Annotated in this window: 415 protein-coding genes, 9 tRNA genes, 2 other RNA genes, 25 pseudogenes and 2 riboswitches (2 of these 453 only partly in view); of the genes and pseudogenes, 282 read left to right on the forward strand and 169 right to left on the reverse strand. The window is 74.5% G+C overall.

Annotated elements, in window-relative coordinates; translation table 11 throughout:
• The 4 genes from gltX to OVA14_RS08340 all read left to right on the forward strand — a co-directional run.
• Positions 1–371: the final stretch of a glutamate--tRNA ligase gene (gene gltX / locus OVA14_RS08325; protein ID WP_267503456.1), read on the forward strand. Its footprint begins 1,120 nt before the window's first position; 371 of the gene's 1,491 nt are visible here — the last part of the coding sequence; its start codon lies beyond the left edge, outside the window; the stop codon is at positions 369–371.
• A 15-nt stretch (positions 372–386) separates the two neighbouring features.
• On the forward strand, positions 387–1,298 hold the full coding sequence (locus OVA14_RS08330; RefSeq protein ID WP_267503457.1) for an NAD(P)/FAD-dependent oxidoreductase: 912 nt from the start codon (positions 387–389) through the stop codon (positions 1,296–1,298).
• Positions 1,299–1,402: 104 nt separating this feature from the next.
• Positions 1,403–2,131 carry a hypothetical protein gene (locus OVA14_RS08335; RefSeq protein ID WP_267503458.1) on the forward strand — a complete coding sequence of 243 codons (729 nt, stop codon included), beginning with the start codon at positions 1,403–1,405 and terminating at the stop codon, positions 2,129–2,131.
• A 102-nt stretch (positions 2,132–2,233) separates the two neighbouring features.
• Positions 2,234–2,305, forward strand: a tRNA-Gln gene (locus OVA14_RS08340).
• A gap of 1,480 nt (positions 2,306–3,785) precedes the next feature.
• Here the strand turns inward: OVA14_RS08340 and OVA14_RS08345 are convergent.
• Entirely contained in the window at positions 3,786–4,676 is an 891-nt protein-coding gene (locus OVA14_RS08345) for a MurR/RpiR family transcriptional regulator (protein ID WP_267503459.1), read from the reverse strand.
• 171 nt (positions 4,677–4,847) lie between these two features.
• Here OVA14_RS08345 and OVA14_RS08350 point away from each other — a divergent pair, with 171 nt between their 5' ends.
• From OVA14_RS08350 to OVA14_RS08415, 15 genes and pseudogenes are all read left to right on the forward strand, one after another.
• Entirely contained in the window at positions 4,848–6,404 is a 1,557-nt protein-coding gene (locus OVA14_RS08350) for an ABC transporter substrate-binding protein (RefSeq protein WP_267503460.1), read from the forward strand.
• 46 nt (positions 6,405–6,450) lie between these two features.
• The gene (locus OVA14_RS08355; protein ID WP_267503461.1) at positions 6,451–7,422 is read left to right on the forward strand and encodes an ABC transporter permease; all 972 of its coding nucleotides are present in this window, start codon (positions 6,451–6,453) and stop codon (positions 7,420–7,422) included.
• The gene (locus OVA14_RS08360) at positions 7,419–8,303 is read left to right on the forward strand and encodes an ABC transporter permease (protein ID WP_267503462.1); all 885 of its coding nucleotides are present in this window, start codon (positions 7,419–7,421) and stop codon (positions 8,301–8,303) included. Before OVA14_RS08355 ends, OVA14_RS08360 begins: the two co-directional genes overlap by 4 nt.
• Entirely contained in the window at positions 8,300–9,217 is a 918-nt protein-coding gene (gene murQ / locus OVA14_RS08365) for an N-acetylmuramic acid 6-phosphate etherase (RefSeq protein ID WP_267503463.1), read from the forward strand. The genes OVA14_RS08360 and murQ overlap by 4 nt, the downstream gene beginning before the upstream one ends.
• Entirely contained in the window at positions 9,217–10,386 is a 1,170-nt protein-coding gene (locus OVA14_RS08370) for an anhydro-N-acetylmuramic acid kinase (protein WP_267503464.1), read from the forward strand. Before murQ ends, OVA14_RS08370 begins: the two co-directional genes overlap by 1 nt.
• Positions 10,387–10,388: 2 nt before the next feature.
• Positions 10,389–11,468, forward strand: coding sequence for a mandelate racemase/muconate lactonizing enzyme family protein (locus OVA14_RS08375; protein WP_267503465.1), 1,080 nt, complete (start codon positions 10,389–10,391; stop codon positions 11,466–11,468).
• Positions 11,468–12,616, forward strand: coding sequence for a serine hydrolase domain-containing protein (locus OVA14_RS08380; RefSeq protein ID WP_267505535.1), 1,149 nt, complete (start codon positions 11,468–11,470; stop codon positions 12,614–12,616). Before OVA14_RS08375 ends, OVA14_RS08380 begins: the two co-directional genes overlap by 1 nt.
• 77 nt (positions 12,617–12,693) lie before the next feature.
• Positions 12,694–13,922: pseudogene (locus OVA14_RS08385) on the forward strand (ATP-binding cassette domain-containing protein); the annotation flags it as partial.
• A 72-nt stretch (positions 13,923–13,994) separates the two neighbouring features.
• Entirely contained in the window at positions 13,995–14,237 is a 243-nt protein-coding gene (locus OVA14_RS13845; protein ID WP_420710668.1) for a hypothetical protein, read from the forward strand.
• A 72-nt stretch (positions 14,238–14,309) separates the two neighbouring features.
• The gene (locus OVA14_RS08390; RefSeq protein WP_267505536.1) at positions 14,310–15,059 is read left to right on the forward strand and encodes a glucosamine-6-phosphate deaminase; all 750 of its coding nucleotides are present in this window, start codon (positions 14,310–14,312) and stop codon (positions 15,057–15,059) included.
• Positions 15,060–15,062: 3 nt separating this feature from the next.
• On the forward strand, positions 15,063–16,142 hold the full coding sequence (locus OVA14_RS08395; RefSeq protein ID WP_267503466.1) for an amidohydrolase family protein: 1,080 nt from the start codon (positions 15,063–15,065) through the stop codon (positions 16,140–16,142).
• A 54-nt stretch (positions 16,143–16,196) separates the two neighbouring features.
• The gene (locus OVA14_RS08400; protein ID WP_267503467.1) at positions 16,197–19,067 is read left to right on the forward strand and encodes an FAD-binding and (Fe-S)-binding domain-containing protein; all 2,871 of its coding nucleotides are present in this window, start codon (positions 16,197–16,199) and stop codon (positions 19,065–19,067) included.
• Positions 19,054–20,247 carry a hypothetical protein gene (locus OVA14_RS08405; protein ID WP_267503468.1) on the forward strand — a complete coding sequence of 398 codons (1,194 nt, stop codon included), beginning with the start codon at positions 19,054–19,056 and terminating at the stop codon, positions 20,245–20,247. The genes OVA14_RS08400 and OVA14_RS08405 overlap by 14 nt, the downstream gene beginning before the upstream one ends.
• A 20-nt stretch (positions 20,248–20,267) precedes the next feature.
• Positions 20,268–20,666 (forward strand): DUF1304 domain-containing protein, encoded by a 399-nt coding sequence (locus OVA14_RS08410; protein ID WP_267503469.1) that lies wholly within the window; start codon positions 20,268–20,270, stop codon positions 20,664–20,666.
• Positions 20,663–21,055 (forward strand): hypothetical protein, encoded by a 393-nt coding sequence (locus OVA14_RS08415; RefSeq protein WP_267503470.1) that lies wholly within the window; start codon positions 20,663–20,665, stop codon positions 21,053–21,055. Before OVA14_RS08410 ends, OVA14_RS08415 begins: the two co-directional genes overlap by 4 nt.
• 13 nt (positions 21,056–21,068) lie before the next feature.
• On the opposite strand, the pseudogene OVA14_RS08420 reads toward OVA14_RS08415, so the two are convergent.
• From OVA14_RS08420 to OVA14_RS08450, 7 genes and pseudogenes are all read right to left on the reverse strand, one after another.
• Positions 21,069–23,073 (reverse strand): annotated as a pseudogene (locus OVA14_RS08420) (FAD-dependent monooxygenase).
• A 45-nt stretch (positions 23,074–23,118) separates the two neighbouring features.
• Positions 23,119–23,943, reverse strand: a complete 825-nt coding sequence (locus OVA14_RS08425; protein ID WP_324287995.1) for an HpcH/HpaI aldolase family protein — start codon at positions 23,941–23,943, stop codon at positions 23,119–23,121.
• Positions 23,940–24,776 (reverse strand): 2-keto-4-pentenoate hydratase, encoded by an 837-nt coding sequence (locus tag OVA14_RS08430; RefSeq protein ID WP_267503471.1) that lies wholly within the window; start codon positions 24,774–24,776, stop codon positions 23,940–23,942. Before OVA14_RS08430 ends, OVA14_RS08425 begins: the two co-directional genes overlap by 4 nt.
• A complete protein-coding gene (gene hpaD / locus OVA14_RS08435) occupies positions 24,773–25,894 on the reverse strand; it encodes a 3,4-dihydroxyphenylacetate 2,3-dioxygenase (protein WP_267503472.1) in 1,122 nt (373 codons plus the stop codon). Before hpaD ends, OVA14_RS08430 begins: the two co-directional genes overlap by 4 nt.
• A gap of 75 nt (positions 25,895–25,969) precedes the next feature.
• On the reverse strand, positions 25,970–27,460 hold the full coding sequence (hpaE, locus tag OVA14_RS08440; RefSeq protein ID WP_267503473.1) for a 5-carboxymethyl-2-hydroxymuconate semialdehyde dehydrogenase: 1,491 nt from the start codon (positions 27,458–27,460) through the stop codon (positions 25,970–25,972).
• The gene (locus OVA14_RS08445) at positions 27,457–28,146 is read right to left on the reverse strand and encodes a GntR family transcriptional regulator (RefSeq protein WP_267503474.1); all 690 of its coding nucleotides are present in this window, start codon (positions 28,144–28,146) and stop codon (positions 27,457–27,459) included. Before OVA14_RS08445 ends, hpaE begins: the two co-directional genes overlap by 4 nt.
• The gene (locus OVA14_RS08450) at positions 28,143–29,678 is read right to left on the reverse strand and encodes a fumarylacetoacetate hydrolase family protein (RefSeq protein WP_267503475.1); all 1,536 of its coding nucleotides are present in this window, start codon (positions 29,676–29,678) and stop codon (positions 28,143–28,145) included. The genes OVA14_RS08445 and OVA14_RS08450 overlap by 4 nt, the downstream gene beginning before the upstream one ends.
• A 166-nt stretch (positions 29,679–29,844) precedes the next feature.
• Between OVA14_RS08450 and OVA14_RS08455 the strand changes: the two are divergent.
• Together OVA14_RS08455 and OVA14_RS08460 are read left to right on the forward strand one after the other, a co-directional pair.
• A pseudogene (locus OVA14_RS08455) lies at positions 29,845–31,238 on the forward strand (MFS transporter).
• A gap of 147 nt (positions 31,239–31,385) precedes the next feature.
• Positions 31,386–32,790 (forward strand): annotated as a pseudogene (locus OVA14_RS08460) (aldehyde dehydrogenase family protein).
• Between the two features lie 174 nt (positions 32,791–32,964).
• On the opposite strand, the gene OVA14_RS08465 reads toward OVA14_RS08460, so the two are convergent.
• Together OVA14_RS08465 and OVA14_RS08470 are read right to left on the reverse strand one after the other, a co-directional pair.
• Entirely contained in the window at positions 32,965–35,043 is a 2,079-nt protein-coding gene (locus OVA14_RS08465) for a primary-amine oxidase (protein WP_267503476.1), read from the reverse strand.
• A 61-nt stretch (positions 35,044–35,104) separates the two neighbouring features.
• Positions 35,105–36,106 (reverse strand): helix-turn-helix domain-containing protein, encoded by a 1,002-nt coding sequence (locus tag OVA14_RS08470; RefSeq protein WP_267503477.1) that lies wholly within the window; start codon positions 36,104–36,106, stop codon positions 35,105–35,107.
• Between the two features lie 160 nt (positions 36,107–36,266).
• Here OVA14_RS08470 and OVA14_RS08475 point away from each other — a divergent pair, with 160 nt between their 5' ends.
• Complete coding sequence (locus tag OVA14_RS08475) at positions 36,267–37,793, forward strand: APC family permease (RefSeq protein ID WP_267503478.1); 1,527 nt, start codon at positions 36,267–36,269, stop codon at positions 37,791–37,793.
• 221 nt (positions 37,794–38,014) lie between these two features.
• On the opposite strand, the gene OVA14_RS08480 is transcribed toward OVA14_RS08475, so the two are convergent.
• Positions 38,015–39,205 (reverse strand): RimK family alpha-L-glutamate ligase, encoded by a 1,191-nt coding sequence (locus tag OVA14_RS08480; protein ID WP_267503479.1) that lies wholly within the window; start codon positions 39,203–39,205, stop codon positions 38,015–38,017.
• A 33-nt stretch (positions 39,206–39,238) separates the two neighbouring features.
• Between OVA14_RS08480 and OVA14_RS08485 the strand changes: the two genes are divergently transcribed.
• Together OVA14_RS08485 and OVA14_RS08490 are read left to right on the forward strand one after the other, a co-directional pair.
• Positions 39,239–39,727, forward strand: a complete 489-nt coding sequence (locus tag OVA14_RS08485) for an ATP-dependent zinc protease (RefSeq protein WP_267503480.1) — start codon at positions 39,239–39,241, stop codon at positions 39,725–39,727.
• Entirely contained in the window at positions 39,720–40,679 is a 960-nt protein-coding gene (locus OVA14_RS08490; protein WP_267503481.1) for a succinylglutamate desuccinylase/aspartoacylase family protein, read from the forward strand. Before OVA14_RS08485 ends, OVA14_RS08490 begins: the two co-directional genes overlap by 8 nt.
• Before the next feature lie 69 nt (positions 40,680–40,748).
• Here the strand turns inward: OVA14_RS08490 and OVA14_RS08495 are convergent, their stop codons facing one another.
• The gene (locus OVA14_RS08495; RefSeq protein ID WP_267503482.1) at positions 40,749–41,303 is read right to left on the reverse strand and encodes a helix-turn-helix domain-containing protein; all 555 of its coding nucleotides are present in this window, start codon (positions 41,301–41,303) and stop codon (positions 40,749–40,751) included.
• Positions 41,304–41,379: 76 nt separating this feature from the next.
• On the opposite strand from OVA14_RS08495, the gene OVA14_RS08500 reads away from it, so the two are divergent.
• On the forward strand, positions 41,380–43,020 hold the full coding sequence (locus OVA14_RS08500) for an FAD-dependent oxidoreductase (protein ID WP_267503483.1): 1,641 nt from the start codon (positions 41,380–41,382) through the stop codon (positions 43,018–43,020).
• A gap of 46 nt (positions 43,021–43,066) precedes the next feature.
• Here the strand turns inward: OVA14_RS08500 and OVA14_RS08505 are convergent, their stop codons facing one another.
• Together OVA14_RS08505 and OVA14_RS08510 are read right to left on the reverse strand one after the other, a co-directional pair.
• Positions 43,067–43,822, reverse strand: a complete 756-nt coding sequence (locus tag OVA14_RS08505) for a sulfite exporter TauE/SafE family protein (protein ID WP_267503484.1) — start codon at positions 43,820–43,822, stop codon at positions 43,067–43,069.
• Between the two features lie 22 nt (positions 43,823–43,844).
• Entirely contained in the window at positions 43,845–44,477 is a 633-nt protein-coding gene (locus OVA14_RS08510; RefSeq protein ID WP_267503485.1) for an MBL fold metallo-hydrolase, read from the reverse strand.
• Between the two features lie 117 nt (positions 44,478–44,594).
• Here OVA14_RS08510 and OVA14_RS08515 point away from each other — a divergent pair, with 117 nt between their 5' ends.
• The 3 genes from OVA14_RS08515 (at position 44,595) to OVA14_RS08525 (ending at position 46,280) form a co-directional block, all read left to right on the forward strand.
• Positions 44,595–45,485 (forward strand): diacylglycerol/lipid kinase family protein, encoded by an 891-nt coding sequence (locus tag OVA14_RS08515; RefSeq protein ID WP_267503486.1) that lies wholly within the window; start codon positions 44,595–44,597, stop codon positions 45,483–45,485.
• Between the two features lie 114 nt (positions 45,486–45,599).
• Positions 45,600–45,672, forward strand: a tRNA-Glu gene (locus OVA14_RS08520).
• 134 nt (positions 45,673–45,806) lie between these two features.
• Positions 45,807–46,280 (forward strand): zf-TFIIB domain-containing protein, encoded by a 474-nt coding sequence (locus OVA14_RS08525; protein WP_267503487.1) that lies wholly within the window; start codon positions 45,807–45,809, stop codon positions 46,278–46,280.
• Between the two features lie 73 nt (positions 46,281–46,353).
• On the opposite strand, the gene OVA14_RS08530 is transcribed toward OVA14_RS08525, so the two are convergent.
• Together OVA14_RS08530 and OVA14_RS08535 are read right to left on the reverse strand one after the other, a co-directional pair.
• Positions 46,354–47,355 (reverse strand): CorA family divalent cation transporter, encoded by a 1,002-nt coding sequence (locus OVA14_RS08530; RefSeq protein WP_267503488.1) that lies wholly within the window; start codon positions 47,353–47,355, stop codon positions 46,354–46,356.
• The gene (locus OVA14_RS08535; RefSeq protein WP_267503489.1) at positions 47,352–48,068 is read right to left on the reverse strand and encodes a TIGR00645 family protein; all 717 of its coding nucleotides are present in this window, start codon (positions 48,066–48,068) and stop codon (positions 47,352–47,354) included. Before OVA14_RS08535 ends, OVA14_RS08530 begins: the two co-directional genes overlap by 4 nt.
• A 133-nt stretch (positions 48,069–48,201) precedes the next feature.
• Between OVA14_RS08535 and leuC the strand changes: the two genes are divergently transcribed.
• The 7 genes and pseudogenes from leuC (at position 48,202) to OVA14_RS08570 (ending at position 55,163) form a co-directional block, all read left to right on the forward strand.
• Positions 48,202–49,647, forward strand: a complete 1,446-nt coding sequence (gene leuC, locus OVA14_RS08540; RefSeq protein WP_267503490.1) for a 3-isopropylmalate dehydratase large subunit — start codon at positions 48,202–48,204, stop codon at positions 49,645–49,647.
• Positions 49,648–49,649: 2 nt separating this feature from the next.
• Positions 49,650–50,258 carry a 3-isopropylmalate dehydratase small subunit gene (leuD, locus tag OVA14_RS08545; protein WP_267503491.1) on the forward strand — a complete coding sequence of 203 codons (609 nt, stop codon included), beginning with the start codon at positions 49,650–49,652 and terminating at the stop codon, positions 50,256–50,258.
• A 41-nt stretch (positions 50,259–50,299) separates the two neighbouring features.
• Entirely contained in the window at positions 50,300–51,616 is a 1,317-nt protein-coding gene (gene murA, locus OVA14_RS08550) for a UDP-N-acetylglucosamine 1-carboxyvinyltransferase (protein WP_267505538.1), read from the forward strand.
• Positions 51,616–52,368: a lysophospholipid acyltransferase family protein gene (locus OVA14_RS08555; protein ID WP_267503492.1), complete on the forward strand. Its 753-nt coding sequence runs from the start codon at positions 51,616–51,618 to the stop codon at positions 52,366–52,368. The genes murA and OVA14_RS08555 overlap by 1 nt, the downstream gene beginning before the upstream one ends.
• Positions 52,361–53,465 (forward strand): annotated as a pseudogene (locus tag OVA14_RS08560) (NAD(P)H-dependent glycerol-3-phosphate dehydrogenase); the annotation flags it as partial. The gene OVA14_RS08555 and the pseudogene OVA14_RS08560, both read left to right, overlap by 8 nt.
• Complete coding sequence (locus tag OVA14_RS08565; protein ID WP_420710572.1) at positions 53,362–54,456, forward strand: D-alanine--D-alanine ligase family protein; 1,095 nt, start codon at positions 53,362–53,364, stop codon at positions 54,454–54,456. The pseudogene OVA14_RS08560 and the gene OVA14_RS08565, both read left to right, overlap by 104 nt.
• Positions 54,457–54,581: 125 nt before the next feature.
• On the forward strand, positions 54,582–55,163 hold the full coding sequence (locus OVA14_RS08570; protein ID WP_267503495.1) for a DinB family protein: 582 nt from the start codon (positions 54,582–54,584) through the stop codon (positions 55,161–55,163).
• A gap of 54 nt (positions 55,164–55,217) precedes the next feature.
• Here the strand turns inward: OVA14_RS08570 and OVA14_RS08575 are convergent, their stop codons facing one another.
• Together OVA14_RS08575 and OVA14_RS08580 are read right to left on the reverse strand one after the other, a co-directional pair.
• The gene (locus OVA14_RS08575; protein ID WP_267503496.1) at positions 55,218–55,394 is read right to left on the reverse strand and encodes a hypothetical protein; all 177 of its coding nucleotides are present in this window, start codon (positions 55,392–55,394) and stop codon (positions 55,218–55,220) included.
• A gap of 147 nt (positions 55,395–55,541) precedes the next feature.
• Positions 55,542–56,606 carry a Glu/Leu/Phe/Val dehydrogenase dimerization domain-containing protein gene (locus tag OVA14_RS08580; RefSeq protein WP_267503497.1) on the reverse strand — a complete coding sequence of 355 codons (1,065 nt, stop codon included), beginning with the start codon at positions 56,604–56,606 and terminating at the stop codon, positions 55,542–55,544.
• A 241-nt stretch (positions 56,607–56,847) separates the two neighbouring features.
• Here OVA14_RS08580 and OVA14_RS08585 point away from each other — a divergent pair, with 241 nt between their 5' ends.
• Positions 56,848–57,243 (forward strand): PPOX class F420-dependent oxidoreductase, encoded by a 396-nt coding sequence (locus OVA14_RS08585; protein WP_267503498.1) that lies wholly within the window; start codon positions 56,848–56,850, stop codon positions 57,241–57,243.
• A gap of 98 nt (positions 57,244–57,341) precedes the next feature.
• On the opposite strand, the gene OVA14_RS08590 is transcribed toward OVA14_RS08585, so the two are convergent.
• A complete protein-coding gene (locus OVA14_RS08590; protein ID WP_267503499.1) occupies positions 57,342–57,671 on the reverse strand; it encodes an acylphosphatase in 330 nt (109 codons plus the stop codon).
• 80 nt (positions 57,672–57,751) lie between these two features.
• Here OVA14_RS08590 and OVA14_RS08595 point away from each other — a divergent pair, with 80 nt between their 5' ends.
• Together OVA14_RS08595 and ychF are read left to right on the forward strand one after the other, a co-directional pair.
• Positions 57,752–58,129, forward strand: a complete 378-nt coding sequence (locus OVA14_RS08595; RefSeq protein WP_267503500.1) for a VOC family protein — start codon at positions 57,752–57,754, stop codon at positions 58,127–58,129.
• A gap of 324 nt (positions 58,130–58,453) precedes the next feature.
• Positions 58,454–59,527 carry a redox-regulated ATPase YchF gene (ychF, locus tag OVA14_RS08600; RefSeq protein ID WP_267503501.1) on the forward strand — a complete coding sequence of 358 codons (1,074 nt, stop codon included), beginning with the start codon at positions 58,454–58,456 and terminating at the stop codon, positions 59,525–59,527.
• Positions 59,528–59,549: 22 nt separating this feature from the next.
• Here the strand turns inward: ychF and OVA14_RS08605 are convergent, their stop codons facing one another.
• From OVA14_RS08605 to OVA14_RS08630, 6 genes are all read right to left on the reverse strand, one after another.
• A complete protein-coding gene (locus tag OVA14_RS08605; protein ID WP_267503502.1) occupies positions 59,550–60,278 on the reverse strand; it encodes a tyrosine-type recombinase/integrase in 729 nt (242 codons plus the stop codon).
• Between the two features lie 54 nt (positions 60,279–60,332).
• Positions 60,333–60,761: a hypothetical protein gene (locus tag OVA14_RS08610; RefSeq protein WP_267503503.1), complete on the reverse strand. Its 429-nt coding sequence runs from the start codon at positions 60,759–60,761 to the stop codon at positions 60,333–60,335.
• Between the two features lie 261 nt (positions 60,762–61,022).
• Positions 61,023–61,514 carry a hypothetical protein gene (locus OVA14_RS08615; RefSeq protein ID WP_267503504.1) on the reverse strand — a complete coding sequence of 164 codons (492 nt, stop codon included), beginning with the start codon at positions 61,512–61,514 and terminating at the stop codon, positions 61,023–61,025.
• Positions 61,515–61,896: 382 nt separating this feature from the next.
• On the reverse strand, positions 61,897–62,622 hold the full coding sequence (locus OVA14_RS08620) for an NYN domain-containing protein (RefSeq protein WP_267503505.1): 726 nt from the start codon (positions 62,620–62,622) through the stop codon (positions 61,897–61,899).
• 277 nt (positions 62,623–62,899) lie between these two features.
• Entirely contained in the window at positions 62,900–63,199 is a 300-nt protein-coding gene (locus OVA14_RS08625; protein ID WP_267503506.1) for a hypothetical protein, read from the reverse strand.
• 241 nt (positions 63,200–63,440) lie between these two features.
• Positions 63,441–63,989 carry a hypothetical protein gene (locus tag OVA14_RS08630; protein WP_267503507.1) on the reverse strand — a complete coding sequence of 183 codons (549 nt, stop codon included), beginning with the start codon at positions 63,987–63,989 and terminating at the stop codon, positions 63,441–63,443.
• A 401-nt stretch (positions 63,990–64,390) separates the two neighbouring features.
• Here OVA14_RS08630 and OVA14_RS13850 point away from each other — a divergent pair, with 401 nt between their 5' ends.
• Positions 64,391–65,476 carry a serine hydrolase domain-containing protein gene (locus tag OVA14_RS13850; protein ID WP_420710651.1) on the forward strand — a complete coding sequence of 362 codons (1,086 nt, stop codon included), beginning with the start codon at positions 64,391–64,393 and terminating at the stop codon, positions 65,474–65,476.
• Here the strand turns inward: OVA14_RS13850 and OVA14_RS08645 are convergent.
• Positions 65,388–65,690, reverse strand: a complete 303-nt coding sequence (locus OVA14_RS08645; protein WP_267503510.1) for a hypothetical protein — start codon at positions 65,688–65,690, stop codon at positions 65,388–65,390. The two genes, OVA14_RS13850 and OVA14_RS08645, sit on opposite strands and share 89 nt — an antisense overlap.
• Positions 65,691–66,112: 422 nt before the next feature.
• Between OVA14_RS08645 and OVA14_RS08650 the strand changes: the two genes are divergently transcribed.
• A complete protein-coding gene (locus OVA14_RS08650; RefSeq protein WP_267503511.1) occupies positions 66,113–66,583 on the forward strand; it encodes a sigma factor in 471 nt (156 codons plus the stop codon).
• Between the two features lie 87 nt (positions 66,584–66,670).
• Here the strand turns inward: OVA14_RS08650 and OVA14_RS08655 are convergent, their stop codons facing one another.
• Both OVA14_RS08655 and OVA14_RS08660 read right to left on the reverse strand, forming a co-directional pair.
• Positions 66,671–67,060, reverse strand: a complete 390-nt coding sequence (locus OVA14_RS08655) for a nuclear transport factor 2 family protein (RefSeq protein ID WP_267503512.1) — start codon at positions 67,058–67,060, stop codon at positions 66,671–66,673.
• A 357-nt stretch (positions 67,061–67,417) separates the two neighbouring features.
• Positions 67,418–67,789, reverse strand: coding sequence for a TraR/DksA family transcriptional regulator (locus OVA14_RS08660; RefSeq protein WP_267503513.1), 372 nt, complete (start codon positions 67,787–67,789; stop codon positions 67,418–67,420).
• Positions 67,790–67,942: 153 nt separating this feature from the next.
• Between OVA14_RS08660 and OVA14_RS08665 the strand changes: the two are divergent.
• The 3 genes and pseudogenes from OVA14_RS08665 to OVA14_RS08675 form a co-directional block, all read left to right on the forward strand.
• Positions 67,943–68,512 (forward strand): annotated as a pseudogene (locus OVA14_RS08665) (FAD-dependent oxidoreductase); the annotation flags it as partial.
• 124 nt (positions 68,513–68,636) lie between these two features.
• Entirely contained in the window at positions 68,637–69,197 is a 561-nt protein-coding gene (locus tag OVA14_RS08670; RefSeq protein WP_267505602.1) for a hypothetical protein, read from the forward strand.
• Positions 69,194–69,673, forward strand: a complete 480-nt coding sequence (locus OVA14_RS08675; protein ID WP_267505539.1) for a GNAT family N-acetyltransferase — start codon at positions 69,194–69,196, stop codon at positions 69,671–69,673. The genes OVA14_RS08670 and OVA14_RS08675 overlap by 4 nt, the downstream gene beginning before the upstream one ends.
• Positions 69,674–69,691: 18 nt before the next feature.
• Here OVA14_RS08675 and arfB read toward each other — a convergent pair whose 3' ends face one another.
• Positions 69,692–70,132, reverse strand: coding sequence for an alternative ribosome rescue aminoacyl-tRNA hydrolase ArfB (gene arfB, locus OVA14_RS08680; protein ID WP_267503514.1), 441 nt, complete (start codon positions 70,130–70,132; stop codon positions 69,692–69,694).
• A gap of 100 nt (positions 70,133–70,232) precedes the next feature.
• Here arfB and OVA14_RS08685 point away from each other — a divergent pair, with 100 nt between their 5' ends.
• A complete protein-coding gene (locus OVA14_RS08685; protein WP_267503515.1) occupies positions 70,233–70,643 on the forward strand; it encodes a DUF1801 domain-containing protein in 411 nt (136 codons plus the stop codon).
• 69 nt (positions 70,644–70,712) lie between these two features.
• Positions 70,713–72,374 carry an ABC-F family ATP-binding cassette domain-containing protein gene (locus OVA14_RS08690; protein ID WP_267503516.1) on the forward strand — a complete coding sequence of 554 codons (1,662 nt, stop codon included), beginning with the start codon at positions 70,713–70,715 and terminating at the stop codon, positions 72,372–72,374.
• An 81-nt stretch (positions 72,375–72,455) separates the two neighbouring features.
• On the opposite strand, the gene OVA14_RS08695 is transcribed toward OVA14_RS08690, so the two are convergent.
• Positions 72,456–73,313 carry an alpha/beta fold hydrolase gene (locus tag OVA14_RS08695; protein ID WP_267503517.1) on the reverse strand — a complete coding sequence of 286 codons (858 nt, stop codon included), beginning with the start codon at positions 73,311–73,313 and terminating at the stop codon, positions 72,456–72,458.
• Positions 73,314–73,402: 89 nt separating this feature from the next.
• On the opposite strand from OVA14_RS08695, the gene OVA14_RS08700 reads away from it, so the two are divergent.
• Complete coding sequence (locus OVA14_RS08700) at positions 73,403–75,157, forward strand: GNAT family N-acetyltransferase (RefSeq protein WP_267503518.1); 1,755 nt, start codon at positions 73,403–73,405, stop codon at positions 75,155–75,157.
• Between the two features lie 43 nt (positions 75,158–75,200).
• Positions 75,201–75,617, forward strand: a complete 417-nt coding sequence (locus OVA14_RS08705) for a PPOX class F420-dependent oxidoreductase (RefSeq protein ID WP_267503519.1) — start codon at positions 75,201–75,203, stop codon at positions 75,615–75,617.
• Between the two features lie 19 nt (positions 75,618–75,636).
• On the opposite strand, the gene OVA14_RS08710 is transcribed toward OVA14_RS08705, so the two are convergent.
• From OVA14_RS08710 to OVA14_RS08730, 5 genes are all read right to left on the reverse strand, one after another.
• Entirely contained in the window at positions 75,637–75,966 is a 330-nt protein-coding gene (locus OVA14_RS08710; RefSeq protein ID WP_267503520.1) for a YciI family protein, read from the reverse strand.
• A gap of 62 nt (positions 75,967–76,028) precedes the next feature.
• A complete protein-coding gene (locus OVA14_RS08715) occupies positions 76,029–76,478 on the reverse strand; it encodes an Lrp/AsnC family transcriptional regulator (RefSeq protein ID WP_324287996.1) in 450 nt (149 codons plus the stop codon).
• Positions 76,475–77,815, reverse strand: coding sequence for an aspartate aminotransferase family protein (locus OVA14_RS08720; RefSeq protein WP_420710574.1), 1,341 nt, complete (start codon positions 77,813–77,815; stop codon positions 76,475–76,477). The genes OVA14_RS08715 and OVA14_RS08720 overlap by 4 nt, the downstream gene beginning before the upstream one ends.
• 148 nt (positions 77,816–77,963) lie before the next feature.
• Positions 77,964–78,386 carry a universal stress protein gene (locus OVA14_RS08725; protein WP_267503521.1) on the reverse strand — a complete coding sequence of 141 codons (423 nt, stop codon included), beginning with the start codon at positions 78,384–78,386 and terminating at the stop codon, positions 77,964–77,966.
• The gene (locus OVA14_RS08730; protein WP_267503522.1) at positions 78,383–79,900 is read right to left on the reverse strand and encodes an APC family permease; all 1,518 of its coding nucleotides are present in this window, start codon (positions 79,898–79,900) and stop codon (positions 78,383–78,385) included. The genes OVA14_RS08725 and OVA14_RS08730 overlap by 4 nt, the downstream gene beginning before the upstream one ends.
• A gap of 168 nt (positions 79,901–80,068) precedes the next feature.
• Here OVA14_RS08730 and OVA14_RS08735 point away from each other — a divergent pair, with 168 nt between their 5' ends.
• From OVA14_RS08735 to OVA14_RS08770, 7 genes and pseudogenes are all read left to right on the forward strand, one after another.
• Entirely contained in the window at positions 80,069–81,304 is a 1,236-nt protein-coding gene (locus OVA14_RS08735; RefSeq protein WP_267503523.1) for a saccharopine dehydrogenase family protein, read from the forward strand.
• Between the two features lie 106 nt (positions 81,305–81,410).
• Positions 81,411–81,551, forward strand: a pseudogene (locus tag OVA14_RS08740) (hypothetical protein); the annotation flags it as partial.
• Positions 81,552–81,781: 230 nt separating this feature from the next.
• Positions 81,782–82,318 (forward strand): hypothetical protein, encoded by a 537-nt coding sequence (locus OVA14_RS08745; RefSeq protein WP_267503524.1) that lies wholly within the window; start codon positions 81,782–81,784, stop codon positions 82,316–82,318.
• Between the two features lie 84 nt (positions 82,319–82,402).
• Positions 82,403–82,681, forward strand: a complete 279-nt coding sequence (locus tag OVA14_RS08750; RefSeq protein ID WP_267503525.1) for a DUF3072 domain-containing protein — start codon at positions 82,403–82,405, stop codon at positions 82,679–82,681.
• Positions 82,678–82,881: a DUF2945 domain-containing protein gene (locus tag OVA14_RS08755; RefSeq protein ID WP_267503526.1), complete on the forward strand. Its 204-nt coding sequence runs from the start codon at positions 82,678–82,680 to the stop codon at positions 82,879–82,881. The genes OVA14_RS08750 and OVA14_RS08755 overlap by 4 nt, the downstream gene beginning before the upstream one ends.
• Positions 82,882–83,309: 428 nt before the next feature.
• Positions 83,310–84,017, forward strand: coding sequence for a ZIP family metal transporter (locus OVA14_RS08765; protein ID WP_267503527.1), 708 nt, complete (start codon positions 83,310–83,312; stop codon positions 84,015–84,017).
• Positions 84,018–84,085: 68 nt separating this feature from the next.
• Entirely contained in the window at positions 84,086–84,565 is a 480-nt protein-coding gene (locus tag OVA14_RS08770; RefSeq protein ID WP_267503528.1) for an SRPBCC family protein, read from the forward strand.
• On the opposite strand, the gene OVA14_RS08775 is transcribed toward OVA14_RS08770, so the two are convergent.
• Entirely contained in the window at positions 84,562–84,846 is a 285-nt protein-coding gene (locus OVA14_RS08775) for a hypothetical protein (protein WP_267503529.1), read from the reverse strand. The genes OVA14_RS08770 and OVA14_RS08775 overlap by 4 nt on opposite strands.
• Positions 84,847–85,135: 289 nt before the next feature.
• Between OVA14_RS08775 and OVA14_RS08780 the strand changes: the two genes are divergently transcribed.
• Positions 85,136–87,265, forward strand: a complete 2,130-nt coding sequence (locus tag OVA14_RS08780; RefSeq protein ID WP_420710575.1) for a DEAD/DEAH box helicase — start codon at positions 85,136–85,138, stop codon at positions 87,263–87,265.
• Between the two features lie 2 nt (positions 87,266–87,267).
• On the forward strand, positions 87,268–88,041 hold the full coding sequence (locus tag OVA14_RS08785; protein WP_267503530.1) for a class I SAM-dependent methyltransferase: 774 nt from the start codon (positions 87,268–87,270) through the stop codon (positions 88,039–88,041).
• Here the strand turns inward: OVA14_RS08785 and OVA14_RS08790 are convergent.
• Entirely contained in the window at positions 88,038–88,703 is a 666-nt protein-coding gene (locus tag OVA14_RS08790) for a DsbA family oxidoreductase (protein ID WP_267503531.1), read from the reverse strand. The two genes, OVA14_RS08785 and OVA14_RS08790, sit on opposite strands and share 4 nt — an antisense overlap.
• Positions 88,704–88,807: 104 nt before the next feature.
• On the opposite strand from OVA14_RS08790, the gene OVA14_RS08795 reads away from it, so the two are divergent.
• On the forward strand, positions 88,808–89,497 hold the full coding sequence (locus OVA14_RS08795; RefSeq protein WP_267503532.1) for a potassium channel family protein: 690 nt from the start codon (positions 88,808–88,810) through the stop codon (positions 89,495–89,497).
• Here the strand turns inward: OVA14_RS08795 and OVA14_RS08800 are convergent.
• Positions 89,494–89,943: a hypothetical protein gene (locus OVA14_RS08800; RefSeq protein WP_267503533.1), complete on the reverse strand. Its 450-nt coding sequence runs from the start codon at positions 89,941–89,943 to the stop codon at positions 89,494–89,496. The genes OVA14_RS08795 and OVA14_RS08800 overlap by 4 nt on opposite strands.
• Entirely contained in the window at positions 89,940–90,560 is a 621-nt protein-coding gene (locus OVA14_RS08805; RefSeq protein ID WP_267503534.1) for a CDP-alcohol phosphatidyltransferase family protein, read from the reverse strand. Before OVA14_RS08805 ends, OVA14_RS08800 begins: the two co-directional genes overlap by 4 nt.
• A gap of 116 nt (positions 90,561–90,676) precedes the next feature.
• Here OVA14_RS08805 and OVA14_RS08810 point away from each other — a divergent pair, with 116 nt between their 5' ends.
• The 3 genes from OVA14_RS08810 (at position 90,677) to OVA14_RS08820 (ending at position 93,438) form a co-directional block, all read left to right on the forward strand.
• Entirely contained in the window at positions 90,677–91,084 is a 408-nt protein-coding gene (locus OVA14_RS08810) for a VOC family protein (protein ID WP_267503535.1), read from the forward strand.
• 99 nt (positions 91,085–91,183) lie between these two features.
• Positions 91,184–92,668 carry a DHA2 family efflux MFS transporter permease subunit gene (locus OVA14_RS08815; RefSeq protein WP_267503536.1) on the forward strand — a complete coding sequence of 495 codons (1,485 nt, stop codon included), beginning with the start codon at positions 91,184–91,186 and terminating at the stop codon, positions 92,666–92,668.
• A gap of 509 nt (positions 92,669–93,177) precedes the next feature.
• Positions 93,178–93,438 (forward strand): hypothetical protein, encoded by a 261-nt coding sequence (locus OVA14_RS08820; RefSeq protein WP_267503537.1) that lies wholly within the window; start codon positions 93,178–93,180, stop codon positions 93,436–93,438.
• Between the two features lie 206 nt (positions 93,439–93,644).
• On the opposite strand, the gene OVA14_RS08825 is transcribed toward OVA14_RS08820, so the two are convergent.
• From OVA14_RS08825 to OVA14_RS08850, 6 genes and pseudogenes are all read right to left on the reverse strand, one after another.
• Positions 93,645–94,004 carry an LOG family protein gene (locus tag OVA14_RS08825; RefSeq protein ID WP_267505603.1) on the reverse strand — a complete coding sequence of 120 codons (360 nt, stop codon included), beginning with the start codon at positions 94,002–94,004 and terminating at the stop codon, positions 93,645–93,647.
• 194 nt (positions 94,005–94,198) lie between these two features.
• A pseudogene (locus tag OVA14_RS13510) lies at positions 94,199–94,771 on the reverse strand (Rossmann fold nucleotide-binding protein); the annotation flags it as partial.
• Between the two features lie 68 nt (positions 94,772–94,839).
• Positions 94,840–95,376: an SbcC/MukB-like Walker B domain-containing protein gene (locus tag OVA14_RS08835; RefSeq protein ID WP_267503538.1), complete on the reverse strand. Its 537-nt coding sequence runs from the start codon at positions 95,374–95,376 to the stop codon at positions 94,840–94,842.
• A gap of 43 nt (positions 95,377–95,419) precedes the next feature.
• On the reverse strand, positions 95,420–96,199 hold the full coding sequence (locus OVA14_RS08840) for a hypothetical protein (protein WP_267503539.1): 780 nt from the start codon (positions 96,197–96,199) through the stop codon (positions 95,420–95,422).
• A gap of 464 nt (positions 96,200–96,663) precedes the next feature.
• Positions 96,664–97,788, reverse strand: a complete 1,125-nt coding sequence (locus tag OVA14_RS08845) for an SMC family ATPase (protein ID WP_267503540.1) — start codon at positions 97,786–97,788, stop codon at positions 96,664–96,666.
• Positions 97,789–97,837: 49 nt separating this feature from the next.
• Complete coding sequence (locus OVA14_RS08850; RefSeq protein WP_267503541.1) at positions 97,838–98,992, reverse strand: exonuclease SbcCD subunit D; 1,155 nt, start codon at positions 98,990–98,992, stop codon at positions 97,838–97,840.
• A 98-nt stretch (positions 98,993–99,090) separates the two neighbouring features.
• On the opposite strand from OVA14_RS08850, the gene OVA14_RS08855 reads away from it, so the two are divergent.
• The 10 genes from OVA14_RS08855 (at position 99,091) to OVA14_RS08900 (ending at position 111,472) form a co-directional block, all read left to right on the forward strand.
• Complete coding sequence (locus OVA14_RS08855) at positions 99,091–101,934, forward strand: Na+/H+ antiporter subunit A (RefSeq protein ID WP_267503542.1); 2,844 nt, start codon at positions 99,091–99,093, stop codon at positions 101,932–101,934.
• On the forward strand, positions 101,931–102,455 hold the full coding sequence (locus OVA14_RS08860) for a Na(+)/H(+) antiporter subunit C (RefSeq protein WP_267503543.1): 525 nt from the start codon (positions 101,931–101,933) through the stop codon (positions 102,453–102,455). Before OVA14_RS08855 ends, OVA14_RS08860 begins: the two co-directional genes overlap by 4 nt.
• Positions 102,455–103,963 carry a Na+/H+ antiporter subunit D gene (locus OVA14_RS08865; RefSeq protein WP_267503544.1) on the forward strand — a complete coding sequence of 503 codons (1,509 nt, stop codon included), beginning with the start codon at positions 102,455–102,457 and terminating at the stop codon, positions 103,961–103,963. Before OVA14_RS08860 ends, OVA14_RS08865 begins: the two co-directional genes overlap by 1 nt.
• Entirely contained in the window at positions 103,960–104,550 is a 591-nt protein-coding gene (locus OVA14_RS08870) for a Na+/H+ antiporter subunit E (protein ID WP_267503545.1), read from the forward strand. The genes OVA14_RS08865 and OVA14_RS08870 overlap by 4 nt, the downstream gene beginning before the upstream one ends.
• The gene (locus OVA14_RS08875) at positions 104,550–104,849 is read left to right on the forward strand and encodes a monovalent cation/H+ antiporter complex subunit F (protein ID WP_267503546.1); all 300 of its coding nucleotides are present in this window, start codon (positions 104,550–104,552) and stop codon (positions 104,847–104,849) included. The genes OVA14_RS08870 and OVA14_RS08875 overlap by 1 nt, the downstream gene beginning before the upstream one ends.
• A complete protein-coding gene (mnhG, locus tag OVA14_RS08880; RefSeq protein WP_267503547.1) occupies positions 104,846–105,190 on the forward strand; it encodes a monovalent cation/H(+) antiporter subunit G in 345 nt (114 codons plus the stop codon). The genes OVA14_RS08875 and mnhG overlap by 4 nt, the downstream gene beginning before the upstream one ends.
• A 29-nt stretch (positions 105,191–105,219) precedes the next feature.
• A riboswitch (glycine riboswitch) is annotated at positions 105,220–105,306 on the forward strand.
• A 60-nt stretch (positions 105,307–105,366) separates the two neighbouring features.
• A complete protein-coding gene (gene gcvT, locus OVA14_RS08885) occupies positions 105,367–106,500 on the forward strand; it encodes a glycine cleavage system aminomethyltransferase GcvT (RefSeq protein ID WP_267503548.1) in 1,134 nt (377 codons plus the stop codon).
• Positions 106,497–106,856, forward strand: a complete 360-nt coding sequence (gene gcvH, locus OVA14_RS08890; RefSeq protein WP_267503549.1) for a glycine cleavage system protein GcvH — start codon at positions 106,497–106,499, stop codon at positions 106,854–106,856. Before gcvT ends, gcvH begins: the two co-directional genes overlap by 4 nt.
• Positions 106,856–109,687, forward strand: coding sequence for an aminomethyl-transferring glycine dehydrogenase (gene gcvP / locus OVA14_RS08895; protein ID WP_267503550.1), 2,832 nt, complete (start codon positions 106,856–106,858; stop codon positions 109,685–109,687). Before gcvH ends, gcvP begins: the two co-directional genes overlap by 1 nt.
• Before the next feature lie 951 nt (positions 109,688–110,638).
• Positions 110,639–111,472: a hypothetical protein gene (locus tag OVA14_RS08900; RefSeq protein ID WP_267503551.1), complete on the forward strand. Its 834-nt coding sequence runs from the start codon at positions 110,639–110,641 to the stop codon at positions 111,470–111,472.
• A 34-nt stretch (positions 111,473–111,506) separates the two neighbouring features.
• Here OVA14_RS08900 and OVA14_RS08905 read toward each other — a convergent pair whose 3' ends face one another.
• The gene (locus tag OVA14_RS08905; protein WP_420710576.1) at positions 111,507–112,313 is read right to left on the reverse strand and encodes a CPBP family intramembrane glutamic endopeptidase; all 807 of its coding nucleotides are present in this window, start codon (positions 112,311–112,313) and stop codon (positions 111,507–111,509) included.
• A 219-nt stretch (positions 112,314–112,532) separates the two neighbouring features.
• Here OVA14_RS08905 and OVA14_RS08910 point away from each other — a divergent pair, with 219 nt between their 5' ends.
• From OVA14_RS08910 to OVA14_RS08920, 3 genes are all read left to right on the forward strand, one after another.
• Complete coding sequence (locus OVA14_RS08910) at positions 112,533–114,368, forward strand: ABC transporter family substrate-binding protein (protein WP_267503552.1); 1,836 nt, start codon at positions 112,533–112,535, stop codon at positions 114,366–114,368.
• A 164-nt stretch (positions 114,369–114,532) separates the two neighbouring features.
• A complete protein-coding gene (locus tag OVA14_RS08915) occupies positions 114,533–116,104 on the forward strand; it encodes an ABC transporter permease (RefSeq protein ID WP_267503553.1) in 1,572 nt (523 codons plus the stop codon).
• Positions 116,104–117,252, forward strand: coding sequence for an ABC transporter permease (locus tag OVA14_RS08920; protein WP_267503554.1), 1,149 nt, complete (start codon positions 116,104–116,106; stop codon positions 117,250–117,252). Before OVA14_RS08915 ends, OVA14_RS08920 begins: the two co-directional genes overlap by 1 nt.
• 8 nt (positions 117,253–117,260) lie before the next feature.
• On the opposite strand, the gene OVA14_RS08925 is transcribed toward OVA14_RS08920, so the two are convergent.
• On the reverse strand, positions 117,261–117,863 hold the full coding sequence (locus tag OVA14_RS08925) for a PH domain-containing protein (protein ID WP_267503555.1): 603 nt from the start codon (positions 117,861–117,863) through the stop codon (positions 117,261–117,263).
• 56 nt (positions 117,864–117,919) lie between these two features.
• On the opposite strand from OVA14_RS08925, the pseudogene OVA14_RS08930 reads away from it, so the two are divergent.
• Together OVA14_RS08930 and typA are read left to right on the forward strand one after the other, a co-directional pair.
• Positions 117,920–119,608: pseudogene (locus tag OVA14_RS08930) on the forward strand (ABC transporter ATP-binding protein); the annotation flags it as partial.
• A gap of 117 nt (positions 119,609–119,725) precedes the next feature.
• Positions 119,726–121,627, forward strand: a complete 1,902-nt coding sequence (gene typA / locus OVA14_RS08935) for a translational GTPase TypA (RefSeq protein WP_267505544.1) — start codon at positions 119,726–119,728, stop codon at positions 121,625–121,627.
• Positions 121,628–121,806: 179 nt separating this feature from the next.
• Here the strand turns inward: typA and OVA14_RS08940 are convergent, their stop codons facing one another.
• The gene (locus OVA14_RS08940) at positions 121,807–122,115 is read right to left on the reverse strand and encodes a DUF559 domain-containing protein (protein ID WP_324288061.1); all 309 of its coding nucleotides are present in this window, start codon (positions 122,113–122,115) and stop codon (positions 121,807–121,809) included.
• Between the two features lie 882 nt (positions 122,116–122,997).
• Between OVA14_RS08940 and OVA14_RS08945 the strand changes: the two genes are divergently transcribed.
• From OVA14_RS08945 to OVA14_RS08965, 5 genes are all read left to right on the forward strand, one after another.
• Entirely contained in the window at positions 122,998–124,095 is a 1,098-nt protein-coding gene (locus OVA14_RS08945; protein WP_267503556.1) for a PIG-L family deacetylase, read from the forward strand.
• Between the two features lie 3 nt (positions 124,096–124,098).
• Complete coding sequence (gene fdxA, locus OVA14_RS08950) at positions 124,099–124,419, forward strand: ferredoxin (RefSeq protein ID WP_267503557.1); 321 nt, start codon at positions 124,099–124,101, stop codon at positions 124,417–124,419.
• Complete coding sequence (gene dapC / locus OVA14_RS08955) at positions 124,416–125,513, forward strand: succinyldiaminopimelate transaminase (protein WP_324287997.1); 1,098 nt, start codon at positions 124,416–124,418, stop codon at positions 125,511–125,513. The genes fdxA and dapC overlap by 4 nt, the downstream gene beginning before the upstream one ends.
• A gap of 133 nt (positions 125,514–125,646) precedes the next feature.
• A complete protein-coding gene (locus OVA14_RS08960; protein ID WP_267503558.1) occupies positions 125,647–126,939 on the forward strand; it encodes a citrate synthase in 1,293 nt (430 codons plus the stop codon).
• Between the two features lie 58 nt (positions 126,940–126,997).
• Complete coding sequence (locus OVA14_RS08965; RefSeq protein ID WP_267503559.1) at positions 126,998–128,455, forward strand: NCS2 family permease; 1,458 nt, start codon at positions 126,998–127,000, stop codon at positions 128,453–128,455.
• 36 nt (positions 128,456–128,491) lie between these two features.
• On the opposite strand, the gene OVA14_RS08970 is transcribed toward OVA14_RS08965, so the two are convergent.
• From OVA14_RS08970 to OVA14_RS08980, 3 genes are all read right to left on the reverse strand, one after another.
• Complete coding sequence (locus tag OVA14_RS08970) at positions 128,492–129,550, reverse strand: hypothetical protein (protein ID WP_267503560.1); 1,059 nt, start codon at positions 129,548–129,550, stop codon at positions 128,492–128,494.
• A 501-nt stretch (positions 129,551–130,051) separates the two neighbouring features.
• On the reverse strand, positions 130,052–130,849 hold the full coding sequence (locus tag OVA14_RS08975; RefSeq protein ID WP_420710577.1) for an ABC transporter ATP-binding protein: 798 nt from the start codon (positions 130,847–130,849) through the stop codon (positions 130,052–130,054).
• Between the two features lie 63 nt (positions 130,850–130,912).
• The gene (locus tag OVA14_RS08980) at positions 130,913–131,830 is read right to left on the reverse strand and encodes a DapH/DapD/GlmU-related protein (protein WP_267503562.1); all 918 of its coding nucleotides are present in this window, start codon (positions 131,828–131,830) and stop codon (positions 130,913–130,915) included.
• A 23-nt stretch (positions 131,831–131,853) separates the two neighbouring features.
• Here OVA14_RS08980 and dapE point away from each other — a divergent pair, with 23 nt between their 5' ends.
• The 3 genes from dapE to OVA14_RS08995 all read left to right on the forward strand — a co-directional run bounded on the left by dapE (position 131,854) and on the right by OVA14_RS08995 (position 134,368).
• Positions 131,854–132,936, forward strand: a complete 1,083-nt coding sequence (dapE, locus tag OVA14_RS08985; RefSeq protein WP_267503563.1) for a succinyl-diaminopimelate desuccinylase — start codon at positions 131,854–131,856, stop codon at positions 132,934–132,936.
• Positions 132,918–134,102, forward strand: a complete 1,185-nt coding sequence (locus tag OVA14_RS08990) for a hypothetical protein (protein WP_267503564.1) — start codon at positions 132,918–132,920, stop codon at positions 134,100–134,102. The genes dapE and OVA14_RS08990 overlap by 19 nt, the downstream gene beginning before the upstream one ends.
• Positions 134,103–134,194: 92 nt before the next feature.
• On the forward strand, positions 134,195–134,368 hold the full coding sequence (locus tag OVA14_RS08995; protein ID WP_267503565.1) for a DUF3117 domain-containing protein: 174 nt from the start codon (positions 134,195–134,197) through the stop codon (positions 134,366–134,368).
• A gap of 91 nt (positions 134,369–134,459) precedes the next feature.
• Here the strand turns inward: OVA14_RS08995 and OVA14_RS09000 are convergent, their stop codons facing one another.
• Positions 134,460–135,098 (reverse strand): O-methyltransferase, encoded by a 639-nt coding sequence (locus tag OVA14_RS09000; protein ID WP_267503566.1) that lies wholly within the window; start codon positions 135,096–135,098, stop codon positions 134,460–134,462.
• 78 nt (positions 135,099–135,176) lie between these two features.
• On the opposite strand from OVA14_RS09000, the gene OVA14_RS09005 reads away from it, so the two are divergent.
• Together OVA14_RS09005 and OVA14_RS09010 are read left to right on the forward strand one after the other, a co-directional pair.
• Positions 135,177–135,554: a twin-arginine translocase TatA/TatE family subunit gene (locus OVA14_RS09005; protein WP_267503567.1), complete on the forward strand. Its 378-nt coding sequence runs from the start codon at positions 135,177–135,179 to the stop codon at positions 135,552–135,554.
• A gap of 11 nt (positions 135,555–135,565) precedes the next feature.
• Positions 135,566–136,261, forward strand: a complete 696-nt coding sequence (locus OVA14_RS09010; protein WP_267503568.1) for an HAD family hydrolase — start codon at positions 135,566–135,568, stop codon at positions 136,259–136,261.
• Positions 136,262–136,355: 94 nt separating this feature from the next.
• On the opposite strand, the gene OVA14_RS09015 is transcribed toward OVA14_RS09010, so the two are convergent.
• From OVA14_RS09015 to OVA14_RS09025, 3 genes are read right to left on the reverse strand one after another with little or no spacing between them, the layout of a single operon-like run.
• Positions 136,356–137,441 carry an Mrp/NBP35 family ATP-binding protein gene (locus OVA14_RS09015; protein ID WP_267503569.1) on the reverse strand — a complete coding sequence of 362 codons (1,086 nt, stop codon included), beginning with the start codon at positions 137,439–137,441 and terminating at the stop codon, positions 136,356–136,358.
• Positions 137,438–137,929 (reverse strand): DUF1003 domain-containing protein, encoded by a 492-nt coding sequence (locus tag OVA14_RS09020; RefSeq protein ID WP_420710578.1) that lies wholly within the window; start codon positions 137,927–137,929, stop codon positions 137,438–137,440. Before OVA14_RS09020 ends, OVA14_RS09015 begins: the two co-directional genes overlap by 4 nt.
• Positions 137,922–139,151, reverse strand: a complete 1,230-nt coding sequence (locus OVA14_RS09025) for a magnesium transporter MgtE N-terminal domain-containing protein (RefSeq protein WP_267503570.1) — start codon at positions 139,149–139,151, stop codon at positions 137,922–137,924. Before OVA14_RS09025 ends, OVA14_RS09020 begins: the two co-directional genes overlap by 8 nt.
• Positions 139,152–139,235: 84 nt before the next feature.
• Between OVA14_RS09025 and OVA14_RS09030 the strand changes: the two genes are divergently transcribed.
• Positions 139,236–139,817 carry a general stress protein gene (locus tag OVA14_RS09030; RefSeq protein WP_324288062.1) on the forward strand — a complete coding sequence of 194 codons (582 nt, stop codon included), beginning with the start codon at positions 139,236–139,238 and terminating at the stop codon, positions 139,815–139,817.
• Here the strand turns inward: OVA14_RS09030 and OVA14_RS09035 are convergent.
• Positions 139,800–140,681, reverse strand: a complete 882-nt coding sequence (locus OVA14_RS09035) for a LysR family transcriptional regulator ArgP (protein ID WP_267503572.1) — start codon at positions 140,679–140,681, stop codon at positions 139,800–139,802. The genes OVA14_RS09030 and OVA14_RS09035 overlap by 18 nt on opposite strands.
• 85 nt (positions 140,682–140,766) lie before the next feature.
• On the opposite strand from OVA14_RS09035, the gene OVA14_RS09040 reads away from it, so the two are divergent.
• Positions 140,767–141,423 carry a LysE/ArgO family amino acid transporter gene (locus OVA14_RS09040; protein WP_267503573.1) on the forward strand — a complete coding sequence of 219 codons (657 nt, stop codon included), beginning with the start codon at positions 140,767–140,769 and terminating at the stop codon, positions 141,421–141,423.
• A gap of 105 nt (positions 141,424–141,528) precedes the next feature.
• Here OVA14_RS09040 and OVA14_RS09045 read toward each other — a convergent pair whose 3' ends face one another.
• The gene (locus tag OVA14_RS09045; RefSeq protein WP_267503574.1) at positions 141,529–143,019 is read right to left on the reverse strand and encodes an aminopeptidase P family protein; all 1,491 of its coding nucleotides are present in this window, start codon (positions 143,017–143,019) and stop codon (positions 141,529–141,531) included.
• Positions 143,020–143,052: 33 nt separating this feature from the next.
• Between OVA14_RS09045 and OVA14_RS09050 the strand changes: the two genes are divergently transcribed.
• Together OVA14_RS09050 and OVA14_RS09055 are read left to right on the forward strand one after the other, a co-directional pair.
• On the forward strand, positions 143,053–143,970 hold the full coding sequence (locus OVA14_RS09050) for an alpha/beta fold hydrolase (protein ID WP_267503575.1): 918 nt from the start codon (positions 143,053–143,055) through the stop codon (positions 143,968–143,970).
• A complete protein-coding gene (locus OVA14_RS09055; RefSeq protein WP_267503576.1) occupies positions 143,967–144,752 on the forward strand; it encodes an esterase/lipase family protein in 786 nt (261 codons plus the stop codon). Before OVA14_RS09050 ends, OVA14_RS09055 begins: the two co-directional genes overlap by 4 nt.
• Here OVA14_RS09055 and OVA14_RS09060 read toward each other — a convergent pair.
• Positions 144,662–145,717, reverse strand: coding sequence for an endonuclease/exonuclease/phosphatase family protein (locus tag OVA14_RS09060; RefSeq protein WP_267503577.1), 1,056 nt, complete (start codon positions 145,715–145,717; stop codon positions 144,662–144,664). The genes OVA14_RS09055 and OVA14_RS09060 overlap by 91 nt on opposite strands.
• A gap of 137 nt (positions 145,718–145,854) precedes the next feature.
• Here OVA14_RS09060 and OVA14_RS09065 point away from each other — a divergent pair, with 137 nt between their 5' ends.
• Positions 145,855–146,742 carry a PHP domain-containing protein gene (locus OVA14_RS09065; protein WP_267503578.1) on the forward strand — a complete coding sequence of 296 codons (888 nt, stop codon included), beginning with the start codon at positions 145,855–145,857 and terminating at the stop codon, positions 146,740–146,742.
• 227 nt (positions 146,743–146,969) lie between these two features.
• Entirely contained in the window at positions 146,970–147,383 is a 414-nt protein-coding gene (locus OVA14_RS09070) for a hypothetical protein (RefSeq protein ID WP_267503579.1), read from the forward strand.
• A gap of 259 nt (positions 147,384–147,642) precedes the next feature.
• Here OVA14_RS09070 and OVA14_RS09075 read toward each other — a convergent pair whose 3' ends face one another.
• On the reverse strand, positions 147,643–149,109 hold the full coding sequence (locus OVA14_RS09075; protein ID WP_267505548.1) for a DEAD/DEAH box helicase: 1,467 nt from the start codon (positions 149,107–149,109) through the stop codon (positions 147,643–147,645).
• Positions 149,110–149,224: 115 nt separating this feature from the next.
• On the opposite strand from OVA14_RS09075, the gene OVA14_RS09080 reads away from it, so the two are divergent.
• Positions 149,225–149,950: a ferritin-like fold-containing protein gene (locus OVA14_RS09080; protein ID WP_267503580.1), complete on the forward strand. Its 726-nt coding sequence runs from the start codon at positions 149,225–149,227 to the stop codon at positions 149,948–149,950.
• A gap of 44 nt (positions 149,951–149,994) precedes the next feature.
• Here the strand turns inward: OVA14_RS09080 and OVA14_RS09085 are convergent, their stop codons facing one another.
• On the reverse strand, positions 149,995–150,288 hold the full coding sequence (locus tag OVA14_RS09085; RefSeq protein WP_267503581.1) for a hypothetical protein: 294 nt from the start codon (positions 150,286–150,288) through the stop codon (positions 149,995–149,997).
• Positions 150,288–150,506 (reverse strand): DUF3107 domain-containing protein, encoded by a 219-nt coding sequence (locus OVA14_RS09090; protein ID WP_267503582.1) that lies wholly within the window; start codon positions 150,504–150,506, stop codon positions 150,288–150,290. Before OVA14_RS09090 ends, OVA14_RS09085 begins: the two co-directional genes overlap by 1 nt.
• 2,511 nt (positions 150,507–153,017) lie before the next feature.
• On the opposite strand from OVA14_RS09090, the gene OVA14_RS09095 reads away from it, so the two are divergent.
• The 3 genes and pseudogenes from OVA14_RS09095 (at position 153,018) to OVA14_RS09100 (ending at position 156,905) form a co-directional block, all read left to right on the forward strand.
• Positions 153,018–153,734: a RecB family exonuclease gene (locus OVA14_RS09095; protein ID WP_267503583.1), complete on the forward strand. Its 717-nt coding sequence runs from the start codon at positions 153,018–153,020 to the stop codon at positions 153,732–153,734.
• 140 nt (positions 153,735–153,874) lie between these two features.
• Positions 153,875–155,203: pseudogene (locus tag OVA14_RS13855) on the forward strand (ATP-dependent helicase); the annotation flags it as partial.
• Between the two features lie 346 nt (positions 155,204–155,549).
• Positions 155,550–156,905, forward strand: a complete 1,356-nt coding sequence (locus OVA14_RS09100; protein ID WP_267503584.1) for a PD-(D/E)XK nuclease family protein — start codon at positions 155,550–155,552, stop codon at positions 156,903–156,905.
• Between the two features lie 27 nt (positions 156,906–156,932).
• Here the strand turns inward: OVA14_RS09100 and OVA14_RS09105 are convergent, their stop codons facing one another.
• Entirely contained in the window at positions 156,933–157,571 is a 639-nt protein-coding gene (locus tag OVA14_RS09105) for a phosphotransferase (protein WP_267503585.1), read from the reverse strand.
• A gap of 509 nt (positions 157,572–158,080) precedes the next feature.
• Between OVA14_RS09105 and nudC the strand changes: the two genes are divergently transcribed.
• Together nudC and OVA14_RS09115 are read left to right on the forward strand one after the other, a co-directional pair.
• Positions 158,081–158,995 (forward strand): NAD(+) diphosphatase, encoded by a 915-nt coding sequence (gene nudC, locus OVA14_RS09110; RefSeq protein ID WP_267503586.1) that lies wholly within the window; start codon positions 158,081–158,083, stop codon positions 158,993–158,995.
• A gap of 22 nt (positions 158,996–159,017) precedes the next feature.
• Positions 159,018–160,703 carry an ATP-dependent helicase gene (locus tag OVA14_RS09115; protein ID WP_267503587.1) on the forward strand — a complete coding sequence of 562 codons (1,686 nt, stop codon included), beginning with the start codon at positions 159,018–159,020 and terminating at the stop codon, positions 160,701–160,703.
• On the opposite strand, the gene OVA14_RS09120 is transcribed toward OVA14_RS09115, so the two are convergent.
• Together OVA14_RS09120 and OVA14_RS09125 are read right to left on the reverse strand one after the other, a co-directional pair.
• Positions 160,636–161,013, reverse strand: a complete 378-nt coding sequence (locus OVA14_RS09120) for a hypothetical protein (RefSeq protein WP_267503588.1) — start codon at positions 161,011–161,013, stop codon at positions 160,636–160,638. The genes OVA14_RS09115 and OVA14_RS09120 overlap by 68 nt on opposite strands.
• A gap of 380 nt (positions 161,014–161,393) precedes the next feature.
• Positions 161,394–162,845, reverse strand: a complete 1,452-nt coding sequence (locus OVA14_RS09125; RefSeq protein WP_267503589.1) for a zinc-dependent metalloprotease — start codon at positions 162,843–162,845, stop codon at positions 161,394–161,396.
• A gap of 20 nt (positions 162,846–162,865) precedes the next feature.
• On the opposite strand from OVA14_RS09125, the gene OVA14_RS09130 reads away from it, so the two are divergent.
• From OVA14_RS09130 to OVA14_RS09145, 4 genes are all read left to right on the forward strand, one after another.
• Positions 162,866–163,987: a PDZ domain-containing protein gene (locus OVA14_RS09130; RefSeq protein WP_267503590.1), complete on the forward strand. Its 1,122-nt coding sequence runs from the start codon at positions 162,866–162,868 to the stop codon at positions 163,985–163,987.
• Between the two features lie 64 nt (positions 163,988–164,051).
• Complete coding sequence (locus OVA14_RS09135) at positions 164,052–167,066, forward strand: UPF0182 family protein (RefSeq protein WP_420710579.1); 3,015 nt, start codon at positions 164,052–164,054, stop codon at positions 167,064–167,066.
• 47 nt (positions 167,067–167,113) lie between these two features.
• Positions 167,114–167,187, forward strand: a tRNA-Met gene (locus OVA14_RS09140).
• A 160-nt stretch (positions 167,188–167,347) separates the two neighbouring features.
• Positions 167,348–167,806: an SRPBCC family protein gene (locus OVA14_RS09145; RefSeq protein ID WP_267503592.1), complete on the forward strand. Its 459-nt coding sequence runs from the start codon at positions 167,348–167,350 to the stop codon at positions 167,804–167,806.
• Between the two features lie 79 nt (positions 167,807–167,885).
• On the opposite strand, the gene OVA14_RS09150 is transcribed toward OVA14_RS09145, so the two are convergent.
• Together OVA14_RS09150 and OVA14_RS09155 are read right to left on the reverse strand one after the other, a co-directional pair.
• Positions 167,886–168,602, reverse strand: a complete 717-nt coding sequence (locus tag OVA14_RS09150; RefSeq protein WP_267503593.1) for an AIM24 family protein — start codon at positions 168,600–168,602, stop codon at positions 167,886–167,888.
• Entirely contained in the window at positions 168,599–168,904 is a 306-nt protein-coding gene (locus tag OVA14_RS09155) for a thiamine-binding protein (protein WP_267503594.1), read from the reverse strand. The genes OVA14_RS09150 and OVA14_RS09155 overlap by 4 nt, the downstream gene beginning before the upstream one ends.
• 124 nt (positions 168,905–169,028) lie before the next feature.
• Between OVA14_RS09155 and OVA14_RS09160 the strand changes: the two genes are divergently transcribed.
• From OVA14_RS09160 to OVA14_RS09170, 3 genes and pseudogenes are all read left to right on the forward strand, one after another.
• Positions 169,029–170,438, forward strand: coding sequence for a sugar porter family MFS transporter (locus OVA14_RS09160; RefSeq protein ID WP_267503595.1), 1,410 nt, complete (start codon positions 169,029–169,031; stop codon positions 170,436–170,438).
• Between the two features lie 155 nt (positions 170,439–170,593).
• Positions 170,594–170,800, forward strand: a pseudogene (locus OVA14_RS09165) (hydrolase); the annotation flags it as partial.
• Positions 170,801–170,916: 116 nt separating this feature from the next.
• A complete protein-coding gene (locus tag OVA14_RS09170; RefSeq protein ID WP_420710652.1) occupies positions 170,917–171,303 on the forward strand; it encodes a nitrilase-related carbon-nitrogen hydrolase in 387 nt (128 codons plus the stop codon).
• Positions 171,304–171,345: 42 nt separating this feature from the next.
• Here the strand turns inward: OVA14_RS09170 and OVA14_RS09175 are convergent, their stop codons facing one another.
• A complete protein-coding gene (locus OVA14_RS09175; protein ID WP_267503596.1) occupies positions 171,346–172,203 on the reverse strand; it encodes an aminoglycoside phosphotransferase family protein in 858 nt (285 codons plus the stop codon).
• 5 nt (positions 172,204–172,208) lie between these two features.
• Positions 172,209–173,414 (reverse strand): aminotransferase class I/II-fold pyridoxal phosphate-dependent enzyme, encoded by a 1,206-nt coding sequence (locus OVA14_RS09180; RefSeq protein ID WP_267503597.1) that lies wholly within the window; start codon positions 173,412–173,414, stop codon positions 172,209–172,211.
• Between the two features lie 109 nt (positions 173,415–173,523).
• On the opposite strand from OVA14_RS09180, the gene OVA14_RS09185 reads away from it, so the two are divergent.
• Complete coding sequence (locus OVA14_RS09185; RefSeq protein WP_267503598.1) at positions 173,524–175,050, forward strand: S1C family serine protease; 1,527 nt, start codon at positions 173,524–173,526, stop codon at positions 175,048–175,050.
• Here OVA14_RS09185 and OVA14_RS09190 read toward each other — a convergent pair.
• On the reverse strand, positions 175,047–175,928 hold the full coding sequence (locus OVA14_RS09190) for a hypothetical protein (protein ID WP_267503599.1): 882 nt from the start codon (positions 175,926–175,928) through the stop codon (positions 175,047–175,049). The genes OVA14_RS09185 and OVA14_RS09190 overlap by 4 nt on opposite strands.
• Positions 175,929–176,054: 126 nt before the next feature.
• Between OVA14_RS09190 and OVA14_RS09195 the strand changes: the two genes are divergently transcribed.
• Positions 176,055–176,333, forward strand: coding sequence for a DUF3039 domain-containing protein (locus OVA14_RS09195; RefSeq protein ID WP_267503600.1), 279 nt, complete (start codon positions 176,055–176,057; stop codon positions 176,331–176,333).
• A gap of 97 nt (positions 176,334–176,430) precedes the next feature.
• Here the strand turns inward: OVA14_RS09195 and OVA14_RS09200 are convergent, their stop codons facing one another.
• Entirely contained in the window at positions 176,431–177,714 is a 1,284-nt protein-coding gene (locus OVA14_RS09200; RefSeq protein WP_420710653.1) for a nicotinate phosphoribosyltransferase, read from the reverse strand.
• 75 nt (positions 177,715–177,789) lie between these two features.
• Between OVA14_RS09200 and OVA14_RS09205 the strand changes: the two genes are divergently transcribed.
• From OVA14_RS09205 to OVA14_RS09215, 3 genes are read left to right on the forward strand one after another with little or no spacing between them, the layout of a single operon-like run.
• Positions 177,790–178,353, forward strand: coding sequence for a GNAT family N-acetyltransferase (locus tag OVA14_RS09205; protein WP_267503602.1), 564 nt, complete (start codon positions 177,790–177,792; stop codon positions 178,351–178,353).
• 51 nt (positions 178,354–178,404) lie between these two features.
• Positions 178,405–178,992 (forward strand): sugar O-acetyltransferase, encoded by a 588-nt coding sequence (locus tag OVA14_RS09210; RefSeq protein ID WP_267503603.1) that lies wholly within the window; start codon positions 178,405–178,407, stop codon positions 178,990–178,992.
• Positions 178,989–179,564 carry a TetR/AcrR family transcriptional regulator gene (locus OVA14_RS09215; protein ID WP_267503604.1) on the forward strand — a complete coding sequence of 192 codons (576 nt, stop codon included), beginning with the start codon at positions 178,989–178,991 and terminating at the stop codon, positions 179,562–179,564. Before OVA14_RS09210 ends, OVA14_RS09215 begins: the two co-directional genes overlap by 4 nt.
• Here the strand turns inward: OVA14_RS09215 and OVA14_RS09220 are convergent.
• The 4 genes from OVA14_RS09220 to OVA14_RS09235 are packed head-to-tail and all read right to left on the reverse strand — an operon-like array spanning position 179,561 to position 182,653.
• The gene (locus OVA14_RS09220) at positions 179,561–180,493 is read right to left on the reverse strand and encodes an ABC transporter substrate-binding protein (protein ID WP_267503605.1); all 933 of its coding nucleotides are present in this window, start codon (positions 180,491–180,493) and stop codon (positions 179,561–179,563) included. The genes OVA14_RS09215 and OVA14_RS09220 overlap by 4 nt on opposite strands.
• On the reverse strand, positions 180,490–181,200 hold the full coding sequence (locus OVA14_RS09225; RefSeq protein ID WP_267503606.1) for an ABC transporter permease: 711 nt from the start codon (positions 181,198–181,200) through the stop codon (positions 180,490–180,492). Before OVA14_RS09225 ends, OVA14_RS09220 begins: the two co-directional genes overlap by 4 nt.
• Positions 181,197–181,838: an ABC transporter permease gene (locus OVA14_RS09230; protein ID WP_267503607.1), complete on the reverse strand. Its 642-nt coding sequence runs from the start codon at positions 181,836–181,838 to the stop codon at positions 181,197–181,199. Before OVA14_RS09230 ends, OVA14_RS09225 begins: the two co-directional genes overlap by 4 nt.
• A gap of 2 nt (positions 181,839–181,840) precedes the next feature.
• Positions 181,841–182,653, reverse strand: coding sequence for an ABC transporter ATP-binding protein (locus tag OVA14_RS09235; protein ID WP_267503608.1), 813 nt, complete (start codon positions 182,651–182,653; stop codon positions 181,841–181,843).
• A 128-nt stretch (positions 182,654–182,781) separates the two neighbouring features.
• Here OVA14_RS09235 and murI point away from each other — a divergent pair, with 128 nt between their 5' ends.
• The 5 genes and pseudogenes from murI to OVA14_RS09255 all read left to right on the forward strand — a co-directional run bounded on the left by murI (position 182,782) and on the right by OVA14_RS09255 (position 185,629).
• Positions 182,782–183,615: a glutamate racemase gene (gene murI, locus OVA14_RS09240; protein WP_324287998.1), complete on the forward strand. Its 834-nt coding sequence runs from the start codon at positions 182,782–182,784 to the stop codon at positions 183,613–183,615.
• A 10-nt stretch (positions 183,616–183,625) separates the two neighbouring features.
• The gene (gene rph / locus OVA14_RS09245) at positions 183,626–184,360 is read left to right on the forward strand and encodes a ribonuclease PH (RefSeq protein WP_267503609.1); all 735 of its coding nucleotides are present in this window, start codon (positions 183,626–183,628) and stop codon (positions 184,358–184,360) included.
• Positions 184,357–184,635: pseudogene (locus OVA14_RS13860) on the forward strand (non-canonical purine NTP pyrophosphatase); the annotation flags it as partial. The gene rph and the pseudogene OVA14_RS13860, both read left to right, overlap by 4 nt.
• A gap of 218 nt (positions 184,636–184,853) precedes the next feature.
• Positions 184,854–184,976, forward strand: a complete 123-nt coding sequence (locus OVA14_RS13865; protein ID WP_420710580.1) for a non-canonical purine NTP pyrophosphatase — start codon at positions 184,854–184,856, stop codon at positions 184,974–184,976.
• Positions 184,973–185,629, forward strand: a complete 657-nt coding sequence (locus tag OVA14_RS09255; protein ID WP_267503610.1) for a metal-dependent transcriptional regulator — start codon at positions 184,973–184,975, stop codon at positions 185,627–185,629. The genes OVA14_RS13865 and OVA14_RS09255 overlap by 4 nt, the downstream gene beginning before the upstream one ends.
• Positions 185,630–185,672: 43 nt before the next feature.
• Here the strand turns inward: OVA14_RS09255 and OVA14_RS09260 are convergent, their stop codons facing one another.
• Entirely contained in the window at positions 185,673–186,395 is a 723-nt protein-coding gene (locus tag OVA14_RS09260; protein WP_267503611.1) for a DedA family protein, read from the reverse strand.
• A 43-nt stretch (positions 186,396–186,438) separates the two neighbouring features.
• Positions 186,439–186,522 (reverse strand) — tRNA-Leu (locus tag OVA14_RS09265).
• Positions 186,523–186,627: 105 nt separating this feature from the next.
• Between OVA14_RS09265 and OVA14_RS09270 the strand changes: the two genes are divergently transcribed.
• From OVA14_RS09270 to OVA14_RS13870, 12 genes and pseudogenes are all read left to right on the forward strand, one after another.
• Positions 186,628–187,383: an SDR family NAD(P)-dependent oxidoreductase gene (locus OVA14_RS09270; protein WP_267503612.1), complete on the forward strand. Its 756-nt coding sequence runs from the start codon at positions 186,628–186,630 to the stop codon at positions 187,381–187,383.
• A gap of 47 nt (positions 187,384–187,430) precedes the next feature.
• Positions 187,431–188,330, forward strand: coding sequence for a 3-hydroxyacyl-CoA dehydrogenase family protein (locus OVA14_RS09275; protein WP_267503613.1), 900 nt, complete (start codon positions 187,431–187,433; stop codon positions 188,328–188,330).
• Between the two features lie 37 nt (positions 188,331–188,367).
• Positions 188,368–189,072 carry a flavodoxin family protein gene (locus OVA14_RS09280; protein ID WP_267503614.1) on the forward strand — a complete coding sequence of 235 codons (705 nt, stop codon included), beginning with the start codon at positions 188,368–188,370 and terminating at the stop codon, positions 189,070–189,072.
• A 98-nt stretch (positions 189,073–189,170) separates the two neighbouring features.
• Entirely contained in the window at positions 189,171–189,989 is an 819-nt protein-coding gene (locus OVA14_RS09285) for an alpha/beta fold hydrolase (RefSeq protein ID WP_267503615.1), read from the forward strand.
• Between the two features lie 532 nt (positions 189,990–190,521).
• A complete protein-coding gene (locus OVA14_RS09290; protein WP_267503616.1) occupies positions 190,522–191,466 on the forward strand; it encodes a hypothetical protein in 945 nt (314 codons plus the stop codon).
• A 73-nt stretch (positions 191,467–191,539) separates the two neighbouring features.
• Positions 191,540–192,772, forward strand: coding sequence for a CpaF family protein (locus OVA14_RS09295; RefSeq protein ID WP_267503617.1), 1,233 nt, complete (start codon positions 191,540–191,542; stop codon positions 192,770–192,772).
• Positions 192,773–192,806: 34 nt separating this feature from the next.
• A complete protein-coding gene (locus OVA14_RS09300) occupies positions 192,807–193,670 on the forward strand; it encodes a type II secretion system F family protein (protein ID WP_324287999.1) in 864 nt (287 codons plus the stop codon).
• Between the two features lie 564 nt (positions 193,671–194,234).
• Complete coding sequence (locus tag OVA14_RS09305; protein WP_267503618.1) at positions 194,235–194,603, forward strand: type II secretion system F family protein; 369 nt, start codon at positions 194,235–194,237, stop codon at positions 194,601–194,603.
• An 11-nt stretch (positions 194,604–194,614) separates the two neighbouring features.
• Positions 194,615–194,803 (forward strand): hypothetical protein, encoded by a 189-nt coding sequence (locus OVA14_RS09310; protein ID WP_267503619.1) that lies wholly within the window; start codon positions 194,615–194,617, stop codon positions 194,801–194,803.
• Positions 194,803–195,183: a TadE/TadG family type IV pilus assembly protein gene (locus tag OVA14_RS09315; RefSeq protein WP_267503620.1), complete on the forward strand. Its 381-nt coding sequence runs from the start codon at positions 194,803–194,805 to the stop codon at positions 195,181–195,183. Before OVA14_RS09310 ends, OVA14_RS09315 begins: the two co-directional genes overlap by 1 nt.
• Complete coding sequence (locus OVA14_RS09320; RefSeq protein ID WP_267503621.1) at positions 195,158–195,655, forward strand: hypothetical protein; 498 nt, start codon at positions 195,158–195,160, stop codon at positions 195,653–195,655. Before OVA14_RS09315 ends, OVA14_RS09320 begins: the two co-directional genes overlap by 26 nt.
• Positions 195,652–195,780, forward strand: a pseudogene (locus OVA14_RS13870) (hypothetical protein); the annotation flags it as partial. The gene OVA14_RS09320 and the pseudogene OVA14_RS13870, both read left to right, overlap by 4 nt.
• A 23-nt stretch (positions 195,781–195,803) precedes the next feature.
• Here the strand turns inward: OVA14_RS13870 and OVA14_RS09325 are convergent.
• Positions 195,804–199,022, reverse strand: coding sequence for a PKD domain-containing protein (locus OVA14_RS09325; RefSeq protein ID WP_267503622.1), 3,219 nt, complete (start codon positions 199,020–199,022; stop codon positions 195,804–195,806).
• 181 nt (positions 199,023–199,203) lie between these two features.
• Between OVA14_RS09325 and OVA14_RS09330 the strand changes: the two genes are divergently transcribed.
• Positions 199,204–199,446, forward strand: a complete 243-nt coding sequence (locus OVA14_RS09330) for a hypothetical protein (RefSeq protein ID WP_267503623.1) — start codon at positions 199,204–199,206, stop codon at positions 199,444–199,446.
• A 15-nt stretch (positions 199,447–199,461) separates the two neighbouring features.
• Here the strand turns inward: OVA14_RS09330 and OVA14_RS09335 are convergent, their stop codons facing one another.
• Entirely contained in the window at positions 199,462–200,694 is a 1,233-nt protein-coding gene (locus OVA14_RS09335) for an MFS transporter (protein WP_267503624.1), read from the reverse strand.
• A 126-nt stretch (positions 200,695–200,820) separates the two neighbouring features.
• Here OVA14_RS09335 and prfB point away from each other — a divergent pair, with 126 nt between their 5' ends.
• Positions 200,821–201,936: a peptide chain release factor 2 gene (gene prfB, locus OVA14_RS09340; protein ID WP_267503625.1), complete on the forward strand. Its 1,116-nt coding sequence runs from the start codon at positions 200,821–200,823 to the stop codon at positions 201,934–201,936.
• 19 nt (positions 201,937–201,955) lie between these two features.
• Complete coding sequence (locus OVA14_RS09345; RefSeq protein WP_267503626.1) at positions 201,956–203,338, forward strand: 4-hydroxyphenylacetate 3-hydroxylase N-terminal domain-containing protein; 1,383 nt, start codon at positions 201,956–201,958, stop codon at positions 203,336–203,338.
• Positions 203,339–203,408: 70 nt separating this feature from the next.
• Here the strand turns inward: OVA14_RS09345 and OVA14_RS09350 are convergent, their stop codons facing one another.
• Positions 203,409–204,179 carry a hypothetical protein gene (locus OVA14_RS09350; RefSeq protein ID WP_267503627.1) on the reverse strand — a complete coding sequence of 257 codons (771 nt, stop codon included), beginning with the start codon at positions 204,177–204,179 and terminating at the stop codon, positions 203,409–203,411.
• A gap of 480 nt (positions 204,180–204,659) precedes the next feature.
• Between OVA14_RS09350 and ftsE the strand changes: the two genes are divergently transcribed.
• The 6 genes from ftsE (at position 204,660) to OVA14_RS09380 (ending at position 210,005) form a co-directional block, all read left to right on the forward strand.
• Positions 204,660–205,388: a cell division ATP-binding protein FtsE gene (gene ftsE / locus OVA14_RS09355; protein ID WP_267503628.1), complete on the forward strand. Its 729-nt coding sequence runs from the start codon at positions 204,660–204,662 to the stop codon at positions 205,386–205,388.
• Entirely contained in the window at positions 205,385–206,299 is a 915-nt protein-coding gene (ftsX, locus tag OVA14_RS09360) for a permease-like cell division protein FtsX (protein WP_267503629.1), read from the forward strand. The genes ftsE and ftsX overlap by 4 nt, the downstream gene beginning before the upstream one ends.
• A 94-nt stretch (positions 206,300–206,393) precedes the next feature.
• Complete coding sequence (gene smpB / locus OVA14_RS09365; RefSeq protein WP_267503630.1) at positions 206,394–206,870, forward strand: SsrA-binding protein SmpB; 477 nt, start codon at positions 206,394–206,396, stop codon at positions 206,868–206,870.
• Between the two features lie 102 nt (positions 206,871–206,972).
• A complete protein-coding gene (locus tag OVA14_RS09370) occupies positions 206,973–208,001 on the forward strand; it encodes an ATP-dependent 6-phosphofructokinase (protein ID WP_267503631.1) in 1,029 nt (342 codons plus the stop codon).
• A 179-nt stretch (positions 208,002–208,180) separates the two neighbouring features.
• Positions 208,181–208,551: a transfer-messenger RNA gene (ssrA, locus tag OVA14_RS09375) on the forward strand.
• An 83-nt stretch (positions 208,552–208,634) separates the two neighbouring features.
• Complete coding sequence (locus tag OVA14_RS09380) at positions 208,635–210,005, forward strand: NAD-dependent succinate-semialdehyde dehydrogenase (protein ID WP_267503632.1); 1,371 nt, start codon at positions 208,635–208,637, stop codon at positions 210,003–210,005.
• Positions 210,006–210,061: 56 nt separating this feature from the next.
• Here the strand turns inward: OVA14_RS09380 and OVA14_RS09385 are convergent, their stop codons facing one another.
• Both OVA14_RS09385 and OVA14_RS09390 read right to left on the reverse strand, forming a co-directional pair.
• A complete protein-coding gene (locus tag OVA14_RS09385; RefSeq protein ID WP_267503633.1) occupies positions 210,062–210,862 on the reverse strand; it encodes an SDR family NAD(P)-dependent oxidoreductase in 801 nt (266 codons plus the stop codon).
• Positions 210,863–211,175: 313 nt separating this feature from the next.
• On the reverse strand, positions 211,176–211,466 hold the full coding sequence (locus OVA14_RS09390; RefSeq protein WP_267503634.1) for a rhodanese-like domain-containing protein: 291 nt from the start codon (positions 211,464–211,466) through the stop codon (positions 211,176–211,178).
• Between the two features lie 45 nt (positions 211,467–211,511).
• Between OVA14_RS09390 and OVA14_RS09395 the strand changes: the two genes are divergently transcribed.
• A complete protein-coding gene (locus OVA14_RS09395) occupies positions 211,512–211,982 on the forward strand; it encodes a VOC family protein (RefSeq protein WP_267503635.1) in 471 nt (156 codons plus the stop codon).
• A gap of 21 nt (positions 211,983–212,003) precedes the next feature.
• Here OVA14_RS09395 and OVA14_RS09400 read toward each other — a convergent pair whose 3' ends face one another.
• From OVA14_RS09400 to aroA, 3 genes are read right to left on the reverse strand one after another with little or no spacing between them, the layout of a single operon-like run.
• Complete coding sequence (locus tag OVA14_RS09400) at positions 212,004–212,786, reverse strand: inositol monophosphatase family protein (RefSeq protein WP_267503636.1); 783 nt, start codon at positions 212,784–212,786, stop codon at positions 212,004–212,006.
• Positions 212,787–212,829: 43 nt separating this feature from the next.
• The gene (gene rsgA, locus OVA14_RS09405; RefSeq protein ID WP_267503637.1) at positions 212,830–213,870 is read right to left on the reverse strand and encodes a ribosome small subunit-dependent GTPase A; all 1,041 of its coding nucleotides are present in this window, start codon (positions 213,868–213,870) and stop codon (positions 212,830–212,832) included.
• Positions 213,871–213,873: 3 nt separating this feature from the next.
• Positions 213,874–215,184 (reverse strand): 3-phosphoshikimate 1-carboxyvinyltransferase, encoded by a 1,311-nt coding sequence (aroA, locus tag OVA14_RS09410; RefSeq protein WP_267503638.1) that lies wholly within the window; start codon positions 215,182–215,184, stop codon positions 213,874–213,876.
• Positions 215,185–215,276: 92 nt separating this feature from the next.
• Between aroA and OVA14_RS09415 the strand changes: the two genes are divergently transcribed.
• Entirely contained in the window at positions 215,277–215,864 is a 588-nt protein-coding gene (locus tag OVA14_RS09415) for a sigma-70 family RNA polymerase sigma factor (protein ID WP_267503639.1), read from the forward strand.
• Positions 215,861–216,121 (forward strand): zf-HC2 domain-containing protein, encoded by a 261-nt coding sequence (locus OVA14_RS09420; RefSeq protein WP_267503640.1) that lies wholly within the window; start codon positions 215,861–215,863, stop codon positions 216,119–216,121. Before OVA14_RS09415 ends, OVA14_RS09420 begins: the two co-directional genes overlap by 4 nt.
• Positions 216,122–216,196: 75 nt before the next feature.
• Here OVA14_RS09420 and aceB read toward each other — a convergent pair whose 3' ends face one another.
• Both aceB and aceA read right to left on the reverse strand, forming a co-directional pair.
• The gene (gene aceB, locus OVA14_RS09425; RefSeq protein WP_267503641.1) at positions 216,197–217,894 is read right to left on the reverse strand and encodes a malate synthase A; all 1,698 of its coding nucleotides are present in this window, start codon (positions 217,892–217,894) and stop codon (positions 216,197–216,199) included.
• 25 nt (positions 217,895–217,919) lie between these two features.
• Positions 217,920–219,230 carry an isocitrate lyase gene (gene aceA / locus OVA14_RS09430; protein ID WP_420710583.1) on the reverse strand — a complete coding sequence of 437 codons (1,311 nt, stop codon included), beginning with the start codon at positions 219,228–219,230 and terminating at the stop codon, positions 217,920–217,922.
• Positions 219,231–219,383: 153 nt separating this feature from the next.
• Here aceA and OVA14_RS09435 point away from each other — a divergent pair, with 153 nt between their 5' ends.
• On the forward strand, positions 219,384–220,877 hold the full coding sequence (locus tag OVA14_RS09435) for a helix-turn-helix transcriptional regulator (protein ID WP_267503642.1): 1,494 nt from the start codon (positions 219,384–219,386) through the stop codon (positions 220,875–220,877).
• A gap of 55 nt (positions 220,878–220,932) precedes the next feature.
• On the opposite strand, the gene OVA14_RS09440 is transcribed toward OVA14_RS09435, so the two are convergent.
• The 3 genes from OVA14_RS09440 to OVA14_RS09450 form a co-directional block, all read right to left on the reverse strand.
• A complete protein-coding gene (locus tag OVA14_RS09440; RefSeq protein WP_267503643.1) occupies positions 220,933–221,370 on the reverse strand; it encodes an adenylyltransferase/cytidyltransferase family protein in 438 nt (145 codons plus the stop codon).
• Between the two features lie 64 nt (positions 221,371–221,434).
• Positions 221,435–222,412, reverse strand: a complete 978-nt coding sequence (locus OVA14_RS09445; protein WP_267503644.1) for a glycosyltransferase family 2 protein — start codon at positions 222,410–222,412, stop codon at positions 221,435–221,437.
• Positions 222,409–223,440, reverse strand: coding sequence for a glycosyl transferase (locus OVA14_RS09450; RefSeq protein WP_267503645.1), 1,032 nt, complete (start codon positions 223,438–223,440; stop codon positions 222,409–222,411). Before OVA14_RS09450 ends, OVA14_RS09445 begins: the two co-directional genes overlap by 4 nt.
• A 114-nt stretch (positions 223,441–223,554) precedes the next feature.
• Here OVA14_RS09450 and OVA14_RS09455 point away from each other — a divergent pair, with 114 nt between their 5' ends.
• The 3 genes and pseudogenes from OVA14_RS09455 (at position 223,555) to OVA14_RS09465 (ending at position 225,837) form a co-directional block, all read left to right on the forward strand.
• Positions 223,555–224,295, forward strand: coding sequence for a CDP-alcohol phosphatidyltransferase family protein (locus tag OVA14_RS09455; RefSeq protein WP_267503646.1), 741 nt, complete (start codon positions 223,555–223,557; stop codon positions 224,293–224,295).
• A 905-nt stretch (positions 224,296–225,200) separates the two neighbouring features.
• Positions 225,201–225,365: pseudogene (locus tag OVA14_RS09460) on the forward strand (low molecular weight phosphotyrosine protein phosphatase); the annotation flags it as partial.
• A 79-nt stretch (positions 225,366–225,444) separates the two neighbouring features.
• A complete protein-coding gene (locus OVA14_RS09465; RefSeq protein WP_267505604.1) occupies positions 225,445–225,837 on the forward strand; it encodes a hypothetical protein in 393 nt (130 codons plus the stop codon).
• On the opposite strand, the gene OVA14_RS09470 is transcribed toward OVA14_RS09465, so the two are convergent.
• Positions 225,806–226,894, reverse strand: coding sequence for a glycosyltransferase (locus OVA14_RS09470; protein ID WP_267503647.1), 1,089 nt, complete (start codon positions 226,892–226,894; stop codon positions 225,806–225,808). The two genes, OVA14_RS09465 and OVA14_RS09470, sit on opposite strands and share 32 nt — an antisense overlap.
• A gap of 391 nt (positions 226,895–227,285) precedes the next feature.
• Here OVA14_RS09470 and OVA14_RS09475 point away from each other — a divergent pair, with 391 nt between their 5' ends.
• The 3 genes from OVA14_RS09475 to OVA14_RS09485 are packed head-to-tail and all read left to right on the forward strand — an operon-like array spanning position 227,286 to position 232,596.
• Positions 227,286–227,735 carry a hypothetical protein gene (locus OVA14_RS09475; protein WP_267503648.1) on the forward strand — a complete coding sequence of 150 codons (450 nt, stop codon included), beginning with the start codon at positions 227,286–227,288 and terminating at the stop codon, positions 227,733–227,735.
• Between the two features lie 17 nt (positions 227,736–227,752).
• Positions 227,753–231,265 (forward strand): PKD domain-containing protein, encoded by a 3,513-nt coding sequence (locus tag OVA14_RS09480; protein WP_267503649.1) that lies wholly within the window; start codon positions 227,753–227,755, stop codon positions 231,263–231,265.
• A 59-nt stretch (positions 231,266–231,324) separates the two neighbouring features.
• On the forward strand, positions 231,325–232,596 hold the full coding sequence (locus OVA14_RS09485; RefSeq protein ID WP_267503650.1) for a hypothetical protein: 1,272 nt from the start codon (positions 231,325–231,327) through the stop codon (positions 232,594–232,596).
• Here the strand turns inward: OVA14_RS09485 and OVA14_RS09490 are convergent.
• From OVA14_RS09490 to OVA14_RS13885, 4 genes and pseudogenes are all read right to left on the reverse strand, one after another.
• On the reverse strand, positions 232,547–234,031 hold the full coding sequence (locus OVA14_RS09490; RefSeq protein ID WP_267503651.1) for a lipopolysaccharide biosynthesis protein: 1,485 nt from the start codon (positions 234,029–234,031) through the stop codon (positions 232,547–232,549). The two genes, OVA14_RS09485 and OVA14_RS09490, sit on opposite strands and share 50 nt — an antisense overlap.
• Positions 234,028–235,152: a Coenzyme F420 hydrogenase/dehydrogenase, beta subunit C-terminal domain gene (locus OVA14_RS13875; protein WP_420710654.1), complete on the reverse strand. Its 1,125-nt coding sequence runs from the start codon at positions 235,150–235,152 to the stop codon at positions 234,028–234,030. The genes OVA14_RS09490 and OVA14_RS13875 overlap by 4 nt, the downstream gene beginning before the upstream one ends.
• An 89-nt stretch (positions 235,153–235,241) precedes the next feature.
• Positions 235,242–235,568: a polysaccharide pyruvyl transferase family protein gene (locus OVA14_RS13880; RefSeq protein WP_420710655.1), complete on the reverse strand. Its 327-nt coding sequence runs from the start codon at positions 235,566–235,568 to the stop codon at positions 235,242–235,244.
• Positions 235,569–235,665: 97 nt separating this feature from the next.
• Positions 235,666–236,316, reverse strand: a pseudogene (locus OVA14_RS13885) (polysaccharide pyruvyl transferase family protein); the annotation flags it as partial.
• 146 nt (positions 236,317–236,462) lie between these two features.
• Between OVA14_RS13885 and OVA14_RS13890 the strand changes: the two are divergent.
• A pseudogene (locus OVA14_RS13890) lies at positions 236,463–237,680 on the forward strand (polysaccharide biosynthesis tyrosine autokinase); the annotation flags it as partial.
• A 177-nt stretch (positions 237,681–237,857) separates the two neighbouring features.
• Here OVA14_RS13890 and OVA14_RS13895 read toward each other — a convergent pair.
• The 5 genes from OVA14_RS13895 to OVA14_RS09530 all read right to left on the reverse strand — a co-directional run bounded on the left by OVA14_RS13895 (position 237,858) and on the right by OVA14_RS09530 (position 246,877).
• Complete coding sequence (locus OVA14_RS13895) at positions 237,858–238,664, reverse strand: DUF6492 family protein (RefSeq protein ID WP_420710656.1); 807 nt, start codon at positions 238,662–238,664, stop codon at positions 237,858–237,860.
• Positions 238,665–238,919: 255 nt separating this feature from the next.
• Positions 238,920–240,089, reverse strand: a complete 1,170-nt coding sequence (locus OVA14_RS09515) for a DUF1972 domain-containing protein (RefSeq protein ID WP_267503653.1) — start codon at positions 240,087–240,089, stop codon at positions 238,920–238,922.
• Position 240,090: 1 nt separating this feature from the next.
• On the reverse strand, positions 240,091–241,320 hold the full coding sequence (locus tag OVA14_RS09520; RefSeq protein WP_267503654.1) for a sugar transferase: 1,230 nt from the start codon (positions 241,318–241,320) through the stop codon (positions 240,091–240,093).
• A 500-nt stretch (positions 241,321–241,820) separates the two neighbouring features.
• The gene (locus OVA14_RS09525; protein ID WP_267503655.1) at positions 241,821–245,672 is read right to left on the reverse strand and encodes a multifunctional oxoglutarate decarboxylase/oxoglutarate dehydrogenase thiamine pyrophosphate-binding subunit/dihydrolipoyllysine-residue succinyltransferase subunit; all 3,852 of its coding nucleotides are present in this window, start codon (positions 245,670–245,672) and stop codon (positions 241,821–241,823) included.
• A gap of 101 nt (positions 245,673–245,773) precedes the next feature.
• Entirely contained in the window at positions 245,774–246,877 is a 1,104-nt protein-coding gene (locus tag OVA14_RS09530) for an HNH endonuclease (RefSeq protein WP_267503656.1), read from the reverse strand.
• Between the two features lie 379 nt (positions 246,878–247,256).
• Between OVA14_RS09530 and OVA14_RS09535 the strand changes: the two genes are divergently transcribed.
• From OVA14_RS09535 to OVA14_RS09550, 4 genes are all read left to right on the forward strand, one after another.
• Positions 247,257–247,967 carry a DNA polymerase gene (locus OVA14_RS09535; RefSeq protein WP_267503657.1) on the forward strand — a complete coding sequence of 237 codons (711 nt, stop codon included), beginning with the start codon at positions 247,257–247,259 and terminating at the stop codon, positions 247,965–247,967.
• 53 nt (positions 247,968–248,020) lie between these two features.
• The gene (locus tag OVA14_RS09540) at positions 248,021–249,463 is read left to right on the forward strand and encodes a GuaB1 family IMP dehydrogenase-related protein (RefSeq protein ID WP_267503658.1); all 1,443 of its coding nucleotides are present in this window, start codon (positions 248,021–248,023) and stop codon (positions 249,461–249,463) included.
• 108 nt (positions 249,464–249,571) lie between these two features.
• A complete protein-coding gene (locus OVA14_RS09545) occupies positions 249,572–250,900 on the forward strand; it encodes a hemolysin family protein (RefSeq protein ID WP_267503659.1) in 1,329 nt (442 codons plus the stop codon).
• The gene (locus tag OVA14_RS09550; protein WP_267503660.1) at positions 250,897–251,937 is read left to right on the forward strand and encodes a hemolysin family protein; all 1,041 of its coding nucleotides are present in this window, start codon (positions 250,897–250,899) and stop codon (positions 251,935–251,937) included. The genes OVA14_RS09545 and OVA14_RS09550 overlap by 4 nt, the downstream gene beginning before the upstream one ends.
• Before the next feature lie 1,175 nt (positions 251,938–253,112).
• On the opposite strand, the gene metX is transcribed toward OVA14_RS09550, so the two are convergent.
• Both metX and OVA14_RS09565 read right to left on the reverse strand, forming a co-directional pair.
• A complete protein-coding gene (gene metX, locus OVA14_RS09560; protein ID WP_267503661.1) occupies positions 253,113–254,309 on the reverse strand; it encodes a homoserine O-acetyltransferase MetX in 1,197 nt (398 codons plus the stop codon).
• Positions 254,310–254,391: 82 nt separating this feature from the next.
• On the reverse strand, positions 254,392–255,792 hold the full coding sequence (locus OVA14_RS09565; protein ID WP_420710584.1) for a bifunctional o-acetylhomoserine/o-acetylserine sulfhydrylase: 1,401 nt from the start codon (positions 255,790–255,792) through the stop codon (positions 254,392–254,394).
• A 69-nt stretch (positions 255,793–255,861) separates the two neighbouring features.
• Here OVA14_RS09565 and OVA14_RS09570 point away from each other — a divergent pair, with 69 nt between their 5' ends.
• Positions 255,862–256,635, forward strand: coding sequence for an SDR family oxidoreductase (locus tag OVA14_RS09570; RefSeq protein ID WP_267503662.1), 774 nt, complete (start codon positions 255,862–255,864; stop codon positions 256,633–256,635).
• A gap of 27 nt (positions 256,636–256,662) precedes the next feature.
• On the opposite strand, the gene OVA14_RS09575 is transcribed toward OVA14_RS09570, so the two are convergent.
• Complete coding sequence (locus OVA14_RS09575) at positions 256,663–257,007, reverse strand: YciI family protein (RefSeq protein WP_267503663.1); 345 nt, start codon at positions 257,005–257,007, stop codon at positions 256,663–256,665.
• A gap of 33 nt (positions 257,008–257,040) precedes the next feature.
• Positions 257,041–258,513: an MFS transporter gene (locus OVA14_RS09580; RefSeq protein WP_267503664.1), complete on the reverse strand. Its 1,473-nt coding sequence runs from the start codon at positions 258,511–258,513 to the stop codon at positions 257,041–257,043.
• 47 nt (positions 258,514–258,560) lie between these two features.
• Here OVA14_RS09580 and OVA14_RS09585 point away from each other — a divergent pair, with 47 nt between their 5' ends.
• From OVA14_RS09585 to OVA14_RS09645, 13 genes and pseudogenes are all read left to right on the forward strand, one after another.
• Positions 258,561–259,205: a maleylpyruvate isomerase family mycothiol-dependent enzyme gene (locus OVA14_RS09585; protein ID WP_267503665.1), complete on the forward strand. Its 645-nt coding sequence runs from the start codon at positions 258,561–258,563 to the stop codon at positions 259,203–259,205.
• A 118-nt stretch (positions 259,206–259,323) separates the two neighbouring features.
• Positions 259,324–260,484 (forward strand): glycosyltransferase family protein, encoded by a 1,161-nt coding sequence (locus OVA14_RS09590; protein ID WP_267503666.1) that lies wholly within the window; start codon positions 259,324–259,326, stop codon positions 260,482–260,484.
• A gap of 328 nt (positions 260,485–260,812) precedes the next feature.
• Positions 260,813–261,034 (forward strand): annotated as a pseudogene (locus OVA14_RS09595) (colanic acid biosynthesis glycosyltransferase WcaL); the annotation flags it as partial.
• 314 nt (positions 261,035–261,348) lie between these two features.
• Positions 261,349–261,696 (forward strand): glycosyltransferase, encoded by a 348-nt coding sequence (locus tag OVA14_RS09600; protein WP_267505555.1) that lies wholly within the window; start codon positions 261,349–261,351, stop codon positions 261,694–261,696.
• Positions 261,696–262,802: a glycosyltransferase family 4 protein gene (locus tag OVA14_RS09605; protein ID WP_267503667.1), complete on the forward strand. Its 1,107-nt coding sequence runs from the start codon at positions 261,696–261,698 to the stop codon at positions 262,800–262,802. Before OVA14_RS09600 ends, OVA14_RS09605 begins: the two co-directional genes overlap by 1 nt.
• Positions 262,799–264,619, forward strand: a complete 1,821-nt coding sequence (locus tag OVA14_RS09610; RefSeq protein WP_267503668.1) for an ABC transporter ATP-binding protein — start codon at positions 262,799–262,801, stop codon at positions 264,617–264,619. Before OVA14_RS09605 ends, OVA14_RS09610 begins: the two co-directional genes overlap by 4 nt.
• Before the next feature lie 133 nt (positions 264,620–264,752).
• On the forward strand, positions 264,753–265,709 hold the full coding sequence (locus OVA14_RS13900; protein WP_267503669.1) for a phosphotransferase family protein: 957 nt from the start codon (positions 264,753–264,755) through the stop codon (positions 265,707–265,709).
• Between the two features lie 603 nt (positions 265,710–266,312).
• Positions 266,313–266,807, forward strand: a complete 495-nt coding sequence (locus OVA14_RS09620) for a hypothetical protein (RefSeq protein WP_267503670.1) — start codon at positions 266,313–266,315, stop codon at positions 266,805–266,807.
• A gap of 9 nt (positions 266,808–266,816) precedes the next feature.
• Complete coding sequence (locus tag OVA14_RS09625) at positions 266,817–267,377, forward strand: YceD family protein (protein WP_267503671.1); 561 nt, start codon at positions 266,817–266,819, stop codon at positions 267,375–267,377.
• A gap of 3 nt (positions 267,378–267,380) precedes the next feature.
• Positions 267,381–267,584, forward strand: a complete 204-nt coding sequence (gene rpmF, locus OVA14_RS09630) for a 50S ribosomal protein L32 (RefSeq protein WP_123698226.1) — start codon at positions 267,381–267,383, stop codon at positions 267,582–267,584.
• 22 nt (positions 267,585–267,606) lie between these two features.
• A complete protein-coding gene (gene rnc, locus OVA14_RS09635) occupies positions 267,607–268,290 on the forward strand; it encodes a ribonuclease III (RefSeq protein ID WP_267503672.1) in 684 nt (227 codons plus the stop codon).
• Between the two features lie 4 nt (positions 268,291–268,294).
• Positions 268,295–269,170: a bifunctional DNA-formamidopyrimidine glycosylase/DNA-(apurinic or apyrimidinic site) lyase gene (mutM, locus tag OVA14_RS09640; protein WP_267503673.1), complete on the forward strand. Its 876-nt coding sequence runs from the start codon at positions 268,295–268,297 to the stop codon at positions 269,168–269,170.
• Positions 269,171–269,202: 32 nt separating this feature from the next.
• On the forward strand, positions 269,203–269,835 hold the full coding sequence (locus OVA14_RS09645; RefSeq protein WP_267503674.1) for a DUF2461 domain-containing protein: 633 nt from the start codon (positions 269,203–269,205) through the stop codon (positions 269,833–269,835).
• A 12-nt stretch (positions 269,836–269,847) separates the two neighbouring features.
• Here the strand turns inward: OVA14_RS09645 and OVA14_RS09650 are convergent, their stop codons facing one another.
• From OVA14_RS09650 to OVA14_RS09670, 5 genes are all read right to left on the reverse strand, one after another.
• The gene (locus OVA14_RS09650) at positions 269,848–270,372 is read right to left on the reverse strand and encodes an aldehyde dehydrogenase family protein (protein ID WP_267505556.1); all 525 of its coding nucleotides are present in this window, start codon (positions 270,370–270,372) and stop codon (positions 269,848–269,850) included.
• Entirely contained in the window at positions 270,312–271,271 is a 960-nt protein-coding gene (locus tag OVA14_RS09655) for an aldehyde dehydrogenase family protein (RefSeq protein WP_267503675.1), read from the reverse strand. Before OVA14_RS09655 ends, OVA14_RS09650 begins: the two co-directional genes overlap by 61 nt.
• A gap of 33 nt (positions 271,272–271,304) precedes the next feature.
• Positions 271,305–272,000, reverse strand: a complete 696-nt coding sequence (locus tag OVA14_RS09660) for a hypothetical protein (RefSeq protein WP_267503676.1) — start codon at positions 271,998–272,000, stop codon at positions 271,305–271,307.
• A gap of 477 nt (positions 272,001–272,477) precedes the next feature.
• Positions 272,478–273,569: a GNAT family N-acetyltransferase gene (locus OVA14_RS09665; RefSeq protein ID WP_267503677.1), complete on the reverse strand. Its 1,092-nt coding sequence runs from the start codon at positions 273,567–273,569 to the stop codon at positions 272,478–272,480.
• Positions 273,566–274,651, reverse strand: coding sequence for a hypothetical protein (locus tag OVA14_RS09670; protein ID WP_267503678.1), 1,086 nt, complete (start codon positions 274,649–274,651; stop codon positions 273,566–273,568). Before OVA14_RS09670 ends, OVA14_RS09665 begins: the two co-directional genes overlap by 4 nt.
• 128 nt (positions 274,652–274,779) lie before the next feature.
• Between OVA14_RS09670 and smc the strand changes: the two are divergent.
• A pseudogene (gene smc, locus OVA14_RS13905) lies at positions 274,780–278,287 on the forward strand (chromosome segregation protein SMC).
• A gap of 56 nt (positions 278,288–278,343) precedes the next feature.
• Here the strand turns inward: smc and OVA14_RS09680 are convergent.
• The 5 genes and pseudogenes from OVA14_RS09680 to OVA14_RS13910 form a co-directional block, all read right to left on the reverse strand.
• Positions 278,344–279,006, reverse strand: coding sequence for a hypothetical protein (locus tag OVA14_RS09680; RefSeq protein WP_267503679.1), 663 nt, complete (start codon positions 279,004–279,006; stop codon positions 278,344–278,346).
• A complete protein-coding gene (locus OVA14_RS09685; RefSeq protein WP_267503680.1) occupies positions 278,994–279,656 on the reverse strand; it encodes a hypothetical protein in 663 nt (220 codons plus the stop codon). Before OVA14_RS09685 ends, OVA14_RS09680 begins: the two co-directional genes overlap by 13 nt.
• Positions 279,657–279,738: 82 nt before the next feature.
• Positions 279,739–279,873 (reverse strand): hypothetical protein, encoded by a 135-nt coding sequence (locus tag OVA14_RS09690; RefSeq protein ID WP_267503681.1) that lies wholly within the window; start codon positions 279,871–279,873, stop codon positions 279,739–279,741.
• Entirely contained in the window at positions 279,870–280,457 is a 588-nt protein-coding gene (locus OVA14_RS09695; protein ID WP_267503682.1) for a hypothetical protein, read from the reverse strand. Before OVA14_RS09695 ends, OVA14_RS09690 begins: the two co-directional genes overlap by 4 nt.
• A gap of 130 nt (positions 280,458–280,587) precedes the next feature.
• A pseudogene (locus tag OVA14_RS13910) lies at positions 280,588–281,055 on the reverse strand (FAD-binding oxidoreductase); the annotation flags it as partial.
• Between the two features lie 719 nt (positions 281,056–281,774).
• Between OVA14_RS13910 and OVA14_RS09700 the strand changes: the two are divergent.
• On the forward strand, positions 281,775–282,305 hold the full coding sequence (locus OVA14_RS09700) for a class I SAM-dependent methyltransferase (protein ID WP_267503683.1): 531 nt from the start codon (positions 281,775–281,777) through the stop codon (positions 282,303–282,305).
• A gap of 36 nt (positions 282,306–282,341) precedes the next feature.
• On the opposite strand, the gene OVA14_RS09705 is transcribed toward OVA14_RS09700, so the two are convergent.
• Positions 282,342–283,175: a DNA-3-methyladenine glycosylase family protein gene (locus OVA14_RS09705; RefSeq protein ID WP_267503684.1), complete on the reverse strand. Its 834-nt coding sequence runs from the start codon at positions 283,173–283,175 to the stop codon at positions 282,342–282,344.
• A 10-nt stretch (positions 283,176–283,185) separates the two neighbouring features.
• Positions 283,186–284,472, reverse strand: coding sequence for a TerC family protein (locus OVA14_RS09710; protein ID WP_420710585.1), 1,287 nt, complete (start codon positions 284,470–284,472; stop codon positions 283,186–283,188).
• A gap of 172 nt (positions 284,473–284,644) precedes the next feature.
• Here OVA14_RS09710 and ftsY point away from each other — a divergent pair, with 172 nt between their 5' ends.
• A complete protein-coding gene (ftsY, locus tag OVA14_RS09715) occupies positions 284,645–285,514 on the forward strand; it encodes a signal recognition particle-docking protein FtsY (RefSeq protein ID WP_267503685.1) in 870 nt (289 codons plus the stop codon).
• Between the two features lie 300 nt (positions 285,515–285,814).
• Here ftsY and OVA14_RS09720 read toward each other — a convergent pair whose 3' ends face one another.
• On the reverse strand, positions 285,815–286,981 hold the full coding sequence (locus OVA14_RS09720; RefSeq protein ID WP_267503686.1) for an AMP-binding protein: 1,167 nt from the start codon (positions 286,979–286,981) through the stop codon (positions 285,815–285,817).
• 102 nt (positions 286,982–287,083) lie between these two features.
• Between OVA14_RS09720 and ffh the strand changes: the two genes are divergently transcribed.
• Positions 287,084–288,625, forward strand: coding sequence for a signal recognition particle protein (gene ffh / locus OVA14_RS09725; RefSeq protein ID WP_267503687.1), 1,542 nt, complete (start codon positions 287,084–287,086; stop codon positions 288,623–288,625).
• A 69-nt stretch (positions 288,626–288,694) separates the two neighbouring features.
• Positions 288,695–289,360, forward strand: a complete 666-nt coding sequence (locus OVA14_RS09730; RefSeq protein WP_267503688.1) for an SDR family oxidoreductase — start codon at positions 288,695–288,697, stop codon at positions 289,358–289,360.
• Between the two features lie 20 nt (positions 289,361–289,380).
• Here OVA14_RS09730 and OVA14_RS09735 read toward each other — a convergent pair whose 3' ends face one another.
• Positions 289,381–289,911 carry a GNAT family N-acetyltransferase gene (locus OVA14_RS09735; protein ID WP_267503689.1) on the reverse strand — a complete coding sequence of 177 codons (531 nt, stop codon included), beginning with the start codon at positions 289,909–289,911 and terminating at the stop codon, positions 289,381–289,383.
• A 627-nt stretch (positions 289,912–290,538) separates the two neighbouring features.
• Between OVA14_RS09735 and OVA14_RS09740 the strand changes: the two genes are divergently transcribed.
• Positions 290,539–291,348 (forward strand): LLM class F420-dependent oxidoreductase, encoded by an 810-nt coding sequence (locus OVA14_RS09740; protein ID WP_267503690.1) that lies wholly within the window; start codon positions 290,539–290,541, stop codon positions 291,346–291,348.
• Positions 291,349–291,374: 26 nt separating this feature from the next.
• Here the strand turns inward: OVA14_RS09740 and OVA14_RS09745 are convergent, their stop codons facing one another.
• Positions 291,375–292,469: a carboxylate-amine ligase gene (locus tag OVA14_RS09745; protein ID WP_267503691.1), complete on the reverse strand. Its 1,095-nt coding sequence runs from the start codon at positions 292,467–292,469 to the stop codon at positions 291,375–291,377.
• 212 nt (positions 292,470–292,681) lie between these two features.
• Between OVA14_RS09745 and rpsP the strand changes: the two genes are divergently transcribed.
• The 13 genes from rpsP (at position 292,682) to dprA (ending at position 301,121) form a co-directional block, all read left to right on the forward strand.
• A complete protein-coding gene (rpsP, locus tag OVA14_RS09750) occupies positions 292,682–293,116 on the forward strand; it encodes a 30S ribosomal protein S16 (RefSeq protein WP_267503692.1) in 435 nt (144 codons plus the stop codon).
• Between the two features lie 2 nt (positions 293,117–293,118).
• A complete protein-coding gene (locus OVA14_RS09755) occupies positions 293,119–293,355 on the forward strand; it encodes an RNA-binding protein (protein WP_267503693.1) in 237 nt (78 codons plus the stop codon).
• Positions 293,356–293,362: 7 nt separating this feature from the next.
• Positions 293,363–294,037: a ribosome maturation factor RimM gene (gene rimM, locus OVA14_RS09760; RefSeq protein WP_267503694.1), complete on the forward strand. Its 675-nt coding sequence runs from the start codon at positions 293,363–293,365 to the stop codon at positions 294,035–294,037.
• A 1-nt stretch (position 294,038) separates the two neighbouring features.
• Positions 294,039–294,749 (forward strand): tRNA (guanosine(37)-N1)-methyltransferase TrmD, encoded by a 711-nt coding sequence (gene trmD / locus OVA14_RS09765; RefSeq protein ID WP_267503695.1) that lies wholly within the window; start codon positions 294,039–294,041, stop codon positions 294,747–294,749.
• A 135-nt stretch (positions 294,750–294,884) separates the two neighbouring features.
• Positions 294,885–295,490: a hypothetical protein gene (locus OVA14_RS09770; RefSeq protein ID WP_267503696.1), complete on the forward strand. Its 606-nt coding sequence runs from the start codon at positions 294,885–294,887 to the stop codon at positions 295,488–295,490.
• A 190-nt stretch (positions 295,491–295,680) separates the two neighbouring features.
• Positions 295,681–296,031, forward strand: a complete 351-nt coding sequence (gene rplS, locus OVA14_RS09775) for a 50S ribosomal protein L19 (RefSeq protein WP_267503697.1) — start codon at positions 295,681–295,683, stop codon at positions 296,029–296,031.
• A gap of 130 nt (positions 296,032–296,161) precedes the next feature.
• Positions 296,162–296,923 carry a signal peptidase I gene (lepB, locus tag OVA14_RS09780; RefSeq protein WP_267503698.1) on the forward strand — a complete coding sequence of 254 codons (762 nt, stop codon included), beginning with the start codon at positions 296,162–296,164 and terminating at the stop codon, positions 296,921–296,923.
• Complete coding sequence (locus OVA14_RS09785; RefSeq protein ID WP_267503699.1) at positions 296,923–297,603, forward strand: ribonuclease HII; 681 nt, start codon at positions 296,923–296,925, stop codon at positions 297,601–297,603. Before lepB ends, OVA14_RS09785 begins: the two co-directional genes overlap by 1 nt.
• 9 nt (positions 297,604–297,612) lie before the next feature.
• Positions 297,613–297,936: a DUF2469 domain-containing protein gene (locus tag OVA14_RS09790; protein WP_267503700.1), complete on the forward strand. Its 324-nt coding sequence runs from the start codon at positions 297,613–297,615 to the stop codon at positions 297,934–297,936.
• 96 nt (positions 297,937–298,032) lie between these two features.
• Complete coding sequence (locus OVA14_RS09795; protein WP_267503701.1) at positions 298,033–298,410, forward strand: YraN family protein; 378 nt, start codon at positions 298,033–298,035, stop codon at positions 298,408–298,410.
• Positions 298,407–299,921, forward strand: a complete 1,515-nt coding sequence (locus OVA14_RS09800) for a YifB family Mg chelatase-like AAA ATPase (protein ID WP_267503702.1) — start codon at positions 298,407–298,409, stop codon at positions 299,919–299,921. Before OVA14_RS09795 ends, OVA14_RS09800 begins: the two co-directional genes overlap by 4 nt.
• On the forward strand, positions 299,918–300,313 hold the full coding sequence (locus tag OVA14_RS09805) for a hypothetical protein (RefSeq protein ID WP_267503703.1): 396 nt from the start codon (positions 299,918–299,920) through the stop codon (positions 300,311–300,313). Before OVA14_RS09800 ends, OVA14_RS09805 begins: the two co-directional genes overlap by 4 nt.
• Positions 300,228–301,121 (forward strand): DNA-processing protein DprA, encoded by an 894-nt coding sequence (gene dprA, locus OVA14_RS09810; RefSeq protein ID WP_267503704.1) that lies wholly within the window; start codon positions 300,228–300,230, stop codon positions 301,119–301,121. The genes OVA14_RS09805 and dprA overlap by 86 nt, the downstream gene beginning before the upstream one ends.
• On the opposite strand, the gene OVA14_RS09815 is transcribed toward dprA, so the two are convergent.
• Positions 301,118–301,762, reverse strand: a complete 645-nt coding sequence (locus OVA14_RS09815; RefSeq protein ID WP_267505557.1) for an acyltransferase — start codon at positions 301,760–301,762, stop codon at positions 301,118–301,120. The genes dprA and OVA14_RS09815 overlap by 4 nt on opposite strands.
• Before the next feature lie 100 nt (positions 301,763–301,862).
• On the opposite strand from OVA14_RS09815, the gene OVA14_RS09820 reads away from it, so the two are divergent.
• Positions 301,863–302,753 (forward strand): metallophosphoesterase, encoded by an 891-nt coding sequence (locus OVA14_RS09820; RefSeq protein WP_267503705.1) that lies wholly within the window; start codon positions 301,863–301,865, stop codon positions 302,751–302,753.
• Positions 302,754–302,762: 9 nt separating this feature from the next.
• Positions 302,763–303,679, forward strand: a pseudogene (locus OVA14_RS13915) (tyrosine-type recombinase/integrase).
• On the opposite strand, the gene OVA14_RS09830 reads toward OVA14_RS13915, so the two are convergent.
• The gene (locus OVA14_RS09830; RefSeq protein ID WP_267503706.1) at positions 303,642–304,178 is read right to left on the reverse strand and encodes a M23 family metallopeptidase; all 537 of its coding nucleotides are present in this window, start codon (positions 304,176–304,178) and stop codon (positions 303,642–303,644) included. The pseudogene OVA14_RS13915 and the gene OVA14_RS09830 overlap by 38 nt on opposite strands.
• Positions 304,179–304,439: 261 nt before the next feature.
• Here OVA14_RS09830 and rpsB point away from each other — a divergent pair, with 261 nt between their 5' ends.
• From rpsB to OVA14_RS09870, 8 genes are all read left to right on the forward strand, one after another.
• The gene (gene rpsB, locus OVA14_RS09835) at positions 304,440–305,330 is read left to right on the forward strand and encodes a 30S ribosomal protein S2 (RefSeq protein ID WP_267503707.1); all 891 of its coding nucleotides are present in this window, start codon (positions 304,440–304,442) and stop codon (positions 305,328–305,330) included.
• 14 nt (positions 305,331–305,344) lie between these two features.
• On the forward strand, positions 305,345–306,172 hold the full coding sequence (gene tsf / locus OVA14_RS09840) for a translation elongation factor Ts (protein WP_267503708.1): 828 nt from the start codon (positions 305,345–305,347) through the stop codon (positions 306,170–306,172).
• Between the two features lie 223 nt (positions 306,173–306,395).
• Positions 306,396–307,109, forward strand: a complete 714-nt coding sequence (gene pyrH / locus OVA14_RS09845) for a UMP kinase (protein WP_267503709.1) — start codon at positions 306,396–306,398, stop codon at positions 307,107–307,109.
• 47 nt (positions 307,110–307,156) lie between these two features.
• Positions 307,157–307,711: a ribosome recycling factor gene (gene frr / locus OVA14_RS09850; RefSeq protein WP_267503710.1), complete on the forward strand. Its 555-nt coding sequence runs from the start codon at positions 307,157–307,159 to the stop codon at positions 307,709–307,711.
• 37 nt (positions 307,712–307,748) lie between these two features.
• Entirely contained in the window at positions 307,749–308,681 is a 933-nt protein-coding gene (locus OVA14_RS09855; protein ID WP_267503711.1) for a phosphatidate cytidylyltransferase, read from the forward strand.
• A 29-nt stretch (positions 308,682–308,710) separates the two neighbouring features.
• Positions 308,711–309,259, forward strand: a complete 549-nt coding sequence (locus OVA14_RS09860) for a DivIVA domain-containing protein (protein ID WP_267503712.1) — start codon at positions 308,711–308,713, stop codon at positions 309,257–309,259.
• Positions 309,260–309,338: 79 nt separating this feature from the next.
• Positions 309,339–309,977 carry a transglycosylase SLT domain-containing protein gene (locus OVA14_RS09865; RefSeq protein ID WP_267503713.1) on the forward strand — a complete coding sequence of 213 codons (639 nt, stop codon included), beginning with the start codon at positions 309,339–309,341 and terminating at the stop codon, positions 309,975–309,977.
• Positions 309,977–310,261 (forward strand): hypothetical protein, encoded by a 285-nt coding sequence (locus OVA14_RS09870; protein ID WP_267503714.1) that lies wholly within the window; start codon positions 309,977–309,979, stop codon positions 310,259–310,261. The genes OVA14_RS09865 and OVA14_RS09870 overlap by 1 nt, the downstream gene beginning before the upstream one ends.
• A gap of 18 nt (positions 310,262–310,279) precedes the next feature.
• Here OVA14_RS09870 and OVA14_RS09875 read toward each other — a convergent pair whose 3' ends face one another.
• Positions 310,280–311,347 carry an AI-2E family transporter gene (locus tag OVA14_RS09875; protein ID WP_267503715.1) on the reverse strand — a complete coding sequence of 356 codons (1,068 nt, stop codon included), beginning with the start codon at positions 311,345–311,347 and terminating at the stop codon, positions 310,280–310,282.
• 659 nt (positions 311,348–312,006) lie between these two features.
• Here OVA14_RS09875 and OVA14_RS09880 point away from each other — a divergent pair.
• Complete coding sequence (locus OVA14_RS09880) at positions 312,007–313,488, forward strand: hypothetical protein (RefSeq protein WP_267503716.1); 1,482 nt, start codon at positions 312,007–312,009, stop codon at positions 313,486–313,488.
• Positions 313,485–314,426 (forward strand): tetratricopeptide repeat protein, encoded by a 942-nt coding sequence (locus OVA14_RS09885; RefSeq protein ID WP_267503717.1) that lies wholly within the window; start codon positions 313,485–313,487, stop codon positions 314,424–314,426. The genes OVA14_RS09880 and OVA14_RS09885 overlap by 4 nt, the downstream gene beginning before the upstream one ends.
• Before the next feature lie 60 nt (positions 314,427–314,486).
• Here OVA14_RS09885 and glgB read toward each other — a convergent pair whose 3' ends face one another.
• The 3 genes and pseudogenes from glgB to OVA14_RS09900 form a co-directional block, all read right to left on the reverse strand.
• Positions 314,487–316,628: a 1,4-alpha-glucan branching protein GlgB gene (gene glgB, locus OVA14_RS09890; RefSeq protein ID WP_420710586.1), complete on the reverse strand. Its 2,142-nt coding sequence runs from the start codon at positions 316,626–316,628 to the stop codon at positions 314,487–314,489.
• Positions 316,625–318,217, reverse strand: coding sequence for an alpha-1,4-glucan--maltose-1-phosphate maltosyltransferase (locus tag OVA14_RS09895; protein WP_267503718.1), 1,593 nt, complete (start codon positions 318,215–318,217; stop codon positions 316,625–316,627). Before OVA14_RS09895 ends, glgB begins: the two co-directional genes overlap by 4 nt.
• Before the next feature lie 196 nt (positions 318,218–318,413).
• Positions 318,414–318,779 (reverse strand): annotated as a pseudogene (locus OVA14_RS09900) (maltotransferase domain-containing protein); the annotation flags it as partial.
• A 71-nt stretch (positions 318,780–318,850) separates the two neighbouring features.
• On the opposite strand from OVA14_RS09900, the gene glgP reads away from it, so the two are divergent.
• Positions 318,851–321,388 carry an alpha-glucan family phosphorylase gene (gene glgP / locus OVA14_RS09905; RefSeq protein WP_267503719.1) on the forward strand — a complete coding sequence of 846 codons (2,538 nt, stop codon included), beginning with the start codon at positions 318,851–318,853 and terminating at the stop codon, positions 321,386–321,388.
• A 28-nt stretch (positions 321,389–321,416) separates the two neighbouring features.
• Here glgP and glgX read toward each other — a convergent pair whose 3' ends face one another.
• Positions 321,417–323,540, reverse strand: a complete 2,124-nt coding sequence (gene glgX, locus OVA14_RS09910; RefSeq protein WP_267503720.1) for a glycogen debranching protein GlgX — start codon at positions 323,538–323,540, stop codon at positions 321,417–321,419.
• Between the two features lie 20 nt (positions 323,541–323,560).
• Here glgX and OVA14_RS09915 point away from each other — a divergent pair, with 20 nt between their 5' ends.
• Both OVA14_RS09915 and mnmA read left to right on the forward strand, forming a co-directional pair.
• Positions 323,561–324,697, forward strand: a complete 1,137-nt coding sequence (locus OVA14_RS09915; protein ID WP_267503721.1) for a cysteine desulfurase family protein — start codon at positions 323,561–323,563, stop codon at positions 324,695–324,697.
• Positions 324,698–324,777: 80 nt separating this feature from the next.
• Entirely contained in the window at positions 324,778–325,887 is a 1,110-nt protein-coding gene (gene mnmA, locus OVA14_RS09920) for a tRNA 2-thiouridine(34) synthase MnmA (protein ID WP_267503722.1), read from the forward strand.
• Between the two features lie 40 nt (positions 325,888–325,927).
• Here mnmA and OVA14_RS09925 read toward each other — a convergent pair whose 3' ends face one another.
• Positions 325,928–326,428, reverse strand: coding sequence for a hypothetical protein (locus OVA14_RS09925; RefSeq protein WP_267503723.1), 501 nt, complete (start codon positions 326,426–326,428; stop codon positions 325,928–325,930).
• Between the two features lie 23 nt (positions 326,429–326,451).
• A complete protein-coding gene (locus OVA14_RS09930) occupies positions 326,452–326,862 on the reverse strand; it encodes a DUF4383 domain-containing protein (protein ID WP_267503724.1) in 411 nt (136 codons plus the stop codon).
• Positions 326,863–327,015: 153 nt separating this feature from the next.
• Between OVA14_RS09930 and ligA the strand changes: the two genes are divergently transcribed.
• The gene (gene ligA, locus OVA14_RS09935) at positions 327,016–329,382 is read left to right on the forward strand and encodes an NAD-dependent DNA ligase LigA (protein WP_267503725.1); all 2,367 of its coding nucleotides are present in this window, start codon (positions 327,016–327,018) and stop codon (positions 329,380–329,382) included.
• The gene (locus tag OVA14_RS09940) at positions 329,379–330,518 is read left to right on the forward strand and encodes an AAA family ATPase (protein ID WP_267503726.1); all 1,140 of its coding nucleotides are present in this window, start codon (positions 329,379–329,381) and stop codon (positions 330,516–330,518) included. The genes ligA and OVA14_RS09940 overlap by 4 nt, the downstream gene beginning before the upstream one ends.
• Before the next feature lie 32 nt (positions 330,519–330,550).
• Here the strand turns inward: OVA14_RS09940 and OVA14_RS09945 are convergent, their stop codons facing one another.
• Positions 330,551–331,639 carry an Rv2578c family radical SAM protein gene (locus OVA14_RS09945; RefSeq protein ID WP_267503727.1) on the reverse strand — a complete coding sequence of 363 codons (1,089 nt, stop codon included), beginning with the start codon at positions 331,637–331,639 and terminating at the stop codon, positions 330,551–330,553.
• 487 nt (positions 331,640–332,126) lie between these two features.
• On the opposite strand from OVA14_RS09945, the gene OVA14_RS09950 reads away from it, so the two are divergent.
• Positions 332,127–332,696 (forward strand): YdcF family protein, encoded by a 570-nt coding sequence (locus OVA14_RS09950; protein ID WP_267503728.1) that lies wholly within the window; start codon positions 332,127–332,129, stop codon positions 332,694–332,696.
• Positions 332,697–332,724: 28 nt separating this feature from the next.
• Here the strand turns inward: OVA14_RS09950 and OVA14_RS09955 are convergent, their stop codons facing one another.
• Positions 332,725–333,603 (reverse strand): DUF1295 domain-containing protein, encoded by an 879-nt coding sequence (locus OVA14_RS09955; RefSeq protein ID WP_267503729.1) that lies wholly within the window; start codon positions 333,601–333,603, stop codon positions 332,725–332,727.
• Positions 333,604–333,708: 105 nt separating this feature from the next.
• Between OVA14_RS09955 and gatC the strand changes: the two genes are divergently transcribed.
• The 4 genes from gatC (at position 333,709) to OVA14_RS09975 (ending at position 337,446) form a co-directional block, all read left to right on the forward strand.
• Positions 333,709–334,008 carry an Asp-tRNA(Asn)/Glu-tRNA(Gln) amidotransferase subunit GatC gene (gatC, locus tag OVA14_RS09960; RefSeq protein WP_267503730.1) on the forward strand — a complete coding sequence of 100 codons (300 nt, stop codon included), beginning with the start codon at positions 333,709–333,711 and terminating at the stop codon, positions 334,006–334,008.
• Complete coding sequence (gene gatA, locus OVA14_RS09965) at positions 334,005–335,522, forward strand: Asp-tRNA(Asn)/Glu-tRNA(Gln) amidotransferase subunit GatA (protein WP_267503731.1); 1,518 nt, start codon at positions 334,005–334,007, stop codon at positions 335,520–335,522. The genes gatC and gatA overlap by 4 nt, the downstream gene beginning before the upstream one ends.
• Positions 335,519–337,030, forward strand: a complete 1,512-nt coding sequence (gene gatB / locus OVA14_RS09970) for an Asp-tRNA(Asn)/Glu-tRNA(Gln) amidotransferase subunit GatB (protein WP_267503732.1) — start codon at positions 335,519–335,521, stop codon at positions 337,028–337,030. The genes gatA and gatB overlap by 4 nt, the downstream gene beginning before the upstream one ends.
• Before the next feature lie 143 nt (positions 337,031–337,173).
• Complete coding sequence (locus tag OVA14_RS09975) at positions 337,174–337,446, forward strand: GlsB/YeaQ/YmgE family stress response membrane protein (RefSeq protein WP_267503733.1); 273 nt, start codon at positions 337,174–337,176, stop codon at positions 337,444–337,446.
• A 114-nt stretch (positions 337,447–337,560) separates the two neighbouring features.
• Here the strand turns inward: OVA14_RS09975 and OVA14_RS09980 are convergent, their stop codons facing one another.
• Positions 337,561–338,469, reverse strand: a complete 909-nt coding sequence (locus OVA14_RS09980) for an LLM class F420-dependent oxidoreductase (RefSeq protein WP_267503734.1) — start codon at positions 338,467–338,469, stop codon at positions 337,561–337,563.
• A 90-nt stretch (positions 338,470–338,559) separates the two neighbouring features.
• Here OVA14_RS09980 and OVA14_RS09985 point away from each other — a divergent pair, with 90 nt between their 5' ends.
• Positions 338,560–339,408, forward strand: a complete 849-nt coding sequence (locus tag OVA14_RS09985; RefSeq protein WP_267505559.1) for a DUF3097 family protein — start codon at positions 338,560–338,562, stop codon at positions 339,406–339,408.
• 116 nt (positions 339,409–339,524) lie between these two features.
• On the opposite strand, the gene OVA14_RS09990 is transcribed toward OVA14_RS09985, so the two are convergent.
• The gene (locus OVA14_RS09990; RefSeq protein WP_267503735.1) at positions 339,525–340,295 is read right to left on the reverse strand and encodes an SGNH/GDSL hydrolase family protein; all 771 of its coding nucleotides are present in this window, start codon (positions 340,293–340,295) and stop codon (positions 339,525–339,527) included.
• Between the two features lie 87 nt (positions 340,296–340,382).
• Positions 340,383–340,483: riboswitch (TPP riboswitch) on the forward strand.
• Between the two features lie 26 nt (positions 340,484–340,509).
• On the opposite strand from OVA14_RS09990, the gene OVA14_RS09995 reads away from it, so the two are divergent.
• From OVA14_RS09995 to OVA14_RS10015, 6 genes and pseudogenes are all read left to right on the forward strand, one after another.
• Positions 340,510–341,130: an ECF transporter S component gene (locus OVA14_RS09995; protein WP_267503736.1), complete on the forward strand. Its 621-nt coding sequence runs from the start codon at positions 340,510–340,512 to the stop codon at positions 341,128–341,130.
• Positions 341,127–341,573 (forward strand): annotated as a pseudogene (locus tag OVA14_RS13920) (ABC transporter ATP-binding protein); the annotation flags it as partial. The gene OVA14_RS09995 and the pseudogene OVA14_RS13920, both read left to right, overlap by 4 nt.
• 328 nt (positions 341,574–341,901) lie before the next feature.
• On the forward strand, positions 341,902–342,609 hold the full coding sequence (locus OVA14_RS13925; RefSeq protein ID WP_420710657.1) for an ABC transporter ATP-binding protein: 708 nt from the start codon (positions 341,902–341,904) through the stop codon (positions 342,607–342,609).
• Positions 342,606–343,382 carry an energy-coupling factor transporter transmembrane component T family protein gene (locus OVA14_RS10005; RefSeq protein WP_267503737.1) on the forward strand — a complete coding sequence of 259 codons (777 nt, stop codon included), beginning with the start codon at positions 342,606–342,608 and terminating at the stop codon, positions 343,380–343,382. The genes OVA14_RS13925 and OVA14_RS10005 overlap by 4 nt, the downstream gene beginning before the upstream one ends.
• A gap of 26 nt (positions 343,383–343,408) precedes the next feature.
• Positions 343,409–343,885 (forward strand): ATP-binding protein, encoded by a 477-nt coding sequence (locus tag OVA14_RS10010; protein ID WP_267503738.1) that lies wholly within the window; start codon positions 343,409–343,411, stop codon positions 343,883–343,885.
• 117 nt (positions 343,886–344,002) lie between these two features.
• Positions 344,003–345,067 carry an NAD(P)-dependent alcohol dehydrogenase gene (locus OVA14_RS10015; protein ID WP_267503739.1) on the forward strand — a complete coding sequence of 355 codons (1,065 nt, stop codon included), beginning with the start codon at positions 344,003–344,005 and terminating at the stop codon, positions 345,065–345,067.
• Positions 345,068–345,120: 53 nt separating this feature from the next.
• On the opposite strand, the gene OVA14_RS10020 is transcribed toward OVA14_RS10015, so the two are convergent.
• Positions 345,121–345,456: a metallopeptidase family protein gene (locus OVA14_RS10020; RefSeq protein WP_267505560.1), complete on the reverse strand. Its 336-nt coding sequence runs from the start codon at positions 345,454–345,456 to the stop codon at positions 345,121–345,123.
• Between the two features lie 94 nt (positions 345,457–345,550).
• On the opposite strand from OVA14_RS10020, the gene OVA14_RS10025 reads away from it, so the two are divergent.
• Both OVA14_RS10025 and OVA14_RS10030 read left to right on the forward strand, forming a co-directional pair.
• Positions 345,551–346,405 (forward strand): siderophore-interacting protein, encoded by an 855-nt coding sequence (locus tag OVA14_RS10025; RefSeq protein WP_267503740.1) that lies wholly within the window; start codon positions 345,551–345,553, stop codon positions 346,403–346,405.
• 98 nt (positions 346,406–346,503) lie between these two features.
• On the forward strand, positions 346,504–346,752 hold the full coding sequence (locus OVA14_RS10030) for a DUF3253 domain-containing protein (RefSeq protein ID WP_267503741.1): 249 nt from the start codon (positions 346,504–346,506) through the stop codon (positions 346,750–346,752).
• A 269-nt stretch (positions 346,753–347,021) separates the two neighbouring features.
• Here OVA14_RS10030 and OVA14_RS10035 read toward each other — a convergent pair.
• The 3 genes from OVA14_RS10035 to OVA14_RS10045 form a co-directional block, all read right to left on the reverse strand.
• A tRNA-His gene (locus tag OVA14_RS10035) sits at positions 347,022–347,097 on the reverse strand.
• A 78-nt stretch (positions 347,098–347,175) separates the two neighbouring features.
• Entirely contained in the window at positions 347,176–347,760 is a 585-nt protein-coding gene (gene orn, locus OVA14_RS10040; RefSeq protein WP_420710658.1) for an oligoribonuclease, read from the reverse strand.
• A gap of 93 nt (positions 347,761–347,853) precedes the next feature.
• On the reverse strand, positions 347,854–348,507 hold the full coding sequence (locus tag OVA14_RS10045) for an HAD family hydrolase (RefSeq protein ID WP_267503743.1): 654 nt from the start codon (positions 348,505–348,507) through the stop codon (positions 347,854–347,856).
• Positions 348,508–348,619: 112 nt separating this feature from the next.
• Between OVA14_RS10045 and OVA14_RS10050 the strand changes: the two genes are divergently transcribed.
• The 5 genes from OVA14_RS10050 to OVA14_RS10070 all read left to right on the forward strand — a co-directional run bounded on the left by OVA14_RS10050 (position 348,620) and on the right by OVA14_RS10070 (position 352,467).
• Positions 348,620–349,897 (forward strand): Nramp family divalent metal transporter, encoded by a 1,278-nt coding sequence (locus OVA14_RS10050; protein ID WP_267503744.1) that lies wholly within the window; start codon positions 348,620–348,622, stop codon positions 349,895–349,897.
• Between the two features lie 47 nt (positions 349,898–349,944).
• Positions 349,945–350,020 (forward strand) — tRNA-Arg (locus OVA14_RS10055).
• Between the two features lie 248 nt (positions 350,021–350,268).
• A complete protein-coding gene (locus OVA14_RS10060; RefSeq protein WP_267505561.1) occupies positions 350,269–350,931 on the forward strand; it encodes a DedA family protein in 663 nt (220 codons plus the stop codon).
• Positions 350,932–351,034: 103 nt separating this feature from the next.
• Positions 351,035–351,595, forward strand: a complete 561-nt coding sequence (locus tag OVA14_RS10065) for a YceI family protein (RefSeq protein ID WP_267503745.1) — start codon at positions 351,035–351,037, stop codon at positions 351,593–351,595.
• A gap of 86 nt (positions 351,596–351,681) precedes the next feature.
• Positions 351,682–352,467: a phosphotransferase gene (locus OVA14_RS10070; RefSeq protein ID WP_267503746.1), complete on the forward strand. Its 786-nt coding sequence runs from the start codon at positions 351,682–351,684 to the stop codon at positions 352,465–352,467.
• On the opposite strand, the gene OVA14_RS10075 is transcribed toward OVA14_RS10070, so the two are convergent.
• Entirely contained in the window at positions 352,454–352,705 is a 252-nt protein-coding gene (locus tag OVA14_RS10075; protein WP_267503747.1) for a hypothetical protein, read from the reverse strand. The two genes, OVA14_RS10070 and OVA14_RS10075, sit on opposite strands and share 14 nt — an antisense overlap.
• Before the next feature lie 94 nt (positions 352,706–352,799).
• Here OVA14_RS10075 and msrA point away from each other — a divergent pair, with 94 nt between their 5' ends.
• The gene (gene msrA, locus OVA14_RS10080) at positions 352,800–353,324 is read left to right on the forward strand and encodes a peptide-methionine (S)-S-oxide reductase MsrA (RefSeq protein ID WP_267503748.1); all 525 of its coding nucleotides are present in this window, start codon (positions 352,800–352,802) and stop codon (positions 353,322–353,324) included.
• 37 nt (positions 353,325–353,361) lie between these two features.
• On the opposite strand, the gene OVA14_RS10085 is transcribed toward msrA, so the two are convergent.
• Complete coding sequence (locus OVA14_RS10085) at positions 353,362–353,559, reverse strand: hypothetical protein (protein ID WP_267503749.1); 198 nt, start codon at positions 353,557–353,559, stop codon at positions 353,362–353,364.
• A gap of 288 nt (positions 353,560–353,847) precedes the next feature.
• Between OVA14_RS10085 and OVA14_RS10090 the strand changes: the two genes are divergently transcribed.
• The 5 genes from OVA14_RS10090 to OVA14_RS10110 all read left to right on the forward strand — a co-directional run bounded on the left by OVA14_RS10090 (position 353,848) and on the right by OVA14_RS10110 (position 358,657).
• Positions 353,848–354,354 carry a single-stranded DNA-binding protein gene (locus OVA14_RS10090; RefSeq protein ID WP_267503750.1) on the forward strand — a complete coding sequence of 169 codons (507 nt, stop codon included), beginning with the start codon at positions 353,848–353,850 and terminating at the stop codon, positions 354,352–354,354.
• A 42-nt stretch (positions 354,355–354,396) separates the two neighbouring features.
• On the forward strand, positions 354,397–354,897 hold the full coding sequence (locus OVA14_RS10095) for a DUF6993 domain-containing protein (RefSeq protein WP_267503751.1): 501 nt from the start codon (positions 354,397–354,399) through the stop codon (positions 354,895–354,897).
• Positions 354,898–354,906: 9 nt separating this feature from the next.
• Positions 354,907–356,589 carry an energy-dependent translational throttle protein EttA gene (gene ettA / locus OVA14_RS10100; protein WP_267503752.1) on the forward strand — a complete coding sequence of 561 codons (1,683 nt, stop codon included), beginning with the start codon at positions 354,907–354,909 and terminating at the stop codon, positions 356,587–356,589.
• Complete coding sequence (locus OVA14_RS10105; protein ID WP_267503753.1) at positions 356,589–357,041, forward strand: acyl-CoA thioesterase; 453 nt, start codon at positions 356,589–356,591, stop codon at positions 357,039–357,041. Before ettA ends, OVA14_RS10105 begins: the two co-directional genes overlap by 1 nt.
• 101 nt (positions 357,042–357,142) lie before the next feature.
• Positions 357,143–358,657 carry a CoA-acylating methylmalonate-semialdehyde dehydrogenase gene (locus tag OVA14_RS10110; protein ID WP_267503754.1) on the forward strand — a complete coding sequence of 505 codons (1,515 nt, stop codon included), beginning with the start codon at positions 357,143–357,145 and terminating at the stop codon, positions 358,655–358,657.
• 32 nt (positions 358,658–358,689) lie between these two features.
• On the opposite strand, the gene OVA14_RS10115 is transcribed toward OVA14_RS10110, so the two are convergent.
• Positions 358,690–359,394 carry a FadR/GntR family transcriptional regulator gene (locus tag OVA14_RS10115; RefSeq protein ID WP_267503755.1) on the reverse strand — a complete coding sequence of 235 codons (705 nt, stop codon included), beginning with the start codon at positions 359,392–359,394 and terminating at the stop codon, positions 358,690–358,692.
• Between the two features lie 98 nt (positions 359,395–359,492).
• On the opposite strand from OVA14_RS10115, the gene OVA14_RS10120 reads away from it, so the two are divergent.
• The 3 genes from OVA14_RS10120 (at position 359,493) to OVA14_RS10130 (ending at position 363,373) form a co-directional block, all read left to right on the forward strand.
• Positions 359,493–360,749, forward strand: coding sequence for an Nramp family divalent metal transporter (locus OVA14_RS10120; protein ID WP_267503756.1), 1,257 nt, complete (start codon positions 359,493–359,495; stop codon positions 360,747–360,749).
• A gap of 82 nt (positions 360,750–360,831) precedes the next feature.
• Entirely contained in the window at positions 360,832–362,634 is a 1,803-nt protein-coding gene (locus OVA14_RS10125; protein ID WP_267503757.1) for a gamma-glutamyltransferase family protein, read from the forward strand.
• Between the two features lie 28 nt (positions 362,635–362,662).
• Positions 362,663–363,373, forward strand: coding sequence for a DUF1275 family protein (locus tag OVA14_RS10130; protein ID WP_267503758.1), 711 nt, complete (start codon positions 362,663–362,665; stop codon positions 363,371–363,373).
• Here the strand turns inward: OVA14_RS10130 and OVA14_RS10135 are convergent.
• Together OVA14_RS10135 and OVA14_RS10140 are read right to left on the reverse strand one after the other, a co-directional pair.
• Positions 363,370–363,939, reverse strand: coding sequence for a GNAT family N-acetyltransferase (locus tag OVA14_RS10135; RefSeq protein ID WP_267503759.1), 570 nt, complete (start codon positions 363,937–363,939; stop codon positions 363,370–363,372). The two genes, OVA14_RS10130 and OVA14_RS10135, sit on opposite strands and share 4 nt — an antisense overlap.
• Positions 363,939–364,811 (reverse strand): acyl-CoA thioesterase, encoded by an 873-nt coding sequence (locus OVA14_RS10140; protein WP_267503760.1) that lies wholly within the window; start codon positions 364,809–364,811, stop codon positions 363,939–363,941. Before OVA14_RS10140 ends, OVA14_RS10135 begins: the two co-directional genes overlap by 1 nt.
• A 44-nt stretch (positions 364,812–364,855) precedes the next feature.
• Here OVA14_RS10140 and OVA14_RS10145 point away from each other — a divergent pair, with 44 nt between their 5' ends.
• Positions 364,856–365,470, forward strand: coding sequence for a hypothetical protein (locus tag OVA14_RS10145; RefSeq protein ID WP_267503761.1), 615 nt, complete (start codon positions 364,856–364,858; stop codon positions 365,468–365,470).
• On the opposite strand, the gene OVA14_RS10150 is transcribed toward OVA14_RS10145, so the two are convergent.
• The 4 genes from OVA14_RS10150 to OVA14_RS10165 all read right to left on the reverse strand — a co-directional run bounded on the left by OVA14_RS10150 (position 365,409) and on the right by OVA14_RS10165 (position 368,690).
• Positions 365,409–366,431, reverse strand: a complete 1,023-nt coding sequence (locus OVA14_RS10150; RefSeq protein ID WP_267503762.1) for a bile acid:sodium symporter — start codon at positions 366,429–366,431, stop codon at positions 365,409–365,411. The two genes, OVA14_RS10145 and OVA14_RS10150, sit on opposite strands and share 62 nt — an antisense overlap.
• The gene (locus OVA14_RS10155; RefSeq protein ID WP_267503763.1) at positions 366,428–366,841 is read right to left on the reverse strand and encodes an NUDIX hydrolase; all 414 of its coding nucleotides are present in this window, start codon (positions 366,839–366,841) and stop codon (positions 366,428–366,430) included. The genes OVA14_RS10150 and OVA14_RS10155 overlap by 4 nt, the downstream gene beginning before the upstream one ends.
• A 38-nt stretch (positions 366,842–366,879) precedes the next feature.
• Positions 366,880–367,917 carry an App1 family protein gene (locus OVA14_RS10160; protein ID WP_267503764.1) on the reverse strand — a complete coding sequence of 346 codons (1,038 nt, stop codon included), beginning with the start codon at positions 367,915–367,917 and terminating at the stop codon, positions 366,880–366,882.
• Positions 367,918–368,000: 83 nt separating this feature from the next.
• On the reverse strand, positions 368,001–368,690 hold the full coding sequence (locus OVA14_RS10165; RefSeq protein WP_267503765.1) for an SOS response-associated peptidase: 690 nt from the start codon (positions 368,688–368,690) through the stop codon (positions 368,001–368,003).
• Between the two features lie 23 nt (positions 368,691–368,713).
• On the opposite strand from OVA14_RS10165, the gene OVA14_RS10170 reads away from it, so the two are divergent.
• The 7 genes and pseudogenes from OVA14_RS10170 (at position 368,714) to OVA14_RS10200 (ending at position 375,803) form a co-directional block, all read left to right on the forward strand.
• Positions 368,714–369,427, forward strand: coding sequence for a TetR/AcrR family transcriptional regulator (locus OVA14_RS10170; RefSeq protein WP_267503766.1), 714 nt, complete (start codon positions 368,714–368,716; stop codon positions 369,425–369,427).
• Between the two features lie 133 nt (positions 369,428–369,560).
• On the forward strand, positions 369,561–370,988 hold the full coding sequence (locus OVA14_RS10175; protein ID WP_267503767.1) for a cytochrome ubiquinol oxidase subunit I: 1,428 nt from the start codon (positions 369,561–369,563) through the stop codon (positions 370,986–370,988).
• Between the two features lie 10 nt (positions 370,989–370,998).
• Positions 370,999–372,030 carry a cytochrome d ubiquinol oxidase subunit II gene (cydB, locus tag OVA14_RS10180; RefSeq protein WP_267503768.1) on the forward strand — a complete coding sequence of 344 codons (1,032 nt, stop codon included), beginning with the start codon at positions 370,999–371,001 and terminating at the stop codon, positions 372,028–372,030.
• A gap of 149 nt (positions 372,031–372,179) precedes the next feature.
• Positions 372,180–372,869 (forward strand): annotated as a pseudogene (locus OVA14_RS10185) (ABC transporter transmembrane domain-containing protein); the annotation flags it as partial.
• Positions 372,870–373,161: 292 nt separating this feature from the next.
• A complete protein-coding gene (locus OVA14_RS10190) occupies positions 373,162–373,689 on the forward strand; it encodes an ATP-binding cassette domain-containing protein (RefSeq protein WP_267505562.1) in 528 nt (175 codons plus the stop codon).
• A complete protein-coding gene (gene cydC, locus OVA14_RS10195; RefSeq protein ID WP_267505563.1) occupies positions 373,686–375,416 on the forward strand; it encodes a thiol reductant ABC exporter subunit CydC in 1,731 nt (576 codons plus the stop codon). Before OVA14_RS10190 ends, cydC begins: the two co-directional genes overlap by 4 nt.
• Positions 375,417–375,515: 99 nt before the next feature.
• Positions 375,516–375,803: a hypothetical protein gene (locus tag OVA14_RS10200; RefSeq protein WP_267503769.1), complete on the forward strand. Its 288-nt coding sequence runs from the start codon at positions 375,516–375,518 to the stop codon at positions 375,801–375,803.
• A 13-nt stretch (positions 375,804–375,816) separates the two neighbouring features.
• Here the strand turns inward: OVA14_RS10200 and OVA14_RS10205 are convergent, their stop codons facing one another.
• Positions 375,817–376,542 carry a DedA family protein gene (locus OVA14_RS10205; RefSeq protein ID WP_267505564.1) on the reverse strand — a complete coding sequence of 242 codons (726 nt, stop codon included), beginning with the start codon at positions 376,540–376,542 and terminating at the stop codon, positions 375,817–375,819.
• Positions 376,542–377,414 (reverse strand): aminotransferase class IV, encoded by an 873-nt coding sequence (locus OVA14_RS10210; protein ID WP_267503770.1) that lies wholly within the window; start codon positions 377,412–377,414, stop codon positions 376,542–376,544. The genes OVA14_RS10205 and OVA14_RS10210 overlap by 1 nt, the downstream gene beginning before the upstream one ends.
• 506 nt (positions 377,415–377,920) lie before the next feature.
• Here OVA14_RS10210 and OVA14_RS10215 point away from each other — a divergent pair.
• A complete protein-coding gene (locus tag OVA14_RS10215) occupies positions 377,921–378,742 on the forward strand; it encodes an anthranilate synthase component I family protein (RefSeq protein ID WP_267503771.1) in 822 nt (273 codons plus the stop codon).
• A gap of 121 nt (positions 378,743–378,863) precedes the next feature.
• Here OVA14_RS10215 and OVA14_RS10220 read toward each other — a convergent pair whose 3' ends face one another.
• The gene (locus tag OVA14_RS10220; RefSeq protein WP_267503772.1) at positions 378,864–379,334 is read right to left on the reverse strand and encodes an SRPBCC domain-containing protein; all 471 of its coding nucleotides are present in this window, start codon (positions 379,332–379,334) and stop codon (positions 378,864–378,866) included.
• Between the two features lie 126 nt (positions 379,335–379,460).
• Here OVA14_RS10220 and leuS point away from each other — a divergent pair, with 126 nt between their 5' ends.
• The 4 genes from leuS (at position 379,461) to holA (ending at position 386,070) form a co-directional block, all read left to right on the forward strand.
• A complete protein-coding gene (leuS, locus tag OVA14_RS10225; protein WP_267503773.1) occupies positions 379,461–382,004 on the forward strand; it encodes a leucine--tRNA ligase in 2,544 nt (847 codons plus the stop codon).
• A gap of 67 nt (positions 382,005–382,071) precedes the next feature.
• Entirely contained in the window at positions 382,072–382,674 is a 603-nt protein-coding gene (locus tag OVA14_RS10230) for a ComEA family DNA-binding protein (protein WP_267503774.1), read from the forward strand.
• 3 nt (positions 382,675–382,677) lie between these two features.
• Positions 382,678–384,906, forward strand: a complete 2,229-nt coding sequence (locus OVA14_RS10235) for a ComEC/Rec2 family competence protein (RefSeq protein ID WP_267503775.1) — start codon at positions 382,678–382,680, stop codon at positions 384,904–384,906.
• Positions 384,907–384,915: 9 nt separating this feature from the next.
• Positions 384,916–386,070: a DNA polymerase III subunit delta gene (gene holA, locus OVA14_RS10240; protein WP_267503776.1), complete on the forward strand. Its 1,155-nt coding sequence runs from the start codon at positions 384,916–384,918 to the stop codon at positions 386,068–386,070.
• Positions 386,071–386,345: 275 nt separating this feature from the next.
• On the opposite strand, the gene rpsT is transcribed toward holA, so the two are convergent.
• Positions 386,346–386,606, reverse strand: coding sequence for a 30S ribosomal protein S20 (gene rpsT, locus OVA14_RS10245; RefSeq protein WP_267503777.1), 261 nt, complete (start codon positions 386,604–386,606; stop codon positions 386,346–386,348).
• 239 nt (positions 386,607–386,845) lie between these two features.
• On the opposite strand from rpsT, the gene lepA reads away from it, so the two are divergent.
• Genes lepA through hemW form a run of 3 tightly spaced genes read left to right on the forward strand, consistent with a single transcriptional unit; the run spans position 386,846 to position 390,551 of the window.
• Complete coding sequence (lepA, locus tag OVA14_RS10250; protein ID WP_267505565.1) at positions 386,846–388,696, forward strand: translation elongation factor 4; 1,851 nt, start codon at positions 386,846–386,848, stop codon at positions 388,694–388,696.
• Positions 388,693–389,331, forward strand: a complete 639-nt coding sequence (locus tag OVA14_RS10255) for a DUF1990 family protein (RefSeq protein WP_267503778.1) — start codon at positions 388,693–388,695, stop codon at positions 389,329–389,331. Before lepA ends, OVA14_RS10255 begins: the two co-directional genes overlap by 4 nt.
• Before the next feature lie 2 nt (positions 389,332–389,333).
• Entirely contained in the window at positions 389,334–390,551 is a 1,218-nt protein-coding gene (hemW, locus tag OVA14_RS10260) for a radical SAM family heme chaperone HemW (RefSeq protein WP_267503779.1), read from the forward strand.
• Positions 390,552–390,602: 51 nt separating this feature from the next.
• On the opposite strand, the gene OVA14_RS10265 is transcribed toward hemW, so the two are convergent.
• Both OVA14_RS10265 and OVA14_RS10270 read right to left on the reverse strand, forming a co-directional pair.
• Complete coding sequence (locus OVA14_RS10265; protein WP_267503780.1) at positions 390,603–391,205, reverse strand: hypothetical protein; 603 nt, start codon at positions 391,203–391,205, stop codon at positions 390,603–390,605.
• Positions 391,206–391,279: 74 nt separating this feature from the next.
• A complete protein-coding gene (locus OVA14_RS10270; protein WP_267503781.1) occupies positions 391,280–392,092 on the reverse strand; it encodes a DUF4870 domain-containing protein in 813 nt (270 codons plus the stop codon).
• Positions 392,093–392,274: 182 nt separating this feature from the next.
• On the opposite strand from OVA14_RS10270, the gene hrcA reads away from it, so the two are divergent.
• The 16 genes from hrcA (at position 392,275) to OVA14_RS10350 (ending at position 407,818) form a co-directional block, all read left to right on the forward strand.
• The gene (hrcA, locus tag OVA14_RS10275) at positions 392,275–393,291 is read left to right on the forward strand and encodes a heat-inducible transcriptional repressor HrcA (protein ID WP_267503782.1); all 1,017 of its coding nucleotides are present in this window, start codon (positions 392,275–392,277) and stop codon (positions 393,289–393,291) included.
• A complete protein-coding gene (locus OVA14_RS10280) occupies positions 393,292–394,383 on the forward strand; it encodes a DnaJ C-terminal domain-containing protein (protein ID WP_267503783.1) in 1,092 nt (363 codons plus the stop codon). It abuts the gene before it with no gap.
• Positions 394,383–395,108, forward strand: a complete 726-nt coding sequence (locus OVA14_RS10285) for a 16S rRNA (uracil(1498)-N(3))-methyltransferase (protein ID WP_267503784.1) — start codon at positions 394,383–394,385, stop codon at positions 395,106–395,108. The genes OVA14_RS10280 and OVA14_RS10285 overlap by 1 nt, the downstream gene beginning before the upstream one ends.
• A 53-nt stretch (positions 395,109–395,161) precedes the next feature.
• Positions 395,162–395,506, forward strand: a complete 345-nt coding sequence (locus OVA14_RS10290) for a histidine triad nucleotide-binding protein (RefSeq protein WP_267503785.1) — start codon at positions 395,162–395,164, stop codon at positions 395,504–395,506.
• A gap of 34 nt (positions 395,507–395,540) precedes the next feature.
• Complete coding sequence (locus OVA14_RS10295) at positions 395,541–396,521, forward strand: PhoH family protein (protein WP_267505566.1); 981 nt, start codon at positions 395,541–395,543, stop codon at positions 396,519–396,521.
• Complete coding sequence (ybeY, locus tag OVA14_RS10300) at positions 396,521–396,997, forward strand: rRNA maturation RNase YbeY (RefSeq protein ID WP_267503786.1); 477 nt, start codon at positions 396,521–396,523, stop codon at positions 396,995–396,997. The genes OVA14_RS10295 and ybeY overlap by 1 nt, the downstream gene beginning before the upstream one ends.
• Complete coding sequence (locus tag OVA14_RS10305) at positions 396,997–398,274, forward strand: hemolysin family protein (protein ID WP_267503787.1); 1,278 nt, start codon at positions 396,997–396,999, stop codon at positions 398,272–398,274. Before ybeY ends, OVA14_RS10305 begins: the two co-directional genes overlap by 1 nt.
• On the forward strand, positions 398,271–399,167 hold the full coding sequence (era, locus tag OVA14_RS10310) for a GTPase Era (RefSeq protein ID WP_267503788.1): 897 nt from the start codon (positions 398,271–398,273) through the stop codon (positions 399,165–399,167). The genes OVA14_RS10305 and era overlap by 4 nt, the downstream gene beginning before the upstream one ends.
• A gap of 87 nt (positions 399,168–399,254) precedes the next feature.
• Positions 399,255–400,520, forward strand: a complete 1,266-nt coding sequence (locus OVA14_RS10315; RefSeq protein WP_267503789.1) for a sensor histidine kinase — start codon at positions 399,255–399,257, stop codon at positions 400,518–400,520.
• A gap of 25 nt (positions 400,521–400,545) precedes the next feature.
• The gene (locus OVA14_RS10320; protein WP_267505567.1) at positions 400,546–401,208 is read left to right on the forward strand and encodes a response regulator; all 663 of its coding nucleotides are present in this window, start codon (positions 400,546–400,548) and stop codon (positions 401,206–401,208) included.
• A gap of 58 nt (positions 401,209–401,266) precedes the next feature.
• On the forward strand, positions 401,267–401,989 hold the full coding sequence (locus OVA14_RS10325; protein ID WP_267503790.1) for an ABC transporter ATP-binding protein: 723 nt from the start codon (positions 401,267–401,269) through the stop codon (positions 401,987–401,989).
• The gene (locus OVA14_RS10330; RefSeq protein ID WP_267503791.1) at positions 401,986–403,536 is read left to right on the forward strand and encodes an FtsX-like permease family protein; all 1,551 of its coding nucleotides are present in this window, start codon (positions 401,986–401,988) and stop codon (positions 403,534–403,536) included. The genes OVA14_RS10325 and OVA14_RS10330 overlap by 4 nt, the downstream gene beginning before the upstream one ends.
• Before the next feature lie 63 nt (positions 403,537–403,599).
• Positions 403,600–405,366, forward strand: coding sequence for a 2-isopropylmalate synthase (gene leuA / locus OVA14_RS10335; RefSeq protein WP_267503792.1), 1,767 nt, complete (start codon positions 403,600–403,602; stop codon positions 405,364–405,366).
• A 60-nt stretch (positions 405,367–405,426) separates the two neighbouring features.
• Positions 405,427–406,158, forward strand: coding sequence for a DNA repair protein RecO (recO, locus tag OVA14_RS10340; RefSeq protein WP_267503793.1), 732 nt, complete (start codon positions 405,427–405,429; stop codon positions 406,156–406,158).
• On the forward strand, positions 406,158–406,964 hold the full coding sequence (locus OVA14_RS10345; RefSeq protein ID WP_267503794.1) for an isoprenyl transferase: 807 nt from the start codon (positions 406,158–406,160) through the stop codon (positions 406,962–406,964). Before recO ends, OVA14_RS10345 begins: the two co-directional genes overlap by 1 nt.
• On the forward strand, positions 406,961–407,818 hold the full coding sequence (locus tag OVA14_RS10350; protein WP_267503795.1) for an endo alpha-1,4 polygalactosaminidase: 858 nt from the start codon (positions 406,961–406,963) through the stop codon (positions 407,816–407,818). The genes OVA14_RS10345 and OVA14_RS10350 overlap by 4 nt, the downstream gene beginning before the upstream one ends.
• Before the next feature lie 24 nt (positions 407,819–407,842).
• Here the strand turns inward: OVA14_RS10350 and OVA14_RS10355 are convergent, their stop codons facing one another.
• Positions 407,843–408,448 carry a hypothetical protein gene (locus OVA14_RS10355; protein WP_267503796.1) on the reverse strand — a complete coding sequence of 202 codons (606 nt, stop codon included), beginning with the start codon at positions 408,446–408,448 and terminating at the stop codon, positions 407,843–407,845.
• 228 nt (positions 408,449–408,676) lie between these two features.
• Here OVA14_RS10355 and OVA14_RS10360 point away from each other — a divergent pair, with 228 nt between their 5' ends.
• The 4 genes from OVA14_RS10360 to dnaG are packed head-to-tail and all read left to right on the forward strand — an operon-like array spanning position 408,677 to position 414,293.
• Positions 408,677–410,056 (forward strand): glycine--tRNA ligase, encoded by a 1,380-nt coding sequence (locus tag OVA14_RS10360; protein ID WP_267503797.1) that lies wholly within the window; start codon positions 408,677–408,679, stop codon positions 410,054–410,056.
• A complete protein-coding gene (gene dusB, locus OVA14_RS10365) occupies positions 410,053–411,204 on the forward strand; it encodes a tRNA dihydrouridine synthase DusB (protein ID WP_267503798.1) in 1,152 nt (383 codons plus the stop codon). The genes OVA14_RS10360 and dusB overlap by 4 nt, the downstream gene beginning before the upstream one ends.
• Entirely contained in the window at positions 411,197–412,432 is a 1,236-nt protein-coding gene (locus tag OVA14_RS10370) for a deoxyguanosinetriphosphate triphosphohydrolase (RefSeq protein WP_267503799.1), read from the forward strand. The genes dusB and OVA14_RS10370 overlap by 8 nt, the downstream gene beginning before the upstream one ends.
• Before the next feature lie 10 nt (positions 412,433–412,442).
• Positions 412,443–414,293, forward strand: a complete 1,851-nt coding sequence (gene dnaG, locus OVA14_RS10375; RefSeq protein WP_267503800.1) for a DNA primase — start codon at positions 412,443–412,445, stop codon at positions 414,291–414,293.
• 7 nt (positions 414,294–414,300) lie between these two features.
• On the opposite strand, the gene OVA14_RS10380 is transcribed toward dnaG, so the two are convergent.
• Positions 414,301–415,017, reverse strand: a complete 717-nt coding sequence (locus OVA14_RS10380) for a hypothetical protein (protein WP_267503801.1) — start codon at positions 415,015–415,017, stop codon at positions 414,301–414,303.
• 131 nt (positions 415,018–415,148) lie between these two features.
• Here OVA14_RS10380 and OVA14_RS10385 point away from each other — a divergent pair.
• Positions 415,149–415,221, forward strand: a tRNA-Asn gene (locus OVA14_RS10385).
• 182 nt (positions 415,222–415,403) lie between these two features.
• Here the strand turns inward: OVA14_RS10385 and def are convergent.
• Positions 415,404–415,967 (reverse strand): peptide deformylase, encoded by a 564-nt coding sequence (def, locus tag OVA14_RS10390; RefSeq protein WP_267503802.1) that lies wholly within the window; start codon positions 415,965–415,967, stop codon positions 415,404–415,406.
• A 41-nt stretch (positions 415,968–416,008) separates the two neighbouring features.
• Here def and OVA14_RS10395 point away from each other — a divergent pair, with 41 nt between their 5' ends.
• The 3 genes from OVA14_RS10395 (at position 416,009) to OVA14_RS10405 (ending at position 418,256) form a co-directional block, all read left to right on the forward strand.
• On the forward strand, positions 416,009–416,950 hold the full coding sequence (locus OVA14_RS10395; RefSeq protein WP_267503803.1) for a DMT family transporter: 942 nt from the start codon (positions 416,009–416,011) through the stop codon (positions 416,948–416,950).
• Positions 416,947–418,146, forward strand: coding sequence for a glycosyltransferase (locus OVA14_RS10400; RefSeq protein ID WP_267503804.1), 1,200 nt, complete (start codon positions 416,947–416,949; stop codon positions 418,144–418,146). The genes OVA14_RS10395 and OVA14_RS10400 overlap by 4 nt, the downstream gene beginning before the upstream one ends.
• Positions 418,147–418,182: 36 nt before the next feature.
• Positions 418,183–418,256: transfer RNA gene (locus tag OVA14_RS10405), tRNA-Met, on the forward strand.
• Here OVA14_RS10405 and OVA14_RS10410 read toward each other — a convergent pair.
• The gene (locus tag OVA14_RS10410; protein ID WP_267503805.1) at positions 418,238–419,038 is read right to left on the reverse strand and encodes a hypothetical protein; all 801 of its coding nucleotides are present in this window, start codon (positions 419,036–419,038) and stop codon (positions 418,238–418,240) included. The genes OVA14_RS10405 and OVA14_RS10410 overlap by 19 nt on opposite strands.
• 66 nt (positions 419,039–419,104) lie before the next feature.
• Here OVA14_RS10410 and OVA14_RS10415 point away from each other — a divergent pair, with 66 nt between their 5' ends.
• Together OVA14_RS10415 and OVA14_RS10420 are read left to right on the forward strand one after the other, a co-directional pair.
• Entirely contained in the window at positions 419,105–419,956 is an 852-nt protein-coding gene (locus tag OVA14_RS10415; RefSeq protein WP_267503806.1) for a phosphatase PAP2 family protein, read from the forward strand.
• A 21-nt stretch (positions 419,957–419,977) separates the two neighbouring features.
• Positions 419,978–421,048, forward strand: a complete 1,071-nt coding sequence (locus tag OVA14_RS10420; protein ID WP_267503807.1) for an alanine racemase — start codon at positions 419,978–419,980, stop codon at positions 421,046–421,048.
• On the opposite strand, the gene OVA14_RS10425 is transcribed toward OVA14_RS10420, so the two are convergent.
• Positions 421,045–421,845, reverse strand: coding sequence for an LLM class flavin-dependent oxidoreductase (locus OVA14_RS10425; RefSeq protein ID WP_267503808.1), 801 nt, complete (start codon positions 421,843–421,845; stop codon positions 421,045–421,047). The genes OVA14_RS10420 and OVA14_RS10425 overlap by 4 nt on opposite strands.
• Positions 421,846–421,907: 62 nt before the next feature.
• Here OVA14_RS10425 and OVA14_RS10430 point away from each other — a divergent pair, with 62 nt between their 5' ends.
• Both OVA14_RS10430 and OVA14_RS10435 read left to right on the forward strand, forming a co-directional pair.
• A complete protein-coding gene (locus OVA14_RS10430; protein WP_267503809.1) occupies positions 421,908–422,747 on the forward strand; it encodes a DUF1684 domain-containing protein in 840 nt (279 codons plus the stop codon).
• A gap of 123 nt (positions 422,748–422,870) precedes the next feature.
• Positions 422,871–423,398: a DUF3145 family protein gene (locus OVA14_RS10435; RefSeq protein WP_267503810.1), complete on the forward strand. Its 528-nt coding sequence runs from the start codon at positions 422,871–422,873 to the stop codon at positions 423,396–423,398.
• A gap of 78 nt (positions 423,399–423,476) precedes the next feature.
• Here the strand turns inward: OVA14_RS10435 and OVA14_RS10440 are convergent, their stop codons facing one another.
• The 6 genes from OVA14_RS10440 to aceE form a co-directional block, all read right to left on the reverse strand.
• On the reverse strand, positions 423,477–424,712 hold the full coding sequence (locus OVA14_RS10440; protein WP_267503811.1) for a beta-ketoacyl-[acyl-carrier-protein] synthase family protein: 1,236 nt from the start codon (positions 424,710–424,712) through the stop codon (positions 423,477–423,479).
• A gap of 61 nt (positions 424,713–424,773) precedes the next feature.
• Positions 424,774–425,022, reverse strand: a complete 249-nt coding sequence (locus OVA14_RS10445; RefSeq protein WP_188717331.1) for an acyl carrier protein — start codon at positions 425,020–425,022, stop codon at positions 424,774–424,776.
• A 44-nt stretch (positions 425,023–425,066) separates the two neighbouring features.
• A complete protein-coding gene (locus tag OVA14_RS10450) occupies positions 425,067–426,062 on the reverse strand; it encodes a beta-ketoacyl-ACP synthase III (RefSeq protein WP_267503812.1) in 996 nt (331 codons plus the stop codon).
• Positions 426,059–426,979: an ACP S-malonyltransferase gene (locus OVA14_RS10455; RefSeq protein ID WP_267503813.1), complete on the reverse strand. Its 921-nt coding sequence runs from the start codon at positions 426,977–426,979 to the stop codon at positions 426,059–426,061. The genes OVA14_RS10450 and OVA14_RS10455 overlap by 4 nt, the downstream gene beginning before the upstream one ends.
• A 4-nt stretch (positions 426,980–426,983) precedes the next feature.
• The gene (locus tag OVA14_RS10460; RefSeq protein WP_267503814.1) at positions 426,984–428,180 is read right to left on the reverse strand and encodes a PucR family transcriptional regulator; all 1,197 of its coding nucleotides are present in this window, start codon (positions 428,178–428,180) and stop codon (positions 426,984–426,986) included.
• Between the two features lie 86 nt (positions 428,181–428,266).
• Positions 428,267–430,981 carry a pyruvate dehydrogenase (acetyl-transferring), homodimeric type gene (gene aceE, locus OVA14_RS10465; RefSeq protein ID WP_267503815.1) on the reverse strand — a complete coding sequence of 905 codons (2,715 nt, stop codon included), beginning with the start codon at positions 430,979–430,981 and terminating at the stop codon, positions 428,267–428,269.
• Positions 430,982–431,131: 150 nt separating this feature from the next.
• Here aceE and OVA14_RS10470 point away from each other — a divergent pair, with 150 nt between their 5' ends.
• From OVA14_RS10470 to OVA14_RS13930, 5 genes and pseudogenes are all read left to right on the forward strand, one after another.
• Positions 431,132–431,614 (forward strand): peroxiredoxin, encoded by a 483-nt coding sequence (locus OVA14_RS10470; protein WP_267503816.1) that lies wholly within the window; start codon positions 431,132–431,134, stop codon positions 431,612–431,614.
• A 27-nt stretch (positions 431,615–431,641) separates the two neighbouring features.
• Positions 431,642–431,715: transfer RNA gene (locus OVA14_RS10475), tRNA-Val, on the forward strand.
• Between the two features lie 38 nt (positions 431,716–431,753).
• Positions 431,754–432,518, forward strand: a complete 765-nt coding sequence (locus OVA14_RS10480; RefSeq protein ID WP_267503817.1) for an SDR family NAD(P)-dependent oxidoreductase — start codon at positions 431,754–431,756, stop codon at positions 432,516–432,518.
• A 56-nt stretch (positions 432,519–432,574) separates the two neighbouring features.
• Positions 432,575–433,436: pseudogene (locus OVA14_RS10485) on the forward strand (Nif3-like dinuclear metal center hexameric protein).
• A pseudogene (locus OVA14_RS13930) lies at positions 433,427–433,909 on the forward strand (zinc ribbon domain-containing protein); the annotation flags it as partial. The pseudogenes OVA14_RS10485 and OVA14_RS13930, both read left to right, overlap by 10 nt.
• A gap of 255 nt (positions 433,910–434,164) precedes the next feature.
• Here OVA14_RS13930 and OVA14_RS10490 read toward each other — a convergent pair.
• Positions 434,165–435,544 (reverse strand): MFS transporter, encoded by a 1,380-nt coding sequence (locus OVA14_RS10490; RefSeq protein WP_267503818.1) that lies wholly within the window; start codon positions 435,542–435,544, stop codon positions 434,165–434,167.
• A 71-nt stretch (positions 435,545–435,615) separates the two neighbouring features.
• Here OVA14_RS10490 and rnpB point away from each other — a divergent pair.
• An RNA gene (rnpB, locus tag OVA14_RS10495) (RNase P RNA component class A) lies at positions 435,616–435,986 on the forward strand.
• Positions 435,987–436,063: 77 nt separating this feature from the next.
• Here the strand turns inward: rnpB and OVA14_RS10500 are convergent.
• The 7 genes from OVA14_RS10500 to OVA14_RS10530 all read right to left on the reverse strand — a co-directional run bounded on the left by OVA14_RS10500 (position 436,064) and on the right by OVA14_RS10530 (position 443,575).
• A complete protein-coding gene (locus tag OVA14_RS10500; RefSeq protein ID WP_267503819.1) occupies positions 436,064–438,046 on the reverse strand; it encodes a PTS fructose transporter subunit IIABC in 1,983 nt (660 codons plus the stop codon).
• Complete coding sequence (locus OVA14_RS10505) at positions 438,046–439,068, reverse strand: 1-phosphofructokinase family hexose kinase (protein WP_267503820.1); 1,023 nt, start codon at positions 439,066–439,068, stop codon at positions 438,046–438,048. Before OVA14_RS10505 ends, OVA14_RS10500 begins: the two co-directional genes overlap by 1 nt.
• Positions 439,065–439,862 (reverse strand): DeoR/GlpR family DNA-binding transcription regulator, encoded by a 798-nt coding sequence (locus OVA14_RS10510; RefSeq protein WP_267503821.1) that lies wholly within the window; start codon positions 439,860–439,862, stop codon positions 439,065–439,067. The genes OVA14_RS10505 and OVA14_RS10510 overlap by 4 nt, the downstream gene beginning before the upstream one ends.
• Positions 439,863–440,020: 158 nt before the next feature.
• Positions 440,021–440,776 carry a polyphosphate--glucose phosphotransferase gene (gene ppgK, locus OVA14_RS10515; protein WP_267503822.1) on the reverse strand — a complete coding sequence of 252 codons (756 nt, stop codon included), beginning with the start codon at positions 440,774–440,776 and terminating at the stop codon, positions 440,021–440,023.
• Positions 440,777–440,819: 43 nt separating this feature from the next.
• Positions 440,820–441,686 carry a type I methionyl aminopeptidase gene (map, locus tag OVA14_RS10520; protein ID WP_267503823.1) on the reverse strand — a complete coding sequence of 289 codons (867 nt, stop codon included), beginning with the start codon at positions 441,684–441,686 and terminating at the stop codon, positions 440,820–440,822.
• A 106-nt stretch (positions 441,687–441,792) separates the two neighbouring features.
• Complete coding sequence (locus OVA14_RS10525) at positions 441,793–442,896, reverse strand: tyrosine-type recombinase/integrase (RefSeq protein WP_267503824.1); 1,104 nt, start codon at positions 442,894–442,896, stop codon at positions 441,793–441,795.
• A 4-nt stretch (positions 442,897–442,900) separates the two neighbouring features.
• Positions 442,901–443,575, reverse strand: coding sequence for a helix-turn-helix domain-containing protein (locus OVA14_RS10530; RefSeq protein ID WP_267503825.1), 675 nt, complete (start codon positions 443,573–443,575; stop codon positions 442,901–442,903).
• A 95-nt stretch (positions 443,576–443,670) separates the two neighbouring features.
• Between OVA14_RS10530 and OVA14_RS10535 the strand changes: the two genes are divergently transcribed.
• The 4 genes in view from OVA14_RS10535 to OVA14_RS10550 are tightly spaced (each overlapping or abutting the next) and all read left to right on the forward strand, a layout consistent with a single transcriptional unit that may run on beyond the window.
• On the forward strand, positions 443,671–443,856 hold the full coding sequence (locus OVA14_RS10535) for a helix-turn-helix domain-containing protein (protein WP_267503826.1): 186 nt from the start codon (positions 443,671–443,673) through the stop codon (positions 443,854–443,856).
• Entirely contained in the window at positions 443,853–444,236 is a 384-nt protein-coding gene (locus tag OVA14_RS10540; RefSeq protein ID WP_267503827.1) for a hypothetical protein, read from the forward strand. Before OVA14_RS10535 ends, OVA14_RS10540 begins: the two co-directional genes overlap by 4 nt.
• Positions 444,233–444,616 carry a hypothetical protein gene (locus tag OVA14_RS10545; protein WP_267503828.1) on the forward strand — a complete coding sequence of 128 codons (384 nt, stop codon included), beginning with the start codon at positions 444,233–444,235 and terminating at the stop codon, positions 444,614–444,616. The genes OVA14_RS10540 and OVA14_RS10545 overlap by 4 nt, the downstream gene beginning before the upstream one ends.
• Positions 444,594–444,775 carry the start of a hypothetical protein gene (locus OVA14_RS10550; protein WP_267503829.1) on the forward strand. Its footprint extends 361 nt past the window's final position, so the window shows 182 of its 543 coding nt (coding positions 1–182); the start codon lies at positions 444,594–444,596; the stop codon falls past the right edge of the window. Before OVA14_RS10545 ends, OVA14_RS10550 begins: the two co-directional genes overlap by 23 nt.

Here is a 444,775-nt window from a genome sequence, read left to right on the forward strand (position 1 = left end):
CGCCGCTCGTGCAGGAGCGCATGCAGCTCATCGGCCAGGCCGAGGACATGCTGGGCTTCCTCTTCCTCGACGACGAGGACATCCGCCACGACGCCGACGCGGTGGCGGGCCTCGGCGACGACGCCCACGCGGTGCTCGAGGCATCGCGCCGCGCCCTCGCGGAGCTCGAGGCGTTCGACGCGGCCTCGATCGAGGCGGCGCTGCGCGAGGTGCTCGTCGAGGGGCTCGGCATCAAGCCGCGCTTCGCCTTCACGCCGCTGCGCGTCGCCGTCACCGGCCGTCGCGTCTCGCCGCCGCTGTTCGAGTCGATCGAGCTGCTCGGCCGCGCCTCCACCCTCGCCCGCATCGACCGGCTCGCCGCCGTCGCCTGAGGGATGGGGGCGGAGGTGGACGTCGACGTCGTCGTCATCGGCGCCGGGCCCGCGGGCCTCGCCGCATCGCTGAACCTCGCGCGCGCGCAGCGCACCGTGGCGCTCCTCGACTCCAACCGCCCGCGCCACGCGGCGACGCTGCAGTCGCACGGCTTCATCACGCGCGACGGCTCCTCGCCGCTCGAGCTGCGCAAGCTCGGCCGCGAGGAGGTGCTGCGCTACCCGACCGTGCAGCACGACCGCACGCTCGTGCGCCAGGTCGCGCACGTCGACGGCGGATTCCTCGTGCAGACCGAGCAGCCAGGCTCGCGGGCCGAGGGCGAGCTGCGCGCCGCCGCGGTGCTCATCGCCACGGGCCTCAGCGAGACGCTGCCGGCCTCGCAGCACGTGCGCCCCTGGTACGGCACCTCGCTGCACTCGTGCATGGACTGCGACGGCTACGACAAGCGCGGCCAGGCGCTCGCGCTCATCGGCGAGACGCTCGACCTCGTCGACCGCGCGATGGTCATCCGCCGCCACACCGACGACCTGGCCGTCTTCACGAACGGCGCCGAGGTGATCGACGAGGCGGGCGAGGCGCGGCTCGCGGAGCACGGCGTCGCGCTCGTGCGCAGCCCGATCGCCGCGATCGAGGGCGACCGCGAGGGGATGCGCGCTATCGTGCTCGAGGACGGGCGGCGCAGCGAGCGCACCGGTGGCTTCGTGCGTCCGTGGTGGCACCCGCAGCTCGGCTTCGTCGAGGGCCTCGGCGTCGACACCGACGAGGACGGCCTCGTCGTGGTCGACCGCGCGCAGCGCAGCTCGGTCGAGGGCGTCTACGCCGCGGGCGACATCACGCCGGGCTTCCGCCAGCTCGCGGTCGCCGCGGGCGAGGGCACCGTGGCCGCCTCGGTCATCAACCGCGACCTCATCGCGCGCGGCCGCTGACCCTCCGCTCGTCTGCAGCCCCGCCTCCGGGGCCGGGGCGCAGGAGATCGGCAGGTCGCGCGTCGGCGGGGCGGGGTAGCCTGGGGCGACCGAGGGAGGCCGCCATGTCGATCGTCGAGGACCGAGAGGCCGCGCCGCGCGAGCTCACCGCGCCCGAGCGGAAGGCACGCCGCAGGCGCGTGCTGCAGTGGGTGCTGCCCGTCGCGGGCGTCGCGCTCATCGCCGGCACGTTCGTCGTGACGCAGGTGCTGCTCGCGGGCGGCCTCGGCACGCCGCGGCCCGCCGACCCCGACGAGGTCTCGGCCACGAACACGACGCAGTTCGGCGAGGCCGGCACGGCCTACGCCGTGCAGTACCAGGTGGTGACGCTCAACCTCTCCGAGCTGCCGCTCACGGCCGATGCGCTCGGCATGCCGGCCAACGCCGAGGCCGTCATCGCCCCGGGCTACGGCTTCCTCGACACCACCGCCTTCCGCGGGCAGGGCGGCGGCCTCGACGGCCAGGGCTACTTCCGCGAGATGATGTCGTCGGTCACCGCCACGACGAGCGGCGGCGTCGTGCAGCGGATCGACGCCGAGCGCTCCCCGGTGGGCTGGGCGGAGTTCCCCTCGGCCATGCGCGCGGTCGAGACGGGCGTCGAGGCCTTCGGCTGGCAGATCGACGACGCCGACCTCGAGGCGTTCACGGATCGCGCGGCCGAGGCCGTGCGCCAGGGGCAGCCCGCCTCCCTCGAGATCCCCGCGGGGGATGCGATGGCCATGCCCGTGAGCGGCCGCGTCGACTGCACGGGCGACGGCCTCTGCGTCGTCAGCTACTCCTTCGAGACGCGCTGACGGCTCTGCGGGCGAGACCCGCCGGGCGGCGGCTCGATTCGCGCGAGCGCCGTGCGTCGGCTATGCTCGACTCTTGGTTCGCCCGCCTCGGCGAGTGACCATTGGGGTATGGTGTAATTGGCAACACGGAGGTTTCTGGTACCTTTGTTCTTGGTTCGAGTCCAGGTACCCCAGCTCTGCAGCCCCCGCGATCGCGGGGGCTCTTCGCTTCTCCGGGCGCGTGTGCACGGCATCCAGTGCTCCGTTTGGCCATAGTCTCGAGGGTCTCGCCCCAGAGTCAGGCGCGTGGGCCGGCGGCTCCCGGGTTGGAGCGCCCGGCGCGGAGGCCCACGTCCAACGGCGATCGCCCATGGGAGTCGCGCGGGCGCGACGATTCCGACGACGACTTGGAGGTTGCCGCCGCTGAAGCTACGGATGCCCGGGCCTCGAACGGCGATGTGCGTCGGGGCCATCGTGGCACTGGTGCCGATCGGCGTCGCCCCGGTGTAAGGGTTACATGGAGGGCTCGCGATCCTCGCCGTCCCCATTGCGCGTTTGATCGCCACCTTGCTGCGCGCCGATCGCACCTCGCAAGTCGCGCGCGGGCTCGGCGTCCAGCGGCTGCGTGTGGTGCACTCTGCCGCGATCTGGTCGACGGTCGAGCGCTCGTGAGGAAGAGAATCGCCGGGTGAGCGGAGCTGGTTGGTTCGCGCGCCGCTCGCAGGTTCGCGTGTTGCAAGTAGCTCGTCGGCTGTTGCCGTGCGGACGGTCGTTGTCTGTTGAACGTGTCGCGCAGGGCCCGTCGGCCGCGCATGTCGCGGCCGAGCTGAGAGACTCGCGGCAGAGCGCGCAGCGTTGGGTTCGGCGGTCCCGTGCACGCAGCGTCGACGGCCGATCGACCGCTCGAGGTGGTAGGCGAGCTGAACGAGCTCGGAGCGGGAGGTCGCAGTGCTGGAAGCCCGCTCCCTGCCACCGAAGAATCGACCGGGCTCTCGACAGCCACTCGCGTCCCTGCCTGCGAATCTTTGCCCGCCACAAGACGTCAGCGCTGGCGTCCTGCGGTCCGTCACAGGCGCAGCGTCCCCGCGGTCTGCGCCAGCGCGCACAGCTACGAGCGCGATCGTCCGGGGTTCGCGCACGTCGACGTGACGGAGCTCGGCTGGGGCGCGGGCCCCGACGGCTGGTGCGCCGATAGCGGTTCAGAACAGGCCCGTGGGCGCGAGATCGGCCGCGACTCCGTCCATGCTTCGGCGGACGCCCACCCTCGCCTCGCCTGCACCGAGGCTCTGCCTGATCGGGACGGCGCGACCGCCGTTGCTTCCCTGTCCCGCGCCGCCGAGGACTTGCCCCGCAGGGCATCGACTGCGTCGAGGCCGTGATCACCGATCACGCCTTCGTGTAGTGGTGCTACCTGAGAGTGCATCGAGGCCGTCGTTGCGATCGGCGCGAGGAACTGCTCATCGGCTCTCTCTGCCCCTCGCCGAACGGCAACGTCGAGCGCTGCGGCGGCTCTTCCGCCATCGAACGTGCTTCGCGGCAGCCGTGCTTCAGCGCTCAGGAAGGCTCGGCGCCCGTTCCGTCTGACTGGACCAACTGCAAGCTCTCACACCAGCCGAGGCGCAGGCTCGCAGCGCCACTGTCACCAAGGTGGCGGCCCAGTGCACGCAGGGGCCGGTCAGCGGGATGCGCGCTGATCGACGGCTTCGCGCGTCTTGCGCAGCGCCGCGACGGAGTCGTCGTAGCGCGCTTGCGCGACACCTGTGAAGAGACAGTCGACCACCATGAGCTGTGCGATGCGGCTGCCGAGCGCGCCGGATCGGAACGGCGTCTCGCGCGCGGCGGTGCGCAGCACGACGTCAGCGGCGCTTGCGAGCGGCGAGTGCTCGTGGTTGGTGATCGCGATCGTCACGGCGCCCGACGCGCGAGCGATGCGGAGGAACTCGACCGTGTCGGTCGTCGCGCCCGAGTGCGAGATCGCGATCGCGACCGCGCTCCGGCCGAGCACGGCCGCGGCCGTCCACGCGGCGTGCGATTCAGGCCACTCGAGCGCGACGCGGCCGATGCGCGCGAGCTTGCGTTGGAGGTCCACGGCGACGATCGCGCTCGCGCCCACGCCGTAGAGGTCGACGCGGGCGGCGCCGTCGATCGCCGCGACGGCGCGCTCCAGCGCGCCGACGTCGACGACGTGCGCGGTGTCGGCGATCGACAGCGACTCGTTTCGGGCGATCTTCGCGACGATCTCCTCCATCCCGTCGTCGGGGGAGATGTCGGTCGGGAGGGCGCCGCCGTCGTCGGCGGCGAGTCGCTCGCGAAGGTTCTGCTCGGTGAGGTCGTGCCGCAGGTCCTTGAAGCGCTCGTAGCCGAGCCCGCGCGTGAAGCGCACGACCGTCGTCGTCGAGGTCGACGCAAGCTCGGCGATCTCGGCGATCGAGCGGGTCGCGAAGCCCTCGGGGTCGTGCAGGAGTGCCTCGCCGATGCGCCGCTCCGCGGGTCGCAGGGTGGGCAGGATGCCGCGCACCTCGACGAGCAGCGTGCCCGGCTGCGGGCGGGTGGGTGCGACGCGCATCGCGCTCCTCTCGACGTGGTCACTGTAGCCGGAAGCAAGTTTCCGCAGGCATGTTGCGGAATGAAGTTACATACGCGCAACACTTCGTGTACTTTCTATCCGTAGGCTCATCCGCAACGTCGCGGCACCTCGGTGCCCCGGCTCGGAACCCACCACGACCCGGAGGCATCCATGACCACCATCCCGCGATCCCGGCGCCTGGTCGCCGGATCCCTCGGGCTCGCGACGACGACCGCGCTCGTCCTCGCCGGCTGCTCGACGAGCGCGCAATCGCCTTCGACGAGCGGCGACGACGCCGCATCGACGGCGCCGCTCGTCGTCGGCGTCACGACCGACGTCGATACGCTGCTGCCCTGGACCGCGACGCAGTTCCAGGCCATCAACGTGCTCCAGAACGTCTACGGCACCCTCACCGAGCTCGACGCCGAGCTCAACGTCGTGCCGGGCCTCGCCGAATCGTGGGAGGTCTCGGAGGATGGGCTCTCGGTCGTCTTCGCGCTGCGCGACGGCGTCGTGTTCTCGGATGGCTCGACGCTCGACGCCGAGGACGTCGTCGCCTCCTACGAGGCGATCCAGGACCCGGAGACCGCGGCCGTCTCCGCGACGAACCTCGCGTCGGTCACGGCGATCGAGGCGACCGACGAGCGCACCGTCACGATGACGCTCTCGACGCCGGACGCGGCGCTGCCGTCGAAGCTCGCGCCCGTGACGACCGCGATCCTGCCCTCCGACGCCGACCTCGCCGCGCTCGAGGCCGCCCCGGTCGGCACCGGCGCCTTCGTCTTCGACGAGCGCCGCGCGAACGAGGCCGTGCTGCTGACCGCGAACGAGGACTACTGGGGCGGTGCGCCTGCAATCGGCGGCGTCGAGTTCCGCGTCATCCCGGACCAGGCCGCGATCGTCTCGGCGCTCCAGTCGGGCAACGTGCAGATGGCCGTCTTCGACGACGCGCTCGTCGCCGACACGATCGGCGGCACCGTCGAGATCGCCGAGACGCCGCAGCTGAGCTACCACGCGCTGCAGCTCAACGCGCGCGACGAGGCGCTCGCCGACGTCAACGTGCGCCTCGCGATCGCGTGCGCGATCGACCGCCAGGAGGTGCTCGACACCGCCGCGCTCGGGGAGGGCGAGGTGACGGGCCCGATCACGTCGCCCGCCTTCCGCTCCGACCCCGATGCGCGCCCGTGCCCGCAGGCCGACCCCGAGGCCGCGGCAGGCTACCTCGAGGCCGCCGGCGTCGGCGAGGGGCTGACGCTCCGCGCCATCGTCATGCAGGGTGGGTACTCGACCGCCGTCGCCGAGGCCGAGAACATCCAGGCGCAGCTCGCCGAGGTCGGCATCACGCTCGAGCTCGACGTGCTCGAGTCGGGTGCGTACGTCGACCGCTGGGTCGCGGGCGACTTCCAGCTCGCGGTCGCGCTCAACGGCGGGCAGCCCGACCCCGACGCCGCGTACGGCCGCTACTTCACGAGCACGGGCAACCTCAACGCCGTCGCGGGCTACAGCTCCGACACGCTCGACGCGCTCTTCGAGCAGGGTCGCGCGTCGAGCGACCAGGCCGAGCGCGAGGCGATCTACGCCGACGTGTCGGCCGAGCTCGAGGAGCAGGCGGTGTGGGTGTGGCTCTTCACGAGCTTCAACTACACCGCGACCGCCGAGGGCGTGTCGGGCTTCGTGCCGATGCCCAACGGCTCGCTGCAGCACCTGCGCGACGTCACCATCGATTGACCGACTCCGGCCGGGGCGCGAGCCCCGGCCGGACCGACGGAGCACCATGATCCAACGCATCCGCACGTCCCCGGGCCTGCGCCGGCTCGGCAGCGCCGTGCTCACCCTGCTCGGCGTCGCCATCGCCGTCTTCTGCATGCTGCGCGCGCTGCCCGGCGACCAGATCACCGCGGCCTTCGGCACCGAGGCCGCGGCGCTCAGCCCCGAGCAGCGCGAGGCGCTCGAGGCGTACTACGGCCTCGATCAGCCGCTCATCCTGCAGTTCTTCACCTGGATCGGCGCCGTCCTCACGGGCAACCTCGGCTACTCCGCGCGCTCGCAGCAGAGCGTGCTCGAGATGACCGCCGCCGCGCTGCCCGTCACGATCGAGCTCGCGCTGCTCGCGATCGTCGTCGCGCTCCTCATCGGCGTGCCCGTCGGCATGCTCGCCGCCTCGAAGCCCAACGCACTGCGCGACTGGTTCGGCCAGGGCCTCGGGCTCGCGGGCCTCGGCGTGCCCGCCTTCCTGCTCGCGACGACGCTCCTCGCCGTCGCCGCCTCCGGCTTCGGGTTCAACCCCAACGGCCGCGGCTTCGCGAGCCTCGTCGACGACCCGCTGCTCAACCTCCAGCAGATGGCGATGCCGGCGCTCGTGCTCGGCTTCGGCATCGCCGCGCCCATCATGCGCACGACCCGCACCGCCGTGCTCGAGGTGCGCGGCCTCGACTTCATCCGCACCGCGCGCGCCAAGGGCGTGCCGCCCCGCCGCCTGCAGTGGCGGCACGTGCTGCGCAACGCGCTCGTGCCGATCGTCACGATGACGGGCATGCAGTTCGGCTACCTCCTCGGCGGCGCCGTCGTCGTCGAGCAGATCTTCTCGCTGCCCGGCGTCGGCCGGCAGGTGCTGCTCGGCATCAACCAGTACGAGTACGCGGTCGTGCAGAGCACCGTGCTCGTCATCGCGGCGATGTTCGTCATCGTCAACCTGCTGACGGACCTGCTCTACCGTCGCATCGACCCGAGGGTGCGTGCCGCATGACCGCAGAGACCATCACCGCGGCGCCGAGGCCGCGCCGCGTCGCGAGCGGCACCGCCGGCCGGCTGCTGCGCAGCCCGAGCGGCGCCGTCGGCGGCGCGCTCGTGCTCGCCCTCGCCGTGCTGAGCGTGCTCTCGGCGACCGGCGCGCTGCCGTTCGACCCCGCGGCGCAGGACACCGCCGCCCGGCTGCAGGCGCCGAGCGCCGCGCACTGGCTCGGCACCGACCAGTTCGGCCGCGACATCCTCTCCCGCGTCGCCTCCGGCGTCGCCAACTCGTCGCTCGTCGCGCTCGTCGCGGTCGCGGTCGCGACGGTCGTCGGCACGCTCGCGGGCGTCGTCGCGGGCTTCTTGCGCGGCACGACCGACCTCGCGATCGGCGGCGTCACGAACGTCCTCTTCGCGTTCCCGCCGCTGCTCCTCGCGCTCACGCTCGCCTCGGTGCTCGAGCGCACGTGGTTCACCGTCGCGATCGCGATCGCGGTCGTCTACACGCCCATCTTCGTGCGCGTGACGCGCGGCCCCGTGCTCACCCTGCGCGAGGTCGACTACGTCGCGGCAGCGCGTGCCACCGGGATGCACGCCGCGAGCATCATGCTGCGGCACGTGCTGCCCAACATCACCGGCATCCTCATCGTGCAGATCACGCTGTCGCTCTCGTGGGCGGTGCTCACCGAGGCCTCGCTCAGCTTCCTCGGCCTCGGCACGCCGCCGCCCGCCGCGTCGCTCGGCTCGATGATCTTCGACGCGCGCACGCTCGTCACCGTCGCGCCGTGGACCCTGCTCGCGCCCGGCGCCGTGCTCATCATGCTCGTCGTCGGCCTCAACCTCCTCGGCGACGGTCTCCGCGACGCTCTCGACCCGACCGGAAGGCGCTCGCGATGAACGCTCGGCCCACCCTCGAACTCGACTCGCTCACGACCGAGGCGATGGATCCGCGCTTCGCCGACCTCGACACGCTCGAGATCGGCGAGCTCGCCGCCCTCATGAACGAGGCCGACGCCGAGGTCCCCCGCGCGGTCCGCGCGGCGCTCCCGCAGATCGTGCCCGCGCTCGAGGCCGCGAGCGAGCGGATGCTCGCGGGCGGCCGGCTCGTCTACGTCGGCGCAGGCACGCCCGGGCGCATCGGCGTGCTCGACGCCTCCGAGTGCCCGCCGACGTTCTCGTCGCCGCCCGAGCAGGTCTTCGCGATCATCGCCGGCGGCCCCGCCGCGATCGTCGACGCCGTCGAGGGTGCCGAGGACGACGCGTCGGCGGGCGCCGCGGCGATGGACGCCGCGACGATCGGCCCGCTCGACACGGTCGTCGGCATCGCCTCGAGCGGCCGCACGCCGTTCGTCGTCGGCGCGGTCCGCCGCGCGGGCGAGCTCGGCGCGCTCGCGGTCGGCCTCTCGTGCAACGCGGGCACCGAGCTCAGCGGCGTCGCGGCGCACGGCATCGAGGTCGTCGTCGGCCCCGAGGTCATCACGGGGTCCACCCGGCTCAAGGCCGGCACGGCGCAGAAGCTCGTGCTCAACATGTTCAGCACCATCGTCATGGTGCGGCTCGGGAAGACCTACGGGAGCCTCATGGTCGACGTGCACGCCTCGAACGACAAGCTGCGCGAGCGGGCCGTGCGCATCGTGCGCGCGATCGCGCACGTCGACCGGGCCGCGGCCGTCGACGCGCTGCAGGCGGCCGGGCAGAGCGTCAAGGTCGCCGTCGTGATGCTTGCGCGGGGCCTCGGCGCCGACGACGCGCGCGCGGTGCTCGCCGCTGCAGGCGGCCGCTTGCGCGCCGTGCTCGAGGCGGGCAGCTGATGCGCATCCTCGGCCTCATCTCCGGCACGTCGCACGACGGCATCGACGCGGCCGTCGTCGACCTCGACGCCGACGGCGACGTGCTCGAGGCGCGCGTCGTGCACGCCGACTCGACCCCCTACGACCCGGCCCTGCGCACGCGGCTGCTCGACGCGCTGCCGCCGCAGCCGTGCGACCTCGCCGAGGTCGCGCGCCTCGACACCCTCATCGGACAGGCCTTCGCCGAGGCCGCGGCCGCCGCGATCGCCGCGGCGGGCCCCATCGACCTCGTCGTCTCGCACGGGCAGACCGTCTTCCACTGGGCGGAGGGGCCGACGGTGCTCGGCACCCTGCAGATCGGTCAGCCCGCGTGGATCGCGGAGCGCACGGGCGCGCCCGTGCTCGCCGACATCCGCGTGCGCGACGTCGCCGCGGGCGGGCAGGGCGCCCCGCTCGCCTCGACGCTCGACGCGCTGCTGCTCGCGGGCAGGCCGGGCCGCGCCGCAGCGCTCAACCTCGGCGGCATCGCGAACGCGACCCTCGTCGGCGGCACGCAGCCCGTGCTCGCATGGGACATCGGCCCGGCGAACGCGCTCATGGACGCGGTCGTCGTCGCGCAGCGCGCGGACCCGCGCGGCTTCGACGCCGACGGCAGGCTCGCGGCCGCGGGCACCGTCGACGAGCGGCTGCTCGCACTGCTGCTCGCCGACCCCTACTACGCGCTGCCTGCGCCGAAGAGCACGGGCAAGGAGCTGTTCCACCTCGACTACCTCGACCGCACGATCGCGGCGAGCGGCAGCGCGCCGTCGACGGAGGACCTGCTCGCGACGCTCGCTGCCCTCACCGTGCGCACGGTCGCCGACGCGCTCGACGCGGCGGGCGCCGACGAGGTCTTCGTCTCGGGCGGCGGCGCGCGCAACCCCGTGCTCATGCACGGGCTCGCCGACGCGCTGCCCGGAGTCCCCGTCCACACGACGGCCGTGCTCGGCATCGGCGCCGACGAGAAGGAAGCCGTGCTCATGGCGCTCCTCGGCTGGCTCGCGTGGCACGGGGTGCCCGCGAGCGTGCCGAGCGCGACGGGGGCGAGCGGCGCGCGCGTGCTCGGCGCGATCACGCCCGGCGCCGAGCCGCTGCGCCTGCCCGAGCCGCGCCGTGCGCCCGCGTCGCTGCGCATGACCGGGAGGCCGTGACCGTGAGCCGCGTCGTCGAGCTGCGCACCCAGCGCGCGAGCGTGCCGCTCACGCGCGCGTTCGCGACGGCGCAGCGCTCGACCGACCGGCTCGACGCGCTGCTCGTGCGCGCGCTCGACAGCGACGGTCGCGCCGGCTGGGGCGAGGTCGCGACGAGCTGGCGCGTCACGGGCGAGGGAGCCGCGGGCGCGACCGCGGTCGTCGAGGGTCCGCTGCGCGACGCCGTCGTCGGCATGCCGCTCGACGAGCCGGGCGCGTGGGGGAGCGCGATCGCGCGCGCGGTCGCACGCAACCCCGCGGCCCGCGCCGCGGTCGACGCCGCGCTGTGGGACCTGCACGCGCAGCAGCGGGGCGTCCCGCTCCACCGCGCGCTCGCGACCGGCTCCGCCGACCGAGTGCGCACCGACATGACGCTCGCCGTCGACGACGCCGCGCGCGTCGTCGAGACCGCGCGCATCCACGTCGATGCCGGCTTCCGCACCCTCAAGGTCAAGCTCGGCACCGACCCCGAGCACGACGACCGCGTCGTGCGGGCGCTGCGTCGCGGCCCTGCGGCCGACGTCGCCCTGCGCGTCGACGCGAACCAGGGCTGGGACGCGGATGCCGCCATCCGGCTCGTGCGCGGCTGGGAGGACGACGGGCTCGGCATCGAGCTCGTCGAGCAGCCGACGCCCGCCGCCGACCTCGAGGCGCTCGCGCGCGTGCGAGCTGCGGTCGCGACGCCGATCCTCGCCGACGAGTCGGTGTGGGACGCGCGCGAGCTGCGCGAGCTCGTGCGCATGGGCGCGGCCGACCTCGTCAACGTCAAGCTCGCGAAGGCCGGCGGCGTCACCGCGGCGCTCGAGCTGCTCGAGCTCGCGGCCACGAGCGGCGTCGGGGTGCTGCTCGGCTGCATGCTCGAGTCGACCGTCGGCGTGACCGCCGCGGCGCACGTCGCCGCGGGGCTCCCCGGGCTCGTGCACGACCTCGACGCCGCTCACTGGCTGCGCGACTCCCCGGTGCGCGGCGGCGCGCTCGCGCGGGCCGACGAGCTCGAGCTCGCGGCCGCGCCGGGCCTCGGCATCGACGGATGGGCGGCGTGATGGCCGCCGGAACGGGCCTGGGCTCGGCCGCCGCGGCGGGCGTCGCGACCGTCGTCGCGCCGCAGCCCCGCCACGCCCCGCCGGGCGCGGTGCTCTCGATCGCGATCGACGGCGACGCGCGCGCCGCGGCCGCCGGCACCGCGGATCTCGCGACCGGCGAACCCGCGACCGTCGCGCACGCGCAGGACCTCGCCTCGATCGGCAAGGTGCTCACGACCCTCGCGGTGCACGTGCTCGCGAGCCGCGGCGCGCTCGCGCTCACCGATCCGCTCTCGCGCTTCCTCGGTGAGCGCGCGGGCGCGCACGCCGACGCGACGGTCGACGAGCTCCTCCGCCACCGCGCGGGCGTGCGCGAGTGGTGGCCGCTCTACCTCGACCCCGCCGCTCGCGCCGACCCGCTCGCGGCCGCCTTGCGCATGGCGCCGCGCGGCGCCGCGGGCGTGCGCCGCTACTCCGACCTCGGGATGATGGCGGTGGGCGAGGCCGTGGCGCGCGTGGCGGGCATGCCCTTCGCCGACGCGGTGCGGCGGCTCGTGCTCGAGCCGCTCGACGCCCGCACGATCTCGCCGAGCGCTCCCGTCGCGGACGCACCGGCGCTGACCGGGCCCGACGGCGACGCGATCGAGCGCGAGATGGTGCGCTCGGGCGACCCCTATCCCGTCGAGCTCGACGACCGGGGCTTCGCGTGGCGGACCGGGCCCGTGCGCGCGAGCATCGCCGACGGCAACGCCCACCACGCGTTCGGCGCGCCTGCCGGCCACGCGGGCTGGTTCGGCGACGCGCGCGGCCTCGACCGCGTCGCCGCCGCGATCGCGCGGCCCGAGCTTCTCGGCATCGCGCCCGCGATCGCCGCGGGGCTGCGCGAGGCGCGCGATCCCGAGCAGGGCCAGGGCGTGCGCCACTACCGCGTGCGCTGGCGCGGCGCCGAGCGCCTGCTGCTCGGCCATCCCGGCTTCACCGGCGCGTTCGTCGGGGCGGCAGCCGCGACGCGCACCGAGCCCGAGCTGCGCGTCGCGCTGCTCGCCAACCGGCTCCACGGCGACCCCGCGCCGTCGCGGACGGCGCTCGCCGACGTCGAGACCCTGTGGCGCGGCGCGCTCGCCGAGGCCGACCGCATCCTGCACCCCACCCCTGGAGGACGACCGTGACGACCCCATTGCTCTCGGTGGACGACCTGCGGGTCGAGTTCCGCACCCCGCACGGACCGTTCGACGCCGTGCGCGGCGTGAGCTTCCACATCCACCCGGGCGAGACCGTCGCGGTCGTCGGCGAATCGGGCTCCGGCAAGTCGACCGTCGCGTCGTCGATCAACCGGCTGCTCGCCGAGAACGGCCGCATCGCGAGCGGCAGCGTGCGCTTCGAGGGCGCCGAGCTCTCGACCGCGTCGGAGCGGACGATGCGCGGACTGCGCGGCGCCGGCATCGGCCTCGTGCCGCAGGACCCGATGTCGAACCTCGACCCCGTGCACACGATCGGCGCGCAGATCGCCGAGGCGCTGCAGGTGCACGGCCGAGCGGGCGCCGACCGCGGGCGGGCGCGCACGCTCGAGCTGCTCGAGATGGTGGGCATCCCCGATCCCGAGCAGCGGTTCGACCAGTTCCCGCACGAGTTCTCGGGCGGCATGCGCCAGCGCGCGCTCATCGCGATGGGGCTCGCGTGCGAGCCGCGGCTGCTCATCGCCGACGAGCCGACGAGCGCGCTCGACGTCACGGTGCAGCGCCGCGTGCTCGACACGCTCGCCGCGCTCACCGCGCGCTCCGGCACGGCCGTGCTCCTCATCACCCACGACCTCGCGCTCGCCGCCGAGCGCGCCGACCGCGTGCTCGTGATGCTGCGCGGCGAGCTCGTCGAGGAGGGGCCGGCGAAGGAGATCCTCGAGCGGCCGCAGCACGAGTACACGCGCAGGCTCGTCGCCGCGGCGCCGAGCCTCGCGACCACGACCCTCGTCGCCGCACCCGCTGCGGACGAGCCGCGTCCCGAGCCGATCGCGGTGCTCGAGGGCGTCGGGCGCCGCTACCGACTGCGGGGCGCAGCGCGCGGTGCGGAGCTCTGGGCGGCGCGCGACGTGTCGTTCAGCATCCCGCGCGGCCGCACGGTCGCGGTCGTCGGCGAATCGGGGTCGGGCAAGTCGACGACCGCCAAGATGCTGCTCGGGCTCGACGACCCCACCGAGGGCTCGATCGCGATCGACGGCCACGACCTCGCCGGCCTGTCGCGACGCGAGCTGCTCGCGATGCGCCGACGCGTGCAGCCGGTGTTCCAGAACCCGTTCGCCTCGCTCGACCCGCGCTACACCGTCGCGCAGTCGATCGCGGAGCCGCTGCGCGTGCACGGCGTGGGCGACCGGCGCACGCGCCGCGCGCGCGTCGAGGAGCTGCTCGAGCAGGTCGCCCTGCCCGGCGAGGCTCGCCGACCGCTTGCCGCACGAGGCTCTCGGGCGGGCAGCGCCAGCGCGTCGCGATCGCCCGCGCGCTCGCGCTCGAGCCCGAGCTCGTCGTGCTCGACGAGGCCGTCTCGGCCCTCGACGTGCTCGTGCAGGCGCAGATCCTCGAGCTGCTCGTCGGGCTGCAGCGCGACCTCGCCCTCAGCTACCTCTTCATCAGCCACGACCTCGCGGTCGTCAACATGATCGCGCACGAGGTGCACGTCATGCGGCGTGGCCGCGTCGTCGAGTCGGGTACGCCGCAGCAGCTCTTCACGGCACCGGCCGAGGACTACACGCGCGATCTCATCGCCGCGATCCCCGGCGCATCCCTCGTGGCGGGCTGACCCATGAGCGCTCGCGAGGAGACCGTGCACGCGCTCGAGGACCGCGATGCGACGCCGTCGCGCGCCGAGGGGATGGTCGTGCGCATCGTCGACGACGCCGCGGCCGCGGGGGAGGCCGCCGCGGATCGCATCGCCGCGTCGGGCGCGGGTCGCCCGGGGTTCGTGCTCGGCGTCGCGACCGGGTCGACGCCCGGGCCGGTGTGGGCGGCGCTCGCGGCACGAGGCATCGACCTCGCCTCGGCGCGCGCGTTCGCGCTCGACGAGTACCGCGGGCTCCCCGTCGGCCACGCGCAGTCGTACCGCGCGGTCGTCGAGCGCGAGGTCGTCGCGACGCTCCGGCTCGACCCCGCGCGCGTACGGGTGCCGGGCGACGACGGCGACGACGACGGCGCGCCCGAGCGCTTCGAGCACGACCTCGCGCGGGTCGGCGGCGTCGACGTGCAGGTGCTCGGCATCGGCACCAACGGCCACATCGCGTTCAACGAGCCGGGCTCGCCGCTCGACTCCCGCACGCGCATCGCGCCGCTCGCGGCGTCGACCCGGCAGGCCAACGCACGCTTCTTCGCATCGCTCGACGAGGTGCCGACGCACTGCATCACGCAGGGCATCGGCACGATCCTCGAGGCCCGCCGCCTCGTGCTGCTCGCGTTCGGCGAGGCGAAGGCGGACGCGGTCGCGGCGGCGCTCGAGGGACCCGTGACGCCCGACGTGCCGGCATCCGCGCTGCAGCTGCACGGCGACGTCCTCGTGCTGCTCGACCGGGCCGCGGCATCCGCGCTCACGGGCGGCGCGGCGGGCGCGGCACCGCGGGAGGAGCGGTGAGCCGTGAGCCTGCGGGCCGTCGTCGACGGCGCGCCCGCGATCCTGCGCATCGGCGCCGACGCGCGGGTCCAGGGCGTCGAGGCCGCGCCGGCGCTCGGGCTCGACCGCGCGCCGCGCGTGGCGCGCGGCTTCGTCGACCTGCACGCGCACGGCGCCGCGGGCCACAGCCTACGACGACGCCGAGCCCGCGGGCATCGCTGCCGCGCTCGCGCTGCACCGCGCGCACGGCACGACCGGCGCGATGCTGAGCCTCGTGAGCGCGCCCGTCCCCGCGCTCGCTCGCCGCCTCGCGCAGCCTGCGCAGCGAGCCTCCCCACCCACCCGGGCGCGCTCGGCGTGCACCTCGAGGGCCCGTTCCTCGCGCCCGGCCGCCGCGGCGCGCACGACCCCCACGCCCTCACGGCGCCGACGCCCGCGGCCGTCGACGCGCTGCTCGAGGCCGGCGAGGGGGCGCTGCGCATCGTCACGATCGCGCCCGAGCCGCCGGGCGCGCTCGCCGCGATCGACCGCTTCGTCGCCGCGGGCGTCGTCGTCGCCGTCGGCCACACCGAGGCGGACGCCGCGGGTGCCGCCGCGGCGTTCGACCGCGGCGCGAGCCTCCTCACGCACGCCTTCAACGCGATGCCCGGGCTCGGGCACCGCGACCCCGGCCCCATCGGCGCGGCGCTCGAGCGCGATCACGTCGTGCTCGAGCTCATCGCCGACGGCATCCACGTCGCGCCGGTCGTGCTCGCGGCGCTCGTCTCGGCCGCCCCCGGCCGCGTCGCCCTCGTGACCGACGCGATGGCGGCGACCGGCCTCGGCGACGGGCGGCACCGGCTCGGCGCGCTCGACGTCGACGTCGTCGACGGGCGGCCGACGCTCGCGGGGTCGACGACCCTCGCGGGCTCCACGCTCACGCTCGACCGCGCGATCGCGGTCGCCGTCGGCGCGGGCGTCGACATCGACGCGGCGATCGCCGCCGCGACGGCGGTGCCCGCGGCGGTGCTCGGGCACGGCAGGCCCCCGATCGCAGCCGGCGCGGCCCTCGCCGACCTCGTGGCGATCAGCCCCGACGGCCGCCGTCTCGACCTGCGCACCTGATCCGCGCGCGCCGCCCGATCGCACCGCCAGTTCGCCAGACCCGACGGAGGAACCATGCCCGCATCGCTCGACACCGCCGTGCCCCAGCTCGTGCGCGAAGCGATCGGCGACGCGGCACGCATCCGCACGCGCCCGATCGACGTTGCGGCCTACGCCGCCGACGCGTCGCACTACCTCCTCACCCCGAGCGCGGTCGTCGTCGCGGAGTCGGCCGGCGAGGTCGCGCGCATCCTCGCCGGGGCATCGAGCTCGCGCCAGGCGGTGACGCTGCGCTCGGGCGGCACGAGCCTGTCGGGGCAGGCGTCGGGGGAGGGCATCCTCGTCGACGTGCGCCAGCGCTTCCGCGCGATCGAGGTGCTCGACGACGGCGCCCGAGTGCGCGTGCAGCCGGGCGCGACCGTCGCCCAGGTCAACGCGCGCCTCGCGCGGCACGGGCGCCGGCTCGGGCCGGACCCGGCGAGCGAGACGGCGTGCACGATCGGCGGCGTCATCGCGAACAACTCGAGCGGCATGGCCTGCGGCATCGAGGAGAACACCTACCGCACGCTCGAGTCGATGGTCATCGTGCTGCCCTCGGGCACCGTCGTCGACACCGCGGATGCGCGCGCGAGCGACGAGCTCGCGCGGGCCGAGCCCGCGCTCGTCGAGGGGCTCGAGCGGCTGCGCCGTCGCGTGCTCGCCGACCCGGCGTCGGTCGCGACCATCCGCCGGCAGTTCGCGCTCAAGAACACGATGGGCTACGGCATCAACGCGTTCCTCGACGCCGAGTCGCCCGCCGACCTACTGCAGCGGCTCGTGATCGGCTCGGAGGGGACGCTCGCGTTCGTCGCGGAGGCGACCTTCCGCACCGTGCGCGCGCTGCCGCTCGCGAGCACCGCGCTCGCCGTCTTCCCCTCGCTCGACGCGGCGACGCGCGCGCTGCCCGCGCTCGTCGACTCCGGCGCGGCGACGCTCGAGCTCATGGACGCGACGTCACTCGCCGTCGGCCAGCGGCTGCCGGGGGCGCCGGGCGCGATCCTCGGCTTCGCCCCGGGGGAGCACGCGGCACTTCTCGTCGAGTACCGCGCCGAGCACGCCGAGGCGCTCGACGCTGCGAGCGCCGGCGGCGCGGCCGTGCTCGCGGCGTCGCCGCTGCAGGCGCCCGCGGGCTTCGACACCGACGCCGCGACGCGAGCGAGCGCGTGGGCGCTGCGCAAGGGCCTCTACGCCTCGGTCGCGGGCGCCCGCCCTCGCGGCACGACGGCGCTGCTCGAGGACATCGTCGTGCCGACCGCTGCGCTCGCCGACGCGTGCGCCGGCCTGCAGGAGCTCTTCGAGCGCTTCGCGTACCGCGACTCCGTCATCTTCGGCCATGCGAAGGACGGCAACATCCACTTCATGCTCACCGACCGCTTCGAGGGCGACGCCGCGCTCGCGCGGTACGTCGACTTCACCGATGCGATGGTCGACCTCGTGCTCGACGCGGGCGGCAACCTCAAGGCCGAGCATGGCACGGGCCGGGCCATGGCCCCGTACGTGCGCCGCCAGTACGGCGACGAGCTCACCGACGTCATGGTCGCGCTCAAGCGCTTGTGCGATCCCGCGGGCATCATGAACCCGGGCGTGCTCATCGACGACGACCCCGACGCGCACCTCCGCGGCATCAAGCTGCCGCCGCCCGTCGAGGAGGAGGTCGACCGCTGCGTCGAGTGCGGCTACTGCGAGCCGGTGTGCCCGAGCCGCGACCTCACGCTCACGCCGCGGCAGCGCATCGTCGTGCGGCGCGCGGCGGCCACCGCCCGCTCGCGCGGCGACGATGCGCTCGCCGCGTCGCTCGACGACGACTACGAGTACGCGGGCGTGCAGACGTGCGCGGTCGACGGGATGTGCGCGACCGCGTGCCCCGTGCAGATCGACACGGGCAGCCTCACGAAGCGCTTGCGCCGCGAATCGCCCTCGCCGCTCGCAGCCGCCGGCTGGCACGCCGCCGCGCGCGCGTGGGGACCGGTGACCCGCACGGGCGCCGCTGCGCTCTCGGTCGCCGCGCACGTGCCCGCGCCGCTCGTGCGCACGGCGACGGACGCGGCGCGCGCGGTGCTCGGCCACGAGACCGTGCCGCGCTACTCGGCGGACCTCCCCGCGGGCGGCGCCTCGCGGCGCGCGCTCGGCAGGCGCGTCGGCGCCGCAGACGGCCCCGTGGTCGGCGTGTACGTGCCGGCGTGCGTGTCGAGCATGTTCGGTGCGGAGGGCGGGGGCGACGGTGCGACGCGTGCGCTCGTGCGGCTCCTCGAGCGCGCGGGCGTGGCGATGCTCGTCCCGGATGGCGTCGAGTCGACGTGCTGCGGCACGCCGTGGTCGTCGAAGGGCTTCACGGCCGGCGCCGACCTCAACCGCGAGCGCACCGTCGATCGCATCGTCGCCGAGGTCGGCGCCTCGGGGCTCGCGGTCGTGAGCGACGCGAGCAGCTGCTCGGAGGGGTTCGCGGGGATGCTCGCCGCCCACGGCGTCGCCGTGGAGGACGCCGTCCCGTTCGCAGCGCGCGAGCTGCTGCCGCGCCTGCGCCTCGCGCGCACGATCGGCACGCTCGTGCTGCATCCCACGTGCTCGTCGAAGCAGCTCGGCATCGACGACGACCTGCGCGCGCTCGCGGCGGCGGTCGCCGCCGACGTGCGGGTGCCCGACGCGTGGGGCTGCTGCGCGTTCGCCGGGGATCGCGGCATGCTGCACCCGGAGCTCACGGCATCGGCGACCGCCGCGGAGGCCGCCGAGGTGCGCGGGATCGGGGCCGACGCGCACGCATCGTGCAACCGTACGTGCGAGCTCGGCATGACGCGCGCGACCGGGCGGCCCTACCGCCACGTGCTCGAGCTGCTCGCCGAGGCACCGGACGCCGACGCGCCCGACGCCGCGGCCGCGCACGTCGAGGCGCGGGATGCCGAGGCCTGATCGCGGGTCGCCGCTCGCCGCGCTCGCGCTGCTCTTCGCCACGCTCGGCGCGTCGGCCTCCGCGGTCCCGGCGACCCTGCCCGCGCGACTCGCGGCCGCCCCGCAGCTCGACCTCGCCGCGGCCGTACCCGCGCTCTTCACCGGTGTCCTCGCGGGCGTGCTCCTCAGCATGGCGCTCGCGCGCGTGCGCGCGGCGCGCCTCGCGGCCGCGGGCGCCGTGCTGCAGGCGCTCGCGGGCTGCGGCCTCGCGCTCGCCGTGGAGCCCGTCGCGGTCGTGCTGCTCGCGGCCGTGCTCGGCGCGGGGTTCGGGCTCGTCGAGGCCGCCGCGACCGCGCTCGTGCGCGGCCTCGGCGCCGCGGGGACGCCGCGGCGACTCGTCGCGCTCACGGGCACGGTGGCGATCGTCGCGGCCGCCCTGCCGCTGCTGCTCGCCGCGCTCCCGGTCGAGGCGGCGGTGCCCGTCGCGAGCGCGGCCGTCGTGCTGCTCGCCGTCCCCGCGGCGATCGCCGCGTCGCGCGTGCGCACGGCGACGCCGGTCGCCGCCACGGGCGGCGCGGCCGCGCCTCGCGCGCTGCTCGCGGGCGGCGCGCTCCTCGCGATCGCGGCGCTCGCGCTCGCGCTCGCGGTCGGTGCGGAGTCGCTGCTCGCCGGGCACTCGGCGATCGTGCCCTTCGCGCTGCTCGAGGCACCGCCTGCCGCCGCCGCGCTCGGCACGTCGGTCTTCTGGGTGCTGCTCGCGACGGGGCGGTTCACGATGGCCGCGGCGCTGCGGCGCGGCGCGAGCCCGCGCGCCGGCCTCGTCGTCGCGACGCTGCTCGCCTCTACCGGCTTCGCGGCCGCGGCGAGCGCGCTCGAGGCGGTGCCCGTCGTCGCGGCGACGGCGCTCGCGGTCGCCGCGATCGGCCTCGGCCCGATCTACTCGCTCGTGCTCGGCATCACGCTCGCCGCGGTGCCCGACGGCCGCGCCGCCCGCGCGACCGCGGCGCTGATCGCGGCGGGTGCGCTCGGCGGCTCCGCGCTGCCGAGCGCGCTACTGCTCGCCGGGCTCGGCGTCGGCGCACCGCTCACGTACGCGGTCGTCGCCGCGACAACGCTCGGCAGCGTGCTCGCGGCGCTCGTCGGCCGCGGCGCCGGGACGCAACCGGGGCGCGATCCGGCCGAGCGCAGCCGTCATCACTGAGCCGCGCGTAGGGTGCGGGCATGGACATCGCCGTCATCGCAGGCGTCGCCGCGCTCCTCGCGGCAGCCGTGCACGCGTACATCTTCGTGCTCGAGACGCTCCGCTGGGAGGCGCCGGGCACGCGCCGCGTCTTCGGCACGAGCGCCGAGCAGGCGGCCCAGACGAAGCAGCTCGCCGCCAACCAGGGCGTCTACAACCTGCTGCTGGGCCTCGCCGCGCTCGCGGGCGTGATCGTGGCCGTCGCCGGTGCCCGCGAGGCAGGCCTCGCCGTGGAGCTCGCGGCGACCGGCATCATGCTGGGCGCCGCGCTCTACCTCGTGGGCACCGACCGCTCGAAGGCCCGCGCCGCCGTCGTGCAGGGACTGTTCCCGCTCGTCGCCGTGGTCACGGGACTCGTCGCGCTGGGGCAGGCGGCGTGAGCGCCGCGCGCAGCCTGGCCCGCGTCGCGCTCGGCGGTGCGCTCGTGCTCGCCGGCGTCGCGCACCTGACGTTCGCGCGGCGCGAGTTCCGCGCGCAGGTGCCCGACGAGGCGATCGAGTGGACGCCGCTCACCGAGGACCAGGTGGTCGTCGGCTCCGGCGTCGTCGAGGTGGCGCTGGGCTCGGCGCTGCTGCTCGCCCCGCGACCGTGGCGGCGGCACGTGGGGAGCGTCGCCGCCGCGTTCTTCGTCGCCGTCCTCCCCGGCAACGTCTCGCAGTGGATCCGCCGCCGCGACGCCTTCGGCCTCGACACCGACGGGCGGCGCTTCGGCAGGCTCTTCTTCCAGCCGGTGCTCGTCGCGGCGGCGCTCTGGTCGACCCGCCGCTGACGCCCCGCGCGGCTCAGGCCTCGGCGCTCACCTTCCCGCGCTCGCGCAGCAGCTCGCCCACCTGCGGCTCGATCGCCACGGCGGGGTCGTGCCGGTGCTCGGCCGGCAGCAGCAGGCCGTCGAAGAACGCCGCCAGGCCCGCGGTGTCGGTCAGCGGCAAGATGGTCGCCACGAACATGTCGGGCCGCACGACCACGACCGCGCCCTCGCGCGAGACGCCCCGGCGCTCGAAGATGTCGTCGGCCGGGTCGGCCGCGTGGACGAGCTCCTCGTCGATCACCTGGAACGGCCCGAAGCGCGGCCGGAAGACCGCGGGCACGTCGCCCGGCTCCACGAGGTCGTGGTCCTGCTGCCAGATCACCTTGACGTCGAAGACGGCGCCCGCGTCCTCGCCCTCGCGCCGCGTCGTCACGTAGGGCGACGTCGGATCGGTGCGGAGCCACTCCGCCCACGCCTCGATCGCGCCGCCCTCGCGCGGGGCCTCGGGCCCCGCGAAGGCGTAGAGGCGCCAGCGGCCGTCGGCGCGCATGTGGTGGCCGAGCTCCATCGGCACGGCGTCGCAGACGCGCACCACGGGCGCCGACCAGAACCGCCTCCCGATGGGGAAGCCCGTGGCGAGCGCCTGGTGCGCGGCGTCGGCGGTCGTGAGCGAGGGGTGGTACGTGGTGCCGAAGCCGGAGGCCTGCACCTCGCTCTTGAGGTAGTGCGCGGTGACCTCCGCGGGATCGACGCCGCCGAGCTCCGGGTGCTCGGGGTCGAGCACGCGCGCGCCCATGAGCGTCGACCACTCGCGGTCGAAGTCGATGAGCCTGCTGCGCGACCTCCTGGCGCTCGGTCGAGTACGTGTCGAGGAGCGCCGCGGGGCTGCGGCCCGTGAGCACCGAGCCGAGCTTCCAGCCCAGGTTGAAGGTGTCCTGCATCGACACGTTCATGCCCTGCCCGGCCTTCGCGGAGTGCGTGTGGCACGCGTCGCCCGCGATGAAGACGCGCGGCTCGACGGTGCCGCGCTCCTCGGGCCGCACGTCGTCGAAGGTGTCGGTGAGGCGCTGGCCCACCTCGTAGACGCTCCACCAGGCGACGTCGCGCACCTCGAGCCGGTAGGGCGCGACGATGGCCTGCGCGATGCCGATGATGCGCGACAGGGGCGTCTCGCGCACCGTCGCGCTCTGCTCGGGGGCGATGTCGCCGAGGTCGACGTAGATGCGGCAGAGCGCGTTGCCCTCGCGGGGGATGAGCAGGATGCTGCCGGCCTCCGACTGGATCGCGCACTTCGTGCGGATGTCGGGGAAGTCGGTGTCGACGAGCACGTCCATGACGCCCCACGCGTGGTTGCGGGAGTCGCCGCGCAGCTGCCCGCCGATCGCGCGGCGCACGTTCGAGCGTGCGCCGTCGCAGCCGACGGCGTAGCGGGCGCGCACGACGCGCTCGGCGCCCGCGTCGGGGCCGGCGGTGCGGCGCAGCGTCGCGCGCACGGGGTGGCTCGCGCCGTCCTCGACCTCGAGGTCGACGAGCTCCCAGCCGTGGTCGGGGCGCATGCGGCTCGGCGAGCGCTCCATGAACTCCGTGAAGTAGTCCTGCACGCGCGCCTGGTTGCAGATGACGTGCGGGAACTCGCTCAGCTGCGAGCCCGGGACGCCCGCGGAGTCGAGCGTGCGGTCGGCGCGGCGGATGCGGCTGCGATCCGCCGGGTCCGGGCGCCAGAACTGCATCTCGGTGATGCGGTACGCCTCGGCGAGCAGCCGCTCGGCGAAGCCGAAGGCCTGGAAGGTCTCGATCGAGCGGGCCTGCAGGCCGTCGGCCTGGCCGCGCTCGAGGCGCCCCTCGCGGCGCTCGATGATGCGCGTGTGGACCTCCGGGTACATCGACAGCTGCGCACCGAGCAGCGCGCCGGCGGGGCCCGTGCCCACGATGAGCACGTCCATCTCGTCCGGCAGCTCCGCCGGGCGGTCGAGGCCGATGCCCGCCGCGGGCAGGACGCGCGGGTCGGTGGTGACGTAGCCGTGGTGGTGGAACTGCATGGCCTCTCCTTCGAGGTCGCGCGCCGCTGCTCGCGGCGCCGCGGGTCAGTAGCTGTCGGTGGGGCCCTGCTGGGGCCGCAGGCGCGCGACGGCGGCCTCGGCGCCGCGGGCGAGGATCGTGACGTCGGCGCCGACGACGACGAAGGCCGCGCCGCGCGCGATGACGCGGTCGGCGTCGGCGGGCGCGAAGGCGTTGACGCCCACGGGCACGCCTGCGCCGCGCACGGCGTCGATCGTCGCGTCGACGGCGGCGACGACGTCGGGGTGGCCCGGGTCGCCCGGATGCCCGAGCGAGCCCGCGAGGTCGGCGGGGCCGACGAAGACGGCGTCGACGCCGTCGACGGCGGCGATGGCGGCTGCGTTCGCGACGCCCTCCGCGGTCTCGATCTGCACGACGACCGAGACGTGCGCGTCCGCCTCGCCCACGTAGCCGGCGATGCGGCCCCAGCGGGAGGAGCGGGCGAGCGCGGAGCCGATGCCGCGGCCGCCCTCCCGCTCGCCGGCCGCGCCGGGGTAGCGCGCGGCGCGCACGGCGGCCTCCGCCTCCGCGGGGCTCGACACCATCGGCACGATGAGGCTGCGCGCGCCGAGGTCGAGCACCTGCTTGATGACGACGGGATCGTTCCACGGCACGCGCACGAGGCTCGTGATCGGGTACGCCTCCGCGGCCTGCAGCACGGCGAGGATCTCGCGCAGGCCCAGCGGCCCGTGCTCGCCGTCGACGAGCAGCAGGTCGGCGCCGGAGCCGGCGAGGATCTCGGCGGTGATCGGGTCGCCCGTCGCGTTCCAGAGGCCGACGAGCGGACGGTCGGCGCCGGCGAGGGCGTCGCGCGCGGTGCCGCCCCGGTGGTCCATGGCTGCGCCGCTCATCGGAACGACGCCTCCACGACGCCCAGGTCCTGGAACTCCACCCGCACGCGGTCGCCCGGGTGCACCCACACGGGCCGGGTGAACGAGCCGGCGAGCACGAGGTCGCCCGCCTCGAGTCGATCGCCGTGCTGCGCGAGCTTGCCCGCGAGCCAGGCGACCCCGTGCGCGGGGTGGCCGAGCACGCCGCCCGAGACGCCCGTCTCGATGACCTCGTCGTTCACCACGCACAGCGCGCCGATCCACGAGAGGTCGCGGTCGCGCGGGCCGATCTCGGCGTCGCCCACGACGACGGCGCCGAGGGCCGCGTTGTCGCTGATGGTGTCGACGATCGTGCGGCCGGCGAGCTCGATGTGGGAGTCGAGGATCTCGATGGCGGGCACGACGGCCTCGGTGGCCTCGAGCACGTCGTCGACCGTGAGCGCCGGCGCACCGGGCTGCGGGCCCTCGAGCGGCGCGCGCAGCACGAACGCCAGCTCGACCTCCACACGCACGTTCGACCAGCGGCCGTGCTCGAGCACCTCGCCCGAGCGGAGCACCTGGTCGTCGAGGATCACGCCGTAGTCGGGCTCGGTGATGCCCGTCGCCTCCTGCATCGCCCGCGAGGTGAGCCCGATCTTCCGGCCCACGACGCGGCGGCCGTCGGCGAGGCGGTGCTCGCGCCAGATCCGCTGGATCGCGTAGGAGTCCTCGATCGTCGCGTCCGGGTAGCGGGTCGAGATGCGCTCGATCGTCGTACGGGCGCGGGTCGCCTCGGCGAGCTCCGCGGCGATCGCGCCCACCGCCTCGTCCGAGAGCCCGCGGCCGGGCCGCAGATGGCGCGGCGCCTCGGTCACAGCTGGTTCCCGAGCTTGAAGCCCTTCGCGGCCTCGCCGCGGTAGGTGCCGTCCTCGTCGCCGGCGCGCGTGTACGAGAAGCCGTCGGCGCCGATCGTCACCGCCATCTCGGAGGAATCGGTGCGGGCCACGGTCTCGACGACGTTCCCGTCGAGGTCGAGCACGGGGGAGGCCTCCGTGTACCAGGAGGGCACGACGGGGTTGCCCCACCAGTCGCGGCGCTGGTTGTCGTGCACGTCCCACGTGATGACGGGGTTGTCGGGATCGCCCGTCCAGTAGTCCTGCGTGTAGATCTCGACGCGGTGGCCGTCCGGGTCGGTGATGTAGAGGTAGAAGGCGTTCGAGACGCCGTGGCGCCCCGGCCCGCGCTCGATGTGGTCGCTCATGCGGAGCGCCCCGAGCTTGTCGCAGATCTGGATGATGTTGTGCTTCTCGTGCGTCGAGAACGCCACGTGGTGCATCCGCGGCCCGTCGCCGCCGGTGAGCGCCGTGTCGTGCACGGTGCCCTTGCGGTGCATCCAGGCGGCGTAGGTGACGCCCTGGTCGTCCTTGATGTCCTCCGTCACCCGGAAGCCGAGGCTCTCGAGGTAGGCGCGGCCGCGCGGCACGTCGGGCGTGACCTGGTTGAAGTGGTCGAGGCGCACGAGCTCGCCCGCCGAGTACAGGTCGTAGCGCATGTGGAGGCGCTCGACGTGCTCCACCTCGTGGAAGAACTCGTAGGGGAAGCCCAGCGGATCCTCCACGCGCACGCTGTCGCCGAGGCCCCTGACGAAGCCGTCCCGGCGGCGCTCGGTGCGGCAGCCGAGCTCCTGGAACCACGCCTCGGCGCGGTCGACGTCCTCCGGGGTGCGCACGCGGTACGAGAAGGCTGCGACCGCGGCGACCGGGCCCTTGCGCAGGATCAGGTTGTGGTGGATGAACTCCTCGAACGAGCGCAGGTAGATGACCTCGTCGTCCTCCTCGGTGACGTGGAGGCCCAGCACGTCGACGTAGAACGCGCGGCTGGCCGCGAGGTCGGTGACGACGAGCTCCATCGAGGCGCAGCGAACGATGTCGGGCGCGGGGAGCGTCGGGGTGGGGATCGGGTTCGTGTTGGCCGGGTCGGGCGTGGTGGTCATGTCGCGGCTCCTCATCGAGTGCGTGCGGGGTCGAGTGCGTGCGGGGTCGAGCGCGTGCGGTCGGGTGGGGCGGCGTCAGCGCGCGCCGAAGCGGGCGGTGTGGACGTCGCCGAGGGTGATGTGCACGGCCTGCTGGTCGCTGTAGAAGTCGAGCGAGCGGTAGCCGCCCTCGTGGCCGAGGCCCGAGGCCTTCACGCCGCCGAAGGGGCTGCGGAGGTCGCGCACGTTGTGGCTGTTGAGCCACACCATGCCCGCCTCGACGGCCTGCGCGAAGGTGTGGGCGCGCACGAGGTCCGTGGTCCAGAGGTAGGCGGCGAGGCCGTACCTGACGCCGTTCGCGAGCTCGAGCGCCTCCTCGTCGGAGTCGAAGGGCGTGATCGCGACGACGGGGCCGAAGATCTCCTCCTGGAAGATCCGCGCGTCCGGGGCGACGTCGGCGAAGACCGTGGGCGCGACGAAGTTGCCCTCGGGGAAGCCCTCCGGGCGGCCGCCGCCAGCGAGCAGTCGGCCCTCCGACTTGCCGATCTCGACGTACGCCATGACCTTCTCGAAGTGCTCGGGGTGCACGAGCGCGCCGACCTCGGTCGCGGGGTCGGCCGGGTCGCCGACGACGATGCGCCGCGCCCGCGCCGCGTAGCGCTCGAGGAACTCCTCGTAGATCGGGCGCTCCACGAGGATGCGGCTGCCCGCGGTGCAGCGCTCGCCGTTCAGCGAGAAGACGCCGAAGAGGGTGGAGTCGATGGCCGCGTCGAGGTCGGCGTCGGCGAAGACGACGGCGGGGCTCTTGCCGCCGAGCTCCATCGACATCGCCTTGAGGTGCGGGGCGCAGTTGGCGAAGATCAGCTGGCCCGTGCGGCTCTCGCCCGTGAACGAGATGAGGGGCACGCCCGGGTGCTTGACGAGCGCGTCGCCGGCCTCCTCGCCGATGCCGTTGACGAGGTTGAAGACGCCCTGCGGCAGCTCGGCCTCCTCGAAGATGCCGGCCCAGAGCGACGCCGAGAGCGGCGTGAACTCGGCGGGCTTCAGCACGACGGTGCAGCCGGAGGCGAGCGCGGGCGCCAGCTTCCACGACTCGAGCATGAAGGGGGTGTTCCAGGGCGTGATGAGGCCCGCGACGCCCTTGGGCTTGCGGTTCACGTAGTTCATCTGGCTGCCCGGCACCTTGTAGGTGTCGTCGCGCTGGGCGACGATCAGGTCGGCGAAGAAGCGGAAGTTCTCGGCCGCGCGCTGCGCCTGGCCCTTCGCCTGCGTGATCGGGAGCCCCGAGTCGAACGACTCGAAGGCGGCGAGCTCGGCGTCGCGCGACTCGACGATGTCGGCGATGCGGTGCAGGATGCGTGCGCGCTGGCGCGGCTTCATGCTGGGCCACGGGCCGTCCTGGAAGGCGCGGGTGGCGGCGGCGACGGCCGCGTCGACGTCGGCGGCCTTGCCGCGCGCCGCGGTCGTGTAGACCTCGTTGCCCACGGGCTCGAGCACGTCGAAGCGATCGCCGTCGATCGAGTCGACGAAGCGGCCGTCGATGTAGTGCTGGATGTGGTCGGGCAGGCCTGCGGGACGGGTCGTCATCGGGTCTCCTGTCGGGGTGCGGCGGCATCGTGGGGCGCGCGGCGGAGGTAGGCGTTGGGGGTCGCGAGGCGGTGGGCGCGCACGGCGAGCTCGATCTCGAGCGGCGCGGCGCCGGCCTCGACGAGGTCGAGGATGCGGTCGTGCTCGTCGACCGACTCCGCGGCGCGGGCGGGCACGAACGAGAAGGTCGAGGCGCGCAGGCGCGAGAGCCTGCGCCAGCCGCGGTCGACGAGGTCGCGCAGGTGCGCGTTGGGGCACGGGTCGGTGAGCGTGCGGTGCAGCAGCTCGTTCGTGCGCGTGAACGCGACGGGGTCGAGGTCGTCGAGCATGCCGCGCAGCTGCGCGTTGAGCTCGCGGGCGCGGGCGACGGCGGCGGCCGTCACGAAGGGCACGGCGACGTGGGCGGCGGCGCCCTCCACGTACGAGAGCGTCTCCATCGTGTCCCAGTACTCGTGCTCGTCGATCTCGGCGACGCGGGCGCCGACGTTGCGCTCGAAGGTGACGAGGCCCTCCGCCTCGAGCCGGCGGATCGCCTCGCGCACGGGCACGACGCTCATGCCGAGCTCGCTGCCGATCGCGTCGAGCACGAGGCGCTGGCCGGGCGGGTAGGTGCCGTCGACGATGCGGTCGTGCACGACGCGGAAGGCGAGCTGCGACTTGCTCAGCTGCGTCGCCTCGGCGGTCATGCGCCGGCCTCGGAGGCGGCCTCGGCCTCGAAGCGCGCCCGCCACGCGGCGTCCATCGGGAACAGCCCGTCGACGGGGTGGCCCTCCTCGACCATGCGCGCGATGAAGGACTCCTCGGCCTCCTGCCGCTCGGCCTCGTCGGCGAGCTCCTGGGCGATGCCGGGCGGGATGACGAGCAGGCCGTCGCCGTCGCCGACCACGATGTCGCCCGGCTGCACCGTGGTGCCGCCGCACGCGACGGTCTCGTCGACGCTCCACGGCACGTGGAGGCGGCCGAGCACCGCGGGGTGGCCGCCGGCGTGCCACGTGGGGATGCCGATCTCGGTCACGACGTCGAGGTCGCGCACGCCGCCGTCGGTGATGAGGCCCGCGGCGCCGAGGTGGCGGGCGCGGAGCGCGAGGATGTCGCCGAGCGTGCCCGAGCGCGTCTCGCCGCGCGCCTCGATGACGACGACGTCGCCCTCGCGCAGCGAGTCGAAGAGGCGCTTCTGCGCGTTGTAGCCGCCGCCGTGGCTGCGGAAGAGGTCCTCGCGGTTCGGCACGTAGCGCAGGGTGCGGGCCGTGCCGACGAGGCGCGCGCCGGGCCGCGTGGGGCGGAGGCCGTCGATCGAGACGTTGTCCATCCCGCGCTTGCGCAGCAGCGACGACAGGGTCGCGAGCGCGACGGTCGAGAGCTGCTCGCGCAGCCGCGGCGTGAGCACGGGCTCGGCGGCGGGCTGGAACTCGGCGATCGGGCGCCCGGAGGCGTCTGCCCACTGCTCGGGGGTCGCCTTCGGCTGGGCGCTGCGCGGCGGCAGCACGTGCTCGCCGACGCGCACGGTCGTGGCGAGGCGGCCGGTGCTGACGCGCTCGCCGTCGAGCGTCGTGGCCGCGACCTCGACCTCGACCGTCTGGCCGGGCAGGAACGTGGAGGCGCCCGCGGGCGTGCCGGTGAGGATGACGTCGCCGGGGGAGAGGGTGAGGGTCTGCGAGAGGTCGGCGACGATCTCGGCCAGCGAGAACAGCAGGGTGCCGGTCTCGTCGGCCTGCACGAGCTCGCCGTCGAGCCACGTGCGCAGCTCGATCGCGGCGGGGTCGAGGCGTGCGGCGTCGAGGAGCGTCGGCCCGATCGGCGTGGCGCCGTCGCCGCCCTTCGAGCGCACGTTGGCGCCCTTGTCGGCCCAGCGGAGGTCGAAGACGCCGAGGTCGTTCGCGGCGGTCACGGCGGCGACGTGCGACCAGGCCTCGGCGGGGGAGACGCGGTGCGCCTCGCGGCCGATGACGAGCGCGAGCTCGCCCTCGAAGCCGAAGATCTGCGTGCCCGCGGGGACGACCCAGTCGCCGCCCGTCGAGAGGGAGGAGGCGGGCTTCAGGAAGTAGCCGGGGGCCTCGGGGGTGCGGCCCTTCTGGGCGGCGCGGGCGGCGTAGGAGATGTGCATCGCGGCCACGGTGCCGGGCTTCGCGCCCAGCAGCTGCCAGGCGGCGCGGGCGGCGGCGGGGCCGCCGTCGGGGAAGGCGGCGCCGGTGGCGTCCCGGTGCGTCGATGCATCCATGCGGGCATCGTATACGATCTGTCGACCAGCCTGTCAAGCGGCGGTCGCGGCCTCGGGCCGGACGAGCCGGGCGCATCCGCCGGGTTGACGGCGCTCGCAAGGATCGTATACGTTCCAGCACATCCGGTCCCGAGCCGGACCCCCAGCATCTGACGAAGGAGTCAGCGTGTCCGCAACGACGCATCCGCACAGCAGCCCCCACTCCACGCCGGCCGAGCGACGGAAGGTCGTGGCCGCCACGATCATCGGCACCACCATCGAGTGGTACGACTTCTTCATCTACGCGCTCGCGGCGTCGACGGTCTTCCAGATCCTCTTCTTCGCCCCCGCGGGCGACGTCAGCCTGCTGCTCTCGCTGCTGACGATCGGCCTGTCGTTCCTCTTCCGCCCGCTCGGCGCCTTCCTCGCCGGCCACTTCGGCGACAAGATCGGCCGCCGCCCGATGCTCGTCATCACGCTGCTCGGCATGGGCCTCGCCACGACCCTCATCGGTCTCCTGCCCACCTACGAGAACGCCGGCTGGTTCGCCGTCGTCGCGCTCGTGACGCTCCGCATCGTGCAGGGCCTCTCGGCCGGCGGCGAGTGGGGCGGCGCAGCGCTCATGGCCGTCGAGCACGCGCCCGCCGCGCGCCGCGGCCTCTTCGGCTCGGCCCCGCAGGCCTGGGCGTGCCGCTCGGCCTCATCCTCGCCTCGGCGATGCTCGCGCTCATGCGCGCCGTCGCCCCCGGCGACGCCTTCCTCGAGTGGGGCTGGCGCATCCCCTTCCTCGTCTCGGTCGTGCTCATCGTCGTCGGCTTCGTCGTGCGCCGCACCGTGCAGGAGTCGCCGGTCTTCGAGGAGATCGCGGAGGCCAAGGCCGAGCAGACCGCCCCGGTCAAGAACGTCTTCAAGGTCTACGGCGGCCTCGTCGTGCTCGCCGCCCTCACCTTCGCCGCGAACAACGGCATCGGCTACATGACGACGGGCGGCTTCATCCAGGGCATGGCCTCGCGCCCCACCGACCAGGGCGGGCTCGGCTACGACCCCGTGCAGGTGCAGCTCGCGGTGCTCGGCGCCTCGGTCGTGTGGTTCGCGTCGACGCTGTTCGCGGGCTGGCTGAGCGACCGCATCGGCCGCAAGCGCACCTTCCTCATCTCGTGGGTGATCCTCGGCATCTCGGTCTTCCCGCTGTTCCCGCTCGTGCAGTCGGGCGTCGGCGGCGTGTTCCTCGGCTGCGCCCTGCTCGCGCTCGGCCTCGGCTTCTCCTACGGCCCGCAGTCGGCCTGGTACGCCGAGACCTTCCCGGCCTCGGTGCGGTTCTCGGGCGTCTCGATCGCCTACGCGATCGGCGCCATCGTGGGCGGCGCGTTCGCCCCGACGATCGCGCAGGCGCTGCTGCAGTCCTTCGGCACGACCTGGGCCGTCGTCGCCTACCTCTTCGGCCTCGTGCTCATCTCGCTCGTCGCGACGCTGCTGCTGCGCGAGCGCAAGGAGATCCCGCTCGACATCGAGTTCGAGCGCTCCGGCAAGTGGGCCGACTACGTGCCCGGACGCACCGAGGAGCCCGTCGGCACCCGCTGACCTCGCTCCACGACGAGGGGCCCGGTGCGCTGCGCCGGGCCCCTCGTCGTGCGCGCGTCGGCAAGCGGCGTGCGCCCCTCGCGTGGCCCGGCCGCCGCCGTCGGCGGAGGATGAGCGCGTCCCCCTTCGATGGAGAGCGAGGAACCCATGGAGACCTACGAGTCCCTGCTCGGCGCGGTCGGCGCCGACGACGGCATCCCGGTGATCGATCCGGCGACGGGCGAGGTCTTCGCCCACGCGCCCGCCTCGACCCCGGAGGACCTGGAGCGCGCGATCGCCGCGGCCCGCGGCGCGCAGCCCGCATGGGCGGCGCTGTCCGACGGCGAGCGCCGCGCCGCGCTCACGGCTGCGGCGGACGAGGTGGAGGCCAGCGCCGAGGCGCTCGCGCAGGCTCATCGCGCGCGAGCAGGGCAAGCCGCTCAGCGGCCCCGGCGCCCGCTTCGAGGCAGGCGCGGTCGTCGCCTGGCTGCGCGCCACGATCGCCACGGAGCTCGCGCCGGAGGTCGTCGTCGACGACGGCCAGGCGAAGGCCACCGTCTACTACCGGCCCATCGGCCTCGTCGGCGCCATCGGCCCCTGGAACTGGCCCGCGATGATCGCCACCTGGCAGTTCGCGCCGGCCCTCCGCATGGGCAACGCCGTGGTCATGAAGCCCAGCGAGCACACGCCGCTCAGCGTGCTCGCCACGGCGCTGCTCGTGAACCGCCACCTGCCCGAGGGGCTCCTCACGGTGCTCGCGGGCGATCGCGACCTCGGCTCGGCGCTCACCGCGCACCCCGCCTTCGGCAAGATCATGTTCACCGGCTCCGCCCGCACCGGCCAGGCGATCATGCGCGCCTCCGCCGACAACCTCACGCGCCTCACGCTCGAGCTCGGCGGCAACGACCCCGGCATCGTGCTGCCCGACGTCGACGCGAAGGCGATCGCCGAGGGCCTCTTCTGGGGCGCCTTCATCAACACGGGCCAGACCTGCGCGGCGCTGAAGCGCCTCTACGTGCACGAGGACGTCTACGACGACGTCGTGCGCGAGCTCGTCGCCGTCGCGGGAGCGATGCCGATGGGCTCCGGCACCGACGAGGCCAACGTGCTCGGTCCGCTCACGACCGAGCAGCAGTTCGGCATCGTCGACCGCCTCGTCGAGGAGGCCAGGGCCGCGGGCGGGCGCGTGCTGCTCGGCGGCGACCCCGACCGCGACGCGAAGGGCTGGTTCTACCCGGCGACGCTCGTGGACGGGCTCGCGGACGACGCGGGCCTCGTGGCCGAGGAGCAGTTCGGGCCGGCGCTGCCGATCCTGCGCTTCTCCGACGTCGACGACGCGATCGAGCGGGCCAACCGCGGCGACGCAGGGCTCGGCGCGAGCGTGTGGTCGTCGGATCCGGCCAGGGCCCGCGAGGTCGCCGCGCGCATCCAGGCGGGGTCCGTGTGGATCAACTCGCACGGCACGATCCACCCGATGGCGCCGTTCGGCGGCGTGAAGGGCTCGGGCTTCGGCCTCGAGTTCGGAGTGGAGGGCCTGAAGGCCGTGGCGGTGCCGCAGGTGATCCACGGCTGATCGCTGACGACGAGGGGCCCCGCGCGCTGCGCGGGGCCCCTCGTCGTCGCTCCGTCGGTCGAGGAGCGCGCGGCGCAGCCGCGCGCGTCACGAGACCCGGATCGGGGACGGGGTCTCGTGACGGCAGCGCCCTGCGGGCGCGGCCTCCTCGACCAGCAGGTGAGGGGAGCGGCGTCAGCGGATCGCGACGTGGTCCTCCCCGTCGGCGCCGTGGTGGCCGTCGTGGCCGTCGGCGGCCTCGCCGTGCGCGTGGCCGCCGCAGCCGCAGCTGCCGCCCTCGCAGCCGCAGCCGCCGCCATCGCCCGAGCGGCCGGCCTCCGGCACGTCGAGCGCGGGGTTGCGGTCGAGGAAGCCCACGGGCTTCAGCCAGAAGCCCGAGTAGTCGACGGGCATGATCGGCCAGTCCTCGGGGCGCGGGATGTGCGTGAGCCCGAACGCGTGCCAGACGACGAGGTCGCCGCCGTCGACCTCGCCGCCCGCGGCGACGTAGGCGGGCACGCCGTCGCCGCCCGCGTGCTGGTTGGGATAGCGCCCGGCGGGGAAGGTCTCGTCGTCGCGCTGCGCCGTCACCCACAGGTGCTGCGTCGCGAAGGTGCCGCGCGCGTGCACGCTCGACGCGGGATCGGCCATGAGCGTCGCCCGCGCCTCGGGGATCAGCTGGTACTCCGTCGGCTTCCCGAGCCCGTTCCTGCGCGTCGCCGAGCCGATGTGCCAGGTGCGGCCGAGCGCGCCGTCGCCGAGCCGGGATCCGGCCTCCGTCACCCGGTCGCGCCGGTGGCCGAAGGCGTTGCCCCACGGGTTCTCGGGCCCCATCGGGATGCGCACGAGGTCGACCTGGTCGACGTAGTTGTCGGTGCCGTCGACGTCCATGTCGAGGCGCGCGCAGAAGATGTGCTGGTGCACGGGCGCGAAGAGCCCGGAGGCGATCTCGGTGGCATGCCGCTGCTCGGTGCCGGGGTGGTCGGCACCGCAGAAGACGATGCCGGTGGCCTTCGCCTCGAACTGGATCGAGCCGTCGAGGTAGAGGTACCAGAAGAAGCCGTAGTCGTAGTTGCCGACCGTCGCGAAGTACGAGATCACGAGCCGCCGCGAGCGCCGCCCGTGCGTGGTCTCGCCGTCGAGCTCGCGGTGCTTCCAGAGGATGCCGTAGTCCTCCTCGTGCATGCAGATCGCGCGCGGGATCGTGAACGCCTCGCCCGTGTCGCCGGCCAGGTGCGCGTCGAAGTAGTGGATGGCGCCGAGGCAGTCGCAGCCGAGCGCGAGCGAGTTGGCGTTCTTGCCCAGGTGGTACTCGCCGGCGTCGAAGTAGCTGATCCAGCGGCGGGTCTCGCTCGTGTCCCCGTAGGGCACGACCATCTCGGGCACGCTCGCGCGGTGGATGACGCTGCGCAGCTCCTCGCCGTCCTGCCAGCCCAGCTGGTGCAGCACGAGCCCCTCGCGCATCGAGAAGCCCACGCGGAACCGCCACTGCTCCCACGTCACGTGGCTGCCGTCGACGCTGAAGCTCGGCCCCTCGGGCATCGTGATCTCGATGGGCTTGAGGCTCGTGCGGCGCGCGCCGACGGAGGCATCGTCGTAGTTGCCGTCGATGTCGGGCAGCGGCACCTGCCGCTCGTCGACGAGCTTCTCGACCTTCCGCCCCGTCACGTCGACGAGCAGCACGAGGCCCTCCACGGGGAACGACCACGGGTTGTCGCCCTCGTGCGGCGGCAGGAAGGTGAGCGAGCGCATCATGCGGCGGCCCACCTCGTCCGCCTCGCCGAACTGCCCCGGCGCGAGCGGCACGACGAGCGCCCGGTCCATGTGGTCGAGGCCGCGGGCGGCCATCGCGGCGCGCCAGCCCGCGTCGGCCTTCACGATCTCGTCGACGAGCTCGTACTCCTCGAAGAGGTACTGCGGCTGCCCATAGGGAGCCTCGCCCGTGGGCAGCGCGTCGATCGCCTCCACGCGGTCCTCGGCGGCGTCGGCGCCGAGCGCCACCACCGCCTCCCGCACGAGCCCGGAGCCGGTGTCGAGCAGCGTCGAGAGCACCCGCCGGCCGAGCGGTGCGCCCGGCGTCCAGGAAGCGAGCGCCGCCTTGGGCGCGTCGAGCAGCAGCTGCATCGGGAAGCGGGTGTCGTCGCGCAGCGCGCCCGCCGCCTCGAGCGCCGCCCGCACCCGGGCGATCTCGCCCGGGGTCAGCGCGTCGAGCGGATGGGCGGCCTCGATCAGGTGCGAGTCGCGGGCGCCGTGGGTGTGCGTGGCATCGGGCATGGGGTCTCCTCGTCGAGCGTGACCCTCACGCTAGGTGCGCCCGCGGGAGGTGTCTTGCGACTCAGCGCAGGCCGCTTGCCGTCGCCAGCGCGCGCGGCTCCGCATGCTCCGGCTCGAGCATCGTCGCCTGCCGGTACTCGCTCGGGCTCTGCTCGAAGGTCGCGCGGAACAGCCGCGAGAAGTGCGCGGGGTTCACGAGGCCCCAGCGGGCGGCGATCGCGGCGATCGTCTGCTCGTGGAGCGTGGCGTCCGCGAGGTCGCGGCGGATGTGCTCGAGGCGGCGCTCGCGGATCCACCCGGCGACGGTGATGCCGCGCTCGGCGAAGACCGCGTGCAGGTGCCGGGTGGAGATGAAGTGGGCCTTGGCGATCTGCGCGGGCGAGAGGTCGGGGTCGCCGAGCATCCGGTCGATCGTGCCGAGCATCTCGTGCAGCAGCTGCCGCTTCGGGTCCTGCTGGACGCCCTGCTGCAGCTCGGCCGAGACGAGCGTCATGAGCAGGTCGAGCGCCGTGCGCGCGAGCCGCTGGCCGTTGGACCCCGGCAGCTCCTCGAGGCTGCCGGCGAGCCCGGCGAGGAAGGGGTTCACGACGCGGCCGAGCGGCGACTCGAGCGGGAACGCGGTGGCGGTGACGGCGGCGAGCTCCTCGCGCGGCAGGTCGAGGTAGCCGTGCGGGAAGGTGATGACCAGCAGGCTCGAGGAGCCGTCGAAGCGCAGCGTGTAGGGCCGCGAGGTGTCGTAGATGGCGATGTCGCCCGGGTGCAGCAGCGCCACCCTGCCGTCCTGCTCGATCACCTCGTCGCCCGAGAGCTGCAGGCTCACCTTCACGAGGTCGCTCGAGCCCCGCTGCACGAGCTTGGGCGTGCGGGCGACGATGCTGGCGGTGTGCTCGATGCGGAACACCGAGACCGCGCCCACGTCGGTGCGGGCGATCCGCCCCTCGAAGGGCTCGTCGGAGAGCGGATGGATGTCGAGCGGCACGAAGTTCACCGCCACCTGGCGCCGCCACTCCGCGATGCCGATCGGCTCGCCGTCGAGCGGAGGGAAGTCGAAGGTCGATCGCACGCTGCCCCCTTGTGCCGGTCAGCATAGCCGCGCGCGGCGCGCGCGCGAGGCGCGCGCCCGGTCGATCGTGCGCGCTCCGTCAAGTGCCCGACGGCCCCGGGCAACCGCCGCGGCGTCAGGATCGCCGCGACCCCGCACCGTGCCGGCGAAGGAGCTGACCATGGCGACCGCATCCGCGACCCCCACCCCCGCGACCCCGACCTCCGCGAGCGCCGCGCCCGGGGAGGGCGCCGTGCGGCTCGGCGCGGGCGGCGCCGGCCTCGGCGTGCCCGCCATCGTGCTCATGATCATCGCCGCCTCCGCGCCCCTCACGGTCGTCGCGGGCGGCGTGACGACGAACTACGCCGTCTCGGGGCTGACGGGCGTGCCGCTCGGCATGCTGCTGCTCGCCGGCGGCCTCCTCGTCTATGCCGTCGGCTACGTGGCCATGAGCCGCCACATCCGCAACGCCGGCGCCTTCTACGCCTACATCGCGCGGGGCCTGGGCCCGGAGGCCGGGGTCGCGGGCGCCTGGACGGCGCTCGTCGCCTACAACGCGATGCAGATCGGCATCTACGGCATGCTCGGGTTCACCGCCTCGAGCTTCGTCGCGGCGAAGCTGGGCGTCGAGGTGCCCTGGTGGGTGTTCGTGCTCGTGACGATCGCGCTCATCGCCGTGCTCGGCGTCCACCGCGTCGACGTCTCGGTGAAGGTCGTGGGCGTCCTCGTGGCGCTGGAGTTCGCGGCGGTGCTCGTCTACGACCTCGTCTCGCTCGCGGCCGCTCCCGAGGGCGTCTCGGCGGCGGGCTTCGCGCCGGCCGACCTCTTCGCGCCCGGCATCGGCGTGGTGCTCGTCATGGGCATCGCGGCGTTCATGGGCTTCGAGTCGGGCGCGATCTACACGGAGGAGGCGCGCGACCCGGTGCGCACGGTGCCGCGCGCGACCTTCGCCGCCGTCATCGTCATCGGCGCCTTCTACGCCTTCAGCGCGTGGGCGATGCTCATCGGCTCCGGTCCGAGCGCCGCGGTCGCGGCGGCGCAGGCGAACGGCCCCGACCTGCTGTTCGTGCAGCTGGGGGAGCGGGTCGGCCCCATCGTCGCCGACCTCGCGCAGGTGCTCTTCCTCTCGAGCCTCCTCGCCGCGCTCATCTCGTTCCACCACGCCGTCGCCCGCTACGCCTTCGCGCTCGGGCGCGAGCACATGCTGCTGCCCGCGTTCGGCCGCGTGAACCGCCGCGGCGCGCCCGCGCTCGGCTCGATCGCGCAGACGGCGCTCGCCGCGGTCGTCGTCGTGGCCTTCGCGATCGCGGGCGCCGGGAGCGAGCTCGGCCCGCTCTACCCGGTGCTGACGCTCTTCACGTGGCTCACGAACCTCGGCGCGCTCGGCCTCATCGTGCTCATGGCGGTCGTCTCGATCGCCGTGATCGGCTTCTTCGCGCGGGACCGGCGGGGTGCCGGGGCGTGGACCCGGATCGTCGCGCCGACGATCGCCGCGGCCTTCTTCGCGACCGTGACCGTGCTGACGCTCGCCAACTGGAACCTGCTGCTGGGCGAGGCGGAGACCGGCTTCCTCACGTTCGCGCTCCCGGGGCTCCTCGTCGTCGCGGCGGTCGTCGGCGCCCTCGTCGCCGTGCAGGCGAAGCATCGCCGCCCGCACGCCTTCGAGTCGATCGGCACCGGCGCCGTCCCGACCGCCCGCGTCGACTGACGGCCGCAGGTCGACGAGCGCGCGGCGGAGCCGCTCGCGTCACGAGACCCAGCTCGCCGGCGGGGCCTCGTGACGGCAGCGCCCTGCAGACGCGGCCTCCTCGACCGGCGAAGAGCGGGCGCGGCCTCGCTCGATCCCGCATCGCAGGCTCAGGGCCGAGCAGGCGGGACTCTCGCGTCCGCTCGGCGCTGAGCCTGCGAAGCAGGAGGGGAGGGCGCGCCTCAGTCCTCCTGCAGCGGCTGCTTCGGCAGCTTCTTCACCCGCGCGCGGCGCTTCGGCCGGTCGGGGATCATCGAGCGCATCTCCTCGAGGCGGCCGAAGCACAGCAGTCGGTCCTCGGCGTGCAGCACCTCGCGGCCCTTCGGGTTCGGGATCACCGTCGTGCCGCGGTGCAGCGTGAGCACGGTGATGTCGCGGTCCCACAGGCCCGACTCGCGCACGGTGCTGCCGACGAGGTCGGCGTCCCCGTGCACGACGAGCTCGGCGACGCCGAAGCCCGTCGAGACGCTGAGGCGCTCCCGCACGTCGATCTCGGGGAACGCGACCTGGGCCGCGATGTGGTCGATGATCGCGCCGGCGACGTCGAGGTTCGTGGCGGTCTCGATGCCCTCGAGGCCGGGGGAGGAGTTGACCTCCATGACGAGCGGCCCGTCGTTGCCCTCGAGCATGTCGACGCCCGCGACCTTGAGGCCCATGATCTGCGCCGAGCGCACGGCGACGCGCTCGTACTCGGGGTCGAGCGTGACGGCCTCGACGCTGCCGCCGCGGTGCACGTTCGAGCGGAACTCGTCGCCCTGGGCGCTCCGGCGCATCGCGGCGACGACGCGGTCGCCCACGACGAGCGCGCGGATGTCGCGGCCCTTCGACTCCTGCACGAAGCGCTGGATGAGCACCTGCTGGCGCGTCGACTGCAGCGTCTCGATGATCGCCTCCGCGACCTTGATCGTGGGGGCGAGGATGACGCCGATGCCCTGGGTGCCCTCGAGCAGCTTCAGCACGACGGGCGCGCCGCCGACGCGCTCGATGGCGGGGATCACGTCGGCGCGGTCGCGCACGAAGGTCGTGGCCGGCATGCCGATGTCGTGGCGGGCGAGGATCTGCGTGGCGCGCAGCTTGTCGCGCGAGTTCGCGATGCCGTTGGCCGTGTTGGGCGTGTAGACGTCCATCTGCTCGAACTGCCGCACGACGGCGGTGCCGAAGTAGGTGATGGAGTTGCCGATGCGCGGTAGCACCGCGTCGTAGTCGCGCAGCTGGCGGCCGCGGAACTGCAGGTCGGGGGCGTCGCCCGAGAGGTCGATCGCGAAGCGCAGCGTGTTGAGCACCTTCACGTCGTGGCCGCGCGCGACGGCGGCGGCGCGGAGGCGACGGGTGCTGTAGGCGCGCGGCGCGCGGGAGAGGATGGCGAGCCTCATGGGGCGCACCTGCCTTCCTGGTTGGATGGGCCTATGGGCACCGACCATCCAAGCACCCCTGCAGCGGCGGGCTGGCGCGAGTGGGTCGCCCTGCCCGGCACCGGCATCGACCACGTCAAGGCCAAGCTCGACACCGGCGCGCGCACGAGCGCGCTGCACGCCTTCGGCCTCGAGGAGCTCGAGCGCGACGGCGAGGCCTGGGTGCGCTTCTCGGTGCATCCGTGGCAGCGCTCCGACGCCGACGCGGTCGTCGTCGAGCGGCCCGTGCACGACCGGCGCGTCGTGCGCTCCTCCACCGGCCACGAGCAGGAGCGCATCGTCGTGCTGCTCGAGATCGCCCTGCTCGGCCGCACGATCGAGACCGAGGTGACGCTCACGCGCCGCGACGAGATGGGCTTCCGGATGCTCATCGGCCGCGAGGCGCTGCGCCGCGGCTTCCTCGTCGACTCCTCGGCCTCGTACCGAGGCGGGCGGCCGCCCCGCGCCGTGCGCCTGCGGAACCGGGGGCGCGGCGGTGCGTGAGTCGTTCGCGATCGGCTCGGTGCGGGTGCGCGCCGGGCGCTCGCAGCACGTCGAGCTCGAGGTCGCCCGGCTCGTCACCGGTGGCGACATCACGCTGCCCGTGCGGGTGGTCCACGGCCGCGAGGACGGCCCGACGGTGTGGATCGACGCGGCCGTCCACGGCGACGAGGTCGTCGGCGTCGAGGTGATCCGGCAGGTGCTCGCGGCCGTCTCGCCGAAGACCCTGCGCGGCACGCTCGTGGCGGTGCCCGTCGTCAACGTGCTCGGCTTCATGACGGGCGACCGCTACCTGCCCGACCGGCGCGACCTCAACCGCTCCTTCCCGGGCTCGGCGCGCGGCTCGCTCGCGAGCCGCATCGCCCACCTGCTCATGACCGAGGTGGTCGCGAAGTGCGACGTCGGCATCGACCTGCACACGGGCTCCGACCGCCGCGACAACCTGCCGCAGATCCGCGCCGACCTCGACGACCCCGAGACCCGCAGGCTCGCGGAGGCCTTCGGTGCGCCCGTGATGCTGCACGCGCGGCTGCGCGACGGCTCGCTGCGCCAGGCGGCGCGCGAGGCCGGCGCGATCGCGTTGCTCTACGAGGCGGGGGAGGCGCTGCGCTTCGAGCCGGAGCCGATCGCCGTCGGCGTCGCCGGCGTCATGCGCGTGCTCGCCGCGCTCGACATGCTCGACGCCGAGGACGCCGACGAGGCCGAGCCGCCCGTCGCGTGCCGCCAGAGCGGCTGGGTGCGCGCCCGCGGCTCCGGCATCCTGCACCTCGAGGTCGAGCTCGGCGACCAGGTGGAGTCCGGTGCGCGGATCGGCCGCGTCGCCGATGCCTTCGGAACGGGCGGGCGCATCGTGCGCGCCGACCGCGACGGCATCGTCGTGGGCCTCACGCGCGCCCCGATCGTGCACGCGGGCGACGCCGTCGCCCACATCGCGTCGCTCGAGCAGGAGTCCTGAGCGCGAGCTGCTGCGCGGCGTCGGCCGCGCGCTGAGCGATGCCCGCGGCGACCGGCGGCCGGCGACCGCTCAGCGATGCACGTGGGCGCGCTGGCCGTCGCGGTCGAAGAGCATGACGAGCTCGGCGGGCCCGTCGACCGCCCGCATGGCGTGCGGCGTCATCGTCGAGAACTCCGCGGCCTCTCCCGCGGCCACGTCGATCTCGCGCTCGCCCAGCTGCAGCCGCACCCGGCCCTCGAGCACGAGGAACCAGTCGTAGCCGGGATGCACGCGCGGCGCGGGCATCGCCTCCGGCTCGAGCCGCACCTTCATGGCGGCGGTGCGCCCGTCGACGCGGCTGAGCTGCCAGGTGGTGCGCGCGCCGTCGCGGTGCTGGACGGGGCGGATGACGACGTCGTCGTCGCCCTCGGTCTCGAAGAGCGCGTCGAGGCTCAGCTGCAGCGCCTCCGCGAGCGGCACGAGCACGTCGAGGCTGAGCGCGCGCCGCCCGGTCTCGACGCGGCTGATGGTGGAGGCGCTGAGGTTCGTGCGGGCCGCGAGCTCGTCGAGCGAGTAGCCGAGCGTCGTCCGCACGCTCCGGAGGCGCGTGCGCGCCATCCGCTCGATCGCGCTGCTGTCGGCCACGCGTCCATCCTGCCGTCGCCTTGCGGATCCTGCAAGAGCTCTTCCTGGATCCGCCAGGCGCTCGTAGGCTCGGGCCATGACCTCGACGCACGGCGACCCCGGCCCCGACCACGCGACCGACCACGCCCACGAGCGTGCGCACGGCGGCCCGCCGCCGGTCGAGCGGCGCGTCGACGTCGCCGTCGTCGGCGGCTCGGCCGCGGGCCTCGCGGCGGCGCTGCAGCTCGTGCGCCAGCGCCGCTCGGTCGTCGTCGTCGACGACGGCACGCCGCGGAACGCCCCCGCCGCGCACATGCACGGCTACCTCGGGCGCGAGGGCGCCGCGCCGGCGGATCTGCGGGCGATCGGGCGCGAGGAGGTGCGCGGCTACGGCGCGGAGGTGCTCGACGGCCGCGTCGTCGCGGTGCGGCGGGAGGGCCCGCTGCTGCGCGTCGAGCTCACGGGCGGCGGCGCGCTGCTCGCCCGCAGGGTCGTCGTCGCGACGGGCCTCGTCGACGAGCCTGCCCGCGATCGAGGGCCTCGCCGAGCGCTGGGGCCGCGAGGTCATCCACTGCCCGTTCTGCCACGGCCACGAGGTGCGCGACCGCCGCGTCGTGCAGGTCGTCGCGGCGCCCCCGGACTCCACGCCGCGCAGCTGCTGCGCCACCTCACGCCGCACCTGGTCGTCGTGCTGCACGACGGCGTCGCCGCCGATCCGGCGGCGGTCGAGGCGCTCGTCGCCTCGGGCGTGCCGGTGCTCGCGGGCACCGTCCGTCGCGTCGCCGACGCGGGCGGCGACCTCTCGGTCGAGCTCGCCGACGGCACCGCGCTGTCGGCCGACGCGGTGCTCACAGGCTCGCGCTTCCGCCCGCGCGTCGAGGCGCTCGCCCCGCTCGGGCTCGAGGCCTCGGCGCACGCGAGCGGCATGGGCGAGGTGCTCGCGGCCGATGCGACCGGTCGCACGGCGGCCGATGGCGTCTTCGCCGCCGGCAACGTCGTCGACCCCGGCCAGCAGGTGCTGCACGCCGCCGCGAGCGGCAGCATGGTGGGCGCGCACGTCGCCTTCAGCCTCGCGGCCGACGACATCGCCGCCGCCGCCCGCCCCGACGCCGTCGAGGCGGAGTGGGATGCGCGCTACGCGGGCGAGGACCGCGTGTGGAGCGGCAACCCCAACGGCACGCTCGTCGCCGAGGTCGAGGGCCTCGCGCCCGGCCGCGCGCTCGACGTGGGCGCAGGCGAGGGCGCAGACGCGCTGTGGCTCGCCGAGCGCGGCTGGCGCGTGACCGCGACCGACGTCTCCGGCAGGGCGCTCGAGCGCGCCGGCGCCGAGGCGGCGAGGCGGGGCCTCGAGGTCGAGCTGCTGCGGGTCGACGCGACCGCGCCGGACGCCTACGAGCGAGAGGCCTTCGATCTCGTGTCGCTGCAGTACGGCTCGTTCCGCCGCTCGCCCGACGGCCGCGGCCTCGCGAACCTCCTCGGCGCCGTGGCCCCCGGCGGCACGTTGCTCGTCGTCGCCCACGACCTCGCGGTCGTGCAGGAGCCGCTCGACCCGGCCGAGGGCACCCGCGCCTTCGACCCGCTCGCGTTCGTCGGCGTCGACGAGATCGCCGCGGCGATCGAGGCCGACGCGGGGTGGCGTGTGGAGGTCCGCGAGACGCGGCCGAGGCCGTCCGGCGCGCGCAGCGCGCACCACGTGCACGACGTCGTGCTGCGCGCCGTGCGGGTCGCCGAGCGCTGAGGCTCGGGTGCGGGCGCCGCCGCGGAGGCGGTCCCGGCCGCCCCGCTCAGCCCGCGAGGCCGACGACGCCGGCGACGATGACGGCCGCGCCGCCGAGGATCGAGAGGACGACGATCGCGATCCGCACGGCGCGCGGGGGGATCCGCCGCGCGATCGGCTCGGCGATGAGCGTGCCGGCGGCGGTCGCGACGACGCCTGCGAGCCAGCCCCACCACGGCCACTCCGGCCAGCCGTCGGGCACGAGCAGCTGGCGCTCGAGGAGCGTCGCGATGCTCACGATCGGCCAGAACGCCTGCATGGTGGCGGCGAACGAGCGCGGCTCCCAGCGGGAGACGATCTGGTACACGCCGACGGCGGGCGCGCCGACGCCGACGGCGGCGTTGAGGAGGCCGATGAGGCCGCCGGAGGCCACGCGGGTGACGGGCCTGTCGAGCCGGTGCTCGGTGCGCACGAAGAGGGTCGCGAGCACGACGCCGAGGATCGCGACCGCCCCGACGGCGATGCGCAGCAGGTCGGCGCTGACGACGCGCGCGAGCAGCAGGCCCGCGATGCTGAGCGCGGCGGCCGGGATGCCGATCCACGCGAGCCTGCGCCAGTCGATGTCGCGCCAGACGCGCGGCAGGATCAGGCCGCACGCGACGATCGCCATGACGTTCACGAGCACGACGGCCGCGATCGGACCCACGAGCAGCGCGGCGGTCGGGCCCATGACGAGGCCGAAGCCCATGCCCGCGACGCGCTGCGAGAGCGTCGCGACGAGCAGCGCGACGCACAGGACGGCGAGCGGGAGCGCGTCGATCACGCGCGCGCCTCGGCGCGCCGGCTCAGAGCTCGATCGATTCGCCCGCGGTCAGCGGATGGTGCGTGCCGCCGCCCTGCTGCACGGCCCACTCGATGCGCGCGTTGGCGATCGCGAGGCCCATCGCGCTGATCGGGGCCTCGTGGGTCGGGATCGTCGCGCGCGGCGCGACCCGCAGCACGAAGTCCATCGCCTCGCCGATCTTCAGCCACGGGCCGCCGGCCGGGGCGGCGAGCAGCGCGGGGGTGACGTCGGGCACCGCGTAGGAGTCGCCGGGGTAGTACACGGCCTCGTTCACGAGCACGCCCAGGTTGTCGACCACGGGGATCGACTCGTGGATCACGGCGTGCTCGCCGCCGAAGAAGCGCAGGCGGAACGGCCCGGCGGTCACGCGCTCGCCGGCCGCGACCGCGCGCACGTCGAAGCCCTCGGCGGCGGCGGCGACGCCCTCCGGGCCGAAGATCGGCACGCCCGGGTTCGTCTCGCGCAGCGCGCGCAGGTGCTCGGCATCCCAGTGGTCGGGGTGCTCGTGCGTGATGACGACCGCGACGACGCCCGTGGGCGCGAGCGGCCCCGTCTGGTTGCCGGGATCGATGACGAGCCGCTGCCCCTCGTCCTCGAGGACGAGGCAGGCGTGGGCGTGCTTGGTGACGCGCATGGCGCCACCCTACGCCCGCCCCTCCTCCCGCACATGTGCAGGGAACGGTCGTTCTGGCGCGCGCAGCACGACGATCTCCTGCACATGTGCGGGTCGGGGCGCGCATAGGGTGTGCTCGTGCTCGTCGTGGTGGCCTCCAACCCGGCCGCCCGGTTCGGGCGGTCCGGCGGCGTGGGGGCGGTCGTGGAGGCCCGGATCCGCGCCCTCGGCCACGAGGTCGTCCACATCGCCGCCTCGGGCTACGCCGCGCAGCTCGAGCAGACGCGCTTCGCGATGATCCGCGCCGACGTGCTCGTCGTCGTGGGCGGCGACGGCATGGTGCACCTGGGCGTCAACGTCGTGGGCGGCACGTCGAAGCCGATGCTCGTGGTGCCCGCGGGCTCCGGCAACGACTTCGCCGCCGCGCTCGGCGTCCGCGACGCGCAGGACGCGCTCGACCGCATGCCGGCGACGCTCGCGGCCGCACCGGAGCGCGTCGACCTCGTGCGCATCGAGCATCCCGACGGCGTGGCGCTCGCGGCGGGCATCGTCTCCGTCGGCTTCGACAGCGACGTCACGGTGCGCTCCCTCCGGATGCGGCGCGTGCCGAGCAGCGTGCGCTACGAGGCGGCGATCCTCGCCACGCTCGTGCGCCTGCGGCACCGCACCTTCCGCGTCCGCATCGACGGGGGAGCGGAGCGCACCTGGCGCACGGCCATCGCCGCGGTCGCGAACAACCGCACGCTCGGCGGCGGCATCCCGCTCGCGGCGAGCGCGTCGATGCGCGACGGGCTGCTGACGGCCGTGCTCGCCGACGAGCTGCGGCTGCCCGCGTTCCTGCGGCTGCTCGGCAAGGCGATGCGCGGCACGCATCAGGAGGATCCGCGCGTCACGACCGTCGACTGCGAGGTCGTCGAGCTCGACTGCGACGAGCCCGTCTCGGTGTGCGCGGACGGCGAGGTCGTGGGCCGCCTGCCCATCCGCTGCAGCACGATGCCAGGCGCCCTGCAGGTGCTGCGGCCCGTGTGAGGGGCGCCGGACGCGCGCCTCGGCGGCCGCTCGAGGAGCGGCTGCGCGCTCGATTTGGCGCTCGCTCGGATCGTGTGGCACACTATCCAGGTTGCTTCCGCAGGGAAGCGGCAAGGCCCCATCGTATAGCGGCCTAGTACGCTGGCCTCTCACGCCGGTAACGCGGGTTCGAATCCCGCTGGGGTCACCTGATCGAAGCCCCCGCCCTTCCGGGCGGGGGCTTCGTCGCGTCCGGGCGTCGCTCCGCCGTCGGCACGCGCATAGGAGCCGCAGAGGCTCCCTCGGTTGGATGGTGGGCGGACCCCACGAGAGGAGCCCACCATGCAGTGCCCCACCGACGGCACCACCCTCACGATGAGCGAGCGCAGCGGCATCGAGATCGACTACTGCCCGCAGTGCCGAGGCATCTGGCTCGACCGCGGCGAGTTCGACAAGCTGCTCGAGCGCGCGGCCGAGCAGCCGGCGCCGCAGGGATGGCAGCAGGGCGCGCCGCAGGCGCCCGCCTACGGCCAGCAGCAGCCCTACGGCGAGCAGCAGCCCTACGGGCAGGGGCAGCAGCAGCCCTACGGGCAGCAGCCGGCGTACGGGCAGGGCCAGCAGCAGTGGGACCAGCGCCCCGCGCAGGCGGGCGCGTCCGGCGGCCTCGGCGCCGTCGCCGACAAGCTGCTGAACGAGGTGCAGAAGCGCGCCCAGGGCGACCGCCGCCAGGATCCGCGCTACGACCAGCGGTACGACCCGCGCTACGACCAGCGCCGCCGCTCGAAGGGCAGCTGGCTCGGCGACATCCTCGGCTGAGCCGCCGCGCAGGACGCGTCGCGAGGGCCCCGCACCGGAGCATCCGGGCGGGGCCCGCGTCGTCGGGCCGCGACTACAGCCAGTGCTTGCGCTTGAACGCGAGGTAGAGGCCGCCGGAGAGCACGAGCATCGCGAGGAGCGCCAGGGGGTAGCCGAGCGGCCACCGCAGCTCGGGCATGCGGTCGAAGTTCATGCCGTAGATGCCCGCGACGAGCGTGGGCGCGAAGAGGATCGCGGCCCAGCTCGACACGCGCTTCACCTGCTCGCCCTGGACGAAGGAGCGCTCGGCGAGCGCCTCCATGTGCTCGTTCTGGCGCTGCGCGATCCGCGCGGCCTGCAGCTGCAGCACGCCCTGCAGCAGCGCGTGCTGCGCCTCGAGGCGGTTGGCGGCCCGCTCCAGGTGGTCCGCCACGTCGCGCAGGTGCCTGCGGAGCTCCGTGCCGTCGGACGGGGCCTCCGCGGCGAGCCGCGCGACGACGTCGCCGAGGGGCTCGGCGATCCTCGTGAGCCGCGCGACACGGCGCAGGGACCGGTAGGCCTCGTCGACGTCGGGCGGGGCGCTGCCGAGCGACCGGTCCTCGAGCCCGTCGGCCTCGTCCTGCAGCGCCTGCGCGCGCTCGAGCACCGCGTCGCCCACGGCGTCGAGCACCGCGTGGACGATCGCGCCGGGCGAGATCGGCAGCGTCGCCCGCGCGCCGTCGCCCGCGGCGCGGGCGCGCACGGCGTCGATCCACCCGGGGTCGCCCCACGTGGCGGTCACGACCCAGTCGGGGCCCGCGACGACGTGCACCTCGTGCGGCGCCCCGTCGTCGTCGGGCCGATGCAGCACGAGGTAGCGCACCTGCCCGTAGGGCTCGAGCTTCGTGCGCTGGCCGCGCTTCGCGATGTCCTCGACGAGCAGCGGGTGGAGGTCGAGCGCCGCCGCGAGCGCGGCGAGCTCGTCGTCGGCGGGATCGACGAGGTCGACCCATGCCACCCCGCCCCGGGCGGCGGCCTCGTCCCGCAGGCGCTCCGCCGGCACGCCTCGGACCGCCGTGCCGTCCGGGCCGAGCACCTCCGCGGCGCGGACGCTCACGCGCGATCCGTCGCCGGCATCCGCCGCCCCGCCACGGGCTCGTCGTCCTCGTCGCCGTCGAAGTCGTGCGCGTGGCGGTCGTGCCCCGCCTGCTTCGCGACGACGTCGGCCGACACCTGCATGCGGTCGATGAGCGCGAGGCCGATCGCCGAGAGGATGAAGAGGCCGTGGATGATGCACTGCCACATGACGCCCTCGGCCGTCACGACGTGGCCGTCGCCCGTGATGTCCGGCGCGATCCCCGGCTCCTCGCGCCCCATCTCCGCGACCTCGATGAACGACTGCAGCAGGTGGATGGAGGAGATGCCGATGATCGCCATCGCGAGCTTCACCTTCAGCACGTTCGCGTTGACGTGGCTCAGCCACTCCGGCTCGTCGGGGTGGCGGCGCAGGTCGATCTTCGAGACGAAGGTCTCGTAGCCGCCGACGACGACCATGATGAGCAGGTTCGCGATCATGACGACGTCGATGAGGCCGAGCACGCCGAGCATGATGATCGCCTGCTCGACCTGCCCCTCCTCGGCGATGGCGCCGACGACGTCGTGGGCGATGAGGTGCCACAGGTCGATGAGGAAGACGACCGCGTAGACGAGCTGCGCGATGACGAGCCCGCCGTAGATCGGGGCCTGCAGCCAGCGGCTGGAGAAGATGAGCGAGCCCAGCAGGCGCACGCCCGGTCGCTCGTTGTACTGGGTGCCGCCGGCAGCTGCCATCGGGGTCTCCTCGCTCGATGCTGGGTGCATCGTACGGCGCGCTCGGCGGCGTCGTGCGGGAATGCCGCGATGGGCCCGCGCGTAGTATGGCGAGACGGCCGCGGAGCGGCGCGTCGAGCGTGGGAGAGGGCTGATGGGACGGACGCTGGCAGAGAAGGTGTGGGACGACCACGTCGTCGTCAAGGGCGAGGACGGCGCCCCCGACCTCATCTACATCGACCTCCACCTCGTGCACGAGGTGACGAGCCCGCAGGCCTTCGACGGCCTCCGCCAGGCCGGCCGCCCGCTGCGCCGCGTCGACCTCACGGTGGCGACCGAGGACCACAACACCCCGACGCTCGACATCGACAAGCCCATCCAGGATCCGACGAGCCGGAAGCAGATCGAGACGCTGCGCGCCAACGCCGAGGAGTTCGGCGTGCGCATCCACTCGCTCGGCGACGCCGAGCAGGGCATCGTGCACCTCGTGGGCCCGCAGCTGGGCCTCACGCTCCCGGGCGTCACCGTCGTGTGCGGCGACTCCCACACCTCCACGCACGGCGCGTTCGGCGCGATGGCCTTCGGCATCGGCACGAGCGAGGTCGAGCACGTCATGGCCACGCAGACGCTGCCGCTGAAGCCCTTCAAGACGATGGCGATCACGGTCGAGGGCGAGCTGCGCCCGGGCGTCACGGCGAAGGACATCATCCTCGCCGTCATCGCCAGGATCGGCACGGGCGGCGGCGCCGGCTACGTCTTCGAGTACCGCGGCAGCGCCATCCGCGCCCTCTCGATCGAGGGCCGCATGACGATCTGCAACATGTCGATCGAGGCGGGCGCCCGCGCCGGCATGGTCGCGCCCGACGAGACGACCTTCGCCTACGTCAAGGACAAGCCGCACGCCCCGAAGGGGGCCGACTGGGACGCCGCGGTCGAGTACTGGCGGACGCTCCCGACCGACGACGACGCCGTCTTCGACGCCGAGGTCGTCATCGACGCCTCCGAGCTCGAGCCCTTCGTCACCTGGGGCACGAACCCCGGCCAGGGTGCCTCGCTCTCGGCGGCCGTGCCCGACCCTGCGTCGTTCGCCGACCCCACCGACCGCGCCGCCGCCGAGCGCGCGCTCGAGTACATGGACCTCGCGCCCGGCACGCCGCTGAAGTCGATCCCGGTCGACACGGTGTTCATCGGCTCGTGCACGAACTCGCGCATGGAGGACCTCACGGCCGCCGCCGACATCCTCCGCGGCCGCACGAAGGCGGAGGGCGTGCGCGTGCTCGTCGTGCCCGGCTCCGCGCGCGTGCGGCTCGAGGCGGAGGCCGCGGGCCTCGACAAGGTGTTCACCGACTTCGGCGCCGAGTGGCGCTTCGCGGGCTGCTCGATGTGCCTCGGCATGAACCCCGACCAGCTCGCGCCGGGGGAGCGCTGCGCCTCCACGTCGAACCGCAACTTCGAGGGCCGCCAGGGCAAGGGCGGCCGCACCCACCTGGTCTCGCCGCTCGTCGCGGCCGCGACCGCGATCCGCGGCACGCTCTCGAGCCCGTGGGACCTCGCGCACGACACCGAGCTCGCCGCCTTCGCGGCCGGAGAGGACGCCTGACCATGGAGAAGATCAGCACCCTGACCGGGCCGCTCATCCCGCTCGAGCGCTCGAACGTCGACACCGACCAGATCATCCCCGCGGTGTTCCTGAAGCGCGTCACGAAGACGGGCTACGACGACGCGCTCTTCCACTCGTGGCGGCAGGACCCCTCGTTCGTGCTGAACCAGGAGCCCTACCGGCAGGGCGGCATCCTCGTCGTCGGCCACGACTTCGGCACCGGCTCGAGCCGCGAGCACGCCGTGTGGGCGCTGCGCGACTTCGGCATCACCGCCGTGCTCGGCCCGCGCTTCGGCGAGATCTTCCGCGGCAACGCCGGCAAGCAGGGCCTGCTCGTCGGGCAGATCTCCGAGGACGCGATGGAGGCCCTCTGGGCCGTCGCGCGCGCCGAGCCGGGCGCCGGGATCACGGTCGACCTGGAGGCCCGCACGGCCACCGCGGGCGGCGTCGCCCACGGCTTCCAGATCGACGACTACACTCGCTGGCGCCTGCTGGAGGGGCTCGACGACATCGCGCTGACCCTCCGCGACGAGGACGCGATCGCCGCGTTCGAGGCGCAGCGACCGAGCTGGCTGCCGCAGACGCAGCCGGTGCAGCGAGGAGCGAAGTGAACCTGACCGAGTTCTCCCGGAACGCCGGGGCGGCCGTCGGCATGGACGTCGACACGATCGTCGTGCGCGGCGGGAAGCCCCTGCAGGGCCGCATCCAGATGAAGGGCGCGAAGAACCTCGTCACGAAGGCGATGGTCGCGGCGCTGCTCGCCGACTCCCCGAGCGAGCTGCGCAGCGTGCCGCAGATCAGCGACGTGCGCGTCGTGCAGGGCCTGCTCGAGCTCCACGGCGTCACGGTGGAGCGCGACGGCGACACGCTGCGCTTCGACCCCTCGAACGTGCGCACGGCCCACGAGACCTCGATCAACGCGCACGCGGGCTCGAGCCGCATCCCGATCCTCTTCTGCGGCCCGCTGCTGCACCAGCTGGGCGAGGCCTTCATCCCCGACCTCGGCGGCTGCCACATCGGCGACCGGCCGATCGACTACCACCTCGAGGTGCTGCGCAACTTCGGCGCGGTCGTCGAGAAGCTGCCCTCGGGCATCCGCATGTCGGCCCCCGACGGCCTGCACGGCGCGAAGATCCACCTGCCGTACCCCTCGGTCGGGGCCACCGAGCAGGTGCTGCTCGGCGCCGTGCGCGCCAAGGGCCGCACCGAGCTCACGGGCGCCGCCGTCGAGCCCGAGATCATGGACCTCATCGCGATCCTGCAGAAGATGGGCGCCGAGATCCAGGTCGACACCGACCGCACCATCCGCATCGAGGGCGTCGACAGGCTCGTGGGCTACAAGCACACGGCGCTCTTCGACCGCAACGAGGCCGCCTCCTGGGCGTGCGCCGCGCTCGCCACCGGCGGCGACGTGTTCCTCGAGGGCGCACGCCAGCCCGAGATGACGACCTTCCTCAACGTGTACCGGAAGGCCGGCGGCGCGTTCGAGATCGAGGACGACGGCATCCGCTTCTGGCACCCCGGCGGCGACCTCAAGCCCGTCAACGTCGAGACCGACGTGCACCCCGGCTTCATGACCGACTGGCAGCAGCCGCTCGTCGTGGCGCTCGCGAAGGCCAACGGCGTCTCGATCGTGCACGAGACGGTCTACGAGCAGCGCTTCGGCTTCACGGAGGCGCTCGTCGAGATGGGCGCGAAGATCCAGATCCACACCGACTGCCTCGGCAGCCACGCGTGCCGCTTCGGCGCGCGCAACTACCAGCACTCCGCCGTCATCGTCGGCCCCGTCGACCTGCACGGCGCCGACGTCGTGGTGCCCGACCTCCGCGGCGGCTTCAGCCACCTCGTGGCGGCGCTGACGGCCGAGGGCGAGAGCCGCATCTCGAACGTGGGGATCATCGCGCGCGGGTACGAGCGATTCATCGAGAAGCTCGAGACCCTCGGCGCGGACTTCGACGTGGAGAGCTGATGGCGCTGCCCGGCAAGCCGCCGAAGCCGGAGCGGTCCGGCATCTACCCTGCCCTCGCGGCGGTGGTGGTGCCCTCGATCTCGGGCATGGCGAAGCTGCGGATCACGGGGCACGAGCACATCCCGGCGACGGGCGCGTTCGTGCTCTCGCCCAACCACTACAGCGAGATCGACCCGCTCGTCATGGCGGTGGCGATCTGGCGCTCGGGCCGCGTGCCGCGCTTCATGGCGAAGGCGAGCCTGTGGAAGGTGCCGGTGCTCGGACGCATCCTCACGGCTGCGGGCCAGATCCCGGTGGAGCGCGCGGGCCGCTCGTCGCACGGCGAGCCGATGGCCGCCGCGCGCCAGGTGGTGGCCGACCGGCTGGGCGTCATCATCTACCCCGAGGGCTCGCTCACGCGCGACCCCCAGCTGTGGCCCATGCGCGGCAAGACGGGCGCCGTGCGCATGGCGCTCGAGGCCGGCGTGCCGCTCATCCCCGCCGCCCACTGGGGCACGCAGCACCTCATGCCGCGCTACGGCAAGGGCATCCGCCCCTTCCCGCGCAAGACGATCGATGTGCGCTTCGGCGCGCCCGTCGACCTCTCCGCGTACGCGGGCAAGCGGGATGCGGCGTCGATGACCGCCGCGACCGACGTCGTCATGGCCCGGATCGCGGGCCTCCTCGGCGAGCTGCGCGGCGAGGCGCCGCCCGCCGAGCGCTGGGACCCGGCGCGGCGCGGGCAGAGCGAGACGGGGCGCTTCGATGGCTGACGTCGCCGTCCTCGGCGCCGGCAGCTGGGGCACGACGTTCGCGAAGGTGCTCGCCGACGGCGGCGCCGAGACGATCCTCTGGGCGCGCCGCGCGGAGGCCGCGCGCGAGATCGACCAGTCGCGCCGCAACACCCGCTACCTGCCGGGCATCGACCTGCCCGCCTCGCTGCACGCGACCTCCGACATCCGCCGCGCGCTCGACGGCGCGGCACAGGTCTACCTGGCGGTGCCCAGCCAGCAGCTGCGGCAGCTGCTGCGCGAGCACGGCGCGGCCATCGCCCCGGACGCGCCCGTCGTCTCGCTCATGAAGGGCGTCGAGGCCGGCACGCGGCTGCGGATGAGCGAGGTGGTCGCCGAGGAGCTGCGCATCGACGCCGGCCGCATCGCCGTGGTCTCTGGCCCCAACCTGGCGCTCGAGATCGCGCAGGAGCAGCCGACCGCCGCCGTCGTGTCGTCGACGAGCCCCGAGACGGCGCGCGAGGTCGCCCGCCGTGCCCGCAACGACTACTTCCACTCGTTCATCAACAACGACGTCGTCGGCACCGAGTTCGGCGGCGTGCTGAAGAACCTCGTGGCCGTGGCGATCGGCATCGTCGACGGCGTCGGCTACGGCGAGAACACGAAGGCGTCGATCATGACGCGCGGGCTCTCCGAGGTCACCGACTTCGCGGTCGCCTTCGGCGCCGAGCGCGAGACGATGCGCGGCCTCGCTGGCCTCGGCGACCTCATCGCCACCTGCGGCTCGACGCTCTCGCGCAACTTCACCGCCGGGCGCCTGCTCGGCATGGGCTACTCCCGCACCGACGTCGTCGCCCGCATGGAGCAGACGGCCGAGGGGCTCGCCTCCGTCGAGCCCGTCGCGCAGCTCGCCGAGCAGCGCGGCGTGCGCATGCCGATCCTCGAGCAGGTGCGCCTCGTGCTCGACGGCGCCATGGACCCGCGCGACATCGCCCCCCACCTGACGACCGACGACGAGCCGATCGAGGAATGACCGTGAGCGAGACCCGGAAGACCCGCGTTGCCCTGCTGTTCGGCGGCCGCTCCAGCGAGCACCTGATCTCGTGCGCGACCGCGGGCAGCGTGCTCGCGCACATCGACCGCGACCGCTACGACGTCGTGCCCATCGGCATCGCGCGCGACGGCCGCTTCGTGCTGCAGGCCGACGACCCGGCGCCGCTCGCGCTCGACCGCTCGCCCGAGGTGACGGGCGGCGACGCCGTGCTCCTGCCGACGACGAGCGATTCGCGCACCCTCACCGCCGTCGACGCGGCGGGCGCGCTGCGCGAGCTCGGCGAGGTCGACGTCGTCTTCCCCATCCTGCACGGGCGCTTCGGCGAGGACGGCACGGTGCAGGGCATGCTCGACCTCGTCGACATCCCGTACGTCGGCAACGGCGTCCTCGCGAGCGCGGTCGCGATGGACAAGCACTTCGCCAAGGCCGTGCTCGAGCACGTGGGCATCAAGGTCGCGCCGTGGATGACGGTCTCCCGCGGCGAGTGGGCGCGCGACGCCGACGCCGTGCGCGCGCGCCTGGGCGACTTCCCGTTCCCCGTGTTCGTGAAGCCCGCGCGCGCGGGCTCCTCGGTGGGCGTCAGCCGCGTCGACTCGGTGCTCGACTTCGACCGGGCCATGGCGCTCGCGCTCGCGGAGGACTCGCGGGCGCTCGTCGAGGCGGGCGTCTCGGGCCGCGAGGTGGAGGTCGGCGTCCTCGGCGGGCGCGACGGCGACCGTCCGCGCGCCTCGCTGCCGGGCGAGATCGTGCTCGACGAGGGCACGTTCTACGACTTCGACGCGAAGTACCGCGGCCTCCCGACGGCCCGCACGGAGTGCCCGGCCGACCTCGACGAGGCGACGATCGCGGCCCTCCAGGAGACCGCGATCCGCGCCTTCGAGGCGATCGAGGGCTCGGGGCTCGCGCGCATCGACTTCTTCGTCTCGCCGGAGCACGGCATCGTGCTCAACGAGATCAACACGATGCCGGGCTTCACCGCCATCTCGATGTTCCCGGTCGTGTGGCAGGCCTCCGGGATCGAGTACGGCGACCTCATCACCGAGCTCATCGAGCTGGGGCTCGCCGAGGAGCGGTAGCCGCCGGCGCCCCGTCGGTCGAGGAGCGCGCGGCGCGGCCGCCGGTTCCCCGTCGGTCGAGGAGCGCGCGGCGCAGCCGCACGCGTCTCGAGACCCCGTCAGCCCCCTGTGCCACCCTCGTGCCCATGGACGACGCCGACCCCAAGCCCATCCTGGCCCGCTACCTGCGTCGCCAGCACGAGGCGCTGCGCTGGAAGCTCGAGGGCCTGCCGGAGCGCGAGCTGCGCTGGCCGCGCACGCCCACGGGCACGAACCTGCTCGGGCTCGTGAAGCACGTGGCGAGCGTCGAGGCCGACTACCTGGGCCGGTGCCTCGGGCGGCCCTTCCCCGAGCCCATGCCCTGGACGGAGTCCGAGCCGGACGCCGACCTCTTCGCGACGGCCGACGAATCGGTCGCGTGGGTGCTCGACCTCCACGACCGGGTGCGGGACCACGCGGAGGCGTCCATCCAGGCGCTGCCGCTCGACGCGCCCGCGCACGTGCCCTGGTGGGGCGACGCGGCCGACACGACCCTCGGCCGCCTGCTCGTGCACCTCACCGCAGAGGTCGCGCGCCACGCGGGCCACGCCGACATCCTCCGCGAGGGCATCGATGCCCGGATCGGGATGCAGGAGGGCAACGAGAACCTGCCGCCGCGGGACGGCGCGAGCTGGGCCGAGCACGTGGCGATGCTCGAGCGCATCGCCGAGGGCGAGCCCAGCCGGTGATTGGCCGCGGCGCGCCGCTGCCCGTGTCGGGCCCCGGCGCGCTGCGGCGCCGCCTCAGTCGCCGCGCGGCTGCTCGGGCGCGTCGGCGTCCTGCGACTCCGGCACGTTCTCGGAGGCGCCTGCCTCCTCGTCGTGGCCGCCCGTGAGGGCGTCGGCCTCGCGCTCGTCGCCGTAGCCTCCGGTCGACGGCGCCTCGTGCTGGCCGTCCTGCTGCCCGTGGTGGTCGCTCATGGTCGTGCCTCCTCCGCGGCATCGGCACCGCGTGTCCCCCAACCGTAGGGCGGCAGGCTGGACGCACGGTCGGGAGCGTGCCGCGACGAGCGCCGACCCGCCGCGGCGATGCGCGGGCGGGCCGGGGCCGCGGTGGGGGAGCGGCGCTCAGGCACCCACGAGGGCGCTGCGGCGAGCGGCCTCGATGCGGGCCATCGCGAGCTCCTCGGCGGCAGCGAGCGGCGTGATGCCGCGGTCGCCGGCGGTCGAGAGCACGTGGCGGACCGTGTCGCCGATGCCGGTGAGGCGCTCGGCGATCGCAGGCCACTCGAGGCCGTCGGCGATGCCCTGGAGGTGGATCACGCCGCCCGCGTTCACGACGAAGTCGGGGGCGTAGACGATGCCGCGCTCGGCGAGGCGCTCGGCGCCCGAGCGGTCGGCGAGCGGGTTGTTGGCGGGGCCGACCACCGCGCGCACCGGCAGCGACTCGATGGCCTCGTCGGTGAGGATGCCGCCGAGGCCGGCGGGCACGAGCACGTCGGCGGCGGTCGTGAGCGCGGCCTCCGGGCTGATCCAGCGGGCGCCGAGCTCGTCGGCGAGCGCGCGCTTGCCGGGGTCGATGTCGGTGACCGCGAGGCGCGCGCCGTGGCCGGCGAGCATGCGGGCGAGGCGGCCGCCGACCTGGCCGAGGCCCGAGATCACGAAGGTGCGGCCGTCGATCGAGGCGTCGCCGAAGGCGGCCTCGAGCGTGGGAGCGACGGAGGAGAACACGCCGAGAGCGGTGGCGCCCGCAGGCTCGCCCGCGCCGCCCGACTCGGCGGGCAGGCCCACGACGTGGGCGGTGCGCTCGCGCACGACGAGCATGTCGTGCTCGGTGGTGCCGACGTCCTCTGCGGTGCGGTAGCGGCCGTCCATCGCCTCGACGAGGTCGCCGAGGTCGAGCAGGGCCGCGCGGCGGCGCTCGCCGTCGAGCACGACGCCCTGGGGGAGCGCGATCACCGACTTGCCGCCGCCCGCGTCGAGCCCGGCAGCGGCGTTCTTCATCGTCATGGCGGCGCTGAGGCGCAGCGCATCGGCCTGGCCGTCGGCCCAGCTCGGGTAGCCCCACATGCGGCAGCCGCCGAGGGCGGGGCCGAGCGCGCTGGAGTGGAGGGCGACCGTGATGACGAGGCCGCTGCGGGCTCCCGTCGCGGTCAGCACGCGCTCGTGGGTGAAGTCGGGGACGGCGCTCATGGTTGTTCTCCTCGTCGAGAGCCCGGGCGCAGCGGATCGCGCGACGCCGGTGTCGTGTGCGCCGCGGGTCGCGCGGCACGCCACGATGATGCTCGCGCAGGGCACCTCGCACAAGCCTCGGCGCGTCGTCTGCGCGACCTGCGCAGCGGCGGCGCCTCGAGCTCGTCCCCGTTGCGCATCTCGACCGCCCGCTCGGGTCGCGGTGGCAAGCTGGAGCCGCACACCGAGCAGAGGAGCCGCCGTGCCCGACCCCGTCGAGATCCCCGCCAGCCACGCCGACCTGCTCACCGGAGCCCACATCGCCTCGGTCGCCACGATCCAGCCCGACGGCTCGCCGCAGGTGAGCGCCACCTGGGTCGACCTGCAGCACGGGCTCGTGCTCGTGCCGGTCAAGCGGACGCTGCGGAAGACCCGCAACCTGCGCCGCGATCCGCGCGTCTCGGTGCTCGTCGTCGACCGCGACGACCCCGGGCGCTTCATCGAGGTCCGCGGCACCGCCCAGCTGGTCGACGACCCGAGTTCCATGCTCACCGCACGGCTGTGGCCGCGCTACGAGGGCGAGCCGTGGCCGGCGGACGACCAGGGCTCGCAGCGGCTCCAGTGCCGGATCAGCCCCACGCGGGTGCGCACCTCCTAGGGCTCCGGGCTCGCGCTGCGCCGAGGCGCGGTCCCGGACCCGACGCGCAGGGCCGGGCCGAAGGCGGGCTGGGCCGATGGCGGGGCCGGGCCCAGATCTCACACGATGCGGAAGCCGCGCTCGCCGCGCGGCTCGACGGCGCGCGACTCGAGGCCATCGACGCGGGCGCTCGACGGCCCGTGCCGCAGCCAGGCGAGCATCGCGTCGACCCCTGCCGCCGCGCCCTCGACCTCCGCCTCCACGGCGCCGTCGATGCGGTTGCGCACCGAGCCCGCGAGCCCCAGCCGCGCCGCCTCGCGCTCCGTCGCCCAGCGGAAGCCCACGCCCTGCACGCTGCCGCGCACGACGACACGCAGCCGCACGACGCCGCCCGTGCCCTCCGGGCCGCCCGCGGGACCGCCGCCGTGCGCGCCGCCCTCAGCCACCATGCGGCCAGGGTACGCGCGGGGCTTGCGCGCAGGTGCCTGCGGGGCGGATCATGCGGGCAGGAGCGACGCGGAGGTGCGCCATGGTGCAGTACAGCGGATCGTCGGGCGTCTACGCGGTGCCCGACATCGAGGCGGCGGCGGGCTTCTACCGCGACGTGCTCGGGGTGCAGGTCGACGAGCAGGAGGGCATGCTGCAGCTGACGCTGCCGGGCGGCTGGAGCCTGCTCGTCTACCCGAAGCCCGATCACCGGCCCGCGGTGTTCACGGTGCTCAACCTCTTCGTCGAGGATCTGCCCGCGGCGATCGACGAGCTCGTGGCGAAGGGTGCCGAGTTCGTGCGCTACCCCGGCTTCGAGCAGGACGAGCGCGGCATCGCGAGCGGCATGGGGCCCGACATCGCGTGGACCACCGACCCGGCCGGCAACATCATCGCGATCATCGAGGGCCCCGACGAGTGATGCGCGCCGCGCCCTCCGCTGCGCACGTGCTGCGGCGAGCGGCGCCCTCCACCCCCTGAGCGGCGCCGTGCTGCGGCGAGCGGCGCCATCCGGTTGTGAGTGGCGCCGTTCGGCGGTGAGTGGCGCCGATCGGCTGACTGTGGCGCCAGAATCCAGCCATCTGGCGCCACTCGCGGCCGAACGTCGCCACTCGACGCTGCACGCGAGGCGGTGGCGCAGCGGCGGGTGTCGCGGCGGCAGGAGGCGCGGCGCAGCAGGCAGCGGCCGCGGATGCGCGGGGCGCGGGGCCGCGCGCCGCCGCGCCCGCCGCTAGGCTCGACCCTCGTGGCACTCACCATCGGCATCGTCGGACTCCCCAACGTGGGCAAGTCCACGCTCTTCAACGCGCTCACCAAGAACACCGTGCTCGCGGCGAACTACCCGTTCGCCACGATCGAGCCGAACATCGGCGTCGTGGAGCTGCCGGATGCGCGCCTGACGCGCCTCGCCGAGATCCACGGCTCGGCCAAGATCCTCCCGGCCACGGTCTCGTTCGTCGACATCGCCGGCATCGTGCGCGGCGCGAGCGAGGGCGAGGGCCTCGGCAACCAGTTCCTCGCGAACATCCGCGAGGCCGACGCGATCGCGCAGGTCGTGCGCGGCTTCGCCGACCCGGACGTCGTGCACGTCGACGGCGCGGTGAACCCGGCCGACGACATGGAGACGATCAACACCGAGCTGATCCTCGCCGACATGCAGACCCTCGAGAAGGCCATCCCGCGCCTGGAGAAGGAGGTGCGCGGCAAGAAGGCCGACGCGGCCACGCTCGCCGCGGCGGAGGAGGCGAAGGGCATCCTCGACTCGGGCCGCACGCTGCAGCAGGCCGGCTTCGACACGGCGCCCATCAAGGAGCTCGGCCTCCTCACGGCGAAGCCCGTGCTCTACGTATTCAACGTCGACGAGAGCGTGCTCACCGACGAGGCCCGCCGCGCGGAGCTCGCCGAGCTCGTCGCGCCCGCGAAGGCCGTCTTCCTCGACGCGAAGGTCGAGTCGGAGCTCATCGACCTCGAGCCCGACGAGGCGCTCGAGCTGCTGCAGTCGCTCGGCCAGGAGGAGTCCGGGCTCGACCAGCTCGCGCGCGTCGGCTTCGACACGCTCGGCCTGCAGACGTACCTCACCGCGGGCCCCAAGGAGTCGCGCGCCTGGACGATCCGCCGCGGCTGGACGGCCCCGCAGGCCGCGGGCGTCATCCACACCGACTTCGAGCGCGGCTTCATCAAGGCGGAGGTGGTCTCGTTCGACGACCTGGACGCCGCCGGCACGATGGCCGAGGCGAAGTCGAAGGGCCGCGTGCGCATCGAGGGCAAGGACTACGTCATGGCCGACGGCGACGTGGTCGAGTTCCGCTTCAACGTGTAGTCAGGGGCTGACCGGCCCGGAATCATGCGGAAGTTGTGGCCTCTCGGGCTTCAGAGTCCGCAGAGAGTCCGCAAGAAGTTGCCATGAGGTCCGCGGCGGCCGCTCGGGTGCGGTCTTCGGCCGTGGGCCACAGGTGCCCGTAGGTGTTTAGGGTCGTCGTCGCTTTGGCGTGGCCGAGCGCGCGTTGCACGGTCACGACGTCGCAGCCAGCGGCGATTAGGCCCGACGCGTAGAAGTGACGCAGGTCGTGCAGCCGGAACGACTCGAGGCCCGCTGCGGCGAGGGTCTTGTGCCACCAGTAGCCGACCGTGTTCTGGTGGGGCGGATCGCCGAACGGCCCGACGAACAGCCACTGCTCGTCGCCCCGCACGCCGATCTCCTCCGCGTGACGGGCGATCATGGCCACGAGCTCGTCGGCGATGAACACGTCGCGCTCGCTGCCGTGCTTCGGGGGAGTGACCTTGATCTTGCCCGCGCCGGCCCGTTGTACCTGCCGCCCGACGTGCATCTGGCGCTTGAGAAACTGCACGTCGCCGAGCTGCATACCGGACGCCTCTCCGAGCCGTAAACCGGCGAACGCGCACAGGGCGATGTAGAGGCGGAACCAGTCCGGTGCGGCGCTCATAGCGGCGCTGACGGCGTCGGGGGAGGGAATCTGCATCGCGTGCTGGGCGCGACGGATGCGGGGCAGCTTTACGCCCTCGGAAGGATCACGCGCGATGAGACGATCGCGCGCCGCGGCGCGCAGCACCGGTCGGGCCGGTCACCACGACGGCCCGACCGGAGTCGCGCTCATCTCGCAGCGCTACCGCGACAGCATTCGAGCCGCGCGGCCCAGCACTCGCCCAAAGCGCACATGCCCTCCATCTGATAGAGCAGACGGCATCGTCGCCTCAGCAGCCTCCTGTTTGAGCCGGTCCGCAAGCTCCCTCAAGTCGTCGAGCTTGGCGATCATCGCGAAGTAGATCAAGACGACGCCGAGCCCGAGCAGCACGAAGTAAGCCGTGCCTCCGCCGCCCTCGAGGGTGCCGTCGGAGGCAATCAGGCCGACCGACCACAACAGCAGAGCGAACATCGTCGAAAGCGCCACCAGATACACGACCCACACCGCACGCGCCCAACGATGCGGCCGACCCACATCGCTCCTCGCCTGCGCTCGACCGAAGGCCAGCACAACGAAGAAGATCGGCACGGTCGTCGCGACAAACGGCGCGAGGTCGTCACTCAAGTCCACGCTCGGACACTACGGCCCAGCGCCAACACCTAGGACACCCACCCAGGGGTGCCCTATCACCCTCACCAGCAGGCCCTCCGGGGTTAGCAGGCTTCTCTCTCCGGCTTTTTTCACCAGAGCGGCACGTGCGAGGAGAAGGAACGCGGGTGTCGCCCACGGAGGTGTTGACGGCCTGTTGCCGTGGAAAAAACACTACGGACAGATGTTGCCTAGCGCCGGAGGGCCGGAGAGGAGGCGCATAGGGAGGGGTGCCCCTGCTCTTCAGGTTTGCTGGTCTGAGCGCTGGCCGGGCGATGCAGCTTTGGCTTCGCCTGTCGCGCTACCCGGAATCGCCGTGAGGCTCCTCCTCCATTCGCTGCCGCGCTGATGCATCTTCCCGAGAACCGCGATGACGCCATCGCGTGCGCGGATTAGTAGGGGCATCAGGACAAGTAGAACGGCCGCGATGATGAGGTCCGGGTAGACGCCTTCCCATCGCAGGCCCTGGATGGTCTTGATGAGTGCGAGCACTAGTAGACCGATGGCGGATCCTCCGGAGGCGAGTGCCGCCACCCTGATCACTTCCGGCCAGATGCTTCGGATCCGCGGCTCTGGGATGGCCTCTCGGATGGCGGCATCCAACAGTTTGTGGGTGTCCGGGTGGGCGTCGATCGCTCCTGCAGCCGACGCGAGTTTTTCTAGTTCGCGAATGTGACTCGGTACGCTCTGCGCGCCGATGACGGCGGCAAGAATCACCGAGGTCGCGGCGATCACGCCGACGATTATCGTGGAGTCCACAGGAGAGCCGGTGTCGAAGATGCCCACTGCCTACCGGCCGCTTACGCGACCACTGCGCCGCGGCTTCCGCCGGACCCGCCCTTAGTGACGACTGTTGCGTAGCCGCTCACGAGCGACTCAATACCCTCGGCGCTGATAGCGCTCCCCGACACCGTGACGATGCGGCTGAGGATGGCTTCTGCGGCGTTGTCACGCAGCTCAGGATCGATTGGCATGGTGTCTCCGATAGTAGTTTCACTCAACCTATGCGGCGAGAGCCAGTCAGTTCACGCCCCGGCGGAGTTCTATGTCGGCGCCTGTCTCAGCAGTCGTCAGCGCCTCTTCGCCCGCCGCCGCGCATGTCATCTCGGAGTCGAGATCAAGTGTGTCGATGGCCGTTCATGTCTCTCGGCGTAGGCATCGAACCGTCAGGCTTGGCGCGAAGGATTGGCGAGGGCGTGCCCGGCTCGGGCAGGAAGGTCTCAGGCTTCCACTTCGCCGGCTGCTCGAATGTCGACCCGTTCGCATCGCTAACGGTCTCGGGTAGCTGGCTGTTGCGGAGTTTGTCTCGCCCGATGATTCGGGAAGCGGGCATCAGCTGCTTGAGCTCTTCAGAGTGGCGTCCCGGAGGGAAAAACGCCGCGTAGAAGCCGGATGGATTGAGACGCATCGCTTCGCGCACCGCAGGCGCGGCGTCGCTGTCCCCCGATAGGAGGAAGTAGTCATCGGCCTCGGGCGCGATCGCATCGCGAGCGATCGCGAGCGCAAGGTTGACGTCGGTCTCTTTCTCCTCATACGACGTCCACTCCGCTCCGCAGGCCTTGCATGCAACTGACTTCGATTGGTAGCGACCCAGCCTGACCGCGATGCGTTCGGGGTGCAATGCCTCGAGCGCCGCGATGTACGTATCCTGCCGCGATAGCGCTTCTGAGTCATCCAGGACGCGAGCGGAGAAGTAGTTGACTCGGACCACCTCAGAGTCGGGTCGATAGTTCTCCATGAGTCGAACCAGGTCGAGCCAGAGGTATCGATGAGCGAAGGAGTCGCGGACTCCGTTGTAGAGGTTGAAGCCATCCACGTAGGCGATGAGTTTTTTCCGCGACATGAAGCGATCGTAGTCTTGGGCGTACCACGTATCGGTGGTACGTTTGTGGCACACCCCACATCGGTTGAGGCATCCCAGCTGGTGTTTGACGGCCCCCTCTTCGGAGCGGGGCCGTCGTTGTGTCTTCGAGGCGCGTCAGGCTGCTCAGGCGTTGAGCGGCGGCTTCTGCGGCATGAGCGGCCGAGAAGGCGGCAGGTCCCCGCCGGATAGTGATCGCCGGCTTGCGTGCTCGTAGAGCGCGAGGACGCCGGCGTAACGCCACGTCTCTAGCGATGCGTCATCCCTTGCCCGGACGATTGCCGTCGTAGTCCGCGTGCCACTCCAGGAACGGGGGCACCTTGATCGTGATGCAGCCGCCCTTCAGCGGTCCCATGTCGTTCGGGGACACGAGGAGGCGAACCTCGACCTCATCGAGCTCTTGGTCGCCAACCGCGTCACGAGCAGCCGCGAGGATCGCGTCATTGACAGACTCGACACTCGGGGTAGATGCCGCGGTCGGGTGCTCGGAGCGCCGCTTTGCGATCTCGGGGTCCGTCATGTGAGCTTCGATGTACTGACGGGTCAGCTTCAGCGCCATTGCGGTCTCCGATCTCGGTCTTGACGCCAGTGTGACCCCAGCGCCGCGCTTCTGCAACAGCGTCTGTTTAAGTGTGCGCGCCAACCACAGCCCTCCACGATCGTCTCGGCTCGCAGTTCGAGCCGAGCAAGAGCAGCCGTACGATCGCGGGTGATGTCCTTGAGTGGCCTGGGGAAAGCCCGAACGGCTGGACTGGTCGCTACGGGGTCTTGCAGGCTCTCGGGTCGCGGGACGCGCCCAGTCAGCCGGCGAGCCCCAGAACGGTCGCGATTGCGGAGGGCAGCGATACGACGACCGCCAGGCCAGCGATACCCAGGCCCAGCCAGGTGAGCTTCGTCGCCACCTGCTGGCTTGCGGCGCTCTGCTTCATGGCTTCTCGCTGCGTGTCGAGTAGTGCCGACTGCGCCATGACCTGCCGACTCAGAAGTTCCGTCATTGCATCGAGCCGTTCGACCTGCGCTTCGACGGATTCCGCGATGTCGTGCTGAACGGGGTCGATGGATACGTTCATGAGCCGAGAATCGAGGAGCTCGGGGAAGCGCTTCTCCAACGGTTGCGGCTCCCACATGTGGGCCGGCCCGACGATGTCGCGCATGGCGCCCAACCAGCCGTTGTCCACTTTCGCCGCGGCCGCGACAGCGGCACTCACCTGCGATGCGGTGTCCTCGGTGAAGCCGGCCAGTTCTGCGAGGCGCATAGTCGGGATCTCACGGAGCGGTCTGTGCGGTTCGTCGCGCTGGGCGTCCTCTGAGGCATCGTCCGGGGGCCGGCGCGGGTCTTTGTCGCTCATGGCAGCAACGTACTTCTCACCGCCCACCTATGCCGGGCGTGCGATCGCTCGGCATCGAGGCTCTTGCTGTCGGAGCAGAGTAGTCGCCTTCACTGCAGAGCACATCCTGTTGCAGCACTGTTCCGCAGTACGGGCGCGCATCCACCGGGAAGTCGAGCATGGCGCGAGGCTAGCCCTCAGTCCGCAGAAAGTCCGCAAGAGCTTCCGTCGAGGGCAGTACGCCACAATGACCACATGACCCTGATTCCGCTGAACGACAGGGGAGTCAGTGACTCCCAACTGCTGACTGACCGGTCGCAGTCGTTCCGCTTCCACGTGTGATCGTGGGCCACCGCGGGTCGTTCGCCAGCCTCGAAGACCTCCTGGCGGCAGCGCCCGCGAGCCCCGGCCTCAGCGCGGCGGTGCTCGGCGAGGACGGCGACGTGGCGGCGGCGGGCGTCGGCCTGCTCGCGGCCGACGGGCAGCGCCCGGTCGGCACGGCCTCGATGTTCCACGCGGCGTCGATGAGCAAGCTCGTCACGGCCGTCGTGGTGCTCCGCCTCGTGGCGCGGGGGCTCCTCGACCTCGATGCGGACATCGCGGGGCGCACAGGCGGCTGGACGCTGCCGCGGGCGCAGTCGGACGCCGCCGTCTCGCTCCGGACGCTGCTGAGCCACCACGGCGGCATCGAGGACGACGACGACGCCTTCGGGCCGCTGCGCGACGGGCAGGCGACGCCGTCGCTCGAGGAGGTGCTGCGCGGCGAGCACCCTCTGGTGCCGCGCCCGGTCCGCGGGGTCCGCGCGCCGGGGGAGGCCTTCGTCTACTCCGACGCCGGGTACTGCGTCGTCGAGCAGGTGCTGGCATCGAGCACGCGCACGCCCTTCGCCGAGCTCGCCCGCGAGCTCGTGCTCGAGCCGCTCGGCATGGCCCGCAGCGGGTTCGGCGTCCCGCCGCGCGATGACGCCGACGTCGCCGACGGCCACGATGCGCGCGGCGCGGTCATTGCGGAGCGGCGGCCCGACTATCCCTACCAAGCCGCCGCGGGCCTCTGGTCGACCCCCTCCGACCTCGCGCTGCTGCTGCGGGAGCTCGGACTGGCGCTCCGTGGCGTGGGAGCGCTCGGCATCCCGCCGTCGCTCGCCGCGGCGCAGCCTGCGCCCGCAGCCGGGCGCCCCGTGGGCGGGCCTCGGCGTGCTGCTCGGCGGCGCGCCCGAGCGGCCGCGCGCGGTCTCGCTGGGATGGGGCGAGGGGTTCCAGTGCATGCTCCGCGCCGTGCCGCACGAGGGCCGCGCGGTCGTCGTGATGACGAACGCCGACCCGGGCGTGCCCCAGGAGGCCTCGATCACGGGTCGCGTCGTCGCGCTGCTCGAGGCGGAGGCGCGGTCGCCCGAGGCCTGAGGCCGCGCCAGCGCGCCGTCAGGCCCCGCGCGCCGCGCGCTCGTCGCGCAGCCGCTCGAGGTTCTGCAGCGGGCTCCAGGCGCCGATCCGCGGGTGGTCGATCGTGACGCCCACGACCCCGGCCGCGCTCAGGGACACGGCCCAGTCGAGCGCGCCCGGCAGCGGCATGCCGAACATCGGCACCGGCTCGCCCTCCGCCACCAGCCCTGCACCGTGCGCGGCGTCCCTCGCCCGCTCGGCGGTGCTGAACGCGCAGAGCATCGCACCCTGCGGCGCGGCCAGCGCGTAGGGCTGCGGGCTCTCCGGCGTGCCGCGGTTCACGAAGAACCAGTGGTCGAGCGCGGTGACGGCGCGCCACAGCGCGACCTGCGGCTCGATCCGCTCGGGCGCCGCGCGGCACGCCGCATCGAGCCGGTCGAGCCTGCGCGAGCACCGCCGGGGTCGGCGGGGGCGGCGGCGAGGCCGCGCCGTCGGGTGCGGCCTCGGGGCGATCGGGTCGCTCGTGCATCTCGGCTCCTCTGGTCGACGTCGCCTCCACCGTGCCAGGTGGTGGCCCGCGCTCCCTGAGCGGCGCCGCCGAGCGCGCCGCGGAGCAGGATTCCCAGTCATCGCACATGTTCGGGGGCGAGCGAGATGGTTCGATGATCGAACAGTTCGATCGCGGGGAGCGATCGGACGTTCGCAGGGAGCAGGGCGGTCACGACATGGCGATCGAAGCGGATTCGGTGCCTCCAAGCTCTCCCGTGCCTGCGGGCGCCGCGGATCGGCTGCTCGCGCTCACGGCGCGCGGCGACCGCGCGGCGTTCGAGGCGCTCTACGTCGCGACCGCGCCGCGCCTGCTGGGGCTCGCTCGTGCGGTGCTGGCCGACGCCGCGGAGGCTGAAGGCGTCGTGCAGGCCGCCTTCGTGCAGGCCTGGCGCGAGGCGCCGCGCCGCTCCGCCGCGGCCGGCGGCGCGCTCGCGTGGCTCCTCGGCATCGTGCACGCGCGCGCGGTGGAGCGCCTGCGCGAGGCTCGCGCGGAGGCCGCGACGACGCACGACGGCGGCGCCGATCCGGCCGACGACCACGAGCTGCTCTCGCTCGCCTACCTCCAGGGGCTCACGCGCGGTCAGATCGCGACGCGGCTGGGCCTCAGCCTCGAGGACGCCACGGCGCGGCTCGCGGCAGGCATGCGTCGACTGCACGGCGGCACGGGCGCCGCGCCCTCCGTCTGACGCGTCGCGTCGAACGAGCCCGCGAGGCGTCGGCCGATTGAGGCTCGCGCGCTGAGCGATGAGCCATGAGCGCTGAGCCCGCTCTGCTCAGCGCGCCGCGTCCGCGATCGACTGCTGCCGCGGCCCCTCGAGCACCATCTCCCACTCCTCGCGGATGAGGTCGTGCTCGAGCCGGATGATGTCGAGCACGCGCGCACCGGCGGCGTCCTCGAGCTCGAGGATGTGGCGGCCGTTGAAGGTCTCCTGCGCGCGCAGCACGGTGCCCGGCTTCCGGCACCCCATGCCGCCCAGGCGCACGCGCCACAGGTAGCTCTCGCGGCCCCGCATCGAGAAGCCGGGCGAGCCCATGAGGTGCCAGACGACATCCGGGTGCACGACCTCCGCGAGCGCGGCCCAGTCGTGGTCGCGCATCGCCGAGAGTGCGCGCTCGATGGGCTCGGGCAGGTCGGGCCGGAGGTCGCGCGCTGTGGATGCCATGGTGCGTCGGACGCTATCCCGGCGGCCGTCGCGGCAGGTGTGCGCGGGCTCCGCGCCCGCTGACCGCGGCGCGGGGGCGCGCGGTCCGCGGGCCCGAGGGACGCGGCGGGGAGCGGAGCCGGAGTCCGCATCCAGCCCGCTCGCAGGCTCCTCCGGCACGATGTACCCCGGTACTCCTGGCGCGGGCAACGCGTTGGAGACGGCCATCGTGAACGCTCCCAGACGCTGTCGACGGGAGCGTTCGCGCGTCACGGGCGACGGCGCCCCTCCGGGTGCCGTCGTCGCCGTGGCGATCGGCGCGGCTCAGGCGGCGCTCGCGGCGCAGGCGATGCAGACGGCTCAGGTTGCGCAGCCGGCTCAGGCCGCGCAGGCGATGCAGCTCGTCGCCCCGGGGCGAGCCTCGAGCCGCGCGGGGTCGATCGGTCGCCCGCACGTGGCGCAGGTGCCGCCCTCGCCGCGCGCGAGCCGCGCCGCGGCCTCGTCGAGCGCGTCGAGCGCCGCGGCCTCCTCGCGCCGCAGGCCCTCGAGGCGCGACCACTCCGACGAGAGCGACACGCCGTCGGGGTCGTGCTCGTCGTCGTCGTGCAGGGCGCCCCGCGCGGCGCGCAGCTCGGCGAGCTGGCCCTCGACCTCGCGCAGCTGCGACTCGACCTCGCGGCGGCGTGCCGCGATCCTCGCTGCGCGCGCGTCGTCGCTCGCAGCCTCGGCCAGCTCCCCATCCTCCGCCATCGCGCCACCGTAGCCCGGCCCGCCCACGGCGCGCCCCGCGGCCGTCCAGGTGCGGCCGCGAGACTGGCGGCGACCGGGCGCGCCGCCGTGCGCCCGGGATGCCCGGGATGCACGGGAAGCGCAGGATGCGCAGGATGCGCGGGAGGGAGCACGGTGGACGCCGACGCGATCGTCATCGGAGCGGGGCTCGCGGGCCTCCGCGCCGCGCGCGAGCTGGAGGCCGGAGGCAGGCACGTGCTCGTGCTCGAGGCCGCCGACGCCGTGGGCGGCCGCATCCGCACCGAGCGCATCGACGGCTTCCTCGTCGACCGCGGGTTCCAGGTGCTGAACCCCGCCTACCCCGCCGTCGCGCGCGACGTCGACGTCGCGGCGCTCGGGCTGCAGCGCTTCGGCGTGGGCGCGATCGTGCGCTCGGGGAGCCGCGTCGCGCGCATCGCGCATCCGCTGCGACACCCCTCGCTGCTGCCGGCGACGCTCGCGAGCGGGCTGCTGGAGCCGCGCGAGCTGCTCGCCCTCGCCCGCTGGCTCGGCCCGACGCTCCTCGACGCGGGCGCGGCTTCGCGCGCCGCGCACGACGAGCCGCTCCGCGCCTCCCTCGACGCCGCGGGCGCCAGGGGGCCGCTGCGCAAGCAGGTGCTCGACACCTTCCTCGCGGGCGTGCTCGCCGACAGCTCGGGCGGCACCTCGGCGAACTACGCGCGGCTGCTGCTGCGCGCCTTCGCGCTCGGCGCGCCGGGTCTGCCGCGCGACGGCATGCAGGCGCTGCCGGAGCAGGCTCGCGCGCGGGCTGCGCAGCCCCGTGCGGCTCGGGACGGCCGCGAGGGCGCTGCGCGAGGAGGCCGGCGGCGTGGTGGTCGACACCGACGCCGGGGCGCTGCGCGCGCGGACGGCGGTGGTCGCGGTCTCGCCCGAGGCCCTGCCCTCGCTCACGCCGCTGCCGGCGCCGCCCGCGCACGGCCTCACCACCTGGTGGTTCCGCGCCACCGGCCGGCCGCGCACGGGTCCGTTCCTCGTGCTCGACGCCTCGCGCCGCCGCGGCGGCCCCGCGGGCCCGGTGTGGAACACGGCCGCGATCTCGGAGGCGGCGCCCTCGTACGCGCCCCGGGACGAGGTGCTCGTGCAGGCGACCACGCTGCTCGGCCGCACCGACGGGCTCGCCGGCGAGGCAGAGGTGCGCCGCGACCTCGCGCGCCTCTACGGCACGAGCACGCGCGGCTGGGAGGTGCTCGCCCACCACGTCATCCCGCGGGCGACGCCGGCGCAGGCGCCCGGGCCCGTCCGGCGCGCGGCGATCCGGGTGGGGGAGCGGGTGCTCGTCGCCGGCGATCACGCCGAGACCGCCTCGATCCAGGGCGCGCTCGTCTCGGGGGCGAGGATCGGCGCGCTCGCCGCCGCGGGGCTGGCGTGACCGCGCCGACCCTCCGCGCGCTGCGCCGCAGCGATGCGGCCGCGATGGTCGGGGTGCTCGCCGACCCCGCGCTCTACGAGGCGACGGGCGGCGAGCCCCCGACGCTCGCCGCGCTGACGGCGCAGTACGACATGCAGGAGCGCGGCATCTCGCCCGCGGGCGACGAGCGCTGGATCAACGAGCTCGTGCTGGTGTCGGGCGAGCCCGTGGGCTACGTGCAGGCGACCGTGCCGATCGCGGGCGGTGCGGCGGAGATCGCCTGGGTGATCGGCGTCCCCTGGCAGCGCCGAGGCCTCGCGACGCGCGCCGGGGCCCTGCTGCTCGAGCGGCTCCGCGCCGAGGGCGTCGAGCGCGTGCGCGCGCACATCCTGCCCGGGCACGTGCCGTCGGAGCGGGTCGCGGCGCGCCTCGGCCTCGTGCTCACCGGAGAGGTCGTCGACGGCGAGCAGCGCTGGGAGACGCAGCTCGGCGCCTGAGCCGGGCCGCGGTCCCGCTCAGTCGGTGCTCGGCCGCTGCCGCCCGCGCTTCGTCTCGGATCGGCGGCCCTTCGCCTCGAGCCGCCGACGCTGCGAGCCGCGCGTGGGCCTCGTCGCGCGGCGCGCGACCTCCGGCATGACGGCCTCCCGCAGGAGCGCCGCGAGGCGCTCGCGCGCCGCGATGCGGTTGTCGCGCTGCGACCGATGCTCGGACGCGCTGATCGTCAGCACGGTGCCGGCGAGGCGCGGCGCGAGCCGCGCGAGCACGCGGGCGCGCTGCGCGTCGGTGAGGGCGGTCGTGGTCGCGAGGTCGATGCGCAGCTGCACGCGCGAATCCGTCGTGTTGACCCCCTGGCCGCCCGGCCCCGACGAGCGCGAGAACTGCTCGAGCAGCTCGGCGGCGGGCACGACGAGCCCGCGCGGGGCGCCCGGCCCCGGCAGCACGCGCAGCTCGTCCATGGCTCGATCCTCGCATCGCCGCCCTGCCGCCGTCGGCCCCGGTCGCATACGCTCGCGTCGAGACGCCCGAGACTCGATCCCCGAACCCCAGGAGGATGCGATGGCCGAGCCCGCGATGCGACCCACCGGCGAGCCGGTCGAGGCCGCGCTCGATCGTGCCAGCGGCCCGCGCCGCGCCGAGGCCGACGACCTGCTCGAGCTGTTCGCGGAGGTCAGCGGCGAGGAGCCCATCGTGTGGGCGCGCCGCATCATCGGCTTCGGCGAGTACGAGTACCGCTACGAGACCGGGCACGGCGGCCGCTCGCCGCTGCTGGCCTTCGCGACCGGTCCCAAGCAGCACACCCTGTACCTGGAGGAGGAGGTGCTGCAGCCGGACGCGCTCGACCGCCTCGGCCCGCACCGCCTCAGCAAGGTCTGCCTCCACCTCACGCGCCTCTCGGGCGTCGACCGGGAGGTGCTGCGGCAGCTGCTGCAGGACTCGCTCGCGGTCACGCGCGCCAAGGCGGTCTGAGCTCGGGGCAGGGCCCGGCGGAGGCGGCTGCGGCAGGAGCGGGCCCTGCCACCTGGGAGGATCGATCCCATGACCGCAACGCTCGTCGCGCAGGGCCTCGCCGGCGGGCACGGCCACCGCACGCTCTTCGACTCGCTCGACCTCACCGTCGCGCCCGGCGACGTCGTGGGCGTCGTCGGCGCGAACGGCGCGGGCAAGTCGACGCTGCTGCGCATCCTGGGCGGCGACCTCGAGCCGCAGGCGGGCACGGTGCAGCTCGCGCCGGCCGACGCCTTCGTCGGCTGGCTGCCGCAGGAGCACGAGCGCGTCGATGGTGAGACCGTCGCCGCCTACATCGCCCGCCGCACCGGCTGCGCGCAGGCGACGGCCGACATGGACGCGGCCGCGGAGGCCCTCGGCGACCCGTCGAGGGCGGCGCCCGGCACCGATCCGGCCGATGTCTACGCCGCCGCCCTCGAGCGCTGGCTGGCCTCCGGCGCCGCCGACCTCGACGAGCGCATGCCGATCACGCTCGCCGAGCTCGGCCTCGACCTCGGCGATGCCCCGGGCGAGGCGCGCATGACCTCGCTCTCCGGCGGCCAGGCCGCCCGCGTCGGCCTCGCGGCGCTGCTGCTCAGCCGCTTCGACGTCGCGCTGCTCGACGAGCCCACGAACGACCTCGACCTCGACGGGCTCGAGCGCCTCGAGGCCTTCGTGCAGGGACTCCGCGGCGGCGTCGTGCTCGTCAGCCACGATCGCGAGTTCCTCGCCCGGTGCGTCACGCGCGTGCTCGAGCTCGACCTCGCGCAGGGCTCGAACCGCGTCTACGGCGGCGGCTACGAGTCGTACCTGGAGGAGCGGGCGACCCTGCGCCGCCACGCGCGCGAGGCCTACGACGAGTTCGCCGACAAGAAGGCCGACCTCGTCGCGCGCGCCCGCACGCAGCGCGAGTGGTCGAGCCAGGGCGTGCGGAACGCGATGAAGAAGGCGCCCGACAACGACAAGAACCGCCGCCGCGCGATGACGGAGTCGAGCGAGAAGCAGGCGCAGAAGGTGCGCCAGATGGAGAGCCGCATCGCGCGCCTCGAGGAGGTCGAGGAGCCGCGCAAGGAGTGGCAGCTGCAGCTCACGATCGGCGAAGCGCCGCGCTCCAGCACCGTCGTCTCGACGCTGGACGCCGCGGTCGTGCGGCAGGGCGGGTTCACCCTCGGCCCGGTCTCGCTGCAGGTCAACACGGGCGAGCGCATCGGCATCACGGGCCCCAACGGCGCGGGCAAGTCGACGCTGCTGCGCACGCTGCTCGGCCGCCGCGAGCCGGATGCGGGCCGCGCGAGCATGGGCGCGAGCGTGCAGCTGGGCGAGATCGACCAGGCCCGCTCGCTGCTCGTGGGCGACCGCGCCCTCGCCGACGCGTTCGAGGCCCTCGTGCCCGAGATGGCCTCCGGCGACGTGCGCACGCTGCTCGCCAAGTTCGGCCTCCGTGCCGACCACGTCACCCGACCCGTCGACGAGCTCTCGCCCGGCGAGCGCACCCGCGCCGCCCTCGCGCTGCTGCAGGCGCGCGGCGTCAACCTGCTCGTGCTCGACGAGCCCACGAACCACCTCGACCTCCCCGCGATCGAGCAGCTCGAGCAGGCGCTCGAGGCCTACCGCGGCACGCTGCTGCTCGTGACGCACGACCGCCGGATGCTCGAGACGGTGCGCGTCGACCGCCGCTGGCACGTGGAGGCCGGCCAGGTGCGCGAGCTGTAGCCGCGAGCGGTACGGCTCCGCCCGAGAGGTACGCGTCTACTGGTACCTGTCGGGCGCACCCGTACCTCTCGCGAACGCCGCTCAGCGGCGCGGCACATCGGCCATGAGGAGGCCGGGCCACGCCTGCACGTCGGCAGGCGTGCGCGCCACCTGCAGCGTCGAGCCGCCGATGAGGCCGTGGAGGGCCTCCGCCGTCGAGACCGGATGCGCCGGGTCGTCGATCCAGGCGAGGATGCGCGTCGGCACCTCGATCGCCGCGACGGCCTCCCGCGAGGGGAGGTCGCTGAGCGCGGCACCGCGGAGGAGCGAGGGCAGGATCCCCGGCGCGACGTCCGGCAGCGTCTCGGGCAGCCCCGCGGTTGCCGGCGGCACGGGCGCGACGGTGGCAGCGGTGTCGTCCGTGCCAGCGCCAGCCGGAGCAGCACCCACCACCGGGATCGACGCCGTCTCCACCATCTCCACCGCCCCGGGCCCCATCGCGCCCGCCTCGAGCAGCTCGGCCTCGCGCCGGTACTCCGCGCCGCGCGCGCGCCGCGTCTCCCACGCCGTCGGCGGCACGAGCAGCGTCAGCCCGCTGAAGCGCTCGGGCTCGCGCACCGCCGCGTGCAGCAGCGTGCCCGTGCCCATCGAGGGCCCGACGCCGTGCACCTGCTCGCCGGGGAAGCGGTCGTCGAGGATGCGGAGCAGGTCATCGGCGAGCACCTCCCAGCGGTAGTCCTCCGGCACGGCGCGGCCGCTCGAGCGCCCGTGGCCGCGCGCGTCGTAGCGCAGCAGGCGCGTGCCGCTGAGGCCCCGCCCGAGGTCGAGGTCGAGGAGCCGGTCGCGCGCCCGGCTCGACGTGAGGCCGTGCAGCTGCACGACGGGGTGGCCGCCCTCGTCGCTCAGCTCCCACGCGAGCGCGGCGCCCGGCACCTCGAACCTGCTGGCTGCCTCCGGCACGGGCGCTGCTCCTCACGATCGGGCGCGTCGCCGGAGCCTGCCCGAGCGGGCCCAGCGGCCGCGCTGCGCTGGTCGCCTACGCTACCGCCATGCGGCTCACGAACGTGGCGCACCTGCGGCTGCCCTTCGGCAGGCTCCACGGCTACGACCTCGCGGTCGGCGAGCCGCTGCGCCCGCTGCCCGTCTCGTTCGACCAGCGCCGCCACGTGGGGGCCGGCGCGCGGCCCGGCTCCTGGATGGCCCTCTCGTTCCGGCTGCCCGAGCCGGTCGACCGCGAGCGCCTCGCCGCGGCCTGGCTCGCGGTCGTGCGCCGCCACGGCACGCTCCGCACCGTCTTCACGCCGGGCGAGCACGGCCCGCTGCTCCACGAGCACGAGGTGGGCCCGGGAGGCTGGGTCGAGCACGCGATCGCGCCCGGCCAGGCCGTCCACGAGGCGCTGCGCGACGTGCTCGACGCGGCGTGCTCGCCCTACGAGCGGCCCTCGCACCGGCTGTGCGTGCTCGAGACCGCAGCGGGGCCGACGGTCGTCGTGGGTGCCGACCACGCGCACGTCGACATGTGGTCGATGCTCGTCATCGTGCGCGACCTGCTCGCCGAGCTGGGCGGCGGCGCGGCGCTGCTGCCGGAGGCGCCGGCCTTCGCCGAGCACACGCGCGCCCTCGAGGCCCGCCCGCCCGCGCCGGACGACGTGCGCGAGCGATGGGCGGCGGTGCTCGAGGCGAGCGGCGGCGTCATGCCGCGCTTCCCCCTGCCGCTCGGTGCCCCGGGCCCCCAGCCCGAGCGCGTGGAGGTGCGCGACGTCTTCGGCGCCGACGACTCGGTCGACGTGGCTGCGCAGGCGCGCGAGCACGGCGTCTCGACGCTCGCGCTCGCGGTCTCCGCGATGACCGCGGTGACGCAGGAGCTCGCGGGCACGCCGCTGCGCGCCGTCTTCCCCGTGCACAGCCGCTTCGAGCCCGCGTGGCACGACTCGGTGGGCTGGTTCATCACGAACGCCGTGCTCGAGGCCGCCGATCCGGATCCGCGCGCGGCCGCCGCCGCGATCCGCGAGGCGCTGCGGCTCGGCTCGTCGCCGCTCGCCGACGTGCTCGCGCCCTGGGGCGGCATGCCGGAGGCGCCCGGCATGCTCGCGATCTCGTGGCTCGACCTCCGGCGCCTGCCGGTGCGGGTCGACACGGCCGCGCTCGAGGCGCAGTACGTGGGCGCGACCATCCGCACCGACGGGGTCATGGTGTGGTTCATCCTCGACGAGACGGGGCTGCACCTGCGCTGCCGCTACCCCGACACCCCGGAGGCGCGCGAGCACGTGGGCGCCTGGCTCGACCTGCTCGTGGCCCGGCTGCAGCAGGACGCGCGCTCGTCGGTGCGCCGCGCGATCCGGCTGGGGGAGCGGGCGTTCCGCGTCGAGCGCGCGACCCGCGCCGACATCCCCGAGATCGTGGCGCTGCTGCAGGACGACGAGCTGGGGCGCGATCGCGAGACCGCCGAGGCCGCGCGCTACGAGGCCGCGTACGACGGCATCGCGCGCGATCGCGCCCACTACCTCGCGGTCGTGCGCGACGAGGCCGACGACCGCATCGTGGCGACGATGCAGCTGACGGTCATCCCCGGCCTCTCGCGCGGCGGCTCCACCCGGCTGCAGATCGAGGGGCTGCGCGTGCTCGCCGCCGAGCGCTCGCAGGGGCTCGGCACGGCCATGCTCGCCTGGGCGCACGAGCACGGCCGCGCGCGCGGCGCGCTGCTCGCGCAGGTGACCACCGACGAGGCCCGGGATCGCGCGCGGGCCTTCTACACGCGGCTCGGCTACGAGACGACCCACGTGGGCCTCAAGCGCACGCTGTGAGGGGACAGGGGCCGCGCATGGGCGCAGCGCCTAGCCTTGGCGCATGATCGATCCCGCGCAGCACCAGGCGTTCGCCGAGGCCGGCGTCGCCGACTTCGTCTCGCTCGGCACGTTCCGGCGCTCCGGCGCGATCGTGCGGACCCCCGTGTGGATCGCGCCGTGGGGCGATCGCCTCGTCGTGACGACCGAGCGCAGCACGGGCAAGGTCAAGCGCCTCCGCAACGACCCGCGCGTCGTGCTCGCGCCGTGCGGCCGCACCGGGCGGATCCGCGAGGGCGCGCGCGAGGCGTCGGGGGTCGCGACGATCCTCACCGACCCTGCGGAGGTGCGCTCGGCGACCGCGGCGCTGCGGCGCGACTACGGCGTGCAGCTCCGGCTCGTGCTGGGGCTCGAGCGGCTCGTGCGCCGCATCCAGCGACGCCCGGGCGACCGCGTCATCCTCGCGATCGCGCCCGCGTAGGCGACCGCCGGCCCGCCGCTCACGACGCGGGGTCGAACATGAACGCGCGCAGCTCCTGCGGCGTGCGGCAGCCCTGCGCGATCCGCGCGGCCCAGCGCTCCGCCTCCTCGCGCGTGGCGGCCCGGATGACGCAGAAGCCGCCGTCGAGCTGCGTGCGGCCGGGCGACCGCGCACCCTCGCCGTCGATGACGACCGGCTCGATCGACTCGTCGATCCCGCCGCCGAACACGTAGGCGCCGGCGGCCTTGGCCTCCTCGATCGCCTCGTGCGAGGTGCGCACGACCTCCGGGTGCTCCTCGTCGGTCAGCTGCATCCACGCGCTCGGGAACGAGATCAGGTAGTGGTCCATGCGCTCATCCTGTCCCGCGCCGCCCACGCTGTCACCACCCCCGCCGGTCCGGTCTCGCAGGCTCAGCGCGTGCCCCACGCGTAGGTCTGCTGCTGCAGCTTCAGGTACATGAGGGTGTCGGTGCCCTGCACGCCCTCGATGGCGCGGATGCGCCCGGAGACGAGCTCGAGCAGGTGCGCGTCCGACTCGCACACGACCTCCGCGAGCACGTCGTAGGAGCCGGCCGTGATGACGACGTAGTCGACCTCCTCCATCGCCGCGAGGGCCTCGGCGACGGGCTCGAGCGCGCCGGAGACGCGGATGCCGATCATCGCCTGCCGGTCGAAGCCGAGCTGCGTCGGATCGGTGACGGCCACGATCTGCACGACGCCCGACTCCGTGAGCCGCTTCACGCGGTTGCGCACCGCCGTCTCGCTGAGCCCGACGATCTCGGCGATCGTCGCGTACGGCGCCCGGCCGTCTCGCTGGAGCTCGGCGATGATCGCCTTGTCGTTCGCGTCGATGCCGCTCACAGCCGCGACCACGCCTCCGTGAGCACGCTCCGCAGGATCTGCTCCATCTCGTCGAAGTGCGACTGGTCGCAGATGAGCGGCGGCGAGAGCTGCACGACGGGGTCGCCGCGGTCGTCGGCGCGGCAGTAGAGGCCGGCGTCGAAGAGCGCGGTCGAGAGGAAGCCGCGCAGCAGCCGCTCGCTCTCGGCGTCGTCGAAGGTCTCCTTCGTCGCCTTGTCCTTCACGAGCTCGATGCCGTAGAAGTAGCCGTCGCCGCGCACGTCGCCCACGATCGGCAGGTCGTGGAGGCGCTCGAGGGTCGCGCGGAACGCGGCCTCGTTGGCGCGCACGTGCTCGAGCACGCCCTCCTCCTCGAACAGCTGCAGGTTCCGCAGGCCGACGGCGGTCGCGACCGGGTGCCCGCCGAAGGTGTAGCCGTGGGCGAAGGACGCGCCCGCCTCGCGGAAGGGCGCGAAGAGCCGCTCGCTCGCGATCATCGCACCGAGGGGCGCATAGCCGGAGGTGAGGCCCTTCGCGCACGTGATCATGTCGGGCTGGTAGCCGTAGCGCTCGGCGCCGAACATCGTGCCGAGGCGGCCGAAGGCGCAGATCACCTCGTCGGACACCAGCAGCACGTCGTGGCGGTCGCAGATCTCGCGCACCCGCTGGAAGTAGCCGGGCGGCGGCGGGAAGCAGCCGCCCGCGTTCTGCACCGGCTCGAGGAAGACGGCGGCGACGGTCTCGGGCCCCTCCTGCTCGATCGCCACCTCGATCTGGTCGGCGGCCCAGCGGCCGAACGCCTCCGGGTCGTCGCCGTGCACGGGCGCGCGGTAGAGGTTGGTGTTCGGCACACGGAAGGTGGAGGGCACGAGCGGCTCGAACTGCTGCTTGAGCCCCGGCAGGCCCGTGATCGAGAGCGCGCCGTGCGTGGTCCCGTGGTAGGCGATCGCGCGGCTGATGACCTTGTGCTTCATGGGCTTGCCCGTGAGGCGGAAGTAGTTCTTCGCGAGCTTCCACGCGGTCTCGACGGCCTCGCCGCCGCCGCTCGTGAAGAACACGTGGTCGAGGTCGCCCGGCGCGAGCCCGGCGACGACGTCCGCGAGCTCGATCGCGGTCGGGTGGCGGTACGACCACAGCGGGAAGAAGGCGAGCTGCGAGGCCTGCTGGGCCGCGGCCTCGGCGAGCTCGGTGCGCCCGTGCCCGAGCTGGTTGACGAAGAGGCCCGCGAGCCCGTCGAGGTAGCGCCTGCCCTGGTCGTCCCAGATGTAGGCGCCCTCGCCGCGCACGATGACCGGCGCCTGGTCGGCGCCCGCCATGCGGGTGAAGTGCATCCACAGGTGGTCGGCGGACGTGCTCATGGTGGGCTCCTCGTGGGGGTCGACGTGACGGGCGATGACGGGCGGGCGCGGAGGCCCGTGCGGGGGAGGGCCGGGGAGGCGCGGGGTCGTCACGCGCCTCCCCGGGGTCGGGCGCCGGCGGGGCCGGCGCGGGATCCGGGGGTGCCGGCTAGGCCGGCGCGGGGGCCGGCACGCACAGCACCGGCCACCTGCTCAGGTGCAGCAGGCGGTGCGGCGTGGAGCCGAGGATGGCCCCGCGCATGGGGCTCTCGCCCCACGTGCCGACGACGATCACCGAGGCGTCGTGCGCCTCGGCCTGCTCGAGCAGCGCGTCGACGGGCCGGGCCGAGACGAGCTCGGTCACGGTCTCGACGCCGGCCGCCTCGGCCTCGGCGAGCGCGTGCTGGATCGCGGTGCCGCCCACCTGCCGCAGCACGGCCTCGTGGGTGCGCGCCTCCTCGCCCATGCTCCCGGGCGGGGCGGTGCCGTAGACCACGACGAGGCGCTCGCCGGCGGCCTTCGCGAGCCAGAGGGCCGAGGCGAGCGCGGCGCGCGCGCCGGGCGACTCGTCGAAGCCGAGCACGACGCTCATCGTCCGGCCTCCTCGGTCGCTGCGGGCGCGGGCACGGTCTCGAGGGCGGCGGTGGAGGGCCGCTCGTCCCAGAACCGGCGGTCCCGGAAGTACCAGATCACCATGAGCACGACGCCCGTGAGGAAGATGCCGATGCCGATCACGAGGGGCGGGCCGAGTCCGAACCAGGCGGTCTCGGTGTACGAGTTCTCGGGGTTGCCGTAGTCGATGATCGCGGCGACCAGCAGCCAGATGAGCATGAGCGAGCCGAGGACGGGGCCGACGCCGATGAGCAGGAAGTTGCGCACGCTCTGCGTGAGCCGCTTGCGGAAGTAGATCGCGCACGCGATGCCCGTGAGCGCGTAGTAGAAGGCGATGAGCAGGCCGAGGGCCGTGAGGGTGTCCCACAGCGCCGTCTCGCTGATGAGGCCGACGACGAGGTAGTAGGCGGCGGCGATGCCCGCGACCCACCAGGTCGACACGTCGGGGGTGCGGAAGCGCGGGTGGATGCGCCCGAACATCTTCGGGAGCGCGCCGCGCCGCGCCATCGAGAGGCCCGTGCGGGAGGCGGGGATGATCGTCGTCTGCGTCGACGCGATGGCCGAGGTCGCGACCGAGAGCATGACGACCCACGCCCAGGGGCCCATGGTCTCGCTCGCGAGCACCTGGAAGATCGCGTCCTCCTCGTCGGCCGTCTCGGCGAGGAAGGCGTCGCCGGCGAGGGCGACGACCGCGATCGTCACCGACAGGTACGTGACGACGAGCACGACGGTCGACCAGATGGCGGCCCTGCCGGGCGCCTGCGAGGAGTTCGTGGTCTCCTCCGTGAGGTTGACCGCCGACTCCCAGCCCCAGTAGGCGAACACGCCCAGCAGCAGGCCGGCCGTCACGCCGGTCCAGCCGCCGCCGAAGGGGTTGAGCCACTCCCACGAGGGGGTGAGGGAGTCGAACGAGGAGGTGCTCGTGAAGACCTGGTAGAGCGCGGTGCCCGCGAAGACGAGCAGCGAGACGACCTGGAAGACGATGAGGACGTTCTGCAGGCGGGCCGAGATCTCGGTGCCCCAGACGCAGATGGCCGTCATGAGCACGATGAGCAGCACCGTGAGCACGCGGATCCAGAAGGGGTCGTAGGCGAGGTCCTCGAGCCCGACGGTGAGGAGCGAGTAGCGCACGCCCACCTCGGCGAGCGAGCCGACGATGAGCACGCCGGTCATCGCGATCGCCCAGCCGCCGATCCAGCCGAACCAGGGCCCCATCGCGCGCGTGACCCAGGAGAACGTCGTGCCGCAGTCCTGGTCGACGGTGTTGAGGTAGTAGAACGCGGAGGCGATGAGCAGCATCGGCACGAAGCTCGCGAGCATGATCCCGGGCGCGTGGACGCCCGTGAAGAGCACGAGGCCGCCGATGATCGCGGCGAGGGTGTACGCGGGGGATGTGGAGGCGAGGCCGATCACGAGGGCGTCGAAGAACCCGATCGCGTTCGACCGCAGCTGCGGGCCCGTGCTGGGCGGGGCGGTGGTGCTCGGCTCTGACACTGCGACTCCTTCGTGCAGGTGGCGGATCCGGTCGCCTCCCAGGCCTCGGGGTGCTGCATCCGCGCTTCTTGGAGGCTGACACTACTGAATCCGTCGTCGTTCGGCTAGAGTCTGCCGACAACGGCGCCGCAGGCCACCGACGGCCAGGCGCGGAGGAGGACGACGAGGATGCGGATCCTGCTGGTCGGTGCCGGAGGGGTCGGCGGCGCGTTCGCCGCGATCGCCGCGCGCCGCGACTTCTACGAGGCCATCGTGATCGCCGACTACGACCTCGCGCGCGCCGAGCGCGCCGCGGCGGTCGACGAGCGCTTCCGCGCGGCGCAGGTGGATGCCTCCGACCCCGCCTCGGTCGCGGCGCTGTGCCGCGAGCACGGCATCACCCACGTCATGAACGCCGTCGACCCGCGCTTCGTCATGCCGATCTTCGACGGCGCGCTCGAGGCCGGCGCCGGCTACCTCGACATGGCGATGAGCCTCTCGACCCGCCACCCCGAGGAGCCCTACGCGAAGGTCGGGGTGAAGCTCGGCGACGCGCAGTTCGCGAAGGCCGCCGAGTGGGAGGCGAAGGGGCAGCTCGCGCTCGTCGGCATCGGCGTGGAGCCCGGCCTCTCGGACGTCCTCGCCCGCTACGCCTCCGACGAGCTCTTCGAGACGATCACCGAGCTCGGCACGCGCGACGGCGCGAACCTCGCCGTGCACGACGACGAGGGCAACGAGATCTTCGCCCCCTCGTTCTCGATCTGGACGACGATCGAGGAGTGCCTGAACCCGCCGGTCATCTGGGAGAAGGGCCGCCAGGACGTCGACGGCGGCTGGTTCACGACCGAGCCGTTCAGCGAGCCCGAGGTCTTCGACTTCCCCGCGGGCATCGGGCCGGTCGAGTGCGTCAACGTCGAGCACGAGGAGGTGCTGCTCATGCCGCGCTGGCTCGACGCCGAGCGCGTGACCTTCAAGTACGGCCTCGGCGCCGACTTCATCGGCGTGCTCAAGACCCTGCACACGCTCGGCCTCGACCGCACCGAGAAGGTGCGCGTGGGCGGCGTCGAGGTGTCGCCGCGCGACGTCGTCGCCGCGTGCCTCCCGGACCCGGCGACCATCGGCCCGGTGATGACGGGCAAGACCTGCGCGGGCGTCTGGGTGCGCGGCACGGGCAAGGACGGGCAGCCCCGGTCGACGTACCTCTACCACGTGGTCGACAACGCGTGGTCGATGGAGGAGTACGGTCATCAGTGCGTGGTGTGGCAGACGGCGATCAACCCGGTGATCGCGCTCGAGCTGCTCGCGACGCAGGTGTGGTCGGGCACGGGCGTGCTCGGCCCCGAGGCGCTCCCTGCGAAGCCGTTCCTCGACAAGCTCGTCGAGTACGGCAGCCCATGGGGCACCATGGAGGTCGCGGAGGGCTGAGGCCCGCCGCCGAAGGCTCGCACGCGGCGACCGCGGATGGGGATCCGAGCGGTCGCCGCGTGCGCACGCCGCGCAGCGCCCGGATGCGTTCGGTAGCGTGCCGCGGATGGACGCAGCATCGCTCAGCGACGACCTCCGGCACGGGCGCATCCCGGGGCAGCAGGGCCGCACGTGGCTCGTCACCGGCGCGACGAACGGCATCGGCCGCGAGCTCGCGCGCACCGCGGCCGCGGCCGGGGCGCGACTCCTCGTGCCCGCGCGCGACGCGGCGCGCGGGGCCGCCCTCGTCGCCGAGCCTCGAGTCGCTCGGGGGCTCCGCGCGCACCCTGCCGCTCGACCTGGCGGACCTCGCCGCCGTCGCGGCCTGCGCGGCCGCGGTCGACGAGCCGCTCGACGTCGTGGTGCACAACGCCGGCGCCGTCGCGCCGCGCCGGCGCGAGACGCGCGACGGCTTCGAGCCTGCTGCTCGGCACCAACGTGCTCGGCCCCCACGCGCTCATGTGCGGCGTCGCCGACCGCCTCCGCGGCGACGCGCGCGTCGTGGTCGTCGGCTCCGGGGCGCACCGCGCGGGGCGGATCGACGCCGCGGATCCGCACTTCCGCCACCGCCGGTGGTCGACCGCGGCCGCCTACGCGCAGTCGAAGCTGGCCGGGATGCTCTGGGCTCGGGCCCTGCAGCCGCGGCTCGCGGCGCGCGGGAGCGCCTCGGTGCAGCTCGCGCACCCGGGCTGGGCGATCACGAACATCCAGAACGTCTCGGGGCACGCCGCGCTCGACCGCCTCGTAACGCTCGCGACGCGCCCGTTCGCGCAGAGCGCCGCGCAGGGGGCGCTGCCGCCGCTCGCGGCAGCGGTCACCGAGCTGCCGCCGCTCACCTACCTCGGCCCCGACGGTCCGCGGCGCTGGCGAGGGCTGCCGGCTCCGGAGCGGCCGAGCGACCTCGCCCTCGACGACGGCGCCGCCGAGGCGGTCTGGGCGCTCTGCGTGCGCGAGACCGGCCGCGACCTGCCCTAGCGGTCACGATGCGCCCGGCCCGCTCGCAGGTGCGGTTCGGGGGACAGGCGTAGCGTCCTGGCACCGACACCACGAGGAGGCGCCATGACCGACGCGACGATGCAGGACCAGCCCGACCAGCCCGACCAGCAGCCGACCGATGGGGAGCGCGAGACGATCGGCGCGACGGGCGATGCGCAGGACCCGGCGCTCGAGAAGGACCCCGCCGACTGGGTGAGCGGCGACGACCCCATGACCGAGGCGCAGCGCTCGTACCTCGACACGCTCGCGCGCCAGGCGGGCGAGGAGCTGCCCGCCGACCTCACGAAGGCCGAGGCCTCGCAGCACATCGATCGGCTGCGCCAGCAGGGGAGCGGAGCGTGAGCATCAGCAGGGGCGACGAGGTCAGCTGGGGCACGAGCCAGGGCACGACGCACGGCACGGCGAAGGAGAAGCGGGTGCAGGACTTCCAGTTCGACGGCCAGCAGTTCCGCGCCTCCGACGACGACCCGTACTGGATCGTGGAGTCGGCCAAGACGGGCGCGACGGCGGCGCACAAGGAGTCGTCGCTCACGAAGCGGTAGCGGGCGCCGCCCGCGGCGCTCGTGCGCGGCGGGCTCAGCCCGGCGGCGCGAGGTCGTCGAGCCGGGCGAGCCGATCCTCGGCGCGCGCTGCGCGCTCGGCCTCCGCGAGCTCCCACCAAGCGGCGCCGCGCTCGCCGAGGCCCTCCTTGGCCAGCCTGCACGCGGTCGCGCGCAGCGGCCCGCTCGGCGTCGGATCGCGCCCGGCCGACCGCTGAGCGCGCGCGACCGAGGTGCGCGCGGAGCCGCGCGGCCGCCTCCGGATCGAGCGAGGGATCCTCGGCGCGCCAGCGGCGGCCGTCGACGACGATCCATCGGCCGTCGTCGGTGCGCTCCACGCCCCGACCCGCCTCGCCCATGCTGCGATCGTCGCACGCGGACCCGAGGGCTAGCCTGACGCGAGGGCCCCCGAGCCCGGCGAGGAGGCGCGCATGCTCGAGGCGCTGCTGTGGGGCGCCGTTGCCGCGGCCTCGCTGCTCGTCGGCGCGGCGCTCGCGGTGCTGCGCCGCTGGTCCGACCGCACGATCGGCCTCGTGCTCGCCTTCGGCGCGGGCGCCCTCATCGCGGGCGTCGCCTTCGAGCTCGCCGAGGCCGGGCTCCGGGAGGGCGGCCCCATCGGCACGGGCATCGGGCTCGCGCTCGGCGCCCTCGCCTACTTCGCCGCCGACCGCGCGGTGGAGCGGTGGTCGGGCCGCCGCGGCGGGGGCGCGGCCGGCGTGCCGCTCGCGATGGGCGCGCTGCTCGACGGGGTGCCCGAGCAGGCGGTGCTCGGCATCGGGCTCGCCGAGGGCGGCGGCGTGAGCCTCGCGCTCCTCGTGGCGATCTTCGTCTCCAACCTGCCGGAGGCGATCGGCTCCTCCGCCGACATGCTCCGCGACGGCCGCCGCCGCCGCTCGGTGCTGCTGCTCTGGACCGTCGTCGCGGTCGTCTGCGCCCTCGCGGCCGTCGCGGGCCGCGCGGCCGCCGAGGCCTCGCCGCCCGAGTTCGTCGGCGCCGTCGACGGCTTCGCCGCCGGAGCGCTCCTCGTCATGCTCGTCGACGCGATGATCCCTGAGGCGCGCGAGAAGGCCGAGGACGGCGCGGGCCTCGCGACCGTCGTGGGCTTCGCGGTGGCCGCGGCGCTCTCGCTGCTGGCCTGAGGCGCACCGCGCGCCGCGGTCGGTGCACGGCCTGGTGCCGCCGCTCGCCCGCGTGGTTCGATGCCTCCATGACCGATGTCGACGTCCCCCGCGTCGTGCAGGCGAGCCGCGTGGTCGCGGCTCCCGCCGAGCGCCTCTTCGAGCAGATCGCCGATCCGGCGCTGCAGCCGGCCTGGGACGGCAACGACAACCTCGCCGAGGCCGCGCCCGGCCAGCGCGTGCGCGCCGAGGGCGACGTCTTCACCATGACCCTCACGAACGGCCAGGTGCGCGAGAACCACGTGGTCGAGCTCGAGGAGGGGCGCAGGATCGCGTGGCGCCCGGCGGTGCCGGGGGAGGCGCCGCCCGGGCACCTGTGGCGGTGGGAGCTTGAGCCCGAGGGCGCAGGCACCCGGGTGACGCACACCTACGACTGGAGCGACCTCCACGACGCCTCGCGCCACGCGCGGGCGCGCGCGACCGGGCCCGCCCAGCTGCTCGCCTCCATCGACCGCCTCGCGCGCGTCGTCGAGGGCGAGGCGCCCGGGGCGGGTGTCCAGGGCTCCTAGCCCCTGCCGTCCTGGCTGCGGCGGTGCCGCAGCTGGTCGTCGAGGCCCTCGTGCTCCTCGGGCAGGGCGTCCGGCTCGTCCGAGGGCGTGCCGTCGCCGTGCACGGGCTCGCCCGTGCGCGGGTCGACGCCCGCGCCGGCGCTGCCGTCGGTGAACTCGCCGTGGCGCGCGTCGAAGGAGCCGGCGCCGCCCGTGCCCGCGGGCACGGTCTCGTCGGCGCGGGTGCCGCGCAGCGGAGCGCCCTCGCGCGGGGCGGGGCGCAGCTCGTCGTCGGTGCTCATGGAGCTGACGCTAGGCCCGCTGGCTGGGAGCGGACGCCGCAGAGCGCATGCGCGAGCCATGCGCGCCGCGCCCGGGCGGGCGCATCCCCGTCGCCGCGGGCCCATCCGGGGCGCGAGGCGCTACGATGGTCGCGGCGTCAGCGCGCCGCCCACCGCCGTTGCCGGTCTCCCGGCACCGCCCGTGCGCCCCAGCTGCCGTCACCGGCTCGAGCCGCACCGCATCCGTCGGGTGCCGCCGAGCGCGACCCTCGGGCCCCGCACCGCCGGGCCCGCCTCGAACGGAGGACACGTGGCAGACACCGCCACCATCGACGCGCCGCAGGCCGACGCGCCCGCCGACGCCGCGAGCGCTCGCGACCGCGACGCCCTCATCCCGCAGCTCGCCCGCGCCGTGCGCCAGGTCGAGGCGGGCGTCAAGCGCGGCGCCGTCTCGCGCTCCACGCGCACGAAGCTGCAGGTCGTCGCGATGCTCGCGCGCGAGGAGCGCGCCCGCGTCCGCGCCGACGCGGCCCTGAGCCCCGCGGCCCGGGCGGAGGACCTCAAGCGCCTCGACGGCATCGCCGTGATCCTCGCCAAGGCCGCGAGCCGCGAGCCCACGCTGCTGCCGCTGCTCGGCGAGGGCGCGCCCATCACCGACGCGGTCAAGGAGCGCAAGCGCGAGATGCTCGCCGCCGCCGGCATCGAGGTGGCGCCCGAGCCCGAGCCCGTCGCCGAGGCGGAGCCCGCGGAGCCGCAGTCCCCGCAGGTCGTGCCGCCGTCGGTGAAGCGCGTGCTGCTCGCCAACCCCTTCCTCGAGCCTGACCTCACGCACGTGCGCCGCCGCCCCGAGCGCGACCGCCTGGCCGGCTTCGACCTGCTCTCGCCCCTCTACCTCTCGTTCGAGGTGGGTGCCGACGGCAGGCCCGCGTGCATGCCGCTGCCGGAGCCCAAGCGCCGCATCGCGCCGGGCGGCAAGGAGCTCATGCCGCACCAGGCCGAGCTCGTGCAGGCCGCGCGCGAGGGCCACCGCACGTTCCTCCTCGCCGACGAGCCGGGCCTCGGCAAGACCGCGCAGGCGCTGCTGGCCGCGCAGGCCGCCGACGCGTTCCCGCTGCTCGTCGTCGCGCCGAGCGTCGTGAAGATCAACTGGGCGCGCGAGGTCGAGCGCTGGATCCCCGGCCGCCGCGCCGCGGTGCTGCAGGGCGACGGCGACTCGCTCGACGCCTTCGCCGACGTCGTCATCGTCAACTACGAGGTGCTCGACCGCCACATCGGCTGGCTCGGCACGTTCGGCTTCCGCGGCATGGTCGTCGACGAGGCGCACTTCATCAAGAACGTGCGCTCGAAGCGCTCGCGCCACGTCCTGCAGATCGCGGCCTCCCTGCGCGACCGGATCGGCAACCCGCTGCTCATGGCGCTCACGGGCACGCCGCTCATCAACGACATCGAGGACTTCGGGGCCATCTGGCGCTTCCTCGGCTGGATCGACGAGAGGGAGCCGAACGCCCTCCTCACCGACCGGCTCGAGGAGATCGGCCTGACGCCGATGGACCGCTCGTTCTACCCGGCGGCGCGCCGCGCCGTCATCGACATGGGCATCGTGCGCCGCCGCAAGCTCGACGTCGCCGCCGACATCCCCGCCCGCCGCATCGCCGACATCCCCGTCGAGCTCGACGACGCCGCCGTGCGCTCGATCCGCGCCGCCGAGCGCGAGCTCGTCGAGCGCATGCTGCGCCGCTACGACACCGCGATGGAGCAGCGGCCCGCGGAGCAGCGCTACGACGGGCTCGTCGACGACGAGCTCGTGCGCCGCATCGCGCGCAGCGAGGTCGAGACGAACGAGACGGGCACGGGCGAGAACGTCTTCGCCCTGGCGCGCCGCATCGGCCAGGCGAAGGCCGAGCTCGCCGCCGACTACGCGGGCCAGCTCGCGCACTCGGTCGGCAAGGTCGTCTTCTTCGCGAAGCACATCGACGTCCTCGACGCCGCCGAGCGCACGCTCGCGAAGGCGGGCGTGCGCACCGTCTCGATCCGCGGCGACCAGACGCCCGCGCAGCGCCAGGCCGCGATCGACGCGTTCACGAACGACGGGGGCGTGCAGGTCATCGTCTGCTCGCTGCTCGCGGCGGGCGTGGGCGTCAACCTGCAGACGGCGGCCGACATGGTGCTCGCCGAGCTCTCGTGGACGGACGCCGAGCAGACGCAGGCGATCGACCGCATCCACCGCATCGGCCAGTCGATGCCCGTCACGGTGTGGCGCATCCTCGCCGCGCAGACGATCGACACGCGCATCGCCGAGCTGCTCGACGAGAAGGCGGGCCTCGTGGGCCGCGCCCTCGACGGGGCCGCCTCCGACGAGCCGACGAGCACCGACCTGCGCCTGGAGGCCGTCGTGGGCCTGCTGCGCGACGCGGTGGCCGCGAGGATCGCGGGGCGCTGAGCGTGGCCGATCGCGGCGAGCCGGATCCGATCTTCTCGCACCCCCGGCTCGCCGCCGTCCACGACCCGCTCGACCCCGACCGCTCCGACCTCGACGCCTACGCGGCGATCCTCGTCGACGAGCTGGGCGCCCGCTCGCTGCTCGACGTCGGCTGCGGCACGGGCACCTTCGCGATCCGGATGGCCGGGGAGGGCCTCGCCGTCACGGGCGTCGACCCCGCGGTCGCGTCGATCGACGTCGCCCGCGGCAAGTCGGGCGCGGAGGGCGTGACCTGGGTGGCGGGGCCCGTCGAGGCCGTGGAGGCGCGCGGCTTCGACGCCGCGACCATGACCGCGAACGTCGCGCAGGTGTTCGTCGACGAGGCCGAGTGGCGCTCCGCGCTCGTCGCGATCCGCGATCGGCTGCGGCCGGGCGGCACGCTCGTGCTCGAGTCGCGCCGGCCGGAGCGGCGCGCCTGGGAGGAGTGGACGCGCGAGCGCACGCAGCAGGTGGTCGACGTGCCGCACGAGGGCCCCGTCGAGGGCTGGGTGCAGGTGACCGAGGTCGACGAGCGCGCGTCCGGCGGCCCGATCGTGCGCTTCGACTCGCCGACGGTCTTCCACCGCGACGGCGTCCGCATCGACTCCGCCTCCACGCTGCGCTTCCGCAGCCGCGAGGCGATCGAGTCGTCGCTCGCGGCCGCGGGGCTCGAGGTGGTCGACGTGCGCGACGCGCCCGACAGGCCGGGCCGCGAGTGGGTGCTGCTGGTTCGCAGGCCGGGCGGGCCCTCGGCCTAGCGCGCGCCCTCGTCGACGGCGTCCTCGATCGATGCCTCGCGGGCGCGGTCGAGCGCCTGCACGAAGACCTCGACCGGCTGCGCGCCCGAGAGGCCCATGCGCATGTCGAGCACGAAGAACGGCACGCCCGTGATGCCCAGCCGCTGCGCGGTCGCGATGTCCTCGCGCACGGCGGGGAGGTGCCGCTCGTCGGCGAGCGACTCGCGGATCTCGGCCTCCTCGAGGCCCGCGGCGGCGCCGAGGGCGACGAGCGCGTCGACGGAGCCGATGTCGACGCCCCGCTCGAAGTGCGCCGAGAGCAGCGCCTCCTTCACGGCGTCGGCGGCGCCGTGCGCCTTCGCGAGGTGCAGCAGCTGGTGCGCGCGCAGCGAGTTCGCGACGACGAGCGCCTCGAAGTCGTAGGCGAGGCCCTCGCCCGCGGCCTGCTCGGCCACGTGCGCGAACATCTGCCGCACCTGGTCGAGCGGCAGGCCCTTGCGGGACGCGAGGTAGTCGGCCTCGGTGCCGTCGTAGTGCTCGGGGAGCGTGGGGTCGAGCTGGAACGAGTGCCAGGTCACCTGCACCTCGTCGCGGTGCTCCCACGAGGCGAGCGCGCGCTCGAAGCGCCGCTTGCCGATGAAGCACCAGGGGCAGGCCACGTCGGACCAGATGTCGATCTGCATGCCGGGTGCAACCTCGGCCGCCCGCCGCCGCATTCCCGGCCGGCGGCGCGCGCATCCTCGGCCGCGGGGGCGCGCGGACGCCCCGGGAGGTGTTGGATGACGCCATGGAGTCGCCTCCCGACCGGCTCGCGCGCTGGGACCGCGCGTCGCGCATCCCCCTCGTCGCGCTCGGCGCGCTCTTCGTGGTCAGCTATGCGGCCTTCGTGCTCGGCACCGAGCTCCCCGCGGCGCTGCGCGCGCTCGCGCAGGCCGTGGTCGCGCTCACCTGGCTCGCCTTCGCGGTCGACTACGCGGCGCGGCTCGCGCTGGCCGGGCGAGGATCGCGGTGGCGCTACGTGCTCGGCCACCCGCTCGAGCTGCTCGCGGTGCTGCTGCCGGTGTTCCGCGCGCTCCGCGTCGTCGACCTCGTGCGACGCCTGCCGGCGCTGCGCACGGGCTCGGGGAGCGCGATCCGCGCCGGCATCGTCGTGGGCGCCGCGGTCTGGGCCACGGTGTTCGTGCTCTTCATCGCGCTCTCCACGCTCCTCGTCGAGCGCGACGCGCCGGGCGCCACCATCACCGACCTGGGCGACGCCCTCTGGTGGGCGTGCGTGACGCTCGCGACCGTCGGCTACGGCGACGTCTACCCGGTCACGGGGCTCGGGCGCCTGCTGGCGGTCGTGCTCATGCTCGGCGGGATCGTCATCATCGGCGTGACCTCCGGCACCGTCGTCTCCGCGATCGCCGAGCGGGTCCGTGCCGGCGGGAGCGGGGGTGCCGCCGGGGCCGGCGGGGAGCGGGCGCCGGCGCCCTAGGCGGGCAGCTCGTCGATGAGCGCGTCGGCCTCGGGGTCGTCCCAGTCGTCGAGGTCGAAGTCGTCGTCGTCGTCCTCGTCGTCGTCGGAGCCGTCGTCCTCGTCGGAGTCGTCGTCGCCCTCGTCGTCGGCGTCGAGCCAGGCGTCCGCGGCGGCCTCGAGGTCGTCGTCCTCGTCGTCCTCGTCGAGGTGGTCGTCCTCGGCGTCCTCGGCGAGCTCCTCGCGGAGCCACCCGTGCAGGTCGCCCTCGGCCTCCGCCTCGGCCATCGCCTCGACGCCCTCCTCGTCGAGCGCGAGCACCGCGACCACGCGGTCGCCGTCCTTCGCGACGATCGCGTCGGCCTCGCCGCCCTCGCCCGGCACGCGCTCGACGCTCTCGTGCCAGCCGGCCAGGATGTCCTCCGCCTGCGCGGCGAGCCGCTCGCGGTCCTCGTGCCAGTCGCTCATCGCGTCCCCTCCGCTCCAGCCGCGGCGCCGTCCGCGTCCGCGGCCGCGCCGCCCTCCACCCTGCCACCTGCGCGGGCGCGACGCGCCCCGGCGATGTAGTCGGCACCGGCGAGCACGTGGAGCGCCGTGCCCACGAGCAGGAGCGCGAGGCCGCCGCCGAGCGCGCCCGGCCACACGGTCTCGGCGAGCACGAGCACGACGACCGCGGCGAGCAGCAGCGCCGTGCGCCACTTGCCCAGCCAGGAGACGCGGATGCGGCCGCGCCGCGCCGCAGGACCCGCGAGCAGCAGCACCGCGACGTCGGTCGCGGCGATGATCCCGAGCACCCACCAGTCGACGACGCCCGCGACCGCGAGCGAGAGCGTGACCCCGACGATCCCGACGCGGTCGGCGATCGGATCGAGGATCTCGCCGAGGCGCGAGGCCTGGCCGAGGGCGCGCGCGAGCACGCCGTCGATCCAGTCGGTGGAGGCCCACAGCGCCAGCAGGATCGCGGGCCACCACGATCCCTGCGCGCCCTGCAGCACGAGCAGGCACACGGGCACGAGCAGCGCGAGGCGCGCGACCGTGATCGCGTTCGGCACCGTCCACACCCGCGTCTCGAAGCCCGCGTCCATGCGGCCATCCTCCCGCAGCCCCGCGCGTCGCGGAGGGCTCCTCGGGAGACCCTTGGCAATGTCGGCGGCCGGGGCTAGCGTGATCCCGTCCACGCACCGCACGGCAGGAGCGACCGATGCCCGTCCAGATGACCTTCCCCAACTACGCGGTCGCCGACGTCGCCCGCGCCACCGCGTTCTACGAGGCGCTCGGCTTCGCGCGGAACCCGATGTTCAGCGACGAGACCACGAGCTGCGTCGTCGTCAACGACGCCGTCGCGATCATGCTGCTCGAGCACGCACGCTTCGACGCATTCCTCGTCGGCGACCAGCGCCGCACCACCGACGGCTCGCTCGAGAACCTGCTCGCGGTGCTGCTCGGCAGCCGCGAGGAGGTCGACGCGATGGCCGAGGCCGCGCTCGCCGCGGGCGGCACCCTGTCGAAGCCCGTGGAGGCGAACGCGTGGGGCATGTACGGCGGCCAGCTCACCGACCCCGACGGCCACATCCTCGACTTCTTCTTCATGGAGGCGCCCCAGGGCTGAGCTGAGGCGCCTCCGCCCGCGGCGCGGCGGCGCGCCCGGGAATGCACCCGGGCGCGCCGCCGTTGTCCCGTCGTCACCTCTTCCATCGCACGGAGCACCATGCAGACGCAGCACGACGCCCAGCAGGGCACCCACGCCGACCGGCTCCCGCCCGGCGGCGGCACGATCATCGCGACCCTCCTGGTGTCGGCGTTCGTCGTCATCCTCAACGAGACCGCCATGAACGTCGCGATCTCGACGCTCGTGCGCGACCCCGCGCTCGCGATCGACGAGCGCGCGGCGCAGTGGCTCACCACCGCCTTCATGCTCACGATGGCCGTCGTCATCCCGACCACCGGATGGCTCATGGCACGCTTCTCGGTGCGCACCCTCTTCATCGCCGCGATGAGCGCGTTCGTCGTCGGCACGCTCGTCGCGGGCCTCGCGCCCTCGTTCGCGATCCTGCTCGTCGGCCGCGTGGTGCAGGCGTCCGGCACCGCGATCGTGTTCCCCCTGCTCATGACGACCGTCATGCGCCTCGTGCCGCCCTCGCGCCGAGGGGCCTTCATGGGCACGATCTCGCTCGTGATGTCGGTCGCTCCGGCGCTCGGCCCTACGGTGTCCGGCGCCATCCTGCAGTTCGCGACCTGGCACTGGGTGTTCCTCGGCGTCGCGCCGCTCGCGCTCGCGATGCTCCTCGTGGGCGCGCGCGCCCTGCGCCCCACGCCCGTCGAGGGCGCACCGCGGCTCGACGCGCTCTCGATCCCGCTGGCCGCGCTCGGCTTCGGCGGCCTCGTCTACGGCCTCTCGCTCCTCGGGGCCGAGGGCCTGCCCGCCTGGCAGCTGCCGCTCGCGCTCGGGGTGGGCGCCGTGGCGCTCGCGGCGTTCGTGCTGCGCCAGGCGCGGCTGCAGCGCACCGACGACGCGCTGCTCGACCTCCGCACCTTCCGGCACCCGCAGTTCACGGTCGCGATCGTGATCATGGTGCTCGCCATGGCCTCGATGTTCGGCTCGCTCATCGCGCTGCCGCTCATCCTCCAGCAGGCGATGGGGCTCGAACCGCTGCAGGTCGGCCTCATCACGCTGCCGGGCGCGCTGCTGACGGGCCTGCTCGGCCCCTTCGTCGGCCGCCTCTACGACCGCGTCGGGCCCCGTCCGATCGTCATCCCCGGTGCCATCGTCGTGCTCGCGGCGCTCGTGCTCTTCGCGCAGCTGCAGGTGCAGAGCCCCTGGTGGGTCGTGCTCCTCACCCAGATGGTGCTGAGCCTCGGCTTCGCCTTCACCTTCCCGCCGCTGTTCACCGTCTCGCTCGCGGCGCTGCCAGGTCGCCTCTACGGCCACGGCTCGGCCATGGTGAGCACGGTGCAGCAGGTGGCGGGCGCCGCAGGCACCGCGGCCTTCGTGACCGTCATGGCCACGCAGCAGGGCGTGCTCGTGCAGCAGGGCCTCGAGGCCGGGCCCGCGCTCCTCGAGGGCGCGCGGCTCGCCTTCCTCGGCGCCGCCGCGCTGTGGCTCGTGGGCGTCGCCGCGACCTTCTGGCTGCGGAAGCCCGCCGACACGGTCGAGGACGAGCCGGAGGTCGCGGCCCGCGCGAGCGCGCACTGATCGGGAGCGCCGACCCGCGCGATAGGTTGCCCGGGTGGGTGAGCTCCTCCAGTTCCTGGGCCAGTACTGGTGGCTCGGCTTCTTCGTCGTGCCCGCCGTGGGCGGCTGGGTCGGCGCGGCCGCGAAGTACAACGAGCGCAAGCGGCGCGACCGGATCGAGCTCGAGCGCATCCGCCGCGCGCCCGTGCAGGGGGTCGGCGACGCGGCCTCCGCTGCCTCGCCGCCCGCCGTCGCCGCGGCGGCCGTCGACGCGGGATCGGCGGCGGACGCGCGCGCGGAGCGCGACCGCCAGATCGAGCGCATCCTCGCCGACCACGCCGAGGTCGACCGCCGGTGGCTCGACTTCGAGCTCGACGTGGCGAAGCTCATCGACTACCCGCTCGTGACCGACATGCGCGAGCCCCTGACGCAGGCGTTCCACCGGGCGCGACGCGTGGCCGAGGGCCTGCGGCCGGAGCCTGCCGGCGGCGCTGCGGCCCGACGGCGCGCTCGAGCGCTACCGCGACGCGGTGCGCGACTACGAGGTCGCCTTCGACGCCGCCGTGCGCGAGGCGAAGCGGCGCGCGCAGACCGGGTTCTCGGCGGCCGAGCGCGAGCGCCTGCAGCGCGCCCAGCGCCTCATGGCGCTCGCCGAGAGCGAGGGCTCGACCCCGGCCGAGCGGCAGTCCGCCTATCAGCGGGCGCGGCGCGAGCTCGACGGCCTCATCGCGCTGCCCGAGGCGACGACCGACGAGCTCGAGCGCCGGATCGCGGGCGAGCTCGAGGCCTGAGCGTCACCCGCGACGCCGAGCGGTCTCCCGCGACGCCGAGCGGTCACGAACGGCTGCTCGAGGGCGACCGCGAGCGCCGCTCGCGACCGCTCGGCGGGGGTCGTGTGCGGGGGTGACCGCTCGGCGGGGGTCGTGTGCGGGGGTGACCGCTCGGCGGGGGTCGTGTGCGGGGGTGACCGCTCGCGGGGTCGGCGCGCGCGGGTCGATCAGGGGTGGAAGGCCGCGATGCGCTCCACGGCCGCGGTGGGGGAGTCGACGAGCGCGATGCCCGCGGCGCCGGGACGGTCGCGCATGACCGCCCGCAGCAGCGGCCAGGCGGGCAGTTCCTCGCTCCAGAAGCGCTCGCCCAGGAGCACGAGCGGCGCCCACGCGCCCTCGGCGGCGTAGGAGTTCTCGCACGCGTCCTGGAAGATCTCCTGCACCGTGCCGCCGGCGCCCGGCATGACCACGACGCCGCCGTTCGCGACGCGCAGCAGGATGTCCTCGCGGACAGAGTTCTGGAAGTACTTCGCGATCGCCGTCGCGAACGCGTTGGGCGGCTCGTGGCCGTAGTGCCACGTGGGCACGCCGAGGGAGACGCCGTCGCCGACGCGCGCCGCGACCGAGCGGGCGGAGGCGATCCACGCCGGGATCGCGCCGCGGAAGGCTCGGCACCGCGGCGAGGCTCGTGGATCGCGGCGTCGAGGTCGGCCAGGTCGAGCCCGACCGCCCGCGCACCGAGGTTCGCGGCCTCCATCGCGCCCGGCCCGCCGCCGGTCGCGACGACGCGCCCCGCGCGGGCGAGCGCGTGGCCGAGGTGCGCGGCCGCGCGGTAGGCCTCGGAGTCGCGGGTGAGGCCGTGCCCGCCCATGACGCCGACGATCGTGCGGCCCTGCACCCACTCGGCGAGCGCATCGTCGATCGAGTGGTCGTGGAGGGCGGCGGCGAGCGTGTGCGCGATGTCGTGGTGGCGGGTGCGCGACCACGCGTAGACGCGCGCGTCGAAGCTGTGGTCGTAGCCCTGCTCGAGCCCCTCGACGAGGTCGTCGGGCGCGTAGAGGGCGGAGCGGTAGGCGTTGAAGGGCACGTCGGGCACGTCGTCGAACACGAGCGCGCCCTGCGCGACGAGCCGCTGCTTCGCGCCGGGCGGCAGGTCGGTGCCCAGCAGCAGCGCGCCCTGCCCGTCGAGGCGCTCGAGCTCGGGCCCGCGCTCGCGCAGGTCGACGTCCTGGATGCGCCAGCCCGACATCCTGCCGCCCGATCGGATCGCGGGCGCCGCGAGCCGGTCGAAGGCCTCGAGCGACCCGATGTCGATGCGGCGGCCGTGCTGCGGGCGATCGTCGAGGTCGGGCATGCGCGGAGCCTAGCGACGCGCGCCGGGCGTCGGCCGGGCCACCCGATCGCGTCCCGGCCGGTCGCCGCTCAGCGCCCCGCGACCTCCACGCGGCTGCCGCCGCCCGGCACCGGCACGACGCGGATGCGCCAGGGGATGCGCTCCTGCATCTGCTGCACGTGGCTGATGACGCCGACGCTGCGCCCGCCGGCCCGGAGCGCGTCGAGCGCCGTGAGCGCCGCCTCGAGGGTCTCGCCGTCGAGCGCGCCGAATCCCTCGTCGACGAAGAGCGTCTCGATCGCGATCCCGCCCGCGGCCGCCTGCACGACGTCCGCGAGCCCGAGGGCGAGCGCGAGGGAGGCGAGGAACGACTCGCCGCCCGAGAGCGAGTCGGTGGGGCGCGGGAGGCCCGTGTGGGCGTCGAGCACCTGCAGCCCCAGGCCGGAGGCGGCCTTCCGGTAGGCGATCGCGTCGTCGTGCACGAGCGAGAAGCGCCCGCCCGTCATCGTGCCGAGGCGCGCGTTCGCGGCCTCGACGATCGCCTCGAGCCGCGCGGCGAGCACGAAGGTCTCGACGTCCATGCGGAGCGTGTTGGGCTCCTTGCCGTCGAGGCTCGCGGCGAGCACGCGCAGCGCCTCGGCCGCGCGGCCGGCCTCGGCGAGCTCGGCCTCAACGGCCCTCGCCCGGGCTGCGGCGGCCTCCGCGGCCGCCCGGCCGCGAGCGGCGACGGCCGCCTCGCCGGCCGCGGCCTCGTCGGCCGCGCGAGCCTCCGCGACGGCGGCGCCGAGCGCCTCGACGTCGGGCTCGTCGGCGAGCGCCTGCAGGCTCGGGCTGGGCGAGCAGCGCCGCGACGCGCTCGAACGCAGCGGCATGGGCCTCGAGCCCTGCGCGCAGCGCGTCGCGCTCGGCGCGGGGGAGCGCGGCGGCGCGGAGGGCCGCCTCGTCCGGGAAGCCGGAGGCCTCGGTCGCGGCCGCGAGGGCGGCTGCCGCCTCGTCGTGCTCGGCGCGGGCGCGCTCGAGCGCGGCGAGGGCGTCGAGCCACGCCGCGAGTGCGTCGCGCTCGGCGCGCACGGCGGCCGCGCGCTCGGCGACGGAGGCCGCGTCCGCGCGCTCGCGCGCGACCTCCGCCTGCGCGGCGTCGGCCTCGGTGCGGGCGCGCACGGACTCGGCGACCGCGGCGTCACGGGCCTCGGCGGCCGCGGCGACGCGCGCGGCGGCGCCCTCGAGCCGCGCGTCGAGCGCGGCGACCTCGGCCGCCGCCGCCCGCTCGGCGTCGGTGGCGGCGCGCGCCGCGGCGACCCGGGCCTCGGCGGCCTCGACGAGCGCCGCGACCGCTGCGGCGTCGCCGTCGCCCGCGCGGCCCTCGGCGGCGGCGAGCTCGCGCTCGCGCTCGCCGAGCGCGCCGGAGGCGGCGCGGTGGGCCTCGCGGGCCGCGTCGGCCGCGGCCATCGCCGCGTCGACCTGCTCGGCGGTGATGGCCTCGGCCGAGGAGGCGGGGCTCGGGTGCTCCCTGGAGCCGCAGACCGCGCAGGGCTCGCCGGCGACGAGCGCGGCCGCGAGGCTCGCCCGCGGCGCCCGCGACGCGACGCGCCTGGAGGTCGCGGAGCGCCGCGGCGTCGCGCGCCTCGTCCTCGAGGGCGGTCGCGACCGCAGCGGCCGCATCGCGCACCTCGCCGGCCAGTCGGTCGGCGAGGGCCCGGGCATCGCGGCGCCCGCGGGCCTCGGCGACGGCGGCCTCAGCGGGTGCGAGGTCGGCGGCCTCGGCGGCGCGCCGGGCGCGCAGGGCGAGGGCGGCGTCGCGCTCGGCGGGCAGCGCCTCGCGCCGGGCCTCCTCCTCGCGCAGGTGCTCGGCGGCTCGCGCGGCGGCATCGGCCGCGGCGGTCGCGGCGCGCTCGAGCCGGGGGAGCGCGGCCTCACGCTCCACGAGGCCGGCCAGCCGTGCGGCGAGGTCGACGGCGACCGCGTGCCGCTCGGCAGCGTCGTCGCCCGGCGCGCCCGCGGCCGCGCCCGCGACGTCCCGAGCGGCCCCGGCGCGCGCGAGCGCCGCAGCGGCGGCGTCCGCGCGGGCGATCGCCGCCGAGGCCTCGGCGGCCTCGTCCGCCGCGCGGAGCGCCTCGCGGCGCTCGGCGACCTGCGGCTCGGCCTCCGCGAGCGCTGCCCGCTCGGCCTCCGCCGCCGCGCGGCGCGCACGGCGGTCGCGCAGCGCACGCCCGGCGTCGAGCGCCGCATCGGCCTCCGCGCGCCGGGCCGCGGCCTCGGCTGCGCGGGTGGTCGCGGCTGCGGACGCCGCGGCGATCGCCTCCAGTGCCGCGTCGAGCCACGCGCCCGCGTCGGGCACCGCCTCCGTGGCCCCCGGGCCCGGCTCCTGGAGCGCGGCCAGGCTCCTCGGCCACCCGCGCGAGGTGGGTCGCCCGCTCGCGGCTGCCCTCCTCGATCGCGGCGCCCGCCTGCTGGGCGTCCTCGACGAGCATCGCCCGCAGCCGGTCGAAGCGGTGGGTGCCGAACAGCCGCCGCAGCAGCGCCTTGCGGTCCTGGCTCGTGGCGTGCAGGAAGCGCGCGAAGCGGCCCTGCGCCAGCAGGATCACCTGCAGGAACTCGTCCTTCGAGAGGCCCACGAGGCGATGCACCTCGGCGCCGACCTCGCGGGTCGAGGTCGCGACGGTCGCCCAGCCGTCGCCCTCGCGCTCCAGCAGCGTCGCCGTCGCCTTCTGCGTCGTCGTGCCGGAGCCGCGCGACTTCGGCCGCTCGTAGTCGGGCGAGCGCCGCACCCGCAGCACGCGGTCGCCGATCGCGACGTCGAGCTCGACCGAGGTGGGGTCCTCGGGCCCCGCGAGGTCGGAGCGCACGCGCTGCTCGCGCTCGTACCGCGGCACCGAGCCGTAGAGGGCGAAGACGATCGCGTCGAGGATCGACGACTTGCCCGCGCCCGTGGGCCCCGCGATCAGGTAGACGCCGTCGCCCTCGAACGCGGCGAAGTCGATCTCGAACCGCTCGCGGTAGGGCCCGAAGCCCTCGGCGGCGAGCCGCAGCAGCCTCACAGCGCCGTCCTCCTCTGCAGCGCCGTCCTCGTCTGCACGGCCATCCTCCTCATCGGTCGCGCTCCTCGGCGTCGACGCGCGCGAGCGCATCCGCCACGAGCGCGAGCTCCGCCTCGCTCGCGCCGACGCCCGCGCGCACGTGCCCGAGGAAGGCGCCCACGAGCTCGGCGTCGGTCGGCTGCGCCACGAGGCTGCCGTACGTCTCGCCCGAGCGCTCGTGCTCCGGCGCGCGCCACACGACCTCGGCGCAGTGCGGCCAGCGCGACTGCAGGCGCCGCATCGCGTCGATGGGCCGCAGGCGGTCGGTGAGCGTCGCGCGCACCCAGTCGCCCTCGGTGCCGTCGAGCCGGGCGTCGCCGAGCAGGGCCTCGAGCTCGCCCTCGACCTCGGTGAGCCGCCGCGGCACCGGCAGCTCGAGCCACGTCACGGCCTCGAGCCCCTCGGCGCCGAGGTCGACGAGCCACGCGCCGCGCTCGGGCGTGCGCTCCTTGAACGACCAGTGCAGCGGCGCCCCGGAGTAGCGCACGTGCTCGGCGAGCACCTGCCGGGAGTGCAGGTGGCCGAGCGCCGCGTAGTCGATGCCGTCGAAGGCGGCCGTCGGCACGACGTCGAGCCCGCCGGCGGTGATGTCGCGGGGTGCGTCGTCGGCGATCGCGACGCCCGCGGCGAAGCAGTGCGCGAGCACGACCGAGCGGCCGGGCGCCTCGGCGAGCAGCGCCCGCACGGCGTCCATCGCCCAGCGCATCGCGTCGGCCTGCGTCGCGATGCCCGCCTCCGGCAGCGCGGCGCGCAGCGCGAGCGGCTCGAGGTAGGGGATCGCGAGCACCTGCACCGGGCCGTGCTCGTCGTCGAGCGTCGTGCGCCACGACGCCGGATCGAGCGCGTCGGTCGAGAGGTGCAGGCCGCCCGCGGCCGCGAACGCCGCGTTCGCGCCGAGGCGCGCGGGGGAGTCGTGGTTGCCGCTCGAGAGCACGATGCGAGCCCCCGCGTCGCGGATCGCGGCGAGCGCCGCGGAGAGCGCGGCGACGTGGCGGCCCGCGGGCATCGCCGAGTCGTAGACGTCGCCCGCGACGAGCACGGCGTCGATGCGCTCGCGGCGAACGGCGGCGGCCACCTCCGCGAGCGTCGCGACGAGCGCGTCGAGCGTGTCCGCCCCGTGGAACGTGCGGCCGACGTGCCAGTCGGAGGTGTGCAGGAGGCGCATGCGACCACGCTAGGGGTCACCGCCGACGTCCAGGCTGCATCCACCCGACCGATAGGATGGGGGGAGCCCCGCCCGCCCGCTCGAGAGGGACTGCCGACGTGCTGCTCACCGTGACGACCCTCGCCGCCCTGGCGGTCGTCGCGAGCGCGCTCAGCGGCCGGATGGGCCGCTTCGTCTTCCTGCTGCCGGCCGCCGCGAGCCTCGCCGCCGCGGGCTGGTTCGGCGCCCAGGCGCCGCTCGTCGCCGCGGGCGGCGTGCTGCAGGAGCGCGTGGAGTGGATGCCGGCGCTCGGCATCGCGATCGACCTGCGGCTCGGCGCCCTGCAGTGGCTGCTCGCGATGGTCGTGCTGGGCGTCGGCGGCCTCATCTTCGTCTACTGCGCGTGGTACTTCTCGACGAAGTCGCTCGCCGCGCGCACGGTCGGCCTGCTCACGGCCTTCGCGGCCTCGATGCTGCTGCTCGTGCTCTCGGACGACCTGATCGTGCTCGCGGTCGGCTGGGAGCTCACGACCGTCTTCTCCTACCTCCTCGTCGGCCTCAACCACCGCTCGGCGAGCAACCGCCGGGCCGCGCAGACCGCGCTCGTCGTGACGACGCTCGGCGGGCTCTCGATGCTCACGGGCATCATGCTGCTCGAGGCCCAGACCGGCACGTTCTCGCTCGCCGCGACCCTCGCCGACCCGCCGCGCGGCGCGGCCGCGGCATGGGCCGTGGCGCTCGTGCTCGTGGGGGCGCTCTCGAAGTCGGCGATCGTGCCGTTCCAGTACTGGCTGCCGGGCGCCATGGCCGCGCCGACGCCCGTCTCGGCCTTCCTGCACGCCGCCGCGATGGTGAAAGCCGGCGTGTTCCTCGTCGCCGCCCTCACGCCCGCGTTCGTCGACCTGCCCTGGTGGCGCTGGACGCTCGTGTCGCTCGGCATCGTCACGATGCTGCTCGGCGCGGTGCGCGCCATGCGGCAGCTCGACATCAAGGTGCTGCTCGCGCACGGCACGGTCAGCCAGCTCGGCCTGCTCATCACGACGATCGGCATCGGCACGCCCTCGGCGATGCAGGCGGGGCTCACGCTCCTCGCCGCGCACGCGGTCTTCAAGGCAGCCCTGTTCATGGTGATCGGCATCGTCGACCGCTCGACGGGCACGCGCGACCTGCGCGAGCTCGGCGGGCTCGCCCGCCGCATGCCCGTGGTCGCGGGCGTCGCGATCGTCTCGGCCGCGTCGATGGCCGGCATCCCGCCGCTCCTCGGCTTCCTCGGCAAGGAGGCCGCGCTCGACGCGGCGCTCCACGACATGGCCGAGCTCGGCGGCCTCGGCTGGGTCGCCTTCCTCGGCATCGCCGCGGGCTCGGCGCTCACGGTCGCGTACTCGCTCCGCCTCGTCGTCGGCACGTTCTTCGGGCGGGGCGAGCCCAAGGTCAAGCGCCGCTCCCGGATGCTCGCGGCGCCGCCGCTCGTCCTCGCGGCCCTCACGATCGGCCTCGCCTTCGCGGGCAAGCCCATCACCGCGGTGCTCGCTCCCCACGTCGGCGCGGTGCCGACGGGGGAGGAGGCGCCCTACCTCGCGCTCTGGCACGGCATCACCCCCGCCCTCATCGCCTCGGTGCTCGCGTGGCTCGTCGGCTACGCCGTGCACCGCGCGTTCGGCGCGCGCCGCTCGGCCGTGCCGGGCGAGGACCCCCTCGAGACCGCCTACCACGCGGGCATGCGCGGGCTCGACCGTCTCGCGGTCGAGGTGACGGGCCGCATCCAGACCGGTTCGCTCCCGCTGCACGTCGCGACGATCCTCGTGGTCCTCGTGGCGCTGCCCGGCTCCGCGCTGCTGCTCTCGGGGTCGCTCACCGACGACCTGCGCCTCTACGACTCGGCCGGCCAGGTGGTGGCGGCAGCGGTCGTCGTCGTCGCCGCGTTCTTCGCCGCGACCTCCCGCGGCCGCCTCCGCGCCTTCATGCTCCTGGGGGTCGTCGGCTACGGCGTCGCCCTGCTCTTCCTCCTGCACGGCGCCCCCGACCTCGCGCTCACGCAGGCCCTCACCGAGACGGTGTTCCTCATCGTGCTGGTGCTCGTGCTGCGGCGCCTGCCGAAGTACTTCACGAACCGCCCGCTGCGGGCGGCGCGGTGGCTGCGCGCGATGCTCGGCATCGCGGTGGGCGCCTTCGCGGCGATCGCGGCGCTCGTGGCGCTGCAGGCGCGCACCGCGACGCCCATCTCCGAGCTCTTCTACGACTACGCGTACGAGTTCGGCTTCGGCGAGAACATCGTCAACGTCACGCTCGTCGACACGCGCGCCTGGGACACGCTCGGCGAGCTCTCGGTCGTGCTCGCCGCCGCGACGGGCGTCGCGAGCCTCATCTTCGTGCGGCGGCCCGCGCGCGGCACGGCGGTGCTGCGCCAGTCGCCCGACGGCCCGGGCCGGCGCACGTGGCTGCGGGGCGCGTTCGCCGACGAGGCGCTCGCCTCTCCCGTGCTCGAGATGATGACGCGCCTGCTCTTCCCCGTGATGATGGCGGTCTCGATCTACCTGCTCGCGGTCGGGCACTACCTGCCCGGCGGCGGCTTCGCCGGCGGCCTCGTCGCGGGCATCGCCCTCGCGGTCCGCTACCTCGCGGGCGGCAGGGACGAGCTCGTCGAGGCCGTGCCCTTCGACGCGGGCAAGCTGCTGGGCGTCGGCATGGCGCTCGCGGTGCTCAGCACCGTCTGGCCCATCCTCATCGGCGGCAGGATCGGGGAGTCGTTCAAGGTGGCCGTCGAGCTGCCGGTGCTCGGCGAGCTCTCGTTCGTCACGACGCTCGTGTTCGACGTGGGCGTGTGGCTCATCGTCGTGGGCGCGATGCTCGACTTCGTCCGCTCGCTCGGCGCGGGCGTCGACCTCCACGGGGAGCAGAACGTGGCGCCCAGGCCCCGCTACGGATCCGACAGCGCCCTGCCCGGAGCGGAGGTGCGCCCGTGACCCCCTCCCTCGTGCTCGCGATCGCGGGCGGCGCGCTCATCGCCGCCGGCGTCTACCTGCTGCTCGAGCGCAGCCTCATGCGCATCCTGCTCGGGGTCATGCTCGCGGGCAACGGCGTGAACCTGCTGTTCCTCGTCGCCGCGGGCCCCGCGGGGCTCGCGCCGATCGTCGGCGAGCCGCGCGACGAGATCGCCGACCCCCTGCCGCAGGCGATGGTGCTCACGGCCATCGTCATCGCGCTCGCGACGAGCGCCTTCCTGCTCGCGATGTCCTACCGCTCGTTCCAGCTCGAGGGCCACGACGAGGTCGCCGACGACGTCGAGGACTCGATCGTGCGCCGCCGCGCCCAGGCCGACCTCTCGAGCGAGGCGCACGTCGAGCCGAGCCTCGGCGGCGACGACGACACGGAGTCGGGCGGCCGCCTCGTCCTCGACGAGCCCGACGAGGACGACGCGACCGACCGGGGCGACGCCGCGGCCGAGGGCGCCGACGGCGGGCCCGAGCGGCGGGGGGAGCGCTGATGGACCTCGCGAACCTCGTCCCCGTGCCCGTGCTCCTGCCGCTCCTCGCGGCGGGCGTGACGCTCGGGCTCGCGCGCCGCCCCGGCGCGCAGCGGATCGTCTCGGCATCGACGCTCGCGATCAACGCGGCCCTCGCGCTCGTGCTCTGCCTCGCCGCGGACCGGTTCGGCCCGATCGTGCTCTGGGTGGGCAACTGGCCCGACGGCACGGGCATCGTGCTCGTCGCCGACCGGCTCTCGGCGCTCATGGTGCTGGTCTCGAGCATCGTCACCGCGCTCGTCGTCATCTTCCCCTCGCGGCGCGACATCGCCGACTCGGCGGAGGGCGCGCCGGTCTCGGTCTTCCACCCGACGTTCCTCGTGCTCACCGCGGGCGTCGCGAACGCGTTCCTCGCGGGCGACCTCTTCAACCTCTTCGTCGGCTTCGAGATCCTGCTCTTCGCCTCCTACGTGCTCATCATGCTGGGCGCGACGAAGGAGCGCGTGCGCGCGGGATCGACGTACGTCGTCGTGAGCGTCGTCTCGTCGACGCTGTTCCTGCTCGCGATCTCGATCGTCTACGGCGCCACCGGCACCGTGAGCTTCGCGCAGCTGCCGGAGCGGCTCGCCGAGCTCGACCCGGGACTGCAGCTCACGATCCAGCTGCTGCTGCTCGTGGTCTTCGGCATCAAGGCGGCGGTGTTCCCGCTGCAGGCGTGGCTGCCGGACTCCTACCCGACGGCGCCCGCGAGCGTCACCGCGGTCTTCGCGGGCCTCCTCACGAAGGTCGGCGTCTTCGCGATCATCCGCCTGCAGACGGTGCTCTTCCCCGAGAGCCCGCTCACCGAGCTGCTGCTCGTCGCCGCGATCCTCACGATGCTGCTCGGCATCCTCGGCGCGCTCGCGCAGGGCGAGATCAAGCGACTGCTCTCGTTCACGCTCGTGAGCCACATCGGCTACATGCTGCTCGGCGTCGCCCTCGGCACCGAGGCGGGCCTCTCGGGCGCGATCTTCTACATCGTCCACCACATCCTCGTCCAGACGGCGCTGTTCATCGTCGTGGGCCTCATCGAGCGCGTCGGCGGCTCGACGAGCCTCGCGCGCCTCGGCGGGCTCGCGGCCGTGCCGCTGCTCGCGGTGCTCTACCTCGTGCCCGCGCTCAACCTCGGCGGCATCCCGCCGTTCTCCGGCTTCATCGGCAAGGTCGCCCTCATCGACGGCGCGCTCGCGACCGGCACCCCGCTCGCGGTCCTCGCGGTCGTCGCGGGCGTCGCCACGAGCCTCCTGACCCTCATCGCGGTCATCCGCGTGTGGCAGCGCGCCTTCTGGCAGGACCGGGCCGAGTCGGAGGACCGCAGGCTCTCGCTGCGCGTGCTGCCGCGCATCTGGATCGTCGCCGCCTCGGCGCTCGTGGGCATCACGGTCTCGCTCACCGCGCTCGCGGGCCCGCTCACCGACTACGCGGCCCGCGCCGCGCACGACATCCGCGACGGCGCATACCACGTCGCGGTCGAGGAGGCGCAGCCGTGAACCGCCCCGCCCTCCGCTACCGCGTCTCGCTCACCGCCACCATCGGCCTCGCGGTCGTGTGGATGCTGCTCTGGGGCGAGCTGACGCCGGGCGCCGCCCTCTTCGGCGTGCTCGTCGCGCTCCTCATCCAGGTCGCCTTCCCGCTGCCCGACGTGCCGGAGCTCGACTCCTTCCATCCGATCGGCTTCGCGCGGCTCGTGCTCGTGACGCTCGGGGGCCTCCTGGTGTCGAGCTTCCAGGTGGCTGGGCAGGTGCTCGCCTTCTGGCGGCCGACGCGCAACGCGATCATCCGCGTGCCGCTGCGCACCGACTCGCCGTTCATCACCGTGATCACGGCCGAGCTCGTCTCGCTCGTCCCCGGCTCGGTCGCGGTCGACGCGGAGGACGGCGCGCTGCTCGTCCACGTCTTCGACGCCTCGAGCGACGCGGCGATCGAGCGCGCGCGGGCGAGCGTGCGGGGCACGGAGGCGACGGTCATCCGCGCCTTCGGCACCGCCGAGGACCGGGCGCTCCTGCGCGGCGCGCCGGCCGCGGCATCCGCCGACGCCGCAGGCGGCGCGGCCGCGACCGAGGGGGAGGGCCGCTGATGGAGATCGTGCTCGTGATCGCGGGCCTCATGCTGAGCGCCGCCGCGGTGCTGACGCTCGTGCGCATCGTGCGCGGCCCGAACCCCAGCGATCGCGTGGTCGCGACCGACGTCCTCATCGCGACGGTCGCGGGCGCGCTCGCGGTCGAGGCTGCGATCAACCACCACGCCTACACGATCCCCGTGATCCTCGTGCTCTCGCTGCTCGCCTTCGCGGGCACCGTCTCGGTCGCGCGCTTCATCGCGGGCCGCCAGGGCGTCCTCGACGAGCGGCCGAGCACGAAGGAGGAGTCGCCGTGAGCCTCGAGGGCGTGCTCGACGTCGTGGGCGCGACGCTCATCCTGCTGGGCGCGGGCTTCGCGCTCACCGCGGCGATCGGCCTCGTGCGCCTGCCGGACGTCCTGAACCGCATGCACGCGGCCTCGAAGCCGCAGACGCTCGGCTTCCTGCTGCTGTGCGCGGGGCTCGCGCTCGTGCTCCGCGACGGCGCCGCGACGGCGATGCTCGTGCTCGCCGCGGGCCTGCAGCTCGTCACCGCGCCGGTGGCCACGCAGATGATGGCGAAGGCCGCGCACCGCGCCGGGCAGTACCGCGCGGATCTCGTGGTGGATGAGCGCGACGAGGGCGACGAGAGCCGCTAGGATCGCTCGCAGAAGCACAGCCGGCCGCTGCAGCCCGTGCGGGAGAGCCCCTCTTGGGGCACCGAAGGAGCAAGCCTCCCCGCCAAACTCTCAGGTCCTCGAACCGCACGGGAAGGCCGCTCTGGAGCACGCCGCGAGGCTGCGACAGTGGGGGAGTCCAGACCGACGGAGGACTCATGACCGCAGACGCACCATCGACGGGCGCAGACGCCCTGCAGCGCACGCCGCTGCACGCGGTGCACGAGGCGGCGGGCGCGCAGCTCGTCGACTTCGCAGGATGGGCGATGCCCGTCCGCTACGGCTCCGACCTCGCCGAGCACCAGGCCGTGCGCGAGCGGGCGGGCCTGTTCGACCTCAGCCACATGGCGGAGCTGCGCGTCACCGGCGCCGAGGCGGGCGCCGCGCTCGACCACGCGCTCGCCGGACGCATGTCGGGCCTCGAGCTCGGCCAGGCGAAGTACACGCTGCTCCTCGCGGAGGACGGCGGCATCGTCGACGACCTCATCGTCTACCGCCTGGGCGAGACCGCCTTCCTCGTCGTCGCGAACGCCGGCAACCGGCACGCGGCCGCCGGCGCGATCGCCGAGCGCATCGCCGGCTTCGACGCGGCGCTCGTCGACGAGACCGAGGAGACGGCGCTCATCGCCGTCCAGGGACCGGCCGCGGCCGCGATCGTCGGCGCGATCGGCCTCGAGTCCGAGCCCCTCGAGGGCCTCCGCTACTACCGCGCGCTCGAGGCGGTCTTCGAGGGCGAGGACGTCCTCGTCGCCCGCACGGGCTACACGGGCGAGGACGGCTTCGAGCTCTACGTCGCCGCGCACGCCGCCGAGGACCTCTGGCGTGCCATCGCGATCGCCGGCGAGGAGCACGGCCTGACCCTCTGCGGCCTCGCCGCGCGCGACACCCTGCGCCTCGAGGCGGGCATGCCGCTCTACGGCCACGAGCTCTCGCTCGAGACCCTGCCCGCGCAGGTGGGCCTCGGCCGCGTCGTGGCGCTCCGGACGAAGGGCGGCTTCGTCGGCCGCGCGGCCGTCGAGGCGGGTCCGGCAGAGGGCGCGCCCGTGCTCGTCGGGCTCACCGCCGAGGGCCGCCGCGCCCCGCGCGCCGGCTACCCGGTGCTCGACGGCGACCGCGTCGTCGGCGCCGTCACGAGCGGGGCGCTCTCGCCCACGCTCGGCGTCCCCATCGCGATGGCGCTCGTCGAGCCCGGCTCGGCCGCCTCCGACTCCCTGTCCGTCGATGTGCGCGGCACGCAGCTGCCCGCCGCAGTCACCGAGCTGCCCTTCTACACCCGAGAGGCCCGCGCATGAGCGAGACCAAGTACACCCAGGACCACGAGTGGGTGCGCCCCGAGGGCGACGTCCACATCATCGGCATCACCGACTACGCGCAGGCGCAGCTCGGCGACGTCGTCTACGTCGACCTGCCCGGCGTCGGCCGCTCGTTCGCCTCCGGCGAGGCGATCGGCGAGATCGAGTCGACGAAGTCGGTGGGCGAGCTCCTCGCGCCGGCCGCAGGCGAGGTCGTCGAGGTGAACGACGAGGTCGCGGGCGACCCCACGCTCGTCAACTCCGCCCCCGAGGGCGAGGGCTGGCTCGTCAAGGTGCGCTTCACCGAGGAGCCCGAGCTCCTCGACGAGGGCGACTACCGCGGGCTCACGGCCTGATGCTGCCCTTCGCGGACCGCCACATCGGCATCGATGCGGCGGCGGAGGCCGTCATGCTCGAGGCCGTCGGCTTCGACTCGCTCGACGCGATGATGGACGCCGCGGTGCCCCAGGGGATCCGCACGGCGGGCGCCGCGATCGGCGAGGCCGCCTCGGAGACGGGGGCGCTCGCCGAGCTGCGCGCGCTCGCCGCGCGCAACACCGTGCGGCGCAGCGCGATCGGCCTCGGCTACCACGGCACGATCACGCCGCCCCCGATCAAGCGCCTCATCCTCGAGAACCCGTCCTGGTACACGGCGTACACGCCGTACCAGCCGGAGATCAGCCAGGGGCGCCTCGAGGCGCTCATCAACTACCAGACCATGGTCGCCGACCTCGCGGGCCTCGACATCGCGAACGCGTCGATGCTCGACGAGGGGACCGCGGTCGTCGAGGCGATGCTGCTCGCGCGCCGCGCCTCGAAGGCCGCCTCGTCCACCTTCGTCGTCGACGCCGACCTGCTGCCGCAGTCGAAGGCGCTGCTGCGCCACCGCGCGGAGGCCACAGGGATCGATCTCGTCGAGCTGCCGCTCGCCGAGACCGCGCCCGAGGCGCTGCCGGAGGCCTTCGGCCTCGTCGCGCAGCTGCCCGGCGCCTCGGGCCGGGTCTGGGACGCCTCGGCGCACTTCGCCGCGGCGACCGAGGCCGGCGGCGTGCCCGTCGCGGCCGCCGACCTGCTGGCGCTCGCCCTCGTCGAGTCGCCCGGCAGCCAGGGCGCGCGCATCGTCGTCGGGTCCTCGCAGCGCTTCGGCGTGCCCATGGGCTTCGGCGGCCCGCACGCGGGCTTCATGGCCGTGGCCGAGTCGCTCACCCGCCAGCTGCCGGGCCGCCTCGTCGGCGTCTCGGTCGACGCCGACGGCTACCCCGCCTACCGCCTCACGCTGCAGACGCGCGAGCAGCACATCCGCCGCGAGAAGGCGACGAGCAACATCTGCACCGCGCAGGTGCTGCTGGCCGTCATGGCCTCGATGTACGGCGTCTACCACGGCGCGGAGGGCATCCGGGCGATCGCCGAGGGCGTCCACGGCGTCGCGACGCGCTTCGCCGCGGCCGCGCGCGCCGCGGGCGCCGAGGTGGTCCACGATGCCTTCTTCGACACCGTGCGCGTGCACGTGCCCGGCCGCGCGGCCGCGCTCCAGGCGGCCGCGGGCGAGGCGGGCATGCTCGTGCACCGCGTCGGCGACGACCTGCTGCACGTCGCCTTCGACGAGACCTGGGTCGAGCCCGGCGCGGACGCGCTGCTCGCCGCGCTCGGCTGGGCGGACGCGGGCGAGGGCGAGCGCGCCATCCCCTCGGCGCTCGCGCGCGAGAGCGCCTTCATGGAGCACGAGGTGTTCCGCACCCACCGCTCCGAGACGCAGCTCATGCGCTACGCGAAGCGCCTCGCCGACCGCGACTACGCGCTCGACCGCGGCATGATCCCGCTCGGCTCCTGCACGATGAAGCTCAACGCCGCGGCCGAGATGGAGGCCGTCACCTGGCCCGAGCTCTCGGCGCTGCACCCCTACGGCCCCATGGAGGACGCCGCCGGCTCGCTCGAGCTCGTCGACCAGCTGGGCTCGTGGCTCGCCGCGATCACGGGCTACGACACCGTCTCGCTGCAGCCGAACTCGGGCGCGCAGGGCGAGCTCGCGGGCCTCATGGCCATCCGCGGCTGGCACCGCTCGCGCGGCGACGACCACCGTGAGGTCGTGCTCATCCCCGCCTCGGCGCACGGCACGAACGCGGCCTCGGCCGTGCTCGCGGGCATGCGCGTCGTCGTCGTCGCGACGAGCGCGACGGGCGACGTCGACCTCGCCGACCTCGAGGCGAAGATCGCGGCGAACGCCGGCTCGCTCGCGGCGCTCATGATCACCTACCCGTCGACGCACGGCGTGTACGAGGCGGACGTCCGCCGCGTGTGCGAGCTCGTGCACGAGGCGGGCGGCCAGGTCTACATCGACGGCGCCAACCTCAACGCCCTGCTCGGCCACGCCACCTTCGGCGAGATCGGCGGCGACGTCAGCCACCTCAACCTCCACAAGACCTTCTGCATCCCGCACGGCGGCGGCGGCCCGGGCGTGGGCCCGGTGGCGGCGAAGGCGCACCTCGCGCCGTTCCTGCCGCGCGACCCGCGCGAGGAGGCCCAGGAGGTCGACGGCGTGCTCGTCGGCGCCAACCCGGTCTCGGCGGCGCCCTGGGGCTCCGCCTCGATCCTGCCGATCTCGTGGGCCTACGTGCGCATGATGGGCATGGACGGCCTCACCCGGGCGACGGCCTCGGCCGTGCTCGCGGCCAACTACGTCGCGGCGCGCCTGCGCGAGCACTTCCCGGTGCTCTACACGGGCGACCACGGGCTCGTGGCGCACGAGTGCATCCTCGACCTCCGCCCCCTGAAGGAGGCGACGGGCGTCACGAACGACGACGTCGCGAAGCGCCTCGTCGACTACGGCTTCCACGCGCCGACGATGTCGTTCCCCGTCGCGGGCACGCTCATGGTCGAGCCGACGGAGTCCGAGGACCTCGCGGAGCTCGACCGCTTCGTCGAGGCGATGATCGCGATCAAGGCCGAGGCCGACGCGATCGGCCGCGGCGAGGTCCCGCTCGAGCAGAGCGCGCTGCGCCGCGCCCCCCACACCGCGGGCTCGATCGTGCACGGCGAGTGGGACCGCACCTACACGCGCGAGCAGGCCGTCTTCCCGGTGCCGGGCGTCGAGCGGGCCAAGTACTGGCCGCCGGTGTCGCGCATCGACCAGGCGCGCGGCGACCGCAACCTCGTCTGCAGCTGCCCGCCGCCCGAGGCCTTCGCCTGATGCGCCTGCGGGCACGCCGCGCCGCCGCCGCCCTGGCCGCGGTGGTCGCGGCGAGCCTGCTGGCCGCGTGCTCGGCCGATGCGCCCTCGCGCGTGCGGCCCGGCACGGAGGCCGCGGTCGCCTGGGCGGGCGAGCTCACGAGCACGAACGCCGCCTCGACGCCGGGGCGCACCGCGGCGAACCTCGACGTCGCCGCGATGACCCGCGGGTCCTTCGGCGTCGTCGACCAGACGGGCGAGCTGCGGCTCGACCCCTCCTTCGGCGTCGCGACGGTGCTGCAGGACGATCCCTTCACGGTGCGCTTCGACCTCGCCGACGGCATCCGCTGGTCCGACGGCGTGCCGGTCGACGCGGCCGACCTCATGCTCGCCTGGGCGGCGGGCTCGAACGCGCTCTCGACCCAGGGCCTCGACCTCCCCGCGCTCCGCGCCGAGGACGGCGCGCTCGACCTCCCGGGCGACGCGGTGTGGTTCGACGCGGCCGACCCCGGCGGCCTCCGCCACGCGATCGAGCCGCCGGAGCGCGACGACTTCGCCCGCTCGATCGACGTGCCGCTCACGCAGCCCGTGCCCGACTGGCAGACGCTCCTCGACGTCGCCGTGCCGGCGCACGTGCTCGGCCAGCGCGTGCTGGGCATCGCCGACCCGATGGAGGCGAAGCAGCGCGTGCTCGACGCCATCGATCGCGCCGACCCGCTCGCGCTCGCGCCGCTCGCCGAGGCGTGGAGCACGGGCTTCGCCGTGAGCGCGGCCGACCTCCCCGCCGACGCGCTGCTCTCGAGCGCGGGCTACCGCGTCGACGGCATCCGCGACGGCAGGGTCGAGCTCGTCGCGAACGCCTCCTACGTCGGCGAGCAGGGCGCCGAGATCGAGCGGATCGCGCTCGACGCGGTCCCCGACGACGCGGCGGCGCTCGCCGGCCTCGTCGGCGGCGAGCCTGCAGGCGGCGACGGTGCGCCCCTCCGACGGCGACGCCGACGCGGTGCGCGACCTCGACCGCGACGGCGCGACGCTCTCGACCGCCGGCTCCGGGGTGCGCTGGGAGCTCGCGCTGCGCACCGACCGCGCCCCCTTCCCATCCGCCGACGCGCGGCGCGCGTTCCTCCGAGCCGTCGACCGGCAGGCGCTCGTGCAGGCGGCCCTCGGCGACCGCGCCGACGAGGCGCAGCTCGTCGACTCGATCCTCTTCCGCGGCGGCACGCGCCTCGCCGAGTACGCGCTCGAGGACGCCGGCTTCGCCGAGGCCTTCCCGCGCACCGACGAGGAGGAGGCGGCGGCCCTCCGCGACGCGGCCGCGGTGCCCGCGGGCACGAGGGTCTGCGTCGCCTACGACCGCGGCGACGCGTTCGCCGCCGCCGCCCTCCCGGCGCTCGCGGCGCAGGCCGCCGCCGCCGGCTGGTCGGTGGCCGACTGCGGGGCCGACGACCTCGCCGCCGCGCTCGCGGGCGACGGCTGGCACGCGGTGCTGCGCGCCGCAGCGGTCCCGGGCGACGTCGAGGCGATCGCCTCGCGCTGGCGCGACGGGGGCGTCACCGCGCTGCGCAGCGGCGAGCGCGAGGGCCTCCTCGACGAGGCGCTCGCGACCGCCGACCAGGAGGCGCTCGAGACCACGCTGCTGGAGGTCGAGGCGACGCTCGTCGACGACGCCGCGCTGCTGCCGATCGCGGAGCAGCCGCAGCTCACCGTGAGCGCGCCGGGCCTGCAGAACGTCGCGCCCCGGCCGGGGCCGGCGCCGCTGACGTGGAACGCCTGGGAGTGGGGGCTCGAGCCGCAGGCGACGCCGTAGCCGCGGGGCTCCGCTGTGGCGGCGACGGCGGGCGTCAGGCGCCGAAGAGCCCCGGGAAGGTCGCGTAGGCCCACGGGTAGCCGACGAACACGGCGACGTCGATGAGGGTGTGCGCGACGATGAGCGGCACGAGGCGTCCCGTGCGCTGGTAGAGCCAGCCGAAGAGCAGCCCCATCGCGAAGTTCCCGACGAGCGCGGGCACGCCCTGGTACAGGTGGTAGACGCCGCGGAGCGCCGCGGTCGAGAGCAGGATCGCCCACGGTCCCCAGCCGAGCCGCCGCAGCCGCTCGAAGAGGTAGCCGACCACGATGACCTCCTCGGTGAGGCCGGCGCGGAGGGCCGAGAGCAGCAGCACGGGCACCGTGAACCAGTGCGCGTCGAGCGGCGAGGGCACGACCGCGACGGTGAGCCCCATCGCGCGGCCGGCGAAGTACAGGGCGAGGCCGGGCACGCCGATCACGAGCACCAGCGCCGTGCCCCAGCCCGCGTCGCGCAGCGGCCGCGCGCCGTCGATGCCGAGCGCCCCGAGGTGCGGTCGGCGCGCGCGCCACAGCAGCCAGCACACGAGCGCCACGGGCACGAGGTCGAGCGCGATGCCCGTGAGCTGGTACGCGAGGTCGAGCCACGAGCGGTCGGAGCGGGTGGGGTTGAGCGCCACCGTCTGCTCGCCGATGGGCGTCTCGCGCGTGGAGTAGTCGACGAACGACAGCACCGACCACAGGGCGCTCGCGCCGAGCGAGAGCAGCAGCACGATCCCGAGCTCCCACCAGAGCCGGCGCGCGGCGACGGGGGCCGGACGCGCGGGAACCACGGGGGAGCGGAGCGCCTCGCGATCGGTCACGGGCGCATCCTACGGCTGCGGGCCATGCGCGGGCGATGGGGCTCGGAACGGCGATCCATTGCGCGGCCGGGCACCTCGGCGCACCCGATCACGGTTCGGCACCGACTTGGTAACGATCTGGTTGCCTGGCCCGTGTCAGCCGCGACCCGCCACTACCGTGGCACTCATCCGGAGCACTGCGGCCGATGGGCCGTGCGCTCACCTTGCACAGGAGGAACATTGAGGATCAAGCGATTCGCTGCGGGCGGCGTGCTGCTCGCGACGAGCGCTCTCGTCCTGTCCGCTTGCGCGCCGACCACGGCGCCTGGTGCGGACATCGTCGAGGGCTCGTCGATCACGGCGGCGTGGAACCAGCCGTTCTACTCGGCCAACGGCAACACGTCGTTCGGCAACGCCACCGCGAACAACAACATCAACTACATGACCTACTCGGGGTTCTCGTTCTACGACAACACCCCCGAGCTCCAGCAGGACACCACCTTCGGCACGTACGAGCTCGTGTCCGAGGACCCGCTGCAGGTCCAGTACACGATCACCGACGGCAACCAGTGGAGCGACGAGGTCCCGGTCGACGCCGCGGACATGCTCCTCAACTGGGCGGCGCTGTCGGGCGCGTTCAACACGGCCGACTTCGACCCGGCCGAGTTCCAGGACCCGGAGACCGGTGAGTTCACCACCGACTTCCCCGAGGGCACGGTCTTCTTCGACTCGGGCGCCACGCCCACGTCGGGCCTCGGCCTCGTCCAGGACACGCCGGAGATCAACGAGGACGGCCGCGGCCTCCTCATGACGTACACCGACTTCTACGTCGACTGGGAGCTCGCCATGACCGGCGCCGGCCTCCCGGCGCACGTCATCGCCATGAACGCCCTCGGCATCGAGGACCCGATGGAGGCCAAGCAGGCCGTCATCGACGCCATCCAGAACGAGGACCTCGAGGTCATCGGCCAGCTGGCGGCGTACTGGAACACGGGCTTCAACTTCACCGAGATGCCGACCGACACGTCGGTCCTCACGGCCAACGGCCCGTACATGATCACGGACTTCGTGGCCGACCAGTACATCACGCTGAGCGCCAACGAGAACTACGTCGGCGACCACCAGCCGCAGGTCGAGACCATCACGGTCCGCTTCATCACGGACGCCATGGCGGCCGTGACGGCGCTCCAGAACGGCGACGTCGACATCATCCAGCCGCAGGCGACCGCCGACGTGCGCGCCGCGCTCGACGGCACCGACGGCATCACCGTCCAGTACGGCGAGGGCGCGACCTACGAGCACATCGACCTGCAGTTCGACCAGTCGAAGAACCCGGGCGTCTTCGAGACGCTCGAGGCTCGCCAGTCGTTCCTCATGACGGTGCCCCGCCAGGAGATCGTCGACCGCCTCATCGTCCCGCTGAACCCGGAGGCCACGGTCCGCAACTCGGCCGTCTTCGTCCCCGGCGCCGAGGGCTACGACGAGTCGGTGGAGACCTCGGGCATCAACGAGATGTACGGCGAGGTCGACATCGAGCAGGCCACCGCGCTGCGCGAGCAGGCGGGCATCGAGGAGGGCGCTGAGGTCTGCCTCCTCTTCGCCTCGACGAACCCCCGCCGCGTGCAGGAGTTCGAGCTCATCCGCGAGTCGGCCGCGCAGGCCGGCTGGTCGGTGACGGACTGCTCGTCGCCCGAGTGGGGCGGCCTCCTCGGCGCTCCCGGCGTGTACGACGCCTCGCTGTTCGGCTGGCAGTCGACGTCGCTCGGCGTCGCCTCGGTCGGCCCGAACTTCGAGACCGGCGGCATCAACAACCTGTCCTACTACTCCAACGAGGAGATGGACGCGGTCGTCGCCGAGCTCAACACGACGGTCGACACCGACCGCCAGATGGAGCTCCTCATGGAGATCGACCGCATCCTCGTCGAGGACGCGTTCGGCCTGACCATCTTCCAGTTCCCCGAGGTCACGGCCTTCAGCGACCGCATCACGAACATCGAGTCGTCGCCGCTGGCCCCCACGATCTTCTGGAACGTGTGGGACTGGGAGCCGACGGAGACGAACGTCACCGAGGGCTGATCCCCACCACCGCCCGGAGCCTGACGCCCTGCTAGGGTGATCTGGTTTCAGGCAGAGGGGCGCCGAGCCGCCTGGCTCGGCGCCCCTCGCATGAACAGGCACAGGCCGCTCGATCAGCGGCTCGCGTGCTTCCCCCCACCGACCGGACCCAAGGAGGCGAACCGGTGGCGACATTCATCGTCAGGCGCCTGATCGCAGCGGTGCTGATCCTGCTCGCAGCGACCTTCCTCATGTACAACATGGTTGCCCTCTCGGGCGACCCGCTCGAGGACCTGCGCGGCGTGCAGACCCCGCAGACCCAGCAGCTCATCGAGGCGCGCATCCGCCTCCTGAACCTCGACGTGCCCCCTCCGCTGCGCTACTTCATCTGGCTCAGCGGCATCGGCGGCTGCTTCATCGGCCAGTGCGACTTCGGCATGACGGTGCAGCAGCAGCCCGTGCTGAACGTGCTGCTCAACTCGATGGACCAGACGCTCCGCCTCGTGACCGTCGCGACCGTCATCGCGATCATCCTCGGCATCACGATCGGCATCACGACCGCGCTGCGCCAGTACTCGGCGTACGACTACAGCATCACGCTCGTGTCGTTCCTCTTCTTCTCGCTGCCGATCTTCTGGTTCGCGGTGCTGCTCAAGCAGTTCCTCGCCATCGGCGCGAACGACTGGCTCCAGACAGGCGGTCAGATCCACTGGTGGGTCATCGCCCTCGTCGCGCTCGTCTCCGGCCTCTTCTGGATGTCGGTGCTCGGCGGCGACGTGCGCAGGAAGGCCATCACGTTCGTCCTCGGCACCGTCGCCGCGGGCCTGCTGCTGTGGTACATGAGCGCGACCGGCTGGTTCCTCAACCCGCGCTTCATCCTGTTCGGGCTCGACTTCACGATCGTCGCGATCGGCGTCTTCTTCGTCGCGATCGCGCTCATCGTCGTCGCGATCCTCGCGGGCTTCAAGCGCAAGCGCTCCCTCTGGATCGCGCTCGGCGTCGCGGGCCTCGGCCTCGCGCTGTACTACCCGGTGAACTACTACCTGTTCAACCCGTCGGTCGTCGGCATGACGTTCTGGCTCATGGCGGCGCTCGCGATCGTCACGGTGCTCGTCGGCGTCGGCATCGGCCACCTCTTCGGCGGCGACAACAAGGCCACGAACCGCAAGGTCGGCGGCTGGGTCGCGTTCCTCGTCGGGGCCATCATGGTCGTCGACCGGCACATGCAGCTGTGGCAGGCCTACTCGCAGTCGGGCTTCATCCGCGGCCGGCCGATCGCCACGATCGGCGCGGGCAACCCCGGGTTCGCCGACTCGTCGTTCTTCGTGCAGGGCGTCGACTCGTTCACGCACCTGCTGCTGCCCTCGATCGCGCTCTGCGTCATCTCCTTCGCCGGCTACACGCGCTACACCCGCGCGAGCCTGCTCGAGGTCATGAACCAGGACTACATCCGCACGGCGCGCGCGAAGGGCCTGACGGAGCGCACGGTCGTCGTCCGCCACGCCTTCCGCAACGCGCTCATCCCGATCACGACGATCGTCGCGTTCGACATCGCGGGCATCATCGGCGGCGCCGTCATCACCGAGCGCGTGTTCGCGTGGACCGGCATGGGCTCGATGTTCCAGAACGGCCTCGACCGGGTCGACCCGAACCCCGTGATGGCGTTCTTCCTCGTCACCGGCGCGCTCGCGCTCCTGTTCAACCTGCTGGCCGACATCGCCTATGCGGCCCTCGACCCCCGGATCCGGGTGAGCTGATGACCACGAACATCCCGCAGACCAACGAGCCGCACGTCACCGACGCCGAGGCCAACCTCGAGCTCAAGGAGATCGAGGGCCTCAGCCAGGGCCAGATCGTCCGGAAGCGGTTCTTCCGCCACCTGGGCGCGGTCGTGTCGATGGTCGTGCTCGCGCTCATCGTCATCCTCGCCTTCACGTCGGTCGGCATCTCCGCCGGCCCCGTGCGGATCCCCGGCTGGTGGCCGTACACCTGGTTCGAGAACCCCGCGCCCGTCAACGGCGGCACGCCCTCGCTCCAGCACCCCTTCGGGCAGGACACCATCGGCAAGGACCTGTTCGCGGTCGTCATGCGCGGCACGCAGCAGTCGCTGATGATCATGGTGCTCGTGGGCCTCATCGGCGGCACGATCGGCATCGTCATCGGCTCGCTCGCCGGGTTCTTCCGCGGCATCACCGACGCGATCCTGATGCGCTTCACCGACATCATCATCACGATCCCGTTCATCGTGATCGGTGCGGTCATCGGCTCGACCTTCGGCAAGCTCGGCGCGTTCATCCTGGCGCTCGTGCTCGGCCTCTTCTCGTGGACGGGCCTCGCCCGTCTCGTGCGCGGCGAGTTCCTCTCGCTCCGCGAGCGCGAGTTCGTCGACGCCGCGCGCGTCGCCGGGGCCTCGAACGGCCGGATCATCTTCAAGCACATCCTGCCGAACGCCATGGGCGTCATCATCGTCAACACGACGCTGCTCATGGCCGGCGCGATCCTCGCCGAGACGGCGCTGTCGTACCTCGGCTACGGCGTGCAGGCGCCCGACACCTCGCTCGGCCTCATCATCAGCCAGAACCAGGAGGCGTTCCAGACGCGTCCGTGGCTCTTCTGGTGGCCCGGCCTGTTCATCATCACGATCGCCCTGTGCATCAACTTCATCGGCGACGGCCTGCGCGACGCGTTCGACCCGCGCCAGAAGCGGATGCCCTCGGAGCGCGCGATGGCGAAGGCCGCCGCGGGCAACGCGGTCGCTGCGGACGCCGCGGTGCTCCGCGGCCACGAGGCCGACGACCCCGCGCGCGCCGACGTCGACCCCGGCCAGGCGCCCGGCCCCGACGCTCGCGGTCCCCGCACCGCGGGCGACGCGGCGGGCGACGGCCCCCAGGCCGACCGGAGCTGACGTTGCTGCTAGCGGATCAGCAGTCCCGCGGCGGCGAGCGCCGCGGGCACGGCGACGAGCGCGATCGACGGCCAGTGCCAGGTGCGCGTCGCCGTCGCCGCGTCGTCGAGGCGGCCCTCGTCGCGCAGCTCCTCCCAGTGGGAGCGCGTGACGTGGGCGGCCGCGCCCGACACGCTGTGGATCGAGTCGCCGGGGCGGATGCCGCCGCCGACCAGGCTCGACTCGCGCGCGAGGCGGATGTCGTCGCGGGTGATGCGCGCGACGCCGTAGCGGCTCGGCGCCGGAGCGGCGAAGGCCGTGACGGTGCCGCGGTCGGTGCGCAGCTCGAGCGCCCACTTCGTGTCGATGCGGCGGATCGCGCCCCACGGCACCTGCCAGGTGGCGAGCGGGTTCACGACCCGCACGCCGACCTGGTCGATGACGACGCGCGGGCGCCACATGAGCACCCAGGTGGCGGTCGCGCCCAGCAGCGGCCACCCCAGCAGCCACAGCGATGCGGCGGGGTCGGGGGAGAGCAGCAGGCTCACCACCGCTCCTGCCATGAGCAGACCGATCACCACCGTGATCACTCGGCCGAAGGACGATCGGAACTCCGCACGCTGGTAGGCCACCCCACAAGTCTCGCAGACACGATCTGCACCCCGGACACCGCAGGAGAGGAGCTCCCGTGACCGACACGGCAGCCGCACCCGTCGCAGAGCGCGACGTCATCCTGGAGGCCAGCGGCCTCGACGTCGACTTCTGGGTCGACGGCACCTTCTACCCCGCCGTCAAGGGCGCCGAGTTCGCGGTCCGCGCGGGCGAGGTGCTCGCGATCGTCGGCGAGTCGGGCTCCGGCAAGTCGACGACCGCCATGGCGCTCGTGGGCCTGCTGCCGCCGAACGCGCGCACGCGCGGCTCGGTGCGGCTCAAGGGCCAGGAGATCCTGGGCATCCCCGCCCGCGACCTCCGCTCGATCCGCGGCAAGGAGATCGCGGTCATCTTCCAGGAGCCGATGACGGCGCTCAACCCGGTCTACACGATCGGCTTCCAGATCATGGAGGCGCTGCGCAGCCACTTCGACCTGACGCCCGCGCAGGCGAAGGAGCGCGCGATCGAGCTGATCGCGAAGGTCGAGATCCCCGACCCGCCGACCGCCTTCAACAAGTACCCGCACCAGCTCTCGGGCGGCCAGCGCCAGCGCGCGATGATCGCGCAGTCGCTCGCGTGCGACCCCTCGCTGCTCATCGCCGACGAGCCCACCACGGCCCTCGACGTGACGGTGCAGGCCGAGGTGCTCGACCTCATGCGCAAGCTCAAGGACGACCTCGGCTCCGCGGTCATCCTCATCACGCACGACATGGGCGTCGTGGCCGACCTCTCCGACCGCATCATCGTGATGCGCAACGGCGAGATGGTCGACCGCGGCACCGCGCTCGACGTGTTCCAGCGCCCGAGCCACGGGTACACGAAGGAGCTCCTCGCGGCGGTCCCGTACCTCGGCGTGCACGAGGACCGCACGGGCCGCGCCTTCGAGGCCTCGAAGGTGTCGGACGCGGTCGAGCCGGTGCTCCGCTTCGAGGACGTCGTGATCGAGTACCCGAAGCGCGGTCGCGTGCCCGCGTTCCGCGCGGCCGAGGACATCAACCTCTCGGTGTACCCGGGCGAGATCGTCGGCCTCGTCGGCGAGTCGGGCTCCGGCAAGACGACGCTCGGCCGGGCGGCGATCGGCCTCCTGCCGATCACGCAGGGCCGCCTCGTCGCGGCGGGCACCGACATCTCGGCCGCGTCGATGCGCGACCTGAAGCCGCTGCGCGAGAAGACGGGCATCGTCTTCCAGGACCCCTCGTCGTCGCTCAACCCGCGCATGCCGATCGGCGAGTCGATCGGCGAGCCGATCCTGCTCTCGCGCCGCGACGCGAAGGACCCGATCTCGGCGAAGGAGCTCGACAAGCGCGTGCAGGAGCTGCTCTCGTCGGTGGAGCTGCCGGTCTCGTACCGCAACCGCTACCCGCACGAGCTCTCCGGCGGCCAGAAGCAGCGCGTCGGCATCGCCCGCGCGCTCGCGCTCGCGCCCGAGCTGCTCATCGCCGACGAGCCCACCTCGGCGCTCGACGTGTCGGTGCAGGCGCGCTTCCTCGAGCTGCTCACGAACATCCAGCGCGAGCTGCAGTTCGCGTGCCTGTTCATCAGCCACGACCTCGCGGTCGTCGACTCGCTCGCGCACCGCATCGCGGTGATGCGGAAGGGCCGCATCGTCGAGGAGGGCACGCGCGACGAGATCCTGCGCAAGCCGCGCGAGGAGTACACGCGCCGCCTCATCTCGGCCGTGCCGCTGCCCGACCCCGTCGCGCAGGCGGAGCGCCGCGAGGCGCGTCGCGCCAGCCCGACGCATCCATCGCGCCGGGCCCGCGCCCGGCCGCCGCGGCCGCCCGGTAGACTGGGCGGCCGCGGCGCATTCTGCCGCCACTCCCTCTCCTCGGAAGGCTCCGCCATGCCGATCGCTCAGCGATCCGACCTCCGCAACGTGGCGATCGTCGCCCACGTCGACCACGGCAAGACGACGCTCGTCGACGCCATGCTCCGCCAGACCGGCTCGTTCAGCGACCACCAGGCCGTCGACGACCGCGTGATGGACTCGAACGAGCTCGAGCGCGAGAAGGGCATCACGATCCTCGCCAAGAACACGGCGATCCGGTACGCGGGGGCGCACACCGACGTGCCCGTGACGATCAACGTCATCGACACCCCGGGTCACGCCGACTTCGGCGGCGAGGTCGAGCGCGGCCTGTCGATGGTCGACGGCGTCGTGCTGCTCGTCGACGCCTCGGAGGGCCCGCTGCCGCAGACGCGCTTCGTGCTCCGCAAGGCGCTCGAGGCGAAGCTGCCGGTCATCCTCCTCGTGAACAAGACCGACCGCGGCGACGCGCGCATCGACGCCGTCGTGGGGGAGAGCCAGGATCTGCTGCTCGGCCTCGCGTCCGACCTCGCCGACGACGTGCCCGACCTCGACCTCGACGCCGTGCTCGACGTGCCGGTCGTCTACGCCTCGGGCAAGGCCGGCCGCGCCTCGGCGACGAAGCCGGCCGACGGCTCGCTGCCCGACAGCGAGGACCTCGAGCCGCTCTTCGCCGCGATCCTCGAGCACATCCCCGCGCCGTCGTACGACGACGAGGCGCCGCTCCAGGCGCACGTCACGAACCTCGACGCCTCGCCGTTCCTCGGCCGCCTCGCGCTGCTGCGCGTCAAGGCGGGCACGCTCAAGAAGGGCCAGACCGTCGCGTGGGTGCGCCACGACGGCGAGGTCCAGAACGTGCGCATCACCGAGCTGCTCGAGACGAAGGCGCTCGACCGCGTGCCCGCCGAGAGCGCGGGCCCCGGCGACATCGTCGCGGTCGCCGGCATCGCCGAGATCACGATCGGCGAGACGCTCGCCGACCCGGACGACGTGCGGCCGCTGCCGGCGATCACCGTTGACGAGCCCGCGATCTCGATGACGATCGGCACGAACACCTCGCCGCTCGCCGGCAAGGTCAAGGGCTCCAAGCTCACCGCCCGCATGGTGAAGGACCGCCTCGACCGCGAGCTCATCGGCAACGTCTCGCTGCGCGTCGTCGACGTGGGCCGTCCCGACGCGTGGGAGGTGCAGGGCCGCGGCGAGCTCGCGCTCGCCATCCTCGTCGAGCAGATGCGCCGCGAGGGCTTCGAGCTCACCGTCGGCAAGCCGCAGGTCGTCACGCGCCGCATCGACGGCACGCTGCACGAGCCCTTCGAGCACCTGACGATCGACGTGCCCGAGGAGCACCTCGGCGCCGTGACGCAGCTGCTCGCGGGCCGCAAGGGCATCATGGACGGCATGACGAACCACGGCACCGGCTGGGTGCGCATGGAGTTCGTCGTCCCCTCGCGCGGCCTCATCGGCTTCCGCACCGAGTTCATGACGATCACGCGCGGCACGGGCATCGCCAACGCGATCTCGCACGGCTGGCAGCCGTGGGCGGGCGCGATCGTCACCCGCAACAACGGCGCGCTCGTCGCCGACCGCCAGGGCGTCTCGACGCCCAACGCGATCATGGCGCTCCAGGAGCGCGGCGTGTTCTTCATCAAGCCCGGCGACGACGTCTACGAGGGCATGGTCGTGGGCGAGAACTCCCGCGCCGACGACATGGACGTCAACATCACCAAGGAGAAGAAGCTCAACAACATCCGGTCGTCGACCGGCGAGGAGCTCGAGCGCCTGACGCCCCCGAAGCTGCTCTCGCTCGAGGAGTGCCTCGAGTGGGCGCGCGACGACGAGTGCGTCGAGGTCACGCCCTCCGCGGTGCGCATCCGCAAGGTCAACCTCGACCAGACGACCCGCGCCCGCGAGGCGAGCCGCCTGAAGAAGCAGGGCTGACCCGCCTCCGAGCGGTCGCTCCCGCCTTCGCGGGTCCCCGAGCGGTCGCTCCCGCCCACGAGACCCGTTGAGCGGTCGTTCCGGCCCGTGTGGGCCCTTGAGCGGTCACGAACGGCTGCGCGCACGTATGCGCGACAGCCGTTCGTGACCGCTCAGCGCTCCATGGGGCGGTGGCCAGCTCAGCGTCCGGCGCGGGCGAGCACGCGCTCGGCCGTGCGCGTCGCATGGGCATCGACGATCTGCGCCAGCACGGCGGATCGGCGCAGCCGGAGATCGGCCTTCGTGATGCGGATCACGAGCCAGCCCTCCGCGGCCAGCCTGCGCAGCCGGCGGACGTCGCGGTCGTCCTGCGCGTCGTCGAGCCGATGGTGCTCGCCGTCGTACTCGATCGCGAGCCGCAGCGACGGGTCGGCGAGGTCCAGGCGAGCCCAGGCCGTGCCGTCGGGCTCGCGCAGGCTCGTGCTGCAGCACGGGCAGCGGGAGGCCAGCGCGCAGCATGTCGAGCCTGACCTCGGTCTCCTTCGGCGACTCCGCTCCGGGCCGCACCAGCAGCAGGGCCCGCTCGACCGTGCGGATCCCGCGGGCGCCGCGGCAGCGGCGCACGGTCTCCTCGAGGTCCCCGAGCGTGAGCGCTCCTGGCCGGCGCGGGTTCACCAGCCAGTCGCCCACCGCCACGAGCTCGTCGATCGAGAGCACGGTGCCGAGGTGCACGAACGCATCCTCGGGCGCCTCGAACCCAGTCCCGCGACCTCCACGACCCGCGAGACGAGCCGATGGCCGACGACGCCCGGCCTGCGCATCCGTGCCTCATCCGACGGGGCGGCGAGGTGCACCGGGCCGCGCTCGAGGCGGCGGGGCAACGGGATGCCGTGGAGCAGCGCGGCGGTCGAGTGCGAGAAGAACTGGTCCGGTCGCGCGAGGGCGGAGAGACCGGCGATCAGGTCGTCGCGATCACCCTCGGGGCCGGCCATGCCCGGTCCCGTGACCCGGACCCCTCGAGCAGGCCGGCGGAACGCCGCGCCCCGCATCGTCGATCTCGACAGGCCCGCTGCCATGCCCTGCTCGGTGGTGAACGCTCGTCGTGTCATGCGCGCATCACGCGGGCCCTGCGCGCGCCGGGTGCTCTCCGGTCTCGCGGCTGTGGAGGAGGAGCGCGCGAGCCGCTCGATCGAACGGTCACGCGTGGTCGTCGGACGGGGAGTCTCGTCGCCACATGCGACCGTTCGGCGACCTGCGGCGGCGGGAGTGACCGCTCGGCGAGAGCGCGGTGCGCGAGCGACCGGTCGGAGCACGGGGGCTGGGGAGGGGCCGGGGCGGCCGCTCGGCGGGGGTGCAGGGTGCGGTGCGCCGGAGGTGGGAGGATGGCGGGGATGGACCATCGGCTCGAGCGCGTGCTCTTCGTGCACGCCCACCCCGACGACGAGACGCTCTCGACCGGCGCGGCGATCGCCACCGTGGCCGCGGACGGCGGCGACGCGGTCGTCGTCACCTGCACGCTCGGCGAGCGCGGCGAGATCCGGCCCGAGCGGCAGGGCGAGGTCGACGCGATCGGCGTCGGCGAGGTGCGCCGCGCCGAGCTCGAGCAGGCGCTCCGCGCGCTCGGCGCGCGCGGCCGCCGCATCCACGGCTTCCAGGACTCCGGCATGCGCTGGCTCCCCGACGGCACCGCGGGCGCCGCGGCGGATGCGCCGGAGGACGCGATGGCGGCCGCAGACCCCGACGAGCTCGCCGACGCCCTCGGCGTGGTCGTCGAGGAGGTCGACCCCACGGCGATCGTCACCTACGACGCCGACGGCGGCTACGGGCATCCCGACCACGTCGCCGTCCACCGCGCCGCCGTGCTGACGGCGCGCCGCTACGACCTGCCGCTCTACGTCCGCACGCCGCGCCCCGCCGACGTCGCGTTCCCGCTCGCACCCGTGCGAACGCAGGTGCTCGCCGCGCTCGACGCCCACCGCTCGCAGCTCGAGGTGCGCGGCGACGAGGTGCTGCACGTCGGCGGCCAGCGCCAGGCCGTCGACGAGCTCGAGCACTACCGGCTCATCGAGCCCCTGCCCGCGCGCCGCACGCGCTGGACGCTGCGCGTCGGCGCGGTGCTCGCCGGCGCGATCGTCGGCGTCGTGGGCACCTTCTCGCACCAGTCGCTGCCCTGGGGCCTCCTGCTCTCGCTCGTCGCCGCGACCGCGCTCATCGGCGGCATCCGGGCCGCGAGCGGCTCCCGGCCCCTCACGCTCGGCGCCGTCCTCGGCCTCGTCGGCGTCATCGCGATCGTCGCGATCGACCCGCTCGGCCGCGGCACCTTCGGCGGCGAGCGCACGATCGTGCCCGCGAACCTCGCGGGCTGGCTGTGGACGCTCGTCCCGGCGCTCGTCTCGCTGCTCGCTCTGGCGTGGCCAGACGCCGAGTCGATGCGCCGGATTAGGATGGCACGAGCCGGCCGGGCGGACGACCCGCAGGGAAGGGGATAGGCCATGACCTACGTGATCGCGCTCCCGTGCGTCGACGTCAAGGACCGCGCGTGCGTCGACGAGTGCCCCGTCGACTGCATCTACGAGGGCGAGCGGATGCTCTACATCCACCCGGACGAGTGCGTCGACTGCGGCGCCTGCGAGCCGGTGTGCCCCGTCGAGGCGATCTTCTACGAGGACGACACGCCGGAGGAGTGGGCCGACTACTACGAGGCCAACGTGCACTTCTTCGACGAGATCGGCTCGCCCGGCGGTGCGGCCAAGGTCGGCGTCATCAAGCACGACCACCCGATCGTCGCAGCGCTGCCGCCGCAGGCGCAGTGATCCCCTCCGGCGCCCGGCGCCTCGGGCTGCCCGACTTCCCCTGGGACACGCTCGCAGCCGCGAAGGCCCGCGCCGCGGCGCACCCCGAGGGCCTGGTCGACCTCAGCGTCGGCTCGCCCGTCGACCCGACGCCCGCGCTCCTGCAGGAGGCGCTCCGCGAGGCCACCGACGCCCACGGCTACCCCACGAACCACGGCACGCCGGAGGTGCGGCGGGCGATCGCCGACTGGTTCGCGCGCGTGCGCGGCGTGCCGGGGCTCGCCGACGAGCACGTGCTCGTCACCGTCGGCTCGAAGGAACTCGTCGCGGGCCTGCCGCTGCAGCTGGGGCTCGGTCCCGGCGACGTGGTCGTGCACCCCCGCGTGGCCTACCCGACCTACGACATCGGCGCGCGCATGGCCGGCGCGACCCCCGTGCGCGCCGACGACCCCGACGACTGGCCCGAGGCGACGCGGCTCGTCTGGGTGAACTCGCCGTCGAACCCGACGGGGGAGGTGCTGGGCGTCGCGGCGCTCCGCCGCGTCGTGGCCGCCGCGCGCGAGCGGGGCATCGTCGTCGCGAGCGACGAGTGCTACGCGCTGCTGCCGTGGGAGGTCGACGACGCGCCCTCGATCCTCGACCCGCGCGTCACCGACGGCGACCGCAGCGGCCTCGTCGCCGTCTACTCGCTCTCGAAGCAGTCGAACCTCGCCGGCTACCGGGCCGCGTTCGTGGCGGGCTGCAGCACGGTCGTGCAGGGCGTGCTCGAGGTGCGCAAGCACCTCGGGCTCATGGCGCCGAGCCCCGTGCAGCACGCGCTCGCGGTGGCGCTCGGCGACGACGCCCACGTGGCCGAGCAGCGCGAGCGCTACCGCGCGCGCCGCGCCGCGCTCCTCCCTGCCCTGCGCGCTCGCGGGCTCGACGTCGCCGCCGACGCGGGGCTCTACCTCTGGGCGACCGACGGCAGGGAGGCGATGGCGCAGGTCGACGAGCTCGCGGGCCTCGGCATCCTCGTCGCCCCCGGCGGCTTCTACGGCGACGACCGGCGCATCCGGGTGGCGCTCACGGCCTCGGACGCGGACGTCGCGCGCGCCGCGGCCCGCCTCGCGGGCTGAGCGCCGCGACAGGGCGCGGGTCCAGCCCTGATCGGCGCCGTCCGCGCCGCACGCGGCTGCCGGGCGCGCGCCCGATCCCGGCCTCGGACGCCCCCGTGTCGGACCACCTGGCGACGCTCGGTAGGCTGGGCCTGTGACGACCGAGGACACCCAGGCCCCTGCACGCTCCGTGACCCTCGAGCACCCCGGCGGCCGGACCGAGCTGCCGGTGCTGGAGGCCGCCGACGGGCGCTCCGCCATCGACGTCGCGAAGCTCACGCGCGAGACGGGGCTGACGACGCTCGACTACGGCTTCGTCAACACCTCGAGCACCCGCAGCGCCATCACGTACATCGACGGCGACGAGGGCATCCTGCGCTACCGCGGCTACCCCATCGAGGAGCTCGCCGAGCAGAAGACGTTCCTCGACGTCGCCCACCTCCTCATCCACGGCGAGCTGCCCTCCGAGGACGAGCTCGCGGGCTTCGACCAGAGCATCCGGCGCCACACGCTCCTCCACGAGGACCTGCGCCGCTTCTTCGACGCGCTGCCGCGCGACGCGCACCCGATGAGCGCGCTCTCGAGCGCCGTGAGCGCCCTCTCGACCTACTACGAGCACGACCACGACCCGCGCGACCCCGAGAAGGTCGACAAGCAGACCATCCGCCTGCTCGCGAAGATGCCGGTCATCGCCGCATACGCGCACAAGAAGTCGATCGGGCAGGCCTTCCTCTACCCCGACAACTCGCTGTCGTTCGTCGAGAACTACCTGAAGCTCAACTTCGGCATCCAGGCCGAGGAGTACGTGCAGAACCCCGTCATGGTGCGGGCCCTCGAGCGCCTCCTCATCCTGCACGCCGACCACGAGCAGAACGCCTCGACCTCGACCGTGCGCCTGGTCGGCTCCACCGACGCCAACCTCTTCGCCTCGGTCTCGGCCGGCATCCACGCGCTCTCGGGCCCCCTGCACGGCGGCGCCAACGAGGCCGTGCTCACGATGCTGCGCGGCATCCGCGACTCCGGCGAGGGCGTCGACCGCTTCGTCGAGCGCGTGAAGAACAAGGAGCAGGGCGTCAAGCTCATGGGCTTCGGGCACCGCGTCTACAAGAACTACGACCCGCGTGCGAAGCTCGTGAAGCACTCGGCCGACGAGGTGCTCGAGGCGCTCGGCGTCCGCGACCCGCTGCTCGACATCGCGAAGGAGCTCGAGCAGGTCGCGCTCGAGGACGACTACTTCAAGGAGCGCAAGCTCTACCCGAACGTCGACTTCTACACGGGCGTCATCTACAAGGCGATGGGCTTCCCGGAGCGCATGTTCACGGTGCTCTTCGCCATCGGGCGCCTGCCGGGCTGGATCGCGCACTGGCGCGAGATGATGCTCGACCCGCAGACGAAGATCGGCCGGCCGCAGCAGCTCTACGTCGGCCCGACCGAGCGCCACATCTAGCACGACCCCTCCGCCGCCTGCGCGGCGCATCGGATCGACCGTCACCCGAGGGAATCCCATGACCAGCACCACGCAGGCGTCGGGCGCGCGCGCCGCCGTCGACCGCTTCTTCAAGATCAGCGAGCGCGGCTCGAGCATCCCGCAGGAGCTCCGCGGCGGCCTCGTGACGTTCTTCGCGATGGCCTACATCATCGTGCTGAACCCGCTCATCATCGGCGGCTTCTCGGCGGATCAGGCGGCCGTCGACGTCGAGGGCGGCTGGCTGCCGAACGCGCAGGTCGCCGCGGTCACGGCGCTCGTCGGCGGCGTCATGACGCTCGCGATGGGCCTCATCGCCAACGTGCCCTTCGGCCTCGCAGCGGGTCTCGGCATCAACTCGTTCCTCGCCTTCGGTCTCGTGGGCGAGCTCACGTGGCCCGAGGCGATGGGCCTCGTCGTGCTCAACGGCATCATCATCGTCGTGCTCGGCCTCACGGGCCTCCGGCGCATGATCTTCGACGCCGTGCCGGCGCCGCTCAAGGCTGCGATCACGGTCGGCATCGGCCTCTTCATCGCCTTCATCGGCTTCGTCGACTCCGGCTTCGTGCGCTCGACCGGCGCGGCCTCGCCGCCCGTGCAGCTCGGCGAGGGCGGCTCGATCACCTCGCTCCCGACGCTCGTGTTCCTCATCGGGCTCGCGCTCATGGGCATCCTGCTGGCGCGCCGCGTGCAGGGCGCGCTGCTCATCGGCATCGTCGCGACGACGGTGATCGCGATCGTGCTCGAGGCGATCTTCCGCGTGGGCCCCTCGCTCGGCCAGGACCCGAACGCCTGGAACCTCAACCCGCCGGCGCTGCCGACCTCGCTCTTCGCGCTGCCCGACCTCTCGCTGCTCGGCCAGGTCTCGCTCACGGGGTCGTTCGAGCGCATCGGCGTGCTCGCCACGACGATGTTCGTGTTCACGCTCGTCTTCATGAACTTCTTCGACGCGATCGGCTCGATGACGGGCCTCGCGCGGCAGGCGGGCCTCGCGAACGCCGACGGCCAGTTCCCGGGGCTGAAGCGCGCGCTCGTCGTCGAGGGCGTCGGCGCGGTCGCGGGCGGCGGCGCGAGCGCCTCGTCGAACACCGTCTTCATCGACTCGGCCGCGGGCATCGGCGACGGCGCGCGCACGGGCCTGGCCTCGGTCGTCACGGGCGCGCTGTTCCTCGCGGCGATGTTCCTGACGCCGCTCACCTCGGTCGTGCCGCTCGAGGTCGCCGCCGCGACGCTCGTCGTGGTCGGGGCGCTCATGATGGGTCAGATCACCGAGATCGACTTCACCGACCTCCGCGTCGCCCTGCCCGCCTTCCTCACGATCGTGGTGATGCCGCTCACCTACAACATCGCCAACGGCATCGGCGTGGGCTTCATCGCCTGGGTCGTCGTCAACAGCGTGTCGGGGCGCGCGAAGCAGATCTCGCCGCTGCTGTGGATCGTCGCGGCGCTCTTCGTGCTGTTCTTCGCGCGCGGACCCATCGAGGCGATGCTCGGCTAGCGCGAGCGCCGGCGCCGCGGCGACGCCCGCCGAGGCTCAGCCCTCGCGCGAGACCGCCGCGAGCAGCTCCGGCCACCGCCGGTCGATCGCGCGGCCCGCGATCGCGACGCCGCCCCACACGACGAGGGCTCCGATCACGAGGCCCGCGGCGAGGCTCGCCCAGCCGAGCCAGGGCAGCCACACGGCGGCGATCGCGAGCCCCACGGCGGGCAGCGAGAGCAGGCCGCCGACGACACCCATCGCGAGCAGGCCCACGAAGGCCTCGCCGCCGCCTGAGGAGCCTCGCCCGAAGGGGCTCGCGCCCGGCGCGGGCGCCTGCCCGGGGAGCCAGGGCGAGATCGCGGTGCCGACGCCGGCGACGACGAGCGCCGAGCCGAGGGTCGCGCCGAGCGTGGCGGGCAGCAGGTCGGCGCGTCCCGCGACGAGCGCGCACGCGACGCACGCGACGACGAGCAGCGGCAGCAGGAGCACGCCCATGCTCAGGAGGCGCCCTGCGCGGTCGGCGGCGCCGCGGATGCCCGCGTGCACGTGGAGCGCGAGCGCGTCCTTGTCGTAGGCGGTGTCGAGCTGCACCGAGGTCGAGACGACGAGGGAGGCCAGGAGCGGCGCGAACGCGACGGCGGGCCCGAGCGGGGCACCGCTCGCGAGGCCCGCGCCCAGCAGGATGAGGGGCACGAGCGCGACGCCGAGCACGTTGACGATGTGGCGGGGGTCGCGGAGGCGGTAGCGGATGCCGCGCGCGGCGACGGCGCCCGTCGGGGTCGGCGGCATCAGGCGGTCGAGCAGCCGTCCGGATCGCACGGCCCCGCCGCCGCTCGACACGACGGGCTGCACGAGCCGGGCGGAGAACGCGCGGGCCCAGACCCACCACAGCGCCGCGAGCGTCGCGAGCGCGACGAGCAGCCGCGCCGCGGCCACGAGCGGCTCGCCGTGCGCGATCGCGAGCGGCACGCCCCAGGCGGCGCCGAGCGGCGTCCACGCGACCGCGTCGGCGACCGCGGTGAGGAGCCCCTCGGCGCTGCCGAGGGCCGCGAGCCCCGCGATCGCGCCCTGCAGCAGCACGCCGGATGCGATGAGCAGGAGCGTGCCGAGCACGAGCACGAGGTCGCGCGCACGGCGGTTGGCCAGCCTGCCGGCCGAGCCCCGCGGCCACCGCGCGGCCCGCGAGCACCGAGGTGGCGAGCAGCAGCGGCGCGGTGAGCGCTGCGGCCACGAGCGCGGCGACGTCGACGCTCCAGCCGACGAGGCCCACGACGAGCGCGATCGTCGTGGCGATGCCGCCGATGCCGACGGCGCCCGCGAGCAGCACCGCGGGCAGCAGGCGGCGCGGGCGCACGGGCAGCAGCGCGAAGAGCTCGGGGGCGAGCGCATCGTCGCCCGCGACGAGCAGCGCGCCGACGGCCCAGCCGACGACGATCGCGGCGCCGACGAGCACGAGCAGGTCGGGCGCGACGGTCGGCGCCGTCAGCCGCACCGCGAGCACCGAGGTGGTCAGGATGCCCAGGAGCAGCAGCGCCGCGATGGCCGTGAGCACGAGCGTCACGATCGCCCAGGGGCTCCTCGTGAGCGTGCGGCCCAGCTGCCGCAGGCGCAGGCCTACGACGAGCGCAGCCACGACAGCGTCCCCTCGCCGAGCTCGTGCGTGCCGACGAGCGAGAGGAAGCGCGACTGCAGGCTGGAGCCGGCGCGCACCTCGTCGAGCGTGCCGTCGGCGAGCAGTCGGCCCTGCGCGATGACCGCGACGCGGTCGCACAGCGACTCCACGAGCTCCATGACGTGGCTCGAGAGCACGACCGTGCCGCCGCCGCGGACGAAGCCAGCGAGGATCTCGCGGATCGTCTGGCCGGAGACCGGGTCGACCGCCTCGAAGGGCTCGTCGAGGACGAGCAGACGCGGCGCGTGGATGAGCGCGCACGCGAGGCCCACCTTCTTGCGCATGCCCGCCGAGTAGTCGACGACGAGCGTCGAGCCGGCCTCCGCGAGCCCGAGCGCGTCGAGCAGCTCGGCGGCGCGCGCCTGCACCACGGCCTCCGGCATGCCCCGCAGCAGCCCGGTGTAGCGCAGCAGCTCGGCGCCCGTGAGGCGGTCGAACATGCGCACGCCGTCCGGCAGCACGCCCATGCGCGCCTTCGCGGCCTGCGGATCGGCCCACACGTCGGCGCCCAGGACGAGCGCCGAGCCCGCGTCGGGGCGCAGCAGCCCCGTCGCCATCGACAGCGAGGTCGTCTTCCCCGCGCCGTTCGGGCCGAGCAGGCCCAGCATGCTGCCCGCGGGCACGTCGAGGGTCAGCCCGTCCACGGCGACGCGCTGGCCGAAGCGCTTCGTCAGGCCGCGGAGGGCGAGCACGGAGTCCGTCATGGCTCCATCCTCCCGGCGCGCGCCTCCGAGGCGCATCCGTCGAGCGGTGGATCCCCGCAGGGGAGGGGGTGGCAGAGGCTCAGCCTCGGCGCAGGTTCGTCAGTGGAGGATCGCGTTCAGCTCGACGCCGCGGCCGTCGCGCGCGATGGCCTCCACGGCGCCCGTCAGCGAGTTGCGGCGCAGGAGCAGGCCCGAGCGGCCCGAGAGCTCGACGGCCTTCACGGCTGCGCCGTCGGGCAGCTGCACCTTCGTGCCGGCGGTCACGTAGAGCCCTGCCTCGACGACGCAGTCGTCGCCGAGCGAGATGCCGAGGCCCGCGTTCGCGCCCAGCAGCACGCGCTCGCCGAGGGCGACGCGCTGCGTGCCGCCGCCCGAGAGCGTGCCCATGATCGAGGCGCCGCCGCCGATGTCGGTGCCGTCGCCCACGACGACGCCCTGCGAGATCCGGCCCTCGACCATCGAGGCGCCGAGCGTGCCGGCGTTGAAGTTCACGAATCCCTCGTGCATGACGACCGTGCCGGGGGCGAGGTGCGCGCCGAGGCGCACGCGCGAGGCGTCGCCGATCCGCACGCCCTCCGGCAGCACGAAGTCGGTCATGCGGGGGAAGCGGTCGACGAGCTGCACCTGGATGCCCGCGCGCTGCAGCTGCACGCGGTGCGCCGCGGCGAAGCCCGGGTCGACGGCGCCCGCGGTCGTCCACGCGACGACCGGCAGCAGGCCGAAGACGCCGTCGAGGTTCAGGCCGTTGGGCCGCACGAGGCGGTGGCTGAGCAGGTGGAGGCGCAGGTAGGCGTCCTCGGTGCTCGCGGGCGCCGCGTCGAGGTCGATCGCCACGTGGCGGTGCTCGAGCACGACGCCGCGCTCGGGCACGGGGCCGGCGAGCGCGTCGAGGTCGCCGCCGCCGATCGCCGCGACGTCTGCGGAGGCCTCCCCGAGCTCGGGGGAGGGGAACCAGGCGTCGAGGACCCGCCCCTCGAAGACGGTGACGAGCGCATGTCCGTGTGCGGGGCGAGCCATGCCCCAAGTCTAGGCTGGGGGCCATGGCCACCCCCTCGCTCGACCTCTCCGCGAGCAGCCCCGACCTCACGCGGCAGCTGTGCGACCTCGACTCCGTCTCGGGCAACGAGGGCCCGCTCGCCGATGCGATCGAGGCCGCGGTCTCGGCCCTGCCGCACCTCGAGGTGACGCGCTTCGGCGACACCGTGGTCGCGCGCACCTCGCTCGGCCGCGAGCGGCGCGTCGTGATCGCCGGCCACATCGACACCGTGCCCATCAACGGCAACGTGCCCACCCGCATGATCGACGTCGCGGGGGAGGAGCACATCTGGGGTCGCGGCACCGTCGACATGAAGGCGGGCGTCGCGGTGCAGCTGAAGCTCGCCGCCGAGCTCGCCGAGCCCGCGCTCGACGTGACGTGGATCTGGTACGACCACGAGGAGGTCGGCGAGGAGGAGAACGCGCTGCGCCGCCTCGCCGCCGAGCGGCCCGACCTCATGGCGGGCGACTTCGCCATCCTCGGCGAGCCCTCGAACGGCAACATCGAGGGCGGCTGCAACGGCACGCTGCGCTTCGAGGTCCGCACGCGGGGCGTGCGCGCCCACTCCGCGCGCGCCTGGGTCGGCCACAACGCCATCCACGACGCCGCGCAGGTGCTCGAGATCCTCCAGTCCTACCGGCCCCGCACGATCGCGGTCGAGGGCCTCGACTACCGCGAGGGCCTCAACGCCGTGCTGATCTCCGGCGGCGTCGCCACGAACGTGATCCCCGACGAGTGCGTCGTGCACGTCAACTACCGCTTCGCGCCCTCCAGCACCGTCGACGAGGCGATCGCCCACGTGACCGAGCTCTTCGCCGGCTTCGACGTCACGGTCGTCGACGCCGCGCCGGGCGCGAAGCCGGGGCTCGACGCCCCGCTCGCGCAGGAGTTCATCCAGGCCGTGGGCCTCACGCCGAAGCCGAAGTACGGCTGGACCGACGTCTCGCGCTTCTGGGGCCTCGGGATCCCGGCCGTGAACTTCGGCCCCGGCGACCCCTCGAAGGCGCACGCCGACGACGAGTCGGTGCCGGTCGCGCAGATCGTCGCGGCCGAGGAGAGCCTGCGCGCGTGGCTCTCCACGAGCTGACCGCCCGCCGCGCCCCCGCGGCCGAGCGCTGGTGGCTGTGGCCGCTCGCGCTCTGGGCCGTCTCGCGCCTCGTCTCGACGGCCCTGCTCGTCGCCTTCTCCTGGAACCAGGGCGAGAGCTCCTGGACCCCCGAGCGGCCCGACATCCTCGACTACTCGACGATGTGGGACGCCCACTGGTACTTCATCGTCAGCCAGGTCGGGTACCCGGCCGAGCTGCCGATCGCCGACGACGGCCACGCGGGCGAGAACGCGTGGGCGTTCATGCCGGTGTACCCGCTGCTCGCCCGCGTGCTCATGGTGCTCGGGCTGCCGTGGGAGGGCGCCGCGGTGCTGCTGTCGGTGCTCGCCTCCCTCGCCTTCGCGCTCGTCGCCTACCGCCTGTTCCAGGACATCGCGCCGGGCCGCGAGCGGTTCGCGCTCGCGCTCGTGCTGCTCTCGCCCACGGCGCCCGTGCTGCAGCTCGGCTACGCCGAGTCGCTCTTCCTCCTGCTCCTCGCGGGCGCGCTGCTCGCCTGGCGGCACCGGCGGTGGGAGTGGCTCGTGGTGCTGCTGCCGATCCTCTCGCTCACGCGCCCGGGCGGCCTCGCGTTCGCCTTCGCGCTCGCCCTGTGGTGGCTCGTGCGCTGGCGCCGGGAAGGGCCGGGCTTCGCGGTCGCCGAGCGCTGGCGCATCATCGGCATCGGCGCCTGGAGCGCGCTGTGGGGCTTCGCGTGGCTGCTCGTCTGCACGCTCGTCACCGGGAGCCTCTCCTCCTACTTCGAGACCGAGCTCTCGTGGCGGTCGGCGTACATCGGGCGGCAGGAGCTCATCCCCTTCACGCCCTGGCCCATCGGCCTCGAGTGGTGGTTCGGACCCTGGTGGCCGCTCTGGATGCTCGGGATCGTCGCCGCGGCGGTCGCCCTGCTCGCGGGCCCGTGGGCGCGCGGCGTCGCGCTCGAGGCGCGGCTGTGGACGATCGCGTACCTCGTGTACCTCGCCGCGGTGTGGTTCCCGCAGTCGTCCACCTGGCGGCTCCTCATGCCGATCTTCCCCGCCGCGGCGATCGTGGCAGCTGCGCGCCCGGCGTGGGCGCGCGCCCTCGTGCTCGCCGTCGCGATCGCGCTGCAGCCCGTGTGGATCTGGTTCTGCTGGCATGTGAACCCGCCCGACTGGACGGTGCCCTAGACCCTGCCGCCGCTGCGTCGCTGTGGGCGGATCGCGGTTCCTATCAGCGGGACATGAGATACTGCAGGCACGAGAATCGAAGGGGGAGCCGCATGGCCGCCATGAAACCACGCACCGGAGATGGCCCGCTCGAGGCCGTCAAGGAGGGTCGCGTCATCGTCGTCCGTGTCCCGCTCGAGGGCGGCGGACGCCTCGTCGTGTCCGTCAACGACGAGGAGGCCGCTGCGCTCCACGCCGCGCTCGCCGGAGTCGTCGTCACCGCGTGACGATCGCCCGGGGCACCCCGGACGCACCGAGGGGGTCGATCCAGCCGGATCGACCCCCTCGGTCGTGCGCGCGGGCGCCGGGGAGGCTGCGTCAGGCGGGCTCCGGCCGGCGGACGATCTGCAGCAGGCCGTCGCCGACGGGCGAGAGCGCGGCCTGCACGGCGTCGCTCGTGGCGAGCTCGCGCAGGAGCGCGCGGAGGTCGGCGACCGAGTCGTCCCGCTGCGCGGGGTCGGCGACGCGGCCGCCCAGGAGCGCGTGGGCGACGAGCACCGAGCCGCCGACGCGCACGAGCGAGAGCGCGTGCTCGACGTACTCGAGGACGCCCGCCGGGTCGGCGTCGATGAGCACGACGTCGTAGCTCGCCTCGTTCATGCGGGGCAGCACGTCGCGCGCGCGCCCCGTGATGAGGCGGGCGCGGGTCACCGGTATGCCCGCCCTCGCGAACGCGGCGCGCGCGTGCTGCTGGTGGTCGAGCTCGGTGTCGATCGACGTGAGCGTCGCCTGCGGGGCGCCGCGCAGCAGCCACAGGCCGCTGACGCCCGCGCCGGTGCCCACCTCGAGGATGGCGGTGGCCTGCGTGGCCGCGGCGATCGCCGCGAGCTGCGCGCCGACGGCTGGCGCGACGGGCGCGATGCCCAGCTCGTGGGAGGCGTCGCGCGCGCCGGTCAGGACGTCGTCCTCTGCGGCGAGCTCGTCGAGGTACTTGGCGATGAGCGATGATGTCTGCACGGTTCCTCCGGGTCGAGCGTACCCACGACCGTCGGCCGCCCCGCCCGCGGCTCGCCGCGCGGCCGGTACCCTGGAGGGGTGTCCTTCGCCGGCATCACCCTCGACAAGCTCCTGCTCATCGCCGTGCTCGCCGCGCTGCTGCTGGGCCCGGAGCGGCTGCCCGCGCTCGCCGAGCGCCTGGGCCAGCTCGTGCGCTCGCTGCGCGACCTCGCGGGCGGCGCGAAGGACCGCATGCGCGAGGAGATGGGCCCGGAGTTCGACGAGGTCGACTGGAAGCGCCTCGACCCGCGCCAGTACGACCCCCGGCGCATCGTGATGGATGCGCTGCGCGAGCCCGCGGCCGACGCCCCGACGCCCGACTTCGCGACCGTCGCCGCGGGCTCCGCGGTCGCGACGGTCAGCGGCCTCCCGAGGCGCGACACCGGCCCGATGCGCTTCGACGACGAGGCGACCTGACCTCCGCTCGGGTGCTCGGGCGGCCGGCGGCGGTCGGCTTCGACCTCGACGGCACGCTCTTCGATCACCGGGCCTCCGCAGCCGAGGCGGCGAGCGCGTTCCTGCGCTCGCTGGGCGCGAGGCCGGATGGGCGCGCCCTCGACGTCTGGTTCCGGGCGGAGGCCGTGCGCTTCGAGCAGTGGCGGCGCGGCGAGCTCGACTTCGCCGGTCAGCGGCGCGCGCGGCTCCGCGACGTGATGGGCGAGCTCGGGCTCGGGGCGCCGCGCTCGGATGCCGTGGCCGACGCGGCGTTCGCGCGCTACCTCGCCGCCTACCGCGCCGCATGGCGCGCCTTCGACGACGCGCGGGCCGCGCTCGACGGCTTGCGCGCCGAGGGCGTGCGCGTCGGGATCCTCACGAACGGCGTCGAGGCGCAGCAGCGCGACAAGCTGGCGGTGATCGGCCTCCTCGATCGCGTCGACGCGCTGTGCGCCTCCGAGACGATCGGGGTCGCGAAGCCGGACGTGCGAGCGTTCGAGCGCCTGGCCGCCGAGCTCGGCGTGGCACCCGCCTCGATGGCCTTCGTCGGCGACGACCCGGAGAAGGACCTCGCGGGCGCGACGGCCGCGGGGATGCGCGCGGCCCTCGTCGCCCCCGCGCGGGGGAGCACGAGTGCCGGCCTCGCCGATGCGCTCGCCGCCGTCGGGCTCCCGATCGACGCGCCCTGACTGCTCGGCGGGGACCCCTTCGTGCATCGGGGACCCGCAGGAGCAGGTCCCCGATGCGTGACGGGGTCCCCGTTCCCGGCGGCCAGGCCGCGCGCTAGGCGAGGCTGATCGGGAGGCTGCGGCCCGCGATCGAGCGGGAGCCGCGCAGCGTCTCCGCGAGGGCCGCGATCGCGACGGCCGCGGGGTCCGTGGGAGAGGACGCCACGACCGGCTCGCCCGCGTCGCCGCCCTCGCGCAGCGCGACCGAGAGCGGGATGCGCGCGAGCAGCGGCACGCCCAGGCGCCGCGCGGCCTCCGCGCCGCCGCCCGAGCCGAAGAGCTCGAGCACCGAGCCGTCGGGCTGCGCGAGGCCCGCCATGTTCTCGACGACGCCCAGCACCCGCTGGCCTGTCTGGCCCGCGACCTCCGCAGCGCGCTCGGCGACGTCGGCGGCGGCGCGCTGCGGCGTGGTCACGACGAGCACCTCGGCGTGGGGGAGCAGCTGGCCGAGCGAGATCGCGACGTCGCCCGTGCCCGGCGGCATGTCGATGAGCAGCACGTCGAGGTCGCCCCACCAGACGTCGGCGAGGAACTGCTGCAGCGTGCGGTGCAGCATCGGCCCTCGCCACGAGACCGAGCGGTTGCCCTCGACGAACATGCCGATCGAGACGAGCCGCACGCCGTGCGCCTCGGGCGGCATCATCATGTCGCCGACGCGCGTCGGCCGCGCGTCGGTGCCGAGCAGCGCCGGGATCGAGTAGCCGTGCACGTCGGCGTCGATGACGCCCACCGCGAGGCCGCGCGCCGCGAGCGCGACGGCGAGGCCCGCCGTGACGGTCGACTTGCCGACGCCGCCCTTGCCGCTCGCGACGGCGACGATGCGCGTCAGGGTGCCCGGCCCGAACTGCTGCGGGCGCGAGCCCCGCAGCCGCTCGACGAGCGCCTGCCGGGTGGCCGGGTCCATGACGCCGACCTCGACCTCCACGGCGTCGACGCCCTGCACGGCGCCCGCGGCCTGCTCGACGTCGGCCCGGATGCGGTCGGCTGCGGGGCACGCGGCGACGGTCAGCTCGAGCCGGATGCGCGCGACGCCCCTCTCGAGCGTCGCCTCCGGGATCATGTCGAGCTCGACGAGCGGGCGCCGGATCTCCGGGTCGACGACCGTGCCGAGCGCGGCGGCGAGGGCCGGGTCGATGCTCACGCGTCGTCGCGCGCGCGGCGCTCGTCGAGGTCCTCGACGAACGACTTCAGCTCGGCGCGGATGAACTCGCGCGTCGCCATGTCGCGCATCGCCATGCGCAGCGCGACGACCTCGCGCGCGAGGTACTCGGTGTCGTTGAGGTTGCGCTCGGCGCGCAGGCGGTCCTGCTCGATCTGCACGCGGTCGCGGTCGTCCTGGCGGTTCTGCGCCAGCAGCAGCAGCGGCGCGGCGTACGAGGCCTGGAGGCTCAGCACGAGCGTGAGGAGCGGGAAGCCCTGGTCCTGCGGGTCGAACTGCGCCTCGGGCGGGGCGATCGAGTTGTACGTGAGCCAGAACCCGCAGAAGACCGTCATCCCGATGAGGAACGCGGGCGTGCCCATGCCGCGGGCGAAGGCCTCGGTGAAGCGGCCGAAGCGATCCTTCGACTCGGGCAGGCGCAGGCGGCGGCGCGACTTCGGGCGCGCGAAGCCGTCCTCGCGCTCAGCCACGCTTCGCCTCCTCGCGCGAGCGCCAATCGGCCGGCAGCACGTGGTCGAGCACGTCGTCGATCGTGACGATGCCCACGAGGCGGCCCGCGGGGTCGACGACGGGCACCGAGACCAGGTTGTAGGAGGCCATCTGGCGCGTGACCTCGGCGGCGGTGTCGCTGACGAGCACGGGCTCGATCTGCTCGTCGAGCAGGGTGCCGAGGCGCTCGTTGGGCGGGTAGCGCAGCAGCCGCTGGAAGTGCACCATGCCGAGGAAGCGGCCCGTGGGCGCCTCGTAGGGCGGCAGCGTGACGCACACCGCCGCGGCGAGCGCGGGCGCGAACTCGTGCCGGCGCACCATCGCGAGGGCCTCGGCGACGGTCGCGTCGGAGGCGAGGATGATGGGCTCGGTCGTCATGAGGCCGCCCGCGGTGTCGGCGCCGAACGCGAGCAGCATGCGCACGTCCTCCGCCTCGTCGGGGTCCATGAGGGCCAGCAGCGTCTCGCCGCGCTCGGTCGGCAGCTGCGCGATGAGGTCGGCGGCGTCGTCCGGCTCCATCTGATCGAGCACGTCGGCCGCGCGGTCGTCCTCGAGCGAGTCGAGGATCTCGATCTGCCGCTCCTCGCTCATCTCCTCGAGGATGTCGGCGAGGCGCTCGTCGGGGAGGTCCTCGGCGACCTCCATCATGCGCTGCTGCGGCAGGTCGAGGAGGGCCGAGGCGGCGTCGGCCGCCGCGAGCTCGTCGAGCGAGGCGAGCAGGTGCTCGGTGCCCTGCTCGGAGCCCGGCTCGTGCTGCACGTCGCCCCAGTGCGCGAGCGTCGTGGGGCCCTTGCCGAACGGGCCGGTCTTGGGCTTGCGGAGGAAGAGCTCGTCGACCTCCCACTCGCCCGGGCCGCGCTCCGAGATCGAGAGGTCCTCGAGGTTCGCGCTCGTGCCGTCGCGGAGCGTGACGGTGCTGCCGAGCACCTCGGCGAGCAGCAGGCGCTCGCCGCCGCGCTGGCGGAACCGGCGCTCGCTCACGGCGGAGGCGATGAGCTGCCCGCCGCCGATCGCGGCCACGCGGCCGATCGAGAGGAAGACGCGGCCGGCGCCGCGCGCCTCGACCACGAGCCCGACCACGCGCGGCGACGCGTCCGCGCGCGGCACCGTGACGACGTCGCGCACCTTGCCCACGCGCTCGCCCGCAGGGTCGAACACCCCGACGCCCGCGAGGCGCGCGACGAAGACCGTGGCTGCGCTCATGCTTCCAACCTACCGCCGACCCCCACGCCGAGAGCGAACCCGCGCCCCGCGCCCGCGCCCGCGTGGGACGATGGGCGCGTGAGCATGTTCCAGCAGGCAGGGCGCGGCGACCAGACGATGCCGCGGGGCGTCGTCGTGGCCTCCTACGACTCGTACGAGCAGGCGCAGGCGGCCGTCGCCAAGGTCTCGAAGTCCGACGCGGACATCGCGGGCCTCGCGATCGTGGGCAACGACCTCAAGCTCGTCGAGCGCGTCGTCGGCCGCCTCACGTGGGGCAAGGTCGCGCTCGCGGGCGCGATGCGCGGCCTCGGCTTCGGCGCGTTCATCGGCCTCGTCTACATGCTGCTCGTGCCCGAGGCGATCGCCTCGATCCTGCTCTTCCCGCTCCTCGGCCTCGCCTTCGGCATCCTGCTGGGCGTCGTCACGCACTCGATGACGCGCCGCAAGCGCGACTTCGCGTCGGTGCAGCAGGTGCTCGCGAGCCGCTACGACGTCGTCGCGCCGAACGAGATCGCGGGCCGCGCGATGCACGTCATCGGTCAGCGCGGCCAGAGCTCCGCCGACGCCGCCGCGGTGCCGATGGCCGAGCAGCTGCCCGGGCCCGGCGCGCACGGCGGCGAGCCGACGCCGAGCGCTCCCGGGCCCGCCTCAGACGACCGCCGCTGACGTGCGCGCGGCGCGCTCGACCGCGCCGGTGACGAGGTCGAGCAGCGGCGACGCGAGGTTCCACCGCTGCCACCACAGCGGCACCTCGACGGCCTCGTCGGCCAGCAGCACGAGCGAGCCGTCGGCCAGCCCGGCCTCGTACTGGCCGGGCAGCAGCATGCCCCAGCCGAGGCCGATGCGGATCGCCTCGGCGTACTCGGCGGAGGCGGAGATGATGTGCCTCGGCGCGTCCGCGCGGGCGCCGTGGCGCCGCGCGAGCTGCGTCTGCAGCGAGTCGTGGGCGTCGAAGTCGACGATGGGGGCGCGCTCGAGCGCAGCACGGCCGAGGCCCTCGGCGAACCAGCGGGCGGCGAAGCCGCGCGCGGCGATCGGCACGTAGCGCATCCGCCCGAGCGGCGATGCGACGCACCCGGAGACGGGTTCGCGCTGCGCCGTGACCGCGCCCATGACCGTGCCGGCCTCCAGGAGCTGCGCCGTGCGCTCCTGGTCCTCGCGGTGCACGTCGAAGACCACGTCGCGCTGCGCGGCGACGTCGGCGAGCGCGGGCAGGAACCAGGTGATGAGCGAGTCGGCGTTCACGGCGAGGGGGATGCGCGGCACCGCGTCCTCGTCGCCGAGCGCCGTGCGGGCGTCGTGCTCGAGGAGCGCGAGCTGCCGCGCGAGGCGCACGAGGGCCTCGCCGGCCGCCGTGAGCCGCACGGGCTTCGTGCGCTGCAGCACCACGCGGCCGACGCGCTGCTCGATCGCGCGGAGCCGCTGGCTCACGGCGCTCGGGGTGATGCCGAGCCGCGTCGCCGCCGTGTCGAGCGTGCCGGCGTCGACGATCGCGGCGAGGGTGCGCAGGTGGTCGAGGGGGAGCTCCACGCGCTCATCGTAGATGAAGCGATGCTTACGATCCTGCAGATTCCTTCGCTGGACTGCATCGAGCCTCGCGCCTAGCGTCGGAGCCATGGACCCGTCGATCGTCGCGCTGCTCTCCGGCCTCGGGCTCTGCCTGGGGCTCATCGTGTCGATCGGCGCGCAGAACGCGGTGGTGCTGCGGCAGGGCCTGCGCCGCGAGCACGTCGGGCTCGTCGTGCTCGTGTGCGTCGTGAGCGATGCCGCGCTGCAGGCGATCGGCGTCGCCGGCGTCGCCACGCTCGTCACCTCGCAGCCGTGGCTCGAGACGCTCGCGCGCTGGGCGGGCGCGCTCTTCATCCTCGGCTACGCGTTCCTCAGCGCCCGGCGCGCGTGGCGCGGCGGCGGCTCGCTCGAGGCCGCGGCGGACGACGCGACCGTCGCCACCGGCCCCGGGGGCGCGGTGGCGGTGCGCGCCCGCCGCTCGCGCCTCGTGACGCTCGGCACGATCCTCGCCGTCACGTGGCTCAACCCGCACGCGATCGTCGAGACCACGGTCGTGCTCGGCTCCGTCGCCGCCACGCACGGCCCCGAGCGCTGGTGGTTCCTCGCGGGCGGGATCGCGGGCAGCACGATCTGGTTCATCGCCTTCGGCTACGGCGCGCGCCTCCTCGGCCCGCTGCTGCGCACGGAGCGCGCCTGGCGCATCCTCGACGGCTCGATCGCCGCGATGATGCTCGTGATCGCGATCACGCTCGTCGCGGGCTGACACCGAACCTGATCGCGACAGGTACCGCTGCGCCCGAGCGGTGCACGTCGACACGCACCTCTCGGGCGCAGCCGTACCTCTCGCGCGGCGGGACGGCTCGCCGTCTCAGCGGGCGCGCACCTCGGCGATCCACGCCTCGACCTCGTCGGCGGTGCGGGGGATGCCGCCCGAGAGGTTGCGGGCGCCGTCTGCCGTGACGACGATGTCGTCCTCGATGCGCACGCCGATGCCGCGCAGCTCCTCGGGCACCGTGAGGTCGTCGGCCTGGAAGTAGAGGCCGGGCTCGATGGTGAAGACCATCCCCTCGCGCACGACGCCGTCGTGGTAGAACTCGCGGCGCGCCTGGGCGCAGTCGTGCACGTCGAGGCCCAGGTGGTGGCTCGTGCCGTGCACCATCCAGCGGCGGTGCAGCTGCTGGTCGGGCTCGAGGCTCTGCTCCGCCGAGATCGGCAGGATGCCCCACTCGGCGGTCCTGCGCGCGATGACCTCCATCGCGGCCGCGTGCACCTCCTTGAAGACGATGCCGGGGCGCACGATCGCGAACGCGGCGTCGGCGGCCTCGCGGACGGCCTCGTAGACCTTCCGCTGCACCTCGGTGAAGGTGCCCGAGATGGGGAGGGTGCGCGTGATGTCGGCGGTGTAGAGGCTGTCGACCTCGACGCCCGCGTCGAGCAGGATGAGGTCGCCCTCGCGCACCTGCCCGTCGTTGCGGGTCCAGTGCAGGTAGCACGCGTGGTGGCCGGAGGCCGCGATGGTGTCGTAGCCGACCGCGTTGCCGTCGAGGCGGGCGCGGCGGTGGAACGCGCCCTCGACCACGCGCTCGCCCCGCTCGTGCGCGGTCGCGGCGGGGAGGTCGGCGATGACGTCGTCGAAGCCGCGCGCGGTCGCGTCGACCGCGGCCTGCACCTCGGCGACCTCCCACGCGTCCTTCACGAGCCGCAGCTCCGAGAGGTCGCGCGCGAGCACGTCGCCGTCGGGGTTCGCGGCGGGCAGCAGCGCCTCGACGCCGAGGTCGGCGCCCGTGACGACGAGCGCCTCGCCGCCGTCCGCGAGCACGTCGTCGAGCGCGTCGAGGTCGCGGGCCGCGAGGCCCAGGTCGGCGGCGACGTGGTCGAGCGAGGGGCGCGGGCCCACCCAGAACTCGCCGATCGCCGCGTTCGCGTAGAACTCCGTCGTGCCGCGCCCGGCCGGCCCGCGGAAGTAGAGCACCGCCTCGTGCCCCTCGCCGCCGTCGGCCGCGGGCTCGAGCACGAGCACGCTGTCGGGCTCGGCGTCCGAGCCCCACCCGGTGAGGTAGGTGAAGTCGGGGTGCGGACGGAACGGGTAGTCGGTGTCGTTCGAGCGCACCTTCAGCCCGCCCGCGGGCACGACGAGCCGCACGCCGGGGTGCAGCGCCGAGATCGCGGCGCGGTGCGCGGCGGCGGCCGCGGCCGCCGGCCGGGCCGCGGGGAGCGGCTCGTCGCGCTCCGCCCAGCCCGACTGGATGTGCTCCGTGAACGCCGACGAGGTCGGCGTCGTCGAGCGGTTCGTGGTCGAGGGCTCGGCGCCCTCGGCCGTCGCTGCTGCGGTCTCCTGCGTCATCGCTCCGTCGCTCATGGAGCCATCATCCCACCGTCGTACGCTGGCGGGATGCAGACGCCGAGCCCCGCGGGCATCGCCGAGTGGCGGGAGGCCGCGGACGGCGAGGAGGAGGCGGTCGCGGCCCGCCACGTCGAGGGCGAGCACGTGGTGGTCGTGCGCCGCTGGCGCCGCGAGGGCGCGCCCGTCGTGGTGCTCGTGCACGGGATCGGCATGGGGCAGCAGTACTTCGGCCTCCTGCGCGACGCGCTCGCCCAGGAGCTCGACGTCGTCGCGCTCGACCTGCCCGGGTTCGGCTCCTCGCCCGAGCCCCAGGTGGTGCTGCCCATGCCGCAGCTCGCCGACCTCGTCGCGGCGGCGCTGCGCGCGCACGCGCCGACGCCCGTCGTCGCGCTCGGCCACTCGATGGGCACGCAGGTGGTGGCAGAGCTCGCCGTGCGCCATCCGGACCTCGTCGCGCGCGCCGTGCTCATCGCGCCCACGGTCAACCCGCGCGAGCGCAACGGCTGGGTGCAGGCGCTGCGGCTCGTGCAGGACCTCGCGAACGACCCGCCGATCGTCGCGCTGGTCGGCGCGCACATGTACGCGCAGGCCGGGCCGCGCTGGTTCCTGCGGAAGCTCGCGTCGATGCTCGACCACGACATCCGGCCGCTGCTGCCGCGCATCGCGCAGCCGAGCCTCGTCGTGGTGGGGGAGGAGGATCGCGTCTCGCCGCCCGCGTGGGCCGCACAGGTGCGCGCGATGCTCCCGCGCGGCGAGCTGCGGATCGCGCGCGGCAAGGGCCACGAGGCGATGGTGACGGGCGCGGAGCCCGTCGCGCGCATGGTGCAGGAGTTCGCGCTCGCGATCGGCGAGCGGGAGGCGGCGGATCCTGCCGACGCGGCTCCCGCCGCGGCCGATGCTGCCGCGGCTGAGGCTCCTGCGGGCGCCGCGGCCGGGGCGCCGACCGCTGCGAAGGCGGCCCCGTGACCATCGAGCCCGGCGAGGTGCTCGTGTGGGGCCGCGACTACGCGTTCGCCGCCCGCATGCACCTGCGCTCGACGCTCGACGCGCGATCGCCCGCGGTCGTGGGGCTGCCGGGCGCGCGCGTGCAGATCGTGCTCGTGCAGGGCGTCGTGGAGCGCTGGCACTTCATGGAGCCGCTCGCGCGGCGCCTCGTGCGCGCGGGCCACGGCGTGCGCCTCGTACCGGAGCTCGGCCGCAACCTCGCGCCGATCGTCGAGGCGGCGGAGGTCGTCGACCGCGTCGTCGACGGCGTCGCCGCCGCGCATCCCGAGGCGAGGATCGTGCTCGTGGGGCACTCGAAGGGCGGCCTCATCGGCAAGCGTGTGCTCGTGCAGCGGGCGCTCCGGCCGGACGCCGCGCAGCCGGCGGGGCTCGTGGCGCTCGCGACCCCGTTCGCGGGCTCGACGCGCGCCCGCCTGCTCCGCGGCAGCTACATCCGCGAGTTCGACCCCTCGAGCGAGATCCTCGCGGCGCTCGCGGCGGAGCGTGCGGCCGACGCCCGCGTCCGGCTCGTGCTGCCGCGCATCGACCCCCACATCCCCGGCAACGCGCTGCCGGAGGGGATGACGGGCGTGCGTCTGCGCTCGAGCGGCCACTTCCGGCCGCTCGCGACGCGGGAGGCGGCCGACGCCGTGCTCGCCGCGATCGCCGAGGCTCACCGCCGAGCCGGCGCCTGCGCCCTAGCCCGCGTGGCGCCCGCGTCCGGCTCGCCGGCGCGTCGCAGCTGCACGACCACCGGGCGGTGATCGGTGCCGACGTCGTCGAGGCCCGTGAGCACGCGCGCCGCGACCGGCTCCCAGTCGGGGGTCGCGAGCACGTGGTCGATCTGCGCGCCGAGCCACGGCGGCGCCCACGTGGGCCACGTGCCCACGGCACCGGCGCCCACCTGGCTCGCGGTGTCGCGGCAGGCGCCGAGGTCGCCGCCGTCGGCGCCGAGCGAGGCCCAGTGGTCGAGCGTGGAGTTGAAGTCGCCGCCCATGATGACCGACTCGCCCGCGCCGCACAGGCTCGCGACGAACTCCAGGTCGGCGCGCCAGTTGCGCATCTGCTGCGGCACGGGCGCCACCGGGTGCGCCGAGACGAGCACGGGGCCCTCGCCGTCGTCGGGCCGCGCGACGACGGTCGGCAGGGTGCGGGTGCCGCCGACCTCGAGGTCGGTCGTGTAGGTGCCGAGCTCCGCCGAGATCAGCAGCGTGGTGTTGAGGGCCCCGTAGGAGGGGGAGTAGTCGGTGGTGTGCACCCAGAAGGGCGTGCCTGCCGCCCGCAGCCGCTCGGCGACGCCGACGCCGAGCGGCAGCGTGGTCTCCGGCAGCATCACGACGTCGGCGCCCGTCTCGTCGATGACGCGCGCGATCTCCTCGGCGCCCGGCTCGTCCCCGAGCGTGTTCCACGAGAGCACCACGAGGTCCTCGGAGGCGTCGATCCGCTGGCTGTCGTCGAGCCCGCGGGCGGCGTGGATGCCGAACGAGACGAGCGAGAAGGCGACGAGCATCGACACGACGCCGAGCACGAAGGGCCGGATGCGTCGCCAGCCGACCAGCGTGAGCAGCAGCACGGCGAGCACGAGGGCGATCCCCACGACGCCCACCCGCATCGAGACCACCTGCGCCACGATCGGCGCCTGCTCGAGCCCGAAGGCCTGCGGCCAGGCGGCCACGACGAGGCAGCCGCCGATGACGAGGGCGAGCAGCCAGCCGAGGATCGCGAGCACGGTGCCGAGGGTAGGCGAGCGGGCCATGACGGCCCTGAGCGCGAGGGCGGTGCGGCCCTCCGGCGCGCGTGGCGTCGCCGCGGCCTCCGGAGCGGCGATCGGGGCAGGTGCGGATGCGGCGCGCGTAGGCTGGCGGGATGGACGAGGCGATGCGCCGGCTGCTGGGGCTCGGCCCCATCGACCTCCACGCGCACTCGCGCGAGTCGGACGGCACCGAGTCGCCCGGTGACGTCGTCCGCTCGGCCGCCGCGGCGGGGCTCGGCGTCGTCGCGCTCACCGACCACGACACGGTCTCCGGCTGGGCGGAGGCGACGGAGGCGGCCCTCGAGGTCGGCGTCGGCCTCATCCCCGGCGTCGAGTTCTCGTCGCAGATCGGCGAGGCGAGCGTGCACGTGCTCGGCTACCTGCTCGATCCGGAGTCGGCCGCGTTCCGGGGCGAGCGCGAGCGGATCCGGCTCGAGCGCGTCGAGCGGGCCGAGCGCATGGTGCGCGCGATCGGCCGCGACTACCCGCTCACGTGGGGCCACGTCGAGGAGCACGCGGCGCCCGGCGCCACGATCGGCCGTCCGCACATCGCCGACGCGCTCGTGACGCTCGGCATCGTGCCCGACCGCTCCTCGGCCTTCGACGGCATCCTGCACTGGCGCGGCGGCTACTACCAGCCGCACCGGGCACCTGCGCCGGAGGACGCGATCCGCATCATCGCCGAGGCCGGCGGCGTCTCGGTGCTCGCGCATCCGGGATCGCGCGGCAGCGCCGTCATGCGGCTGGGGCGGCTGCCGGACCTCGCGGCCGCGGGCCTCGACGGCGTGGAGGTCGAGCACCGCGACAACGCGCCGGCCTCGCGCCGGCAGCTGCTCGCCGACGCCGAGCGGCTGGGCCTGCTCGTCACGGGCTCGAGCGACTACCACGGCGCCGGCAAGCCCAACCGGCTGGGGGAGCACACCACCTCTCCCGAGGTGCTGGCCGAGATCCTGCGCCGCGCCACGGGCCACCCGCCCGTGGTCCCCGGCCCCGCGGCCTGATCGCCATGCATCCGTCGGCGCGATCGCTCACGGAGCGCACTGCGCCGTTGGTGCTCGCGGGAGCCCACGATCGCGATGTGGCGCCGGCCGTCGGTGGCCGATGGGGCCTGACGGTGCGCGCGAGGCTGCCGGAGGCGGTAGCCGCGGTCGTCGATGGGCTCGCGCGATCGATCGCACCGATGCTCGGACCCGGGCACTGGCACACCGGGTCGCGGGGGAGCGGCCACGTGACGCTGCGCACGCTCGACGGCTGGCGGGCCCGGGATACGCCCGAGGTCGTCGCGCTCGGCCGCTCGCTGCTCGACGAGGCGTCCGCGCTGTCGACGGAGCTGCCTGCCGTGCGCGTGCTGGGGCCGGCGGTGAGCGCGGGCGGCGTGCTCGTGCTGCTCGAGCCGGCAGATCCCGGCTGGGAGGCGCTGTCGGCGGCGCTCGGCATCGACGCGGTGGGCGGCGCTGCGCGGCCGACGCTGCATGCGACGGCCGTGCACTTCGCCGCGCCGATCGCGCATCCCGCTGTGCTGCTAGAGCACATCGGGGCCCTGGATCTCCCGCCCGTCGAGGGGCAGCTGCCGGCACTCGAGCTGGTGCGCTACGACCACGAGTCAGCCCTGCCCGGCATGCGTGCCAGGCGGATCGCCTGACGGCGCCGCTGCCCACGGGCCCGGCCACGCCGCCTGAGGGGTGCCCTCCCGCATCGAGTGGCCAGTTCCGCCCTCGAATGGCCAGGAACGGTCGACAGCGGGTGAGGAATCCAGCCGTTCGTGGTCACTCGCCGGCGTTCGTGGCCGCTGTCGCCGGAAGTGGCCACTCGATCGTGCCGGCAGCGACGAGGGGCGGATACCCGGGAGACCACGGACGGCCGCCCCGCGCGATGCGGGACGGCCGTCGAGGTGGTGCTGCCTAGGCCTGGGGCGCGGCTGCCGCGCCGGCGCCCGAGCCGCCGCCGGAGCGGCGACGACGGCGGCGACGGCGCGCGGGGGCCGCGTTGCCGTCGTGGTGCTCCGCGCCTCCGCCGTCGTGCGTGCCGGTGCCGGGCTCGCGGGCCTCGCCCGCGTCACCCTCGCGGGGGGCGCGCTCCGACGAGCCCGAGCCGGACTCCGAGCGGCCTCGACCGCCTCGGCGCCGCTGGCCGTCGCGGCCCTCGCCCCGGCCGCCGCGCGACCGCTCGCCGTCGCGCGGGGCCACGCCCTCGCGCTTGGCCTCCTTGTTGGGCGGCGTCGCCGTGAGGCGGCCCTTCACGCCCTGCGGGATGTTGAGGTCGGCGTAGAGGTGCGGGCTCGACGAGTAGGTCTCCACCGGCTCCGGGCGCCCGAACTCGAGCGCGCGGTCGATGAGCGACCACTTGTGGAGGTCCTCCCAGTCGACGAAGGTCACGGCGATGCCGGTGCGGCCGGCGCGGCCCGTGCGGCCCACGCGGTGCAGGTAGGCCTTCTCGTCCTCGGGGATCGTGTGGTTGATGACGTGCGTCACGTCATCGACGTCGATGCCTCGGGCGGCGACGTCGGTGGCGATGAGGACGTCCTTCTTGCCGGCCTTGAACGAGGCCATCGCGCGCTCGCGCGCCTCCTGGCTCATGTCGCCGTGCACGGCCGCCGCCTGGAAGCCGCGGTCGACGAGCTCCTCGCACAGGCGCGAGGCGGCGCGCTTCGTGCGGGTGAAGATCACGGTCTTGCCGCGGCCCTCGGCCTGCAGGATGCGCGAGACCACCTCGTCCTTGTCGAGCGCGTGCGCCCGGTAGACGACGTGCTGGATGTTCGCCTGCGCGACGGTCTCGTCGACGTCGGTCGCGCGGATGTGCAGCGGCCGCGACATGAAGCGGCGCGCGAGCGCGACGACCTGGCCCGGCATCGTGGCCGAGAACAGCATCGTGTGGCGCGTCGCGGGCGTCTTCGAGAAGAGCCGCTCGACGTCGGGCAGGAAGCCGAGGTCGAGCATCTTGTCGGCCTCGTCGAGCACCATCTCGGTCACCTGCGAGAGGTCGAGGATGCGCTGCTGCGAGAGGTCGAGGAGGCGGCCGGGCGTGCCGACGACGATCTGGGCGCCGGCCTTGATCTGGTCGATCTGGCCCTCGTAGGCCTTGCCGCCGTAGATGGGGACGACCGTCGTCGGACGGTTGGAGGTGATGAGCTCCATGTCCTCGGTCACCTGCACGGCGAGCTCGCGCGTGGGGACGACGATGAGGGCCTTGACGCCGGGTGCCGGGTCGGGGCCGAGGCGCTGCGCGAGCGGCAGGCCGAACGCGAAGGTCTTGCCGGTGCCGGTCTTCGCCTGGCCGATGATGTCCTGGCCGGACAGGCCGAGCGGGATCGTCTGCTGCTGGATGGGGAAAGGCTCGACGATGCCGCGGTCGGCGAGGGCCTGGACCATGTCGTCGTCGATGGAGAGGTCTTGGAAGGTCAAAGGGTCCACCTGATTCGTTTGCTCCGGCCATGGTACCGGCGGGATGCGGAGCGCGGCTCCGGCCAGCCCTAGACTGCCGTGCGTGGTGAAGTGGTTCGACCGGACGCCGCGCGACGTGACGCGCCAGCTGCTGCGGCAGCACCGAGTGCCCGTCGTGGGCGATCGCGTGCTCCTCACCGACCTGCGCCCGCAGACGCTGCCCTTCGTGGGCCAGGCGCTCGCGCTCGAGCTCGAGCTCGTCGCGCAGGCGGGCCGCGCGCTCGACGCCGCGCCCGACCTCGAGGCGCGCGTCGCGCTCGCCGAGGTCGTGCGCATCCACTCGAGCCGCGCGGGCGAGCTCGCGCGCATCCTCGAGCGCGACGGCTCGAGCGCGGCGGAGGCCGTCGCGCCCTTCGTGGACGCCGCCCGCTCGCTCGCGCGCACGAGCGACGGCGCCGACTGGTACGAGCAGCTGCTCGCGGTCCACGTGACGAGCGGCCTGCTCGCCGACTTCTTCGTCGCCGCGTCCGGCGGGCTCCCCGAGGAGGATCGCGACGCGATGCTCCGCGCGCTCCGCGGCGAGAGCGCCCACCAGCAGCTCGTGGCGCTCCTGCGCCGCGCGATCGACCAGACGCCGCGCCTCTCGGACCGCCTGGCGGTGTGGGGCAGGCGGCTCGTGGGCGATGCGCTGCTGCAGATGTACCTGGCCGTCAACGGGCCGGACGACTCGGGTCGCGCCGTGCCGAGCCAGCCGCGCCTCGAGCCCGCGTTCAACGACATCGTCGCCTCGCACACGCGGCGCATGGACGAGCTGGGCCTCACGGCCTGAGGCCCTCGCGGGCGGGTCGCGCCCCGGCGCTCGGGCCTCGGAGCTCAGGCCGTGGCGGTGAGGCGCGCGAGCTCGGCGGCGTCGGAGCGACGGCGCCGCTCGGGGAGGACGCGCGGGATCGCGACGGCGACGAGGGTCGCCGCGAGCAGGCTGCCGATCCACAGCCAGCCGCTGTCGATGCCGAGGCCGGCGAGCGACAGGATCGTCCAGACGATGCCGGCGGCCGCGGCGGCGGCGGTGGGGTTGAGGAAGAGGCCCACCCACTCGCGGCCAGGCAGCAGGTAGCGCGCGACCAGGCCGATCGCGGCGCCCAGCACCATCGCGACGAGGATGACCATCAGGCCACGAAGCCGATCTTGCGCGTCGTCTCGCTGCCGATCTCGACGTAGGCGATCTGCGGGCTCGGCACGAGGTAGCGGCGGCCCTTGGCGTCGTCGAGCGCGAGGTGGCCGGCGCCGAGCGCGGCGAGCACCGCGGCCTCGACCTCCTCGGCGGTCTGCGCCGAGTCGAACGCGATCTCGCGGGCCGAGTCCTTGATGCCGATGCGGATGTCCATGCTCCCGAGCATAGGCGCTGGCGGGTGGCGTGGAGGCCCGCGCGCAGAGCGCTTCGCCCAGGGCGGAACGGTGCGGTCGCGCGGCCCCGGCCGCGCCGGCGGCGCGGTGTCGGCGGCCGCCGTTAGCGTGGCCCCGTGCCCGCTCCCGACACCGCCGCCGCGCCCGCAGCCGACCGCCTCGCGAGGCCCGTCGAGCTCGATGCGACGCAGCGCGCCGTCGTCGCGCTGCCCGAGGGGGCGAGCGCGGTCGTGCTCGGCGTCGCGGGCTCCGGCAAGACCACGACGCTCGTCGAGGCTCGTCGCCGCGCGGCTGGCCGCGGGCCTCGAGCCCGCGCGCCTGCTGGTCGTCGCGGGCTCCCGCCAGGCGGCGACGGCGCTGCGCGATCGGCTCGCCGCCCGCACCGGGATCGTGACGCCCGGGCCGCTCGCGCGCTCGCTGCCCTCGTTCGCGCACGCGGTGCTCACCCAGGAGGCGATGGCGGCGGGGCGCGGCGCGCCGCAGCTGCTCTCGGGCGCCGAGCAGGACCGCATCATCGCCGCCATGCTCGCCGGCCACGCCGACGACGCGGCCGCCGGCACCCCGTCGGGGCCCGCCTGGCCGGAGCACCTGCACGCCGAGGTGCGCGAGGCTCGCGGGCTTCCGCGCCGAGCTGCGCGAGCCTGCTCGCCGCGGTGCAGGAGCGGGGCCTCGGGAGCGACGACCTCCGGCGCCTCGCGGCCGAGCGCGCGCTGCCCGAGTGGGCCGCCGCCGCCGACTTCCTCGACGAGCTCGACCGCCTGCAGCGCCTCGAGCGCCGGGGCGCGGAGGCCGTCACCGCGGCATCGCTGCTGCGTCGGGCCGCGCGTGCGATCGACGCGGCCGATCCTGCCTCGCTGCCCGCGCTCGTCGTGGTCGACGACGCGCAGGAGCTCACCGAGGGCGCGGTCGTCGTGCTCGAGGCGCTGCGCCGCAAGGGCGCGTCCGTCATCGCGCTCGGCGATCCCGACACGACCACCGGCGGCTTCCGCGGCGCCGACGCCTCGCTGCTCGGCGACCTGCCGCGCAGGCTCGGCTTCGAGCGCGCGCCGCTCGTGCTCGGCACCGACCACCGGCACGGCGCGAGCATCCGCGGCTTCGTCGCCTCGCTCTCCGAGCGCATCGGCACCGCGCGCGCCGGCGCGCAGCGCGTCGCGGCGGCGGGCGGCGGCGACGGCGCGGTCGAGCCTGCGCGTCTCGGAGTCGGTCGACGACCAGGCGCGCCAGATCGCGCGGGCGATCCACGACCGCCGCGCCGCGGGGGTGCCGCACGGGCAGATCGCCGTGGTCGCACGCACCGGGCGGATCGCCGCGGAGCTCTCGGCCCTGCTCTCCGCCCTCGACGTGCCGGTCGAGTCGGGCGGGCCGACGCGGCTGCGCGAGGTCTCGGTCGTCGACGCGCTCGTGAGCGTCCTGGCCGTCGCCTCCGGGCGGCTGCCGCTCACGCCCGAGCTCGCGGAGCGGCTGCTGCGCGGCGACCTGCTGGGGCTCGACGCGCTCGCCGTGCGCCGCCTGAAGCGCGCCCTGCGCCACCGGATCATCGCCGCGGGCGAGGAGGTGCACGTGCCGGGCGCCGAGCTCGTGCGCGACGCGCTCGAGCGGCCGGAGCTGCTCGAGGGCCTCGAGCGGGCGCGCCTCGCCGTGCCCGCTGCGAAGCGGCTCGCCCGCATGCTCGCCGAGGCCCGCGCGCTCGTGACGGCCGACGATCCGGCCTCGGTCGACCAGGTGCTGTGGGCGGTGTGGGCGATCTCGGGCGTCGCCGAGCCGTGGCGCGCGCAGGCGCTCGAGGGCGACGGCGTCGAGCGCACGCTCGCCAACCGCCGCCTCGACGCCGTCGTCGCGCTCTTCGACCAGGTGGCGCGCCTCATCGAGCGCCGCCCCGACGTCGACACCGGGGGCTTCGTCGACAGCTGGCTGGCCTCGAGCATCGACGACGACTCGCTCGCCGCGCGCGCAGAGGGCGACCGCGTCGCGATCGGCACGCCCGGCCAGCTCGTCGGGCGCGAGGTCGACACCGTCGTCGTCGCCGGGCTCCAGGAGGGCGTCTGGCCCAACCTGCGCGCCCGCGGCTCCCTCCTCGGCGCCAACCGCCTCGATGCGCAGAGCACCGACGACGACCGCACCGCCGTGCTGCACGACGAGCTGCGCACCTTCGCGAAGGCCGTCTCGACGGCCCGCGCACACGTGCTCCTGACCGCGGTGCAGAGCGAGGACGAGCAGCCCTCGCCCTTCGTCGGAGGGCTGGTGCCCACGCCCGCCGACCCCGGCAGCTGGCACTCGCTCCGCTCGCTCGTCGCGGCGCTCCGCGCGCGCGTCGTGCAGCGGGGCGATGAGGGGCGGCGTCGGCGCTGCATCGGCTCGCCGACGCCGGCGTGCCGGGCGCGCACCCCGGGCAGTGGGCGGGGCTCGCGCCCATCACGACCGAGGAGCGGCTCGACGCCGCGGAGGCCGTGCGGATCAGCCCCTCGGCGCTCCAGGGGCTCCACGACTGCGAGGTGGACTGGGCCATCGGCAGGCTCGCGGGCTCCACCTCCAACCGCGCCGCGGGATTCGGCTCGATCGTGCACGACGCGGTCGAGCACCAGGACGCCGCCGACGCCGCGGCGCTCGAGGCCGCGATCGCCGACCGCTTCGGCGAGCTCGCGCACGAGTCGAGCTGGGAGGCCGAGCGGCAGCGCGTCGACATCGCCCCGATGACCGAGGCGATCGCCGACTACTTCCAGCAGCTGCGCGGCAAGGGCTGGCGGGTGGAGGCCGCCGACCAGGAGGCGCGCTTCAGCGTCGAGCTCGAGGGCGGCGCGGTCCTGAGCGGTGCGATCGACTGGCTCGAGCACGGCACCGACGGGGCCGACGCGGGCGCGATCCGCGTCGTCGACCTCAAGACCGGCGGCCGCACGCCGACGTCGCACGCCGAGCTCGGCAACCTGCAGCTGCGCGCCTACCAGCTGGCCATCGCGCTCGGCGGCATCGCGGGCGTCGACGGGGCCGCGCGCACCGAGGCGCGCCTGTTCCTGCCGCGGCTGCAGCGCGCGAGAAAGTTCGAGGACGCCCCGCCGTTCGACGAGGTGCGCGAGGCGTTCCTCGCCCACCTCGCCCAGGCCGCCCGGACCATGGGCGGCTCGCGCTTCCGCGCGGTCCCCGCCGAGCACTGCAGCGATCCGCACGCCTTCGGCCAGTGCACGATCCACGTCCTCCCGGAGGTGACCGAGTGACCGACGTCGCAACCCCGCTCGCCGATCGGGCGCGCTACGACGCGCTCGAGCTCACCGCGCTGCTCGCGGCCGCCGAGCAGCGCGAGCCGCAGCCGCCGACGCCCGAGCAGGTGCGCGTCATCGAGGCGCCGGCCGCGCCGGTGCTCGTCGTCGCGGGCGCCGGCTCCGGCAAGACCCACACGATGGCGCAGCGCGTGCTGTGGCTCGTCGCGAACGGCTTCGCCATGCCCGACGAGGTGCTCGGCCTCACCTTCACGCGCAAGGCCGCGCGCGAGCTCGCGGAGCGGCTCGCGCGCGAGCTGGGGGTGCTGGCGAGGGCGGCGCTCATCGACCCCGCGGCGCTCGAGGGGCGCGCGCCCGTCGTGCAGACCTACAACTCGTTCGCGAGCGCGCTGTTCAAGGAGTGGGCGCTGCTCATCGGCCGAGACCCCGAGTCCGAGGTGCTCACCGACCCGGCCGCGTTCCTGCTCGCGCTCCGCATCGCGCGCGCCTCCGACGACCTGCGCCTCGCGCACCTCGGCTCCGCCACGCAGATCGCGGAGCGCGTCGTGCAGCTCGCCGGCGAGCTCGGCGACCACCACGTGACCTCCGCGGCGCTCCGCCGCCACCGCTTCGCGGAGCGCTTCGCCTCCCTCCCGTCGCTGCCGCAGCGCGAGGGCGAGAGGCCGCTGAGCGCCACCGCCGCGAAGCCGCTGCACGAGGACGCCCAGCGCGTCGGCGCGCTCGACCCGTTGCTCGACCTCGTCGACGCCTTCGACGAGGCGAAGCGCCGGCTCGGCGTCGTGCAGTTCAGCGATCAGGTGCGGTTCGCGCTCGACGCGATCGCCGCCCACCGCGGCGCGGTCGACGAGCTGCGGCAGCGGCACCGCTTCGTGCTGCTCGACGAGTTCCAGGACACCTCGGTGCTGCAGCTGCAGCTGCTCGGCACGCTCTTCGAGGGCACGCCCGTCATGGCGGTCGGCGACCCCAACCAGGCGATCTACGGCTTCCGCGGCGCGAGCGCCGGCACGCTCGCGCTCTTCCCGCAGGCCTTCGGCCCCACCGAGCGGATGACGCTCTCGACGAGCTGGCGCAACGACGTCGGGGTCCTCGACGTCGCCGACGTCGTCGCGCGGCAGCTGCCCGCCCAGGAGGGCGTGCCCGTCGAGCGCCTCCGCGCCCGCGACGGCGCGGGCGCCGGCGACGTCGTGGTGGCGCACCGCGAGACGGTCGAGGACGAGGCGGACGAGCTGGCTGCGTGGCTGCGCGCGCACGGCGCGGGCACGGGCGCGGGCGACACGACGGCAGCGGTGCTGGTCCGCACCCATGCCCAGGGCGTGGAGCTCACCGAGGCGCTGCGGGCCAGGGGCGTGCACGTCTCCCGCACGGGCGGCGGCGGTCTCCTGCAGGAGCCCGCGGTCGTCGACCTCGTCGCCGCGCTCCGCGTGCTCGGGCGTCCCGAGGAGGGCTCGAGCCTCGTGCGCCTGCTCGCGGGCAGCCGCTGGCGCATCGGCGTCGCCGACCTCATGGCGCTGCAGCGCGCGGCCCGGCGCATGGCGCAGGCGGGCCTGACCGACGAGCAGCGCTCGAAGGACCGCAGCGCCGTCGTCGCGGAGGCGTCCTCGTCGATCGTCGACGCCCTCGACGCGCTGCTCGAGGCCGACGGGCTCGAGGGCGCCACCGAGCAGGGCGTCGAGCGCATGCGCGATGCCGCGCGGCTGCTGCGCGAGCTCCGCCGGCGAGCGGGCATGCCGCTCGCCGAGCCTGGTCCGGAGCGTCGAGCAGGCGCTGCGGCTCGACATCGAGGTCGGCGCGCACCCGGGCCGCGAGCACGCGGTGCTCGACGCCTTCGCGCGCGAGGCCCATGCCTTCGCGGCCGCCGACCCGCACGGCACGCTCGATGCCTTCCTCGGCTACCTGGAGGCGCTCGAGTCCGGGCGCGGCCCGGACGCCCCGCCGCCCCCGCCGCAGCGCGGCATGGTGCAGGTGCTCACGATGCATGCCTCGAAGGGCCTCGAGTGGGACGTCGTCGCGCTGCCGCGGCTCGCGCAGGCGAGCAGCGAGTCGCGCAGCCGCGGCTGGCTCGACTGGGCGCGCCTGCCCTACGCCCTCCGCGGCGACTCGGCGCTCCTGCGCCGCTTCGAGCACGAGCAGCCCACGCAGCACGACTACGTCGAGGCTCGCGCCGCCTTCATCGACGCGCTCGCCGAGCACGACGAGAGCGAGCGGGACAGGCTCGCGTACGTCGCCGTCACGCGCGCTCGCAGCGCGCTCTGGCTCTCGGGAGCCCAGTGGTACGGCCAGGCGAGGACCGCCGCGAAGCCGAGCCGGCTGCTGCGGCTCGCGGCGGACGCCCTCGGCGTCGAGCTGCTGCCCGACCTCCCGCGCGGGGCGGCGAACCCCCGCGAGGGCACCGCGGCCGCGACCTCCTGGCCGGTCGACCCGCTCGGGGTCCGGCGCGAGGGCGTCGAGGCGGCCGCCCGGCGCGTCGCCGAGGCGGACCCGGGCGCCCGCACCGAGTGGGACGACGCGATCCGGCTCCTCCTCGCCGACCGCGCCGGCACAGAGCTCGCGCTGCCCACCCGCATCGCGGCCTCCGGCTTCAAGGACTGGGCCGCCGACCCGGTGGCCGTCGCCCGCAGCATCGCGCGGCCGATGCCGCAGCGGCCGTTCGCCGCCACCCGCCTCGGCACGCTCTTCCACGGCTGGGTCGAGCGGCGCGGCAGCGCCATCGGCCTCGGCGACGCGCTCGACGACGAGGCCCTCGACGAGGAGCTCGTCGGCATCGACGCCGAGCGGCTCGCGCGGCTGAAGGCGACCTTCCTCGCCTCGCCGTACGGCGACAGGGAGCCCGCCGAGACCGAGCTCGAGGTGCACCTGCCGCTCGCCGGCACGACCGTCGTCTGCAAGCTCGACGCGGTCTACCGCGACGGCGGCCGCGCGACGGTCGTCGACTGGAAGACCGGCGCCCTGCCGCGCGACGAGGCCGACCTCGAGGCCCGCCAGCTGCAGCTGGCGCTCTACCGCGCGGCCTACGCGGCCTACGCGGGGCTCGACCCCGAGCAGGTCGACGCCGAGCTGTACTTCGTCGAGCACGACGAGGTCGTGCGCCCCAGGCGCATCGAGTCGCTCGCCGAGCTCGAGCGGCGCTGGATCGCGGCGCAGCAGGCGGTCGCCGCCGCGCGCGGCTGAGGCGGGGGCGGCGCGGAGGGCCGGCGCTCAGCGGCCGCCGGCGGCCTCGTCGCGCGTGTCTTCGTCGTCGACGAAGCCCTCGTCGAGCGGCGCGACCGGTGCCGTGCGCCCGTCGCGGTCGACCTCGTCGGTCGGGTGCGCGCCGAGGTAGGCCTGCACGCCCGTGAGGTCCATGGTCTCGAGCCGCTGCGCCTCGATCGCGGCCGAGGGGTCGCGGTCGACCCGGCGCACGAGGCCCTCGAGCATCCCGACGGCGTCGTCGATCACGGCACGGTCGTCGCGAGCCACGCCGTGGAGCAGCCAGCGCGCGATGTCGAGCTCGGCGTGGAGCATCGCCCGCTGGCGCACCTGGCGATCGCCGATGCCGCGCGCCGCGGCGTGCGCCTCGAAGGCCTCGTCGACGCTGCCGAACTCGCCGGAGCCGAGCAGGAACGCGAGGTCGCGCGCGGGGTCGCCCACGGAGAGGGCGTGCCAGCCGTCGACACCGACGACGCGGTTGCCCTCGGTGCGGAACGCGGGCGCCTGCAGGTCGCCGTGCACGACGGTCGGCTTGAACTGCCACAGGCGGTCGTCGCCGAGCGCGCCCTCCCACCGCTGGAGCAGCGAGGCGGGCACGGAGCCGGTCGCCGCGGCGCGGTCGAAGGCGTCGAGCAGGCTCGCGCGCACGGGCGCGGCGCCGAGGTGCGGCAGGCCCGCGTCGGAGACGACGGAGGTCGGCAGGCTCGTGGATCGCGGCGATCGCCTCGCCGACGCTGCGGGCGAGGCCCGGGCGTGCGGGGGAGAGGTCGGCCAGGCGCATCGGCGCGCCGCCGAGCCGGGTGAGCACGAAGACGCGGGAGCGGCCCGCAGGCGCGCTCCCGAGCACCGAGGGCACGTCGAAGGGGAGCCGCGAGCGCGTCGCGGCCGTGAGCGCGGCGAGCGCCGCCTCGTGCTCCTCGGCGGCGCGGAGCGCCGAGACGGAGCGGGGGAGCACGAGCTGCGCGGTCTCGCCCCCGGCGAGCTGCGCCGCCACCACCGAGCGGTGCTCGTCCGAGCCGTCCTCCGTCGCGCCGACGACCTGCAGGCCCTCGACGGCGGTCGTGGCGAGCGCGGCTAGAGTGAAGGGGTTCGTGCTCATGGATGCCAGGCTAGGCGTCGGCCGCCGTCCGGCGGTCGCGCCACGCGACGGAGGTGACGTGCAGGTTCCCCCGCTCGCCCGATCGGCGCTCGACCGCGACCACGCGGGACGGCTCGGCCACGCGGCCGTCGATCGCGCGCTCGACGACCCCGCGACCCGGGTGGTCGCGATCGCCGGCGACCGCGCACCCGTCCGGGACGGCGCGCTCGTGCGCCTCGCGCCCGCCGACCTCCCGCGCGCCGCGCGCCGCGTTCAGCCTCCCGTGCCGATGAGCTGGCTCGGCCGCACCGCGCCCGCACCGGACGGCACCCCCGGGGGCGTCGTGCTGAGCGTGCTCGTGGCCGAGCCCTTCGACGTCGAGGGCGCCGAGTGGCGCTCGCTGCGCGAGGTGGGGGCCGAGCTCGACGACGAGGACGCGGGCGTGCTCACACAGGCCGTGGCGCTCGGCGTCTGGCAGCGCGAGAGCGCCCACAGCCCCGTGACCGGCGAGCCGGCCGGCTTCGAGGAGTCCGGCTGGGTGCGGCGCGACGCCGGCGGCACCGCGCACTTCCCGCGCACCGACCCAGCCGTCATCGTCGCGATCCACGACCCGGAGGACGAGCGCATCCTGCTCGGCCACAATGCCGCCTGGCCCGAGGGGCGCTACTCGCTCATCGCCGGCTTCGTCGACCCCGGGGAGTCGCTCGAGGCGGCCGTCGTGCGCGAGGTGCACGAGGAGACCGGCCTGACGGTGGTCGAGCCCCGGTACCTCGGCTCGCAGCCGTGGCCCTTCCCGCGCAGCCTCATGCTCGGCTTCGAGTGCGTCGCGCCCGATCCCGAGCCGATCCGGCCCGACGGGGTCGAGATCCTCGACGTGCGCTGGTGCACGCGCGAGGAGCTGCGCTCCGGGGCGATCCAGCTGCCGGGACCGACCTCGATCGCCTCCTGGATCCTGCGGGCGTGGCTCGAGCGCGAGCCGCGGCCCCGCCCGTGAGCGCGGCGGTCGGGGCCCGGTGATGGACGCCGACGCCATCCTCGCCGGGCTCGACGAGCAGCAGCGCCAGGCGGCCACGACGCTCGGCGGGCCCGTCGCGATCCTCGCGGGCGCCGGCACCGGCAAGACGCGCGCCATCACGCACCGCATCGCCTACGCCGTCGCCACCGGCGAGCACGCCGAGCACGCCTCGCTCGCGCTCACCTTCACCTCGCGCGCCGCGGGGGAGATGCGCACGCGGCTCGCGCGCCTCGGGGCGGGCCGCGTGCAGGCGCGCACCTTCCACGCCGCGGCGCTCGCGCAGCTCTCGCACTTCTGGCCGCGCATCACCGGCTCCCGGATGCCCCAGCTGCTCGCGCAGAAGGCCTCGACGATCGCCGACGCCGCCGCCCAGCTGCGGCTGCGGCTGCCCACGGCGCAGCTGCGCGACGCCGCGGGCGAGGTGGAGTGGCGCAAGTCGCAGGCGATGACGATGGAGGACTACGGCGTGCAGGCGCGCGTCCGCCCGCTGCCCACCGGCATCGACCCCGAGACGATGCTCGACCTCCACATGGCCTACGAGCGCGTGAAGGACGAGCGGCGCCAGCTCGACTTCGAGGACGTGCTGCTCGCGACCGCCGGCATGCTCGAGCGCGAGCCCGTCGCGGCCGACGAGGTGCGCGCGCGCTACCGCCACTTCACGGTCGACGAGTACCAGGACGTCTCGCCCATGCAGCAGCGGCTCCTCGCCGCGTGGCTCGGCGACCGCCGCGACGTGTGCGTCGTCGGCGATCCGAGCCAGACCATCTACTCCTTCGCGGGCGCGGACGCTGCGAGCCTCGGCCGCTTCGTGCACGAGCACCCCGACGCGGAGGTCGTGCGCCTCGAGCGCTCCTACCGCTCGACGGGCGCGATCGTCGGGACCGCCAACCGGCTCATGCGCGGCCGCGACGCGTTGACGCTGCGCGCCGAATCGGGCGCCGAGGGCCGCGAGCCGTCGATCGCCGCGCACGGCAACGACTCCTCCGAGGCGGCTGCGATCGCCGCCGCCTGCCGGGCGCAGGTCGACCGCGGCGCGAGCCCGGGCGACATCGCGATCCTCACGCGCTTCCACGCGCAGTCGGGCCTGCTCGAGCAGGCGCTCGCGGCCGTCGGCCTCTCGTCCACGGTGCGCGGCTCGCGGCGCTTCTTCGAGATGCCCGTCGTGCAGCGTGCGGTGCTCATGCTGCGCAGCGCGCCCGACGACGGCCGCCCCGTCTTCCAGGCGGTCACTGACATCGTCATGGGGCTCGGCTATCGCGCCGAGCCGCCCGCCTCCCACGGCGAGGAGCGCGCGCAGTGGGATGCGCTCCACGCGCTCGTCACGCTCGCGGAGGAGTCGCCGCATCGCGAGATCGCGTCGTTCGCAGCCGAGCTGCAGCGTCGCGCGCAGACCGAGCACGAGCCCACGGTCGCGGCGGTGACGATCGCGACGATCCACGCGGCGAAGGGCCTCGAGTGGCAGCACGTGCACGTGTGCGGGCTCGCGGAGGGGCTCCTGCCGATCTCGCACGCCACCACGCTCGCCGAGATCGACGAGGAGCGGCGCCTGCTGTACGTGGCGATCACGCGCGCGCAGCGCACGCTCTCGCTCACGTGGGCCCGCAGCTCCGGCCACGCGGTCAGGCAGCCCTCGCGGTTCCTGGCCGAGCTCGGCACGCGCACGCCGGCGGCGACGGCAGCGCGCTGACGGCCCCGCCCGACTGTGCGATGCGGGCGCCCCATCCGGGCCGGAGCTCGCCCGCCGAGGCGAGCCGCAGGGCGGAGAGCACCGAGGCGACCGCCTGCCAGCGCGCCGCGGGGCTCGGCACCGGCACGAGGTGCGCGGGCATGACGCCGCCCTCGTGCGCGCCGACGCACGCCTCGCACCCGTCGCCCGGCTGGTAGGGCCCCACCTGCACCCACGCGTCGCCGACGAGCACCGGGAGGTGCGGCGTGCGCTGCGCGACGAGCCGCTCGACCTCGAGCCGCGGCAGGCGCCACGGCGCGACGGGGATCACGAGCCTGCGTGCCCGAGGGGTGCCCCTCGTCGCGGGCGGCGCGCTGGATCGTGCGGGCGAGCGCGAGCCTGCCGCGCACGCGGATCGCCACCGGGGGAGGTCCCTCGGCGAGCGCGGGCGCCACGGCCTCGAGGAGCGTCGCCGCGGCCTCCGCGCCCAGCAGCTGCTCGAGCTCCGGCCGCAGCACGCCGCGCGTGAGCGCCGCGAGGCCGCGGAGCGTCGGCTCGTCGGCCGCGAGCTCGATCGCGGGATGCTGCGCGCCGATCGTGACGCGATCGGGGGCGGAGCGGAAGAGGGCGAGGCGCGGGTCGAGTCGGAGCATGCGGGCATCATGGGCCCGGCCGCCGACAGGCGTCGGCGGCTCTCCACAGGCGAGGCGCCTACTGCTGCGGCCGAGCCTCGTCGTCGCCGCCCTCGTCGCCGCCGTGCTCGTCGCCGTCGTGGTCGTCTCCGGCCGACTCGCCGGCCGTCTCGGGCGCCCCGGCCTCCGGAGCAGCGGCGCCCTCGGGCCCGGGCGCGCTCTCGCGCGCGGCGTCGTCGAGCAGCGCCTGGAGCGCGAGGTCCATCTCGTCGAGCTCCTCGCCGCCCTGCAGGCGCGCGATGACCGCCGAGGGGTCATCGATGTCTGCGGCGCCGGGCATGAGGTCGGGCTGATCCCAGAGCGAGTCGCGCGCCTCGGGCCCCACGGCCACGGCGACCGCGCGCCAGAACGCCGCGGCCTCGCGCAGGCGCCGCGGGCGGATCTCGAGGCCCACGAGCGTGCTGAAGGCCTTCTCCGCCGGGCCGCCCGTCGCGCGTCGGCGCCGCACGGTCTCGGCGATCGCGTCCCGCCGCGGCAGCCGCGCCGTGGCGGCCTCCGTCGTGGCGTCGACCCAGCCCTCGATGAGCGCGATCGTCGTCTCGAGCCGCGCGAGCGCCTCCCGCTGCTCCTCGGTCTTCGGGGGGATGAGCGCACCGGAGCTCAGCGCCTCGCGCAGCTCCTCCGGGTTCGAGGGGTCGAAGCCCTCGGCGAGCTCCTCGAGCCGCGCGACGTCGATGCGGATGCCCTCGGCGTACTCGCGCACGGAGGAGAGCACGTGGAGCCGCAGCCAGCGCGCGTGGTGGAACAGGCGCGCGTGCGCGAGCTCGCGCGCGGCCGCCCAGATGCGCACCTGGTCCTCGGGGATCTCGAGCCCCTCGGCGAGCGTGCGCAGGTTGACGGGGAGGAGCGTGGCCTCGTCGTCGAGGAGGGGGAAGCCGAAGTCGCCGCCCGCGACCGTCTCGCCGGCGAGCTGGCCGACGACGTTGCCGAGCTGCATCGCGAACATCGTGCCGCCGACGTTCCGCAGGATCCGCTCGGCGCCCGCGAGCATCTCCTGGGCCTCCTCGGGCGCGTGCTCCTGCATGGCGCGGGTCAGCGCGCCCGCGATGCTCGTCGCGACGGGCTCCGCCATCTCCTGCCAGACGGGGAGGGTCGCGTCGACCCACTGCTGCCGAGACCGCAGCGCGACCTCCGAGGGGCCGCCCCAGGGCACGATCTCGTCGAGCCACATGGCCGCGAGCTCTGCCGACTGGCGCACGGCGTCGCGCTCGGCGCTCGTGACCGAGCCGGGGTCGCGCTGCACGACCGCGTGGGCCTGCCGCGCCGCGGCCGACCAGTCGACGCCGTCCTCGGTGCGCGCGAGCGCGGCCTGCAGCTGCGCCATGAGCGCCTGCAGCTGGGCGGGGTCGGCGGGCATGCCCGCGGCGCCTGCGAGCCGCGCGGCATCGATGGGCCCCTCGCCCGAGAGGAACCGCTGCAGCATCTCCCGCAGCTCGTCCTCGGGGCGCCGGTCGTCGGGATCCTCAGGCATGCGACTACGCTAGCCGCAGCATGTCCGAGACCGCCGGGATCCCGCCCCAGACGCCCTCCGCCGTCCGCGAACACGCACGGCGGCCGCGCTTCCCCGACGTGCGTCCCCGAGCCGTGCGCCGCGCGGGCTGGATCGCCGTGCTCGTCGCGTCCGCGGCGGCCGTCGGCCTCGCCTTCGTGCCCTCGCCCTACGTCGTCGAGCAGCCGGGCCCCACGTGGGACACGCTCGGTGAGACCGACGCCGGGCCCCTCATCACGATCGAGGAGGCGCAGACCTACCCGACCGAGGGCGAGTTGCGCCTGCTCACGGTGTCGCTGCGCGGCAACCCCGAGCGCCCCCTCACCTGGATCGACGTCGCGGAGGCCTACCTCGACCCCTCCGACGCCATCATCCCGATGGAGGCGGCGTTCGCGCCGACGCAGACCGTCGAGGAGTCGAACGAGGCCGGCCGCATCGAGATGCAGAACTCGCAGGCCGCGGCGATCGCTGCAGCGCTGCTCCACGAGGGCTACGAGGTCGACAGCGACGTGCGCGTCGCGGGCGTCATCCCCGGCTCGCCCGCGGAGGGCGTCCTGCAGGAGGGCGACCGCATCCTGTCGGTGAACGGCGACGTCGCCTACGACGTGTACTCCATCCGCGCCTCGATCGCGGCGCAGGACGGCGACACGAGCTTCGAGGTCGAGCGCGACGGGGAGCGCCTCGACGTCAGCGTGACCCCGGCCGTCGAGGACGGCCAGCGCCTCGTGGGGATCTACCCGGCGAACGAGTTCTCGTTCCCGTTCCCGGTGCAGATCGAGCTCCCCAACGTCGGCGGCCCGAGCGCGGGCATGATGTTCGCCCTCGGCATCGTCGACGAGCTGACGCCCGGCGCGCTCACGGCCGGCACGCGCTGGGCCGGCACCGGCACGATCTCCGCCCTCGGCGACGTGGGCGGCATCGGCGGGATCGTGCAGAAGATGCACGGCGCGCTCGACGCGGGCGCCACGCACTTCCTCGCCCCGGCGGCGAACTGCGGCGAGGTCGTCGGCCACGTCCCGCAGGGGCTCACGGTCTTCGCCGTCGAGACGCTCGACGACGCGATCGCCGCGGTCGAGGCCGTCGCCGAGGGCGCCGACACCTCGCAGCTGCCGACCTGCGGCTGAGGCTCGGCGCGCCCGGCCCTCCGGAGGCCCGCTCGTCAGCGGCTCATAGGCGGCGGCCGATACGATGGATGCTCCGCCCGCCGAGCCACTGGAGCCAGACGACGTGTCCGCGAACGCCGAACGACCGACCTCGACGACGACGGGCCGCCAGCGGCCCTCGCCCCTGCTCATCACCGTCGCGATCGTGGGCGCCCTGATCGGCGCGTTCGTGCTGTTCTCGGGCTTCTACGCCGACATCCTCTGGTTCGACCAGCTGGGCTTCGTGCAGATCCTGCAGACGCGCTGGCTCTCGATGGCCGCGATGTTCGCGATCGGCTTCCTCGGCATGGCCGTGCCGCTCGCGCTCGCGATCCAGATCGCGTTCCGCTCCCGGCCCGTCTACGCGCAGCTGAGCTCGCAGCTCGACCGCTACCAGGAGCTCGTCGAGCCCCTGCGCAAGGTCGGCATGTGGGCCGTGCCCGTCGCCCTCGGCGTCTTCGCCGGCATCGCATCCGCCTCCCAGTGGGAGCTCGCGCAGCTGTGGCTCAACCGGCGGCCCTTCGGCGAGGTCGACCCGCAGTTCGGCCTCGACACGGGGTTCTACGTCTTCGAGCTGCCCTTCTACCAGCAGGTCGTGGGCTTCGCGCTCGCCGTGCTGTTCATCTGCGGCATCGCGACGCTCGCGACCGCCTACCTCTACGGCGCCATCCGGCTCACGGGGCGCGAGTTCCGCATCTCGCGGTCCGCGCGCATCCAGCTCGCGGTGGTCATCGCGCTCTACATGCTCGTGCTCGGCGCCTCGATCTGGCTGAGCCAGTACGCCGCGCTCTCGCAGGCCTCGCAGGGCTTCCTGAACACGGGCGCCGGCTACACGGAGGTCAACGCGATCCTCCCGGGCCTCCAGATCCTCGCGGGCATCGCGGGGCTCGTCGCGCTCTTCTTCGTCGTCACGGCCATCATCGGCCGCTGGCGCATCTCGATCGTCGGCACCGCGCTCCTCATCGCCGCGTCGCTCGTCGTGGGCGTCGCCTACCCGGCGATCGTGCAGCGCTTCCAGGTCGACCCCAGCCCGCTCTCGCTCGAGGCCTCGTACATCGAGCGCAACATCGAGGCCACCAGGGCCGCGTGGGGCGTCGACGGCATGGTCGAGGAGCAGACCGACGCGACGACCGATGCGGAGCCGGGCGCGCTGCGCGCCGACGCGGAGACCGCGGCGAACATCCGCATCATCGACCCCGCGCTCGTCACCGACGCCTTCGCGAACCTCGAGGAGTACCGGCCCTACTACGGCTTCCCCGAGCAGCTCGACGTCGGCCGCTACGAAGTCGACGGCCAGACGCAGGACACCGTCATCGCCGTCCGCGAGCTCGACCAGTCCGGGCTCGACGAGGACAGCTGGTACAACCGCCACATCGTCTACACGCACGGCTACGGCGTCGTCGCGGCCAACGGCAACCAGCGCGGTCCCGAGGGGCAGCCGGTGTTCCTGCAGGCGGGCATCCCCACCTCGGGCGAGCTCGGCGAGTACGAGCCGCGCATCTACTTCGGCGAGACGAGCCCCGAGTACTCGATCGTCGGCGGCCCCGAGGGCGCGCCGCAGCTCGAGCTCGACTACCCGCGCTCCACGGAGGAGGGCAGCGGCAACGCCAACACGACCTTCGCGGGCGACGGCGGCCCGAAGCTCGACAGCTTCATCAAGCGCCTCGTCTACGCGCTGCAGTTCCAGTCGGAGCAGATCGTGCTCTCGGACGCCATCAACGAGGAGTCGCAGATCCTGTACGACCGCGACCCCCGCGAGCGCGTGCAGGCCGTCGCGCCGTACCTGACGCTCGACTCCGACCCGTACCCCGCGGTCGTCGACGGGCGCGTGGTCTGGATCGTCGACGGCATGACCACCTCGTCGACGGTGCCGTACGCGTCGCACCAGTCCGTCGCGCGGACGATCGCCGACTCCACGAACCCCTCGCCGCCCGCGACGGTGAACGACTGGGTCAACTACATGCGGAACTCGGTCAAGGCCGTCGTCGACGCCTACGACGGCTCCGTGTCGCTGTACGCGTGGGATGTCGAGGACCCGATCCTGCAGGCCTGGATGCAGGTCTACCCGGGCACGATCCAGCCGATGAGCGACATGTCGGGCGACCTCATGAGCCAGGTGCGCTACCCGACCGACCTGTTCAAGCTGCAGCGGGCGATCCTGGGCGACTACCACGTGACGAACCCCGCGACCTTCTTCTCGGGCGACGACCAGTGGTCGACCCCGTCGGAGCCCACGTGGGACGGCGCGGGCGCCGCGCCCGCGCAGCCGCCGTACTACCTGACGATGTCGGTGGACGGCCAGGAGCCGGCCTTCACGCTCTACTCGACCTTCATCCCGCGCGACGGCCGCAACGTGCTCTACGGCTACCTCTCGGTGAACGCCGACGCCGGCTCGACGGACGGCGAGGTGAGCGAGGACTACGGACGGCTGACGCTGCAGATGCTGCCGAAGGACCGCTCGATCCCGGGCCCGGGCCAGGTGCAGAACACCTTCGACACCGACGACAGCGTCTCGAGGGAGCTCAACCTGCTGCGCCAGGGCGCCTCGGAGGTCATCAACGGCAACCTGCTCACGCTGCCCGTGGGCGGCGGCCTGCTCTACGTGCAGCCCGTGTACCTGCGCTCGACGGGCGGCACCTCGTTCCCGGTGCTGCGGAAGATCCTCGTGTCGTTCGGCAACGACATCGCGTTCGAGGACACCCTCGACGAAGCGCTCGACGCGCTCTTCGGCGGCGACTCGGGCGCCCAGGCCGGCGACTCCGGCACCGATCCCGGCGGTGAGGACGGCGGCCAGGACGGCGGCGAGGGCACGGGCACCGAGGGCGAGCAGCCACCGGCCGACCTGCAGGCGCAGCTCGACGCCGCGCTCGCGGACGCCCAGGCCGCCATCGCCGCGCGCCAGGCGGCGTACGCGGAGAACGACCTGGTGGCCGCCGCGGAGGCCGACAACCGGCTCACCGAGGCCCTGACGCGGGCGATCCAGGTCTCCGACCAGATCGACCAGGCGTCGGGGGAGGCGCCGGCCGAGACGCCCGCGCCCACGGAGACGCCCGCGCCCTAGGCGGATTTGCCCCACCCCGCGGCACCTGGTAACGTTTCATCTCGTGCCGCGGGGTGGAGCAGTTCGGTAGCTCGCCGGGCTCATAACCCGGAGGTCGCAGGTTCAAATCCTGTCCCCGCAACGAGAGACGCAGCATCTGCGGCACAGAAGAGGGTCCCGAGAGGGACCCTCTTCTGCTGCATCCGGGGCCTGCGCGGCCGCGCCGTCGCCCGCCCTGATGCTGAGCAGAGGCTGACGCCCGAGGCGTTCCGCGCGGTCGCGAGCGGGCCTATGCTCGCGCCATGGCACGCTTCGAGATCGCCCGATCCGCCGACATCGCCGCACCGCGCGAACGCGTGCACGCGCTCATCGACGACTTCCACGCGTGGACGAAGTGGTCGCCGTGGGAGGACGTCGATCCCGCGCTGCGCCGCACCTACGCGGGTGCCGAGCGCGGCGTCGGTGCCCGCTACGGCTGGTCCGGGAACCGGCGCGCCGGCGCAGGGTCCATGGCGATCGCGGCGTCCAGCCCGGAGCAGGTGCTCGTGGACCTCTCGTTCACGAAGCCCGTGAAGGCCCGCAACGACCTCGCGTTCGACCTCGCCGAGAGCGATCGCGGCACGCGCGTCACCTGGACGATGCGCGGCGAGAACCGCGGCGTCGCCGCGATCTTCTGGCGCATCTTCCCGATGGAGCGCGAGCTCGGGAAGCAGTTCGAGCAGGGGCTCGCGCAGCTGAAGGCGGCCGCCGAGACCCCTTGACGGGCCGCACCCACGAGAGCCGGGGCCGCCGGGGAGTCATCCCCAGCGGCCCCGGCTCTCGTGCAGGCTGCGTGCGCGGCTACTCGAAGAGGCCGCCGAGGCCGCCGCCACCGCCGCCGTTGGAGCCCGAGACCTCGGGCCGGCCCTCGCTGGGCTGCACCACGACGAAGCCCGGGCCGTGGAAGGCCAGCTGGAAGGCCTCGCCCGTGCCGCCGCGCAGCATCGACCGCAGGTTCATCGAGTTCTGGATGCTGGGGGTCAGGTTCGCCGACCAGCAGACCGCCGCGTTCGGGTCGACGAAGGTCGGCTGCCGCGAGCAGTCGAGCAGGAGCGGCTGCCCGTCGCAGGAGAGCGCGACCGTGCCGCGCCCGCCGATCTCGAGGTTGAAGAGGCCGCCGGCCATCATGCCGCCGCCCGAGCGCATCATCCGGATGTCCCACTGCAGCGACTGGTCGAAGGCGAGCAGGCTCGAGCCGTTGACCGTGAGCCCCTCGTCCTCGAGCTGCACGGTGAAGATCTGCTGGGCGTCGCGCGCGAGGAAGACCTCGCCCTGGCCGCGCATGCGCATGAGCGGCGCGCCCTCGCCCGTCACCATCTTCTTCAGGAACTTCGCGGCCGAGCCCGAGCCCTCGTGCTGGAACTCGATCTGGCCTTGGAAGGCGACCATGGCGCCCTTCGCGGCGATGACGTCGCCGCCGTTCGAGACGTTGACGCGCAGCATCTTCGACGACTGCTTCGTCCAGCGCTCCGCCGACTGGATCTCCTGGTTCGCCTCGGCGAACAGCTCGCTCCTCATGCACGGCCCTCCAGAGCCTCTTCGAGTCGCTCGACCTTGCCGTCGAGCTCGCCCCGCCACCCCGGTCGGATGTCGGCCTTGAGGACGAGGGAGGCTCGCGGGCTCACGGCGAGGACCGCGTCGGTGGCACGGCGCACGACGTCGAACACCGCATCCCACTCGCCCTCGATCGTCGTGAACATCGCGTCGGTCCGGTGCGGCAGGCCGCTCTCGCGGACCACCCGCACGGCGGCGGCCACGGCGTCGTGGACGGATCCGTCCGGGCCTGCGGTGGCCGGGGCCACGGAGAATGCGACGAGCATCCTGCTCCCTTCGTCGTGGCGATCATGCCATCGCCTGCCTGACCGTGCCATCGGGGCGGGTGGCGTAGTGTCGCGGTCGGCCCCGGCGGTGCGCGGGGCGCGAGGACGAGCGAGACGAGGCGCGATGACGACGAACCTGCAGCGGCTGAACGCGAGGGTGGTGGGCATCTCGATCGCAGCGGCGCTCGGCGGCTTCCTCTTCGGCTTCGACACGGCCGTCATCAACGGCGCGGTCGACGCGCTCGCGGGCGAGTTCGCGCTCTCCTCCGGCCTCACGGGCTTCGCCGTCTCCTCCGCGCTCATCGGCTGCGCCATCGGCGCGTGGTTCGCGGGGGCGGCGGCCAACCGCTTCGGCCGCATCCCGGTCATGCTCGCCGCCGCCGTGCTCTTCCTCGTCTCGGCCCTCGGCTCGGGCCTCGCGTTCGGCGTGGTCGACCTCATCGTGTGGCGCGTCGTCGGCGGCTTCGGCGTCGGCGCCGCGAGCGTCATCGCGCCCGCCTACATCGCCGAGGTGTCGCCCGCGAGGGTGCGTGGCCGCCTCGGCTCGCTGCAGCAGCTCGCCATCGTCTCGGGCATCTTCGCCGCCCTCCTCTCGAACGCCTGGCTCGCGCAGCTCGCCGGCGGCTCCGCCGAGGTGCTGTGGCTCGAGCTGCCCGCGTGGCGCTGGATGTTCATGGCCGAGGCGCTGCCGGCCGTCGTCTACGGCGTCATGGCGCTGCGCCTGCCGGAGTCGCCGCGCTTCCTCGTCGGCAGGGGCGACGTGGACCGCGCCTCGCAGGTGCTGCACGACTTCTCGGGCGAGCTCGACGTCAACCTCAAGATCGAGCAGATCCGCGCCTCGCTGGAGCGCGAGGACCGCGAGTCGATGCGCGACCTGCGCGGCAGCGCCTGGGGCCTGCGGCCCATCGTGTGGGTCGGCATCCTGCTGTCGGTCTTCCAGCAGTTCGTCGGCATCAACGTCATCTTCTATTACTCGACGACGCTGTGGCGCTCGGTGGGCTTCGACGAGTCGACCGCGCTCCTCACGAGCGTCATCACCTCGATCACGAACATCGTCGTCACGATCGTGGCGATCGTGCTCGTCGACCGCGTGGGCCGGCGCCGGATGCTGCTGATCGGCTCGGTGGGCATGACGATCGCGCTCGGGGCGATGGCCGTCGCGTTCTCGTTCGGCCAGCTCTCGACCGCGGCCGACGGCACGCAGTCGGTCGAGCTCGGGCAGCCGTGGTCGATGGTCGCGCTCGTCGGCGCGAACCTCTTCGTCGTCTTCTTCGGCGCGACGTGGGGCCCGCTCGTGTGGGTGCTGCTGGGGGAGATGTTCCCCAACCGCATCCGCGCCTCCGCGCTCGCGGTCGCAGCGGCGGCGCAGTGGGTCGCGAACTTCGCGATCTCGACGACCTTCCCGGCGATGGCCGACATCGGCCTCACCTTCGCGTACGGCTTCTACGCCTTCTTCGCCGCGCTGTCGTTCTTCTTCGTGCTCTGGAAGGTGCCGGAGACGAAGGGGCGCGAGCTGGAGGAGATGGAGGGCTGAGCGGGCCCCTGCGTAGGCTGGCGGCATGAGCGAGCGCGCCGTCGAGACCCCGTCCGTGCGGACCGCCGCCGTTCCGGCCGTCGTGCTGGCGGCCGCCGTGCAGTGGGCGCCGGGCGAGGACGCGGGGGCCAACCGCGCGACGGCAGGCTGCGCTCATCGATGCGGCTGCCGCGCGTGGCGCGCGGCTCGTCGTGCTGCCCGAGTACTCGCAGCACTGCTCGGCCGACCTCGCGGTCACGGCGCCCGCCGCGGCGGAGCCGCTCGACGGGCCGTTCGTCGCGATGCTGCAGGAGCGTGCCGGCGTCCACCGGGCGCTCGTCATCGCCGGCATGCTCGAGCGCGTCGGGGCGGGCGTCGCGAACACCGTCGTCGCCGTCGACGCGACCGGGGTGCGGGCCGCGTACCGGAAGGTGCACCTGTACGACGCGTTCGGCACCAGGGAGTCCGACTGGCTCACGCCGGGGGACCCCGCGCAGCGCTGCCCGTCGTCGAGGCGCTCGGCCTCCGCATCGGGATCGAGACCTGCTACGACCTGCGGTTCCCGGAGGCCACGCGGCGGCTCGTCGACGCGGGCGCCGACGTGGTCGCGATCCCCGCGGAGTGGGTGCGCGGCCCGCAGAAGGAGCGGCATTGGACGACGCTCGTGACGGCGCGCGCCATCGAGTCGACCGTCCACGTCGTCGCCGCCGACCAGGCGCCGCCCCTCGGCGTCGGCTGCTCCGCGATCGTCGACCCCATGGGCGTCGCGCTCGCGTCGCTCGGCGACGGCGAGGGGATCGCGGTCGCGCCGATCGATCGGGCCGTCACCGAGGCGACGCGGCGGCGCAACCCCTCGCTCGCGAACCGCCGGTACCGCGTGGCCTGAGCGGAGCGCGGCGCGCCGTCGCCGCGCGGGCTGCAGCGGCGCTCAGCGCGCGTCGACGCCGAGCGCCGCGAGCGTGCGGATCGCCGCCCCCTCGCGAGCCGGCTCGTCGAGGGTGATGAGCGCCTTCCAGAGCGCCCAGCCCGCGCCCCGGCGCCACTCCGCGTCGTCGCCGAGCGCCGCTCGGAGCGACGCGCGCCCCGCGCCGTCGCACCACTGCCAGGCGAGCGCGAGGTCGCAGGCGGGATCGCCGACGCCCGCCTGCCCGAAGTCGATGACGGCCGCGAGCGCCCCGTCGCGCAGCAGCACGTTGCCGGGCGCGACGTCGCCGTGGAACCACGAGGGCCGGGCGGGCCCCGGGGCGTCCCTCGCGTCGGCCCACAGGTCGCGGGCACCCGCGACGTCGACGCGGTGCGCGCTCGCGGCGAGCGCACGGGAGACCTGCGCGTCCCACTGCGTGAGCGGTGCGCCGCGCCCCGCGCCGTGCGGCCCGGGGCCCGGGCCCTCGGGCGCCACGGCGCGGAGGTCCCGGAGGAACCGCGCCAGGTCGGCCGTGAGCGCGGCGCTCGGCGGAGCGTCGAGCGTCGGCGTGCTGCCGTCGATCCAGCGCCGCACCGACCACGGGAAGGGGTAGCCGGCTCCCGGCTCCCCGAGCGCGAGCACCTCGGGCAGCTCCCACGGCAGCGCCGCCGCGAGGGTGGGCAGCCAGCGCGCCTCCTTCCCGACCTGCGGCACGTAGCCGACGGCGCTCGGCAGGCGCACGACCATGCCCTCGCCGAGCCGGAACGAGCGGTTGTCCCAGCCGTCGACGTCGACGGGGCGCACCTGCAGGTGCGACCACTGCGGCAGCTGCTCGCGGATCAGGCGCTCGACGAGCGGCGCGTCGATCATGAGCGGCGCCATGCGCCTCAGGCGCTCGGCGCGAGCGCCGAGCCGAGGCCCGCGAGCCGCGTGGCCGCCTCGCCGAGCATGTCGTCGGACTTGCAGAAGGCGAAGCGGAGGGTCGACCGCAGGTCGCGCCGCGACGGTCGCGCGAGCGCCGACAGGGGCACGCCCACGACGCCCACGAGCTCGGGCAGGCGTCGCGCGAGCGCGGTCGCGTCCTCGACGCCGAGCGGTGCGGCGTCGGCGATGAGGAAGTAGCCCGCCTGCGCGGGGTGCACCGCGAAGCCGGCGCGCCGGAGCCCGCGCGCGAGGATGTCGCGCTTCCGCGCGAACGACTGCTGGATGGTGTCGAAGTGCTCGTCCGGCAGCCGCAGCCCCGTGGCGACGGCGGGCTGGAAGGGCGCGCCGTTGACGAAGGTGAGGTACTGCTTGACCGCGCCGATCTGGGCGATGCGGGCCGGGCTGGCCATGATCCAGCCGATCTTCCATCCCGTGACCGAGAAGGTCTTGCCGGCGGACGAGATCGAGACGAGGCGGTCGCGCGCCGCCTCGATCGTGGCGATCGGCACGTGCCGCTCGTCGTACACGAGGTGCTCGTAGACCTCGTCGGTGACGATGATGGCGTCGCGCCGCTCGGCGACCCGCACGATGTGCCGCATCGACTCCTCGGTGAAGACCGTGCCCGTCGGGTTGTGCGGCGAGTTCACGACGATCATGCGGGTGCGCGGGCTCGTGGCGCGCAGCAGTCGGTCGGGGTCGGGCTGGAAGTCGGGCGCCGCGAGCGGCACCGGCACGAGCACGGCGCCGGCGAGGGCCGCGACCGCCGCGTACGCGTCGTAGTACGGCTCGAAGACGATGACCTCGTCGCCCGGTACGAGGTAGGCGAGCATCGTGGCCGCGAGCGCCTCGGTCGCCCCTGCCGTCACGAGCACCTCGCTGCGGCCGAGCCCGATGCCGTAGAAGCGGCGCTGGTGCTCGACGATCGCGTCGATGAGCTCCTGGCTGCCGCGGCCCGGGCCGTACTGGTTGCAGCCGTGGTCGATGGCGTGCTTCGCGGCGTCGAGCACCGCGCGCGGGCCGTCCTCGTCGGGGAAGCCCTGCCCCAGGTTCAGGGCGCCCGTCGCGGTGGCGAGCGCCGTCATCTCGGCGAAGATCGTGGGGGCCAGGCGGCCGTCGGCGCCGAGCAGCCCCGCTCCCGCCGCGGCGCGCTGCCAGGGTGCGTGCTCCATGCCTCGACGCTACTCGCTCACCCCCTCCCAGCGCCCCATCCGACCTTCCGTGCAGGCGGCATCGGAGGCGCATAGGGAGTGCATGGTGCGCGGTGGCACCGTCGTGGGCATGACGAACCCGTACGACCACGTGCCGAACCCCATGGCTCCGCAGCAGCCGCCCGCGCAGCCCGCGGGCGCCTGGCAGTGGCAGCCGCCGCGCCGTCCGGAGGGTGCCGAGGAGCAGTTCTCGGGTGCTCCGGGCCGTCGCTGGGACGAGGGAGCCGCGTCGTCGCCCGCGGGCGGCGCACCGGGCGCCAGCGCCGCCGCCCCCGGCGCTCCCGCCTCCAGCACTCCTGCGCACAGCGCTCCTGCGTACAGCACTCCGGCCTACAGCGCCCCGGCCTACGGAGCGCCCGCGCACGCGCCCACCGAGCCGCTCGGCGGCTTCGGCGGCGGCCCCGGCTCGCCGTGGCAGCCGCAGGGCGAGCCGCAGCCGCCGCGCCGCCGTCGGGGCGGCCTCGTCGCGGGCGCGCTCGCAGCAGCGGTGCTGCTGGGCGGCGCTGCCGGCTTCGGCGGCGGTGCGCTCTTCGCGGCCCAGCAGCCGCAGGCGAACCCGGGCCAGGCGGGGCAGACCGTCGAGGGCGAGACGGTGGCCGATCCCCAGACGATCGCCGACGTCGCGGCGAACGCCGGGCCCTCGGTCGTGACGGTGCAGGCCTCGTCGCAGCAGGGCTCGGGCGAGGGCTCGGGCGTCGTGATCGCCGCCGGCGGCTACATCGTCACGAACAACCACGTCGTCACGCTCGACGGCGCGACGGCGGACGCGAGCATCACCGTGCAGACGAGCGACGGCCAGCTGCTGCAGGCGGAGGTCGTGGGCACCGATCCGACCGTCGACCTCGCGGTGCTCAAGGTCGACGCCGAGCTGCCCGTCGTCACGTTCGCCTCGAGCGACGAGGTGCGCGTGGGCGACACCGCGATCGCGATCGGCGCGCCGCTCGGGCTCTCGAACTCGGTGACCGACGGCATCGTCTCCGCCACCGACCGCGGCCTCCAGATCGCCTCGAGCGAGGCGCCCTCGGGCGACGAGCAGCAGTCGCAGCAGTCGCCGTTCGGCTTCTGGCAGGACAACGGCGCGCAGGCCGCGCAGGAGGACATCTCGATCCCCGTCGTGCAGACCGACGCCTCCATCAACCCGGGGAACTCGGGCGGCGCGCTGCTGAACGCCTCGGGCCAGCTCATCGGCATCAACGTCGCGATCGCGAGCATGGGCTCCTCGGGCGACTCGAGCGCCGGCTCGATCGGCATCGGCTTCGCGATCGAGGCGAGCCTCGTGCAGCGCGTCGTGCAGGAGATCATCGACACCGGCGCCGCGAGCCACGGCCTGCTCGGCGCCTCCGTGAGCGACGTCACGGACGCCTCCGTCGGCACCGTCGGCGCGCAGGTCGCGGAGCTGAGCCAGGGCGGCGCGGCGGAGGCCGCAGGGCTGCAGGTCGGCGACGTCATCACCGCGGTCGACGGCGCCACCGTGACGAACGCGGTCGACGCGACCGCGCAGGTGCGCTCGCACGCGGGCGGCACCGAGGTGACGATCACCTACGTGCGCGGCGGCCAGGAGGCCGAGGCGCAGGCGACCCTGGGCACGCTGGACTAGCCGCGCGGCCCCTCCGACGGCGCGTCGTCCCCTCCGCGGGGCGGCGCGCCGTCGTCGTGCTCGTCGTGCTCGCCGAGGCGCTCGCGGAATCGGCGGAAGCCGCCCGCGAGGCCCTCGCGCTCGATGGCGCGCGCCTCGGTGATCCGCTGGCCGAGGCTCGGCCGCACCTCCTTGATGCGGGGCGCGAGCTCGGCGCCGAAGGCGAGGGGCGCCGGACCGAAGGCCTCGCGCGCGGCCTTCACGACCTGACGGCCCAGGATGCTGTTGCCGACGCCGCCGATCGCGGCGCCGATGCCGAACGGCAGGGCGCGGCCGAGCATCGAGGTGCCGGTGTTGCGGGCCATGCGGCGCAGGAACGCGCGCCGCAGGAAGTCGACGACCTGCCCCATCGCGCCCGTGGGCAGCCGGCTCGTGATGAGCTCGCCCCAGAAGGCCTGGCCGGCCGCGCCGCGCCCGATCGACTGCTGCGCGACGCGGCGCACGAGCGCCTTGCCGCCGGAGCCGAGCATGAGGCCCATGACGAGCGCCTTCGCGCGCTCGGGATCCTGCACGTGGATGCCGTGCACCTCGGTGACGGCCTGCGCGAAGAAGGCGCTCGCCTCGAGGAACCCGACGGTCTCGACCGCGGTGAGGCCGAGGGCCGCCGCGGTGCCGATGCCCGGCACGACCGCGGTGGCGCCGACGGCGGCGCCGCCCGCGGAGACCGCGGCGACGTACTGCTTCTCGAGCCGCGCGATGACCTGCTCAGGGCTCAGCTCCGGATGCTTGCGGCGCAGCTCGCGCAGGTGGTTGACGACGAGCGGCCGCTGGGCGTCGATGACGCGGTCGAGCGTCTTCATGACCCAGCCGAGGTCGTCGTCCTGCTGGATGTCTCCCATGGGTCCCTCCTCGTGGCGCGCCGCGCGCCGCCGCAGCGTCGATCATCGCCGATGGCGCCCCTGAGGGCGCTGAACGGCCGGTCGGAGCACGCCCCGCCGCGGGGCGCCGCGTGGGATCATGGGGGCATGACCGACACGACCGGACCCGGCACCATCGGCGGCGGCGGCAGCACCGACGTGCTCGACCGCGAGCTCGAGCAGCTGCTCAACGGCGAGCTGCTCGACGAGGGCGACCACGACCGCTTCTCGCACTACGTGAAGAAGGAGAAGATCCTCCAGTCGGCGATCACGGGCAAGGCCGTGCGCGCGCTGTGCGGCAAGAAGTGGACGCCGGGGCGCGATCCGGAGAAGTTCCCGGTGTGCCCGACGTGCAAGGAGATCTACGAGAAGCTCCGCGACGAGTAGCCGCTGCGCTGCGCGGCGGGCCTCGCGGCGCAGCGCACGTCTCGGCGCAGCGCACGTCTCGGCGCAGCGCACGCCTCGGCGCAGCGGACGTCTCTCCTCAGCGGAAGGCGGTGGGCAGGGCCGGCTCGCCGCGCGCGAGGCGGTGGGCGTCGGCGGGGAGCTCGGCGACCGACGCCGCGTGGCGGTCGCGCGCGGCCGCGACGCCGCCGGCGCCCAGCCATCGCTCGTCGATCTCGCCCGCGGCCACGAGCGGCACCTGCAGCGCGCGCCCGGCCCGCGCGGCGTCCGCGAGCGTGCCGGGGTCGTCCGTGAGCAGCACGGTCTCCTCGACCGCGACGCCGCCGCGGAGGGTGCGCACGGCGGTCTTCTCGCCGCCCGTCGATGCCTTGCCCTCCGAGTGCTTCGCGACGCCCTTCCACGCGCCGTCGGCGCCCTGGCGCGCGACGAGCTTGTAGACCATGCCCGCTGCGGGCGCGCCGGAGCCCGTCACGAGGCTCGTGCCGACGCCGTAGGCGTCGACGGGGCTCGCCTGCAGGCCCGCGATCGCGTACTCGTCGAGGTCGCTCGTGACGGTGATGCGCGTGCCCGTCGCGCCGAGCGAGTCGAGCAGCCGCCGGGCGTCCGCCGCGACCTCGTTGAGGTCGCCCGAGTCGAGGCGGATGCCGCCGAGGCCCGTGCCCGCGACCTCGATCGCGGTGCGGATGCCCTGCTCGATGTCGTAGGTGTCGACGAGCAGCGTCGTGCCGACGCCCAGCGCGTCGATCTGCGCCTGGAAGGCCTCGGCCTCCGAGTCGTGCAGGAGCGTGAAGGAGTGCGCGGCCGTGCCCATCGTGGGGATGCCCCAGCGGCTGCCGGCGGCGAGGTTCGAGGTGGCCGAGAAGCCCGCGACGTACGCCGCGCGCGCGGCGGCGACCGCGGCCTCCTCGTTGGCCCGGCGCGACCCCATCTCGGCGAGCGGCCGGCCCTTCGCGGCGCGCACCATGCGGGTGGCGGCGTTGGCGACGGCGGAGTCGTAGTTGAGCACCGAGAGCGCGACCGTCTCGAGCACCACGGCCTCGGCGAAGGTGCCCTCGACCACGAGCACGGGGGAGCCGGGGAAGTACAGCTCGCCCTCGGCGTAGCCGCGGATGTCGCCCGAGAAGCGGTACTCGGCCAGCCAGTCGACGAGCTCGGCCGAGGCCCACGGGCGGATGCTCGCGAGCTCGGCGTCGCCGAAGCGGAACTCGGCGAGGCGCTGCAGGAAGCGGCCGGTGCCGGCGACGACGCCGTAGCGGCGCGCGCCCGGCAGGCGGCGCGCGAACACCTCGAAGGCCGAGGGCCGGAAGGCCGTGCCGGAGCGCATCGCGGCATCGATCATCGTGAGCTCGTAGCGGTCGGTCATGAGCGCGGTGTCGGTCACGGGCGCAAGCCTACGGCGCGCCGGATCCGAGCCCTCCGCGGGCGCTAGCGTGGATCGGTGCCCGTCGACCAGCCGCAGCCCGCCCCTCCCGTCCCGCCCGTCCTGCCCGCCGACGTCGAGCTGCGCTCGCCGCGGCCCGAGGACGCCGAGGCGTGGAGCCGCTTCCTCGTGGCGGCGCAGCGGGACACCTACGGCGCGCTGCTGCCCGCTGCCTTCGGCGACGACGATCTGGCCGCATCGCGGATCGCCGCGCTCGAGTCCGCGTTCGCCGAGCCCGGTGACGCGGCACGCCGGATCGCGTGGCGGGGGAGCGCGGTGCTCGGCGTCGCGAGCGCGTCCGCCGCGCCCGCCGACTGGGAGGTGGCGCTCGGCCTCGTGCCCGCCCCCGCGTCGCGGGAGCTCGACCGCCTCTACGTGCACGCCGACGCGCACGGCACGGGCCTCGGCCACGTGCTCTTCGACGCGGTCGTCGACGAGCGCCCCCACTACCTGTGGCTCATCGACGGCAACGAGCGCGCGAGCCGCTTCTACGAGCGGCGCGGCTTCCGCCACCTCGACGAGCGCGTCTCGACCGGGCCGTCGTGGGGGCACATCCCCATGCACCGGATGCTGCGCGGCTGATCGCCCGAGGCGATGCGTACGCTCGTACGCATCGGGTGTACGATCGTCCGCATGGATGAGCGTGACTGGTTCCCCGGCGACGACCGCACCAATCGCGAGCGCATGCTCGCGGGCGACCTCTACATCGCCGACGATCCCGAGAGCGGCGCCCGCCACGACCGCGCCGTGCGGCTCGCGCGCGCCTACGGCGAGGCCTTCGTCGACGACGCGGCAGCGGCGCGGCCGCTGCTCGAGGCGCTGCTCGGCGAGCTGGGGGAGGGCGCGGTCATCACGCCGCCGCTCTTCGTCGACTACGGGGAGCAGATCCGCCTCGGCGCCCGCAGCTTCGCCAACTACGGCCTCACCGCGCTCGACGTCGCCCCCATCACGATCGGCGAGGACGTGCAGATCGGCCCCAACGTGCAGCTGCTCACACCGACCCACCCCATCGACCCCGAGGCGCGCCGCGCCAAGCTCGAGGCGGCCGAGCCGATCACGATCGGCGACAACGTCTGGCTCGGCGGCGGCGTCATCGTGTGCCCCGGCGTCACGATCGGCGAGAACTCGGTGATCGGCGCGGGTGCCGTCGTCACGCGCGACATCCCCGCGAACGTCGTGGCCGTGGGCAACCCGGCCCGGGTCATCCGCGAGATCGCATGACCCGCCGCACCGATCCGGATCGCCGCGACCGCATCGTCGAGGCCTGCCTCGACGTGCTCGTGGAGCATGGCGTCGCCGGTGCATCGCACCGGCGCGTGGCCGCCGCGGCCGACGTGCCGCTCGGGTCGATGACCTACCACTTCGCGGGCTTCGGCGCCCTGCTGGCGGAGGCCTTCGGGCGCTTCGCGGCCGAGGCCGCCGCCCGCTTCGAGGCGGCGCTCGCCGACGCGGAGGGGCCGGAGGCTGCCGTCGACGCCGCGGCCTCCCTCGTGCACGGCACCGTGCTCGGCACGCGCCGGGAGCTCGTGCTGACGCAGGAGCTCTACACGCTCGCCGCCCGCGACGAGCGGTTCCGCGCCATCACGGCCGCGTGGATGCTGCGCAGCCGCGCCGCGCTCGAGCGGCACCTCGATCCCGAGGCGGCGCGCGGCGTCGACGCGCTCATGGAGGGGCTCACCCTCCACCGCGCCCTGGACGCGCACGGGGTCGCGCACGGGGCCGAGCACGACGACGCCGGAGCAGCCCCCGATCCGAGGATGCTGCTCCGGCGCGTCGCGGGGCTCGTCGACTAGCTCGTGAAGCCCTGCTCCTGCAGCCACTCGGCGGCGATGTCGGCAGCGGGCGCCTGCTCGTCGACCGAGCGGCCGTTGAGGGCGAGGAGCTCCTCCGAGGTCAGCGCGGCCGAGACCGCGTTCACGATCTCCTGCGCCTGCTCGTCGACCTTGTCGCTCGCGACGGGCACGACGTTCGAGGCGAGGAAGAGGCCCTTGGTGTCCTCGAGCACGACGAGGTCGTTCTTCGCGATCGACGGGTCGCCCGTGTAGACGATCGCGAGCTGGACGTCGCCGTCCTGCAGCGCGCGGATCGTGAGCGGGCCGCCGCCGTCCTCGATGGGCGTGAAGCCCACCTCGATGCCGTAGGTGTCCGCGAGTCCCTGCGGGCCGTTCGGGCGGCTCTCGGCCTCGGAGTTCGCACCCATCGTGAGCGGCACGTCGACGTTCGCGAGGTCCTCGATCGTCGTGAGGTCGTACTGCTCGGCGAACTCGCGCGTCACGACGTACGAGTCCTGGTCGGTCGCCGGCGCCTGGTCGAGGACGGTGATGCCCTCGGGCGCCGCCTCCTGGAGCGCGGCGAAGACGTCGTCGCTGAGGCGCTCCTGCGGGTCCTCGGCCCAGACCTGCAGCAGCGGGCCGGTGTACTCGGGGAAGAGGTCGATGGCGCCCGACTCGATCTCGGGCAGGTAGACCTCGCGCTGGCCGATGCGCAGGTCGCGCTCGATCGTGTAGCCCTCGGCCTCGAGCGCCTGCGCGTAGAGCTCGGCGATGATCTCGTTCGAGTAGTAGTCCTGCGAGCCGACGACGAGCGTGGTGCCGTCGCCGCCCGAGGTGGGGGCCGCGGAGTCCTCGGCGAGCGGGTCGGCGTTGGTGCAGCCGGTGAGCGCGAGGCCCGTGGCCGCGACGGCTGCCAGGGCGATGCCCGCCCTGCGGGTGATGCTGGTCATGCGGTGTTCCTCTCTGGGGCCCGCGCGGGTGCGCGGACGGGGACGGTGGTCGGTTCGGCGCGGCGGGCCGCGGTGGATTGGAGGGCCTGGAAGGCGAGCTCGACGAGCAGCGACAGGAGGGCGACGAGGATGGCGCCCGCGAGCATCACCTCGTAGTCGCCCGCCTTGACGCCCTGGAAGATCGGGCGCCCGAGGCCCGTGTTCGAGACGTAGGCGGCGAGCGTCGCGGTCGAGATCACCTGCAGGGCCGCGGAGCGCAGCCCGCCGATGAGCACGGGCGCCCCGAGCGGCAGCTCGACGCCGCGCACGATCTGCCACTCGGTCATGCCGATGGCGCGCGCGCCGCCGATCACCTGCCGGTCGACGGCCTCCACGCCCGCGTAGGCGCCGGCGAGCACGGGCGGCAGCGCGAGCACGAGCAGCGCGAGGTAGGGCGCCTCGAGGCCGATGCCGAGCGCGAGGCCGAAGATCGTGAGGAGGCCGAGCGTCGGCACCGCGCGGGCGCCGCTCGTGAGCGCGACGACGAGGCCGCGTCCGCGGCCGGTGTGCCCGATGAGCACGCCGGCGGGGATGCCGATCGCGGCGGCCGCGAGCAGCACGGCGCCCGAGAACCCGAGGTGCTCGAGGATGCGGAGCCCGAGCGAGTTCGGCCCCTGCCAGTTGGCACCGTCGAGCAGGTAGGCGATGGCGTCGACGAAGAGGTTCATGCGGGCACCGCCTTCCGCCAGGGCATGGCGAGCCTGCCCGCGAGCACGATGATCGCGTCGATCGCGAAGGCGACGACGACGGTGAGGATGAGCCCGGTGGCGATCGAGGCGTCGATGCCGCGCTGGAAGCCGTCGGTGAAGAGCGTGCCGAGGCTCGAGATGCCGATGACGGCGCCGACCGTGACGAGGCTCACGGTCGAGACCGCCATGACCCGGAGCGAGGCGAGCAGCACGGGCCCCGCGAGCGGCAGCTCGACGCGCCAGAACCTGGCCCAGGGCGAGTGCCCCAGCGCGTCGGCGGCGAGCATCGTGTCGCGCGCGACCGAGCCGAAGGCGTCGGCGGCGCCGCGCACGAGCAGGGCGCAGCCGTAGAGCGTCAGGCCGATGATCGCGACCCACGGCGAGCGGGCCGAGAGGCCGAAGATCGCGGGGATGATGATGAACAGCGCGAGCGAGGGGATCGCGTAGAGCAGGCCCGTGCCCGTGAGGAGCGGCGTGCGGATGCGGCGGTAGTGCGCCGCGAGCCACCCGAGCGGCACCGAGATCGCGAGCGCGAGCACGATGGGCGCGATCGACAGCCACACGTGGTCGAGGAGCAGGCCCCACACGATGTGGAGGTTCTGGCTGAGCCACTGCATGGTCAGCCCGCCAGCACGCCCGTGGGGCGGTCGTCGCCGTCGACGACGATCCGGCGCCCGTCGACCTCGCGCACCGAGAGGGTGCGGCGGGCGCTGCCCGCGCCGACGAAGCGCGAGACGAACTCGTCGGCCGGGTTCGCGAGGATCTCGGCGGGCGTGCCGCGCTGCGCGACCTCCGCGCCCTTCCGCAGCACGAGCACCTCGTCGCCGAGCGCGAAGGCCTCGTCGATGTCGTGCGTCACGAACAGGATCGTCTTGCCGAGCTCCTGCTGCAGCGTGCGCATCTCGGCCTGCAGCTGGTCGCGCACGATGGGGTCGACGGCGCCGAACGGCTCGTCCATGAGCAGGATGTTGGGGTCGGCCGCGAGCGCGCGGGCGACGCCGACGCGCTGCTGCTGGCCGCCGGAGAGCTGCCCCGGGTAGCGGCCGCCGAGCGCGGGGTCGAGGCCCACGCGCTCGAGGAGCCCGAGGGCCGCCTGCCGCGCCTCGCGGCGGTTCGCGCCCTCGAGCATCGGCACCGTCGCGACGTTGTCGGCGACGGTGCGGTGGGGGAGCAGGCCGCCCGCCTGCAGCACGTAGCCGATCGAGCGGCGCAGCTGCACCTTGTCCATCGAGCGCACGTCGACGCCGTCGATCGAGACGGTGCCGCTCGTGGGCTCGACCATGCGGTTCACCATCCGCAGCAGCGTCGTCTTGCCGCAGCCGGACGAGCCGACGAGCACCACGACGCCGTGGGACGGCACCGTGAGCGTGACGTCGTCCACCGCGACGGTGCCGTCGGGGTACTCCTTGCGCACCTGGTCGAACTGGATCACGCGGTGCTCCTCACCGTCGCAGGGGTCGCTCGGACGCGGCCCCCCGTGGGGTGCCGACCCTACTCCGCGCCGCCGACAACGGGGCGCAGGAACGTCCAGGAAGCATCCCGGCGGCTAGGCTCGACCCCGTGCAGCGCCCCATCGGAGTCTTCGACAGCGGCGTCGGCGGGCTGACCGTGGCGCGCGCGATCATCGACCAGCTGCCGAACGAGTCGATCACCTACATCGGCGACACCGCGCACGGCCCCTACGGCCCGCGCGAGCAGGACGAGGTGCGCGGCCTCGCGCTCGACGTGCTCGACACGCTCGTGCAGCAGGGCGTGAAGATGCTCGTCATCGCCTGCAACACGGCCTCCGCCGCGACGATCGACGTCGCGCGCGAGCGCTACGAGGAGGGCCTCGGCATCCCCGTGGTCGAGGTCATCGACCCCGCCGTGCGCGCCGCGGTGGCGCAGAGCCGCACGGGCCGCATCGGCGTCATCGGCACCGCCGGCACCATCGGCTCCGGCGCCTACCAGCGGGCGTTCGCGACCGCCGGGGTGCCGCACGTGACCGCCGCCGCCTGCCCGCGCTTCGTCGAGTTCGTGGAGGCGGGCGTCACGACGGGCGACGACGTGCTCGGCGCCGCCCGCGAGTACCTCGCGCCCGTGCTCGCCGAGCGCCCGGACACGATCGTGCTCGGCTGCACGCACTACCCGCTGCTCGCCGGCGCGATCGGCTACGTGGCCGGCCCCGACGTGCGGCTCGTCTCGTCGGCCGAGGAGACCGCGGCCGACGTCTACCGCATCCTCTCCGACCGCGGCATGCTCGCGCCGGAGGGCAGCGCGCCCGTCTACGAGTTCGAGGCCACGACCGAGGCGCAGGAGCCGTTCCTGCGGCTCGCGCGGCGGTTCCTGGGGCCCGAGGTGACGCACGTGGAGTTCACGCAGACGGGGGTCATCGTGCTCCCGGACCGGATCTGAAGGAGGGCGCATGGCGCGCAAGGACGGCAGGACCCCCGACGAGCTGCGGCAGGTCACGATCGAGCGCGGCTGGAGCGAGCAGGCCGAGGGCAGCGCCCTCGTCTCCTTCGGCCGCACGAAGGTGCTCTGCACCGCCTCCGTGCTGCCGAGCGTGCCGCGCTGGATGGCGGGCAAGGGCAAGGGCTGGGTGACCGCGGAGTACGCGATGCTGCCCCGCTCCACGAACGAGCGCATGGACCGCGAGAGCGTCAAGGGCCGCGTCGGCGGCCGCACGCACGAGATCTCGCGCCTCATCGGCCGCAGCCTCCGCGCCGTCGTCGACCTGAAGGCGCTCGGCGAGGTCTCGATCGCGGTCGACTGCGACGTGCTGCAGGCCGACGGCGGCACCCGCACGGCCGCCATCACGGGCGCCTACGTGGCGCTCGCGGAGGCCATCGCGTGGGCGCAGGCCAACGGGCGCATCCCGAGGTCGGCGACGCCGCTCATCGACTCCGTCGCCGCAGTGTCGGTCGGCGTCATCGACGGCGAGCCCATGCTCGACCTCGCCTACGTCGAGGACGTGCGCGCCGGCACCGACATGAACGTCGTCGCCACGGGCCGCGGCCTCTTCGTCGAGGTGCAGGGCACGGCGGAGGGCGCGCCCTTCGACCGCCGCGAGCTCGACGCGCTGCTCGACCTCGCGCTCGGCGGCATCGCCACCCTCACCGGCATCCAGGGCGAGGCGCTCGAGGGCGTCGGCGCATGACGAGCGTGGGCGCCACGGGCGTCGACGTGACCGGCGGCGGCCTCCAGGTCGTCGTCGCCACGCACAACCCGCACAAGGTCGAGGAGCTGCAGCGCATCCTCGCGCCGCTCCTCCCGGGCGTCGAGCTGCTCGCCGACGACGGGCCGGAGGCGGTGGAGGACGGCGAGACCTTCGAGGCCAACGCCCTCATCAAGGCCCGCGCCGCCCACGAGCGCACGGGCCTGCCCGCGCTCGCCGACGACTCCGGCATCGCGGTCGCGGCGCTCGGCGGCGCCCCCGGCATCCACTCGGCGCGCTACGCGGGCACGCGCGTCGACGCCGACAACGTGGCCAAGCCTGCTCGACGACCTCGCGGACCACGACGACCGCTCGGCGAGCTTCGTGTGCGCCGCGGCCTGGGTCGACGCCGACGGCGAGGTGGTCGAGCCTGCGCGAGTGGGCGGGCGCGGTCGCCGAGGCGCCGCGCGGCGAGGGCGGCTTCGGCTACGACCCCGTGTTCCTGCCGGCAGACGCCGACGGCCGCGCCGCAGCGGAGCTCAGCCCCGAGGAGAAGGACGCCCGCAGCCACCGCCGGCTCGCGTTCACGGCGCTCGCGGAGCGGATCGCCGGGCGATGATTCCCTCCACCGCGGCCGAGGACTACGTCAAGGCCATCTACGGGCACACCGAGTGGCAGCCCGAGCCGATCACGCCCTCGCAGCTCGCGACGGCGCTCGGCCTGGCCAACTCGACCGTGACCGAGATGGTGAAGAAGCTCGCGGCCGCGGGCCTCGTGCGGCACCGCCCCTACGGCGCGATCGAGCTGACGCCCGAGGGCCGCGCGCTCGCGCTGCGGCAGACGCGCAGGCACCGCGTGGTCGAGACCTGGCTCGTCGAGCGCCACGGCTACGACTGGGACGAGGTGCACGACGAGGCCGAGGTGCTCGAGCACGCCATGAGCGACCGGCTGCTCGACTCGATCGCCGCCTCCCTCGGGGACCCCTCGCGCGATCCCCACGGCGATCCGATCCCTGCCGCCGACGGCTCGGTCGTGCGACCCGAGGCCGTGCTGCTGGCCGAGGCGCCGCCCGGGCACCGGGGCGCGGTCGTGCGCATCTCGGACGCCGATCCCGCGATGCTGCGCTTCCTCGCGGAGTCGGGCATCGCGCTCGACGCGGGCGTCGAGGTCGTGGGCCACAAGCCCTACTCGGGCTCGATCGAGGTGCGCGTCGAGGGCAGCGACGTGGCGCTCGGGCCCGACGTGGCGCGCAGCGTCTGGCTCGCGGCCTGACGGCTCGCGCAGCTCCCCGCCGACTCCGCGGGGGAAGCGCTGGTCAGCGCAGCAGGCCCTGCTCGTCGGAGCCGGAGAGGTCGAGCGTCTGCACCTCGCCCGTCGCGGTGCCGTCGCGGAGCTCCCGCTCCACCTCGCGCCGCGACTGGATGGCGTGCCACACGATCGCGATGATCGCGATGGCGACGACGCCCAGCAGCACGAGGTCGATGTACGCCGTCACGAAGTCGGCGACGCCCGGGATGTGCGCGACGCCCCAGCCGAGCAGCGGCAGGCCGGCGCCCCACAGGAGGCCGCCGATGATGTCGAGGCGGAAGAACTTCTGCCACGGCATCCGGCCCACGCCCGCCGCGACCGGCATGAACGTGCGGACGATGCCGATGAACCGGGCGATGATGACGGCGGCGGCGCCGTAGCGCACGAAGAAGCGGTTCGTGCGCTCGATCGTGCGATGCGAGAACAGGCCGTGCGACTTCCGCTGGAAGATCGGCGGCCCCGCCTTGTGGCCGATGTAGTAGCCCAGCTGGTCGCCCGCGACCGCCGCGATCCAGATGCAGAGGCACACGAGCCAGATGGGCTGCGGGATGACGCCCGTGTACGAGAGCACGCCCGCGATGACGAGCAGCGTGTCGCCGGGCAGCAGGAAGCCCACGAGCAGGCCGGTCTCGACGAACACGATCGCGCACACGAGCAGCAGCGCGAGCGCGCCGGCGCCGGAGATGAGCCCCTCGATGTCGATGAGGAACTGCGCTGGCAGGGGATGCACGGGTGCGCTCCTTCGCGGACGGGTCGACGGCGTCGACCGACAGTGCGGGAGAGGGGACTCGAACCCCCACGCCACAGTGGGCACAGGAACCTAAATCCTGCGTGTCTGCCAGTTCCACCACTCCCGCGCAGGTGTGCTCAGCGTACTCGGCGGGGGACGCCCGCGGCACCACGCGGCGCGCCGCCGGTGAGCGAGGGCGGCGCCCGCGCCGAGGCTCTGCCAGGGTGGTGCCATGGCCATGACCGCGCTCGTCACCGGCGCCTCCGCGGGGCTCGGCGCCGAGCTCGCGCGGCAGCTCGCCGCCGACGGCTTCCGCCTCGTGCTCGTCGCCCGCGACCGGGCCCGGCTCGAGGCGCTCGCGGCCTCGCTCGCCGTGCCGTGCGAGGTGCTCCCGGCCGACCTGACGGTGCCCGACGACCTCCAGCGCGTCGCCGCGAGGCTCGCCGACCCGGCGCGGCCCGTCGACGTGCTCGTCTCGAACGCGGGCTTCGGCATCGCGGCCGAGCTCGCCGACTCCGACCCCGCAGACGAGCGGCGCCTCCTCGAGCTGCTCGCGTGGGCGCCGCTGCGGCTCTCGCAGGCGGCCCTGCCCGGGATGCTCGTGCGCGGCCGCGGCGGCATCCTCACGGTCGCGAGCCTCGCGGGGCTGCTGCCGACGGGCTCCTACGCGGCGGCGAAGGCGCACGCGATCGCGCTCTCGCGCTCGATCGCCGCGCAGCACCGCGCCGACGGCATCCGCGCGACGGCGCTCCTGCCGGGCTTCGTGCGCACGGAGTTCCACGAGCGGATGGGCCTGCGGCGCACCGGCGTGCCCGCGATCGCCTGGGCCGACGCGGCCGACGTCGCGCGCGAGGGCCTCGCGGGGCTCCGCCGAGGCCGTGCCGTGGTGGTGAGCGACTGGCGCTACCGGCTCGTGCGGCCCGTGCTGCCGCTCGTGCCCGACCGCATGCTCGGGCGCTGGACGATGCGACGCCTCGACCCCCGATGAGCGGCGCCGCAGCGGCGGGCGACCGCGCACGACCGGAGGAGCCCGGCATGGACCACGAGCAGCAGCCCGAGACGATCGCGGTGCTCGGCGCCGGCGTGATGGGCGCGGGCATCGTGCGCACGTTCGTGCGCGGCGGCCACGCGGTGCGCGTGCACGACCCGCGCGGCGATGCTGCGGAGGCCGCCGCCGCATCCGCGGGCCCGCGCGCGAGCGCGCACGCGTCGCTCGCGGAGGCGGTCGCGGGGGCGACGCTCGTCGTCGAGGCCGCGCCCGAGCGGCTCGAGCTCAAGCGAGCGCTGCTCGCCGAGGTGGAGGCCGCGAACGAGCACGCCCTCATCGCCTCGAACACCTCGTCGATCGCGCCCGCGGCGCTCGCCGCGGGGCTCGCCGATCCATCACGGCTCGTGATCGCCCACTTCTTCAACCCGGCCGACACCGTGCCGCTCGTCGAGGTGGTGCCGGGCCCGGCCACGCCGCCCGCGGCGGTCGAGCGGATGCGGCGGCTGCTCGAGGGCTGCGGCAAGACGGCCGTGCCGCTCGCCGAGCAGGTGGAGGGCTTCATCGCCAACCGCCTCCAGGCGGCGCTCTACCGCGAAGCGATGCACCTCGTGGCGCGCGGCATCGCGACCCCCGCGCAGGTCGACCTCGCGGTCACCGCGGGCCTCGGGCCGCGGTGGGCGCTCGCGGGGCCGTTCGAGGTGATGGACCTCGGCGGGCTCGACGTGTGGACCGCCGTCGCCGACGGCATCTTCCCGAGCCTCGACGACGCCTCCGAGGCCCCCGCGATGCTGCGCGACCGCGCCGCGGCGGGGGCACTGGGCGCGAAGAGCGGCGGCGGCTTCGCGCCGCGCGACCTCGAGGAGCCCGCGCGGTTCGCGCGGCGCCTCGCGGCGCTGCTCGCGGCGCGCGAGCGGCTGGACGCGGACGAGCAGCGTCCAGCATCCTGAGCGTCGGCGCCCAGGAACGGGGGCCAGGGTGGGGGACATGACGGACACCATCCGCGCCATCTACCTCAACGGCTCCCTCACCCCATCGCCGGGCGAGAGCCACACCGACCTCCTCATCGAGGCGAGCGCCGCCATCCTCCGCCAGCAGGGCGTGGAGGTCGAGGTCGTGCGCGTCGTCGACCACGACCTGGCGCCGGGCGTGCAGCCCGACATGACCGAGCACGGCGCGGCCTCCGACGCGTGGCCGCAGCTGTGGGAGCGCGTCCGCGAGGCGGACATCCTCGTCCTCGCGACGCCCATCTGGCTCGGGCAGGCCTCGAGCGTCTTCCGTCGCGTGGTCGAGCGGCTCTACGCGCAGTCGGGCGAGCTGAACGACCAGGGCCAGTCGTCGTACTACGGCAAGGTCGCGGGGCTCCTCGTGGGCGGCAACGAGGACGGCATGAAGCACGTCGCCGCCGAGGCGCTCTACGCGCTGCAGCACCTGGGGTACTCGATCCCGCCGCAGGCCGACGCCGGCTGGGTGGGGGAGGCCGGCCCCGGGCCGTCGTACGGCGACGAGCTCGACGACGGGTCGTTCGCGGGCGCCGACAACGACTTCACGCAGCGCAACATCACGATCATGACCTGGAACCTGCTGCACCTCGCGCGGATGCTGCGGGGCGGCATCCCGAACGAGGGCAACGACCGCACCGCCTGGGAGCGCGGCGAGCGCTTCGGCTTCCAGAACCCCGAGTACCGCTGAGCGGCTCGGCCGCCGGCGCGGAGCGCTCGGCGACCACCGACCACCGTCCGCCGACCGGCGGACGCACCCCTGGCACGCATCGAACGAAGGAGACATCCATGACCGACGTCACGCTCCACATCGACGACTCCGGCATCCCTGAGGGCGGCGACGGCCGCACGGTGGTGCTGATCCACGGCTGGCCGCTGTCGGCGGAGTCGTGGGACGCCCAGACCGAGGCGCTCGTGGCCGCGGGCCACCGCGTCGTCGCCTACGACCGCCGCGGCTTCGGCCGCTCGTCGAAGCCCGAGGAGGGCTACGACTACGACACCTTCGCGGCCGACCTCGACTCGGTGCTCACGCAGCTCGACCTCACCGACGTGACGCTCGTGGGCTTCTCGATGGGCGGCGGCGAGGTGGCGCGCTACGTCGCCGGGCACGGGCAGGACCGGGTGCGCTCGGTCGTCTTCGCCGCGGCGGTGCCGCCGTTCCTCATGCAGGGCGACGACAACCCCGAGGGGCCGCTGACGAAGGAGGCGTTCCAGGAGATGCGCGGCGGCCTCGAGGCCGACCGCGACGCCTTCTTCGACGAGTTCACCACGGGCTTCTTCTCGACCGCCGAGGGCATCCAGGTGAGCGAGGAGCAGCGGCAGGAGGCGCTCGCGCTCGCGAAGCAGTCGTCGCAGACCGCCGCGCTCGGCGCGATGGACGCGTGGGCGACCACCGACTTCCGCGACGACCTGGACGCCATCACGGTGCCGACGCTCGTCATCCACGGCGACGGCGACCAGACGGTGCCGCTCGAGGGCTCCGGGGCGCGGACGGCCGCGGCGATCGAGGGCAGCGAGCTGCACGTGATCGAGGGCGGCCCGCACGGCTGCAACGTGTCGCACGCCGAGGAGTTCAACCGGGTGCTGCTCGACTTCCTGCAGCGCTAGGCCGCGCCTCCCGCGCTGCCCGCAGCGCTGAGCCGCGCCTCCCGCGCTGCCCGGCGGCCGCCCCCTCCGCGGGGCGGCCGCCGTCGCGCGCGGCCGCTCCGGCCCTCGCGGCCCCTCCCGGCTCTGCCCGGCGCTGCGCGACTCCCGCCCTCCTGCTCCCAGTCCTGCCCGCCGACTCTGGCCCTCCCGCCCGGCCCGGCTCTGGTGGTCCAGCCCGACCCGGCTCTGGCCCTCCTCGCCCGCCCCAGAACCTGGCCGGCGACTCCTGCCCGGCGACTCCTGCCCGTGATTGGCGGCTTCTGGCGCTGAGTGGCGCCGATCGGCGGGGTGTGGCGCCGAAATCCAGCCACTTGGCGCCACTCGCCGCCGAATGCCGCCGCTGACCGCCGAATGCCGCCGCTGTCCGCCGAATGCCGCCACTGGACGCGGGATGCCGCCACTGGACGCGGCCTGCGGCGCGGCGCGGCGGACCGGGAGTGCCGCGCGCCCGTCGCGGCTGGCGCGCGTGGGCGGGCGGGTGCAGGATGCCCGCATGCGCGTCATCGACTGGCTCATGGAGGGCGACCCGGCGATCCGCTGGCAGGTCATGCAGGACCTGCTCGAGGCGGATCGGGCGGAGGTCGCGGCCGAGCGCGCGAGGGTCGCGCTCGAGGGCTGGGGCGCGCAGCTGCTCGCGGCGCGCGATCCTGGGGGCCTGTGGGCGGGCGGCACGTTCTTCCCGGCGACGGAGCCGACGTCGCCGAAGCAGCCCTGGACGGCGACGCACCCGGTGCTCGTCGAGCTGCGCCTGCTCGGCCTCGACCCCGAGAGCCACGAGGCGCGGGCCGCCATCGCCGACGCGCGGCGCCTCGCCCGCTGGGAGCACGACGGCCAGCCCTTCCTCGAGGGCGAGGTCGAGCCGTGCATCAACGCGGCGCTCGTGAGCAACGCCGTCCACTTCGGCGAGCGCGTCGACGGTGTCGTCGAGCGGCTGCTCGGCGAGCAGATGGCCGACGGCGGCTGGAACTGCGAGCAGGAGCAGGGCAGCACGCGCGGCTCCTTCGACACGACGATCGCGGTCGTGGAGGCGCTGCTCGCGCAGGAGCGCCGCCTCGAGCGCGAGGGCGGCGACGACCGCCGGCTGCGCCTCGCGCGCGAGCGCGGCGAGGCGTACCTGCTCGAGCGCGGCCTGCTGCGCCGCAGGAGCACGGGCGAGGTGATCGACGAGGACTACCTGCGCCTCGCCGCGCCGCCGCGATGGCACTACGACGTGCTGCGCGCGCTCGAGCACCTGCGCGACGCGGGCTACGAGCCGGACGATCGGATGCGCGAGGCGCTGGACGTCGTCCGCGGCAAGCGTCGCGACGACGGCACCTGGCCGCTCGACGTCCGCTGGGGCGGCGATGCCTGGGTCGAGTACGGCACGGTGGGGGAGCCGAACCGCTGGATCACGATGCGAGCGCTGCGCGTGCTGCGCTGGGCCGGCGACCAGGCCTGATCGAGGAGGTCCGGGACGCGGCCCTGTGGAGAGCTCCTGCGAGGCGTGACGCGCCTGGGCTTCACTGGCTCGCATGCGCCAGGCCGTCGCCGAGATCACCGCCACCGTGCGGGCGAGGGTGCGTCGCGACGGCGTCGACCTCGCCGGCTCGGGCGACCTCGCCGAGCGCTACGTGCGCGACGCGGTGCGCGCCTACGCCGAGCGATCGCTGGGCGGCAGCGTGCCGATGCTGGCCGACGAGCGCGCGGCCGAGCGCGACGTGCTCGCCGCCGTCCGCGGCTACGGTCCGCTGCAGCCCTACCTCGACGACCCCGAGATCGAGGAGCTCTGGATCAACCAGGGCTCGCGCGTCTTCGCCGCCCGCTCCGGCGTCTCCGAGCAGCTGCCGCTGCGGCTCACGGAGGGCGAGGTGCGAGACCTCGTGGAGCGCATGCTCTCGACCACAGGCCGCCGCGTCGACCTCAGCACGCCCTTCGTCGACGCCTCGCTGCCCGACGGCTCGCGGCTGCACGTCGCGTCGGGCGACGTCGCGCGCGGCGCCATGAGCATCAACATCCGCAAGTTCTCGCGCCGGCTCGCCTCGCTGTCGGCGCTCGTCGAGCGCGGCGCGCTCCACCAGCAGGCGGCGTCGTTCCTGCGGCAGTCCGTGATCGCGGGCTGCAACATCCTCGTCTCCGGTCCGACGCACGCCGGCAAGACGACCCTGCTGAACGCGCTGCTCGGCGCGGTGCGGCCGGGAGAGCGGGTGGTCACCGTCGAGGAGACCTTCGAGCTCGACCCGCCCGTCGACGACATCGTCGGGCTGCAGTGCCGCCAGCCCTCCCTCGAGGGCACGGGCGAGATCACCCTCCGCCGCCTCGTGAAGGAGTCGCTCCGGATGCGGCCCGACCGCCTGGTCGTCGGCGAGGTGCGCGAGGCGGAGGCCCTCGACCTCTTGATCGCGCTGAACTCCGGCGTGAGCGGCATGTGCTCGATCCACGCGAACTCCGCCCGCGACGCGCTCTCGAAGCTCTCGACCCTGCCGCTGCTCGCGGGGCGGAACATCGACGCCGGCTTCGTGCTGCCGACGGTCGCGCAGTGCATCGACCTCGTCGTGCACCTCGCGATCGACGCGCGCGGGAACCGGCAGGTGGTCGAGATCCTCGCGCCCACAGGGCACGTGCAGGGCACCGTCATCGAGGGCTCCAGCATCTTCGCGCTGCGCGGCGGGCTGCTCGAGGCCACGGGCTCGCACCCGACGCGGCTCGAGAAGTTCGCCGCGGTCGGCGCCGACCCCACCGCGCTGCTCGCCCGGGGTGCGGCATGAGCCGGGGCGGGCGCCCGGCGGAGGGCGGTGCGGCATGGACGGACTGAGCTGGCTGCTGGGCGCCGCGCTCGGCCTCGGCCTCGTGCTCGCCGCGAGCCCGTGGCTGTGGCCGCAGACCTCCCGACGGCAGGATCCGCGCCGCAGCCGGATCGTCGACCACCTCACGCAGGCGGGCCTCGACGGCGTCCCGCCCCTCGCCGTCGCCGCCGCATCGCTGCTGCTCGGCGTGCTCGCTGCGGGCGTGGCGCTCGCGCTCGCGCCGGTCGTGGCCGTCGCCGCCGCGGCGTTCGCGGTGGGCGCGGCCGCTCCGCCGCTCGCGGTGCGGTGGCGAGCCCGCCGCCGCCGCCGCGCGCAGGCGGCCGTGTGGCCCGACGTGGTCGATCACCTCGTCTCGGCCGTCCGCTCGGGCCTCGCGCTGCCGGACGCCGTGGCGCAGCTGCAGGACGCCGGCCCGGCGATCACGCGCCCCGCGTTCGCCGCCTACGCGGCCGACCACCGCGCCACGGGCTCCTTCTCGTACGCGATCGACCGGTTGAAGGACCGGCTCGCCGACCCGGTCGCCGACCGCATCCTCGAGACGCTGCGGATGGCGCGCGAGGTCGGCGGCAGCGAGGTCACGACGGTGCTGCGCGACCTCGCCGCGTACCTCCGCGTTGACCTCGCGACGCGCAACGAGCTCGAGGCGCGCCAGACCTGGGTGGTGAACGCCGCGCGGCTCGGCGTCGCGGCGCCCTGGATCGTGCTCCTCATCCTCTCGACCCGGCCCGAGGCCGCGCAGGCGTACAACGCGCCCGGCGGCGTCGCGCTCATCGTCGGCGGCGCCGTCGTCACCGTCATCGCCTACCGCGTCATGCTGCGGATCGGCGCGCTCCCGACCGAGGCGAGGTGGTTCGCGTGAGCGCGGAGCTCGGCTGGTCGCTCATCCTCGGCTCGAGCCTCGGGATGGGGCTGTGGCTGCTCGTGAGCCTCGTGCCGATCCTGCGGCGGCCGCTGCTGCTGCACCGGGTCGCGCCCTACGTGCTCGACGTCTCCTCCGGTGCCCGCGACCTCGTGGCGCGCCGTCGCGTCGACCCCGCCCGGGTGCTGGGCGTCGTCGCATCGCCGGTCGGCGACCGGCTCGCGCCCGTCGTCCATGCGGTGCTCGGGGCGCCCGACACGATCCGCCGCCGCCTGCGCCAAGCAGCTTCCACGGAGTCGCTCGAGGACGTGCGCGGCAAGCAGCTGCGATGGGGCGTGCTCGGCGGCGTCGTCGGCACGGCGCTCGGGGTCGTCGGCGCCGTGCAGGGGGCGAGCCCGGCCCTCCCCGCCGGCCTCGGGCTCCTCGGTGCCGCGTGCGGGGCGCTCGCCGTCGACGTGCTGCTGCAGCGAGCCGCGAAGCGGCGGCTCGCGCGCATCTCGGGCGAGCTGCCGTCGATCCTCGAGTTCCTCTCGCTGAGCCTCGCGGCGGGCGAGGGCCTCCAGGATGCGCTGCGGCGGGTCGGCGCGGCCGGCTCGAGCGCGCTCGGGCGCGAGGCTCGGCGGCGTCGTCGCCGACGCGGCCGCCGGCACGAGCCTCTCGAGCGCGCTCGAGACGCTCGCGACCGAGCTCGGCCACCCTGGCGTGACCCGCAGCGTCGATCAGATGCGGGGCGCACTCGAGCGGGGCACCCCGCTCGCCCAGACGCTGCAGGCGCAGGCGCTCGACGCCCGCGACGCCGCGAAGCGCGACCTGCTGGAGGCAGCGGGCCGCAAGGAGATCTCGATGCTCGTGCCGCTCGTCTTCGGCCTGCTGCCGACGACGGTGGCGTTCGCGCTGTGGCCCGGGGTGCACGTGCTCCAGGTCGGATTCTGAAGGAGGAAGCGATGTCCACGATCAGCAGGAGGTTCCAGCGGCTCGTCGGCCGCGTCGCCCAGGAGGAGCGCGGGGACGTGCCCGGCTGGGTGCTCGTCACGCTCATGACCGCGGGGCTCGTCATCGTGCTCTGGACGGTGGCGGGACCCGCGCTCACCGGAGTCTTCGAGCAGGCGATCGCGCGCGTCACGAGCTTCTGATGCGGCTGGCCGACGAGCGCGGCTCGGCGGTCGCCGAGTTCGCCATGGTCGCGGCGCTGCTCGTGGCGCTCGTGCTCGCGGTGATCCAGCTCTCCCTCGCGATGCACGTGCGCGCCACGCTCGCCGACGCGGCCGCCGAAGGAGCCCGGCACGCCTCGCTCGTGGGCGCCGACGCCGGCGCCGGCGTGGCCCGCACGCAGGCGCTCATCACGACGGCGGTCGGCGCCGACTACGCGCAGGACGTGACGGCCGGCACCGCGGTCGTCGCGGGCGTCGACACGATCCGCATCACGGTCGCCGCGCCGCTGCCGGTCCTCGGCCTCATCGGTCCGACGGGTCTGGAGGTGAGCGGCCATGCGCCCGTCGAAGCGCTCGGCTGAGGCCCTCGCACCGCGCATCGCGCAGCTGCGTGCGTGCCTCGCCGACGACCGCGGCAGCGCCTCGCTCGAGTTCCTGACGGTCGGCGTGCTGCTGCTGGTGCCGCTCGTCTACCTCGTGCTCGTGCTCGGCCAGATCCAGCTCGCGGTGCTGGGGGTCGAGGGCGCAAGCCGGCACGCGGCGCGCGTCGTGGCCGCGGCCGACAGCCACGAGGCGGGACTCGCCGCGGCCGATCGAGCGATCCGCGTCGCGCTCTCGGACGCCGGCGTCGACCCCGCAGCCGCAGGGGTCGTCGTCACCTGCGAGCCGCGGCCCGACGCCTGCACGACGCCGCGCGGCACCGTGACCGTGCGGGTGGAGGCTGCCGCCCCGCTTCCGCTGGCACCGCCGGTGCTGGGGCTCGAGACCGGCATCGCCGTGCCGGTCGAGGCGCAGGCGATGCAGCCCGTCTCCGCGTTCGGGGCGCAGCCATGAGGGCCGCGCTCGGCCGCGCATGGCTTCGGCTCCGCCGCGAGGAGGAGGGATCGACGCTGCTGCTCACGATCGGCTTCGCGGCGCTCGCGCTCGCGCTGATCCTCGCCGTCACCGCTGCCACGAGCCTGCTCGTCGAGCGGCGCCGCCTCTACACGGTCGCCGACGGCGCGGCCCTCGCCGCGGCGGAGGCCTTCGCGCTCGAGCAGGTGCGCTTCGACGGCGAGGCTCGCGAGCCCCGAGGCTCGCCGACGGGGCGGTCGACCGCGCGGCGGTCGCGTGGGCGGCGGCGGCCGAGGGCGAGCTCGACGCCGTGCAGGTCGAGGGTGCGAGCGCGGATGCACGGAGCGCCACCGTCGCCGTCTCGTCCGCCTGGCGGCCGCCGGTCGTGAGCCTGTTCCTGCCGGAGGGCATCCGGCTCGACGTCACGGCGACCGCCCGCTCGGTGTTCGTCGACTGAGCGGGTGGGTGGACGATCGCGCGTCAGGGCGTCCGGGTCACCCGCAGGTCGTCGAACGACAGCACCGTGCGGGGCACGGTCGAGGTGCTCGAGATCGCGCCCCGGAGCGCCACCTGCCCAGCGGACTGCAGGCCGGCCGTGGCGTCCGTCGCCTGGATCTGCCACTGCGTTGGCGGGCTGCCGGTCGCGCGCCACGCGCTCGCCGCGAGCGCCGTGGGCGAGGTGCCGCGCACGCTCAGCCGCACCACGATCGCCTCGCCCGGTGCGTAGGTGCCGGGCAGCACGACGCCGCCGGCCGCGCCGATCGCCGTCTCGCCGCGCAGCAGGAAGAGCCGCATCGCGCCGCCCGCGTCGAGCCGCAGCCGCGCGGCGTAGGCTCGCGGTGCCGACGACGCGCCCGAGCACCGTGGCGCTCGCGGCGCCGCCCGCCGCGGGGACGTCGGCGCGGACCGCCACCTGCACCACCGCGTCTGCGGTGCTGAGCGCCCCGAGCGTCGCCGTGCGCGTCTGCGCGGGGATGAGCGTCAGCTGGCCACGGCCGCCCGCGACCGAGAACGGCGCCGTCGTCCCGCCGCCCGCCGTCCACGCGCCGCCGCCGTCGGCCGAGCCCCAGCCTCCGGTCGCCGATCGCTCGAAGGCGTCGCTCGCGAGCACATCGGGCGGCGGAGGCGGCGGCGCCACCACCACGGTGCGCTCGGTCGTCGCCGTCGCGCCGTCGTCATCGGTGACGGTGAGGCCCACCACGTAGGTGCCGGGCGCCGCGTAGGTGCGCCGGGCGGTGGCACCGGTGGCGGTCGCGCCGTCGCCGAAGCGCCACGACCACGCCACGACCCGACCGTCGGCGTCGGAGGCTCCCGTGCCGTCGGCGTCGAGCACCGACCCCGCGAGCGACGTGATGAACGACGCGGTCGGCGGCTGGTTCGGGGGCGGCGGAGGCGGCGGGGGCGGCGGTGCCCCGGCGCCGGTCACGCGCAGGTCGTCGAAGGTCAGCCGCGTCGTCGCCACGGTGGAGGACGCGCTCACCGAGCCCTTGATCGCCACCGTGCCCGCCGTCTGCAGCCCTGCGGCGCTGCTCGTGGCGGTGAGCTGCCACGACGACGGCGGGGAGCCGCCCGCGGGCCACACCGAGGCGGCGAGCTGCGTGGGGGAGGTGCCGGTCACCGAGAGGCGGGCGGCGAGCGGCTGCCCCGGCGACCACGTGCCGGTGGCGGTCGCGAGGCCGGTGCTGCCCTGCAGCAGGTGGAGGCGCAGCACGCCGCCGGGCTCGAAGCGCACGTTGAGCCCGTAGGAGCTCGCGCCCACCGTGCGGCCCTGGATCGTGGCGTGGGCGGCGCCGCCCACCGAGGCGACGTCGGAGCGCAGCGTCGCGTCGACCACGACGGCGTCGGCCGAGACCGCGCCGAGCGTCGCGACGCGGGTCTGCGAGGGGATGAGCGCCAGCTGCCCGCGGCCGCCCGTCACCGAGAGCGGCCCGCCCGTGCCGCTGCTCGTCGTCCAGGCGCCGCCGACGTCGGCCGTGCCCCAGCCTCCCGAGGCCGTGCGCTCGAAGGCGTCGGCCGCGAGCACCTGCTGCGCGGGCGGCGCGGTGCGCAGCGTCCAGGTGGGGGAGGTGGTGCGGCTCGTGCCGTCGTCGACGACCGCGCGCCACTCGTAGGCGGTGTCGGGCTCGAGGCCCTCCCAGGGCGCCGAGGCGGTGCCGCCCGCGGCGACCGTGCGGGTCGCGATGGGCGCGAAGGGCGCCGGCTGCGGCTCTGCGAGGGGGAACGGCAGCGTGAACGCCGAGCTCGCATCGGTCTCGTACCGGCCGAGCACGGGGGAGTACGTCTCGGCGCGCATCGTGCCGGCCGCCGGGTCGAAGCGGTAGGTGCGCAGCCAGCCGTCGCCGCCGTTCGCGCGCGCCTGGTAGTTCGAGAGGATCTGGTGCACGGGCTGGCCGCACGCGTTCGCGTCGGTGCGGTTGGCCTCGCCGAGGTCGCCGTCGTGCGCGTGGCCCGCGACCACGAGCCGGATCTCGCAGTTGGTGCGCACGAAGTCCTGCCACAGCGCCGTCTGCGAGGTGCCGCCGGGCCGCTCGGCCGCCACGTTCCTGAGGCCGTCGACGCGCAGGAAGCTGTGCGTGGCGAGGATGACGATGCGGCCCGGATGCGCGTCGATCACGCGCTCGGCCCAGTCGAGCGCGACGCGCGGCGCCTCCCACTCGAGGTTGAGCACCAGGAGGTCGCGGCCGCCCGCGGTGAGGAGCGCGTAGCTGTCGCCGTTGCCGCGGTCCACCGGGTCCGGCCCGAACTGGCTCTGGCCCAGGTGGCCGCCGTAGCGCGTGCTCGCGTCGTTCCAGGCGGCGCCCGCGAACCGGGCGACGCCGAAGCGCGCCTCGTACTCGGCGAGGTCGCCCGTCGCCTCGTCGAAGTCGTGGTTGCCGGGGAGCACCGTGTAGGGCACGGCGGCGTCGTCGAGGATGCGGAAGGCGGTCGAGACGTTCGTCCACTGCCGCGGCACGTCCCAGTCGCTCACGAGGTCGCCCAGCTGCATGACGAAGGCCGTGGCGAGGGCCGCGCGGCTGTCGCGCACCCACCGCAGCTGCGCCTCCAGGTTCGCCTCGTTCGCGTAGCTGTAGTTCTGGGTGTCGGGCACGACGACGATCGAGAACGGGGCGGCGTCCGTGGGTCCCGGCACCTTCGCCCCGACGCGGCGACCCTCGAGGACGACGTCGAGCGAGCCGCCGTCGGGGTCGTCCGCGACGACCGAGAGCGTGGGCACGGCACCGCTGGTGGCGCCGTCGGCAGGGCCGACGAGCGTCGCGGCGGGCGCCGCGGCGGCGGCGGCGGGCGCCGTGAGCACCGCGGCGGCGAGCGCGAGCGCGATCGCGGCGGCCGCGGCCGGGAGCCTGAGGGATCGGGACGCTGCAGACACGGGCACCTCCGTCGCCGGCCCGTGACGCCTGGTCTCCGGGAGCGCGTCGTCGCGCTCCTGAGCGCGATGATGGCACTCGCCGTGCGCGCCGACAAGAGACGTCTCGCGGCCTGCCGGCCGCCGCTCGGTCGCCCGCCGCTCGGTCGCCCGCCGCTCAGTGCGCGGGAGTACCCTCCCGGGCATGGCCGAGCAGACCCCGGACGAGCCCCAGATCGACGACGACGCCGTCGCCGCGAGCCTGACGACCGACCAGCCCGAGCAGGCGGCCGACGGCCTGCGGCAGCTCATGGAGCACCCCGGATTCCGCGCCCTCGTGGAGCAGATCCAGCAGGGCGAGCTCGACGACGACGAGCTGCGCGCCGAGGCGACGTCGTTCGCCCACGACCTGCTCGCGCGCCAGGAGCTGCACCGCGACGAGCAGTAGCGGCCCTGCCGCGGGCTAGCCCCGCCCGATGCCGCGCGGCAGGAACCGCACGAGCATGACGGTGCCCGCGACGCACAGCAGCGTCAGCGAGCCCGCCGCGACCGCGATCGAGGCCACCGACACGAGCGCCGAGATCAGCAGCGGCGCCGCCGCGCCGCCGAGGTCGACCGTGAGGCGCCAGGCCCCGAGGAAGGGCGCGGGGTTCTGCCGATCGGCGAGGTCGGCGCCGAGCGTCATGATGATGCCCGAGCCGAAGCCGTTGCCGAGCGAGAGCACCATCGCGGCCGCCACGAACCAGCCGACCGCGGCCGAGAGGTCGTGCGAGGCCGCGAGCATCGCGAAGGCGACGCCCATGAGGGTGAGGGCCGGCACCACCGACCAGAGCCGGCCGAAGCGATCCATGATCCAGCCGGAGAGGAAGAAGAGCGCGAAGTCGAGCCCGCCCGCGATGCCGATGACGATGCCGGTCGTCACCGCGTCGAGCCCGATGGAGACGGCCCACAGCGGCAGCAGCACCTGCCGCGCCGAACGCGCGAGCGAGAGCATGGCCGCGCCCACGCCGACGGTGCCGAGGATGCGGGCGCTGCCCCGGATGACGGCGAAGACGTGCTGCCGCTCCTCCACGACCTCGATCGCGCCCGTCGTCGCGGGCGTGCGCTCGAAGGCGGAGGCCGGGTCGGGCAGCACGAGCAGCACGACGATCGCGATCACGGTGCCGACGGCGCAGACGACCCACACCGAGTGCACGGGGAGGCCGAGGCCCAGCACCGCGGAGCCCAGCAGCGGGCCCACGAACATGCCCAGCCGGAAGATGCCGCCGAGGGTCGAGAGCGCCCGCGCCCGGTAGCGCAGCGGCACGAAGGTCGTCATGAAGGCGTGCCGGGCCAGGCCGAAGACCGCGTGGCCGAGGCCCAGGACGAACACGGCGACGCCCAGCACCCACACGTCGCGCGCGACGAACGCGAGCGCGAGCGCCGCGAGCACGAGCGCGCCCGCCGCGATCATCGTGGGGCGCTCGCCGAAGCGCGCGACGATCGAGCCTCCGGGCACGTCGCCCGCGAGCTGGCCCACCGTGAGCATCGCCGCGACGACGGCCGCCACGGCGAGCGAGGCCCCGAGGTCGCCCGCGATGAGGGGGATGTAGGGGATGACGGCGCCCTCGCCGATCGCGAACGCGGCGGTCGGCACGAAGGCGGCGCCCGCGACCCGCCGCCACGGGAAGCGCTCCGACTGGTCGACGCCGCTCACGATCCGCTCACGCTGCGAGCCTACGACCTGTCTGATCTCGGGCCCCGAGCGGGGCCTGGACCGATCCGGTCCCCGCGCGCGGACGCACGGCATCCGCCGCCTCCGGGCTCGGTAGGCTGGAGCATCATGGCCGATCTCGACATCGCCGGCGACATCGCCGACCTCCGCTCCACCTTCGCCTCCATCACCGCGGTGGCCGACGTGCCGCAGCTCGAGGCCGACATCGCGACGCTCTCGGAGCAGGCGGGCGCGCCCGACCTCTGGGACGACGTGGAGGCGGCGCAGAAGGTCACGAGCGCCCTCAGCCACAAGCAGGCCGCCCTCAAGCGCATCACCGAGACGACGGCGCGCATCGACGACCTCGAGGTGCTCGTCGAGATGGCGAACGAGGAGGGCGACGCCTCGGTGCAGGACGAGGCCCGCAAGGAGCTCGCCGCCATCAAGAAGGTCGTCGCCGACATGGAGATCCAGACGCTCCTCGACGGCGAGTTCGACTCCATGCCCGCGGTCGTCACCATCCGCGCCGGTGCCGGCGGCGTCGACGCGAGCGACTTCGCCGAGATGCTCCTGCGCATGTACCTGCGCTACGCCGAGCAGCACGGCTACTCGGTATCGGTGCACGAGACCTCCTACGCGGAGGAGGCGGGCATCAAGTCGGCGTCCTTCGAGGTCGACACCCCGTACGCCTTCGGCAACCTCTCGGTCGAGGCCGGCACGCACCGCCTCGTCCGCATGAGCCCCTTCGGCGCGGCCGGCAAGCGCCAGACCTCGTTCGCGGCGGTCGAGGTCGTGCCGCTGTTCGAGGAGGCCGTCGAGGTCGAGGTGCCCGAGAACGACATCCGCGTCGACGTCTTCCGCTCCTCCGGCCCCGGAGGCCAGTCGGTCAACACGACCGACTCGGCCGTGCGCATCACGCACATCCCCACCGGCATCGTCGTCTCGATGCAGAACGAGAAGAGCCAGATCCAGAACCGCGCGGCCGCGATGCGCGTGCTGCAGAGCCGCCTGATGCTCCGCCAGCGCGAGGAGGAGGCGGCGCGCAAGAAGGAGCTCGCCGGCAACATCTCGGCCAGCTGGGGCGACCAGATGCGCTCGTACGTGCTCGCGCCGTACCAGATGGTCAAGGACCTCCGCACGCTGCACGAGGTGAACAACCCGAGCGCGGTCTTCGACGGCGACCTCGACGGCTTCATCGCCGCGGGCATCCGCTGGCGCAAGCAGCAGCAGCTCGAGCAGGACTAGCGGAGCGGCGGCGCGGGCCATGCAGACGGGCGCCGACTACCTCGCGAGCCTCGACGACGGCCGCGTCGTCGTGCTCGACGGGGAGCGCGTCGAGCGCGTGGCCCAGCATCCGGCGCTCGCGGGCACCGCGGCGACGATCGCCTCGCTCTACGACGCGCTCCACGGGTCGGACGCCGCTGCGCTGCTCGCCGAGGGGCCCGGCGGCGCACCCACCCACGCCTTCTGGGCGATCCCGCGCTCGCGCGGGGACCTCCGCGCCCAGCGCGAGGCGATCCGCGCCTGGCAGCGCACGACGCACGGCTGGCTCGGCCGCACGCCGGAGACGATGGCCGCGACCATCACCTCGATGGCCGCGCACGCCCCCTTCTACGGCCGCTTCGAGGCGAACGTGCGGGCGATGCACGCGCGCGACGCCGCCGCGGTCACGCACTACGCGCAGGCGCTCGTGAACCCGCCCGTGGACCGTGACCTGCCGCCCGACGAGGTGGCCGACGTCTTCCTCCACGTCGTGCGCGAGACCGACGAGGGGCTCGTGCTGCGCGGCGCGAAGGCCGTCGTCACGGGCGCCGCGACGGCGCAGCGCCTGCTCGTCTCGCACTTCGGCGGCGAGGTGCAGACCGACGACTTCGCGATCGCCGCCTCGGTGCCGGTCGGCGCCCAGGGCCTGCGCCTCTACGCGCGCGGCATCCCCTCGGCGCCGGACGCGCCGCTCGCCTCGCGGTTCGCGGAGCACGACTGGCTCGTGGTCTTCGACGACGTGCTCGTGCCGTGGGAGGACGTCCTCATCCGCGACGCGGCGACGATGCTCGCGCACAACCGCGGCGCGGTCGGCTGGAACGCGCGCCTCGCGCTGCAGTCCGCCACGCGGCTCGAGGCCAAGCTCGAGCACCTCGCGGCGCTCGCCGCGCGTGCGGTCGAGATCCTCGGCACGCAGGAGCTCCGCGGCGTCCAGGCGGCGCTCGGCGAGCTCGTCGCCGTCCGCCACGCGGTGGCGGGGATGCGCGACGCGATGATCGAGCAGGCCGGCCCCGTCGGCGACGAGGGGGCGTGGGGCCCGGGCGTCGAGCCCGCGATGGCCTTCTCCGCCGCCGCGCCCGATGCCTACGGGCGCGTGCGCGCGCTGCTGCAGACGACGCTCGCCTCGGGCCTCGCGCACCTGCCGGTGCCGGCCGCCGCGCTCGCCGAGCATCCCGAGGTCGCGCCGCTGCTGCGCGGCAGCGGGGGAGCGGACGCGTCCGAGCGGCTCGATGTGCTCGGCACGCTGCACGACGCGCTCGTCAGCGGCTTCGGCGCGCGGCACGAGCTCTACGAGCGCAGCCACTGGGGCCAGCCCGAGCGCACCCACGTCGGCATCCTCGGCCTCGCGCGGGCGCACGGGCGCCTCGACGACTGGCGCGGCTGAGCGCTGCGACGGCACCACGAGGGGCCGCCCGCTCAGCGGACGGCCCCTCGTGGTCGCGGAGTGCGCTGCGCTAGCGCGTCACGACCTTCTGGTAGGGCGTGAGGCGCGACCAGTTGCCCGAGACCTGGATGTCGCCCGCCGGGGGCTTCAGGATCCAGCAGGTGTAGCGCGAGGTGTCGAAGCGGTTGTTCAGCACGTCGATGTTCTGGAACGGGCCGTAGCCCTTCTGCGCGATGTTCACCGAGCAGGCGCCGCCATCGATCCAGTTGAGGTAGATGCGCACGTTCGAGGTCGTGCCGCGATCCTGCGTGATCATGATGGCCGCGTTGTAGGCGCCCGAGAACCGGTTGCGCTCGATGATGTAGTTCGAGCCGCTCTGGATCTGGATGTTGTCGTCGTGGCTCGGGCCGCCGTTCCAGCCCGGGTCGTTCTCGAAGTGCAGGTTCTGGTGCAGCAGCGAGTCGCGGATCGTCACGTTGCCGGGAGCCCAGAAGTGACCGCTGTCGACGACGTTGCGGACCTCGATGCGGTTCGCGGTGATGTTGAAGCCGCGGAGGCCGTCGATCTTGGGGTGGCGGTGGGTCGGGTCGAGCTCGCTGTCCTGGATCGTCAGGCTCGCGCCGGGCGTGATCACCTGCACGAGGGATGCCTGGCCGCCGATCGCGCCGCCGCGGATGAGGGAGTTGCGGATGATCACGCCCGAGGCGCGCACGTCGACGTAGCCGCGGATGTCGAGGCCGTCGATGACGGTGCCGGGGCGGGTGATGACGAGGTTGCCCGTGTGGACGCGCAGCTGCGTGCCTGCGGGCACTCCCGTGGAGTCGGGCGTGGGCATCGCCATCTGGGGGCGGATGAACGGGCGCTCGGGCGCAGGTGCGGCTGCGGCCGAGGCGGGCGACGCGGCGCCCAGCGGCAGGAGCCCGCCGAGGAGTGCCGCGGCTGCGGCGGCGACGGCGAGCCGAGCGCGCAGGCGCCCCCCGATGCGACTCGTCGTCGGGTCAGTGGTGTCACGGTCGTTGAGAATGATGGAGCCTCTCGTGGAGCAGGATCGCGCGAGGGACGCACTGCGGCGCCGAAGGGGCTGCAGGCGATGGATGGTCGAGCAGGGCGGTCGTGACCTCGCCCGCTGCGCCTGCGGCTGCCTCGCGCCTGGAGCGCTCGACGCACTGAGGGTACCAGAGGCCAATCCTCAGGAAACCGAGGAGAAATCAAGAGGTGCGCCTGCGCGGCGACGCGTCGCGGCCCCTCGCCGCGCGGGAGCCGCGCCGCGCCGGGCGCGTGCGCGCGCCGAGCGCGCCGAGGCCCATACCCTCGACGCGTCATGATCCGGTTCGACGAGGTCTCGAAGACCTACTCCCGCAAGGCGCGCCCCGCCCTCGAGGGCATCTCGCTCGAGATCCTCAAGGGCGAGTTCGTGTTCCTGGTCGGCGCCTCCGGCTCCGGCAAGAGCACGCTCATCCGCATGGTGCTCCGCGAGGAGCGCCCCACGAGCGGCGAGGTGCACGTGCTCGGCCAGCGCCTCCAGGCCCTGCCCACCCGCCGCGTGCCCTTCTTCCGCCGCAACCTCGGCGTCGTCTTCCAGGACTTCCGCCTCCTGCACAACAAGACCGTCTACGAGAACGTCGCCTTCACGCTGCAGGTGATCGGCAAGAGCCGCGGCTTCATCTCGGAGGCCGTGCCCGACGTGCTGAAGATCGTCGGCCTCGCGGGCAAGGCCAGCCGCCTGCCGCACGAGCTCTCCGGCGGCGAGCAGCAGCGGGTCGCGATCGCGCGCGCCGTCGTGAACCGGCCGCCGATCCTGCTGGCCGACGAGCCCACCGGCAACCTCGACCCCTCGACGAGCGCCGGCATCATGGCGCTCCTCGCGCGCATCAACGAGGGCGGCACGACCGTCGTCATGGCGACGCACGAGGCGGCGATCGTCGACTCGATGCAGAAGCGCGTCGTCGAGCTCGACGCGGGCCGCATCATGCGCGACGAGGCCACGGGCTCGTATCGCCGCACGCTCGCCGCCTACGACGACGAGCTCGGCGAGGAGGTGCCGGCATGAGGATCCAGCTGATCGCCGACGAGGTCTGGAACGGCCTGCGCCGCAACCTCTCGGTCGTGGTCTCGGTCGTGCTCGTCACCTTCATCTCGCTCTCGTTCGTGGGCGCCGCGATCCTGCTGCAGATGCAGATCACGCAGATGAAGGGCTTCTGGTACGACCGCGCCCAGGTTGGCATCTACTTCTGCGGCCCCGTCGACGCCACCGACACCTGCACGCAGACCGCTGCCACCGAGGAGCAGGTGCAGGCCGTGCGCGAGGTGCTCGAGACCGGCGCGATCGCCCAGTACGTCGGCGACGTCGAGTTCGAGGATCGCGAGGCCGCCTACGCGAACTTCATGGACCAGTTCGGAGGCACGGCGAGCGCGGAGTTCGCGAGCCCCGAGACGATGAACGAGGCGCTGCGCGTGCGCCCGACGACGCCCGACGACGCCGCGCTCATCAGGGAGGCGACGAGCTCGCTGCCGGGCGTGCTCGAGGTGCGCGACCAGCAGGCGCTCCTCGAACCGATCTTCCAGGTGCTCAACACCGCCTCGCTCGCGGCGATCGGCGTCGCCGTGCTCATGCTCGTCGCGGCGGTGCTGCTGATCTCCACGACCATCCGGCTCTCCGCATTCTCGAGGAAGCGCGAGCTCGGCATCATGCGCCTCGTGGGAGCCTCGAACCGCTTCATCCAGACGCCGTTCATCATCGAGGGCGTCGTGGCGGCGCTCCTCGGCGCGGTGCTCGCGGCCGGCTCCGTCGTCGCGATCGTGCACTTCTTCCTGCAGGGCTACGTCGCGCCGATGCTGCAGACGATCGCGATCGTCGGGGTCGGCGACGCGCTCGTGGTCGCGCCCGTCCTCGTGGGGATCGGCGTGCTCTTCGCGGGCGTCGCCGCGGCAGTCGCGATCCGCAGGTACCTGCGGATCTGAGCGCGGATCCGGCCATGTCCTGGCAGGCTCGTCCCGACGGCCGCTAGGCTGGAGGGCTGCCCGCACCGTGCGGGCGCGACCACAGGAGGGCACCATGCCGCGCGAGACGGGCCAGAAGGTCGTGGCGCAGAACCGCAAGGCGCGCCACGACTACACGATCGAGGATCGGTTCGAGGCGGGCCTCGTGCTCACGGGCACCGAGGTCAAGTCGCTGCGCGCCGGCCGCGCCTCGCTCGTCGACGGCTACGCGTACGTCGACCGCGGGGAGGCCTGGCTCGACGCCGTGCACATCCCCGAGTACGGCCAGGGCACGTGGACCAACCACCCGCCGCGCCGCAAGCGCAAGCTGCTGCTGCACCGCCACGAGATCGACAAGCTGCAGGCGAAGGTCGCGCAGGGCGGCTACACCCTCGTCCCGCTCTCGCTGTACTTCCTCGACGGCCGCGCGAAGGTCGAGCTCGCCGTGGCGAAGGGCAAGAAGGACTACGACAAGCGCCACGCGCTGCGCGAGCGGCAGGACAAGCGCGAGGCGGAGCGCGCCATGCGCACCCGCAACCGCATGAACGAGTAGCGCGCCGCCCCGCCGCCGGCTCGTTCGACAAGGCACGCGCGGTTCGCTTGGATGGTGAGCGCCGGCGGGATCCACCCAGGCGAAGCCGGCGGAAGGTTCCCCATGCGAGTCGGCATCCTCACATCCGGCGGCGACTGCCCCGGCCTCAACGCGGTCATCAGGGCCGCCGTCCTCACCGGCATGAAGCACCACGGCCTCGAGTTCGTGGGCATCCGCGACGGCTATCGCGGCCTCGTCGACGGCGACGTGCGCGTGCTCAACCGATCGGCGGTGCGCGGCATCTCGCGCATCGGCGGCACGATCCTCGGCACGAGCCGCACGAACCCCTACGAGGGCGACGCGGGCGGCGGCGCGAACGTCGCGAAGACGCTCGACCGCCTCGGCATCGACGCGGTCATGGCGATCGGCGGCGAGGGCACCCTCGCGGCCGCCAAGCGGCTGGCCGACGAGGGCATCCCGATCGTCGGCGTGCCGAAGACGATCGACAACGACCTCGCGGCCACCGACTACACCTTCGGCTTCGACACCGCGGTGCAGATCGCCACGGAGGCCGGCGACCGCCTGCGCACCACGGGCGACTCGCACATGCGCTGCATGGTGCTCGAGGTCATGGGCCGCCACGTCGGCTGGATCGCGCTGCACACGGGCATCGCCACGGGCGCCCACGTGACGCTCATCCCCGAGCAGCCGCGCTCGATCGAGTGGATCGCCGACTACGTGCAGCAGGTCTACGACCGCCGCCGCGCGCCGCTCGTCGTGGTCTCGGAGGGCTTCAAGCTCGAGGGCATGGAGGAGGAGTACTCGCGCAAGGGCCTCGACGCCTTCAATCGCCCGCGCCTCGGCGGCATCGGCGAGGTCATCGCGCCGATGATCGAGGAGCGCACCGGCATCGAGTCGCGCGCGACGGTGCTCGGCCACATCCAGCGCGGCGGCGCGCCCTCGGGGGCCGACCGCGTGCTCGCCACCCGCTTCGGGCTGGCCGCGACCGAGGCCGTCGTCGACGGCGACTGGGGCACCATGGTCTCGCTCAAGGGCACCGAGATCGTCCGCGTCGGCCTCGCCGACGCGCTCGGCGACCTCAAGCGCGTGCCGGAGCACCGCTACCGCGAGGCCGAGGCGCTCTTCGGCTGATCGGCGACCGCGGCGTCGTCGCAGCGCCCGCACGCCCAGGAGGGCCGCTGCGACGACGACCGCGACGCGCCTCCTTGCGCCCGCCTCGGACGGGCTCGTAGGATGGAGGGCTGGCATCGCCGGCTCGCGCCGGTCCGCCGGCCCCACAACTCCACAGCGTGCGACTCGCACCACTCCATGGGGATGATCGGTTTCGACAGCGCCTCAGTCGGAGCGGGAAGCGGGTAGAGGATCCAGGGTCATCTCTGCAACGCCCCCTGGGAACCAATAGGTGCCAACGCTAAGCGCACCGACTTCGCCCTCGCTGCCTAAGCGAGCCTGAAGTCCGTCAGACCGGGTCTGCCCTCGCCCCGGACCCTGGCGTCATCAAGAGGGCTTGCTGCGATGCTGCGTCTCAGGGCATCGCGGGACTTTCGCTGAGGCTGGGCTCGTCGACCTAGATGCTCAGGGCAAAGGTCGGAGCCGAGCAGAACGCCCTTCCTGAGCTGCACCCGGAGAAGCCGCACGGTCCGAGCGTTGGACGGGGGTTCGATTCCCCCCATCTCCACCACCGGTCGCGAGTCGCACGCTGTGAGAGGCCACGCCTCCGCCCCACTACGCTGGGCGTCGAACGACGCTGCGAGGAGGCATTGCGTGAGCGACTACAAGGTCACCGACCCGTACACGGGCGAGGTCGTCAAGGAGTACCCGACGGCCACCGACGAGGAGATCCGCGCCGCGCTCGAGCGCGCGCACGCGGCCTTCGCCGTCTGGAGCCGGACGCCGATCGCCGAGCGCGCCGCGGTGCTCTCGAAGGCGGCGCAGCTGTTCGCGGAGCGCTCGCGCGAGCTCGCCGAGATCATCCGCACCGAGATGGGCAAGCCGCTCGGCCAGGGCATCTTCGAGGCCGAGTTCTCGGGCGAGATCATCCAGTACTACGCGGACCACGGCGAGGCGTTCCTCGCCGACGAGATCCTCGAGAACCGCGGCGGCGTCGACGCGCGGGTCCGGAAGTCGGCCCAGGGCGCGATCCTCGGCATCATGCCCTGGAACTTCCCCTACTACCAGGTCGCGCGCTTCGCGTTCCCGAACCTCATGCTCGGCAACACGGTCATCCTCAAGCACGCGCCGCAGTGCCCGTGGTCGGCGACGACGATCGCCGAGATCCTCGAGGAGGCCGGCCTGCCGGCGGGCGCGTACGAGAACGTCTTCGCGACGAACGAGCAGATCTCCGAGATCGTGATCCCGGATGCGCGCGTGCGCGGCATCTCGCTCACGGGCTCCGAGCGCGCGGGCGCCGCGGTCGCCGAGGTCGCCGGCCGCAACCTCAAGAAGGTCGTGCTCGAGCTCGGCGGCTCCGACCCGTTCATCGTGCTCTCGGCCGACGACCTCGACGCGGTCGTCGACAACGCGCTCGAGACCCGCATGGAGAACTCGGGCCAGTCGTGCAACGCCTCGAAGCGCTTCATCGTCGTCGACGAGCTCTACGACGCCTTCACCGCGAAGCTCGCCGAGAAGGTGGCGGCGCTGCCGATCGGCGGACCCGAGGACGAGGACGCCACCGTCGGCCCGCTCTCGTCCCAGGCCGCGGCCGACCGCATCCGCGAGCAGGTGTCCTCCGCGATCGCCGAGGGCGCGCAGGTGCTCGCGGGCGACGTGGCCTCGAGCGGCGACGCGCGCGTGCAGCCCGCGCTGCTCGGCGGCGTGACCGACGACATGGAGGCGTACCGCGAGGAGCTCTTCGGCCCGGTCGGCACCGTCTACCGCGCGAAGGACGTCGACGACGCCGTGCGCATCGCCAACGACACCCCGTTCGGCCTCGGCTCGCGCCTGTGGTGCAGCGACCCCGAGCTCGCGCGCGAGGTCGCCGACCGCATCGACGCGGGCATGGTCGCCATCAACGGCGCGGGCGCCGAGGACTACGACATGCCCTTCGGCGGCACCAAGCGCTCGGGCTTCGGCCGCGAGCTCGGGCCGCACGGCATGGAGGAGTTCATGAACCGCAAGCTCGTCGTCATGCCCTGACGTCGCGCGCAGCAGGAGGCCCGGACCGGACGGTCCGGGCCTCCGTGCGTGCGGCGTCAGTCGAGCAGCCCCTGCATCCGCTTCGCGATGATGCCGCCGACCTTGGCCGGCACCAGCCGGGCGAGGCGGTCGAGGGCGCGGGCGTCCTTGCCGATGACGACGCGCGGGGCGCCGGACGCGATCGCGTCGACGATCTGCGCAGCGGCGGCCTGCGGCGTCGTCATGGTCGCGGCGGCGGCCGAGGTGTCGGCCGAGGCGCGCATCGTGACGCCCGAGTTGCCGGTGATGTTCGTGCCGACGCCGCCCGGGAAGACGACGGTGACGGCGACGCCCGTGCCCTCGAGCTCGGCGTGCATGCCCTCGGTGAGCAGCTTCACGGCGGCCTTCGATGCGCCGTAGGCCGACTGGCCGGGCACGGGCGCGAGCGCGCCCATGCTCGAGACGTTGAGGAGCGCGGACTCCGAGCGCGCGCGCAGGTGCGGCAGGAACGCCATCGTCGTGTGCACGACGCCCCAGAAGTTCACCTGCATCACGCGCTCGATCTGCTCGTAGGGCAGGTCGCCGATTCGCTGGAAGGGCTGGATGATGCCGGCCACGTTGAGCAGGCCGTCGACCTGCCCGTGCGCGGCGACGACGGCCTCCGGCAGCGCCTCGACGGCGGCGCGGTCGGCGACGGAGGCGACGTGAGTGCTCAGGCGGTCGCCGATGCCCGCGAGGCGGGCGGTCTCGGCGAGCCCCTCGGCGGAGAGGTCGACGGCGGCGACGCGCGCGCCGCGCGCGAGCAGGGCGAGCACGACCTCCCGGCCGATGCCGTTGCCGCCGCCGGTGACGACGAAGGTGCGCTGCGCGATCTGCATGGGGGCCTCCCGGGTGCGGGGCGCCGCCGACGACGCCGTCGCGCCGATGCTACGCCGGGCGTCGGCATCCGGGTGTCGGCATCCGTGCCCGCGCCGCTGATCGCCGAGCGGTCGCATGCGGCTGCGCGAGGGGCACCGGGGCCACCACGAGCGACCCCTCGACGGGCGCGTGTGGCGGGAGCGACCGGTCGGCGAGCGGGCGTGGCGGGGGCGACCGCTCGGCGAGGGGGCGTGGCGGGGGCGACCGCTCGGCGGCCGCGCGTGGCGGGAGCGACCGCTCGGGGAGCAGCGGGGGGCGCGGCGGGGAGCGCTGCTAGGCGACGACGCCGACCATGGGGCGGCCGTCGGCCGCCCACGCGGCCGTGCCGCCCGCGACGTTCACGACGTCGAGGCCCTGCTGCTCGAGGTAGGCCACGACCTGCGCCGAGCGCCCGCCCGAGCGGCAGATGATCGCGGCGCCGTCGGGCACCTCGCCGAGCCGCGCCACGACCTCGCCCATCGGGATGTGGACGGCGCCCACGGCGTGGCCCGCATCCCACTCGTGCTGCTCGCGCACGTCGACGAGCGGGCGGTCGGCGACCTCGGCCGGGGTGATCTCACGCATGGATCGAGGCTAGCGCGGGCCGCGCCCGGCGAGCATCATGGCGGCATGGCTCACGTGCGCACCTGCCTCTGGTTCGACGGACGCATCGAGGAGGCCGCCGAGCGCTACGTGGCGCTCGTGCCCGGCTCCCGCATCCTCGCCGTCACCCGCTACCCGGAGGGCAACCCCTTCCCGAGCGGCTCGCCGGGCGAGGCCCTCACGGTCGACCTCGAGCTCGCGGGCGTGCCCTACCAGCTGCTCGACGGCGGGCCGCTGTTCCCGCAGACCGAGGCCGCCTCGATCGTCGTCACGGTCGACGGCCAGGAGGAGGTCGACCGGCTGTGGGAGGGGCTCGTCGCCGACGGGGGCGCGGAGTCGCAGTGCGGCTGGTGCAAGGACCGCTACGGCGTCTCGTGGCAGGTGGTGCCGCAGCAGCTCGTCGACCTCATGCAGGGGCCGCACGCGCAGGCCGTGACGCAGGCGATGCTCTCGATGCGGAAGCTCGACGTCGCCGCGCTCGAGGCGGCTGCGCACTAGCAGCCCGCGGCCGTCCGCCCGTCAGCGCGCGAGGCGGCGCAGCAGCTCGGCGTGGAGCACGCCGTTCGTGGCGAGCGCCGAGCCGTGCCAGGGGCCGGGCTCGCCGTCGACCGAGGTGAAGGCGCCGCCGGCCTCCTCGACCACGGGCACGAGCGCCGCCATGTCGTACGGCTTCAGGTCGAACTCGCCCACGGCGTCGACCTTGCCCTCGGCGAGCAGCATGTAGCTCCAGGCGTCGCCGTAGGAGCGGGCGCGCCAGACGTCGCGCTGCAGCGCGACGAGGTCGCCGATGCGGCCCGCGCCGTCCCAGCCCTGGATCGAGTTGTACGAGATCGCGGCGTCGGCGAGGTCGGCGACCTCCGAGACGCGGATGCGCTGCGGCGCCGCGCCCTCGCCCCGCTTCCACGCGCCAGAGCCCTGCGCCGCCCACCAGCGCCCGCCGAGCGCCGGGGAGGAGACGACGCCCACCACCGGGTGCCCGTCGACCGCGAGCGCGATGAGCGTGGCCCACACGGGCGCGCCGCGCAGGAAGTGCGCGGTGCCGTCGATGGGGTCGATGATCCACTGGCGCGGAGCCTGGCCCGAGCTGCCGAACTCCTCGCCGAAGACCGCGTCGTCCGGCCGCTCGTCGGCGAGCATGTCGCGGATGCGGCGCTCGACGGCCCTGTCCGCGTCGGTGACGTGCGTGGCGTCCGGCTTCGTCGTCACCTCGAGGTCCCGCGCGCCGAAGCGCTCCATCGAGATCGCATCGGCGGCGTCCGCCATGCGGAGCGCGAGGTCGAGGTCGGCGTCGTAGCGGCTCATGCCCCCAGCCTAGGCGCGAGGCGGCGCGGCGCCGCGGGCCGCGTCACTCCTCGAAGCGCTGCCTGCGGGCGGCGACGAGCGTCGCGAGCATGCGCTGCATCGAGGCGACGCGGCGCGGCTCGAGCCGGCCCTCGGCCGCGGCGATCGCGAGCTCGCAGTACTCCTCGTCGGGCTGGTGCGTGCAGCCGCGCGGGCAGTCCTCGGCGACGGCCGCGAGGTCGGGGAAGCCCTGCAGCACGTTGGCGGTGGCGACGTGGCCGAGGCCGAAGGATCGCACGCCCGGGGTGTCGATGATCCAGCCGTCGCCGAGCTTGAACGAGACGGTGGAGGAGGACGTGTGGCGGCCGCGGCCCGTCACGGCGTTGACGTGGCTCACGGCGCGGTTCGCGCTCGGCACGAGCGCGTTCACGAGCGTCGACTTGCCGACGCCGGAGTGGCCGACCGCGACGGTCGTGTGGCCGTCGAGCCGGCTGCGGAGCGCCTCGACGGGCGGCGCGTCGATCGACGAACGCCACACCTCGATGTCGAGACCCTCGAAGTTCGCGAGGAACGGCTCGGGGTCGGCGACGTCGGTCTTCGTCACGACGAGCACCGGCGTGATGCCGGCGTCGAGCGCGGCGACGAGGTAGCGGTCGACGAGGCCGGGGCGCGGCTCCGGATCGGCGGCCGCGACGACCATGAGCAGCACGTCGGCGTTCGCGACGATGACGCGCTCGACGACATCGACGTCGTCGGCGGAGCGGCGCAGCACCGTCGTGCGCGGCTGGATGCGCACGATGCGCGCGAGCGTGCCCTCGTCGCCCGTCGTGTCGCCCACGACGTCGACGCGGTCGCCCGCGACGATCGCCTGGCGGCGGAGCTCCCGAGCGCGCGCGGCGGTGACGACCGACTCGTCGGGCTCGCCGACGCGCACGGCGAGCGTGTAACGGCCGCGGTCCACGGCGGTCACGATGCCGGTGACGGCATCCTCGTGCGCGGGCCGGTGCTTCGACCGCGCGCGGTTCGCCTTGGGGTTCGGGCGCTCGCGCACGCTCGACTCGTCGTACGCGTCGTACGGGTCCTCGTAGTCGCCGAGCCAGCTCATCGGCTAGGCCCGCCCGCCCTCGAGCATGGCGGCCCAGAGCTCGGGGAACTCGGGGATGGTCTTCGCGGTCGCGCCGATGTCGTCGACCTCGACGCCGGGCACGCGGAGGCCCACGACGGCGCCCGCGGTCGCGATCCGGTGGTCGTCGTAGGCGCTCCAGGCGCCGCCCGCGAGCCTGCCGGGCTCGACGCGGATGCCGTCGGGCAGCGCGGTCGCGGTGCCGCCGACCGCCACGATGTCGTCGACGAGCGCCTGGATGCGGTCGGTCTCGTGCCCGCGGATGTGGCCGACGCCCGTGATCTCGACCGGCGCGGAGGCGAGGGCGCCCAGCGCGGCGATCGTGGGCGCGAGCTCGCCCGCCGCGTGCATGTCGAGCTCGGCGCCGGGGATGGCCCCGCCGACGGCCTCGAGCGTGAGCGCACCGTCGTGGAACGAGGTGCTGGCGCCGAACGCGCCCAGCAGCTCCGGCAGCATCCTGCCCACCTGGGTCGTCTCGGCAGGCCAGCCGTCGAGCACGATGCGCCCGCCCACGGCGACGACGGCGGCGAGGAAGGGCGCGGCGTTCGAGAGGTCGGGCTCGATCTGCTCGTCGAGCGCGGCGATGGGCCCGGGCTCGACGCGCCAGGTGCGCTCGTCGACCGTGCGGGCGTCGACGCCCCGCAGCCGCAGCGCCTCGAGCGTCATCTCGATGTGGGGGAGGGAGGGCAGGCGCGCGCCCTCGTGGCGCAGCGTCAGCCCCTCGTCGAAGCGCGCCGCCGCGAGCAGCAGCGCGGAGACGAACTGGCTCGAGGCGCTCGCGTCGATCGTGACCTCGCCGCCGCGCACCGATCCCTGCCCGTGCACCGTGAAGGGCAGCCGCGGCGCCTCGGCGTCGACGCGCACGCCGAGCGCGCGGAGCGACGCGATCGTCTGGTCCATGGGGCGCTCGCGCGCGTAGGGGTCGCCGTCGAAGGCGACGGGGCCCTCGGCGAGGGCCGCGACGATCGGCAGGAAGCGCATGGCTGTGCCGGCGAGGCCGCAGTCGATCGCGCCGCCGCCCACGAGCGCGCCCGGCTCGATCCGGAGGTCCGGGCCGAAGAGGCCGTCGCCCGTGACCTCGGCGATCGAGGCGCCGAGCGCACGGAGGCCCTCGACCATGATCGTCGCGTCGCGGCTGCGGAGCGGCCGGTGCAGCGTGCTCGGGCCCTCGGCGAGCGCTGCGAGCAGCAGGGCGCGGTTCGTGAGGCTCTTCGATCCCGGCAGCTGCACGCGCGCGTCGATGCGTGCGGTCGCGGTGGGGGCGGTCCACGGTCGGGAATGCTGGGCCTCGGTCATCGGTTCCAATCTAGAGGCCCGCGCCACCGCCGGGCCGGACGGATGCGCAGGAAGGGGGCCGAGTGCCGCTCGCGACACTAGACTCGCCCGCGATGACGACCGAGCAGACCGCTGCCGCCAAGCGCGACGACTTCGTCGAGCAGGCGATGCAGTACGCCGACCAGCTGTACGGCGCCGCGATGCGCATGACGCGCAACCCGGCCGACGCCGCCGACCTCGTGCAGGAGACGCTGCTCAAGGCCTACGCCGCGTACGACTCGTTCAAGCCCGGCACCAACCTGCGGGCCTGGCTGTACCGCATCCAGACGAACACCTACATCAACACCTACCGAAAGCAGCAGCGTCGGCCCTTCGAGGCGCCGCTCGACGACATGGAGGAGTGGCAGATCGGCGACGCCGAGTCGATGTCGGCCTCCTCGTCGCGCAGCGCCGAGGCCGAGGCGATCGACCGGATGCCGTCGGGCATCGTCACGCAGGCGCTGCAGTCGATCTCGGAGGACTTCCGCATGGCGGTCTACTGGGTCGACGTCGAGGGCCTCAGCTACGCCGAGACGGCCGAGGTCATGCACACCCCCGTCGGCACCGTCATGAGCCGCCTGCACCGCGGCCGACGGCTGCTGCGCGGCCTGCTCGCAGACTACGCGCGCGAGCAGGGGATCACCGTGGAGGAGAAGCCGTGATCGAGCAGAAGGAGTCGAAGGGCGACTGCCGCGAGGCGCGCGCCGCCCTCGAGGAGTACCTGCACAACGAGCTGTGCTCGGAGGACGCCGCCGACGTGCGCGCGCACCTGGCCGAGTGCCCCGACTGCAGCGCCGAGCACCACGTGGGCGTCACGCTCACCCACGCGCTCCAGGGCGCGTGCAAGGATCGCGCGCCGGAGGAGCTGCGGGCGAAGCTGCTCGCGAGCCTCCGCGCCGCGAAGGCCGAGCACGAGTAGCCGCACGCGCGGCCGCACGACGACGAGCGGGGATCCGGCGCGGCCGGGTCCCCGCTCGCGTGCGCAGGGCGGCGCTCAGGCGGCCTCGAGCTCCTCGTCCTCGAAGCCCTGCTCGCCCTCCTCGGCCGCCGCCTGCACCGGGATCGAGCCGGTGATCGGCCGGGGGGTGCCCTCGCCGAGGTACCGCTCGGTGCCGGCGAGGGTGAGGAAGGCCGGGTAGGCCTCCTCGAGCGCGGTCTCGCGGAACAGCGCGATCGCCTCGTCGAAGCGGTCGCCCTCGAAGCGCTCGAGCTCGGCCGCGAGCGCGTCGACGAGCGCCTGGCAGCGCTCGCGCGTGATCGTCCTGCCGTCGTCGGTCACCGACTCGTTGTGGATCCACTGCCACACCTGCGAGCGCGAGATCTCGGCCGTCGCGGCGTCCTCCATGAGGGAGTGGATCGCGACGGCGCCGTGGCCGCGGAGCCACGCCTCGCAGTAGCGGATGCCGATCTCGACGTTCGAGCGCAGGCCCTGCTCGGTGATCGATCCCTCGATGCTCGCGAGGTCGATGAGCGCGGCGCCGTCGACCGGCACCTCCTCGCGGGTGCGCGCCAGCTGGTTCGGCGCCTCGCCGAGCACCGCCGCGAAGGCCGCGCGGCAGGTCTCCACGAGCCCCGGGTGCGCGACCCAGGAGCCGTCGAAGCCGTCGCCGGCCTCGCGCGCCTTGTCGGCCGCGACGGCCGCGAGCGCCCGCTCGGTGGCCTCCGGGTCCTTCGCGCTCGGCACGAACGCGGCCATGCCGCCGATCGCGTGGGCGCCGCGGCGGTGGCACGCGCGCACGAGCTGCTCGGTGTACGCCCGCATGAACGGCGCCGTCATCGTGATCCGCGCGCGGTCCGGGAGCACGAACTCCGGCCCGCGCAGGCGGAAGGCCTTGATGATCGAGAACAGGTAGTCCCAGCGGCCGGCGTTGAGGCCCGCCGCGTGGTCGCGGAGCTCCCAGAGGATCTCCTCCATCTCGAACGCCGCCGTGATCGTCTCGATGAGCACGGTCGCGCGGATCGTGCCCTGCGGCAGCACGAGCAGGCGCTGCGCGACGACGAAGACCTCGTTCCAGAGCCGCGCCTCCTCGTGGCTCTCGAGCTTCGGCAGGTAGAAGTAGGGCCCGCGGCCGCGCGCGACGAGCTCGTCGGCGTTGTGGAACAGGTGCAGGCCGAAGTCCACGAGCGCGCCCGACATGGGCGTGCCGTCGACGAGGATGCGGTGCTCGTCGAGGTGCCAGCCGCGCGGCCGCACGACGATCGTGGGCGTCTCGGCGGCCGTCACCCGGTACTCCTTGCCCTCCGGGCTCGTGAACGCGATGCGGTCGCGGATCGCGTCCTGCAGGTTCACCTGGCTCGCGATGACGTTGCGCCACAGCGGGCTCGAGGCGTCCTCGCAGTCGGCGAGCCAGACCTTCGCGCCCGAGTTGAGCGCGTTGATGGTCATCTTGCGCTCGATGGGGCCGGTGATCTCGACCCTGCGGTCCTCGAGGCCCGGCGCCGGGGGAGCGACGCGCCAGGAGGCGTCCTCGCGGATGCGGCGGGTCTCCTCGCGGAAGCCGGGGTCGGCGCCCTCGGCGAAGGCCGCGCGCCGCTGCCGGCGCACCCGCAGCAGGTGCTGGCGGGTGGGCTCGAAGCGGTCGTGCAGCTGCAGGAGGAACGCGAGCGCGTGCTCGGTGAGGACGCGCTCCTGGCCCTCCGCCTGCGCGGTGATGCGGATGCGGCTGCTGCCGCCGGTGGTCGTGGTGTCCATGGTGGTCTCCTCCCGGGGTCGCGGATCAGTGGAACTGCTCGGTCTCGGTGCTGCCCGCGAGCGCGAGCGTGCCCGAGGCGGGGTTGAGGGCGGTGGCGACGAGGTCGAACCAGCCGGTACCGACCTCGCGCTGGTGCTTCGTGGCCGTGTAGCCCTCCGCCTCGGCGGCGAACTCGCGCTCCTGGAGGGCGACGTAGGCCGTCATGTCGTGCTCGGCGTAGCCCTTGGCGAGCTCGAACATCGAGTGGTTGAGGGCGTGGAAGCCCGCGAGGGTGATGAACTGGAAGCGGAAGCCCATGGCGCCCAGCTCCCGCTGGAAGCGCGCGATGTCGGCGTCGTCGAGGTGCTTGCGCCAGTTGAACGAGGGCGAGCAGTTGTAGGCGAGCAGCTGGTCGGGGAACTCGGCCTTGATGCCCTCGGCGAAGCGGCGCGCGACCTCGAGGTCGGGCTTGCCCGTCTCCATCCACAGGAGGTCGGCGTACGGCGCGTAGGCGCGGCCGCGCGCGATGCACGGCTCGATGCCGTTCCGCACCTCGTAGAAGCCCTCGCTCGTGCGGCCGCCGGTGAGGAAGGGGCGGTCGCGCTCGTCGACGTCGCTCGTGAGCAGCGTCGCCGCCTCGGCGTCGGTGCGGGCGATGATGACGCTCGGCACCTGCTCGACGTCGGCCGCGAGGCGCGCGGCGTTCAGCGTGCGGACGTGCTGCTGCGTGGGGATGAGCACCTTGCCGCCCAGGTGGCCGCACTTCTTCTCGCTCGCCAGCTGGTCCTCCCAGTGCACGCCGGCCGCGCCCGAGGCGATCATGCCGCGCATGAGCTCGAAGGCGTTGAGCGGGCCGCCGAAGCCGGCCTCGGCGTCGGCGACGATCGGCGCGAGCCAGTCGCGGCTCGTCGCTCCCGTCTCGCCGCGCTCGACCTGGTCGGCACGCTGCAGCGCGTTGTTGATGCGGCGCACGACCGCGGGCACGGAGTTGGCGGGGTAGAGCGACTGGTCGGGGTAGGTCTGGCCCGCGAGGTTCGCGTCGGCCGCCACCTGCCACCCCGAGAGGTAGATGGCCTCGAGGCCCGCGCGCACCTGCTGCACGGCCTGGTTGCCGGTGAGGGCGCCGAGCGCGCGCACGGGCGACTCGTCGGTCGTGAGGCGGTGGAAGAGGCGCTCGGCGCCGCGGCGGGCGAGCGTGCGCTCCTCGACGACCGAGCCCTGGAGACGGACGACGTCGGCGGCCGAGTAGTCGCGCTCGACGCCGCTCCAGCGGGGGTCGGCGGCCCACTCGAGCTCGAGGCGCGCGGCCTGCTCGGCCATGGTGCTCGGCGTCTGCGCCGGGGTCTGCTCCTGCATGATGTCCTCCTCGTCATCGCCCCCATCGGGGGTGGTGGAAGCCACTCTGCGGGCACTTCTGCGGCCGTGCGCCCCCTGCGCGATGTGAAGAAGTGCACTTCTCTCGCATCCGGGAGGAGTCCGCGCGCGCCGCAGCGGCCGTACGATCGCCGCATGGACGACGCCGCCCTCTCGCCGCCCGGCGCATGGCACCGCAGCGCACCCGCGCACGAGCGGCCGCCCGCCGAGGTCGACGCCCGGCACCTCGGCAAGGCCCTCCGCCACCACCGCAGGCGCGCGGGCCTCACCCTCGACGCCGTGCGCGACGCCACCGGCATCGCGCCGAGCCAGCTCTCGGCGATCGAGACCGGCAAGCGGGAAGCGCGCTTCTCGGCCCTGCAGCAGCTCGCGGCCCTCTACGGCGTCGGCCTCGACGCGCTCACGGGCACCGCGCCGCCCTCGGCGCGCGCCGCCCGCGAGCTGGAGCTCGAGCGCGTCATGGCCTCGAGCGCCTGGCAGCAGGCGCAGCTGCCCACGTTCCGCATCGGCCCGCGCACGCCCGACGACGTGCTCGAGACGGTGCTCGCGCTCGTCGAGCGGCTGGATCGGGCGCAGGAGGAGCGCGTCGCGACGCCCGAGGAGGCGCGGCGCGCGAACACGCAGCTGCGGGCCGAGATGCGCGCGCGCGACAACCACTTCCCCGAGATCGAGGCGGAGGCGCGGCGCGTGCTCGAGCGCGTCGGCTACCAGGCGGGCCCGCTCTCGCAGCACCTCGTCGCCGCGGTCACCGAGCGCCTCGGCTTCACGGTGCACGACGCCGCCGACCTGCCGCACTCCACCCGCTCCGTCACCGACCTCAAGCACCGCCGCATCTACCTCTCGCGCTCGCAGCGCACGGGCCACGACCCGCGCTCGGTGCTGCTGCAGGCGCTCGGGCACCACGTGCTCGGCCACGCGGTGCCGCGCGACTACGGGGAGTTCCTGCGGCAGCGGATCGAGACGAACTACTTCGCGGCCGCCCTCCTCATGCCCGAGCGCACCGCCGTCGCGTTCCTCGCCGAGGCGAAGCAGGCGCGGCAGCTCGCGGTCGAGGACCTCCGCGACGCCTTCGCCGTCTCGTACGAGGCGGCCGCCCATCGCCTCACGAACCTCGCGACCGTGCACCTGGGCATCCCGCTGCACTTCCAGAAGGTGCACGAGTCGGGGATCATCTACAAGGCCTACGAGAACGACGGCGTCACCTTCCCCGCCGACCACACGGGAGCCATCGAAGGCCAGCCCGTGTGCCGCTCCTGGACGAGCCGCGAGGTCTTCGACGCGGCCGACCGCGTGAACGCCTTCGAGCAGTACACCGAGACGCCCGCGGGCACGTTCTGGTGCACCGCGATGACCGAGCGCAGCCCGCAGGGCGAGTTCTCGCTCTCGATCGGCGTGCCCTTCAGCCAGGCGCGCTGGTTCCGCGGCCGCGCCACGAAGCACCGCTCGCGGTCCGCGTGCCCGGATCCCACCTGCTGCCGGCAGCCGCCGGCCGAGCTGCTCGCCGACTGGGCGGGGCAGGCGTGGCCGAGCGCGAGGGCGCACTCGCACCTGCTCGCGGCGCTGCCGCCGGGCGCGTTCCCGGGCGTCGACGAGACCGAGGTGTACGCGTTCCTCGCCTCGCGGGCCTGAGGCGGGCGATCCCGAGGTCGCGGAGGCCCGAGGCCGGCGAGCGGCGGAGGCCCGCTCAGGAGCCGGTGGCGGCGGCGTCGAGCTGGGCGAGGGCGCGGCGCAGCGCGGTGCTCGAGGTGTGCGCGGTGTAGGGGAAGTACACGACCTCGACGCCGTGGGCGCCGAGCGACTGCTCGAGGCGCAGCCCCTTCTCGGTGCCGCGCCAGTCGTCGCCCTTGAAGCAGTGCGTGAAGCCGAGCTCGCGCCACGCGTCGACCTTGTCGGGCGTCGACTCCACGTGCACGCGATCGACGTACCGCACCGCGCGCACGATCTCGACGCGCTCGACCTCGGGCACGACGGGGCTGATGCCCTTGACGAGCTGCAGCATCTCGTCGCTCACGACGCCGGCGATGAGCACGTCGCAACGCTCGCGGGCGTGGCGGAGGATGTTCAGGTGCCCGACGTGGAAGAGGTCGAAGGCCCCCGCCGCGTAGCCGATCCGCTGTGCCATGCACGCCCCCCCGTGGGGTCGGGCGCCGCGCGCTGGGCTCGACGCCTCCTGTTCCGTAACGCTGTTACGCACAGTAGCACGCGGTGATCAGGATGCGGGAGCGGCAGGCGCTGCAGGGGCGGGGCGGCCGTACTCGGGCTCGAAGCGGCCGAGCGCGCCCAGCACCCTGCCCTGCGCGAACCACAGCCTGCGCTGGAAGGTGGCGCTCGCGGCCACGTCGCCGCGCAGGCGCGCGAGCCGCTCCGCCGCGGCGAACACGGGCACGCGCGCGAGCCCGCCCACGAGGTGTCCCGCGCGCTTCGCCGCGCGCGCCGAGGGCAGGCTCGTCGCGGCTCATGATGCGCACGCGCACCTGCCCCTGGCAGACGGCCCTGCGATGCACGAAGGCGCGCGTCGTGCGGGCGGCGACGATGTCGTCGCGCGCGACCGACTCGGCGGAGGCGACGATCGTGCCGCCGGCCGCGAGGAGGCGGTGCCCGAAGTCGAGGTCGGAGCCGCCGGAGAGCCCGAGCGCGACGTCGAAGGCGACGCCGAGCTCGCGCGCCCGCCGCGGGTCGATGAGCACGTTGCCGGTCGAGAGCGCCTGCAGCGGCGTGCCGGTGGGGAAGCGCGTGCGGCGCATGAAGCCGCCGGCCGCGACCCACGGGTCGGTGCCCTCGGGCCACACGTAGCGCACGAAGCCCATGACCGCGTCGGGCCGGTGCGCCTGCCAGGTCTCGACGAGCCCCGCGAGCCAGCCGGGCTCGGGCACGAGGTCGTCGTCGATCATGACGACGAGCTCGTCGCCCTCCGCGGCCTCGAGCGCCGCCTGCCTCGCCGCCGCGATGCCGGGAGCGGGCACGTGGAGGTGCCCGACGCCGAGCGCCGCCGCCGTCTCGCGCGCCGACGCCTCCGGGTCGTTGTCGACCAGCAGGATGCGCCACTGCGCCGGCGCCTCGGCCGCGTCGGCCGCGATCGCCGCGACGAGCTCGGGCAGCAGGGCGGTGCGCCGGTAGGTGGGCACCGCGATCACGACGCGGGGCGCCGGGGCGCCGGCGCTCATCGCGCGGCCCTCCGGTGCGCGACCGCCGCGCGGAAGGCCTCGCGGTGGGCGACGCCCGCGTCGCGCCAGTCGCGCGCCGAGAGGTCGGGCGGCGACGCGGGCGGGCTCGCCGCGGCCTCCGCGAAGCGCAGCAGGTCGTCGGCCGCGAGGTCGCCCTCGAAGGTGCGGATCCAGCCCGGGCCCACCTCGTCGGCGAGCGCCTCGACCACGGGGCCTGCGGGCACGAGCACCGGCCGGCGCAGCGAGAGCGCCGCGAGGACCGAGCCCGAGTTGTGCATGGCTCGGTACGGTAGCACCACGCCGGACGATCGTGTAACGGTGTCCGCGAAGTCGGCCTCGGTGAGGTAGCGCAGGTCGAGCTCGACCCGCGGGTCCGCCGCCGCTCGGCCCCGCACCTCGCGCTCGATGGCGGGCGACGTGGGCGAGCCCGCGACGCGGAGGCGCAGCGCGCCGCCCTCGGCGCCCGTCGCGGCGAACGCGTCGAGCAGCCCCTCCACGCCCTTGTACGGGCGGATGAGCCCCACGTAGGCGAGCAGGCCCGGCTCGGCCGCCGCCTGCGGCATCGGCGCGAACCAGTCGACGTAGTGCCCGTGCGGGATGAGGGTCGCGCCCGAGCCCTCCGGCACGGGCGTGTGGCTGTTGAGGAGGATGCGGTGGTCGGCCCGCCGCTCGACCCACGCGAGGAAGCGCCGATCCCAGCCGCGCGCGCCCTCCGGCAGCCCGAGGTTGTGCGCCGTCCGCACGAGCGCGACGGGCGTGATCGAGAGCCGGATGCGCAGCGCGAGCGCGAAGGCGCGGCGCGCGAGGGCGCGGGAGGGCGTCGAGCCGCCCAGCAGCGTCTCCGGCCAGTGCAGGTGCAGGGCGTCGTAGCGGCCCAGCAGCGCGCGGCGGCGGTCGAGCCGCAGGTGCTCGACGCCGGGCGTCGCCGCGAGCGCGGCGTCGAGCATGTGCAGGTAGGGGTTGGTGGTGGGGCGCACCGCGGCGAACGACTGCATCACCCGGATCGGGCGGGGCGCAGAGCTCGTCATGCGGCTCAGCATGCCACCTTGCGCGCCGCGGGCGAGGCCCTACACTCATCCCAATCCCGCGCGTCCGGGCTCCGGGCGGCAGCGGTCGGGGTGCAGCTGACAGGGGTGCCTGCCGTGTCCGAGTCCTTCGTCGACGCCCATCGGCGGCTCGCGGCCGCCCAGAAGGGGCACGCGCGCGGCGCGCCCGCGTACTCCGTCTACGTCAACCGCCGGATCGGCCGCGTGCTCGCCGCGGCGGCGCACCGCCGCGGGTGGACGCCCAACGGCGCGACGGCGGTGAGCGCCGCCCACACCTTCCTCGGCATCGCGCTGCTCGTGCTGCTGCCCGCCGCGTGGTGGACGGGCCTCGTCGTCGCCGCGCTGCTCGTGCTCGGCTACGCCTGGGACTCGGCCGACGGCCAGATCGCGCGGCTCCGCGGCGGCGGGAGCCTCGCGGGGGAGTGGCTCGACCACTTCGTCGACGCGCTGAAGATCGCCTGCCTGCACCTCGCCGTGCTGCTCGCGCTGTGGCTGCACACGCCCGTGCGCGACACCGCGTGGATGCTCGTGCCCCTCGTCGCCTCGATCGTCGGCGTCGTCACCTTCTTCGGCATGCTCCTCAACGACCTGCTGAAGGGCAAGGCGGGCGTCGCCTCGACGCACGCGCGCGGCGGCGGCACGCTCGGCAGGTCGCTGCTGCTGCTGCCCACCGACTTCGGCCTCCAGTGCCTGCTCTTCGCGCTGTGGGGCTGGACGACCGGGTTCCTGTGGGCCTACGCGGCGCTCGCGGCCCTGAACGGCGCCTTCCTCGTGCTCGCCGCCGTGCGCTGGTACCGAGAGATCCGCGGCATCGACCGCGCCTCGGCGGCCGCATGAGCGGCGCGGCGCCCACGCGCTTCGCGGTCGTCGTCGTGAGCTTCGGCTCGAGCGCGCTGCTCGCCCGAAACGCCGCGCGGCTCGAGCTGCCGGAGGGCGGCACGGTCGTCGTCGTCGACTGCTTCTCGAGCGGCGCCGAGCGCGAGCGCGTGCGCGCGCTCGGCGAGCGGCACGGCTGGCGCACGCTGCTGCTCGACGAGAACGCGGGCTTCGGCGGCGGCACGAACGCGGGCGCCGCCGCGGCGCTCGAGGACGGTGCCGAGGTGCTCGTGGCGCTCAACCCGGACGCGACGACCGACGCGGCCTCGCTCGAACGCCTCGTCGCGGCGGTGGCCGCCGACCCGATGCTGCTCGCCTCGCCCACGATCCTCTCGGGCGAGGGGCGGCCGTGGTTCGCGGGCGCCGACCTCTACCTCGACGACGGCCGGGTGCGCGCGGCCTCCGCCAGGGCGCGCGAGCCCGACGCCCGGCGGCGGGCCTGGGCGACGGGCGCGTGCTTCGCCGTCTCGGCCCCGCTCTGGCGGCGCCTCGGCGGCTTCGACGAGGACTACTTCCTCTACTGGGAGGACATCGACCTCTCGCACCGGGCGCTCGACGCGGGCGCGAGGATGGCGCTCGTCGACGCCGTGGTCGTGCACGAGCCCGGCGGGACGCAGGAGGCCTCGGCGCCCGGCCGCGCGAAGTCGGAGGCGTACTACTACTTCAACATCCGCAACCGCATGCTCTACGCGGTCAAGCACCTCGACGGCGTCGACGTGCGGCGGTGGCGGCGCAGCGACGCGCGCGTCGCGCGCGGCGTCGTGCTGCGCGGCGGTCGTGCGCAGGCTGCTGCGCTCGCTCGCGCCGTGGCGCGCCTACCTGCGCGGGCTCCGCGACGGCCGCCGCATCGCGCGCGGGAGCCTGCGATGACGGGCGAGGCCAGCATCCTCGTCGTCTGCGCCGCGAACGTCTGCCGCTCGCCGCTCGCCGAGCTCGTGCTGCGCGAGGAGCTCGCCGCCCGCGGGTTCGGCGGCGTCGTCGTCTCGAGCGCGGGCGTGCGCGCGATCGAGGGCGCCGGCGCGTGCGAGGACGTCGTGGCGCTCCGCGACGGCGCGGACTGGCGCGCCCGCTGCGCGCGGCACCGCTCGCGGCAGGCTCGATGCCGAGGCGGTGGACGGCGCGGCCCTCGTGCTCGCCGCGACCCGCGAGATCCGCTCAGCGGTGGTCGCCGCGGTGCCCGCGGCGCGCCGGCGCGCGTTCACGCTCCGCGAGGCGCTCTGGCTCGGTGCGGGGTTCGAGTCCGTCGACGTCGACGGCGAGCGGCTCGACGAGGGCGAGCGGGCCGTGCGCGCGCTCGCGGCGCACCTCGACGAGCGGCGGGGCCTGCGCACGCCGCCCGCGCCGCCGGCGCGCCGATGGTTCCGGCCGACGCCGGACCCGTTCGACATCGAGGACGGGCACGGCAGGCGCGGCGGAGCGCACCGCCAGGCCCTCCGCGAGGTCGATCAGGCGGCGCGCGAGCTCGGGCGGCTCATCGCGGGAGCGCCGGCCGCGGCGCGCTGACGAGCTCGGCCGCCGCGGCGCGCAGGCTCCGCGCGGCGGCCTCCCACGTGCAGCGCTCGGCGATGGCGCGCGAGGCCGCGCTCGGCGGGCGCCGGTCCCAGGTGGCGTCGATCGCCTCGGCGATGCGCGCGACGTCGAGCGGCGGCACGAGCGCCGCGATGCCGCCGACCATCTCCCGGTGCACCGGGATGTCGCTCGCGACGAGCGGCGGCCCCATCGAGGCCGCCTCGACCGAGGGCATGTCGAAGCCCTCGTCGAGGCTGAGGGCGAGCACGAGCGCCGCGTTCGCGTAGAGCCAGGCGAGCTCGGCGTCCGGCACGTGCCCGAGCAGCACGATGCTGCCGTCCTCGAGCAGCGGGCGCGCGGCCTCCGGGATCTCGGCCCCGATGCCGGAGTGCGCGGTGCCGCCGACGACGTAGAGGGGCGAGGCGGGACCGATGCGCGCGGCGCGAGCCGCGGCGAGCATCGCGGTGCCGAGGTTCTTGCGCACGTTGAGCCGGCCGACGACGACGGCGTAGCGCTGCCCCTCGGGCACGGCCGCGGGTCGCGTGCCGGGCGCCGCGAGCGCGGCGGGCACGCCGAGGCCCGTGACGACCGCGGGCGGGAGGTGCGGCGCGAGGCGCGCGATGCGGGCGGCCTCGGTCGACGTCGAGGCCGCGATCGCCGAGGCTCGGCGGGCCCAGGGGAGCATCGGCGCGAAGTAGCGCCGCTCGGCGGCCGAGAACCACTCGGGGTGGTCCTCGAACATCACGTCGTGGATGAAGACGAGGGAAGCGCCGGAGGCGGGGGCGTAGTTGTGGCACAGGGCGAGGTCGGCGCCGAGGCGGGCCGCAAGGCGCGGCAGCTCCCAGCGGTTGGCCGCGGCGTGGGGCCACAGCCGCGTGCGGACCGCCTCGACGCCGGCGGGCAGGTCGTCGGCGGCGGCGTCGAGCCGCAGCGCGAGCACGAGGCGGTCCTCGGGGAAGGCCTCTGCCCAAGCGGCGATGAGCTCGCGCTGCACCGTCCGGTTCGCGCCCGGGCCGCGGTCCCACCAGAACGCGTCGCACAGGATCCGCACGGGTCCCCCTCCTCCGGCCCGGCCGTCGGGCGCTCGCCTGAGGGCATGCTAAGCGAAACAACGCAGTTTCAGTAACGGTGTTATGCCATGCTCCTGCCAAGCATCGCCCAGGGTGCGACCGGCCGGGAGGCCGCTCGGACCGGGCGATCCGAGATCGGGGGACCCATGGCAGCGCAGGCTCGCAGCGGAGGGCGCGCAGCCACGCGCGCCGGCATCGTCGGCATCCTCGGAGCCGTCGTCGTGTCGCTCGCGACCGCGTGCGGCGCGGCGAGCCCCGCGACCACCGCGAGCCCGAGCGGCACCGCCGCGGCGCCCGCCCCCAGCCAGAGCACGGCCGTCTCCGGCCCCACGGCCCCGGCGCCCTCGCCGAGCGCCGGCAGGCTCGACCCCCGTGCCGCAGCCCGGGCCCACGCAGGCCGCAGCTGCCCCGACGACGGCGCCGGAGCTCCCCACCGTGGAGGGGCCGCTCGACGAGGCGATCCCGCTCGACACCGGCTTCGAGATCGAGATCGTCTCGATCCGGGCCGTGCAGGTCGCGGCCACGACGCCGGGCGAGGTCGCGGGCTCGGCCCTCCGCGTCGAGGTGCTCGCGCGCAACGGCTCCCAGCAGCCGCAGTCGGTGGACTCCGCGGTCGTCACCCTCGTCGCCGCCGACGGCGAGCCCGGCATCGACACGACCGCGGGCTCGCCCTCGCCGCTGCGCGGCACCGTCGCGCCCGGCGACGCCGTCACGGGCTCTTACGTCTTCATGCTCGACCCAGCCGACGGCCGCGAGGTCACCGTCTCGGTCAACTACGCCGCCGGCCAGCCGGTCGCGGTCTTCACCGGCACCACCGCTTGACACAGATGGAGAGCACCATGCCAGCACGTCGCCGGCCCGCGAGGGCCGCCATCCTCGCAGCGGCGAGCACCCTCGCCGCCGCTGCGATGGTGCTCGCGGGGCTCACGCCCGCGAGCGCCGCTCCTCCCGGGCCCGTCACGCTGCAGCAGCGCGACGGCAGCGTCGTCACCGCCGACCCGCTGCCCACCGTGCAGATCGACTCCGGCTACGTCTGGGCGCAGGCGATGATCGGCAACACCGTCTACGCCGTGGGCGGCTTCTCGAACGCGAGGGCCCCGCTCGCGGCGCCCGGCACGAACCTCACCCCGCGCTCGAACGCGCTCGCCTATGACATCACGACGGGCGCGCTCCTCAGCTGGGCGCCCCAGGTCAACGGCCCGGTCCGCTCGGTCGCGGTCTCGCCCGACGGCCGCCGCGTCTACATCGGCGGCAGCTTCACCCAGGTCAACGGCGCCTCGCGCTTCAACTTCGCGGCGCTCGACGCAGCGACGGGCCAGCTCGTCCCGGGCTTCGCCCCCTCGGTGGGCGGCAGCGGCGTCTTCGGCATCGTCGCCACCGCCGACACCGTCTACCTCACCGGGCGCTTCACCCAGGCGAACGGCCTCGCGCGGCAGAACAACGCGGCGTTCGCGACCGCGAACGGCGCCGTGCGGCCCTGGGCGCCGACGACCGACCGGCAGGGCGACGCCATCGTGCTCGAGCCCGGCACGGGCCGCGTCATCCTCGGCGGCCGCTTCTACCTGACGAACGGCGTCGTGCAGCGCGGCCTCGCGAACATCGATCCCGTGACGGGCGCCCTCGACCAGACCTGGCTCGCGCCGCAGACCGTCATCAACGGGTGGTCCAGCGGCACGACCGCAGGCAAGGCGGGCATCTTCGCGCTCTCGACCGACGCGACCGGCGTCTACGGCACCGGCTGGGTCTACGCGAACGTCGAGGCGGGCAACCTCGAGGGCGTCTTCGCCGCCGAGGCCGGCAGCGGCGCCATCCGCTGGATCGCCGACTGCCACGGCGACCACTACGGCGTCTGGTCCACCGGGCAGACGGTCTACGCCACGAGCCACACGCACCAGTGCGACACGGTGGGGCTCGCGCCCGAGCTCACCCCGCGCACCTTCCGCTACGCCGAGGCCTTCTCGGCCTCCGCGCAGGGCACGCTGACGCGCTCGCCCTCGGTGAGCTCGATCTACAAGGACTGGAGCGGCTACCCGGCGCCCGCGCCCTATGCGTGGTACCCCGACTTCACGGTCGGCACCGCGACGGAGATGGGCGAGGCGGGGCTCTCGATCACCGGCTCCGGCAGCTTCATCGCGATCGCCGGCGAGTTCCCGAGCGTCAACAACCAGCGCTACCAGGGCATCGTGCGGTTCTCGACCTCGCCGCCCAGCGGCAAGCGGCAGGGCCCGCGCATCGCGACCGCGGCCTGGACGCCGACCGCCAGCTCGGCCCTGCCGGGCCGGGTGCGCGTCTCGATCCCCGGCAACTGGGACCGCGACGACCGAGACCTCACCTACCAGCTGCTGCGCGCCGGCACCGCGGGCGTCGTCGCCTCGCGCACCGTCGGCAGCTCCTGGTGGAGCCAGCCCACGATCAGCTTCGACGACACCGGAGCAGCGCCGGGCGGCACCTACACCTACACGGTGCGGGCCGTCGACGGCGACGGGAACGCGGTGACGAGCTCGCCCGTGACGGTCACGGCCGCGAGCGGCGAGGCCTCGGCCTACGCGAACGGCGTGCTCGACGACGGCGCGACGCTCTACTACCCGCTCGGCACGAGCACCGCCGATGTCGCGGGCGCCAACCCGCCCGTCTTCGGCAGCGGCGCGACGGTGCGCACGCCCGGCGCGGTGCGCGGGCCCACGGGCGAGAGCGCGACGGCCTTCAACGGCACGAGCACCGGCAGGGTCTCGTCCACGACGAGCGCCTTCGCGCCCGCCTCGCTCTCGCTCGAGCTCTGGTTCAGCACCACGACGAACCGGGGCGGCAAGCTCATCGGCTTCGGCAGCGCGCAGACGGGCACCTCGAACAGCTACGACCGCCACATCTACATGCGGAACGACGGCAGGCTCGTCTTCGGGGCCTACCCGGGCCAGGTGCGCACCATCGCCTCCTCCGCGGCCTACAACGACGGCCAGTGGCACCACGCGGTCGCGACGCTCGGCGCGGGCGGCATCGCCCTCTACGTCGACGGCGCGCTCGTCGCGCAGGACGCCTCGACCACCTCGGGGGAGGGCTTCCGCGGGTTCTGGCGGATCGGCGGCGACAACCTCGGCAGCTGGCCCAACCAGCCGACCTCGAACTGGTTCTCGGGCGACATCGACGAGGTGGCGGTCTACGACCGGGTGCTGAGCGCCGAGCGGATCGCCGCCCACCACCAGATCGGCAACGGGCAGCTGCCGCCGACGGCCGCGTTCACGTCGTCGACCTCGGACCTCACGGCGTCGTTCGACGCCACGGGCTCCGCGGCCGACTCCGGCGCGACGCTCACGGGCTACAGCTGGGACTTCGGCGACGGCACGACGGGCACGGGGGCGACCCCGACGCACGCCTACGCCGCGGGCGGCACCTACGCGGTGACGCTCACGGTCACCGACAGCCGCGGCGCCACCGACACCGAGGAGCGCGACGTCGCCGTCGTGGCGCCGAACGTCGCGCCGACCGCGGCGTTCACGCCGACCATCGCGGAGCTCGCGCTCCAGGTGGACGGCAGCGCCTCCGCCGACGCGGACGGCGAGGTGGTCTCCTACGCGTGGAGCTGGGGCGACGGCACGGCGCCGGGCTCGGGCGCCACGGCCTCGCACACCTACGCGGCCGCCGGCACCTACACCGTCACCCTCACCGTCACCGACGACCGCGGCGGCACCGACACCGAGACGGCCTCGGTCGTCGCCACCGCGCCGCCCGTGCCGGCGTTCGCGGCCGCCGACGACTTCTCGCGCACCACGACGGGAGGCTGGGGCACGGCCGACGTCGGCGGGGCCTGGACGGTCGAGGGCGGCAACGGCTCGGCGACCTCGGTGGCCTCCGGCACCGGCCGCGTGACGCTGCCGGCGGGCTCCACGCGCAACGTCATGCTGCGCTCGGTCGCCCTGCGCGACGTGCGGGTCGCCGTCGACCTGTCGCTCGACGCGGCGCCCTCGGCGGGCAGCGCCTACGGCGGCATCATCCTCCGCTCGCAGGGCACGAACGACTACCGCGTGCGCACCTGGCTGCGCGACAACGGCACCGTCTGGCTCGTGCTGCAGCGCGGCTCCACCGTGCTCCGCAGCGTGCAGGTGCCCGGCATCACCCGGTCGGCCGGCGATGCCTTCACGCTCGAGGCGGAGATCACCGGCGGCGCCACGACGACGCTCTCCGCGACCCTCTGGCGGGCGGGCACGCCGAGGCCCGCCGGCTGGCAGGCGACGGCGACCGACGCCGCCTCGACCGGCACGAGCGGCGCGGTCGGCCTGCACGCGAACCGCGCGAGCACCGCCACGGCGCCCGGCACGCTGTCGTACGACGCGCTGCGGGTGACGGACCTCGGGTGACGGCGGGCGGACGCGCCGGATAGGTTGGCGCTCGTGAGCCGGCAGGGCCAGGGGCAGCGATGAGCGAGTCGTCGCTGCTGCTGGCCCTGCTGGGCGCCGTCGTCGGGGCGGTCGCGCTCCTCGTGTTCCGTGCGAGCCCGCGGGCGACGATGGTCGTCTGGACGCTCGTGCTGTTCTTCGTGCCGATCTGGGTGGGCGTCTCGCTCGGCATCGTCTGGTCGGCCATCACGCTCATGACCCTCGCCGCCATCGCCGCGAGCGTCACCGACGTGCGGCTCGGTGCGATCGACGTGCTCGTCGGGGTCTTCGCGCTGCTCGTGCTCGTGCAGCTCGCGCTGCAGCTGTCGACGCTCTCGGCGTCGGTCATCGCGGTGCTCGAGTGGCTCGTGCCCTACATCTGGGGGCGGCTCGTGCTCGCGCGCGTGCCCGGCCTCGACATCGCGCGCATCCTCGCCGCGGCCGCGACCGTCGCCGCGATCCTCGCGCTCATCGAGTTCGCCACGGGCCGCAACGCCTTCGTCGCCCTGCCCGGCCCCGGCAACGCCGCCGAGTGGGCGCGGCTGCAGCCCCGTGCCGGGTTCTTGCGGGCCGAGGGCGCCTTCGGGCACTCCATCGCGCTGGGGGCCGCGCTCGCGATGTCGACGCCCTTCGTGCTCGTGGCCCGGTGGCGGCCGTGGGCCACGGCGCTCTCGCTCGTCGTGATCGTCGGCGCCGTCGTCGTCACCTTCAGCCGGATCGGCCTCGTCGCGCTCGCGCTCACGCTCGCGCTCTCCGCGGCGCTCCTGCCGGGCGTGCGGCGCTCGGTGCGCTGGCTCGTCGTGCTCGGCGGCGCCGCCGCCGTGGGCGTCGTGGTGCCCTTCCTGGGCGCGGTGTTCGCGGATGCCGGCGACGAGGCGAGCGGCAGCGCCGACTCGCGCAGCGGCCAGCTCGCGCTGCTGTCGCAGATCCGTCCCTTCGGCAGCGCCGGCGACTGGTCGGGCCGCATGGTCGACGGCGTCTACTTCGGCGAGTACGCCGACTCGATCGACAGCACCCTGCTCCTCGTGGGGCTGCGCTTCGGCTGGGTGCCGCTCGCGGTGCTCACGCTCGTGCTGCTCGCGGTCGCGCTCGGGGCGCTCCGCTCGCCGAACCCCGCGGCGCTCGCGGTCGCGGGCCAGCTCCCGGGCCTCGTCGCGGTCGCGCTCATCACGCAGTTCGGCCCGCTCCTGTGGTTCCTCGTCGGCCTCGCCGTCGCGTGGCGGCTGCGCGAGCGCGAGGACGCCGAGCTCGCGCGGCCGCCGGTCAGCCTGCCGGCGGCGCGTCCGCGGACGGCGACCGCCGCGCGACCATGAGCCGCACGAAGGCGAGCAGCGACTGCGCGTCGCGCCGGTAGGCGGGGAGGATCGGGGCGGCCACGGCGAGGCCGAGCCCCACGGCGGCACCGACGCCGAGCGAGACCCAGCGACCCGCGTCGAGCACGGCGACGCCCGCGAACCAGGCGCCTGCGCCGACGAGGACGGCGAGGGCCAGCACCCTCGCGGCGCCCGCGTAGAGGCTGCGCACGGGCAGCGGCGTCACGCGCGAGAGCCACAGCAGCGAGATCGGCCACGCGATCGCGGGATGCAGCGCGAAGCCCGCGGCGACCCCGACGAGCCCGAACCAGGCACCGCCGACGATGCACGCGACCTTGATCGCCGAGGTCACGAGCGTGTAGCGCAGCAGCGAGGCGCCGAGCCCGCGCGCGACGTAGACCCAGTAGCCCACGTAGGAGAGCGTCGTCAGGATGCCGGCGACCGCGAAGAGCCGCAGGATCGGCGCCGCGTCCATCCAGGCGTCGCCGAGCATGATCGCGACCACGGGCTCCGCGAGGCCCGCGGCGAGCGCGAGCGGGATGCCCAGCCCGTACCCGAGGGCGAGCTGCGCGGCGCTCACGTAGGCGTCGAACCGCGCGGGCTCCCGCTGCAGCCGCGAGAGCACGGGGAGCGCCACCGACTGCAGGGGCGCGCGCACCTGCCCGAGCGGGGTCATGATCACCTGGTGCGCGCGGTTGTAGAGGCCCAGCGCGCTCGTGCCGAACTGCCCCGCGACGACGAGCGTGTCGACCTGGCGCGAGGCGTACTGCACGAGGTTCGCCGCCACGAGGTTCCAGCCGAAGGTGATGAGCTGCCGCACGGGGTGCGCGCGGTCGTAGCGCCGCGGCAGCCAGCGGCCGGCGATCACCGCGCCGAGCAGCGCGATCGTGCCGTGCGCGAGCTGCTGCACGACGAGCGCCCAGAACCCGGCGCCGAGCGCTGCCGCAGCGACCGCGAGCGCGAGCGCGAGGGTCGCGGCGGTGACGTCGACCACGGCGAGCGCCCGCAGCCGCACGGCCCGCATGAGGTCGGCCCGGTGCTGGGTCGCGAGCCCGTTGAGCAGGAAGAGCAGCGCGAGCCATTGCACCATGCCCACGATCTCGGCCTCGCCCGTGATCGCGCCGACCGCCCACGACGAGGCGAGCATCGCGAGCGCGAGCGCCGCGCCGATGAGCGCGTTGATCCAGAAGAGGTTGTCGCGCTGCCCGCGCGAGAGCTCCGGCGCCTGCACCGAGGCCGAGGTGAGGCCGAAGTCGCGCAGGATCTCGCCGAGCCCCACGAGCACGAGCACGATCGCGAGCAGGCCGTAGTCGTGCGGGGAGAGGAGGCGCGCGAGCACCACGACCGACAGCAGCTGCAGCAGGATGCGCGCGAGCTGGGCGAGCATCGTGAAGAGCGTGCCGCGCGCAGCGGTGCGGGCGAGCGACGAGGTCATGGCAGTCCTCCCGAGCGCCTGGCCCGGCCGAAGGTGCCGCGCACGGTGCGCAGCGCGAGCCGCGGCGTGCGCAGCGAGCGCATGAGCAGGCGGCCGTAGCCCGGGTAGCGCGGCGCCGCGCGGCCGCCGAGCAGCGCGCCGAGCGTGCGGGCGCCCAGGAGCGCGCGACGCGCGGTCTGGAGCGGCTGGGCGGCCGCGAGGCGCTCGGCCTGCAGGGGGCCGAGGACGAGCACGCCCGCGGCCTCCGCCTCGAGGATCGCGCGCAGGCCGCGCTGGGTGCGAGCGACGAGCGCGCTCGTGCCCTCGCCCTCCGCGAAGGCGGGGAAGCCGCGGTCGTCGGACTCCCACGCGTCGGCCGCGACGACGTCCGCGGCCTCGCCGATGCCGTCGGCGCACACCTTGCACCGCCAGCGCGTCGTCGGGCCGAGCGTGCGCCCCCACGACTCGTCGTAGTCCACCGAGACGACCGCGTCGCCGGCCGAGGCGGTGAAGCGGCCCGGCCAGCCGCGTCCGCGGTAGCGCAGCGCGTCCACACGCGCGTGCGCGGGCACGCCGTGCTCGGCGAGCAGCGCGTCGGTGGCGCGCTGGCTGGGCGTTCCGGCGCAGAAGAACGACAGCAGCAGCGGCACCTCGCCCCCCGTGAGCGCGGGCGCGGCGCGCCGGAGCGCCGCGGCCTCGCAGGGCTTCGCGCACACCGCGCTGCCGGGCAGCAGGGCGTCGGGGTTGTCGAGGGCGGCGACGGGCGCGTAGCGCGATCCCGCGGCTCGGAGGGCGTCCTCGCGCGAGCGGATCGTGACGGGCACGGTGCGCCGCGGCTCGTCGGCGTCGACCGCGGCGCCGACGACGCGCGCCGCGCGCCCCGTCTCGAGCAGCCACGCGTGCAGGGCGGTGAGCGCGCCGCCGCTGCTGCCCGCGTGGCGCAGCTCCGGATCCGCGGCCCACGCCGTCCACATGCCCAGGTGCGCGCCGAGCAGCGGGTGCATCGCGGCGCCCTCCGGAGGCGCCGGCGCGTGCACGACGACGCCGGGGCACGCGTCGCGGAAGACGGCGACGGCGCGCTCGTCGGCGCGCGACGGCGTCGTCGCGCGCGGGCGGAGCTGCCCGTCGTCGTCGAGCGCCATCCGGATCGCGGGGTCGAGCAGGGCGCACAGGCCGCAGCCGGTGCACGCGTCGCGCGCGAGCACCGCCTCGACCTCCCGCTCGAGCCCGCTCACAGCGACGCCACCCGGTCGAGCACCGGCTCGAGCATCGCGGCGCCGCGATGCCGGGCCTCCGCCGCCTCCTCCGCGAGCGACGCGCGACGCGCCGCCGCGAGCACCGCGCCCGCGACGTCGTCGGTGCCGCGCAGCGGCACGACGTGCTGCCAGCCGAGCGAGGCCATGAGCGGCGCGAACTTGCGCGAGTAGGCCATCGCGACGCCGGGCGTGCCGGTGGAGAGCGCGTTGAGGCACGCGTGCATGCGCGCGCTGATGACGAGCTGCGCGCCCGCGATGGCGGCGCGGGCGTCGTCGAGCCCCGTCGGCACGCGGAGGCCCACCCGCCCGCCGTAGCGGTCGGCGAGGCTCGCGCGCGGCCGGCACGTCGTCGTCGGGCCCGTCGGCGTCGACGACGTGGGGGAGGAGCGTCACCGCACGGCCGTCGGCGAGCAGCCCGTCGACGATCGCGTGCACCGAGCGGCGGTAGGCCGCGCCGTCTACGTGGTCGTCGCCGCCCCAGAGGAGCCCGGAGACGTTGAGGAGCACGTCGTGGGGCTCGGCCTCGCGCGGCTGCTCGATGCCGAACACGAGGTCGCTCGCGACCGCGTCGGGCTCGCGCCCGAGGCGGGCGGCCGCGGCGGCGCTGCGCGGATCGCGCGCGAAGACGAGGGCGCTCCGCCGCAGCCCGCGGCGCGCGAGCAGGCGGCCCTGCAGCGTGCCGAACGGCCCGATGGTCTGCGGCGCGAGCACGACGGGCGTGCCCGCCTGCACCGCGAACTCGTGCACGAGCGACATCGTGCGGTGCCGGGGCGTGCCGTAGATGTCGGCGAAGCTGTCGCCCGAGCGGGTGTCCCAGACGAGGTCGAAGCCCGCGAGCCAGCGCTGCATGCCCGCCCTGCCCGTCAGCCGCTCGCGCAGCAGCGCGCGGTCGCTGCCCCACGGGATCTGTTCGGGCCGGCGGCGGTAGTTCATGAAGGTCCAGGTGGCGTCGGGCCACGCGCGGCGCAGCAGGTCGACGGAGCCCTGGCCGAGCGCGCGCACGCCCAGGTTGGGCGAGGAGTCGTCGGCCCACGCGATCAGGATGCGCATGCCAGAGCCTCCCACCCGGGGGCGCGGGAGCGCAGCGGCGCTAGGGGGAAGCCGCGCGGATCTGTGGCAGAAGATGCGCGATCCGCAGGTACAGTCGCTCGCATGGGAGCACCCAGGAGCATCTCGGGCCGCGGTCGGGCGGCGCGATGAGCGGCGCGCGGAGCGCCGATGCGGGCACGGCGTGGAGCCTGTCGACCGCCTGGGACGCGCTCCGCAAGCTCTGGGCGCTCGTGCTCGCGTGCGCGCTCGTCGGCGGCGTGGCGGGCTACCTGCTCTCGTCGACCGTCGCACCGCAGTTCCAGTCGCGCGCCTCGCTGTACTTCGCGCTCGACCAGGGCACCTCGGGCGCCGACCTCAACCAGGGCGGCGCCTACACCCAGAACCAGATGCTCTCGTTCGCGCGCCTCGCGACCTCGTCGCGCGTGCTCGAGCCCGTCATCGCCGAGCTCGAGCTGCCGCTGACGCCGCGCGAGCTCGCCCGCTCGATCGCGATCGGCATCCCGCAGGGCACCGTGATCCTCGACGTCACCGCGACGGCGGGGGACCCCGAGCGCGCCGCCGACATCGCGAACGCCGTCGCCCGCGAGCTCTCGGCCCAGGTCGAGGAGGTCGCCGCGCAGAGCGCGGAGGGCGCGGCCTCCATCACGGCGACCGTCATCGACGACGCGGTGGCGCCCACCGTGCAGACCGTGCCGGACAAGCCGCGCGACGCCGCCCTCGCGGCGGCGGTCGGCCTCATGCTGGGCGTGCTGCTGGCCTTCGTCCTCACGATCGCCGACACGAAGGTGCGGAACGCCGCGGCCGTCGCCCGCGTCACCGAGCTGCCGGTGCTCGGCACCGTCGTGCGCGCCGCGCGCGACGTCGGCGCCGCGCTCGTCGTGGCGCGCGAACCCCACAGCCCCGTCACCGAGGACATGCGGCGCATCCAGTCGGCGCTCGCCTTCGCGGCGATCGACGGCAGCGCCCGCCGCATCCTCGTCACCTCGTCCTCGCCCGCGGAGGGCAAGTCGACCTTCTCGACGAACCTCGCGCTCACGCTCGCCGATGCGGGCGAGCGCGTGCTCGTCATCGACGCGGATCTGCGCCGACCTCGCGTCGGCGAGCTCTTCGGCATCGACGGCGCGGTCGGCCTCACCACCGCCCTCATGGGGGAGGTCACGCTCGACGAGGCGGTCGTGCCGTGGCGCGAGGGGGGACCGGACGTCCTCACCTCCGGCGCCCTGCCGCCCAACCCCGCGACGGTCGTCACCTCGCACGCCTTCCGCTCGATGCTCGAGCGCGTCTCGCAGCAGTACGACTCGGTCATCGTCGACTCGCCGCCCGTGCTCACGGTCGCCGACGCGAACCTGCTCGCCCCGCTCGTCGACGGCGTGGTCGTCGTCGTCGACGCCTCGGCGACGAGCCGGCAGCAGGCTGGCCAGCACGCTGCGCTCGCTCGAGTCGGCGGGCGGCTCGGTCCTCGGCATCGTGCTGAACCGCGTGCGCGGCTCCGGTGCGCGCCACACGTACTACGTCGAGGCCGCGCCCAGTCGCACGGGCCGTCACGGGCGCGGCTCCGCCGCGCGCCGCGCCGCTGCCGCGACCGAGTCCTGAGTGCGCGCCGCGGGTCGCCGCGCGGGGAGCCGCCGCGCGAGCCGGGCGCGCAGCACCGCGGGCGCGTAGCCGAGCCGGAACCCCAGCAGCAGCCGACGCGCCTCGCCGCGCGTGAGCAGCCCGCGCGCCACCCAGAGCGCCGCGGCCTCCGCGCGCACGCCCGCGCCGCGCGCGAGCGCCCTGCGGTGCACGGCGAACCACGCGGCCCCCTTGGCCTCGGCCTCGGCGATCGCCGCCCCGGCGCCGCCGCGCGCGTCGTGCGGCCAGACGATCGGCGCTGCGATCTCGCGGCCGTCGACGGGCACGCCGCCGCCGCGGAGGATCGCCCAGCCGGAGTAGAGGAAGAACTCGAGCGCGCGAGCCCGCTCGAAGGCCGCTGCGAAGGGCTCGCCGGATCGCGCCTCGACGTCGTCGAGCATGCGCCGCACGAGCGCGGCCTCGAGCACGAAGGGCGTGACGGTGCGCGGGAAGTCCTGCACGAGCGCCTCGATCGTCGCGGCGTCGGCGCCCAGGGCCCCGAGCGTGCGCTCGAGCCCGGCGCGCAGGGGATGCTCGGCATAGGAGTGCGTCGCGCCGCGCGCCCGGCCGTCGTCGACGAGGTCTGCGGCCCGGCAGGGGGCGATGAGGTGGTTCTTCGCGTCGAGCACGACGTAGTGCGGCGTCCGCACGAGGCGCGCCACGAGCAGCTTCGCCGCCTGCTGGCTGCGCCAGCCCTCGGCGGCGCCGTCGACGCCGAGCGCGCCCGTGCGCAGCACCCGGCAGCGGGGCCCCAGGCTCCGGGCCGAGGGCCGCGCGCAGCGCCCGCTCCGCGCGGCCCCCCATCCCGCCCGCGCAGTTGTCGAGCACCACCAGCTCGGCGATCGCGTCGGGGTCGAGGTGCCGCGCGAGGGATCGCGCCTGGAGGCGCAGCAGCGGCAGCTCGGGCTCGAAGACGACGGTGACGAAGGTCAGCGCCGTCGAGGTCTCCATGGTCGGGGCTCCGCTCGCGCCGCGTCGCAGCGTCCGGCCCGTCACAGCAGCGGCCCGGCGCCCGCGGCGCCGGCCCGTGCGACGCGCCTCGCGCCCCGCACGGGGGCGTGCACGCCCGAGGTGGCGAGCTCGCGCGCGAGCCGCTCGTAGCCCTCGGCCACCTCGTCCCAGCGGAAGGCCTCGGCGGCGCGGGCGCGCGCCCGCACGCCGCGGGAGGCCACCGCGAGGTCGTCGGTCTCGGCCCGCCGCAGGATCCGCGCGAGGTCGGCCTCGGTGCGGAACGTCCACTCGGTGGAGTCGAGCACCTCGGTGTTGAAGGCGACGTCGAAGGCGACGACGGCCGCCCCGGCGCCCATCGCGCGCAGCAGCGAGGGGTTCGTGCCGCCGACGGAGTGGCCGTGCACGTACGTGCGGGAGGCCGCGTAGAGGGCGTCGAGCAGCGCGGCGTCCCAGACGCCGCCGAGCAGCCGCACCCGGCGGTCGCCGGAGGCCTCCGTGCGGATCGCGTCGGTGTACGCCGCGCTGTAGGGCGCGGAGCCCACCACCGCGAGCGGCATCGTCGCGGCGCTGGCGCAGTAGCCGCGCACGATCTCGAGCACGTGGTTCTCGGGCTCGAAGCGGGCGACGACGAGGTGGAAGCGACCGGGCTCGAGGCCCACCTCGCGCACGCGCTCGAGGTCGGGGTCCTGGAGGATGGGCGCGCCGTAGCGCAGCAGCACGGTGGGCGCCTGGAACTCCTCGCGATAGTAGGCGGCGATGCCCGGGGCGTCGGCGATGAGCGCGTCGGCGCTGCGCACGGCGGTGCGCTCGGCCCAGCGGTAGTAGCCGCGGCCGGCCCTGCCCCACTTCGCCCGCCGCCACTCGAGCCCGTCGACGTGCACGGCGACGGGGATCCCGCTCGCGCGCAGCAGCGGCACGAAGGGCGCGTTGGCCGCGTTGAAGACGAAGGCGGCGTCGAAGGGCGGCGCGGTGGCCGCGTGCATCGCGGCGAGGGCGGTCCGCGACAGCGTCTCGAGCTGCTTCAGCGGCACGGAGGGCACGTGCACGACGCGCATGCCCAGGTGCTCGCGGATGTGGCGGTGGGTGCGATCGCCGTAGACGACCACCTCGTGCCCGCGCTCGACGAGGCGGCGCCCGATCTCCTCCACCGCGGTCTCGAAGCCGCCGTAGCTCGCGGGGACGCCGCGGGTGCCGAGCATCGCGATGCGCATCTCAGTACGCCCCTCGCGGGCGGAGCACGAGCTTCGCGGTGTGCCAGATGATCATCATGTCGTCCATGACCGACCAGTTCTCGACGTAGCGCAGGTCGAGCCGCACGCTCTCCTCCCACGAGAGGTCGGAGCGGCCGCTGATCTGCCACAGGCCCGTGATGCCGGGCTTCAGGTAGAGGCGTCGCGCGACGGTGCCGTCGTAGCTCGTGGCCTCGGAGGGCAGCGGCGGCCTGGGGCCGACGACGCTCATCTCGCCGCGCAGCGCGTTCCAGAACTGCGGCAGCTCGTCGAGCGAGGTGCGGCGGAGGAAGCCGCCCACGCGCGTGACGCGCGGGTCGTCGCGCAGCTTGAAGAGCGGCCCGGCGCCCTCGTTGCGGTCGAGCAGGGAGGCGAGCTGGGCCTCTGCGTCGACGTGCATCGTGCGGAACTTGAGCATGTCGAACAGCTGCCCGTCGCGGCCGACGCGCTGCTGGCGGAAGAGCACGGGGCCGGGGGAGTCGATGCGGATGGCGATGGCGATCGGGATCGCGAGCAGCGCGATCGGCACGAGCGCGAGGCCGGCCACGGCGATGTCGAGCGCGCGCTTCAGCGCATGCCGCCCGCCCTCGAAGTCGGGGATGCGCACCTGGATGAGCGGCATGCCCTCGAGCGGGCGATAGGAGATGCGCGGCCCCGCGACGTCGACGAGCCGGCTGTAGAGGACGAGCTCGGCGCACGTGCCCTCGAGCTGGCGGCTGAGCCGCTGCAGGTACGCGGCGTCGTCGTCGGGGTTCGAGGCGAGCACGACGGTGTCGGCGCCGACGCGCTGCGCGAGCTCGGCGATGTCGTCCATCGCGCCGAGCGCGGGCACGATCCGATCGCCCACGCGCAGCGGCTCGTCGCCGCCGCCGCCGCGCAGCGCGGCGCCGAGCACGTGGAAGCCGAGGCCGTGGGCCCGGTCGAGCCGCTCGAGCACGTAGGCGACCTCGTCGCGCGCGCCGACGACCACGGTGCGCGAGGCCCACTCGCCGGCCTTGCGGCGCTCGAGCAGCCAGCGGCGCCACTGCCAGCGCCCGACGAGCAGGGCGATCAGGCCCACGGGCATCGCCACGAGCAGCTGCAGCCGGAGGTCGTGCCACTCGAAGAGCAGGTAGGGGAGCGAGAGGGCGGCGAAGGCGAGCCCCGCGGCGTGCGCGACGCGGCGGTACTCGACCGCGCCGGAGCCGAGCGCGCGGGGCTCGCGCGAGCGCACGGCGGCGAGCATGAGCAGGAGCGCGAGCGCGGCGACCGCGGGGGCGACGGCTCGGGCAGCAGCGGCCCGCCGAGGGTGCCCGCGCTGCGCTGGAGCGCCTCGCCCGCGCCGACGAGCGCCGTGACCGCGACGACGATGGCCGTGTCGGTGCCGAGCAGGCGGATGCGGGTGCGCCGCTCCCACTCGAGCCGGCGCACCACGGCGGGGGCCGAGCGCGGCGAGCGCGTGCCCGCGAGGGGCAGCACCGCCGTCACCGGGGCCGCGTGCTGCCGCCGGCCTGCGAACCTCGGCAGCGCCACGGGCCTCTGCGCTCGATCCATGCGACCCACCCCCTGTCGTCGGGACGGGCCCGGCGATCTGCGTAACAGTGTTTGGTAACACTATGCGCAAAGTCCCTCAGGATGGCGCGGGGCGCATCCTGAAGAAATCCGCACGCATGCGGAGGGAGAGACGACGCAGCGCCCGCGTCCTCTGCGGACGCGGGCGCTGCGATGCCGGGATCAGCTGAGCGCTGCCTCGACGAGCGCGGCGAGCTCCTGCGCGGAGCGCTTCGCCGAGCCCGTCGCGGGGCTCGCGGAGCTCGCCCGCGAGACCACCTTGAGGGTCCGCCCGTGCAGGTGGCGGGGGAGCATGAGGTGCACGAAGGGCCAAGCGCCCTGGTTGAGCGGCTCCTCCTGCGCCCAGACGAGCTCGGCCTCCGGGTAGCGGTCGACGATCGCGTTGATCTCGTCGACCGGCAGCGGGTAGAGCTGCTCGACGCGCACGAGCGCGACGTCGTCGATCCCGCGCTTCGTGATCTCGGCCTTCAGGTCGTAGTGGACCTTGCCCGAGTGCAGCAGCACGCGGCGGACCTTCGACGGGTCGGCGATGCGGGCGTCGTCGATGACCGTCTGGAAGCGCCCGGTCGTGAAGTCCTCCACCTGGCTCGTCGCGTCCCGCAGGCGCAGCATCGCCTTCGGCGTGAAGACCACGAGCGGGCGGCGGGGCCGCGCGTACGCCTGGCGGCGCAGCAGGTGGAAGTGGTTCGCCGGGGTCGTCGGCCGCGCGATCGTCATGTTGCGCTCCGCCGCGAGCGAGAGGAAGCGCTCGATGCGGGCCGACGAGTGGTCGGGCCCCGCGCCCTCGTAGCCGTGCGGCAGCAGCAGCACGAGCGAGGAGTGCTGGTTCCACTTCTGCTCGGCCGAGGAGATGAACTCGTCGATGACGATCTGCGCGCCGTTCGCGAAGTCGCCGAACTGCGCCTCCCACAGCACGAGCGCGTCGGGGCGCTCCACCGAGTAGCCGTACTCGAAGGCCATCGCCGCGTACTCGCTGAGCAGCGAGTCGTACATCGAGATGCGGCCCTGGTCCTCGCCGAGGTTCGCGAGCGGCAGCCACTCCTGGCCGTTGTGCTTGTCGTGCATGACGGCGTGGCGCTGCACGAAGGTGCCGCGGCGCGTGTCCTGGCCCGTCATGCGCACCGAGGTGCCCTCGAGGAGCAGCGTGCCGAGCGCGAGCAGCTCGCCGAAGGCCCAGTCGATGCCGCCGGAGCGGCTCGCCTCGACGCGCTTCGCGAGCACCTGCTTGACCTTCGGGTGCACGCTGAAGCCCTCGGGCGGGTTGCCGTGCGCGTCGCCGATGGCCTCGACGACCTCCTTGGCGACGCCGGTGACCTCGGGCTCGCCCTCGGCCTCCGCCGGCTCGGGCGTCACGGTCGGCATCGAGCCGGTCGCGGCGGCGTGCGTCTCCATGAAGGCCTGCTCGAGCTTGCCCTGGAAGTCGGCCTGCGCGGCCTCGTACTCGTCCTTCGTGATGTCGCCGCGGCCCACGAGGTTCTCGGCGTACAGCGTGCGCACGGAGCGTTTGGCCTCGATGAGCGAGTACATGAGCGGCTGCGTCATGGTGGGGTCGTCGCCCTCGTTGTGGCCGCGGCGGCGGTAGCACACGAGGTCGATGACGATGTCGCGCTTGAACTCCTGGCGGTACTGGAACGCCAGCTCCGCGACGCGCACGACGGCCTCGGGGTCGTCGCCGTTGACGTGCAGGATCGGCGCGTGCACGGCCTTCGCGATGTCGGTCGAGTAGGTCGACGAGCGCGACTCCGAGGGCGGCGTCGTGAAGCCGAGCTGGTTGTTGACGACGAGGTGCACGGTGCCGCCCGTGCGGTAGCCGCGCAGCTGCGAGAGCTGGAGCGTCTCGAACACGACGCCCTGGCCGGCCATCGCGGCGTCGCCGTGCACGAGCACGGGCAGCACCGAGTGCTCGCCGTCGCCGATGCGGTCCTGCTTCGCGCGCACGATGCCCTCGAGCACGCCGTTGACCGCCTCGAGGTGCGAGGGGTTCGCGGCGAGGTAGACGGGCACGGTCGAGCCGTCGGCGGCGGTGAAGGTGCCCTCGTTGCCGAGGTGGTACTTCACGTCGCCGGAGCCCGTGAACACCGCGGCGCCCTCGAACTCCTGGAACACCTGGCCGTAGGTCTTGCCGGCGATCGAGGTGAGCACGTTGAGGCGGCCGCGGTGCGGCATGCCGATCGCGACCTCGTCGAGGCCCTCCGTCGCGGCGCCCTGGAGCAGCGCGTCGAGGAAGGCGATCATCGACTCCGCGCCCTCGAGCGAGAAGCGCTTCTGGCCGACGTACTTCGTCTGCAGGAAGGTCTCGAAGGCCTCCGCCTCGTTGAGCTTGCGCAGGATGCGCATCTGCTCGTCGTGCGTGGGCTTGACGTAGGGGACCTCGAGGTGGCTCTGGAACCACTGGCGCTGCGCCGGGTCCGAGATGTGCATGTACTCGATGCCGATCGTGCGGCAGTAGGTGTCGCGGAGCACGCCGAGCACGTCGCGCAGCAGCGCCTGGCGCTTGCCGCCGAAGCCGCCCGTGACGAACTCGCGGTCGAGGTCCCAGAACGAGAGGCCGTGCTGCTCGATCTCGAGGTCGGGGTGCGTGCGCTGCACGTACTCGAGCGGGTCGATGTCGGCCATGAGGTGGCCGCGCACGCGGAACGCGTTGATGAGCTGCGCGACGCGCGTCTGCTTCGAGAGCTCGTCGGCCGAGCGCACCGAGACGTCGGTCGACCACTTGATGGGCTCGTAGGGGATGCGGAGGTCGGCGAAGATGCCGCGGTAGAAGTCCTGCTCGCCCACGAGGAGGCCGTGCACGATCTTCAGGAACTCGCCCGAGCCCGCGCCCTGGATGACGCGGTGGTCGTAGGTCGAGGTGAGCGTGACGGTCTTGCCCACGCCGGCGTCGGCGAGCCGCTCCGGGCTCGCGCCCATGAACTCGGCCGGGTAGTCGAGCGCGCCCGCGCCGATGATGCAGCCCTGGCCCTGCATGAGGCGCGGCACCGAGTGCACGGTGCCGATGCCGCCGGGGTTCGTGAGCGAGAGCGTCGTGCCGGCGAAGTCGCCCGCCTCGAGCTTGTTGGCGCGCGCCTTCTTCACGAGCGCCTCGTACGCGGCGACGAACTCCGCGAAGTCCATCGTCTCGGCCTTCTTGATGCTGGGCACGAGGAGGGCGCGGGTGCCGTCGGGCTTCGGCAGGTCGATCGCGATGCCGAGGTTGACGTGCGGCGGGGCGACGAGCGAGGGCTTGCCGTCGACCTCGTCGTAGTAGACGTTCTGGCTCGGGAAGGCCTTGAGGGCCTGCACGAGCGCGTAGCCGATCAGGTGCGTGAACGACACCTTGCCGCCGCGCGTGCGGCGCAGGTGGTTGTTGATGACGATGCGCTGGTCGATCATCAGCTTCGCCGGCACGGTGCGCACGCTCGTCGCGGTCGGCACGAGCAGCGACCTGTCCATGTTGGCCGCGAGCGTCTTGGGGAGGCCGCGGAGCGGCGTGACCTTGGGCTCCTCGCTCGGCGCCTCGTCCTCCGCCTTCTTCGCGCCGGGGGCGGGGGCGTCGGCGGGCACGGGCTTCGGGCGGGCGGCCTGGCGGGTGGTGCGGGCGACGATCGCGCCGTCGGCCTTCGCGGCCGGGGCGGGCGTGTCGGCCTGGTTCTCGGTCTTCTCCTGCGGCGCGTCCTGCGCGCGCTGGGCCTGGCCGGCGTCGACGGGCTGGTCGGGGCGCGAGCCCGGGCGCACGGGGCGCTTCGGCGGGGCCGGCTGCGAGGCGGTCGCCTTTGGCGCTGCGGCCTCCGCAGCGGGGGCGGCGGCCTGGGCGGCCTGCTCGGCGCGCTGCTGGTCGGCCGAGGGGGCTGCCGGCTTCGGCGTCTCGCTCATGCTCGTGGCGGCACCGCCGGCGTCACGCTGCGCCGCGTACCGCTCGAGGATCGGCCACCAGGACTGGGCCACCGAGTCCTTGTCCTTGAGGAAGAGCTGGTACTGCTCCTCCACGAGCCATTCGTTCGCTCCGAACTCGCTGTCGTCCGCAGGGCTGGACACGGTATCGATCGCCTCTTCCGATTGCTTCCGGGCACGCCGCAGTGCATCCTGCGGCACGGTGCCCTCCAGCATAGTCCGCGCGCGATGTGCGCTGCGCCGGTTCAGCGGGCGAGTCCGAGCGCCGCGAGGTCGACGCCCGCGGCCTCGACGGCGAGCAGCATCACCTCGCGGCGCCAGACGACGCGCGGCTCGAAGCGCAGCGGCATGCCGGCCTCGTGCGGGGTGCGATCGCCCTTCCTGCCGTTGCAGGCGACGCACGCCGTGATCGTGTTGAGCCAGGTCGAGCCGCCGCCGCGGGAGGCGGGCTGGATGTGGTCGATCGTGGCGCCCGGGCCCTCGCAGTACGCGCAGCGGCGGCGGTCGCGGTCGAGCACGCCTCGGCGGCTCCACGGCATCCGGTCGTAGATGCGGGTGTGGGGGATCTGCACGTAGTCGTTGAAGACGACGACGCGCGGCACGGGCATCTCGAACGACTCCGAGCGGATGGTGCCGTCGCCCGCGAGCATGATCTGCGCGCGCTCCTTGACGACGAAGGCCACGGCGCGCTGCAGCGAAGCGACGCCGATCGGCTCGAGCGTCGCGTTGAGCACCACCACCTGCGCAGTCATCGCGTCTCCTGACCAGATCATGCCGCATCCAGGTGTCCGGCACGTGTGCGGAGCGTGACGCGCGCTGCCGTGTCGCCCGGCGGTGTCGGCGCCCGGCAGTACCGTCGCCGCATGGACCTCGCGGTGGCACCGCTCGATCGGGGCGCCCGCATCGCGGTCGCGCGCCTCGTCGGCGACGCCGCGCACGAGGTGCGGGTGCACGCCGCGGCGCGCGTGGGCGACGACGAGCGGCTCGCCGCGCCCGGCGTCCGCATCGTCTGGCAGGACGCCCGCGCGGTCGTGCCGGCGCTCCTCGACACCGGGATCCGCCTCGAGCGCGTGCGCGACCTGCGACTCGTGCACCGCATCCTCGTCGAGGCCCGCGGGCTGCCGCGCGAGGAGCGCTGGGCGCGCACGCTGCGCGGCGGCGACGACGGGCTCTTCTCGCTCGCGCCCGAGCCCGAGGACGTCGCGGCGATCGCGGCCGAGCTCGCGGCGCAGGAGGCGGCGATCGGCGACGACCGGGGCCTCGCGATGCTCGCGGCGGCCGAGTCGATGGGCGCGGTCGTCGCGGTGGAGCTGAGCAGGGAGGGGCTGCCCTTCGATCGCGCCCGCCACGACGCGCTGCTCGTCGAGGCGCTCGGCGAGCGGCCGATCGGCGGCGGCCGGCCGCGGCGCATGGAGGCGCTCGCGGGCGAGGTGCGCGAGGCCCTCGCCGACCCGGGCCTCAACCCCGACTCCCCGCAGGACGTGCTGCGGGCGCTCCGCCGGGCGGGCGTCGACGTGGCCTCCACGGCGCGCTGGGAGCTGCGCGAGCACGAGCACCCGGTGATCGATCCGCTCATCGCCTACAAGCGCATGTCGCGCCTCCACACCGCGAACGGCTGGTCGTGGGCGCAGCGCTGGGCGCGCGAGGACGCCCGCGGCCGCACGCGGCTCGCGATCGAGTACGTGCCGGGCGGCGTCGTCACCGGGCGCTGGGCCACGGAGGGCTCCGGTGCCATGCAGATCGCCCGCGGCATCCGCGCGGCCGTCGCCGCCGAGCCCGGCATGCGGCTCGTCGTCGCCGACGCGGCGCAGGCTGGAGCCGCGGGCGCTCGCGGCGCTCTCGCGCGACGAGGCGCTCGCCGACGCGGCTCGCGGCCGCGACCTCTACCAGGCGCTCGTCGACCGCGGCGTCGTCGACACCCGCGACCACGCGAAGGTCGGCATGCTCGGCGCGCTCTACGGCGGCACGGCGGGGGAGTCGGGCCGGGTGCTGCCGCGGCTCGCGCGCGCCTACCCGGTGGCGATGGGCGCCGTCGAGGCCGCGGCGCGCGCGGGGGAGCGGCGCGAGCGCGTGCGCACGTGGCTCGGCCGCGCCTCGCCCCTGCCGCCGCGCTGGCGCGACGACGAGCGGGGCGTGCGGCAGGCGCGCGCCTGGGGCCGCTTCACCCGCAACTTCGTCGTGCAGGGCACGGCGGCGGAGTGGGCGCTCGCGTGGATGGCGGGCGTGCGCCGCGCGATCCGCGACGTCGAGGGCGCCGCGCTGGTCTGCTTCCTGCACGACGAGGTCATCGTGCAGGCGCCCGCCGAGCGCGCCGAGGAGGTCGCGGAGGCCGTGCGCGAGGCCGCGGCGCTCGCGGGCCGCACGCTCTTCGGCGGCTTCCCGATCGAGTTCCCCGTGCAGGCGCGCGTCGCCCGCGACTGGAGCGAGGGCAAGGGCTGAGCGGGCCACCCGCGCCGGGCGTCCCGCGCCTGGCCAGCGCCTACGCTGGAGGCATGCGGTTCATCGGCGACGTGCCCGAGCACGACCTCACCTACTCCGACGTCTTCCTCGTCCCGAGCCGCTCCGGCGTCGGCTCGCGCATGGGCGTCGACCTCTCGCCCGACGACGGCACGAGCGCCACGCTCCCCATCGTCGCCGCGAACATGAACTCGGTCACCGGCCCCCGTATGGCGGCCGCGCTCGCCCGCCGCGGCGCGCTCGCCGTGCTCACGCAGGACCACGCGCTCGACGACACGATCGCCTCGATCGACTGGGTGAAGGCGCAGCCCATCGGGCTCGCCTCGGCGCACGTCGCCCGCCCCGACGAGACCGTGCAGGCCGTGCTCGAGCGCGTGCCCGCGATCGCCGGCCACGCGGTCGTCGTGGAGGGCGCCGACGGCGGCTTCCTCGGCGCGATCCCCGCCGAGCGCCTCGGGCACGCGCTCGCCGACGCGACGGTCGGAGACCTGCTGCACTCGCGCCTCCCCGAGCTCGCGCCCGCCGACGTCGTCGACGGCCGCGCCATGTTCGCCGCGCTCGAGCGCGAGGGCGTCGAGGTGGCGCCCGTCGTCGAGGACGGCCGCTGCATCGGCGTCGCCTCGCGCCTCGGCGCGCTCCGCGACGACATCTACCGACCGGCGCTCGACGCGCAGGGGCGGCTCTCGGTCGCCGTCGCCGTCGGCATCAACGGCGACCCGGGTGCGAAGGCCGCCGCGCTCGTCGAGGCGGGCGCCGACGTCATCGTCGTCGACACCGCCCACGGCCACCAGGAGGGCATGCTGCGCGCGCTCGAGGCCGTGCGGTCGCGCGTGGGCGACGCCGTGCCCGTCGCGGCCGGCAACATCGTCTCCTCCGACGGCGCGCGCGACCTCGTCGCCGCCGGCGCCTCCATCCTCAAGGTCGGCGTCGGCCCCGGCGCAATGTGCACGACGCGCATGATGACGGCCGTCGGGCGCCCGCAGTTCTCGGCCGTCATGGACACCGCCGCGACCGCGATCGAGCTCGGCGCGCGCGTCTGGGCCGACGGCGGCGTGCGCTACCCGCGCGACGTCGCGCTCGCCCTCGCGGCCGGCGCCTCGAGCGTCATGATCGGCTCCTGGTTCGCCGGCACGATCGAGGCGCCGGGCCGCCTGCAGCGCGACGGGCAGGGGAGGCTCTTCAAGGAGTCGTGGGGCATGGCCTCCACGAAGGCCGTGCTCGGCAGGAACGCCGGCCTCGACGCCTACGAGCTCGCGCGCAAGACGCTCTTCGCCGAGGGCATCTCCTCGTCGACGATCCTGCTCGACCCGCAGCGGCCGAGCGTCGAGGACCTCGTCGACATGATCACCTCCGGCGTGCGCTCCTCGTTCACCTACGCGGGCGCCGACACCGTGCCGGCCTTCCGCGAGCGCGCCCGCGTGGGCGTGCAGTCGGCCGCGGGCTACGAGGAGGGGAAGGCGCTGCCGGTCTCCTGGTAGCGGTCCGCGGCGGCCGTGCCCGGCAGGGGCGCACCGCCGCGCGCCTCGGTAGGATGTCGCCGTGCACGACGAGCCCTGCCATAGTCCCGAGCCGGTCCCCGCGCGCTGATGGACACGATCCTCATCCTGATCGGCGTCGTCCTCACCATCGGGACCGGCCTCTTCGTCGCCAGCGAGTTCTCGCTCGTCAACCTCGACCGCTCCGAGCTCGAGGCACGCCGCGGTCGCGGCGAGCGCCGCCTCGACGGCACCATCGCGGCGCTCAAGCAGACCGCCACCCACCTCTCGAGCGCGCAGCTCGGCATCACCCTCACGACGCTCCTCACGGGCTACACGATGGAGCCCGCGATCTCGCGGCTGCTCACGCCAGTGCTCGTCGGCTGGGGCCTCGCCGAGGGCTTCGCGGCGCCGCTCTCGAGCGTCATCGCCATGACGGGCGCCACGATCCTGTCGATGATCGTCGGCGAGCTCGTGCCCAAGAACCTCGCCCTCGCGAAGCCGCTCGGCACCGCGATCGGCGTGACCCCCTTCCAGCGCGCCTTCACCGCGGTCTTCAAGCCCGCCGTGCTCGGCCTCAACGGCTCGGCCAACGGCATCCTGCGCTCCATGGGCCTCGAGCCCAAGGAGGAGCTCTCGGGCGCGCGCACCGCGGAGGAGCTCTCGACCCTCGTGCGCCGCAGCGCCACCGAGGGCGCGCTCGACGCGGACGCCGCGACGCTCCTCGCCCGCACCCTGCGGTTCTCGGAGCTGAGCGCGGGCGACGTCATGACCCCGCGCCCGCGCGTGCAGGCCGTCGACCGCGGCGCGAGCGTCGCCGACCTCGTCGCGCTCTCGCGCGCCACGGGCCTCTCGCGCTTCCCCGTCATCGACGGCGACCTCGACGACGTGCTCGGCATCGCCCACATCAAGCAGGCGATCTCGGTGCCGCGCGAGCGCCGGGCGGAGGTGCCCGTCGGCGCGATCGCCGAGGAGCCCCACCGCGTGCCGGAGTCCGTGCACCTCGACGCGCTGCTCTCGGACCTCAAGGAGCGCGGCTACCAGCTGGCGATCGTCGTCGACGAGTACGGCGGCACCGCGGGCATCGCGACGCTCGAGGACCTCGTCGAGGAGGTCGTGGGCGAGGTGGCCGACGAGCACGACCGCCTCCACGTCGAGGTCGTGCGCGGCCCGGGCTGGGTCACCTTCCCCGGCGCCTTCCGCCCCGACGAGCTGCTCGAGCGCGCGCGCATCGAGGTGCCCGAGGACGGCCCCTACGAGACGATCGGCGGCTACATCATGGCCGAGCTCGGCACGGTGCCCGCGGTGGGCGACGAGGTCGCGATCGCCGCAGGCACGCTGCGGGTCGAGCGCGTCGACGGCCGTCGCGTCGAGCGCGTGCGCTTCGTGGAGCGCCAGACGGATGCGTCGGCGCGCGAGGACGAGGGGGCGCGGCGATGAACGACTGGCTCGGCATCCTGTGGCTCGTCATCCTGCTCGCGGCCAACGCCTTCTTCGTCGGCGCCGAGTTCGCCGTGATCTCGGCCCGCCGCTCGCAGATCGAGCCGCTCGCCGATCGCGGCAACCGGGCGGCGAGGCTCGCGCTCTACGCCATGGAGCACGTCTCGCTCATGCTGGCCATGTGCCAGCTCGGCATCACGATCTGCTCGCTCCTCATCCTCAACGTCTCCGAGCCCGCGATCCACCACCTGCTCGAGGGCCCGCTCTCGTGGACGGGCCTCAGCGAGGAGGTCGTCTCGGTGACGGCCTTCGTCATCGCGCTGCTGCTCGTCACCTACCTGCACGTCGTGCTCGGCGAGATGGTGCCGAAGAACGCGGCGTTCTCGGTGCCGGACCGCGCCGTGCTGCTGCTCGCGCCCCCGCTCGTGCTCATCTCGCGCATCTTCCGACCGATCATCTGGCTCATGAACGCGATCGCGAACGGCATCCTGCGGCTGTTCCGCGTGGAGCCCGTGGACGAGGCGGCGAGCGCGTTCACGATCGACGAGGTCGAGACGATCGTCGAGACCTCGAAGCGCGAGGGCGTGCTCTTCGACCCGACGGGCGCGATCTCGCGCGCGTTCGAGTTCACCGAGCGGCGCGTGCGCGACGTCGCGCTGCCGCTCGACGAGATCGTCTCGCTGCCCCAGGGCGCGACGACCGCCGACGTCGAGCGCGCCGTGCGCGAGCGCGGCTTCTCGCGCTACGTCATCACCGACGCCGCGGGCGGCCCCGTCGGCTACGTCCACATCAAGGACGTGCTGGGCGCCGACGACGACGAGGTCGACGAGCCCGTGCCGTCGAAGCGCATCCGCCAGCTGGCCTCGATCTACCAGGAGGCCGAGGTCGAGGACGCGCTCGCGCTCATGCGCTCCACGGGCGCGCACGTCGCGCGGTCGTTCGACGCGCAGGGCGAGACGACGGGCCTGCTGTTCCTGGAGGACATCATCGAGGAGCTCGTGGGCGAGGTGCGCGACGCCACCCGGAGGCTGTTCTGAGCCGCGACCGCGCGTGGATGTGGACGGCCTTCGGCGGCGTCCACGCCCTGCTGGCGCTGCTGAACGCCCCGCAGGTCTCGGACGCCTACGGCGACGTGCTCTCCGTCTACACGTGGTGGGTGGCGCAGGCCGAGGCAGGCTCGGTGCTGGGCATCGACGCGCCGTGGGTGTACCCGCTGCTCGCGTGGGCGCCGATCGCGGTCGCGAACGTGCTCGGCCCTGGGGCGCTGCCGGTCGTGTGGATGCTGCTCGTGACGGCGCTCGACGCGGTCGCGTTCGCGCTGCTCCTCACGATCCCGCGCGGGCACGTGCTCGCCTGGACCTGGCTCGGGCTGCTCGTGGCGCTCGGGCCCGTCGCGCTCGCGCGCATCGACACCGTCGCGGTGGCGCTCTCGATCATCGCGGTCGCGCTGCTGCGCCGGGGCCGCCACGGCACCGCCGCGGCGCTGCTGACCGCGGCCGCGTGGATGAAGGTGTGGCCGGGCGCGCTCTGGCTCGCGCTCCTCATCGCGCGCCGCCGCCGCCTCACGACGATCGGGGCCGGCGCGGCCGTCTCCGCGGCGGTGCTGGGGATCGCGGCGCTGCTCGGCTCGGGCCACGTGCTCTCGTTCCTCACCGAGCAGGGCGACCGGGGCCTCCAGATCGAGGCCGTGGCGGCGACGCCGTGGCTGTGGCAGGCGGCGCTCGGCGGCGACGCCGTCGTGCGCTTCGACCAGCAGATCTACACCTTCCAGGTCTCCGGGGCCGGGGTGCAGGAGGTCGCGGCGCTCGCGACGCCGGTGCTCGTGGCGGTCGTCGCCCTCGTGTGCGCGCTCGGCGTCGTCGCGGTGCGGCGCTCGCACGCGCAGGAGGCGACCGTGTGGCTCGCCGTCGCGATCGTCGCCGCGATGATCGTCACGAACAAGGTGGGCTCGCCGCAGTTCGTGACGTGGCTGACCGTGCCGGCGCTGCTGCTCGCCGAGGCCGGGGCGCGGCGCCACTGGCGCGCGGTCGCGGCGATCGGCGCGGTCGCGGTGGCGACGCAGCTGCAGTTCCCGTGGACGTACGACGCGCTCGTGCTCGCCGACCCGGGCGCCGTGCTGCTGCTGACGATCCGCAACGCCCTGCACGTCGCGATCCTCGGCGGCGCCGTCTGGATGCTCGTGCGGGCCGCGCGGCGCGGCCCCTTCGCCGTCTCAGGCGAGGAGCGGCGCGAGCAGGTCGCCCACGCGCTCGCGCTCGATGAGGAAGCCGTCGTGGCCGAAGCCGCTCTCGAGCACGACGGGCTCCGCGCCCGACACGCTCGTCGCGATGCCGGCGGCGAGCCGCTGCTGGTCGGCGACGGGGAAGAGCCGGTCGCTCGAGATCCCGACGACGAGCGTCGGTGAGGTGACGCGCGCGAGCGCGGCCTCGACGCCGCCGCGCCCGCGGCCCACGTCGTGCGTCGACATCGCGTCGACGAGGCGCACGTAGGAGCCCGCGTCGAAGCGGCGCACGAAGCGGTTGCCGTGCACGTCGAGGTACGACTCCACCTGGAACCTGCCGCCCGCGAGCGGGTCGACGCTCGACTGCCACGCGCGCTCGAACCGCTCGTTCAGCTCGTGCTGGGAGCGGTAGCCGAGCATCGCCATCCGGCGCGCGAGCGCGAGGCCGCGCGCGGGTCCCGCGTGGCCGGGGAGGTCGTAGAAGTCGCCGCCGAGCCACCCCGGATCGGTCGTCACCGCCTCGATCTGCAGGGCGTTGCCGGCGATCTGGTCGGCGGAGGTCGCGGCGTTCGACGCGAAGAGCGCCGTCGCGCCGACGCGGTCGGGGTGCGCGATCGCCCACTCGAGCGCGTGCATGCCGCCCATCGAGCCGCCGACGACGGCGCGCCAGCGGCCGATGCCGAGGTGGTCGGCGAGGCGCCGTTGCGCCTCCACCTGGTCGCGGATCGTGACGCGCGGGAACCGCGAGCCCCACTCGCGGCCGTCCGGCGCGGGCGTCGCGGGGCCCGTGGAGCCCTGGCAGCCGCCCAGCATGTTGGGCGCCACGACGAAGAGCCGGTCGGTGTCGATCGCGAGGCCGGGTCCCACGACCTCCTCCCACCAGCCGGAGGTCGCGTGGCCGGGCCCGGCCGCGCCGCGCACGTGGCTGTCGCCCGTGAGGGCGTGCAGCACGAGCACGGCGTTGTCGCGCGCGGGGGAGAGGGCGCCCCAGGTCTCGTAGGCGAGGACGGCGCCGCGGATCGTGCCGCCCGCCTCCGCGTCGATGTCGCCGATGCGGGCGAACGAGCGCGAGCCGGGGTCGTCGCCGGGCCGCCACGCGCCCGTGACGGGCACGGGCGTGCGGTCGACGAGGCGGGCGGCGGGCACCGCGGAGAGGTGCTGCGCGTTCTCGCTCAGCTGCCAGTCCATGGGTGCCCGCCGCCCGTCGTGAGGTGAGGTGTCGTGAGGTGTGGTGCGGTGTGGTGCGCTGTCCGGCGCGTGCCGGCGCGGCTCAGGCCGCGGCCTCGAGCGCCTTCGCCTTCGCCGAGGCGGCCTCGAGGCCGGCCGTGAGGTCGGCGATGAGGTCGTCGGCGTGCTCGATGCCCACCGAGAGCCGCACGAGGCCGGGCGTGACGCCCGCCGTGAGCTGCTGCTCGGGCGTCAGCTGCGCGTGCGTCGTCGAGGCCGGGTGGATGACGAGCGAGCGCACGTCGCCGATGTTCGCGAGGTGGCTGAAGAGCCGCAGCTCCTCGACGAGCGCCTTGCCGGCCTCCACGCCGCCCACGAGCTCGAACGACAGCACCGCGCCCGCGCCGCGGGGCGCGATCTCCTGCTGGCGCGCGTGCCAGGGGCTCGACGGCAGGCCCGCGTAGTGCACGGCGGCGACCTGCGGGTGCTGCTCGAGGAACTGCGCGACCCTCGTGGCGTTCTCGACGTGGCGGTCGAGGCGCAGCGAGAGCGTCTCGATGCCCTGCAGCAGCTGCCAGGCCGTGTCGGGGGAGGCGGCGGCGCCCACGTCGCGCAGCAGCGTCACGCGCGCCTTGATGATGTAGGCGATCGCGTCGCCGAGCGCCTCCGTGTAGGTGACGCCGTGGTACGACTCGTCGGGCGTCGTGAGGCCCGGGAACCTGTCGGACTGCGACCACGCGAAGCGGCCGCCGTCGACGATCGCGCCCGCGACGACCGAGCCGTGGCCGCCGAGGAACTTCGTGGCCGAGTGGACGACGATGTCGGCGCCGTGCTCGAGCGGGCGGATGAGGTAGGGCGTGGCGATCGTGTTGTCGACGATGAGCGGCACGCCGGCGTCGTGGGCGACGGCGGCGACGCCCGCGATGTCGAGCAGGTCGATGCGAGGGTTGCCGACGGTCTCGCCGAAGAGCAGCTTCGTGTTCGGGCGGATGGCGCGACGCCACTCGTCGAGGTCGTCCTGGTCCTCGACGAAGGTCACCTCGATGCCGAGGCGGCGGAGCGTGAAGTTGAAGAGGTTGTAGGTGCCGCCGTAGATCGACGACGACGAGACGATGTGGTCGCCGGCGCCCGCGATGTTCAGCACCGCGAACGACTCGGCGGCCTGGCCGGAGGCGAGCAGCAGCGCCGCGGTGCCGCCCTCGAGCGCGGCGAGACGCTGCTCGACCACGTCGTTCGTGGGATTCATGATCCGGGAGTAGATGTTGCCGAACTCGGCGAGGCCGAAGAGCCGCGCCGCGTGGTCGGTGCTGTCGAAGACGTACGACGTCGTGCGGTAGACGGGCGTGACGCGCGCCTTGGTGGTGGGGTCCGGCTGCGCGCCGGCGTGGACCTGCAGGGTCTCGAACTTCCAGTCGCTCATGGGGGTCTCCTCCGTCGAAAGCGTGCGCCCACGGTAGGGAGGCGGAGGCGGTGCGCGGAAGCGGCCCCCGTCGCAGTTCGTCACAGTCGGGCCCGACCGCGCGTCGGCGCAGTCCGGCCCGCGCTGTCTGACCTCCTGTGCTTCGATGGCCCCATGAGCGAGAAGCGGATCATCGTCACCGGCGCGTCGAGCGGCATCGGGGAGGCGGTCGCGCGTCACGCGGCCGCCCGCGGCTGGCAGGTGCTCGCGGTGGCGCGGCGGCAGGAGCGCCTCGACGCGCTCGCCGCCGACATCGGCTGCCAGGTGCTCGCGGCCGACCTCACCGACGAGGGCGACGTCGCGCGCCTCGCCGAGGCGGCGGCGGCGTTCCAGCCCACCTCGCTCGTGAACGTCGCCGGCGGCGCGAAGGGCGCGGCAGAGATCGCCGAGACGACGCTCGAGGACTGGCGGTGGATGTTCGAGTCGAACGTCATCGCCGTCAAGCGCGTCCTCGACGCCGTGCTGCCGCTGCTGCGCGACGCCACGCGCGACGGCGGCTACGCCGAGATCATGACGGTCACGTCGATCGCCGCGACCGTGCCCTACACGGGCGGCTCCGGCTACAACGCCGCGAAGGCCGCCGAGAAGCAGCTCGTCGACGTGCTGCGCCTCGAGCTGCAGGGCGAGCCGATCCGGGTCATGGAGGTCGCGCCGGGCATGGTCTGGACCGAGGAGTTCTCGCTCGTGCGCTTCGGCGGCGACCAGGCGAAGGCCGACGCCGTCTACCAGGACGTGCAGGACCCGCTCACGGCCGACGACGTCGCGCGCGTGATGACCGACATCCTCGCGCTCCCCGGCCACGTCTCGGTCGACGAGACGATCATCAAGCCCGTCGCGCAGACGCACCCGTGGCGGGTGCACAAGGGCCCGCTCGTCGCGAAGGGCTGACCGGGCCCCGCCGCGCGCTCCGGGCGGTCAGCCGATGACCCCGCCGGAGTGCACGAGCCGCACCTCGACGCCGTCCGCGCCGCGGATCGCGGGGTTCGTGCCCGCGATCGCGAGCGCCTCGTCGCCGTCGGCGGCCTCGATGACGTAGACGCCCGCCACCACCTGCGGCGCGTCGACGAAGGGGCCCTCGGTCACGCCGTCCGCGCGGATCGACCGGGCGAGGGCGCGCGGCGTGAACGCGTAGGCGACGCGCATCGCGCCCGAGGCCGCCATCTCGTCGCCGTGCGCGTTCGGCTCGGCGAGGTCCTCCTCGGTGGCGTCGAGGTCGTGGGCGGAGTCGCCCGCGTAGATGAGCACGGCGTACTGCGGCATGGTGCCTCCCGGTCGGCGGTGGTCGTCCCGGGCTCAGGATGCCGCGGCCGAGGCGTCGTCCGCCAGGGCCTCCTCGACCGGCTCCGGGTCGGCGAACGCGAGCCGCGGCACCGCCACGAGGCCGACGGCCGCCACCAGCGCGGTGACGCCGCACACGATCCACACCGTGAGGTAGCCGCCGAGCGACGCGGCCGTGCCGACCGCGCCCACCGCGAGCACGATCGCGAAGACCGACGAGGCGAACGAGCCGCCGATCGTCTTCGTCGTGTTCGTCATCGCGGTCGCGACGCCCGTCTGGCCGCGCGGCGCGGCGGCGGCCGCTGCGGCGGGCATCGCGCCCACGAGCGCGCCCGAGCCGACGCCCGCGATCGCCATGCACGCGAACACCTGCCACACCTCCCGGTGGAACGGCACGAGCAGCAGGTAGCCGACGCCGACGAGCGTGGCCGCGGCGATGAGCAGCGTGCGCGGCCGCAGGCGCCGCGACAGCACGGCGAGGGCGGTCGCGCCGACGATGAGCGAGAGCAGGTAGACGCCGATGAGGATCGAGCGGCCCGAGGCGTCGAGCCCCAGGCCGTAGCCGAGCGCGGGGTCGGTGCCGGCGTAGGTCGCGAGCGGCGTCTGCGCGCCGAGCAGGCTCACGCCCACGAGGCCCGCGGTGAGCTGCACGGGCCACATCTCCGGCCGCCGCATGACGCGCAGGTCGATCGCGGGATCGCGGCGGCCCAGCACCCAGCGGCCGAAGGGCAGGAGCAGCAGCACGCCGACGAGGATCACGAGCCACGCCCACCACGCGCCCGCGCCGTTCAGCTTCAGGAACGTGAGGCCCGAGGTGATCGTGAGGAGCGAGAGCGCGAGCAGCACGAAGCCGCCCGCGTCGAGGCTGCGGCCGGGCAGCGGCTCGGACTCGGGCACGCCCCACAGCACGGCGAAGAAGCACAGCGTCACCACGACGGCCGGCACGGCGAGCGTCGGCACCATCTGCTCGCCGAACGCCCCGAAGGCGACGGCGGCGCCGAGCGCGCCCACGATCGCGCCCGCCTCGAGCGCGATGACGAGGAGGCCCGCCGCGCGCCGCGTCGTCGACGGCGCGGAGGCCGTGCGGCGCCCGCGGTCGAAGATGAGCGCCACCTCGAGCGGCAGCCACACCGCGTACGCGCCCTGCAGCGAGAACGCCAGGAGGTACCCCCAGAAGTCGCCCGCGAAGGCCATCCACCAGCTCGCGCCCGCCGTGATCGCGGTGGCGACGAGCAGCATCCGCTTGTGGCCGTGCATGTCGCCGAGCTTCGCGAGCACCGGCACGATGAGCGCCGACAGCAGCAGCTGGCCCGCCTCGAACCAGTTGACGTCGGCGTCCGCGATCGAGAGGTGGCGGGCGATGTCGGTCGTGAGCGTCACGTACCAGCCCTGCAGGAGGCCGCTCGTGAGCTCGACGACGACGAGCCAGCCGATGAGGGCCAGGGGCACGGCACGGGTGGCGCGCACCGCCGCCGATCGCTGCGTCATGGCTGCATCCTGGCACCGGTCGGCGCGGGCGGGCCTAGCGTGGGGGCATGCCGCGCCGAACCGACCTGCACCCGTCCGAGCTCTGGGACGCCGTCCACGTGGAGCGCCGCGCGCTCATCGCCGACCTGCAGCGGATCGAGGACACCGACTGGGACGCGCCGAGCGGCTGCGCGGGATGGAGCGTGCACGACGTCGCCGCGCACCTCGTCGACGTGTGGACGACGACGCGGCTCGGCTTCGCCCGGCGCCTCGTGGCCGCGGGCCTCGACTTCGACCGCGACAACCGGCGGGGCGTCGAGCGGGAGCGGCGCGCGACGCCCGCCGCGACGCTCGCGGCGATGCGCGCGGCCGCGGGCCGCACGGACACGCCGCCCGCGCCGCTCGCGAGCCGGCTCGTGGAGGAGATCGCGCACGGCGACGACATCCGCCGCCCGCTCGGCATCGCGCACCCCTACCCGCTCGGCGCGGTGCTGCCCGCGCTCGACCACCAGCTCGCGACGCCCGCGCGGCTCGGCGGCGCGAAGGAGCGCATGGGCGGGCTGCGGCTCGTCGCGACCGACGCGCGCCTACGCCGCGGCGACGGTTCCGAGGTGCGCGGCACCGCGCTCGCGCTCCTGCTCGTCGCGACGGGCCGCGACGTCGCGCTCGACGAGCTGTCAGGGCCCGGCGCGTCCCTCCTGCGCGGCGCCTGAGCCGCCGGGCACCGGCGCCGCAGGGCGGCGTGAGAGCGTTCTCATGGTCGTGTCATGAGGATCGCCGCGGGGCCGAGCACGCTGTGCGGACGACAGCAGCTCGGCACGAGGAGACCCCATGGCAATCCGCATCGTCCTGTCCTCCCACGACTCCGCGGGGCTCGGGCACCTCAGGCGCAACCTCGCGCTCGCGCACGCCCTCGCCCGCGGCCTCGACGAGCCCGTCTCGGGGCTCCTCATCGCGGGCCGCCCGGAGGCGGCGGAGTTCGAGGCGCCGGAGGGCTGGGACTGGCTCATCCTGCCGGGCATCGAGCGCACCGCGACCGGCTACGGCGCCCGCGCGATCGACGCGGGCCTCGAGGAGCTGACGAGGCTCCGCGGCCGCATCGTGCTCTCGGCCGTGCGCGCATTCGCGCCCGACCTCGTCATCGTCGACCGGCACCCCTTCGGCGTGGAGCGGGAGCTCGCGCCCGCGCTCCACGCGCTGCGCGTCGAGCGGCCCGGCTGCCGCGTCGTGCTGGGCCTGCGCGACGTGCTCGACGCGCCCGAGGTCGTGCAGCGCGAGTGGCACGCCGTGGGCGGCGTAGGGGCGCTGCGCAGCGTGCTCTCGGCGATCTGGGTCTACGGCGACCCGCGCATCCACGACCTCGTCGGCTCGGGCGAGCTGCCCGAGGAGCTGCGGCACCTCGTCGCCCACACCGGCTACCTCGCGACCGGCAGGCACGCGGGCCACGCGATCGAGATGCAGGCGCCCTACGTGCTCACGACCGTGGGCGGCGGCGTCGACGGCGTCGAGCTCGCCGCCGCCGCGGCCGCCGCCCCCATGCCGCAGGGCGTCGCGCACCTCGTCGTCACGGGGCCGCAGATGCCGGCGGAGGACCGCCGCCGCGTCCGCGAGGCGGCCCGACCCGGCGTGCGGGTGCTCCGGCGCGTGCCCGACGCGCTGCCGCTCATGCGTCGGGCGGAGGCCGTGGTGAGCATGGGCGGGTACAACACCGTGTGCGAGCTCATGACGACCTCCACACCCGCCCTCGTCGTGCCGCGCGCGCACCGCCGCGCCGAGCAGCGCCTCCGCGCCGAGGCGCTCGCGGCCGCGGGCGCCGTCGACGCGCTGCGCGAGCCGCCCACACCGGAGGCCATCGGCCGCTGGGTCGCGGGGGCCGCCGGCCGTCGCGTGGCGCGCGAGGGCATCGACCTCGACGGCCTCGGCGTCGTGCCGCGGCTCGCGGCCGCCCTGCTCGCCGCCCGCCCGCAGGAGGTGCTCCGTGTCGCCGTCTGAGCCGAGCGGGACGGTCTGCTACGTCGTGAAGGTCTACCCGCGGTTCTCCGAGACCTTCATCGTCACCGAGGTGCTCGCCCGAGAGGCGCAGGGCGAGCGCATCGCGATCGCGGCGCTGCGCCCCACGGACGACGCGCGGTTCCACCCGGAGCTCGCGCGCGTGCAGGCGCCCGTGCACCACCTGCCCAGGCCGCAGCGCCCCTCGGCCCTGTGGGAGCTGCTGCGCGGGGCCGACGAGGCGCTCGCGGCGGCGATCGCGCGGGAGCTGCCCGCGCTCCTCGCCGCCGACGTCGACGACGCCGCGCAGGCCGTGGCGCTCGCGGCGCTCGTGCGGCGCGAGGGCTACGCGCACCTCCACGCGCACTTCGCGAGCTCCGCGACCGCGGTCGCCCGCCTCGCCGCCCGCCTCGCGGGCGTGCCGTACTCGTGCACCGCGCACGCGAAGGACATCTTCCACGAGAGCGTCCGCCTCGACGACCTGCGGGAGCGGATGGGGGAGGCCGCCTACGTCGCGACGGTCAGCGAGTACAACGTGCGGCACCTGCGCGCGCTCCTGCCCGAGCACGCGGGGCGCATCCACCTCGTGCGCAACGGCATCGAGCTCGCGCGCTTCCCGTACCGTCCGCCCGCGCCGCGGGTCGGCCCGCTGCGGGTGCTCGCCGTCGGGCGCCTGGTGGAGAAGAAGGGCTTCGACGTGCTGCTGCGCGCGCTCGCGGCGGCCCGCGCGCTCGGCGTCGACGCGACGCTCGACCTCGCGGGCGACGGCGAGGCTCGCGGGCGAGCTCGCGCGCCTCGTCGCGGCGCTCGGCCTCGAGGGGGCCGCGCGCCTGCTCGGCCCCGTGCCGCAGGACCGCGTCGCCGAGCCTGCTCGAGCGCGCCGACCTCTTCGCCGCGCCCTGCGTCGTCGGGGCCGACGGCAACGCCGACGGCCTGCCCACGGTGCTCCTCGAGGCGATGGCCACGGGCGTGCCCTGCGTCGCGACGGCCGTGACGGGCATCCCGGAGGTCGTCGTCGACGGCCGCACGGGCATCCTGCTCGAGCCCGGCGACGTCGACGCGCTCGCCGACGCCATCGCGCGCGTGGCCGGCGGCGCGGTCGACGTCGCGGCGCTCGCCGCCGAGGCGCGGGCGCTCGTCGAGCGCCTCCACGACGCGCCGCGGGCGGCCGCCGCGCACCGGGCGCTCATGCCCGTGCTCGAGGGGAGCCGCTGATGCGCGTCGCCTACGTCTGCGCCGATCCCGGCATCCCCGTGCTCGGCACCAAGGGCGCCTCGGTGCACGTGCGGGCCGTCGTGCGCGAGCTCGTGCGCCGCGGCCACGAGGTGACCGTGCACTGCACCCGCAGGGGCGACGGCGAGGCCTCGCTGCTGGGCGGCGCCGCGCTCGTCGTGCACCCCGTGGCGGCCGGTCCCGTCGCCGATCGCGAGCGGGCGATCGCCGCGGCTGCGGCCGCGATCGCCCGGGCCGTCGCGGCGGAGGCGCCCGACCTTGTCTACGAGCGCTACGCGCTCTTCTCGGACGCGGCCGCGCGCATCGGCGCGCCCTCGGTGCTCGAGGTCGACGCGCCGCTCGTCGAGGAGCAGGCGACCCATCGCGAGCTCGCCGACGCGGCCGGGGCGCTCGCGACGACCCGCAGGGCGCTCGCGGCCGCCGACGTCGTCGCATGCGTCTCCCGGCCGCTCGTCGCCTGGGCCGAGGCGCTCGGCGCCGCGCGCTGCGTGCTCGCGCCCAACGGCGTCGACCTCGCCGCGCATCCGCCCAGGGCCCGCCGGGGCGGCGCGACCCTCGAGGCCGTCTTCGTCGGCACGATCCGGCCCTGGCACGGGCTCGAGACGGCGATCGAGGCGATGGCCGGGCTCGAGGGCGTGCGCCTCACGGTCGTCGGCGACGGGCCGGCGCTCCCGGCGCTGCGCGAGCGCGCGCGGGCCCTCGGCGCGAGCGTGCGCTGGCTCGGCGCGCTGCCGCACGAGGCCGTGCCCGCGGTGCTCGCGGGCATGGATGCGGGCCTCGCGCCCTACCCCTCGGCCGCGGCCCGCTACTTCTCGCCGCTCAAGGTCGTCGAGTACCTCGCGGCGGGCCTCGCGGTGGTCGGCTCGGCCCTGCCCCAGGTGACCGACGTCGTCGACGACCGCACGGGCCTCCTCGTGCCGCCCGACGACCCGGCCGCGCTCGCCGGCGCCCTCGTGGCGCTCCGCGACGACCGGGACGCGCTCGAGCGGCGCTGCGCCGCCGCCCGCGCCGACGCCGAGGCCCGGCACGCGTGGAGCGCGGTCGTCGACCGCATCCTCGCCGCGATGCCCGCGGGGGTGCGCGCATGAGCCGCCCCCGCATCCTCCGCCGCCGGGGCGCGACGGGGCCCTCGCCGCTGCGCCGCACGCTCGCGATCGCGCGGCCGCACCTGGCCGAGCACCGGTGGCTGCTGCTCGGCGGGCTCGGCGCCATGCTCCTCGTCGTCGCCCTGCGGGTCGCCGAGCCGTGGCCCGTGAAGCTCGTCATCGACGCCGTGAGCGCGAGCCTCGGCGCCGACGGGGGCGCGATCGCCGGGCATCCTCCCGCGACCCTCGAGCTGCTGCTCTCGTGCGGGCTGCTCGTGCTGGGCCTCGTGCTGCTGCGCGCGCTCATGCAGTTCGTCTCCACGGTCGCGTTCGCGCTCGCCGGCTCGCGCGTGGCCACGAGCATCCGCTCGCGCCTCTTCGCGCACCTGCAGCGGCTGAGCGCGCGCTACCACGCGCGCGCCCCGCAGGGCGACACGGTGCAGCGCCTCGTGGGCGACATCGGCCGCCTCCAGGAGGTCGCGGTCACGGCGGGCCTGCCGCTCGTCGGCGACCTGCTGACGCTCGTGGCGCTCGCGGTCGTGATGGCGGTGCTCGATCCGGTGCTCGCGCTCGTGGTGCTCGCCGCCTCGCTCGGCTTCCTGCTGCTCTCGCGCGGCGGCACCGGCCGGATCACCGCGGCCGCGCGCCGCACGCGCAGGGGCGAGGGCCGCATCGCCGACCTCGCGGCCGAGACGCTCGGCGCCATCCGAGTCGTGCACGCCTACGGCCTTGAGGGCGCGCGCGGCGAGACCTTCGAGCGCGGCAACCGACGGGTGCTCGGGCAGGGTGTCGAGGCCAAGCGGCTCGCGGCCGCGCTCGAGCGCGGCACCGACGTCATCGTCGGCCTCGCCTTCGCCGTGGTGCTCGTCGTGGGCGGGCTCCGCGTCGTCGACGGCGCGATCACCCCCGGCGACCTCGTGCTCTTCACCACCTACCTGAAGCTCTCGCTCCGGCCCATCCGCGACCTCGCGAAGCACACGGGCCGCATCGCGCGGGCCCTCGCCTCCGGCGAGCGCGTCGCCGACCTGCTCGACGAGCCGGCCGAGATCGTCGACCGGCCGGGCGCGCTCCGCCTCGGCAGGGCGCGCGGCGCCGTCTCGCTCGACGGCGTGCGGGTGCGCGACGGCCACGGCAGGCCGCTCCTCGACGGCCTCTCGCTCGCGGTCGAGCCGGGCTCGCGCGTGTGCATCGTGGGCCCCTCGGGCGCGGGGAAGTCGACGCTCGTCGGGCTCCTCACGCGGGCGACCGACCCCGAGTCGGGGGTCGTGCGGCTCGACGGCCTCGACGTGCGCGACGCGACGCTCGAGTCGCTGCGCGCCAACGTGGCGGTCGTGCTGCAGGAGGCCGTGCTCTTCCGCGGCACGGTGCGCGAGAACATCCGGCTCGGCCGCCGCGGCGCCACCGACGAGGAGGTCGAGGAGGCCGCGCGCCGCGCGCTCGCGCACGACTTCATCGCTGCGCTGCCGGAGGGGTACGACACCGAGCTGGGCACGCGGGGCGAGACGCTCTCGGGCGGCCAGCGGCAGCGCATCGCGATCGCGAGGGCGCTGCTGCGCGACGCGCCGGTCGTCGTGCTCGACGAGCCGACCACGGGCCTCGACCCGCGCGCGGCCGCGGCGGTGTCCGCCTCGATCCGCTCGCTCACCGAGCGCCGCACGACGATCGCGATCTCGCACGACCCCGTGGCGCTGCGCGGCGCCGACCGCGTGCTGTGGCTCGAGGACGGCCGCATCGTCGAGGACGGCAGGCCCGAGGAGCTGCTGGCCGATCCGGGCTCGCGGGTGCGCGGGTTCCTGGTGGGCGCGGGGGCGGGGGCATGAGCGGCGCGCCCTCGGCGGCCGCCGCTGCCGCCTCGATCGCGGCCAGGGAGCCGCGCCTCCCGGAGCTCGCGGCGCTGCTCGACCCGCGCGCCCGTGAGGCGATGCTCGGTCCGCACGAGGTGCTGCAGGTGCGGTGGAAGCCGGGCGCGGTGCTCGTGCTCGCGGTGCGCGACGCGCGGGGCGAGGCGGGCTGGGTCGCCACCTACGCCGACGCGGCGAAGGCTCGAGAAGACGGCGCAGCGCGCGGCCGCCGCGGGCGTCGCGGTCGATCGGCCCGCCCCGCGCACGATGCGCGGCCCCGTGCGCGCGGACCGCGCGCTCGCGCGGCCGCTCCGGCGGCTCGCCGCGCGCGGCCGCCTCGACCTCGACGCCGCGGCCGTGCTGCGCTTCAACCCGCTGCGCCGGCTCGTCGTGGCGGAGGGCGAGCGGGTGGTGCGCGTGGGGGCGGGTCCCCGCGACCACGAGCCTGCGCGCGGCCGCGGCGGCGCGCGACGCGGGCGCGCCGGTCCTGCCGCACGAGCGGCTCGGCCCCACCTCCGTCGTCACGCCCCGGTGGGGGCGCGGCGACCTCTCGCACCTGGGCGGCGTCGAGGCCGCGCGCGCCGCGGGTGCGGCCCTCGCGGCGCTGCACGGGGGCCGTCCCGCCGCCCCGGCCCTCGAGGCGGGCGCCGTCGCCGCCCGCGCCGCCGAGGGCGTCGCGGCGCTGCTGCCCGAGCTCGCGGCGCGCGCCCGCGCCCTCGCGGGCGCGCTGCTGCCGCGCCTCGTCGGCGGCGCCCCGGTGCTCTCGCACGGCGACTGGTCGCCCGATCAGGTGCTCGTGGACGGCGGCGCCGTGCGGATCGTCGACCTCGATCGGGTCTGCACCGCGCCGCCCGAGCGGGACCTCGGCTCGTGGCTCGCGAGCGGCGGTCCGACGGCGATGCTCGAGGGCTTCGCGGACGCGGGCGGCGGCTGGGACGAGCGCGCCCTCGGGGCGTGGCGGGCGCTCGCCGGGCTCGAGCGCGCCGCCGAGCCCTTCCGTCGCGGCGTCGCGGACTGGCCCGCGTCGGTCGCGGCGCGGCTCGCGAGCGCCGAGGAGGCGCTCGCATGAGCGCGGGCACGACGGCGCCGACGGGGCTCGACGCGCGCGCGGTGCCGGAGGCGGTGGAGGCCGAGGGCCTGTCCTGGAGCGTGGAGCGGGCGTGGCCGGCGGCGGACCCGGGGGAGCCGATCGCGATCGAGGCGCGCTCGCGTCTCGGCGTGCGCGCCGGCACGTGGTCGGCGGGCGCGGGCGCCGCGCTCGTGCGCGAGGACGACCGGCTCCCGGCGCTCGCGCAGGCCTGCGCGGGCAGGGCACGGTGCTCGGCCACCGGCTCGGCCGCCGCGCGGTGCTCCGCCTCGACGGCGGCAGGCTTCGCGAAGGCGGTGCGGCGCGGTCGCGCTCCTGCGCTCGAGGCGGCGCACCGGCTGGGCGCGGCGCTGCCGGTGCCCACGCCCGCCGTCGAGCACGTCGAGCCCGCGCTCCTCGTGCTCGCGGGGCTGCCCGGCCGCACGCTCGAGTCGCTCGGCGACGACCCGTCCGTCGACGAGCGCACCTGGCGCCGCGCGTGGGCGGCGTGGGCGGCCTGCTGGCCCGGCGTCGCGACGGCGTTCGGCGCCGCGGAGGACGTCGAGCACCAGGCTGGGGCGGCACGGCGTCGACGAGGAGGCCGCGGTGCTGCGCGACTGGGCGCGCAGGGCGGGCACGGCCGAGGGGCCGGCGGTGGCCGGGCGCATGGCGGCGCTCGCCGATGGCGCCGCGCGCGGCCTCGAGCCGGAGCGCGACCGCGCGTGCCTGCTCGCGCACCGCGACCTCCACGGGGCGCAGCTGCTGTGGGACGTGCGCGCGGGCCTCGCGCTGCTCGACCTCGACACGCTCGCGCTCGCCGATCCGGCGCTCGACCTCGGCAACCTCCTCGCGCACGTCGACCTCGCGGTCTCGCAGCGCCGGTGGGCGCCGCACCGCGCCGCCGCCCCGGTCGCGGCGGTCGCCCGCGTCGCCGACGCGCTCGGCATCGCGCCCGCGCGCGTCGAGCGGTGGCGGCTCGCCGCGGCGGTCCGCGTCGCGCTCGTGCATCGCGTGCGGCCCCGCGGCCGGGCGTGGGCGGGCCGCGAGCTCGTGCGCCTCGAGCGCCGCCTCGCGGACGACGGGCTCCTGGGTCGCCGGTAGGCTCGAGGCATGCCTGCACACCCCTTCTCGATCTCCGTGCGCGACATCGTGCGGAAGCCGGGCCAGATGCGCGAGCACTCGCTCGACGCGCCCTTCGGCGACGAGGTCGGCGAGGGCCTCGCGAAGGTCGCCGTCGATGCGCCGATCGAGCTCGACGTGCGCCTCGAGAGCGTCCACGAGGGCATCCTCGCGACCGGCACCGCGGCGGTCGCCGCGCAAGCCACCTGCTCGCGCTGCCTCGTCGAGTTCGCGCTCGACGTCGATGTCGACTTCCTCGAGCTGTTCGCGTATGATGGTCAGTCGGAATCCGACTACCTCGTGGTCGACGACATCGTCGACCTGCTGCCGGTGGTCAGGGACGCGGTGGTGCTGGCGCTGCCGTTCCAGCCGGTCGACCGACCGGACTGCGCGGGGCTCGACCCCGTGACGGGGGAGCGGCTCGAGCCTGGCACCGCATACGTGCCGCCGGAGACCACCGATCCTCGGTGGGCAGCGCTCCAGGGGTTCTCAGCAGACGTGACCGACGACCAGTCGTCGGGTGAGGGCGCGCAGGCGCCGAAGAAGGAGTGAGCAATGGCTGTTCCCAAGAGGAAGATGTCGCGGTCGAACACGCGCGCCCGCCGGTCGCAGTGGAAGGCCGTCGTGCCCAAGCTCGTGAAGACGATCGAGGGCGGCAAGACCGTCTACAGCCTCCCGCACCGCGCGAAGGTCGTCGAGGACTCGGCCGGCACGCCCCTGTACATGGAGTACAAGGGCCGCAAGGTCGCCGACGTCTGATCCTGCCGGGATCACTCGTCGCATGACGGACGAGCGCGCACTGCTCGAGCAGCTCGGGGTCGAGATCGGCCCCGAGCTGCTGTCGTTGGCGCTCACCCACCGCTCCTGGGCCTACGAGCACGGCGGCGCGCCCCACAACGAGCGGCTCGAGTTCCTGGGCGACTCGATCCTCGGCCAGGCCATCACGATCGAGCTCTACCGCCGCTTCCCCGAGGCGTCCGAAGGGCAGCTGGCGAAGCGCCGCGCGGGCGTCGTCTCGACGATGGCGCTCGCCGAGGTCGCGCGCGGCATCGGGCTCGGCCGCCACATCCTGCTCGGCAAGGGCGAGTCGGCGTCGGGCGGCGCCGACAAGGCGTCGATCCTGGCCGACACGATGGAGGCGGTTTTCGGCGCCGCCTTCCTCTCGGTCGGCCACGCGGGCTCCGCCGCCCTCGTGCTGCGGCTCGTCGGGCCGCTGCTCGACGACCCCGGCCGCACGGGCGCGGCGCTCGACCCGAAGACGGCGCTGCAGGAGGCCGCGGCCGCCCGAGGGCTCGGCGCCCCCGTCTACGAGATCGAGGCGAGCGGCCCCGACCACGCCCGCACCTTCGTCGCCACCGTGCGCATCGACGACGAGGCCGTCGCCACCGGCACGGGCACGAGCAAGAAGGTGGCCGAGATGGCCGCCGCGCTCGACGCGCACCAGCAGCTCACCGCCGAGGCCTGAGCCCGTGCCGGAGCTGCCGGAGGTCGAGGTCGTGCGCGCGGGCCTCGCGCCCGCGGTCGACGGCGCGCGCGTGGATGCGGTCGAGGTGCTTGACGCCCGCTCGGTCGCCCGCCACGACGGCGGCGCCGCCGCGTTCGAGGGCGCGCTCGTCGGCCGCAGGCTCGCGCTGCCCGAGCGGCGCGGCAAGTTCCTCTGGATCCCGCTCGCGGCCGAGGGCGCGGCGCCCCGCCAGGCGCTGCTCGCGCACCTGGGCATGTCGGGCCAGATGCTGCTGCGCGAGCCCGGCGCGCCCGCCGACCGCCACACGCGCATCCGGCTCGTGCTCTCGCATCCCGCCCACGGCCCGCTCGAGGTGCGCTTCGCCGACCAGCGCCTCTTCGGCGGCCTCGCGGTGCGGCCGCTCGTCGACGGCGTGCCCGACCATGCCTCGCACATCGCCCTCGATCCCGTCGACGCGCGCTTCGACGCCGCGGCGGTCGCGCGCCGGCTGCGCCTGCGCCGGCAGGGCGTGAAGGCGGCGCTCCTCGACCAGACGCTCGTCTCCGGCATCGGCAACATCTACGCCGACGAGGCGCTGTGGCGCTCGCGCCTGCACTACGCGACGCCCGGCGAGCGCCTCACGCAGGCGCGGGCGCTCGCGCTGCTCGCCGACGTGCGCGACGTGCTCGACCTCGCGCTCGCCGAGGGCGGCACCTCCTTCGACGCGCAGTACGTGAACGTCAACGGCCAGGCCGGCTACTTCGCGCACTCGCTGAACGCCTACGGCCGCGGCGGCCAGCCGTGCCCGCGCTGCGGCGCGACGATGGTGCGCGAGCCCTGGGCCAACCGCTCCTCGCACCGCTGCCCGCGCTGCCAGCGGCGCCCGCGCGGCCTCGCCTGAGGCGCGCCGGACAGCGGGCGTAGGCTCGGGGGATGCCCTTCGACGGATTCCCGGCCGACGCGTTCGCCTTCTACCGCGAGCTGGAGGCGCACAACGAGAAGCCCTGGTGGGAGGCCAACAGGCCCCGCTACGAGGGGGCCGTCAAGGCTCCCTTCGAGGCGCTCGCCGAGGAGCTGGAGCCCGTCGCCAACCGCGTGAAGCTCTACCGGCCCTACCGCGACGTGCGCTTCAGCCACGACAAGACGCCCTACAAGACGCGACAGGGGATGCTCGCGCAGCGGGCGGAGGGGGTCGGCTGGTACGTGAACCTCGACGCCGAGGGCGTGTGGCTCGGCGGCGGCTTCTTCGGCGATGCGGCGCTCACGAAGGCCTACCGCGCGGCCGTCGAGGCGGCCGCGCCCGGAACGGCCCTCGAGGGCATCGTCGCCGAGCTCGAGGAGCGCGGCTACGAGATCGGCGGCGAGCAGCTGAAGACCGCGCCGCGCGGCGTCGACCGCGACCACCCGCGCATCGCGCTGCTGCGCCGCAAGTGGCTCACCGCGCGGCGGCACGTCGCGCCCGCGGACGCCGCGGGCCCCGAGCTGCTCGACGCGCTCTTCGACACGGTCGAGGACGTGCGGCCGCTCGTCGCCTGGGGCGCCGAGCACGTCGCCCCCGCCCGCTGACGCGGCGGCCCGTCAGCCGAGGATGCGGCGCAGGAGCGCGCGGCGCTCCGGCGGCACGGGCGGGTAGATGACGCGCAGCGTGTCGAGCGCCGTCGGCTTCGACAGCACGGCCTTCCGGTGGCTGAACGCCTCGAACGAGTGCCGCCCGTGGTACGCGCCCATGCCGCTCTCGCCCACGCCGCCGAAGGGCAGCGCCTCCGAGCCGACGTGCGCGACGGCCACGTTGATGCCGAGGCCGCCCGAGCTCGTCTCGCGCTCCACGCGCCGGATCGCCTCGCGCTCGCGCGCGAAGACGTACAGCGCGAGCGGCTTGTCGAGGCCGCGCATCCGCCGCACGAAGGCGTCGACGCCGTCGATCGGCAGCACGGGCAGCAGCGGCCCGAAGATCTCCTCCTGCATGAGCGGCGAGGCCTCGTCGACGTCGACGAGGATCGTCGGCGCCGCGTAGCGGGCCTGCACGTCGACCTCGCCGCCGGTCACGGCGGTGCCGCCCGAGAGCAGCCCCTGCAGGCGCTCGGCGTGGCGCTCCGAGACGATGCGGCCGAAGTCGGGGAGTCGCGCGGCTCGCGCAGCTGCTCTGCGGTCGCGCGGCGCAGCTCCTCGACGAGCTCGTCCGCGACCTCGCGGTCGACGAGCACGTGGTCGGGCGCGACGCACGTCTGCCCCGCGTTCAGCCACTTGCCCCAGGCGATGCGCCGGGCCGCGGCCGCGATGTCGGCCGAGCGGTGCACGTAGACGGGGCTCTTGCCGCCGAGCTCGAGCACCGTGGGGGTCAGGTGCTTCGCGGCGGCCGCGGCGACGATGCGGCCGACGGTGCCGTTGCCGGTGTAGAAGATGAGGTCCCAGCGCTCGGCGAGCAGCGCCGTCGTGACGTCGGCACCGCCCTCGACGACGCGCACCGCGCGTGGGTCGAGGTAGGCGGGCACGAGCTGCGCGAGGAGGCGCGAGGTCGCGGGCGCGACCTCGGAGGGCTTCAGCACCGCGGCGTCGCCCGCGGCGAGCGCGCCGATGAGGGGCGCGAGCGAGAGCTGCAGCGGGTAGTTCCAGGGCGCGATGACGAGCGCGGCGCCGAGCGGCTCCGGCACGGTGCGCGCCGCGGCCGGCTGCAGCGCGAGCGGCGCGGGCACGGGCGTCGGCGCCATCCAGCGGCGCAGCGAGCGCCGCGCGCGGCGCGCCTCGGCGACGGTGTAGCCGATCTCGGTCATGTGCGCCTCGAGGTCGCCCTTGCCGAGGTCGTCGGCGAGCGCGCGCTCCCAGAGCGACACGTTCTGCAGCAGCATCCGCGCGACGCCCTCGAGCTGCTCGGCGCGCCACGCGCGCGAGCGCGTCGTGCCGTCGAGCACGGCCTCCCGCATCTCGGCGGCGATGCCGGCGAGGGACTCCGGGGAGGAGGCAGTCGGGGATGCGGCGGCCGGGGCGGGGGTGCGATCGCTCATGGCGCCATGCTCGCACCCGCGCCCGTGCGCGGCCTATGCCGCGCCGCCGCCGTCGCTCGCCTCGCCGTCCCCGCCCTCCGCAGCCGCGAGCCGCCGCTGCCAGCCACCCTCGGCGCCGACGGGCACGAAGCCCAGCGCCTCGTTGACGGCGAGCATCGGGCGGTTCTCCTCGGCGTTCCAGGTGAGGATGCGCGTGCGGCCGGGGTGCAGGCGACCGAGCTGCAGCAGGTTCTCGGCCTTCACGAGCATCCCGAGGCGGTGCCCGCGGTGCTCGGCGTGCACGAGCGTGTCCTCCTGGTAGGCGGGGCGGCCGTCGGCGGGCAGCACGAGCGTCGTGAACGCCACCGCCTCGCCGGTGGCGACGTGCGTCGCGACCGCCTGCAGGATGCGGTTGCCGGATGCCTCCAGCTCGGTCTCGGTGCGCGCGAGCCGCGCGGCGTCCCAGGTCTCGTCGTCGACGTCGAGGCCGGCGGCCGGCGCGTCGGTGACCATGCGCGCGTGGAGGCCCGCGAGGGCCTCCGCGAGCTCCTCGGGCGTGCGCCCCGACCAGATGCGGATCGCGTAGGCGTCGCCCGCCGCGGCCGCCGCGTCGGCGCGGAAGCCCTCGAGCGAGGCGCGCGCCGCATCGACGTCGAGCGCCGAGATGCGGTCGACCTGCTCGAGCGCGTAGCCGAGCGAGGCCGCCAGCCTGGCCGCCGCGTCGGCGGCGACGGCCCCGTGGCCGCTCACCGCCGCGATCGCCGCCTCGCCCTCCGCGGGCGCGCGGTGGTCGATCCAGGCCTGCAGCGTCGTGGCGCCGAGGCTCGCGGGCGACGTCCTCGATGCGCGTCGCGACCGCGCGCCCGATGCCGCGGGATCGCGCGTCCGGCACGACCCAGGCCGAGACGTAGCCCACGCTCGAGCCCTCCTCGCGGGCGACCGAGGCGATCCCGCGCGCCACGTCGCGGCCCTCGTGCACCACGAGGAAGCGCCGCGTCTCCTCGTCCTCGTCGTTCGCGAGGCTCGCGAGGATCTCGTCGACGGTCGTGTCGTGCGAGTCGTCGCCCCAGAACGCCTGCGTGACCGCGTTGGCCGTCGCGACGTAGCGGTGGATGCGCGTGAGCGCCGGCTCGTCGTAGGGCCCCTCGGGCGCGACGAGCTCGAGCCACTCGAGGGCAGCGGCGTCGATCCGGCCGGCGGCGGCCCGCTCGGCGTCGTCCTCGCCGGTCATGCCGCGTCCTTCCGCTGCCAGGCGCCCTCGCCGCAGATCGCGACGAAGCCGAGCGCCTCGTTCACCGCGAGCATCGGGCGGTTCTCCTCGGCGTTCCAGGTGCGCACGATCGCGGCGGGCTCGTGCGCGTCGAGCGCGAGCAGGTTGGCGACCTTCACGAGCATCCCCAGCCGGTGGCCGCGGTGGTCGCCGTGCACGAGCGTGTCGTGCTGGTACCAGGGCGCGCCGCCGCCCGAGCCCGTGAGCGTCGTGTAGGCCACGACCTCGTCGGTCGCCGCGTCGACGGCGATCGCGCGCAGCAGCGTGCGCCCGCCGTCCACCTGGCTCGCCTCGTAGCGGCGCAGGCGCTCGGCGTCCCAGGCCTCGGCCTCGTGCTCGAGCCCCGCCGAGGGCGCGTCGACGGACATGCGCGAGTGGAGGGCCGCGAGGGAGGCGAGCCGGTGCTCGGGCGTGCGGCCCGTCCACGTCTCCGCGCGGTAGCGCGGCAGCGCGAGCGCCTCGGCCTCCGCGCCGTGCGCCTCGAGGCCGGCGCGCACGTCCGCGAGGCGCAGCTCGCTCATGCGCTCCACCTGCTCGAGCGCGAAGCCGTAGCGTTGCAGCATCCGCACCTGCGGGGAGTCGGCGGGCACGGCCCCGTGGCCCGTGGGCGGCGCGATCGTGGGGCCGGGGGCCGGGTGGTGGTCGGCCCACGCCTGGAACGTCGTCGCGCCGCTCGCGCGCATCCGCGCGATGAGGTCGTCGGCGAGCGCGGCGCCCACGCCGCGGCCGCGCGCGCCGGGCACGACCATGACGTCGACCTCGGCGAGCGTCGTCGCCTCGAGCAGCCCGCGGCACGCGTAGCCCCGCCCGACGGGCTCGCCGTCGAGCAGCGCGATCGTGCGCAGCTCCTGCGACTCGCCCTCCTGCCGGCGCCACTGCGCCCAGGCCTCCTGGTACGTGACGGCGTGGCTCGCGTCGCCGCCCCAGCCGTCGACGACGACGGCGTTCCGCACGTCGACGAGCGTGCGCAGCAGCCGCGCCCCCTCGTCGTCGCCGTCCCAGGTCTCGGGCACGGGCACGTCGACGATCTCGATGCCTGCCGCGCTCATCGCACGTCCTTCCGCTGCCACACGCCCTCGTGCGCGACGGCGACGAAGCCCGTCGCCTCGTTCACGGCGAGCATGTGGCGGTTCTCCTCGGCGTTCCAGGTGCCGACCCGGGGGTGGGCGGGGTGGTGGTCGCGCAGCTCGACGAGGTTCGCGAGCTTCAGCAGCATGCCGAGCGCGCGACCGCGGTGCTCGGCGACGACGAGCGTGTCGTGCTGCCGCGCGATCCCGGCGCCGTCGGCGGGCGCCGCGCCGACGAACAGCGAGGTGAAGCCCGCGAGCGCGCCGCTCGGCCGGTGCCGCACGACGACGGTGCGCATCGTGCGGCCGCCGTCGGTCTTCGAGCGCTCGAAGTCGGCGAGCCGCTCGTCGCTCCAGGTCTCCGGCTCGAGCGCGAGCCCGCCGACGGGCGCGTCGGTCGACATGCGCTCGTGCAGGCGGCGCATCTCCGCCCGGTGCGCGGCGGGCGTCGGGCCCGCCCACGCGATCGTCTCGTAGTCGTCGCCCGAGCGCTCGCGGGCGTCGGTCAGCCGGGCGTCGAGGTCGAGGTCGAGGATGTCGGCGACGCTCACGCGGTACACCTGCTCGAGCACGAAGCCGCGCGCCACGAGCGGGGCGGCCTCGGCGTCGTCGGGATCGGCGCCGCCGAAGCCGGTCGCGGCCGTGACGGCGCCCGTCGAGGCCGCGGGGGAGCCGCCCATCACCGTGGGGCGGCCCAGCTCGCGCGCGAGGCGCATCGCGTCGTCCGTGAGGGCCTCCGCCACCGCGAGCCGGCGCTCGCCCACGAGGTCGTCGTCGAGGGCCAGACCGAAGTCGAGCACGTCGGTCGACTCCTGCAGCGGCAGCCAGATGCTCGAGATGCCGAGCACGCGGTCGCCGTCGGCGACGACGCGCACGAGGTGGTCGTCGGCCTCGTTCGGCAGCCAGGAGGCGAGCCGCTCCTCGTGCGTGAGCGCGGCGGTGCCGGCGTAGCGGGGCAGGTTCACCCGCTCCATGTGGTCGGAGACCGCGCGGAAGCGCTCGCCGACCTCGCCGGCCTCGTCGGCGGTCGCGGGCAGCGTCAGGGGCGTGACGTCGATGCGCATGGGGGATCATCCGCCGCTCGCGCGAGGCACCGTGCCTGCGGGCAGCCTTGCAGGATGCCATGCGCGCGCCCTGCGCACAACCTGTCGGCGCGCCGGTAGGTTGGGCCGCAGCACGACCCGGGAGCCGCATGCACCTCAAGACCCTCACCGTCAAGGGCTTCAAGTCGTTCGCGCGCTCCACCACGTTCCAGTTCGAGCCGGGCGTCACGTGCGTCGTGGGGCCGAACGGCTCGGGCAAGTCGAACGTCGTCGACGCCCTCGCGTGGGTCATGGGCGAGCAGGGCGCCAAGACGCTCCGCGGCGGCAAGATGGAGGACGTCATCTTCGCCGGCACGGCGACGACCGGCCCGCTCGGCCGCGCGCACGTCGAGCTCGTGATCGACAACGCCGACGGCGCGCTCCCCATCGAGTACGCCGAGGTGCAGATCTCGCGCACCCTCTTCCGCAGCGGCGGCTCGGAGTACGCGATCAACGGCGAGTCGTGCCGCCTCCTCGACGTGCAGGAGCTGCTGAGCGACTCCGGCCTCGGCCGCGAGATGCACGTGATCGTCGGCCAGGGCCAGCTGGATGCCGTGCTGCAGGCGACGCCCGCCGACCGCCGCGGCTACATCGAGGAGGCCGCGGGCATCCTCAAGCACCGCCGCCGCAAGGAGAAGACCCTCCGCAAGCTCGACGCGATGCAGGCCAACCTCACGCGCCTGCAGGACCTCACGGGCGAGATCCGCCGCCAGCTGAAGCCCCTCGGCCAGCAGGCCGAGATCGCCAAGGAGGCCGCCACGATCCAGGCGACGGTGCGCGAGTCGCGCGCGCGCCTCATCGCCGCCGAGGTCGTGGGGCTGCGGCAGCAGCTCGAGTCCGCCGCCCGCTCGGAGTCCGAGCGCAAGTCGGAGCGCATCGTGCTGCAGGAGCAGCTCGAGCAGGCGCGGCTGCGCGCCGCCCGCCTCGAGGAGTCGATGGCGGGCGACGACGTCGACGTCGCGCGGCAGGTCGCGCACGGGCTCGAGCGCGAGCTCTCGCGGCTGCAGTCGCTGCACGCGCTCGCGGGGCAGCGCCTGGCACTCCTCGAGGAGGCGCCCGAGGCGATCGACGCCGCGCCGCTCGTGACGCCCGAGATGGTGCAGGCCGCGCGCGACGAGGCCTCGGCGCTCGGCGACCGCGTCGCCGCCGCCGAGGGGCAGGCTCGGCCGCGCGGCCGCCGCGACCGCGCTCGCCCGCGCGAACCTCGACTCGCTCGACGAGGAGATCGCCGCGCAGGCCGCGCTCGTCTCGAAGCACGACCTCGAGCTCGCCGCGCTCCGCTCCCGCGTCGACGTCGCGCGCTCGACCCTCGCCGCCCGCGAGGCGGAGGTGCAGCGCCGCGAGGCGCAGGTGGCCACCGCGGCGCAGCGGCTCGCCGAGGCGCAGGCCGCGGCCGGCGAGGCTCGGCGACGACGAGGACGCGGGCGACAACGCCTCGCTCGCGGGCGCCTACCGCGAGGCCGACGCGGCGCAGGCCCGGCGCTCGACCGCGCTCGACGAGCGCCGCGAGGCCCTCCACGCGGTCGAGCGCGAGCGCGACGCCCTCGCCGCCCGCACCTCCGCGCTCACGATGGCGCTCGCGGACGCGAACGCCTCCGCGGGCCTCGTCGAAGCCGGGCTGCCGGGCCTCACGGGGCTCGTGGCCGAGCGCGTGAAGGTGCAGAAGGGCTTCGAGGCCGCGATCGCCGCCGCGCTCGGCACGCTCGGCGAGGCCGTGCTCGCCGACTCGCGCGAGGCCGCGGCCGCCGCCGTCGAGCACGCGCACGCCGAGGGCCTCGGCCGCATCGAAGCGGTCGTCGCGAGCGCCGGCCGCATGCACCCGCGCGTCGCGGACGTCGCGAACGAGGGCGTCGCAGGTGCCGTGCACGCGCCCACCGTCGTCGAGGCGCCCGAGGGCGTGCTCGGCATCCTCGCCTGGACCTTCGTCGTCGACGACCTCGACGCCGCGCAGGCCGCCGGCCCGAAGCTGGCGGACCTCGAGCTGGGCGGCCCGATCACGCTCGTCACGCGCCGCGGCGACTTCGTGAGCGAGCACCTGCTGCGCGGCGGCAGCGACGACAGCCGGTCGCGCCTCGAGCTGCTCGCCGAGCGCGACGCCGCCACCGAGCGGCTCGACGAGCTCTCCACCGCCATCGAGCGCGAGGCCGGCGCCCTGGATGACGCCCGGCAGGCCCACCAGCGCGCCAAGCGCGATGCGGCGGAGGCGCTCGAGGCGCTCCGCGCGCACGACGCCGCCTCGGCCTCGCGCGGCGAGCAGCGCTCGCGGGCGCGCGCCCGGCTCGAGTCGGCCACGGGCGAGCACGAGCGCGCCGAGGCGGCGCTCGCGGAGGCCCGCGGCGGCATCCAGGAGGCGCATGACGGCGTCGAGGCGGCCGAGCGGACGCTCGAGCGCTTCGAGGCGAAGCCGCGGCCCATCCTCGACGCCTCCGAGCGCGACGCGCTGCTCGTGGAGCTCGAGGAGGCGCGCGGGGCCGAGACCGACCTGCGCATCGAGCTCGAGACCGCGCGCGAGCGCGTGCGCGCCGAGCTCGCGCGCGCCGAGCAAGCCTGGGCCGCGACGTCGAGGCGCAGCGCGCCCGCGCCGAGGAGGCCGCGCGGCGCGCGGTGCTGCGCGAGCGCCAGCGCGTGCAGGCGCAGCGCGTGCTCGACGCGATCCCGCCCGTGCTCGGCGTCGCCGAGCGCAGCGTGCAGGAGGCGCGCGGCGTGCTCGCGGAGCGCGAGGCCGCCCGACGCGACCGCAACGAGGAGCTCGGGCGCCTGCGGCGCGACGAGGGGGGCCTCCGCGAGCGCCTCCAGGAGCTCACCGAGCACGTGCACGTGGCCGAGATGGAGGCCTACGAGCAGCGCCTGCACCTGTCGAACCTGCTCGAGCGCGCCGGCAGCGAGCTCGGGCTCGAGGAGGCCGTGCTCGTCGCCGAGCACGCGCCCGAGGACGGCTGGGACCGCAGGGCGGAGCAGGCCGTGCTGCAGGACGCGGAGCGCAAGCTCGGTCGCCTCGGCCGCGTCAATCCGCTCGCGCTCGAGGAGTTCGAGGCGCTCGAGCAGCGGCACCGGTTCCTCACCGAGCAGCTCGCCGACCTCGCGACCACGCGCAAGGACCTCGAGCAGATCATCGCCGACCTCGACGTCACGATGGAGACGATCTTCGCCGCCGCCTTCGAGGACACGCGCGCGGCCTTCGCCGAGGTGTTCCCGGTGCTGTTCCCCGGCGGCTCGGGCTCGCTCGCGCTCACCGATCCCGACGACATGCTCGCGACGGGCGTCGAGGTGGCCGTGCGCCCGGCCGGCAAGAAGATCGACCGCATCTCGCTGCTCTCGGGCGGCGAGCGCTCGCTCGCGGCCGTCGCCTTCATGGTCTCGATCTTCAAGGCGCGGCCGAGCCCGTTCTACATCATGGACGAGGTGGAGGCGGCGCTCGACGACGCGAACCTCGGGCGCCTCCTGGCGGTGTTCGAGCAGCTGCGCGAGAGCTCGCAGCTCATCGTCATCACGCACCAGAAGCGCACGATGGAGATCGCCGACGCCCTCTACGGCGTCTCGATGCGGCAGGACGGCGTCTCCGCCGTCGTCGGCCAGCGCACGGCGCGCGACCGCGATCGCGAGCCGGTCGACGCCTAGGCCCCGACCTCTGCGATGCGCGTGCTCGCGCGCCGCCCAGCGCTCAGGCGTCGTGCTCAGGGCGTCGCGCGCAGCGCCGAGACCACGAAGGTGCGGCCCGGCCCGTAGATGGCGTCGAGCGCGGCCTGGATCGAGCCGTCGTCGAGGACGACGTCGACGACGAGGACGCCGTCGAGCCCCGTCGCGCCGAGGACGTCGGCGCGGGGCACGGCGGCGAGGTCGGCCTGCATCGCCGCGAGCTGGGCCTCGTCGAGGTCGCCCGACGGGTACTCGATCGCGGGCATCGTGATGCTCGCGAGCGAGACCGGCTCGCCGGCCACCGTCGCGACGCCCGAGCCCGCGTCGTAGGTCACGGGCACGCCCACGCCCTGCGCCCAGCGCACGCCGCCCGTCTCCTGGTGCTCGATCGTCGACCAGTCCCAGCCCTCGAGCATCGGGCCGTCGCACTGCGGCGGCGCCGACTCCGCGACCGCGCCGAGGCACAGCACCGTGCCGCCGTCGCGCTCGAGCAGCGTCGCGGGCGCGAGCGCCGGGTCGTCGGTGCTGGGCTCGGGGAGCCCGGCGAGCAGCGCCTGGGCCTCGGGCCCCGTGACGAGGGGCGCGTCGGGCGCCGCGCTGCCCGAGCCGGGCGAGCCGCCCGTGGCCGCGCAGCCCACCAGCACCCCGAGCGCCGCCGCTGCCGCGGCCGCCCTGCCGAGCCGCGCGCTCATCGCAGCCACGACTCCACCCACACGGCGCCGGGGCCGTACAGGTCGTCGAGGAACGCCTGCATCGAGCCGTCGTCGTAGACCACCTCGAGCGTCGCGACGTCGGCGGTCGCCGCCGATCCGCGGATGTCGGCCCGGTCGAGCGACATGAGGTCGGCCTGGATCGCCGTGGCGGTCGCCTCGTCGATCGTGCCGATGGGCTCCTCGTACGCGGGCATCGAGAGCGTCGCGAGGTCGAGCATCTCGACCACGGCGAGCGCGCCCGAGGCGGCGTCGTAGGTGGCGAGGAATGCGACGCTCGCCTCGGTCCAGCGCACGCCCGAGGCCTCCTCGTGCGCCGCCGCCGACCAGTCCCAGCCCTCGATCTCGGGACCGCCGCACTGCGGCGGGTAGGAGGTGAGCACCATGGTGCAGAGCATCGGAGGCCCGTCCGCGGCCTGCAGCGCGGTGCCGATGGCGAGCACCTCGCCGTCGGCCGACGGGACGGGCAGGTCGGCGAGGCGGGCGCGCGCCTGCGGCCCGGGCTCGAGCCCCGCGGCGGGCGCCGACGGCGCCGATGCCTGGGGCGGCTGCGGGGCGCCCGGCCCGGCGGGCGCGGCGGCCGCGCAGCCGGTGAGGAGCAGGAGCGCGGCGGCGGTGCCGGCGAGGGTGAGGGGTCTCATGCGACCACGCTAGGAGCGGCCGCTCGGAAGCACAGCCCAACGTTCCGCGCGACTCGTGCGTCCGGCTCGACCATCGCGCGGATCAGCGCGGCAGGCGGCCCTCGTGCAGCACGCCGTCCGGGTCCGCGGCGTCGCGGATGACGCGGAGCCGCGCGAAGTCCTCGGGCGAGCCGCAGCGGTCGAGGGTCTCGGAGGGCCCGAGGAAGGTCTGGATCATCCGCGGCGACGCCGCGGGCGCCAGCAGGGCCTCGAACCCCCGAGGCTCGCCGCGGCGGCCTCGCGCGACGCCCCGGGGAGCAGCGGCGCGAGCCCCATCGCCAGCCACCGGGCGCCCGCGAGGGAGCCGAACGCGGGCCTCGGCGGCGCGTCGAGCGCGCCGCCGAGGAGCCTCAGGCTCACGCCCACGATGCCCGCCTGCTCGGGCAGGTCGCGCCAGGCGAGCAGCGCGTCGATCGTCGCGTCATCGAGCCTCGCGAGCGCGACGGAGGCGCCGAGGCTCGGCGAGGGCTCCGTGGGCTCCGTCGCGGCGAGGGCGTGCGCGAGCTGCGTCGTCGGCCCCACCTCGTCGCGCTCGGGCTCGGCGGCGGCGCGGACGCCGTCGAGCCACGCGAGCGCCGCCTCGTCGGCGGCGAGCGCCTCGATCGAGAGCAGCGTCCGACCGCGCACGGCCTCCGGCAGCTGCGGGGCGTCGGGCATGCGCATCGAGGTGACGAGCACGCCGTGCGCGCCCCCGGCGTCGTGCGCCTCGGCCGCGTCGCGCACCGCGCGCAGGGCGGCCGCGGCCCGGTCGCCCGGGACCACGAGGCTCGGCCCGCACGAGCGTCGGCGCCGCGACGAGCCGAGCTCGAGGCTCGGTGACGACGCCGGGCGAGGCGCCGCCGCGCAGCGCCCACATGCCCTCCGAGTCCGTGGCGTCGTCGATGCGCTCGACCGCGCCGTCCGGGCGCACGAGCGTCGCCGCCCGCAGCGCGTGCGCGCCGAGGCCCGCGGCACGCGCGAACCAGCCGTGGCCGCCGCCCAGCACGAAGCCGGCGGCGCTCACGACGCGGCTCGTGCCGGCAGGCGCCGCGAGGCCCGTGCCCTCGAGCGCCTCGAGCACGGCGCCCCAGCGCACGCCCGCGCCGAGCCGGGCCCTGCGGGCCTCGACGGCGATCTCGAGATGGTTGAGCGCTGCGGTGCGCACGACGATCGCGCCCTCGAGCGCGCCGGTGGCGCCGTGGCCGCTCGGCTGCACGGCCACCGCGAGGCCGGTCTCGCGCGCCGCGGCGAGCACCGCCTGCGCGTCGTCGACGCCGGCGACGTGCGCGATCGCGGCGGGCCTCTGCTCGACCGCCAGGTTCCAGGGCAGGCGCTCGGCGTCGTACGCCTCGTCGCCGGGGAGGGTGAGGGAGCCCCGCATCGAGGATGCGAGGGCGCGGAGCGCGGCCGCGCGAGCGTCGGCAGCATCGGTCGTCACGGGCGCGACGGTACACCCGGCGGCCGACGCGCCACGGCCTCCGACCGTGCGAGGATCGACGGCGTGACCGATCGCGCCGCCCTCTTCCAGGCGCTCCGGCGCAGGCCCGACGTCGAGGATCCGACGCTGCAGGCGCACGACGCGAGCGATGCGCTCATCCTCGACGAGGCGCTGCGCGCAGGGCCGCTCCCCGAGGAGGTCGTCGTCATCGGCGACCGCCACGGCGCGCTCGCGCTCGGCGCCCTGCACGATGGGGCGCGACGCGTGCGCGCGCACCAGGACTCGATCGTGGGGGAGCGGGCGCTCGACGCGAACGCCGCCGAGCTCGGCATGACCGGCTTCCAGCACCACCCCCTCGACCCCTCGCTCGTCGAGGGCGCGCGGCTCGTGCTGCTGCAGCTGCCGCGCTCGCTCGACGCCCTGCAGGAGATCGCCGAGCTCATCGCGGCCCACGCCGACGAGGGCGTGCAGGTCGTCGCGGGCGGGCGCGTCAAGCACATGAGCCTCGGCATGACGGCGCTGCTCGAGGGGTCGTTCCGCTCGGTGCGCGCCTCGCTCGGCTGGCGGAAGTCGCGCGTGCTGCACGCGAGCGGCCCGCGGCGCCCGGCAGCGGGCGTGCCCGTGGCGAGCTGGCCCCGCCGGCGCGCCCACGAGCGCCCGGCGTGGGCAGGCTCGAGGTCGTCGCGCACGGGGCGGCCTTCGCCGGCACCGGCGTCGACATCGGGGCGCTCGCGCTGCTCGAGCGGCTGCCTGCCATGTCGGATGCGCCGGAGGCGATCGACCTCGCGTGCGGCACGGGCGTGCTCGGCACCGCGCTCGCCCTCGCGCGTCCGGGCATCCGGGTGCTGGCGACCGACGCCTCTGCCGCCGCGGCCGCCTCGGCCGCCGCGACCGCGGCCGCGAACGGCGTCGCCGACCGCGTGCGGGTGCGCCGGGCCGACGGCCTCGAGGGCGTGCCAGACGCCTCCGCGCCGCTCATCCTGCTGAACCCACCGTTCCACATCGGCGCCGCCGTGCACACGGGCGCGGCGGAGCGGCTCATCGCCGACGCAGGGCGCGCGCTCGCGCCCGGCGGCGAGCTGTGGTGCGTGTGGAACGCGCACCTCGGCTACCGGCCGCTGCTCGCCCGCATCGGCGAGACCCGCCAGGTCGCCAGGAACGCCAAGTTCGTCGTCACCGCGACGCGCCGCTGACGGCGGGCGTCCTCGTCGGCCGCCTGCTCGCGCTCCTCAGGCCGCGGGCGGCGGCGCCGCGGCGGCCGCCCAGCAGCGCAGCATGAGCGCCGAGCGGTGCCCCGCGCAGTCGGCGGCGAGCGCCGGGAGGTCGTCGATGCCGAGGTGGCGCGCGCCCTTCCGCACGGCCACGTCGCCGAGCAGCAGCACGTCGGGGTCGCCGAGGCGCAGCGAGAGGTAGCCGACGGTCCACGGGCCGATGCCCTTGAGTGCCTGCAGCTCGGCGCGCATCCGCGCGAGGTCGGCGCCGGGCGCCACCTCGATGGCGCCGGAGGCCACGACCTCGGCCGCGCGGCGCACGGCCGCGGTCTTCGCCGCAGGCCCTCGCAGCAGGTCGGCACCGGAGGCCACCTGCGCCATCGTGGGGAAGAGGCGGTCGATGCCGTCCTCGACGAGCGCCTCCGGGAGCGGGTCGCCCGCCGCCGAGAGCAGCCCCAGCTGCAGCGTCGCGGCCGCGACGGTGATCTGCTGCCCGACGATCGCGCGCACGAGCATCTCGTGCGCATCGGCGCAGCCGGGCTGCGCGAGCGCCGGCTCCGCGGCGACCGCGCGGGCGAGCGCAGGCGCGCCGTGCCGCTCGGCCGCCCACGTCAGCCGCGCGTCCGCCTCGGCGCGCGCCGCGGTGCCGCCGAGGTCGAACAGCCGCGCGAGGTCGGGGTCCTCGGTGGACGCCTCGTCGACGACCACGGCGGCGGAGGCCACGCGCGGGCCCGCCGCGCCGCGCAGCGAGCGCCGGTACGCGGCGAGGCCGCCCTGCGATGGCAGGACGGCCTCGATGCGGGGCACCGCGCGCGGCGCGAGCCAGGCGAGCACGCCGGTCGCGCCGGGCACGGTGCGGGGCCTACGACTGGTGGTCGTCGCGGTTCGCGAGGTCCTCGCGGCCCTGCGCGTTCGCCTCGCGGATGCGGCGGCGGAGCTCCTCGAGCGCCGCCTCGTCCATGTCCTCGCGCGCGGCCTCGCGCAGCACGTCCTCCGAGAAGTCGGAGGCGGGCGCCTCCTTGCCCTCGGCGTCGACGACGGTGACGGTGCCCGTGCGGGTGGCCTCGACCGTGAGCGGGCGGCGGAACGTGTTGCCCGTCGCGTCGACGATGTGGAAGTGGCCGTCGGCGCCGAGCTCCGCCTCCGACGGGCCGAGGTGCAGCGAGCCGTCGCCGCCCTTCCGCGCGTCCATCCGGATCTTGATGAGCGAGGCGACGACCGCGATGACCATCGAGGCGAGGATGACGATGAGCGAGTGCCAGACCTCGATGTGGGGGACCCACTCGATGGGCTGGCCGCCGTTGATGAACGGCAGCTCGTTCTTCTCCATCGCGTGGAAGACCAGCTTCACGCCGATGAAGCCGAGGATCGCCGCGATGCCGTAGTGCAGGTACACCAGGCGGTCGAGGAGGCCGCCGAGCAGGAAGTAGAGCTGGCGGAGGCCCATGAGCGCGAAGATGTTGCACGCGAAGACGAGGAACGGGTCGGTCGTCACCGAGAAGATCGCCGGGATCGAGTCGATCGCGAACAGCAGGTCGGTCGTGCCGAGCGCGAGGATCACGAGCAGGAAGGGCGTGATGTACTTCACGCCGTCCTCGGTGATCGTCGCCTTGCCGCCGTTCCAGCGGTCGGTGACGTTGACGCGCTTCTTCAGCAGGCGCACCGCGAAGTTGTCCTTCTCGCCGGCGTCGTCGTCGTGGCCGAACGCCTGCTTGTAGGCGACGTAGACGAGGTAGGCGCCGAAGATGTAGAAGATCCACGAGAGCTGCTCGACGAGCTGCACGCCCACGAGGATGAAGATGCCGCGCAGCACGATCGCGATCAGGATGCCGATCATGAGCACCCGCTGCTGCATCTCCTTCGGCACCGCGAAGCGGCTCAGGATGATGATGAAGACGAACAGGTTGTCGATCGAGAGCGAGTACTCGAGCAGCCAGCCCGTCACGAACTCGCCCGCGTGCTGGGCGTCGCCCATGAGCAGCAGGATGCCCGCGAAGACGAGCGCGAGGCTCACGTAGAAGACGACCCAGCCGGTCGCCTCCTTCATGGAGGGCACGTGCGGCCTCTTCACGACGATCAGCAGGTCGAAGATGAGGATGGCGACGAGGACCGCGAGGGACGCGATCTCGAAGATCTGGTACGGAGTCAAGCGCTGGGCCTTCCCGGTGGTGCGCGAACGGAGCTCGCGAACGTCTCTCCCACGCGGATCGCGCCGCCGCGACCGGGAGCGCGGAGCCTCCGTGATGACGATCGCGGCGTGATCGGGATACTCCCCTTCGCCAGGGGACGATCCTACCCCGTGGCCCGCCTAGCATGGGTGCATGGCAGCGAAGTGGTCCCTCACCGGCGCCCTCCGGGGCATGTTCCAGCGGGAGACGATCACCGAGGAGACCTGGGACGACCTCGAGACGGCCCTCATCACCGCCGACTTCGGGCCGGACATCACCGAGCAGCTCGTCGATGCGCTGCGCGCCGATGTCGAGCGCCTCGCGCTCGACGACCCGCAGGACCTGCGCCGCATGCTGCGCGAGCGGCTCGAGGAGCGGTTCGCCGCCTACGACCCCACGCTCTCGCTCCAGGAGCGGCCCGCCGTCATCCTCGTGGTGGGCGTCAACGGCGTCGGCAAGACGACGACGATCGGCAAGCTCGCGCGCTTCCTCGTGCGCAACGGCCAGTCGGTCGTCGTCGGCGCGGCCGACACCTTCCGCGCCGCCGCCGTCGAGCAGCTGGGCACCTGGGCGCAGCGCGCCGGCAGCGCGATCGTGCGGCCCGAGCGCGAGGGCCAGGACCCGGCCTCCGTGGCGTACCAGACCGTCGAGGCGGCGAAGCAGCACGAGCACGCGATGTGCATCATCGACACCGCGGGACGCCTGCACACCAAGGGCGGGCTCATGGACGAGCTCGGCAAGATCAAGCGCGTCATCGAGAAGCAGTCGCCCATCGCCGAGGTGCTGCTCGTGCTCGACGCGACGACCGGCCAGAACGGCGTCAACCAGGCGATGGCCTTCATCGAGCACGCGGGCATCACGGGCCTCGTGGTGACGAAGCTCGACGGCAGCGCCAAGGGCGGCTTCATCCTCGCGGTGCAGGAGCGCACCGGCATCCCCATCAAGCTCATCGGCCAGGGCGAGGGCATCGACGACCTGACGGGGTTCACGCCGCACGTGTTCGTCGAGCAGCTCGTCGGCTAGGGGGCTCGCTGCCATCCGGCGCTGCGCGGAGGTCCACCGGACCTCCGCGTCGAGCAGCTCGTCGGCTAGAGGGCTCGCTGCCATCCGGCGCTGCGCGGAGGTCCACCGGACCTCCGCGTCGAGCAGCTCGTCGGCGAGGAGCGCCGCCGCCCGCCACCCATCGGCGGCGATCTGCATCGAGTGGCGGCGATCTGCTGGGATCGGCGACGATCTGCAGCGGATCGTCGCCCCTCGGCGCCGGATGCCGCCGATCAGCACCGGGGAGCGGAGGAGCGGGCTCGGCGAGCGAGCGCGGGTCCGCTACTCGGAGGCGTCGGGCCGCGCGAGCGCGCCCGTGAGGGTCAGTCGGCCCTCGGCGACCCGCCCGCGGTCCTCGGTGATGACCGTCGCGTGCGCGCCGCGCACCCACAGCAGCCCCGTCGCGTCGCCGCGCCCGCGGTGGCCGACGATGCCGAAGTCGCAGCCCGGCAGGCGATGCCCCACGGTGCCGGGGTGCGCCGCGAGCACCTCGGGCGTCGCGACGGCCACCGTGCCGGTCTGCACCGTGCCGTAGGCCGAGAGCACGATCGGCCCCCAGGTCTCCTGCGCGCGCCGCACGAGCTCGGCGTCGATGTCCTGGCCGGAGACGAGGATGCGGCGCAGCCGCGGCGCCTCCTCGCCCGAGCGCTCGAGCTCGTCGAGCATCGCCGCGAGCTGGCTGGGGGAGGCCGAGACCACCGACACGAAGCGGTCGCGGATGATGGCGAGCCGGTCGCGCGCCGAGGTGTGGGCCGCCGAGACGAGCGTCGCGCCCGTGAGCAGGGCCATGCCGAGCAGCTGCAGGCCCGTGCCGCGGTGGAGCGGCGCGCACGCGAGCACGACGTCGGTGCCGGCGACGCCGAGGCGGTCGTGGAGGCCCGCGAGCTGCCGCAGGCCCTGGAGCCCCATCGCGCCCTGCACGTGGGTCGCGACGGTGCCGGAGGCCGTGACGGAGGGGAGCACGATGCGGGCGCGCCGGCGCGTGCTGCCGAGGCCCGAGCCGTCGGTGCCCGCCCACGCGAGGACGCGCGCGGCCGGCAGCACGGGCCCGCGGTGCCAGGCGGGGCGCTCGCCGTCGTGCACGAGCAGCGCGTCCTTCGGCACGGCCCGCACGAGCTCGTCGCCGAGGGCACGGGGGCTCAGCGGCATGACGTCGAGCCCGAGCCGCGAGCCCGCGAGGAGCGCGATGGGCATCGCGGGGCCGTCGCACGCGATCACGAGCGGCCGCGGCCTGCGGCCCAGCCCGTCGAGGTAGAGCACCGCGGCGACGCCCTCGGCCGCGCGCCAGAGCTGGCAGTAGGTGGCGCTCCAGCCGTCGACGACGAGGCCCGGGCGCTCCCCGTGCACGCGCGCCGCGTGCCGGGCGAGCGCCGTGATCGTGAACCCGTGCTCGCGCACGCTCGTGAAGATCGACCGCAGGTGGGTCGGCCCCATGCCGCGCAGTGCCATCGGTCGAGCTCCCCTCGGTCGGCGATCGTCACCAGCATGCCAGGCGCCGCGCACCCGGGCGGGCCCGCGACGCGCCGCCCCGGCGGTAGGATCGTGCTCACCATGGCTGCCTTCGGATCGCTCTCCTCCCGCCTCACCGAGACCCTCGCCAAGCTGCGCACCAAGGGCAAGCTGAGCGCCTCGGACGTCGACGGCACGGTCCGCGAGATCCGTCGCGCGCTGCTCGACGCCGACGTCGCGCTCGAGGTCGTCAAGTCGTTCACGGCGGCCATCCGCGAGCGGGCGCTCGGCGCCGAGGTGTCGGAGGCGCTGAACCCGGCCCAGCAGGTCGTGCAGATCGTCAACGAGGAGCTCGTCGGCATCCTCGGCGGCGAGACCCGTCGCCTCGAGCTCGCGAAGCAGCCGCCGACCGTCATCATGCTCGCGGGCCTCCAGGGCGCGGGCAAGACGACCCTCGCGGGCAAGCTCGCGAAGCACCTCGCGGGCCAGGGCCACACGCCGCTGCTCGTCGCGAGCGACCTCCAGCGTCCCAACGCCGTCACGCAGCTGCAGGTCGTCGGCGGCCAGGCGGGCGTGCCCGTCTTCGCGCCCGAGCCCGGCAACGGCGTCGGCGACCCGGTCCGCGTCGCGCGCGACGGCGTCGCGGAGGCGAAGCGCAGGCAGCACGACATCGTCATCGTCGACACGGCGGGACGCCTGGGCGTCGACGCCGACATGATGCGGCAGGCGGCCGACATCAGGAAGGCCGTCCAGCCCGACGAGGTGCTCTTCGTCATCGACGCGATGATCGGCCAGGACGCCGTCGCGACGGCGCGGGCCTTCCAGGAGGGCGTCGACTTCACGGGCGTCGTGCTCACGAAGCTCGACGGCGACGCGCGCGGCGGTGCCGCGCTCTCGATCCGCGGCGTCACGGGCAAGCCCATCCTCTTCGCCTCCACGGGCGAGGGCCTCGACGACTTCGAGGCCTTCCACCCCGACCGCATGGCGAGCCGCATCCTCGACCTCGGCGACATCCTCACCCTCATCGAGCAGGCGCAGAAGGCCTTCGACGAGGAGGAGGCCATGCGCCTCGCCGAGGCGATGGCGACCGACCAGTTCACGCTCGAGGACTTCCTCAAGCAGATGCAGCAGCTGCGGAAGGCCGGCAACTTCAAGCAGATGCTCGGCATGCTGCCGGGCGCGAAGGGCATGCGCGAGGCGATCGACTCGTTCGACGAGCGCGAGCTCGTGCGCACCGAGGCGATCATCCAGTCGATGACCCCGCAGGAGCGCCGCCAGTCGAAGATCCTCAACGGCTCGCGCCGCCTCCGCATCGCGCGCGGCGCGGGCGTCACCGTCACGGACGTCAACCAGCTCATGGCTCGGTTCGAGCAGGCGGCGAAGATGATGAAGACGGTCGCGAAGGGCGGCGTGCCGCAGATGCCCGGCATGGGCCCGATGCCCGGCATGCGCCCCAAGAAGCAGCAGAAGCCGCAGGCCAAGCAGCAGCGCCGCTCCGGCAACCCGGCGAAGCGCTCGGCCGAGCCCGCGCCCGCGCCGCAGCAGGGGAGCGTCTTCGGGCAGCCGCAGCAGCCCGGCGGCGCCTTCGGCGACCTCTCCGGCGACGACCAGGCGGCCCTGCAGCGCATGCTCGGCAACCGCTGACGCTCGCGCGGCGTCCGCGGTCAGCGGACGTCCGGGCTGGGCAGGGCGGGCAGGCGTAGCGTGTGCGGCATGGCACGCATCCTCGTCATCGGCGCCCACGGCAAGATCGCGCTCCTCGCGCAGCCCCTCCTCGCGGAGGCCGAGCACACCGTGCACGGCGTCATCCGCAACCCCGCGCACGCCGACGACGTGCGCGCCGCCGGCGCCGAGCCGGTCGTCGCCGACGTCGAGCACCTCGACCAGCCCGGCGTCGACGCGCTCGTCGCCGGCTACGACGTCGTCGTGTGGTCGGCGGGCGCCGGCGGCGGCTCGGACGAGCGCACGCGCGCCGTCGACCAGGACGCCGCGCTCCGCGTCCTCGAGGCCGTGCAGCGCAGCGGCGCGCGGCTCGTGATGGTCAGCTACTTCGGCGCGCGCCGCGACCACGGCGTGCCCGAGGACCACGACTTCTTCGCCTATGCGGAGGCGAAGGCGATCGTCGACGAGGCGATCCGCGCCTCGGGGGCCGACTGGGTGATCCTCGCGCCCTCCACGCTCACGCTCGAGCCGGAGGGCGGCATCGAGGTCGACGAGCCCGAGGGCTCGCTGGAGTCGGGCGAGATCCCGCGCGCGACGGTCGCGCGCCTGATCGCCGAGGTCGTCGCGCACCCCGCGGTGCGCGGCCTCACGATCCGCGCGAACGCGGGGGAGCGGCCCGTGGTCGAGGCGCTCGGCAGCCTGCCCAACATGGGCTGAGCCGCCGCCCCGCGCGGGGCCTAGAGCTCGATCGACGCCATGTGCGAGCCGGAGACCTTCGCGTAGCCGAGGCTCGCGTAGAGGCCGTCGGCACCCGTGGGGCTCGCGGTGTCGACGTCGAGCACCGCGGCCTCCATGCCGTCCTCGGCGAACGAGCGCATGCCGGCCGACAGCAGCGCGAGCGCGATGCGGCGGCCCCGCCACGCGCGGCGCACGCCGAGCAGGTCGGTGTAGCCGAAGGAGTAGCCGCGCAGCGCGAAGTCGCCCTCGTAGCGGCTCGCCATCTGGTAGCCGACGACGAGCGGCGCGCCCGCGTCGAGCGAGGCGCGCGTCTCGGCGTCGAGGTCGGCGAGCGCCTCGGCAGCGGGGTCGTCGTCGACGACGAGCCACGACCACGTCGGTGCGAACTCGCTGCGGCCGCGCGACCACTGCTCGGCCGCGATGGGCTCGCTGCCCCAGTGGTCGCGGAAGGCGTCGTTGTGGGCGAGGCGCGCGGCCTCGTCGAGCTCGGCGCTCCAGCGCACGAGCCGCAGCGAGCCCTGCAGCGCCACCTCGGGGATGGGGTGGCCGTCGCCGAGCGGCCGCTTGAGGTCGGCGAACCAGCGGCGGATCTCGAAGCCGCCCGCCTCGTGGAGCGCGAGCTTCGAGGCGGGCGCGTCGTCCTCGGCGTAGGTGACGACGCGCGCGGGCAGCTCCTTGCCCGAGGCGGCGAGCAGCTGGCGGCCGCGCGCGACGAGCCACGCCTGCAGGCTGCGTGCCGATGCCCTCGCCGCGGCGGTCGGGGTGCACGGTGCCGAACACGAAGGCGCGCACGGCGCGCAGGTCGCCGGGGCGGGTGTCGGCGAAGCCCGAGGCGACGAGCCGGCCGTCGGCGCCGAAGCCGAGCACCGAGTCGGTCTCGAGGTGCTTCCACGGCGCCGAGAGGTCGTCGCGCACCTCCTCGAGGCTCTCGCGGTACGGCTCGCGGTCGGCCTCCCCGACGGCGCGGAGCAGCTCGGTGATCGCGGGCGCGTCGTCGACGGTCGCCGGCCGCCAGCGGAGCCCGCCCGCGTCGAGCGCGGGGGCTCCTCGGGGGCGGCGGCGCGGACGGCGATGGGAGCGAGGTCAGGGGTCACGCAGCAAGGCTACGAGGCCCCGGCTCGGAGGTCGACGGGCGGCGCGGCGCGTAGGGTCGAGCCATGACCCAGCGACAGACCAGGATCGGCGTGCAGCTCGCGCCGCAGCACACGACGATGCAGGCGACGATCGACGCCGCCCGGCGCCTCGAGGACATGGGCGTCGACGCCGTCTTCAACTGGGACCACTTCTTCCCCCTCTCGGGCGAGCCCGACGGCCTCCACTACGAGGCCACGACGCAGCTCGCGGCATGGGCGCAGGCCACGGAGCGCATCGAGCTCGGCCCGCTCGTGTTCTGCAACTCGTACCGCAACCCCGAGCTGCTCGCCGACGTCGCGCGCACGATCGACCACATCGCGGGCGGCCGCTTCGTCTTCGGCATCGGCTCCGGCTGGTTCGAGCGCGACTACGTCGAGTACGGCTACGACTTCGGCACCGTCGGGTCCCGGCTGAACGACCTCGGCCGCTCGCTGCCGCGCATCCGCGAGCGCTGGGCGAAGCTCAACCCCGCACCGGTGCGCGAGATGCCGATCCTCATCGGCGGCAAGGGCGAGCAGAAGACCCTGCCGCTCGTGGCCGAGCACGCGAGCATCTGGCACTCCTTCGTCGGGCCCGACGAGCTGCCCCACAAGCTCGACGTGCTGCGCGGCCACCTGGAGCGCTTCGGCCGCACGCTCGACGACGTCGAGATCTCGAACGGCGCGAGCGTCCGCGACGGCGTCGGCTCCGTCGGCATGGAGCGGCTCGACGCGCTCCACGCCCTCGGCACGCGGCTCCTCACGATCCCGCTCTCGGGCGACGACACCCCCGAAGGCTACGCGCTCGATCGCGTGCAGTCCTTCCTCGACTGGCGCGATCGCAAGAACGCCTGAGCGGGCCGGTCGGACCGGCCGGGCGGTCAGGCGCGGAAGGCCTCGACGAGGCCCCGCACCACGGCCTGCGCGCCGCCCTGCTCGAAGTCGGCGCGCTGCTGGGCCGCCGAGCCGCCGCGCTCGAGCACGCGCCCGGCGGCGTCGAGCGAGCGGCTCGCACCGAGGTCGGCCGCGACGGGGGCGAGGCGCTCGATCGTCTCGGCCAGCGCGTCGCGCACCGGCTGCAGCGCGCACTCCTCGTCGGCGATGATCGTCGCGTCCATGCCGTAGCGCGCGGTGCGCCACTTGTTCTCGCGCACGAGCCACGAGGGCAGGTGCAGCTGCGGCGCGCCGTCGTCGAGCGCGCGGGAGGCCTCCTCGATGAGGCAGTGCGTGAGCGCGGTCACGCCCGCGAGGTCGTCGATCGAGGGCGCGCCGTCGGCGACGCGCACCTCGAGCGTGCCCAGCTGCGGCGAGGGGCGGAGGTCCCAGCGCAGCTCGCCGAGGTCGCGCACGACGCCGGCGGCGAGCATCTCGTCGGTCGCGCGGCGGTACTCGTGCCAGTCGAGGAACGCGGGCGGCAGCCCGCCCGTCGGCAGCTGCTGGAAGAGCATGGTGCGGTGCGAGGCGAAGCCCGTGTCCTCGCCGCCCCAGAAGGGGCTGGAGGCCGAGAGCGCGAGCACGAGCGGCAGGCGGTCGAGCATCGTGCGCAGGAGCGGCACGACCTTCTGCGGGTCCTCCACGCCCACGTGGTTGTGCACCCCGAAGATCACGAGCCTGCGGCCCCAGTCGCGCGAGCGCTCGACGACGCGGCGGTAGCGCGGGTCGTCTGCCTGCTCCTGCTCGCGCCAGTCGCACGTCGGGTGGGTGCCGGCGCCGATGAGCGCGAGCCCCAGCCGGTCCGCGGCGTCGGCGGCGAGGTCGCGCATCGAGCGCAGCTCGTCGACGGCGTCATCGGTCGAGCGGTGCACGCCCGTGATGAGCTCGATCATCCCGGCGAGGAACTCCTTGTCGAAGCGCTCGTCGCCGATCTCGGCCAGCAGCGCCTTCGCGCGCGGCACCATCGCGCCGTCGTCGGGGTCGACGACGGCGAGCTCCCACTCGACGCCGAGGGTCGAGCGGGCGGAGGATGCGAACTCCATGGTCACGAGCGTAGGGCCGGCCGCGTGCGCGATCGCCCCGAGGCCGCGCCGACGCGCGGGCGCGCGGGCGGCGGCGCGATGTGCCAGAATGAGGGGTCGAGGCTCGCGCCCCGACCCTCTCTTCGGCGCGCCGAGCCAGCAGAGCTTTGCGAGCGGCGCGTCCCCACACGCGAACGCGCGCGGTGCAACCCAACCAGAACAGCAGGAGAACTGTGGCAGTCAAGATCCGTCTGAAGCGCTTCGGCAAGATGCGCGCCCCGTACTACCGCGTGGTCGTGGCCGACTCGCGCACGAAGCGCGATGGCCGCGTCATCGAGGAGATCGGCAAGTACCACCCCACCGTGCACCCCTCGGTCATCGAGATCGACAGCGAGCGCGCGCAGTACTGGCTCGGCGTCGGCGCGCAGCCGACCGAGCAGGTCGCAGCGCTCCTGAAGCTCACGGGCGACTGGGGCACGTTCACGGGCGAGGGCCCGACCGAGAGCCGCGTGCAGCAGCCCGAGGGCAAGCAGGCGTTCGTCGTCGACGAGGCCAAGAAGCCGGTCCTCAAGCCCAAGGCCGAGAAGCAGGCCGAGAAGCCCGCCGAGGCCGAGACCGCGGAGGCGCCCGCCGAGGACGCCGCCGAGGCCGAGACGACCGAGTCCTGAGCATGCTGCGCGACGCGCTCGAGCACCTGGTCAAGGGCATCGTCGATCGCCCCGACGAGGTGCGCGTGCGTGCGCGCGACTCGCAGCGCGGCGAGGTCCTCGAGGTGCACGTGCACCCCGAGGACCTCGGCCGCGTCATCGGGCGCGGCGGCCGCACGGCCGGCGCGCTCCGCACCGTGATCGGTGCGCTGCCCGGTGGGCGCCGCGTCCGCGTCGACGTGGTGGACACCGATCGCTAGGCCCGCCGTGCCGGCCCGCACCCAGCTGCGCGTCGGACGGCTCTCCAGGGCCCACGGGCTCAAGGGCGCGATCAAGGTCGAGCTCTACACCGACGACCCCGGTCGTCGCTTCGTGCCCGGTGCGCGCTTCGCGCTCCAGGTGCCCACGTCCTCGAAGTGGCACGGTCGGTCGATCGAGCTCGTCGAGCTGCGCGTCTACAACGGCAGCCCCGTCGCCTTCTTCGCCGGCGTCGACGACCGCACGGAGGCCGAGAGCCTCGTGAAGGCGGTCCTCTGGGTCGAGCAGGACCCGCTCGAACTGCCCGAGGAGCCCGACGCCTGGTACGTGCATCAGCTCGCGGGCCTCGAGGTCTGGCGAGACGGCGCCCGCATCGGTCGCGTGGTGCGCGTCGACGCGATGCCCGCCCAGGACATGCTGATCGTCGAGCACGACGGCGGCGAGGTCATGGTGCCGTTCGTGCGCGCCATCGTGCCGGAGGTCGACCTCCAGGCCGGCCGTGTCGTCGTCACCCCGCCGCCCGGGCTCTTCGAGGAGCTCGAGCCGGAGGCGCAGGGCTCCGCCGAGGACGGGGACGCCCCCGCGGCGGACGCCTCGAGCGCCGCCGATGCCGCGCCCGTCGACGATGAGCCGGTCGACGGCGCGCCCGTCGACGACGCGCCCGCCGACGACGCGCGGGCCTGACGTGCGCGTCGACATCATCACGATCTTCCCGGAGTTCTTCGGGGTGCTCGACGTCTCGCTGCTCGGCAGGGCGCGGCGCGAGAGCCTGCTCGACCTCCGGGTCCACGACCTGCGCGACTGCACGCACGACCGCCACCGCACCGTCGACGACACGCCCTACGGCGGCGGCGCCGGCATGGTGATGCGGCCCGAGCCCTGGGGCGAGGCGTTCGACGCGCTCCTGCCCGAGGGCGAGCAGCACGACGCGGTCGTCGTCTTCCCGAGCCCCGCGGGCGTGCGCTTCACCCAGCCGCTCGCGCGCGAGCTCGCCCAGGTGCCGCGACTCGTCTTCGCGTGCGGCCGCTACGAGGGCATCGACGCGCGCGTCGCGCAGCACATCGCCGGCCGTGCGCGCGTGCTCGAGGTGAGCCTCGGCGACTACGTGCTGAACGGCGGCGAGGTGGCCTCGATGGCCATGATCGAGGCGATCGGCAGGCTCGTCCCCGGCGTCGTCGGCAACCCCGAGAGCCTCGTCGAGGAGAGCCACGAGGCAGGGCTCCTCGAGCACCCCTCGTACACGAAGCCGCAGGTGTGGCGCGGGCTCGAGGTGCCCGAGGTGCTGCGCAGTGGCAACCACGGCGCGATCGCGGCCTGGCGCCGCGAGCAGGCGATCGAGCGCACGCGCCGCGTGCGCCCCGACCTGCTGCCGCCGGAGGCCGCCGAGGCCCGCTGAGCCCGACCGCGCCCGCGTCGGGCGCGTCCCGCCGGCGGCGACCGCATCCCGTGCCGAGCGCGCCGGGCACCGGCCGGGCCCCGCTCTGGGCGAACACCGTGCCGCCGCAGGGCTCGCGCGGCTAGCCTCGACTGCATGGCAGCTCCGCACCCGATCCTCCGCGCGGCCTTCTGGGCGTTCGCCGGCGCGATCGTCGCGCTGCCCGCCTGGCTCATGTTCGGTCGCGCGCTCGCGGGCGCGCCCGTGGGGGAGGCGCTGCTGCTGCAGGCGTTCCTGCTGCCGGGCCTCGCGATCCTCATCGCCGTCGTCGTCGGGCTCACCGTGGCGCGCAAGCGCGTGCGGCAGCAGCGCGCCCTCGCGTGGCGCGACGTGCGCCTCATCGGCCCTTGGCTGCTCGTGATCGCGCTCATGGGCGTCACGGTGGTCGACAGCTCCGGCGGCGCGACGGGCTCCGCCCTCACGGCCTGGCTCGGCGCGGGCTGGCTGCCGGCCTCCGAGTCGTTCACGGCGATCGGGGTGCTCGTGACGCTGCTGGGCGCGCCGGTGCTCGCGTGGCTGCAGGTCATGGAGCTCGGGCGCGAGACCCGGGCGCGCGTCGAGCGCTTCGTCGACGACCTGAACGCACCGCTGCTCGACCAGCGGGCGCGCGACGAGACCGCGAGCTTCGAGCGGCTCGACGGCCCGCAGGCAGGCAGCACCATCCGCATCGAGGGGCAGCCGGAGGGCGACGCGGGGCGCTGAGGCGCCGCCGACGCCCCGCCGCGCCTCGCGCGTGGCGCACGGCCCGCGGATGTGGCAGGATGGTGCGCTGGTGCCGCACGCCGTCCCCGCCTCCGCGCGGGCCTCTGCCACAGGGGAGCAGACGCGGGCACCGCATCCACGAACCTACTGACGCGGTCGACCTGTGGCGGCCGCAGAGAGCGACATCGCCATGCACATCCTCGACAAGGTCGACGCAGCCAGCCTCCGCACCGACGTCCCCGACTTCCGCCCCGGCGACACCGTCAAGGTGCACGTCAACATCATCGAGGGCTCGCGCTCGCGCGTCCAGGTGTTCCAGGGCGTCGTCATCGCGCGCTCGGGCCACGGCGTGCGCGAGACCTTCACCGTCCGCAAGGTCTCGTTCCAGGTCGGCGTCGAGCGCACCTTCCCGGTGCACTCGCCGGTCATCGACCACATCGAGCTCGTGAGCCGCGGCGACGTCCGCCGCGCGAAGCTGTACTACCTGCGCAACCTGCGCGGCAAGGCGGCCAAGATCAAGGAGAAGCGCGACTTCGCGTGATCCATCGGGAGGGGGCCGGCGCTGCGCCGGCCCCCTCCGTCGTGTCCGGATCGTGATGCGCATCGCGCTCCGGCGGGCGTCCGCTCCAACGACGCCCACCTAGACTTGCTGCGGTGGAAGGCGGACGCTGATGGAGAAGGTCGAGACCGGCGGGGCCGCGCGCCCGGGCGGACGGGGCGTCCTGCTCTTCGCACGCGACATCGTCGTCATCTTCCTGGTGGCGCTGCTCATCTCGTTCCTCGTGAAGACCTTCCTGATCCGGCCCTTCTGGATCCCGTCGGAGTCGATGAACGACACGCTGCAGGTCGACGACCGCATCATCGTCAGCCTGCTCACCCCCGACCTCATCCCGATCGAGCACGGCGACATCGTCGTCTTCGAGGATCCGGGCGGCTGGCTGCCCGAGCCGCAGCCGCAGGAGGAGACGGGCCTGCTCGGCGCCGTCGACTGGTTCCTCACCTTCGTCGGGCTCGCGCCCGAGGACGACCACGGCTACCTCATCAAGCGCGTCATCGGGCTGCCGGGCGACCGCGTGCAGTGCTGCAACGACTACGGGCAGCTCATGATCGACGGGCAGCCGATCGACGAGCCGTACCTGCGCCTCGACGCGCCGGGGGAGCCCGCGAGCTCGCTCTCCTTCGACGTGACGGTGCCCGAGGGGCACCTGTGGGTCATGGGCGACAACCGCGACCACTCGGGCGACTCGCGCGCGCACATGGATGCGCCGGGCGGCGGCTTCGTGCCGATCCAGACCGTCGTCGGCCGCGCCGTGCTCGTCTCGTGGCCGCTCGAGCGCTGGGCCTGGCTCGACAGCTACGACGAGAGCTTCGTCGGCCTCGAGCCGCAGGGCGCCGGCGCCTGGCAGGTGCTGCCGAGCGGCGTGCCCAGCTGATGCCGGTGCTGCCCACGCTCGAGCTCGAGCGGACGCTCTGGGCGGGCTCCGAGGTGGTCATCGGCATGGACGAGGTGGGCCGCGGCGCGCTCGCCGGCCCCGTGAGCGTCGGCGCGCTCGCGCTCCGGGCGGACTGCGGCGAGATCCCGCAGCACCTCCGCGACTCGAAGGCGATGACGCCGCTGCGCCGCGCGGCGACGGCGCCGCTCGTGCGCGCGTGGGGCGTCGCGGCCGTCGGCCACGCGTCGCCCGAGGAGATCGACCGGCTCGGCATCCAGGTCGCGCTCGGCATCGCCGGGCGCCGCGCCCTCGTCCTGCTGCACGAGGCGGGCGTGGCCGTGCCGGCGGCGACGATCCTGCTCGACGGCTCGCACGACTGGCTGGCGCCGGCGCTCCGCGCGCCCGTGCGCACGACGCTGCGCGTGAAGGCCGACCGCGACTGCGCCTCGGTCTCGGGCGCGGCGTGCGTCGCGAAGGTCGAGCGCGACGCGCGCATGGTCGAGGCCGATGCCCTGCATCCCGGGTTCGCGTGGGCCTCGAACAAGGGCTACGGGTCGGCCGCGCACCTCGCCGGGATCGCGGCGCTCGGCCCCACGCCGCTCCACCGCCGCACCTGGTTGCGCGGGACCGCGGGCCGCGGCGGCGCCGCGCTGGACGCCGAGGCCGTCGCAGCGCCGTAGGATGGCCGGGTGGAACCGGAGGACATCGAGGACTACGACCGTGAGGTCGAGCTGGCGCTCTTCAAGGAGTACCGCGACGTCGTCGGGATGTTCAAGCACGTCGTCGAGACGGAGCGCCGCTTCTACCTGGCGAACGAGGTCACGCTGACGCGCCACGAGGCGGGCACCGACTTCTACTTCGAGCTCGAGCTCACCGACGTGTGGGTGTGGGACATCTACCGCTCCGACCGCTTCATCAAGTCGGCGCGCATCCTCACGTTCAAGGACGTCAACGTCGAGGAGCTCGCGAGCCGCGACCTCGAGCTGCCGAAGGACCTCGCGATCGAGGAGTAGCCGCCTCGCGGCAGCGCGCGGTCCTCGGGCCGCGCTCTCCACAGCGGCGCCGCCCGACGGCGCGCGCACGGCGCCGCGTGCGCTTCCCTGCACGGCATGCAGACAGAGCGCGCGCCGCACATGCGGCCCAAGGACCGGCTGGGGCTCGACGGCGAGGCCGCCGCGAGCGTGCACCTCGAGCGGCAGGGGATGCGCATCCTCGATCGCCGCTGGCGGTGCGCGCGCGGCGAGCTCGACATCGTCGCGGAGGACCGCGGCACGATCGTCTTCGTCGAGGTGAAGACGCGCCGCGGGCTCGCCTACGGCCACCCCTTCGAGGCGATCACCGAGCAGAAGGTGCGGCGCCTGCGGCTGCTCGCGGGGCTGTGGCTCGACGAACGAGGCGTGCGCGCACCGATCCGGCTCGACGCCGTCGGCATCGTCGCTCCGCGCGAGGGCGCCTGGCGGCTCGAGCACCTGCGGGGCATCGCGTGAGCGGCTTCGGGCGGGCGGCGTGCGTCGCGCTGCAGGGGCTCGCGGGCGTGCCGGTGCAGATCGAGGTGCACGCGGCCTCCGGACTGCCGCGCGTGCACGTCGTGGGGCTCCCGGACCGCGCGGTGCAGCAGGCGCAGCACCGCACCTGGAGCGCGATCGCACGCGCGGGCCTCGAGGCCCCGACGGGCAAGGTCGTCATCAACCTCACGCCGGCCTCGCTCCCGAAGGCGGGCACGCACTTCGACCTCGCCATGGCGGTCGCGGTGCTGCGGGCGACGGGCGCGGTGCCGCCGGACGACGGCGAGACGGCGCTGCTCGGCGAGCTCGGGCTCGACGGCCGGCTGCGGCCCGTCGCGGGCACCCTGCCGCTCGCGCGCGCCGCGGCCGCGGGCGGCGCGACCCGCCTGGTGGTGCCGAGCGCCTCCGTCGACGAGGCCTCGCTCGTCGAGGGGCTGCGGGTCATGGGGGCGGCGAGCCTCGCGCACGCGGCCGCGCTCCTCGGCGCGGAGCTCGACCCGGAGCCGGTGGAGCCGGTGGAGGCCGCACCGCCCGTCGAGCGCGCGCACGCCGACCTCGACCTCGCCGACGTCGTCGGCAATCGCGCGGCGCTCGACGCGCTCGAGGCAGCCGCGGCGGGCGCGCACCACCTGCTCATGATCGGCCCTCCCGGCGCGGGCAAGACGATGCTCGCGATGCGGCTGCCCGGCATCCTGCCGCCGCTGCCGGCGGTCGCGGCACTCGAGGTCGCCTCGCTCCGCTCGCTCTCGGGCGAGCCCGTGCCGTCGACGCTCGAGACGCTGCCGCCCTTCGAGCACCCGCACCACTCGGCGACCGCGGTGTCGCTCATCGGAGGCGGCTCCGGCGTCATCCGTCCGGGTGCCGCGGCGCGCGCGACGAACGGCGTGCTCTTCCTCGACGAGGCGCCGGAGTTCCCGCGTGCCGTGCTCGACATGCTGCGGCAGCCGCTCGAGTCCGGCACGATCACGATCCACCGCGCGGCGGGCGTCGCGAGCTTCCCCGCGCGCTTCCAGCTGCTGCTCGCGGCCAACCCGTGCCCGTGCGGCCGCTTCGGCTCGGGCGACTGCGGCTGCCCGCCGCAGCAGCGGCGCCGCTACATGGCCCGGCTCTCCGGGCCGCTCCTCGACCGCGTCGACCTGCAGGTGCGCGTCGATCGCGTCGCGCCGGGGCTCGCGGAGGGGCCGCGTCGCACGACCGCGCAGGTCGCGGCGCGCGTCGCGGCCGCGCGCGACCGCGCGGGCCACCGCCTGGCCGGCACCGGGTGGACGGCCATGGGCCACGTGCCGGGGCCGTGGCTGCGGCGCCACGCCCCGCTCGAGCGCACCGTGGTCGAGCCGCTCGAGGAGGCCGTGCAGCGCGGCGCGCTCACGATGCGCGGCATGGACCGCGCGGTCCGCGTCGCCTTCACGCTCGCCGACCTCGACGACGCCCCCGCACCCTCGCGCGCGCACATCGGACGCGCGCTCGCCTTCCGCACCGGGATCCCCGCATGAGCGCGTTCCGCGTGCCCGCCGACCGCCTCCGCGCAGCCGTCGCGCCGGTGCTGCCCGAGGGCGCCCCCGACGACGACGGCGCGCTCGCCGCGCGCTTCGCCGCGGGCGCCTGGACCGTGCTGCCCGAGCCGGGCGACGGCGCGGCCGGCGGCGTCCGCGCCGCGCTCGGCGACGAGCCCGCCCTCGCGCTGCTCGTCGAGGGCGCGGCGCCCGCCGCCTGGCTCGCGGCCGTCGACGACCCGGAGGCTCGGCGCGCTGCTGCCTGCTGCGCTGCAGCGATGGGCGCCCCGGCTCGGCGCGGAGCGGATGCTCTCCGCCTTCGCGCAGGCGGCCGCCTTCGGACAGCGGCTCGTCGTGCCGGGCGACGCCGCCTGGCCGTCGCAACTCGATGACCTCGGCCCGCACGCGCCCGCCGCGCTCTGGGTGCGAGGCGATCCCGGCGTGCTCGCGACCGCCGACCGCTCGGCGGCGCTCGTGGGCTCGCGCGCCTCCTCCGGCTACGGCGAGCTCGTCACGGCGCAGCTCGCGGGCGGCCTCGTCGACCGCGGCCTCGCGATCGTCTCGGGCGGTGCGTACGGCATCGACGGCACCGCGCACCGCGCGGCGCTCGCCTCTGCGGGCACGACCATCGCCGTGCTCGCGGGCGGCCTCGACCGCTTCTACCCTGCGGGGAACGACGAGCTGCTGCAGCGGGTGGCGCAGACGGCGTGCGTCGTCGCGGAGGCGCCCTGCGGCACGCCCCCGACGCGCTGGCGGTTCCTGGCCCGCAACCGGCTCATCGCCGCGCTCGCGACCGCGACGGTCGTGGTCGAGGCGGGGGCGCGCTCGGGCTCGATCAACACCGCGGGCCACGCGGCGACGCTCGGCCGGCCGCTCGGCGCGGTGCCCGGGCCCGTCACGAGCGGCGGCAGCGCCGGGTGCCACCGGCTGCTGCGCGACTACGGTGCGGCGCCCGTGGAGCGGGCCGAGGACGTGCTCGAGCTCGTGGACGGCCCGCAGCCCGAGCAGCCCGCGCTCTCGGGGATGACCGCCGACGAGGAGCGCGTGCTCGACGCGCTCTCGAGCCGTGCGGCGCGGGGCGTCGACGAGCTCGCCGTCCGCACGGGCCTCGCGCCCGGCGACGTGTCGGCCTCGCTCGCGCTCCTCGAGCTCGGCGCGCAGCTGGCGGCGCGGGGGAGCGGCTGGGTGCGCGCGACCTAGGACGCGTCGGCCGCTGCCGCCGCCCGGTCGTCGTCGTCGACGATCGGGCGGATGACCTGCGCGGGCACCCCGCCGGCGATGACGTTCGGCGGCAGGTCCTTCGTGACCACCGCGCCGGCCGCCACGATCGTGCCTGCCCCGATCGTCACGCCGCCGAGCACGATCGCGCCCGCACCGATCCACGCGCCGTCCCCGATGACGATCGGCGGCCAGACGTTGCGGCCCGCACGACGCTCGCGCCCACCCACCTCGTGGCCGTCGGTGATGAGCTTCACGAAGGGACCGAGGTTGACGCGCTCGCCGATCGTGGTGTTCTGGCGGATGTAGCACGAGCGGTTCATGAACGTGCCTCGGCCGATCGTGACCGGGCCAACGACCTCGGTCTCGCCGTACATCGTCACCTCGTCGCCGACCCGGACCTCCTTGTCCGAGTCGAGCTCGGAGAGGAACTTCACCGTCGGATCGATTCGGCAACGCTCGCCGATCGCGACGTGATGGTGGAAGCCGCGGGCGTGCCCTGGCAGCACGCGCTTGTTGAGCTCCTTGAGGCGACGGTTGACCTCCTCGAGCTGCTCGGCAAGCGCTTCGTTGGCGCGGCGGAGCGCTGCGATCTCGCGCGACGTCGCGAACGGGAGCCTCATCACGCGAGCAACCTACCAGCGTCCGGAGGGCGCGCGGCACGAACGGCGCGCGCCGCGCGGCACTGCGCGCGCGCCCACGGGCGACGGCTAGCCTGAGCCCGTGCACGGCCAGCATCCGGCCCCCGAGGCCGTCATCGTCCACCTGAGCGACACCCATCTGCTCGCAGGCGGCGCGCCGCTCGCGGGCCTCGTCGACACCGAGGGCCACCTGCGCGACGTCGCCGCCCGGCTCGGCGTCGCGGCCCGCGACGCCGATGTGATCGTCGTCTCCGGCGACGTCGCCGACCGCGGGGAGCCGGAGGCCTACGCCCTCGCGCGCGAGATCCTCGAGCCCGTCGCCGCCGCGCTCGGCGTGCCCATCGCCTGGGCGGCCGGGAACCACGACGAGCGCGCCCCGATGCGCGCGGCGCTGGGGCTGCCGGGCGAGGGCGCGGCGCCCATCGATCACGTGCTCGACCTCGGTCGCCTCCGCATCGTGGTGCTCGACTCGAGCCTCCCCGGCTGGCACCACGGCGGCTTCGACCCCGGCCAGGACGCATGGCTCGACGCCGCGCTCGCCGATCCGCCCGAGCTCGGCACGCTGCTCGTCGTGCACCACCCGCCGCTGCCGTACCGGAGCAGGCTCATGCGGCTGCTCGAGTTCCGCGACGAGGCTCGCCTCGCCGAGCTCGTCCGGGACCGCGGCGTGCGCGCGATCCTCTCGGGGCACCTCCACATCGACGGCTCGGGCACGCTCGCGGGCGTCCCCGTCGTGCTCGCGGGCGCCACGAGCTACGCCGACGACCTCGGCGGCCCGCCGCCCGCGATGCACGGCATCGACGCCGCGCAGACCTTCACCCTGCTCGAGGTCTACGCCGACCGCGTCGCGCACTCGGTCGTGCCCGCCCTCCCGCACCCCTCGCGGGAGTCGATCCCCGCCGAGCTCGCCGAGCGTCTGGCCGCCATGGACCCTGCGGAGCGCGCGGAGCGCTTCAGCCGGAAGCCGGACTAGGCGGTGGACGTGCAGCTCCAGGAGGCCGTCGAGGGCTACCTCGTGCACCTGGCGCGCGAGCGCGGCAGCTCGCCGCACACGGTGCGCGCCTACCGCGGCGACCTCGAGGGCCTCGCGGCGCACTGCGCCGCGGCGGGCATCGCCTCGACAGCGCAGCTCGACCTCGACGCCGTGCGCGACTGGCTCTTCGAGGCCTCGGAGGCGGGGCTCGCCAAGGCCACGATCGCCCGCCGCGGCGCCGCTGTCAGGGGGCTCGCCCACTGGATCGCCGCGCACGGCCCGGAGGAGGACCGCGGCGACGACCTCGGCGGGCGGCTCCGGTCGCCGAAGCTCGACAGGCACCTGCCGCGCGTCGTCGCGCGACCCGCGATGGACGCGATGCTCGCGGGCCTCGCCGCCGAGGCCGCCGAGGGCGATGCCGCCGCGCTCCGCGACCTCGCGGTGGTCGAGCTGCTGTACGCGAGCGCGCTGCGGGTGAGCGAGCTCGTCGGGCTCGACGTCGACGACGTCGACCTCGAGCGGCTCACGGTGCGCGTCACCGGGAAGGGCGCGAAGGAGCGAGTCGTGCCCTTCGGCCGGCCGGCGCTCGACGCGGTCGTCGACTGGCTGCGCATCGGCCGCCCCCAGGCTCGCGCGCGAGGCCAGCGGCGCGGCGCTCCTGCTCGGGTCGCGGGGCGGCAGGCTCGGCCAGCGGCGCGTGCACGAGGCTCGTCACGCGCCTGCTCGAGGGCGCGCCCGGCGGAGGCCCGCACGGGCCGCACGCGCTGCGGCACACGGCCGCGACCCACCTGCTCGACGGCGGCGCCGACCTCCGCGCGGTGCAGGAGCTGCTCGGGCACGCGAGCCTCGGCACGACGCAGATCTACACGCACGTCTCGCTCGACCGGCTCACGGAGGCGTACCGGACGGCGCACCCCAGGGCGTAGCGCGCAGCGCATCGCCCCTCGCGCCGGGCGGCGACGCCCGGGCGTCGTCGTCGGCGCGCTTCCGCTCGGGGCCGAGCGGCAGCAGCACGGGCCGCTCGCGGCCCAGCAGCGGCAGCGGATCGACGTAGGCGCCCCCGAGCCGCGCGCCGAGGTGCAGCGCCGAGCCGTCGCCGTGGCCCGCGAGCAGCGTGCCGATGCGGTCGCCCCGCGCGACCGCCTCGCCCTCGGCCACCGCGGGCTCCACGGGCTCGAAGGAGGACACGAGGCCGTCGGCGTGGTCGATCGACACGACGGGCCTGCCCGCCACCATCCCCGCGAAGCGCACGACCCCGTCGGCGGGCGCGAGCACGGCGTCGCCCGGCGAGGCGGCGAGGTCGATGCCGCGATGGCCGGGGCCGTAGGCGTGGGCGGGCGGGTCGAAGGGCCGCTCGACGGCGCCCGGCGGCACGGGCCAGAGCCAGGCGCCGGCGGCGAGCAGCAGGAGGGCGAAGGATCGCATGCGCCGAGGGTGCCGCGTCGGCGCCGCCTGCCGCGCCGCGACGGGGAGCGCGGTGGAGAGCGGGGTCGTCCGAGCGGGCCCCGCCGGTGTAGCATGGTCGGGCATCGCGCGTGCGCGGTGACTTCGCGCGTCCATCACGGCGGCACTCCCACTCGGTCCTCGCACCAGGCTCCTGCCTGGCGTGCGGCGGGAGCGCGTCAGGGCGCCAGGGGCACGGCCGTCCGGCCGCGCCGGCAACCGGAACAGAAGAAGGAGGCGGCCATGGCCGTCGTCACCACTCGCCAGCTGCTCGACAGCGGCGTCCACTTCGGGCACCAGACCCGTCGCTGGAACCCCAAGATGAAGCGCTTCATCTTCACGGAGCGCTCGGGCATCTACATCATCGACCTCCAGCAGTCGCTCGCCTACATCGACAAGGCGTACGACTTCGTCAAGGAGACCGTCTCGCACGGCGGCACGATCCTCTTCGTGGGCACGAAGAAGCAGGCCCAGGAGTCGATCGCCGAGCAGGCGACGCGCGTGGGCCAGCCCTACGTCAACCAGCGCTGGCTGGGCGGCCTCCTCACGAACTTCAACACGGTCTCCAAGCGCCTCGGCCGCATGAAGGAGCTCGAGGAGATCGACTTCGACGACACCACGCAGGGCTACACGAAGAAGGAGCTCCTGCTCAAGCGGCGCGAGCTGCTCAAGCTGCAGAAGTCGCTGGGCGGCATCCGCAACCTGCAGCGCACGCCCTCGGCGATCTGGATCGTCGACACCAACAAGGAGCACCTCGCGGTCGACGAGGCGAAGAAGCTGGGCATCCCGGTCATCGCCATCCTCGACACGAACTGCGACCCCGACGACGTGCAGTTCCCGATCCCGGGCAACGACGACGCCATCCGCTCGGTCGCGCTGCTCACGAAGATCGTGGCCGACGCGGCCGCCGAGGGCCTCATGCAGCGCCACGGCGGTGCCGAGGCCGAGGCCGAGCCCATGGCCGAGTGGGAGCGCGAGCTCCTCGAGAACCCGGCGCCCGCCGAGGAGGCCGCTGAGGCCCCCGCCGCCGAGGCTCCCGCCGCTGAGGCCGAGGCCGCCGAGGCCCCCGCCGCCGAGGCCGAGGCGCCCGCCGCCGAGACCACCGAGGACGCCGCGGCGTCCGACGCCAAGTAAGGGGAGCGCACCACATGGCATCCATCAGCATCGCCGACCTCAAGATGCTGCGCGAGCAGCTCGGCACGGGCATGAGCGACACGAAGGCTGCGCTCGAGGAGGCCGGCGGCGACGTCGAGAAGGCCACCGAGATCCTGCGCCTCAAGGGCGCCAAGGGCAACGCGAAGCGTGCCGACCGCTCCACGAGCGAGGGCCTCGTCGCCGCCGCGGAGGGCGAGGGCGCCACGACGCTCATCGCGCTCGGCTGCGAGACGGACTTCGTCGCGAAGAACGAGAAGTTCATCGCGCTCGCGGAGAAGGTCGTCGCGGCGGTCGCCGCCGCCGGCGCCACCGACGTGGCCTCGGCGCTCGCCGCCCCGGCGGAGTCGGGCACCGTGCAGTCGGTCATCGAGGAGCAGGCCGCCACCATCGGCGAGAAGGTCGAGCTCACCAAGGTGGCCCGCATCGCGGGCGCCGAGCGCGCCGTGTACCTGCACCGCACGTCGAAGGACCTGCCCCCGCAGGTCGGCGTCGTCGTGGCCTACGAGGGCTCGGACGCCGACACGGCCCGCGCCGTCGCGCAGCACATCGCGATGTTCGACCCGACCTACGTCACGCGCGACGAGGTCCCGGCCGACGCCATCGAGAAGGAGCGCGCGCTCGTCACCGAGATCGCGCTCGGCGAGGGCAAGCCCGAGGGCGCCCTTCCGAAGATCATCGAGGGCCGCCTCACGGGCTTCTTCAAGCAGATCGTCCTGCTCGACCAGGACTACGCTCGCGACAACAAGCAGTCGGTCGCCAAGGTGCTCGAGGCCGCAGGCCTCACGGTCACCGGCTTCGCCCGCTTCAAGGTCGGCGCGTAGGCACGATCCGCAGCACCAGAGGCCCGGGGGAGACCCCGGGCCTCTGCCGCATCCGGGGCCCGGGCCGGGGCGAGTGCAGGCCCGGGCCTCCGTCGTGCGCGGGCACGGCGCGAGGGCGGTCTCGGCGCCGGCGCCCCGCCGAGCACGGGCCGGCGGCCGCGCCCGACAGGGTAGGCTCGTGGACGGCCCGCGCCCGGGTCGCCATCCCCGATCTGGAGGACCCATGCCGACCACCCCGCGCCGCAGAGTCCTCCTGAAGCTCTCGGGCGAGTCGTTCGGCGCGGGCAGCCTGGGCGTCGACCCCGACGTCGTGCAGTCGATCGCCCGCCAGATCGCCGAGGCGAGCGAGACCGTCGAGATCGCGATCGTCGTGGGCGGCGGCAACTTCTTCCGCGGCGCGGAGCTCAGCAAGCGCGGCATTGACCGCGGCCGCGCCGACTACATGGGCATGCTCGGCACCGTCATGAACGCGCTCGCGCTGCAGGACTTCCTCGAGCAGGCGGGCGCCGAGACGCGCGTGCAGTCGGCCATCCAGATGACGCAGGTCGCCGAGCCCTACATCCCGCGCCGCGCCGAGCGCCACCTCGAGAAGGGCCGCGTCGTGATCTTCGGCGCCGGCGCCGGGCTGCCCTACTTCTCCACCGACACGGTCGCGGCGCAGCGTGCGCTCGAGATCGACGCGGTGCAGGTGCTCGTCGCCAAGAACGGCGTCGACGGCGTCTACTCGGCCGACCCCAAGCAGGATCCCGAGGCGACGCGCTTCGACGAGATCACCTACCAGGACGCGCTCGTGCGCGGCCTCAAGGTGGTCGACTCCACGGCCTTCAGCCTCTGCATGGACAACCGGATGCCGATGCGGGTGTTCGGCATGGAGGGCGAGCGCCAGCTCACGCGCGCGATCCTGGGCGAGCCCGTCGGCACGCTCGTGCGCGCCTGAGCATCCAGCCCGCCCTCGCATACACTCGACACGACGGAAGGAACCCCGTGATCAGCGACGTTCTGGCTTCGGCCAAGGAGAAGATGGCCCAGTCGATCGAGGTCGCCAAGGACGACTTCGCGACGGTGAGCGCCGGCCGGGCGAACCCCGCGCTGTTCCAGCGGCTCAACGTCGACTACTACGGCTCGCCGACGCCGCTCGTGCAGCTCGCCGGCTTCCAGCAGCCCGACGCGCGCACGCTCGTCATCACGCCCTTCGACAAGAGCGCGCTCAAGGAGATCGAGCGCGCGATCGTCAACGCGCCCCACCTGGGCGTCAGCCCCTCGAACGACGGCTCGATCGTCCGCGTGGTCATGCCGGAGCTCACCGAGGAGCGCCGCAGGGACTACGTGAAGATCGTCAAGGACAAGGCCGAGCAGGCCCGCGTCGCGCTCCGCAACGTCCGCCGCCAGGCGATGACCGACCTCGACAAGCTCACGGGCGAGGTGGGCGACGACGAGATCGCCCGCGCCGAGAAGGAGCTCGAGGCCGAGACGAAGAAGGCCGTCGAGGCCATCGACGACGCCCTGAAGAAGAAGGAAGCCGAGCTCCTCGAGGTCTGACCGACCTGGGGCCAGCACGGTGATCCGGAGGCAGCGCGTGCCCAAGGAGCAGCATCGCAGCGCCGCCGAGATCGAGGCGCAGATCCAGGCGCAGATCCACGCCGCGCGCGACCAGATCGAGGCGACGCGGGCGCGCGTGAACAAGCGCACGGGCCGCGACCTCGCGGCCGCGGTGCTCATCGCGCTCGCGCTCGGCGGCGGCCTGCTCGCGAGCCTCCTGTGGGTCAAGGCGCTGTTCCTGGTCTTCGCCACAGCCCTCGTGGGCTTCGCGCTGTACGAGCTCGCGAGCGCGCTGCGCTTCGCCGGGCGCGACGTGCCTCGCATCCCGCTCGTGCTGCTGGGCTGCGCGATCCTGCCGATCACGTACTTCCTGGGCCCGGCGGGCCTGTGGTGGTCGACGCTCGGCGCGATCGCGGTGGTCGCCGTCGTGCGGCTCGTCGAGCTCGCGGATCCCGCGACGCGCCGGGGCGGGCGCGCGGTGCTGCAGGACGTCGCGGGCGGCGCGCTCTGCATCGCCTACGTCGCGGTGCTGGGCGCCTTCGCGGTGCTGCTGACGGCGCAGGACGGCGGCGAGTGGTGGACGCTCGCGATGATCATCATGACCACGGTCATCGACACCGGAGCGCTCGCGGTCGGCGTGTGGCTCGGGCGCACCAAGCTCGCGCCCCGCATCAGCCCCGGGAAGACCTGGGAGGGCCTCGCGGGCGGCGCCCTCGCGGCGACCGCCGCCGGCATCCCGCTCTCGATCCTCATGCTGGGCCAGGAGTGGTGGTTCGGCATCGTGCTCGCCGGGCTGCTCGTCGTGACCGCGACGGTGGGCGACCTCGCCGAGTCGATCATCAAGCGCGACCTCGGCATCAAGGACATCGGCTCGTTCCTGCCGGGCCACGGCGGCTTCCTCGATCGCCTCGACTCGATCCTGCCGAGCGCGGTCGTCATGATGGCCCTCTTCCAGATCGTGCACGCCTGAGCCCGCGCGCCGCTGGCATGATGGTGACGATGAGCACGTTCCCGAGAGCCCGCCGATCGCAGCCCGGCTACGACATCGAGCAGGTCGAGGACTTCCTCGAGGACGCGCGTCGCGCGTACGCGACCGACGTCCGCGCGGCCACGGCCATCGACTCCTCGGCGATCCGCCGCATGAGCTTCTCCATGCAGAAGGGCGGCTACTCGCCCGCCCACGTCGACGCCGCGCTCGAGCGCCTCGAGGAGGCCTTCGCGCGGCGCGAGCACGAGCGGGGCGTGCTCGAGCACGGCGAGGCCGCCTGGTTCGCGAAGGTGCGCGAGCGCGCCGAGGAGACCCTCGCGCTGCTGCGCCGGCCCGACCAGGAGCGCTTCCGCAGGGTCAGCCGCATCTCGCGCGGCTACCGCGTCGCCGAGGTCGACCGCTTCGCGGCCCGCATCGCCGACTATCTCTCCGACGGGCCCGACATGTCGCCGCGCGAGGTGCGCACGGTGCAGTTCGACCCGCAGTTCGGCGGCTACGACGAGGACGAGGTCGACCAGCTGCTCGACACCGTCGTCAGCCTCATGCTCGCGGTGCGCTGACCGCGCGGGACGCGAGGGGCGGGCGCCCGAGCCCGCCGGCCCTGGGCGTCGTTACCGAACCGTGATACCGTCGACGATCGTGTTCACCCGTCCCGGAGGCTCCCGCGCGCGCTCGACGCGCACCCGTGGCGTGCTCTCGGGCCTCGCGCTGCTCGCCGTCGCGGGCATCGCGCTCGTCTCGGTCGCCGCGACGCCCTCCGCGCAGGTGATGGCCGAGCCCGCCTCGCTGCAGAGCGAGCAGCGTCCCGGCCAGGCCCTCGGCGAGGTCACGGGCGAGCAGGCGGCGTTCGTGCGCGACACCATCGTCGTCCACACCCCGACCCCGACGCCCACGCCGGAGCCCGTCGCTGCCGCCCCGGCGTCCGGCGGCTCCTCGGCGGCCTCGATCAGCATCCCCGCGGTCGCGGCGCCGGATCCCGGCAGCGCCCAGGCGATCGCGCGCGATCTCGTGCGCGCCCGCGGATGGGGCGACGACCAGTACTCCTGCCTGTACAGCCTGTGGCAGAAGGAGTCGAACTGGAACGTCTACGCGCAGAACGCCTCGAGCGGCGCGTACGGCATCCCGCAGGCGCTGCCCGGCTCGAAGATGGGCTCCGTCGGCGGCGACTGGCGCACGAACCCCGTGACGCAGATCCAGTGGGGCCTCGGCTACATCGCCGGCCGCTACGGCACGCCCTGCGGAGCCTGGGGCCATTCGCAGTCCGTCGGCTGGTACTGATGCCCTCGCGGCGCCCCCGCCGGCGCGGCGGGGAGCACGTGCCGCTCGACGTCGACCGCCTGCTGCAGGGCGTCGCGCGCGTGGAGCACCGCGCGGGCGCCGAGTGGCACGTGCAGCCGATCGGTGCCCGATCGGCCGTCAAGGACTACGCGTGCCCCGGCTGCGGCGGCACGATCCCGCCGCAGATGCCCCACCTCGTCGTGTGGCGGGCCGACTCGATCTTCGGCGATCGCGCGATCGAGGACCGGCGGCACTGGCACCCGGGGTGCTGGCGCGCGAGCTGAGGCCCGCGGCGCCCCGCCCTACTTCGCGTCCTGCCTCGGTATGACGACCTCCTTGAGGATCAGCTGCACCGCCGCGGCGACCGGGATCGCGACGAGCGCGCCGAGGATGCCGAGCAGCGTGCCGCCGATGAGCGCCGAGAGCACGACGACGACGCCCGGCACCTTCACCGCGCGGTTCATGATCTGCGGGCTGATCACGTAGGCCTCGAGCTGCATGTAGATCAGGTACCAGATCGCCACGGGCAGCGCGGTCTCGGGGCCGTCGAGCAGCAGCACGAGCAGCGAGATCACGACCGACGCCGAGATGGTGCCGACGAGCGGGATGGTCGAGGCGATGAGCGCGAGGAAGGCGTAGACGCCCGCCAGCTGCGAGCCGACGATCGAGAGCACCGCGAACGACAGGATGCCGTTCAGGAGGCCGAGCCCGGCCTGGCCGAGCACGAAGCGGCCGACGGAGCGCATGATCTGCTCGGCGATCTCGATGAACTTCGGGCGCGAGGTCGCCGGGACCAGGCGGTACATGCCCGACTTGAGCGAGGGCATCGAGCCCGTGAAGTAGAGCATGAGCACGACCACGATGAGGCCGCCGCCGATGGCGAAGGCGACCTGGCCGAGGCCCGTCACGAGGCCCGAGGTGATGTTCGCGACCCACGGGGGCAGCGTCGACCAGGTCTCGGGGTCGGTGATCGCGCCCGTGACCTGCTCGATGATGAGATCGATGTCGATGGCGGGGAACGTCGTCTCGACCCAGTCGCGCACGTTGTCGAGCGCGCCGCCCTCGATCTCGCGCACGATCGACTGCACCAGCGTCGAGAACTGGGCGACGATCGTCGGCACGATGAGCCAGATGGCGCCCACGAGCGCGCCGACGATGAGCACGAAGACCGTGAGCACGGCCGCCCAGCGCGGGAAGCGGCGCCGGATGAGGAACTGGATGAGCGGCTCGATGCCGAGCGCGAGGAAGATGCCCGCGAAGGCCCAGACGAGCACGGTGCTCACCTGCTGCACCGCGACGCCGATGACGATCGCGAGCAGCACGCCCAGGCCGCCGACGAGCCCGAGCAGGAAGCCGTTCTTGATCTTCACGCTCGGCATCCTAGGCGCGCGCCCCGGGCGGCCCGCCCAGGCGCGCGGCAGCGGAGGAGCGCTCTGGCACAGGTGCGGGCTTGGCAGCGCACGGGTGCCGTCGGTACCCTGGAGGCTTGCCCGCTCCGTGCCGTCGCCCGCGACGGCCCGCCGGACCCGCCGGCGAGCGTGAAAGGACCTCTGACCCGTGCGATACGTACTCGCGGCCGTGAGCCTCGTGCTCTCGCTCGTGCTGCTCGGCCTCGGGGTCGCCCAGCGCACGATCTGGGCCCCGCCGGACACGATCGTCGCGCAGCTCGAGGAGACGGCCGACGTGCCCGTGCTCGTGCTCGGCGGCGACGTCATGAACGCCCACGACGGCCGCCAGGCGGTCGTCGTGCGCGGCGAGGGCCAGGTCACCGCGGTCGTCGGCCGCGACCACGACGTCGAGGGCTGGGTCGGCGAGTCCGCCCACGGCACCGTCGCGATCGACGCCTCCGACCGGCTCGAGCTGCAGCGCTCGGGGGGCGAGGACGCCGAGCTCCCCGCGCTCGCCGGCAACGACATGTGGATCGAGGAGCACGTGGGCGACGGCGAGGTGCGCTTCGCGGTCGACCTGCCCGTCGGCTACTCGATCGCGATCGCGGGCGAGCCGGGCGCCGCGGCTCCCGCCGACGTGCGTGTCGAGTGGCCCTTCGACGCGAAGACGCCGCTCTTCGGGCCGCTCATCACGGCAGGGCTCGTGCTCCTCGCCCTCGCGCTGCTGCTCTTCCTGCTCGCGCTCCGCAGCCACCGACGCCGTCGCGGCCCGCAGCGCCGCTCGCACCGCGAGCCTGAGCCGCGCGGAGCGCCGCGCGCTGCAGCGCGAGGCCCGTGAGGGGCTGCCGCGACCGCAGCGCGCCATCGAGGCGGGTGCCGCGGAGCCCGTCGAGCAGCAGCGCCCGGACGACGCGGACGCCGCGACGCCTGAGGGCGCAGACGCCGGGACCGCGACGCCCGGGGCACCCGAGGCCGAGGACCCGGCGCAGGGCGCCGAGGCCGACGGCCGCGCCCCCGACGCCGAGCGCCGGGAGCGCCCGGGCACGGCCGAGCGCCGGGCGGCACGACCGAGCCTCCGCCGCCGCCTCGGGCTCGTCGCGCTGCCGGCCGCCGCCGTCGTCGCGCTCACGGGCTGCGGGCCGCAGTACTGGCCGAGCGCCGAGCCGTCGACGACCGAGGCGGAGCCCACGCCCACGAGCCTCGAGGACACGCTGCCCCCGGTCGCCGTCACCGAGAACCAGTTCTCGCGCATCCTCGAGGACACGCGCGAGGTCGCAGCTTCGGCCGATGAGGCCCTCGACGGTGACGCCGCCTCCACGCGGATCGGGGGGCCGATGCTCGACGCGCGTCGCACCAACTACGAGGTGCGGGCGGCCGACGGCGAGCTCCCCGCCGCGACGGGCATCCCCGACGGCGAGATCGAGCTGCTGCTGCCGCAGCAGACGGAGACCTGGCCGCGCACGGTGCTCGCCGTGGTCGGCTGGCAGGACGAGACGCAGACGCAGGCCGCCCTCATGTTCGAGCAGGCGAGCGCCCGCACGAACTACCGCCTCGTGTACCAGACGAGCCTCGTCTCCGGCGTGCAGCTCCCGCCGGTGGCGAGCCCGACGATCGGCGCGGCGAGCCTCCCGCAGGACACGCCGCTGCTGCAGCAGCGGCCGAGCCAGGTGACGATGGCCTACGCCGACTTCCTGCTGCGGGGCCAGGACTCCGAGTACGCCGCATGGTTCGCCGAGGAGGATCCGCTCGACGCGGTGATCGGCAGGACGTTCAAGGACGAGCAGATCGCGAAGCCGGAGTTCGAGCTGTCGAACCTCGAGTGGTCCGCCGCTGAGGACGAGCAGCCGCCGCTGCTGCTCGTGACGAACGACGGCGGCGTGCTCCTCGCGACCTCCTACGTGGAGACGCAGCGCACCACGCCGAAGGAGGAGGGCGTCACGATCTCGGCCGGGGCGGGTGCCGGCGTCCTGTCCGGCGTCGAGGACTCAGAATCGGGCATCGAGACGCAGTACCAGGTGCAGCTCCTGCTGTCGATCCCGCCCGCCGACGCTCCCGAGGGCGCTCGCGTGCAGGTGGTCGGCTACAGCCAGGCGCTGCTCGCAGCGAGGGAGATGGGACGATGACCGCAGAGCAGCAGCTGCCTTCGATGGGGGGCGCGGTCGATCTGTCCGCGCTCGCGGCGCGCCACGCGCAGCCCGCGCAGCCGCAGCAGCAGTCCGCCGAGGGCGGCGCCCAGGGCGCGCCCGGCGTGATCGTCGACATCGCCGACGCCGAGTTCGGCGCGGTCGTCGAGCTCTCGAACCAGGTGCCCGTCATCGTCGACATCTGGGCCGAGTGGTGCGGGCCGTGCACGCAGCTCTCGCCCATGCTCGAGCGCCTCGTGGCCGGCTACGAGGGCCGCCTCGTGCTCGCGAAGATCGACGCCGACGCCAACCCGCAGCTCGTGCAGGCGTTCCAGGCGCAGTCGATCCCGACGGTCGCCGCCGTCATCGGCGGCCGCCCCGTGCCGCTGTTCACGGAGGCGATCCCGGAGGAGCAGGTGCGCGACGTGCTCGAGCAGGTGCTCGCCTTCGCCGAGCAGCAGGGCGTGACGGGCCGCGTGCCGGTGGAGGGCGCAGCGGCGCCCGCCGAGCCCGAGCCGGACCCCGTGCCGCCGCTGCACCAGGAGGCGTACGACGCGCTCGAGGCCGGCGACCTGCCGACGGCGATCGCCGCCTTCGAGAAGGCGATCGCGCAGAACCCGCGCGACGCGGAGGCGATCGCGGGCCTCGCGCAGGTGCGCCTGCTCGAGCGCCTGCAGGGCAAGGGCGCCGACGAGGTGCGGGCCGCCGCGGGCGGCGCGCCCGACGACGTCGCGGCGCAGATGCTCGTCGCCGACCTCGACCTCTCCGGCGGCCATGTCGAGGACGCCTTCCTGCGCCTGCTCGACCTCATGGCGACGCTCGCGGGCGACGCGAAGCAGGACGTGCGGCTGCGCCTGCTCGACCACTTCGAGATCGTGGGCCTCGACGACCCGCGGGTCGCGGCCGCGCGCCGGCGCCTCACGACGCTGCTCTACTGACCGACGCGCGCGAGCATGCGGCGAGGGCCCCGCATCGCGCGGGGCCCTCGCCGCATGCTGTCAGCGCTTCGGCCGCAGGAGCAGGCCGGCGAGCGGCGGCACGGTGATGGTCGCGGACGCGGGACGCCCGTTCCACGCCTCGTCGCTCGCGCGCACCGAGCCGAGGTTGCCCATCCCTGAGCCGCCGAACTCCGTCGCGTCGGAGTTCACGAGCTCCTCCCACTCGCCCGCGAAGGGCAGGCCCAGGCGGTAGCCCTCGATGGGGCGGCCCGAGAAGTTCACGACCGCCGCGATCGGGTCCTCGCCCTCGCCCCAGCGGAGGAACGCGATGAGGTTGTCGGAGGAGTTGCCGCCGTCGATCCACTCGAAGCCGCCGGGCTCGTTGTCGCGCTGCCACAGCGCCTCGTGGTCGCGGTAGACCCGGTTGAGCTGCGCCACGAGGCCCATGAGGCCGCGGTGCATCGGCTGGTCGAGGATCCACCAGTCGAGGCCTCGCGCCTCGCTCCACTCGCTCGGCTGCCCGAACTCCTGGCCCATGAAGAGCAGCTGCTTGCCGGGATGCGCCCACATGAACGTCAGGTAGGCGCGCACGGAGGCGAGCTTCTGCCACTGGTCGCCCGGCATCTTGCCGAGCAGCGAGCCCTTGCCGTGCACGACCTCGTCGTGGCTGATCGGCAGCACGAACTGCTCCGAGAAGGCGTAGAGGAACGAGAACGTGATGTCGTGGTGGTGGTGCGAGCGGTACATCGGGTCGACCGCCATGTACTGGAGCGTGTCGTGCATCCAGCCCATGTTCCACTTCATGCCGAAGCCGAGGCCGTCGGCGTCCGTGGGGCGGGTGACGCCCGGCCAGGAGGTCGACTCCTCGGCGATCATGACGACGCCCGGGTGCCGGCGGTAGACGGTCGCGTTGGTCTCCTGCAGCAGCGCGATGGCCTCGAGGTGCTCGCGGCCGCCGTGGACGTTCGGCAGCCACTCGCCGTCCTTGCGGGAGTAGTCGAGGTAGAGCATCGACGCGACGGCGTCGACGCGCAGGCCGTCGACGTGGAACTCCTCCATCCAGTAGACGGCGTTCGCCACGAGGAAGTTCTTCACCTCCGGGCGGCCGAAGTCGAACACGTGCGTGCCCCAGTCGGGCTGGTCGCCGCGGCGCGGGTCCGGGTGCTCGTAGAGCGCGCGGCCGTCGAAGCGGGCGAGGGCCCACTCGTCCTTCGGGAAGTGGCCGGGCACCCAGTCGACGAGCACGCCGTAGCCGGCGCGGTGGAGGCGGTCGATGAGGTAGCGGAGGTCGTCCGGGTGGCCGAAGCGGCTCGTGGGGGCGTAGTAGCCCGTCACCTGGTAGCCCCACGAACCGCCGAAGGGGTGCTCGGCGAGCGGCAGGAACTCGACGTGGGTGAAGCCCGTGGCCTCGAGGTGCTCGATGAGCGCGTCGGCCATCTCGCGGTACGAGAGGCCGGGGCGCCACGAGCCGAAGTGCAGCTCGTAGATCGACATCGGGGCGTCGTGCGGGTCGCGCGCGGCGCGCGAGCGCATCCAGTCGTCGTCGCTCCACGCGAACCGGCTGCGGCCGATCTTCGACGCCGTCGCGGGCGGCACCTCCGTGTAGCGGGCCATCGGGTCGGCCCGGCTGACCCAGCCCTCGTCGGTGAGGATCTCGTACTTGTACGCGTGGTGCTCGAGGTCGCCGGGCACGAAGAGCTCCCACACCCCGCTCGAGCCCATCGTGCGCATCGGGTGGGCGCGGCCCACCCAGTCGTTGAAGTCGCCGACGATGCGCACCGCGTGCGCGTTGGGCGCCCAGACGGCGAAGGCGACGCCCGCGACGCCCTCGTGCTCGCGCAGCCGCGAGCCGAGCACCTTCCAGACCTCCTCGTGGCGGCCCTCCCGCCACAGGTGCAGGTCGAGCTCGCCGAGGGTCGGCGTGAAGCGGTAGGGGTCGTCGGCCTCGACCACGGTGCCGTCGTCGTACTCGGTGCGCAGGCGGTAGGGGCCCACGGGCCCATCGAGGCGCGCCTCCCACAGCCCGTGCCCGACGTGCGCCATCGCGGCCTCGGTCGCGCCGAGGACCGTGACGGCCCGCGCGAGGTGGCGCGTCGCGCGCACGACGTGGCCGTCGCCGTCCTGGTGGGCGCCCAGCGTGTCGTGCGGCTGCGGGTCGGCGCCGCCGGTCAGCCGCTGGATCGCGTGCTCGTCGAGGATCATGCGCGCGCCTTCCGGACGTGGATGATGTGGGCCGGCTCGACGAACGCGTCGAGGCGGACGAAGTCGTGGTCGCTCCAGGTCCAGGTCTGGCCCGTGATGAGGTCGTGCGCCTCGAACTGCTCGCCCGGCTGCAGGCCCAGCTTCGTCAGGTCGAGGTGCACGGTGGTCTCGCGCACCGAGTGCGGGTCGACGTTCGCGACGACGAGGATGACGTCATCCTCGCCGCTCTCGGTGAAGCGCCCCTCGACGCGCTTCGAGTAGACGAGCACGCTGTCGTCGTCCGACCAGTGCACGTCGAGCGCCCACAGCTGCCGGATCGCGGGGTGCGCCGCGCGGATCTCGTTGAGCTTCGCGATGTACGGGGCGATCGTCGTGCCGTTGCGGGCGGCCTTCGCCCAGTCGCGCGCCTTGTACTCGTACTTCTCGTTGTCGATGGCCTCCTCGGCACCGGGCCGCGCGACGTCCTCGATGAGCTCGTAGCCCGCGTACATGCCCCACGTCGGCACCGCGGTGGCCGCGATCGCGGCGCGCACCTTGAAGGCGGGCACCCCGCCGAACTGCAGGTACTCGGTGAGGATGTCGGGCGTGTTCACCCAGAACGCGGGCTTGAACCACGCCGCCTGCGGCCCGGTGACCTCGCGCAGGTACTCCTCGAGCTCGGCCTTCGTGTTGCGCCACGCGAAGTACGTGTAGGACTGCTGGAAGCCGACCTTGCCGAGCGCCTGCATCATCGCCGGGCGCGTGAACGCCTCGGCGAGGAAGACGATGTCCCCGTGGCGGGCGTTCGTCTCGCGGATGACGAGCTCCCAGAACCACAGCGGCTTCGTGTGCGGGTTGTCGACGCGGAAGATGCGCACGCCGCAGCCGATCCACTGGTCGAGGATCCGCCGCACCTCGGCGACGATGCCCTCGGGGTCGTTGTCGAAGTTGACGGGGTAGATGTCCTGGTACTTCTTCGGCGGGTTCTCGGCGAAGGCGATCGTGCCGTCGGGGAGCGTCGTGAACCACTCGGGGTGCTCGCGCACCCAGGGGTGGTCGGGCGCGGCCTGCAGCGCGAGGTCCATCGCCACCTCGAGGCCGAGGTCGGCCGCGGCGCCGACGAACGCGCGGAAGTCGTCGACCGTGCCGAGGTCGGGGTGGATCGTGTCGTGCCCGCCGTCCTTGGAGCCGATCGCCCACGGGCTGCCGGGGTCGCCGGGCTGCGGCGTGAGGGTGTTGTTCGGGCCCTTGCGGTTGACCTCGCCGATGGGGTGCACGGGCGGCAGGTAGACGACGTCGAACCCCATCTCCTTGACCGCGGGCAGGCGCTGCGCCGCCGTGCGGAAGGTGCCGGAGGTCCACGTGCCGTCGGGGTTCCGCACCGCCCCCTCGGAGCGCGGGAAGAGCTCGTACCAGGCGCCGACGGCCGCGCGCGTGCGCTCGACGCGCAGCCGCAGCGTCTCGGAGGCCGTGACGAGCGAGCGCGGCCTGCGGCGCTCCATGGCGTCGAGCACGTCGGGCGCGTTCACCGCGGCCCAGCGCTCGAGCACGGGATGCGTGCGGTCGGCGAGGCGGTCGGCCGCGGCGCGCAGCACCTCGGCGTCGCGCACGGCGGCCCCGTCGGCCAGGGGCGCGGCCGCGGGCCGTGCCGCGGTGGCGGCGCTCGCTGCGGGCTTGGGCGCGCCCTGGCGCTGCCCGCTCGCGCGCAGGCCGAGCCGCGGAGCGGCCGCCGGCGCTGCCGCTGCGGCTGCGGTAGGCTGCGGGCGCCGCGGGCGCCGCCTCGTCGGCGGCGCGGCGCAGCAGCTGCGCGCCGATCGTCGCCATGAGCTCGGCGTCGATGTCCGCGGCGATCTTGATCTCGGCGTTGTGGTGCCAGGTCGCCCACTCGTCGGCCCACGCCTCGACGTGCCACGACCACACGCCCTGCTCGTCGACGCGCGCGAGCGCGCGGTGCCGGTCGAGGCCGTCGCCGAGCGGCAGCATCGGGTGGCGCTGCTCGTGGCCGGCGGGGGAGCGCAGCACGAGGGTCACGCCGATGCGGTCGTGGCCCTCGCGGAACGCCGCGGCCTCGAAGGGCACGACGTCGCCGACCACCGCCTTCGCCGGGAACCGGTCGCCCGGCTGCTGCGGGGACAGGTCGAGCACGGGGATCCGGCCGGACAGGACATCCATCTGCTTCGCCACGATCCGACCCTAGCGAGCGCGCCTGCATGCGGACACCAGCCGCCACTAGGCTCTGGCGCGTGAGAGCGATCCGCAAGTTCACCGTCCGCACGTCCCTCCCCGCCCGCCTCGCGAGGCTCGACGCGCTCGCGTCGAACCTGCGGTGGTCGTGGCACGAGCCCACGCGCGAGCTCTTCCGCGAGATCTCGCTCGAGGGCTGGCGCGCCACGGGGCACGACCCCGTGCAGCTGCTCGGCTGGGTCGGCTCCGAGCGCCTCGAGGCGCTCGCCGCCGACGAGGCCTTCGTCGCGCGCGTCGACGCCCTCGCCGACGACCTCGACGACTACCTGTCGCAGGCGCGGTGGTACCAGTCGCTCGAGGGCGCGCCGGAGTCGATCGCGTACTTCTCGCCGGAGTTCGGCATCACGAGCGCCCTGCCGCAGTACTCGGGCGGCCTCGGCATCCTCGCGGGCGACCACCTCAAGGCCGCGAGCGACCTCGGCGTGCCGATCGTCGGCGTCGGGCTCTTCTACCAGGCGGGCTACTTCCGCCAGGCGATCAGCCGCGAGGGATGGCAGCAGGAGTCCTACCCCGTGCTCGACCCCGACGGGCTGCCGCTCACGATCCTCCGCGAGGCCGACGGCCGCCACGCGACCGTCGCGCTCGCGCTGCCGGGCGGGCGCACCCTGCACGCGCGCATCTGGCAGGCGACGGTCGGGCGCGTGCCGCTGCTGCTGCTCGACACGAACATCCACGAGAACGCCGACGAGCTGCGGCTCGTCGCCGACCGCCTCTACGGCGGCGCGGGCGAGCAGCGGCTCGAGCAGGAGCTGCTGCTCGGCATCGGCGGCGTCCGCGCGCTCGCGGTCTGGGCGCGCCTCACGGGCGCCGCAGCGCCGACCGTCTTCCACTCGAACGAGGGCCACGCCGGCTTCCTGGGCCTCGAGCGCATCTCGCAGCTCGTGCAGCAGGGGCTCGCGTTCGACGAGGCGCTGCGGGTCGTGCGCGCGGGCACGGTCTTCACGACCCACACGCCGGTGCCCGCGGGCATCGACCGCTTCGACGCGGGCCTCGTGCGTCGCCACCTCACCGAGGAGCTGCTGCCTGGCGTCGACGTCGAGCGCGCCCTCGCGCTCGGGGCCGAGGAGGATCCGGGCATCTTCAACATGGCGCAGCTGGGGTTCTCGATCGCGCAGCGCGCGAACGGCGTCTCGAAGCTCCACGGCGCGGTCAGCCGCTCGATGTTCCAGGACCGGTGGCCCGGCTTCGACGCCGAGGAGGTGCCGATCACGTCGGTGACGAACGGCGTGCACGCCCCCACCTGGACCTCGCCCATCCTCAAGCACCTCGCCGAGCGCGAGCTCGGCACGCAGGACACGACGCGCTGCGACTGGGCCTCGGAGACGGTCTCGGACGAGACCATCTGGGCCGCGCGCCGCGAGATGAAGCAGCACCTCGTCGACGAGGCGCGCGAGCGCACGCGCCGCAAGCACGAGCGCAACGAGGGCGCCGCGCCCGCGTGGATCGACGAGCTGCTCGACCCGGAGGCGCTCACGATCGGCTTCGCGCGCCGCGTGCCCACCTACAAGCGCCTCACGCTCATGCTCCACGACCGCGAGCGGCTGCGGGCGATCCTCACGAACCCGGAGCGCCCGGTGCAGCTCGTCGTCGCCGGCAAGTCGCACCCCGCCGACGAGGCGGGCAAGGCGCTCATCCAGGAGCTCGTGCGCTTCTCGCAGGAGCCCGCGGTGCGCGGCAGGATCGTCTTCCTCGAGAACTACGACATCAGCATGGCGAAGACGCTCTACCCCGGCTGCGACGTCTGGCTCAACAACCCGCTGCGCCCGCTCGAGGCTTGCGGCACGAGCGGCATGAAGGCGGCGCTCAACGGCTCGCTCAACCTGTCGATCCTCGACGGCTGGTGGGAGGAGTACTTCGACGGCCAGAACGGCTGGGCGATCCCCTCGGCGCACGAGCAGATGGACGCCGCCGAGCGCGACGCGTTCGAGGCGAACGCGCTCTACGACCTCATCGAGCGCCAGGTGGCGCCGCGCTTCTACGAGCGCGACCACCGCGGCCTGCCGACGGCGTGGATCGCCTCGATCCGCCACACGCTCGGCACGCTGAGCCCCGCGCTCTCGGCCGAGCGCATGCTCGCCGAGTACGTCACGCGGCTCTACGCGCCCGCGGCCGCCGCCGTCGCGGTCGCCTCGGCCGACGGCGCCGCGGCCGCGAAGGGCTTCGCGGCGTGGGCGAGCCGCGTGCGCGACGGCTTCGGCGCCGTCGAGGTGCACCACGTCGAGGTCGAGGGCGTCGATCGCTCGCCTGTCGTGGGCGACGACGTGCGCGTGCGCGCCTTCGTGGGCCTCGGCGCGCTGCGCCCGGAGGACGTGACCGTCGAGGTGGTCGCCGGCGCCATCACCGAGGAGGGCGAGCTGCGCGGGGCGCGCCACCACGAGCTGCTCCCGGCGGGTGCCGAGGAGGGCACGCACGCCTTCGAGGCGACGATCGCGATGGACCGCGCCGGCACCTTCGGCTACACGGTGCGCGTCGTGCCGCGGCACGCGATGCTCGCGTCGCCCGCCGAGCTCGGCCTCGTCGCGCACGCGCGGGCCTGAGCGGACCGCCGCGCCGTCGGGGGCTCGTCTAGCGCGGGCCGTCGACGGGCGGCGAGGCGGGGGAGCGCACGACGCTCAGCGTCGCCGCGGGCGGCCCGGCGGCCGGCAGGCCGTGCACCGCGTACACCTGCATGCTCATGCCCGCCATCGGCACCTGGGCGCCCGGTGCGACGCGCGCGTGCGCGGGCCGGTCGTCGGCGGAGTCCCAGAGCAGCTCGAGCTCCGTCGCGCCGTCGGGCGCGGGCGTCGTGACGAGGGTGTCGTGGGGCGAGCCGTGGAAGACGACGAGCACGCGCGAGTAGGCCTCCTCGATCGGCGTCGACTCCGCGAGCATCTGGAGCGTGCGGTCGAGCGAGTGGTCCCAGTCGTCGATCGTCATGTGCGCGCCCTGCGCGTTGTACCAGTCGAGGCGATTGGAGCCCGCGACGCGCTCGCCCGTGCGGCCGTGCTCGAGCGGACGGAGGGCCGGATGGTCACGGCGCAGCTGCAGCAGCCGCCGCGTCTGCAGGAGGAACGCCTCCTGCCACTCCTTGCGCTGCCAGGGCATCCACGTGAGCGCCGAGTCCTGGCAGTAGGCGTTGTTGTTGCCGCGCTGGGTGCGCCCGAACTCGTCGCCCATCGTGAGCATCGGCACGCCGGCCGAGACGAGCAGGGTGCCGAGCAGGTTGCGCATCGAGCGCCGACGGTCGAGCTGGATCTCGGTGTCGTCGGTGCGGCCCTCGACGCCGTGGTTCCACGAGCGGTTGTCGCTCGCGCCGTCGCGGTTGTCCTCGCCGTTCGCCTCGTTGTGCTTGTGGTCGTAGCGCACGAGGTCGGTGAGCGTGAAGCCGTCGTGCGCCGTGATGAGGTTGACGCTCGCGAGCGGGCCGCGCTCGGCCGCGAAGAGGCCCTCGGAGCCCGACACGGCGTGCGCGAGCGGGCCGACGCCCGTCGAGGCCGGCTGCCCGTGGCGCAGCGACCTGCGATCGCTCAGCCAGAACTGCCGCACCGTGTCGCGGTAGCGGTCGTTCCACTCGCTGAACCCCGAGGGGAAGCGGCCCGTCTGCCAGCCGTCGGCGCCGACGTCCCACGGCTCCGCGATCATCACGGCGCCCGCGAGCTCGGGATCCGCGAGGATGCGCCGCAGCAGCGGGTGCTCGGGGTCGTACATGCCGTCCGCGCCGCGGCCGAGCACGGGCGCGAGGTCGAAGCGGAAGCCGTCGACCTGCATCTCTCGGTACCAGTAGCGCAGCGAGTCGATGACGAGGTCCTGCGCGGCGGGCAGGGAGTAGTCGACGGTGTTGCCGCACCCGGTGCTGTCGAGCATCCGGCCCTCGTCGTCCTGCCGGTAGTACGACGAGCCGTCGATGAGCCGCAGGCTCGAGGGCGGACCGCCGCGGCCCTCCTCGGCGGTGTGGTTGTAGACGACGTCGAGCAGCACCTGGATGCCGGCCTCGTGCAGCAGGCGCACCATGCCCTTGCACTCGCGGAGCACGCCGCCCGTGCCGTCGAACTGGGCGCGCCGCGAGGCGTAGGCGCTGTGCGGCGCGAAGAAGCTGAGGGTGTTGTAGCCCCAGTAGTTGACGCGGCCCTGCGCGATGAGGCGCTGCTCCGAGACGAACAGGTGGATCGGCAGCAGCTGCACCGCCGTGACCCCGAGCTCCTGCAGGTAGCGGATGGTCGAGGGATGCGCGAGGCCCGCGTAGGTGCCGCGGAGCTCCGCGGGCATGTGGGGGCTCAGCTTGGTCAGCCCCTTGACGTGCGCCTCGTAGACCACCTGGCGGTCGAGCGGGACGACGGGCCGCCCCACGCCGCCCCAGTCGAAGGCGTGGTCGACGATGGTGGCGCGGTGCTGGCCGTGCGGGGTGCGGACGACGCCGTGGGCGTGCGGCGGCAGCGCGTGGCGGCTCCAGTCGAAGTCGTGGCGCGGGCCGCTCGGCCCGTCGACGCCGACGGCGTAGGGGGTGCCGACCTGCAGCAGCGCCGAGTCGATCGTGAAGACCTCGCCCTCGCGGGCCATGAGCTCCGCGTGCAGCAGCCAGTCGGGGTCGTCGCGGTCGAAGACGCGCAGCTCCATGCGCTCGGCGTGCCGGGACCACACAGTGAGGCGGTGGCCGCGCTCGGTGGGCTCGAGGCCCGGCGCGGGCGCCTGCTTCCGCTCGGGGGTCCCCACGCGCTCTAGGGTAGGGGAGCATGCGGCTGTTCGATCACGCGGCGGCCACGCCCCTGCGCGTGTCGGTCCGCGAGGCGCTCGCGGCGGCCGAGCCGCTCGCGAACCCGTCGTCCACCCACCGCGCGGGGCAGCGCGCCCGTGCCGTGCTCGAGGACGCGCGCGAGCGCATCGCCGCGGCGCTCGGCGCGCATCCGACCGAGGTCGTGCTCACCTCCGGCGGCACCGAGTCGGCCAACCTCGCGCTCAAGGGCGCGTGGTGGGCCTCGGGGCCCGTCGGCGCCCGCGGCGCGCTCGTCGTGCCGGTCGGCGAGCACCACGCGACGCTCGACGCCGTCGAGTGGCTCGAGCGCGAGGGCGCCGAGGTGCGTCGCATCGGGGTGGACGCCCGCGCCGTCACCGACGCCGCGGCGCTCGCGGCGGCGCTGCCGGGCGCCGCCGTCGCGACGATGCTGTGGGCGTCGAACGAGCTGGGCTCGCTGCAGCCGGTGGCCGAGGTCGCCGCGGCGGCGGCCGCAGCCGGCGTGCCGCTGCACCTCGACGCGGTCGGCGCGGTGGGTCACGTGCCCGTCGACTTCGCCGCCAGCGGTGCAGCGATGCTCAGCGTCGCGAGCCACAAGCTCGGCGGCCCGCACGGGGTGGGCGCGCTGCTGGTGCGCCGAGACGCCCGCCTCGAGGCGCTGCACCACGGCGGCGGCCAGCAGCGGGGCCTGCGCTCGGGCACGCAGGACGCGCTGGGGGCGTCGCTCTTCGCGCTGGCGCTCGAGGAGGCCGTCGCCGAGCTCGCCACGGAGGCCGAGCGCCACCGCAGGCTCACCGACCGGATCCTCGCGGCGGTGCGGCCGCTGCCCGGCGTGCGCGTGCCGGCCGCCGAGGACCGCCTCCCGCACATCGCCCACCTCGTCGTCGAGGGGGAGGGCGGCAGGGCGGCGCAGGGCGAGGCGCTGCAGTTCCTGCTCGACGAGGCCGGCTTCGCCGTCTCGAACGGCTCGGCCTGCTCCGCGGGCGTCGCGCGCGAGTCGCACGTCGTGCGCGCGTGCGGGCTCGAGGGCGTCGCGCCGCTGCGGCTCTCGCTCGGCCGCACGACCGCCGAGGAGGACGTCGACGCGCTCATCGCCGTGCTTCCCGGAGCGATCGCGCGGGCGCGGGCGCTCGGCTGACGCGGGCGCCCGGCCGACGCCGATGCCGGCGCCGGCGCCCTGCCGCCGAGGCCTGCGCCCGCCTCGGTAGCCTGGAGGGCATGAAGGTGCTCGCGGCGATGTCCGGAGGGGTGGACTCCGCGGTGGCTGCCGCGCGCGCCGTCGACGCGGGCCACGAGGTCGTCGGCGTGCACCTCGCGCTCAGCCGCATGCCCGGCACGCTCCGCACGGGCAGCCGTGGCTGCTGCACGGTGGAGGACGCCATGGACGCCCGCCGCGTGGCCGACGCGCTCGGCATCCCCTTCTACGTGTGGGACTTCTCGGAGCGCTTCGCGGACGCCGTCGTGCAGGACTTCGTCGACGAGTACGCCGCGGGCCGCACCCCCAACCCGTGCCTGCGCTGCAACGAGCGCATCAAGTTCGAGGCGCTCCTCGACCGTGCCGTCGGCCTCGGCTTCGACGCGGTGGTCACCGGCCACTACGCGCGCGTCGAGCAGACGCCCGAGGGGCCGCAGCTGCACCGCGCCGCAGACTGGGCGAAGGACCAGTCCTACGTGCTGGGCGTGCTCACGGCCGAGCAGCTCGCGCACTGCTGGTTCCCGCTCGCGAGCACGCCGTCGAAGGCCGAGGTGCGCGCCGAGGCCGAGGCGCGCGGCTTCCTGCTCGCGCAGAAGCCCGACAGCCACGACATCTGCTTCATCCCCGACGGCGACACGCGCGGCTTCCTCGCCGAGCGCATCGGCTCGGAGCCGGGCGAGATCGTCGACCGCGAGGGCGCAGTCGTCGGCAGCCACGAGGGCGTGCACGGCTACACGGTGGGTCAGCGGCGCGGGCTCGCGCTCGGCGTGCCCTCGCCCGACGGCCGCCCGCGCTTCGTGCTCGAGGTGAAGCCATCCACGAGGCAGCTGGTGGTCGGCCCGAGGGAGGCGCTCGCGGTGCGCACGATCGCGGGCTCGCGCGTCTCGCACGCCGGGGCGCCGCATCCGGGGCTCGCGGAGGGCCTCGACGTCGAGGTGCAGATCCGCGCGCACGCGGACCCCGTGCCGGCGAGGGCGCGCATGGAGGGCGACGAGCTCGTCGTCGAGGCCGAGGCCCCGCTCCTGGGCGTCGCGACGGGGCAGTCCGCGGTGCTGTACGTCGGCACGCGCGTGCTCGGGCAGTGCACGATCGACCGGACGGTCGCCGCCGACGCGGCGGTGCCGGCGGGCTGAGCGCTCCCGCTGTCGCGCGGACGGCGGACCGCCCTGTCGTCTAGTGGCCGGAGTGCTCGTCGAGCGCGAGGCCGTGCTCGCCGTGCGGCACGGCGAGGGATCCCGCGTGGGTGCCGGCGAGCGCCGGGGTCGCTACGGCGGCGACGACGGTCGCGACGGCAGCGAGCGAGAGCAGCGCCGCGAGGGGCCGCGGCTCGGGGGTGCCGTCCTCGGGGTCGGTGGCCATCCGGCGGTCCGCGAGGAGGGCGGCGATCGCGCCGAGCGCGAGCAGCCCCTCCGCGAGCATGGGCCCGATCGGCACGCTCGCGGCGGCGGCCGGCGAGGCCAGCAGCGCGACGAGCCACAGCGCGGTCGGGGCGGCGACGATCGCGACGACCGCGCCGAGCCTCCACCGCCAGCCGCGCAGGGCGGCGACGGCGACGGCGAGCTGGCCGACGCCGGCCGCGACGAGCGGCACGGCGAGCCAGGGGACGGCGGCGGCGCCCACCGCGATCGCGATGAGCGCCGCGCCGAGCGCTGCCACGGCTCCGGAGATCCGCATCAGCGCATCCATGGGTCGGTCGCTCAGACCGCCGGGCGGGCGGTCGCCGAGCTCTTGTCGAGCGCGAGGCCGGCACCCAGGAGCACGATCGCCGAGGCGAGGTGCAGGATGTGGTCGGCCGTGTTGAGCGCGAGGATGTTGACGGCGGTGCCGGCGATGAAGAAGCCGAGGATGCCGAGGAGCAGGTAGACCGCGCCGACGGTGGTGTTGGTGCCCTTCGCGGCGGGGGTGCTGCGGAGGCCCGCGGCGAGCAGCGCGGCACCGATGAGCAGGTGCGCGATGTTGTGCAGGTGGTTCACCTGGAAGATGCCGAGCAGCAGGCCGCCCTCCTGGCCGACGAAGTTGCCTCCGGCGACGAAGAGGCCGAGGACGCCGACGAGCAGGTAGACGGCGCCGAAGACCGTGGCGACGATGCGGTTGGGGGACTGGGACATGACTCCTCCTAGGGTCAGGACCGGCAGAGCTCCCCGTCGGTCGACGGGAAGGTGTCGTCTGTGCTTCGAGGCACCGGCCTATGCGGATTGTGCGAGTTCCCTGGAGGGTTGCTCCGGGGTACGACGAGCATGGGGTCAGTACCTGGATGCATGATGGGAGCCGTGAGCGAAGACCTGGGACTCGGCGAGGCGAACGAGCGTGCGCAGGCGCTGCGGGAGCGCATCGAGGCGGCGAGCGCCGCCTACTACGGGCGCGACGCGTCGATCATCGACGACGCCGCCTACGACGGCCTCGTGCGCGAGCTCGCGGCGCTCGAGCAGGCGCATCCCGAGCTGCAGAGCCAGGACTCGCCGACCCAGCAGGTGCAGGGCGTCGCGTCCGGCGGGCTGCCGACGATCGAGCACCTCGACCGCATGCTGAGCCTCGACAACGTCTTCTCCCTCGACGAGCTGCGCGAGTGGTGCGCCAAGGCCGAGGCGGCGTCGGGACGCCCCGTGCGCTGGCTCACCGAGCTGAAGATCGACGGCCTCGCGCTCAACCTCCGCTACGAGCGCGGCGCGCTCGTGTCCGCCGCGACGCGGGGTGACGGCACGGTGGGTGAGGTCGTGACGCCCAACGCCCTGCGGGTCGCGGGCATCCCGGAGCGCCTCTCGGGCGCGGGTCATCCGGAGGTCGTGGAGGTGCGCGGCGAGGCCTTCATCCCGACCGAGGCCTTCGCGGCGCTCAACGCGCTGCAGGAGGCGCTGCGCGAGCGCTCGGTCGAGGAGGACCGCGCGCGGCTCGGCGAGCGCTTCGACGAGGCGAGGGCCGTCGATCGCGGCGCTCGCCGCTTCCCGGCCTTCGCGAACCCCCGGAACGCCGCCTCCGGGGGCCTGCGCCAGCAGCTCGAGAAGAAGCGCGGGCTCGAGCGCGAGGCGGGCGACGCGCGCGTTGCCGCGCTGCGCATGTACGTGCACGGCATCGGCGCGTGGCCCGAGCCGCCCGTCGCCGCGCAGAGCGAGGTCTACGAGCTGCTCGCGTCCTGGGGCCTGCCCGTGAGCCCGCACTCGAGCGTCGAGGCCGACGTCGACGGCGTCGTCGCCTTCGTCGAGCGCGTGGGCGGCGCCCGCCACGGCTTCGAGCACGAGCTCGACGGCGTCGTCGTGAAGGTCGACGAGCTCGCGCTCCACGGCGAGCTCGGGCAGACCTCGCGCGCCCCGCGCTGGGCGATCGCCTACAAGTACCCGCCCGAGGAGGTGCACACGAGGCTGCTCGACATCGTCGTGAGCGTCGGTCGCACGGGCCGCGCGACGCCCTTCGCGATGATGGAGCCCGTGCAGGTCGCGGGCTCCGTCGTGCGGCAGGCGACCCTCCACAACCAGGACGTCGTGCGCGCGAAGGGCGTGCTCATCGGCGACACCGTCGTGCTGCGGAAGGCGGGCGACGTCATCCCCGAGGTCCTCGGGCCCGTCGCCGACCTCCGCGACGGCACCGAGCGCGCCTTCGTCATGCCCGACGCGTGCCCCGAGTGCGGCACGGCGCTGCGGCCGATGAAGGAGGGCGACATCGACCTCCGCTGCCCGAACGCCCGGTCGTGCCCCGCGCAGGTGCGCGGCCGCGTCGAGCACATCGGCTCGCGCGGCGCGCTCGACGTCGAGGCGCTCGGCGAGGTGACCGCGGCGGCGCTCACGCAGCCCACGCACCCCGCGGAGCCGCCGCTCGTCACCGAGGCGCGGCTGTTCTCGCTCACGATCGACGAGCTCGTGCCGATCGAGGTGGTCGTGCGCGACGGCGAGACCGGCGCCCCGCGGTTCGACGACGACGGCGCGCCCGTCACGCGCGCGCCGTTCCAGCGGGTCGAGATCACCTATCCGCCCGGCGCGGAGGGGCTCAGCCCGGCGGAGCGTCGCAAGGCGGGCATCCGGAAGGACCATCGCGTCCTGCACCCCTCGGCGCAGGCCGTCACGCTCATCGACGAGCTCCAGAAGGCCAAGGAGAAGGACCTCTGGCGGCAGCTGGTGTCCCTGAACATCCGGCACGTCGGTCCCGTCGCCGCTCGTGCGCTCGCCGGCTGGTTCGGCTCGCTGCAGGCCATCGAGGAGGCGACGCCCGAGCAGCTCGCGGAGGTCGAGGGCGTGGGTCCGACCATCGCCGATGCGCTCGTCGAGTGGCTCGCGGTCGACTGGCACCGCGAGATCGTCGACGGCTGGCGCGCCGCGGGCGTGCGCTTCGCGACGCCCGGCCACCCCGGCCCCGGCGCGGCGGCGGAGGCGGGCGGCGTGCTCGCGGGCATCACGGTCGTCGCGACCGGCACGCTCGAGGGCTACACCCGCGAGGGCGCGCAGGAGGCGATCATCGCCGCGGGGGGCAAGGCCGCGGGCAGCGTCTCGAAGAAGACGCACTTCGTCGCGGCGGGGCCGGGCGCGGGCTCGAAGCTCGCGAAGGCCGAGGAGCTCGGCATCCGCATCCTCGACGCCGAGCAGTTCCGCATCCTCGTCACCGAGGGCCCCGACGCGCTCCCGGCGGTCGACGCGACGTGATCTCGCGGCTCGCGATCGATGGCTACCGGTCCATCCGGTCGCTCGTCGTCGATCTCGAGCCGCTGACGGTCGTCACCGGCGCGAACGGCGCCGGCAAGTCGAGCCTCTACCGGGCGCTCCGGCTGCTCGCCGACTGCGGCGAGGGCCGCGTGATCGGCTCGCTCGCGGGCGTCGGCGGGCTCGACGCCGTGCGCTGGGCGGGCCCGGAGCGCGGCACGCTGCGCGCTCGGCCCGTGCAGGGCACCGTGCGCGGCGGCCCCGTCGCCCTGCGCCTCGGCGTCGCCACCGACGCGCTCGGCTACGCGATCGACCTCGGCCTCCCCGTCGCGCAGCGCAGCGCCTTCGACCTCGACCCTGAGATCAAGCAGGAGCACGTCTTCGCGGGCGCCGACCCGCGCCCTGCCGGTGTGCTCGTCGAGCGCACGCGTGGCCTCGCGCGGATGCGCGGGGACGGCGGCTGGCGCGAGCTGGCCTCCGGCCTGCATCCCTGGGCGTCCGTGCTCGACGAGCTCGCCGGCCACGAGGAGGCCGCGGAGCTCGCGGGTGCCCGGCGGATGCTGCGCGGCTGGCGCTTCCACGACGCGCTCCGCACCGACCGCTCGGCGCCCGCGCGGCAGCCGCAGGTCGCGACGCGCTCGGTGCGGCTCGACGACGACGGCGCGAACCTGGCCGCAGTGCTGCAGACGGCGATCGAGATGGGGCGGCAGCGCGAGATCGACGCGGCCGTCGAGCGCGCCTTCCCCGGCTCGCGCCTGCTGCTGCCCATGGCGGAGGGCCGCATGACGGTCGCGCTCGAGCAGCCGGGGCTGCTGCGGCCGCTCGCCGCGTCCGAGCTCTCGGACGGCACGCTGCAGCACCTGCTGCTCGTCGCGGCGATGCTCTCGGCCGAGCAGCCGAGCCTCGTGGTGCTCAACGAGCCCGAGCGCAGCCTCCACGCCGACCTCGTCGAGCCGCTCGCGGCCCTCGTGCGGCAGGCCGCCTCGACGACGCAGGTCGTCGTCGTCACCCACCAGGAACGCCTCGTGGAGGCGCTCGGCGGCCTCCGGATCGAGCTCGAGAAGGTGGGCGGCGAGACCGTCGTCGCCGGGCGCGAGGGGCTGCTCGACCAGCCCTCGTGGCACTGGCCGAAGCGCTGAGCGCGCCGCGCGGTCGCCAGGAGCGCTCGCCGCTAGAACAGGGTCGCCGCGAGCATCGGGGCGCCCTCGGTCGAGGGCAGCTGGCGCGCCCGCCGGGCCTCGACGGCCCGGTTCGACGGTGCGACGGCGGAGAGGCCGGTGCCGGGCGCCACGACGGTGCGCGAGAGCCCGTGGTGCACCTGCAGCGGCCGGATGCGCTCGCGCAGCCACTGCCGGTACTCCGGGTGCGCGTAGGAGCCGAACCGGCCGCGCTCGTCGCGGTAGACGCGGTCGTAGAGCGGCACGAGCCGCGGGTGCTCGGCCCGCAGCCACTGCAGGTACCACTCGCGAGCGCCGGGCCGCAGGTGCAGCGCGCTCGCGATCGCGCTCGTCGCGCCGGCCTCCGCGATGGCGGCGAAGGCGCCCTCGAGGTGCGCGCGGGTGTCGGTGAGGCCGGGCAGGATCGGCATGGCGAAGACGGCGCAGTCGAGGCCCGCGTCGCGCACCGCCCGGACGGCGTCGAGGCGGGCCCGTGTGCTGGGCGTGCCGGGCTCCACCGCCTGCTGCAGCTCGTCGTCGAAGATCGCGATCGACATCGCGATCGAGACCGGCACGTCGCGCGCGATCGAGGCGAGCAGCGGCAGGTCGCGCCGCAGCAGCGTGCCCTTCGTCAGGATCGAGATCGAGGCGCCATGCTCCGCGAGCGCGCGCAGGATGCCCGGCAGCAGCCGGTAGCGGCCCTCCGCGCGCTGGTAGGGGTCGGTGTTCGTGCCGAGCTGCACCGCGTCGACCTCGCGCCGGGGGCCCGCGAGCTCGCGCCGCAGCACCTCCACGACGTTCGCCTTGACGACGATGCGGCGGTCGAAGTCGGCGCCCGCGTCGAGGTCGAGGTAGGTGTGGGTCTGCCGCGCGAAGCAGTAGCGGCACGCGTGCTGGCAGCCGCGGTAGGGGTTGATCGTCCACGCGCCGCGCATGAACCCCTGGCCCGGCACGCGGTTGAGCGCGCTCCGCGCGGTCACCTCGAGGAACGATGCGCCGTCGAAGCCCGGCGTCGGCCAGCGCTCGAGCACGCTCCCGCGCTCCTCGAGCCCCGGGAGCGCGTCCGCGTCCTGGTGCTGCGCCGTCTGCCCGTCCCACCGCATGCCTGCATTCGAACACACGTTCGATCCATGCGCAAGGGCGCGCGCCGCGCATCGGGCGCCCACGGGCCGCGCGGCTAGGGTGCCAGCGTGAGGACGGGGCGACGGATGCGGCTGCTGGCGCCCGCCCTCCGCTCGGCCGTCCTCGTGGCGCTGCTCGTGCTGCTCCTCGCCCGCCTGCTCCTCGCGCTCGGAGCGGCGCCCGCAGGCGCCGTGCTCCCCGGCGCCTGGTCGCTGCTCGCGGCCGCGGCGATCGTGGGCGGGGCTGACCTCGGCGGCGGCGGCCTGTGGCACGCGCTCATGCTGCCGCGGCTCGTGCGGGTGCGCGCCATCGATCGCCTCATCGCCGCGCTCGGCGTCGGCGTCGCCGCGCTCGCCGTCGCGATCATCGTCTCGGCCGTGCTCGCGCCCGAGGCTCGCGCGCGCCCTGCTCGCGGCCGCGACGCCGCTCTGGTCCGCGGGCCTCGCGACGGCCGCCCTCGTGCTCGCGATGCTGCAGCACGCGCGGCGCTCGCAGCGCCACCCCGCGCCGGCGACGATCCTGATCCTCGGCGCGGGCCTGCGCGGCACCCGCGTGGGGCCGCTGCTGCGGCGCCGCGTCGAGCGGGGCGCGGAGGTGTGGCGCGCGGCCCTCGCGGCACGGCCCGACGCCCGCATCCTCGTCTCCGGCGGCCAGGGGCCGGACGAGGTGCGCACCGAGGCGAGCGCGATGGCCGAGCACCTCGTCGAGGCGTGCGGCGTGCCCGCGGCCGCGATCGACCTCGAGGAGGCGTCGACGACGACACGCGAGAACCTCGCGCTCTCGCGGCCGCTCGTGACGGCGCCCGGTCGCGCGCCGCTCGTCGTGGTCACGAGCGAGTACCACGCCTACCGCACCGCGTGGCTGCTCGCCGAGGCGGGTATCGACGGCACGGTCGTGGGCGCGTGGACGCGCCCGTCCTACCGACCGGGGGCGACGGTGCGCGAGGCGCTCGCCGTCGCCGCGGACCTGCGCTGGTGGTGCGTCGCCGGCGCGGCGATCGCCTGGGGGCTCGCGCTCTGGCTGCTCGCGGCCTCCTGAGCCGCCCCGCCGCGCCGAGCGGTCGGGCTCAGCCGGCGCGCCGCGGCGGCCGCGGCACCAGGACCGGCGTCGCGTCCCGGTAGGCGCGGTAGTCGGCGCGGTCGCCCCAGCGCTCCTCGGCGGAGCGCTCGAGCTGCGGCAGCCCGCTCACGCGCACGAGCAGCAGCACGACGAACGCGGGGGAGACGAGGGTCGCCCACTGCCAGCCCTCGAGGGCGGGCAGCGCCGCGATCGCGACACCGACCCACAGCAGGATCTCGCCGAAGTAGTTGGGGTGCCGCGACCAGGCCCAGAGTCCGGAGCGGATGAACTCGCCCTCTTGCGCGGGATCGGCCCGGAAGGCGCGCTTCTGCGCGTCCGCGACCGCCTCGATCGCGAAGCCCATGAGCCACAGCAGGCCGCCGACCACAAGGAAGGCGTCGATGCCGCCCGCGCGGCCGCTCGTGATCGCGGCGAGCGCGGCGCCCGAGGTGATCGCGACCCAGAGCCCCTGCATCGTCCAGGCGACGAGGAAGCGCGAGGGATCCGCCTTGATCTCGTCGAAGCGGCGGTCGGGCGCGCGGCGCACCCGCAGCGCGAGGAACGTGCCGAGCCGCGCCGCCCACACGACGACGAGCAGCGCGAGCACGACCGGCCGCGGCTGCCAGCCGGCCTGCGCCGCCGACGCGACGAGGCCGAGCGCGGCGACGGCGACGAAGGTCGCGGAGCCGATGAGGTCGTAGCCGCGCTCGGTGCGCAGGATCGCCGCGGGGATCCACGCGATCCACTGCACGACGAGCGCGAGCGCGACGCCGAGCGCGAAGATCGGCCAGCCCCCGATCGACAGGCCCGTGTGCGAGCCCGCGAGCGCGAGCAGCGCCCCGATGAGCGCCGCCGCGGCGACGACGGCGATCCGCTTCCCGAGCATCCCGACCTCCTCCGGTCCGCCGCCATCCTGCACCGCCGGGGCGCCCGGGAGGCCTCCGCCCCGCCGGTAGGATCGAGCAGACCCCCGCAGACGACGAGGAGACGCATGTCCGAGATCACTCGCGAGCAGGTCCAGCACCTCGCTGGGCTCGCGCGCATCGAGCTCACCGACGACGAGGTGACGAGCCTCACGAGCGAGCTCGGCGCCATCGTCGACGCGATCGCGAAGGTCAGCGAGGCCGTCGGGCCCGAGGTGGCCGCGACGAGCCACCCGGTGCCGCTCGCGAACGTGACGCGCGCCGACGTCGAGGGCGAGACCCTCACGCACGAGCAGGCCTTCGCCGGGGCGCCGAGCCACGACGGCGAGCGCTTCCGCGTCTCGGCCATCCTGGGGGAGGAGCAGTGACCGCGAGCGACCTCACCCGCCTCGCCGGCCACGAGCTCGCGGGCCTCCTCGCCTCGGGCGAGGTCTCGTCGGTCGAGGCCACGCAGGCGCACCTCGACCGCATCGCCGCGGTCGACGGCGAGCTGCACGCCTTCCTCCACGTCAACGCGGGCGCCCTCGACGAGGCGCGCCGCATCGACGAGCGCCGCGCGGGCGGCGAGCAGCTGCACGAGCTCGCGGGCGCGCCCGTCGCCATCAAGGACGTGCTCTGCACCATCGGGATGCCGTCGACCTCCGGCTCGCGCATCCTCGAGGGCTGGGTGCCGCCCTACGACGCGACGCCCGTCGCGCGCCTGAAGGCCGCGGGCCTCGTCGCGCTCGGCAAGACGAACATGGACGAGTTCGCGATGGGCTCCTCCACCGAGCACTCCGCCTACGGCCCCACGCGCAACCCCTGGGACGTCGAGCGCATCCCCGGCGGCTCCGGCGGCGGCTCGGCCGCTGCGGTCGCGGCCTTCGAGGCCCCGTTCGCGCTCGGCTCCGACACGGGCGGCTCGATCCGCCAGCCCGCGGCCGTCACCGGCTCGGTCGGCGTCAAGCCCACCTACGGCGGCGTCAGCCGCTACGGCGCGATCGCGCTCGCCTCGAGCCTCGACCAGGTCGGCCCCGTCTCGCGCACCGTGCTCGACTCGGCGCTCCTGCACGACGTCATCGGCGGCCACGACCCGCACGACTCCACCTCGCTGCAGCGCGAGTGGCCGTCGTTCGCGGCGGCCGCGCGCGAGGGCTCCGCATCGGGCTCGCTCGCGGGCCTGAAGGTCGGCGTCATCAGGGAGCTCGAGAGCGAGGGCATCGCGCCCGACGTCGCCGCGCGGTTCCGCGAGACCGTCCGGCTCATCGAGGGCGCGGGCGGCGAGGTCGTCGAGGTGTCGGTGCCGAGCATCGAGTACGCCGTCGCCGCGTACTACCTGATCCTGCCGGCCGAGGCATCGAGCAACCTCGCGCGCTTCGACTCGGTGCGCTTCGGCCTCCGCGTCGAGCGCCCGGGCCAGACGGTCGAGGAGGTCATGGCCGCGAGCCGCGAGGCCGGCTTCGGCCCCGAGGTCAAGCGCCGCATCATCCTCGGCACCTACGCGCTCTCCGCGGGCTACTACGACGCCTACTACGGCTCGGCGCAGCAGGTGCGCACGCTCATCCAGCGCGACTTCGACGCCGCCTTCGCCGAGGCCGACGTGCTCGTGAGCCCGGCGGCGCCCACGACCGCGTTCCGCTTCGGCGAGAAGGTCGACGACCCGCTCGCGATGTACGCGAACGACATCACGACGATCCCCGCGAACCTGGCCGGCATCCCCGGCATGGCGCTGCCCATGGGCCTCGGCGACGACGGCCTGCCCGTGGGTCTGCAGCTGCTCGCGCCGCTGTTCGAGGACGAGCGGCTCTACCGCGCGGGCGCGACGATCGAGGCGCTGCTCGCCGAGCAGTGGGGCGGCATCCTCGCCCACCAGGCACCCCAGCTGACGGAGGTCGCACGATGAAGGACCGCCTGATGGACTTCGACGCCGCCCTCGAGCGGTACGAGCCGGTGCTCGGCTTCGAGGTGCACGTCGAGCTCGGCACGCGCACGAAGATGTTCTCGGCCGCGCCGAACCCCGCGCACCCGGACCACCACGACGCGGCGCCCAACACGCTCATCGACCCGCTCTCGCTCGGCCTGCCGGGCAGCCTCCCGGTCGTGAACGAGGAGGCCGTGCGGTACTCGATCTCGCTCGGCCTCGCGCTCGGCTGCGAGATCGCCGAGTCGAGCCGCTTCGCCCGGAAGAACTACTACTACCCGGACGTGCCGAAGAACTACCAGATCTCGCAGTACGACGAGCCCATCGCCTTCGAGGGGTCGGTCGAGGTGCAGCTGGCCGACGGCCGCCTGGTGACGATCCCGATCGAGCGCGCGCACATGGAGGAGGACGCCGGCAAGCTCACGCACGTGGGCGGCGCCACCGGCCGCATCCAGGGCGCCGAGTACTCGCTCGTCGACTACAACCGCGCGGGCGTGCCGCTCGTCGAGATCGTCACGAAGCCGATCTTCGGCGCCGAGCACGACGCGCCCGAGCTCGCGAAGGCGTACGTCGCCGCGATCCGCGACATCGTGCTCGCGCTCGGCATCTCCGAGGCGCGCATGGAGCGCGGCAACCTCCGCTGCGACGCCAACGTCTCGCTCCGCCCCCGCGGGCAGGAGCGACTCGGCACGCGCACCGAGACGAAGAACGTCAACTCGCTGCGCTCGGTGGAGCGCGCGGTGCGCTACGAGATCCAGCGCCAGGCCGCGATCCTCGAGGCCGGCGGCACGATCGTGCAGGAGACCCGGCACTGGCACGAGGACACCGGGCGCACGAGCGCCGGGCGCCCGAAGTCGGACGCCGACGACTACCGCTACTTCCCGGAGCCCGACCTGCTACCGGTGCAGCCGGAGCGCGCGCTCGTCGAGCAGCTGCGCGCGGCGCTGCCCGAGCAGCCCGTGGCCCGCAAGCGCCGCCTGAAGGCCGAGTGGGGCTTCACCGACCTCGAGCTCCAGGACGTCGTGAACGCCGACCTGCTCGACGCCGTGGAGGCCACGGTCGCGGCGGGCGCCGCGCCCGGCGCCGCGCGCAAGTGGTGGACGGGCGAGATCGCCCGCCTCGCCAACGAGCGAGGCGTCGCGGCGACGAGCCTCGTCTCGCCCGCGCACGTGGCCGAGCTGCAGCGCCTCGTCGACGAGGGCTCGCTCACCGACCGCCTCGCGCGGCAGGCGCTCGAGGGCGTCGTGGCGGGCGAGGGCGGCCCTGCCGAGGTCGTCGCGGCGCGCGGGCTGCAGGTCGTCAGCGACGAGGGCGCGCTCGTCGCCGCCGTCGACGAGGCCCTCGCCGCGCAGCCCGACGTGCTCGCGAAGATCCGCGACGGCAAGGCGCAGGCCGCGGGCGCCGTGATCGGCGCGGTCATGAAGGCCATGCGCGGCCAGGCGGACGCCGCACGTGTGCGCGAGATCGTGCTGGAGCGCGCGAGCAGCTGATCGCGGCGCCGCCGATGCGGGCTGAGCAAGTTCCCAGATACCTCCCAGGGTGGGGGACAACCCTTGGGGGTGGAGCGACACCATCGCTCTACCGCGGGGCCTGACCCCTTGCACCGCGGTCCTTCTTGGAAAGGACGCACATCATGGGAATCCTCGGTTGGATCGTGCTCGGCCTCATCGCCGGTGCCATCGCGAAGCTCATCCTCCCCGGCCGTCAGGGCGGCGGATGGCTCATCACGCTGATCCTCGGCGTGGTCGGCGCCCTGCTGGGCGGCTGGATCGGATCGGCGATCTTCAACGTCGGGCTCGAGGGCTTCTTCGACCTCACCACCTGGCTCCTCGCCATCGGCGGCTCGATCATCGTGCTGCTCATCTGGGGCCTCATCACGCGCAACCGCGGCAAGTCGCGGGCGTAGCAGGAGACGACGAGAGGGGCGGCCTGCGGGCCGCCCCTCTTCGCGTGCGCGGCCTGCGGGCCGCGCCTCCTCGCGTGCGCGGCGCGCGGGCCGCGCCCCCTCGCGTGCGCGGACCTAGAGGACGAGCGCCGCGAGGGCATCGAGGTGCTCGAGGTCGCGGAGGTCGAGCACCTGCAGGTAGACGCGCTCGACGCCGTCCGCAGCGAGCGCGCCGAGCCGGTCCTGGAGCTCCTGGCCCGAGCCTGCGAGGCCGTGCGCCCGCAGCTCGTCGGGCTCGCGCCCGATGGCGGCCGCGCGGCGGCGCAGCGTGGCCTCGTCGTCGCCGAGGCACGCGACGAGCGCGACGGAGCGGACGACAGGGCGCGTGCGCTCGGCGCGCTCGATGGCCTCGTCGAGGGCCGCGAAGAGCGGCCGGACGCGGTCGAAGGCGGGGAACGGCAGGTTGTGCTCGTCGGCGAACTGCGCGGCCAGGCGCGGCGTGCGGCGCTCGCCGAGCCCGCCGACGATGACGGGCAGGCGCTCCTGCACGGGCTTCGGGAGCGCGGGGGAGTCCTCGATCGCGTAGTGCTCGCCCTCGAACGAGAAGCGCGCGCCCGCGGGGGTCTCCCACATGCCGGTGACGATCGCGAGCTGCTCCTCGAGCAGGTCGAAGCGGCGCGCGGGGAAGGGGATGCCGTAGGCGCGGTGCTCCTGCTCGAACCAGCCGGTGCCGAGGCCGAGCTCCGCGCGGCCGCCCGACATCTGGTCGACGTTCGCCGCCTGCACGGCGAGGATGCCCGGAGGCCGGTAGGTGACCGAGGAGACGAGCGTGCCCAGGCGCACGCGCTCCGTGTCGCGCGCGAGGCCCGCGAGGCTCGTCCACGCGTCGGTGGGGCCGTAGCCGGGGTCGCCGTCGCCCATGCGGAGGTAGTGGTCGGAGCGGAAGAAGCCGTCGAAGCCGAGCTGCTCGGTGCGCAGCGCGACCGCGAGCAGCTCGTCGTAGGACGCGCCCTGCTGGGGCTCGGTGAAGATGCGGAAGTCCATGGCCGCAAGCCAAGCACAGCGAGCCTCGTCGACGCCCTGCGGCCGCGCGCCTAGGCTCGTGCGGTGCCGAACGACAGGAGCCGCGACCGCATGGCCACCGACTGGGGATCGTGGGGAGGCGACGTGCTCTCCGCCGAGGCGAAGGCGGCCCGGCAGGCGCCGCCGCCCGACCGCGTGCCCGCGACGCGCGGGCTCGTCGTCGAGCGGCACGACGGCTTCGTGGGCGCGGTCCTGCGGGTCGAGGGCGGGCACGTGCACCTCGAGGACCGCCGCGGTCGCGCCCGGCTCTTCCCGATGGGGCGCGGCTTCCTGCTCGACGGCGTCGAGGTGGAGCTCGTCGCGCCCGTCGCCCGGGCCGCGGCGCCCGCGCGCACGGCCTCCGGATCCCGGGCCGTCGCCGACCACCGGGCGCGCGTCGCCCTGCCGAGCCGCATCCTCGTCGAGGGCACCCACGACGCCGAGCTCGTGGAGCAGGTGTGGGGGCACGACCTGCGCGTCGAGGGCGTCGTCGTCGAGCCGCTGCACGGCGTCGACGACCTCGCGGCCGTCGTCGCGGCGTTCGCGCCCACGGCCGAGCGGCGGCTCGGCGTGCTCGTCGACCACCTCGTGCCTGGCTCGAAGGAGTCGCGCATCGCCGAGGCGGTGCAGCGCGGCCCCCACGGCGCGCACGTGCGCGTCGTCGGCCACCCGTTCATCGACATCTGGCAGGCCGTGAAGCCCGCGCGGCTCGGCATCGCCGGGTGGCCGGAGGTGCCGCGCGGCGAGGACTGGAAGCAGGGCACGCTGCGGCGGCTCGGCATGCCGAACGGCGACCAGGAGTCGGTGGCGCGGGCGTGGCAGCGCATCCGCTCGCGCGTGCGCGACTGGAACGACCTCGATCCGGCGCTCCTCGCGCGCGTCGAGGAGCTCATCGACTTCGTGACGACCAGCCGGCACTGAGCGCGGCGGTCGGCACCGCGCTGCGGCGACGCCGGATCAGCACGCCAGCGCCTCGTCGAGCGCACATCGCGGCCGGCGCCCCGCTCGGGTGCTGATCCGGCGCGGTCGCCCGTGCGTCAGCCGAGCGACGGCAGCGGCGCAACCTCGACGAGCTGCGCGAGCTTCGGGCCGCGCCCGTCGCCCGACGAGCGGCCCGTGAGCCGCCGGCCGATCCACGGCACCACGAACTCCCGGTAGTACGCGGTCGTGCGACGCCCCTCCGCGGTCGAGAGCGCCGTGAGGTCGCGCCAGTGCGGCGGCGCGTCGACGCCGAGGGCGCGGAGCACGTTCGTCGCCGCGTGCGCGTGCCCCGCCGCGTTCAGGTGCAGGCGGTCCTGCGACCAGAAGCGGGGGCTGCGCAGCTCCGGATCCGACCAGTTGTCGACGTAGGGCGCGTCGAGGTCGGCCACGCGCGACTCCACGGCCCGCGCGAGCGCGTCGCCGCGGCGCTGGAAGACCGCGCCGATGGGCATGACCTCGCTCGGGTTGCCGCCCGAGAGCAGGATGGGACGGATGCCGGCGGCCGCGATGCGGTGCGCGGCGTCGGCGAGCGCCGCACCCACCTCGTCGATCGAGACGCGGGGGCGCAGGATGTCGTTGCCGCCGCCGTTGAGGCTGATCGCGTCGGGCGCGAGCGCGATCGCCGCGTCGAGCTGCTCCGAGAGGATGCCGCCGAGCTTCCGGCCGCGGATCGCGAGGTTCGCGTAGCGGATCGGCCGCCCCTGCGCCGTCGCGAGCCCGGCGGCCACGAAGTCGGCCCAGCCGCGCACCGAGCCGTCGGGCAGCTCGTCGCCGACGCCCTCCGTGAAGCTGTCGCCGATGGCCACGAACGATCGGATCTCCTGCACCGCGACAGCCTACGACCCTCGCCCCGGGGCCCCGCCGCATCCGGGCGCGCCTTCGCACGCGCGGCGCACTAGACTCGCTGCGAACAACACGGGAGTCCGGTGCGCCGGGCTGAGAGGGAGGCCGAAGCCTCCGACCGTCGAACCTGATCCGGATCATGCCGGCGCAGGGAGGACACTCATCACCCGTGCCGTCTCGCAACGAGGAAGGCACAGCATGACCACCACCGCACCCGCGGCCACCACGGCCGCCCGCCCCCGCACGAGCCGCTGGCGCGTCGTCGACATCGTCGTCGCCGCGGTCCTCGGCGTCGCCACGGGCCTCCTGTTCGTCGTCTGGAACGGCGTCGGCGGGGCCTGGTTCGGCATCATGGACGCCGTGACGCCCGGCTTCGGCGGCCTCGCCGTCGGCATCTGGCTCATCGGCGCCGTGCTCGGCGGGCTCATCATCCGGAAGCCCGGCGCCGCGCTCTTCGTCGAGCTGCTCGCCGCCACCGTGTCGACGCTGCTCGGCAGCCAGTGGTCGATCGAGACGCTCTACTCGGGCCTCGCGCAGGGCCTCGGCGCCGAGCTGATCTTCGCGGCCTTCGCCTACCGCCGCTTCGGGCTCCCGACGGCGATGCTCGCGGGCATCGGCGCGGCCGTCGCCGCCTGGACCCTCGAGCTCTTCCTCTCGGCGAACCTCGCGAAGGGGCCCGAGTTCCTCGGCATCTACCTGGGCAGCGTCGTGGTCTCCGGCGCGCTGCTCGCCGGCCTCGTCGGCTGGCTGCTGACCCGCGCGCTCGCCGCCACGGGCGTGCTCGACCGCTTCGCCGCAGGCCGCGCGCGCCGCGCGTGACCGGCTCCCGCATCCGCGCCCGCGGATGGGGATGGCAGCACGCGGGCCGCAGGGCCCCCGCCGTCGCCGGGCTCGACCTCGACGTCGAGCCCGGCGAGCGGATCCTCCTCCTCGGCCCCTCCGGCGCGGGCAAGTCGACCCTCCTCGCCGCGCTCGCCGGCGTCCTCGGCGGGCACGACGAGGGCGACGAGACGGGCGAGCTCGCCGTCGACGGCGCGCATCCCTCGCGGCTGCGCGGCACGGCGGGCCTCGTGCTGCAGGACCCGGAGGCGAACACGATCCTGTCGCGGGTCGGCGACGACGTCGCCTTCGGCTGCGAGAACCTCGCGGTGCCGCGCGACGAGATCTGGCGGCGCGTCGCCGAGGCGCTCGACGCCGTCGGCCTCGACGTCGCGCTCGACCGCTCCACCGCGGCGCTCTCCGGGGGCCAGCGGCAGCGGCTCGCGCTCGCGGGCGTGCTCGCGATGCGCCCGGGGCTCCTCCTGCTCGACGAGCCGACCGCGAACCTCGACGCCGAGGGCGTCGTGGAGGTGCGCGACGCCGTCGCGCGCGTCGCGGCCGAGACCGGCGCGACGCTCGTCGTCGTCGAGCACCGCGTCGAGACCTGGCTGCCCGTCGTCGACCGCGTCGTCGTGCTGGAGCCCGGCGGCGGTGCCATGGCCGACGGCGCGCCGGACGCCGTGCTCGGGGCCCACGGCGCCGCCCTCGCCGACCGAGGCGTCTGGGTGCCGGGCGCGCCCGTCGACGTGCCGCGCCCGCCGCGTCGGCCCGGTGAGGCGCTGCTGCGGGCCGAGGGTCTGCGATCCGGCAGGCGCGCCGCCGTCCACGCGCCCGTCGCGCTCGAGCCTCGCCGCGGGGGAGGCGCTCGTCGTCACCGGCCCGAACGGCGCGGGCAAGTCCACGCTCGCCCTCACGCTCGCCGGCCTCCTGCCGCCCGTCGAGGGCGCGGTGCTCGCCTCGCCCGCGCTGCGCGGCCCGGACCTCACGGAGCCCGCGCCGATCCGCTGGCGCCCGCGGCAGCTCGCGACGCGCATCGGCACGGTGCTCCAGCAGCCCGAGCACCAGTTCGTCGCCGCGCGCGTGCACGACGAGGTCGCGGCGGGCCTGCGGGCGCTGCGACGTCCCGCGGCCGAGGTCGACGCCGCCGTGGACGCCCTCCTCTCGGCCCTCCGCCTCGAGCACCTGCGCGACGCCAACCCCTTCACGCTCTCCGGCGGCGAGCAGCGGCGGCTGTCGGTCGCGACCGTGCTCGCGCCCGCGCCACGCCTCTGCGTGCTCGACGAGCCCACCTTCGGGCAGGACCGCCGCACCTGGGCGGAGCTCGTGCGCCTCATTGCCTCGCTCGTCGACGAGCGCGGCTGCGCGGTCGTCGCGGTCACGCACGACGCCGACGTCGTGCGCGTGCTCGGCGACCGCGTGCTGCGGCTGGAGGCCGGATCGGGCGCCGAGGGCGCCGGACCGACGGGGGAGGGCGCATGAGGCTCCTCGACCGCGTGAACCCCGTGACGCCCTTCGCCGCCGCGGTGCTCTACTCCCTCCCGATGCTGCTCACGGTCGACGTCGTGAGCGCCGCCGTCGCGCTCGGCGCGTGGCTCGTGCTCTTCGCCGCGGCCGGGATCGGGCCCCGCACCGTGCTCCGCCGCTCCTGGCCGCTGCTCGTCGCCGCGCCGCTCTCGGCCGTGAGCATGCTGCTCTACGCCGAGCCCTCGGGGCGCGTCCACGCGCAGGTGTGGCTCGCGACCATCAGCGACGGCTCGATCGAGCTGGCGCTCGCGATCCTCCTGCGCGTGCTCGCGATCGGCGTGCCGACGCTCGTCGGCATCGTCGGCGTCGACCCGACGAGGCTCGCCGACGGCCTCGCGCAGGTCGCGCGCCTCCCGCACCGCTTCGTGCTCGCCGCGCTCGCGGGCGTGCGGCTGTTCGGGGTGCTGCAGGAGGACTGGCGGCAGATCGCCCTCGCCCGTCGCGCGCGCGGCCTCGGCGACACCGGCCGGGTGCGCCGCGCCCTGCAGGCCGCGTTCGCGCTGCTCGTCGTCGCGCTGCGCCGCGGCGGCACGCTCGCGACCGCGATGGAGGCCCGCGGCTTCGGCGGCCCCGAGGAGGGGCGCGGCGAGCGCACCTGGGCCCGGCCCTCCGCCCTCTCGCGCGCCGACCTCGTGCTCGTGCTGCTCGTGCTCGCCGTCGCGGCGCTCGCGATCGGGGCCGCGGTCGCGGCAGGATCGTTCCGACCGCCGTGGGCGGCCGCGCCGTGAGCGCGAGGGGCGACGAGGAGGCGCGGATGCCACCGGTGCTGTGGATCGTCGACGGGCGCTCCGGCGCCGGGAAGACGCGGCTCGCCGAGCGCCTCGCCGCCGAGGCGGGTGCGCGCGTCATCCACATGGACGACCTGTACGCAGGATGGCACGGCCTCGCCACGGGCTCCCGGCTGCTCGAGCGGGGCATCCTCGCCCCGCTCGCCGAGGGCCGCGAGGCCGTGTGGCGGCGCTGGGACTGGGCCGAGGGGGACTGGGGGCCCGAGGATCGCGCGCTGCCCGGCGAGGCGCTCGTCATCGAGGGCTGCGGCTCGCTCACGCTCGCCTCGAGCGCCCACGCGACGCGCGCGATCTGGCTCGACGCGCCCGAGGAGGTGCGCCGCGCCCGGGCGCTCGCGCGCGACGGCGACGACGCGTGGTGGGAGCTGTGGCGCGCCCAGGAGGACCAGCACATCGCCGCGAACGACCCTGCCTCGCTCGCCGACGAGGTGCGTCGCTCCTGAGGCTGGACGTCGACCGGGGAGGCCCATGGGAGGCAGGCGTAGGCTGAGCGGCCGGCGCCGCCGAGGCGCCGCATCGGGCGCGCGCCCGACTCCCGTCTCATCACCAAGGAGGCACCCATGCCCATCACCTCGAAGGCGCTCCAGAAGACCGCGGCCGACCAGCCGTACCGCGTCGCGACGATCGAGCGCCGCGACCCCCGCCCCCACGACGTCGTCATCGCGATCAAGGCGGCCGGCATCTGCCACTCCGACATCCACACCATCCGCGACGAGTGGGGCGAGGCGCCCTTCCCGCTCACGGTCGGCCACGAGATCGCCGGCGTCGTCGAGGCGGTCGGCGACGCCGTCACGCGCCACGCGGTCGGCGACCGCGTGGGGGTCGGCTGCATGGTCGACTCCTGCGGCGAGTGCGAGCAGTGCGTCGCCGGCGAGGAGCAGGACTGCCTGAACGGCAACGTCGGCACCTACGCGTCGATCGACCGCGACGGCACCGTCACGCAGGGCGGCTACGCCGAGAAGGTCGTCGTCGACGAGCGCTTCGTGCTCTCGATCCCCGAGGGCATCGAGCTCGACGTGGCGGCGCCGCTGCTCTGCGCCGGCATCACGCTCTACTCGCCCATCGACCGCTGGGGCGTCCACGAGGGCACCAAGGTCGCCGTCGTCGGCCTCGGCGGGCTCGGCCACATGGGCGTGCAGCTCGCGGCCGCGAAGGGCGCCGAGGTCACCGTGCTCTCGCGCTCCCTCGCCAAGGAGGAGACGGCGAAGAAGCTGGGCGCCGCACGCACCGTCGCCACGGGCGAGGAGGGCTGGGCGGAGGCCCACAAGGGCGAGTTCGACCTCATCCTCAACACCGTCTCGGCCGACCTCGACCTCGGCACCTACCTGTCGATCCTCAAGCCGCACGGCGCGATGGTGAACGTGGGCCTGCCGCCCGCGCCGCAGCCGCTGCACCTGGGCTCGCTCATCATGGGCGGCAAGGTGCTCGCGGGCTCGAACATCGGCGGCATCCGTCAGACGCAGGAGATGCTCGACTTCTGCGCCGCGCACGGCATCGGCGCGGTCATCGAGAAGATCGGCGTCGACGACGTGGATGCGGCCTACGACCGCGTGGTCGAGGGCGACGTGCGCTTCCGCTTCGTCATCGACACGGCGACCTTCGCCGACGCCGAGGCCGTCGCCTAAGCCGTCCGTCGGCCACGACGAGGCCCCGCCCGGCGCGAGCCGGCGGGGCCTCGCTACGCCCAGCCGAGCTCGTGCAGCTGGTCGTCGTCGATGCCGTAGAAGTGCGCGATCTCGTGCACGAGCGTCGTGCGCACCTCGTTGCGCAGCTCCTCCTCGTCGTCGCAGGCGTCGAGGTGGGGGAGGCGGTAGACCATGATGCGGTCGGGCAGCTCGCCGAAGCCGTACTGGCCGCGCTCGGTGATCGCGACGCCCTCGTAGAGCCCCATGAGGTCCTCCTCGGGGTGCGCGTCCTCCACGAGGAACACGACGTTGTCGAGCCCCTCCACGATCTCGTCCTCGAGGTCGTCGAGCACCTCCGTGACCAGCGCCTCGAAGGCCTCCGCCGTCATCTCCACCCCTCGATCCTGCCGCATCCGGCCTGAGCGGCGATCGCCGCCGGATCGCAGGTTAGGGTCGCCTAACCCGGTGCTAGCGTGGATCCCGATGAGCACCGCCGAGCGCCTCCGCACCGACCCCGACCCGCGTCCCGCGCGCCCGCAGCACGTGCTGGAGGTGCTCTCGACCGAGCGGCTGGGCGCGCGGATGGTGCGCGTGCGGCTCGGCGGGGAGGGGCTCGCGACGTTCGCGCCGAACGGCTGGACCGACGCGTACGTGAAGCTGCTGTTCGTGGCCCAGGAGCTCGGCCTCGAGCCGCCGTACGACCTCGCGCACCTGCGCGCCTCGCTGTCGCCCGAGCAGCGGCCCGTCACGCGCACCTACACGGTGCGCGCCGTCGAGGAGGCCGCGATCGTGCTCGACGTCGTCGTGCACGGCGACGCCGGCCTCGCGGGGCCGTGGGCCGCCTCGGCGCGCCCCGGCGATCGCATCGCGCTGCACGGCCCGGGCGGCGGCTACGCGCCCGACGCGAGCGCCGACTGGCACCTGCTCGTCGGCGACGAGTCTGCGCTGCCGGCGATCGCGGCCGCGCTCGAGGCGCTGCCGGCCGATGCGCGCGGCGTCGCGCTCGTCGAGGTGCACGACGCCGACGACGAGCTGACGATCGCGCACCCCGCGGGCGTCGACCTCCGCTGGCTCCACCGCGGCGAGCCGGCGCCCGAGACCGTCCGCACGCTCGCCGACGCCGTCGCGGCGCTCGAGTGGCCCGAGGGCCGAGTGCACGCCTTCGTGCACGGCGAGCGGGAGTCGGTGAAGGCGCTCCGCGACGAGCTCTTCGCCCGGCGCGGCCTCGCCCGCGCGCAGGTCTCGATCTCCGGCTACTGGGCGCAGGGCCGCACCGAGGACCGCTTCCAGGCCGAGAAGCGTGAGCCGATCGGCGTCATCCTGCCGCCGGAGGCCTGAGGTCCGCGCGCGGAGGTGAGGCCGGAGGCGGCAAGGTCCGGGAGCGCGCGGGCGCAGCCCGTTCGCGTCACGAGACCCCAGCGATGCAGACTGCTCCTATGGTCGACGATCTCGAGACCGCCATCCTCCGCCTCCTCGCAGCGCGCCGCGAGGGCGCGACGATCTGCCCGAGCGACGCCGCCCGCGCGGTCGCGGGCGATGACGAGGCCGACTGGCGGCCGCGCATGGACGACGCGCGGGCCGCGGCCGCCCGGCTCGTCGAGCGGGGCGAGGTCGTCATCACGCAGGGCGGTGCGGTCGTCGACCTCGCGACCGCCCGGGGGCCCATCCGCATCCGACGGGCCTGAGCGGCAGCGCGGCGCGGCGGATCGTCGTCGCCCCTGGCAGCGCGTGCACAGCAGGGCGGCGCATCCTTGGCCCATGCGACACATCTGGAGCTTCCTCGTCAACCTCGTCGCGGGCGTCGCCGGGCAGCCCGGCGCGCACACGGTCGTCGACACGGGGCCGGAGGGTCGGCGCTCGCGTCGTCGCCGCTGACGCGCGGAGGTCGCGGCTGCGAGGCGAGATCCGGCCCGCAGACGACAGAAGCCCCGGTCCGAGGACCGGGGCTTCGTGCTGGGGTGAGTAACGGGGCTTGAACCCGCGACCTCCTCGACCACAACGAGGCGCTCTACCAGCTGAGCTATACCCACCATGTGCGCGCGAAGCGCAACCAGGACAGCATACGACATCCCGCGGCCATCCGTGACATCGGGGCCCGGGACGGCGCGTCAGCCGGGCAGGTGCTGCGCGAAGCCGCTCGTGACCTCGGCCGAGATCGCCTGCAGCTCCTCGCTCGTGCGGTCTGCGGCGTCGCCGAAGAGCGCGGCGCGGTAGTACCGCAGCTCGCGGATCGACTCGAGGATGTCGGCGAGCGCGCGGTGGCCGCCCGCCTTCGCCGGGGCCTGGAAGTAGGCGCGCGGGGCCCAGCGGCGGGCGAGCTCCTTGATGCTCGAGACGTCGATGGAGCGGTAGTGCAGGAAGCCGTCGAGCGAGGGCATGTAGCGCGCGAGGAACATCCGGTCGGTGCCGATGGTGTTGCCGCCGAGCGGGGCGGTGCGCTCGAGGGGCACGAAGCGCTGCACGTACGCGAGCACCTGCAGCTCGGCCTCCGCGAGCGCGACGCCGTGCGGGATCTCCTGGTCGAGGCCGCTCGTGGCGTGCATCTGGCGCACGAAGTCGCCCATGTGGTCCATCGCCGCATCGCTGGGCTTGATCACGACCTGGAAGCCGGGGTCGAGCACCTGCAGCTCGAAGTCGGTGACGACGACCGCCACCTCCACGAGCTCGTCGATCGACGGGTCGAGGCCCGTCATCTCGCAGTCGATCCACACGATCCGGTCCGCAGCAGCCACGCGACGACCCTATCCGTCACTCGCACGTGTGCGGAGGGAGGGGCGGGAGGCGGGTCAGCCGAGGGCGTCGAGGATCTCGTCGGGGCTCGCGTCGGCGAGCGTGCCGAGGGTGCGCTCGGCGGGCACGGGGGAGGCGGGGAGCTGCGTCGTGAGGAACCAGAGGCGCGCGCCGGCGGCGACGGCCGAGCGGGCGCCCGAGCCGGAGTCCTCGAACGCGATCGAGCGCGCGGCGTCGGCGCCGAGCCGCGCGATCGCCGTCGCGTAGGGCTGCGGGTCGGGCTTCGAGCGCTCGACGTCGTCGGAGGAGACGGCGAAGCGCAGCGCGCCCTCGGGCGCCGCAGCGAGGAGGCCGCGCGCGTTCACGGCGGCGGCGTTCGTCACGAGCGCCGCAGGCACGCCGCGCTCGGCGATCCGCTCGAGCAGTGCGAGGCTGCCGGGCAGCCACGGCACGTCGGCGCGCACCGCCTCCGCGACCTCGGCCGCGATGCGCTCGACGATCGCCGCCGGCGCGAGCCCTGCGCCGCGCTCGTGCATGACGGCGGCCCACTCGAGCATCGGGCGCCCCGTCGTCCAGTGGAGGTCCTCGGTCGTCCACGCGAAGCCGCGCTCGCGGGCGAAGGCCCGCATGCGCTCGTGCCACAGGGGCTCCGAGTCGACGAGCGTGCCGTCCATGTCGAGCAGGATCGCGGGCTGCAGGGGAGCGGGCATGGGGACAGCCTGGCATGCCCCCTCCCAGCCGATGGATAGGTTGGAGGGGCGCCGCCGGCCCGCACCGGCCCGCGGCGGCACGCGACGCGCACGACGACACGACGGAGTGGACATGGCACAGCAGAGCACGACGATGACGCCGCGGAAGTGGCGGATCATCGGCCCCGGCATCGTCGTCGCGGCCACCGGCGTGGGCGCGGGCGACCTCGTCGCCACCCTCGTCGCAGGCTCCAACTACAACTACCTGCTGCTGTGGGCCGTCGTCGTGGGCACCATCTTCAAGATCGTCCTCGTCGAGGGCGCCGGGCGCTACTCGCTCGCGACCGGCAGGACGATCTTCTCGGGCTGGCGCACGCTCGGCCGCTGGACCACCTGGTACTTCGGGCCCTACATCCTCGTCTGGGGCTTCGTCTACGGCGCGACCGCGATGCTGTCCTCCGCCCTGCCGCTCGCCACGCTCATGCCGGCGATCCCGCTCGAGGCGTGGGCCATCGGCACGGGCCTCATCGGCTTCGCGCTCGTGTGGTGGGGCCGCTACGCCCTCGTCGAGAAGGTCATGGCGCTCTTCGTCGGCATCATGTTCGTCACCGTCGTGGGCGCCGCGATCATGACGCTCCCGAACCTCGGCGACGTGCTCTCGGGCCTGCTCCCCGTGATCCCCGAGGGCGGCCTCATCACCACGCTCGCGCTCGCCGGCGGCGTCGGCGGCACGATCACGCTCGCCGCCTACGGCTACTGGCTGCGCGAGAAGGGCTGGAGCGACGCGAGCTGGATGCGCGTCATGCGCCTCGACAACGCGGTCGCGTACGCGATCACGGGCGTCTTCGTCATCGCGATGCTCATCGTGGGCGCGGAGCTGCTCTACTCGGCGAACATCGCGATCTCCACGGGCGACCGCGGCCTCCTCGACCTCTCGGGCGTGCTCGCCGAGCGCTACGGCGCGGTCTTCGGCGCCGTCTTCCTCGTCGGCTTCTGGGCCTCGTCGTTCTCGTCGCTCATCGGCGTCTGGAACGGCGTGAGCCTCATGTTCGCGGACTTCGTCGGCACGACGCGCGGTCTCGAGCTCGACGACCGCCGCATGCACGCGGGCGGCACCTACTATCGCGCCTACGTGCTGTGGCTCACGTTCCCGCCCATGATCCTCGTCTTCCTCGGCCAGCCGATCGCCGTGATCCTCGCCTACGGCGTGCTCGGGGCGCTCTTCATGCCGTTCCTGGCGCTGACGCTCCTGGGGCTGCTCAACACCGACCGCACGCCGAAGGAATGGCGCAACGGGTGGCTGGCGAACGTGCTGCTCGGCATCTGCGCGCTCGTCTTCCTCGCGCTCGGCGCGAACGAGCTCGTCAAGGCGATCACGAACTTCGTCACGAACCTGCAGGGCGGCGCCTGACCGCTCGGGGCGCCGCACCGCGCCGCGGCTCCTAAGATCGAGGGCGCGCCTCCGTAGCTCAGTGGATAGAGCAACAGCCTTCTAATCTGTCGGTCGCTGGTTCGAATCCAGCCGGGGGCACCACAGCCTTCTCATCTGTCGGTCGCTGGTTCGAATCCAGCCGGGGGCACCACAGCCTTCTCATCTGTCGGTCGCTGGTTCGAATCCAGCCGGGGGCACCACAGCCTTCTCATCTGTCGGTCGCTGGTTCGAATCCAGCCGGGGGCACCACAGCCTTCTCATCTGTCGGTCGCTGGTTCGAATCCAGCCGGCGCACCCCACGACAGGGGCGCCACAGCGCGGGCCCGTAGCCTGTCGTCGTGCTCGACCTCATGCTGCAGACCGCTCCCGACAGCTCCGAGCTCACCGGCGTCGCCGCGTGGGCGGTGGGGCTCATGGAGACGGTCGGCGCACCCGGTGCCGGCCTCGCGATCGCGGCCGAGAACCTCTTCCCGCCCATCCCCAGCGAGGTGATCCTGCCGCTCGCGGGCTTCACGGCCGCGGCGGGCGGGTTCACGCTCGTCGAGGCGATCCTCTGGACGACGATCGGCTCGGTCGTGGGAGCGTTCGCGCTCTACGCGCTGGGCCGCCTGCTCGGGCACGACCGCCTCGCGGCGATCGCCGGTCGGATGCCGCTCGTGCGCGCCTCCGACATCACGAAGACGACGGCGTGGTTCGCGAGGCACGGTACGAAGGCGGTCTTCTTCGGCCGCTTCCTGCCGATCTTCCGCAGCCTCATCTCGATCCCCGCGGGCATCGAGCGCATGTCGATCCCGCTGTTCCTGCTGCTGACGCTCATCGGCTCCGCCATCTGGAACACGCTCTTCATCATGGTCGGCTACACGCTGGGCCAGAACTACCACGTGATCGAGCCCTACATGGACACGCTGCAGTGGGTCATCATCGGCCTGGTGCTCGTCGCGATCGTCTGGTGGGTGGTCGCGCGGATCCGCCTGAACCGGCGCGAGGGCAAGCACCTGCTGCACGGCGAGTAGCCGCCGACGCGCCGCGCGAGATCCGTCGGACGGATCGGGAATGGATCGGCTCGACATCGAGTTGTTCGAATCTGAAGCACTTCAGCTCTTCGAAAGGACCGCCATGCTGCAGAACATCCCCGGCTACCTGCCCGGCACCTACGCCATCGACGGCGCCCACTCCAACGTCACCTTCTCGATCCGCCACATGATGGTCGCGAAGGTCCGCGGCGAGATCGAGGGCCTCGAGGGCACGATCGTGCTCGCCGAGCAGCCCGAGGACTCGACGATCGAGGCGACGGTCGACCCCACGACCATCAACACCAAGAACGCCGACCGCGACCAGCACCTCCGCTCGGGCGACTTCTTCGCCACCGAGGAGCACCCGGCCTGGACCTTCCGCTCGACCGGCGCCCGCGTCGAGGGCGACGACCTCTTCGTCGACGGCGACCTGCAGATCAAGGGCGTGACCAAGCCCGTCTCGCTGCTCGTCGAGTTCGGCGGCATCGGCCCCGACACCTGGGGCGGCACCCGCGCCGGCGCCTCGGCGCGCACGCGCATCAAGCGCAGCGACTTCGGCATCACCTGGAACGTCGCGATCGAGTCGGGCGGCGTCATGCTCTCGGACGACGTCGACGTCGAGATCGAGATCTCCTCGGTGCTGCAGGTGCCCGCGGAGGCCTGAACCGCGAGGCGCGCGGCATCGCCGCAGCGCGGGGCCGGGGCTGGTGCCCCGGCCCCGCGCGCGTGCGCGGCACGTATCGTCGGAGGGTGATCGAGGAGGAGCTCTCCGGCGGCAACGCGAGCGGCCGGGTGGTGCGCGTGGGGACCACGGTGCGCAAGGCACGGCCCTCGTCCTGGGAGGCCGTGGCCGCGCTGCTCGCCGAGCTGCGCTCCCGCGGCGTCCCCGCGCCCGAGCCAATCGGCGTCGACGACCAGGGCCGCGCCGTGCTGGAGTTCGTGCCCGGTGCGCTCGCGATGGACGTCATGCCGCTCGGCCGAGCGGACCTCGCTCGCGTCGGCCGGCTCGTGCGCGCGATCCACGACGCGAGCGTCGGCTGGCGCCCGCCCGTCGGTGCCGCCTGGGATCCCGTCATCGCCGCGCCGGGGGCGGAGCTCGTGTGCCACAACGACCTCGGTCCGTGGAACCTCGTGCTCGGCGATCGGTGGACCTTCATCGACTGGGACGGCGCCGCGCCGAGCACCCGCCTGTGGGACCTCGCCTACGCCGCGCAGGCGTTCGCGCTCTCCGACCCCGCGCGCGAGCCGGTGGAGGCGGCTGCGGACCTCGCCGCCCTCGTCGACGGGTACGGCGCCGACGGCGACCTGCGCCGCGACCTCCCCGAGGCGCTGGGCGCCCGCGCCGGCGCGATGCTGGAGCTGCTGCGCTCGAGCCGCCGCACCGGGCGCGAGCCGTGGGCGACGATGCACGACGCTGGCCACGGCGCGCACTGGGCGGCGGTCACGGCGTACGCCGTGCAGCACCGCGATGCGTGGGCGGCGGCGCTGCTGCCCCCGGACCTCGGCGCGGCCGGGCCGCGGCCTAGGGCCCGGTGAAGCAGGCCAGCGCGTCCTCCACCGACCAGCCGCCGCCGATCGGCAGCATCGTCGTGGAGCCGGGCACGAGCCTCCGCGCCTCGTACGACGGACCGACGGGCCCCTCGAGGCGCGCGACGTAGCCGAGCGCGATGCCCGTGGTGCTCGACACGCGCCAGAGGTCGTCGCGCACGCGCCGCGTGCTGACGTGGGGCGCGGTCGGCGCCGCGCGCCGCGCCCGTGGGGTCATGATCGCCATGGTCGCTCCCTTCCTCGTCTCCGACGCTAGGCGCGGCCACCCACACGGTCGCGCGCAGAGCCCGCCCATAGGGCGCCGGAGTAGGCTCGTGGACATGCAGGAGATCGTGCTCGCCGGTGGTTGCTTCTGGTGCCTGGACGCCGCGTACCGCATCGTCGACGGCGTCGAGGACGTCGTCTCCGGGTACACGGGGGGCCGGCTCTCGCACCCGACGTACGAGCAGGTGTGCACGGGCACCACGGGCCACGCGGAGGCCGTCAAGGTCGTCTACGACGAGTCGCGCGTGCCCACCGAGGTCGTGCTCGACATGTTCTTCACGATGCACGACCCCCGGCAGCTGAACCGCCAGGGCAACGACGTCGGCACGCAGTACCGCTCGGCGATGTTCTACCGGGACGAGGCCGAGCGCGCCGTGTTCGAGGCGGCCATCGCGCGGGCCGGGGAGTGGTGGCCGGGCACGATCGTCACGACGCTCGAGCCGCTCGGCGAGTGGTTCGACGCCGAGGACTACCACCAGGACTTCTTCGCCAAGAACCCCACGCAGGGCTACTGCCTCGCGGTCGCCGTGCCGAAGGTCAACAAGATCCGGGCGGGCTTCGCGCCCTACCTCACCGCCTGACGCGCAGGATCGCGGCGGCGCTGCCCGCCGAGGCGGCTCAGAGCCGGCAGAGCGGCGTGCAGAACGCGCAGCCGTTCGCGGTGCCGTAGCGGGCCACGGCGAGCGCGAGCGCGCTGCGGCAGCCGCGGTGCGAGCCGAGCGAGAGCTGCTCGGCGGGCGCGGGGTGGCAGCCGCGGCGGATGTCCGCGTCGTGCACGACGTGCTCGTTGCTGGTGTCGACGATGAAGCGCGGCATGGGAGCCTCCCGACAGCTGGTCCTGGGGCCGACGCTAGGCGGCCGCGACCGGCTGCGGCGGGTGTTTGATCACAGCGTTCTCGAATGCTGAGGGATCCTGCAGGATGCTCAGGGCGCCCTGCGGTCGCGCTCGGTGCGGGATGAGGGATCGAGGCCCGGCCGGTCGAGCCCCTGCGGGTGGGCGCTCCACGTATGGGCGCTCCACCGGTCCCCTCTCCGCCGGCCCGCTCTCCACAGCCCGCGCTCCTGCCGCTGCGGCACGGGCCGCCGATGCCGCACCCTCGCGGCATGCACGACACCATCACCGTCATCGGCGCCGCTGCGGCGGAGCCCGTCCTCAAGACCGTCCACGGCGAGCAGGTCGCCGAGCTCCGCATCGCGAGCACCGCCCGTCGCAAGCGCCCCGGCTCCGAGGAGTGGGAGGACGCCTACACCAACTGGTACGGCGTCGAGGCCTGGGGCCGCCTCGCTGCGAACGTCGCCGCGTCGGTGGCGAAGGGCGACCAGCTCATCGTCGTCGGCCGCCTGCGCGTCGAGCAGTGGGAGTCGGGGGAGCGGCGCGGCACGAGCATCCGCATCCGCGCCGAGCACGTCGGCCACTCGATGCGCTTCGCCCGCACGCAGCGCGAGCGGATCGCCCGCGACGCGCACGCAGCCGCGGGCGAGCGGCAGGGTGCGCCGGAGGCTCGCGAGGGCCGCGACGAGGCGGCGGCGGACGCCGTGCCGGTCGCCGCCGGCGCGGAGCCGCAGGTCGCGTGGGCGAGCCCGGGCGAACCCGGGCAGACGCCGTTCTGACCCCTAGGCTGGGGGCGTCCGCTCCCGTCACGAGGAGGCGCCGTGCGCCAGCCCGCCATCACCGGCCGCCGTGCCGCGGCGCGCCTGGCCGCGCTCGGTGGCGCTGCCGCGCTCGTGCTCGGCCTCGCCGGCTGCGGCGACGCGGGCCCGCTCACGCCCGCTCCCACCTCCGCCGAGCCCGCGCCCGCGCCCGCGGGCAGCGGCAGCCCGGCGCCGACCGCCCCGTCGGGCGAGGAGCCGGCAGGCGACGAGGCGGCCGACGATCCCGAGCTCGCGGCCTTCCGCGCCGCGCTCGAGGGGCGCGTCGTGAGCGACCCCGCGGGGCTCGTCGACGCCATCGAGGCCGCGGGGTTCGACCGCGCCGCCATCGAGCGCACGCGCGAGCTCGACTCCCTCGGCGCACCCGTGACCTTCGTGGAGGTCGCGGTGCGGCTCGACGGCTCGTGCCTCGTGGGCCAGATCGGCGACGGCGAGCCGATGGCGATGCGCACGGGCGTCCTCGGCGGCGGCCGCTGCCTGATCGGCTCGCTCGCGGCCCCCTAGACTGGAGGAATGGCCGAGTACATCTTCTCCATGGTGCGCGCCCGCAAGACGGTGGGCGACAAGGTGATCCTCGACGACGTCACGACGGCGGTGATCCCTGGCGCGAAGATCGGCGTCGTGGGCCCCAACGGCGCGGGCAAGTCGACGATCCTCAAGATCATCGCGGGGCTCGACCAGCCGTCGAACGGCGAGGCCAAGCTCACGCCCGGCTACTCCGTCGGCATCCTCATGCAGGAGCCCGAGCTCGACGAGTCGAAGACCGTGCTCGAGAACGTCCAGGAGGCGTTCGGCGAGATGCGCGGCAAGATCGACCGTTTCAACGAGATCTCGGCCGAGATGGCGAACCCCGACGCCGACTTCGACGCCCTCATGACCGAGATGGGCACGCTGCAGGAGCAGATCGACGCCGCCGACGCGTGGGACCTCGACTCGCAGCTCGAGCAGGCGATGGACGCCCTCCGCTGCCCGCCGGGCGACTGGCCCGTCACGACCCTCTCCGGCGGCGAGAAGCGCCGCGTCGCGCTCTGCAAGCTGCTCCTCGAGAAGCCCGACCTGCTGCTGCTCGACGAGCCCACCAACCACCTCGACGCCGAGAGCGTGCTGTGGCTCGAGCAGCACCTCGCCAAGTACCCCGGCGCCGTCATGGCCGTCACGCACGACCGCTACTTCCTCGACCACGTCGCCGGCTGGATCTGCGAGGTCGACCGCGGCCGCCTCTACCCCTACGAGGGCAACTACTCGACCTACCTCGAGAAGAAGGCCGAGCGCCTCCAGGTGCAGGGCAAGAAGGACCAGAAGCTCCAGAAGCGCCTCAAGGAGGAGCTCGAGTGGGTCCGCTCGAACCAGAAGGGCCGCCAGGCGAAGTCGAAGGCCCGCCTCGCCCGCTACGAGGAGATGGCCGCCGAGGCCGAGCGCACCAGGAAGCTCGACTTCGAGGAGATCGTCATCCCCGCCGGCCCGCGCCTGGGCTCCGTCGTGCTCGAGGCGAACGACCTCGAGAAGGGCTTCGAGGACCGGAAGCTCATCGACGGCCTCTCGTTCACGCTGCCGCGCAACGGCATCGTCGGCGTCATCGGCCCGAACGGCGTCGGCAAGACCACGCTCTTCAAGACGATCGTCGGCCTCGAGCCGCTCGACGAGGGCTCGCTGAAGATCGGCGAGACCGTCAAGCTCAGCTACGTCGACCAGAGCCGCTCCGCGATCGACCCGCAGAAGACGCTCTGGGAGGTCGTCTCCGAGGGCCTCGACTACCTGCAGGTCGGCAACACCGAGATCCCCTCGCGCGCCTACGTCAGCCAGTTCGGCTTCAAGGGGCCCGACCAGCAGAAGAAGGCCGGCGTCCTCTCCGGCGGCGAGCGCAACCGCCTCAACCTCGCGCTCACCCTCAAGCAGGGCGGCAACCTGCTGCTGCTCGACGAGCCGACCAACGACCTCGACATCGAGACGCTCGGCAGCCTCGAGAACGCGCTGCTCGAGTTCCCCGGCTGCGCCGTGGTCATCACCCACGACCGCTGGTTCCTCGACCGCATCGCCACGCACATCCTCGCCTACGAGGGCACCGACGAGGACCCGGCGAAGTGGTACTGGTTCGAGGGCAACTTCGAGGCGTACGAGGAGAACAAGATCGAGCGCCTCGGTCCCGACGCGGCGAACCCGCACCGCTCGACGTACCGCAAGCTGACGAGGGACTGATGCGCCTGGAGGTCCGGGTCCAGGTCCGCTGGGCGGACCTCGACGCGTACGGCCACGTCAACAACGCCTCGCTGCTGACGCTGCTCGAGGAGGCGCGCGTGCACGCCTTCTGGGCGGGCGGGCCGGAGGGCTCGCCCGCGACGGCGATCATCGACGCGGGCCCCGGCGCCTCCTCGGTGACCGTCATCGCGCGCCAGGAGTCCGAGTACCTCGCGCAGATCCCGCACCACCGCGAGCCCATCGTCGTCGATGTGTGGGTGGGCCGGATGGGCGGCGCCAGCATGGACATCTGCTACGAGGTGCTGGCGCCGGACCGTGCGGTCGTCTACGCCCGCGCGGCGACGACCGTCGTCATGCTCGACGCGGCCTCCGGTCGCCCACGGCGGCTCACCGACGCCGAGCGCGAGGCGTGGGAGCCGTACCTCGAGGAGCCGGTGGCCTTCCGCCGCTGAGCGGATCGCGCAGCGCCGCGGCGGGCGCTCGCCGGTCGGCGGACGCGCGATCAGACACCGCTAGGCTGGCCGCGCAAGGACGCACCGCCTGGAGGGCACCCATGACCGACACCGTCGTCGAGACCACCGCCACGACCCGCATCCCGCACTGGATCGCGGGCGCCCGCAGCGACGGGAGCGGCCGCACCGCGCCCGTCTTCAACCCCGCGCTCGGCGTCGCGACGCACGAGGTGCCGCTCGCGAGCGAGGCGGAGGTCGCCGAGGCGATCGCGACGGCGACGGCGGCGTACCCCGCGTGGCGCGACCTCTCGATCGCGAAGCGCCAGGCGATCATGTTCCGCTTCCGCGAGCTGCTCGTGGGCCGCCAGGACGACCTCGCCCGCATCATCACGCGCGAACACGGCAAGGTGCACGCCGACGCGCTCGGCGAGATCGCCCGCGCCATCGAGGTGGTGGAGCTCGCGACCGCCTTCCCGCTCATGACGAAGGGCGAGTACTCCGAGAACGCCTCGACGGGCGTCGACGTCTACTCGCTGCGCCAGCCGCTCGGCGTCGTCGGCATCATCAGCCCCTTCAACTTCCCGGCGATGGTGCCGCTGTGGTTCGCGCCGATCGCGCTCGCCTCCGGCAACTGCGTGGTGCTGAAGCCGAGCGAGAAGGACCCCTCGGCCGCCGTCTTCATCGCCGAGCTCTACCAGGAGGCGGGCCTGCCCGACGGCGTGCTCACGGTCGTGCACGGCGACAAGGAGGCGGTCGACACGCTGCTCACGCACCCGGACGTCGCCGCGATCTCGTTCGTCGGCTCGACCCCGATCGCCCAGCACGTCTACGAGACGGGCTCGAAGCACGGCAAGCGCGTGCAGGCCCTCGGCGGCGCGAAGAACCACATGCTCGTGCTGCCCGACGCCGACCTCGACCTCACCGCCGACGCCGCCGTCAACGCGGGCTTCGGCTCGGCGGGGGAGCGCTGCATGGCGATCTCCGTCGTCGTCGCGGTCGACGCGATCGCCGACGAGCTGCAGGCGCGCATCGCCGAGAAGATGCAGCAGATCCGCACGGGCGACGGCACGCGCGACAACGACATGGGCCCGCTCATCACCGGGCAGCACCGCGACAAGGTGGCCGGCTACATCGGCACCGCGGCGGACGACGGCGCGGAGGTCGTGGTCGACGGCCGCGATCCTGACGTCGACGGCGACCCGAACGGCTTCTGGCTGAAGCCGACGCTGCTCGACAGGGTGCCGACGACCTCCGCCGCGTACCGCGAGGAGATCTTCGGACCGGTGCTGTCGATCGTGCGCGTCGCCTCCTACGAGGAGGGGCTCGCGCTCATCAACGACAACCCCTACGGCAACGGCACGGCGATCTTCACGAACGACGGCGGTGCCGCCCGCCGCTTCCAGAACGAGGTGCAGGTGGGCATGGTCGGCATCAACGTGCCGATCCCGGTGCCGGTCGGCTACCACTCCTTCGGCGGCTGGAAGCAGTCGATCTTCGGGCAGGGCAAGGCCTACGGCCGGCACGCGTACGAGTTCTACACGCGCGAGAAGGTCGTCACGAGCCGCTGGCTCGACCCGAGCCACGGCGGCCTGAACCTCGGCTTCCCCTCCAACTGATCTGAGGGCGCCGCGGCGGCGCCGCGGCGCCCTCAGATCGTCTCCGAGCTCTGTGCGTCGACGAGCGCGAGGATCGAGCCGATGTGCTCCGCCATCGCGGCACGCGCGGCGTCCGCGTCCCCGGCGCGGATCGCCGCGAGGATGGCGTCGTGCCCCGCGAGCGACGTCGCGGTCCGCTCCCGGCTCGCGAAGCCGAGCCGGCGGGAGGAGCCCGCCCAGTCGCTCACCTGTCCCATGAGGTCGACCAGCAGGTCGTTGCCGGACATCGCAGCGACCTGCGTGTGGAAGTCGACGTCGAGCTCCGCGAGCCGGGTGGCGCTGACGGTGCCGGCCGCCTCGGCGAGGATCGCCTCGAGGCGGTCAACGCCCGCCGCGTCGCCGCGAGCGGCCGCCAGGGCCGCGATCCCGGGCTCCACGACGCTCCGGAGCTCCATCGTCTGCCCGAGCGTCGCGCGCGCCTCGGTGAGCACCGATCGTCCCGCGCCGGCGTCTGCGGGCTCAGCGGCGAGCACGATCGTGCCCCGACCCGGCCTCCGGCTCACGAAGCCGCGCAGCTCGAGCGCGAGCAGCGCCTCCCGCAGCGTCGTGCGGGAGACCCCGAGCTTCTCGGCGAGCTCCCGCTCGGCCGGCAGCTTCTCGCCGACGGGCAGCACGCCCCGGCCGATCATGAGCTCGATCTCTGCGGCGAGGTTGCCGCCGATCGACGACCACCGCTGCGATGCGCTCGACCAGTCCATGGGCTCCCTCGCTCGTGCTCGACCGCAACGAAGCCTATCGTGTGGCATGCTGGTCGGACCAACAGACCAAATGGGTCCCACGCATGCAACGGAGCATCATGAACGACACCATCGCATCACCCAGACCGACCTCGCGCGGGCTGCGCCGCGTCCTCGACGTCGCCGGGCCGGGCCTCATCGTGGCCGCGGCAGGCGTCGGCGCGGGCGATCTCATCGCGTCGCTGAACGCGGGCGCGAGCTTCGGCCTCACGTTCGCGTGGGCGATCATCATCGGCTGCGGCGTGAAGTACGTCGTCACCGAGTGCATCGGCCGCTGGTCGCTCGCCACCGGCACGAGCCCGATCCTCGGGTTCCACCGCCTCTCGAAGCTCTTCACGGGCTACTTCGGCATCTACTCGGTGATCCTCGGCTTCTTCTACGGCGCGGCGATCGCCGCAGCGCTCGGCCTCACGATCAACGCCATGTTCCCCGCGGTCGACAGCCGGATCGGCGCGATCGTGGCCGTCCTCGTCGGCCTCTCGGTGCTGTGGATCGGTCGGTACGGCGTGTTCGAGCGCATCATGGCGGGCTTCGTGGTCGTCATGTTCGTCTCCATCGTCGGCGCCGCGCTGCTGACGCTGCCCTCGCTCGACCTCGGCGCGCTCTTCGTCGGCACGGCACCGGAGGGCGGCGCGTTCTACGTGCTCGGCATCATCGGCGGCGTCGGCATGTCGATCGGGCTGCTCTCCTACGGCAGCTGGCTCCGCGAGCGCGGCTGGACGGACCCGAGCCGCGTCGGCGCCATGCGGCTCGACATCGCCATCGGCTACGCGATGACCTTCGTCTTCATGCTCGCGATGATGGTCGTCGGCGCCGCCTTCCTCTACGGCTCCGGCACCGAGGTCTCCGGGCTCGCCGACCTCGGCCAGCTGGCCGCGCCCTTCGCGGACCGCTTCGGTCAGCCGGCCATGTGGCTGCTGCTCATCGGCATGTTCTCGGCCGTGTACTCCTCGCTCATCGGCGGCTACAACGCGCTCGCGCACGTGTTCACCGACATCGTCGGCGTCGCCCGCGGCGGCAGCGGCGACCGCGTCGACGGCGCCCAGCGCAGCCTGCCCTTCCGCGGCTACCTCGTGTGGATGTCGATCCCGCCGCTCGCGATGCTGTTCCTCGACCGCCCCGTCATGCTCGTCCTGGTCTACGCGGCGCTCGGAGCGCTGCTCATGCCCGTGCTCATGGCCGGCCTGCTGTGGCTCATGAACTCGCGGCACATGCCGGCGGCGCATCGCAACCGCTGGCCCATGAACGTCGCGCTCGTCCTCGGCCTCGCCGTCTTCGCGAGCCTCGGCGTGCACGAGCTGCTGCACCTGGGCTGACCTGCGCACGCGCGCACCACGCACCGCCCGGCACGCGCGAGCCGGCGCGGCCACCCGACGACCGCGTCCCGAGGAGGACCGCATGACCGATACCTTCCAGACCAGGCCCGAGCTCCGGGGCGATCTCGGCATGGTCTCGTCCACCCATTGGCTGGCCTCGCAGGCGGGCATGCGCCAGCTCGAGCTCGGCGGCAACGCGTTCGACGCCGCCGTGGCCGCGGCCTTCGTGCTGCAGGTCGTCGAGCCGCACCAGAACGGCCCGGGGGGCGACATGACCGGGGTGCTCTCGGCGGGCCCGGGTGCAGACCCGCAGGTGCTGTGCGGGCAGGGCGTCGCGCCCGCCGCGGCCACGATCGATGCGTTCGAGGCGCTCGGCCTCGACATGGTGCCGGGCACCGGCACCACCGCTGCGGCGGTGCCGGGTGCCACCATGGCGCTCCTGCTGCTCGCGCGCGACCGCGGCACCGCCTCGGTGCGGGGCCTGCTGGAGCCCGCCGCCTTCTACGCGCGAGACGGCTACCCGGTGACCGAGCGCATCGCTGCCTACATCGCGCGCGTCGCCGCGCTGTTCCGCGAGCACTGGCCGACGTCGGCGGCGACCTATCTCCCCGGCGGCAGGCCGCCGAAGGAGGGGGAGCGGCTGCGCAACCCGGCTCTGGCGCGCACCTACGAGCGCCTCATCGACGCGGCCGACGCCGCGCCGGGCCGCGAGGCAGGATTCGATGCCGCGATGGCGGCGTGGAGCCGGGGCTTCGTCGCGGAGGCCGTGGACGCCTTCGGTCGCATCGCCTGGATGGACTCGAGCGGCAGCCCGCATCGCGGCATGCTCACGGGCGACGACATGGCCGGCTGGCGGCCCTCCTTCGAGGCGCCCGTCAGCATCCGGCACGAGGGTCTGACGGTGTGCAAGCCGGGATTCTGGAGCCAGGGCCCCGTCTTCCTGCAGCAGCTCGCGCTCCTCGAGGGGCTCGGCGCCGATCCGGCCACGGCCGATGGGATCCACGCGATCGTCGAGGCGTCGAAGCTGGCCTTCGCCGACCGCGAGGCCTGGTACGGCGACGAGCCGGGCCTGCCGCACGCGGCGCTGCTCGACGAGGCGCGGACGGCCGAGCGGCGGGCGCTGCTGGGCGAGACCGCATCGTACGAGAGCCGGCCCGGCACGCTCGAGGGGCGTCGCCCCAGGCTGCCGGACCTGGTGGCACGGCACGAGGTCGATCCGACCGGGCTCTCCGGCGTCGGCGAGCCCAACGCGGTGGCTGCCCTGCTCGACAGCGGCCCTGACGCGACCGGCGAGGCTCGCAGCGACACCGTGCACGTCGACGCGGTCGACAGCACGGGCGCCATGGTCGCGCTCATGCCCAGCGGCGGGTGGCTGCACTCGTCGCCGATCATCCCCGAGCTGGGCTTCCCGCTGGGCACGCGCCTGCAGATGGCGTGGCTCGACCGAGACCACCCGAACGCGCTGCGGCCGGGCAAGCGTCCCCGCACGACGCTCTCGCCCACGCTCGTGCTCGACGACGACGTGCCGGTCCTCGCCTTCGGCAGCCCAGGCGGCGACCAGCAGGACCAGTGGGCGCTCCACTTCCTGCTGCACCGGATCGTCGGCGGGCGCGGGCTGCAGGAGGCCATCGACATGCCCGCCTTCCACTCGACCCACACGCCGAGCTCGTTCTACCCGCACGAGTTCCAGCCCGGGGTCGTGCTCATCGAGTCCAGGGCGGAAGGATCGACGATCGCGAGCCTGCGCGCGCGCGGCCACCGCGTCGGGGTCGCGGGGCCGTGGGAGATCGGCCGCATGTGCGCCGTCGGGCGCGACCTCGGCACCGGCTGGCTCCTCGCAGGGGCGAACGCGCGCGGGATGCAGGGCTATGCCGTCGGCCGCTGAGGCGCCCAGACGGCAGCTCGTCGCAGTGATGCTGCTGCTCACGGCGTCCACCGGGATCGTCGACGCCGTGGGGTTCCTCGGGCTCGACCGCGTCTTCACGGGCAATATGACCGGCAACGTCGTGCTGCTCGGCATGGGGCTCAGCGGCACGACCGACCTGCCGGTGCTCGGCCCCGTCGTGGCGCTCGCCGCATTCGTGGTCGGAGCGGCGATCGGCGGTCGGGCCGTGCGGGGTCGCGCTGCTGCCTGGAGCGACGCCGTCACGATCGCCATCGGCGCGGTGGCCCTGTCGCTCGCGGCGACGGCTGCCTGGATGCTGGTCGCCCCGCCGTCGCCGATGGCAGGGGCGGCCCCGTCGCCGGTCCTCACCGGCGCGACGGCGATCCTCGGGCTCATCATGGGGGTGCAGGCCGCAGTCGCCCGCCACGTGCGGGTCGCCGACCTCACGACCGTCGTCGTCACCTCCACCCTCACGGGGGTCGCGGCCGACTCGTGGATCGGTGCCCGGCTGCCGCAGCCCTGGCTGCGGCGGCTCCTGGCGATCGGCACGATCGGCGTCGGCGCGCTGGCGGGTGCGCTCCTGCTGGCCCTCGGGCTCTGGGCGGCGATCGCTGCAGCGGCCGCGGTCACCGGCTCCGCAGCGCTGTGGGGGCATCTGCTGCTGCGCGCGGAGCGGCGCAAGGCGAGGGCCGCTCAGGTCGCCGACGATGCGCGGTCCCGCGCGGCGGCGACTGCCTAGGGGCGGACGGCGAGGATGAGCGAGGTGCCGTACTCGCCGGTGGCGGGGTTCACCTCGTCGTCGACCATGCGCGACTCGACCACCATCCCGAGGCGCTCCGCGACGCGGCGCGAGGCGACGTTCTGCTCGTCGAGGTGCGCGACGACGCGATGGGCGCCCATCGCGACGGCGAGGTCGAGCGCTGCGCGGGCCGCCTCGGTCGCGATGCCGCGGCCCTGCACCTCGGCCGCGGTCATCCAGCCGAGCTCCATCTGGCGCGAGCCGAGGCTCGTGACGCGCAGCATGAGGTCGCCGACGAGCGCGCCGTCGTGCTCGATGCCCACCTGGTGCGCATCGCCGTCGCGCAGGAACGTGGCGGCGCCGCCCGCCGTCCATGCCATGAGCTCCGCCTCGGTCTGGTCGCGGTTGTACGTCCAGCGGCGCTGGCCGGGCGCGTTGCGGTAGGCGCGCACCGCCTCGAGGTCGGCGGGGCGGAGGTCGCGCAGCACGAGCCGCTCGGTGCGCAGCGGCAGGGCCTCGCGCAGCGTGCGCATGAGGCGCGCGGGCTCGAGGGGCGCGACCGCCATCAGCCGGCCTCCGGCACCCGGACCATGCCCTCCTGGGCGATGGTCGCGACGTGCGTGCCGTCGGCGGTGAAGACGTAGCCCTGCGCGAGGCCGCGGCCGCCGCCGGAGGAGGTGGTCTCGAGCTCGAGGAGCAGCCACTCGTCGACGCGCACGGGGCGGTGCCACCACACGGCGTGGTCGAGGCTCGCGGCCTTCAGCCCGGGCGTCGCCCACGCGGCGCCGTGCATGCGCACGATCGGCTCGAGGATCGCGTAGTCGGAGAGGTAGGCGAGGGCCGCGCGGTGCAGCGCGTCGTCGTCCGGCAGCGCGTCCTTCGCGCGCAGCCACAGGTGCTGCTTCCCGGTGCGGGGGCGCGCGGGATCGGGCAGGTAGACGGGGCCCTCGACGTGGCGGAAGTCGAACGGCCGCGCGATGACCGCGCGCGCCTGCGGGTGCTCGCTGTAGGGCGCGAGCAGGCTGTCGTCGCTCGGCAGCGACTCGGGGTGCGGCAGCCCCTCGGGCATCGCGCGCTGCGACGAGGGGCCGTCGTCGACCATCTGGAACGACGAGATCATCGACATGATCGGCACGCCCGACTGGTAGGCCTGCACGCGCCTCGTCGAGAAGGAGCGGCCGTCGTGGATGCGCTCGACCGCGAAGGTGATCGGCAGCTCCACGTCGCCCGGCCGCACGAAGTAGCCGTGCACCGAGTGGATGGGCCGGTCGTCGCCTACGGTGCGCTGCGCGGCGACGACGGCCTGCGCCATGACCTGGCCGCCGAAGACGCGGCCGTAGGGCATGGGATGGCTCGGGCCGGTGAAGATGTCCTCGCTCGTGCGCGCGCCGGTCTCGGCGAGCGTCAGCGTCTCGAGCAGCAGGCGGATGCGCTCCATGGGGTCCTTCCGGGCAGGGCGGGCCGCTCTAGTCTAGGGAGCGCATGCACCCCATCCTCGCCCTCGACGACCGCGCCCGCGCCGACCTCGTGCTGCTGCTCGATCGCGCCGCCGTCTTCGGCGACGGCACCGTGCGGCTCGTGGCCGACGGCCCCGTCGCCCTCCTCACGACGCCCATGACCGCGTCGAGCGGCCTGCTCGACACCGGCCCCACGATCCTCGTGGCCCGCGCCGCCCGGATGCGCGAGCCTGCCGCCTTCGACGGCGTGGTCGCGCTGCCCGCGCTCCGCGACGCGCTCCGCGAGGGCGCCGACGTCGAGGTGCCGGCGGGCGTCGGGCGTCCCGCCTGGGCGGCGGTGTCGCCGCCGCGCGGCGGCTGGGCGCCCGTGGGCGAGGTCTCGCCCGACGAGGTGCGCCGCCTCGCCGCGCAGGCGGCGGAGGACGTCGAGGCGCTCCTGCCGCGCTCGCCGGGCGAGGCCGTGCGCCGCCGCGCCGAGCGCTCGGTGTGGGGCCGCGAGGCGCACGCGAGTGGCATGACGATGGGGCAGGCCGCCGCGCTCGTGGCGATGCGCTTCCTGGGCGACGAGCCCGTGCGCGTCACCGCGGCGGGCGGCTGGGTGCGCGCGAGCGGCCGCGCCGGCGAGGCGCTCGCCCGCTAGCGAGGCTCGTCGCGCAGCGGCGCGAGCCGCGGCAGCAGCCGCACGAGCACGACGAGCACCACGAGGCTCGACGAGCGTCTGCGCGACGACCGCGAGCGGTGCGAGCCCGAGCGCCGGCGGCAGCGCGAGCGCGAGCGGCAGCACCACGAGGGAGTTGCGGGTGACGCCGCTGAGCGCCACGGCACGCGCGCGGCGCGGGCCGAGCCCGAGGCCCCGCGCCACGAGCAGGCCCGCCGCGACCATGGCGGCGGCGAACACGAGGTACAGCGGCACGAGGCGCCACAGCGAGGCGGCCTCGGCGCCCACGGCCGGCAGCTGCGCGGCGACGACGATCGCGATCGTGAGCGCCGTGAGCGGCACGAGCGAGGCCTCCGCCGCGGGCGGCACGGAGCGCAGCGGCGGCACGCGGCGCGCGAGCAGGCTGCACCGCGGCCGCGATCGCGAGCGGCAGCAGCACCATCAGGCCCAGCGCCTGCAGGAAGGGCGCAGGTTCGATCGCCGCGGCGGCGCTGCCGCCCACGAGCGAGAGCAGCAGCGGCAGCAGGGCCACCTGGAGGAGCATGAGGATCGGCGTCGCGGCGAGCAGCCGCACCGCGTCGCCGCCGGCCAGTCGCGTGAACGCGACCACGTAGTCGATGCACGGCGCGAGCAGCACGAGCGCGACGCCCACGAGGAGCCCGGCGTCGTCCGCGACGAAGCGCGTGAGCCCCAGCACGACCAGCGGCGCGACGACGAAGCTGCCGACGAGCACCGCGAGCAGGAAGCGGCCGTCGCGCAGCGCCGTCCGGAGGCCCTCGAGCGGCACGCCGAGGAAGGTTGCGACGAGCAGGAGCACGAGCACGGGCGTGGTCGCCGCCTCGAGCGCTGGCGTCGCGCCCGGCGCCAGCAGGCCGACGAGGGCGCCGCTCGCCGCGGCGCCGAGCAGCACCCAGAGCTGGTGGCGCTCCAGCCAGGCGGTCATCGCTCCAGCAGGCGCAGGAGCCCCGCGGGCACGAGGTCGATCGTCGGGTCGTCGAAGCGCGAGGCCGGCAGCCACCACACCGGATGCCCCGCATCCGTCGTCTCCGGCAGCACGACGCCGGCCGGCAGCGCCACCCGATGCACGAAGACGTGCTCGTGGAAGGGCCGGCCCGCGTAGGCGAACAGGTTCTCGACGACGTCGAGCAGCCGCGGCGCCGAGGCCTCGACGCCCAGCTCCTCGCGCAGCTCGCGCACCACGGCCTCCGCGGCGCGCTCGCCCGGCTCGATGCCGCCGCCGGGCGGGCGCACGTAGGTGCGGCCAGTGGCAGGGTCGACGGCGCTCGTGACGAGCAGCGCGCCGTCGTCGCGGCGCACGACGGCGATCGCGATCGGGCGGATCGCGTCGGGCACGGGGCAACCGTCGGGCACGGGGCGGCCGTCGAGCGCGGTCACAGCGGCTGCAGCTCGCCGATCGCGCGGAGCTCCTTCGCGAGCCCGCCGCCGTTCGGCGACCAGACCCACGGATGGTTCGAACGGGTCTCGGCGTGCGTGCGGCCGCCCGCGAGCACCGCCTCCTGCGCCGTCAGCTGCCGGATCGCCACGGCGCGCACGTGCTCGGGATGCGCGTTCGCGAACTCGCCGTAGAGCTCCTCGTCGTGCTGGCCGTCGTCGCCGACGAGCAGCCACTGGATCTGCGGGAACTCGCGCGCGAGTCGCCGCAGCTGCGTGCGCTTGTGCTCCTTGCCCGAGCGGAAGAAGCGATCGTGCGTGGGCCCCCAGTCGGTCAGGAGCAGCGAGCCGGAGGGGTAGAGGTTGCGCGAGAGGAAGCGGGTGAGCGCGGGCGCCGCGTTCCAGGCGCCGGTCGAGAGGTAGAGGAACGGGCTCTCGGGGTGCTGCTGCGCGATGCGCTCGTACAGCACGGCCATGCCGGGCACGGGCGTGCGGCCGTGCTCGTCGAGCACGAAGGCGTTCCAGGCGGCGAGCATGGGGCGGGGGAGCGAGGTGACCATGACGGTGTCGTCGATGTCGCTCACGACGCCGAAGCGCGTGGCCGGGTCGACGACGAGCACGGGGGCCGCGACGGGCGGCGAGCCGGCGACCTCCAGCGTCACCTCCTGCCAGCCGGGCTCGAGCCGGATGGGCACGATCGCGTCGACGATGCCGCCGCGGTCGGCCGTCACGACGTGCCGAGCGCCGCCGGCGGCGACGGTGACGTCGACGTCGTTGAGCGCGATCGAGGTGAACGAGCGCCAGCCTCGCACGTCCTCGTACTGCGCCTTGCGCTCGGCGCCGGGCTCGACGAGCAGCACGCGCGCGAGCACGCGGATCCAGCCCTCGCCGCCGTAGCCGGCGTAGGCGACGACCGTGGGGAGGCGCCCGCGGCGCAGCGCGTGGGCCTCGCGCTGCTCGTGGATCCAGTCCTCGATGCGCGCGGCGGTGTGCTTGATCGGCTCGGGGATGCGGGCGAGCGGATCGAGCTCCTCCACGGCGACCTCCTGGGCTCGGGTGCTGTCGTCCGCGACGACCCTACCGGGCCTCCCGCGAGCCCGTGCCGGGACGCCCGCGGCCGTCAGGGCGCGGGCGCGACGAGCTCGGGACCGTTCGCGCGCACGTTGCCGACCGCGCGGCCGACGGCGTGCATCGCCAGGCCGCCCGCGGCCTCCGGGGCCTCGGCGACCACGGCCTCGAGCGCAGCCTCGCCGTCCTCCTCGGGGTCGAGCCAGGCATCGCGCATCGCGGGCGCGACGACGACCGGCATGCGCTCGTGGATCGCGGCGAGCGGCCCCTCGGCGGCGGTGGTCAGGATCGTCGCCGACAGCAGCCACGAGCCGTCGGGCTGCTTCCACCACGCGTAGAGGCCCGCGAGCGAGAGCGGCGCCTCGCCGTGCACGTAGTGCGGCACCTTCGCCTCGGCGCCCTGCTGCCACTCGTACCAGCCGTCGGCGGGCACGAGCGCGCGGCGCGACCGCACGCCGTCGCGGAACATCGGCTTCTCGGCCGCCGACTCGACGCGCGCGTTGAACGCGCGCTGACCGACCGAGACGTCCTTCGCCCACGCCGGCACGAGGCCCCAGCGGGCCGCCTCGAGACGGCGGATCGGCGGGCGCTCGTCGCGGGGCGCGGGCTCGACGACGACCGCCACGCGCGTGGTGGGGGCGATGTTCCAGCTGGGCTCCGGGAGGCCCTCGCCGATCTCGTCCACCTCGAACAGCGCCACGAGATCGGTCGACGGGGTCGCGAGCACGTACCGACCGCACATGCAGGGGATACTCTCATGACCAGGTGGACCTCAGCAGGAAGGCGGCGCCGGTGGACGAGCACGACGCGGGCGGCACGACCGGCGGCACAGGGGGATCCCCCGACGCCGCGAGCTGGCAGTCCGCAGCCGTCACCGTGCGCAACGAGCCCGTGCAGGCGCGCGCCGCGCAGCGCATCGAGGCGCTGCTCGACGCCGCGGCGGCGGTGGTCGAGTCCCACGGCATCGAGCACCTGACGACCGCGCTGGTCGCCGAGCGCGCGGGCGCCTCGATCGGCACCGTCTACCGCTACTTCCCCGACCGCGTCGCGGTGCTCGTGGCGCTCGCGGCGCGCAACCAGGAGCGCATGCGCCTCGCGCTCGAGCGGGTGGCGCAGGACGAGCACGCGACGTGGCTGCACGCGATCGACGCCATGATCGACGCGATGGTCGAGGTCTGCCGCACGGAGCCCTCGTTCCGCACGGTGCGCGCGGGGGAGTCGCTCGACCTCGGCCCCGCGGTCAAGGAGCCCGTGACGGCGCCCATCCTCGAGGACGTCGAGCGCTACCTCGCGCTGCGGTGGTCGCTGCCCTTCGATCCGGCGAAGCGGGAGGCGCTCGAGCTCTCGATCGGGGCGGTCGACGCGTTCGTCTCCTACGCCTTCCTGCGGGCCGCCGACGGCGACGAGCGCTACATCGCGCTCGCGCACGAGTGCGCCCGCACGCATCTCTTCACGGCCTGGCCCGACCCCACCGCCTGAGGTCCGAGCCCGGCCGCCCGGCCCGGCCGCCCGGAGCGGGCGCCGAGGCTTATGGATTCGCTATCAGATAGCGTCTCCGGCTTGCTCCACGCCACCTGTGAGAGTTGGATGGAACTGTCGAAAGGTGGCCCCGTTGAGCTCCGTCGTCCCGCTCGCCCAGCAGCTCGATCCGCTCGTCCTCTCGCAGTGGCAGTTCGGCCTCACGACGGTCTACCACTTCCTCTTCGTGCCCATCACGCTCGGCATGGTGTGGCTCGTGGCCGGCTTCCAGACCGCGTGGGTGCGCACGGGCAACGCCGAGTGGCTGCGGCTCACCCACTTCTTCGGCAAGCTCTTCCTCATCAACTTCGCGATCGGCGTCGCGACCGGCATCGTGCAGGAGTTCCAGTTCGGCATGAACTGGTCCGACTACTCCCGCTTCGTCGGCGACGTCTTCGGCGCCCCGCTCGCGTTCGAGGGCCTCATCGCCTTCTCGTTCGAGGCGACCTTCATCGGCCTCTGGATCTTCGGCTGGGACAAGCTCTCGCCCAAGGTCCACCTGCTGACGATCTACATGGTCGCGCTCGGCACGATGGCGAGCGCCTACTTCATCCTCGCCGCGAACGCCTTCATGCAGAACCCCGTGGGCTTCGTCGTCAACGAGGCCCGCCAGCGGGCCGAGCTCACCGACATCGGCGCCGTGCTCACGAACCCGGTGCTGCTCGCCTCGTTCCCCCACACGATGTTCGCGTCGATCATGGTGGCCGGCGCCGTCATGGTGGGCGTGAGCGCGTGGCACCTCAAGCGCTCCCAGCACCTCGAGTCGATGCGCCGCTCGCTGCGGGTGGGCCTCCTCGCGGTGCTCGGCGGCGGCATGCTCACCTTCATCACCGGCGACATGGTCTCGCTCGCGATGGTGGCCGCGCAGCCCATGAAGATGGCGGCGGCCGAGGCGCTCTACACGACCTCATCGGGCTACGACGCCTCGTTCTCGCTCTTCAGCCTCGGCACGCCCGACGGCCAGCACGAGATCTTCTCGGTGCGCGTGCCCTACCTCCTCGCCCTGCTGTCCACCCACGATCCGCTCGGCACGGTCGAGGGCATCAACGACCTGCAGGCCGAGTACACCGCGCTCTACGGCCCCGGCGACTACACGCCGATCATCTGGGTGACCTACTGGTCGTTCCGCTGGATGATGGGCCTCGGCTTCCTCTCCTTCGGCATCGCGCTCGTGGGCCTCTGGCTCACGCGCAAGGGCCGCATCGACCTGCCGCGGTGGGTCTGGAACGTGGCCATCTGGAGCCTCCCGCTGCCGCTGCTGGGCATGACCGTGGGCTGGATCTTCACCGAGATGGGCCGCCAGCCCTGGCTCGTCTTCTCGCAGATGCGCACCGCCGACGGCGTGAGCCCCGGCGTGACGGGCCTCGAGGTGCTGCTCTCGCTCGTCGCCTTCACGCTCATCTACGGCATCCTCGGCGTCATCGAGTTCCGCCTCATGCAGAAGGCAGCGCAGAAGGGGCCGGCCGAGGCGCCGGAGCTCGACGACGCCGGCAAGCCCGCCAAGCCCGTGACGGTCTACTAGGAGCCCCGCCGTGGATCTCGCCCTCGTCTGGTTCGCCATCGTCGGACTCATGTTCGTCGCGTACTTCGTGCTCGACGGCTTCGACTTCGGCGTCGGCCTCTCGCTGCCGATCCTCGGCCGCTCCGAGAGCGACCGCAGGCGCATCATCAACGCCATCGGGCCCGTCTGGGACCTCAACGAGACGTGGGTGATCGTGGCAGGCGCCGCCCTCTTCGCGGCCTTCCCCGAGTGGTACGCGACGATGTTCTCGGGCTTCTTCCTGGCGCTGCTCGTGCTGCTGCTGGGCCTCATCGCACGCGCCGTCTCGTTCGAGTTCCGGCACCAGCGCGACTCCGCGCGCTGGCGCGCCGGCTGGGACGCCTGCATCGTCGCCGGCTCGGCGATCCCCGCCGTCATCTGGGGCGTCGCGTTCGCGAACCTCGCCCAGGGGCTGCCGATGGAGGCCCACCAGGGCGGCGCGCTCGTCACGGGCGGCCTGCTGACGCTGCTGAACCCGTACGCGCTCCTCGGCGGCGCCACGACGCTCGTGCTCTTCCTCGCGCACGGCGCGGTGTTCCTCGCGCTCAAGACCGACGGCGAGCTCAAGGCGCGCGCGCACGCCCTCGCGAACCGCGCCCTCCTCGGCGCGCTCGCGCTCGCGGCGCTGTTCCTCGGCTGGACGGTGCTGCAGCACCCGCAGCCGCTCGTCGTCGTGCTCGCGGCGCTCGCCGCGGTCGCGCTCGCCCTCGCGTGGGTCGCGAACCGCGCCCAGCGCGACGGCCGCGCCTTCGTCGCCACGGCCGTCACGGTGGCGCTCGCGGTCGGCACGCTCCTCGGCACGCTCCTCGTGCGCGAGGGCGGGCCCTTCGTGATGCCCGCCTCCAACCCCACGGGCGACTTCGTGGGCCTCACGGTCGCCAACGCCTCCTCGAGCCCGTACACGCTCGAGGTGATGAGCTGGGCGGCGCTCTTCTCGCTGCCGGTGATCGCGGCCTACCAGATCTGGACCTACTGGGTCTTCCGCAAGCGCATCACGGCCTCGCACGTCGAGGTCGCGCACTGACCGAGCAGCTCGCGCCCGAGCGCGCCGCCGGGGCCGGGCGCGACGACGCGGCGCCCGCGCGCACGCCGCGCGCGCCGCTCGATCCGCGCCTCCTCCGGCACGCGCGCGCGATCCGCGGGCACCTGGGCGCGGAGGCGCTCGTCGCGCTCGTGCAGGCGGTCGCGACGGTCGCCTTCGCGTGGTTCGCGGGCCACGCGGTCGCCGGCGTCGTCCGCGCCGCCGAGCCCGCCCTCATCGCGCCCGACCTGCTCGCCGCCGCGGGCGCGGTGCTCGTGCGCGCCGCCTGCGCGTGGCTGTCGGGGTCGATGGCGCCCGCCGCCGCGGCGCGCGTGCAGTCGCAGCTGCGGGAGGCCGCGCTCGCCCGGATCGGGTCGCACGGCAGCCCCGTCGGGGCGGCGGACGCCGCGACGGCGCTGGGTCCTGGCCTCGCTGCCCTCGACGGCTGGTTCGGGCAGTTCCTGCCGCAGCTCGTGCGCACGGTCGTCGTCACGCCCGTCGTCGTCGCGGCGCTGTGGCTGCAGGACGCGTTCAGCGGCATCGCCGTGCTCGTGTGCCTGCCGCTCATCCCCGTCTTCATGGTGCTCATCGGCCTCGCGACCGAGCGCGTGCAGCGCGACCAGTGGACGGCGACGCGGCGCCTCGCGCGCTCGTGGCTCGACACGCTCGAGGGCCTCGCGACGCTGCGCCTCTACGGCCGCGACCGGCGCGCCGAGCGCCGCGTCGCGCAGCTGGGCGACGAGCACCGCACCCGCACGATGGCGGTGCTGCGCGTGTCGTTCGTGTCGTCGCTGGTGCTCGAGCTCGCCGGCAGCCTCGCGGTCGCGATCGTGGCCGTCTCGGTGGGCGTGCGCCTCGTCGAGGGCGACATCGCCATCGCCCTCGCCTTCAGCGTCCTGATCCTCGTGCCCGACGCCTTCCTGCCCGTGCGGGCCGTGGGCGCCGCCTTCCACGCCTCCACCGAGGGGCTCGAGGCCTCGCGCGCGGTGCTCGACCTCGTCGACGCGCCGGAGGCGCCCGCGCGGCCCGAGCCGGCGCGCGGCGCGGGTCTCGTCGTCGACGCGCTGGAGGTGCGCCGCGGCGAGCGCTGGTTGCCGCCCGTGTCGCTCGCGGCCGCGCCGGGCGAGCCTCGTCGTGCTCGCGGGACCCTCGGGCGCGGGCAAGACGAGCGTGCTCGCGGCGCTCCTCGGGCTCGCGGCCTCGCGCGGCCGGGCGGGGCTCGACGGCCGCGCCGTCACGGCCGCCGACCTCGCGTGGGCGCCCCAGGGCGCCTGGGATGCGGTGGTCACGGGCAGCGTGCGCGACAACCTCGCGCTCGGCACCACCGGCGCCTCCGACGGCGCGCTCCTCGCCGCGCTCGACCGCGCGGGCGTCGAGGTGCCGCTCGACGCGAGGCTCGAGCCCGCGACGGGCGGCTCGCTCGGGCTCTCGGGCGGGCAGGCGCAGCGCGTGGTGCTCGCGCGCGCCCTGCACCGCGTCGCCTCGGGCGCGCGCATGCTGCTCGCCGACGAGCCCACGAGCGCGCTCGACGCGGCGGCGGAGGCGCGCGTGCTGCAGGGCCTGCGCGCGGCGGCCGACGAGGGCGCGATCGTGCTCGTCGCGAGCCACCGGGCGGCGGTGCTCGCCGAGGCCGACCGCGTCGTGCGGGTGGGGGAGCGATGAGCGCCGCCGCAGGACCGGACGCGGACCGCTCGAGCGCGGCCGCCCTCGTCCACGACGGAACGCACGGGCCCTCGGGCGCGCGCCGCGTCGACCTCTCGAGCGGCCGCGCCCTGCTGCGCTCGCTCGGCGGGGGCCGGGCGACGAGCGCGGGCATCGCGGCGGCCGCGCTCACCGCCGTGCTCGCGATCGCGCTGCTCGGCACCGCCGGCTGGCTGCTCGCCGCAGCCTCCTTCCAGCCGCCGATCCTGCACCTGCAGATGGCGATCGTCGGCGTGCGCGCGTTCGCGATCGGTCGCGCCGCGGGCCGCTACCTCGAGCGGCTCGTCTCGCACGACGCGGCCTTCCGCATGCTCGGCGCCGCGCGCGGCGCGGCTTTCGCGGCCCTCCGGCCCGTCGCGCCCGTGGGCCTCGGCCGCTCGAGCGAGCTCATGCCGCGCCTCGTCGGCGACGTCGACCGCCTGCAGGACCACCCGCTCCGCGTCGTCGGGCCGCTCACCGCGAGCGGCATCGCCGTGGGCCTCGCGATCGCGACCGTCACGTGGATCCTGCCCGCGGCGGGCCTCGCGCTGCTCGTCGCGGTCCTGCTCGCGGGCGGGGCCGCGGCGCTCCTCACGGCGCGCATCGCCGGCCGCGCCGACGCGACGCTCGGGCCGCTGCGGTCGCAGCTGTCGGCGATGCTCGTCGACCACGTGCGCGCGCTCGACCTGCTGCGCGCCTACGGCGCCGAGGAGGGCCGCCGCGCCGCGATCCTCGCGCTCGACGGCCGCATCGCGCGGCTCGCGCGGCGCCAGGCGGTCGCCGCCGGCGCCGGCGCCGCGGTGCTCGCGCTCGCCGCCGGCGGCAGCGTGCTCGTGGCCACCTGGATCGCCGCGCCCGCCGTGGTCTCCGGCGGCCTCTCGGCGCCGCTCGCGGCGCTCGTCGCGCTCGTCGGGCTCGCGGTCTTCGAGGTGTGGGGCGCGGTGCCGCCTGCGGTCATCGCGTGGCGCGAGTCGCGCGCGGCGGCCGAGCGGGTCGTCGGCGCGATGCCCGGGCCTGCGGCGATCGCTGCCGTGCCGGCCGAGGAGGGCGACGACGAGGCGCCCGCGGGCGCGCTCGAGCTCGACGGCCTGCAGGCTGCGTGGCCGGGCGCCGGGCCCGCGATGGCGCCCGTGTCGCTCCGCGCGGACCCGGGCGAGACGATCGCGGTCGTGGGCGCCTCGGGCGCCGGCAAGTCGACGCTCGCGATGGCGCTCGTGCGGCTCCTGGAGTCGAGCGGCGGCTATCGCATTGGCGGCCGCGACGTGCGCGGCATCGCGCCCGATGCGCTGCGCCGCACCGTGCTGCTCGTCGAGCAGCGGCCGCACGTCTTCGACGAGGACCTCGAGCAGAACCTCCGCTTCGCCCGGCCCGAGGCGACCGAGGAGGAGCTCTGGACTGTGCTCGCGCGCGTCGGCCTCGACGGGTGGGCGCGCGAGCGCGACGGCCTCGCGACGCCGCTCGGGGAGCGCGGCGAGCTCGTCTCGGGCGGCCAGGCGCAGCGCATCGCGCTCGCCCGCGCGCTGCTGGCCGAGGCCCGCGTCCTCGTGCTCGACGAACCCACCGCCTCCGTCGACCCCGAGCTCGCCGAGCCGCTGCTGCGCGAGATCCTCACCGCCGCGCGGGGCGAGGGCCGCATCGTGCTCGCGATCAGCCACGTGCCGCTGCCCGCGGGGCTCGCGCACCGCGAGCTGCGCGTCGAGGCGGCGTAGCGCGGGAGGGTGCCCGTCACGATCCGATGACGATGCGGCACCGCCGCCTGCGCCGACGGCGCGGCTCCCGCATCCTGGGAGCGACAGGGGGAGGCACGCATGCGCAGGGATCGCACCGCCGTCGCGCTGATCGTCGGCGCCGCCCTCTCGGGCCTCGTCGGCTGCGCGGGCCCGGCGCCCGCCGCCGCGACGGATGACCGCCGCATCACGAGCGCCGGCGAGCACGGCATGGAGGCGCTCCTCGAGGGCGTGACCTTCGAGGTCGACGACGGCTGCGTGGTGCTGCACGTCGGCGGCGGCACCGGCAGCGGCGTGCCCGACCACGCGATCGGCGGCGCCTGCCGCGAACGGCCCGAGGACGACTGGCTCGTGAGCTCCGAGCTCTAGGTCGTTCGCTGCGCTACGTCGTTCGCTCGTCGCGGCTCGGCGCGTCGACCGGTCGGGCGTCGCGCTCGGCCGCGTCGCGCTCGGCCGCGGCCGGCTCGTCGTCCTCCAGGTGCCGCGCCTCGAGCCGCGACAGCAGCCGCTTCACGAGGTAGACGCCGACGACGAAGACGCCGATCACGGCGACCATCACGTAGCCCGCGCCGTGGAGGCGGTCGGCGAGCTCGCGGTACGTGCCGCCCGCGAGCCAGCCCGCCGTCGCGTAGGCGGTGCCCCAGAGGAGGCACGCGGGGATCGTCCAGGCCAGGAATCGCCGGTAGGGCATGCGCGAGGCGCCCGCGATGAGCGGCACGAGCGAGTGCGCCACGGGCAGGAAGCGCGAGAGGAAGATGGCGATGCCACCGCGGCGCGAGAGGTAGCGCTCGGTGCGCGCCCACCGCAGCGCCGCCTTCGGCCAGCGCCTGCCGAGCCAGCGCTCGATCCGCGGCCCCAACCAGCGGCCGATGGCGAAGCCGATGCTCTCGCCCGCGATCGCGCCCGCGAGGGTCGCCCCGATGAGCGCGAGCCACCACGGCCACTCCTCGATCGCGAGCGCAGCGATGATGACGACGGTGTCGCCCGGCACGAGGAGGCCCAGCAGCACGCTCGTCTCGAGCAGCATCGCGAGCCCGGCGAGGAGCGTGCGGGTGAGCGGGTCGATCGAGCCGACGAAGCCGAGCAGCGCGTCGACCCACTGGTCGATCACGACCTGCCCCCGCGGGGGCGGGTGCGGAGGCCGTCGAGCCGGGCGCGCCACGCGTCGACGCGCGTCGGGGGCGCGAGCTCGGGACCGCCGTGCCAGCGCGCGACGCCGCGGATGCCGCGGAGCGCGTTCGCGAGCCACACCTCGCAGCCCGCGAGGTCGTCGGGCGAGGCGGCCTCCTCGACGAGCCGCACGCCGTCGATGCGCGCGACCTCGGCGAGGACGGCCGCGGTCACGGAGGGGAGGCGCACGACCTCGGCGGCGGGCACGTGCAGCGCGTCGCCGCGCCACCACAGGAGGGCCGACCAGGCGCCCTCGGCGACGCGCCCGCCGGGGGCGAGGATCGGCTCGACCGCCGTGCCGACGCGCGCGGACTCCTCGGCCTGCAGCGCAGCGAGGGCGACGAGGTCGGGCCCCTTCGTCAGCGGATGCGCGCGCGGGTCGCGCGCGGCCGTCACGACCTCGACGGAGCGCTGCGCGGGCGGCGCGGGGCGCAGCCGCAGGCGGAGGCCCTCGGGCGTGAGGTCGACCCGCGGCGACCAGCGGCCGTCCGGCACGACCGACGCGGCCCGACGCACGATCGAGCGCGCGTCGAGGCGGTCGCCGCCGACCGCGGCGACGGCCTCCTGGAACCGCTGCGCGTGGCGGTCGAGCGCGAGCACGCGGCCGTCGACGACGAGCCACGAGTCGGCGGCGAGCGTGCGGGCCGCCGCGGCGTCGGCGTCGTCGACCGGCTCGAGCGCCGAGCCCGTCCACGCCCATCCAGGGGTCGCCCTCGGAGCCGCGGCGTCGGCCGAGGGCGCCGCCGCGTCGGTCGCGGCGCCCTGCGCCTGCGCGGGCGCCGCGGCGGGCGGACGGGCGGGCGCGCTCATAGGATCGAGCGTATGCCAGGCACCTCGGCGCCGCTCCTGCCGCACCTCGGCGCCCGCTGGGCGACCGATGTCGCGACGACCCCGGAGGCCGCCTTCGCCGCCCTCGAGGCGGCCGCCGAGGGCGGCGACGTCGTGTGGCTCGACTCCTCCTCGGAGGGCTCGCACGTCATCGGCGTGGGGGCGCACCGCCTGCTCGTGGAGGACGGGGCCGCCCGACTCGACGGCGAGCCGATCGCCGGCGACGCGATCGCGGCGCTCGAGGGAGCCCGCTCGGCCCTGCCGGGCGCCTGGGTGGGCTGGCTCGGGTACGAGGCGGGCGTGCGGATGCTCGGGCTCGACCCTTCCGCGCCATCGCGCTTCCCCGAGGCGGCCTGGCTGCTGCTCGACCGCTGGGTCGTGGTGGCCGAGGGCCGCGCGCGCTGCAGTCGCGTGACGGCGTCGCCTGGGCGCTGCCCACGGCGCCCGCCCCGGCCGATGGCCGGCTCGCGCCCGGGTCCGCCTCGCCCATGGACCCGCGCCTCCTCGCCTGGCGCGACGCCGACGACGCCTACGCCGCGGAGGTCGAGCGCTGCCGCGACCTCATCCGCGACGGCCACTCCTACGTGCTGTGCCTCACGACCGCGATCGAGGCCCCGCCGATCGATGCGATCGCGACCCACGCGCGCCTCCGCGCCGCGAGCCCCGTGCACCACGGCGGGCTGCTGCGCATCAGCGGCACGACGCTCTCGAGCGCGAGCCCCGAGACCTTCCTGCGGGTCGAGGGCGGCACGGCCACGACGCGGCCCATCAAGGGCACGCGGCGCCGCGGGGCGGCCGACGACGCGGCGCTCGCGCGCGAGCTGCACGAGAGCGTGAAGGAGCGCGCCGAGAACGTCATGATCGTCGACCTCTGCCGCAACGACCTCCAGCGCGTGTGCGAGCCGGGCTCGGTGGCGGTGACGAGCCTGCTGGCGATCGAGAGCTACCCGACGGTGCACCAGCTCGTCTCGACCGTCGAGGGGCGCCTGCTGCCGGGGCTGGGCCCGCTCGACGCGGCGCGGGCGCTCTTCCCCGCGGGCTCGATGACGGGCGCGCCCAAGCGCCGCACGGTCGAGCTGCTCGCCGAGCTCGAGGGCGCGCCGCGAGGCGTCTACTCGGGATGCTTCGGCGTCGTCGCGGGGGAGGCCTGCCAGCTCGCGATGGTGATCCGCTCGGTCGTCTCGGACGCGAGGGGCACGCACATCGGCGTCGGCGGCGGCATCACGGCGCTCTCGGAGCCGGCAGCCGAGGTCGAGGAGCTGCACGTGAAGGCCGCGGCCCTCCTCGCCTCCCTCGTCCCCGCCTCCTGACTCGATCCGCTGGACCGCTCGCCGATCCGGCTGTGGTCACCTGCGGCCCCGCCTGTGGTCGCTTCGCGTCCACCGCAGGCCTGCCGGAGGGCGCGAACCGACCACACCCGGGCCGCGCGGCTCAGGCAGCGAGGCCCTCCGCGAGCTCCACGAGCTCGTCGAGCTCCACCGTCCAGCCGGCCGCGAGCGCGCGCAGCGCCTCGCGCTTCGAGGCGTCGTCGCCCTCGAGCGGGAACCCCGACTCCACGAGGTGCACCTGCGTCGCGCCGTGGAGCTCCTGCAGGTCGATCTCGACGACCGAGGCGCGGTCCGAGAGGATGCCCTCCGCCCACGAGAACGCCACGCGGCGCTCGGGCTCCACCGCGAGGAAGCGGGCGGCGAGCACCACCTCGCCCGTCCAGGCGAAGCGGCCCGTCGCGCCCTCCACGACGCCCTCCGGGAACGCGGCGATGTCGCCGAGCCAGCGCGCCAGGAGGTCCGGCTCCGTCAGGCAGCGCCACACGGCCGAGCAGGGCGCGTCGACCGAGACGATGCGCGTGACCCGCGCCGCGGGCACGTCGACGGTCGCGGGCGGGTTCTCGAACTCCGGCACCGACGACCTCCCCTCGGTGTGCGCGACGGCTCTGGCACTCGATCCTGCCACGCCCCCGAGGCTCGCGCCGCCGTAGGATGGTGAGTCGTCGTGCCGCCTCCGGCCGACGTCATCCAGGAGCTACGCGTGACCGACGAGACCTACGACTTCGCCCGCATCCAGCAGCGGTGGCTGCCCGTGTGGGACAGCATCCGACCCTTCGCGACCGACGACGAGACGGATGCGCGCCCGCGCAAGTACGTGCTCGACATGTTCCCGTACCCCTCCGGCGACCTCCACATGGGGCACGCGGAGTCGTACGCGTACGGCGACGTGCTCGCGCGCTACTGGCGCCAGCAGGGCTTCAACGTGCTGCACCCCATCGGCTGGGACTCCTTCGGGCTGCCCGCCGAGAACGCCGCCATCAAGCGCGGCATCGACCCGAAGGCGTGGACGCTCGACAACATCGAGCAGCACAAGCGCTCGATGCGGCTCTACGCGACGGCGTTCGACTGGGACCGCATCCTGCACACGAGCGACCCCGGCTACTACAAGTGGAACCAGTGGCTCTTCCTCGAGCTGCACAAGGCGGGCCTGGCCTACCGCAAGCCCTCGAACGTCAACTGGTGCCCCAAGGACCAGACGGTGCTCGCGAACGAGCAGGTCGTCGACGGCCTCTGCGAGCGCTGCGACACCCCCGTGGTGAAGAAGAAGCTCACCCAGTGGTACTTCAAGATCACCGAGTACGCCGACCGCCTGCTCGACGACCTCAACCAGCTCGAGGGCCGCTGGCCCGAGAAGGTGCTGCGCATGCAGCGCAACTGGATCGGCCGCTCCGAGGGCGCGGAGGTGGAGTTCGAGATCGAGGGCCGCAGCGCCCGCGTGCCCGTCTTCACGACCCGCCCCGACACCCTCCACGGCGCCACCTTCCTCGTCGTCGCGCCCGACTCCGACCTCGCCGCCGAGCTCGCGGCCGGGGCCGAGGACGCGGCCGTGCGGATGCGCTTCCAGGACTACCTGGAGCAGGTGGGCCGCATGACCGAGATCGACCGGCAGAACGCCGAGCGCCCGAAGACGGGCGTCGAGCTCGGCCGCTTCGCGATCCATCCGCTCACGGGCGAGCGCCTGCCGATCTGGGCCGCCGACTACGTGCTCGCCGACTACGGCCACGGCGCCGTGATGGCCGTGCCCGCGCACGACCAGCGCGACCTCGACTTCGCGCGCGCCTTCGACCTCCCGGTCAAGGTCGTGGTCGACACGAACGCGCCAGTCACGGGCGTCATGCCGATGATCCCGCTCGACGACGACGGCAACGCGATCTGGCCCGAGGAGGCGCCGGCGCTCGACCCGGCCACGACCGGCGAGGCGCTCACGGGCGACGGCCGCCTCATCAACTCGGGCGAGCTCGACGGCCTCTCGAAGGCGCACGCGATCGGCCGCATGATCCAGCTGCTCGAGGCGAAGGGCGTCGGCCGCGCGGCCAAGACCTACCGCCTGCGCGACTGGCTCATCTCGCGCCAGCGCTACTGGGGCACGCCCATCCCGATCATCCACACCGCCGACGGGCAGGAGGTGCCGGTGCCGCTCGAGCAGCTGCCCGTGGTGCTGCCCGAGGCCGAGGGCCTCGACCTGACGCCCAAGGGCGCGAGCCCCCTGGGCGCGGCCGAGGAGTGGGCCACGGTGCCCTCGCCGATCGACGGCACCCCCGCGCGCCGCGACCCGGACACGATGGACACGTTCGTCGACTCGTCCTGGTACTTCCTGCGCTTCCTCAGCCCGAACGACGACACGCAGGCGTTCGACAAGCGCGAGGTGGACCGCTGGGCGCCCGTCGACCGCTACGTCGGCGGCGTCGAGCACGCGATCCTCCACCTGCTGTACGCGCGCTTCATCACGAAGGTGCTCTTCGACCTCGGCCACGTGTCGTTCACGGAGCCCTTCGAGTCGCTGCTCAACCAGGGCATGGTGATCCTCGACGGCGGCAAGATGTCGAAGTCGAAGGGCAACCTCGTCACGCTCTCGGAGGAGCTCGACCGCTTCGGCGTCGACGCGATCCGCGTGACGATGTCGTTCGCGGGCCCGCCCGAGGACGACATCGACTGGAAGGACGTCAGCCCCGCCGGCGCCCAGAAGTTCCTGGCGCGCGCGTGGCGGCTCTCGAACGAGGCGCTCGCGAAGCCCGGCACCGACCCGAAGGGCGGCGACCGGGGCCTGCGCCGCGAGACGCACCGCTTCCTCGCGGATGCGCCGGGCCTCGTGGAGTCGCTGAAGTTCAACGTCGTCGTCGCGCGCCTGATGGAGCTCGTGAACGCCACCCGCAAGGCCGTCGACGGCACCGTGGGCGCGGGGGATCCGGCCGTCCGCGAGGCGGTCGAGACGATCGCGCTGGGGCTGTCGCTCTTCGCTCCGTACACGGCCGAGGACATGTGGGCGAACCTGGGCTTCGAGCCCTCGGTCGCGAACGCCGGCTGGCGGAAGGCCGACCGCTCGCTGCTCGTGGAGCAGACCGTCACCGCCGTCGTGCAGGTGAACGGCAAGGTGCGCGACCGCCTCGAGGTGGCCGCCGACATCGACGCCGACGAGCTCGAGCGCCTCGCGCGCGCCCTGCCGGGCGTGGCGCGCACGGTGGGCGACTCGGAGGTGCGGCACGCGATCGTGCGCGCGCCGCGGCTCGTGAACCTCGTGGTCTGAGGCGCTTCTCCACACGCTCGCGCCCCGTCTGCTCCGGCAGGCGGGGCGCGGCCGTACGGTCGCCCGCGTGGTCGGAGCGGCATCGGGGTTCGGGGGCGAGGGCGGCTCGCGCTGGCGGTTGGGCGCGGGCGCGGCCGTCGTGCTCGTGCTCGGCGCGGTCGCGGGCGGTGTCGTGCAGCAGGTGGCCCAGGACGTCGCGCCGCCGCCCGTCGCCGTCTCGGCCGCGCCGGCCGTGACCTCCGCGGCCTCCTTGATCGTCGACGTGCAGGGCGCCGTGGCCTCGCCGGGCGTCTACACGCTGCCCGAGGGCGCTCGGGTGCTCGACGCGATCGCCCGTGCCGGGGGAGCGGCGGAGGGCGCGGCGCCCGGCGGCCTGAACCTCGCGCGGCCTGTCGTCGACGGCGAGCAGCTGCTCGTGCCGACCGAGGAGGAGGCGGCGGCGGGTGCGGCGGGCACGCCGGCGATGGGCGGGCCCGGTGGGCTCGTCTCGCTCAACCGCGCCGACGCCGCGACGCTCGAGACCCTGCCGCGCGTGGGCCCGGCGCTGGCCGGCGCGATCCTCGCCCACAGGGAGGAGCACGGCCCCTTCACCGACGTCGCGCAGCTCGACGACGTGCCCGGGATCGGCCCGGCGCTGCTCGCGCAGCTGACGCCGCTCGTGACGCTCTGAGCCGTGCACGACCTCCGGCTCGCGATCCCCGTGGGCGTGGCGTGGGCGGTGCTCGCCGTGCTGACGACCACGGGCCACCTGGGCGTCGGCGCGATCGCGGCGGCGCCCGTGGCGGTCGTCATGCTGATCGGCGCGTCGTGGCTGCCGGAGCGGGCCGCGTCGGGCGTGCGGCTCGGCGCGGTCGGCGTCGCGCTCTCGGCGGCGCTGCTCGCCGGCGCGGTGGGCGCCGCGGAGGCCGGGCTCGATGCCTGCGATCAGCTGACGCTCGTGCTGCTCGGGGAGGCACCGCCGGCCGAGGTGGTGGTCGTCGGGTGCGACGGCGCCGGGGCGGTGCGGTCCGCGATGCTGCTGCGCGCGCCGGAGGCCGTCGACGGCGCCGCGCTCGCGATCGGCGCGACCGCCGTCGGCTCCTGCGACGCGTGGCTCGACGGCGCGCGGTGGCTGCTCGCGTGCGACGCGCTCGAGGTGGGGGAGCCCGAGGCGTGGGCGGCGTGGGCGAGCCCGCTGCGCGACGGGCTGCTCGCGGCCTCCGCGTCGCTGCCCGGTGGCGGCGGCGAGCTCGTGCCGGGGCTGTCGATCGGCGACACCCGGCGGCTCTCACCCGGGCTCGAGGCGGCGATGCTGGAGACGGGCCTCAGCCACCTCACCGCCGTCTCCGGCGCCAACTGCGTCATCGTGGTCGGGGCCGCGTTCCAGGGGATGGCGGCGCTCGGCGCGCCTCGCTGGGCGCGGGTGCTCGTCGCGGCCGCCTCGCTCGCGGGCTTCGCGCTGCTCGTCACGCCGGAGCCGAGCGTCGTCCGCGCGGGCGCGATGGCGGCGATCGCGCTGCTGGGCATCGCGACGGGGCGCCGCACGGGCGCGCTCGCGCTCCTCGCGCTCGCCGTGCTGGTCGTGCTCGCGGTGCAGCCGCACCTCGCCACGAGCCCCGGCTTCGCGCTCTCGGCCCTCGCCACCTGCGGCCTCGTCGTGCATGCGGCACCCATCGCCCGCGCGCTCGCCCGCTGGCTGCCGATGCCGCTCGCTGCGCTCATCGCGGTGCCGACGGCCGCGCAGCTGTGGTGCCTGCCCGTGCTCGTCGTGCTCGATGCGCAGGTGAGCCTCGTCGCGGTGCTCGCCAACCTCCTCGCCGGCCCCGCCGCGCCGATCGCGACGATCGCGGGCCTCGCCGTGTGCCTCGCGGCGCCGCTCGCGCCCGGCGTCGCCGCAGCGCTTGCCTGGATCGCGTGGGTGCCGGCCGCGTGGATCGCGGGGGTCGCGGAGGCCTCGCGCACGCTGCCCGCCGCGCAGGCGCCCTGGCCCGCGGCGCCGTGGGGCGCGGTCGCCGCCGCCGCGGTGCTCGCCGCGATCGTGCTCGGGCACGCGCGCGGGCGACTGCTGCGCGGCGCCGCGATCGCGACGGCGATCGGCGTGGTCGCCTCCGGCACCGCCGCGCTGCCCGGCCTCCGGATGGGTGCGGTCTCCGACTGGCGCATCGCGCAGTGCGACGTCGGGCAGGGGAGCGCGACGCTCGTGCGCGAGGGCGGCGCGACCGTGCTCGTCGACGTCGGGCCGGACCCGGCGCCCCTCGCTGCCTGCCTCCGGATGCTCGGCGTCGCCCGCGTCGACCTGCTCGTGCTCACGCACTTCGACCGCGACCACGTGGGCGGCGTCGACGCGGTCGTCGGTCGCGTCGGGGCGGTGGTGCACGGGCCGCTCGACGAGCGCGCGGCTCCGGTGACGGAGGCGCTCGCCGCGGGCGGCGCGACCGCGGCCGAGGCCGATCGCGGCGACGCCTGGCACGTCGGCGCGATCCGGGTGGAGGCGCTGTGGCCGACGGGTCAGGACGAGCCCGGCAACGACGCGAGCGTCGCCGTCGCGCTCGACCTGCCCGGCGAGGGCCTCGAGCTCGTCGTGCTCGGCGACCTCGGGGCGGAGGCGCAGGCGAGGCTGCTGCGCGAGGGCGCCCCGCGGGCCCGGGTCGTGGTGGCGGCCCACCACGGCTCCGCCGACCAGCTGCAGGCGCTCTACGGGGCGATCGGCGCATCCGTCGGGCTCGTGGGCGTCGGGCCCAACGACTACGGGCACCCGACCGGCGAGGCGCTCCGCATCCTCCGTGACACCGGCGCCGAGCCGCTGCGCACCGACGAGCGCGGCACGATCGCGCTCGAGCTGTCGCCCGAGGGCGTGCGTGTGTGGTCGGAGCGCGAGCCGTCGGGGCCACCAGGATCGGGCGACGTCGGCGGCCCGCCCTAGGCTGGAGGCATGGCGGCGGCGAGCATCCCGAAGATCGGGTGGGACCAGATCTCGCCCGCGCCCGTCGTGCTCGTGTTCGGCAAGGAGGGCTTCCTCGCCGATCGCGCCGTGCAGCGCCTCAGGGCGCTGCTGCTGCAGGAGGATCCGGAACTCGAGGTCAGCGACCTCGATGCCGGCCAGTACAGCGACGGCGCGCTCGAGCTGCTCGCGAGCCCGTCGCTGTTCGACGAGCCGCGCCTCATCCGCGTCGCGAACGGCGTGAAGGCCACCGACGCCTTCATCGAGGACGGCCTGCGCTACCTGCAGGCGCCCGTCGACGGCACGACGCTCATCATCCGCCACGACGGGTCCACGGTGCGCGGCAAGAAGCTGCTCGACGCGATCCGCAGGACGCCCGGCGCGCTCGAGGTCGTCTGCCAGCCGCTCGGCCGCGGCGACATGATCCCCTTCGCGCGCAACGAGCTGCGGCTGCTCGAGCGCGACGCGACGCCCGGCGCCATCGCGGCGCTCGTGGACGCCTTCGCGAGCGACATCGCCGAGCTCGCGAGCGCGATCCGCCAGGTGGCGGTCGACACGGAGGGGCAGATCACCGAGCAGACGGTGCGCACCTACTACGCCGGCCGCGTCGAGACCACGGCCTTCGCGGTCGTCGACGCCGTCATCGCCGGCGATGTCGCACGTGCGCTCGTCACCCTCCGCCAGGCGGTCGCGACGGGCGCCGATCCCGTGCCGATCGTCGCCGCGTTCGCCATGCGGTTCCGGCAGCTCGCGAAGGTCTCGGGCGCACAGGGCGGCGACGGCCAGGCGGCGCGCGCGCTCGGCATGCAGGAGTGGCAGCTGCGGAACGCCCGCCGCGACCTGCGCGGCTACACCGACGCCACGCTCTGCGACGCGATCGAGCAGATCGCCGTCGCCGACGCGGCCGTCAAGGGCGCCGAGCGCAGCCCCGCCCACGCGGTCGAGCGCCTCGTGCGGCAGGCTCGCCGCCCGCGCGGCCTGACCCCGCCGGCGCACCCCCGACCTGCCCGCGGGCGACGCGTCCGCGATCGATCGGCGACTCCGGCCACCGTGCGGCGCCCCCTGCCCCCGATTGGCGACCTCTGCCACCGATTGGTGCTATCTGCCATCGACTGGCGCCTTCTCGTCGACTGTGGCGCCGTTTGACGACCATTCGGCGCCACTCAGCGTGAGACGTCGCCGATCACGAGCCACTCGTCGCCACTCATGGGCGATTCGCCGCCACTCGCGAGCCCTTCAGCGCCAGTCAGCGTGAGACGTCGCCGATCAGCAGTCGTTCGTCGCCACTCAGCGCCAGACCTCGCCGATCACGAACAGATCGGCGCCGCTCGTCGTGAGGCGACCCCGGCCGACGGCGCGAGGAGCCCCGGGGACGACGAAGGGGACCCCGCCAGGGGTCCCCTTCGGTCAGACGGCTCGGATCAGAGCGCTGCGACCTGCTTCGCGATGGCCGACTTGCGGTTCGCGGCCTGGTTGCGGTGGATCACGCCCTTCGAGACGGCCTTGTCGAGCTTCTTGCCCGCGATCGCGAGCTTCTGCTCGGCGACGGCCTTGTCGCCCGCGGCGACGGCCCTGCGAGCCTCGCGCACGGCGGTGCGGAGCTCCGACTTCACGGCGCGGTTGCGCTGCGTCGCCTTCTCGTTGGTGAGGATGCGCTTGATCTGCGACTTGATGTTCGCCACGTGGGTGTCCTTCTTCTGGTCGAGGATGGTTCGGCGGCGGCCGTGCGTCCCGTCCGGGACCCCGCCGCGACCCGCTCCTCGCTCGAGGCGCACCTGCGCACGCGAGGAAAGGGGAAGCCAGCGGACAACGATACCAGCGAGCCAACCCGCCTGCAATGCGGCCGCCCGGCACGGCGCGATCCCGCCCGCTCGGCTGTGGGAAGATGGGGAGTCCCGCATCCGACCCCGAGAAGGACCCAGTGAGCCCCCGAGCGACCAAGGCACTCGAGCCTGCTGCGACCGATCCGGCGCGGATCCGCAACTTCTGCATCATCGCGCACATCGACCACGGCAAGTCGACCCTCGCCGACCGGATGCTGCAGCTCACGGGCGTCGTTGACGACCGCTCGATGCGCGCGCAGTACCTCGACCGCATGGACATCGAGCGCGAGCGCGGCATCACGATCAAGAGCCAGGCCGTGCGCATGCCGTGGGAGGTCGACGGCGAGACCTTCGCGCTCAACATGATCGACACCCCGGGCCACGTCGACTTCACGTACGAGGTGAGCCGCTCGCTCGCCGCGTGCGAGGGCGCGATCCTGCTCGTCGACGCCGCCCAGGGCATCGAGGCGCAGACCCTCGCCAACCTGTACCTGGCGATGGACAACGACCTCGAGATCATCCCGGTCCTCAACAAGATCGACCTGCCGGCCGCCGACCCCGACAAGTACGCGGCCGAGATCGCCGGCCTCATCGGCGGCGACCCCGCAGACGTGCTGCGCGTGAGCGGCAAGACCGGCGTCGGCGTCGACGCGCTGCTCGACCGCGTCGTGCAGACGGTGCCCGCGCCCACGGGCGACGTCGACGGCCCCGCCCGCGCGATGATCTTCGACTCCGTCTACGACGCCTACCGCGGCGTGGTCACCTACATCCGCATGGTCGACGGCGCGCTGAAGCCGCGCGAGCAGATCACCATGCTCTCCACGGGTGCCAAGCACGAGGCGCTCGAGATCGGCGTCTCGGCCCCCGAGCCCATGCCCTCGAAGGGCCTCGCGGTCGGCGAGGTCGGCTACCTCATCACCGGCGTGAAGGATGTGCGCCAGTCGAAGGTGGGCGACACCGTCACGACCGCCAGGCACGGCGCGACCGAGCCGCTCAAGGGCTACGCCGACCCGAAGCCGATGGTCTTCTCGGGCCTGTACCCGATCGACGGCTCCGACTACCCCGACCTCCGCGAGGCGCTCGACAAGCTGAAGCTCTCGGACGCGGCGCTCGTCTACGAGCCCGAGACCTCGGTCGCGCTCGGCTTCGGCTTCCGCTGCGGCTTCCTCGGCCTCCTGCACCTCGAGATCATCACGGAGCGCCTCGAGCGCGAGTTCGGCCTCGACCTCATCGCGACCGCGCCCAGCGTCGTCTACGAGGTGCAGACGGAGGACAAGCACGTCCACGTCGTCACGAACCCGAGCGAGTTCCCCGAGGGCAAGATCCACTCGGTCGTCGAGCCGATGGTGCGCGCCACGATCCTCGCCCCCAAGGACTACGTGGGCCAGATTATGGAGCTGTGCCAGTCGCGCCGCGGCACGCTCGGCGGCATGGAGTACCTCTCGGAGGACCGCGTCGAGCTGCGCTACCGCCTGCCGCTCGGCGAGATCGTCTTCGACTTCTTCGACCAGCTGAAGTCGCGCACCCAGGGCTACGCCTCGCTCGACTACGAGCTCGACGGCGAGGAGGAGGGCGACCTGGTCAAGGTCGACATCCTGCTGCAGGGCGAGCAGGTGGATGCGTTCAGCGCCATCGTGCACAAGGACAAGGCCTACGCCTACGGCGTGCTCATGGCCGGCAAGCTGCGCGAGCTCATCCCGCGCCAGCAGTTCGAGGTGCCGATCCAGGCCGCCGTCGGGGCCCGCATCATCGCGCGCGAGACGATCCGCGCCATCCGCAAGGACGTGCTCGCCAAGTGCTACGGCGGCGACATCACGCGCAAGCGCAAGCTGCTCGAGAAGCAGAAGGAGGGCAAGAAGCGCATGAAGATGGTCGGTCGCGTCGAGGTCCCCCAGGAGGCGTTCATCGCCGCGCTCTCGACCGGCGAGACGAAGAAGGACGGCAAGTGAGCCGCCCCATCGCGGAGCGCCCCACGAACTACGGCGCGGTCGGCGCGACCGCGCACTTCGACTTCCACCGCTTCCCGCCGAAGGGCTTCGAGGTCGTGCAGCGCCGCGCGCGCATCGGCCACGGCCGCTCGCGCTACGAGGCGGCGATCGCGGCCCTGCGCACCTGGAAGGTGCAGCGGCTCTCGGGCATCGAGATCGATGTCATGGGCACGGAAGAGGGCACGGTCTACCGGCCCGTGGGCTTCGAGGGCCAGGAGGCGACCCGCGCCGCGAGCATCGAGCCGCAGCAGACCTTCGGGCCCGACGGCGAGCCGTTCCTGCAGCCGGGCGACTCGGTCGACCAGCGGATCCGCGTGGCCGGGGTCACCTTCCACGCCCCGATGCGCGTCATCGCGGTCGAGGAGGAGGCGACGAGCCACGGCGTGATCCTCGGCTCGCTCGACGGCCACCCGCTCGCGGGCGAGGAGCGCTTCACGATCGAGATCGCCGAGGACGAGTCGGTGTTCCTGCACTTCCGCGCGATCGTGCGCAACCAGGCATGGTGGGCGCGCGCCGCCGCGCCGATCGCCGACGCCGTGCGCCGTCGCCACCACGAGCGCTTCATGGACGTGCTGCGCTCGATCGACGTGCCCTGACGATGGGTCGCCTGCCCGAGGGCGTGCCCGCGCCCGCCGACGGCCGGCTGCCTGCGTCCGCGGCACCCGACGCCGCTGCGCCCGCGCCCTTCGGCGCCTACGTGCACATCCCGTTCTGCAGCGTGCGTTGCGGCTACTGCGACTTCAACACCTACACGGCCGATGAGCTGCGCGGCGCGACGCGCGCGGGCTACCCGGCCGACGTCGCCGCCGAGATCGCGCTCGCCGCGGAGGTGCTCGCGGAGCTCGGCCCGCAGCGTCCGCTGCGCACGGTCTTCTTCGGCGGGGGGACGCCGACGCTGCTGCCGGCCGCCGACCTCGTGGGGATGCTCCATGGGCTCCGCGAGGCGTTCGGGATCGAGCCGGGGGCCGAGGTGACGGTCGAGGCCAACCCCGACTCGATCGACGCCGCGGGCCTCCGCGCGCTCCGCGAGGGCGGCGTCACGCGCGTCTCCTTCGGCATGCAGTCGGCGGTGCCGCACGTGCTCGCCGCGCTCGACCGCACGCACGACCCGGCGCGCGTCCCGGTCGTCGCCGCCTGGGCGCGCGAGGCGGGGCTCGAGGTGAGCCTCGACCTCATCTACGGCGCGCCGGGGGAGTCGCTCGACGACTGGCAGCGCTCGCTCGATGCCGCGGTCGCGATCGGCCCCGACCACGTCTCGGCCTACGCGCTCATCGTCGAGGAGGGCACGGCGCTCGCGCGCCGCATCCGCCGCGGCGAGCTCTCGGTGCCGGACGACGACCTGCAGGCGTCGATGTACGAGGCGGCGGAGGCGACCCTCTCGGCCGCGGGCTACGCCTGGTACGAGGTGTCGAACTGGGCGCGCGGCGACCGCGTCGCCCGGCACAACCTGGCCTACTGGCGCGGCCACGACTGGTGGGGCTTCGGCCCCGGCGCCCACAGCCACGTCGGCGGCGTGCGCTGGTGGAACGTCAAGCACCCCGCGGCCTACCGCGACCGCCTGCACGCGGGCTCCTCGCCCGCGCTCGCGCGCGAGGAGCTCGACCCCGAGACGCGCCGTGTGGAGCGCGTGCTGCTCGAGACGCGCATCGCCGACGGCCTCGACGTCGCCGTGCTCGACGCCGAGGGGCGCCGCGCGGTCGCGGGGCTCGTGGCCGAGGGTCTCGTCGACGGCCGCGCCGCGATCGGCGGACGCGTCGTGCCGACGCTCCGCGGGCGGCTGCTCGCCGATGCGGTGGTGCGGCGCCTGCTGCCCTGAATCTCAGCGGCCCCGCGCCTCAGGAGCCTTGAGCGTCAGCTGCCCCGCGCCTCAGCGGCCCCGCGCCGCCCAGACGGCGACGGTGACGAGCTGCACGACACCCGCCGCGATCGCGGCGGCCGAGCCCCAGGGCTGCCCCGCGAGCACGCCGGCGACCGTCCCCACGGCGCCGACCGCGGCCACGGCGAGGCCGAGCCGCACGAGCATCCGCTCCCGGAACGCCCACGCGAAGGGCAGGAAGTGGAGGCCGACGCACACCGCGATCCACGAGGGGCCCGCGTGCGCCGCGCCGAGCGCCTCGAGCGCCGCCCGACCGAGCGCGATCGCCGCGAGCATCGCCAGGACCGACGCGGCGTAGGCGAGGCCCGCGAGGCGCCGCGGCGTCGCAGGAGGCCCCATGGCCCTGCGACGTACGAAGAGGAGCACGATGCAGCCCACGGCGAGCACCGCGATCGCGGCGCGCAGCGCCACGAGCAGGCCCGCCGACAGCTCGCCGTCGCCGTTCGCGAACCCGAACACGACGCCGCCGACGACTGCGACGAGGGCGCCGACGCGCCTCGGATCGGCGGGGTGCTCGCCCCGCGCCATCGCCTGCCTGGCGCCGTCGGGCATGCGTCGCATCCAGTCGGGCTCGTGCGTCGTCGCGGGATCCATCCGCCGAGCATGCCATGCCGGGACGCGACGACGCCCCGCGCCACGAGGGGCACGGGGCGTCCGCCGGCGCTCGGCTACTTCACGAGCCGCCAGTTGAAGGGATAGCGGTACGAGCCGCCGCCGTTGACGCGCACGGCGCCGATGATCGAGAAGATCACCTGGACGAGCGCCGGCACCCAGTAGATGCCGAGCAGCAGGAACCCGATGCCGATGACGCTCGTGATGGTGCCGACGATCAGGATGCCGATCGCGAGGATCGCCGAGAAGATGCCGAAGTTCAGCGCCTCCCTTGCCTCCTGCTTGGCGAAGGCGCTGCGGTCCTTGTAGATCATGAAGACGATGAGCGGCCCGATCCAGCCGCCGAATCCGCCCGTGACGATCGTGGAGAGGCCGGACAGGTGGCCCCACATGCCGGCGTTCTTCTCGTCGACCGGCGACATCGGGGGCGCAGAGGCGTACTGCGGCTGGCCCGGGGCGCCGTACTGGCCGCCCTGCGGCGGCGGGTAGCCGCCCGCGGGCGGGTAGGCGCCCTGCGGCGGCTGGTGGCCCTGCGGCGCGCCGTACTGGGGCGGGGCGCCGTGGGGCGGCACGCCGTGGGACGGGGCGCCGTGCTCGCCCTGCGGCGCACCGTAGGGCGGCGCCGCGGGCGCGGAGGGCTGCTGGGGCTGCTGCCGGCCCTGGCCGTCGGCGGGCGGGGCGGAGAACGCGGGGTTGCCGGCCGCGGCGTCGGGCGAGTGGCCGGTGAACGGCTGCGCGGGCTGGCCGACGCCGGGCGCCGCCGGCGCGCTGGGCGCGGCGTGCTGCTCGTGGGTCACGGAGAAGCCGTCGCCGGGCTGCGCGGCGGGGTCCGGCTGATCCTCGCGGCGGGGGGCGTTGGGGTCGGACATGACGTGCCTTCCTGTGGGGGCTCGGGCGGAGGTCCCGCGCCGTGCAGGTTCATTCTGCGCCGCCCCGGCTGGGGATCGGCTTCGAGGCGAGGGCGCGATAGGATTGGCAGTCAGTCCTGACGAGTGCCAGAGACGCGTGCAAGAGCGGAGCGAGGAGTCGCCCGCACGACGAGAGGAGCGGGATGGTCTCCGACCGCGGCCTCGAGGTCCTCCGCGCGATCGTGCAGGACTACGTCGCGCTCCGCGAGCCGGTCGGCTCGAAGTCGATCGTCGACCGTCACGCCTTCGGCGTCTCGGCCGCGACCATCCGCAACGACATGGCGCTCCTCGAGGAGGAGGAGCTCATCGTCGCCCCGCACACGTCGTCCGGGCGCGTGCCGACCGACAAGGGCTACCGCGTCTTCGTCGACCGCCTCCAGCGCATGCAGCCCCTCACGGGCGCCCAGCGCCAGGCGATCGCGCGCTTCCTCGAGGCCGAGACCCACGACCGCGACGAGATGCTCGCCCGCACGGCGCGGCTGCTCTCGCAGCTCACGAACCAGGTGGCGCTCGTGCAGGTGCCGGTGCGCCGCCAGGCCGCCGTGCGCCGCGTCGAGCTCGTCGCGATCGCCGAGGCCCGCGTGCTGGCCGTGCTCATCCTCGACTCGGGGCGCGTCGAGCAGCGGATGGTCGACGCCCAGCAGCGCATCGAGCCCGAGGAGGCGATGGCCCTCGGCCGCGCCTTCACCGAGACGATCGCCGAGCTGCCCGCGGCGGCCGCCGCCGAGCGCCTCGCGGGCGTCGCCGCCGACGCGCCGCCCGCGCTGCACGCCGCGACCGCGGCGATCGCGCGGGCGCTCGCCGACATGCTGCTCGGTGCGGGCGGCGAGCGCCTCTACATGGCGGGCGCCTCGCACCTCGTGCGCGAGGAGCGCGACTTCCCGCGCACCGTGACGCCCGTGCTCGACGCGATCGAGGAGCAGGTGACCCTCCTGCGCCTCTTCGACGAGATGGGCGCCGAGGGCGAGGTCGCGACCCGCATCGGGCGCGAGCTCGCCGGGCCCCTCGGCGAGACCGCCGTCGTCGCCTCGACCTACTCGGCCGACGGCAGCGACGGGCACGTCGGGGTGCTGGGCCCGACCAGGATGGACTACGCAGGCAACATGGCCGCGGTGCGCGCCGTCGCGCGCTACCTCACGCGGCTCTTGAGCGAGGACTGAGTGACCGACCACTACGAGACCCTCGGCGTCGCCCGCGACGCCGGCCAGGACGAGATCAAGAAGGCGTACAGGAGGCTCGCGCGCGAGCTGCACCCGGACGTCAACCCGAGCCCGGAGGCCGCAGAGCGGTTCAAGGACGTCACGCACGCCTACGACGTGCTCGGCGACGCCACCTCCCGCGCCGAGTACGACCGCGGCCCGCAGCCCGGCATGGGCGGCGGCTTCGGCTTCGGCGACATCTTCGAGCAGTTCTTCGGCGGCGGCGGCCGCGGCCAGGGCCCCCGCCCGCGCCGCCAGCCCGGCCAGGACAGCCTGCTGCGCGTCGACCTCGACCTCGGCGACGTCGTGTTCGGCGTGCACCGCGAGCTGCGCGTGCAGACCGCCGTGCTGTGCGGCAGCTGCCAGGGCGCGTGCACGTCGCCGGGCACGAGCGAGGAGCGCTGCACGATGTGCGGCGGCTCCGGCCACGTGCAGCGCCAGGTGCGCTCGCTGCTCGGGAACGTCGTCACGACGCAGCCGTGCCAGCACTGCCAGGGCCACGGCACGACGATCCCCTCGCCGTGCCCGACGTGCGCGGGCCACGGGCGCGTGCGCGCCGAGCGCAGCATCCCCGTCGACATCCCCGCGGGCGTCGACACGGGCCTGCGCATCCAGCTGCCCGGGCAGGGCGAGGTGGGCGAGGCCGGCGGCCCCGCGGGCACGCTCTACCTCGAGATCAACGTCAAGCACCACGACGTCTTCAGCCGCAGCGGCGACGACCTGCTCGGCACCCTCGAGGTGTCGATGCCGGACGCCGCGCTCGGCACGAGCGCCACGGTCGAGGCGATCGACGGCCCCGTCGACGTGGAGGTGCGCGCCGGCGTGCAGTCGGGCGACGTCATCACGGTCGGCGGGCGCGGCGTGACGCGGCTGCGCGGCGCCGGTCGCGGCGACCTGCGCCTGGGCGTGCAGGTCGTGACGCCGACGCGCCTCGACCGCCGCTCCGAGGAGCTGCTGCGCGAGCTGCGCGACCGCACGAAGGCGCCCGCGCCCACGCTCGGCCACTTCAAGCAGGGGCTCTTCGCCAAGATGCGCGACCGCCTCCGCCTCTGATGGCGCACTGCTACTGGCACGACGCGCTCGCGGCGCACGCCGAGGGCGACGTCATCGCGCTCGAGCGCGACGAGGCCCACCACGCGGCGGTCGTCAGCCGGATGCGGCGCGGCGAGCGCGTGCTCGTGAGCGACGGGCGCGGCACCCTCGCGGAGGGCGTCGTCGAGCGCGCCGAGCGCGACGGCGTCGACGTCGTGCTGCACCGCCTGGAGCGCGTCGCGGCGCCGAGCCCCCGCATCGGGCTCTCGCAGGCCCTCGCGAAGGGCGACCGCGCGGAGCTCGCGGTGCAGGCGGCGACCGAGCTGGGCGTCGACGCGATCGTGCCGTGGCAGGCGCGCCGCAGCGTCGTGCAGTGGAAGGGCGAGCGCGGTGAGCGCTCGCTCGAGCGCTGGAGGAAGGTCGTGCGCGAGGCCGGCAAGCAGGCCATCCGCCCGTTGCTGCCCGAGGTGCTGCCCGTCGTCGACGCCGAGGGGCTCGCGGCCCTCGCGGACGACTGGCTGCTCGTCGTGCTCGACCCCACGGCCGAGGGCTCGATCGCCGAGGTGCCGCTCGAGCGCGACCTGCTGCTCGTCGTGGGCCCCGAGGGCGGCATCGAGCCGGGTGAGCTCGAGCGGCTCGACGCCGCCGGCGCCGTGCGTGCGAGGCTCGGCGACCACGTCCTGCGCACCTCGACCGCCGGGCTCGCCGCATCGTCCGCGCTCTCGGTGCGCCTCGGTCGCTGGTGAGCCCCGGAGCCGCGCCCCGGATCCGCCCCGCGACCGGCCGGTAGGCTGGAGCCATGGCAGAGCCCTCCGTGTTCGAGCGGATCGTGGCGCGCGAGATCCCGGCGGAGATCGTGCTCGAGACCGACACGATCATCGCCTTCGTCGACATCGCGCCCAAGGCGCCCATGCACGTCCTCGTCGTGCCGAAGACGGCCCGCTACCGGGACGTCGTCGAGCTCGCCGCCGGAGACCCCGCGCTGCTGGCCGAGATGGTGCAGGCCGCGCAGGCGATCGCGCGCGAGCGCGCCGAGGGCGACTTCCGACTCGTGTTCAACACCGGCGAGCAGGCGGGGCAGACGGTCTTCCACGCCCACGCCCACGTGCTCGCCGGATCCCTGGGAGAGGACTCGCTTGCCTGACGCCACCCGCTCGATCGAGATCGACGGCATCGAGATGGTGCGGCTGCTGGGGCCGCAGGACCGGCTGCTGACGCGCCTCGAGCGCGAGCACCCCGAGGTGACCGTCGCCGTGCGCGGCAACCTCGTGACGCTCGAGGGGCCCGAGGACGACGTCGCGCTCGCCGGCAGGCTCGTGCAGGAGCTCGTCGACCTCGTGCGCCACGGCGCCGACCTCGGCCAGAGCGAGGTCTCGGAGGGCGCTCGCATCCTCCGCGCCGACCCGGGCCGCAGCCTCACCGACGCGATCGGCGAGGCCATCCTGACCGCGCGCGGCAAGTCGGTGCGCGCGAAGACCGAGGGCCAGCGCGCCTACGTCGACGCGATCGACGCGCACACGATCACGTTCGGCATCGGTCCCGCCGGCACGGGCAAGACGTACCTCGCGATGGCGAAGGCCGTGCAGGCCCTCCACCGCAAGGAGGTCAACCGCATCATCCTCACGCGCCCCGCGGTCGAGGCGGGCGAGCGGCTCGGCTTCCTGCCGGGCACGCTCACCGACAAGATCGACCCGTACCTGCGCCCGCTGTACGACGCGCTCAACGAGATGATGGATCCGGAGCTCGTGCCCAAGCTGCTCGCGACGGGCGTGGTCGAGGTCGCGCCGCTCGCGTACATGCGCGGGCGCACGCTCAACGACTCCTTCATCGTCCTCGACGAGGCGCAGAACACGACGCCCGAGCAGATGAAGATGTTCCTGACGCGCCTCGGCTTCGGCTCGCGCATGGTCGTCACGGGCGACGCGACGCAGGTCGACCTGCCCGCGGGCACCTCGGGCCTGCGGATCGCGGAGCGCGTGCTCCGCGCGGTCGACGACATCCACTTCTCGCGCCTCACGAGCGCCGACGTCGTGCGGCACACCCTCGTGGGCCAGATCGTCGACGCCTACACGCGCGACGACGAGCAGCAGGGCCAGAAGCTGGCCAGGGCGCAGCAGCGCAGCCACGGGCCGCAGGGCCAGCGGGGTCGGAGGGCCTGATGTCGATCGACCTGCTCAACGAGTCCGGCCACGAGGTCGACGAGGCGCAGCTCGTGCGCCTCATCGCCTTCGACCTCGACCGGCTCTTCGTGCACCCCGACGCCGAGGTGTCGGTCGTGCTCGTCGACGTCGCTGCGATGGAGCAGCTGCACGTGCAGTGGATGGACGAGCCCGGCCCCACCGACGTGCTCTCGTTCCCGATGGACGAGCTGCGCCCCGGCTCGCCCGAGCGACCCACGCCTCCGGGGCTGCTCGGCGACATCGTGCTCTGCCCGGAGGTCGCGCAGGCCCAGGCGGTCGAGGCCGGCCACCCGCTCATGGCGGAGCTGCGCCTCCTGACCACCCACGGACTGCTGCACCTGCTGGGCTTCGACCACGCGGAGCCCGCCGAGCGCGACGAGATGTTCGGCCTGCAGGACCAGCTGCTCGCGGGCTTCGCCGCGCACGAGGCGGGCGCGCCCGGGCGCGCCGGCTGATGTTCGAGCTGCTGCTGTTCGCGGCCGCGGCGCTGCTCATCGCCTTCGGCGCCTGGCTCGCCGCGTGCGACGCCGCGCTCGGCGTCGTCTCCCGCGCCGAGCTCGCCGAGCTCGCGGCGGGGTCGCGCCGCTCGTCGTCGATCGCGGCGATCGCCGACGACCTGCGCGGCCACGTCATGACGCTGCAGTTCGGGCGCATCGTGTGCGAGACGGTCGCGGCCGTGCTCATCACGCTCGCGCTCGACTCGCTGCTCGTGGAGTGGTGGATCACGCTGCTCGTCGCGGGCGGCGCCATGATCGTCATCTCGTTCGTGCTCGTCGGCACGAGCCCGCGCGCCGTCGGCCGCACCCACGCGCTCGGCCTCCTCCGCGCCTCCGCGGGCTTCGTGCGCTTCTGGCGCATCCTCATGGGGCCGATCGCGAGCCTCGTCGTCACCGTCGGCGACAAGGTGACGCCCGGCCGCCAGCGCGAGACGGCGTTCACGACCGAGGCGCAGCTGCTGTCGATGGTCGACGCCGCCGCGGAGTCGGACGTGCTCGAGGACGACGACCGCGAGCTCATCCACTCGATCTTCGAGTTCAACGCGACGCTCGTGCGCGAGGTGATGGTGCCGCGTCCCGACATGATCACGATCGAGCGCGACGTGACCGCGGGCGAGGCGCTGCGGCAGTTCCTCGACAACGGGCTCTCGCGCATGCCCGTGGTGGGGGAGTCGACCGACGAGATCGTCGGCATCCTGTACCTGCGCGACGTCGTCCGCTCGCGCACCTGGCGGCCCGACGAGGTCGAGCTCGCCGAGCAGCTCGCGCGCCCCGCGATCCTCGTGCCCGAGTCGAAGAAGGCCGACGACACGCTCGCGCTCATGCAGGCGGAGCGGATGCACGTGGCGATGGTCGTCGACGAGTACGGCGGCATCGCGGGCCTCGTCACGCTCGAGGACCTCGTGGAGGAGCTCGTGGGCGAGATCCGGGACGAGCACGACCGCGGCCGCCGCGAGGCGATCGAGGCGGGGGAGGGCGTGTGGCTCGTCTCCGCGCGCCTCCAGATCGACGAGCTGGGCGACCTGTTCGACCTGCAGCTCGAGGACGAGGACGTCGACACGGTCGGCGGGCTCGTGCAGAAGGAGCTCGGGCGCATCTCCGAGGTGGGCGACGTCGTCCACGTCGGGGGCCTGCGCATCGAGGTGCGCTCGATCGACGGCCGCGGCCGCTCGACGGGCGAGATGGAGGTCTCGCGGCTCCCGGAGCCCGAGCTCGTGGAGGAGGGCGCCGAGTGAGCGACCAGCAGCACCGCAGCGGATTCGTGACGTTCGTCGGCCGGCCGAACGCCGGCAAGTCGACGCTCATGAACGCGCTCGTCGGCGAGAAGATCGCCATCACGTCGTCGAAGCCGCAGACGACGCGGCACGCGATCCGCGGTGTCGTGCACCGCGACGACGCGCAGCTCGTCATCGTCGACACCCCCGGCATGCACAAGCCCCGCACGTTGCTCGGCAAGCGGCTGAACGCGGTGGTGCAGACGACGCTCGGCGACGTCGACGTCATCTGCCTCTGCATCCCCGCCGACGAGCCCATCGGCCCCGGCGACCGCTTCATCGACCAGCAGCTCGACGGCTTCCCGCGCGCGAGGAAGATCGCGATCGTGACGAAGACCGACGCCGCGTCGAAGCAGCGCGTCGCCGAGCAGCTGCTCGCCGTCGCCGAGCTGCGGGAGTGGGACGCGGTCGTGCCGCTCTCGTCGCTCCGCGGCACGCAGCTCGACGTGCTCGTCGACCAGCTCGTGGCGCTCCTGCCCGAGGGCGAGCCGCTCTACGAGGCCGCGACGACCACCGAGGAGCCGCTCTCGGTGCGCATCGCCGAGCTCGTGCGGGAGGCGGCGCTCGAGGGCGTGCGCGACGAGCTGCCGCACTCGATCATGGTGACGGTCGACGACATCGTCGAGCGCGAGGACCGCGACCTCGTCGACGTCTACGCGAACCTCTGGGTCGAGCGCGACAGCCAGAAGGGCATCATCATCGGCAAGGGCGGCTCGCGCCTGCGCCAGGTGGGTGCGGATGCGCGGGCCGAGATCGAGCGCATCGTCGGCGCGCAGGTGCACCTCGACCTCCGCGTGAAGGTCGCGAAGGAGTGGCAGGGCGACCCGAAGCAGCTGGGCCGCTTCGGCTTCTAGCGCGGGATCGCCCGCGGCGTCCGCCGCGAGGATGATTCCGGAGGCGCGAGGGCGCCGGGGCCGTGGCGCCGCCGTAGCGTAGAGGGCGTGAGCGCCGCCGAGACCCGGGCCGCCGAGACCTCGGCAGCCGAGACTCAGGCCGCCGAGCCCGTGGCGTCGGCGGCGACCGAGGACGCCGCGCGGTCGCGCCTCGATCCGCGCGCGCTCCGCGTCGACGCGATCCTCGCGATCAGCACCTCCGTCCTCACGGGCGTGCCGAGCGCGATCATGTGGGTGCTCGCCGCGGTCGGCACGCCGGGGCAGTGGGCCTTCGGGGCGCTCGTGGGCGTCGCGATCGCGGGCGCGATCCTCGTCCGCCGCACGCGCCCCGTGCTCGCGCTCCTCGCGCTCACCGGGCTCGCGGCCGTGCACGTCGCGATCGCCGCGCCGATGTTCCCGGTCTGGTTCGGCGTGCTCGTCGTGCTCTACTCGGCCGGCCGCTGGAGCCGCTGGCCCGGCCGCCTCGGCGCGCTCGCGCTCGCGCTCCTCGCCGCGCTCCTGGCGGCGACGTGGCTCGCGACCGCCGGCGGGCTCGCGGCGGCGCCCGGCGCCATGCCGAGCCTCACCGAGGTCCTGCGGCTCGTCGCCTTCGCGTGGGTGCCGCCCATGCTCCTGTTCTCGATCGCGGTGCTCGTCGGCTGGGGCGTCGCCGCCGTGGCGCGCTCGGAGGCCGCCTCGAGCGAGGCGATGGCCTCGACCCGTCGCGCCGACGAGCAGGAGGAGCGCGCCGCGCTCGCGCGCGACATGCACGACGTCGTCGCCCACTCGCTCGCCGTGGTCATCGCCCAGGCCAACGGCGCCCGCTACACGCAGGATCCTGCGGCGAAGGACGCGAGCCTCGAGGCGATCGCCGGCACCGCCAAGCAGGCGCTCGGCGACGTGCGCCTGCTGCTCACGCAGCTGCGCCACAGCCAGGCGCCCGACCCCGTCGCCTCGCTCGACGGCGCCCACGACCTCATCGACCGCATCCGCGCCTCCGGGCTCGACGTGCGGCTCGAGGAGCTCGGCACCCCCGTGCCGCTGCCGCGCACGGCGGACATCGCCGCCTACCGGATCCTGCAGGAGGCGCTCACGAACGCGCTGCGCCACGGCGACCGCTCGCAGCCCGTGCACGTGCGGCTGCAGGGCGTGCACGGGCCGCAGCCGGGCATCGTGCTCGACGTGCACAACCGGCTCCGCGCCGACCCCGGGGTCGCCGGCCACGGCGTGCGCGGCATGCACGAGCGCGCGCGCCTGGCGGGCGGCGATGCGTGGACGGGCGTGCAGGACGGCTGGTTCCGCGTGCGGGCCGCGTTCCCGGCGGGCGCGCGGTGAGGCGGGTCGTGGCTCGGGTGGCAGGATCGCTCCCGTGATCCGCGTGCTCATCGTCGACGACCAGGCGCTCTTCCGAGGCGGCATCCGGATGCTGCTGGAGTCGCAGCCCGACATGACGTGCGTGGGCGAGGCCGCCGACGGCGCGCAGGCCGTGCGGCTCGCCGACGAGCAGCAGCCCGACGTCATCCTCATGGACGTGCGCATGCCCGTGCTCGACGGCATCGCCGCCACCGCCCGGATCGTGCAGGCGCGGCCCGAGTCGCGGGTCGTCGTGCTCACGACCTTCGACCTCGACGAGGCGGCCGCGCGCGCGATCCGCGCCGGCGCCTCCGGCTTCATCCTCAAGGACGCCGAGCCCGAGCTCGTGCTCGCGGCCGTCCGCACGGTGCACGCGGGCAACGAGGTCGTGGCGGCGAGCGCGACGCGCGAGCTGTTCAAGGCCTTCGGCGCGCAGCGCCGGCAGGTGCCGCCCGCCTTCGCGGCGCTCACCGAGCGCGAGCGCGAGATCTTCGGGCTCGCGGCCAAGGGGCTCTCGAACACCGAGATCGCCCGCAGCGAGTTCGTGTCGGAGGCGACGGTCAAGACCCACGTCTCGCGCGTGCTGGGGAAGCTCGGCCTCCGCGACCGCGTGCAGCTCGTGGTGTTCGCCTACGAGCACGGCCTCGTCGGGGATCAGCCTCGAGGATGACGGCGGATCCGACGACCGCCTGACGACCCGGCGGCGCGATCCGGATTGCATGGAGGGCATGCAGACCTCCCTCTCCCTCTCGGGCGCCACCAAGCGCCACGGCACCGGCACCGGCGCCGTCACCGCCCTCGCGGGCGTCGACCTCGACATCCAGCCCGGCACGCTCACGGCGGTCATGGGCCCCTCGGGCTCCGGCAAGTCGACGCTGCTGCACCTCGCGGCCGGGCTCGACGCGCCCACGAGCGGCGACGTGCGGATCGGCGGCCGCTCGGTCGTGGGCCTCGACGACGACGCGCTCACCGCCCTGCGCCGCGAGCAGGTGGGCGTCGTGTTCCAGGCGTCGAACCTCGTGCCGAGCCTCACGGCGCTCGAGAACGTGCAGCTGCCTGCGCTCCTCGCGGGGCGCGAGCCCGACCGCGCCCGCATCCGCGCGCTGCTCGACGACCTCGGGCTCGCGGGCCTCGGCGGGCGCCGGCCGCACGAGCTCTCGGGCGGGCAGCAGCAGCGCTTCGCGATCGCCCGCGCGCTCGCGCACCGGCCCGCGATCGTGCTCGCCGACGAGCCCACGGGCGCCCTCGACTCCCGCGCCTCGCTCGAGGTGCAGGAGATCCTCGTCGCCCAGGCCGCCGCGGGGCAGGCGATCGTCGTCGTCACGCACGACCCGGTCGTGGCCGCACGCGCCGAGCGGATCGTCCTGCTGCGCGACGGCCGGATCGACGGCGACCTGCCGCGCACCGACGCGGCGGGGATCGCGCAGCGGATGCTGGCGGTCGCGCGGTGACCGCGGTCGCCGCCGCGCCCGCGCGCGCCGCCGCAGACCCATCGGCCGGCTCGAGCACGGGCATCAGCCTCGCCTTCGCCGTCACAGCGCTCGCGGCGGCCTTCGGCACGGCCCTCTCGACCGTCATGGAGCACGCGGCGCTGGCGATCTACGGCGACGCCTTCATCGCCGGCTCCGGCACCGGGCGCCTCATGCTCGCGCTCGCCGGCGTGCTGCTCATCGGCACCTCCGTGGTCGTGGGCGCGATCGTGGCCCGCCAGGCGCTCACGGGCGCGGTGGAGGACCGCCGCGCCGAGATCGCGCTCCGCCGGCTGCTCGGGGCGTCGGCGCGGGCGGAGCGGCGCCGGGTGCTCTCGCGCTTCGCGCAGGTCGGGATCGGCGGCGCCGCGCTCGGCTGGGCGGTCGGCGTGCTCGCCGCGATGCCCGTCGAGGCGCTGCTCGCGTCGCTCCCGGACGGCCTGCCGCTCTCGGGGCTCTCGCCGATCGTGCCCGCGGCGCTCGTGCCGCCCGCCGCCGTGCTCGTCGCCGCCGTCGGCGCGGCCTGGCTCGCGACCCGCGCGGTGCTCGTCGTCTCGCCGATCGAGGCGCTCCGGGACTCGGGGGTCGACATCGAGACGACGGGGCCGCGGCGCGGGCGTCGCGGCCCGCTCGTCGCGCTCGCGCTCGGCTCGGCGCTCCTCGCGGGCGCGGTGGTGCTCGGTGCGCTGACGCCGCTCGCCGTGCTCGTCGGCTTCGCGGGCGGCGTGGTGCTCGTCGTCGGCATCGTGGGCATCGCGCCGGTCGCGGCGCCGCCGCTCGTCGCGCTCGCGGCGCGCACGATGGGGCGCTCGGTCCCGGCGCGCGTCGCGCGCGGCAGCCTCGCCACCCACCCCGGCCGCACCGCCTCGCTCGTGCTCGCGCTCTTCGTCGGCGCCGCGGTCGTGACGATGATGGTGACGGCGGGCGCCTCGCTCACGACCGCCGCCCTCACGATCGAGCGCGACCCGGTCTTCCGCGCCGAGCTCGCGTCGGTGCTGCTCGGCGCCACGACGATCGTGTCCGCGATCGTCGGCTTCTCGGCCGTGCTCGGCGTGCTCGGCTTCGTCGCGGCCATGCTCCTCGCCGTGCGCCGGCGCACGCGGGAGATCGGGCTGCTCCGCGCCCTGGGGCTGCGCAGGGGGCACGCGATGCGCATGCTGCTCGCGGAGGCGGGTGCCATCACCGCCGTCGCCGTAGCGGCCGGCTTCGCCGTCGGCGCGCTGCTCGGCTGGATCGGCGTGCAGTCGATGGTCGGGTCGGTGCGCGGCATCGCCTCGACCGCGCCGACGATCCCGTGGCTGCTCCCCGTCGGGCTGCTCGTGGCGGGCCTCGCGGTGGCCGTCGCTGCCAGGCTGGCCCGCGGGTCGGCGCGCGAGCCGCATCCCGCCGCTCGCGGCCGTCGCCGAGGACTGAGCGGGGCGCCGCGAGCCGCGCCCGAGGCCGGATGCCCAGCCGGCATCCGGCCTCGGGCGTATAGTGAGGGCATGCACAGCGCGCGGCTCCTCCTTCGTCGCCGCGGCGAGGCCTGACCCGGGCTTCCTCGTCGCGGAGGCTGTCCTGCCCGGACCAGGAGCGAGCGACAGGAGCCATCGATGAAGAACATGCAGCAGCCCTCGGGGATGCCCCACCACCGGTACGTGCCGTACCACGAGCAGATCCGGGTCGAGCTCCCGGACCGCACCTGGCCGTCGAAGCGCATCGAGCGCGCGCCCCGCTGGTGCGCCGTCGACCTGCGCGACGGCAACCAGGCGCTCATCGACCCGATGACGCCCGACCGCAAGCTGCTGATGTTCCAGCTGCTCGTGCGGATGGGTTACAAGGAGATCGAGGTCGGCTTCCCGTCGGCGAGCCAGACGGACTTCGACTTCGTCCGCCAGCTCATCGACGACGACCTCATCCCCGAGGACGTCACGATCCAGGTGCTCACGCAGTGCCGCGACCACCTCATCCGCCGCACCTTCGAGGCGATCGACGGCGCGCGGCAGGCGATCGTGCACATCTACAACTCCACGAGCGTCCTGCAGCGCGACGTCGTCTTCCGCAGCGACCGCGAGGGCGTCAAGCAGATCGCGGTCGACGGCGCCAAGCTGTGCCTCGAGCTCGAGGGCATGCTCCGGGACACGAAGGTCTTCTACGAGTACAGCCCCGAGTCGTACACGGGCACCGAGCTCGACTACGCCGTCGAGGTCTGCAACGCCATCATCGAGGTGCTCGACGCCCGCCCCGAGCGGCCCGTCATCATCAACCTGCCGGCGACGGTCGAGATGGCGACGCCCAATGTCTACGCCGACTCGATCGAGTGGATGCACCGCCACCTCGCGCGCCGCGAGTCGGTCATCCTCTCGCTGCACCCGCACAACGACCGCGGCACGGGCGTCGCGGCCGCCGAGCTTGGCTACCTGGCCGGCGCCGACCGCATCGAGGGCTGCTTGTTCGGCAACGGCGAGCGCACCGGCAACGTCGACCTCGTCGCGCTGGGCCTCAACCTCTTCACGCAGGGCATCGACCCCGAGATCGACTTCTCCGACCTCGACGAGATCCGCCGCGTCGCCGAGCACTGCAACCAGCTCAAGGTGCACGAGCGCAGCCCCTGGGCGGGCGACCTCGTCTACACCGCCTTCTCGGGCTCCCACCAGGACGCCATCAAGAAGGGCTTCGAGCGCATGGCCACCGACGCCGCGGCGCAGGGCAGGAGCGTCGACGAGAGCACGTGGGCGGTGCCGTACCTGCCGATCGACCCGAAGGACGTCGGCCGCTCGTACGAGGCGGTCATCCGCGTCAACTCGCAGTCGGGCAAGGGCGGCGTCGCCTACCTGCTGAAGGCCGACCACGGCCTCGACCTGCCGCGCCGCCTGCAGATCGAGTTCTCGAACATCGTGCAGGCCCGCACCGACAGCGAGGGCGGCGAGGTCACGAGCGACGCGATCTGGTCGATCTTCGGCGACGAGTACCTGCCGAACCCCTCGCGCGAGGCCGAGGACCAGTGGGGCCGGTTCGAGCTCCGCGAGGTCTCGTCGACCTCCTCGCTCGGGGGCGAGACGCGCCTCACGGTCGTGCTGCGCGACGAGCAGACGCTGCGCGACGTCGAGGCCTCGGGCAACGGCCCGATCGACGCGCTGCTGTCGCTGCTGCGCGCCGAGGGCGTCGAGGTCTCGCTCCTCGACTACGTCGAGCACACGCTCGCCGCGGGCCAGGACGCGCAGGCCGCCTCCTACGTCGAGCTCGAGCTGGGCGGCGAGCGGTTCTGGGGCGTCGGCATCGACCACTCCACGACGCACGCGTCGCTGCGCGCGATCGTCTCGGCGGTCAACCGCGGGCTGCGCGCCCGCGTCGACCAGCACGCGACCGCGACCGCCTGAGCCGGCCGCCGCAGAGCCGTCCGTCACAGAGCCGTCCGTCACAGAGCCGCAGCCCGCACCGTGCCCACCTACCGCGACGAGGGGGTCGTCCTCCGCACCCACCTGCTGGGGGAGGCCGACCGCATCGTGACGCTGCTCACCCGTGAGCACGGCAAGGTGCGGGCCGTGGCGCGCGGCGTGCGCCGCACCTCGTCGCGGTTCGGCGCGCGGCTCGAGCCGTTCATGGTCGCCGACCTGCAGCTCGCGGTGGGCCGCAGCCTCGACATCGTGACGCAGGCCGTGACGCTCGGCGCCTACGCGCCCGAGATCGTCGCCGACTACCGCGCCTACACCGCGGCGACGGCGATGGTCGAGACCGCCGACCGGCTCACCGAGGAGGACGCCTCGCGGCAGCAGTACCTGCTGCTCGTCGGCGCCCTGCGCAGCCTCTCGCGCCGCGAGCACGACCCCTCGATGACGCTCGACGCCTACCTGCTGCGGGCGCTCTCGGTCGCGGGGTGGGCGCCCTCGTTCGGCGACTGCGCCGTGACGGGGGCGCCGGGCCCGCATCGCGCGTTCTCGCCGCAGCTCGGCGGCATGGTCTGCGACGAGGCGGCGCCGCCGGGGGCGATGCGCATCGATCCCGGCACGCTGCTGCTGCTCGCCGCGCTCCTCACGGGCGACTGGGAGACCGCGGACGCGAGCCCGCAGGGCGTGCGCGAGCGGGCCTCCGGCGCCGTCGGCGCCTATGTGCAGTGGCACCTGGAGCGGGGCCTGCGCAGCCTCGAGCACGTCGACCGGGGAGGTCGCTGATGGCGAGGATCGGCAGGCACGACCCGAGCGAGACGCTGCGACCCGTCGACTGGACGGGCGAGCAGCCGCCCGCGTACGCGCCCGGGACGGTGCCCGCGCACGTCGCGATCATCATGGACGGCAACGGCCGCTGGGCGAACCAGCGCGGCCTCACGCGCACGCAGGGGCACGCGGCGGGCGAGGCGGTGCTGCTCGACGTCGTCGCCGGCGCGCTGCAGGCGGGCGTGCGGCACCTCTCGGTCTACGCCTTCTCGACCGAGAACTGGAAGCGCAGCCCCGACGAGGTGCGGTTCCTCATGGGCTTCAACAAGGACGTGCTGCGCCGCCGCCGCGATCAGCTCGACGCCTGGGGCGTGCGCGTGCGCTGGGCGGGCCGGCGTCCGAGGCTGTGGGCCTCGGTCATCAGGGAGCTCGAGGAGGCGGAGCGCCGCACCGCGGGCAACGACCGGATGACGCTGCAGATGTGCGTCAACTACGGCGGCACGATGGAGATCGCGGATGCGGTGCGCTCCATCGCCGACGACGTCGCGGCGGGGCGGCTCAAGCCCTCCGGCGTCACCGACCGGCTCGTGCGCTCGCGCATGTACAACCCCGACGTGCCCGACGTCGACCTCTACATCCGCTCCTCGGGCGAGCAGCGGATCTCGAACTTCCTGACGCTCCAGGGCGCCTACGCCGAGATGGTCTTCCTCGACCGGCTGTGGCCCGACTTCACGCGGCAGGACCTCTGGCGCGCGCTCGACGTCTACACGGGACGCGACCGTCGCTTCGGCGGCGCTGTGGACGCGCCCGAGCCTGACGCGTGAGGCGTCGGGCCGCGGCTGCGCTCGCGTCGCTCCTCGCGGCCGCGCTGCTCGCGGCCTGCGGCGCCCAGCCGCCCGGCGGCGCCGCCGGCGGCCGCGCCGCCTTCGACGAGTCAGCCTTCGCGGCGCTCTGGGCCGAGGCCGAGGCGGGCGGGCTCGACTACCAGCTGGGCGGCGCCTACGAGCCCGACCGGGGCGTCACCGTCGTCGCGCGCGACCGCGAGGCCACGCCTGCGGGCGTCGTCATCGACGTCTGCTACGTCAACGGCTTCCAGACGCAGCCGGGCGAGCTGGCCGAGTGGGAGGCCGAGCATCCCGAGCTGCTGCTGCGCGATGCGGCGGGCGAGCCCGTCGTCGACCCCGCCTGGCCCGACGAGCGCATCCTCGACACCTCGACGGCCGAGCGGCGCGAGGCGATCGCCGAGGTCGTGGGCACGTGGATCGACGGCTGCGCCGACGCGGGCTACGAGGCGGTCGAGCTCGACAACCTCGACACGTGGACGCGCGCGGAGGGCCTCACCCAGGAGGGCAACCTCGCCCTCGCGGCCCTGCTCGTCGATCGCGCGCACGCCGCGGGCCTCGCGGCGGCGCAGAAGAACGCGCTGGAGGCGGGGGAGGCCGGACCTGCCGCGGGCTTCGACCTCGTCGTGACCGAGGAGTGCGCCGCATTCGACGAGTGCGCCGCCTACTCGGCGCTCCACGAGCGGCACCTCGCGGTCGAGTACGACTCGGCGCTGCCCGTGGGGGAGACGTTCGCCGACGTCTGCGCGCGGGAGGACCAGCCGGTGCTCACCGTGCTGCGCGACATCGACCTCGCGGTGCCGGGCGATCCCGCCCACGTCGTCGAGCGCTGCTGACGGGGTCGGCGGCGCGCGCCCCGCTCAGGAGGCGAGCAGGAGCGGCTGCCAGGGGTGGTCGTGGGGGATGCGCTCGGCGAGCCACGCGCGCTCGGCGTCGCCGAGCGCGGGCAGCGCGGCCTCGAGGTCCGCGGCCTCGTGCGTGTGGGCGGCGGCGTAGGCGAGCACGATCTCGGGCTTCGCGTAGCGCACGCCCCGGTGCTCGACGAGGGCGCTCGTCAGCGGCATCGTGACCGCGGTGTCCCGGCGGAAGCGCCAGGTCTCCGGGTCGGAGGGGTCGAGGATGACCGCGTACTCCCAGCGGGAGTAGGCGCTGCGGCGCAGCCAGATGCTCGTCGTGCCCATCGGCAGCACGTCGGAGTCGTGGGGGAGCAGCGGCTTCAGCGCGCCCTGGAACGCGCTCCACAGCTGCCAGCGGCCGCCGAGCCAGCCGCGCAGCAGGCTCAGCTCGCCGCGCGGGATCACGAGGTCGAGGTCGCCGTGCGGGCGGTCGTGCCCGATCGCGCGGTCGAGCGCCCAGCCGCCGCCGATCCACCAGGTGCCGGAGTAGCCGTCGAGCAGCTCCGCGGCGTCGGCGGGCCAGCTCTCCGCCCAGCCGCCATAGAGCTCCAGGTGCTGCTCGCTCTGCATCGGCCCTCCCTCGACGTGGCTCGGGGCGCGGGCTCGCAGTGCGTGCGTCTCGGCGCGCGTGCGCCCCGGACGGAGCCTATCCCAGCGATCCATGCCCTCCCTCAGCGCCCGCGCGAGCGCGCACGGGCGCCCGCCCCGGCTCGGTAGGATCGAGGTTCACGTGCCGCGCTTCCGCCCGTGCAGCATCCCGGCTGCACGCACGCGCGCGGCGACCCGAGGAGCAGCTCCGTGGCACAGACCCGACTCGACGCCGTCATCAACCTCGCGAAGCGCCGTGGCTTCGTGTTCCAGGCGGGCGAGATCTACGGCGGCTCCCGCTCCGCGTGGGACTACGGGCCCCTGGGCGTCGCGCTCAAGGAGAACATCAAGCGCCAGTGGTGGAAGGCCTTCGTGCAGGGCCGCGACGACATGGTCGGGCTCGACTCGTCGATCATCCTGCCGCAGAAGGTGTGGCACGCCTCCGGCCACGTCGCCACCTTCACCGACCCGCTCGTCGAGTGCACCCAGTGCCACAAGCGCCACCGCCAGGACCACCTGGAGGAGGCCTACGAGGCCAAGAAGGGCCGCCCGGCCGAGTCGATGGCCGAGATCACCTGCCCCGACTGCGGCACGACCGGCCAGTGGACCGAGCCGCAGCAGTTCTCGGGCCTCATGAAGACCTACCTCGGCCCCGTCGACAACGAGGCGGGCCTCCACTACCTGCGCCCCGAGACCGCGCAGGGCATCTTCGTCAACTTCTCGAACGTGCTGACGGTCTCGCGCAAGAAGCCGCCGTTCGGCATCGGCCAGGTCGGCAAGGCCTTCCGCAACGAGATCACGCCCGGCAACTTCATCTTCCGCACGCGCGAGTTCGAGCAGATGGAGATCGAGTACTTCACGCACCCCGACGAGGCGACCGACTGGTTCGACCGCTGGGTCGAGGCGTGCTGGGACTGGTTCGTCGACCTCGGCCTCGACCCGGCGAACATGCGCCGCTTCGACGTGCCCGAGGACGAGCGCGCCCACTACTCGGCCGGCACGATCGACGTCGAGTACCGCTTCGGCTTCCAGGGCTCGGAGTGGGGCGAGCTCATGGGCATCGCGAACCGCACCGACTACGACCTCTCGTCGCACTCGGAGGCCTCCGGCAAGGACCTCGTCTACTTCGACCAGGCCTCGGGCGAGAAGTACACGCCCTACGTCATCGAGCCCTCCTTCGGCCTCACGCGCAGCCTCATGGCGTTCCTCGTCGACGCCTACGAGGAGGAGGAGGTGCCGAACAGCAAGGGCGGCACCGACACCCGCACCGTGCTGCACCTCGACCCGCGACTCGCGCCCGTGAAGGTCGCGGTGCTCCCGCTCTCGCGCAACGAGCAGCTGTCGCCGCTCGCGCGCGATCTCGCCGCGAAGCTGCGTCGCCACTGGGCGATCGACTTCGACGACGCGGGCGCCATCGGCCGCCGCTACCGCCGCCAGGACGAGGTGGGCACGCCGTTCTGCGTCACCGTCGACTTCGACTCGCTCGAGGACGGCGCGGTCACCGTGCGCGAGCGTGACTCGATGGCGCAGACCCGCGTCGCGATCGACGAGCTCGAGGCGCACCTGGCGCAGGGGCTCATCGGCGCGTGAGCACCACGAGCATCCGACCGGGGCTGTCGATCGGGCCCATCGCCCTCGACGCCCCGGTCGTGCTCGCGCCCATGGCGGGCATCACGAACACCGCCTTCCGGCGGCTCTGCCGCGAGTTCGGCGCCGGCCTCTACGTGAGCGAGATGGTGACGGCGCGCGCGCTCGTCGAGCGCACCCCCGAGACGATGCGGCTCATCGGCCACCACGAGTCCGAGACGCCGCGCTCGGTGCAGCTGTACACCGTCGACCCCAGGACGGTGGGCGATGCGGTCGACATCATCGTCGGCGAGGACCGCGCCGACCACATCGACCTGAACTTCGGCTGCCCCGTGCCCAAGGTGACGCGGCGCGGCGGCGGTTCGGCGCTGCCGTGGAAGCGCGAGCTGTTCGGCGCGATCGTCCGCCGCGCCGTCGAGCGCGCGGGCGACATCCCCGTCACCGTCAAGATGCGCAAGGGCATCGACGACGACCACCTCACCTACCTCGATGCGGGCCGCATCGCCGAGGACGCGGGCGTCGTCGCCGTCGCGCTCCACGGGCGCACGGCCGCGCAGCACTACTCCGGCGAGGCCGACTGGGAGGCGATCGCGCGGCTCAAGCAGCACGTCACCTCCATCCCTGTGCTCGGCAACGGCGACATCTGGCAGGCGGAGGACGCGCTGCGGATGGTCGAGCAGACCGGCGTCGACGGCGTCGTCGTCGGGCGCGGCTGCCTCGGGCGGCCCTGGCTCTTCGGCGACCTCGCGAACGCCTTCGCGGGCAGCGACGAGCGCCATCGACCGGGTCTCGGCCAGGTGGCCGACGCGTTCCGCCGGCACGCGGAGCTGCTCGTCGAGTTCTTCGGCGAGGAGGATCGCGCCTGCCGCGACATCCGCAAGCACGTCGCCTGGTACTTCAAGGGCTACCCGGTGGGCGGCGACGCCCGCCGCGCGCTCGCCGCCGTCGAGTCGCTGCAGCACCTCGACGACCTGCTGGGCGGCCTCGACCGCTCTGTGCCGTACGTCGCCGAGGGCATCGAGGGGCAGCGCGGCCGTGCCGGCAGCCCCCGCACCCCCGCGCTGCCCGACGGCTGGCTCGACAGCCCCGAGCTGAGCGACGCGCAGCGCGCGCTGCTCGTCGAGGACGAGAGCGACACCCGCGGTGGCTGAGCGCGGCTACGGCGAGCACGACGCGGAGCGCAGGCTGCCGGAGGTCCACCACTCGGCCCGCACCGACTTCGCGCGCGACCGCGCCCGGCTGCTGCACTCGAGCGCGTTCCGTCGCCTCGGGCAGAAGACGCAGGTGCTCTCGCCCACCATGGGCTTCGACGACTCGCGCACGCGCCTCACGCACTCCCTCGAGGTCGCGCAGATCGGGCGCGAGATCGCGGGCGAGCTCGGCCTCGACCCCGACGTCGTCGACACCGCGTGCCTCGCGCATGACATCGGGCACCCGCCCTTCGGCCACAACGGCGAGCGCGGCCTCAACGAGTGGGCGCTCGCCATCGGCGGGTTCGAGGGCAACGCGCAGACGCTGCGCGTCATCACGCGCCTGGAGCCCAAGGTGCTGCGCGAGCGCTCCTACGGCCTGAACCTCACGCGCGCCTCGCTCGACGCGGCGACGAAGTACCCGTGGCCGTCCGCGGCCGCGGTCGAGGACCCCTCCGGCCGCATGAAGTTCGGCTGCTACGCCGACGACCGCGAGGTCTTCGAGTGGATGCGCGAGGGCGCGCCCGAGGGCCGCCCGAGCATCGAGGCGCAGGCGATGGACCTCGCCGACGACATCGCCTACTCCGTCCACGACTTCGAGGACGCGGTGGTGGGCGGCTACGTCGATGTCGCGAAGCTCGCGAGCCGCGTCGGCCACGACGAGCTCGTCGCGACGATGATGGCCTGGCTCGGCCCCGCCTACGAGCGCGACGAGCTGCTGGCGGCCTTCGACCGCCTCGACGACCTCGAGACCTGGATCCGCTCCTACGACGGCTCGCGCGGCGACCAGGCGCGGCTGAAGAACCTCACCTCCAAGCTCATCGGCCGCTTCGCGAAGGCAGCCGTCGCGCGCACGCGCGCCAGCCACGAGGGGCCGCTCGTGCGCTTCGACGGCGACATCGTCGTGCCGCGCGAGGTGCGCGCCGAGATCGCGGTGCTCAAGGGCACCGCCGCGAGCTTCATCCTCTCCGAGCGGCGCCAGCCGGTCTACGCGAGCCAGCGGCGCATCCTGCAGGAGCTGTGCGACGCGCTGCTGCGGCTCGGGCCGGAGGCGCTCGACCGCGCCTACGCGGACGACTGGGCGGCGGCGCGCGACGACGCCGCGCGGGCGCGGGTGGTCGTCGACCAGGTGGCGAGCCTCACCGATCGCGGCGCGTTCGCCTGGCACGAGCGGCACGTCGGGGACTGAGGGAGGGGCGATGGCGGGTCGGATCCTGCGCGCGGACATCGACGAGGTGCGCGCCCGAGTCTCGATCGTCGACGTCGTCGGCGCCCACGTGACGCTGAAGACCGCGGGCGTGGGCTCCATGAAGGGGCTCTGCCCGTTCCACGACGAGCGCACGCCCTCCTTCCACGTGCGCCCCGCGGTGGGCCGGTACCACTGCTTCGGCTGCGGCGAGGACGGCGACGTCTTCCAGTTCGTCATGGCGATGGACCACACGTCCTTCCAGGAGACCGTGGAGCGCTTCGCCGCGCAGATCGGCTTCACCCTGCGGTACGAGGACGGCAAGCCGCAGGAGGAGACGAGCGGTCGGCTGCGCCTGCTCGAGGCCTCGAAGGCCGCGGAGGCGTACTTCCGCGAGCAGCTGCTGACGCCCCAGGCGGCGCTCGGCCAGCGCTTCCTCGGTGAGCGGGGCTTCGACCTCGCGGCGGCGGAGCGCTTCGGCGTGGGCTTCGCGCCGCAGTCGTTCGACGCGCTGCGCTCGCACCTGAAGGGCCGCGGCTTCAGCGACCAGGAGCTCCTGGGAGCGGGCCTGCTCTCGGAGGGCCAGCGCGGCCCCTACGACCGCTTCCGCGGCCGCCTCGTCTGGCCCATCCGCGACGTCGCCGGTGCGACGATCGGCTTCGGCGCGCGCCGCCTCTCGGACGACGACAAGGGCCCGAAGTACCTCAACTCGCCCGAGACGCCGATCTTCCGCAAGAGCCAGGTGCTCTACGGCCTCGACCTCGCCAAGCGCGACATCGCGCGCAGCCACGAGGCGGTCGTCGTCGAGGGCTACACCGACGTGATGGCATGCCACCTCGCGGGGGTGCCGACGGCGGTCGCCACGTGCGGCACCGCCTTCGGCGTCGACCACATCAAGGTGCTCCGCCGCGTGCTCGGCGACGTCTCGACCTCCGACACCCGCGCGCTCGGCCGCGTCGTCTTCACGTTCGACCCCGACGAGGCGGGCCAGCAGGCGGCGGCGCGCACCTTCGCCGAGGAGCAGCGCTTCGCCGCGCAGACCTTCGTGGCGGTCGCGCCCGGCGGCCTCGACCCCTGCGACCTGCGGCTCGAGCGCGGCGACGACGCCGTGCGCAAGCTCGTGCAGCAGCGTCGCCCGCTCTTCGAGTTCATGCTGCGCCGCATCGTCGCCGAGCACGACCTCGAGACGGTCGAGGGGCGCGTGGCCGCGATGCGCCGCGCCGCGCCCGTGCTCGTCTCGATCCGCGACCGCGCGCTCGCCGACGGCTACGTGCGCACCGTCGCCGGCTGGCTCGGCGTCTCGCCCGACGAGGTGCGGAGGGCGGTGCGCCAGGCGACCCCGCGGCAGGCGCAGGGCGGCGCCCAGGAGGCCGCGCCCGCGCATCCGCCCGCCGACGTCGCGCTGCGCCAGCTCGAGCGGGATCCCGCATCGCGCCTGGAGCGCGACGCGATCGCGGCGATCCTGCAGCAGCCGGCGGTCGTCGGGCGCGAGCTCGCCGTGCGCGGGGCGGTCGCCTACGTGGCGAACCCGTCGCTCGCCATCGTGCGCGACGGCGTGCTGGCCTCGCTCGACGCGATCGAGGCGCCCGACTTCTCGGAGCGCGTCGCCGAGGCCGTGCCGGCCGAGATCGTGCCGCTCGTGCGCACGCTCGCGATGACGCCGATCCCGCAGTCGACGAAGGGCGTGACCGCCTACGTGCGGGGCATCGTCGGCTCGCTCGTCGACCGCGACATCCTGCGCCGGAAGGCCGAGCTGCTGGGCTCGCTGCAGCGGCTCGGCGGCGGCGACCCCGAGGGCTCCAAGCGGCTGCAGGAGCAGCTCGTCGAGCTCGAGCGGGAGCGGCGGACGCTCCGCCAGGAGTGACGCGGCCTCAGGGGCCGTCGAACGAGACCTGCACGTGCTCGGCGACGACCGCGTCGATGTGGTCGACGTCGCCCTGGCCTGCCGGGCAGCGCGCGTCGATCGCCTGCTCGGTGCCCGTTGCCGCGTAGGCGCGCGCGAAGACCGCACGGACGCCGCCGTCGTCGAGGTCGGCGACGATCGAGAGGAACTCGACGGCCGATCCCTGCAGCGGGGCCTCGACGGTCACGACGTCGGCCTCCCAGTCGTCGGGCGAGGTCGACGTGAGCGCGGCGAGCACGGCCTCGCTGTCGGCCTGCTCGTCGCCGGTCGGCTGCTCGGCGTAGCCCTGGTAGGCCCAGAAGGTGCAGCCGGTCGCGGTCTCCAGCACCGAGATCGTCGGGCCGACGGGGAAGTCGCTCTCGGGCTGCACCTCGAACGCGGCGTCGGTCGTGAGGCTCGACTGCCAGCCGGCGAGGAGGCCCTCGGGCGCCGCGTCGCCGATCGCGAGGAGCGCGGGCAGCGCGCCGGGCGCGGCCGTGTCTCCTGGCGAGGCCGTCCCGGCCGGCGTCGGCGCCGCCGTGGTGCGCTCGGGCTGCGGCGACGGATCGACGGTGGCCTCGGGCGCGATCGGCGGTGGCAGCGGGATGCAGCCGGCGAGCGCGAGCGCGGCTGCGGCCACGCCGAGGGCGGGCAGCGCGCGGCGCGCGGCGCGGAGGGGAGCGGGGCGGGACGAGGTGCGTGGCACGGGGGCTCCAGAGGGTCTCGCGGCGGGACCCTCGCACGCTAGCCGCGGATCCTGCGAGGCGCCGGGCAGCGCGCCGCGAGGTCGAGGGCACCTGCTGCGAGGTGCTACGCTGGTTGTCGCTCCTGCAGCGATCCTCGATAGCTCAATTGGCAGAGCAGCCGGCTGTTAACCGGCAGGTTGATGGTTCGAGTCCATCTCGGGGAGCGATCGAAGGCCCCGCCTCACGGCGGGGCCTTTCGCGTGTCCGGGCGCCGCTGCGCGCGCCGCCTCTTCCCGCGAGCGGTACGCCTCCACCCGAGAGGTACGCGAAGACCCGTACCTCTCGGGCGCACCCGTACCCCTCGCGCGTCGCCGACAGGTGCTGCTCCGGCCGGCGAGCGAGCGGCTCAGCCCTCGAGGTCGTCGACGCCGGGCAGCCAGCGGTTGCCGGGCACGCCCCAGCGGTTGCGCTTGATGGCCTTCGCGACGCCCTTCGAGCCGTAGGCGTCGAGGCGGTCGGCGTAGAGCACGCCGTCGAGGTGGTCGTACTCGTGCTGCAGGATGCGCGCGAGCCAGCCCGAGGCCTCCAGCTCGTAGGCCTCTCCGTGCTCGTCCTGCGCCCGCAGGATGGCTCGCTCCGAGCGCTTGAGCGCGAAGCGCTCGCCGGGGATCGAGAGGCAGCCCTCCTCCTCGTCGTCCTCGGCGATGCCGACGGGCGGGGGAGCGATCCACAGCTCCGGGTTGGCGGCGACGCCGCGCGTGCGCACGCCCTCCTCGTCGGTCCAGTCGTAGACGAAGATGCGCTTGGCGAGGCCGATCTGGGGTGCCGCGAGGCCCACGCCCGGGGCAGCCTCCATCGTCTCGAACATGTCGGCGACGAGGGTGCGCAGCTCCTCGTCGAAGGCGCGCACGGGGTCCGCGACGCGGTGGAGGACCGGCTCGCCGGTGATGCAGATGGGCAGGACGGTCATGTCGTCCAGCGTATCGACGCCGCGGGCCGTAGGGTTTCCTGGTGCTCTTCACCGCCCTCGACGACCTCGCGGCTGAGATCTCGCTCACCCCGATGCAGGCGCTGGGCATCCCCATCGCCATCGTCGGCGCGATCTTCCTGAGCGTCGGCACGCAGTTCCAGCACCGCGGCGTGGGCCACTTCGAGGGCGGCGACCAGCGCGGCGCCTCGCTCGGGTGGCGCGCCGTCGCAGCGCTGCTGCGCAACCGCGCCTGGGTCGTCGGCACCCTGCTGCTCGGCCTCGCCGTCGTGCTGCAGCTGGGTGCCCTCGCGCTCGCGCCGCTCATCGTCGTGCAGCCGCTCGGCGCCGTCGCGCTCGTCGTGACCGCGGTGCTCAACGCGCGCCTCGCCAAGATCCGGCTCGACCACCGCACGATCCGGGCGGTGGCGCTGTGCCTCGCGGGCATCGGCGTCTTCGTGACCGTCGCGGCGGTCTTCGCGGTCGAGCGCCCCATCCGCGACCAGCAGCTGCTCACGGTGCTCGCGCTGCTGCTCGTCGCGCTCGTGGGGCTCGGCGCGCTGTGGTGGACCTTCCGCGAGCGCGCGAACGCGATCTTCTACATCGTCGCCGCGGGCGTGCTCTACGGCTTCGTCGTGACGCTGTCGAAGGTGGTGCTGAACCGCATCATCTCGGGCCAGTTCGAGTGGCTGACGGTGCTCTGCGGCGCCGCGCTCGTCGTCGCGATGCTCGTCGGCAGCTACTTCGTGCAGCTCGCGCACGCCTCCGGCCCGCCCGACCTCGTGATCGCCGGCCTCACCGTCGTCGACCCGCTCGTCGCCGTCCTCATCGGCGTGAGCGTGCTGGGCGAGGCCGCGGAGACGCCGCCGTGGGCGATCCTCGTCTTCGCGGCCGCGGGCGCGGTCGCCGTCTACGGCGTCTTCCAGCTGGCGCGCCACCACCCCCAGATCCGAGCGCTCGACGACGTGCTCGAGGAGGACGAATGACCGACCGGCCCCTGCGGATCCTCATCGCGACGGACACCTTCGCGCCCGACGTGAACGGCGCCGCGAAGTTCACCACGAGGCTCGCCGCGCGCCTGCAGCGCCGCGGCCACGAGGTGCACGTGGTCGCCTCGTCGCTCGGCCGCGGCCGGCACGGCACGCGCGTCGAGGAGCACGAGGGCCAGCGCTTCACGGTGCACCGCCTCCGCTCGATCCTGTACCCGGGCCACGAGTGGCTGCGCTTCGCCGAGCCGTGGCGCATGTTCTCGAACGCCTCGTCGCTGCTCGACGCCCTGCGGCCCGACGTCGTGCACTTCCAGTCGCACCTCGTGCTCGGCCGTGCGTTCTCGACCGAGGCGAACAAGCGCGGCATCCGCGTCATCGGCACGAACCACCTCATGTTCGAGAACGTCATGGACCACTCGAACCTGCCGCGCGCGATCCACGGCACCGCCGTAGACATCGCCTGGCGCGACGCCGCGACGGTCTTCGGCCGCTGCGATGTCGTGACGACGCCGACGCGCCGCAGCGCCGACTACCTCGAGCGGAAGACGGGCCTCCGCGGCGTCCACGCGATCTCGTGCGGGCTCCCGGGCGACGAGTACGCGCCGAACCCCGAGCGGCAGCGCGGCCGGATCGTCTTCGTCGGCCGCGTCACCACCGAGAAGCGGCTCGACGTGCTCGTGCAGGCCGTCGCGCGGCTGCCGAAGGACCTCGACTGGCACCTCGACATCGTCGGCGGCGGCGACCAGATCGACGAGCTGGGCGCGCTCGCGCGCTCGCTGTCGGTCGCCGATCGCGTGACCCTCACGGGCTTCGTGAGCGACGAGGAGCTGCGCGATCGCCTCCGCCACGCGGAGGTCTTCGCGATGCCCTCGACCGCGGAGCTGCAGTCGATCGCGACGATGGAGGCCATGGCGACGGGCCTGCCCGTCGTCGCGGCCGACGCCATGGCGCTGCCGCACCTCGTCCGCGACGGCGAGAACGGCTGGCTGCACCGCCCCGACGACCCCCAGGACCTCTCCGAGAAGCTCGAGCGCATCCTGCGCCTCAGCGACGAGGAGTACGCGCGCTACCAGGGCAACAGCCTGCAGATGGTGGCGCCGCACGACATCGAGACGACGATCACGGCGTACGAGCGGCTCTACCGCGGCGAGGACATCGTCGACCCCGACACCCGCGTCGAGCTGCACGACTAGCGACGGCTAGGCTCGGCGGATGGGCCGGAAGGCCTCGGGGCGGTAGCTCAGCTGGTTAGAGCACACGACTCATAATCGTCAGGTCACGGGTTCAAGTCCCGTCCGCCCTACTCCCGTCCTCGTTCTCATCCTGAGGGAACGGTTGCCATCGCCATCCCGCGGCATCGCAGATCAACGAGCGGTGCCAGAACCTTGACCAGACCCACAGCGCGTCGATCCCTTCGTAGCCCCTCGGTGCGCGAGACGGTGCTTCGAAGTCGTCGGTGAGGAAGCGGGACGATAGCACCTCCTCGACTGGTACGACGAACAGGTGGCGCTGGTCGACGTCGGGGGCATCACGAGTCTTCGCGATGTGCGAGGCGATGTGGGGCAGCCGGAGCCAACTCTCGACCGTGTCGGTGAACGAAGGGCTGGTGGCCTCGGGGAAGTCTGCCCAGACAGCCTGGTTGAGGTCGATGCCACCGGGTCGGAGGCCCTCGTAGAGATCTCCTGCTCTCGTGACGAGCGCCAACGCCTCTGCCGTCGCAGCGTCGATCTCGGAGAGGCCGTCGATGGATGACGCTCCAGCCTGGTCGCAGGCTGCCGCAACCCGCACGGCGGCATCGCGGGTGATTCGGTAGGAGAAGCTTCCGCGTCGAGGGCGAAACTGCCACGCCCCTTTCGCTGGCCAACGCCAGCCGTCCCGCATCGCCATCCCTTGCCACGCCGCGGAAGCAGGATCGGTGATCAGCGTCACTTCGAGAGCGACACGCCCGCCGGCAGCGGTGGAGAACGTGAAGTCGATCGCGGAGTTGGGCCCTTCGGACTGCGCCGCACTTCCGAGATACCCGCCGACCAGATGGGCGGCGATCTGTTCAGCGCGTTCGGCCAGCGGATTCATGACCGCAATCATGTGGCCTGCCACCGACACGTGCAGTGCCGCGCCCGCTAGCGTCGTACCGACGGAAGCGGAGGCGACATGACGGACGCACGCAGGTGGACCGGCGACGCGACCGAGCACGGCGCCGAGGGCGAGCGGCGCCGCGACGCGCGCGTCGGCCGCACCGATCTGACCCACTGGGGCACGGTCGCCGGGCGCGCGCTCGCGCGCGTCGGCACGTGGGTCGGCGACCGCCTCGGGCCCTACGCCGCGCTCCTGCTCACCCTGGCGATCGGCGCCGCGATCGTCGCCGCGCTCACCGCCGCCGCCGTCGGCGTCTACGACGCGGTCACCGACGAGGACGGCGTCGCCGGCGTCGACCGCCCCCTGCTCGACGCGATCCTCACCATCCGGAGCCCGGGCGCCGACGCCGCCGTGACCGCGTTCACCGACCTCGCGGGCACCGTCGGGATGCCCGCGATCGCGATCCTCGCACTGCTCGTGCTCTCGATCCGGCGGAGGTCGTGGACGCCGGTCGTCCTCATCGTCGCGGCTGGGGCGGGCTCGCTCCTGATGACGGTCGTCGGCAAGTCGCTCATCGGCCGCGATCGCCCGCCGCTCGCCGACGCGGTGCCGCCCTACGAGGTCTCGGCCTCGTTCCCGAGCGGCCACACGCTCAACGCCGTCGCGATCCTCGGCGTCATCACCTACCTGCTGATCCTGCGCCGCTCGAGCGCCAGGGCCCGCGCGGCGATCGCCATCGCGGCCTCCCTCGCCGCCGCGCTCGTCGCGGCCAGCCGGGTCTACCTCGGGCACCACTGGCTCACCGACGTGCTCGCCGGCTACGCGCTCGGCGCCGCGTGGCTCGCGCTCATCATCACGGCCCACCGCATCTACCTGACCGTGCGCACGCGGCGGGCGGGGCGCGAGCGGGAGCCCGCGACGGCGTAGCCGCGGCGGTACGCTCCGGGCATGGCACCCAGCACGCCGTACCTCGCGATCGACCTCGAGCGCATGCAGGCGAACATCGCCCGCGTCGCCGACGCCGCCACGGCGCGGGGCGTGGCGCTGCGGCCGCACGCGAAGACCCACAAGTGCATCGAGATCGGACGCATGCAGCTGGCCGCCGGCGCAGCCGGCCTCAGCGTCGCGACGGTGGGGGAGGCCGAGGTCTTCGCGGCCGCGGGCCTCGACGACCTCTTCATCGCCTACCCGCTCCGGGTCGATGCGGATCGCGCGGCGCGGCTCAGCGCGATGGTCGCGCGCGGCGCCGCGATCTCGGTCGGCGCCGACTCCGTCGACGGCGTCGCGCGGCTCGCTCGCGCGGGCCTCGCCGGCCGCGTCGCGATCCGCGTCGAGGTCGACGCTGGCCACCACCGCTCCGGCTGCGACCCGGCCGACGCGGGCGACGTCGCCGCGGCAGCCGCGACCGCGGGCTTCGACGTCGAGGGCGTGTTCGCCTTCCCCGGGCACGCCTACGCGCCCGACGCGCGCGAGGTCGCCGCGCTCGAGGAGGCGGAAGCGCTCACGGCGGCGGCCGCGTCGATGTGGGCCGTGGGGCTGCCGCCCGGCGTCGTCTCCGGCGGCTCGACGCCGTCGTACGACGCCGCGCTCGGCATCCCCTCGCCCGTCACGGAGCTGCGACCGGGCGTCAGCGCGCTCGGCGACGCCCAGCAGTGGGAGCTCGGCGTCCTCGCGGCCGACCGGATCGCGCTCACGTGCCACGCGACGGTCGTCTCGGCGCGGCCCGGCCGGATCGTCGTCGACGCGGGCTCGAAGGCCCTGGGGGCCGACCGCGCGCCGTGGGCGAGCGGCTTCGGGCGCCTGCTCGACCACCCGGACGCGCGCATCGTGCAGCTGAGCGAGCACCACGCGGTCGTCGAGCTCGACGACGCCCCGCCGCTCGGCGCGCGCGTGCGCGTCGTGCCCAACCACGTCTGCAGCGCCGTGAACCTCGCCGACGACCTCCACGCCTTCCACGCACCGGAGGACGTCGAGCCCGCCGCGCGCTGGCGCGTGGCGGCGCGCGGTCGCAACAGCTAGGCGGCGCCCGCGATCGTCGCGATGAGCGCCGGGATCGCGTCGCCGCGATCGGGCGTGCCGTCGGCGGCGAGCGCCAGGATCGGGATGCGCGTCGCGTGCGGGTACGTGCCCCGCAGCGCCCGCACGGCCTCGAGATCCGCCGAGGCGGCGATGCTCGCGAACTCGACGACGTCGAACGCGCCCTCGACGCCCGCAGCTGCGCGCGCCTCGAGCGCGATCCGCGCCGCCTCCGCCTCGGCCTCCGGCCCCTCGTCGCCCGCCAGGATCAGGCCGTCGCCCACCTCGCCCGCGAGCGCGAGCGTGCGCGGCCTCGTGGCGCCCACGAGGACCGGCGGCACGGCCTCCGGCGGCCAGCGCAGCCGCACGCGGTCGAGCCGCACGTACTCGCCCGCCGTCGTCACCTCGTCGCCCGCGAGGAGCGCCCGCAGGGCGACCGCCTGCTCGCGCAGCAGCGTGAGCGGCGAGCGCGCCCGCGCGCCCGCCTGACCCATCCAGTCGAGCACGCCGTGGCCGATGCCCGGCAGGAACCGGTGGGGGAACATGCGCGCGAGCGCCGCGATCTCCATGGCGGTGAGAGCGACGTTCCGCAGCGGCACCGGCATGAGGCCGAGGCCCACCCGGATGCGCGAGGTCGCGGCCAGCACCGCGGCCGAGGGGCCGAGGCCCGACTGCGCGAAGCAGTCCTCCCACAACCACACCTCCTCGACGCCAGCGGCCTCCGCCTGCTGCGCGAGGCCGATGAGGCGCTCGGGCGCCACGTCGGGAGGGAGGATGATGCCGAGCGTCGCTGCTGCCATGGGGACGACGATAGGCGAGGCCGGTGACGTCTGCGGTGGGTGGGCGTGGCTACGCTGGGAGCATGACCGAGACCGTGACGTCACCGGCCGCCGACCAGCACGCGGCCTTCCTCCGCAAGCGCGACGCGAGCGTGCGCGGCGCACAGGGCGCCCTCGCGCTCGTCACCACCGCGTGGGTGGGCGAGGAGACCTCGATCGAGGGCGTGCCCGGCACCTGGGCCCCCGCGCCGACGCAGGACGGCCTGCAGGTCGTCGCGACCGCTGAGGACGGCATCGTCGTCGACGGCCAGGAGGTCGACGGCGCCGCGACGGTCTACGGCCACGACTCCATGACGCCCAGCCAGATCCGCTTCGACGAGAGCCGCACGGGCTTCGTCATCGGCCCCGACTTCCACGGCCGCTACGCGCTGCGCGTGTGGGACGCCGAGTCGGAGGCCAACCGCGCCTTCCGCGGCATCGAGGCGTACGACCACGACCCGGCCTGGGCGAAGCACGGCACCTTCGAGGCCGTGGAGGGCGGCGTGGGCTTCGAGTACGGCAAGTCGCGCGGCGGCTCGCTGCGGCAGGGCGTCTCGCCCGGCATCATCCGCTTCGAGCACGAGGGCGAGCAGGTCGAGCTGCTCGCGCTGCCCGACGGCGACAGCCTGCAGATCGTCTTCGCCGACGCCACGACGGGCGACGAGACCTACGACGTCGGCCGCTTCCTCTTCGTGCGGCCGCGCCACGACGGCACGGTCGAGCTCGACTTCAACCGCGCGATCGTGCCGCCGTGCTCGATGAGCGACCAGTTCAACTGCCCGCTGCCGCCGGCGGGCAACCGCCTCGCCTTCCCGATCCGGGCAGGGGAGCGGCGGCCGCGCTTCGAGCGCGAGGAGGACGCGGGCGCAGCCGCCGAGGGCTGACGCCCGCCGCGCGCCGCGGGATGACAGCCTTGTCGTCCGTCAGCCGCGTGTGGCAGACTCGGGCGCATCGTCGCTGAGTCGTTCGACCGATGGGGAAGTCGCATCGAACGAGGGAGAGTGACGATGACTGCTGCGAACACGCTCAGGCGACGTCCCGTCACCACGACCGGGGTCGTCTGGATCCACGCGTCCCAGCGCGCCCTGCGCACCCACCTGGAGTGGGCCGTCGGGCACGCGGTCGGCGACGCCCTGCGCTTCGTCTGGCAGCCGCAGCCGGCCGAGGCTGGCGCCGAGCGCTCCGAGGTGCACTGGTCGGGTCCCGTCGGCACGGGCGCCGCGATCGCCTCCGCGCTCGCCGGCTGGACGGACGTGCGCTTCGAGGTGGCGGAGGACCCGCAGGCCGGCAGCGACGGCATGCGCTGGATGCACACGCCGCGGCTCGGCCTCGCCTCGTTCCGCATCGACGCCGCGGGCGGCATCCTCGTGCCCGAGGAGCGCCTCCGCAGCGCCGTCGAGTCCGCCGGCCCCGACGCGCGGGCGCTGCTCGCCGAGCTCGACCACGCGATGGGCGGCGCGTGGGACCGCGAGCTCGAGGCCTACCGCCACGCCTCCGACGCCTCTCCGGTCGTCTGGCTGCACCGCGTCGGCTAGCCGAGCGCACGAACGCCGAGGGCCCCGCTGCGAACAGCGGGGCCCTCGATGCGTGCCGGCCCTGTCGGCCGCACAGGCTCAGACCGAGCGCAGCGCGACGACCGCGTTGTGACCGCCGAAGCCGAACGAGTTCGACACCGCGAGCTGCGGTCCCTCGCCGAGCGCCACGGGCGTCGCCGAGATCGACAGCGGCGCATCCGGGTCCTGCTCGGTGACGTTGATCGTCGGGGGAGCGGTGCGCTCGTGCAGCGCGAGCGCCGTGAAGGCCGCCTCGAGGGCGCCCGTGCCGCCGAGGAGGTGGCCGTGGGCCGCCTTGGTCGCCGAGACGGGCACGTCCTTGACGCGGTCGCCGAAGACGCGCAGCAGCGCCCGCACCTCCGCGACGTCGCCGACGGGGGTCGACGTGGCGTGCGCGTTGATGTGGGTGACCTCGTCCGGGGTCGCGCCGGCCTGCTCGAGCGCGGCGAGCACCGCGCGGCTCGCGCCGAGGCCCTCGGGCTCGGGCGCGGTGATGTGGTGCGAGTCGGCCGTGACGCCCGTGCCCGCGAGCTCCGCGTAGATGCGGGCGCCGCGCGCGAGCGCGTGCTCCTCGGTCTCGAGCACGAGCGCCGCGGCGCCCTCGCCCATGACGAAGCCGTCGCGCGTCACGTCGTACGGCCGCGACGCGGTCGCCGGCTCGTCGTTGCGGCGCGAGAGCGCCTGCATCGACGCGAACGACGCGATGGTGACGGGGTGGATGGCCGCCTCCGAGCCGCCGGCGATGACGACGTCGGCGAGGCCCTGCTGCAGGTGCTCGTAGGCCATGGCGAGCGACTCGGTGCTCGAGGCGCAGGCCGAGGCGACGGTGCGCGCGAAGGCGCGGGCCTCGAAGTGCATGGAGACGGCCGCGGAGGGCGCGTTCGGCATGAGCATCGGCACCGTCATCGGCATGACGCGGCGCGGGCCCTTCTCGCGCAGCGCGTCCCAGGCGTCGAGCAGCGTCCACACGCCGCCGATGCCCGTCGCCCAGTCCACGCCGAGGCGGATCGGGTCGACCTCGGGGGAGCCCGCGTCGGCGAACGCCTCCTTGGCGGCGACGAGCGCGAGCTGGCTCGACGGGTCGAGCCGCTTGGCCACCGGGCGCTCGAGCACGGTGTCGGGTCGCACGGCGACCTGGGCGGCGAAGGTGACGGGCAGCTCGTACTTGGCCACCCACTCCTGCTCGAGCGGGCGCGCGCCGGAGGCGCCGGCGAGCAGCGCCTCCCAGCTCTCGCGCATGGTGCCGCCGAGCGGCGACGTCGCTCCCAGGCCGGTGATGACGATCTTCTTCGTCATGCTTCTCCTCGCTGGTGCGTCGTGCGGCCGGTCTCCCGGCCGCACGCGCGGGTCGGCAGGCTCAGGCCTGGGCGCCGACGATGTACGTGACGGCGTCGCCGACGGTCTTGAGGTTCTTGACCTCGTCGTCGGGGATCTTCACGTCGAACTTCTCCTCGGCGTTCACGACGATCGTCATCATCGAGATCGAGTCGATGTCGAGGTCGTCGGTGAACGACTTCTCGAGCTGCACGTTCTCGGTGGCGATGCCGGTCTCGTCGTTCACGAGCTCGGCGAGTCCGGCGAGGACCTCGTCCTGGGTGTAGGCCATGGGGGTGTCTCCTTGTGTCGTCTGGTGGACGGGGATGAGTCTAGTCAGGGGAGCGTGACGACCTGGGCGCCGTACACGAGGCCGGCGCCGAAGCCGATCTGCAGCGCGAGGCCGCCGCTGAGCTCCGGCCGCTCCTCGAGCAGGCGGTGCATCGCGAGCGGGATCGATGCCGCGCTCGTGTTGCCGGTCGTCGCGATGTCGCGGGCGATCGCGACGGAGTCCGGCAGCTGCAGCTGCTTGGCGAACTCGTCGATGATGCGCATGTTCGCCTGGTGCGGGATGAAGGCGGCGAGGTCCTCGGGACGGATGCCCGCGGCGTCGAGCGCGCGCTTGGCGACCTTCGCCATCTCCCACACCGCCCAGCGGAAGACCTTCTGGCCGTCCTGCCGGAGCGTCGGCCAGGCGGCGCCGTCGCGCATGGAGCCGAGAGGGTTCGTCATGCGGATGGTCTCCCAGTGGGAGCCGTCCGACCCCCACACGGAGGCGCTGATGCCGGGCTCGTCGGAGGCGCCCACGACGACGGCGCCCGCGCCGTCGCCCAGCAGGAAGCTGATGGAGCGGTCGGTCGGGTCGACGACCTCCGAGAGCTTCTCGGCGCCCACGACGAGCACGTGCTCGGCGAGGCCCGCGCGCACGAGCGCGTCCGCCTGCGCGACGCCGTAGGCGTAGCCCGCGCACGCGGCGGAGATGTCGAACGCCGGGGCGGGGGTGGCGCCCAGCCGCTCCGTGAGCAGCGCGGCCATCGAGGGCGTCTGCACGGTGTTCGAGATCGTCGAGACGATGACCGCATCGATCTGCGAGCCCTCGAGCCCGGCGCGCTCGATCGCCTCCCGCGCCGCGGTCTCGGCCAGGTCGACGGCCTCCACGCCTTCGGAGGCGCGGACGCGCGTGATGATGCCGGTGCGCTGGCGGATCCACTCGTCGGAGGAGTCGATGGGGCCCACGAGGTCGTCGTTCGGCACGACGAGGTCGCCGCGGGCGGCGCCGACGGCGAGGATGCGCGAGCCGGCGCGGGTGGCGGTGCTCTGGATGGTGGTCATGCGGCGTCTCCGCTCTCGAGCAGCTCGATGGCAGCCGGAAGGTCGTCGGGGGTGCTGATGCCGACCGCGGGCACGCCGCGGAGGCCGCGCTTCGCGAGGCCCACGAGCGCGCCGGCGGGCGCGAGCTCGACGATGCCCGTGACCCCGGCCTCCTGGAACGACGCCATGCAGCGGTCCCAGCGCACGGGGCTCGACACCTGGCCGACGACGAGGTCGAGGAAGGCGGGGCCGGACGCGACCGCGCTGCCGTCGCGGTTCGTCCAGAGCGTCGCCACCGGGTCGGCGGCGGCGGTGGCCTCCGCCTTCGCGCGGAAGCGCTCGACGGCGGGGGCCATGTAGGAGGTGTGGAAGGCGCCCGCGGTCTGCAGCGGGATGACGCGCGCCCGCTCGGGCGGTGCCTCGGCGAGCGCCGCGAGGGCGTCGGCGGGGCCCGCCACGACGATCTGGCCGCCGCCGTTGTAGTTCGCGGGCTGGAGGCCCAGCTCGGCGAGGCGCGCCTCGAGCGCCGCCTCGTCGCCGCCGAGCACGGCGGCCATGCCCGTGGGGGTCTGCGCGGCCGCGTCGGCCATCGCGCGGGCCCGCTCGCCCACGAGCGCCATCGCGTCCTCGGCGGTCAGCACCCCGGCGCCGACCGCAGCCGTGATCTCGCCGACCGAGTGCCCGGCGAAGCCGCCCGCGAGCGCGGCGCGGTCGCCGAGCGCGTCGAGGGCGAGGATGCCCGCCGCGACGATGAGCGGCTGCGCCACGAGCGTGTCGCGGATCGTGTCGGCATCGCTCTCGGTGCCGTGCTGCACGAGGTCGACGCCCGCGGCCTCGCCGAGCGCGACGAGCCGCTCGCGGGCCTCAGGGCGCTCGATCCACGGGGTGAGGAAGCCGGGCTTCTGGGAGCCCTGGCCGGGCGCGACGATGACGATCACCGGATCATCCTGCCACCGGGTCGCCGCCGCGCGGGGCATGGCGGGGGTCTGTCGCGCGACCGGCCGTCCGCGGGGCGGGGGCCTGGGGGACCCGGTGCGCGCGGTCGCGCGACGACTCGTGGATCGAGCCGAGGATGATCGCGGTGTGCAGCGCGAGCGCCTCCCTCGCGCCGGTCGCGTCCCAGCCGATGATCTCCCCGATGCGCTTCAGCCGGTAGCGCACGGTGTTGGGGTGCACGAAGAGCTCGCGGGCGGTCGCCTCGAGCGAGCGGCCCGTGTCGAGGTAGCAGGCGAGGGTCGCGAGCAGGTCGCTCGAGTGGTCGCGGAGCGGCTGGTAGATCGTGCGGATGAGCGCCTGGCGCGCGAGCGGGTCGCCCGCAAGCGCGCGCTCGGGCAGCAGGTCGTCCGCGCGCACCGGGCGCGGCGTGCGGCGCCAGGCATCGGCGACCGCGAAGCCCGCGAGGGCGGCCTTGGCGCTCCGGGCCGCGTCGACGATGCTCGGCACCGCGGGCCCCAGCACGAGCTGGCCCTCGGCGAAGCCCTCGGCGAGCGTCTCGGCGACCGCGAGGAACGCGATGGGCTCGGCGCCCGCGCCCTCCTCGTCGACCGCGGCGCGGCCGATGACGACGACGAGGCGCGCGCCCTGCACGCCCACGAGCACGTCGCACCCGACGTGCCGCGCCTTGCGGCGGATGACGTCGACGTCGAGCTGCCGCGGCGCGATGCCGACGAGCACGGCGCACTCGCCGCGCCCGTGCCAGCCGAGCGCCGCGGAGCGGCTGGGCAGCTCGTCGTCGTGCTCGCCCGTGAGGATCGAGTCGACCACGAGCGCCTCAAGCCGCGCGTCCCACAGGCCGCGCGACTCCGCGGCGCGCGCGTAGACGTCGGCGGCGGCGAACGCGATCTCGCGCGAGTAGAGCAGGATCGGCTCGCGCATCGATGGATCGGCGCCGCCGATGCGGTCCTCGAAGACGTCGACGACCGTGCGGATGAGCTGCAGCGTCTGCTGCAGGCTCACGCTCCGCAGGAGCTCCCTGGGCGCCGCGGCGAAGACGTCCGCGGCGATCCAGGGCTGCGCCTCGGGATCCTCGTGCCAGGCGATGAAGGAGGTGATGCCCGACTGCGCCACGAGCCCCACCGCGCTCCGCCGCGAGGGCGGCATCGTGCGGTACCAGGGCAGGCGGTCGTCGAGCGCCCGCATCACCTGCGTCGCGAGGTCGCCGGAGATGCGCCGCAGCCACGCGAGCTGCCGCGCCTTGAGCTCCTCCTCGGCGCCCAGGGCCGACCTCAGGCGTCGCCGCCGACCGTGCCGGACTCGCCCGCGTTCACGTCGTGGATCCGGTACTTGTCGATGGCCTGCTGCACCATGCCGAGCGGCACCGAGCCCTGCTTCGCGAGCGCGTCGAGCGCGCGGACGACGACCGAGTGGCTGTCGATCGCGAAGAAGCGGCGCGCGGCCGCGCGGGTGTCGGAGAAGCCGAAGCCGTCGGCGCCGAGCGTCGCGTAGTCGCCCGGGACCCACTCGCGGATCTGGTCGGGCACGGCGCGCATGTAGTCGGTCGTGGCGACGAACGGGCCCTCGGCCTCCGAGAGGCGCTGCGTGACGTAGGGCACGCGGGCGTCGTCCTGCGGGTGCAGCAGGTTGTGCTCGTCGGCCTCGAGGGCGTCGCGGCGGAGCTCGCTCCACGACGTCACCGACCAGATGTCGGCCGAGATGCCCCAGTCGTTCGCGAGCAGCTCCTGCGCGTGGTGGAGCCACGGCAGCGAGACGCCCGAGCCCAGCAGCTGCACCTTGACGCCCTCGCCCTCGCCGACCGAGACGCGGTGGATGCCGCGGCAGATGCCCTCGACGTCCACGCCCTCGGGCTCCGCGGGCTGCAGCATCGGCTCGTTGTAGACGGTGAGGTACATGATGATGTCCTCGCTCGTCTCGCCGTACATGCGCTCGAGGCCCATCTGCATGAGGTGCGCGATCTCGTAGCCGTACGCGGGGTCGTAGGCGAGCACGGCCGGGTTCGTCGACGCGATGAGCGGCGAGTGGCCGTCGGCGTGCTGCAGGCCCTCGCCCGTGAGCGTCGTGCGGCCCGCGGTCGCGCCGATGAGGAAGCCGCGCGTCATCTGGTCGGCGGCCGCCCAGATGGAGTCGGCGGTGCGCTGGAAGCCGAACATGGAGTAGAAGACGTAGATCGGCACGAGCGGCTCGCCGTGCGTCGAGTACGACGTGCCCGCGGCGATGAACGCCGCCATGGCGCCGGCCTCGTTGATGCCGACGTGCACGATCTGGCCGTCGGGCGCCTCGCGGTACTTCAGCAGCAGGTCGCGGTCGACCGAGGTGTAGTTCTGGCCCTTGGGGTTGTAGATCTTCGCCGTCGGGAAGAACGCGTCGATGCCGAAGGTGCGCGCCTCGTCGGGGATGATCGGCACGAACCGCTCGCCCCAGCCCTTGTCGCGCAGCAGGTCCTTGAGCAGGCGGACGAACGCCATCGTCGTGGCGACCTCCTGCTTGCCGGAGCCCTTCTTGGGCAGCGCGTAGGTCGCCTCGCCCGGCATCGGGATGACGGTGTGCTTCGTCCGGCGCTCGGGCGTGTAGCCGCCGAGCGCGCGGCGGCGCTCCTGCAGGTACTCGAGCTCCGGCGAGCCCTCGCCCGGGTGGATGTACGGCGGGCGGTACGGGTCGGACTCGAGCTGCTGGTCCGAGATGTCGAGCTGCAGGTGGTCGCGGAAGGCCTTGAGGTCGTCGAGCGTCAGCTTCTTCATCTGGTGCGTGGCGTTGCGCGCCTCGAACGACTTGCCGAGGCCGTAGCCCTTGATCGTCTTCGCGAGGATGACGGTGGGCTGGCCCTTGTGCTCGCTCGCGGCCTTGTACGCCGCGTAGACCTTGCGGTAGTCGTGGCCGCCGCGCTTGAGGCCCCAGATCTCGTCGTCGGTCATGTCCTTGACCATGGCGGCGGTGCGCTCGTCGCGGCCGAAGAAGTGCTCGCGGACGAACAGGCCCGACTCGGCCTTGTACGTCTGGTAGTCGCCGTCGGGCGTCGCGTTCATGAGGTCGCGGAGCGCGCCCTCGTGGTCCTGCTCGAGCAGCGAGTCCCACTCGCGGCCCCACACGACCTTGATGACGTTCCAGCCCGCGCCGCGGAAGAACGACTCGAGCTCCTGGATGACCTTGCCGTTGCCGCGCACCGGGCCGTCGAGGCGCTGGAGGTTGCAGTTGATGACGAAGTTGAGGTTGTCGAGGCCGTCGTTCGCCGCGAGCTGCAGCGCGCCGCGCGACTCGACCTCGTCCATCTCCCCGTCGCCGAGGAACGCCCACACCTGCGAGTCGTTGTCCTTGATGCCGCGGTTGGCGAGGTACTTGTTCGCCTGCGCCTGGTAGATCGCGTCGATCGGGCCGAGGCCCATCGAGACGGTGGGGAACTGCCAGAACGCCGGCATCGAGCGCGGGTGCGGGTAGGAGGGGAGGCCGTTGGGGGCCTTCGACTTCTCCTGACGGAAGCCGTCGAGGTGCTGCTCGCTCAGGCGGCCCTCGAGGAACGCGCGGGCATACATGCCGGGGGAGGCGTGCCCCTGGAAGAAGATCTGGTCGCCGCCGCCCTCGTGGTCCTGGCCGCGGAAGAAGTGGTTCAGGCCCACCTCGTAGAGCGACGCCGACGAGGCGTACGTCGAGATGTGGCCGCCCACGCCGATGCCGGGCGCCTGCGCGCGGTGCACCATGATGGCCGCGTTCCAGCGGATCCAGCGGCGGTACGTGCGCTCGATCGCCTCGTCGCCGGGGAACTCCGGCTCGTCCTCGGCCGCGATGGTGTTGATGTAGTCGGTGGTCGGCACCATCGGCACGCCCAGGTGCAGCTCCTTGGAGCGCTTGAGCAGGCTGAGCATGATCTCGCGACCGCGCTGCGGGCCGTTCGCCTCGACGAGCTGCGACAGCGACTCCTGCCACTCCGCGGTCTCGCTGGGGTCGGGGTCGCTCGTGTGGCCCGAGTAGGGGTCCTGGTCGTTCAGCACCGATGCTCCTCGTCGTGTGGGGGTGGGGCGCGGCCTGGGTGCGCGGCGCCCTCCGTCCACTCTAGTCCGGGCCCCGGACGTGCTCCGGCGTGCGCTCTGGCACGATGGAGCGGCGGCCGATCCGGGCCGCGCGCAGCGGCGGGAGGCCCCATGGCGGAGCAGGTCATCGAGCAGCGGCAGGCGCCTGAGATCGGGGCGCTCGCGCCCGACTTCACGCTCAGCGACCACACGGGCGAGGCCGTGACGCTCTCCGAGCTCCGCGGCGCGCCCGTCGTGCTGGTGTTCTACCCGAAGGCCTTCACCGGCACGTGCACGGGCGAGCTCTGCGCGATCCGCGACGAGCTCGCCGCCTTCGAGGAGGCCGATGCGCACGTGCTCGCGATCTCGTGCGACACCTCCGCCTCGCTCGCCGTCTACGCCGAGCAGCAGGGCTTCCGCTTCCGCCTGCTCAGCGACTTCTGGCCGCACGGCGCGGTCGCCCAGGAGTACGGCGCCTTCCTTCCCGAGCGCGGCTTCGCCACGCGCGCCACCTTCGTCCTCGACCGCGAGGGCCGCATCGCCGCGCACTTCCGCGTCGGGCCCGCCGAGTCGCGCGACCTCGACGCCTACCGGGAGGCCCTCGCGCGCGTGTGACGTGCGGCGGGGCCCCGCCCCGCTGACGAGCCTGTAGGCTCAGCTGGCAGAGCGCCTCGCTTACACCGAGGATGTCGGCGGTTCGATCCCGTCCAGGCTCACGATCCGCGGCGTCGGCCGCGGCGACGAGGAGGTCGATGTGGACATCAGCGGTGCATCCGCGCTCGTGACGGGCGCGGCGTCCGGGCTCGGCGCGGCGACGGCGGCGGCCCTCGCCGCGCGGGGCGCGCACGTGGTCGGGCTCGACCTGCCCGGCGCGGTCGAGCGCGCGGGCGGCGCGGCGCCCTCGGGCGTCGTGCTCGTCGCGGGCGACGTCACCGCCGAGGCCGACGTGCGGCGGGCCGTCGAGGCGGCCTCGGCGCGCGGACCGCTGCGGGTCGCGGTCTCGTGCGCGGGCATCGCGACGGGCGCGCGCCTCCTCGGCCGCGAGGGGCCGCACGACCAGGGCGCCTTCGAGCGCACGATCGCGGTGAACGTGCTCGGCTCCTTCCAGGTGCTGCGGCTCGCGGCCGAGGCGATCGCTGCGACCGAGCCCGTCGACGCCGACGGCCAGCGCGGGCTCGTCGTGCAGACGGCCTCGGTCGCGGCGTTCGACGGCCAGATCGGCCAGGTCGCCTACAGCGCCTCGAAGGGCGCCGTCGCGGCCATGACGCTGCCGGCCGCGCGCGAGCTGGCCCGCCACGGCATCCGGGTGATGACGATCGCGCCCGGCGTCGTCGACACGCCGATGATGGCGGGCCTCGGCGACGACGTGCGGGCAGGGCTCGAGGCCACCGTGCCGTTCCCGGCGCGGCTCGCCCGGCCCGAGGAGTTCGCGGCGCTGGTCGGCATGCTCGTCGAGCACGACTACCTCAACGGCGAGACGATCCGCATGGACGGCAGCCTCCGGATGCCGCCGCGCTGAGCCGCGCGTCGGCCTCGCCGGAGGAGCCCCGGCCGCGCATCCCTAGGATGGAGCGCATGACCAGCGTCGCCGACGTACAGCGCGCGGTGGAGTCCCTCTGGCCCGCGGCGACCGCGGAGGAGTGGGACGCCGTCGGGCTCGTCGCGGGCGACCCCGCGGACGCCGTCCAGCGCATCCTGCTGGCCGTCGACGCCGTCGAGGCGACCGCGGCCGAGGCGCTCTCGCGCGAGGCGCAGCTGCTGCTCGTGCACCACCCGCTGCTGCTGCGCGGCGCCACGAGCGTCGCGGCGACGACGCCCGCCGGTCGGATCATCACGCGGCTCGTGCGCGGCCGCGTCGCGCTGCTCGCCGCGCACACGAACGCCGACGCGGTCGACCGCGGCACGAGCGGCGAGCCTCGCGCGGATGCTGGGCCTCGAGCAGCAGCGGGCGATCGTCGCGAACCGCGTCGACCCCGCGAAGGGCCTCGGCCGCGTCGGCGAGCTGCTGGAGGCCACGAGCCTCGGCGAGCTCGCGCGCCGCATCGCGGGCCTCCTGCCCCCGGTGGCGGGCGGCGTGCGCGCGGCGGGCGACCCCGCGCGCCCCGTGCGCCGCGTCGCCATCTGCGGCGGCGCCGGCGACTCGCTGCTGCGCGAGCCGGCGGTGCTCGACGCGGACGTCTACATCACGAGCGACCTGCGCCACCACCCGGCCTCAGACGCGCGCGAGCGCCACGCGGCCGGCGAGGGCCCCGCCCTCGTCGACGTCAGCCACTGGGCGAGCGAGTCGCTGTGGCTGCGCCCCGCCGCCGAGCAGCTCCGCGCGGCGCTGCCGGGCGTCGAGGTGCTGGTGAGCGACATCCGGACCGACCCGTGGGACCTCCAGGTGCCGCAGGAGCCGGTCGACCCGAGCCCCCAGGAGGAGCGAGCATGGCACTGAAGGCCTCGAACCAGGATCAGCGGCTGCTGCTGGCGCTGCAGGAGGTGGACACGCGCATCGTGCGGCTCACGGCCAAGGCGCGCAACCTCCCGCAGACGAAGCGCATCGAGGAGCTCGACACGCTGCTGTCGCAGCTCGACCGCGCCGTGCTCGAGCGCCTCGGGGCGCACGACGACGCGGAGGCGGAGGTCGCGCGCATCGAGAGCGACGTGCGGACGGTCGAGGCGCGCCTCGCCCGCAACCGCGACCGCCTCCCCACGATCACCGACGCGAAGACCGCGACCGCGACCGAGCACGAGATCGGCACCCTCGAGCGCCGCCGCAGCGACCTCGAGGACATGGAGCTCGAGGCCATGGAGCGCCAGGAGGAGGCTGCCACCGCGCTCGCCGCCGCGCGCGAGGAGGCGGGAGCCGCCCGCGCCGAGCGCGAGCGCCTCGCCGTCGAGCGCGAGGCGGAGGCCGAGGGCATCCGCGGCGAGCTCGAGCAGGCGCAGGCCGAGCGCGCCGAGCGCGCCGCGCCCGTGCCCGCGGAGCCTGCTGGCGCTCTACGAGCGCCAGCGCGCCCGCTACGGGATCGGCGCGACCCTCCTGCGGCGCCGCACCTCCGACGCCTCGGGCGTCGAGCTGACGGCCGCCGAGCTGCACGAGGTGCAGTCGGCCCCCGAGGACGACGTCATCCTCGACCCGAACTCCAGCGCGATCCTCGTGCGCACCGAGGAGAGCGGCCTCTAGCCCCGCGCGCCCCGCTCGGCGCCCGCTCCGGCACCCGCCCGCTCGGCGGCGTCCGGGCGGGCGCCGATCTCGTGCAGGGCGATGCCTCGGGTCTCGGGCATGCGCCAGACCGCGACCGCCGACGCGAGGCACACGAGCACGAAGCACAGGATGAAGACCCACTGCAGACCCGCGCCCGTGAGCCACTGGTTGAGGTAGAGCACGCTTCCGCCGAAGATCGCGACCGACAGCGACATGGCGATGCCGATGCCGCGCGCCCGGTGCCGCGTGGGGAACTGCTCGGCGAGCAGCGCCGAGTAGATGGAGTTGCCGCACGCGACGAAGGCGAGCGCGATCGACTGCGCCACGAGGAGCGTCCAGGGCTCGGAGGAGATGAGCCCCATGAGCGGGAAGCTCAGCACCACGAAGCCGAGCGAGAACGCGAGCGCGACGGGGCGCCGCCCCACGCGGTCGCTGAGCAGGCCCATGAGCGGCATGAGGCAGACGCACAGCGCCTGCGCGGCGAAGCTCGACGCGAGCGCCGCCGCGGGGTCCATGCCGTGCTGCGTCTGCGCGAGCGAGGAGGCCGCGGTCAGCCAGGTGTAGAAGACGATCGTGATGGCCGCGACGAACCAGAACACGCGCACCGACGCCCACCACAGCGAGCGGCGCTCGACGCGCGTGAGCGGCTGCGCGGCCTCGGCGTCGGCCTCGGGCGCGAGCTGCTGCTCGAACTGCTCGGTCTCCATCATCGTGCGGCGCAGCACCATGACGACGATCGCGAGCACCGCGCCGATCGCGAAGGGCACGCGCCAGCCCCACTCGGTCATCGCCTCCGCCCCGAGGCCCGTCGTGAGCGCCCAGCCGAGGCCGCTCGCGAGCATCGAGCCCACGAGCACCCCCATGGCGAGCGTCGACGACCAGAGGCCGCGCCGGGCGGCGGGGGCGATCTCGGCGATGTAGGTGTAGCCGGCGGTCGACTCGGCGCCATGGGCGAGGCCCTGCGCGAGGCGCGCGACGAGGAGCAGCAGCGAGGCCCAGGCGCCGGCGGTCTCGAAGGTGGGCAGCACGGCGATGAGGAGCGACGCAGCGCTCATCGTCAGCATCGTCGTCACCATCACCCAGCGGCGGCCGAGGCGGTCGGCGAGGATGCCCGCGAGCATGCCGCCGAGCGGGCGGAAGACGAAGCCGACGCCGAAGATCGCGAGCGTCATGAGCAGCGCCGAGCCGGGATCGCCCTGGTCGAAGAGGTTCGCCGTGAGGTACGCCGTGAAGACGACGTAGATGTTCCAGTCGAACCACTCGAGGCCGTTGCCGACCGCGGAGGCGAGCATCGAGCGGCGACGGAGGGCGGGGGAGGCGGTGGCGTCGACGGAGGCGGGGGCGGAGGCGGTCACTCGCTCCACGATATCTGCACCGGGGCCAGGAATCAGATCGGCAGCGGGCCGCGTATCCTGGTGGCGGCGAATCGGTCGGCTAGGCGGTCGCGTCGCGGCCCGTCTCCTCGGAGGCGGTCCGCGCCGAGGAACGTCCGGGCTCCGCAGAGCAGGGCGGTGGATAACGTCCACCCGGGGCAACCCGCGAGCAAGTGCAACAGAGAGCAGGTCCACCGGCCGGGAGCGATCCCGGTCCGGCCAGGAGTGAAACGGTGGGGCAAGAGCCCACCAGCGTCGTGCGTGAGCACGGCGGCTAGGCAAACCTCGCCCGGAGCAAGACCAGACAGCGGATCACGGGGCTGCTCGTCCCATCCGCGGGTAGGTCGCTAGAGGGCCGCAGCGATGCGGTCCCGAGAGAGATGGCCGTCCACGACAGAACCCGGCGTATCGGCCGGCCGGTTCGCCCCACGCGTCGCACGCGACGGGGCCTCCCCGGGCAGCTGCCCGAGGAGGCCCCGTCGGTGCGGTGCCCGCAGCGGCTCAGGCCGTCACGAGCGCGGGCTCGCGCTCGGGCGCGGCCGCCGCGGGGGCGCGGCGCACCCAGCGCTTCAGCGCGATGACGGCGAGGCCCGTGATGATCGCGCCGACGACGATCGCGACGAGGAACATCGCGAAGTTGCCGATCGCGAAGAACACGAACAGGCCGCCGTGCGGCGCCTGGCTCGTGACGCCCGTGGCCATCGTGATCGCGCCGGTGGTCGCCGCGCCGAGGATCGACGCGGGGATGACGCGCAGCGGGTCGGCTGCCGCGAAGGGGATCGCGCCCTCCGAGATGAACGACGCGCCGAGCAGCCAGGCCGCCTTGCCGTTCTCGCGCTCGGCGGCCGTGAAGAGCTTCCGGTCGAGGAGCGTCGCGAGTGCCATGCCCAGCGGAGGCACCATGCCAGCGGCCATGACAGCAGCCATGATCATCCACGGCGTGGGGTTGTCCGGGCTGCCCGCGCCGAGGCCGGCGACGGCGAAGCCGTAGGCCACCTTGTTGATCGGACCGCCCAGGTCGAACGCCATCATCGTGCCGAGCAGGAGGCCCAGGGCGATCACCGCGGCGCCCGTGAGGGACTCCAGCCAGCCCGTGAGGCCCGCCATGAGCGAGGCGATCGGGCCGCCGAGGAGCATCACCATGAGGCCGGAGGCGAAGAGCGATGCCAGCAGCGGGATGATGACGACCGGCATGAGGCCGCGCATCCACTGCGGGACTCGCCACGTGCCGATCCACCACGCGGCCAGGCCGGCGAGCAGACCGCCGACGAGGCCGCCGATGAAGCCCGCGCTCATGAGCAGCGCGACTGCGCCGGCGACGAACCCGGGCGCGATGCCGGGGCGGTCAGCGATCGCGTACGCGATGTAGCCGGACAGCGCCGGGACGAGGAAGCCCATCGACGCCGCGCCGATCGAGAAGAGCACCGCGCCGAGGTACTGCGCGATGCCGCCCTCGGGCAGGTTCCACAGGGCGTTCTGCACGATGACGTCGCCCGCGGTCTCCGTGATGCGGTAGCCGCCGAAGAGGAAGCCGAGCGCGATGAGGAGGCCGCCGCCTGCGACGAACGGGATCATGTAGCTGACGCCCGTGAGCAGGGCGCGCTTCACCGTGCCGCCGAGCGACGACGAGGCCTGCGCCGCCGAGGGCTCCGACGATGCCGCACCGCCGGCGACGCGTGCGCCGCTCGGGTCGTCCGCGATCCGCAGCGCGTCGGCGATGAGCTGGTCGGGCGCGTCGATGCCCTTCTTCACCGGCACCTGCACGAAGGGCTTGCCCGCGAAGCGCCCGCGCTCGCGCACGTCGACGTCGACGGCGAAGATCGCGGCGTCGGCGTCGGCGATCACCGCGGGGTCGAGCTTCTTCGTGCCGCTCGAGCCCTGCGTCTCGACCACGACGCGGACGCCGGCGCGCTCGCCCGCGGCCTTCAGCGCATCCGCGGCCATGTAGGTGTGGGCGATGCCCGTGGGGCACGCCGTGACGGCGACGATGCTGCGCTGGCCCGCGGCCACGGGCGCGGGCTCCGCCTCGGGCTCGTCGGCGACGGCGCGGTCGACGAGCGCCACGACCTCCTCCGGCGTCGAGGCGGCGCGCAGGGCGCCCGTGAACTCCTCGTCGATGAGCGAGCCGGCGAGCTTCGACAGCACCGCGAGGTGCGTCTCGGCCGCGCCGTCGGGCGCCATGATGAGGAACACGAGGTCGGCGGGGCCGTCGGGCGCACCGAAGTCGACCGCGGGCGAGAGGCGCGCGAAGCCCAGGCTGGGCTCCGCGACCGCCGCGGTCTTCGCGTGGGGGATCGCGATGCCGCCGCCCATGCCGGTGGGCGTCATCGCCTCCCGGGCGAGCACGGCCTCGACGAGGCCGTCGGCGTCGAGGACGCGCGGCGTGCCCGCGGCGCGACGCGCGAGCGAGCGGATGACCGACTCCTTGTCGGCGCCGAGGTCGGCGTCGAGCAGCACGAGGTCGGGGGTGATGATCTGGGGCATCAGCGCTCCTGGTGATCGGCGGCCGGGGCCGCGGTGGTGCTGGCGGCGGTCGCCGCGAGGTGGGTGGCGGCAGGTGCCGCGAGCTGGATGGGTGCGACGGCGACGCGCGAGGCGTCGGCGTCGGCCGGGGTGGGGAAGCCCGTGCCGGGCATCGCCGCGGCGGCGGAGCCGTGCGCCACCGCCTGCGCGAGCCGGCCTGCGGCGTCGTCGCCGCGCGCGTCGGCGATGAGCAGCCCCGCGAGGCTCGCGTCGCCGGCGCCCACGGTGGAGCGGACGACGGTGGGCGGCGGGGAGGCCCGGTGCGCGCCGTGCGCGTCGGCGAGGATCGCGCCGTCGCCGCCGAGGGTGAGCAGCACGGCGGCCACGCCGCCGGCGACGAGCGCGCCGGCGGCGGAGGCCGCGGCCTCGTGGGAGTCGATCGTGCCGCGCGGCATGCCGAGCAGCTCCTCGAGCTCCTCGTCGTTGGGCTTCACGAGATCGACGCCGCCCGCGGCGACGGCGGCCTCGAGCGGCGCGCCCGAGCTGTCGACGGCGATCCGGATGCCGGGGGCCGCGGTGCGCGCGGCGCGCACGGCGTCGACGACGATCGACGCGCGTGCCCCGGCGGGGAGCGAGCCGGCGACGACGAACCAGGAGGCGCCGGTCGCGGCCGCGCGGACCGCCTCCAGCATGCGGGCGACGGCGGCATCGTCGAGCGGCGCGCCGGGCTCGTTCACCTTGGTCGTCGTGCCGTCCGGCTCGGTGAGCGCGAGGTTCGTGCGCACCGGGGCCCCGACGGGCACGCAGACGGCGTCGACGCCGTCGTCGGCGAGCAGCGCCGCGAAGCGGTCGTCGGGATCGGCCATGACGATCGCGCGGGCGGGCAGGCCCGCGGCAGCGACCACGCGGGCGACGTTGACGCCCTTGCCGGCGGCGACGTCGACGGCGGGCGCGGCCGTGCGCTGCACGGCGCCGCGCTCGAGGGGGGCGTCGAGCGCGACGGTGCGGTCGATGGAGGGGTTGAGGGTGAGGGTGACGATCATGCGACGTGCACCTCGCAGCCCGCGGCCTCGAGCGCCGCGGCGAGCGCGGGCTCCGGCGCGGCGTCGGTGAGCAGCACGTCGAGCGCGTCGAGCTCGGCGAAGCGCACGAGCGAGGTGCTGCCGAGCTTCGCGCCGTCGGCGAGCACCGCGACGCGCCGGCCGCTCGCGACGATCGCGGCCTTCACCGCGGCCTCGTCGGGGTCGGGGGTCGAGGCGCCATCGCCGTCGACGCCGTTCGTGCCGAGGATGACGACGTCGGGGCGGAGCGCCGCGATCGCGAGCACCGTCTGCGCGCCGACCGCCGCGCCCGTGACGTTGCGCATGCGGCCGCCGATGGCGTGCACCTCGATCGAGGGGTGCGCGGCGAGGATCTGCGCGATGCCGGGGGAGTGTGTGGCCACGACGAGGCGGGGCCCACCTGCCTGCGGCCAGGTGGCGACGAGCTCGTGGGCGAGCGCCGCGGTGGTCGTGCCGGCGTCGAGCAGCGCGCTCGTGGCGCCGAGGGCCAGGAGGCGCTGGCAGGCCAGGCGCGCGATGGCGCGCTTGCCCTCGGCGTTCGCGCCTTCGCGCTCGGCGACCGCGGTCTCGACGAGGCTGACGCGCCCGGCGCCGACGGCGCCGCCGTGCACGCGCCGCGCGATGCCCGCCTGCTCCAGCGCGTCGAGGTCGCGTCGCACGGTCTCGGTCGTGATCCCGAGGTCCTTGGCGAGCTCGGTGACGAGCACGCGGCCGTCGGCGCGGAGCCGCGACGCGATCTCGTCGCGACGCTGCAGGGCGAGCATCGGTGCTTCCATGACGCAGACGATACGACATGAACGCAGATGAAACAAGACAAAGACAGAAGTAAACGCAGATCCAGCGCGTCTGCGCGGCCGGTCGCGCCGATCCGCCGCCGCACGCAGCAGCGCCCCGGCCGAGGGCCGGGGCGCTGGAGGGGCTGCGTGCGCTGAGGTCAGACCCCGCGCGCGAGCGCGGCCGCGCCGATGATCCCCGCGTTGTTGCGGAGCATCGCCGGCACGATGGGCGTCTCGAGCTGCAGCAGCGGCAGGAACTCGTCGGAGGACTTCGAGACGCCGCCGCCGACCACGAAGAGGTCGGGGGAGAAGAGGAACTCGAGGTGGCTGTAGTAGCGCTGCAGGCGCGCGGCCCACGCCTCCCAGCTGAGCCCCTCGGTCTCGCGCGCCTTGTTCGAGGCGCGGCGCTCGGCGATCTCGCCGTCGAGCTCGAGGTGCCCGAGCTCGGCGTTGGGGATGAGGGCGCCGTGGTAGATCAGCGCGCCGCCGATGCCCGTGCCGAGCGTCGTCATGACGACGAGGCCGTTCGCCTCCTTCGCCGCGCCGTAGTGGTCCTCGGCGAAGCCCGCGGCGTCGGCGTCGTTCACGAAGTGGATGTCGCGGCCGAGCGCCTGCTCGAAGAGCCGCTCCGCCTCGAGCCCGATCCACGCCTTGGAGACGTTCGACGCGCTCATGGTGCGGCCCTTGCGGACGATCGCGGGGAACGTCACGCCGATGGGGGTGTCGTCCTCGATGTCGAGCATGCCCACGAGCTCCACGACGACGTCGCGGATCGCATCGGGCTCGCCGCCCGCGGGGGTCGGGATCTTCACGCGGTCGCTGAGCAGCTCGCCGGTCTTCACGTCGACGAGGGCGGCCTTGACGCCCGTCCCGCCGATGTCGACGCCGACTGCCTGGTGCTTGGGCTTCGTCACCAGAGCATCCAACCACGTCCCGGATGCGCCGGGAGACCGCCGCTCAGGAGGGCAGGGTGAGGATCTCGGCGCCCGTCTCGCGCACGACGATCGTGTGCTCGAACTGGGCCGTGATCGAGCGGTCGCGCGTGACGACCGTCCAGTCGTCGGCCCACATGTCCCACTCGTGGGTGCCCAGCGTGAGCATCGGCTCGATCGTGAAGACCATGCCCGGCTGGATGACGTCGTCGTACCGGTCGGTGTCGTAGTGGGGGATGATGAGGCCCGAGTGGAACGACGTGCCCACGCCGTGACCGGTGAAGTCGCGCACGACGCCGTAGCCGAAGCGGTTCGCGTACATCTCGATCGCGCGGCCGATCACGTTCACGCGCCGGCCCGGCATCGCGGCCTTGATGCCGCGCTGCAGCGCGAGCTCGGTGCGCTCGACGAGCTGCGCGACCTCGTCGCTCGCCTGCCCGACGACGAAGGTGCGGTTGGAGTCGCCGTGCACGCCGTCGAGGTAGGCGGTGATGTCGATGTTGACGACGTCGCCCTCGGCGAGCGCGGTGTCGTCGGGGATGCCGTGGCAGATCACCTCGTTGACGCTCGTGCAGCTCGACTTCGGGAAGCCTCGGTAGCCGAGCGTCGACGGGTACGCGCCCGCCGCCACGACCACCTCGTGCCCGATCGCGTCCAGCTCGTCGGTCGTGATGCCGGGGCGCACGGCCGCGCCGACCGCCGCGATCGCGTCGGCGGCGACCCGCCCCGCCGCGCGGATGCGGTCGATGGTCGGCTCGTCGTAGACGTCGCCGCCGACGTGCTTCGCGGGGCCGGGGCGGCCCACGTACTCCGGGCGCGCGATCGAGCGCGGCACCGGCCGCTCGGGGCCGATCCGGCCGGGGATGAGGTGACCGCTCGCGTCCTTGGGCATGCGATCCATCCTAGGAGCGCGCGTCCGGGTGCCTCACGGAGCGCCGGGCTAGCATCCCCGCATGAACGCTGCCGAGTACTGGTACAACCTCGACTAGGCCCGGAAATCAGCCGGATTCGGCGGTGCGGTCCGCAGGGAGTCCGCGAGACTCGCGCATCATGCCCGCTGCAGCCGCCCTCGTCTTGTCCTCCGCGGACGGCCAGAGGTGGCTGTAGGTGTTGAGCGTCGTGCTCGCCTTCGCGTGTCCGAGCGCGCGCTGCACGGTCACGACGTCGCAGCCGGCGGCGATGAGGCCGGAGGCGTAGAAGTGCCGGAGGTCGTGGAGTCGGAAGCGCTCGAGCGCGAGCTCGTCGAGGAGACGCCGCCAGCGGTTGCCCACGGCATCCTGGAGGGGCGGCTCGCCGGTCTTCGCCATGAAGAGCCACTGCTCGCTGCCGCGCACGCCGACGTGCTCGACGTGCCAGGCGATCATCTCGACGAGCTCGTCGGGGAGCGAGACGGTGCGCTCGCTGCCGTGCTTCGGTGGCGTCGCCTGCACGGCGCCCGTCTCGTCGCGCTGGATCTGTCGCTGGACGTGCAGCTGTCGTCGGAGGAAGTCGACGTCGCCCAACTGCACGCCGGACGTCTCCCCAACGCGGAGGCCGGCGAACGCGCAAAGCGCGACGTAGAGCCGGAACCACTCCGGGGCACCGTCGACCACACGCCAGACGGTCTCGGGCGCGGGGATGGTCATCGCGTGTTCGCGGCGACGGAGGCGGGGGAGCGGGACGCCCTCGGCGGGGTCCTCGGCGAGCGCTCGATCGCGGACGGCGGCGCGCAGCATCGCGCGCACGTTCATCACGCGCGTGCGGATCGTCGACGGCGCGAGGCCCGCCTGAACCATGGACTTGACCCACGCCTCGACGTGCGACCGGCGCAGAGACGCGAGCGGGCGGTCGGAGAACGTGCAGGAAGTGAGCGCCCGCCGCATCGCGACGTGCGTGCCGGTCGCCCACAGTTGGCGCTGTGACCAGTCGTCGTAGAACTCCTCGAGCGTCGTGCGTGCCTTGGAGGGGTCGACGTAGCGGCCGGTGACGATGCTCGCGGTGACCTCGTCGAGCCATCGCTGCGCGTCGATCTTCCGCGGGAAGTGCCGGGCATGATCTCGGCCGTCAGCATCGCGGTAGCGAGCGCGCCAAGAGCCGTTCGGGCGCTTCTGCACGTTCGACATCGGTCTACTCCTCCCGCGCCGTCTGGATGCGCTCGCGGTCGAGCGCGGAGTTGTCGCTGCCGCGGTAGAGAGTCGAGCGCAGGTACGAGCCGGTGTGCGGCTCCACAGCGGCGGGCTCGTTGCTGCGGTCGCGCCGCAGAACGGCCGCGAAGAGCTCAATGGGGTCTCGCTCGTCGTCCAGCGCTGGGGCGTCACTGTGATTGAGCTCGTATCGGGCGGCGACGTCCAACGGACCGTCGTTCATCAGCGACATGACTCGGCCTGCCATGGAGTCCCCCTTCGTCTGCGTGTCTGCTTCCTCGGGGTTGAGGATGAGGTCGTCTGCCGCGAACGCGAGCTCGAGTCGCAGGCGGTTGTACTCCTCCATCTGGTCAATCAGCTGGTCGCGCATCGCCTCGAGCCGCGAAGCCGCTCGCGACACCTGAGTTCCGAGCTTCACGCCAGGCGCGAGCATCGAGCTCAATTGCGTCCCGAGGGCGTTCGCCAGCGCGACGGCCTCGTCCAGCCGCGGCGTCCGGCCGCCGCTCTCGAGTCGTGAGAGCCCGGACGCGTCGATTTGCAGTCCGTCGTCGACGAGGCGCGCTGCGAGCGCTCTCTGGCTGAGACCCAGGTCGCTCCGCGCTGCGGCGACCGCGGCTCCGAAATTGCGTCCGACGTGGTCGTAGTTCGACTGCTGCACGCTCGCATCGTAGTGCGCCTTGACAACACTCGACAACCGAATCTACGATGCATGCACACAACACGATGCAAGACTGCAACACACAGGAGGAACCGATGGCGACTCGACTGCTGACCGTCAGCGAGGTGGCGGCGCGGCTCAACCGCAGCGTCCAAGCGATCCGCTGGCAGATGCACAAGGGCGAGCTCAAGTTCGGCACGGTGGCAGGCAGACGGGTGATGCGCGAGTCCGACCTCGAGGCGTACATCGATGCGGCATTCGAAACCGAGGCGGCGTCGTGATTGAGGCGCTGACGGAGAAGGCCCCCGCCGAGGTGAAGGTCGGCGAGGGCCAGGAGAACGCACCTGCTGAGGCAACGAATCTCGCTGAGATCGTACCGGCGTGCGAGTCGCGCTGGCACAGCGAGGACCACGAGGGACATGGCCCCGGCAATGCGACGCACGCCGTGTTAGTCGAGTGTCCCTGGCGCTGCAGCGAGCCGCGCTGGGTGCTCCTCTGCGCCGGCAAGGTCAGCGCGACGCTCGTCCGGGCGGCTCTCGGTCGATCGGTGCGCTGCGCCCGGTGCGACCGCTCCGCCGGTGTGTGGTCGTTCTGGGCCCGCCTGGTCTCGCTCGCTTCGCTCGAGGTCGTCGCGGCGCGGCCTGACGGGCGGACGCGATGAGCGTCGAGGGGGTCGGCTACCGCGTCGGCCCGCGAGGCGAGTCCCAGCCCGTCGTCCAGTACAGCGACGCGCTCATCCCGCCCGTCCCAGAGCGGAGCGCTCCGGGCGCGCTGCTCGGACCTGGGGCGATTGTCACCAGTCGGCACCTCTCGGGGCGCGGTTCGTTCGTGCTGCAGGGCTTCGAGCGCGACGGCGAGCTGCGGCGCGCGGTCCTCGTGCCGCTCGGAGTGGCGGCCGAGCTCGCGCCCGGTGTCGAGGCGCCAGCCGAGCATCGCCACCTGGTCGCGCCGACATCGCTCGAGCCATCACCGTGGGCCGTCGTGCCGACGGCGAAGGGATCGAACCGAGGAGGCGCTCTTGCCCGACAGCAGACTGCCTGACCGGTGGCTGCACGACGTCGATCTGATGACTCTCTCGCCGGCCGCGTGGCAGTTCTTCACCGTCGCGCTCATGTTCTGCAACGCGCGTGAAAGCGATGGTTCGCTCCGCGACGCCGAGCTCCGCATGCTGCCGATCGACCCGCGACCCGAGGCGATCGC

This window comes from Agrococcus sp. SL85 (assembly GCF_026625845.1).
Taxonomy (GTDB): domain Bacteria; phylum Actinomycetota; class Actinomycetes; order Actinomycetales; family Microbacteriaceae; genus Agrococcus.

Excerpts from the sequence above, each read along its gene's own strand:
- OVA14_RS09295 (WP_267503617.1), top strand. The coding sequence starts at position 191,540 with ATGCGCCAGGCCGTCGCCGAGATCACCGCCACCGTGCGGGCGAGGGTG.
- OVA14_RS08980 (WP_267503562.1), bottom strand. The coding sequence starts at position 131,830 with ATGGCTCGCCCCGCACACGGACATGCGCTCGTCACCGTCTTCGAGGGG.
- OVA14_RS10470 (WP_267503816.1), top strand. The coding sequence starts at position 431,132 with ATGGCGGAGCAGGTCATCGAGCAGCGGCAGGCGCCTGAGATCGGGGCG.
- OVA14_RS08965 (WP_267503559.1), top strand. The coding sequence starts at position 126,998 with ATGACCAGCACCACGCAGGCGTCGGGCGCGCGCGCCGCCGTCGACCGC.
- OVA14_RS10400 (WP_267503804.1), top strand. The coding sequence starts at position 416,947 with ATGACCGACCGGCCCCTGCGGATCCTCATCGCGACGGACACCTTCGCG.
- rpmF (WP_123698226.1), top strand. The coding sequence starts at position 267,381 with ATGGCTGTTCCCAAGAGGAAGATGTCGCGGTCGAACACGCGCGCCCGC.
- OVA14_RS09395 (WP_267503635.1), top strand. The coding sequence starts at position 211,512 with ATGGCTCACGTGCGCACCTGCCTCTGGTTCGACGGACGCATCGAGGAG.
- OVA14_RS08400 (WP_267503467.1), top strand. The coding sequence starts at position 16,197 with ATGCCCGCATCGCTCGACACCGCCGTGCCCCAGCTCGTGCGCGAAGCG.
- OVA14_RS09450 (WP_267503645.1), bottom strand. The coding sequence starts at position 223,440 with ATGACGAGCTCTGCGCCCCGCCCGATCCGGGTGATGCAGTCGTTCGCC.
- OVA14_RS08995 (WP_267503565.1), top strand. The coding sequence starts at position 134,195 with ATGGCCGCCATGAAACCACGCACCGGAGATGGCCCGCTCGAGGCCGTC.
- OVA14_RS10215 (WP_267503771.1), top strand. The coding sequence starts at position 377,921 with ATGGACCCGCGCCTCCTCGCCTGGCGCGACGCCGACGACGCCTACGCC.
- ettA (WP_267503752.1), top strand. The coding sequence starts at position 354,907 with ATGGCCGAGTACATCTTCTCCATGGTGCGCGCCCGCAAGACGGTGGGC.
- OVA14_RS10430 (WP_267503809.1), top strand. The coding sequence starts at position 421,908 with ATGACCGAGACCGTGACGTCACCGGCCGCCGACCAGCACGCGGCCTTC.
- OVA14_RS09125 (WP_267503589.1), bottom strand. The coding sequence starts at position 162,845 with ATGCCTGAGGATCCCGACGACCGGCGCCCCGAGGACGAGCTGCGGGAG.
- rplS (WP_267503697.1), top strand. The coding sequence starts at position 295,681 with ATGCACATCCTCGACAAGGTCGACGCAGCCAGCCTCCGCACCGACGTC.
- OVA14_RS08850 (WP_267503541.1), bottom strand. The coding sequence starts at position 98,992 with ATGCGCCTCCTGCACACCTCCGACTGGCACGTCGGCCGCACGTTCCAC.
- OVA14_RS09255 (WP_267503610.1), top strand. The coding sequence starts at position 184,973 with ATGATTCCCTCCACCGCGGCCGAGGACTACGTCAAGGCCATCTACGGG.
- OVA14_RS09805 (WP_267503703.1), top strand. The coding sequence starts at position 299,918 with ATGAGCGCGTTCCGCGTGCCCGCCGACCGCCTCCGCGCAGCCGTCGCG.
- holA (WP_267503776.1), top strand. The coding sequence starts at position 384,916 with ATGGCGGCGGCGAGCATCCCGAAGATCGGGTGGGACCAGATCTCGCCC.
- OVA14_RS09930 (WP_267503724.1), bottom strand. The coding sequence starts at position 326,862 with ATGTCCCAGTCCCCCAACCGCATCGTCGCCACGGTCTTCGGCGCCGTC.
- OVA14_RS09090 (WP_267503582.1), bottom strand. The coding sequence starts at position 150,506 with ATGGACATCCGCATCGGCATCAAGGACTCGGCCCGCGAGATCGCGTTC.
- OVA14_RS09280 (WP_267503614.1), top strand. The coding sequence starts at position 188,368 with ATGACGGACACCATCCGCGCCATCTACCTCAACGGCTCCCTCACCCCA.
- OVA14_RS08705 (WP_267503519.1), top strand. The coding sequence starts at position 75,201 with ATGATCGATCCCGCGCAGCACCAGGCGTTCGCCGAGGCCGGCGTCGCC.
- OVA14_RS10110 (WP_267503754.1), top strand. The coding sequence starts at position 357,143 with ATGACCGACACCGTCGTCGAGACCACCGCCACGACCCGCATCCCGCAC.
- OVA14_RS09290 (WP_267503616.1), top strand. The coding sequence starts at position 190,522 with ATGCGCGTCATCGACTGGCTCATGGAGGGCGACCCGGCGATCCGCTGG.
- glgB (WP_420710586.1), bottom strand. The coding sequence starts at position 316,628 with ATGATCCTCGACGAGCACGCGATCCAGCGGCTGACCGGCGGCGCCGAC.
- OVA14_RS10065 (WP_267503745.1), top strand. The coding sequence starts at position 351,035 with ATGCTGCAGAACATCCCCGGCTACCTGCCCGGCACCTACGCCATCGAC.
- OVA14_RS10030 (WP_267503741.1), top strand. The coding sequence starts at position 346,504 with ATGGTCGACGATCTCGAGACCGCCATCCTCCGCCTCCTCGCAGCGCGC.
- ftsX (WP_267503629.1), top strand. The coding sequence starts at position 205,385 with ATGAGGATCCAGCTGATCGCCGACGAGGTCTGGAACGGCCTGCGCCGC.
- OVA14_RS08630 (WP_267503507.1), bottom strand. The coding sequence starts at position 63,989 with ATGAGCGACAAAGACCCGCGCCGGCCCCCGGACGATGCCTCAGAGGAC.
- OVA14_RS09720 (WP_267503686.1), bottom strand. The coding sequence starts at position 286,981 with ATGGCACTGCGCGGCATGGGGCCGACCCACCTGCGGTCGATCTTCACG.
- OVA14_RS09440 (WP_267503643.1), bottom strand. The coding sequence starts at position 221,370 with ATGGCACAGCGGATCGGCTACGCGGCGGGGGCCTTCGACCTCTTCCAC.
- OVA14_RS09670 (WP_267503678.1), bottom strand. The coding sequence starts at position 274,651 with ATGCGCATCGACGTCACGCCCCTGACGCTGCCCGCGACCGCCGACGAG.
- mnmA (WP_267503722.1), top strand. The coding sequence starts at position 324,778 with ATGAAGGTGCTCGCGGCGATGTCCGGAGGGGTGGACTCCGCGGTGGCT.
- OVA14_RS09490 (WP_267503651.1), bottom strand. The coding sequence starts at position 234,031 with ATGACCTCGTCGCTCGCCCGCACCGCTGCGCGCGGCACGCTCTTCACG.
- OVA14_RS10120 (WP_267503756.1), top strand. The coding sequence starts at position 359,493 with ATGAACGACACCATCGCATCACCCAGACCGACCTCGCGCGGGCTGCGC.
- OVA14_RS08410 (WP_267503469.1), top strand. The coding sequence starts at position 20,268 with ATGGACATCGCCGTCATCGCAGGCGTCGCCGCGCTCCTCGCGGCAGCC.
- aceA (WP_420710583.1), bottom strand. The coding sequence starts at position 219,230 with ATGCAGGAGCAGACCCCGGCGCAGACGCCGAGCACCATGGCCGAGCAG.
- gatB (WP_267503732.1), top strand. The coding sequence starts at position 335,519 with ATGAAGGACCGCCTGATGGACTTCGACGCCGCCCTCGAGCGGTACGAG.
- OVA14_RS09515 (WP_267503653.1), bottom strand. The coding sequence starts at position 240,089 with ATGCGCATCGCGATGCTCGGCACCCGCGGCGTCCCCGCGAGCTACGGC.
- OVA14_RS09300 (WP_324287999.1), top strand. The coding sequence starts at position 192,807 with ATGGACGGACTGAGCTGGCTGCTGGGCGCCGCGCTCGGCCTCGGCCTC.
- OVA14_RS10150 (WP_267503762.1), bottom strand. The coding sequence starts at position 366,431 with ATGACCGCCTGGCTGGAGCGCCACCAGCTCTGGGTGCTGCTCGGCGCC.
- rnc (WP_267503672.1), top strand. The coding sequence starts at position 267,607 with ATGACGGACGAGCGCGCACTGCTCGAGCAGCTCGGGGTCGAGATCGGC.
- hemW (WP_267503779.1), top strand. The coding sequence starts at position 389,334 with ATGGGTCGCCTGCCCGAGGGCGTGCCCGCGCCCGCCGACGGCCGGCTG.
- OVA14_RS08620 (WP_267503505.1), bottom strand. The coding sequence starts at position 62,622 with ATGTCGCGGAAAAAACTCATCGCCTACGTGGATGGCTTCAACCTCTAC.
- OVA14_RS10020 (WP_267505560.1), bottom strand. The coding sequence starts at position 345,456 with ATGACGGCGGAGGCCTTCGAGGCGCTGGTCACGGAGGTGCTCGACGAC.
- rsgA (WP_267503637.1), bottom strand. The coding sequence starts at position 213,870 with ATGAGCTGGCTCGGCGACTACGAGGACCCGTACGACGCGTACGACGAG.
- OVA14_RS08425 (WP_324287995.1), bottom strand. The coding sequence starts at position 23,943 with ATGAGCGGCGCAGCCATGGACCACCGGGGCGGCACCGCGCGCGACGCC.
- OVA14_RS09085 (WP_267503581.1), bottom strand. The coding sequence starts at position 150,288 with ATGGTCATCCTCGTCGCGATGGTGCTGGGCGCCGCGATCGGCCTGGTC.
- OVA14_RS09040 (WP_267503573.1), top strand. The coding sequence starts at position 140,767 with ATGGACCCGTCGATCGTCGCGCTGCTCTCCGGCCTCGGGCTCTGCCTG.
- OVA14_RS08450 (WP_267503475.1), bottom strand. The coding sequence starts at position 29,678 with ATGGATGCATCGACGCACCGGGACGCCACCGGCGCCGCCTTCCCCGAC.
- OVA14_RS10060 (WP_267505561.1), top strand. The coding sequence starts at position 350,269 with ATGCTGCAGACCGCTCCCGACAGCTCCGAGCTCACCGGCGTCGCCGCG.
- OVA14_RS09950 (WP_267503728.1), top strand. The coding sequence starts at position 332,127 with ATGCTGCAGCACGCGCGGCGCTCGCAGCGCCACCCCGCGCCGGCGACG.
- OVA14_RS10130 (WP_267503758.1), top strand. The coding sequence starts at position 362,663 with ATGCTGCTGCTCACGGCGTCCACCGGGATCGTCGACGCCGTGGGGTTC.
- OVA14_RS09270 (WP_267503612.1), top strand. The coding sequence starts at position 186,628 with ATGGCCATGACCGCGCTCGTCACCGGCGCCTCCGCGGGGCTCGGCGCC.
- OVA14_RS10085 (WP_267503749.1), bottom strand. The coding sequence starts at position 353,559 with ATGCCGCGCTTCATCGTCGACACCAGCAACGAGCACGTCGTGCACGAC.
- OVA14_RS09225 (WP_267503606.1), bottom strand. The coding sequence starts at position 181,200 with ATGAACCTCTTCGTCGACGCCATCGCCTACCTGCTCGACGGTGCCAAC.
- OVA14_RS08500 (WP_267503483.1), top strand. The coding sequence starts at position 41,380 with ATGACCTCGACGCACGGCGACCCCGGCCCCGACCACGCGACCGACCAC.
- OVA14_RS09030 (WP_324288062.1), top strand. The coding sequence starts at position 139,236 with ATGTTCCAGCAGGCAGGGCGCGGCGACCAGACGATGCCGCGGGGCGTC.
- OVA14_RS10525 (WP_267503824.1), bottom strand. The coding sequence starts at position 442,896 with ATGTCGAACGTGCAGAAGCGCCCGAACGGCTCTTGGCGCGCTCGCTAC.
- OVA14_RS09740 (WP_267503690.1), top strand. The coding sequence starts at position 290,539 with ATGACCCAGCGACAGACCAGGATCGGCGTGCAGCTCGCGCCGCAGCAC.
- OVA14_RS09370 (WP_267503631.1), top strand. The coding sequence starts at position 206,973 with ATGCGAGTCGGCATCCTCACATCCGGCGGCGACTGCCCCGGCCTCAAC.
- smpB (WP_267503630.1), top strand. The coding sequence starts at position 206,394 with ATGCCGCGCGAGACGGGCCAGAAGGTCGTGGCGCAGAACCGCAAGGCG.
- OVA14_RS10425 (WP_267503808.1), bottom strand. The coding sequence starts at position 421,845 with ATGGCAGCAGCGACGCTCGGCATCATCCTCCCTCCCGACGTGGCGCCC.
- OVA14_RS09385 (WP_267503633.1), bottom strand. The coding sequence starts at position 210,862 with ATGCAGATCGCGCAGCGCACCTTCGTCGTCACCGGCGGCGGCAACGGC.
- OVA14_RS09155 (WP_267503594.1), bottom strand. The coding sequence starts at position 168,904 with ATGCTCGTCGCATTCTCCGTGGCCCCGGCCACCGCAGGCCCGGACGGA.
- OVA14_RS08570 (WP_267503495.1), top strand. The coding sequence starts at position 54,582 with ATGGACGACGCCGACCCCAAGCCCATCCTGGCCCGCTACCTGCGTCGC.
- OVA14_RS08480 (WP_267503479.1), bottom strand. The coding sequence starts at position 39,205 with ATGAGGCTCGCCATCCTCTCCCGCGCGCCGCGCGCCTACAGCACCCGT.
- dprA (WP_267503704.1), top strand. The coding sequence starts at position 300,228 with ATGCTCTCCGCCTTCGCGCAGGCGGCCGCCTTCGGACAGCGGCTCGTC.
- hpaD (WP_267503472.1), bottom strand. The coding sequence starts at position 25,894 with ATGACCACCACGCCCGACCCGGCCAACACGAACCCGATCCCCACCCCG.
- OVA14_RS10005 (WP_267503737.1), top strand. The coding sequence starts at position 342,606 with ATGAGGCTCCTCGACCGCGTGAACCCCGTGACGCCCTTCGCCGCCGCG.
- OVA14_RS08590 (WP_267503499.1), bottom strand. The coding sequence starts at position 57,671 with ATGGTGGCTGAGGGCGGCGCGCACGGCGGCGGTCCCGCGGGCGGCCCG.
- OVA14_RS08700 (WP_267503518.1), top strand. The coding sequence starts at position 73,403 with ATGCGGCTCACGAACGTGGCGCACCTGCGGCTGCCCTTCGGCAGGCTC.
- OVA14_RS09115 (WP_267503587.1), top strand. The coding sequence starts at position 159,018 with ATGGACGCCGACGCCATCCTCGCCGGGCTCGACGAGCAGCAGCGCCAG.
- ybeY (WP_267503786.1), top strand. The coding sequence starts at position 396,521 with ATGTCGATCGACCTGCTCAACGAGTCCGGCCACGAGGTCGACGAGGCG.
- OVA14_RS10505 (WP_267503820.1), bottom strand. The coding sequence starts at position 439,068 with ATGATCGTCACCCTCACCCTCAACCCCTCCATCGACCGCACCGTCGCG.
- OVA14_RS08405 (WP_267503468.1), top strand. The coding sequence starts at position 19,054 with ATGCCGAGGCCTGATCGCGGGTCGCCGCTCGCCGCGCTCGCGCTGCTC.
- OVA14_RS08875 (WP_267503546.1), top strand. The coding sequence starts at position 104,550 with ATGGAGATCGTGCTCGTGATCGCGGGCCTCATGCTGAGCGCCGCCGCG.
- OVA14_RS08660 (WP_267503513.1), bottom strand. The coding sequence starts at position 67,789 with ATGGCGGAGGATGGGGAGCTGGCCGAGGCTGCGAGCGACGACGCGCGC.
- OVA14_RS08975 (WP_420710577.1), bottom strand. The coding sequence starts at position 130,849 with ATGCGCCTCGGAGGCGCGCGCCGGGAGGATGGAGCCATGACGGACTCC.
- OVA14_RS10125 (WP_267503757.1), top strand. The coding sequence starts at position 360,832 with ATGACCGATACCTTCCAGACCAGGCCCGAGCTCCGGGGCGATCTCGGC.
- OVA14_RS10270 (WP_267503781.1), bottom strand. The coding sequence starts at position 392,092 with ATGTCCGACCCCAACGCCCCCCGCCGCGAGGATCAGCCGGACCCCGCC.
- OVA14_RS09580 (WP_267503664.1), bottom strand. The coding sequence starts at position 258,513 with ATGACGCAGCGATCGGCGGCGGTGCGCGCCACCCGTGCCGTGCCCCTG.
- def (WP_267503802.1), bottom strand. The coding sequence starts at position 415,967 with ATGACCGTCCTGCCCATCTGCATCACCGGCGAGCCGGTCCTCCACCGC.
- OVA14_RS09550 (WP_267503660.1), top strand. The coding sequence starts at position 250,897 with ATGAACGACTGGCTCGGCATCCTGTGGCTCGTCATCCTGCTCGCGGCC.
- OVA14_RS08725 (WP_267503521.1), bottom strand. The coding sequence starts at position 78,386 with ATGAGCGTCGTGCTCGGCTTCGACGAGTCGCCCGGCGCGCGCGCCGCG.
- OVA14_RS09945 (WP_267503727.1), bottom strand. The coding sequence starts at position 331,639 with ATGCGGTGGGACGGGCAGACGGCGCAGCACCAGGACGCGGACGCGCTC.
- ftsE (WP_267503628.1), top strand. The coding sequence starts at position 204,660 with ATGATCCGGTTCGACGAGGTCTCGAAGACCTACTCCCGCAAGGCGCGC.
- OVA14_RS09645 (WP_267503674.1), top strand. The coding sequence starts at position 269,203 with ATGCCCTTCGACGGATTCCCGGCCGACGCGTTCGCCTTCTACCGCGAG.
- OVA14_RS08800 (WP_267503533.1), bottom strand. The coding sequence starts at position 89,943 with ATGAGCGACTGGCACGAGGACCGCGAGCGGCTCGCCGCGCAGGCGGAG.
- OVA14_RS10075 (WP_267503747.1), bottom strand. The coding sequence starts at position 352,705 with ATGGCGATCATGACCCCACGGGCGCGGCGCGCGGCGCCGACCGCGCCC.
- OVA14_RS09230 (WP_267503607.1), bottom strand. The coding sequence starts at position 181,838 with ATGCAGTGGCTCAGCCAGAACCTCCACATCGTGTGGGGCCTGCTCCTC.
- OVA14_RS09215 (WP_267503604.1), top strand. The coding sequence starts at position 178,989 with ATGACCCGCCGCACCGATCCGGATCGCCGCGACCGCATCGTCGAGGCC.
- OVA14_RS10460 (WP_267503814.1), bottom strand. The coding sequence starts at position 428,180 with ATGCGGGCGCTCGACGACCGCCTGCCCTGGTACCGCACGATGCCGCCC.
- OVA14_RS09285 (WP_267503615.1), top strand. The coding sequence starts at position 189,171 with ATGACCGACGTCACGCTCCACATCGACGACTCCGGCATCCCTGAGGGC.
- OVA14_RS09390 (WP_267503634.1), bottom strand. The coding sequence starts at position 211,466 with ATGCGTGAGATCACCCCGGCCGAGGTCGCCGACCGCCCGCTCGTCGAC.
- gcvT (WP_267503548.1), top strand. The coding sequence starts at position 105,367 with ATGACCGCAGACGCACCATCGACGGGCGCAGACGCCCTGCAGCGCACG.
- OVA14_RS09075 (WP_267505548.1), bottom strand. The coding sequence starts at position 149,109 with ATGGTCCAGGCCCTCGCCGACCGCGGCATCGTCGAGCCTTTCCCCATC.
- OVA14_RS09045 (WP_267503574.1), bottom strand. The coding sequence starts at position 143,019 with ATGAGCGACGGAGCGATGACGCAGGAGACCGCAGCAGCGACGGCCGAG.
- OVA14_RS08595 (WP_267503500.1), top strand. The coding sequence starts at position 57,752 with ATGGTGCAGTACAGCGGATCGTCGGGCGTCTACGCGGTGCCCGACATC.
- OVA14_RS09135 (WP_420710579.1), top strand. The coding sequence starts at position 164,052 with ATGGATGCTCCGCCCGCCGAGCCACTGGAGCCAGACGACGTGTCCGCG.
- OVA14_RS08790 (WP_267503531.1), bottom strand. The coding sequence starts at position 88,703 with ATGCAGATCGACATCTGGTCCGACGTGGCCTGCCCCTGGTGCTTCATC.
- OVA14_RS09770 (WP_267503696.1), top strand. The coding sequence starts at position 294,885 with ATGGCAGCTCCGCACCCGATCCTCCGCGCGGCCTTCTGGGCGTTCGCC.
- OVA14_RS08920 (WP_267503554.1), top strand. The coding sequence starts at position 116,104 with ATGACCACGAACATCCCGCAGACCAACGAGCCGCACGTCACCGACGCC.
- OVA14_RS08350 (WP_267503460.1), top strand. The coding sequence starts at position 4,848 with ATGACCACCATCCCGCGATCCCGGCGCCTGGTCGCCGGATCCCTCGGG.
- OVA14_RS10285 (WP_267503784.1), top strand. The coding sequence starts at position 394,383 with ATGGCGCACTGCTACTGGCACGACGCGCTCGCGGCGCACGCCGAGGGC.
- OVA14_RS10410 (WP_267503805.1), bottom strand. The coding sequence starts at position 419,038 with ATGATTGCGGTCATGAATCCGCTGGCCGAACGCGCTGAACAGATCGCC.
- orn (WP_420710658.1), bottom strand. The coding sequence starts at position 347,760 with ATGACGGGCCTCGACCCGTCGATCGACGAGCTCGTGGAGGTGGCGGTC.
- OVA14_RS09160 (WP_267503595.1), top strand. The coding sequence starts at position 169,029 with ATGACGACGAACCTGCAGCGGCTGAACGCGAGGGTGGTGGGCATCTCG.
- OVA14_RS10355 (WP_267503796.1), bottom strand. The coding sequence starts at position 408,448 with ATGCAGAGCGAGCAGCACCTGGAGCTCTATGGCGGCTGGGCGGAGAGC.
- OVA14_RS09175 (WP_267503596.1), bottom strand. The coding sequence starts at position 172,203 with ATGGCGCCGCTCATGATCGACGCGCCGCTCGTCGAGCGCCTGATCCGC.
- OVA14_RS08335 (WP_267503458.1), top strand. The coding sequence starts at position 1,403 with ATGTCGATCGTCGAGGACCGAGAGGCCGCGCCGCGCGAGCTCACCGCG.
- OVA14_RS13875 (WP_420710654.1), bottom strand. The coding sequence starts at position 235,152 with ATGGCGCTCGACGACGACGGGCAGCTCCGCCCGCGCGCGACGACGCCG.
- OVA14_RS10510 (WP_267503821.1), bottom strand. The coding sequence starts at position 439,862 with ATGGAAGCACCGATGCTCGCCCTGCAGCGTCGCGACGAGATCGCGTCG.
- OVA14_RS09995 (WP_267503736.1), top strand. The coding sequence starts at position 340,510 with ATGACCACCACCGCACCCGCGGCCACCACGGCCGCCCGCCCCCGCACG.
- OVA14_RS10045 (WP_267503743.1), bottom strand. The coding sequence starts at position 348,507 with ATGCCCGCTCCCCTGCAGCCCGCGATCCTGCTCGACATGGACGGCACG.
- OVA14_RS09585 (WP_267503665.1), top strand. The coding sequence starts at position 258,561 with ATGCCGCGCCGAACCGACCTGCACCCGTCCGAGCTCTGGGACGCCGTC.
- OVA14_RS09190 (WP_267503599.1), bottom strand. The coding sequence starts at position 175,928 with ATGGGAGACATCCAGCAGGACGACGACCTCGGCTGGGTCATGAAGACG.
- OVA14_RS10200 (WP_267503769.1), top strand. The coding sequence starts at position 375,516 with ATGCGCAGGGATCGCACCGCCGTCGCGCTGATCGTCGGCGCCGCCCTC.
- rpsB (WP_267503707.1), top strand. The coding sequence starts at position 304,440 with ATGGCCGTCGTCACCACTCGCCAGCTGCTCGACAGCGGCGTCCACTTC.
- OVA14_RS08795 (WP_267503532.1), top strand. The coding sequence starts at position 88,808 with ATGGAGTCGCCTCCCGACCGGCTCGCGCGCTGGGACCGCGCGTCGCGC.
- OVA14_RS08345 (WP_267503459.1), bottom strand. The coding sequence starts at position 4,676 with ATGCGCGTCGCACCCACCCGCCCGCAGCCGGGCACGCTGCTCGTCGAG.
- OVA14_RS09145 (WP_267503592.1), top strand. The coding sequence starts at position 167,348 with ATGGCACGCTTCGAGATCGCCCGATCCGCCGACATCGCCGCACCGCGC.
- OVA14_RS09050 (WP_267503575.1), top strand. The coding sequence starts at position 143,053 with ATGCAGACGCCGAGCCCCGCGGGCATCGCCGAGTGGCGGGAGGCCGCG.
- OVA14_RS10435 (WP_267503810.1), top strand. The coding sequence starts at position 422,871 with ATGACTGCTGCGAACACGCTCAGGCGACGTCCCGTCACCACGACCGGG.
- OVA14_RS10115 (WP_267503755.1), bottom strand. The coding sequence starts at position 359,394 with ATGGACTGGTCGAGCGCATCGCAGCGGTGGTCGTCGATCGGCGGCAAC.
- OVA14_RS09065 (WP_267503578.1), top strand. The coding sequence starts at position 145,855 with ATGGACGAGGCGATGCGCCGGCTGCTGGGGCTCGGCCCCATCGACCTC.
- OVA14_RS10140 (WP_267503760.1), bottom strand. The coding sequence starts at position 364,811 with ATGGAGCGCATCCGCCTGCTGCTCGAGACGCTGACGCTCGCCGAGACC.
- OVA14_RS09195 (WP_267503600.1), top strand. The coding sequence starts at position 176,055 with ATGACCGACACGACCGGACCCGGCACCATCGGCGGCGGCGGCAGCACC.
- leuD (WP_267503491.1), top strand. The coding sequence starts at position 49,650 with ATGGAGAAGATCAGCACCCTGACCGGGCCGCTCATCCCGCTCGAGCGC.
- OVA14_RS09180 (WP_267503597.1), bottom strand. The coding sequence starts at position 173,414 with ATGGAGCACGCACCCTGGCAGCGCGCCGCGGCGGGAGCGGGGCTGCTC.
- OVA14_RS09785 (WP_267503699.1), top strand. The coding sequence starts at position 296,923 with ATGCCGGTGCTGCCCACGCTCGAGCTCGAGCGGACGCTCTGGGCGGGC.
- OVA14_RS08360 (WP_267503462.1), top strand. The coding sequence starts at position 7,419 with ATGACCGCAGAGACCATCACCGCGGCGCCGAGGCCGCGCCGCGTCGCG.
- OVA14_RS09400 (WP_267503636.1), bottom strand. The coding sequence starts at position 212,786 with ATGAGCCGCTACGACGCCGACCTCGACCTCGCGCTCCGCATGGCGGAC.
- OVA14_RS08815 (WP_267503536.1), top strand. The coding sequence starts at position 91,184 with ATGCAGACGCAGCACGACGCCCAGCAGGGCACCCACGCCGACCGGCTC.
- prfB (WP_267503625.1), top strand. The coding sequence starts at position 200,821 with ATGGCCGATCTCGACATCGCCGGCGACATCGCCGACCTCCGCTCCACC.
- ligA (WP_267503725.1), top strand. The coding sequence starts at position 327,016 with ATGGGAGCCGTGAGCGAAGACCTGGGACTCGGCGAGGCGAACGAGCGT.
- OVA14_RS10025 (WP_267503740.1), top strand. The coding sequence starts at position 345,551 with ATGAGCACCGCCGAGCGCCTCCGCACCGACCCCGACCCGCGTCCCGCG.
- OVA14_RS09730 (WP_267503688.1), top strand. The coding sequence starts at position 288,695 with ATGGCACGCATCCTCGTCATCGGCGCCCACGGCAAGATCGCGCTCCTC.
- OVA14_RS08465 (WP_267503476.1), bottom strand. The coding sequence starts at position 35,043 with ATGCCCGATGCCACGCACACCCACGGCGCCCGCGACTCGCACCTGATC.
- OVA14_RS08485 (WP_267503480.1), top strand. The coding sequence starts at position 39,239 with ATGGGCACCGACCATCCAAGCACCCCTGCAGCGGCGGGCTGGCGCGAG.
- leuC (WP_267503490.1), top strand. The coding sequence starts at position 48,202 with ATGGGACGGACGCTGGCAGAGAAGGTGTGGGACGACCACGTCGTCGTC.
- dapE (WP_267503563.1), top strand. The coding sequence starts at position 131,854 with ATGGCCACCCCCTCGCTCGACCTCTCCGCGAGCAGCCCCGACCTCACG.
- OVA14_RS08380 (WP_267505535.1), top strand. The coding sequence starts at position 11,468 with ATGGCCGCCGGAACGGGCCTGGGCTCGGCCGCCGCGGCGGGCGTCGCG.
- OVA14_RS09815 (WP_267505557.1), bottom strand. The coding sequence starts at position 301,762 with ATGAGGCTCCCGTTCGCGACGTCGCGCGAGATCGCAGCGCTCCGCCGC.
- OVA14_RS10445 (WP_188717331.1), bottom strand. The coding sequence starts at position 425,022 with ATGGCCTACACCCAGGACGAGGTCCTCGCCGGACTCGCCGAGCTCGTG.
- OVA14_RS10015 (WP_267503739.1), top strand. The coding sequence starts at position 344,003 with ATGCCCATCACCTCGAAGGCGCTCCAGAAGACCGCGGCCGACCAGCCG.
- OVA14_RS09305 (WP_267503618.1), top strand. The coding sequence starts at position 194,235 with ATGCGCTGCGGCGGGTCGGCGCGGCCGGCTCGAGCGCGCTCGGGCGCG.
- OVA14_RS08840 (WP_267503539.1), bottom strand. The coding sequence starts at position 96,199 with ATGGCCGCGGCCGACGCGGCCCGCGAGGCCCACCGCGCCGCCTCCGGC.
- hpaE (WP_267503473.1), bottom strand. The coding sequence starts at position 27,460 with ATGACGACCCGTCCCGCAGGCCTGCCCGACCACATCCAGCACTACATC.
- tsf (WP_267503708.1), top strand. The coding sequence starts at position 305,345 with ATGGCATCCATCAGCATCGCCGACCTCAAGATGCTGCGCGAGCAGCTC.
- OVA14_RS09185 (WP_267503598.1), top strand. The coding sequence starts at position 173,524 with ATGACGAACCCGTACGACCACGTGCCGAACCCCATGGCTCCGCAGCAG.
- OVA14_RS09275 (WP_267503613.1), top strand. The coding sequence starts at position 187,431 with ATGGACCACGAGCAGCAGCCCGAGACGATCGCGGTGCTCGGCGCCGGC.
- OVA14_RS09025 (WP_267503570.1), bottom strand. The coding sequence starts at position 139,151 with ATGAGCGCAGCCACGGTCTTCGTCGCGCGCCTCGCGGGCGTCGGGGTG.
- OVA14_RS08475 (WP_267503478.1), top strand. The coding sequence starts at position 36,267 with ATGGCGACCGCATCCGCGACCCCCACCCCCGCGACCCCGACCTCCGCG.
- murQ (WP_267503463.1), top strand. The coding sequence starts at position 8,300 with ATGAACGCTCGGCCCACCCTCGAACTCGACTCGCTCACGACCGAGGCG.
- OVA14_RS09685 (WP_267503680.1), bottom strand. The coding sequence starts at position 279,656 with ATGAGACCCCTCACCCTCGCCGGCACCGCCGCCGCGCTCCTGCTCCTC.
- OVA14_RS08765 (WP_267503527.1), top strand. The coding sequence starts at position 83,310 with ATGCTCGAGGCGCTGCTGTGGGGCGCCGTTGCCGCGGCCTCGCTGCTC.
- OVA14_RS09885 (WP_267503717.1), top strand. The coding sequence starts at position 313,485 with ATGACCGCAGAGCAGCAGCTGCCTTCGATGGGGGGCGCGGTCGATCTG.
- cydC (WP_267505563.1), top strand. The coding sequence starts at position 373,686 with ATGAGCGCCGCCGCAGGACCGGACGCGGACCGCTCGAGCGCGGCCGCC.
- OVA14_RS10265 (WP_267503780.1), bottom strand. The coding sequence starts at position 391,205 with ATGGATCCCGCGACGACGCACGAGCCCGACTGGATGCGACGCATGCCC.
- OVA14_RS10545 (WP_267503828.1), top strand. The coding sequence starts at position 444,233 with ATGAGCGTCGAGGGGGTCGGCTACCGCGTCGGCCCGCGAGGCGAGTCC.
- OVA14_RS09980 (WP_267503734.1), bottom strand. The coding sequence starts at position 338,469 with ATGGACTTCCGCATCTTCACCGAGCCCCAGCAGGGCGCGTCCTACGAC.
- OVA14_RS08370 (WP_267503464.1), top strand. The coding sequence starts at position 9,217 with ATGCGCATCCTCGGCCTCATCTCCGGCACGTCGCACGACGGCATCGAC.
- OVA14_RS08810 (WP_267503535.1), top strand. The coding sequence starts at position 90,677 with ATGCCCGTCCAGATGACCTTCCCCAACTACGCGGTCGCCGACGTCGCC.
- OVA14_RS08735 (WP_267503523.1), top strand. The coding sequence starts at position 80,069 with ATGCGGATCCTGCTGGTCGGTGCCGGAGGGGTCGGCGGCGCGTTCGCC.
- gatC (WP_267503730.1), top strand. The coding sequence starts at position 333,709 with ATGTCCGAGATCACTCGCGAGCAGGTCCAGCACCTCGCTGGGCTCGCG.
- OVA14_RS10440 (WP_267503811.1), bottom strand. The coding sequence starts at position 424,712 with ATGACGAAGAAGATCGTCATCACCGGCCTGGGAGCGACGTCGCCGCTC.
- OVA14_RS09330 (WP_267503623.1), top strand. The coding sequence starts at position 199,204 with ATGGCCGAGCAGACCCCGGACGAGCCCCAGATCGACGACGACGCCGTC.
- OVA14_RS08710 (WP_267503520.1), bottom strand. The coding sequence starts at position 75,966 with ATGGACCACTACCTGATCTCGTTCCCGAGCGCGTGGATGCAGCTGACC.
- typA (WP_267505544.1), top strand. The coding sequence starts at position 119,726 with ATGCCGATCGCTCAGCGATCCGACCTCCGCAACGTGGCGATCGTCGCC.
- OVA14_RS08945 (WP_267503556.1), top strand. The coding sequence starts at position 122,998 with ATGGACCATCGGCTCGAGCGCGTGCTCTTCGTGCACGCCCACCCCGAC.
- OVA14_RS08655 (WP_267503512.1), bottom strand. The coding sequence starts at position 67,060 with ATGGCATCCACAGCGCGCGACCTCCGGCCCGACCTGCCCGAGCCCATC.
- leuA (WP_267503792.1), top strand. The coding sequence starts at position 403,600 with ATGAAGAACATGCAGCAGCCCTCGGGGATGCCCCACCACCGGTACGTG.
- OVA14_RS09485 (WP_267503650.1), top strand. The coding sequence starts at position 231,325 with ATGAGCGAGTCGTCGCTGCTGCTGGCCCTGCTGGGCGCCGTCGTCGGG.
- OVA14_RS09610 (WP_267503668.1), top strand. The coding sequence starts at position 262,799 with ATGAGCCGCCCCCGCATCCTCCGCCGCCGGGGCGCGACGGGGCCCTCG.
- hrcA (WP_267503782.1), top strand. The coding sequence starts at position 392,275 with ATGGTCTCCGACCGCGGCCTCGAGGTCCTCCGCGCGATCGTGCAGGAC.
- OVA14_RS08575 (WP_267503496.1), bottom strand. The coding sequence starts at position 55,394 with ATGAGCGACCACCACGGGCAGCAGGACGGCCAGCACGAGGCGCCGTCG.
- OVA14_RS09665 (WP_267503677.1), bottom strand. The coding sequence starts at position 273,569 with ATGAGCGCGGCAGGCATCGAGATCGTCGACGTGCCCGTGCCCGAGACC.
- gcvH (WP_267503549.1), top strand. The coding sequence starts at position 106,497 with ATGAGCGAGACCAAGTACACCCAGGACCACGAGTGGGTGCGCCCCGAG.
- OVA14_RS09130 (WP_267503590.1), top strand. The coding sequence starts at position 162,866 with ATGTCCGAGACCGCCGGGATCCCGCCCCAGACGCCCTCCGCCGTCCGC.
- OVA14_RS08770 (WP_267503528.1), top strand. The coding sequence starts at position 84,086 with ATGACCGATGTCGACGTCCCCCGCGTCGTGCAGGCGAGCCGCGTGGTC.
- OVA14_RS09690 (WP_267503681.1), bottom strand. The coding sequence starts at position 279,873 with ATGATCCAGACCTTCCTCGGGCCCTCCGAGACCCTCGACCGCTGCGGC.
- arfB (WP_267503514.1), bottom strand. The coding sequence starts at position 70,132 with ATGGACGAGCTGCGCGTGCTGCCGGGGCCGGGCGCCCCGCGCGGGCTC.
- OVA14_RS10165 (WP_267503765.1), bottom strand. The coding sequence starts at position 368,690 with ATGTGCGGTCGGTACGTGCTCGCGACCCCGTCGACCGATCTCGTGGCG.
- OVA14_RS09870 (WP_267503714.1), top strand. The coding sequence starts at position 309,977 with ATGCCCTCGCGGCGCCCCCGCCGGCGCGGCGGGGAGCACGTGCCGCTC.
- OVA14_RS08625 (WP_267503506.1), bottom strand. The coding sequence starts at position 63,199 with ATGGCGCTGAAGCTGACCCGTCAGTACATCGAAGCTCACATGACGGAC.
- OVA14_RS10105 (WP_267503753.1), top strand. The coding sequence starts at position 356,589 with ATGCGCCTGGAGGTCCGGGTCCAGGTCCGCTGGGCGGACCTCGACGCG.
- lepB (WP_267503698.1), top strand. The coding sequence starts at position 296,162 with ATGGAGAAGGTCGAGACCGGCGGGGCCGCGCGCCCGGGCGGACGGGGC.
- dnaG (WP_267503800.1), top strand. The coding sequence starts at position 412,443 with ATGGCGGGTCGGATCCTGCGCGCGGACATCGACGAGGTGCGCGCCCGA.
- OVA14_RS08805 (WP_267503534.1), bottom strand. The coding sequence starts at position 90,560 with ATGGACGCGGGCTTCGAGACGCGGGTGTGGACGGTGCCGAACGCGATC.
- OVA14_RS08580 (WP_267503497.1), bottom strand. The coding sequence starts at position 56,606 with ATGAGCGCCGTCCCCGACTTCACCCACGAGCGCGTGCTGACCGCGACG.
- OVA14_RS09435 (WP_267503642.1), top strand. The coding sequence starts at position 219,384 with ATGGACGACGCCGCCCTCTCGCCGCCCGGCGCATGGCACCGCAGCGCA.
- OVA14_RS09925 (WP_267503723.1), bottom strand. The coding sequence starts at position 326,428 with ATGCGGATCTCCGGAGCCGTGGCAGCGCTCGGCGCGGCGCTCATCGCG.
- OVA14_RS08685 (WP_267503515.1), top strand. The coding sequence starts at position 70,233 with ATGGCCGAGCCCGCGATGCGACCCACCGGCGAGCCGGTCGAGGCCGCG.
- OVA14_RS10050 (WP_267503744.1), top strand. The coding sequence starts at position 348,620 with ATGGCACAGCAGAGCACGACGATGACGCCGCGGAAGTGGCGGATCATC.
- OVA14_RS10325 (WP_267503790.1), top strand. The coding sequence starts at position 401,267 with ATGCAGACCTCCCTCTCCCTCTCGGGCGCCACCAAGCGCCACGGCACC.
- OVA14_RS09955 (WP_267503729.1), bottom strand. The coding sequence starts at position 333,603 with ATGCTCGGGAAGCGGATCGCCGTCGTCGCCGCGGCGGCGCTCATCGGG.
- ftsY (WP_267503685.1), top strand. The coding sequence starts at position 284,645 with ATGGCAGCGAAGTGGTCCCTCACCGGCGCCCTCCGGGGCATGTTCCAG.
- OVA14_RS09755 (WP_267503693.1), top strand. The coding sequence starts at position 293,119 with ATGCTGCGCGACGCGCTCGAGCACCTGGTCAAGGGCATCGTCGATCGC.
- gcvP (WP_267503550.1), top strand. The coding sequence starts at position 106,856 with ATGCTGCCCTTCGCGGACCGCCACATCGGCATCGATGCGGCGGCGGAG.
- OVA14_RS08720 (WP_420710574.1), bottom strand. The coding sequence starts at position 77,815 with ATGAGCACGTCCGCCGACCACCTGTGGATGCACTTCACCCGCATGGCG.
- OVA14_RS10415 (WP_267503806.1), top strand. The coding sequence starts at position 419,105 with ATGACGGACGCACGCAGGTGGACCGGCGACGCGACCGAGCACGGCGCC.
- OVA14_RS09210 (WP_267503603.1), top strand. The coding sequence starts at position 178,405 with ATGGATGAGCGTGACTGGTTCCCCGGCGACGACCGCACCAATCGCGAG.
- OVA14_RS09590 (WP_267503666.1), top strand. The coding sequence starts at position 259,324 with ATGGCAATCCGCATCGTCCTGTCCTCCCACGACTCCGCGGGGCTCGGG.
- OVA14_RS10420 (WP_267503807.1), top strand. The coding sequence starts at position 419,978 with ATGGCACCCAGCACGCCGTACCTCGCGATCGACCTCGAGCGCATGCAG.
- OVA14_RS08525 (WP_267503487.1), top strand. The coding sequence starts at position 45,807 with ATGCAGTGCCCCACCGACGGCACCACCCTCACGATGAGCGAGCGCAGC.
- fdxA (WP_267503557.1), top strand. The coding sequence starts at position 124,099 with ATGACCTACGTGATCGCGCTCCCGTGCGTCGACGTCAAGGACCGCGCG.
- OVA14_RS10090 (WP_267503750.1), top strand. The coding sequence starts at position 353,848 with ATGCACGACACCATCACCGTCATCGGCGCCGCTGCGGCGGAGCCCGTC.
- OVA14_RS09605 (WP_267503667.1), top strand. The coding sequence starts at position 261,696 with ATGCGCGTCGCCTACGTCTGCGCCGATCCCGGCATCCCCGTGCTCGGC.
- OVA14_RS09545 (WP_267503659.1), top strand. The coding sequence starts at position 249,572 with ATGGACACGATCCTCATCCTGATCGGCGTCGTCCTCACCATCGGGACC.
- OVA14_RS08390 (WP_267505536.1), top strand. The coding sequence starts at position 14,310 with ATGGTCGTGCGCATCGTCGACGACGCCGCGGCCGCGGGGGAGGCCGCC.
- OVA14_RS10500 (WP_267503819.1), bottom strand. The coding sequence starts at position 438,046 with ATGCCCCAGATCATCACCCCCGACCTCGTGCTGCTCGACGCCGACCTC.
- OVA14_RS09350 (WP_267503627.1), bottom strand. The coding sequence starts at position 204,179 with ATGGCGATGCCCACGCCCGACTCCACGGGAGTGCCCGCAGGCACGCAG.
- OVA14_RS10295 (WP_267505566.1), top strand. The coding sequence starts at position 395,541 with ATGGTGCGGCTGCTGGGGCCGCAGGACCGGCTGCTGACGCGCCTCGAG.
- OVA14_RS09860 (WP_267503712.1), top strand. The coding sequence starts at position 308,711 with ATGAGCACGTTCCCGAGAGCCCGCCGATCGCAGCCCGGCTACGACATC.
- rph (WP_267503609.1), top strand. The coding sequence starts at position 183,626 with ATGGCGCGCAAGGACGGCAGGACCCCCGACGAGCTGCGGCAGGTCACG.
- OVA14_RS08535 (WP_267503489.1), bottom strand. The coding sequence starts at position 48,068 with ATGGCAGCTGCCGGCGGCACCCAGTACAACGAGCGACCGGGCGTGCGC.
- OVA14_RS10010 (WP_267503738.1), top strand. The coding sequence starts at position 343,409 with ATGCCACCGGTGCTGTGGATCGTCGACGGGCGCTCCGGCGCCGGGAAG.
- msrA (WP_267503748.1), top strand. The coding sequence starts at position 352,800 with ATGCAGGAGATCGTGCTCGCCGGTGGTTGCTTCTGGTGCCTGGACGCC.
- OVA14_RS09310 (WP_267503619.1), top strand. The coding sequence starts at position 194,615 with ATGTCCACGATCAGCAGGAGGTTCCAGCGGCTCGTCGGCCGCGTCGCC.
- OVA14_RS09570 (WP_267503662.1), top strand. The coding sequence starts at position 255,862 with ATGAGCGAGAAGCGGATCATCGTCACCGGCGCGTCGAGCGGCATCGGG.
- OVA14_RS10290 (WP_267503785.1), top strand. The coding sequence starts at position 395,162 with ATGGCAGAGCCCTCCGTGTTCGAGCGGATCGTGGCGCGCGAGATCCCG.
- OVA14_RS10535 (WP_267503826.1), top strand. The coding sequence starts at position 443,671 with ATGGCGACTCGACTGCTGACCGTCAGCGAGGTGGCGGCGCGGCTCAAC.
- OVA14_RS08355 (WP_267503461.1), top strand. The coding sequence starts at position 6,451 with ATGATCCAACGCATCCGCACGTCCCCGGGCCTGCGCCGGCTCGGCAGC.
- OVA14_RS10450 (WP_267503812.1), bottom strand. The coding sequence starts at position 426,062 with ATGACCACCATCCAGAGCACCGCCACCCGCGCCGGCTCGCGCATCCTC.
- OVA14_RS09445 (WP_267503644.1), bottom strand. The coding sequence starts at position 222,412 with ATGAGCGCCGGCGCCCCGGCGCCCCGCGTCGTGATCGCGGTGCCCACC.
- aroA (WP_267503638.1), bottom strand. The coding sequence starts at position 215,184 with ATGACCGAGGCCCAGCATTCCCGACCGTGGACCGCCCCCACCGCGACC.
- OVA14_RS09480 (WP_267503649.1), top strand. The coding sequence starts at position 227,753 with ATGCCAGCACGTCGCCGGCCCGCGAGGGCCGCCATCCTCGCAGCGGCG.
- OVA14_RS09915 (WP_267503721.1), top strand. The coding sequence starts at position 323,561 with ATGCGGCTGTTCGATCACGCGGCGGCCACGCCCCTGCGCGTGTCGGTC.
- OVA14_RS08690 (WP_267503516.1), top strand. The coding sequence starts at position 70,713 with ATGACCGCAACGCTCGTCGCGCAGGGCCTCGCCGGCGGGCACGGCCAC.
- ffh (WP_267503687.1), top strand. The coding sequence starts at position 287,084 with ATGGCTGCCTTCGGATCGCTCTCCTCCCGCCTCACCGAGACCCTCGCC.
- OVA14_RS09975 (WP_267503733.1), top strand. The coding sequence starts at position 337,174 with ATGGGAATCCTCGGTTGGATCGTGCTCGGCCTCATCGCCGGTGCCATC.
- OVA14_RS09345 (WP_267503626.1), top strand. The coding sequence starts at position 201,956 with ATGCAGACGGGCGCCGACTACCTCGCGAGCCTCGACGACGGCCGCGTC.
- OVA14_RS10305 (WP_267503787.1), top strand. The coding sequence starts at position 396,997 with ATGTTCGAGCTGCTGCTGTTCGCGGCCGCGGCGCTGCTCATCGCCTTC.
- OVA14_RS09575 (WP_267503663.1), bottom strand. The coding sequence starts at position 257,007 with ATGCCGCAGTACGCCGTGCTCATCTACGCGGGCGACTCCGCCCACGAC.
- OVA14_RS08865 (WP_267503544.1), top strand. The coding sequence starts at position 102,455 with ATGGACCTCGCGAACCTCGTCCCCGTGCCCGTGCTCCTGCCGCTCCTC.
- murA (WP_267505538.1), top strand. The coding sequence starts at position 50,300 with ATGGACGTCGACACGATCGTCGTGCGCGGCGGGAAGCCCCTGCAGGGC.
- OVA14_RS10210 (WP_267503770.1), bottom strand. The coding sequence starts at position 377,414 with ATGAGCGCGCCCGCCCGTCCGCCCGCCGCGGCGCCCGCGCAGGCGCAG.
- OVA14_RS08775 (WP_267503529.1), bottom strand. The coding sequence starts at position 84,846 with ATGAGCACCGACGACGAGCTGCGCCCCGCCCCGCGCGAGGGCGCTCCG.
- OVA14_RS10345 (WP_267503794.1), top strand. The coding sequence starts at position 406,158 with ATGGCGAGGATCGGCAGGCACGACCCGAGCGAGACGCTGCGACCCGTC.
- OVA14_RS09320 (WP_267503621.1), top strand. The coding sequence starts at position 195,158 with ATGCGCCCGTCGAAGCGCTCGGCTGAGGCCCTCGCACCGCGCATCGCG.
- OVA14_RS09795 (WP_267503701.1), top strand. The coding sequence starts at position 298,033 with ATGCAGACAGAGCGCGCGCCGCACATGCGGCCCAAGGACCGGCTGGGG.
- OVA14_RS08510 (WP_267503485.1), bottom strand. The coding sequence starts at position 44,477 with ATGCGCGTCACCAAGCACGCCCACGCCTGCCTCGTCCTCGAGGACGAG.
- OVA14_RS08445 (WP_267503474.1), bottom strand. The coding sequence starts at position 28,146 with ATGACCGCCGAGGCGACGCAGCTGAGCAAGTCGCAGCTCGCCTTCCGC.
- OVA14_RS09315 (WP_267503620.1), top strand. The coding sequence starts at position 194,803 with ATGCGGCTGGCCGACGAGCGCGGCTCGGCGGTCGCCGAGTTCGCCATG.
- OVA14_RS09625 (WP_267503671.1), top strand. The coding sequence starts at position 266,817 with ATGCCTGCACACCCCTTCTCGATCTCCGTGCGCGACATCGTGCGGAAG.
- OVA14_RS09415 (WP_267503639.1), top strand. The coding sequence starts at position 215,277 with ATGACGACCGAGCAGACCGCTGCCGCCAAGCGCGACGACTTCGTCGAG.
- OVA14_RS09655 (WP_267503675.1), bottom strand. The coding sequence starts at position 271,271 with ATGAGCGATCGCACCCCCGCCCCGGCCGCCGCATCCCCGACTGCCTCC.
- OVA14_RS09220 (WP_267503605.1), bottom strand. The coding sequence starts at position 180,493 with ATGACCAGCATCACCCGCAGGGCGGGCATCGCCCTGGCAGCCGTCGCG.
- metX (WP_267503661.1), bottom strand. The coding sequence starts at position 254,309 with ATGGACTGGCAGCTGAGCGAGAACGCGCAGCACCTCTCCGCGGTGCCC.
- map (WP_267503823.1), bottom strand. The coding sequence starts at position 441,686 with ATGCCCAAGGACGCGAGCGGTCACCTCATCCCCGGCCGGATCGGCCCC.
- OVA14_RS09200 (WP_420710653.1), bottom strand. The coding sequence starts at position 177,714 with ATGACCGACCGCTACGAGCTCACGATGATCGATGCCGCGATGCGCTCC.
- OVA14_RS09985 (WP_267505559.1), top strand. The coding sequence starts at position 338,560 with ATGGCCACCGACTGGGGATCGTGGGGAGGCGACGTGCTCTCCGCCGAG.
- OVA14_RS09745 (WP_267503691.1), bottom strand. The coding sequence starts at position 292,469 with ATGGAGTTCGCATCCTCCGCCCGCTCGACCCTCGGCGTCGAGTGGGAG.
- aceB (WP_267503641.1), bottom strand. The coding sequence starts at position 217,894 with ATGGACACCACGACCACCGGCGGCAGCAGCCGCATCCGCATCACCGCG.
- OVA14_RS09540 (WP_267503658.1), top strand. The coding sequence starts at position 248,021 with ATGCGGTTCATCGGCGACGTGCCCGAGCACGACCTCACCTACTCCGAC.
- OVA14_RS08750 (WP_267503525.1), top strand. The coding sequence starts at position 82,403 with ATGACCGACGCGACGATGCAGGACCAGCCCGACCAGCCCGACCAGCAG.
- OVA14_RS09150 (WP_267503593.1), bottom strand. The coding sequence starts at position 168,602 with ATGAGGAGCGAGCTGTTCGCCGAGGCGAACCAGGAGATCCAGTCGGCG.
- OVA14_RS08555 (WP_267503492.1), top strand. The coding sequence starts at position 51,616 with ATGGCGCTGCCCGGCAAGCCGCCGAAGCCGGAGCGGTCCGGCATCTAC.
- OVA14_RS10145 (WP_267503761.1), top strand. The coding sequence starts at position 364,856 with ATGCACCCCATCCTCGCCCTCGACGACCGCGCCCGCGCCGACCTCGTG.
- OVA14_RS09830 (WP_267503706.1), bottom strand. The coding sequence starts at position 304,178 with ATGCGATCCTTCGCCCTCCTGCTGCTCGCCGCCGGCGCCTGGCTCTGG.
- OVA14_RS10135 (WP_267503759.1), bottom strand. The coding sequence starts at position 363,939 with ATGGCGGTCGCGCCCCTCGAGCCCGCGCGCCTCATGCGCACGCTGCGC.
- pyrH (WP_267503709.1), top strand. The coding sequence starts at position 306,396 with ATGCCGACCACCCCGCGCCGCAGAGTCCTCCTGAAGCTCTCGGGCGAG.